The organism is Xanthobacter sp. DMC12, assembly GCF_056314105.1.
Map to the genome: position 1 here is coordinate 451855 of NZ_JBQUYZ010000002.1, position 453388 is coordinate 905242.

Sequence of the window (453388 nt, forward strand, 5' to 3'; positions counted from 1 at the left end):
AAGGTCGCGCTGTCCCCAGCCCAGATCGCGCAGATGGAGACGCTGGCCAAGTGGGGCGTGGAAGCCAAGCTTCTGCCGCGCCTGCCCGACGTGCCGAAGTTCATCAATACGGCCATCGCCGGCGAGGTGGACAAGGAGATCGCCACCGGCAGCTTCGACGTGAAGAGCGTGAAGATCCTTCGCGCCTGATGTCGCCCCCGTCACCATGGAGACGACGGCCCCGCCTCGGGCGCGGGCTGTCTTCCGCCGGCCGGTGAGAGTGCTCGCCGCCGGCCGCAGGGACATCATGACTGATACCGAGACACAGGCCGTGGCGCCCCCGGATGGCCCCGCCATGCGCCATTTCGATTTCAGCACGCTCTCCGCCGAGATGCGCTATCGGCTTTTGGCCTCCGCGGTTCTCCCACGGCCCATCGCATGGGTCGTCACCATGAGCGCAGATGGGGTGGTGAACGCCGCACCCTACTCCTTCTTCAACGTCTTCGGCGCGGATCGCCCCATCGTGGCGCTGGGCATTCTGGCGCGGCCGGAGCGGGAGAAGGACACCGCCGCCAACATCCGCGCCACCGGCGAATTCGTCGTCAATCTCGTGCCCCACGCCCTCGCTGAGGCCATGAACGCGACCTGCGTGGATGCGCCGCCTGAGGTGGACGAGATCGCGCTGGCGGGCCTTCGATCCGTGCCCAGCATTGGTGTGCGTCCCCCGCGCATCGCCTCATCCCCCGTCGCCCTCGAATGCCGGATGAACCATCTGCTGGACACCGGCCCGGGCCAGCTTCTGGTCGTTGGCGAGGTGTTGCACGCCCATTATTCCGCCCATGTGCTGACCGGCGATCCCGCCCGGCCGCGGGTGGACGGACTTGCCCTCGATCTCGTCGCTCGGATGCACGGCCCGACGGCCTATGCCCGCACACGCGACCTCTTCGACCTCGATCGCCCGCTGTGGAACGGCGCAGCACACAACAAGGAATGAGCGAGATGCCCAGGATCAAGGTGGCCGCAGTGCAGGCCGCAACCATTCCCTTCGACGGCCCTGCAGCGACCCAGCGCACCATCGCCCTCATCGCCGAGGCGGCCGCCACGGGGGCAAAGATTGCGGTGTTCCCCGAGGCCTTCATCGGCGGCTATCCCAAGGGGCTGGACTTCGGCTGCAGCGTCGGCCGGCGGACAGCCGAGGGACGGGCCGATTTCGTCCGCTACGTGCGCGGTGCGATTACGGTGCCCGGGCCGGAAGTGGACCAGCTCGCCGCGTCATGCGCGGAGCATGACATCCATGTCGTGGTCGGCGTCATCGAGCGCGACGGCGGGACGCTTCACTGCACCGTGCTCTATCTCGGCCCGGACGGCCTCCTCGGCAAGCATCGCAAGGTGATGCCGACCGGCTCCGAGCGCCTCGTGTGGGGGTTTGGCGACGGTTCGACCCTGACGGTCGTGGACACGCCCTACGGCAAGCTCGGCGGCGCCATTTGCTGGGAGCACTACATGCCCCTGCTGCGCGCCGCCTATTACGGCAAGGGCGTCGAAATCTGGGCCGCGCCCACCGCCGACGACCGGGAGACCTGGATCTCCACCATGCGCCATGTGGCCATGGAGGGCCGCTGCTTCGTCATCAGCGCCTGTCAAGTCATGCGCCGTTCCGATTTCCCGGAGGACTACGCCAGCCGCATCGATGCCGCCCCAGACGCCTTCATGATGCATGGCCGCTCGTTGATCGTCGGTCCGCTGGGGGAAATTCTCGCCGGACCCGTGCTGGACGAGGAGACCATTCTCACCGCCGAGATCGACCTCGACGACATCATCGGCGCCAAGCTCGATTTCGACCCCATCGGCCACTATGCCCGGCCCGACCTGTTCAGCCTCAACGTCGACGAAGTTCCACAGCTCCCAGTTGTTTCCCGCACCGAAGGCTAGGACTCGACCGGGCTTTCAGAATTGCAGAGCGTCCTCATCCGCCAATGCGGACGGGGATGCGGCTGCATTGCGGAGGACCTCGCGGCGACATCCCGCCGATGAAGACAACCATCGAGACGTGGATAATATATTAGAATATCGAGCCGAATAGCATTTATCTGCCCTTTAAGAGCCTCGCCCGGGAATCGCCCAATGGAGGCATTTATAGCCCCGGTGGATTTGAAATTTATCAGAACAATCACTGCCCCATTTTTCTCGATCCCCCTGATGCCATTCGCCAGCCTTCACAGTACCCTTGATCGCCTCCATAAGCGCAAAGAGCATCCGGCGAGGGCGAATGGCGAAAGATGACGTCAAGGGAGACGCTCTCGACGCTCCCATTCTGCTCGCGGAATGGGAAATGCCTCTGCACCGTGAGGCGAGCCTGATCGAGCGGCTCTCGGAGGTCGATCAGGCCATCGTTCGGATGCATGGGCGGGAGATGCTCCTTTCAGCCGGCGAGCCGCTCTTTCGTCAGGGCGAGCACCACGACGGCATCGTGGTCATTGAAGACGGACAGATCCGCAGCTTCTACGTGGCACCCTCGGGCCGTGAAATCACGCTGGCCTATTGGTCCAAGGGCCATTTCGTCGGCGGGCCGGACGTGTTCGGCGGCGGCACCCACATGTGGGCGGCGACGGCGGTTCGGCCGAGCCGGCTGGTGTTCCTGCCGGGCGCAGGCCTGCGGCAGCTGGCGCGACAGGTGCCGGACCTCGCCATCGGGATCATCGACGCCCTTGTCTTCAAGGCCCGCTGCTATTCCGCCTTTGCGCAGATGCTCGGCACGCGCTCCGTGGCGCAGCGGCTTGTGCAGTTGCTCCAGCACCTGGCTCAGACCTATGGCGTGAAGGATGAGCGCGGCATCCTTATCGCCGCCGCCTTTACCCACGCAGATCTCGCGGCGCTCATCGGCGCCACACGGCAGTGGGTGACGGTGCAGCTCGGCCGGATGCAGCAGGACGGTATCCTCACCAACCGGCGCGGCCTAATGGTCATATTGAAGCCTGAGGCGCTGGCCTCCGAGCTGGAGCGACCTGACCGCAACTGACACTCTACGGACCGCGGAAAGGCCGCCGCTCTTTCGGCCTCAAGCAACGAATTGCTTTTATATTTAAATTATCGATTTGATATTTTTTGGGCGGCCTGACTAAGGTCCGCCCTGGCCGCGGCCGCGAAACTGAGCGAAGGCCGTTCAAAAGCAATTCCTTTGCAACGGAAAAACCGCTCGATTCTCCAAAGAGATAACTGCGTATTCCGCAAGTGGCATCCCCCTTGCTGAGGTCAAACCATATTCGAGGATGCCATGACCGTCGCACTCACTCCCCAACCCGCCGCGACCTCCCAGCGCGACGCGGTCTTGTCCTTCATCACCGAAAAAGCGTGGCTCGATCTCGCCTGCGAATTGATCCCCGCCGGTCAACCGGAGGCCGAAAATCCGCTGGATCCCGATCTACCCGGCGGGAAGGAAGAGGGCATCGCTCTGCTGCTCGCCGACAAGCTGGCGGCGCTCGGCTTCACGGTGGACCTGAAGGCGCGCACGCCGCACCGGCTCAATGTCATAGGCGCGCTGGCCGGGGGTGAGGAGGGTCCGTCCCTCATCCTCAACGACCACCTGGACACCTACCCCGCTGGCGACTGGGCGGCGTGGACCATGACCGGCGGCCATCCCTTCCGGCCGACCCGCCACGGCGATCTGCTTTATGCGCGCGGCACATCCGATACCCGAGGAAACCTCGCCTGCACGCTGCTCGCGGTGGAGGCGATCCGCGCGGCGGGCGTGCGCCTCAAGGGCACGCTGAAGTGCGTCTACACGGCGGACGAGGAAAAGAACGGGCCGGACGGCTCGATCTTCCTGCTCGACGAATGCGGCCTCGAAGCCGATTACACCATCGTCTGCGAGCCCACCGCCTGGACCGCGCCGGATGGCAGCTGGGGCATGGGCATCGCCATCGCCAATTGCGGCAACTTCCTCGTGGAGGTGGAGACCTCCGGTATCAAGACCCATCTCTGGCGACCCGATACGGGCATGAATGCCATCACCAAGATGATGGAGCTGCTGCCGCAGCTGGAGAAGATGAGCTTCGCCCATACGCCCGCCCCGCACGCGGGTGGAACGCCTCCAATGGTCACGGTGCTGCGCATCGCCGGGGGCGTGCCGCGCGAGATGCAGTTCACGCCGGACAGCTGCAAGGCGGTGCTGGGCGTGGTGGGCATCCTGCCCGGCATGACGCGGGAAAGCGTGATGGCGGACATCAACGCCGTGATCGCCACCGCGCTCGCCACCGATCCGACCCTGAAGGCCGAGGCCCGGCCCTTCCCCGGCGCCCTGTTCGTGGATGGCACGGGCGAGCAGGAGGCAGATGCCGAGCCCGTCCGCACCTTGCGCAAGGCCTACGGCGAGGTGCTGACGGGCGAGCCGAAGCTCTATCGCAAGAACGCCTTCAACGACACGATCCGCTTCTCCGAGCGCGGCTTCAAGGCCATCACCTTTGGTCCCGGCGAAGACGGTTGGGCGCCGGTGAACGAGAGCATCCACATCGGCAAGGCGGTGGCGGCAACGCGCATCCTTGCGCTCGCCGTGATGGACTTGCTGGGAGTGGAGGAATGAGCGCCGTGGACACCGCTCCCGAGCGCGCCTCAAGCCCGGCCCGGCCGAGGCTGCTGCCGGCCCGGCTGCGGGTGGCCTTCACCCGCACACGGCTCCTGACTGCGCTGACTGCCGCCACGCTCTTCGCCCTGTGGTGGCTCGCGGCCCACTATGCATGGGTGAACCCGCTCTTCCTGCCGTCGCCGAAGGCGGTGTGGGAGGCCTTCGTGCGCACCGCGACCGTAGGCTACCAGGGCAGCCTGCTGCACGAGCATCTGATCGCCAGCCTCTACCGGGTGCTGGCTGGCTACAGCCTCGCGTGCCTCGTGGGCATTCCGCTCGGCATCGTCATGGGTCTCAGCCGTGACGTGAAGGCGGTGTTCGATCCGGTGATCGAATTCTACCGGCCCTTGCCGCCGCTTGCGCTCTATACCCTTATCGTGATGTGGCTGGGCATCGGCGACGCGTCCAAGATCGCCATCCTGTTCCTCGCCGCCCTGCCGCCGCTGACAATCAGCTCCATGCAGGCAGCGGCGAGCGTCGATCCGCGCTACGTGAAGGCGGCGAAAAGCCTGGGCGCCAACTCCCGCCAGCTCTTTCGGCACGTCTTCCTGCCTGCGTGCCTGCCCGGCATCTGCACAGGCATGCGCATTTCACTGGGCTTCACCTACACCGTGCTGGTTGCCGCCGAGATCGTCGCCGCCACCGCCGGCCTCGGCTGGATGATCTGGGACGCGAGCAAGTTCCTGCTCGGCGACATCGTGATCATGGGCCTGTTCGTTCTCGCTTTCACCGGCATGGCGCTCGATTTCCTCATCCGCCTTGCCGAGCGCGCCCTGACCCCCTGGCGCTTCCGCTGATCCCCCTTTCGCCGACTGGAGACTGAGATGAACACGCTTCGACGCACGGCCTCTCTTCTGCTCGCCGCCGCCTTCTCCCTCGGCCTTTCGGCTGGCGCGCATGCGCAGCAGAAGCCGGAGGGGATCACCATCGGCTATCTGAACCTAGTCAATGCCCAACTCGTCACCAAGGCGCTCGGCCTGCACGAGAAGTCCGGCGTGCCGATCAAGTGGGTCAAGTTCGGCTCGGGCGGCGACATGAACCGCGCCGTGGCGGCGAACCAGGTGGATTTCGGCGGCGTCGGCAACCCGCCCTTCACCCTCGGTGCCACCCGCGCCTTGCCCTACAAGGGCATCTTCGTGCTGAACATGCTCGGCCCGGTGGAATCCCTCGCCGTGCGCTCGGGCAAGAACATCAAGTCCCTGAAGGACCTTGCCGGCAAGACGGCGGCCGCCCCCTTCGGCTCCACCACCCATTATCTGTTTATCGCCGCGCTCAAGGAGGCGGGGGTGAACCCCACCGACGTGAAGCTCATCGACCTTTCGCCCTCCGATGCCGTCGCCGCCTGGCTGCGCAAGGACATCGACGCGGCGTGGATCTGGGAGCCCAACCTCGACAAGATCGTGAAAAACGGCGGCGAGATCTTCCTCACCAGCGGTGAGATGGCGAAACGCGGCTATCCCACCTGGGACGTGGGCGTCGTGATGAACGACTTCGCCGCCAAGTATCCGGCGCAGGTGGTGGCCTACGTGAAGGCGGAGTGCGAGGGCATCGACTACTGGCTGAAGCACCCCAAGGAGACGGTGGACATCATCGCCAAGGAATTGTCCCTGCCCGCTGACGATGCCGAGCGCATGATGAAGGGCACCACCATGGTGCCGTGCCCGGAGCAACTGACGAAGGACTATCTCGGCACGCCAGGCCAGATCGGCCAGTTCGCCGACACTGTGCTTGCCACGGCCACCTTCCTGAAGGACCAGGGACGGCTTCCCACTGTCCTGGACCGGGCCGGCTATGCGGCCTTTATCGACCCGTCCTACCTTGCGAAGGCACTGGGCAAATGAGCGGCGGCCCCGATGGCCTGATCATGGAAGCTCCCGTTCCCCTGCCCACGCACCTCGCCCCCGTACCGGGGCGGGGAAGGCTGCAGCTGAAAGACCTCTCCATCGCCTACGGCGAGGGCGCGGCGCGGCGCACGGTGGTGGAGCGCTTCGACCTCGACGTGGAGCCGGGTGAGTTCGTTTGCGTGCTCGGTCCGTCCGGCTGCGGCAAGTCCACGGTGCTGAATGCTGTCGCGGGTTTCGTGCCCGCCGCGCGCGGGCTGCTGGAGGTGGACGGCGAGACCATCCGCGGCCCCGGCGCAGACCGGGGCATGGTGTTCCAGCAGGCGACGCTGTTCCCTTGGAAGAGCGTGCTGGACAACGTGGCCTTCGGCCCACTTATGTCGACCGGGAGCACCTCGACGGCGGAGCAGACGGCGCGAACCTTCCTCTCGCTGGTGGGTCTTGCCGCGTTCGAGAAGCACTATCCGTCCGAGCTTTCGGGCGGCATGCAGCAGCGGGTGGGCATCGCGCGGGCGCTGGCCAATTATCCGCGCGTGCTGCTCATGGACGAGCCTTTCGGCGCCCTCGATGCGCAGACGCGGGCCATGATGCAGGAGGCGCTCCTGAACATCTGGGCGGAGTTCCGCACCACGGTGCTGTTCATTACCCACGACATCGAGGAAGCCATCTTCCTCGGCGACCGGGTGGTGGTCATGAGCGCCAATCCCGGGCGCATCGTCGCCGACATCCGCGTGGACATTCCCCGCCCGCGCGCGCCCGAAGTGCAGTTCTCGGAGGCATTCGTCGCGATCAAACGGGAATGCTTCGCGCACATCCGGGCGGAAACGCTGAAGGCCTTCGCCCACCAGCAGAACGCCGCTGTGCCGGCAGCGTGATCCTTCGATGCGGACGCGGCAGGGTTACACCTGCCGCTGGAACTGCCGCGCGAGACCGGCCACCACGCCATCCTGCCCGGCAAGCCCGATGAAGCTGAGCGACGAGGGCAGGCCTGCGCGCGCCGGAGCGCCCGGCGCCACGATGGCGCACAGATCCATGGGACCGACGAAATAGGTGTAGGTGCCCATCACGGTGTTCCGGCCCATGGGATCGGCCAGCATCTCCTCGATGGTGTAGATGGTGGGCACCGTGGGCACGACGAAGGCGGCGTAATCAGCGAGCGCAGTCTCGGCCACGCGCTTCAGCTCGCGCATCCGGTACAGCGTCTCGAATGCCTGCTTTGCGGAATAGCCGCGCCCCGGCTCGATGGCGGCGAGCGCGGCCGGGTGGATGGCATCGCGGTGGGTGGTGATGATCTCGTCGTACTCGACGAGGCGCTCGGCCACCAGCGCGGACTGAAACACCAGCCGCCCCGCCTCCTCGAACGGCGCGAAATCGATCTCCTCGAGTGTGAAGCCGAGCCCGCGCAGACGGTCGAGATTGGCGGCGAAAGCGGCCTCGGCGGCGGCATCGCCGAAGAAGCGCATCTGGTCCCGGCGCGGGATGGCGAGGCGCGCCGAGGGTGTCGGGGCCGGCGCGGTTCCGATGCTGCCCGCATCGCGGCGGCTCCACGGATCGAGTGGGTCATAGCCGGCGATGAGGCCGAGGATCTCGCTCGCGTCTTCCACATTTGTCGCGAAGATGGGGATGCAATCGAGCAGGGGGCTGTTGTAGACGGCACCGCGCGTGCTCACGAGCCCGAGGGATGGTCTCAGCCCCACGATGCCGTTGCAGGCTGCGGGAACGCGTCCCGACCCACCCGTGTCGCTCCCCAGCGAGAAGGAAACCAGCCCGGCCGCCACGGCCACGCCGGAACCGGAGCTGGAGCCGCCGGGAATGAAGGCGGGGTCGAGCGCATTGCGGCACAAAGGCTCGGGGCTGCGCGTGCCGTTCAGGCCCGTCGCGAACTGGTCCAGCGTGTTCTTGCCGATGAGCACGGCGCCTGCCGCCTCGAGGCGCGTGATGGCGAGCGCGCTTTCCTGCGGCGCCATGGCGACGGCCGGGCAATTGAGCGTCGTCGCCATTCCCGCCACGTGCAGATTGTCCTTCACCGAGAAGGTGAGACCGAGCAGTGGGAGCGCCTCGCCGGCCCGCGCGCGGGCTGCGGCGGCAGCGGCCTTCCTCTCCACCTCTGCACGGGGGACCAGAGCGGTGAAGATGCCGTCTCCTGCCGCCGCCTGGGCGCGATCCGCTCCATCAAGCGCCAGCGCCACGGGATCGGCGCCATCGGCGAGAGCGGCACGGGCGGCCGCGAAGCCGCTTCGCGGAGGGCGGACCGTGGGGGCGACCTTATCAAGCATCTTGGGTCCCTTCGAAGGCCTTCTGGCTCTGTTGTCGGATGAGGTCGAGACACTCCCGGCGAAGCGCCTGGAAGCGGGTCCCCAATGTCGTTTCGATGGTGCGCGGCCGCGGAAGGTCCACGGCCAGGTCACGGACAATGCGCCCCGGCCCTGCCGACATGACGAGAACCCGGTCCGCCAGCAGCACAGCCTCGTCGATATCGTGGGTGACGAAGAGGATCGTGGTGTCCAGTTGCGCCCACAGCCGGAGCAGGCCTTCCTGCATCACCGTGCGGGTCTGGGCATCCAGCGCGCCGAACGGCTCGTCCATCAACAGGATGTTCGGCCGGTTGGCGAGCGCACGGGCGATGGCGACACGCTGCTGCATGCCGCCAGAGAGGGTGTGCGGCAGCACGTCGGCAGAGCGCGAGAGGCCGACCATCTCGATCAGTTCGTCGGCGATCGCGCGGGCCTCGGCACGGGACTTGCCGGCCATGCGCGGGCCGTGCGCCACGTTCGCCCGCACCGACTTCCACGGAAACAGGCGGGGCTGCTGGAACACGACGCCACGATCCGGTCCCGGTCCCGTGACGACCTTGGTGCCGACCACCACCTCGCCCTCATAGGGCGTCTCGAAGCCGGCAACGGCATTGAGTAGGGTGGACTTTCCGCAGCCGGACGGCCCGAGCAGGCAGATGAACTCGCCCCGGCGCACCTGAAAGGACACCCGGTCAACGGCGGGTACGAGTTCGCCGCCGTCTCGCTCGAACGCGATGGTGACATCGCGCACGTCGATTTCCACCTCGCCGGCCTCCCTCAGCGGGACAGGCACGGGCTTGCGGATCATGGAAATGATGCTCATCGCCACCACACCAGGCGCTGCGCCAGCATCGCGAAGCAGCGATCGGCGATGAAGGAGATCAGGCCCAGCGCCGCGAGGCCGGCGAAGACGAGGCCCGTCTGCATGTTCTGCTGGGCCAGCTGGATGCGATAGAAGATGCCGGCAAACGCGCCCGCCAACTCCGCCGCCACCAGCGTGTAGAAGGAAATGCCCACCGCCGTGCGCAGGCCCACGACGATGAAGGGCAGCGCGCTCAGCAACACCACCTCGCCCACCAGTCTGCGGCGTGGCGTGCCCAGCATCTGGGCGGCGCGCACCAGCCCCTGGTCCACCTTCTGGACGCCGAGATGGGTGGACAGCCAGACGGTGAAGAACACACCCCAGACAATCAGGAAGACCTTTCCGCTCTCCGACAGTCCGAACCACAGGATGACGATGGAGACGAAGGCGATGGGCGGGATGGGCCGCAGCACCTGGAACAGCGGGCCGAGCAGCCCGGAGAAGAAGGCAGAGCGACCGGTGAGGAGGCCGCATCCAACACCGACAACGGAACCGACGAGATAGCCGGTAGCGACCCGCTTCAGGCTCGCCACCACGTCCTCGAAGAACAGGCCGCTCGTCACCCACTCCAGCGCCGCGCGTGCAACTTCGGTGGGCGCGGGAAAGAGGATGGGATTGACGATGCGCGCCTGCGCGATCAGCTGCCACACCAACAGGAACAGTGGGATGGAGACGAGCCCCACCGCCATGTTGATCCGCTGGCTCAGCCGGGCCTTGCGCCGCCGCTTCGCCCCCGCGGCCGGGAGCGCGCCACCCCCGCGAGGGGAGAGCGCCGCCGGGGTGGAGATGTCAGCCATGCGCCGGCGCTTCAGTTGAGCTTGTAAGTGACGCGGGTGGCGTCCAGCGCCCGCAGGGGCTCAGGAAAGAGAACCACCGCGAAGTCCGGCACGCCGGTCACGCCCGGCGGGTGGTTCTTCGTATCGAGACGCCACTGGGCATGGGCCTTGAGGGCATCGATCTGTTTCGCGCCGATGCCGACTTGATAGACATAGTCGCTCCAGATCGGCTTCAGATCCTCCGGCTTCATGCCCACGGCCTTGGATACGACCTCAATCGCCTCTTCGGGATGCGCCTTCACCCACGCTTCGGCGGCGATGAGGGCGGCGAGGAATTTGGAGACGATCTGCGGATTGGCCTTCAGGTAATCCTGCATCACGACAATGTTGAAGGTCTCGGAATAGACACCCTTGGTGTCCAGCAGCGCGACATCGTCGCCGAGCGCCTTCCGGCCGTTGGAGATGTGGGGTTCCCAGGTGTCGTAAGCATCAATGCTGCCGGCCGCCATCGCGGGCAGCATTTCCTGCGGCTTCAGATTGACGAGCGTGACATCCTTGGCGGTGAGGCCGGCCTTCTTCAGCAGCTCGGTGGTGTAGACCTCGCTGCCGGTGCCGGCGGTGTAGGCGATCTTCTTGCCCTTCAGATCGGCGATGGTCGCGATGCCTGCCTTCTTTGCCGTCAGCGTCTTGACGTCTGAATATTCCATGCCCGCCACGAATGCGATGGGCTGGCCAGCCATGGCAGCCGCCGTGACCGGCGCTTCTGCCGTGGTGGCGATGTCGGCGCCGCCCCCAATCACCGTGTCGAGCGCCTGCTTGCCACTGGTGAAGTTGCTGACCGAGACATCGAGGCCTTCCTTCTCGAACAGGCCCTGCGCCTTGGCGACGATGGTCAGCGCCGAGATGGGTGCCAGGTTCTGGGCGAGGCGAGCCTTCACGAGCTCTGCCGCTCCGGCGCTCGATACGGGCCCCAGGAGAATTGCAGCGGCAATGACGCTGTAGAGCTTGATATGCTGCATGGCCCGGTCTCTTCGCTGCGGTGCACGGATGACGCCATCGAATGCGTCCCGGCCGGGCTTTAGAAGCAATTAATTGCTGGCTGCAGAGACCCGTCAGTTTGGGTTCATCCGCCCACCGCCGGATGTCAGGGCCTGAGAAGGGCAGCGGTCATGGGCTGCGGTATAATTTGCCGGATCGCGGGTCGCGCAGTTGGGTGACCAACGAGGGTGTGCGCCCCGCTCTGAGGGAGTGAGCGATAAAGTTGATGACGCTATTTCGAATTAGATTCGGTTCGGGCTGGTGGAGCCGAGGGGAATCGAACCCCTGACCTCTGCAGTGCGATTGCAGCGCTCTCCCATCTGAGCTACGGCCCCGAACCATGGGAGGCGCCATTTATGATTTGGGGCCCCATGCTGTCAAGCGGGGAAAATCCCGGTGAGCACGCGATTTTCCGGCTGTCCACCGTTCCGCGTCACGCCTCGCGTGGCTCTTCCGCGGGCTTGCCTCTCAGCACCACGTAGATGGCCGGAATGACCAGCACGGTCAGCGCCGTGGAGGAGGCGAGGCCGAACAGAAGGGAGATGGCGAGGCCTTGGAAGATCGGGTCGGTCAGGATCACCGCCGCGCCGATCATGGCCGCAAGCGCGGTCAACAGGATCGGCTTGAACCTGATGGCTCCCGCTTCCAGCAGCACGTCCTCAAGTGGGCGGCCGGGGGTCCGGGCGTGGCGGATGAAGTCCACCAACAGGATGGAGTTGCGAACAATGATGCCGGCCAGGGCGATGAAGCCGATCATCGAGGTGGCCGAAAACGGCGCGCCGAACAGCCAGTGGCCGGTCATGATCCCTATGAATGTCAAGGGGATAGGCGTGAGGATCACCAGCGGCAGCTTGAACGAGCCGAACTGCGCCACCACCAGGATGTAGATGCCCAGGATGGCGACGATGAAGGCGCCGCCCATGTCGCGGAATGTCACCCAAGTCACTTCCCACTCGCCGTCCCACAGCAGGGTGGGCCTGGCCTCGTCGGAGGGTTGGCCATGGAGGGCGATCTCCGGCTTTGGCAGATCTCCAAAATCCATGTCTGCCAAGGCCTTGGACACGGCCAGCATGCCGTAGACCGGGGCCTCGTAGGCGCCGGCGAGGTCGGCCGTCACCATCTCGGCGGGGCGGCCGTTGTGGCGGAAGATGGGGAAGGAGGCGGGTTCGCGGAGGACCCGGACCACGTCGCCCAGCTCCACCACGCCGCGCCCGCCGGGAAGGGCGTTGGCGGGCACGGGGGTCGCCAGGGTGCGCTCGTCTACGACCTTGTTTCCCTTGGACATTTGGAGGCGGATCGGGATTGGGGCCCGGCCGTTGCCCCGGTGGGAATAGCCCAGGGTGCCACCAGCGAAGATGGAGCGGATGGCGTCGTACACATCCCCTTGTTCCACCTTGTAGAATTCGAGGTTGTCCTGGTCGATCGCGAGGCGGACGCGCTCGCCCGGCGTGCCGAAGCTGTCGTCCACGTCCACGATAAAGGGAACATTTTCAAAGGCTTGCCGCACCTTCCGGGCGACCGCGCGACGGGTCTCGGCGTCGGGGCCGTAGATTTCGGCAAGGAGGGTCGACAGCACCGGCGGGCCGGGGGGCGGCTCGACCACCTTGAGCGACGAGCCCGGTGGAAGTGCGATTGATTTCAGTCTGTTACGGACATCCAAAGCGATCTCGTGGCTGGTCCGCGAGCGCTCATTTTTCGCCTTCAGGTTGATCTGGATGTCCCCCTGCCGCGGGGCGGACCGGAGGCCATAGTGGCGCACCAATCCGTTAAAGTTGAACGGCGCGGCAGTGCCGGCATGGGTCTCGAACGAGACGGATTCGGGCAGGTCCGAGAGCGCGTTCACCAGGGTGTTCAGGGTGGATTCGGTGCGTTCCACCGGGGTGTCAGCCGGCATGTCGAGAATGACGGCCAGTTCGGTCTTGTTGTCGAACGGAAGAAGCTTGACCGTCACCGCGTGCGTGTAGAAGAGACTCAGGGACGCGAGGGTCGCCACCCCCACGGTGGCGAGGAAGGCACCCGCCCGGGCGCGGGAAGCGAGGATGGGGCGGGCCACCCGCACATAGAAGCGCCCCAGCCGGCCTCCGTCGGCAGCCTCTGCATGGACCTCGTGACCTTTCCCGGCCCGCCCCGCGATGCGCAGCATCAGCCAGGGGGTGAGGATGACGGCGACGAAGAAGGAGAAGACCATCGCCGCCGAGGCATTGGCCGGGATGGGGCTCATGTAGGGGCCCATCATGCCGGAGACGAACAGCATGGGCAGGAGGGCGGCCACCACGGTCAGGGTGGCGACGATGGTGGGGTTGCCCACCTCCGCCACCGCGTCGATGGCGCCCTGCGCCCGCGAGCGGCCATCCTTCATGGCCCAGTGGCGGGCGATGTTCTCGATGACGACGATGGCGTCGTCGACCAGGATGCCGATGGAGAAGATGAGCGCGAACAGGCTCACCCGGTTCAGCGTGTAGCCCATGAGGCGGGCGGCAAACAGGGTGAGGAGGATGGTGGTGGGGATGACCACTGCCACCACCAGCGCCTCGCGCCAGCCGATGGCGAAGCCCACCAGCACGACGATGGAGACGGTGGCGAGGCCGAGGTGCAGCAGCAGCTCGTTGGCCTTCTCGTTGGCGCTCTCACCGTAATTGCGGGTGACCTTCACCTCCACGTCGGCCGGGAGGGTGGAGCCGTGCGCGGCCTCGATCTGGCGCAGCACGGCCTCGGCGATGACCACCGCATTGGTGCCGGGGCGCTTGGCGATGGCGAGCGACACCGCCGGGCGCCGGGTGAGGCCGTCCGGCCCCTTCTCGATATGGGTGACGTAATGCTCCGCCGGCTGGGTGGCGAGGCTCACGTCCGCCACGTCGCGCACATAGACGGGGCGCCCGTCGCGGGAGGTGAGCAGGATGCCGCCGATCTCGGAGGGAGTCTGTAGCGTCTGGCCGGCGACGAGGGTGCGTTGGCCATTGGCCTCGCGCACGGTGCCGGTGTTGAAGGTGCGGTTGGCGCCTTCGAGCTTGCCCTGCAACTGGGCGAGGGTGATGCCGTAGAGGGAGAGGCGCTCGGGATCGGGCGCGACGCGGATTTCCTCCGGCTGCTCGCCGACGATGTAGGTGAGGCCGATGTCCGGCAGCTTGGAGATGTCCGCCTGAAGCTCCCGCGCCACGCGGGTGAGATCGTTGGCGGTCCAGCGCCCGGCCGCGTCCGGCTTGGGCACGAGAGTGAGCACGAGGATGGCCACGTCATCGATGGAGCGGCCGACGATCAGAGGCTCGGTGATGCCCACCGGGATGCGGTCGAGATTGGCCCGCACCTTCTCGTGGACGCGCAGGATGGCGGCGTCCGGGCTGGTGCCGGTGAGGAAGCGCGCGGTGACGAGGACGCCATCGTCCTCGGTCTGCGAATAGACGTGCTCCACCCCGTCGATGGCCTTGACGATGGTTTCCAGCGGCTCGGTGACGAGCTTCACCGCATCCTCGGCCTTCAGGCCCTGGGCCGAGACGCGGATATCCACCATGGGCACGGAAATCTGCGGCTCCTCCTCGCGCGGCAAGGTGATGAGCGCGATGAGGCCGAAGGCGAAGGCCGCGACCAGCAGCAGCGGCGTCAAAGGCGAGGCGATGAAGGTGCGCGTGAGCGCGCCGGCGATGCCGAGAGGGCGGGTGTCGGGGGAGGTCTCGCTCATGGTCAGCGCCCCGCCGCGGAGATCACGTCCGCGTCCTTGAGGCCGGTGAGGATTTCCACCCGTTCGCCGCCGTCGCCGGGAAAGCGCTCGCCGAGGATGACGGGCACGTCGAGCGGGCCGCGCGGCGTCACCAGCGTGACGTAGTCGATGCCATGCTCGGTGCGCACGAGCGTCGCGGGAATGGCGAGCACGGCCCTCTTGCCGATCTCCACCCACACGAGGGTGCGCTCGTTGACGAAATAATTGCCGAGGCCGTCCACCTCCACGTCGGCCATGACCCGGCCGGCGGCGATTTCCGGATACACCTTCACGATGCGGCCAGGTCGGGCGGTGGCCGGCGAACCGGCCTTGTCCTGCGAGATGCCGCGTTCGCCGATGCGCACCGTGCCGCCCTCGCGGATGGAGGTGGCATGGCGTTCGGGCAAGGAGAGCCTGAGATAATAGGGGCCGGAGGCGACGCGGGCGATCTCGTCGCCGGCCAGCACCACGCTTCCGGGCGTGACCGGAACGGTGAGGACGCGGCCATCTGCGGGGGCGATGACCGCGCCCTCGCGGGCGCGCTGCAGGATCACGGCGCGGTCCGCTTCTGCGGCCGTCACCTGGTTGGTGGCGACATCGAACTGGGTCTTCGCGGTATCGAGCCGGGCCTGGCTGGCGACGCCGCGGGCGAGCAACTGCTGGGCGCGGTCCAGCTCGGTCCTGGCGTTGTCGAGCTGGGACTTCAGCTCCTTGATCTTGGCGTCGGCGGCGTTGAGGGTGAGGGCGTTCTTGTCGTCAACCACCAGGGCGATCTCGTCGCCCTCCTTCACGCTGTCGCCTTCGGAGACGGAGACGGCGCGCACCGTGCCACCGATGCGGGCGCGGGCGGGCACCACGGTGCGGCTCTTCACCTCGCCGAACACGCCCTTCAGCTCCGGCACTTCCACGCTGCGCACGGTGAAATCGGCTGCGCGGGCAAAGGTGGCGCCGGCGACGGGCAAAAGGGCGGCCATCGCCACCGCGAGGGCCGCGGCGGGCGGGATGAAGCGCTGGGACATGGTGGCTCTCTCTGCCCGGCCTCGCGCCGGGCGGCGGTCAGATCAGGACATTCAGTTGAAGGCGACGCCGGGCTTCACGCCCAGCTTCTTGAGCAGCATGGCCGCCGGGCAGAAGCCGGTGACGGAGGCCTGCATCAGGTTCGCGCCCACGAAGGCGGTCAGCCAGAAGAAATAAGGGGACACGGTGAGGCCCAGGCCGAGCGATGCCAGCACCATGAACCCCGCAAACATCATGACGATGCGATCGACAGACATTATCTTGCTCCATCGGGGTGCTCGCGGGCACCCTCTCGTGCGGGCCTCCCCGCGTTGGCATTGCATCTAACATTCAATTATCATAAATTCAAGACTATGAATGTTGTTGAAATGATTCCGGCCTCCGAGCGGGCCGCCGAACTCATGCGCAGCCTGTCCCACCCGCAGCGCCTGCTCGTTCTGTGCGCGCTGGTGGATGGCGAGAAGTCCGTGGCGCAGCTGCGCGACGAACTCGCCATCGAGCAGGTGCCCATGTCGCAGCAGCTCATGCGGCTCAGGTCGGATGGGCTTGTGGAAGCCCGCCGCGAAGGCACGAGCGTGTTCTACCGCATCGCGCGGGAGGAAGTGCTGGCGGTGATCGCCGCGCTTCACAAGGCGTTCTGCCCGAGCCGGGTGGAGTGCTGAGGAGCCTTCTGGGCGGGTGATGGCGGTGATCGCGTAGGCGGTCTTCCGCGCCCCGGACGCATGGAGCGCCAGCGCAATGCGAGCCGGGGTCCAGCGCAAGGGACCGCATAAGGCGCTTCCCTGCCCGAACACCCCAAGGCATTGCCCCGCTTTGCGAGCATTCTGGCGCTGGACCCCGGATCAGCGCTCCGGCTATCGCCGTCGCTTGTCCGGGGAACGAAAAAGGCCAGTGAGGACGTATGGAGCGCCGCCGCCGCTTGCCTCCCTCTCCCCTTGCGGGAGAGGGCTGGGGTGAGGGGGTATTCCCTCCCTTTGCATGAACGTCGGGCGCTCGGCCCAGCGCCCCTCACGCCGGCCGCCACACCGCCGTGCGCTTGATCTCCATGTCCTCCAGCTCCCGCGTCACCGGCACCGAGTATTCCGCGAGCTTCGTCAGCCGGTCCTTCGGCAGATAGGTGCGGCCCGGATCGCCGATGAGCACCGTCGCACCCCGCGCCGCGAGGGCGAGGAGCCAGGCGAAGACCTTTTCCGCCAGGTCCCGCTCATAGGCGATGTCGCCCGCAAGCACCGTGTCCCACCCATCGTCCCGGCCGATGAGGTCGTCCTGCGTGGGGGAGAGCACGACGCCGTTCGCTTCCCCATTGAGGGCGATGGCTGCCACCGCGAAGGGATCGATGTCGGCGCAGGTGACGCCCGCCGCCCCCGCCTTCATGGCCGCGATGCCCACCAGCCCGGAGCCCGAGGCGAAATCCAGCACGTGCCGGCCGCGCACCGTTTCGGGATGGTCCAGCACATGCCGGGCGAGGGCCTGTCCGCCGGCCCAGGCGAAGGCCCAGAAGGGCGGCGGCAGGCCGAGCTCGCCCAGTTCCTCCTCCGTGCGATGCCAGATGGGCACCGCCTCGTCGGCCACATGGAGCGAGACCTCCGGCACCAGCGGCACCGGGCGCAGGCGGGTTTCGGCGCGGATGAAGGCGGCGGGGTCGCTGATCGCGCGGCTCACCCCTTGATGCCGCCCATGGCGCACACGAGCGCCCATTCCTCGTCTGTCACGGGCTGGACCGAGAGGCGGGAGAATTTCATCAGCGCCATTTCGGAAAGGCGCGGCTCGGCCTTCACGGCGGCGAGGGTGACGGGGGTCTTCAGCGGCTTCACCGCCTTGATGTCCACCATCACGAACTTGCCGGTGGGGTCGGAGGGGTCGGGATAGGCCTCCTTGATGACCTCGACGATGCCGACGATCTCCTTGCCCTCGTTGGAATGGTAGAAGAATCCAGTGTCGCCGATCTTCATGGCGAGCATCTGCTGCTTGGCGAGGTGGTTGCGCACCCCGTCCCAGTGGGTGCCCTTGGCGCCCGCCTTCACCTGCATCTCCCAGGACCATTTGAAGGGTTCGGACTTGTAGAGCCAGTGGGCCATGGCAATGCTCGCGTTCGCAATCGATCGAGCGGATGTGCCGTTTCCCGCCGTGCTTGGCAAGGTTTGCTTGAGACGCCGGACGCCTTAATCTCCGCCGCCGGCGGCGCGGACGGCCGCCGCATCACGCAAGGAAGCGCACATGGTCTATGAGGTTGCCACGCTCGACATCAAGGAAGGCTCCGAGGCGGCCTTCGAGGCGGCGGTGAGGGAGGCGGCGCCCCACTTCCAGAAATCGCGCGGCTGCATCGGCATGTCGCTGGCGCGTGGCGTGGAGACGCCCACGCGCTATACCCTGCTGGTCACCTGGGAGAGCGTCGAGGACCACATGGTCCATTTCCGCAACTCGCCCGAGTTCCAGGAATGGCGCCGCCTCGTCAGCCCCTACTTCGTCTCTCCCCCGTCCGTGGAACACACCACCGGGGTGGCGACCTACTTCTGAGGGGACGTCCCCGCCCTCTCCGGACACGGGAGGGCGGGGCTCTACGCAGATTCCCGGACTTGTCGGCTATTCCCGATCGTACATAGCTTGTTCCATCTCAATGCTCCGGCTGCGGCTTTTCGCCAGCGTGCCGGATCGCCCGTTTGGGGCGCGATGCATTTTTGGAGGCTTGCCGTGGCGATCGCTTCTGAGCCGGAGACCGCGTCCGACGGCCCCGCCGCCTTCTTCCGTGCCCAGCATGCCGCATTCGGCGCGACGCTTGAGGCCCACGCCGGCTCGGCCGAGATCGTCGACCGCCTCTGGATGCAGGCCTTCTCCAGCTACGAGCACAATGTGACGGAGCAGACGAAGGATCTGCCGCCGCTCGCCTGCCACAAGGGCTGCGGCACCTGCTGCCGCATCCAGGTAGCGGCGACCATGCCGGAAGTGCTGATGGTGGCGCGCTATGTCCGCGCCATGTCCGAGGGCTTCCGCAAGGTGGGCATCGATCTCCCCGCCCGCCTCGCCACAGCGCAGGGGGCGTCGGCCGCCACGTCCGGCACCATGGCGCTGGGTGGGGAATGCCCCTTCCTCGCCGAGGGCATCTGCGTGATCTATCCGGTGCGCCCTTTGGCCTGCCGCGGCCATGTCTCGTTCGATGCCGAGGCCTGCATCGCCGCGCTGGAGGGGGAGGCGGACGAGGTGCCGGTCTCCGAGAACCACCGCACCGTGCGTGCGCTGGTGCAGGGGGCGCTGCAATCGGCCCTGCGCGATGCCGGCAAGCCCTGGGCGCTCTATGATCTCCTCGGCGCGCTGCGCATCGCGCTCGCCCACCCGGATGCCGAGGGCGCTTTCCGCGCCGGCGAGGACGTGCTCGACCCCGCCATCATCGCCCATGTGAGCCGCGAAGAGATGGGCCGCACCTTCGACCGGCTGAAATCCTGAAGCCCGCGCGGCGTCTGAGCGGAGGCAGCGCCTAAAGCCCGCGCGGCGCTTGAGCGAGGCAACGCCTAAAGCCCGCGCGGCGCTTGAGCGAAAACAACGCCTAAAGCCCGCGCGGCGTCTGAGCGAAAACAACACCAAAAAACACCAGCCGCACACCCACCGACGCCGCAGACCCGGGGGAAACGGGTCTGCGGTCGAAGCGCATGGCTGTCGGCCCTCCGTGTTTTTCTTTAGTCACTCACGCAAAGGAAAAGCCGGGGATGGCCGCTGTTTGAGGCCACCGCGCGCGCCGATGGGACGGTGAAACTTAACGCGCGCGGGGCCACGGCCACCCCCGGTGAAGCCCCGGGAGGGGGCAAGTCTGGAGCGTTTTCGAGCGAAGGGGAGACCGGTTCGCGTGAAGAAAACGCGTCGCAACAGAAGCCGGATCATTTCAACGTTTTCGGGGAGCGTTGAAATGATCTCGGGATCGCCGATCAGAAGAAGCCGAGCTTCTTGGGCGAATAGCTGACCAGGAGGTTCTTGGTCTGCTGGTAGTGGTCGAGCATCATCTTGTGGGTCTCGCGACCGATGCCGGACTGCTTGTAGCCGCCGAAGGCCGCGTGGGCCGGGTAGGCGTGGTAGCAGTTGGTCCACACGCGGCCCGCCTCGATCGAGCGGCCGACGCGATAGGCGCGCGAGCCGTCGCGGGTCCACACGCCGGCGCCGAGGCCGAAGAGGGTGTCGTTGGCGATGTGGAGCGCCTCTTCCTCGTCCTTGAAGGTGGTGACGGAGACCACCGGGCCGAAGATCTCTTCCTGGAAGATGCGCATGTTGTTCTTGCCGAGGAAGACGGTGGGCTTCACGTAGAAGCCGTCCGCCAGCTCGCCGGTGAGCACGTTGCGCTCGCCGCCGGCCAGAACCTGCGCGCCTTCCGCACGACCGATGTCGATGTAGGACAGGATCTTGTGCATCTGCTCGGAGGAGGCCTGCGCGCCGATCATGGTGGAGGGATCGAGCGGCGAGCCCTGCTTGATGGCGGCGACGCGGGCGAGCGCCTTCTCCATGAACTTGTCGAACATGCTCTCCTGCACCAGCGCGCGGCTCGGGCAGGTGCAGACTTCGCCCTGGTTGAGGGCGAACATGACGAAGCCTTCCACCGCCTTGTCGAGGAAGTCGTCGTCCTCGGCCGCCACGTCGGAGAAGAAGATGTTCGGCGACTTGCCGCCCAGCTCCAGCGTCACCGGAATGAGGTTCTGCGCGGCGTAGCCCATGATGAGCCGGCCGGTGCCGGTCTCGCCGGTGAAGGCGATCTTGGAGATGCGCGGCGAGGAGGCCAGCGGCTTGCCGGCCTCAAGGCCGAAGCCGTTGACGATGTTGAGCACGCCGGGGGGCAGAAGGTCGGCGATCAGCTCGGCGAGCACGAGGATGGAGGCGGGGGTCTGCTCGGCGGGCTTCAGCACCACGCAATTGCCGGCGGCGAGCGCCGGGGCGAGCTTCCACGCGGCCATCAGGATGGGGAAGTTCCAGGGGATGATCTGGCCCACCACGCCGAGGGGCTCATGATAGTGATAGGCGATGGTGTCGTGGTCGATCTCGCCAAGCGTGCCTTCCTGGGCGCGGACGCAGGCGGCGAAATAGCGGAAATGGTCGATGGCCAGCGGAATGTCCGCCAGGGTCGTCTCGCGGATCGGCTTGCCGTTGTCCCAGGTCTCGGCGCGGGCGAGGAGGTCGAGGTTGGCCTCCAGGCGATCGGCGATCTTGAGCAGCACCAGCGCGCGGTCGGCGGCGGAGGCGCGGCCCCAGGCCTTCTTGGCGGCGTGGGCGGCGTCCAGCGCGCGCTCGATGTCGTGCTCGTCGGAGCGGGGAACCTCGCAGATTACCTTGCCGGTGATGGGGGAGGTGTTCTCGAAGTAGCGACCGTTCACCGGCTCGACGAAGGTGCCGCCGATGAAGTTGCCGTAGCGGGGCTTGAAGGGCGAGGTGTGGGCGCTCGAAAGAAAGGCGGGGCTGTTCATTTTTTCCTCCCGTGATGGTGCCGGAGGATTTGCACCGGTCGTGCCAGTTCTCGAATGTGCGCCGCACGCCTTTATTTGCGATGCGGGAAGATGCTGTGAAAACTTGATTTTAACGGCACCTCGCGGGCCTACGCAGAAGCCCGACTTTACGGCCGCCGAATAGTCGTGCGAGACTGTCGCGCATAAGAACAGGGTGCCGCGACACCTGTCGCAAAATGCGACAGTCGGCGCCGATAATGTCGCGTCAGGGAAGCGAGACGAGCCGAGGGACGAATGCCTGCGCCATTTCCGCCCCTCTCGCCGGTGCCCCCGCCGGACGAGCTGCTCACCGCCCGCCGCCGGTTCTTTTCCGGCGCGCCCGGGGCGGAGCAGGCGCTTGCGCTTCCCATCATCCGGTCCTGGACCCGCTGCGCCGAGCGCGGCCTGCCCGTGGGCGGCCGGCTGAAGGCCGAGCCGCTGACGCAAGGCGAACTCTCCGTCCGCCGCGAACGCTACGAGGCCCTGCGCCGTCGCTGCCGGCCGGAGCTGGAGGCGCTGCATCTCAGCGCCAGCGCGGCGGGCGGCATCGTCATCCTCACCGATCCCGCCGGCCTCGTGCTTGACACCGTGGGCAGCGCCGATTTCGCCGACCGCGCCGCGCAGGTGGCCCTGCGCCCGGGCGTGAGCTGGAGCGAGGCGGACAGCGGCACCAATGCCATCGGCACGGCGCTCATCGAGCGCCGCGGCATCGAGGTGCGCGGCGCCGAGCATTATGCCGAGCCGCACGGCATCCTCACCTGCGCCGCCGCGCCCATCCACGACCCATTCGGCGAACTGGTGGGCCTGCTCGACCTTTCCGGTCCTTCGGCGGTGCCGCATCTCCATGCGCTGGCGCTGGTGGAGCTGGCGGTGGGGCAGGTGGAGCACCGCATGTTCGAGGGCGCCTTCCCCGGCCGGGACGTGGTGCGCTTCCACGCCGATCCCTCATTCCTCGGTACCGCACGCGAGGGCGTGCTGGTGTTCGAGGATCACCGCCTCGTCGCCGCGAACCGCCCGGCCCTCGCGCTGCTCGGCCTCGGCTGGGACGCCTTGGGCGCGCGGCGCTTCTCCGAGCTGTTCGAGGGCAGTCTCGGCCGCCCGGGCGATGCCCGCCGCGCCCGCACGCTCAACGGCCCCGTGATGCTGCGGCTGGAGCGGCAGGCGCCGGCGCCCCTGCGGGCCGCCCCGGTGCCTGTCCCCCCGCCGAGCCCGGCGGCGGCCCCCACCGGCCCGCGCTTCGATGCCGAGACCGAGCAGGCGCTGGGCCGCGCCATCCGGCTGATGAATGCCGGCGTCCCCGTGCTGATCCAGGGCGAGACCGGTTCCGGCAAGGAAGTGTTCGCCCGCCAGATCCACGCACGTGGACCGCGCGCGGACCGCACCTTCGCCGCGGTGAACTGCGCGGCGCTGCCGGAAGGGCTCATCGAATCCGAACTGTTCGGCTACGAGGACGGCGCCTTCACCGGCGCCCGGCGCGCCGGCTTCAAGGGCCTGTTCCGCGAGGCGGACGGCGGCGTGCTGTTCCTCGATGAGATCGGCGACATGCCGCTCGGCCTGCAGAGCCGCCTGCTGCGCGTGCTGCAGGAGCGGGAGGTGACGCCGCTCGGCGGCGGCAAGGCGGTGAAGGTGGATTTCGCCCTCGTCTGCGCCTCCCACCGCGATCTGAAGATGCTGGTGGAGCAGGGCAGCTTCCGCGCCGACCTCTATTTCCGCATCGCCCAATACACCGTGACCCTGCCGCCGCTGCGCAGCCTCGCCGACCGGGAGGCACTGGTGGAGCGGCTGTGGCGCGAGATGGCGGGGCCGGGGGCGGACGCGCCGTTGTTGGCGCCGGAGTGCCGGGAGGTGCTGGCGCGGCATACGTGGCCGGGCAACTTCCGCCAGCTCACCGGCGTGCTCAAGGTGCTGCTCGCTTTGGCCGAGCCGGGCGAGACGGTGGGGCCGGAGGCGCTGCCGGCCGACGTGCGAACAAGCGATCTGCGTGGTGCGGTGCCGCCCATGGGCCATGCGGGTTCAGATCCCTTTGCCGCCCCCAATGCAGGGGATGCGGCGGCCCTCCCCGGCGACCTCGGCAGCGTCACCCGCGCCGCCATGGATGCGGCGCTCAAGGAATGCGACGGCAACATTTCCCGCGCCGCCCGCCGCCTCGGCATCCACCGCTCGACGCTGCACCGCCACCTCGCCTCCCGCGGGCATTGAGGGGCGCAGGCGGGTTCACACCCCCGCCAGATGGTGCAGGACGATCCCCGACGTGGTCGCGACGTTGAGGCTGTCGAAGTCCGCCGCCATGGGGATGGCCACCGTGCGCACCCGCGCCATCACGTCCGCTGGAAGGCCAGGCCCCTCGGTGCCGAACAAAGCGGCGACGCGCGGCGGGGGGACAAGGCGGGAGAGGGTTTCCCGCCCGGACGGCGACAGCGCCACGGCCTCGAAACCCCGCTCGGAAAGCAGTTCTATGAGCACGCCCGCATCCCGCACCCGCGCGAACGGCACCACGAGGCTCGCCCCCACGGAGACGCGGATCGCCTTGCGGTAGAGCGGATCGCAGGAGGCCTCATCGAGAATCACCGCATCGGCGCCGAAGGCGGCGGCGTTGCGGAAGATGCCGCCCATATTGTCGTGATTGGTGAGGCCGAGGGCGGCCACCACCAGCGCCCGCGGACCGAGGCCATCGAGCAGAGCGCCCACGTCCGGCAGCGGCCGCGCCGCCCCCAGCGCGAGGATGCCGCGATGGATGGGAAAGCCGACGATGGCATCCATCACCCCCTGCGGCGCCACATGGACGGGCAGGTCTTCCGGCAACGCCGCGATGAGGTCGGAAAGCCGCTCCGCCTGCGCCTGCGACAGCAGGACGGAGGTGAGCCGATGCCCGCCGCGCGTGCCCAACCGGCCGGCGAGCAGCCGCAGGACCACCTCGCCCTCGGCCATGAAGCCGCCCTGCCGCCCCACCAGATCGCGCTCGCGCACCTCGCGGAAGCCGGCGATGCGGGGATCGTCGGCCTCGGATACCGGAACGATCATAGGGGCCGGCGCTTCACCGGCACGGGCGCGCAGGTGCTGGCGCGCACCACCAGTTCCGGCTTCATCTCCGCCCGCTCCACCGGCCGGCCGGGATCGGCGATGCGCTTCAAGGCCAGCGTCGCGGCGGCGCGGCCATACTCGGGAATGAAGGTGTGCACGGTGGTGAGCGGCGGGTACCAGACCCGCGCCTCCTCGATGTCGTCATAGCCGACAAGGGAGAAATCGCGGCCCGCGAGAAGGCCCGCCGCCTGCAATTCCATCAGCGCGCCGAACGCGGAGAGATCGTTGAAGCACACGGCGGCGGTGGGCGGCTCCTCCAGCGCGAGCAGGCGCGCCATGGCCTTGCGGCCTTCCGCGCGGAGGCCCGGCCCTTCCATCACCAGCGCCGGATCGAGCGGGATGCCGGCTGCGGCAAGGCCCGCCTTGTATCCGGCGAAGCGCTTGCGACCCGTGGAGATGGCGCCGAAGCCGCCGATCATGCCGATACGCCGGTGCCCCAGCGCCACGAGATGCGCCACGCCGAGTGCCACGCCGGTCACGTCGTCGGAGCCCGCGAAATCGAAGCCGGAGCCCTCGATCTCGCGCGTTACCTGCACCACGGCGATGCCGGTGGAGGCGAGCGCTTTCAGATCCTCCACCCGCGAATGGGCGGCCGGCGAGACGAGAAAGGCATCGGGGCGATATTCGGCCAGCGTGCCCAGCGTGCGGGTCTGGCGCGCCACGTCTTCCTGGCTCACGCCCAGAAGCACGGTCTTGCCGGCCTCGGAGAGGGCATCCTCCACCGCCGCCAGAAGCTCGGTGAAGGAGGGGTTCACGATGTCATGCAGGCCGAGGGCGACGATGTTGGTGCGCGCCGTGCGCAAGGCGGCAGCGCCGCGGTTCGCCACATAGCCGCGCGCCCGCGCCGCCTCCTGCACCTTCAGGCGCGTCGCCTCGGCGACCATGGGGCTGTCGCGCAGGGCCAGCGAGATGGTGGCCGTGGACAGGCCCAGCTCCCGGGCGAGGCCCTGGAGCGTCACCTTGCCAATGGGAACGCCGGCCGGAGCGGCACCGGCCGGGGCATCACCCGGCGGAGGAGGAATCGTCTCGTCCATGGGCCATCCCTATAGCGGATCTGTCGCGTCTCGCGCCGTCCTTTCCGCCATGCTAAACGATTTAACGATAACGGCAACGACAGCTGCGACGATACGAATCGGGAGGACGCCATGGCGGGTACGCGGGTTGGATTCATCGGGGTCGGCCTCATGGGCCACGGCATGGCCAAGAACATCCTCGCGAAGGGCTTTCCCCTCGCCGTGATGGGCCACCGCAACCGGGCTCCGGTGGAGGATCTGGTCTCCCGCGGCGCCACCGAGGTGAAGACGCCGGCCGAGATGGCGGCGCAGTGCGACGTGATCGTGCTCTGCGTCACCGGCGCGCCCCAGGTGGACGAGGTGCTGAACGGCGAGAACGGCATCCTGAAGGCCGCCAAGGCCGGCCTCCACATCATCGACACCTCCACCTCCGAGCCGACGCTGACCATGGCGCTGGCGGAGAAGCTGGCGCAGGATGGCATCTTCCTCTGCGACGCGCCCTTGGGCGGCACGCCCATCCAGGCGGAGGAGGGCGCGCTTTCGGCCATGGTGGGGGCGGACGACGCGGCCTTCGCGGTGATCGAGCCGGTGGTGGCGGCCTTCGCCAGCCGCATCGTGCGGGTTGGCGCGCCGGGAGCCGGGCACACCATGAAGCTGCTCAACAACTTCCTGTCGCTGGGCTACGGCGCCATCTATGCCGAGGCGCTGGCCATCGCCGGCAAGGTGGGGGTCACGGCGGAGGTGTTCGACAGCGTGATTCGCGGCTCGCGCATGGATTGCGGCTTCTACCAGACCTTCATGGGCTATGTGCTGGAGGCGAACGTGAACGCCCACCGATTCACCATCGCCAATGCCCACAAGGACATGCGCTATGTGACGAATCTCGCCACCAACACCGGCGCGTCCGCCTTCATCAGCGCCACGGTGAAGAACCTTTATGCCGCCGCCGAGGGCCTCGGCAACGGGGGCAAGAACGTGCCGCAGATTACCGACGTGCTGGCGCAGATGAACGGGCTGCCCACCGTGCTCGAGCTGAAGGCGGCGGCGGAGTAGCCGTTACCGCAATTTACCGTCCTCCCGGCCGGGATTCACACTTCCGACACCGCCGCGCGCCAGCCTTCCCCGGCATGACGTGCGGCGCAATGACTCACGGGCGAGGCGGAACCTTCCGGCCCCGAAAGCATTTGCCGCCACATCGCGCCCCCTGCCGAGGAGGGCCGGCAGGCAATGGGAACGGGAGGCTGGCAGACGTGTCGCAGACCGGGCAACGATTGGTGAGCATCGATTTCTGGCGGGGCTTCGCCCTGCTGACGATCTTCATCAACCATATTCCCGGCCACGTCCTCGGCGGCTTCACCTATCGCAATTTCGGCTTTTCGGACGCGGCCGAGCTGTTCGTCTTCCTTGCCGGCATCTCCGCGGCCTTCGCCTATCTGCGTCCCTTCTCCGCCGGCGAGCGCGTGCGCACCACGGCGCGGGTGTGGATGCGCGCCTTCACGCTCTATGCCGCCCACCTCGTGCTGGTGGTGATGTCGGTGGTGGTGGTGGGCGGCTTCGTGGTGCTCACCGGCGACGAGCGCATGCTCGAATGGATGCATCTCGACATCATCCCGCAATATCCGCTGGAATCGCTGGTCGGTATCGGGTTGCTTACCTACCAGCCGGGCTATCTCAACATCCTGCCGCTCTATGTGGGGCTTCTGCTGCTGGCGCCGATCCTGCTGCTGCTGGCGCGGCGCAGCCTGGGCCTTGCCCTTGTGGCCTCGCTCACGCTCTATCTCGTCACCCAGATCGCCGACCTCGCCTTGCCGGTGTGGCCCGGGCCGGGCGGCTGGTTCTTCAATCCGCTGGCGTGGCAGCTCCTGTTCACCTGCGGCCTCGTCATCGGCGCGCTGATGGACCGGGGGTTACGCTCGGCCGCCCACCGGGTACTGGACGTCGCCGCGCCCCTCTATCTGCTTGTCGCACTGGTGTGGGCGGTGCTCGGCTATCCGGTAACGCCGGATCTCTCCCCCGTGCCGCCCTTCCTGTGGGATTTCGACAAGACCAACCTCGCTTTGCCGCGCCTGCTGCATGTGCTGGCGCTGGCCTATTGCGTGTCGCGCCTGCCGCTGGAGGCGTGGCTGAAGACGAGCCCGTCGGCGGCGCCGCTGATCCTCATGGGCCGCCATGCGCTGCCGGTGTTCTGCCTCGGCACCGTGCTCAGCCTCGGCGCGCAGGTGGTGCGCCCCCTCGCCGATGGCGCGTTGAGCGTGGATTTGCTAATCATTGCCGCAGGTTTCTCGCTCCAGTGGTCCCTCGCATGGGCACTCGAATGGCAGCGCCGCGATCGCGCCCCCGCCCGGCAGGCGGCGCCGGCTCCGGCTTCTCCGGCCGCGGCGTTCGCGCCCCGTCCGTGAAGCGCGCGGCCGGCGCTCTTCTCGCCGCATGGCTGATGCTGTGCCCGCTGACGGCCGGGGCAACCATCTCCAACGCGTGCCGTGTCCCGGACATCTTCCTCGCCTTTGACAGCGATCTGTCCCGCACCGAGCGGCTGGTAGACCGCTCCGCGCCCGTGCGCATCCTCATGATCGGCCCCCAGCCCGACCGGCAGGCGCTCTCTGAGAAAAAGCGCAGCCGGCTCGAGACGGAGCTGAGCAACCGCCTGCCGAACATCACCTTCACCATCATCGACGAGGGCTTCACGCAGGGCCTCGCCCGGGATGATTTCAGCCGCATCCGCTCGGCCGTGGAGCGGGTGGCGCCGGACCTCATCATCTGGCAGGTGGGCACGGCCGACGCGCTCGCCGCCACCGATCCCGAAAGCTTCGCCCACACGCTGGAGCAGGCCGCCGACTGGCTGCGCGGGCGCAACATCGACCTCGTGCTCATCGATCCGCCCTTCGTGCCGGGCGTGGACCACGAACACCTCTACGGCCGCATCGTGAAGCAGATCGACGCGGTGTCGGACAAAGAGCGCATGAACGTGGTGCAGCAATACGGCGCCACGTCCTATCTCCAGTCCTCCGCCCGCTCCCCCGCCGAGGGCCGGGCGTGCATGTCGGAGCTTGTCGCGGAGGCCATCGTGAAGGCCGTGACGCGATAATAATCGGAATATACATTTATGTAATAAATAAAAATGGCATATACTTTTTACTGCATGTCGAAGATATTGAAATTATTCATTTTTGTTTAAATTGCACCATGCATTTTTTCCAATGCGAAGAACGGCTATAACCGCGATAGCTACGGCTCCCACCACCACCCCAGCGCCAATGCTAAATATTGTCGCAATGTGAGCTGATAGTGCAGATACCAAAGCAGGAAAACTTTTTCCAGCTTTATCCTTGATGTCGGCGTAAACTTCGGATTCAGTACAAAAACACTTGTACACCTCTGATTTTATTGCGTCCCAACAATTTTGAGATCGCTCAAATTTAGAGCCAGTCTGATAAATAAAGCCGACATCTTTATTCTCTCCAGTAATCATCAATCCAAGTTTGTCGAATTCTGAATTGTCAATATGGCATTCGAGTGCTTTAGAAACTATTAAAATTTGGTAATCCGACAAATAGTTTACTTTTTTCAAATCAAGTTCTTCAAGAAGTTCATCCATTAATGCCCTCCATTTTTAGAATGTTTTTTGCATAAGATATATGAGTCGCAAATGCAATTGTGCTTTCAGTCCCAATGCTCTGACCGCCAAGTATCATTTCGACGCCGGAAGCTGCGGTTGGATTAAATCGACCGGAAACGATCCCAATAATCCGGCCCGAAAGTGCATTAATTACGGGGCCTCCGCTGTTTCCCTCATGAACATATGCGTCAAAGTGAATTTGATCGACCCCAGTGTCCGATCGGCTTTTTCCGCATATTGTTGAATGCGATATTTTTAATGTATGAAGGCCTCTATCTGCAAATGGGAAGCCCATATACGCAACGGTTGAGCCGACTAAGCAGTCCGCCTCGTCGCCTAATATGTCGGGTGGTACATTGCACGTAACGGACTCAACCGGGGCCAATAAAGCTAAATCTTGAATTGGTTCGAATCTCAATAATTTCATTCGAATTGGATTTATTATAGGTACTGTACGCTCTTGATATTGATTGGCGTTCTTTATCGGTAGAACCATGAGCGTATCAAGGGGATTTAAAATATGGGCTGATGTCAGGACGTAGCCGCTATTGTCGCAAAGAAAGCCGCTTCCTAAAAACTGACAAGTCTTATCCGCATCAGAATACTTCAGAACCATAAGATTCAGGCCAGCATACTTCCGTGCGACGGCTCTTAGCATCGACGTCCCCCAACCAAGGGTTGATCTCCTGATTATGCACGATGCAATTTTCCGTTCAACGGCTCTGGGCTTCACAGTCGCCAATTTGGAGTGAGGACATAATAATCAGGAGGTTTTCCCTTCACCCGCCCTTAACCCATTGCCGCCATCCTCAGGCTCGTGAGTAAGCGTTGCGTAGGGTTGCGTCATGCGTAGTGTGGCCAAGGGGGCGGCCGGGCGGACGGCGCGTCAATGTCGTCCGGAGTATCCCGCAATCGCCCCCTTGGCGGCCCCACCGGCCGCACCTCGGGGAGCGGCTCGGGAGCACGCTCTCCCCCTCAATGAAATCCTGATCGGCGACACCATCGCCCGCATGGCGGCCTTGCCTGCCGGCTCGGTGGATCTCGTCTTTGCCGATCCGCCCTACAACCTCCAGCTCGGCGGCGAGCTGAAGAGGCCGGATGAAAGCCGCGTGGACGCGGTGGACGACCATTGGGACCAGTTCGAGAGCTTCGCGGCCTATGATGCCTTCACCCGCGCCTGGCTTTTGGCCGCGCGGCGGGCGCTGAAGCCGAACGGCACGATGTTCGTCATCGGCTCCTATCACAACATCTTCCGCGTCGGCGCGCTGATGCAGGATCTGGGCTTCTGGATCCTCAACGACATCGTGTGGCGCAAGGCGAACCCCATGCCCAACTTCCGGGGCCGGCGCTTCACCAATGCGCACGAGACCCTGATCTGGGCCGCCCGCAGCGCGGAGTCGAAATACACCTTCAATTACGAGGCGCTCAAAGCCGGCAACGAGGATGTGCAGGTGCGCTCCGACTGGCTCTTCCCGCTCTGCACCGGGCAGGAGCGGCTGAAGGACGAGAAGGGCCGCAAGCTCCACCCCACCCAGAAGCCCGAGGCGCTGCTCGCCCGCGTGCTGCTCTCCTCCACCAAGCCCGGCGACGTGGTGCTCGATCCCTTCTTCGGCTCCGGCACCACGGGGGCGGTGGCCAAGCGCCTGCGCCGGTCCTTCATCGGCATCGAGCGCGAAGAGACCTATGCCGAAGCGGCGCGCGCGCGCATCGATGCCGTGGAGCCGCTGGCGGAAGAGGCCCTGGTCGCCCCCCCGAGCGCGCGAGAGGCCCCGCGCGTCGCCTTCTCGGCGCTGGTGGAGCGCGGGTTCGTCACGCCGGGGGCCGAACTCACCGATGCCAAGGGCCGCTTCCGCGCCGTGGTGCGGGCGGATGGCACCATTTCGCTGGCCGACAGCCCGAACGTGGGCTCCATCCATCGCGTCGGCGCCCTCGCCCAGGGGGCGGAGGCCTGCAACGGCTGGACCTTCTGGCACGTGGAAGAGGAAGGCCGCCGCCACCCCATCGACATCCTGCGCGCCCGCCTGCGGGCGGAGATGGGCATCGCCGCCGAATAGCTCAGAAGCGGTAGTTTACGCCCGCGCGCACCACGTTGAAGGCGTAGTCCGACGATGCGGCGATGACGAAGTCCGGCACCGGGTTGGCCGGGCTGTTGGCAAGCGGGAAGGTGCTGCTGCCAAGGTCCACATAGAGATATTCCGCCTTCACCGACCAATGGGCGTCGATGCGCGTCTCCGCGCCGCCGCCCACGGTCCAGCCCCAGCGGGTGGAGGAGGATGAACCCGCCCAGGCATATTGCGCGCCGTTGGCGCCGCCGATGAAAAGGCTGCTGCCCGCATTGCCGACCGCGAAGCCGCCGGTGGCGTAGAGCAGCGTGGCCCCGACCGCATAGCCGAGCCGCGCCCGCAGCGTGCCGAACCACTCGCCGGTCAGCGCATAGTCCTTGACGATGAACTGGCCGGGATTGACCAGCGAGGGGAGGATTTCGCTCCCGGCCTGGCTCCGGTCGGCATAGGCGAAGTCAGCCTCGAGGCCGGCCACCACCGCGTTCCACTGCCAATTGTAGCCGATGGTCGCCCCGGCGCTGAAGCCGGCGGAGGAGTCCCCCAGTGCCGTCTCATACTGGAGCGCATGCAGCACGGGATCGGACTGCAGGAAGGCGCCGCCGAGCTGAGGCGTGACGCTGGAGGCATCAATCACCGCGCCGGCGGTCACACCGGCATAGAAGCCCTGCCAGGACATCGGCGCGGCGGCGGCGGGCACAGGCGCCTTCACCGCGAGATCCGCCGCCCACACCGGTGCGCATGTTGCCACTACGGCCGCAACGGCCAGTCCGAACCGCATCTCCCGCCCCCGCATCTCCCGCCCCCGAGTCTCCCAGCGCAGGCTTAGCTTTACGAGGCTCGGGGCGCCCGATGCAAGGACCGTCTAGGGACCGCATCTCATCGATCGTCGAGATGCGCGAGCACCTTGCGCATGACCGAGGGGAGCGCCTCCGCATCGAACCCGTCCGGTGTCACCCAGCGGTGCCCCTCGGGGGCGGGTGCCGTTGCGGGGAGGTCGGCGCGCAGCACCTTCAGCGTCAGCGCGAAATGGGTGAAGACGTGTTCCACCGCGCCGGGCAGCGGACGCCAGCGCGCCTTGAGCGGCGCGTGGGCCTCGGGTGTGTCCGGTTTGGGTCCCCACGGGGTGGAGGGCACTTCCGTCATCTTCGCCAGAAGGCCCTTGTCCGGCCGGGTACGCAGCAGAACCGCGCCATCCGCCCGCACGGCGAGGAAGGCGACGCCCTCCCGCCTCGGCTTGTCTCCCTTGGGCGCCTTCACCGGATAGAGCGCCGCATCCCCCGCCGCCCGCGCCTCGCACGGCTCCATCCAGGGGCAGAGCGAACAGGCGGGCGAGCGCGGCGTGCAGATGGTGGCGCCGAGGTCCATCATCGCCTGCGCGAAATCGCCGGGGCGCTGCGCGGGCGTCAGCGCCGCGGCCAGCGCCTTGATGCGGGGCTTCGCGCCGGGCAAGGGCTCGGCCACCCGATAGAGGCGGGAGACGACGCGCTCGATATTGCCGTCCACCGGGCTCGCCTTGAGGTCGAAGGCGATGGCGGCGATGGCCGCCGCCGTGTAGGGGCCGATGCCGGGCAAAGCGAGCAGGGCCGCCTCGTCGTCCGGGAAGCGCCCGCCATGGCGCGCCACCACCGCCTGCGCGCAGGCGTGGAGATTGCGGGCGCGGGCGTAGTAGCCGAGCCCCGCCCAGGCGGAGAGCACCTCTTCCAGCGGCGCCGCCGCGAGGTGGGAGACCGTGGGCCAGCGGGCGAGGAAGCCGGTGAAATACGGCCCCACCGCCTTCACCGTGGTCTGCTGGAGCATGATCTCGGAGAGGAAGACGTGGTAGGGGTCCGCCGTCCGGCCCGGCTCGGCGCGCCAGGGCAGGCGGCGGCGGTGGCGGTCGTACCAGGCGAGGAGCGCGGCGGGGGCAGGCGTGCCGGGTTTGGCGCCGGGTTTTCCGGCACCGCTTGCGGCCGCGCGTGCGGCGGGGGAGGATGTCATGCGGCCAAGGTGGCCGCGCCCGCGTGCCGGGGCAAGAGCCTCGCCCACCCCTCTTTCCTTCGTGTACCGGAAACGCCTTGAACACCTCGAACTTCACCCGTCGCTACCGTGGCCCGCGCCCCCTCGCCGATTTCGTGGCGCCGGGGATCAGCGACCTGTGCGGCCGTGCCGGCTTCTCGGTGGTGGAGGTGGTGACCCATTGGGACGAGATCGTCGGCCCGGACCTCGCGCCCCGCTGCATCCCCCTCAAGCTGCAATGGCCGCGGGAGGAGGGGGCGGCGGCGACCCTCGTGGTGCGGGTGGAAGGCGCCTATGCCATCGAGCTGCAATATGCCGCCGGCATCGTGGTGGAGCGAATCAACGCCTATTTCGGCTGGCGCTGCGTCGGCCGCCTGATGCTTCGGCAGGGCCCGGTGCCCCAGCGCCAAGCGCCGCCGCCGGTGCCGCCGAAGCCCGACAAGGCCACCATCGCCGCCGTGCGACACGAGATCGGCACCTTCGAGGACGAAGCGCTGGCCGAGTCGCTTGCAAAGCTCGGTGCGCTGGTGCGGCGCGAGCAGCGCGGCGGCTGAGGCGCGGATGCCAGACGGCTGGCGTTCACCCGTCCGTTATCGGCGCGGGGAGGCGCGGGCCTTTCCCGCCATAAGGGCGACATGATAGAGCCCCAAGGCTTTTGCGCAGGATCGGCGTCGCCGCGCCGGACCTGACCCTGTTTCCCGTCCTGATGCCCCTACGGAACCGGCGATGCGGCCAAGACCGGGAAGCCCGGTCGCCAGCCGCCGGACCATTCGGAGATGTCCATGATTGTCGATCGCCGCCGTTTCCTGGTTGGAGCAGGCCTCGCCGCGCTGGCGGCTGGTCTCGGCCTGCCGCTCTCCTTCGATCCGGCCGCGGCCCAGACGGTGGAGCAGGCCAAGCTGATCGCGCCCGCCGCGAGCCCGCTGCCTGAGAAGGCGCTGGGCAGCGCCACCGCGCCGGTCACCGTCATCGAATATGCCTCGATGACCTGCAGCCATTGCGCGGCCTTCCACACCGGCACCTTCCCCGAGCTGAAGAAAAAGTACATCGACACCGGCAAGGTGCGCTTCATCTTCCGCGAGTTCCCGTTCGAGCCGGTGGCCACCGCCGCCTTCATGCTCGCCCGCTGCGTGCCCGAAGATAAGTACTTCCCCATGGTCTCGACCCTGTTCGAGACGCAGAAGACCTGGGCCTACAGCACCGACCCCGCCGCCGGCCTCCTCGCCGTCGCCAAGCAGGCCGGCATGAGCCAGGCCGATTTCGAGAAGTGCCTCACCGACCAGCAGCTCGGCGAGAAGGTGCAGGAAAGCGCCCTCTACGCCAACAAGGAGCTGGGCGTGAGCGCGACTCCCACCTTCTTCATCAACGGCAAGAAGGTCTCCGGCGCCCTCGGCATCGCCGAATGGGACAAGGAACTGGCGCCGCTGCTCGCCGGCAAGTGAGGCGAGCCACCGTTATCTTCAAGGGCCGGCGCACCACGCCGGCCCTTTTTGATTCTGGATTGCTTTCGCTCAGGCGCCGCGCGGGCTTTCTCGTTGCCTTCGCTCAAGTGCCGCGCGGGCTTTCTCGTTGCTCACGCTCAGGCGCCGCGCGGGCTTTCACGCCGCCCGGAGCTTCCTCTCCACATAGCGGCTTTCCTGCGTGCGCCCGCCGTAGCCATAGGCATCGGCCTTCACCTCGCGCACGAGGACGTAGCTCTCCTCGTCGAGGTCCGGCAGCAGACCGGACATGGCGGCGAAGACGGCTTCGAGATAGGCGGCCTTCTCGTCCTTGGTGTTGGTGCCGTCCACCACGAGGATGTCGAGGGAGAAGGACGTGCGCGCCTTCGCCGACAGCGCCTCTCCGCCCACGAACCACTGCTCGGCCGGCACGAAGGAGATGGCGACGGCCGTCACCTTGGGGTCCTTGCGCAGGATGCGGGCGGTGAGGTCGGACAGGGTGGCGGCGACCTTGGCGGCGAGGGCGGCATCCGGGGCGCCGGACAGCTTCACGTTCAGAATGGGCATTTCGACCTCCATCGGCGCGATGCACCGGCATCGGCTGCGATGGCTTGTTCTAGGCCGCCCCAATTGATGAGAAAAATTGAATTCTAAAATCCCAGAGTTTTGCTAATCTCATAGCATGATCCGCAATCTCGACCTCGACCTCATCCGCAGCTTCGCCGCCGTGGCCGACCTCGGCTCCATCTCCGCGGCGGCGCGGAAGGTGGGGCGCAGCCAGTCCGCCGTGAGCCTGCAGATGGACCGCCTCGCCGAGGCGGTGGGCTTCTCCCTTCTGGAGCGGCGCGGGCGGGCGGTGTCGCCCACCTCGCGCGGTGCGGCCTTCCTGGAGGATGCGCGGCGCCTGCTGGACCTCAACGACCGCATCCTCACCCAGCATGTCCACGGCGCCTTCGCCCAGCCCCTCCGGCTGGGCTTCGTGCAGGACGTGGGCGAGCAGGTGCTCCAGCGCATCCTCTACCGGCTCTCGGCCAGTTTCCCGCAGGCGCCCATCACCGTGCGCGTCTGCACCACCTCCCACATGCTCGACATGCTGCGTGCCGAGGAGCTGGATGCGGCCGTGGGCTTCCGCGCCGAAAGCGAACTGCCCGCCTCCCTGCTGCTGCGCGAATCCATGGTGTGGATCGCCGCCCGCCAGCTGCGCCTCGACCGCGAGGCACCGGTGCCCCTCGTGCTGTTCGAGCACCCGTGTTCCTGCCGCACGGCCGCCATCGCCGCGCTGAACGCTGCCGGGCGGCAATTCCGCATCGCCTTCACCAGCCCCAGCCTGCCGGGCCTGATGGCGGCGGTGGGGGCAGGTATGGGCGTCACCGTGCGCTCGCCGCGGGCGCTTCGGCCCGACCTCGCCATCGTTGCCGACCTCGACCGCGCGGCGCTGCCGGACATGGAATTCCTGCTCTACACCCGCCCCGGCGCCCGCCCGCCGGCGCTGCAGAAGGTGGAGGAGGTGCTGCAGGAGGAATTGCGGCGCGAGCATCCGCTCTACGCGGTGGCGTAACCCAGCCCGCGCGGCGCCTGAGCGAAAGCAACGCACAAAGCCCGCGCGGCGATTGAGCGGAGACAACGCGAAACACCCGCGCGGCGCTTGAGCGAAGGCGACTCAAAAACCCGCTCAAGCTGGACAGGCCGGGATGAACCCGGCACCCTTTTCCCATCGTTCGGTCCGGGACTGCCCCTTTTCGAGCCCGGCGGAGATTGCCGCGATGACCAGCACACAGCCGACCCCGAAGGCGTCCCCCGCCTTTCCGTTCGACAATTCCTATGCCCGCGACCTCGCCGGCTTCTATGCGCCCGTCCTGCCGACCCCGGTGGAAGCGCCGGCGCTGGTGAAGGTCAATGCCGACCTCGCCGAGCTGCTGGGCCTCGACCCCGCCGACCTCGCAACCCCCGAGGGCGTCGCCGTGTTCGCCGGTCTCGCCGTGCCGGAAGGGGCGGAGCCCATCGCGCTCGCTTATGCCGGGCACCAGTTCGGCCATTTCTCGCCCCAGCTGGGCGATGGCCGCGCCATCCTCCTCGGCGAGGTGGTGGGGCGCGACGGCCTGCGCCGTGATATCCAGCTGAAGGGCTCCGGCCCCACCCCCTTCTCCCGCCGCGGCGACGGGCGCGCCGCGCTGGGGCCGGTGCTGCGGGAATATATCGTCAGCGAGGCCATGGCGGCGCTCGGCATCCCCACCACGCGGGCGCTGGCGGCCGTGACCACGGGCGAAGCCGTGGTGCGCGATCGCGCGCTGCCGGGCGGCGTGCTGGCGCGGGTGGCGGCGAGCCACATCCGCATCGGCACTTTCCAGTTCTTCGCCGCGCGCAAGAGCTTCGATGCCGTGAAGCAGCTCGCCGACTACACCATCGCCCGCCACTATCCCGATCTCGTGGGGGTCGAGAACCCCTATCTCGCTCTGCTCGATGGCGTCATCGGCCGGCAGGCGGCGCTGGTGGCGCGCTGGCTGTGCGTGGGCTTCATCCACGGGGTGATGAACACGGACAACATGTCCGTCTCGGGCGAGACCATCGATTACGGCCCCTGCGCCTTCATGGACGCCTACGACCCCAACACGGTCTTCTCCTCCATCGACGAGATGGGGCGCTATGCCTATGGCAACCAGCCGGACATCGCCCACTGGAACCTCGCCCGCTTCGCCGAATGCCTCATCCCCATCATGACGCCTTCTTTGGGCGAGGACCGGGAAGCCGCCATCGCCGCCGCCAACGCGGCGCTCGGCACCTTCCCGAAGCGCTTCTATGCGGCCTACCACGCCGGGCTTGCCGCCAAGATCGGCCTGCCGGAGGCGAGCGAAGCGGATGTCGCCCTCGCCCACGACCTCCTCAACGTGATGATCGGCTCCAAGGCCGACTTCACCCTCACCTTCCGCCGCCTCGGCGCGCTGGCGGAGGATGCGGACGCGGGCGGGCCGGTGCGCGACCTGTTCCTCGACCGGCCGGCCTTCGATACCTGGGCCGAACGCTGGCGCGCGCGCCTCGCCGAGACCGGCCGATCCGGTGCCGAGATCCGGGCCGGGATGGATGCGGTGAACCCGCTCTTCATCCCCCGCAACCATCTGGTGGAAGAGGTCATCGCCGCCGCCATCGAACGCGGCGACCTCGGCCCGTTCGAGCGGCTGAATACGGTGCTGGCGCATCCCTATGAGGAGCAGCCGGACTTCGCAGCGTATGCTGGGCTGCCGCCGTCCATGGAGGGGTATCGGACGTTCTGCGGGACGTGAGCATTAGGCACTCCCTCTCCCGCGACGGGAGAGGGGCGCATTGCCGCTACGCGAGAACTCGTGCGCTGGACCCCGGATCGGCGCTCCGGCTGTGCCGTCGCTTGTCCGGGGCACAGAACCAATATCGCCGTCGTCCTCCGACTTGATCGGAGGACCCATGGTGACGTTTGTTCTGCGCTTCGGCTGCGCGCTCAGGCGAAGGGATGGGCCCTCCGGTCACGCCGGAGGGCGACGGCGGTTTGGGCCGGCCTCGCGTCCCGGACGCATGCAGCGCCAGCGGAATGCGAGCCGGGACCCAGCGCAAGGGGCCGCCGCAGGCGCTTCTTTACCCCGACCCTCTCAGGCATTGCCCCCGCTGCGCGGGAGTTTCGCGCTGGACCCCGGATCGGCGCTCCACCTGCGGTGTCGCTTGTCCCGGGAACGGGGACAAAAGAAAAGGGCGCAGCCTTTCGGCCGCGCCCTCTTTTTTTCCCGGATGGGAGGATGGATCAGAAATCCATGCCGCCCATGCCGCCCATGCCGCCGCCCGGCATCGCGGGCATGCCGGAGTCCTTCTTCGGCAGCTCGGCGACGAGCGCTTCGGTGGTGACGATCAGGGCCGCGATGGAGGCGGCGTCCTGGAGGGCGGTGCGCACGACCTTGGCCGGATCGACGATGCCGGCGGCGATCATGTCCACATACTCTTCCGTCTGGGCGTTGAAGCCGAAGGACGGATCGTTGGACTCCTGCACCTTGCCCACCACGATGGAGCCTTCCACGCCGGAATTCTCGGCGATCTGGCGGATGGGGGCCTCAAGGGCGCGCAGGACGATCTTGATGCCGGCCTTGATGTCGGCGTTGTCGGAGGTGACCTTCTCCACCGCCGCCTTGGCGCGGAGCAGGGCGACGCCGCCGCCGGGGACGATGCCCTCTTCCACCGCAGCGCGGGTGGCGTTGAGCGCGTCGTCAACGCGGTCCTTCTTCTCCTTCACCTCGACCTCGGTCGAGCCGCCGACGCGGATCACCGCGACGCCGCCCGCGAGCTTGGCCAGACGCTCCTGGAGCTTCTCGCGGTCGTAGTCCGAGGTGGTCTCCTCGATCTGCGCCTTGATCTGGTTCACGCGGGCCTCGATGTCGGCCTTCTCGCCGACGCCGTCCACGATGGTGGTCTTTTCCTTCTCGAGGATGACCTTCTTGGCGCGGCCGAGCTGGGCGAGGGTGACGTTCTCGAGCTTGATGCCGAGGTCCTCGGAGATCACGGTGCCGCCGGTGAGGATGGCGATATCCTCAAGCATCGCCTTGCGGCGATCGCCGAAGCCGGGAGCCTTCACCGCCGCGACCTTCAGGCCGCCGCGCAGCTTGTTGACCACGAGGGTGGCGAGGGCCTCGCCTTCCACGTCCTCGGCGATGATGACGAGGGGACGGCCGGTCTGCACCACGGCCTCGAGGACCGGCAGGATCGGCTGGAGGCCGGAGAGCTTCTTGTCGAAGATCAGCAGGAAGGGCTCTTCCAGGTCGGCGATCATCTTCTCCGCATTCGTGATGAAATAGGGAGAGAGATAGCCACGGTCGAACTGCATGCCCTCGACCACTTCGAGCTCGGTCTCGGCGGTCTTGGCTTCCTCGACGGTGATGACGCCTTCGTTGCCCACGCGCTGCATGGCGCCGGCGATCATCTCGCCGATGGAGGCATCGCCGTTGGCGGAGATGGTGCCGACCTGCGCGACTTCGGCGGACGACGACACCTTCTTGGCGCGGCCCTTGATGTCGGCGATGGCGGCGGCGACGGCGAGGTCGATGCCGCGCTTCAGGTCCATCGGGTTCATGCCGGCGGCGACGGACTTGGCGCCTTCCTTCACGATGGCCTGGGCCAGCACGGTGGCGGTGGTGGTGCCGTCGCCGGCGAGGTCGTTGGTCTTGGAGGCCACCTCACGCACGAGCTGGGCGCCGAGGTTCTCGAACTTGTCCTCGAGCTCGATCTCCTTGGCCACCGACACACCGTCCTTGGTGATGCGGGGGGCGCCGAAGCTCTTCTCGATCACCACGTTGCGGCCCTTGGGACCGAGGGTGACCTTCACGGCGTTGGCGAGGATGTCGACGCCGCGCAGCAGCTTCTCGCGCGCGTCGGAGGAGAACTTTACTTCTTTGGCAGCCATCACGGCCTCCTTATGATTCTGTTTCGCTCAGAAGACGCGCAAGATCACTTGGCGATGACGCCGAGGATGTCGCTTTCCTTCATGATGAGCAGGTCCTGGCCGTCGATCTTGACCTCGGTGCCGGACCACTTGCCGAACAGCACGCGGTCGCCGGCCTTCACGTCGAGGGGGACGAGCTTGCCGCTCTCGTCACGGGCGCCGGCGCCCACCGCGATCACCTCGCCCTCCTGGGGCTTTTCCTTGGCGGTGTCGGGGATGATGATGCCGCCGGCGGTCTTCTGCTCGGCTTCGATGCGCTTGACGACCACGCGGTCGTGCAGAGGACGGAAGGACATGGGTCGTTACCTCTTTCGGGGGAGCGCGAGCCTTGGCCCGCCGTTCTGGCACTCCCGGATGAAGAGTGCCAAGCTCGCCGCGGAGATAAGGGCGCGTCCGCCGGACGTCAAGGCGCGCTGCAGCAATCGAGGAGCTAGCAAAGCGGTAACGAGCCGTGGGATAAGCTCGTGCGGAGCTGGGGCTTGACCGGCGGACGGGGCCGACGTGGACGGCATCGACGCCGACGGCGCAAGCCTTTATGGTCAGGCGACTGCCTGGGTGGTCGCTTTCTTGTTCCAGGCGGCGGGAGGCCTCGGAAAGCACATGACGAAGATGGTTGCGGGATCCAAGTCTGCTTTCGGGCGGTCTGCTTTCGGGCGGTTTGCTTTCGGAAGGCCGCGCGCCGCGCTGGCCGGTGCCGCCCTCACGGTGCTGGCCCTCGGCCTCGCCGGCTGCGAGACGACCCCCTCCGCGCCGCCGCCGGCCGCGCGCCCGGTCTATACCAGCCCGATCCCGCCCGACCGCCTCGTCGGCCGCTGGGGCCTCGCCGCCTATCACCGGCCGGACGACGCCACCCGCACCGAGGCGCAGGCCAAGGCCTCCTGCGGCAACAATCCCTATGTCATTACCGCCGGCACCAATGGCGGCGTAATGATGTATCTCGCCGACGACAACAAGCTGACCGAGCTGGTCTCCAAGCAGGTGGGCAACGGCCCGGTCTATATCGGCCCGCCCGACGACCCGGCCGGCGGCGAGCGCGACCGTCAGGTGGTGCGCTTCGACGGCAATATCCTGGTGCTGCGCTTCGTCGATCCGGAAGTGGCCAAGCGCTACGGCACCATGGTCTACGTGCGCTGCTCGTGACGGGGAGGGGCTTCGCGCCCCTCACGTGGGCTGAGGGTCACCGCCCGAAGGCGGCAAAAACCCCCCAGAAGCTCACCGCCCGAAGGCGGTGAGCATGGCGGACCCCCGGTTGGTGGGGTCGAACACGTGCAGGCCCAGTTCCTCGGCCAGTTCCCGGAAGGCGGCGATGCCGCGCACCGAATTGCCGCGCGCATCGAGGCGCGGTGAATAGGTGGCGATGCCGAGCTGGCGGTTGACCACGCCCAGGATGCCGCCGCCCACCCCGCTCTTGGCCGGCACGCCCACGTCGAACGCCCAGTTGCCGGCGAAATTGTACATCCCGCAGGTGAACATCACGGCGAGCGTGGCCCGCACCGCATCCACCGCGAACACGGTGGTGCGCGTGAGCGGGTCCTCGCCGATGTTGGCCAAAGTCGCCCCCATGCGGGCGAGGTCGCCGGCCGTCACCAGGATGGAGCATTGGCGGAAATAGAGGTCCAGCGTCGCGTCCACGTCGGCGGTAAGTGCTCCGGCGCTGGTGAGCAGGTGGGCGATGCCACGGTTGCGATGGGCGGTCTCGGCCTCCGAGCGGAACACCGCCTCGTCCACCACGAGCCGCCGCCCGGCCGCGGCGGAGAAGCGGTCCAGAACGAAGTCCAGCGCCGCGTCGCCGAGATGCTCCACCAGCAGGCCGGAAACGGTGATGGCCCCGGCATTCACCATGGGATTGAAGGGCCGATTGGTATCGGCATCGAAGACGATGGCGTTGAAGGCATCACCCGAGGGCTCCACGCCGACGCGGGACAGCACCTTTTCGCGCCCCGCCACCTCAAGGGCGAGACAGAAGGCAAATGCCTTCGAAATCGACTGGATGGTGAACGCCACGTCGGCATCTCCGACCGAAACCACCTCCCCCTCCACCGAAACGGCGGCGATGCCGAAGCGGTCCGGGTCCACCAGCGCCAGCTCGGGAATGTAGTCGGCGAGGGCGCCGGAGGTATCGCCGCGGCTGCGCTCGAAGGTGTGGCGCACCACCGTCTCCAGCCCGTAGCCGGGAGCCGCGTGAGCAGGACCCGAATCCATCATCATCCCCCTTGCCGACCGGCGGCGCCGGCCCCACCCCGGCTTTAGCACAAGGCGTGCCACGGCCCGGGGAGCGGCAGCGGAGGGCGAGGACGGTGCGGCCCATGCCGTCAGTGGGAAAGGAAGCCAGTGGGAACGGTGAAGGATGGCCGTGAATGCGCGCGGCCGCCCTCACTCCGCCCGCTGCGGCCGGGCCATCAGCGCCTCGATGGCGCCGTCGATGCCGAGGCGGCCGGCCAGCACGGCGTCCACGGCGGCGCTGACGGGAACGTCCACGCCCTTCGCCGCCGCCATCTCCACCAGCACGCTGGCGGTAAAAGCGCCTTCCGCCAGCTTGCCCGCGCCCGCCTCGCCCGCCCCCAGCGCGCGGCCGAAGGCGAAGTTGCGCGATTGCGGGCCGGAGGTGGTGAGGATGAGGTCGCCGAGGCCGGAGAGGCCGGTGATGGTCTCCGGCCGCGCACCATAGGCGGCGCCGAAGCGCATCAATTCGGCAAAGCCCCGCGCCACAAGAGCGGCGGCGGCGCTCGCCCCCAGCTTGCGTCCGGCGACGATGCCGGCGGCAATCGCCAGAACGTTCTTCGCCGCCCCGCCGATCTCCGCGCCGCGCACGTCAGTGGAGTGGTAGAGCCGCAGTGTGGACGAGCCCAGCGCCTGCGCGAGATCCTTCGCCAGTGCGCCATCGCCCGCCGCCAGCGTCACCGCCGTGGGCAGGCCGGCCGCGACATCGCTGGCGAAGCTGGGGCCGGAGAGCACGGCGGGCCGCGCGCCGGGCAGGGCCTCGGCGATCACCTCGCTCATGAAAGCGCGGGTGCCGCGCTCGATGCCCTTGGCGCAGGAGATGACCGGCATTCCCGCCGGCACGCGGGTGCGCAGATGCCCCAGCGCCTCCCGGCAGGCCTGCGCCGGCACCACCAGCAGCACGGCGTCGCACTCGGCCACACGGTCGAGGTCGGAGACCGGCGAGACGGAGGGATCAAGCGCGATACCCGGCAGATCGGCCCGGTTCTCGCGGGCCGCCGCCATGTCGGCCATGGCCTGCGCATCGCGCCCCCACAGCACCACGTCGCGCCCGGCGCGGGCGGCGGCATTGGCGAGGGCGGTGCCCCAGGCACCGGCCCCCATCACGCCGATGCGGCGAAAGCTTAAACCCGACACCGCTCAGGCCCGCGCCGAGGCCGAGGCGGCGGCCGCCGGATCGAGCGGCCAGCGGGCGCGCGGGCTTACGTCCAGCCGGTCGCGGATGCCACGGGCGAGGCGCTCGGCTCCGGCCCAGGCGATCATGGCGCCGTTGTCTGTGCAAAGCACCGGGGCCGGCATGGCGAAGCGGGTGTTCAGCTCCGCCGCCACCTTGGCGAGGCTCTCGCGGATCATGCCATTGGCGGCGACCCCGCCGGCGACGACCAGAGCGGTCGGGCCACGCCCCAGCCGGTCGCGGAAGGCGCGGGCGCCCGCCCGCACGCGGTCGGCGATCACGTCCACCACGGCCGCCTGGAAGCTGGCGCAGAGGTCGGCCACGTCCTCGTCCGAGAGCGGGGCGAGGCGGTCCGCCTCCAGCCGCACGGCTGTCTTGAGGCCGGAAAGGGAGAAATCGGGCTCGCGCCGGCCCAGAAGCGGGCGCGGGAAGGCGAAGCGGGCGGAATAGCCGTGCTTGGCCTGCTCCTCCACCTGCGGGCCGCCCGGATAGGGCAGGCTCAGCATCTTCGCCACCTTGTCGAAGGCCTCGCCCACCGCATCGTCCAGCGTGGTGCCGAGGCGGGTGTATTTGCCCACATCTTCGATGGCGAGAAGCTGGGTGTGGCCGCCTGAGACGAGGAGCAGGAGATAGGGGAAGGCGACGCCATCGGTGAGGCGGGCGGTCAGCGCGTGGGCCTCCAGATGGTTCACCGCCACCAGCGGCTTCTTGGCCGCGAGCGCAATGGCCTTGGCGGTGGTGAGGCCGACGATGACCCCTCCGATGAGGCCGGGGCCGGCCGCCGCCGCGATGCCCGAAAGCTCGGAATAATCCACGCCCGCCTGCCGCATGGCCTCGGCGATCACATGGTCCAGCACTTCCACATGGGCACGGGCCGCGATCTCCGGCACCACGCCGCCATAGGGGGAGTGGATCTCCACCTGCGAGCGGATGACGTTGGAGCGGATGTCGGATGCGCCCGAGGGCGAGCGCGTCACCACCGCCGCCGACGTCTCGTCGCACGTGGTCTCGATGCCGAGCACCATGAGATCGGGCAAACCGTGTTCCTCCAGAGCGTTGCGCGCCGCCATTGCGCTGCGCCGCAACGCCGCCTATCCCGTTTCGAATCCCTCGCGCATTCTACGCATCCCTGAACGAGAATACGAAATTGGAAGAAATGTCCGGCGGAAATTCCCCTCTCCTGCGCATCGGCACCCGTGGCAGCCCGCTCGCTTTGTGGCAGGCCCATGCGGTGCAGGCGGCCCTGGCGGAGGCGCTGAACGTCGCGCCGGAACGGGTTGCCATCGAGGTCATCCGCACCACCGGCGACCAGATCCAGGACCGGGCCTTGTCCGAGGCCGGCGGCAAGGGGCTCTTCACCAAGGAGCTTGAGGAGGCGCTGCTGGACGGCCGCGTCGACCTCGCCGTCCATTCCGCCAAGGATGTGGCCACCTACCTACCCGAGGGCCTGCACCTCGCCGGCTACCTGCCGCGCGCCGACGTGCGCGATGCGCTGATCCTGAAATCCGGTGCCGGCCTCGCCGATCTTCCGGCCGGCGCGCGGGTCGGCACCGCCTCGCTGCGGCGCGAGGCGCAATTGCGGCGCCTGCGGCCGGACCTCAAGGTCGAGCTGCTGCGCGGCAACGTTCACACGCGCCTCGCGCGGGTGAAGGACGGGGATTTCGACGGCACCCTCCTCGCCCTCGCCGGCCTTACGCGGCTCGGCCTCGCCGACGTGGCGAGCGCGGTGCTGGCGACGTCGGAATTCCTGCCGGCAGTGGGGCAGGGGGCCGTGGCCATCGAATGCCGCGTGAATGATCCCGCCACCAATGCCGCCATCGCCGCCGTCGCCTGCCGGGACACCGGCATCGCGCTGGCGGCGGAGCGCGCGTTCCTGACCGCCCTCGACGGCTCCTGCCGCACCCCCATCGCCGGCCTCGCCCGGGTGGAGGGCGATCAGGTGCGCCTCTCCGGCCTCGTCATGACGCCCGATGGGGCGGATGCGGCGGAAGCCTCCGGCGCCGCTCCGATTGCGGACGCCGCCGCGCTCGGCACGGCGCTCGGCACCGAGCTGCGCGCCAGCGCCCCGGCCAAGGCGCTGGGTCTCTAGACCTTTCCGGCGCGGCCTTCACCGCGTCGGCCGTTGTTCTGCCCCGTTCTTCCGTTCGATTGTTTTGCCCATGCTTGTTCTCGTCACCCGGCCGCTGCCCGCGGCGAACCAGACCGCCAAGCGCCTTCGGGCGCTGGGGCATGATGTGACCGTCGATCCCATGCTGCGGATCGCCCCCACCACGACACCGCTGCCGGACCGCCCATTCGATGCGGTGGCCTTTACCTCCATCAACGGGGTGACGGCCTTCGGCGCCCATCCCGACGGCAAGCGCTTCCTCCATCTGCCGGCCTTCGCGGTGGGTCCGCGCACGGCCAAGGAGGCCCGCGCCATCGGCTTTGCCAGCGTCACGGATTGCGACGGCGATGCCTCGGCGCTGGCCGGGCGCATCGCGGCGGTGCTCCCGTCCGGCGCGCGGGTTTTGAACCCGGCGGGCGAGGACCGCGCCGCCGATCTCGCCGGCCTGCTAGCCGCCCCCGGCATCTCGCTGGATCTCGCCATCGTCTACGCGGCCGAACCGGCCGATTCCCTGTCGGAGGAGGCGCGCGCGGCGCTCGCCAGCGGAACCGTGACGGCGGCGCTGCACTTCTCCCAGCGGACGGTGAAGACCCTGCTGCGGTGCGTTGCCGCCGCCGGGCTTAACGACGCGTTGACCGGTGTGCGCGAACTGTGCCTCTCCGAGCAGGTGGCCGAGCCGTTCGTCCGCAAGGGTCTGGCGGTGGAGGTCGCTGCCGCGCCCAATGAGGATGCGCTGTTCGCGCTGCTGTGACGCGGCTGTGAGGGACGGGGGCGGGCGTCGCGGTTGCGGCCCGGCTCCGGCCGGTCTATCCCGGTCCCGAAGACGGGTCCGAACCCAATAGGGAGGCACGAGCGACGCCGATGGCCACCAATACGCCGGCGAGCGACGATCCGAAGGCGGAGAACTTCTCCTCCCGACCGCCCCGCACCCCGCCCACGCTCGACCTGAAAGCGCAGGAAATTCCGTCGGCGTCCAAGCCGACCGGTCCGGCGGTCCAGAAGCCCGTGACCGGCGCCGCGCCGGCCGAGCCGGCCAAAGGCACAGGCACCGTCCCGAACACCGGCGGGCCCGCAGGCGACGCGCCCGCCAAAAGCGCAGCGTCCAGCGCGGCGGCCGAGAAGAGCGCCGAACAGGTCGCCGAGACCGAGGTGCGCAAGGAGGCCGAAGCCGCGGCGGAAGCCAAGAGCGACGCCCCCACCCCGTCCCAGCCCGCGCCGGAGCCCCCCCGCAAGGGTGGCGGAGGCACCGTCTTCGCGGCGCTGATCGCCGGCCTCATCGGCGGCGGCGCGGCGGCGGGCGGGCTCTGGTATGCCCTGCCGATCCTTTATCCGCCGGCCCCGGTGGCCGCGCCGAAGGTGGACCTCTCGCCGCTCCAGTCGCGCATCGCCGCGCTGGAAGGCCGGCCCGCGGTCGATCCCAAGGCCATCACCGCCCTTTCCGAACGGCTCGACCGCGACGAAGCCTCCCTCAAGGCGGTGCAGGAGGCCCTCGCCGGCCTCAAGGCCGCGCCGGCGCCGTCCGGCGCTCCGGCCGCCCCTGCGGCGCCCGCCATTCCCCCGGCGCTTGTGAAAAGCGTGGATGATCTCAAGACCGCCACCGACCAGGCGCGCGAGGCGCTGGCCGCCCTGCGCCGCGACGTGGACGCCCTGAAGGGCGGCGAGGGCGCGCTGCGCACCGCCGTTGCCGCCGCCACCGCCGGCGCTCGCGAGGCCGGCGCCAAGGCCGAGGCGCTGGCTCCGAAGCTGGAGGCGCTCACCCCGCAGGTGGCGGCGCTCATCGGCGCCACCCAGTCGCTCGGTCCGCAGGTTCAGGCCCTCGCCACCCAGACCCAGGCCCTCGGGCCGCAGGTGCAGGGGCTGGAGAAGCAGGCCGAGGCCATCGGCCCGCGCTTCGACGCGCTGAAGAAGCAGATCGAGGAGGCGAGCGCCGCCGCGACCCAGTTCAACCGCACGGCATCCAGCCTCGTGGTGGTCGCCGCCTTCCGCGACGCGGTGGTCTCCGGCCGGCCGTTTGCCGCGGAACTCGCCGCCGCCCGCGCCACGCTCGGCGCCAATGCCGGCCAGCTCGACGCCTTCGCCGGCGCCGCGGAGAAGGGCTTCGCGCCGGCCCCCGCGCTCGCCGCCCGCCTCGCGCAGGAAGGCGCCGCCGCCCTCGGCGCCGCCGCGCCCGCTCCGGCGAATGCCAACGCCTCGCTCGTGGATCGGCTGATGTCCTCGGCCGAAAGCCTCGTGAAGGTGCGCCCGGCCACCGGGCCCGGCTCGGTGGATTCGGAAGGGCTCATCGGCACCGCGGTCACCCAGGTGCGCGCCGGCCAGCTCGACGAGGCCCTGAAGACGCTGAAGCAGCTGCCCGATAGCGTGCAGCAGCGCCTCGCCGTGATCCGCGATATCGAGGCGCGGGCCGCCGCGGTCAAGGCCGCCGGAACTCTCTTCCAGCAGCAGCTGGCCGCCATTTCGGGGAAGGTGCCGTGATCCGCCTCGTCCTGCTCCTGATCCTCCTCGCCGCCGCCGCCTTCGGCGTCTCCTGGCTCGCCGACCGACCGGGCGAGATCGCCGTGGTGTGGGAGGGCTGGCGGGTGGAGACCACCGTGCCGGTGGCCCTCGCCGTCATCGCTGTGGTCTCCGGCGTGCTGCTGCTGCTGTGGCGGCTGCTCTCGCTGCTCATCCGCTCGCCCAAGCTGATCGCCGCCTTCTCCCGCCGCCGCAAGCGCGAGAAGGGCTGGCAGGCGGTCTCGCGCGGCCTGCTCGCGGTGGGCATCGGCGACAATGCCGCCGTCCGGCAGGCGCGTCACGACGCCGCCCGGCTGCTGCCGCACGAGCCGCTGACCCACCTCCTCACCGCCCAGGCCGCCCAGCTGGACGGCAAGCCGGAGGTGGCCATCGCCGCCTTCCGCGCCATGGTGGACGATCCCTCCACCCGCCTTCTCGGCCTGCGCGGGCTGCACATGGAAGCCCGCAAGGCCGGCGACAAGGCCGCCGCCTACGCCATCGCCGAGGAGGCCGCCTCCGCTGCCCCGACGCTCGGCTGGGCCGCCGATGCGGTGATCGAGGCACGCTGCGCGGCCGGCGACTATGCCGGCGCCCGCGCGGTGCTGGAACGCCAGATGGCGCAGAAGGGCATCGACAAGGCCCAGTACAAGCGCCGCCGCGCGGTGCTGCTCGCCGCCGAGGCCATCGCGCTGGAACAGACCGACCCGCTGGTGGCCCGCGAGAAGGCGGTAGAGGCGGTGCGCCTCGCGCCCACGCTGGTCCCCGCCGCCGCCTGCGCCGGCCGCCTGCTCGGCGCTGCCGGGGAGCTGCGCAAGGCGGCGAAGATCGTCGAGACGGCGTTTGCCGCCAACCCGCATCCCGAACTCGCCGATGTCGAGGCCTATCTGCGGCCCGGCGACGCGGCGCTCGATCGCCTCAAGCGCATCCGCACCCTCGCCAACAAGGCGCCCTCCCAGCGGGAAAGCGCCATCGCGCTCGCTCGTGCGGCCATCGATGCGCAGGAATTCCGCCAGGCCCGCCTCGTGCTGGAGCCGCTGCTGGACGATCCCAGCCAGCGCGTCTGCCTGCTGATGGCGGAGCTGGAAGCGGCCGAGCATGCCGATATCGGCAAGGCCCGCGAATGGACCGCCCGTGCCGTGCGCGCCAATCGCGATCCCGCCTGGATCGCTGACGGGGTGGTCTCCGATCGCTGGGCGCCGGTTTCGCCGGTGTCCGGCCGGCTGGACGCCTTCGTCTGGGAGGTGCCGCCCGGCGTCTCCGCCACCCCGATCCTGGAGCACGAGGCCGAGCGGGTGAAGGCGGCCATCGCGGCCGTGCGCGCCAGCGAAGAGGCCAAGATCGCCGAGCAGAAGAAGCTCGCGGAGCAGAAGCAGGCCGAGAAGAAGCAGGCCGAGATCAAGGCTGCGGAAATCAAGGCTGCGGAGATGAAGGCCGCCGAGGCCGTGGTCGTGGCGAAACCGGCCGCCTCCGATGCCGCTGTGGTGGTCGAGGCGCCTGTGCCGGTTCCGACCGAGGCGCACAAGGCGTCCGAGGTGAAGAAGCCGGAGGCCGCGGGTCCGGCGCCCAAAGGGGCCGACTCCAAGGGTGCCGAGCCGAAAGCCATCGACGCAAAGGGTGCTGACCCGAAGGCCTCCCGGCCCGCCGAGCCTGTGCCGGTCATCCTCGCCCCACCCCCCGGCAACGGTGCGGAAGCGGGGCGCGGACGGGCGAAGCCGAATGGCAAGCCGGAAAACGGCAGGAAGCCCGACGCCATCGTCGCCCTGCCGCCTCTGCCGGACGATCCCGGCCCCGAGGCGGATGCGACGGAGGACCCGGACCCCACCCCCAAGTCCCGCCGCCTGATGGGGTTGTGAGGATAGGTTGAGGACCGCTGTTTCCCTTCTCCCCTCGCGGGAGAAGGTGGCACGCGGCGCGAGCCGCGTGACGGATGAGGGGGCTGGCTCCGGTCTTCATGCGTTGGTGGTGGCGGAGAGAACCCCTCACCCCGGCCCTCTCCCGCAAGGGGAGAGGGGGCGCGAACGTTCGATGCGGGACGATCAAGGGATAGGTCAGAGGATCGGCCTTTTGCCTTCTCCCCTCGTGGGAGAAGGTGGCACGCGGCGCCTGCCGCGTGACGGTTGAGGGGGCTGCTGACTGTCGCCCGCCCAATGCCACGGCGGCACATACCGCTTACCGCCGGGCGGTCATAATAGCCTTCGCCTTGTGGCCGCCCCGCGCCGATGCTATGCGGCGCGGATGACCGCCAGCGCCCAGAAGCACATCCGCAACTTCTCCATCGTCGCCCATATCGACCACGGGAAGTCGACCCTCGCCGACCGCCTCATCCAGATGACCGGCGGGCTCTCCGAGCGCGAGATGACGGAGCAGGTGCTCGACAGCATGGATATCGAGCGCGAGCGCGGTATCACCATCAAGGCGCAGACGGTCCGCCTCTCCTACAAGGCGCAGGACGGCGAGACCTACGTCCTCAACCTCATCGACACCCCCGGCCACGTGGACTTCGCCTATGAGGTGAACCGCTCGCTCGCCGCCGTGGAGGGCTCGCTGCTGGTGGTGGACGCCTCCCAGGGTGTGGAGGCGCAGACGCTCGCCAACGTCTACCAGGCCATCGACAACAACCACGACATCGTGCCGGTCCTCAACAAGGTGGACCTGCCCGCCGCCGAGCCGGAGAAGGTGAAGGCGCAGATCGAGGACGTGATCGGCCTCGATGCGTCCGACGCCATCGGCATCTCCGCCAAGACCGGCCTCAATGTGGAGCAGGTGCTGGAAGCCATCGTCACCCGCCTGCCGCCCCCCGTGGGCGACCGCGAGGCGCCGCTGAAGGCGCTGCTGGTGGACTCTTGGTACGACACCTATCTCGGCGTGGTCGTCCTCGTGCGCATCGTCGACGGCGTGCTGAAGAAGGGCCAGCGCATCAAGATGATGGGCTCCGGCGCCGTCTATGACGTGGACCGCGTGGGCGTGTTCACCCCCAAGATGGTGACCCTCACCGAGCTTGGCCCAGGCGAGATCGGCTTCCTCACCGGCTCCATCAAGGAAGTGGCGGACACCCGCGTCGGCGATACCATCACCGAGGACAAGCGCCAGACCGACGCCGCCCTGCCGGGCTTCAAGCCGGCCCAGCCGGTGGTGTTCTGCGGCCTGTTCCCGGTGGATGCGGCGCAGTTCGAGGATCTGCGCGCCGCCATGGGCAAGCTGCGCCTCAACGACGCCAGCTTCTCCTTCGAGATGGAGACCTCCGCCGCGCTGGGCTTCGGCTTCCGCTGCGGCTTCCTCGGGCTGCTGCATCTGGAGATCATCCAGGAGCGCCTCGAGCGCGAGTTCAACCTCGACCTCATCGCCACCGCGCCCTCGGTCATCTACCAGATCGAGATGACGGACGGCACGACCATCGATTTGCACAATCCGGCCGATATGCCGGACGTGGTGAAGATCGAGGAGATCCACGAGCCGTGGATCCGTGCCACCATCCTGACCCCCGATGATTATCTCGGCTCCGTGCTCAAGCTCTGCCAGGACCGGCGCGGCAACCAGATCGAGCTCACTTACGTGGGCGCGCGCGCCATGGTCACCTACGACCTGCCGCTGAACGAGGTGGTGTTCGATTTCTACGACCGGCTGAAGTCCATCTCCAAGGGCTACGCCTCGTTCGACTACCAGATCACCGAATACCGTCCTGGCGACCTCGTGAAGATGTCCATCCTCGTGAATGGCGAGCCGGTGGACGCCCTCTCCATGCTGGTCCACCGCACCAGGGCCGAGGCGCGCGGCCGGGTGATGTGCGAGAAGCTGAAGGATCTCATCCCCCAGCATCTGTTCAACATCCCCATCCAGGCCGCCATCGGCGCCAAGATCATTGCCCGCGAGACCATCAAGGCCCTGCGCAAGGACGTCACCGCCAAGTGCTACGGCGGCGACATCACCAGAAAGCGCAAGCTTCTGGACAAGCAGAAGGAAGGCAAGAAGAAGATGCGCCAGTTCGGCAAGGTGGAGATTCCGCAGGAAGCCTTCATCGCCGCGCTGAAGATGGACGAGTGAGACCTTCGCCCGGGACGCCCGCGGCGGCGGGCTTCAGGCCGCGCCGGCCTTGAGCAGCGCCAGAAGGCCGGTGAGCAGGTCCACCGGCGTCGGCGGACAGCCGGGGATTTTCAGGTCCACCGGAATGACGGCGGCGGCGCCGTCCGTCACCGCATAGCTGCCGGCGAAGACGCCGCCATTGATGGCGCAGTCTCCGGCCGCCACCACCCATTTCGGGCCGGGCGTGGCGTCATAGGTGCGCTTCAGCGCCTCGGCCATGTTCTTCGCCACGGGCCCGGTCACCAGCAGCACGTCCGCATGGCGGGGCGAGGCGACGAAGCGGATGCCGAAGCGGTCGAGATCGTAGAAGGCGTTGCCCAGCGCGTGGATTTCCAGCTCGCAGCCGTTGCACGAGCCGGCATCCACCTCGCGGATGGAGAGGCTGCGGCCGAGCCGCGCGCGGGCGGCGGCATCCAGCTCGCGCGCAAGGGCTTCCACCGCCGCGTCGTCGGGGCCTTTTTCGGTGAGCGGGGCCTTCAGGAGGCCCTGAAGCAGAAGCCTGCGCATCACAGGTCCACCCCCGAATAGGAGCAGTTGAAGGATTTGTTGCAGAGGGGGAAGTCGGCGACGATGTTGCCCTCGATGGCGGTCTCCAGCAGCGGCCACTGGAACCAGGAGGGATCGCGCAGGTGCGCCCGTCGCACGCGCCCGTCGCTCCCCAGCGCCACGAAGGCGAAGACATCGCCCCGGAAGCTCTCCACCAGCGCCACGCCTTCGCCGCCGCCGGCCGGCGCGGGGACGATGATGTCACCCTTGGGCAGCGTGTCGATGAGGCGGACGATGAGGCCGAGGCTTTCCTCAACCTCGCGGATGCGCACCCACACGCGGGCGTTCACGTCGCCGTCCGTGCGCACGGGCACCTCAAACGGCAACCGGTCGTAGGGCGGATAGGGCAGGGCCCGTCGGGCATCAAAGGGCCGGCCGGAGGCGCGGCCGACGAATCCGCCGGCGCCGAACTGGCGCACATAGTCCGGTTTGGTGAAGCCGGTGCCCACCGTGCGGTCCTGCAGGGAGGCGGTCTCGTCATAGAGCCGAACGAGAGCGGGGAAGGCCCGGCGCACCTCGGCCACCATGGCCTTCACGCCGGTGATGGCCTCCGCCGTTATGTCCTGCGCCACGCCGCCGGGCACCACGCGATCCATCATCAGCCGATGGCCGAAGGCGCGGGCGGAGGCGCGCAGCACGCGCTCGCGCAGCACGCCGCAATGGGCGAGCATGATCGCGAAGGCGGCGTCGTTGCAGATGGCGCCGATGTCCCCGAGATGGTTGGCGAGGCGTTCCAGCTCCGCCATCAGGCCGCGCAATGCTTGGGCGCGCTCCGGCACGACGACGCCGCGCGCGGCTTCCACCGCGCGGCAGAAGGCGAGCGCGTAGGCCACTGTGGCATCGCCCGAATGGCGGCCGGCGATGCGGGCGGCCTCCTCCGGCACGCGGCCGGCCATCAGGCCTTCCATGCCCTTGTGGACGTAGCCGAGGCGCTCCTCCAGCCGCACCACCGTCTCGCCATAGGCGGAGAAGCGGAAATGGCCGGGCTCGATGATGCCGGCATGGACCGGGCCGACCGGGATCTGGTGCAGCCCTTCACCCTCCACCGGCAGAACGGGATAGGCCTCGCCCGCCGCCGCGTCGGGACTGGCGGCGCCGAGCGGCGCGCGCACGCCCCAGCGGGCATGGTCGAGCCACGGGCGTTGATCGGGGGCGCCCACGGGCGTCAGGCCGAACAGGTCGCGAATGGTCCGCTCCAGCCGCGCGGCGGGGGGATGGTGCCGCGCCACGGAAGGAAAGGCGCCGGTGGGGCAGGGGAGGGTGGCGAGGGCGAGGCGGCCGATGGCCTCCTCCAGCAGCGCTATGTGGACGGCGCCGCTATCCCCGAACAGAGCGGAAAGGGTGAGCCGGCCCGCAGCGAGTTCCGCGCAGAGGCCGGTCCATTCGGCCTCGTTCACGCTCACGCGCGGCCAGGGGCGGCAGGCGGAGCCGTTGCGGGCGAAGAGATCGGAGAGGTTGACCATGCCGCCCTCCTAGCCCAGCACCGCGGCCACGTGGCGGAACCACGCGACCAACTCGGGCGGCAGGTAGAGCCCGGCGGCGAAGACGAGGGCGAGGTGGACGCCCATGGGCACGAAACTGGCCTTCACCGGATCGGTGCCCGGGCTCGGCTCACCGAAGGCGATGGCGGAGAGCTTCATCATCAGCGCCCCGAAGGCGATGAGCAGGCCGAGGACGAGGATCAGCGCCAGCCACGGCCGCGCCGCGAAGGCGCTCGTCACCACCAGAAACTCGCTCATGAACACGCCGGCCGGCGGCAGGCCGGCGATGGCGACGACGCCGGCGACGAGGCTCCAGCCCAGCAGCGGGTGGGAGGTGGTGAGGCCGCGGATCTGCGCCAGTTCCTGCGTGCCCTTCACCTGACAGGCATGGCCCACGGCGAAGAAAATGGCGGACTTGGTGAGGCTGTGCATGGTCATGTGCAGCAGCCCGGCGAAATTCGCGAGCGGCCCGCCGAGCCCGAAGGCAAAGGCGATGATGCCCATGTGCTCGATGGAGGAATAGGCGAACAGGCGCTTGATGTCCCGCCGCCGGTACAGCATGAAGCCGGCGAGCAGCAAAGAGCCGAGGCCCATGGCCATCATCAGCGGCCCCGGCGCCAGCGTGCCGGGATGGGCGGCGAGCAGCGACTTGAAGCGCAGCACCGCGAACAGCGCCACATTGAGCAGGAGGCCCGAGAGCACCGCCGAGATGGGGGTGGGACCTTCGGAATGCGCATCCGGCAGCCAGGCATGGAGTGGGGCGAGGCCCACCTTGGTGCCATAGCCCAGCAGCAGGAAGACGAAGGCGACGTTGAGCAGCGCCGGATCGAAATCGCGGGCGTGCTTCATCAGCACGCTCCAGATCATCCCGTCGGTGCCTTCGCCCACCACGGGCTGGGCCACCATGTAGACGAGGATGGTGCCGAACAGGGCGAGGGCGATGCCCACCGAGCCGAGCATGAAATATTTCCACGCCGCCTCGATGGCCGCCTCGGTGCGGTAGAGGCCGACCATGAGCACGGTGGTGAGCGTCGCCACCTCGATGGCCACCCACATGACGCCGAGATTGTTGGAGAGCAACGCCAGCGTCATGGCGCCGAGCAGCACCTGGTACATGGCGTGGTAGAAGCGCAGGTTGAGCGGTGTCAGCCGTCCCGTCTCCAGCTCGTGGGCGATGTAGCCGGCCGAAAACCACGCGGTGGTGAAGGCGACGAAGGTATTGAGCACCACGAAGACGATGTTGAGATCGTCCACGATGAGGAACGGCCCCGCGATCCGCGGCGCGCCGAGCAGCAGCAGCGCCAGCGCGAAGGTGAGGCCGCAGGACGCGACGTTGAGGAGCGCGCCCACGCGATAGGACGGCACCAGCGCCAGCAGCACCGCGCTCGCCGCCGGCACGGCCACCAGCAGGGGGGCGGGATCGGAGAGGATACCGGACAGGAGGCTCATGCGCGCCCTCCCCGGAAGCGGTCGAGGGCGTCCACGTCCACGGTGTCGAACCGCTCGCGGATGCGGAACAGGAAGATGCCGATGACGATGAGGGCGATGAGCACCGAGAAGGCGACGGAGATCTCCACCACCAGCGGCATCCCCTTGGCGCCCGTGGCGGCGAGGATGAGGCCGTTCTCCAGCGACATGAAGCCGATGACCTGGCTCACGGCATTGCGGCGCGTCACCATCATCAAAAGCCCGAGCAGCACCACCGAGAGGGCGAAGGCAAGGTCTTCCCGCGCCAGCGCATCCGCCGCGCCGCCCACCCCGGCGGTGGCTTTCAGCATGACCACGAGGGAGAGCGCCACGAGGGCGATGCCGGCCAACATGGTGGGGCCGATGGAGACCACCGTCTCCACCTGCCGGTGGATGCCGAGGCGGGCCACCATGCGGGCGAGCGCGAGCGGGATCACCACCGCCTTGAAGACGAGGGCAATGGCGGCGGTGACATAAAGATGCGGCGCATCCTGCGCCAGCGCCTGCCAGCCCACCGAGAGGGCGAGCACCACGGCCTGCAGCGCGAAGACTTTCAAAAGCGCATAGAGCCGGTCCTGATAGAGCATCAGGAAGCTGATGAGCACCAGCGCGCCGGCGAACAGATGGGCCACGTCGAACACGAGGCTCGCCGAGAGGGCGGTGTCCAGCGGCGTTCCGTGCGCGAGTTCCAGCGTGCGGTCCATCACAGGATCCTCGACACGAAGAGGAGCAGGGTTCCGAGCAGCCCCAGCATCAATGCGGCGCCGAGGAAGTCCGGCACGCGGAACACCCGCATCTTGGCGATGGAGGTCTCGAACACCGCGAGCAGCACCGCGCCCGCCGCGAGCTTTGCGCCATAGCTCGCCATGCCGAGCAGCACAGCGCCCGCCCCTGCGCCGGCCGGCGCCAGCCCCCACGGCACGAACACGCAGGCGACGAGGGAGAGGAAGAGGAGGAGTTTGAGCTGCGCCGCCAGCTCGATGAGCGCGAGGTGGCGACCGGAATATTCCAGCACCATGGCCTCGTGGACCATGGTCAGCTCCAGATGGGTGGCGGGATTGTCCACCGGGATGCGCCCGTTTTCGGCCACCGCGACGATCGCCAATGCAACGAGCGCCAGCGCCAGCGATACGCGCAGGCCGACGCCCGCGACCATCACCGAGGCGATGGTGGAGAGCTGGGTGGAGTGGGCGACGAGGGCCAGGGAGAAGACGATCATGATCATCGCCGGCTCGGCCAGCGACGAGATCATCACCTCCCGGCTCGATCCGATGCCGCCGAAGCTGGTGCCCACATCCATGCCCGCCAGCGCGAGGAAGAAGCGGGCCGAGCCGAGGAGCGCGGTAATCACGATGAGGTCGGCGGACCAGGAGAAGATGAGCCCGGTGCCGAAGGTGGGCACCAAAGCCGCCGCCACCCAGGTCGCCGCGAACAGCAGGTAGGGCACCGCGCGGAACAGCCAGGAGGCGTTCTCCGCCAGCACCGCCTCCTTGTTCAGGAGCCGCGCGAGGTCGCGATAGGGCTGGAACACGGAGGCGCCGCGCCGCCGCGTCAGGCGCGCCTTCACCTTGCGCACGAGGCCGGTGAGGAGCGGCGCCAGGGCCAGCACCAGCAGCATCTGGGTGCCCTGCACCAGCAGGTTCGCCATCATGTCCATAGCGCCAGCACCAGCAGCAGGAGGACGAGGGCGCCGAACACCAGCGCCAGATACTGGCGGATGGTGAGATATTGCAGGCGGTTGGCCCGCGTCGCGATGCGGTCCGCCAGCCCGGCCAGCGGCAGGAACAGGAAGGCCCAGGCGGGATCGCGGGCAGTAATCTCGATGCGCGCGGGCGAAAGCGCGCCCGGCGGCGGCATCTCCACCCGTTCGCGGGCGGCGAAGAGCGTGCGGGCGAACACCCGGCGGATGGGCTGGGCGAAGGAGCCGGCGGAATATTGTGTCACCGGATCGGCATTGGGAAAGCCGCAGTCCCACGGCGGCGCGCGCCGCACCGCGCCGGTGGCGAGGCGGTGGATGATGAAGGCGGTGAGCAGCGCCGAGGAGGCGATGAAGAGGAAGACGAGAAGGCCGTTATAGGACGAGCGGCTTTCCGCCACCGGCACGATGGAGAGCCATGCCACCTCGCTCTGCGCCGGCATCTTCACGCCGATCAGCGCCGTCACCGCCGGCTGCAGCGCGTCGATGACGAGGCCGGGGAACAGGCCGGCGAGTACGCAGATGCCGGCAAGGGCAAGCATCGCCGCGCGGGAGAAGCCGTCCACCTCGTGGGCGTTCGCCGCCTGTTCGCTGCGCGCCCGCCCGAGGAAGACGATGCCGTAGAGCCGCACGAAGCACGCCGCCGCCAGCGCCGCCGCCAGCGCCAGCAGGGCGCCGGCTGCGGGCACGGAGAGCTTCAGCCCCCAGGCCGGCAGCTCGGGACTGAGCAGGATGGCCTGGAACACCAGCCATTCGGAGGCGAAGCCGTTCAGCGGCGGCAAGGCCGAGATGGCCGCCGCGCCGATGAGCATGGCCACCGAGGTCACGGGCATGCGGTGGATGAGCCCGCCGAGGCGGTCCATCACCCGCGATCCGGTTGCGGTGAGCACCGCCCCGGCGCCGAAGAAGAGCAGGCTCTTCATGGCCGCGTGGTTGAACACATGGAACAGCGCCGCGGTGAAGGCCAGGGCCGCCGCCCCGCCGAAGCCCGAGGCCTTGAAGGCGAGGGCGAGGCCGAGGCCGACGAAGATGAGGCCGATGTTCTCGATGGTGGAGAAGGCCAGCACGCGCTTGGTGTCGCCCTGCAGCAGCGCCTGCAGCACGCCGACGACGCCCGCCACCGCGCCCGCGACGATCACCGGAATGCCCCACCACCACTCGGGCGGGCCGGCGAGATCGAACACGATGCGGATGAAGCCGTAGACGGCGACCTTGGTCATCACCCCGCTCATGAGCGCGGAGACATGGCTCGGCGCGGCCGGGTGGGCCAGCGGCAGCCAGACATGCAGTGGCACGAGGCCGGCCTTCGATCCCGCGCCGATCAGCGCCAGCGCCAGCACCACCGCGCCGGCCCAGCCGGTGGGCGGGGCGGCGCGCATGGCCTCGAAGGTGAAGCCCCCGCCCGCCGCCAGCAGGCCGAAGGCCAGCATCAGCGCCAGCGTGCCGAAGGAGGCCATCAGGATATAGACGAGGCCCGCCTGCACGTTGCCGGCCTCCTTGTCGTGGGAGACCACCAGCGCCCAGGAGGCGAGGGACATGAATTCCCACGCGAGGAGGAAGGTGTAGGCATCGGCCGCCAGCGGCACGAGGCTCATGCCGGCGAGGAAGGCCGGGAAGAAGGGCAGGACCCGCTCGGGCGCATGATCGTGCCGGCCATAGCCGAGGCCGTAGAGGCTCGCCGCCGCGCCGCCGAGATTCACCACGAACAGGAAGACGGCGGAGAGCGCATCGAGCCGCAGGTTCGCGCCGATCCACGGGATGCCCAAAGGCAGCACGAGCCCGCCCGTGGGCGCGGCGATGGCGGTGAGGGCGGAAAGCGTGGCGAGCAGCGTCACCGCCAGCGCGCCGCCATAGACCACTGGCCGCCCAAGCGGCCCGCGCGCCAGCAGCACGCCGGCCACGGCCAGCGCGAGCAGGGCGGCCACGGCTGCGAGCGCAGTCAGAAGCTGGAATGTGGGCGCGAGGACGGGGGCCATCTCAGTCCCCCGTCGCGCGCGGCGCCTTGAGGCGCACGCCGCGTCCGCCGCCGTCGCTCACCACGCCTTCGCCGATGAGGTCGACCCCGGCGGCATCCAGAGCCCCCACCAGCTTCATCAGCGAATCCACATTGCCGCGGATCACACCGTCGCTGGCTTCCATGCGCTGGATGGTGGGGAGCGAGAGGCCGCACAGGCCGGCGAGGGCGCGCTGGTCGAGGCCGAGAAGGGCGCGGGCGGCACGGAGCTGGGCAGCAGTGATCATGATCGCTGACGGCAGGCGTTAAGCGTGATTTGTGCTGCTTACACTCGGTCTATTAAGCGATCAAGCATTATTAGTGATGTTTAAAACATCATTTCGTCGCGAGGGCGGGCGCAACGGTCGGCGCCCGCCCCTCGCCGCGGGGCTCACGCCTCGCGGATGTCGTTGGCCACGCGGGCGAGAATCTCGACGATCCGGGTCTCGGCGCCGCGGTTCTGCTCCAGCTTCTCGCGGGTCACATCGCGCAGGTTTTCCAGCGCGGCCTCCACCAGACGCGGCAGCTCGGCGCCGTGGCTCGGGCCGTTCTCGCTCCAGCCCATCCACTTCTTCACGCGGCCCATCTTGAGGCCGATCTCGGACAGGCGGCCGATGATGGCGTCGGCGAAGTCGCGGTTCTCGGCGAGGTAGGCGCGGCCTTCCTCGGTGATGGCGTAGCGCTTCTTGGAGCCGTCCGCCTCGGCGGTCACGTAGCCCGCTTCCTCAAGGAAGGTGAGGGTGGGATAGACCACGCCCGGGCTCGGCGAATACCAGCCGGCGGTCTTCTCCTCGATCAGCTTGATGATCTCGTAGCCGTGGCGCGGCTGCTCGGCGATGAGGGAAAGCGCCAGAAGCTTCAGGTCGCCCTGGGCCAGCATGCGGCCGATGCGGAACATGTCGCCGCCGCCGCGCCCGCCGCGTCCACCCGGCCCGCCGCGATGGCCGCCAAAATCGCCAGGACCATGGCCATGGCCACCGCGCCCCGCGAACTCATGTTCGCCGAAGTCCCGGCCGCTGAAGTCGCCCATTTCGCCGCCAAACCCGCGGCCACGGCGGGCGTCCCGCCAGTCTCGTCTACATCCGAACATTCGGAAGTCTCCTTAGATATGTCGTTCGATATAACGACGATGGTTATATCGTTCGATATATCTCGGTGACAAGGGGGCCCTCCAAAAAATCCGTTCAGGCTTTCTGAAGGCCGGCGCTTGCAGGATCGGGCGGATCGCCGGAGTCTTCCCGCATGGCCATGACCGATCAGGACCGAGCCGCCCGCGCCGCCCACGGCCTCGCCAGCGCCGCCGCGCCGGATGTGGCGACGGCCATCGAAGGCTGGCTGGCGCGGCTCGCCCATGAGCGCCGCCTCTCGGCCAAGACGCTGGAGGCTTATGCCCGCGATCTCTCCGTCGTCCTGCTGCGGCTCACCGACCACCTCGGCCACCGCCCGACGCTGACGGATCTGGCCGCGCTCACGCCGGCGGATATCCGCGCCGTGCTCGCCTCCCGCCGCGCGGAGGGCGTCGCGCCGCGCACGCTGGTGCGCCTTCTTGCGGCCGCGCGCTCCTTCGGCCGGCATCTGGAGCGGGAAGGGCAAGGCAAGGTCGGCGCGCTTACGGCGGTGCGCGCACCCAAGGTGCCGAAGGGCCTGCCCAAGCCCGTCTCCGTCTCCGCCGCCCGTGCGCTGGCCGATCCCGACACCCGTGCGGGCGAGGCACGCGAGCAATGGGTGCTGGCGCGCGATGCGGCGGTCATCGCCCTGCTCTACGGGGCGGGCCTGCGCATCTCCGAGGCGCTGGGCCTCACGGCGGGGATGCTCTCGCCCGGCTCGACGCAGATCACGGTCACCGGCAAGGGCAACAAGACACGCATGGTGCCGCTGATTGCCCCCGTCCTCGCGGCGGTCGAGGCCTATCGCGCGCTCTGCCCCCATGCGCTGGCGCCGGACAAGCCGCTGTTCCGGGGCACCCGGGGCGGCCCGCTCTCGCCGCGCATCGTGCAATTGGCGGTGGAACGGATGCGCGGCGCGCTGGGCCTGCCCGACAGCGCGACGCCCCACGCCTTGCGCCATTCCTTCGCCACTCACCTCCTCTCGCGCGGGGGCGACCTGCGCGCGATCCAGGAATTGCTCGGACACGCCTCGCTCTCCACGACCCAGATCTATACCCAGGTGGATGCGGCGGCCCTCATGAATGCCTGGCGCGCCGCGCACCCGCGTGCCCGTGCGCACACAGGGAACTGACCTATGACGTTCACGCCGATCCGCCCCATCATCGAGCATCTGTCCGTCACCACCGTGGACCTTGCCCGCGCGGTGCGCTTCTACGATGCGGTGCTGGCCCCTCTCGGCCTCGTGCGGGTGGCGGATTATGACGAACCGGAAGGGGCGTCCGCCTGCTGGGGGCCGCCCGGCACGCTGCCGGCCCCGGAGGGTGTGCCGGGCGCCGCGCCCTTCTGGGTGCAGTTGCGCGAGGGGCCGGTGACGCCGCCACCGGGCACCCACATCGCCTTCTGCGCGGGGGATCGGGCGGCGGTGGAGGCCTTCCATGCGGCCGGCCTCGCCATGGGCGGCACGGATTACGGCGCGCCGGGCCTGCGGCCCCAGTATGGCCCCGGCTATTACGCCTCGTTCCTGGTGGACCCGGACGGCTGGCGCATCGAGGCCGTCGCCTACGTTTAGAAGCGGCAAAGCCATTTGCCGGCTGTGGGCCGGCCGCGGTCGGCCCTTTCAATGGTGGTAAACGCTCCGTTATCCTTCGCAAGTGATTCGCGGCGCGCCGCAGAGAGGCTGCGGCAACCGCAGGGCAGGGGAAGGACACCGGGGCGAATGGCGGAGCGCATCCGGAGGAGCGGCGCGCGGCGGCCGGCGCGCGGGCGCAGGCAGCAGCCAGCCCCGGCGACGGGATGCGCGAATTTCTGCGTCGGCACCCGGACCGCACTGTTCGGCTCCTTCCTCCTCGCCACCACCGCCCTCGCCGGCACCCCGGCCGCCGCCGACGGCTGGAGCATCGCCATGGGCGCGGCCGAGGCGCTTTGGCCGGTCATCGCATTATCCGCCTGCGCGGTTGCCGGCCTCGTCGCCCTGAGATCCCGCCGGGTGGCGGCCGATCTCGGCGCGCGCATGGACAAGGCCGAGGCCGAGGCCCGCGATGCCGGCGCCGCCGCCGCCCGGGCGCGGGCGGAAGCGCATGCCGCGCGCACCCTTCTCACCGCCGGCGCGCCCGCCTTCATGGCCTGGAGCGGCCGCGCCCTGCCGGTGGATGTCCATGGCGCGACGCCGGAAGCCTTCCGCGCCGGCCTCGGCGCCGCCTCGGTGGTCTTCGATCGGGCCTTGGAGCAGTTGCGCCGGGAAGACGGCGCCGTCTCCCAACAGGTGGAGACCCCGGCGGGTCCCATGTGGCTCGAGGGGCGCAGCCTCGGCGGCGCGGGCGTGCTGCTCGTGCGCCCGGCCGATGCTGCGGAGACGTCCGCAAAGGCCGAGGCCGCCGATTTCGCCGAGGCGGAGCGGATGGCCCATGGCCTCGCCGCCGCCCTCGATGCCGCCGCGGCGCCGGCCTGGCTGCGCCGCCCGGACGGCACGCTGGTCTATGTGAACCCCGCCTTCGCCACGGCGGTGGGCGCGCCCTCCTCCGAAGAGGCGCGCGCGGCGGGCCTCGACCTTCTCGACGCCCGCATCCGCAGCGCCGCTCTGACCGCCGAAGGGACGGCCGGCACGTTCCGCCAGCGGGTGAAGGCGGTGGCGAGCGGCCAGCGCCGGCAGATGGACGTGGTGGAGGTTGCCGGCCCCTTCGGCACCGCCGGCATCGCCATCGATGTCACCGGCGAGGATGCGGCGAAGGCCGAGACGGCCCGCACCGTCGCCGCCCACCAGCGCACGCTGGACCAGCTGACCACCGCCGTGGCCATCTTCGGCGCCGACGAGCGTCTCGTGTTCCACAATGCGGCCTATGAGCGGCTGTTCGATCTCTCCCCGGGCCTGCTCGACCAGCGCCCGCCGGAGAGTGAGATCCTGGAAGACCTGCGCCGCCGCCGCAAGGTGCCCGAGCAGGCCGATTTCCGGGCGTGGCGCGCGCAATTGCGCGAGGCCTATCGCGCCATCGAGCCGGTGAACGACTGGTGGCACCTGCCCGGCGGGCAGATGCTGCGGGTGGTCATCACGCCCAATGCCGAGGGCGGCATCACCTATCTGTTCGACGACCTCTCCGAGCATCTGGCGCTGGAGAGCCGCTACAACAGCCTCATCCGCATCCAGGGCGAGACGCTGGACGGCCTCGCCGAGGCGGTGGCGGTGTTCGGCGCGGACGGGCGGCTCAACCTCTACAACGAGGCCTTCCTCGCGCTCTGGTCCCTCGATGCCCAGGCCATGGGCGACAAGCCCCATGTGGACGCGGTGGCGGCCATGTGCCGCCCGCTCTATGGCGAGACGGCCGCCTTCTCCCGCATCCGGCAGGCCGTGACGGCCATCGGCCCGCGCGATGCGACCACCCTGCGCATCGAGCGGCCGGATGGCCGGGTGCTCGACGGCGCCACCCAGCCGCTGCCCGACGGCGGCACCATGGTGACCTTCCGCGATGTGACCGACAGCGTGCAGATCGAGCGCGCGCGCACCGAGCGGGAGCGGGCGCTGACCGAGCGCGCCGAGGCGCTGGAGGCGGCAGATAAATTGAAGAACGCCTTCGTCGGCCACGTCTCCTACCACCTGCGCACGCCCCTCAACACCCTGATGGGCTATGCCGACATGCTGCGCGAGGGCCTTGCCGGCCCGCTCAACGACCGCCAGCGCGATTATCTCGACCATATGCGCCAGTCTTCGGACCTGCTGCGCGCCCTCATCGATGACATCCTCGACCTCGCCACCATCGATGCCGGCGCCATGGAGCTGGACCTCGCCGAGGTGGACGTGCGCGAGCTGGTGCTCTCGGTCGCCGAGGCGGTGCGCGACAGCGTGGACGAGGCGCGGCTTTCCCTCGCCGTGATCATCGATCCTGCGGCTGGCACCTTCGTCGCCGATGCGCGGCGGCTGCGGCAGATCCTGTTCAATCTCCTGTCCAACGCCATCGCCGTCTCGCCCGAGGGCGGCACGGTGACGCTCGGCGCCGCGCGGCGCGAGGGGGCGCTGGTGTTCACCGTGCGCGACGAAGGGCCGGGTGTCCCGGCTGAGGTGCGGGAGACGCTGTTCGACCGGTTCGAGAGCCGCAGCGCCGGCCCGCGCCATCGCGGGGTGGGCCTCGGCCTTGCCATCGTGCGCTCCTTCGTGAGCCTGCACGGCGGCTCGGTCACGGTGGGGCCGGCCTCCGCCACGCGCGGGACGCTCGCCACCTGCATCTTCCCCCTCGATGGCGAGCGCCGGCGGGAGGCTGCCGAATGAGCATCCTGCTCGAACGCCTCGAAGGCCAGCCGGTGGCCTGCCGCGTGGTGCTGAAGGACCTCGCCGCTACCAGCCGTCTCGCCGCCCTCATCGCCAGCTGGTTCGGGGGGAAGGACACCATCACCCTCACCGGCGACCTCGGCGCCGGCAAGACGGAGCTGGCCCGCGCGCTCATCCGCGCCTTCGCCGACGATGGCGGCGTGGACGTGCCGAGCCCCACCTTCCCGATCCTGATCTCCTACGACTTTCCCCGCGGCCGGGTGGTCCACGCCGACCTCTACCGCATCCAGGAGCCGGACGAGCTGGACGAGCTCGGCTGGGACGAGCTGCGCGACAACGCGCTGCTGCTGGTGGAATGGCCCGAGCGCGCCGAGGAGCGCCTGCCGGCCGACCGCCTCGACGTGGCGCTCTACCTCGCCGCCGGCACGCGGGACGCGGCCGATCTCGGCCCCGAGGCGCGCATTGCCATCGTCACCGGCTACGGCAGCTTCGGCCCGCGGCTCGATCGGCTGATGATCGCGCAATCCCTCATCGAGCAGAGCGGCTTTGCCGAGGCGGCCCACCGCTTCCTGCAGGGCGACGCCTCTTCGCGGTCCTACAGCCGCCTCGTGCTGGGTGATCGCTCGGCCATCGTCATGAACGCCCCGCGCCAGCCGGACGGGCCGCCGCTGAAGCGCGGCCTGCCCTATAGCCAGCTCGTGCATCTGGCAGAGGACGTGAAGCCGTTCGTCGCCATGGACCGGGCGCTGCTGGCACAAGGCCTTTCCGCGCCGCTGATCTATTCGGCGGACCTCGAAGCCGGCATCCTCGTGCTGGAAGACCTCGGTCCGGAATTCGTGGTGGCCGGCACCCCGCCCGCCCCGGTGCCGGAGCGCTATCGCCTGGCGGTGGAGGTGCTCGCCACCCTGCACAGCCGCCCCCTGCCACGCACGCTGAACATCGCACCCCGGGTGGAGCGGGCGCTGCCGTCCTACGACGTCGCCGCCATGCTCACCGAAATCGACCTGATGCTGGACTGGTATTTGCCGTCTCGCGGCATCCGGCTGGACGGCGTGGTGCGGGAGGAATTCCGCCTGCTGTGGCGGAGCGCGCTGAACCCGGCCATGGCCGAGCCACCCACCTGGGTGCTGCGCGACTACCACTCCCCCAACCTCATCTGGCTGCCCCGCCGCGAGGGGCTGCGCCGCATCGGCCTCATCGATTTCCAGGATGCGGTGATGGGGCCGGCCGCCTACGACGTGGTGTCGCTGGCGCAGGATGCGCGGGTGGACGTGCCGGAGGAGCTGGAACTCGATCTCGTCGCCCGCTACGTGGCCCTGCGCCGCGAGGCGGATCCGACCTTCGATCCCCGCGGCTTCGCCCGCACCTATGCGCTGATGGGCGCCCAGCGGGCGAGCAAGATCCTGGGCATCTTCACCCGCCTCAACGACCGCGATGGCAAGCCGCACTATCTCAAGCACCTGCCGCGCATCCGCCGCTATCTCGCGCGCTGTCTCGCCCACGAGGAGCTGGGATCGCTGCGCATGTGGTATGAGGCGGTGCTGCCATCGAAGGACCTCTCCGCGTGACCGCTGCCCCCGACACGCTGCTTGACCCGCCCGCCGCCGGAACCGTCCGGATCGATACCGCCATGGTGCTGGCCGCCGGCCTCGGCACCCGCATGCGGCCGCTCACCGACACCCGCCCCAAGCCGCTGGTGGAGGTGGAGGGGCGCGCGCTGGTGGACCATGTGCTGGACCGTGTCGCGGCCGCGGGCATTCCGCGCGCCATCGTCAATCTGCACCACCATGCGGACATGCTGGAGGCGCATCTCAAGGCCCGGACGGGCGCCCCGGACATCGTCCTCTCGGACGAGCGCGGGGTTCTGCTGGAGACCGGCGGCGGCGTGCGCAAGGCGCTGCCCCTGATGGGCGGAAAGCCCTTCCTCGTCATCAATTCCGATACCATCTGGATCGAGGGCGCACGGCTCAACCTCATCCGGCTCATGGAGCAGTTCGACCCCGAGCGGATGGATGCGCTGCTGCTCCTCGCCTCCGCGGCCCATTCCATCGGCTATGACGGCATGGGCGATTTCCAGATGGACAAGCTCGGCCATCTGGAGCGCCGGGGCGAGCGCACCATCGCCCCCTTCGTCTACGCCGGCGCCGCCATCTTGAAGCCGGAGCTGTTCGAGGGCACCCCCGAGGGCGCCTTCTCGCTCAACCGCGTGTTCGATCGCGCGGCGGCCGCGGAGCGGCTGTTCGGCTTGCGCTTGGACGGCATCTGGATGCACGTGGGCACACCGGACGCCATTGCCTTGGCCGAGGAGGCCATCGAGCGGTCGAGCGATTGAGGGTTTCCCTAGCCCGCGCGGCGCCTGAGCGAAGGCCACGAAGAAGCCCGCGCGGCGTTTGAGCGAAGAAGCCTTCGCGCCGAGACAGGAGTGAAGCCGTGCCGCGCGTGCTGACCATTCCGCCGTCCGCGCCCTTCCTGCCGGTGCTCGCGCGCGCCCTGCTGGATGGCGCGCTGGTGGAGGGCTTCGCGCCGCGTCACGATCCCCTCGCGCTCGCCGGCGCCACCGTCTTCCTGCCCACCCGCCGCGCCGGGCGGCTTTTCGCCGAGGCGCTGCTGGAGGCGTCGGGCGGAACGGCGCTGCTGCTGCCGCGCATCGTGCCCCTCGGCGACGTGGACGAGGACGCGCTCGCCTTCTCCGAGGATGCCCCGGTGCTCGCCGCACCCCACGCCATCGCCCCGGTCCACCGCCGGCTCGTGCTCGCGCGGCTCGTGGCGCACTGGCGCGATACCCTGTCCAAGGCGGTGGAGCGGGAGGCTGTCGCCGCCGGCACCGCCTCCACCTTCGCACTGGCCGACGCGTTGGGCGCCCTGTTCGACGACCTCACCACCGCCGGCCTCGGCGTCGAGCGGATGGACGGCCTCGTGCCGGACGAGCTGGACCGCTATTTCAAGGTCGGCCTTGATTTCGTCCGCATCGCCCGGCGCGCCTTCAGCGCCTATCTGGCGGAGGAGGGGCTGGTGGAGCCTGCCGCCCGCCGCGATGCGCTGGTGGATGCGGAGGCGCGCCGCCTCACGATGCTGGGCACGGCCGCCGGGCCGGTGATCGCCGCCGGCTCCACCGGCTCCATGCCGGCCACCGCGCGCCTGCTGAAGGCCATCGCTAGCCTGCCCCATGGCGCTGTGGTGTTGCCGGGGCTGGACCTCGACCTCGATGCGCCGTCCTTCGACCGGCTTGCCGATCCCGTGCTCGGCGCGTCGGACCATCCGCAATACGGCCTCGCCCGGCTGCTCGGCACCCTCGGGGTGGAGCGGCGCGAGGTGATCCCGCTGGCCCCGCCCGCCCCCTTCGGCCGCGAGCGGCTGATGGGCGAGGCGCTGCGGCAGGCCGAGACGACCGATCTCTGGGCGACGCTGTCCGACCGCCTGCCGCCCGACGCTCTCGCCGCCGCCATGGCCGGCATCAGCGTCGTCGAGGCGGACGACCCCCGCTCCGAGGCGCTGGCCATCGCCCTCCTGTTGCGCGACAGCCTGGAGCGGCCGGGCGAGACGGCGGCCCTTGTCACCCCCGACCGCGATCTTGCGCGCCGGGTGGCGGCGGAGATGGCGCGCTTCGGCGTGGCGCTAGACGATTCCGCCGGTACGCCACTGGCCGACGCGCCCGCCGGGCGCCTCGCCGGGCTGCTGGTGACGGCTGCGGCGGAAGAATTGGCGCCGGTGCCGCTGTTCGCGCTGCTCACCCATCCGCTGGCCCGCTTCGGGCTCGATGCGGATGCGAAGGCTCACGCCGTGGCGGCGCTGGAGCTGGCGGCCCTGCGCGGACCACGCCCCGCCGCCGGCATCACCGGCCTCTTCGCCGCGCTGGATGCCCACGATCCGGAAGGCTACCGCCGCTCCGATCCCCGCAGCCGCATCGACGGCGCCGCCATCGCCGCCGCGCGCGATCTGGTGCAGCGGCTGGAGGGCGCCCTCGGTCCGCTTCTGTCGCTGGGCGACCGCCACGGCGCGGTGCCGCTCGCCGAACTCGTCGCCGCCCATCGCCTCGCCGTGGAGACGGCCGCCGGCCCGCTCGATCCCGAGGCCGAGGATGCGGCCGAGGCGGCGCTGGCCCGCACCTTCGAGACGCTGGGGCGCGTCGCCGGCGACGGCCCGGCCCTCGACCTCGCGTCCTATGCCGATGCGGCGGGTGCGCTCTTCTCCGACACCATGGTCCGCCCCCGCGCCGAGCCCCATGCGCGCATCCGCATCCTCGGCCCGCTGGAAGCGCGCCTCGTGCATGTGGACCGCATGGTGCTGGGCGGGCTGGTGGAGGGCTCCTGGCCCACCATTCCCGAGACCGACCCGTGGCTGAGCCGGCCCATGCGGGCGCAACTGGGGCTGGACCTGCCGGAGCGGCGCATCGGCCTAGCCGCCCACGATTTCGCGCAGGCGTTCGGGGCGCGCGAGCTGGTGCTGAGCTTCGCCGCCAAGGTGGGCGGCACCCAGAGCGTGCCCTCGCGCTTCGTGCAGCGGCTGAAGACCGTGGCGGGCGAGGCCGCGTGGGACGCCGCCCGCGCGCGGGGCGCCCGTTTCGTCCGCGCCGCGCGGAAGCTCGATGAGGCGCCCGCCGTGCCGCGCGCGACCCGCCCCGCGCCCGCCCCGCCGCTGGAGCTGCGCCCGCGCCGCCTCTCGGTGACGGAGATCGAGACGTTCCTGCGCGACCCCTATTCCATCTACGCCCGCCACGTGCTCGGCCTCTCCCCGCTGGATGACCTCGACGCGCCTCCGGGCGGTGCCGAGCGCGGCAGTGCGCTGCACGAGGCGGTGGGCCGCTTCACCCAGGCGTTTCCCGATGAGCTGCCCCCTGACGCGCTGGCGCGGCTCATCGAGGAGGGCGCCCGCGCCTTCGCGCCGCTGAAGGCGTTTCCGGCCGAGCATGCCCTGTGGTGGGCGCGGTTCGAGCGGGCGGCGGCCTTCCTCGTCGCCTTCGAGCGCGAGCGGCGGGCGCATCTCGACCGCATCGTCGCCGAGACCAGGGGGAGCCTGGACATTCCGCTCGCCGCCTCCACCTTCCGCCTCACCGGCCGCGCCGACCGCATCGAGATCAAGCGCGACGGCACGCTCGCCATCATCGACTACAAGACCGGCACCGCGCCGAGCGCGAAGCAGGCCGCCTCCCTTTCCCCCCAACTGCCGCTGGAAGCCGCCATGGCCAAGCGCGGCGGCTTCGAGGGGGTGCCGGCGGCGCCTGTGGAAGAGCTTACCTATGTGGAGCTGAAGGGCGGGGCCGAGGGCGGCGCGGAAAAGCCGGTGAAGGTGAAGGACCGTTCCACCCACGATCTCGCCGAGGATGCCCTCGCCGGCCTCGAAAGCCTGCTGAAGGCGTTCGAGAATGTGGCGCAAGGCTATCGCTCCCTCGCCGCGCCGCAATGGTCCGGTCGCTATGGCGATTATGACCACCTCGCCCGCGTGCGCGAATGGGCGCTGGCCGGGGAGGAAAGCGAATGAGCGCCGCCGAAGCTGCCCCCCTCGCCACCGGCCCCAAGGCGGAAGCCACCCGCCGCCAGTCGGAGGCCTCGCACCCCGCCGTCTCCGCCTGGGTCTCGGCCAACGCCGGCTCGGGCAAGACCCATGTGCTCGCCCGCCGGGTCATCCGCCTTCTGCTCGCCGGCACGCCGCCGGGGCGCATCCTGTGCCTCACCTATACCAAGGCGGCGGCGGCCAACATGGCCAACCGCGTGCTCGCCATCCTCGGCCGCTGGGCACGCATGGACGACGCTGCGCTCGATGCCGCCATCGCCGAGACCGTGGGCGAGCCGGCGGATGCCGCGCTCCGCGCCCGCGCCCGCCGGCTATTCGCGGCGGCGCTGGAAACGCCGGGCGGGCTGAAGATCCAGACCATCCATGCCTTCTGCGGCGGCCTTCTGCACCGCTTCCCGTTCGAGGCGGACGTGGCGGCCGGCTTCCGCGAGCTGGACGAGGTGGCCCGGCGTGAACTGATGGCGCGCATCCGTGCCGACCTCGTGGTGGCGGCGAGCCTTGCCCCCGCATCCCCCGTCGGCGAGGCGCTGGCGCGGCTGACGGAGGAGATGTCCGACAGCGGGCTCACCGGCCTCATCGAGGCGGCGGTGGCGCTGCGCGCGCGCATCCTGCCGCTCGGCGACACGCCCGCCGCCCGCCGCGCCGCCGTGGCGCGGGCGCTGGGGCTGCCGGCGGGCCTCACGGTGGCCGATGTGGAAGCCGGGATGCTGGCGAGCCCGCATCTGCCGCGCTCCGAATGGGAGAGCGTGGCCGCGACCCTCGCCACCTCCGACAAGGCCACCGACCGCAAGCGCGGCGACGACCTCGCCGCCGCCGCTGCGGCGGAGGACGACGCCTCAGCCCTCGTCGCCTATCGCGGCGTGTTCTTCGGCTCGGACGGTCCGCGTTCCGACAAGAACCTGCTCACCAAGGGCATGGGCACGCGCGAGCCGGACCTGCTCGCCCGCTTCACCGCCGAGCGCGACCGCCTCGCCGGCCTCGACGACCGCCTCAAGGCCGCCTGGACGCTGGAGCGCACCGGTGCGGCTCTCACGCTGGGCGCGGCGGCCTGCCAGGCCTACGAGACAGCGAAGGCGGCGCGCGGGCTGCTCGATTTCGACGACCTCATCACCAAGGCGGCGGCCCTGCTCGCCGAGCAGCCGACCTTCGTGCAGTTCAAGCTCGACCAGGGCATCGACCACATCCTCGTGGACGAGGCGCAGGATACGAGCCCCGAGCAGTGGAAGGTGGTGGAGGGCCTCGCCACCGACTTCTTCTCCGGCGAAGGCGCGCGGGCGGGGGTGACGCGCACCATCTTCGTGGTGGGGGATGAGAAGCAGTCCATCTTCTCCTTCCAGGGCGCCGATCCGCGCGCCTTCGGCGCCATGCGCACGACTTTCGAGCGCAAGGTTGGCGCGGAGGGCTTCCGCCGGGTGGAGTTGCCCCACTCCTTTCGCTCGGCGCCGGGCGTGCTGGAGGCGGTGGATGCCATCTTCCAGAGCGCGGACGCCCATGCCGGCCTGACGCTCGATGCTGTCGCCCCCGTCCATGCCGCCATCCGGGCCGACGCGCCGGCACTGGTGGAGATCTGGCCAACCACCGTGCCCGAGCCTCACCCCGAGCCGGACAACTGGCGCCGGCCGCTGGACGAGGTTCCCGCCGACGATCCCGTCAGCCGCCTTGCCGCGCGCATCGCGAGCTTCATCCAGGCGGGGATCGCCAACGGCCTCGCCATTCCCTCCCGCGACGGGCGGCCCATGCGCGCCGGCGACGTGCTGGTGCTGGTGCGCCGGCGCGGGCGGGTGTTCGAGGCGGTTATCCGCGCGCTGAAGGAGCTGAAGGACCCGCGCGTGCAGGTGGCCGGCGCGGATCGGCTCGTGGTTCCGGAGCACATCGCCGCCCTCGATCTGATGGCGCTGGGCGATGCGCTGCTTTCGCCGCACGATGATCTTTCGCTCGCGAGCGTGCTGAAAAGCCCGCTGTTCGGCTTCACCGACGACGATCTCATGCGCCTGTGCCCGCAGCGTAAGGGGACGCTCGCCTCCGTGCTCGCCGCCTCGGACGATGCGCGCCACCGCGCCGCCGCCCTCCGGCTGGCCGGCTGGAAGGTGGAGGCGGAGGGGCTGCGGCCGTTCGATTTCTATGGCCGCGTTCTGGGCCGCGACGGCGGGCGGCGGGCCATGCTGGCGCGGCTGGGTCCCGAGGCGGCGGACGTGCTCGACGAGTTCATGGCCCTCGCCCGCACCTATGAGGGCGCCGAGCCCGCGAGCCTCGCCGGCTTCCTCGCCTTCCTGCGTCGCGGCGGGGCCGAGACCAAGCGCGACATGGAGAGCGGGCGCGACGAGGTGCGGGTGATGACCGCCCACGGCGCCAAGGGGCTGGAGGCGCCCCTCGTCATCCTCGCCGACACGGTGGATATGCCCCGCCCGCGCATCGCCGGCGGACTGCTCACCCTGCCGGGGGAGGGCGTGCCAGTGCTGGCGCCGCGCAAGGCAGAAGACCCGGAGGTGCTCGCCACCGCCCGTGCCGCCGCCGCCGCGCGCGAGCTGGAAGAATATCGCCGGCTGTTTTACGTGGCCCTGACCCGCGCCGAGGATGCCCTGGTGATCTGCGGCGCCGAGACCCGCGCGCCGGCCAAGGACAAGCCCCACGCGCGGCCGGAGGGCTGCTGGTACGACCTTGCCCGCGCCGCGCTGGAGCCGGAGGCCGACGCCGGTCCGGCGCTGGGCTTCGAGGGCGAGGTGCTGCGCTGGCGCCGGGGTCCGGGGCTGAAGGTGGCAGGCGGCGGCGCTGCCGTGGTGGCGCCGGTCGAGGCGGGGGAGGCCCTTTCCTTTCCCAATCCCCCGCCGCCCGAGCCGATGCTGCGGCGCCTGCGTCCCTCCGGCATCGAGGGCGGCGCCGTTTCCGAACGACCCGCCGCGCCCGCGCCGCTGCCGGAGACTGCGCTGCCCCCCCTGGTGCGCGGCGATCTGGTCCACCGGCTGCTGGCCGGCCTGCCGGAGGTGGCGGCGGCGGAGCGTGAGGCCGCGGGCCTGCGCCTGCTACGCCACGCGGCGGACGGGGTGGACGCGGCGGCGCACCGGGCGATTCTTGCCGAAGCGCTGGCTGTGCTCGGCCATGCGCCCCTCGCGGAGCTGTTCGGCGCCGGGAGCCGGGCGGAGGTGCCGGTGATCGGGCGCATCACGGGGGCGGGCGGAGAGGTGTTCGCCGTCAACGGCCGCATCGACCGGCTCGTCCTTCTCCCCGACCGTATCCTCGTCGCAGATTTCAAGACCGACCGGGTGCCGCCTTCGGACCCCGCGGAGGCCGGCGAGAGCTACATTTCCCAGCTGGCGGTCTATGGCGCCATTCTGTCGCAGGCGTTCGGCGGGCGGCCGGTGGAGGCGCGGCTGATCTACACGGCCGGGCCGCTTGTGGTGCCGCTCGATCCCTCCCGGCTCGCCGCGGCGCTGGCGAAGCTTGGCGTTGCGGCGCCGCCTTTCGCGTCCCTGAGCGTCAAGGGCGCGTGAAGCCGCCTTGACGGGGAGGGGAGGGGCTACCTACGTTCTCCCCCAACATCCAGTGGTTCTCCCCGTTCTGCCCTACGAGGTATGTCATGGCCGTCGAGAAGGTTTCCGATCAGAATTTCGATCAGGACGTGCTGAAGTCCAGCGCGCCGGTCATCGTCGACTTCTGGGCGGAGTGGTGCGGCCCCTGCCGCATGGTTGCCCCCATCCTGGAGGAAGTCTCCGGCGAGCTGGGCGAGAAGGTCCGCATCGTGAAGCTGAACGTGGACGAGAATCCGCAGACGGCATCCAAGTACGGCATCATGTCCATCCCCACCCTGCTCCTGTTCAAGGACGGCAAGATCGCCTCCCGCCAGGTAGGCGCCGCCCCCAAGGCCAAGCTGGTGCAGTGGATCAACGGCTCGATCTGAGCGTCCTGCGCCCCGAATGTGAAAAAGCCCCCGGTTCGGGGGCTTTTTTGCGTTTGGGTGATTGGATCGGGCGTCAGCCGAGGCTTGCCAAAGGCTTTCCGGAGGCCGTCACGCGCTCCACCATGAAGGCCGAGGCGGCGCGGACCCGCCAGGGCCGGTCAAGGCAAAGGCTCGAATCGTTGAGTCGGGCGGCCTCCGCCTGCGCCTCCCCCTCGCTTGCGAAGCGATGCGCCTCGCGCGGGAAGAAGGCCCCGCCGGGGATGATGACGGCCTCGCCGTCCTGCGTATCGATCCGCGTCTCGCTGCCGTCGAAGAAGACCCAGCCGCACGGCGCACCGGGCACGGCGCGGGCAACGACATGGGCGAGCGAGAGGGGGACGCGGCGGCGCGAGGGCTGCCAGCGCGGCATACGGAAACTGAACATCGGACCCGTCGTCCTCTATCGCCCCTGAGGTGTCTTCGAAGGGGAAATGCTCAAGGGCGCCGGACCGTTCCAACCTGCGACGTCAGGAACGTTTACAGGATGTTGCTGACCGCCGGGCATGGGCCCGCGAATCAGCGTGGACTCAATAACTGACGGCGGCGAGATAGAGCCCGGCCGCAGGGGCCATGGGGCCGCAGCGGGTGCGGTCGGCGGCGGCGAGGGCGGCGGCGAGGTCATCCGCGCTCCAGCGGCCTTCGCCCACCCGCATCAGCGAGCCGACCATGGAGCGCACCTGATGGTGCAGGAAGGACCGCGCCGAGGTGACGACGCGAATCTCGTCGCCGTGGCGGGAGACGTCCAGCTGGTCCAGGGTCTTCACCGGCGAGGCGGCCTGGCACTCGGCGGCGCGGAAGGTGGAGAAGTCGTGCTTTCCCAGAAGACGCTGGGCTGCGATGTGCATGGCATGCGCATCCAGCGCCTGGGGAATGCGCCACGCCCGGTCGCGGTCCAGCGCGAGATCCGGGCGGCGGTTGACGATGCGGTAGAGATAGTGCCGCTTGGTGGCCGAGAAGCGGGCGTCGAAGCTGTCCGGCACCTTCTCGGCGGAAAGCACGGCCACCGGGTGGGGCCGAAGCTGGGCCGTCATGGCATCGCGCACCGTGTCCGTGCGCCAGTCCTTACTCAGGTCCACATGGGCCACCTGCCCGGTGGCATGGACCCCGGCATCGGTGCGCCCGGCACCCGCCACCGTCACCTTTTCCCCGCAGAAGCGCTGGAACGCCTCGGCCAGCACGCCCTGCACGGTGGGCAGGTCCGCCTGCATCTGCCAGCCGGCGAAGGAGGTGCCGTCGTATTCGATGGTGAGTTTGTAACGGGGCATGGCGGGTTGCCGCCGTCAGGCGAGCCGGCTTCCGGGCGGGACGGCATTGCCCCTAAGGAAGGTTTCCGCCCCCATGGGCTGCTTGCCGGCCTTCTGCAGCTCCACGAGCCGCACGGCACCGGTGCCGCAGGCGATGGTGAGGTGGTCGTCCAGCACCGTGCCCGGCGCGGCGGAGCCGTTCGCCAGCGTGGAGCGCAGCACCTTCACCCGCGCCTCCTCCGGCCCGAAAGGGAACCAGGCGCCGGGGAAGGGGGAGAGGCCGCGGATGCGATCGTGGACTTCCTGGGCGGGCTTCGACCAGTCGATGCGCGTCTCCGCCTTCTCGATCTTGACGGCATATTCCACGCCGCTGGCCGGCTGGGGCGTGAAGCCGAGGCCGCCCCGCTCCAGCGCGGCCAGAGCCCGGCCCATGAGGTCGGCGCCGATCACCATCATCCGGTCGTGCAATTCGCCGGCGGTCATGTCCGGGCCAATCGGGATGCGCTCGACGAGGCCCACGGGGCCGGTGTCCAGCCCCGCTTCCATCTGCATCACCGCGACACCGGTCTCCGTGTCGCCGGCCATGATGGCCCGCTGGATGGGCGCGGCGCCGCGCCAGCGTGGCAGCAGGGAGCCGTGCAGGTTCAGGCAGCCGAGGCGCGGCGCATCGAGGATGGCCTGCGGCAGGATGAGGCCATAGGCCACCACCACCGCCACGTCCGCATCATGGGCGCGGAAGGCTTCCGCCGCCTCCTCGCCCTTCAGGCTTTTCGGCGTGAACACCGGCAGGCCGAAGCGCTCGGCCACCGCATGGACGGGGGAGGGGGTGAGGTCGAGCCCGCGCCGGCCCGCCGGGGCAGGGGCGCGGGTATAGACCGCAACCACCTCATGGCCGCGCCCGACGATTTCCGAGAGGGTGGGCACGGCGAAATCCGGCGTGCCCATGAAGACGATGCGCATGAACCTCGTGTCCCGTGATCGCCCGCCGCGATGGGGTCAGGCCTCGGCCTTGTGCTTCGCCTGCTTGGTGAACTTCTTGATGACCCGGTCGCGCTTCAGCTTGGAGATATGATCGATGAAGAGCACGCCGTTGAGGTGGTCGATCTCGTGCTGCACGCAGGTGGCGAACAGGCCCTCGGCCTCCACCTCCCGCGTCTTGCCCTCCACGTCCAGGAAGCGCACCGCCACCTTGGCCGGCCGCTCCACCTCCTCGTAATATTCGGGGATGGAGAGGCAGCCCTCGCTGTAGACGGAGGTTTCCTCCGAAGCCGCTATGATCTCGGGATTAATGAGGGCGATGGGCTTCTTGTTCTCGCCGTCACGCGCCACATCGATGGTGATGACGCGGCGCTGCACACCCACCTGTATGGCCGCCAGCCCGATGCCGGGGGCGTCGTACATGGTCTCGAACATGTCCTCCACCAGCTTGCGCACCTCGTTGTCGATCTTTTCGACCGGGGTGGAAAGCGTGCGCAGCTTGGGCTCGGGGATGATGAGGATGGGCCGGATCGTCATTCGAGCGAGATAAGCGAAGCTGCCGCATAGGTCAACATGTTCGCCGTTTGTTCAAGGAAGAGAATCACGTAAGAAGAGAAGGTTCACGCAAGAGCAAGGCATGCCGGTTGTGCTGTTCACCTTCGGCGGGCGGCCCTTCACCGTGGCCGAGGCGGCTGCGGTCGCCGCGGCGGTGCTGGCGCTGCTGCTGTTTCTGGTGCTGGTGAGCCTCGTGCGCCAGTCGCGGGCGCGCGCCGCCGCCGCTTCCGAGGAAGCCCTGCGGCGGGACGAGATGGACCGCCGCCTGCGCGAGCTGGTCCGCGTCCAGTCCGAGACCGCCGGCCGCGTGCAGAGCATGACGGAAATTCTCGCCCAGCGGCAGAGCGAGCTGGCCCGGGCCGTCTCCGACCGGCTGGACCAGACTTCCCATCGCCTTGGCGAGACGCTCTCCACCGCCGCCCGCGCCACCCACGAAAGCCTGACGCGCATCGCCGAGCGCCTCGTGATGGTGGAGGCGGCCGAGCGCAGCCTCGGCGACCTCTCCGCGCAGGTCGTTTCCCTGCGCGAGACGCTCGCCAACAAGCAGGCGCGTGGCGCCTTCGGGCAGGCGCGGATGGAGGCCATCGTCTCCGATGGGCTGCCCCGCGGCAGCTTCGCCTTCCAGTACACCCTCTCCAACGGCAAGCGGCCGGACTGCGCCATCTTCCTGCCGGGCGACCCCCGCCCGCTGCTGGTGGATTCCAAATTCCCGCTGGAGGCCGTCACCGCCTTCCGCGAGGCCCCGTCACCCGAGCACCGCAAGGCGGCCGGCCAGCGCCTGCGCAACGATCTCTTGAAGCACGTCTATGACGTGGCCGAGCGCTATTTCATCCCCGGCGAGACGCAGGATGTGGCGCTCATCTTCGTTCCGTCGGAATCCGTCTATGCCGAGATCAGCGAGCATTTCGACGGCGTGGTGCAGGAGGCCTATCGGCTGCGCGTGGTGCTCGTCTCCCCTTCGTTGCTGATGCTGGCCGTACAGGTGGTGCAGGCCATCGCGAAAGACGCCCGCATGCGCGAGGAGGCGGACCGCGTGCGGACGGAGGTCGCCGCCCTCGTGGACGATGTGAGCCGCCTGCGCGAGCGGGTGGGCGATCTCGCCAAGCATTTCGCGCAAGTGGGCGACGACGTGCAGCGCGTCATCGTCTCCGCCGACAAGATCGCCCGCCGTGGGCTGCGGCTGGAGCAGCTGGATTTCGATGCGCCCGGCCCTCCGCCCTCCGCGCCTCCCCAGTGAGCGCCCATGCAGAAGCACCGCATCTATACGACCAGCTTCGCCAGCGTTTACCCGCTCTATATCGCCAAGGCCGAGCGCAAGGGGCGCACCCAGGCGGAGGTCGACGAGATCATCCGCTGGTTGACCGGCTATTCCGATGCAGAGTTGCGCGCCCTCGCCGTCAGCAGGACGGATTTCGAGACCTTTTTCGCTGAGGCGCCCGCGCCCAATCCGGCCCGTGCGCTCATCACGGGCGTCGTCTGCGGTGTGCGGGTGGAGGACGTCGCCGAGCCGACCATGCGGGAAATAAGGTATCTCGATAAGCTCATCGACGAGCTGGCGCGCGGGCGGCCGCTGGAGAAGATCCTGCGCAAGGGCTGAGGCTGTTGATGTGGCCGCCCTCCGCATCTGCGGCATCTTGCGCGGCGGCGTTCGAGGCGGGATGCTGGCGGCCGAGATGAATCGCGCGCCGGTTGTTGCGCGCCCGTGACCCTTAAGGACGAAATGCCCGAACTGCCCGAGGTGGAAACCGTCCGCCGCGGCCTGATGCCCGTCTTGCAGGGCGCCGTGATCGAGAGCGCCGAAGCGCGCCGCCCGGACCTGCGCTGGCCGCTGCCGGAGAATTTTGCCGAACGTCTGGCGGGTCGCCGCGTGGAGGCCATCGGCCGTCGTGCCAAATACCTGCTGGCCGATCTCGACGGCGGCGAGGTGATGATCCTGCACCTCGGCATGTCCGGCTCCATCCGGGTGGAGGGGGCAAAGGCGCTTCGGCCGGGCGCCTTCCATTATCCGCGCGCGGAAGCCGGGCCGCACGATCACGTGGTGCTGCACCTCGCCGGCGGCACGACCGTCACCTTCAACGATCCGCGCCGCTTCGGCGCCATCCTGATCGTGCCTTACGACCGGCTGGAGAGCCATCCGCTGCTCGCCGGGCTCGGCCCCGAGCCGCTGGGCAATGCTTTCCACGCGGACTATCTCGCAAGCGTCTTCGCCCGCCGCAACACCTCGCTGAAGGCCGCGCTGCTGGACCAGAAGCTCGTCGCCGGGCTCGGCAACATCTATGTGTGCGAGGCCCTGTTCCGCGCCGGCCTCTCGCCGCGCCGTCTCGCCCACACCATCGTGACGGGCGACGGCAAGCCGACGCCGCGGATGGAACGCCTCGTCACCGCCATCCGCGACGTGCTGCGCGAGGCCATCCAGGCCGGCGGCTCCTCGCTCCGCGACCACAAGCAGGTGAGCGGCGAGCTGGGCTATTTCCAGCACACCTTCCGCGTCTACGGCCGCGAGGGCGAGCCCTGCCGGACCCGGCATTGCAAGGGCATCGTCCGGCGCATCGTGCAGGGCGGGCGCTCCACCTTCTACTGCCCCGTCTGCCAGCGATAGCGCAGCCTCGCACGGCCGCTGTGCGAGGCTGCCACTTCGCATCAACGCCGAGGCACGGTAGAGCACGTCACCCGTGCGCGCGAAGCGCCGCCGAGGCTATCGACCGGTGTCACGCCGGCTGAGGAGGAGATGAGGATGGCTTACGAGACGATCCTGTTGGAGGTGGACGAGCGGGTCGGCATCATCCGGCTGAACCGCCCGCAGGCGCTGAACGCGCTCAACGCCCAGCTCATCAACGAGCTGAACGCCGCCCTCGACGTGCTGGAGCACGACCGCGCCATCGGCTGCATCATCCTCACCGGCTCGGAGAAGGCGTTCGCCGCCGGCGCCGACATCAAGGCGATGCAGAACTTCACCTATCCGGACACGTATCTCGACGACTACATCACCTCCTGGGAGCGCCTCTCGCGCACCCGCAAGCCGGTGATCGCGGCGGTGGCCGGCTTCGCGCTGGGCGGCGGCTGCGAGCTCGCCATGATGTGCGATTTCATCCTCGCCGCCGACACGGCGAAGTTCGGCCAGCCGGAGATCAAGCTCGGCGTCATGCCCGGCTCCGGCGGCACCCAGCGCCTCACGCGCTTCATCGGCAAGTCGAAGGCCATGGAGATGTGCCTCACCGGCCGCCTGATGGATGCGGTGGAAGCCGAGCGCTCCGGCCTCGTCTCGCGCATCATCCCCGCCGCCGAGCTGATGACCGAGGCGCTGAAGGTGGCGAAGGTGATCGCCGGCATGTCGCTGCCTGTCGCCATGCAGACCAAGGAGGCGGTGAACCGCTCCTACGAGACCTCGCTCGCCGAGGGCATCCGCTTTGAGCGCCGGGTCTTCCAGTCCCAGTTCGGCCTTCCCCACCAGCAGGAAGGCATGAGCGCCTTCATCGAAAAGCGCCCGCCCGACTTCAAGGCCTGACCCGACGCGGGTGCGGCCCCACCGGCCGCACCCGCCTCTCCCCATCTTTCCGCGGGACAGCGCAAGGAGCGTGTTGACAAGCAAGCCGCACCCCCTCTATGTGTCGCGCTCCCAGCCGGCCAAAACCGGACGGGGCCCAGGTGGCGGAATTGGTAGACGCGCTGGTTTCAGGTACCAGTGGTGAAAGCCGTGGAGGTTCGAGTCCTCTCCTGGGCACCATTTTGAAAACAAAGAGCTTTTTGCTCTTGCCCGTTTTCAAAAAATCCCCGGCATTGAATTTCGTGGGCATAACGTGGGCAATCCGTACTTTGCTCGCCCTCCCGCGAATGGACCGGAGCTGATGCCGGCCTCAAGGCCCCACGGCGAATCCCCCGGCTACCGCATTGCCCACCGCGTGACGGAACGCTAGCTTCGCAGCCTTTCCTCGTGTCACTCGGGCGGGCATGGCCGACGTCGAGCGCTTCATTTCCCGTTGGACAGGCCGTGAGGGCGGGCAGGAGCGCGCCAACTATGCGCTGTTCCTCACGGAATTCTGCAACCTGATCGGCGTGGAGCCGCCGGAGCCGGCGGGGCATGAGCGGGGCCTCAACGCCTATGTTTTCGAGCGCGCGGTGACGTTCCGCGAGCCCGACGGCTCGACGGCACACGGGCGAATCGATCTCTACAAGCGCGGCTGCTTCGTGCTGGAGGCCAAGCAGAGCCGCCAGGGCGAGGGGCCGAAGGTGCCCGGCGGGGCGGAACAGCACGGCCTGTTTCCGGTGGAGGTGCTGCCGCAGGGGCGGCGCGAGAGCCGCCGCTGGGACGTGCTGATGATGAATGCCCGGCGCCAGGCGGAGGACTACGCTAAGGCGCTGCCGCCGTCCGAGGGCTGGCCGCCTTTCCTCATCGTCTGCGACGTGGGCCACTGCTTCGAGCTGTATGCGGACTTTTCCGGCCAGGGGAAGAATTACGCCCAGTTCCCCGATCGCCAGGGCTTCCGCGTCTTCCTCCAGGATTTGCGCTCGGCCGAGGTGCGCGAGCGCCTCAAGCAGGTCTGGACTGATCCCCACAGCCTCGACCCGACCAGGCGGGCCGCCAAGGTCACGCGCGGCATCGCGGAGCGGCTGGCTAAGGTGTCGAAATTCCTCGAGGAGCAGCGCCGGCCGGATGGCCTCCCGCTCTACCGACGCGAGGCCATCGCGTCGTTCCTCATGCGCTGCCTCTTCACCATGTTCGCCGAGGATGTGGAGCTGATCCCGGAGGGTAGTTTCAAGCGGGTGCTGGAGCGGTGCCGGACGCATCCGGAGCATTTTCCCCAATTGGTCGGCCAGCTCTGGGAGGCCATGGACACCGGCTCCTTCGCCTTCGCCATCGAGGCCAAGGTGAAGCGCTTTAACGGCTACCTTTTCAAGGACCGCACGGTGCTGCCGCTGCCGCGAGAGGAGATCGGCGAGCTGTTCGAGGCGGCAAAGGCCAATTGGCGCGAGGTGGAGCCGGCCATCTTCGGCACGCTGCTGGAGCAGGCGCTGGACCCGGTCGAGCGGCGCAAGCTCGGGGCGCACTACACGCCGCGCGCCTATGTGGAGCGCCTCGTGCTCGCCACCGTCATCGAGCCGCTCAGGGCGGAATGGGATGTGGTGCGCGCCACGGCGGAGCGCCTGACCGCCGAGGGCGATGCCGCCGGCGCGCTGGCGGAGGTGACGAAGTTTCACGCCCAGCTCTGCGCCGTGCGGGTGCTGGACCCGGCCTGCGGCACGGGCAACTTCCTGTATGTGGCGCTGGAGCTGATGAAGCGGCTGGAGGGCGAGGTGCTGGAGGCCGTGGCCGACCTCGGCGGGCAGGAGGCGCTGGGTCTCGACCGCCACACCATCGATCCGCACCAGTTCCTCGGCATGGAGCTGAACCCCCACGCCGCCGCCATCGCCGAGCTGGTGGTGTGGATCGGCTTCCTGCAATGGTTCTTCCGCACCCAGGGCGGCCAGCCCACCGAGCCCATCCTGCGCGATTTCCGCACCATCAAGCCCATGGACGCGGTGCTGGCCCATGACGGCACCGAGCCTGCGCTGGACAAGGACGGCCAGCCGCGCGTGCAGACGGACGCGGAGGGTCGCCGCGTGGCCGTGCTCGCCTTCCGCAACCCCCGCTTGCCGCCATGGCCGGAGGCGGAATACATCGTCGGCAATCCGCCTTTCATCGGCGGCAAGGACATTCGCGGGCGCCTTGGCGACGGCTATGCGGAGGCGCTGTGGGCAGCGCACCCGCACATGAACGAGAGCGCCGACTTCGTCATGTACTGGTGGGATCGCGCGGCGGACCTGCTGACCCGGCGCGGCACGAAGCTGCGGCGCTTCGGCTTCGTCACCACCAATTCCATTACCCAAGACTTCTCCCGCCGCGTTATGGCGGCCCGGCTGAAGGCGAAGAAGCCGATTTCGCTGCTGATGGCGATACCGGACCACCCCTGGACCAAGGCGACGCGTGATGCGGCGGCTGTACGCATCGCTATGACCGTCGCAGCGGCGGGCAAGGCGAAGGGGAGGCTGCGGGAGGTTTTGCGCGAGATAGGTCTAGAAAGTGATGTGCCCACCATCGAGCTGAACGAGTCTTTTGGAGAAGTTAATCCCGACTTGACTATTGGTGATGATGTAACGAGCGTAGCGCCTCTTCGCTCAAACGATTTTATTTGTTCAAATGGGATGAAGCCGTTAGGGGCGGGCTTCATAGTTGATGCAGAGCGGGCAGAGTCCATGGGGCTAGGTCATCGGGATGGTGCCGAAAATCACATTGTCCGGTATCGAAATGGCCGAGATTTAATGGCGTTACCGCGAGAATTTTACGCCCTCGATTTTTTCGGTCTTACGTCCGATCAGGTCAGGATATCTTATCCGGAGGCATATCAACATCTTGTTCTCACAGTAAAAGGCGAACGAGAAGCCGCTGCATTGCGCTCCCAGACGCGAGATGCTCAGGAATATGCAGAAAAATGGTGGCTATTTTGCAAGCCGCGACAGGAGTTGCGCTCTTTCGTTTCTGGCCTTAAATTCTTTGTGGTTACGGTACAAACTGCGAAACATAGGGTATTCCAGTTTTTTGATGCGAAATTAATGCCAGATCAAACGATAATGGTGTTCGGGCTAGAGGATTCATACTTCCTTGGCGTTCTATCGTCTCAAATTCATACATTGTGGACGGTGCGCACTTGTAGCTGGTTGGGTGTGGGTAATGATTCCCGCTACATTAAAACACGGACGTTCGACACCTTCCCCTTCCCCGACCCCTCCGAGGCCCTGAAAGCCGACATCCGCGCCGTCGCCGAGGAGCTGGATGCGTTCCGCAAGGCCCGGCAGGCGGAGCATCCGCGCCTCACGCTGACCCAGATGTACAACGTGCTGGAAAAGCTGCGTGCCGGCGCGGCGCTGGAGGCGGATGACCTGCGCATCCGCGACGAGGGACTCGTGCTCATCCTCAAGGAGCTGCACGACCGTCTCGACGCTCTGGTGTTCGACGCCTACGGCTGGCCGCGCAACCTTTCGGACGAGGAGATCGTCACCCGCCTTGTCGCCCTCAACAAGGAGCGCGCGCAGGAAGAGGCCCGCGGCCTGGTCCGCTGGCTGCGCCCGGACTATCAGAAAGCCCGCGCCGGCGTTTCCGTGCCCGTCGAGCTCACCGAGACGCAGGACACCATGACGTTGGTGGCGGCGGCGGCCAAGGAGCAGAAGCCCCTTTTTCCCACCGATGCGGTGGAGCGCACCGCCGCCGTCATGGCGGCGCTCGCCGCCGCGCCCGGCACGGTGGACGCGGCCTCCATCGCCGCCGGATTCCGCAATGGGAAGCGGGCGGAGCCGCAGGTGCAGGCGACACTCGCCTCCCTGGTCCGCATGGGCTTCGTCAGCAGCCGCGACGGCCGAACCTTCATGTTCCGGCGCGTCGCGTAGTGCGATAGCGTCCCATCCGGCGGGCTGTCGTCGCGTCGGTAGCGCGAAGACCCGTGCGTGCGCCCCTAAACGGTCTAGCCTGAGCTGATGAAACCGGGTTCACTTGTCTCCCTGGCACATCATACCTCCGGGGAACGAGTCGCAGCGATGGATCAAGCGCCAAAGGCAGCCACGTCTGAGCAGGAAGCGGTCGCGCCGTCCCTCGCGGAGGACCAGACCCAGATCACCTGCTCCCGCACCTTCGCCACGTGGCTGCGGCAGCACAGGGTCGGCCTCGCCTTCTCCTCCTACCAGAGCGGTCAGCTCTTCCTGGTCGGCCAGTTCGGCAACGAGAACCTCTCGTTCCACCAGCGCAATTTCGTGCGGGCCATGGGCCTCGCTCCGCGCGGCAACGAGCTTTATCTCGCCTCGCTGAACCAGATCTGGCGCTTCGCCAACGTGCTCGGCCCCGATGAGCGGGCGAACGGGCATTTCGACCGCCTCTACGTGCCGCGCACCGCGTTCGTCACCGGCGACGTGGACGCCCACGAGATCGCGGTGGAGGCGAGCGGCCGCATCGTCTTCGTGAACACCAAGTTCAGCTGCCTTGCCACGGTCAGCAGCACGCATTCCTTCAAGCCGGTGTGGAAGCCGAAGTTCATCTCCCGGCTCGCCGCCGAGGATCGCTGCCACCTCAACGGTCTCGCCCTGGAGGACGGGCGGGTGCGCTACGTGACGGCGGTGTCCGCAACCGACGTGGTGGACGGCTGGCGCGACCACCGGGTGGGCGGCGGGCTCCTCATCCGAGTGGACGACGACGCGGTGATCGCCGATGGCTTTTCCATGCCCCATTCGCCGCGGGTCCACGGAGGGTGGATCTGGATGCTCGATTCCGCCCGGGGCTATCTTGTCCGGGTCGATCCGGCCACCGGCGCCAAGGAGGATGTGGCCTTCTGCCCCGGCTTCCTGCGCGGCCTGTCCATCCATGACGGCCATGCGGTGGTGACGCTCTCCCTGCCACGGCACCTGTCGTTCACGGGCATGCCCATCGACGGCGAGATTGCGCGGCGCGGCGGCAGCCCGTGGTGCGGCGTGCAGATCATCAAGCTCGCCACCGGCGACGTGGTGGAGTGGATCCGGCTGGAGGGCGCGATCCGCGAGCTGTTCGACGTGGCCGTCCTCCCCGGAACCACCTGCCCCATGGCCGCCCCGGAGAGTGGCGCAGACCTGTCGAGCCTGCTGACGATTGAAGCGCCGGATGGGCAGCTGAATGCCCCAGCGGCAGTGTAGCCTGCAAGCATCAGGAGGTACATTTTTACGTACAGAGGTATTCTGCCACTAGACTCGCGAAGGTGCGGGTGATCCAACTCAACCTGAGCTTTGGGCGGTGGCTTTGGGGGAAGCGAGCGGGCCGGCGGACTGCCGGGGTGCTGCGGCGTTCGTCCCACGCGTCCCTCTTGGAAAGCGCTCCTGATGGCTGGCCCAGCGGGTAGCCCACGGCGTTCTCCCGGAGTGGAGACGGGAATCTTGAGGGGGCCGTCCGCCCCTCCTGCGCGCGGCGGGCAAGATGGGCAAGAAGACCAATGCACTGAAGGGCATTCTGCTTCAGGCAACCTTCCTGAGCAGCTCGTTCGCGGGCGGTACCGCATTCCTGCCCACCCCGACTTACGCCCAGGCGACCTGCACGGTGAACGGAAGCCCGGCGGGGTGCGAACAATGGCAAACCGAGATCTTCATCTCCGGTGATGGCGTCCCCGGAAAGAACGACGCGGACAGCAAGAGCGACGCGGTTGGCGGTTCGGGCGACAACGTGTCTCTGACCAATCCCGTCACGCTGGTGGGGGCGTCCGTGGGCGCACACTCCATCGGCGGGAACGGCGGCTACGGCAGCAGCGCTGACCTTTTCGACTCGGCTTCCGGCGGCGGCAACGGCGGCAATGGCGGCAACGTCACGATCATCAACACCGCGCCAATCACCGGCCCGGTTGGGCCCAATATTGCCGCCATCTCCGCCTCGGCCTATGGCGGTCGTGGCGGCGTTGGCGGCACCGGCAACGACACCAACACGTCCCAGGGCGGCGGAACCGGAGGCAATGGCGGCAATATCTATATTCACAATACTGGGGCCTTGACGTCCAACGGTGCTGGCGCCGGCATCTGGGTCTGGGCGCCGGGCGGCGTCGGCGGTGTTGGCGGATACGGCGCAAAAGACTGGAATGGCATAAGCGGAAACGGCGGGAACGGGGGCTATGCCAAGATCTACAGCGCCGGCAGCATCACCGTCTCAGGCAATAACAGACCTGGAATCTATGTGAACACGTCCGGCGCCAATGGCGCCAACGGCGCCGGGTTCCAGCAATCCTCCAACCGTTACGGGAGCTGGGCCGGAAACGGCGGGAACTCCTATGGCGCGCATGTGAATAATCATGGCGCCATCGTCACCAGCGGCAACTACGCCTCGGGTATCGCGATCAACAGCAGGGGGGGCGCCGGCGGCACTGTTGGCTATGTCGGCTCCAGTTTGACTGCGCTTCACGGTGATAATTCTAATTCGGTGGGCGGGGACGGCGGCAACGGTGGCACCGTCACCGTCCAGCAATACGGCAGCATCACCGTTGCCGGAAACGGCTCAGCCGGCATTGCGGTGCGCACCACCGGCGGCGGCGGGGGGCAGGGCTCCTACCATTCGTTCAACAATGGCGGCAATGGCGGTACAGGCGGCAACGGCGGCACCATCACCATCACCACCTCCTCTGGGGTCGCCATACAGACCAACGGGGTGAGCGCCGCCGGCATTTATGCCAACGCCAATGGCGGCATGGGCGGGCCGGCCGGCTTTGCCAACGGCGACATGGCCGCGGGCGGTGCGGGCGGCAATGCCGGCACCATCACCATCAATCATGTGGGAGCGATCCACACCCAGCAGAACTATTCCGCGGGCATCTACGCCTCGGCGGCGGGCGGGGCGGCCGGGCAGGCCTTCTTCAACCTCCAATCCGCCGAAGCTGGCCTGTCTGGCGGCAACGGCAATTCCGTCTTCGTGAAGGCCTACGGCGCGAGCGCGACCGACCAGATCGTCACGTCGGGCGCTTCCTTCCTGCGCCAGCCCTACAGCGCCACCAACAACATCCCGCAGTCCAGCCCCGGCGCCTATTCCGACGGCATCCGCATCAATAGCAGCGGCGGGCGCGGGGGCGATGGCGGCCATCCCGGGAGCGGCGGCGCTGGCAATGGCGGCAATGCCGGCACCGTGAAGCTCTATGAGGGCCTCGGCATCTCGGTCTCCGGCGCCTACAGCAACGGCATCACCATCCTCGCGGCGGGCGGCAATTCCGGCATCGCGATGGAGAGCACAACGGGCTCGCGCTACGCCGCCGGCAATGGCGGGGCCGGCGGCAACGTGGTCATCCACACGTCCGGCGACATCAGCGCAACCGGCGCTGGGGCCATGGGCATCCTCGTCAACAGCTCAGGCGGCTCGGTCAATACCGCGAGCTACTACAGTGCGCTGGAGACGGCGGGCAATGCCGGGACCATCGCCCTCGTCACCACCGGCACCGTCTCGACCACGGCGGCGAATGCGGGCCCGGCCATCTATCTGAAGGCCATGGGCGGCGAAGGCTGCCTGACCAGCATCTGTGGCCCGAACGCGGGCGGCAACGGCGCCTATGTGAACGCGACCATCGGCGCCAGCGTCACCACGGCTGCCACCCAACAGAGTCCCAATCCGCTGCTCGGCACCAAATACATGGCGCCGGCCATCCTCATCAATTCCACCGGCGGTAACGGCGGCTACGGACATCTCTACAGCAATGCAAAAACCGTCGGCGTCGGGGGATCGGCGGGCAATATCGTCCTCACCCTCCAGCCCCAGTCCAATGCGGCGCCATCGATCAATGTCAGCAGCGCGGGGGCGAATTCTCCGGCTATTGGCCTGTTTGCCAATGGTGGTCGAGGCGGCGACGGGCTTTACGTCTTGAGTGGGCTCGATGACTACTCCACCAATGGCGCAGCGGGCGGTGCCGCCGGAAACGTCACTGTCACCGCCTACTCCACCAACACTGCCGCTCCAGTACGGATCAGCACGTCGGGAGACCATTCGGCCGGCATTCTCGCCCAGAGTGTGGGCGGGGCGGGCGGAAGCGGAAATTACGTCCGGGGCTCGGGCGATCCCTCGTCGGCAGCCAGCGGCGGCGATGGCGGTGCCGCCGGTGTTGTCACCATCAAGACCAACGCCAATATCACCACGACGGGCACGAACGCATACGGCATCCGGGCCATCTCGGGCGGCGGAAACGGCGGCGCAAGCGGTTCGGGGCCCGGTGTCACGGCCGGTAACGGCGGCACGGGGCTAACCAGTGGTTTCGCCGTGTCGGTGGTCAGCCAAGGCAATATCACCACCGGCGGAGCCTATTCCTCCGGCATCTACGCGACAAGCTCCGGCGGCACGGGGGGCTCGATCAACGGAAACAATGACGGGGGCACCGCGGGCAGCGCCGCGCAGAGCGGCGAGGTGAGCATCCAGAATTCCGGCAAGATCGTCACTTCGCGTGACGAAAGCCATGGCATCATCGCCACCTCCTTCGGCGGCGGTGGCGGCGCAGGCAATTCGGTTGATGCCAGCGGAGCCGTCGTCGTCTTCGCCAAGGGCGGAAACGGTGCCAACGGTGCGAAAGGCGGCTACACCTATATCGGCAATTCCGGCTCCATCACCACCTCTGGGGACTCGAGCAACGGCATCTTCGCCATGAGCGAAGGCGGCGGTGGCGGCAATGGCGGCAGCGTCCGCGGGATGACCCTGGGCGCCTTCAGCGTGCCTGCCATCTCCGTCGTCCTCGGCGGCGCAGGGGGGACCGGCGGCGATGGTGGCGATCTGACCATCAGCAACAACAACGGTGCCGCCATCACCACCTCCGGCACCGACTCGGCTGCCATCCGGGCGCTCACCGTTGGCGGCAACGGGGGCGCCGGAGGCTCGTCGAACTCCAGCACCTTCACGGCCGGGTTCGGCGAACAGGTGCAGGTAGGCATTACCGTCAACATTGCGGGCACGGGCGGCGGCGGCGGCCAAGGCGGCAAAGTGACGGTCACGAACACCGGCGGGGTGACGACCTCCGGGGACCAGTCCCCCGGCATCCAGATCGCCAGCATCGGCGGCGGCGGTGGCGAGGGCGGGAATGCCCAGACGACGATGCTGGCTGCCGGCATTTCCCCCATGGTTGATATCGGCGTCACCATCGGCGGCGGCGCAGGCTCCGGCGGCGACGGCGGCAAAGTCACCGTCAACAACAACAATGCGGGCGCCACGATCAGCACATCGGGTTTCGCGTCCGACGGCATCTCCGTCGTCAGCATCGGCGGCGGCGGCGGCAATGGCGGTGTCGGTACCTCAAAGGTCGAAACCCTCATTCCCTTCGACAGCATCGTCTCGGCCCTGCCGATCCCCTTCAACGATTCCTATCAGCTCACGCTCGCCCTCGGCGGCAGCGGAGGCAGCGGAGGGAGCGGCGGCATCGTCTCCGCCACCAACGACGCCAAGATCTCGACCACGGGCATCGACTCCGTCGGTATCTTCGCCATGTCAGTCGGCGGAGGCGGAGGCATGGCGAATGCCGGCAAGGCGGTGTCGAGCGGTGACTACAATTTCGAGCTCACCCTCGGCGGCAATGGCGGCGGCGGTGGCAATGGCGGGGCCGTCACCGTCACCAACAGCAACACGGCCAGCATCCAGACCTCGTCCGACGGCGCCCACGGCATCGTCGCAGCCTCCATTGGCGGTGGGGGCGGCATCGCCGGCACGTCGTCGGCGGACCTCGACAACAGCCCCTCTCAGGCAGCCGGGAACGGCATTTCCACCGCCCTCCTGACGGCGCTGGCCAACTTCCTCGCGGAAGGCAAGGACCCGGAAAGCTGGACGCCGACGGTCAATATCCAGAGCTCGATCGGCGGCAAGGGCGGCGACGGCGGCAATGGTGGTGCGGTGACGGTGACCAACTTCGGCAGCATCACCACCGGCGCGGCCGGCGGCAGCGGCGGCGACGTGGCCTTCGGCATCCTGGCCCAGTCCATCGGCGGCGGCGGCGGGACGGGTGGCGGTGCGACCTCGTACGGGGCGCAGTTGTTAAACTCCGTCGTGTCCGTGGGGGGCTCGGGCGGCGCCGCAGGCTCGGGCGGAACCGTGACGGTCACCAATTCCGGCACCATCACCACCAACGGTGACAGCTCGTTCGGAATCTTCGCCCAGTCCATCGGGGGCGGCGGCGGCATCGGCGGCATCGCTTCCGATCGCTCGCCCACATTGTTCAGCCCGGAAATCAGCCTTGGCGGCGAGACCGCAAACGGCGCCAATTCCGGCGGCGGAGCGGTGAACGTGACCGCTGGCCAGGTGACCACCCAGGGCAACGAGGCCCACGGCGTGGTCGCCCAGTCCATCGGCGGCGGCGGCGGCCTGTTTTATGTCAATCCCGCCGACTATACGACCGCAGGCCAGGCCCAATACCAGCAGGCGCTGGGCGAGCAGGTGATCGCGATTCTGGACAAGCAGTACCCCAACGATCCGAACTACGTCGCCACGTTGGCGCAGACGTTCGCCAATGAAGTCGCAAACTCCAGCGGCACCATCACCCTCAATCTCGGTGGCACCCAGCAGAGCGGCGCTGCCAATCTGGGGTCTGGCGGCGGCGGCGCGGTCACCGTCACTTTGACCGGGGAGGTTCAGACCACGGGGTTGAACGCGTTCGGCGTCCTCGCGCAGTCGATCGGCGGCGGCGGCGGCTTCGCCACCGACGGCTCGGGCGTTACCGTGAACACGCTGACCGTGAACGGCAGCCTCGGCAACACGTCCGTCGGCAATCTGGTGGAGACCGGCGGCCCCGTTACAGTGACATTCGAGGCCGGCGCCAAGATCGCCACCACCGGTAATGGCGCGACTGGAGTGGTGGCCCAGTCCATCGGTGGCGGCGGCGGTTACACCGGCGCCATCGAGGCGGATTCCGGCATGACCTACGCCAACTTTCTCACCCCCGCGAAGGCCGGTGTGGAAGTGAACGCGAACATGGTCGGCGGAGACGTGACCATCGTCTCGAACGGCAAGTCCACCATCACCACCAGCGGCGCGAACGCCCATGGCATCGTCGCCCAGAGCCTCAGCGGCGGCGGCGGACTCGTTGGCAATGCCGACGGCCTCATCATCCCGACCGGATCGAGCACCGAGTCCCGCGTCACGGGCGTGAGCGGCACCCTGACCCCCCGGAAACATCTCCATCAACTATCAGGGCACGATCGATACAAGCGGCGCCGGCTCCATCGCGATCTTCGCGCAGAGCGGCATCCAGTCCACCTCGGGCCTGATCGATACCAACCAGGCGGCGTTCACTTCGGGCACCATCACGGTGACCGTCCAGAACAATTCCATCATCACCGGCGGCAGCGGCAGCGGCGCAGCCATCGTGCTCGACGGGCTGTCCGCCAACACCATCACTGTGGACGCCGGCGCGACGGTCAGCGCGGCGTCAGGCGTCGCGATCTCCTCGCTCTGGGGCAACAACACCATCAACAATTTCGGCATCATCGCCGGCGACGTGATCCTCTCGAACAGCACGGGATCGGGTGCGAGCTTCATCAACCAGAGCGGCGGGACCTACATCACCAACGCGACCGGCACCATCAATCTCGGCACGTCGGGCACCTTCAACAACCAGGGCACCATCAACATCGCCGGCACCGGCACCTTCGGCACCGCGACGCTCACCGGCACCCTGTTCCAGGCCAACGGCACCATAGACGTCGACGTGGGCGGGACGAAGAGCGACGAGTTCAAGGTCGGTGCCGTATCGAAAGCGTCGGGCGTGATCGACGTGAATGTCGTCGGCTCACTCGCTCCCGGCGCCACCTACACCGTGATGACGGTATGCGGGGACAATCCGACAAACTGCAACGGCTCGCTGCAAGTCCCGCAGATCCTCAGCCAGATGGCGGTGACGAACAATTCCAACAGCGGCGTCTCCGTCACCTGGAATACGAGCGCCTCCACGGACACCGCGCTCATCATCTCGCCGGAAGTGACGTTCGCGCCCTCGGGGCTCCTGCTCAACGCCAACCAGAAGGCCTATGCCCAGCACCTGCAATCGACCTGGAATGCCGGTGGCTCGGACAGCCTCAACCCGGTCTATGCCGACCTCATCAACCTGCCCAGCGTGGGAGCCTACCAGCGTGCCCTCGGCACGGGCATCCCGGCCATCCTCGGGGCCGGCCCCGCGGCCGCTGTTGGCACCTCGCGCTCGGCGCTGGGCTCTGTGCTAAGCTGCCCCGAATTCCAGGGCTCCGGCACGCTGCTGCAACAGGGCGACTGCATGTGGGCGCGTGTCGATGCCGGCTACACCTCCTTCACCCCCGGTGACTATACGGGCTTCAACCTGACCCAGACCGCCTACCGGATAGGCGCGCAGAAGGAAGTTGCCACCGGCTGGTTCGTCGGCCTCGCCGCCTCCTACGGCCTCGATTATTTCACCAATGAGTTCGGCTATTCCTCGACCCAGGGCCAGGAGGTGGGTGTCTCCGCCTCGCTCAAGCGCGAGCTGGGGCCGTGGCTGTTCTCCGCCGCCGCTCATCTCGGCTACGGCTGGTACGACGCGAGCCGCCAGACTGTGATCGGCACAGCGACCTACCTGTCGGCCTCGACCTATGAGAGCTACACGGCGGCCGGGCGCCTTCGCGCCGAATACAATATCCCGTTCCAGAACTGGTACCTGAAGCCTTACGGGCAGATGGACCTGATCTACACCTCGGTTCCCGGCTTCTCCGAGGGCGGCCACCTGAGCCCCTACGACCTCGCGGTGGCGCAGAACGACAACTTCACCGTGGCACTCGGCCCCCACCTGGAACTCGGCGCGCGCTTCGATCTGCCCGACGGCTCGGTGCTGCGGCCCTACGGCACGATCGGGGCGACCTGGTATTCCAACAACACCTGGGACGTGACCGCCGCCCTGCTCAACGCCCCGCTTGGCACCGGCAGCTTCAACACAGCCGTGGCCCTGCCGGACTGGCTCGCTGACGTGACGCTCGGCCTCCAGTGGACTTCCAACGACAAATACGACCTTCGGGTGAGCTATGAAGGCGTCGCCGGCAACGATTTCGTCTCCCACGCTGGCTCGCTGCGCTTCTCGATGCGGTTCTAGGGGCACCATTGTCGTTCATCTTCGGCCGTTGCGATGGACATCAATTCGGTCTGGCATTCTTCTAAGCGTGAGGTAGCTGACGAGTTTGGCAATGGTGTCCTGATCGAGCGGCGACTCGGCGGCTTTGGATCGCGGTTCTAGCCCGCCTCCGGCCGGCGGTTGTAGTGGCTCGGCGGTTGAAATCCTGTAGTGCGCTACCGAAGATGCATCCGTTCCGAACGGAGGCACGTGACGTATGGCGCGCAAGGAGAGTCTGCCGGCGGGTATCGAGCGTCTGCCATCTGGCCCCCTTCGCGTCCGGTTACGGGTGCAGGGGTTTGAGCCCTGCGAGGCCTCCAGCGTGGTCTCTCAGCACAAGTAGCGGCAGAGCACATGAGGGGTAGTCTGTACTGGGGGCACGGGGGTATTTTGCAGCTCCGCGCTACGTAGGTGTGGTTTCGCATTTGCGACCCCTAAATTCCCGGCCGGTGTCCTCATGGTCAGTCAGGGCGCCAGCAATCTGAGGCGGCTGATCGTTTAGCAACTTTCGTGCAGGGTGTCCCTCCGAGGCCTGAGCATTGCCTTACGGTACGGCTAATACTGCCGGTCCCGTCTACGCTGTTCGCCACGTCCTCCGTGGGACGCGGGGGGTATCTCGCGCACTGTTTTCTCGCAGGCGCTGCCTTGCATACTTTACCCCCTGATCGGCGTCCGGCGCCGTCGAGAAACGCGCAGCCTTCACACCCCACCGCCTAGGACGAAGAGGGCCGGGGCGCGAGGCTTGAAGCCGCATGCTGCATCCGGAGGCTGTACTCTGTCCCGTCCTGCCGTAAGGCTAAGCGTTGGGATGAGATGTCCTGGCTTGATTCGTGGGCAGGGGATTCATGAGCACGTTCGATTCGACCAAGGTGTTGTTGCAGACCCTCTTGGAGGAGGTCGTGACCGGCAAGCTGCAACTTCCGGACTTTCAGCGGGGATGGGTCTGGGATGACGAGCATGTCCGTTCCTTATTGGTCTCTGTCTCGCGGTCGTTTCCGGTGGGAGCCGTGATGCTGCTTGAGACGGGTGGCGAAGCCCGTTTTCAGACCCGTCCTGTTGAGAACGTCTCCTTTGCTGGAGCCATCCCTACGCCGGAGACACTGATCCTTGACGGGCAGCAACGCTTGACGACGCTTACACAGGTGTTGAAACTTCAAGGTCCTGTGAAGACGTTCAACGAAAAGGGCGTTGATATTGAGCGGTTCTACTACCTCGATATAGAGAAGGCGATGTCGGATGACGGGCTCGAAGAGGCCTTCTTTGCCGTGCCAGCGGATAGGAAGCTAAAAACCGACTTTGATCGCGTAGTGACGCTTGATCTCTCCACGCCTCAACTTGAATGCGAGGCGATGTGTTTTCCCTGCAACCAAATCCTCAAGTCGGACGCTTGGGAGCTGGCTCTCCACAAGTTCGCGCCGTCCAAGTTTGGGGACTACATGCTCTTCCGGGAGCGGGTTCTCAATGCGTTTCGCGAGTACCAATTGCCGGTCATCAAGCTTGCAAGGGCCACGAGCAAGGAGGCGGTTTGCCTCGTCTTCGAGAAGGTCAATACGGGTGGCGTCCCGCTGTCGGTGTTTGAACTGGCTACTGCGTCCTTCGCGGCCGACAATTTCAACCTACGGGATGACTGGTTTGGCAGCAGCATTCGCAACGTTGAGGGGCGTAGCACGCGCCTTTATGCTGATGAGAACCTCGCATCGGTGGAGCCGACTGACTTCCTACAAGCCATTGCTCTGCTGCACACCCACGAGGGGCGGCTCGCCGACGTAGCGGCGGGCAAGACTGGCAAGGCGGTCTCCGCGGTCAGTGCCAAGCGTGGTGCCATTCTGAACCTGAAGCTTGAGACCTACCACAAGTGGGCGCCGCCCCTTGAGAAGGGCTTCAGGGAGGCCGCTCGCTTTCTGCGCATGGAACTGGTGCTGACTGCGACAGACCTGCCTTACCGCACCCAGATCACACCCCTCGCGGCGGTAATGACCCATCTGAAGGAGCGTTGGCGGGAGCCGAGGATCTACGAAAAGCTCAGTCGGTGGTATTGGTGCGGCGTGTTCGGTGAACTTTATGGCGGCGCGGTAGAGACACGCATCGCCAATGATCTGGAAGAAGTGCTCGCTTGGATCAATGGTGGTGGGGAGCCCCGCACGGTCGTTGAGGCCAACTTCCAGCCCAAACGTCTGAACACCCTACGCTCCCGCCTCTCCGCAGCCTACAAGGGGCTCAATGTTCTGATACAACGAGAAGGATCAAAGGATTTCTTCTGGAAGGCCAGCATTCGCGATCTAGACGCTGAGGAGGTCGCGCTCGACATTCACCACATCTTTCCCAAAGCGTGGTGCACAGCTCAAAGTATCAAGCCCGCCATCTATGACAGCGTAATCAACAAAACGCCAATCTCTTACAAGGCGAACCGTATGGTCGGAGGGCATGCTCCGTCTCAATACCTGCGGATGTTGCAAGGACATAAGCAGGTTGGCTTGGAAGATGCCGAAATGGATACGCTTCTAGAAAGCCATCGGATCGCTCCGGAGCATCTCCGGGCTGACGAGTTCGAAGCCTTTTACGAGGCTCGCGGGCGCAGCCTGTGCGCCATGATCGCGGCGGCAATGGGCAAGCCGTTGGATGCAACTGAGGTCAAGTTCTTCGGCTAGTCTCCCGAGAGCTGCTAGTGGATGGAGGAGGGGCCAGCCGTCCCTCCTTCCCAGAATCGGCGCTGCCGCTGGTTGCGGAAAAGGAGCCCGCGGAATTCGAGTGCGCATTTAGGACTCGAACTTTCGGCGTCGAGGGATGCCGTCACAGGGCTGTGTCACAAGCTGCGGTGGCCAGATTGAAAATAAACGTGATATCACGTAGTTATAAATTTCCGGCGCAATCCTCTCCCGGCACCATTTACCCTTCCGGGTAGGTCCCAAAAGCTCCGAATGCCCTTGCAAACACTCAATTGGCCGGCCCAACCGGGTGCGGGGGTATCCGGTAGTATTCACGGTGCCGTTGGCCATGCGCGCGGCGCGGGGTGTCCGAGGAGCGGTCGCGGGGTGCCTGTTTCCCCAAGCGATGCCTTGCCGGCGCGGTTGATTTCGGTGGGCAGCTTCGAGCGCTTCGGCGTTGCCTATTCCAGGTCTGCTTTTCCCCATCCCACGCCTCGACTCATGGCTGATTGCAGCCGCCCGTCCTGATGCGGCGCGGGCCTCCTGATCCTTCGGCTGCAACAGTTCGCGCTTCAGGCCGCGGTGGATCCCGCCGGTGATGCAGCGATCCATGATGACAGCGGTGCGACGGGCGCTGCAGCTTTTCGCGGCGTGCCGCACCTCCGAGGGGGTTGCGCATCGGCGCGACTTGGCCTGTAGAGAGGGGCGCGAGCGCGATGCGATGCTCGCACACGGGAGCTGGAGACCAAGATGGCCGACCTCATCATCATCGCCTATGACTCCGAGGCCAAGGCGGAGGCCGCGCGGCAGGAGCTGCTCAAGCTCCAGAAGGAATATCTCATCGAGCTGGGCGATGCCGTGGTGGCGGTGCGCCAGGAAGACGGCTCCATCAAGCTGCACCAGATGATCAACACCACCGTCGCGGGCGCCGCTTCGGGCGGCCTGTGGGGCGGGCTCGTCGGCCTTCTCTTCCTCAACCCGCTGCTCGGCATGGCCATCGGCGCCGGCGCCGGCGCGCTCGCCGGCAAGTTCACCGATGTCGGCATCAATGACGACTTCATCAAGCAGGCGAGCTCGGCCCTCGGCCCCAATCAGGCGGCGCTCTGCGTGCTGGTGGGCAAGGTGACGGCCGACAAGGTGGTGGCCGACATGGCCCAGTTCGGCGGTACCGTGCTGCAGACCAGCCTCTCCAAGGAGCAGGAAGAAAAGCTCCAGGCCGCGCTCAAGGGCGCCTGAGGTTTCGACCCACGGGCGCTGTCTGACAGGGGCGGCGCCCGCTCAATCCAGCCGCTGACGCGCCAGCCACTGACGCGGCGTGGTTCCGAGTTCTGAGCGAAAGGCGACGCGTAGGGCCTGCGCGTCCGCAAATCCGCAGCGCTGGGCGATGGCCTCGAGCCCGCGGGCGCCGGAGGCGAGCAGATCCTGCGCCTGGGCCAGACGGGCCCGTTTCAGCCAGTCTCCGAGGCTGCCGCCGGTGCGCGCGCGGATGTAGCGGGTGAGGCTGCGGCGGCTCATGCCCATGCGGGCGGCGAGGTCGTCGAGCGCCGGGGTGGCCGAGGGATCGGCCCTGAGGCTTTCCAGCAGATCGGTGACGCGCTTGTCGGCGGGCGTGGCGATGGTGGGCCGCGCGATGATCTGCGGCTGGGCGCCGGCCCGCTGCGGCGCGACCACGAGATGGCGCGCCACCCGGTTCGCCTCGCCGACGCCGGAGAGCCGCGCCATGAGGTGCAGGCAGCAATCAAGACCGGCGGCGATGCCGGCGGAGGTCAGCACCTGGCCTTCGTCCACGAACAGTGCGCCGGCATCCACCTGCACCTCTGGATAGCGTTCCGAGAAGGTCTGCGCCCGCGCCCAATGCGTGGTGGCGCGCCGTCCGTCGAGGAGGCCGGCCTGCGCCAGCCCGAAGGCGCCAAGGCACAGGCCCACCACCAGCGCGCCGCGCGCTTCCGCCGCTTTCAGCTCTGCCACCAGCGGGTCCGGAACCGGCTCGTCCGCATCCCGCCAGCCGGGGAGGATGACCACATCCGCCGCGCGGGCGGCCGACAGGGGATGCGGCGCCTCGATCACCAGGCCGCCGGTGGCGGACAGGCGGGGCGCTTCCGCGCAGACATCGACGCTGTGGCCGCCAGCGAGGAAGGGCTCGCCGAACACCGCGAGGGGCGTGGAGAGCATGAAGGGGCTGATGCCGTCATAGGCGAGGATGGCCAGGCGCATTGGCCCGATTTACATGGTTCTTGTCCATCAGGCCACTGACGGCCGGCGCGGTGCCGCCCTAGAAGAGGGGCATGCACAGGAGCGAGCCATGACCCGAACCCTTCTCGTCATCGACATCCAGCAGGATTATTTCCCCGGCGGCGTGCTGCCCCTGTGGCAGGCGGAGGAGACCGAGGCGCGTATCGTCGCGGCCATCGGCAGGGCGCGGGCGGCGGGAGACCGCATCGTCCTGGTGCGTCATGTCTCCGCCGCACCGAAGGGCCTGTTCGCGGCGGATGGGCCGGGCATCGCCATCCGCCCTGCGATCCTGGAGGCGGCGGGGGATGCACCCATCGTCACCAAGCGTTTCGCTGACGCCTTCCAGGAGACTGATCTAGCACCCCATCTGGTCGGCACGGACGACCTGCTGGTGTGCGGAATGATGACGCAGAACTGCGTCGTCTTCACCGCTCTGTCGCGGGACGCCGACGGCTATTCGGTGCGCGTGATCGGGGATCTGTGCACCGCGCCCATCGAGGTCGTCCACCGCATTGCCCTCAATGCCATCGGCTCGAAGACCAAGCTCGTCACGGCGGCAGAGGCGGGGCTCGCCTGAGCGTCGGGGGCTTTCAGGCGAGGGCGTCGATGAAGTGCGCGAATTTCTCCAGCGGCTCGCGCACAGTCTCGAAAGTGTTCTCCGGCGCCGCGAGGTCGGCGTGGCCAAGTGCCATGCCGCAGATGACCATCTCGGTGTCGGGGATGGCGAGGCGCTGCGCGATCACGGTGCTGTAGAGCATGAAGGCCGCCTGCGGGCAGGTGTGGAGGCCGAAGGCGCGCGCGGCGATCATGATGTTCTCAAGGAACATGCCGTAATCGAGCCAGGAGCCCGCTTCCATGTCGCGGTCGATGGTGAAGATGAGGCCCACCGGGGCATCGAAGAACAGGAAATTGCGGGCGTGCTGCTCCCGCATCCGGCCGGTGTCGGTCTTGCCGATGCCCAACGCGCCGTAAAGGTCCCACCCCACCTTGCGGCGGCGGCCGAGATAGGGCTCGCGCCACTTGCGGGGGTAATAGGCATATTCCTCGGCACCCCGATCGCCGGAAAGCGAGAGCGCGTGCAATTCGGCGGTCAGCGCGGCGAGGGGCGCGCCGCGCAGCACCCGCACCCGCCAGGGCTGGATATTGGAGCCGGATGGCGAGCGGGCGGAAAGCTCGAGGATCTGCGCGACGGTTTCGTCTTCCACCGGCGTCGGCAGGAAGGCGCGGATCGAGCGGCGCGAGCGGATCGCCTCCGCGGCGGAGAGGGGGGCGGCGGAATCGGTCGGAAGGGGCATCGGGCAGAGATCACCGGCAATGAACAGGCCTGGACGGGCGGCGCGGAAGGTAACGCGCGCGGGGCGGTCATTGAAGGGGGGGGATGCCCGGGACGTGATGCTGGGGGCGGACCCGGTATGCGCCCCGGGTCCGCCTTGAGTGGGGCGGTCGACAGGCCCCCGCGCCTGTTCGATCGCCCTCTTCGCGCAGATGACGAGCGCGCACGCTGTAAGCGGCGCGCCTTCGGCTCAGAATGTGGCCTTCAGACCGGCATAAGCGGAGAAGGGCTGGCCGGGCGACTGCATCTGCGGATTGCTGAGACCAAGATATCCAGTGTCAAAGAAGGTGCCGTAGCTGGCGTATTTCGCATTGAACAGGTTGTTGATGTAGCCGAACACCTGGAAATTGTCGGTCACCTGATAGGACGTGTGGAGATTTGCGACCCAGTATCCCGGAAGCATCGGCGCCTGGTTCGCATCGTCACCCACGTAATACTGGCTGGAGACGGCGATTACGTCGCCGCCCAGCTTCCATTTCGGCGTCACCAGGTAGTCGAGGCCGAGTTTGAGGGTCTGGGTGGGAATGCCGGGAATGGTGTCGCCCGGCGTTACCAGAACCTGCCCGTCGGTGGCATAGGGGTTGTTGGGCGAGGCGAGATAGCCGGTGAACTGGTAGGTGGCGTTGAGATAGGCGTAGTTGGCGTAGAATTTCCACGGCCCGTTCACATACTGCATCTCCGCCTCGAAGCCTTCGCGGCGGGTGGCGGGCACGTTGGTGTAATAGCCGTAGCCGGTCTGCTGGCTGGCGAGGGACACGATGTCGTCGTCGCTGTCCACGCGATAGACGCCGAGCTTCCAGTTCACCTTTCCGCCGAACAGCATGCCGTTGCCGCGCAGGCCCACCTCATAGGTGTGGGAGACCACCTGGTTGAGCGGCGGGTCCGCCACCAGGGAGTTCTCCAGCAGGCACGGCCGGTTGGGATCGGCGCAATTCAGCTCCAGCGGGGTGGGCGCGCGGTTGGATTCCGAATAGCCGCCATAGAGGGTGGCTTCCGGCGTGAGCTTGTAGGTGAGGCCGATGAGCGGGTTGATGCGCGCGAAGGTGTAGTCGCCGTTGAGCTGCGGGCTCGTTCCGGTGCCGTCCTGCATGGAGATCTGCGCGATGTTGAGGCGCGCGCCCATGGTCAGGGTCGCCCGATCGGTCATGTCAAAGGCGTTGGTGGCGTAGAGGCCATAGTATCGGGTGCTCGCGTTGAGGTCCACCGGCAGGTAGAAGACCTGATACTGGTCCGGCAGCGAATAGTCCGGGATGTTCTTGATATAGGTCCCGGTGCCCACCACCTGAAGGGTATTGGTATTGGTGATGCCCAGCTCCGAATTGGAGCGGAAATTGATGTCGCTGGAATCGACGCTGCCGCCGATGACGAAGTAATTGTCATGGCCGAACAGCTTGTCGGTGCTGGTCGCCTGCACCGAGCCGCCGTAGGTGGTGGTGTCGGTCCAGGTGCGGTTGATGACGCCGTAGAGCTGGTTCGGCCCGAGCGCGGCAAAGGGGATGGTGTTGCCGTTCTGGTCATACAGCACCATCTGGCTGCGGAAGGCGGCATAGGCAGGATTGGTCGCCGGGTTGCCGCCGCCGGGCGGACCGGTGAACTGGTCCTCCTCCAGGCACATCTTGGTGTTGCCGACGCCGGGGTTCCACTTGTTGGAACAGGCTTCCAGATCGGCATCGTTGCCGTCCACATGCGCCTGGCTGAATTTGCGGGCATAGAGGTTGCCCTGCAATTGCCAGGTATCGGTGAGGTCATACTTGCCGTTGAGGGCCAGCATGCCGACGTTGTTCTCGGTGGTCTGCGGCCAAGTGTAGATGGAGTTCCAGTTCTGGTCGAGCAACTGCACCGGGGTCGGGCCGACCACGCCGAGATTGGTCGTTGCAGCACTGGCGACGAGGTGGACCTCGGTCTTGTCGTTCTTCCAGCCGAAATCGCTGTAGAAGCGGGCGAGGTCGGACGGCGACTGGAGCCGCCAGCCATCGGCATGCACGGCGTCGGCCGCGATATAGACGCCGAAGCCGTCCTTTTCGCCGCCATACTGGATGTTGCCGCCGATCTGGCCGAACGAGCCGCCCTGAATGCTCCCTTCGAAGCCGTGGTAGTTGAAGCCGTTCTTCATCTGGATGGAGACGGCGCCGCCCAGCGCGTTGAGGCCGAAGGCGGGATTGTTGGAAAACACCTCGGCGCGGCTGATGGCGACCTCCGGAATGAGGTCCCAGTTCACCGTGTCGCCGAACGCCTCGTTGAGGCGGATGCCGTTCTGGTAGACGGCGATGCCCTGCGGGGTGCCTTGCAGCGGCGACGCGGCGAAGCCGCGGAAGCGGAAGTCCTGGAAGAAGGCGTTGCCCTGAACGTCGGTGGTGTTGGCGCTGGGCGTGTACTGGAACAGGCCGTCGGTGACGGCGAAGGAATTCAGCCGGTCGAACTGGTCGGCACCGATGATGGTGACCGCGCCGGGCACCTTGTCGGCATCGATGCCGGTGCCGGAGAGCGGGGTGGTGGCGACGACCTCCACGGTGCCGAGCTGGAGCGTGCCGGAGGAATTGCCGGACTGCTCCTGGGCCATGGCCGGGAAGGCCGCCAGAAGCGCGACAGGCACGGCCGCGGCGGAGAAGCCGAGCGCGATCGCGATGGCGTGCTTCGAGGCGATGCTCGCCGATGCCGATTTGCCGGACGCCGCGCGGCGTAAACCCGCACGCTCCGCACCCATACCCCGTGAGGCTCCGCTCCCGCGCTCCCCGTGCATCTCCCGCCCCTTTCAGCCCTCGTCCGACCGGGGCCGTTTTTTTGGCGGTGTGACGTCGCCGCGATGGTCCGCGCCCGGCGCTGGGGCATCGTGTGGGTCGTCACACCAGAATTCTACCACCATGAAACCATAAGCGCGCCCGAAGTGCCGTCAATCGGCCACAGAGCTGAGAATTCTCTTAGGTTTTCGAAGTGTGTCTTCTTGGGAACGCCCGAAGGGCAATCGGGAAGATTCGGCAAGGAAAAACCGGGAACATTTGGCAAAGCGGGTGCGTGCTGTCCGCCCCTTGTGATGATGATCGACTATAGGCTGGGGCGACTAGACTTGTCGTGCGTGATTCTTCCCGGCCATTGGAGAGCGCGTAAAGCCAGGCGGGGGGCGGGCGCCTCCCCCCGCCTCGGCGTCAACCCGCGTCCGCTACGTGGGCGACGAGGCCCGTCCGGCCCGGCGCCACGTGCTCGGCCATGGTGTGCCGGTCCGGGAAATCGCCCCCGTTCTGGGCGCGGAAGGGGATGGGCGCATCCGTGAACAGCCCGCCGAGACGCTGGCGCCAGCCGGCCTTCGCCGCTTCGACCTGCTCCGCGCTGGTGAAGCGGCCGGCGCCGTAGACGGGATGGATCGGCAGCACGTCCATGCCGGGATAGAACAGGGCGCCGTGGGTGAGGGGAAACAGCAACTGATCGATGGGGCCGTTGATGCCGCGCGGACCGTAGTCGGCGGCGGGGCCGCCCGTCTGCACATTCACCAGCGCCCGCTTGCCCTTCAAGATGCCCTCGCCGAACCGGTGCTCGTTGGTGCCCGTCTTGTAGCCATAGGCGAAGCCGAAGGCATAGACGCGCTCGATCCACCCCTTGAGGATGGCGGGCACGCCATACCACCAGAGCGGAAACTGCAGGATCACGGCATCGGCGGCGAGGAGCTTTTCCTGCTCCGCCACCACGTCGGGCGGCTGGCGGCCGGTCGCATAGGCATGACCCGATTCCGCGACGAAGGAGAGCCGCTCCGGATTGGCGCGGCTCGGGAAGTCGTCGGCGTCGAACACCGCCTTCCAGCGCATGCCATAGAGATCGGAGGTGAGAATGCGGTGGCCCTCGGCGGAGAGGGTCTCCACCGTCACGTCCACCAGCTGGCGGGTGACGGAGGCGGGCTCGGGGTGGGCGAAGACCACCAGGACTGTCTTGGACATCACTGAAACTCCTCGGCGCGCGGCGGGCGGCCCTTGGCCGATGGGGCGACGCGCGGTGATGCCGGTAAGCTAGGCCGCGATATGCTATATATGAAATCGCATCTCTTCTGAGTTGGCATAACTTAAATGGATACCAGCCGTCTCGATCTCAATCTCCTGGTCACGCTGGAGGCGCTGCTCGCCGAGCGGAACGTGACGCGGGCGGCGGCGCGGCTCCATCTCAGCCAGCCGGCGGTGAGCGCGCAGCTCGCCCGCCTGCGCGACCTTTTCGACGATCCGCTGCTGGTGCCGGCCCGGCGCGGCATGACCCCCACCGCGAAGGCTGTGGACCTCGCCGGCCCGCTGCGTGCCGCGCTGGACCAATTGCGCACGACGCTGGAGGCCCGCGATTTCGATCCGGCGACGGCGGATCTGACCGTCACCATCGCCTGCTCGGACTATATCCAGGCCGCCGTCGTCATGCCGCTGGTGCTGGCGCTGCGGGAAAGGGCACCGGGTGTGCGGGTGGCGGTGCGCCATCTGCTTCCCGATCTGATGGAGCCGCAGCTCGCGTCCGGGGAGACCGACCTCGTGCTTGCCACGCCCCTGCCGACGCAGCCGCATCTGCGGGCGCAGCACCTGTTCGAGGAGACCTATGTGCTCATCGGCCGGCGCGGCCATCCGCGGCTCAGGCCGGGAATGACGATCGAGGCCTATGCCCAGCTGGAGCATGTGATCGTGTCGCGCAGCGGCGGGCACTTCCACACGCCGGTGGACGAAGGCCTCGCCGCGCTGGGCCATCGGCGCAACGTCGTGATGTCGGCGGCCTCGTTCCTGTTCATTCCGGAGATCGTCGCGGCGAGCGACCTCGTGGCGCTGGTGCCGCGCCGCCTCCTGCGCGATCCGCCCGCCCGCCTGGTCATGATCGACCTGCCGTGGCTGGCCGAGCGGTTCGAGGTGGGTCTCATCTGGCACGAACGCACCCACGGCCATGCCGGCCAGCGCTGGCTGCGCGCCCTCATCGCCGAAGTCGCCGGCTCCGCGCCGTCCGCACCCTAGAGCACGCGCCGATCCGATCGCACCGCGCTCAGATCGGATCACGCGTTCTCTGTCTTCGCGTGAGAGGGCGATTCACCGATCAAGTTGATTCAACTTGATCGGATCGCGCTCTGGGCCGCGCCCGCCGTTCCGTGCCGGGCCACCTCGGCGATGGCCATGTCCAGGGCGATGCGCAGGGGCTCGCCCGAGCGTGCGGTCTTGGCGAGCAGTAACCCGCCCTGAACGGCGCTGAGCACGGCGATGCCGAGGGTGTGCGGATCGGCTGCTGGTCCAAGTTCGCCGCGCGCCTGCATCCGGGCGAAGCCCAGCTCCAGGAGGGCGCTCCACTTCTGGAAGCCGGCGGCGCAATCGAGCCGCGCGGCCTCGAAATCGTTGGACACTTCGCTCGCCAGTGACCCCAGCGGACAGCCGGCGGTGCCACCAGCCGCATTGATCGCCAGCAGCGCGTCGCGCCAGCGCTTCAGGGCGTAAAGGGAATCAAGCGTGGCGAGATAGGGGTCTTGAGCGGCGAGCACGCGCTCCGTCTGGAAGCGGATCACCTCCAGCACCAGCGCATTCTTGTCGGAGAAGTAATGATAGAGCTGCGACTTGCTGAAGCCGCCCGCCTCCATCACGTCGTCGAGGCTGGTGCGCTCGGCGCCGTGGGCGTGGATGAGGTCCGCCGCCGTCTCGATGATGCGGGCGCGGGTGGCGGCGCCGCGGCGGGTGAGGGCAGGTGGGGGCGTCGGCGTCTTCGACATGGACAAAGCCTAACTGAACTGGACTTGACAGTCCAATTTCTCTCTGGCGCCTTGGACCGACAAGTCCAGTTCAAGGAGTATTTCCATGTCGCGTTTGGAGAATGGCGCTACGTTTCCCGCGCTCACCGTCGCTGCCGTGGGTGGCGGAGCGATTGCGCTGCCGGGAGCCCTCGCCGGCTCATATGGGGTGGTGCTGGTCTATCGCGGCGCCTGGTGCCCCTATTGCCAGGCGCAGTTGGCCGGCTTCCAGCGCGCAGCCGAAAAGCTGGCCGCGACCGGGATCAAGGTGGTGGCCTTCTCGGTGGACGACGAGGCAACGAGCGCCAGCACCATCGCCCGGCACCACCTGTCCTTCCCCGTGGGCCACAGTGCGAATGCGGATGCCGTCGCCGCAGCGCTCGGCGCCTACACCAATGCGGAGCCGCATTACCTGCAGACCACGGGTTTCCTGCTGGACCCGGAGGGTCGCGTGGTAAACGCCGTCTATTCCAGCGGCCCCATCGGCCGGCTGGTGGCCGAGGATGTGATCGGCATGGTCACCTACCTCAAGTCCAAGGCCTGAGGCTCTGCCGCCGCCCGCGCCGCATCAGGCGCGGGCGAGGCCGGCGGCGATCTTCTCGGCGATCATCAGCACCGGGATGTTGGTATTCGCCGTGGGCAGGCGGGGCATGGCGGAGGCGTCTGCCACGTAGAGGTTCTCGCTGCCGATCACCTTGCCGGTAGGGTCCAGCACCGCCCCGGGATCGTCCGGCGCACCGAGGCGGCAGGTGCCGCTGGCGTGCCAGACACCGAACACGCTGCCTCGAACGAATGCCTCCAGCCGCGCCTCATCCGCGACGATCTCCGCCAGCGAGACGCCGCCGGACATGAAGCGCTTCAGCGCCATCTGGCGCAGCCCCGCCGGCACATCGAGGAGGGCGCCCAGCGCCTCGGCGACGAGCGCATTGGTGGGTGAGACGCGGCTGAGGCGCTTCACGAAGGGCGAGAAGGCGGCGGGAAAAACATCCCCCGCGTCCGGGTTCAGCGCATCGCAGACGAGGAGCGAGAAGAGCGTGCGCACCCCCGCCTTCATCCGTGCGAGGTCGGAGGGATGATCGAGCAGGTTGAGGTCGGCCTCGGGGTAGGCGCGGGGATCGGCCGACACGAGGCGCACGGACCCGCTCGACTTCGGCCGGTTGCACCACAGGAAGTAGAGCCCCAGCCGCCGGCCGAGGCCGTGCCAGCCCGCCCGCGCGGAGGCGGTGGCGTAGAGGTCCGAGGCTTCCCCCTCTTCCACACCGGAGGAAAACCGCAGGGCGGCGAAACTCGCCCGGCGATAGGACATGGGCAGTCGCAACCGCTCGGGCAGATACTGGCAGAAGGTGAGGGTGGGATGGTCGCGCAGATTGCGCCCCACGCCGGGACGATGGATCGCCACCGGGATGCCAAGCGCCGCCAGCGCCACCCCATCGCCGATGCCGGCGCGCATGAGGATGGCCGGCGTCTGCAGCGCGCCCGCCGTCACCACCACGCGGCCGGCGGCGACTTCCATCACGGCGCCGTCCCGCTCCACCTGGACGCCCGCGGCCTGGGCGCCGTCCATGCGCAGGCGCACGAGACGCGTGCGGGGCCAGATCGCAAGGTTGGGCCGGGCACGCGTGGCGGCATCGAGATAGCCGACGGCGGCGGAGACACGGCGGTCGTGCTCGTTGTTGAAGGCGGGCGGGAAGACCCCGTCCTCGAACTCGCTGTTCTGGTCCAACCTTCGCGGCAGCCCGCTCGCCGCGAAGGCCGAGGTCGCGGCCTCGGCGAAGGGCGGCCAGCCGGGCGGCAGGATGCGGCGGATGGGAATGGGGCCGTCCGTGCCGTGCAGCGGGCCGCCACAGTCGAGATCGCGTTCCAGCTTGATGAAGTAGGGCAGAACATCGTCCCAGCCCCAGCCGGCGGCCCCGACGGCGGCCCATTCGTCATAGTCGCGCGGCAGGCCGCGGTTGGCGGACTGGACGTTGATGCTGGAGCCGCCGCCCATGACGCGCCCCTGCTCATAGGCACGGGAGCCGCGCGTGCCGGCCACCCGCTGAGCGGTGAAGGCGGAGAGGCCGGGCCAGACGAAACGGTCGCCGTGGAACAGGCCCATGGGATAGCTGTCGGCGATGGCGTCCGGCACCGCGCCGGGCGGGGTATCCTCCCCCGCCTCGATCAGCAGCACGCGATGGGTGGGATCGGCCGAGAGCCGGTTCGCCATGACGCAGCCGGCGGAGCCGCCGCCGACGATCACCGTGTCGAAAAAGGGGATGTCCGAAGGAGGCGTGCGGGCGGGCATCAGACCACCCCGGCCTCCTGGTAGATGTGCTTGATCTCCATGAAGTCGATCAGGGCGTCATAGCCGTGCAGCCGGCCGAGGCCGCTGCGGCGATAGCCGCCGGTCTCGGCCTCCGCGAACAGCTTGTTGTGGTCATTGATCCACACCGTGCCGTTGCGCAGCGCCCGCGCTACCCGCATGGCCCGCGCGCCGTCGCGGGTCCACACGCTGGCGGAGAGGCCATAGTCGGTGTGGTTGGCGCGCCTCACCGCGTCCTTCTCGTCGGAGAAGCGCTCGATCACCACCAGCGGGCCGAAGATCTCCTCCTGCACGAAGAAGGCGCCGGTGTCGGCATGGGCCAGCAGCGTGGGAGAGAGGAAGGTGCCGTTCTCCAGCGCGCCGCCCGGCCGGCTGCCGGCGAGCACCACCTCGTCGGCCAGCGCCATGGCCTCCTCGGTCTTGCGCTCCACCTGTGCGCGGGAGGCTTCATCGATGAGCGGGCCCATCTGGCTGCCCTCGGCCGCGCCGGGGGCGATCTTCAGGCTGGCGAGAGCGCCCTTCAGCGCCGCCTTCATGGCCTCGTAGCGGCTCTCGTGGACGAGGATGCGCCGGGCCGCCGTGCATTGCTGGCCGGCGATGATGGTGGCCGCCGCCGCGAGCTTCGGCGCCACGGCCTCCACATCCGCATCCTCGAACACGAGGCAGCAGGATTTGCCGCCCAGCTCCAGCGACAGCTTCTTCATGGTGGGCGCGGCATCGGCCATGATGCGGGCGCCGGTGGCATTGGAGCCGGTGAAGGAGATGACATCCACATCCGGCGAGGCCACCAGCGTGCGCGCCACGTCGTGCCCCGTCTCGGTGACGAGGTTGAGGACGCCGCGCGGCAGCCCCTCGACCTCGGCGAGCGTGCGCAGGATCTCGGCGGTGACGAGGGCGGTCTGGGCGGCGGGCTTCACCACCGCCGTGCAGCCGGCGGCGAGCGCCGGCGTCAGCGCGCGGATGAGCAGCACCGCCGGCGCGTTCCACGGGATGATGAGGCCGGCGACGCCGGCCGGCTCCTTCAGCAGGGTGGAGAAGGCGCCGGGCTCCACCTCGAACACATGGCCGGGAATGTAGCGCGTGATGCCCGCATAATAGCGGATCTCCGATATGGACCCCGCAATCTCCCCGCGCGACTGGGCGAGCGGCTTGCCGTTCTCGGCCGTGAGCAGGCGGGCGAGGGCGTCCGCCTTGTTCTCCATGGCGTCTGCCCAGCGCAGCATCACCATCTGTCGCAGGCGCGGGGCCTGCGACCACTCCGGCCGTTCGAAGGCCCGCCGTGCGGCGGCGATGGCCGCCTCGGCGTCCGCCGCCCCGCTCGCCGGGAAATGGCCGAGCACGGCGCCGGTGGCGGGATCGAAGCTCGGCGCGGTCTCTCCCGAGAGCGCGCCTTGCCAGGCCCCGTCGATGAGGTTCTGGGCCGCGAGCGGAGTGGTGGCGTTCATGGGTCCTCCCGGCCGTCCGTGACGGCGTTTTGTCTTCAGCCGTGCAGGTCAGCCGTGTCCTGCCTTCAGCGCCGCCTCGCGCAGCGCGGTCAGCGTGGTCGAGGGCGTGATGGCCTCGGGGTCGATGACGAGTTCGAGCAGCGCGGGCTTCCGGTGCTCGGCCGCGAAGGAGCGGGCGCGGGCAAAGGCGTCAGCGAAGGCTGCCGTCTCCTCTACCTTCTCGCCGAACGCGCCATAGGCGCGGGCGAGCGCCGGAAAGTCCGGATTTTCCAGCGTCGTGGCGTACACGCGGCCGGGATATTCGCGCTCCTGATGGGCGCGGATGGAGCCGTACATGTTGTTGTTGACGACCAGCACGACGACGCCCGCCCCGTACTGGCAGGCGGTGGCCAACTCCTGCCCGCTCATGAGGAAGCAGCCGTCCCCGGCGAAGCAGATCACCTCGCGCGACGGATCGTGGAGCTTCGCCGAGATCGCCGCCGGCAGGCCGTAGCCCATGGCGCCGGAAGTGGGCGCGAGCTGGGTGCGGAAGCCGCCGTAGCGATGGAACTTATGGACCCAGATGGCGTAGTTGCCGGCGCCGTTGGCGAGGATGGCATTCTTCGGCAGCACGTTGCGCAGATGCATCATGACCGCGCCGAGATCGAGCCGGCCGGGCATGGCGCCGGGGATCTGGTCGGCCTCAAAGGCGGCGCGAGCGGACCGCACCTCGTCGCTCCAGGGCATGCGGGAGCGCCAGCCGGCGGGACCCTTGGGCTTCAAGGCAGCGGCAGCGGCGGCGAACTCCGGCATTCCCGCGTTGATAGGCAGGTCCGCCTGATAGACCCGGCCGAGCTCATTCGGGTCGGCATGCACATGCACGAAGCGCTGCGCCGGGCGCGGCACGTCGAACAGGGTGTAGCCGTTGGTGGTCGTCTCGCCGAGGCGGCCGCCCACCGCGATGATCAGGTCGGCGTTGCGGATGCGGGCGACGAGCGCCTTACTCGGGCCGAGGCCGGCATGGCCGATATAGTTGGGGTGGTTGTTGTCGAGGATGTCCTGCCGCCGGAAGCCGGCTGCCACCGGTAGGTCGAACGCCTCCGTGAAATGCGCGAAGTCCCGGCAGGCGGTCTTGGTCCAGCCGCCGCCCCCCACCAGAACGAGGGGCCGCGCGCTTTCCGCGATCATCGCCGCGAGCCGTGCCATGTCTTCGGCGCCCGGATGGGCGGCGACGCGGCGGTAGGCTTCGGCATCCGCCACTTCACATGTGTCCGCCAGCACGTCTTCGGGCAGCGCCACCACCACCGGGCCTGGGCGGCCGGAGGTCGCCACGTGGAAGGCGCGGGAGACGAGTTCCGGGATGCGCTCGGGGCGGTCGATCTCCACCACCCACTTGGCCATGCCGCCGAACATGGCGGGATAGTCCACCTCCTGCCACGCCTCGCGCTGGCGCATGTGCGAGCCCACCTGGCCGATGAACAGGATCATCGGCGTGGAATCCTGCGCGGCGGTGTGGACGCCGATGGCGGCGTGGCTGGCGCCCGGTCCGCGCGTGACGAAGCAGATGCCGGGCTTCGCGGTGAGCTTGCCATAGGCCTCCGCCATGTTGGCGGCGCCGGCCTCGTGGCGGGTGACGATGGTCTGGATCGCCCGGTCGGCTCCGCCGAGCGCGTCGATGGCGGCGAGGAAGCTCTCGCCGGGCACGCAGAAGACGCGTTCGACGCCATGGATCTTCAGCGCGTCCACCAGGATTTCGCCGCCGGAGCGCAAGGTCTTCGTGTTCGCCATGGTCCTGCCCGTTTGTGGTCTTGCCCGGGTGTGCCGGGGTGCGAGAGCCGCACGGGTGGCGCGACTCTCTGGTTTGAGGGTTGCCCAGCCTACCGGAAATTGCCCTTGGTTTCCGGGATGATGAGCGTGCCGATGAGGTAGAGCACGAACACGCCGCCGGCGAAGAAGGAGAGCGACAGCGGCAGGTCCGCGGGCGTCGGGCTCGCCAGCGAGACGAAGGTGGGCATCATGCCGCCGATGGCGAAGCCGATGTTCCACGACAGGCCCGTTCCCGAGGCGCGCATGGCGGTGGGGAAGCGCTCGTTGAGGAAGATCAGCACCGGCGCGTAGCCCGCATTGCCCATGAAGGCGATGCCCAGCGCGTAGAGCACGATGGTGGAGAGATCGGTCGCCTTCGCCATGCCGAGATAGAAGGTCGGCAGGAGGATGATGGCGGCCATGCCCACCAGCAGGAAGGTCTTCTTGCGCCCGATGATGTCGCTGAGCGCACCCACCAGCACCGCCGAGATGAGGGCGGACACCGAGCAGGCCATCAGGATGTAGGACGAGGTCTGGTTCGGCAGCTGGTTGATGAGCTTCAGGAAGGTCGGCATGTAGCCGGAGGTGAGGTAGTAGCCCGCGCCGCCGCCGATGGTGATGAGCAGGTTCACCAGCAGCACGTTGCGGTAGCCGCCCGCGAACAGCGCCTTGAGCGGCGTCTGGGCAACGACGCCCTGCGCCTTCTTCGCCGCCTTCTGCTTCTGCATCTCCTTCCAGTAGGGAGATTCTTCGAGGTTCCGGAAGATGAACCAGCCAAGGAAGGAGGAGAGCAGGCCGGAGAAGAACATCACCCGCCAGCCGGTCTCGGCGAAGGCATCGCCCGGGAACAGGGTGGAGGTGACGAGGAAGACGATGGAGGCGAGCAGCGCACCGATGCCCGCGCCGCCGCCGCCCACGAGGCCGGACATGAAGCCGCGCCAGTTCGGCGGCACCGATTCCGTGCCGATGGTGTGGGTGGAGGCCACCACGCCCCCGACGAACACGCCCTGCACCAGCCGCAGCAGCAGGAAGATGACGGGGGCGATGGCGCCCACCTGGTGGATGGTCGGCAAGAGGCCGAAGGCGGCGGTGGAGAGGCCGACGCCAGTGATGGCCACGAGCATGGCGCCCTTGCGGCCGTGGACATCCGCATAATGGCCGAACAGCGCCGAGCCGATGGGCCGCATCAGCAGCGTCACCGCGAACGAAGCATAGACCGCCGCCAGCGACCAGGTGGGATGGGTGGAGGGGAAGAACAGCTGCCCCACCACCGGCGCCACATAGAGCAGGATGAACAGGTCGAACAGATCGAGCGACCAGCCGAGCACCGACGCGATGATCGCGCTGTTGCGCTGGCGGCTCCCCACCGCGATGGCGGTGGGGGCGACGGGTGCGTCTTGAGCGGACATTTTTGTTTCCTCCCGGCCCCTGAGGGGCGTGTTTCGTGCTCAGAAGCCCTTGAATTCGGGCTTGCGCTTCTCGTGGAAGGCCTCGACGCCTTCCTTGAAATCGTGGGACTGGCGCAGGCGGCTGTAGCAGTGGCCTTCCAGCTCGATGGCGATGGAGAGCGGGGAATCCTCGGTGTCGTTGAGCAGCTTCTTCGCCGTGCGCTGGGCCATGGGCGAGAAGGCGATCAGCTCATCCACGAGGGCGTCGGTGGCCTTTTCCAGGTCCGCGTCGGCCACCTTCTCGGTGGCGATGCCCCAGTCGAGGGCCTGCTGCGCGCTGATGCGCTTGGAGCGCATCACGATGTCCTTGGTGCGCGTGATGCCCACCATCATCTGAAGGCGTGCGGAGCCGCCCGAGCCGGGGATCTGGCCGAGCTTCTGCTCGGGCAGGGCATATTGGGTGGTGTCGGTCACGATGCGGAAGTCGCAGGCGAGCGACAGCTCGAAGCCGACGCCGAAGCAGAAGCCCCGATTGGCGGCGATGACGGGCTTGGACGCCCGGAAGGGCGCCGCGATGTTCCAGGCGAGCTTGGAGACGGTCTCGGGCGAGGCTTCCATGAAGCCCTTGATGTTGCCACCGGAGGAGAAGTGCTCGCCTACCGCGCGGACCACGATGACGCGCACGCGCTCGTCCTCGTCCAGCGTCTCGAACACGAGGCGCAGCTGGTCGCGCTCCGGCATGGAGACGATGTTGAAGGGCGGGCGGTTCAGGACGATGTCGGCGCGCTGTTTGGCTTCGTCGATCTCGACGCCGAACCCGTCGAGCTTGGCGAGGCGGGGGTCGGAGAAGGTGTAGGCAACGGCCATCTTGAGTTCCTTTTGGATGATCTGCGATTGGTAAGAAGAGATCAGGCAGCGGAATGGGCGGCGTCCGCCTCGGCCACGTATTCGCCGGCCACGAGCTGGCGGCGCAGCAGCTTGCCCACCGGGGATTTCGGAATGTCGGCCACGAACACGAAACGTCGCGGACGCTTGAAATTGGCGAGGCCCGAGGTGCGGCACCAGGCGTCGAGCTCGCTCGCCTCCACCGGCGCGGCGCGCTTGACGAAGGCAACGACGACCTTCCCCCACTTCTCGTCGGGCAGTCCCACCACTGCCACCTCGGAAACGGCGGGATGCAGCGAGAGGCAGCTCTCGATCTCGACGGGAGAGACGTTCTCGCCGCCGGTGATGATCATGTCGTCCACCCGGCCGGTGACGAACAGGTCGCCGTCCGTATCGACAAAGCCGGTGTCGCCGGTGAAGTACCAGCCGTCGCGCAGGGACTTCGCGTCCGCTTCTGGGCGCCGCCAGTAGCCCTCGAAGGATTCATCCCCCGCCAGCAGCGCGATGATCTCGCCTTCCTCACCCTCGGCGGCAATCTCCTCGGCGGAGGTGGCGCCGAGGCGCACCACGCGCACCATCTGGTTGATGCCCGCGCGGCCGGCCGAGCCGGGCTTCAGGATCGCCTTCTGATCGATGGTGAAGGTGTAGATTTCCGAGGAGCCGTAATGGTTCACGAACAGCTCTGGCCTGAATTCCGCATCGAGCTTCTTGAGCAGTCCATCGGTCATGGAGGCGCCGGCGAAGCCGAGCTTGCGCACGCTCGACACGTCCGTCGAGGCAAAGGCGGGATCGTGCACGAGGTCGTGGTAGAGGGTCGGCACCAGATAGAGGTTGGTGACGCGCTCGCGCTCGATCAGCGCCAGCGCGCTCTTCGTGTCGTAGCGCGGCAGGCAGACGAAGGTGCCGCCGATCACCGACATGGCGATGAGCGAGCGCACCCCCATGGTGTGGTAGAGCGGCATCACGCCCAGCGTCACCTCACCCCGCCGGTAGAGGTTCTGCGCTACGTGGGCGATGCCCGCCGCCCGCTCTGCCCGGTGGCGGCGCGGCACGCCCTTGGGGCGGGAGGTGGTGCCCGAGGTGTAGAGCATGATGGACCAGGCATCCGCCCCCGCCCGCGGAAGCGGGTCGGGTGCCGCCTCGGCCAGAAGCTCGGCGAAGGGCACGGCGCCCTCAGCTGCGACGCCCACCGCGATGGTGAGGAGGCTGGAGGCGCGGGCCGCGCCCTGCACCGCTTCGGCGGAAACCGCCTCGAACACCAGGGCCTTGGCTTCGGCATTCTCCAGCGCGAAATCGATCTCGTCGGCCTTGCTGCGCCAATTGATGGGGGTGATGACGATGCCGGCGAACTGGCAGGCCCAGTGCAGCGTCGCCGCCTCGAAACGGTTCTGCAGCACGCTCACCAGATGGTCGCCGGGCTTCAGTCCGAGCCGGTCGAACGCCGCGACCACCGCGCCGATCTTCCCGAGCCACGCGCGATAGGTGAGGCGCAGGTCGCCGTCCACGATGGCGATGGCTCCCGGATCGCGCGCCACGCTGGCGAGGAAGCTGGTGCCGAGGTCAAGCATGGGCGGATTCCCCCTGGACTTTTCGCAGTTCCGCCGCCGCTTCCAGCGCGGCACGGACGATGGGCGTGTAGCCGGTGCAGCGGCACAGATGGCCGGAGAGGAGATCGCGCACGGCCTCCTCGCTCGGATCGGGCTCCGCCTTCAGGAACACGTCCAGCGACATGAGGATGCCGGCGGTGCAGAAGCCGCATTGCAAAGCGTGATGGCGGCGGAAGGCGGCCTGCAGCATCGAGAGGCGGTCCGGCGCCGGGGCGAGGCCCTCCACCGTGCGGATGGTCGCGCCTTCCACCTGCACGGCGAGCGTCATGCAGGCGCGGGTGAGCATCCCGTCCACGTCCACGGTGCAGGCCCCGCACACGCCGTGCTCGCAGCCGACATGCGTGCCGGTGGCGCCGATCTCATGGCGCAGGAAATCCGAGAGCAGGGTGCGCGGGGCGGCCTCGCCAGTCACTGGGCGGCCGTTGAGGGTGAAGCGCACAATGTGACGCGCCTCGGCGCTCAGGCGCGGCATTTCTTGGCCTCCTCGATGGTGGAGCGGCCGATGCGGCGCACCAGCTCGCGGCGATAGCGGGCGCTGGCGTGCACGTCGTCGCGGGCATCCAGTTCCCACGCGAAGGCGTTCAGCGCGTCGTCGAGCGCCGTGCCGTCGAGCAGCGGGAAATCCCGTGCCACCGGCATGTCGGCGACGCCGCCCACGCCGAGGCGGATGCCTTTGTCCGAGACCAGCGCCGCGCAGGCGACGATGGCGAAATCCCCATGGCGGCGGGCGATCTCGCGGAAGGCCGTGCCCTCGCCCTTTGGGGCGGGGAAAGAGACGGCCTCGATCATCTCATCGTCGGCCTTGGCGGTGGCCATCATGCCGGTGAAGAAATCCTCCGCCGCCACCTTGCGGGCGCCCTTGGCGCTCCTCAGGTGGACATGGCCCTTCAGGGTCACGAGGCAGAGGGGCAGCTCCGCGCTCGGGTCCGCATGGGCGATGGAGCCACACACGGTGCCGCGGCTGCGGGTCTGGGCGTGGCCGGTGAAGGGAAGCGCCTTGGCGATGAGCGGGGCGGCATGGGCCAGCCCATCGGAAGCGAGGAGCCGTGCCTGCCGCACGCCGGCGCCGATCTTCAGCGCGCCCTTCGCCTCGTCCATCCGCGCGAGGGGGGCGACGCGCATGATGTCCACCAGCACCTTGGGCCGGGCGAGGCGCATGTTGAGCATGGCCATGAAGGACATGCCGCCGGCCAGGATGCGGGCGTCCGAGCCCTCCTCGCGCAGCACGGCGAGGGCTTCCTCCACGCTCTCGGCGCGGACGTAATCGAAGGCCGCGGGCTTCATCGCGCGCCCCTCCCGAGCAAGGAGGAGAGCCGGGCGAGGAGCCGGGAGACGAGGCCGCCGTCCGGCGCCGCACCGCCGCCCGCCTTGCGGGCGAGGGCCGCGAAGAACTGGCCGATGATGACCTTGGCCGCGCCATCCAGCAGGCGTCCGCCGACGCTCGCCACCTTGCCGCCCACGAAGGCCTCGTAGGTGTAGGTGAGATCCGTCCCGCCCGCGCCGTCCGGCGAGAGGCTGATGCGGCCGGAGCCGCCGCCGAAGCCGAGGTTTCCGTCCACCTTGCCGGAGAGGGTCACGGCCTTCGGCGGGTCGAGGTCGGAGAGCGCAACCTGCGCCTTGTAGCGGCCCTTCACCGGGCCGATGCCCAGCGTCACGTCGGCGGTGAAACGGGTGTCCGAGACTTTGCGCACGTCGTGCGCGCCGGGGATGATGGCGGCGAGCGTGTCCGGGTCCAGCAGCATTGCCCACACGGCTTCGGGGGCGGCGGCGACACGGGCCTTGCCCTCGCCCCGCATGAGCCGCTCGCCCTTGCCGGAGGGAGCCGGCGCGGGCGCAGCACGGGCGCCCGCCGGAGCCGGCGGCTCCGCGCCGTGGATCAGGGCAGCCACGGCGGAGGGCACCAGCGGCAGGCGCACGTCCGTGATGCCCAGCGCATCCGCCACCGCATTGGCGAGGCAGGCGGGGGTGGACATGCAATTGCCCTCGCCCACGCCCTTGGCGCCCAAAGGCGTGAAGGGGGAGGGCGTCTCCATATGGACGATGATCGGCTCGGGCACCTCCATGGCGGTCGGCACGAGATAATCGGCGAAGGAGCCGGTCAGGAAGCTGCCGTCCTCGCCATAGGCGTACTCTTCCAGCAGGGAGGCGCCGAGCGCATGGGCGAAGCCGCCGCGGATCTGCCCGTCCACCATGCCGGGGTGGAGGATGGTGCCGCAGTCATGCGCGGTCACGTAGCGGTCGATGCGGATGGCACCCGTGTCGCGGTCGATCTCGATGCCGCAAAAATCGAAGATGAAGCCGTGGCAGAGGGACGAATTGATGTGATCGCCTTCGTCCGCCGCCGTGAGTTCGGGCGGTGTCCAGAAAACGGTTTCGCGGATGGTGGGCGCGACGCCCTCCGGCAATTGCGCCGGCGACCAGTGGGAGAGCGCGGCGACGCGGGAGAAGGGCACCGCATTGGCCGGATTGGAGCGCGCCGCGATCTTGCCGCCCGAGAACATCACCTCCTCGGCCGGGACATTCAGCTGCGCGGCAGCGACGCGGGCGAGACGTTCCGCGATGCGATCCGCCGCTATCTTCGCGGCGCCCGCGACGGCGGCGGCGAAGCGGCTCGCATAATTGCCGGAGGCGATGGACCAGGCATCCTTCGCCGTGTCCATCTCCGCATTCACGCGGATGTCGGACGGCTTCAGGCCGAGCACGTCCGCGACCACCTGCGAGAGTACGGTGCGGTGGCCCTGGCCCTGCGGCACGGAGGCGACGTGCACCGTGACCGAGCCGACAGGATCGATGGCGATGGTGGCGGTGGCCTGCGCGCCATTCTTCGGTCCCGCCTTGTGCCGCTCGGCGGGGGTGAGGACGGTCGCGATATAGCCCATGTTGGAGACCGAGGGCTCCACCACGGCGGCATAGCCGATGCCGTAGATGCGGCCCTCTGCGCGGGCCTTCTCACGCCGGGCCAGAAGCTCTTCGAGATGGCCCGCCTGAAGGCCCAGCTCCAGCGTCTTCTGGTAGTCCCCGGAATCCAGCAGCGCGCCGGAGGCGGTGCGATAGGGGAAGGCATCCGTCGGCACGAGATTGCGGCGGATCACCTCCAGCGGGTCCAGCCCCAGCTCCACGGCGATGCGCTGCACCAGCCGTTCGAGTGCGAGATAGACCTGGGGGCCGCCGAAGCCGCGATTGAGGCCGGTGGGGCACTTGTTGGTCACCACCACGCGGTTGCTCACGGTGAGGTTCGCGATGTCGTAGGCGCCGGTGAGGTTGCCGTGCATCCGGTAGAGCGTCGCCGGCTCGGGCGCGCGCAGATGGGCGCCGCAATCCTCCACCTGATCGTAATCAAGCGCCGTGATGCGTCCCTCCGCCGTCACCGCGGCGGTCAGGGTGGTGGCGCGGTTGGTGGCGGAGACGGAGGCCATGAGGTGTTCGAGGCGGTCCTCGATCCACTTCACCGGCCGCCCGGACACCCGCGCCGCCACCGCGCCCAGCACGATGTAGGGGAAGATGCCCTGCTTGATGCCGAACGAGCCGCCGCTGTCGCGCGGCGTGCGCAGGCGCAGCCGATTGCCCGGCACCTTCAGCGCCCGCGAGATCACCGCATGGATGGAGAAGGGACCCTGGAAATTGGCGAGGACGTCATAGGCGTCCTCGTGCGGGTCATACTCGGCGACCAGCCCGTAGGTTTCGATGGGCGTGCAGGAATTGCGGGGGTAGCGCACCGAGATGGCGATGCGGTGCGCCGCCTCCGCGAAGGCCGCCTCCGGGTCGCCATAGCGGAATGTGCGGTCAGAGGCGATGTTGCGCGGGAAGCCGTCGTGCAGCAGCGGCGCGCCGTCTTCCATGGCGGCGAGCGGGTCCACCACGGCGGGGCGCATCTCGTAGCTGACCTCGATGAGGTCGAGAGCATCTTCCGCCACATAGCGGTCGTGCGCGACCACGAGGGCCACCGGCTCGCCGACGAAGCGCACGCGGTCCACCGCCATGGGCCAGCATTCCACCGGTGCCTTCACCCCCACCACGAGGGAGGTGGTGAGCTGCGCCACGTCCGCGCCGGTGAGCACGGCGACGACGCCGGGCAGCGCCCTGGCGGCGGTGGTGTCGATGGAGACGATGTCCGCATGGGCGTGGGGCGCCCGCAGGATCGCCATGTGAAGCGTGCCGGGCTTTACGCCCAGATCGTCCAGATAGCGGCCGCCGCCGGTGAGAAGGGCGGCATCCTCCACGCGCTCGATGGCGCGGCCGACCCATTCCCCCGCCTTGTCGTGCGGCGTATCCAGCATTCCGGCGCTTCCCTTATTCGCCCCGCGGACGCGGTGCGTTGTTGGCGGGGAAGGTGCCGGGCGCGGGCGGCGCGGGCCATGCCGAGCCGTCTCAGCTTTTACCGAGGAGTCTCATTCGACGTTGTGCGGTGCGGTGGGGAAGGCAGGGCGCCGAAATCTCGAAAGCCCTTATGCCGCATCAGCCTTTGGCGCGGGCGCGCCTCACATTGCGATGCGGGAGATGGCGCGGAATTCGCTCGGCGTCACGCCGGTATGATCGCGGAAGAAGCGGGTGAAATGGGAGGGGGCGGCAAAGCCGAGGCGCTCGCCGATATCGGTGAAGCTGTCGTCCTCGGCGGTCACGGCGGCCACCGCCGCCTCCACCCGCATCACGTTGAGATAGATGCGCGGCGGCACATTGGTGGAGGCCTCGAACAGGCGGAAGAAGTGGGCGCGGGACAGTCCTGCCTCCTTGGCGAGGCTTGTGGTGTCCACCTCCTCGGCGAGGTTGGCGCGCATCCCGTCCACGACCCGGCGGATGCGCCAGTCCATGCGGCGCTGGCCGTCCAGCGCGCGGATGGAGAAGCTGCGCCAGGGGGTGAAGCGCTCCACCACCGCGATCATCAGATCCGCCAGCAGCGCCTCGTGGACGGCCTTGGCGTCGGGCTCGGCCATCATGGCGGCGGCAAGATCATGGGTGAGGCGGTGGATGCGCGGCGACACCTCGCCTCCCGGCTGCTCGAAGAAGCCGGCGCCACCCGAGGCCACCCAGCCGGGGCGGAAGGTCTTCAGCCAGTCCGGCTCGATATAGAGGGCGAGGATGATGGTCTTCGGCCGGCTCGGATCATGCACATAGGCATGGGGCTCCCAGCCGTTCACCAGAACGCACGACCGGTCGGTGAGGGGAACTAGCCCCTCACCGACCGCGAATTGCGTGTCCGCGCCCTCGACCTTGAGGAGCACATGGCAGTGCGGATGCGCGTGGCGCACCAGCGGGCGGTCCATATCCAGAAGGGCGACCCGCCCGAAGGCCCCGTGCGCGATCCGGAGCGCGTTCGACATCCGGCCTCTTTCTCCGCTTAAGCTTTCGCCTTCCAGGGGATCAGCATCCGCTCGATCTCGTCGAGGATGACGGAGAAGACGAAGCCGAGCAGGGCAATAACCAACAGCCCCACATACATGGTGTCAACCGTCAGCACCTGCCAGGCGTTCCAGATCATGTAGCCGATGCCGTCGGAGGCGGCGACCATCTCCGAGATGGCGATGAGGATGAGGCCCATGCCCATGGCGAGCTTCACCCCGGCCATGATGGAGGGCAGCGCCCCCGGCAGCGCGATGGTACGGAACACCTGCCATCGGCTGGCGCGGTAGTTGTGGCCGACATCGAGGTAGATCTTGTCGATGTTGGCGACGCCCATCACGGTATTGATGAGGATGGGATAGAAGGCGCCCAGCGCCACCATCACCACCTTGGACATCTCGCCGAGGCCGAAGATGAGCAGCACGAGGGGCAGGATGGCGCTCTTGGGGATCGGGTAGGTGGCCGAGATAAGCGGATCGATGGCCGCGCGCAGCGGCTTCGAGATTCCCATGGCGAGGCCGAGGAACAGCGCCGGCACGCCTCCCAGCAGCATGCCGAGGAAGAGTCGGCGCAGGCTGGCCAGCAAGTTGGTCCACAATTCCCCCGAGGCGACGAGCGCGCCGAAGGTGTGGACGATGCTGGAGGGCGGCGGGAAGAAGCGGGCATCGATGAGCCCCATGCGCGCCGCCGCCTCCCACAGGCCGAGCAGGACGAGGGGCGTGAGAAGCCCGATGAAGCGTTCGCCGACGAGGCCGGACCTTTTTGCCATCACTTGCCTCCCTCGGCATTCATGCGGGCGCGCTGCACCTCGTCGCGCAACTGCTCCCAGATGTGGAACACCAGATCGCCGTAGGCGGGATCGTGGCGCAGCTCCAGCACGTTGCGGGGGCGGGCGAAGGGCACGTCGATAATGGCCTTCTCGCGCCCCGGATTGGCGGTCATGATCATGATGCGGTCGCCCAGCGTCACCGCCTCGTCCACCGAATGGGTGATGAAGACCACGGTCTTCTTGGTGGCTTCCCAGATGCGCAGCAATTCTTCATGCAGCAGCATCTTGTTCTGCTCGTCGAGGGCCGAGAACGGCTCGTCCATGAGCAGGATTTCCGGATCGTTGGCGAAGGCGCGCACGATGGAGACGCGCTGGCGCATGCCGCCGGACAGCTGGTTGGGATAGCGGTCGCGGAAACGGTAGAGGCCGATGCGCTCCAGCCACAGCTTCACGCTCTCCGCCACGTCCTTCTCGGCGACGCCGCGCATCCTGAGGCCATAGGCGGCATTGTCGTAGACGGTCATCCAGGGAAACAGGCTGTCGCCCTGGAAGATCATGGAGTTTTCCGGCCGGCTCGGGTCCGTCCGGTTGAGCTTCATGGTGCCTTCGCTGACGCTCTCGAGCCCCGCGAGCATGCGCAGGAGGGTGGTCTTGCCGCAGCCCGAGGGGCCGACGATGACGAAGAACTGGCCCTGGGGGATGTCGAGGTCGATGCCGTCCACCGCCACGAAGCCGGACGATCCGAAGTATTTGCGCACGCCGCGCATGGAAATCTGCACCGGCGGCGCGGCTCCTGCAGGGTTCGGCTTCACGTTCAGCATGCTTACGACGGCCATGAATTCTTCCTCCGGATTCCGGATGGGGCGGCGCCGCACGGGCGCCGCGCGCGTCAGTCGCGCATCAGTTCTGGGCAGCCTTGTAAGGGCCGAGCGCCTTCAGGGTGTTTTCGGCGAACGAGGTGTCCACCACGTCGGAGACCTTGGCCGGGCGCTCGATGTAGCCATTCTCGGTGAAGAACTTGAGGTCTTCTTCCATGCTCGCCGTATCGACCTTGCCATCGGGGTCGATGCCGTTGGGGATCATGGTCTTGAACAGCTCGGCGTCCTTGAGGCCGGTGGTGCGCATGATGGTCTTGACGACCTCGTCGGCGCCCTTGCCGTCGAACTTTCCGCCCGCCGTGGCATCGTTGAAGATGCGGGCGGCCTTCACATAGGCATTCATGAATCGCTGGGCGACATCGCGGCGCTTGGCGATGAAGTCGCCGCCATACAGCAGCACGGCCACCTGCTGGTTGGGATAGCCGTCCACCACAAAGCGCACGGCGACGCCGTTGTTCACCGCCTGGGTCACCGAGGGCTCGGTGGTGATGGCGGCGTCGATGGCGCCGGTGGTGAAGGCGGCGATCTGCTGGGGATAGCCGATGTAATTGTGGTTCACGTCCTTGTAGGTGAGGCCCGCCTTGGCGAGGAGATGCGCCATCTTGGCATTGGTCGCCGCACCCGGGCCGACCGAGCCGACCCGCATGCCCTTGAGATCGGCGATGGTCTTCACCTTGCCAGAGTCCACCAGCTCCTTGCGGACCATGAGGGGCATGTAGTCGTAATGGACCGGGGTGGAGCCCTTGTCCGCCACCACCTTGATGTTGATGCCGCGGGCAGCGGCATTGTAGAGCCCGGCGGAGGAGGCGCCGGCGCCCACGTCGATCTGGCCCGAGCCGAGCGGGGCAACCATCTTTGGCCCGGAATCGAAGGCGATCAGCTCCACGTCGAGGCCTTCCTGGGCGAAGATGCCGCGCTCCACGCCGAGGTGGAACACCACGTCCGACACCACATTGTTGATGCCGACCTTCACCTTGTCGGCGGCCTGCGCGCCACCGGCCGCGGCGAAGGCGACGGCAAAGGCTCCGGCGCAGAAGAGGCGGCGGGTCGTCGTTTTGAACATCAAAAATTCCTCCCGGACTGGCGGCCGGTGCGCGGGGCGCCCGGCTTTTTGTGTTGGGGCGCGGACGGGTCCGCACTGCTTTGGGATCAGGAGACCTGGGCGACGATGCGAGCAAAGGCGGCGTTTGGGTCCTTCACCAGCGCCTCGGCAAGGTCGACGCTCTCCTCGCCCTTCACGCGGATGCGCCGGAAGGACAGGGGATCGTCTGAGAGCGGCGCGGTGGCATCGAGGCCCAGCTTTGCGCTGATGCCGGCCTCATCGGTGGAGGGATCGAGCTTGGAGCCGAGCGCGCCGGAAACGACCACCATGTCGCGGTCGGCCTGGAAGCGGGTCGCCACCGCCCACTCGATCTCGTCGGCGCTGGAGATGTCCACGTCCTTGTCCACGACGACCACTTGCTTCACGTCGTAGTGGCCGCCGAAGGCGCACAGGATGATATTCTTGGCCTCGCCCTCACGCTGCTTGTCGATCTTGACGACGAGGTGATAGCGGCAGGTGCCGCCGCGGGTGAGGCGGACGTCCAGCACGTTCGGGAAAGAGCGCCTGAGGTGCTGGAGCAGTGTGGCCTCGCGCGGCACGCCGCCGAGCACCAGATGCTCGAACGAGCCACCGACGATGGTGTGGTAGATGGGATGGCGGCGATGGGTCACCGCATCCACCTCGATCACCTCGCGGGCGGCGCGCGGGCCGTAATACTGCGGGAATTCGCCGAACGGGCCTTCCGGCTCGCGCACCTTGGGCAGGATGCGGCCTTCCACCACGATCTCGGCGGCCGCCGGCACGCGCACCGAATTGGTCTTGCACTTCACCACCTCGACCGGGCGGCCGAGGAGCGAGCCGGCGATCTCCATCTCGTCCTCGTCCAGCGCGCAGATGGCCTGCGATGCGAGGAGCAGCGCCGGGTGGGCGCCGATGACGATGGCGATCTCCAGCGCCTCGCCCGCCTCTTCCGCCATGCGGAAATAGGCGAGGGTGTGGCGCGGCAGCAGCAGGACGCCGATGCGGTTCGGCCCGCTGATCTGGCAGCGGTGGATGGAGACGTTCTGCACCCCGGTGACGGGGTTGCGCGCGACCAGCAGGCCCGCGGTGATGTAGGGGCCGCTGTCCAGCTCGTTGTGCGAGGGAATGGGCAGCTGGGCGAGGAGATCGACCTGCGTATGCACCACCTCCTGCACCGGGGCGGAGGTGACTTCCACGCACGGCGTGGGCTTCGCGGCGGCGGCGAGGAAGTGGGGCAGCAACTGGTCCTCGGTGACGCCGAGGCTAGCGGCCACCCACGCGCGCTGGGTGAAGAGGTTCACCACCACCGGCATGTCGTGCGCCTTGCCGTTCGCGCCCACGGGATGGGGGAACAGCACGGCCTTGTCACGCTCGGTGCGCTTGGCCACGGCGGCGAGATTGTCGGCCAGCGGCAGGTTTTCCCGCGCGACTGCCAGACGGCCATGCGCGGCGAGGTCGGCGAGCCAGGACCGCAGATCGGGGGGTGTCTGCGCGGCGGGACGGGGGCGGGGGTCCAACATGATCTCAGGTTCCGCTGGTCGGGACATTCGGGGGGTCAGCTGGCGGGCGCGATCTGGCGCAGGGGCGTCTTGCGGCGGCGGGGGCCGCTCTCCTCGCCCCAGCGGCGCACCGCGCCCACCTCGATGTCGAACAGGTCGAGCACCCGCCCGACCGTATGGTCGATCATCTCTTCGAGACTGGCGGGGCGGGAATAGAAGGCCGGCATGGGCGGGGAGATGATGGCGCCCATTTCGGAAACCTGCGTCATGGTGCGCAGATGGCCGGTGTGCAGCGGCGTCTCGCGGGCCATCAGCACGAGGCGGCGGCGCTCCTTCAGCACCACGTCGGCGGCGCGGCTGAGCAGGCTGGAGGTGACGCCGGACGCGATCTCGGACATGGACCGCATGGAGCAGGGCGCCACCACCATGCCCATGGTGCGGAACGAGCCGGAGGAGATGGCGGCGGCCATGTCGTCGTTGGAATGGCAGACGCTGGCGAGGGCCTTCACGTCCGCCACCTTGCGGTCGGTTTCGTGGGCCAGCGTGATCTCGGCGGTGCGCGACATCACGAGATGCGTCTCGATGCCGGCGGCGCGCAGAAGCTCCAGCATCCGGACGCCATAGATCACGCCGGAGGCGCCGGAGATGCCGACGATGAGACGCTTGTGATCCTGCATGGCATCTCCTCCGCGCTGCCGCACGTGTGGCCGGGCCGGACGGGAGATGTGGAGAAAGGCAAGACGCATCATTCGGGCGCGCTGCGCCCGTCCTTGCCGACGATCCCTCCCCGCCACGGGCCGTTTCGACCTTCTGGGCGACGGCTCCATGAGCCGGTTATCGAGTCATAGACAAAGGTCGTAATCACTGCAAATAATGAATGATTATCGGCGCTATCATTAGCGCTGATTTCAGGCGTGGCCGCGAAGGACAATCGGCGATGGACCTCAGGCAGATGCAGTATTTCCTGTGCCTCGCGGAGACCGGCAACGTCACCCGCGCGGCCCGCCAGCTCAACATCGTGCAGCCGGCGCTCAGCATGCAGATCGCGAAGCTCGAAGCCGAGTTCGGCAAGAAGCTGTTCGACCGCACCGCGCACGGCGTCTCCACCACCCCGGCGGGGGAGGCGCTGGCGCGGCTCATCTCGCCGATCGTGCGGGACGTGGAGCACGCCATGCAGGAGATGGCGCGGCTCGACGGGCGGGTGTCGGGCCGCGTGGTGGTGGGGCTCATCACCTCGGTGGCGCAGAGCACGCTGGCCAACTCCTCCGCCACCGTCGCCGCGCGTTATCCGGACGTGGAATTCTCCGCCTGCGAGGGCTACACCGAGACCATGATGGATTGGGTGACGACGGGCCAGCTCGACCTCGCCATCATCAACGTGCCGCGGCAGAAGAGGGGCCTCGCCTCCCAGCACATCCTTGACGAGGAGATGGTGTTCGCCGCGCGCACCGATGCACCCCTCACCGTGCCGGCCAGCCTCGGCTTTGCCGATCTCGGCGGGCTGGATCTGGTGCTGCCCTCCAAGCGCCACGGCCTGCGCGCCATCCTCGAGGCGCAGGCGGCCGAAGCGGGGATCGAGCTGAAGCCGCGCATCGAGATCGACACCCTCTCCGCCATCTGCGAAGTCGTGGCGACCACGGACCTCGCCACCGTGCTACCCACCATCGCCCTGCATCAGGTGCTGGCGGCGGGACGGGTGCGCGGGCATCGCTTCGCCACCCCGCTCACGCGCTCCATCGCCGTCGTGCATCATCCGCGCCGAGCCATCTCGGCGGCCGCCCATGCGGTGGTGGAGGTGATCCGGCAGGATCTGGTGGATGCCGCCACCTCAGCCGCCACCTTCGTGCGCGCTGCGGCGCCGGTGCCGCCCGTGAGGCGGCGGGGACGGGGCAAGATCATCTAGGCTGATTGCTTCGATAATTCATAATTATTTGCAGTGATGAGCGCCTGCGCTCTACCACAGCGGGAACGAGACAAGACGAGGAAACGCCATGGCAAACGTGGCAAGAGAACGGGGCGTGAGCGCCGGAACCGTTCCGCCGACTGCCGCTCCTGCGGCCGCCTGGGGCGCCGGGTCCGGCACCAGCGCCGCCGCGCGGCTGAAGCAGCGGATGCCGACGCTGGACTATCTGGACCGCGCGGCCCGCCGCCGCATTCCCCGCTTCGCCTACGACTTCCTCGAAGGCGGCACCGGCGCCGATGTGGGCATCGCCGAGAACCGCGCGGCGCTGGATGCCGTGAAGCTGGTGCCGCGCTATGGCAGCCCCGGTCCGGTGGATTGCGGCGTGGATCTCTTCGGCACGCGCTACAGCGCGCCCATCGGCATCTCGCCGGTGGGCGTGGACGGGCTGGTCTGGCCCGGCGCCACGCAGCTCCTCGCCAAGGCGGCCGCGAAGGCACGCATTCCCTATGTGGTCGGAACCCTTGCCAGCGCCTCCATCGAGGAGGTGGCGGCGCTCGCCGGCGACTGCACCTGGTTCCAGCTCTACGGCTTGCCGGGGCGCGACCATCTCGTGACGCTCGATCTGGTGCGCCGGGCGGAGGCGGCCGGGGCCCGTGCCCTTGTCGCGACACTGGATGCCCCCGTGCGTTCCAAGCGTCCGCGCGACCTTAACAACGGCCTCGTCGTGCCCTTCCGCACCACGGCCCGCACCGTGCGCGACGTGGCGCTCGCCTGGCCGTGGGCGCTGGCGCTGGCGAAGGCCGGCACGCCCCAGTTCGCCAACATGGCGCCCTATGTGGAAGCGCCCGCGACGTTGCCCAAGACCGCCGGCTTCGTGCAGGGCGAGATCAAGGGGACGTTTTCCTGGGAGGCGGTGAAGCGCCTGCGCGATGCCTGGCCGCGCGCGCTGGTGATGAAGGGCATCCTGCACCCCGCCGATGCGGAGATGGCGATTGCCATCGGCGTGGACGGCATCCTCGTTTCCAATCATGGCGGCCGCCAGCTCGATGCGGCACCCGCGGCCATCGACGTTTTGCCCGCCATCGCGGCGGCTGTCGGAAGTCGCGCCACCGTCCTCTATGACAGCGGCATCCGCTCCGGCCTCGATGTGGCCCGCGCGCTGGCGCTGGGGGCGACCAGCACCTTCTGCGGCCGCGCCTTCCTCATCGGTCTCGCCGGCATCGGCGACGGCGGCGCGGACTATGTGGCGGAGATGCTCACCGAGGAAGTGCAGGTGGCCATGGGCCAGCTCGGCGTGCGCGACCTCGCCGCGCTCAAGGGCGTGGAGCGCCGGCACGCGGCCGCCTTCGCGTTCCAGCCGTGACGGCCCATCCCGACGCCGCGGTCCTCGACCGCCTCCGTCAGGCGGTGGGTCCCGCCGGCGTGCTGGAGAGCCCGGCCGATACCGAGCCCTTCCGCACCTCCTTCGGCGCCACCTTCCACGGCGCTGCGGCCCTCGTGCTGCGCCCGGCTTCCACGCAGGAAGTGGCCGACGTCGTGCGCCTCTGCGCCGCGGCGCGCATCTCCATCGTGCCACAGGCCGGTAATACCGGCCTTGCCGGCGGTGCCCAGCCGGATGGCTCGGGCACGGCCGTGATCCTGAGCGTCGACCGCATGCGCAAGGTGCGGACGGTGGATATGGCCAACGACACCCTCACCGTGGAGGCGGGCGTGACGTTGGCCGAGGTGCAGGCGGAGGCGGAGCGGGTGGACCGCCTGTTCCCGCTCACTCTCGCCTCGGAAGGCTCCTGCCGCATCGGCGGCAACCTCGCCACCAATGCCGGTGGCACACAGGTTCTGCGCTATGGCAACATGCGCGCGCTCGCGCTCGGGTTGGAGGTGGTTCTGCCGGACGGGCGCATATGGGACGGCCTGCGCGGCCTTCGGAAAGACAATGCGGGCTACGACCTGAAGCAGCTCTTCATCGGCTCGGAGGGCACGCTCGGGATCATCACCGCGGCGGTGCTGCGCCTGTTTCCCCGCCCGCGCGCCACGGCGACCGCGATGGCCGCCATCCCCGATCCGGCGGCGGCCATCGCGCTGCTGGGGCGGGCGAAAGCGCGGCTGGGGGACAGCCTCTCCGCCTTCGAGCTGATGCGCGCGCCGAGCCTCACCCACGCCATCGCCGCCGTGCCGGGCCTCGTCGCGCCCTTCGCTGAGGCGCACCCGTGGGTGCTGCTGGTGGAGGCCAGCGCGCAGGAGGGCGGCGAAAGCCTCGCGGCAGGGCTGGAAGCGCTGCTCGGCGAGGGGCTGGAGGACGGGCTTGTCCTCGATGCCGTCATCGCCGCCTCCGGCGCGCAGCGGTGCAATCTCTGGGCGCTGCGCGAGGCCCAGGCGGAGGCGCAGGCCCATGCGGGCAAAGGCGTGAAGCACGACATCAGCGTGCCCGTCTCCGCCATCCCCGCCTTCGTCGAACGCGCCGATGCGGCGCTGGACGCACGCTTTCCCGGCATCCTGCCCTTCACCTTCGGCCATGTGGGCGACGGGAACCTGCACTACAATCCGGTGATGCCGGCCGACTGGACCGAGGAGCAGCGCCGAGCGTGCGCTGGCGAGATCAACCGCATCGTCCATGACGTGGTGGCGGATTTCGGCGGTTCCATCAGCGCGGAGCACGGCCTCGGCCAATTGCGCGTCGCAGAGGCCGAGCATTACAAGTCCGCCGTGGAACTGGATTTGATGCGCGCCGTGAAGGCGGCCCTCGACCCGCACGGCCTCATGAACCCCGGCAAGGTGCTGCGGGTGCGTTAGAGCACGCGCCGATCTAATTGCATCGCAATCAGATCGGATAACGCGTTCGCTTGCCTAGAGTTAGATGGCGGCGGCGATGGCGCGCACCGCGGCTTTTTCCTCAGGCGTGGCCGGCCGGCCGGCGAAGGACGCCACCACCTGCGTCATGGCGGCAATGGCGAGGGCTGGCGCATCGACCCCGGCGGGTGCGGGCGTGCCGGCCGAGAGCGTGCCCAGTTCCTCCAGTTCGATGATCTCGGCGGCGATCTCGGCGGCCTGCACCTGACTGCGCAGCTTCGGTGTCCGCTCGTCCGGCGCGGGGCTGGGGCCTGTCTTCAGGCGGCGGCGCACGGCGCGCAGCGCCTTCACCACCTCGCTGTGCCACGCCGCCACGTGCGCCCGCGCCGTGGCGATATCGGCGGCGCCGACGTCCCTCCGCAGGATGGCTCCGCGCCAAGCGGCGAAGAGGAGGATGTTGACGTCGATTCCGGCGCTGTCCTGCAGGGCGAGGCAGGCCGGCGGCACGCCTTCGCGGCCATAGAGGGCGAGGGCGAAGTCCTTCAGGGTGGGGGTCTCGTCCGCCATCGTCGCGCCCTCTCTCGTCGGCTCCGCAGGCTTAAGGGAGGCGGGGGGACGGCGCAATTCATCCGCATTGCCGGACCAGCGGAAGGCTGCTTCACTCCGCCGGGACGGAGGCGCGCCCATGCCCGGTAACGAGATTTCCCCGAAGACCTTCGTGCTCGTCCACGGCGCGTGGCACGGCGGCTGGTGCTGGCGCGACGTGGCGGACCTGCTGCGCGCCCGCGGCCATCACGTGTTCGCACCCACCTTCACCGGCCTCGGCGAGCGGCGCCATCTCATTAGCCCCGACATCAGCCTCGCCACTTTCGTCGCCGATGTGGCCGGGGTGATGCAGGCGGAGGAGCTTGAAGACATCATCCTCGTCGGCCACAGCCATGGCGGGGCGGTCATTAGCGGTGTGGCGGACGCCATGCCGGAGCGCATCCGCGCCCTCGTCTATCTCGATGCCACCATCCTCCAGAACGGCGAGAGTGCCTTCGGCGTGCTTCCGGCGGAGGTGGTGGAAGAGCGGCGCCGCAGGGTGGCGGCGGCGGGTGGCATCGCCATGCCGGTGCCTGATGTGACGGCCTTCGGCATCCCCGTCGACCATCCCCGCGCCGACTGGGTGCGCCGTCGCCTCACGCCCCATCCGGTCGGCTCCTACGAGAGCCCGCTCGCGCTGGCCCATCCTGTCGGCAATGCGCGGCCTTGTACCTACATCTCTTGCACGGACCCACTCTATCTGCCCATGGAGCCGGCGCGGGCCTATGCGCGGCAGGCCGGCTGGACTTTCATCGAGATGCCAACCGGCCACGATGCCATGGTGCTGGAGCCGGATGCGCTGGTGGCGATGCTGGAAGGCGTGGGCTGAAGCCTCAATACTTCAGCTTGGCGTAATAAGACGTCGCCGCCGCCGCCCGCGCCTCGCCCAAGGTGCGGATGCCGCGTGCGCGGAGCAGGGGCAGCAGCTTCAGGAAGATGTCCGCCGTCACCAGCGCATCGCCCAAGGCCGTGTGGCGGCCGGAAACGGTGACGCCGAGGCGGCCGGCGATGGCTTCCATGCTGTGGCTCTCCTCGCCCGGATGGGCAAGGCCGGCAAGGAGCAGGGTGTCCAGCACCGGCTGGTCGAAGGCGACGCCGCTCGCCTCTTCCTTGAGGGTGAGGAAGCGCATGTCGAAGGCGACGTTGTGGCCCACGAGGACCGTCTCGGCCGCGAAGGCGTGGAAGGCGGGCAGCACCTCGCCTATGCGGGGCTTGCCGCGCACCATCTCCGGCCGGATGCCATGCACCGCGATGCCCGCCTCCGGGATGGAGCGGCCGGGGTCCACCAATTGGTCGAAGCATTCGCTGCCGAGGATGCGGCCGTTGACGATACGGGTGGCGCCGATCTGGATGATCTCGTCGCCGCCGGCCGGGTCGAGGCCGGTGGTCTCGGTGTCGAACACCGTATAGGCGAGGTCGCTCAAGGCGCGGTCGTCGCTGGCGTGGCTGCCGGCGCTGGCGGCGAAGAGATCGAAATCGAAATAGGCCGGCCGGCTCTCCGCCGGGGCCTGCGCCTCGGCATGGCCCTCGGAGGCCGCCGGCAGCAGGAAGCGGAAGCAGGCGCCGGTGCCGGTCCGCGCGCGCTCCAGCCAGAGTTCCCCGCCGTGCCGCTCCACCACATCGCGGACGCAGAGCTGGGAGGCGCCCATGGGCGTGCCCGGCCAGCCGGCGCCACCCGCCGCCGCATGGGCATCGGCGAAGGCGAGGTCCAGATGCACCCGCCCGCCGGCCGGTGTCAGGCGCAGCGCGAAGGTGGGATCGGCCCCGCCCTCGGCCTCCGCCACCCGGGCGGCAAGGAAGGCGAGGGCGCCGATGAGGGCGAAGCTGTCCACGCTCAGCCAGATGGTCGCGTCCACATCGTCCGTCGCGACGGCATGGCCGGTATCAGCGGCGATGCGGCGGGCGGCGGCGGCGGCAAGGTCGGCGCCCAGCATGTCCTGCAGCGGCCAGCTCCGGCTCGTGCCGCTCGTGGCGTCGGCGGCGAGCGAGAGGCGCGTGCCGAGCCCCATCACCTCGTCACGGACCACCGCCTGGAACCGCTCGCGGTCGGGCGCGTCGAGGTCGGGATAGTCCAGCATGTCGAGGGCCGCCTGCATGGCGGCGAGCGAGGCGCGGGCGGATTCGTTGAGGTCGACGAGGGTTCGGTCCTGCCGGGCGCGGGCTTCGTATTCGTCGGTGATGTCGTCGAGCAGCAGCACGAAACCGGTCACCGCGCCCCCCGCCTCGGCCCGCACGGGCGCGAGCAGCACGCGCACCAGATGGCCCAGCGGCGTGGTGGTGACGAAGCGGGCGGAAGGCCGCGCCTCGCCCCGGCCCATCAGCCGCTCCACGGTCTCGCGCGCATGGTCCATCAGCGCGCGGTCGATGACGGTGTGGATGGAGCGGCCGAGGCCGATGGGATCGGCGCTGACTCCTTCGCCGGTCCCCGACGTGCGGAACAGGCGGCGGAAGAGGGTGCGGGCGCGGGCGTTGTAGAGGAGGATGCGGCCTTCGAGGTTCAGCACCACCACGGACTGCTCCAGCTCTGCCATCAGGGCGGCGAGCTGGTCGCGCTGGAAGGCGACGTCGCGGCTCGCCTCGGCGACGAGCCGGGCCATGTCGTCCTGAAGCGCGCGGCGCTGGGCGGCGAGATCGTTCACCGCCTCGGCGAGCGCCCTGAGGCCCGCCGGGCCGAAGGCGGGAACCGGAGGCGCGGAAGGATCTCCCGCCAGCACCCGCGCCGCATCGGCGAGCCGGGCCGGCGTCTCCACATGGGCCGTGTAGAACCGCCGCGCGAGCAGGCCGGCGCCGGCGGAGAACAGCACCCACCACAGCACCAGAACCATGCCGTGGCTCTCCACCACCGGGGCGAGGGCGCCGAGAAGCGCGGTGCGCGCGGCCCCATCCAGCGCCATCAGCAGGAAGTCGGCGCCCAGCACCAGCCACAGCGCAAGAGCGAGCCCCGGCAGCACCGTGGCCAGAACGGCACCCGTCCCCCGCGGCAACCTCATGCAGGAAGGCTCCCGGCGGGCGGCTCGGCCAGCATGTCCTTCACCTTCTGCATCAGCTCGCGGGTGGAGAAGGGCTTTGTGACATAAGCGTCCGCCCCCGCGCCGACGCCGCGGGCCATGTCAGTCTCGCGGCCCTTGGCGGTGAGCATGACGATGCGGGTCGAGCGCACCTCGGCGTCCGCCCGCACCGCTTCGCACACGTCGAAGCCGCTCATGCCGGGCATGGTGGCGTCCAGCAGCACGAGGCGGGGATGCTCGCGGCGGATGGTCTCCAGCGCCTCGCGCCCGTCGCGGGCCACCAGCACGGCGAAGCCCTCGCGCTTCATCATGAATTCCAGCGAGACGACGATGTTGGGCTCGTCATCGGCAATGAGCACCTTGGCCCCCTGGGGGCAGGGCGCGGGCGTCGGGCCCGTCTCCACTGCGATCTCCCTGTCCATGGCGTTTCCTCCTCACATGGTGTCTTCGGCTTCTGCCGAGGTTTTTTCTGTTAAGGCGTCTGCTCCCCGGGGCCGGAGCGGGAGCCGGAAGGCGAAGCATGCGCCTTTCCCCTCCCGTTGATCCAGCCAGATCTTTCCGCCGAAATGATCCACGATCCGGCGGCTGATCGGAAGCCCGAGCCCGGTGCCGGGCGGCCGGCTCAGGGCATCGCCGCCCTGGCGGAACTTCTCGAAGATGGTGTCGCGGTCGGCGGGCGGTACGCCGGGGCCGTTGTCCTCCACCTGCACTTCGAGGCCCTCGGCATCGGGGATGAGCCGCACGTCGATGCGCCCGGCTTGCGCGGGGACGAATTTCGCGGCGTTGGAGATGAGGTTCAGCATCACCTGGGTGAGGCGGTCGGGATCGGCCTTGAGGAGCGGTACCGCGTCGGGGGCGGTGAGCACAATCGTGGCGCCTTTGGTGCGGGCCAGCTCCGATGTGGCCTTCACCGCGTCGGCGACCAGGGTGCGCAGGTCCACATCCGTGCTGTGCCACTCGGCATGGCCCGATTCGATCTTCGCCATGTCCAGCACCTGGTTGACGAGCCGGCCCAGCCGCTCGCTCTCCCCCACGATGATGCGCAGGAAGTCTTGTTGCTGCTCGCCCTCCATGTCCGGCGTGTCCAGCATGAGTTCGGACAGGGCGCGGATGGCGGTGAGGGGCGTGCGCAGTTCGTGGGTCACGGACGACATGAAGTCGTCCTTCAGTTCGTCGAGCGTGCGCAACTGGGCATTGGCGGCGGAGAGCTCGGCGGAGGCGATCTCCAGCGAGCGGGATTTCTCCTCCAGCGCGCGGGCGTAGACGCGCAACTGGGAGGCCTCGTTCAGGATGTCCATCACGTCGCCGGCATTGAGCGGCTCCTCGTCCGCCACCGCCGCCACCAGCACGCGAGCGGAGGCGGAGCCGACCGCGCCGGCGATGCGGCGCTCCACGATGTCCACGAGACGGGCATCGGCGGTGAGGTCCGCCACGTCGCCGGTTCCGCGCTCGCGGGCGTGCGCCTCGAAGATCTGGCGGGCGGCCTCCGCGCCCAGCAGGCGGCGGGCCAGGGCTTCGAGGTCGGCGCGCCGGGCCCGCCCGCGCCAGAAGACGGGATCGGCCGCACTGCGGCCGCGGGCGAAGACGTCCACGAACAGCAGCGCCTGGCTCGCCTCCCGCCCGGACGGCGCACGCCACAGCGATAGCCCCACATAGAGCACGCCGTTGACGAGAAGGCTCCAGAATAGGGCGTGGGAGAGGTTGTCGAGGCCGGAGAGGCCGAACAGCCGTTCGGGCGCCAGGGCAGCGATGCCGAACGGGCCGTGGGTGAGGAAGGCGCCGTCCATCCAGCCGGATTTCGCCACCGAGGGCAGCATCAGCGTATAGGCCCACACCGCGAAACCGCCGAGCAGCCCGCCCAACGCACCGAGGCGCGTAGCGCCGCGCCAGTACATGCCGCCCAGCAGCGCCGGTGCGAACTGCGCCACCGCCGCGAAGCTGATGAGGCCGATGGAGACCAGCGCATAGGCCTCCCCCGCCACGACGAAATAGAGATAGCCGAGCAGCAGCACGCCGAGGATGGCGGCGCGGCGGATGTTGAGGAGGAGGCGGGTGAGGTCGCCCCCGTCGGCGCGGATGAGCTTCAGGCGCAGCAGCGCCGGCATCACGAGGTCGTTGCAGACCATGGTGGAGACGGCGATGGTCTCGACGATCAACATCCCCGTCGCCGCCGAGAGCCCGCCCACATAGGCGATGAGCGCGAGGCCGCCCGCCCCGTGCGCCAGCGGCAAAGTGAGGACGAAGGTCTCCGGGTCCGCGCCCTTGCCCAGCAGCACGAGGCCGCCCAGTGCGAGGGGCAGGACGAAGATGTTGATGGCTAGGAGGTAAGCCGGGAACACCCACGCGGCGCGCTTGAGGTGTCGCTCGTCCACGCACTCCACCACCATCATCTGGAACTGGCGGGGCAGCAGCAGCACCGACAGGCCGGAGAGCAGCGTGAGGCTGAACCATTGCGCCCAAGCGAAATTGCCTGCGCCCGAGAGGGTGAGCAGCCCTTTCACCCCCGGCAGCGCCGAGGCGCGCGCCCACACATCGGCGAAGCCGCCGAACAGGCCGTAGGTGACGAAGGCGCCCACCGCGAGGAAGGCCACGAGCTTGACGAGGGATTCCGCCGCCACGGCCGCCACCATGCCCTCGTGGCGCTCGGCGCTGTCGAGGTGGCGGGTGCCGAACAGGATGGTGAAGAGCGCGAGGGCGAGCGCCACCAGTAGCGTCCCGTCCTGCCACCAGCTCGGAGCCGCCGCCTGCGCGCCGGGCGTCGTGAGCACCGTGTAGCCGGCGGAAACGGCCTTCAATTGCAACGCGATATAGGGGACGATGCCGACCACGGTGATGAGCGTCACCACCGCCGCCACCAGCGGGCTCTTGCCATAGCGGGAGGCGATGAAATCGGCGATGGAGGTGATGCGGTAGGTCTGGGCGATGCGGATCATCTTGCGCACCACCACCCACGCCACCAGCATCACCAGCGTGGGGCCGAGATAGATGGGCAGGAACCAGACACCCGTGGTCGCCGCGCGGCCGATGCTGCCGAAATAGGTCCAGGCGGTGCAATAGACCGCCAAGGACAGGCCGTAGACCCACGCATTGCCGATGAGCGAGCGGCCCTCCCGCGCGCGCCGGTCGGCGAAGGCGGCGATGGCGAACAGCGCCGCGAGATAGAGCGCGGCGGCGCCGATGACGAGGGCGGGGGAAAGGGCGAGCGGTGCGGGGGTCATCACGCCGCCTCAGGGCTCGTCCGGCTTGGCCGGGAGGAGGGGGGAGGCCGCGCCGGACCCGTGCCGCTCGCTGAGGACGGCCAGCGCCGCGATCAGCGCGCCCCAAATGGCGAACAGCGCCACCGGCAGCAGCGGCAGGCCGAAGACAGTGGCCTCCGTGTCCCATACCGCCAGCAGGGGGAAATTGAAGGCGAGCGCGCCCAGCGCCGCCAGCGCGACCAGAACCTGACGGTCCGGTCCTTGGCGGGCCGGTCTTGGGCGGACCGGTCCTGGGCGGTCCGGCCCGCGTCCGTCCGGCTGCTCGGTGGACTCTGCGGAACCGCGGCCGGGGCTCATAGCGCGTCGAACCGGTAGTGGCGGGAAAGCCATTGCTTGAAGCCGCGCACGATGGCGAGGGCCTCCTTCAGCGCCTGCCGGTCCAGAGTGCCGAGGTCGGCGAGGCGGAGCGCATTGCTGGGCGATCGGCCGTCCGCGATCTGCCTGAGATTGCTGGACAGCTTCATGCCCATGAACAGGCGCAGCGCATCGGTGAGATCGCGGGCGAAGCCCTCCTCCATGTGCCCGGCCGCCACCAGAGCGGCGAGCCGGTCGGCGGTGCCGAGCGCGGTGATGCGATGCTCCAGCGCCAGGGCCCGCACGCCGTGGACGAGGGGGAAGATGCCGAGCTTCTTCAGGTCCACCTCGGCCGCGCCCCGCCCCGTGAGGCCGGGCAGGCGGCTCCACCAGCTCGCGCCGTCGCCGAAGCGCTCCACCGCCTGGGCGAAGCGGGCGAAATAGCCGTGGTCGCCCATCATCAGGAAGTCCACATGCGCCCGCGCCGCCGCGAGCAGGGACGCATCGCCCGCCACCGCCACCGCATCGAGGAAGATGGCGAGGTTCATGGGGCCATCGGCGACGCTGCCGTGGATCCAGTCCTTCAGCGTCTCCTTGAAGGCGGAAACGGGCTGGCACCAGGTGGGCCGGCTGAGCATCACCCCACCGGGGCAGGGCGGATAGCCGAAATCGATCAGCGCCGCGGTGAAGCGCGCGGTGATGCCGTCGAGCCCTTCGAAGACGAAGCCGTCGGCGAGGATCAGGCCGTTGTCCTGGTCGGTCTTGATGATCTGCTCGCCGCGTCCCTCGCTGCCCATGATAACGAGGCAGGACTGGGCACGCAGCTCTTCCGGCGCCAGAATTTCCCACAGGCGGCGGAACACCTGCCGGTTCAGCTCGCCCACCAGCGCCGCGATCACCTCCACCCGCACCCCGTCGGCATTGAGCACGGCCACCATGCTGTCGATCTGGCGGGCGGCGGCCTTCAGTTCGTCGAGACTCGCCGCGTGGGCTGCCTCAAGGGCGATGAGGTGGGAATGGTTGGCGACGAAGGCCATCAGGTCGAGCTGGCCGAGCACGCCGACGATGCCGTCGCCTCCCGTCGCCCGTCCGCCGCCCGCGCGCACGAGCAGGCGGTGGATGCGGTGGCGCAGCATCAGGATGAGCGCCTCGAACAGCTCGGCGTCGGGCGCGATGCACCAGGGCTCGAAGGTCGCGACCTCGCGCACCGTCAGAGCAGAGGGGGGCGTGTCGCGGGTGAGCGCATCGCGCAGGTCGGTGGTGGTGAAAATACCGATGCGATCGCCGTCGCGCACCACGGCCTCGCTGAGGCGGCGGGCGGAGAGGTCGCGGCAGAGGGTGACGAGGTCGGTCGCCCCGTCCACGAAGAAGGGCTTGCGCAGATAGACATCGCGCACCCGCGAGGTCATGAGCGAGACCAGCTCGCGCCGGTCGCGCTCCGACGGCGAGGCCCGCCCGGGGGCGGGCGGGCCGGACGCTGCGGGGGCGTCCTCGGGACCGTGGGGGTTTGCGCCCCGGGCCGTGGCGGCCCGGGGTTCGTTCTCCCGGCGGTCCCCGTTCGGGGGGCCGGTCATGTCGTCCGGCCGTGGCATGGTTTCAGCCTAGCACGGGGTCAGTGCCCCGAGGCCTCCGCCGCGCCGATGCCCGTCTCCGAGCGCACTTCCTGCGCCGGGAAGCCGGCCCGGTCGATCTTCGCCCGCTGGCTGTGGTCGAGGATCGAGAACAGCCAGATGCCGACGAAGCCGAGCGTCATGGAGAACAGCGCGGGCGACGTGTAGGGGAACGGCGCCGAGCCGGCCGGGTTGCCCAGCGTGGCTTCCCACACCGACGGCGACAGCACGGTCAGCACCACCGAGGACAGAAGCCCCAGGAAGCCGCCGATCACCGCGCCCTTGGTGGTGCAGTCCTTCCACAGCACCGACATGAACAGCACCGGGAAGTTGGCCGAGGCGGCAACCGCGAAGGCCAGCGACACCATGAAGGCGATGTTCTGCTTCTCGAAGGCGATGCCGAGCAGCACCGCGAGGATGCCGAGGCACAGCGTGGTGATGCGGGACACCTTCAGCTCGGAGGCGCTGTCGGCCTTCCCCTTCTTGATGACCGTCGAGTAGAGGTCGTGGGACACCGCCGAGGCACCGGACAGCGTGAGGCCGGCCACCACCGCGAGGATGGTCGCGAACGCCACCGCCGAGATGAAGCCGAGGAACACGTTGCCGCCGACCGCATGGGCGAGATGCACCGCGGCCATGTTGTTGCCGCCCTGCAGCGCGCCCTTGGCGTCCAGGAACTCGGGGTTCGTGAGCACGAAGGTGATGGCGCCGAAGCCGATGATGAAGGTGAGCAGGTAGAAGTAGCCGATCCAGCCCGTTGCCCACATCACCGACTTGCGGGCTTCCTTCGCGCTCGGCACGGTGAAGAAGCGCATGAGGATGTGCGGCAGGCCGGCGGTGCCGAACATCAGCGCCATGCCGAACGAGATGGCCGAGATCGGGTCCTTGATGAAGGAGCCGGGGCCCATGATGGACTGGCCGGCGGCGGCAGCTGCGGCCGGCGTGGTGCCGGGCTTGGCGGCGGCAAGGTTGGTCTTCACCTCGACGGCGGCGGCGAACATCTTCTCCGGGGAGAAGCCGTAGCGCCACAGCACCATGACGGCCATGAAGGTCGCGCCGCCGAGCAGCAGGCAGGCCTTGATGATCTGCACCCAGGTGGTGGCGGTCATTCCGCCGAACAGCACGTAGATCATCATCAGCGCGCCGACGATCACCACCGCGATCCAGTAGTCGAGGCCGAACAGCAGCTTGATGAGCTGGCCGGCGCCCACCATCTGGGCGATGAGATAGAAGGCCACCACCACCAGCGTGCCGGAGGCGGCGAACACGCGCACCGGGGTCTGGGCGAAGCGGAAGGCCGCCACGTCGGCGAAGGTGAACTTGCCGAGGTTCCGGAGGCGTTCTGCCATCAGGAAGGTCAGGATCGGCCAGCCCACGAGGAAGCCGATGGAGTAGATCAGGCCGTCATAGCCCGAGGTCATCACCGCGGCCGAGATGCCGAGGAACGAGGCGGCGGACATGTAGTCGCCGGCGATGGCGAGGCCATTCTGGAAGCCGGTGATGCCACCGCCCGCGGTGTAGAAGTCGGCCGCCGACTTGGTCTTCGCGGCCGCCCACTTGGTGATGTAGAGCGTGCCCATCACGAACACCACGAACATGGTGATCGCGGTCCAGTTGGTGGCCTGCTTGTCGGCCTGCCCGAGGTCGCCGCCGGCGGCGAGCACCAGCGAGGGGGCGAGGACGAGCGCGGCTGCCGCGCCGATCGCGAACGCGCGGCGGGCGAAAGAGGTCGGGAGCGTCGCGTTCACTTGAGCGCCTCCTGCTTGATCTTCTCGGAGAGCGCGTCGAACTCGCCGTTTGCGCGGCGGACGTAGATGGCGGTGATGATGATGGTGAACACGATCACGCCGAAGCCGATCGGAATGCCCCAGGTCATGACGCCGTCGCCGATGCGCGCGGCCAGCACGTCCTTGCGGAAGGCGATAAGCAGGATGAAGCCGTAGTACACGACCAGCATCGCCAGGGTGAGAATCCACCCGAAGCTTGAACGGCGCGCTTTCAGCGCCTTGTAATTGGGATCGGCCGCAATGCGTGCGGCCACGGATGTTTCCATGGGTCGCCCTCCCTGAAAGCCCGCGGTACCCGTGGGCCCCGGTTGTTATCTTCGTGATCGACCTTGGCCTGGACCGGCCTCGTCACCTTGCACTCTGTATCAGAGCCGATGCCGCGCGCTAGTTGAGGAAACCCCGTACTTTCGGCCATACGCCAAATGTATTGTGCAGTGCGCCGACTACCCGGGTGACGACCGCGGGAATCAATGATCTGCAAATGTTTGGCATCGATCTTGACGTTTTATTACGTGGGGATCGGGCCAGTTTTCCGGGCAGGAAGCGTCGTTGTTGCGCGAGCAAGGCGCCTAATACTTTCGGGTGAAAGGCGCGACGCCTTAAACTTTCGTTGTAAGTATGACGTAGGGGAATGGGTTGGGGTGCGTCGGGTCGCCGATGCGACGAGTTCCCGCCGCCCTCCGATCAGGCCGGGAGGAGACGGCGGAACAGGGCGGATGGCCCCGTCACCGCCGGCCCTGGCCCAGGAAGGTTTCCGCGAACCAGCGGTCCAGCGTCATGGGCGGCTCCTGCTGGGGCGGGGGCGCCGGCATCTGGCCCACCACGGCCGAGGGGCGGTCGTCCGGCATGTCGGCCGGCGGCAGGTAGGTGCCGCCCGGCTGGCCATAGCCATTGCCGCCGAAGCCGTACGACCTGAGGCCGCCCGGAAGCTCCGCCACCGGCACGCCCTGGTGCGCCGCCTTCATGACGCGGCTCCACACCTCCACCGGCAGATTGGCGCCGGAGGCCTTCTTGGTGGGCGAGGAATCATCGTTGCCGAGCCACACCGCCGTCACGTACTTGGCCGTGTATCCGACGAACCAGGCGTCGCGGTAATCCTGCGATGTGCCGGTCTTGCCGGCGGCCTCCCAGCCCGGCAGGTCGGCGCGGCGCGCGGTGCCGGTGGACAGCGTCTGGGTCATCATGTGGTTCATCATCGCCACATATTCGGAGGCGACGACGCGGCCCATGCCGGTCACGTTGCGCTCGTAGAGCGGCTTGCCGTCCGGTCCCGTCACGCTGTCGATCACGTGCGGCATCACCCCGAGGCCGCCGTTGGCGAAGGGCGTGTAGGCACCCGCCAGCTCCAGCACCGACACTTCGGACGTGCCGAGCGCGATGGAGGGGTTGGGGTCGAGGTTCGAGGAGATGCCCATGCGGTGGGCGGTCTGCACCACGGCCTTGGGGCCGAACTCCAGCACGAGGCGGACCGAGACGGTATTCAGCGAGAGCGAGAGCGCGGTGGTGAGCGTCACCGGACCGCGATAGTCGCGGGTCGAGTTCTCCGGCCGCCAGCCCTTGAGCTGGATCGGCGCGTCGTCACGCACGCTCTCCGGCGTCAGGCCATGCTCCACGGCGGTGAGGTAGATGAAGGGCTTGAAGGCCGAGCCCGGCTGCCGCCGGGCGGTGACGGCACGGTTGTACTGGCTGTCGGCATAGGAGCGGCCGCCGATGAGCGCCTTCACCCCGCCATCGGGATCGAGCACCACGATGGCGCCCTGGCCGACGCCATACTTGGCGCCCGACTTCGCCAGCGTGTCCTCCAGCGCCGCCTCGCCCGCCTTCTGGAGCGCCGGATCGATGGTGGTGCGGACCACCACGTCGCCGGGCAACTCGCCGTCGCCGAGCACGGAATCGAGTTGGTCCATCACCCAGTCGGCCACGTAGCCGGAGGAATCCGGCATGCCGCTGCGGGCGAGCTGGGCCGGCCGTGCCTGCGCCGCGCTCGCCATGTCGGCGGAGATCATCTTCTGGTCTCGCATGGCGGCCAGCACCAGATTGGCGCGGGTCTGTGCGCCCTTCAGGTTGCGCGTCGGGGCAAGGCGCGAGGGCGAGTTGACGAGACCGGCCAGCATGGCCGCCTCGGCCAGCGTCACCTGCCGGGCCGACTTGCCGAAATAGCGCTGGGCCGCCGCTTCCACGCCATAGGCGCCGGCGCCGAAATAGACGCGGTTCAGATAGAGGTCCAGCAGCTGGTCCTTGGTGAACTTGTGCTCCAGCCACAGAGCCAGCACCAGTTCCTGCATCTTGCGCGAGGCGGTGCGCTCCTGGGTGAGGAACAGGTTCTTGGCCAACTGCTGGGTCAGCGTCGAGCCGCCCTGCCTGAGCCGGCGCGAGGTGAGATTGGTGACGAGGGCGCGCGCGAGGCCTTCGGGATCGAGGCCGAAATGGCTGTAGAAGCGCTGGTCCTCGATGGCGACGAAGGCCTTGGGCAGATAGGGCGGCAGCTCGCCGATGGGCACGGCGACGCCGCCCATGTCGCCACGTGTGGCGATGGTCTTGCCGTCCGCACCCTGCACGGTGACGGTGGGCGGACGCTTGGGGATCATCAGCGTCTGCATGGACGGCAGCTTCGATGCCTCGTAGGCGATGACGCCGGCGAGGGCGAGCAGCGCCCACACGCCCAGGATGAAGCCCCATTTCACAAGCCGGAACACGAGACGCCCCCCTCCGCCACGGCGGGGCCGGCGCGGCGGGGGCTCGGAACGGCCGCGGCGCGGGGCGGGATCGGGACGCATGTCGGGGTCCGCCTTGGCCTTGGGCCGCGCAGCCGCCTTGCGGGCCGGGCGGGGCGGTTCCGGGGGCGGTGCGGCGGAGCGGTCGCGCGGGTCGAGGCGGATGTCGAACAGGGATTCGGGCCGCTCCATGAGCGGCTCGCGCCTCATGCCGTCCCCCCGTCCCTGTGCGGTCATTCCGTGTCCTGTCGAGTCGCCGGCCTGCCTTCAGGCCGCGCGGCTCCTTCCACCATCAAAATGGGGCGAAGATCAGCCGCTGCGGCAGATGGTGCCCGCCTCACCTCAAGGAAGCGTTACGCGGCAAGCGTTTTCGGCCGGCGTCTTGGGAGAATGCCCTAGGGACACTTGCTCCAGTAGCCCACGGTCTTCGCCGGCGTCGTGTAGAACCAGCAGGTATTCGGCGCCGGGGCCGGGCCGACGAGGGGCGTGGCGAGGCCGCCCGGCAGCACGCCGAGCGGCGCACCGGAGCCCGGCTGGGCGCCGATGGGCGTATTGGTGCGGAACGGCGCGGGCTGGATGATGGGCGTGGGGTCTGCGGGCACCACCGGCTTCGGCGCCGGCAGCTTCGGCCGGGGCGTCACGACCGTGGGGGCGCGCGGGACGACCGGGGCGGGCCGCACCACGGGACGCGGCGCCGGCCGCTGGATGGGCGGAATGACCGCCGCTCCGCCCACGATGGGCGTGCCCACACCCGTCGCGGCCAGGGCACCGGCCGGCGCGAGCGCCAGCGCGAGCACTACCGCACCATACATGACCTTGCGGTATGTCTGGACGGTCCCAGCGCGGAGCTGTCCGTAAGGCATGTGTTCCATAACGGAAATATAGGTTCCGCTGCGGCTGATTCGAGAGCGACCAATCAACGCCGCTCGCGGCCGGGCGCTGATTGCGGTACAGATGAAGGCTCCTGTCCTTCGTGCCCCCAAGATCGCCGAGCAATGCCCACCGTCCGTTCCTCCAAGGTCAACCGCGTCATCGGCGAACCCTTCGAAGGCCAGGCCCTCAAGGCCGAGATCAGGGAAATCGCTTCCGCCCACAAGGGCCGCGACCTCGATTTGCGCAATGCCGTCGTCGCCCGCCTCAAGAAGGGCATGCAGGAAGGCCGCGCGGAAGCCGAGCGCCTGCTGCTGGAAGACGGCTGCGGACGCTGCTGCGCCATGCGCCTCTCCGCGTTGCAGGATGCGGTCATCACCAGCGCCTATGAGGTGGCCACCACCTTCCTCTATCCGGTCGACAACCCCTCCCGCTCCGAGCGCATGGCGGTGGCGGCGGTGGGTGGATACGGTCGGGGCATGATGGCGCCGGGCTCGGATACCGACATCCTGTTTGTGCTGCCGTACAAGCAGACGGCCTGGGGCGAGAGCGTCGCCGAGGCCATGCTCTACATTCTTTGGGATCTGGGGCTGAAAGTCGGCCACGCCACCCGTTCGGTGGAGGAATGCCTGCGGCAGGCGCGGGCCGACTTCACCATCCGGACCTCCATCCTGGAAGCCCGGTACCTCGTCGGCGACAAGGCGCTGTTCGAGGATCTGGAAACCCGCTTCGACAAGGAAGTGGTGGAAGGCACAGGCGCCGAATTCGTCGCCGCCAAGATGGCTGAGCGCGAGGACCGCCTGCGCCGCTCCGGCCAGTCGCGCTATCTCGTCGAACCCAACGTCAAGGAGAGCAAGGGCGGCCTTCGCGACCTGCATACGCTCTTCTGGATCGCCAAATACGTCTACCGGGTGCAGACGGCGAGCCAGCTCGTCGCCAAGGGGGTGTTCACCCGCGAGGAAGCGCGCCTCTTCAAGAAGTGCGAGGATTTCCTCTGGTCCGTGCGCTGCCACCTGCACTTCCTCACCGGCCGCGCCGAGGATCGCCTTTCCTTCGACCTGCAGCGGGAGATGGCGCTGCGCCTCGGCTATACGGAGCATCCCGGCCAGAAGGACGTGGAACGCTTCATGAAGCACTATTTCCTCGTGGCGAAGGATGTGGGTGACCTCACCGCCATCCTCTCCGCCGCGCTGGAGGAGCGCCATGAGAAGCCGGTGCCTGGCCTCAAGGGCATGGTGGAGCGCTTCCGCGCCGGCTCGCGCCGCATCACGCTGAAGGACACGACGGACTTCATCCTCGACCATGACCGCCTGAACGTGGCGGATCCGGAGGCGTTCGTCCGCGACCCGGTGAACCTCATCCGCATCTTCCACGTGGCGGACAAGCGCAACCTCGCGCTGCATCCCGACGCCAGCCAGCTCGCCGCCCGCTCCCTCGGCCTGATCGATGCGAGCGTGCGCGAGAATCCGGAGGCGAACCGCCTGTTCCTGGAGATCGTCACCTCCAAGGACGCGCCCGAGACGGTGCTGCGGCGGATGAACGAGGTGGGCGTGCTGGGGCGGTTCCTGCCGGAGTTCGGCAAGATCGTCGCCATGATGCAGTTCAACATGTACCACCACTACACGGTGGACGAGCACCTCCTGCGCTGCATTGGCATCCTCTCCGAGATCGAGCGCAAGGTGAACCCGGAGAACGGGCTCGCCAACGAGCTGATGGGCACGGTGAAGAACCGCAACCTGCTCTATGTCGCCCTCCTGCTGCACGACATCGCCAAGGGCCGGCCGGAGGACCACTCGGTGGCCGGCGCCCGCATCGCCCGCAAGCTCTGCCCGCGCTTCGGCTTGTCGCCGGTGGAGACCGAGACGGTGGCGTGGCTGGTGGAGCAGCACCTTGTCATGTCCACGGTCGCGCAATCCCGCGACCTCTCCGACCGCAAGACCATCGAGAATTTCGCCTCTGTGGTGCAGAACCTGGAGCGCATGAAGCTGCTGACCATCCTCACCACGGCCGATATCAAGGCGGTGGGGCCGGGCACCTGGAACGGCTGGAAGGCGCAGCTTCTGCGGACCCTGTATTACGAAACCGAGCCGGTGCTCACCGGCGGCTTCTCGGAAGTGGATCGCGGCAAGCGCGTCACCGCCGCCCAGTCGCAGTTCCGTAATGCGCTTTCCGACTGGGACGACGAGAAGGTGGCGGCCTATGTCGCGCGCCATTATCCGCCCTACTGGCTGCGCGTGGACCTGGAGACCAAGCTGCGCCACGCCCGCTTCGTGGATGAGGCGGAGGCCGCGGGCCGCTCCATCGCCACCCATGCGTCGCTGGAGCCGGGCCGTGGCATCACCACGCTCACCGTGCTGGCGCCGGACCATCCCAAGCTGTTGTCCATCATCGCGGGGGCCTGCGCTGCGGCGGGCGCCAATATCGTGGACGCGCAGATTTCCACCACCACGGACGGGCTGGCGCTGGACACCATCGCCATCCGCCGCGCCTTCGACCATGACGAGGACGAGCTTCGCCGCGCCGGCCGCATTCAGGAGGCGGTGGAGCAGGCGCTGACCGGCGAGGTGCGTCTGCCGGAGGTGATGGCCAAGAAGCTGCCGAAGGGCCGCCGCACCTTCACGGTGGAGCCCGAGGTGACGGTGAACAATTCCTGGTCCAACCGCCACACGGTAGTGGAGGTCTCCGGCCTCGACCGGCCGGGCCTGCTGTTCGCCCTGACCAACACGTTGTCGCGGCTCAACCTCAACATCGCCTCGGCCCATGTCGCCACCTTCGGTGAGCGGGCGGTGGACGTGTTCTACGTCACCGACCTGATGGGCGCCAAGATCACCGGCGCCGCCCGCCAGTCCACCATCCGCCGCGCCCTCGTCTCGGTTTTCGAGGGGCCGGTGGAGGACGAGGAGCCGGCGCGCCGGGTGGCGCGGGGGTGACGGGGCGCCGCGGATCGGGCGGGGCAGCCGTTTTTTCGCCGCGCTCGCGTGGCTCAGATGCCAATCGTTTGCACCTCGTTTGCACTAGGCGACGGTGCGGCATACCTTCTGCCGCGCCTCCTTCCGACCCCACGACCCAAGACCGACGACCGCGATGATCGACGACCTCCTCCTCGATGCCTCCGACGCCACCCGTGCCGCCCGCGCGGCGACGCGCGTCGTCGTGGCCATGTCGGGCGGGGTGGATTCGTCCGTGGTCGCGGCGCTGCTGGCCCGCGCCGGCTATGACGTGGTGGGCGTCACCCTCCAGCTCTACGACCATGGCGAGGCGGCGCACCGGGCCGGCTCTTGCTGCGCGGGGCAGGACATCTACGACGCCAGCGAAGTGGCGCGCACGCTCGGCATTCCGCACTACGTGCTCGATTACGAAAGCCGCTTCCGCGAGGAGGTGATCGACCGCTTCGCTGCGAGCTATGCAGCCGGCGTCACCCCCATCCCCTGCGTGGACTGCAACCGCACCGTCAAGTTCCGCGACCTGCTCGCCACCGCGGAGGAGCTGGGCGCGCGCTATCTCGCCACTGGCCACTACGTGGCGAGCCGCGCGCTGCCCGGCGGCGGGCGCGGCCTGTTCCGCGCAGCCGAGGAGGCGCGAGACCAGTCCTATTTCCTCTATGCCACCACGGCGGCGCAGCTCGACAAGCTGCGCTTTCCCCTGGGCGAGATGCAGAAGGCGGACGTGCGGGCGCTTGCCGCCGAGTTCGGCCTGCCGGTGGCGGAGAAGCCGGACAGCCAGGACATTTGCTTCGTTCCCGGCGGCGATTATGCGGAGGTGGTGCAGCGCCTGCGGCCCGAGGCCGGAGAGGCGGGCGACATCGTGCATCTGGATGGCCGGGTGCTCGGCCGCCACAAGGGCGTGCTCCACTACACCATCGGCCAGCGCAAGGGCCTCGGCATCGCCACGCCCGAGCCCCTCTATGTGATCTCCATCGACGCCTCCCGGCGCGAGGTGCGCGTCGGTCCGCGCGAGGCGCTGGCGGTGCGGGCGATCTCCATGGCCGACGTGAACTGGCTGGGCGACATCCCCTTTGCCGCGGCGCTGGACGCCGAGACCGAAGTTTATGTGAAGGTGCGCTCCACCCGTCCCCCGGTACCGGCGCGCCTGGGTCGGACGGCGGACGGCACCCCGGCGGTGCATCTGGCGCTCGGCGAGGAAGGCGTTGCGCCGGGGCAGGCCTGCGTGCTCTACGATGCCCCGGGCGCCGGTGCCCGCCTTCTGGGTGGCGGCACCATCGTGAAGGCGGAGCGGGTGGCGAAGGCGGTCGCAGAGGTCGCCTGAGGTCGGGTTGCCCTCGGCACTTGGGGCGGGAGAGACGGCAATGGCGGTTCAGTACGATCTCGAGGGCCAGAAGAAGGCCTATGCCAAGTGGGCGCCCATCTATGACAAGGTCTATGTGAAGCTGCTGGCGGACGCCCAGCGCAAGACCTCCGCCGCCGCTGCCGCCTGCGGTCCCGACATTCTGGAAGTGGGCGTCGGCACCGGGCTGGTGCTGCCCTATTACCCCGCGCACTGCCGCGTCACCGGCATCGACCTCTCCTTCCACATGCTGCAGAAGGCGGTGGAGAAGAAGGTGGAGCGCGGCCTGAGGCAGGTGGGCCTGCTCTGCGCCATGGACGCCTGCAAGCTCGGCTTCGCCGACCACAGCTTCGACGCCGTGACTGTGCCCTTCGTCATCACGCTGGTGCCCGATCCGGAAGGCGCGCTCGACGAGATGTATCGCGTGCTGCGGCCGGGCGGCGAGATCGTCATCGCCTCCAAGCTCGGCGCCGACGAGGGCGCGACCATGCATGTCGAGGCGGCGCTGGCCCCGCTGGTGAAGAAGATCGGCTGGAGCATCGCCTTCAAGGCGAGCCGCCTGCGCAATTGGGCGGCCAAATACCCCGACATGGAAGTGGTGAGCATCGCTCCCGTCTTCCCGGTGGGCTTCTTCAAGATGGTGCGCATCAAGAAGAAGGCTGCCTGAGCCTCCTGTTCACAACAGGGGCGCGGCTTTCTTGACACCCGTGCGGCCCCGCCTCTATATGCGCGTCTCCCGGCGCCGCGCGCGTCGCGGGCACGTTGTGGCAGCGTAGCTCAGTTGGTGAGAGCGCCGGATTCATAACCCGGAGGTCGGCGGTTCAAGTCCGCCCGCTGCTACCACCCGCCTCCTGCCTATCAGATCCCCTCACCGCCGATGTGATCGAGAAATGCGCGCACCGCTGCGCGTGTCTCCTCCGCCCGCCCCACCAGCAGGTGGCCGCCGGTGTCGTAGGCGATGAGCCGGGCGTCGGGGATGCGCGCCGCCGCCACCTCTGCCGCCGGCAGCGTGTTGAAGAGATCGTCCCGCGCCGAGACGATGAGGGTGGGCGCCGTGATGCGCTCCAGCGGCAGCACGGGGTGCGGGCAGGCGCTGTCGAGCCGGATGCCGGCGGCCCGCTCGGACACCGGCGCGATGGCGCCGGCGATCTTCAGCACCCGCGCGCGCTCCTCCTCCCCCGCCTGATCCAGCAGCGCCGGCCGGACGCCGACGAAGCGGATCACCATGGTCGGCCCCAGCGCGCCGATGAGCCACCAGAAGAAGTCGCCTCCCGCCTTCACGATGGCGAAGGCGAGCCGGCTGCCTCCGGTGGGATCGGTGGCCACCGGACTGTGCGGGGCGTCAAGGGCCGGCACCAGCAGCACCAGTGCGCGCACCTTCTCGGGATGGCGCACGGCCAGCGCCGCGGCCGACCGCGCGCCCGCGGACAGGCCCATCACGATCACCTTGTCGAGGCCGAGATGGTCGAGCAGCGCCGCGTGGGCATCCGCCTGCGCTGCGACGCCGCCGTCCGGCGCATCCACCGCTGCGGCGGGCGTGCCGGTGCGCAGATAGCCGAAGCGCGAGGGCGAGATGAGGCGGAAGCCGCCGCCCATCAGTTCGTCGGCGAAGAACAAGCCATGGTCGAACCCGCCGCCCGCCCCGTGGATGGAGAGCAGCACAGGCCCGTCACCGCGGTCGGCATATTCCACCGCGCCACCGGCCAGCTGCGCGATTTCGCTCCCGGAGGCGACGCGCGCGAGCGCCTGCTCATATGTCGCCCTGAACCTGCGGGCAACCACCACCGCCAGCGCGACGCCGGCGAAGGCGGCGAGAAGGGCGAGGGTCAGTCCCATGGCGTCGTCACTCCGCGGCATCGGCTAGGCGCCCCGGTTGGCCGCACGCGGACGCTTCCGCTATAGGTACTCCGACGCAGCCATGGGGTCACGGCGCGCGAGGAGGGGCCATGACATTCACCGAAGCCGTGCGGAGCTGCTTTCGCCAATATGCCGGCTTTGAGGGCCGGGCCCCGCGCAGCGAGTTCTGGTGGTTCACGTTGTTTTATCTGCTGGTCGATATTGCGGTTTTCGCGGTCGCTGGCATGCTGATCGGTGCAACGGTGGTGAGCGTGCAGGGCAATGTCCAACAGACCGTCAGTTGGTACGTGCTCACCGCACCGCAGGGGCTGGTGATCGTCACCCATCTCGCGCTGTTCCTGCCCACCCTCGCCGTGACCGTCCGGCGCCTGCATGATGTGGGGCGAAGCGGCTGGTGGTTCCTTGTTTTTCTCGTGCCGTTCTTCGGCATCCTCCTCCTTTTATTCTGGTGGGTGCAGCCCTCCCAGCGCGAGCCGAACGCCTATGGGCCGCCGCTGCTGCCGGTGCGCTAAGCCTCCGGCCAAATGAAAAGGCCCGCGCGCATCCTGCGGCGGGCCTTTCTTATGTCCGTGCGTTGGCGCCCTCAGGTCTCGTCGGCGCGGGTGCGGATCCACTCGATGATGCCGGAGAAGTCCTTGCCCTCGTTCCCCTCGGCCGCGAAGGCGGTGTAGAGGGCGGTCGCGGCCGCGCCCAGCGCGGTGGCGGCGCCGGCCGTCTCTGCGGCTTCCTGAGAGAGCTTGAGGTCCTTCAGCATCAGCGCGGCGGCAAATCCCGGCTGGTAGCCGCGATTGGCAGGGCTGGTCGGCACCGGGCCGGGCACCGGGCAATAGGTGTTGATGGACCAGCATTGGCCCGAGGAGGTCGAGGCGACGTCGAACAGCGCCTGATGGGAGAGGCCCAGCTTCTCGGCGAGCACGAAGGCTTCCGAGGCCGCGATCATCGAGATGCCGAGGATCATGTTGTTGCAGATCTTCGCCGCCTGACCGGCGCCTGCGCCGCCGCAATGGACGATCTTCTTGCCCATCAGCTCCAGGATGGGCTTTGCCGCCGCGAACGCCTCGTCCGTGCCGCCCACCATGAAGGTGAGGGTGCCGGCTTCCGCCCCGCCGACGCCGCCGGAAACGGGGGCATCCACGCTCGCGTGACCGGCCGCCTTGGCCGCCTCGTGGAAGGCGCGGGCGGAGGCGACGTCGATGGTGGAAGAATCGATGAACAGCGTGCCGGGCTTCGCCGCCGCGAACAGGCCGTCCGCGCCCGTGGTGGCGCCCACCACATGCTTGCCTGAGGGCAGCATGGTGACGACCGCATCGGCGGACGCCACCGCCGCCTTGGCGCTGTCGGCGATGGCGAGGCCCTTGGCTTTCGCCGCCTCCAGCGCGGCGGGCACGAGGTCGAAGCCGCTGACGGTGTGCCCCGCCTTCACGAGGTTGGCGGCCATGGGCCCGCCCATGTTGCCGAGGCCGATGAATGCGATGGTGGCCATGATGGTTTCCTCCAAAATTGGCTGCCGCCGGTGCGGCTTTTGAGCGCTTGCGCTGTCGTCATGGCCGGGCTTGTCCCGGAGGTCGGCTGTTGCCGGCTTCCGCCCGCGAGAACGGAACCCGCAAACATACGGGTTCCGGCCATCCACGCCTTGCCGCCGGCACGGGCCGCAGACGGGGCGCCCGGCCTGTCCACGTGGATGCCCGGGACAAGCCCGGGCATGACGCCGTGAGTGTGACGCCGCGCGTGAGACGCGCCCCTCAGTTCCCCTGCGCGATCAGCGCGCGGGCGACGATGAGGCGCATGATCTCGTTGGTGCCCTCCAGGATCTGGTGGACTCGCAGATCGCGCACGATCTTCTCGATGCCGTAGTCGGCGAGATAGCCGTAGCCGCCATGCATCTGCAGCGCCTCGTTGGCCACCTCGAAGCCACGGTCGGTGGCGATGCGCTTGGCCATGGCGCAGAGCTGCGTCGCGTCCGGCGCCTTGGCATCCAGCGCGGCGGCGGCGCGCCACAGGAAGGTGCGCGCGGCTTCCAGCTCGGTCGCCATGTCGGCGAGGCGGAATTGCAGCGCTTGGAACTCGTCGAGGCGCTTTCCGAAGGCCTTGCGCTCGCGCATGTAGGACAGCGCCTTCTCCAGCGCCGCCTGCGCCCCGCCCAGCGAGCAGGCGCCGATGTTCAGCCGGCCGCCGTCGAGCCCGGCCATGGCGATCCTGAAGCCCTCGCCTTCCTCGCCCAGCCGGTTCTCCACCGGCACCTTGACGCCCTCGAAGGTGACGGTGCGGGTGGGCTGCACATTCCAGCCCATCTTGCGCTCGTTGGCGCCGAAGGAGAGGCCGGGCGCGGCCGCCTCGATGACGAGGGTGGAGATGCCCTTCGGCCCGTCGCCGCCGGTGCGCACCATCACCACATAGATGTCGGAGGAGCCGGCGCCGGAGATGAACTGCTTCTGGCCGTCGACGATGTAATGGTCGCCGTTCCGCACCGCCTTCGTCTTCAGCGCCGCCGCGTCCGATCCCGCGCCGGGCTCGGTGAGGCAGTAGGAGGCGAAATGCTCCATCGAGGCGAGGCGCGGCACCCATTTCCTGCGCTGGGTGTCGTCGCCGAAGCGGTCGATCATCCAGGTCGACATGTTGTGGATGGAGAGATAGGCGGATGTACCGGGGCAGCCGGTGGCGAGCTGCTCGAAGATGAGCGCCGCATCGAGGCGGGAGAGGCCCGAGCCACCCACGTCCTCCTTCACATAGATGCCGCCCATGCCGAGCGCGGCGGCGGCGCGCAGCTGCTCGACGGGGAAATGCTTCTTCTCGTCCCACTCCACGGCATAGGGCGCGATCTGCTCGTTGGCGAAATCGCGGGCCATGTCGCGGATGGCGATCTGGTCCTCGGAGAGCGTGAACATGTCAGGGGCGCCTTCGTGCGAGCCATCCAGTGCCCGCCGAGATATGCGCCCGACGGACCCGCCGATGCCAGAGCCGCCCCGTCCTGAGGACGGAGCGGCTGATCCGGCGTGTCAGCCCATGGTGGGGATCACGAAGTCCGCGCCGTCCTTGATGCCCGAGGGCCAGCGGGAGGTGACGGTCTTGGTCTTGGTGTAGAAGCGCACGCCGTCGGGGCCGTGCTGGTTCAGGTCGCCGAAGCCGGAGCGCTTCCAGCCACCGAAGGTGTGGTAGGCGAGCGGCACCGGGATCGGCACGTTGATGCCCACCATGCCCACGTTCACCTTGGAGGCGAAGTCGCGGGCGGCATCGCCGTCGCGGGTGAAGATGGCGACGCCGTTGCCGTACTCGTGCTCGGTGGGAAGGCGCAGGGCCTCCTTGTAGTCCGGCGCGCGCACCACGGAGAGCACGGGGCCGAAGATCTCTTCCTTGTAGATGCGCATGTCGGCGGTCACATGGTCGAACAGGCAGCCGCCCATGTAGAAGCCGTTCTCATAGCCCTGCATCTTGAAGCCGCGGCCGTCCACCAGCAGCTTCGCGCCCTCCTGGACGCCGAGGTCCACATAGCCGCGCACACGCTCCAGCGCCTCGCGGGTGACGAGGGGGCCGAAGTCGGCGGAGCCGTCGGTGGAGGGGCCGATCTTCAGGTTCTCGACGCGGGGGACGAGCTTCTCCAGCAGCCGCTCGGCAGCTTCCTCGCCCACCGGCACCGCGACCGAGATGGCCATGCAGCGCTCGCCGGCGGAGCCGTAGCCGGCGCCGATGAGGGCGTCCACGGCCTGGTCCATGTCCGCATCGGGCATGACGATCATGTGGTTCTTGGCGCCGCCGAAGCCCTGGATGCGCTTCCCGTTGGCCGAGCCGCGGGCATAGATGTACTGCGCGATGTTGGACGAGCCGACGAAGCCGATGGCGTGGACGTCGGGATGGTCGAGCAGACCGTCCACGGCCTCCTTGTCGCCGTTCACCACATTGAGGATACCCGGGGGAAGGCCCGCCTCAAGCATCAGCTCGGCGAGGTGCATGGGCACGCCGGGATCGCGCTCGGACGGCTTCAGGATGAAGGCGTTGCCGCAGGCAATGGCCGGGCCGAATTTCCACATGGGGATCATGGCCGGGAAGTTGAACGGCGTGATGCCGGCCACCACGCCGAGCGGCTGGCGCATGGAATAGATGTCGATGCCCGGGCCGGCGCTGTCGGAGAAGTCGCCCTTGAGGAGGTGCGGGATGCCGATGGCGAACTCGATCACCTCGAGGCCGCGCTGGATGTCGCCGCGGGCGTCGGGCACGGTCTTGCCGTGCTCGCGGGCGAGAAGGTCCGCCAGCATGTCGTAGTCGCGGTGGACCAGTTCCAGGAACTTCATCAGCACGCGGGCGCGGCGCTGGGGATTGGTGGCGGCCCAGGCGGGCTGCGCGGCCTTGGCATTGGCGACGGCGGCGGCAAGCTCGTCCTTGGAGGCGAGGGCCACGTGGCCGACCACATCGCCCGTCATGGGCTGGTAGACGTCGGCGAAGCGGCCGGACGTGCCGGGCACATGCTTGCCGCCGATGAAATGGCCGATCTCACGCATGATGCGGGTGCCTCCTTGGGCGTTCTTCTGGGAATGCGTTTCCGAATGCGGCGCCGGCGTTCCCCGCCGTCGTTCGTTGGCCGGCACACTGCCCTATCTTTTTGTGCACAGCTACGGCAATCTCCGCACCATTGATGTGCACCCTTTCACAGTCCCGAGAGCCATGCCCGGCGGCGATTTCGAGTGGTCCGACCTCACCTTCTTCCTGGCGGTGGCGCGCGCCGGGCGGCTCACGGTGGCGGCGGCGCGGTTGAAGGTGGAGCACTCCACCGTGAGCCGGCGCATCGCCGCGCTGGAGACGGCGCTCGGGGCGAAGCTGTTCGACCGGCACCCCCACGGCTATGCGCTGACGGCGGCCGGGGATCGCCTGCTCGCCGCCGCCGAGGGCATGGAAACGCTGGCGCTGTCCGCGCAGGGCGAGATCGCCGGATCGGACCTCGGCGTGTCGGGTACGGTGCGGATCGGCGCGCCGGACGGCTTCGGCACCTTCTTCCTCGCGCCGCGCATCGGCGCGCTCTCCGATTTGCACCCGGAGCTGGACATTCAGCTCTTGGCCATGCCGCGTCTCTTCTCCCTGTCGAAGCGCGAGGCGGACATCGCCATCTCGCTGTCGCGGCCGAAGGAGGGGCGCCTCCATGCGCGCAAGCTCACCGACTACCGGCTCGGCCTTTATGCCGCCCGCGCCTATCTGGAAAAATACGGGGCCATCGAGAGTCGCGCGGCGCTCCAGCGCCACCGCTTCATCGGCTATGTGGACGATCTGATCTACGCGCCGGAGCTGGACTACGTGCCGCTGGTGGCGAAGGACCTCAGGGTGCGCCTGAAAAGCTCCAGCCTCGTCGCCCAGATGACGGCGACCCGCGCGGGCGCCGGCGTGTGCGTGCTGCCCTGCTTCATGGCCGATCTGTTCGCCGGGGAGGGGCCGGAGGCGCTGGTGCCCATCCTGCCCACGGAAGTGGGCCTGACGCGCACCTTCTGGCTCCTCACCCACGCCGACACGCGCGACCTCGCCCGCATCCGCGTCGCCGCCGATTTCATCGCGGAAGCGGCGCAGAAGGGGCGGGGCGTGCTGATGCCGGGGTGAGGGGGCTGCGCCCTACTTCAGGCTCCAGTACTGGTCGGACGGCCCCCCGGCCACCTCGCATGTGGCGAGCTGCAGGCGCGTGCCGTTCGCGGTGGCGGCCGCGCCCTTCACGTCAATGCAGAGGCCCGACAGCTTGTGACGGATCAGTCCCTCCTGGGTGAACTGCCACTGCTGGTCGGTGGTCGATCCGTTGGGGTTTTTGCCGGACAGCTCGCAATCATAGAGGATGAGCGCCGTACCGGCCTTGATTCCGGGCGCGCCGGGCACGTCGATGCACTTCTTGGAGAGCGTGTTGCGAATGAAGCCCTGGGGCAGGACCTCCCATTTCTGGTCGGTGGGCGTGCCGTTGGGGTTCCTGCCGGAGAATTCGCAGGCATAGAGGATGAGTGGCGACCCGTTCTTGACGCCGGGCGCGCCCGACACATCGAGGCACTTGCCCGAAAGCTGGTTGACGATGAACTTGCCCTGCGCGCTCGCCTCGCCCGCGCAGAAAAGCCCCGCCGTCGAGAGCGCGGCGGCAAGCAGCCAGTTTCCGATTCTCATGCAATCCCCCATCCCGGCCGTGATGGCCCGGCTCTTTTCCCCTGCGGAGCTTGGCCTTGGCTTGGGTCTCATGGCAAGGCCCGAACGGGCGCAAAAGCCCCCGCACCTTGACTGGCTCCCCCTCTCCCCCTATAGGAGCCGCTTCCCGATAGAGCGGGTGAGTGCACGCGGGTCTTCTGGCCCCGACGCGTTCCCCGCGCCATACGAAGAAAAAAGGACTTTCGCCATGTCCCGGCGGTGTGACCTGACCGGCAAGGGGGTTCAGAGCGGCAACCTCGTGAGCCACTCGAACCGCAAGACCAAGCGCCGGTTCCTGCCGAACCTGTGCAACGTGACGCTTGAGAGCGAGACGCTGAAGCGTTCCGTGCGCCTGCGCGTCAGCGCCAACGCGCTGAAGAGCGTGGACCACCGCGGTGGCCTCGACGCCTTCCTCGCCAAGGCCCGCGACGAGGAGCTGTCTCCCGTCGCCCTCGACCTCAAGCGCCAGATCGCCAAGGCCGTCGCCGCCGCTGCCGCGGCCTGAGCTTTCGGCTTTCCGAGAATTTTGAACCGCGGACGGCAACGTCCGCGGTTTTTCGTCGTGTCTTGACCCTCGGACGATGGGCAAGGCTGGCGGGCTGGCCCGGCGTTACTCGAGAATCAGGCCATCCATCCCCACGACTCATGCCCTCGGCGGCAGCTCCGGGCGGGGCGATGGCGGGGGCAGAGCTTGGGCCCGCTCAGCGGGGGAGCGCAGGATGGGCTTGAAGAAGCCCGCCGTGGAGCCTGCCACCAGCCAGTAGGCGAGCCCGCCGGCCAGGCCCGCGGCCACCACGTAGAAGGGATCCCCCGCCACCGCCGTCGCCCCGTCGGTGGGCGCGAAGAGCTGGGCTCCGATCCAGGCCGAGACCACGCCATTGGCCGCGTGGAACATCCACGAGCGTATGGCGAACGCCTCCGAGAACAGGATGCCCACGGCTGCCACCAGCCACATGAGCATCAGCAGCATGAACAGCACAACCACCGTGGTGACGATGGCGACGATGAAGCCCAGCGCCCGGTCGCCCGGATCGGCGGCGGTGAACAGCGTACCGATCCGCCATTCCCCGATGAGGATCACGCACGCCCCCGCGATCACCGACGCAAAATAGCCGAGCGGAACGAGGACGAAGCGCAGCAGCAGGCGGACCAGGTTGTCCATGGGCTCAGGCGGCCTCGGGCAGATGGCAGACCGCTTCCACGTTGAGCCCGTCGGGATCGAACACGAAAGCCCCGTAATAATCGGGATGGTAGTGCGGGCGCAGGCCCGGCGCGCCATTGTCCACGGCCCCGGCGGCCATGGCGGCGGCATAGAAGGCATCCACCGCCGCGCGGTCCTTCGCTGTGAAGGCGAGGTGCAGATGTCCGGTGGAGGTCGGCGCATCGCCGATCCAGAAGTCCGGCTTGCCGGAGCCGACCAAGCCGAAGCCGATATAGGTATGGCCCCCGGGCGGGTTCACCTCCATCAGGATGCCGTAGCCGAGCGGGGCGAGGGCGGCGAGATAGAAGGCGCGGGAGCGCGCCACGTCGTGAACCGAAATCCCCACATGGTCGAGCATGGCACGCATCTCCGGGAAGGGGCGGAAATTACTCCTCCGCCTGGGCCATCATGGCGCGATAGGCGAGGCGCTCGCGGGCGGAAAGCTTCTCGCTCTCGCTCTTGAGCTGGCCACAGGCGGCGAGAATGTCGCGTCCGCGCGGCGTGCGCACTGGGCTCGCATAGCCGGCGCGGAACACGATGTCCGAGAAGCGCTCGATGGTCTCCCAGTCCGAGCACTCATACTGCGTGCCAGGCCAGGGGTTGAAGGGGATGAGGTTGATCTTGGCCGGCACGCCCTCCAGCAGCTTCACCAGCGCGCGGGCATCGGCAGGCGTGTCGTTCACGCCCTTCAGCATGACGTACTCGAAGGTGATGCGCTTGGCATTGGAGGCGGCCGGATAGGTGCGGCAGGCCTCCATCAGCTCCTTGATGGGGTATTTCTTGTTGATGGGCACCAGCACGTCGCGCAGATCATCGCGCACCGCGTGCAGCGAAATGGCGAGCATGGGGCCGACCTCGGAGCCCAGCCGCTCGATCTCCGGCACCACGCCGGAGGTGGAGACGGTGATGCGCCGCTTGCCGAGGCCGAGGCCGTCGCCGACCGAAAGCGTCTCGATGGCTTCCTTCACGCTGTCATAGGCATAGAGCGGCTCGCCCATGCCCATGAAGACGATGTTGGTGACGAGCCGGTCGCCCTCGGTGGGCAGGCCCGGGCCGACCGCGCGGTCGCGGCCGGGATAATCGCCCAGCCGGTCGCGGGCCACCATCACCTGCGCCACGATCTCGGCGGCGGTGAGGTTGCGCACGAGGCGCTGGGTGCCGGTGTGGCAGAAGGAGCAGTTGAGGGTGCAGCCCACCTGGGAGGAGACGCACAGCGTGCCGCGGTCGCTCTCGGGGATATAGACCGTCTCGATGTCGTGGGGCCGCTCGCCGGGATGATCGGCCGGGAAGCGCAGCAGCCACTTGCGGGTGCCGTCCTGCGACACCTGCTCGGCCACGATCTCGGGGCGGGCCAGCGTGTAGGCCTCTTCCAGCCGGGCGCGCAGGTGCTTGGAGACGTTGGTCATCTCCGAGAAGTCGAGGGCGCCGCGCAGATAGATCCAGTGCCAGAGCTGGTTCACGCGCATGCGCCGCTCCGAGCCCTTGACGCCGATGGCGTCGAGCGCATCCCCGAGCTTGTCCCGGTCGAGGCCGACGAGAGACGCGCGGGCAGGCGCGACGTCGCCAGCGAGGGGCGGCACGTTGGTTTCAGGCGTGAGCGTGGCTTCAGGCATGGTTTCGAGCGTGGGCATCATCCGCCACACATAATCCCTCGCGGCTCGCCTTTCCACGGGAAGAATGCGGGAGCCGCCCCGCGCCCGCCTCAGGGCTTGTTCGCGCCGGCCCCGTCGCCTTCGGCGAGCAGCGCCTTCAATCGGGCCTCCTCGGCCGCCGAAAGGCGGGGCGCCGGGGGCGCGGCGCTGCGGCGGCGCAAAGCGAGGATGGCGCCAAGGCCGCCCAGCAGCAGCACGAGGATGGGCGCGCCCCACAAAAGCGCATTGCGCCACGAGAAGCGCGGCCGCAGCAGTACGAACTCGCCGTAGCGGGCCACCATGAAGTCCAGCACCTGGCTGTCGCTATCTCCCGCCTTCAGCCGCTCGCGCACGATGAGGCGGAGGTCTTTCGCCAGCGGGGCATCGGAATCGTCGATGGACTGATTCTGGCAGACCATGCAGCGCAGCTCCGCCGAAATGGTCCGGGCGCGACTTTCGAGCACCGGGTCGCCCAGCACCTCGTCCGGCTGCACGGCGAAGGCCGGGACACCGAGGGCGAGGAGGAAAAGGAGGGAGACGAGGAGGGCGCGCGGGTTCAGTGCCATGCTGTTCACTCCGCCGGCGCCACGGCGTGCCGCGCCTTCTTCGCTGCCGGGCGGGGCGCGCCCACCCTGAGCCGCCGGTCGGCGAGGGAGAGCAGGCCGCCCAGCGCCATCACCACCGCCCCGAGCCAGATCAGCGTGACGAACGGCTTGAAGGTGGCGCGGACGGAGACGTGGCCGTCGGCGGTTTCCTCGGCCATGCTCACATAGAGCTGGCTGAAGCCGAAGGTGCGCAGGCCCGCTTCGGTGGTTGCCATCTGCCGGGCAGCGAACGTGCGGCGGGAGGCCTCGATGGTGCCCTCGGAAACGCCGCCGTCGCGGATGGAGAAGACGGCCGTGCGGGCGCGGAAGTTCGGGCCAGTGCGGTTCTCCAGCCGGTCGAGGGTGAGGGTGCGCGAGCCGATGGTGATGGTATCGCCGAGCTTCACCGCGGCGATCTTCTCAAGGCTCCATGAGGTCTCGCAGACGATGCCGAGCAGGCACACGCCCACGCCGAAATGGGCGATGGCCGTGCCATAGGCCGAGCGGGGGACGCCGGCGAGGCGGGCAAGCGCCACCTTTGCCCCCACGCGGCCAAGGCCGGCGCGCTCGGCGAGGTCGGTCAAAGCCCCGAGCATGATGAAGGCGGCAAGGCCCACCGCCAGCGGCGCCAGCACCGGGCCGCCGGTGGTCGCGGCTGCCGTCACCACCGCTGCGACGATGGCGAGGCCGGCGGCCAGCATCAGCCGCTGCGCCGCGCCCAGGATGTCGCCCCGCTTCCACGCCAGCAGCGGGCCGAACGGCATGGCGAAGATGAGGGGCAGCATCAGCCCGCCGAACACCAGATTGAAGTAGGGCGGACCCACCGTGATCTTCGCGCCGGTGAAGGCTTCCAGCGCCAGCGGATAGAGCGTGCCCACCAGCACGGCGGCGGTGGCGGCGGTGAGGAACAGGTTGTTGAACACCAGCGCCCCCTCCCGCGAGATCGGCGCGAAGAGGCCGCCCTGCTTCAGCTCGGACGCGCGGAAGGCGAACAGCGCCAGCCCGCCGGCGATGAAGAAGGTGAGAATGCCGAGGATGAACACGCCGCGCGCCGGATCGGTGGCGAAAGCATGGACCGAGGTCAGCACGCCCGAGCGCACCAGGAAGGTGCCCACCAGCGACAGCGAGAAGGCGAGGATGGCGAGGAGGATGGTCCAAACCTTCAGCGCGTCGCGCTTCTCCATCACCACGGCGGAATGCAGCAGCGCGGTGGCGGCGAGCCACGGCATCAGGGAGGCGTTCTCCACCGGGTCCCAGAACCACCAGCCGCCCCAGCCCAGCTCGTAATAGGCCCAGTAGGAGCCGACCGCGATTCCGAGGGTGAGGAACACCCAGGCCGCCAGCGTCCACGGCCGCACCCAGCGCGCCCAGGCGGCGTCGATCCGCCCTTCGATCAGCGCCGCGATGGCGAAGGAGAAGGAGATGGAGAGCCCCACATAGCCGAGATAGAGCAGCGGCGGGTGGATGGCGAGGCCCGGGTCCTGGAGGATGGGATTGAGGCTGCGCCCCTCGGCCGGCGGGGGCACGATCCGCGCGAACGGGTTGGAGGTGAACAGGATGAAGGAGAGGAAGGCCGCGGCCACCGCGCCCTGCACCGACAGCACCAGGGCCTTGAGCCGGTCCGGCAGGTTCGAGCCGAACACCACCACCAGCGCGCCGAAGATGGCGAGAACGAACACCCACAGCAGCATGGAGCCTTCGTGGTTCCCCCACGTGGAGGTCACGCGGTAGACCAGCGGCATCTGGGAGTGGGAATTCTCCACCACGTTCACCACCGTGAAGTCGGAGGTGACGTAGAGCTGCACCAGCGCGCCGAACGCGAAGGCGACGAAGCCGAACAGAGCGAGGGCGATCGGCCCCGCGGACCCCATCAGCACGGCATCGCCCCGCGCGGCGCCCCAGGCCGGCAGGATCACCTGCGCAAGGGCCAGCGCGAAGGCGAGGGCGAGTGCGTATTGCCCGATCTCGGCGATCATGCCTCAGCTCCCGGGCTGGCGCGTGGAGGGGGAAGCGGCACCGGGCGCGGGCGCCCCGTCCTTCCAGTGGCCCTGCTGCTTCAGCGCGTCGGCGACTTCGCGGGGCATGTATTTCTCATCATGCTTGGCGAGCACGCTGTCGGCCTTGAACGCGCCGTCCGGCTGGAGCGCGCCTTCCGCCACCACGCCCTGACCCTCGCGGAACAGGTCGGGGAGGATGCCCTGATAGGCCACCTTCACCGTGGCGTTGCCGTCGGTGATGGAGAAGGTGGTGAGGGTGCCGGCCTTGGTGACGCTGCCGGTCTCCACCAGCCCGCCGAGCCTCAGGCGGGCGCCCGGAGCAACCTGCTTCTGCGCAACCTCGGTGGGAGTGCGGAAGAACACGATGGTGTCGTTGAGCGCCGAGAGGATGAGGCCGGCGGCGAGCGCGAGCACGCCGAGCCCGGCACCGATGAGGACCAGCCTGCGCTGTTTGCGCGTCATCCTTTTCCTCCTGTCGGCAGGGCCTTCTCCGCCGCGTCGAGACGGGCGAGGGCCGCCGGATCGTCCTTGAAGGCGGCGCGTGCGCTCTTGAGCGCGGCGTCCGCCTTGTCCTTGTCGCCGAGCACGCCATAGGCGCGGATCAGCCGTTCCCACCCGTCGATGTCGTTCGGCTCCTTGTCGAGCCGGGCGGCGAGGCGGTCCACCATGCCCCGCACCATGGCGTTCCGGTCCTGCGGCGACATTTGGGCGGCCGCATTGACATCGGCGGCATTGGGACCGGGTGTCGCAGGGGAAGTGGCCGCGGGCGGGACCGTGCCGCCGACGCGCGCAAGGGCCTCGGCCACCACGGGCCGGTAGAGGGCGGAGGCCGGCGTGCGGGCGAGCAGGTCGCCCCAGATGCGGGCCGCATCCTGCGTGCGGCCGTCCTGCTCGGCGGCGAGGCCGAGGAAATAGGCGGCGCGCGGCTCGGCCGGGTTCAGCGCGAGGGCGGCGGCGAAGGCCTTGGCGGCATCGGCGGTGACGAGGCCGTCCGCCGCCACCACCAGCGCATCGCCGCGGGCCGACAGGCGTTCGGCGGTGGGGCCGAGGATGCGGATGGCTTCGCCATAGGCGCGGGCGGAATCCTCCGGCCGGCCGAGGCGCAGATAGATGGGGGCGAGGATTTCATAGCCCTGCCCGTCATTGGGGTTCTTCTGAAGGTGCTCCTCCACGCGGCGAACCAGGATCGCCACGTCGCTGCGATCCGGCGCCGCCGACAGGCGGTCGGCGAGGGGCGCGCCGGGAAGGCCGGGCGACCCCATGACGGCATAAAGCGCGGCCGCGCAGACCGGCACGAAGACCAGCGCGACGATGGCCGCCACGCGCCGGCGCCGGCCGGACACGGCAGGATCGGCAGAGGCGGCGTCGGCCACCGCATCGGCGGCGAGCATGCGCCGGGCCACCTCGATGCGCGCGGCCTCCGCCTCGGCGGCGGGCAGCCGGCCGGACCTGGCGTCGCGGGCGATCTCGGCCAGCTGGTCGCGATAGACCGCAAGGTCCGCGTCCCGTGTCGGCTTCGTGCTGCGGGCGCGCGACAGCGGCCACAGCACGGCGAGGGCCGCGACGGCGGTCATGAGGGCGAGGGCCGTGAACAGAGGGAGTGGGATCATCACTTGCGAGCCGTTAGCGGCTGACGATCCTCGTGCATAGGCCACACGCCGTCCCAGCGGCGCGGAGCCGCAGGCGATCAGGCATTCGTGACCGATCCGCGCCAGATCGACACCGCTCGGGCGATCCGGTACACCAACGCCCGGCGCGCCGCATCGTGCAGCGCAACAGGGCGGAGGAGACGGGGATGGGCCTGTTCGACCAGATGGCGGGCAGCATGCTCTCCAACATGCTCGGCCGCGCCGGCCCGGAGGGTGCCGGCGCCCTCATCGATACGCTGCTGAGCGGCCCCATGGCCTCGGCACTGCCCGGCATCCTCGACGGCGCGCTGGCGAAGACGCCCTATGGCAGCATCGAGGGCGTGCTGGCGCAACTGCACGAGGCGGGGCTTGCGCACGAGGTAGAGAGCTGGCTCTCCAACGGCCCCAACGTGCCGGTGAGCGCGGACGAAATCATCAACGCGCTCGGCGCCGAGCCGCTGACCGCCATCGCCAGCGGGCTGGGCCTCCAGCCGGAGATGCTGCCGGAACTCCTGGCCAAGCACCTGCCGACCATCATCGACCGCTTCAGCCCCAACGGCGTGTTGGACCTGCCGGGGCGGTGATCGCCCGGCCGGTGCGCGTCGGGACGGGTGCCGCCCGTCCCTCACGCTTCACCTGATCGCAGTCAGCTGTTCGCCGTCACTTGCATTCCTGCGCCACCCGGTCGAGCGCCTGACCGAGGCCGACCAGCGAATATTTGTCGGTTGTCGCGTTGCCGCGCAGCGAGGTGGAGGCGACGGTGAGATCCTTGCCGCGCTTCATGGCCTCCACCAGCTTGGCTTCGTCGGCCACGTTGCGCACCCAGGCGCCCTGGTCCTTGGTGTAGAGCTGGAGCGTGGCATTGCCGACCGTGAGGGTGGCGTCAGAGCCCTCCTTCAACGGGAAGCCCACGGTCACGGTCACTTCGTTCTTCACGTTCTCCCCGGGGCGGGTGGAGATGAAGAAATAGGCCGGATCGCGCTTCAGGCCTTCCGGCGAGCGGGTTTTCGGCTGGGAGATGGCGTAGCAGACCTTGGGACTTGCCGTGGAGACGTAGACGCTCCAGTCGCCGAACTGCGCCACCGCCTTCGACTGAGGCTGACCCTGCGCTGCGGCCGGGGCGGCTGCGGCGCAGGCGATGAACATGCCCAGGAGAGCAGGATGGACACGAGGAAGCGTCATGGCTTCTCCTAAATCGCTGGGGCCCTTTAAGGCAAACTGACTTCGGGCTGGCCGCCGGCTGTCGGGTAGCGAGGCAGGCGGTCAAAAAAATGGCGGGGTGGTCTTGCGTTTTCCTAACCCAAAGGCTCGGCTCCGCTCAATGCGCCGGACGTGCGAAGTCGCCCGATTCGTTGCGCCATGGGACTTTGCGAGACTGTCCGGCCGCTCGGTGAAGCGCAAGGCGCAGGGATCGTAAGGGGCCGGTGCCGTCGCGGAAGGGCGTGTTTACCCCGTGCTTCCGCCCGATTGGGTTAATTTTTGGTAATCCGTTCCCGTCAGCCGGGAGAGAAGGAGCCTTCATGAAAGCGGTGGTGTGCGCGCGCCATGGTGCCCCCGAGACCCTCGAGATTCGCGACCTGCCGCAGCCGGTGCCGGGTCCCGGCGAGGTTCTGGTGAAGGTCGCGGCCATCGGCCTCAATTTCTTCGACACGCTCATCATCCGCGATCTGTATCAGGTGAAGCCCGAGCTGCCGTTCTCCCCCGGCGCGGAATATGCCGGCCATGTGGCGGCGCTGGGCGAGGGCGTGACCGGCTTTGCCGTTGGCGACCGGGTGTGCGGCTATCAGACCTACGGGGCGGCGCGCGCGTATGTCGCGGCCCCGGCCCAGTTCCTGGCCAAGGTGCCCGACGACCTCGACCTCGTGAAGGCGGCAGGCCTGATCGTCACCTATGGCACGGCGCTCTACGCCCTGCGCGACCGCGGCGAACTGAAAGCCGGCGAGCGGCTCGCCGTGCTCGGGGCCTCGGGCGGCGTGGGCCTGGCGGCTGTGGAACTCGGCCGGGTGCTCGGTGCCCGCATCATCGCCTGCGCCTCCTCGCCGGAGAAGGTGCGCTTCGCCCTCGATCACGGGGCGGACGAAGGGTTCGACTATGCCTCGGGCGATCTCAAGGCCGCGCTGAAGGCGTTCGGCGGCGAAAAGGGGCTCGATCTGGTCTACGACCCCGTGGGCGGCGACATGGCCGAGCAGGCGCTGCGGGCGCTCGGCTCTCTCGGCCGCTTCCTGGTGGTGGGCTTCGCCGCCGGCGAAATCCCCAAGATTCCGCTCAACCTGCTGCTGGTGAAGAACTGCGACGCACGCGGCGTCGCCTTCGGCACCCATGCCCGGGCCAACCCCGGCTGGCTGCGCGACGCGGTGGCCGAGCTGATGGGCTATGCCCGCGACGGCCGCATCTCCGCCCACGTGGACAAGACCTTCCCGCTGGAAGATTGCGCCGAGGCCCTCGGCGAGATTTCCGGCCGCCGGGTGAAAGGCAAGGTCGTGCTGACTATCGCCGACTGAGCCTCAGGCGGGTCGGCCATCCTCCGCGGCCGGCCGGCCGTCGGGGTCGAGGGCGGCCCGCGCCGCCTCGTAATGCTCCGGCTTCACGTGGCCGGAAAGCAGCTTCAGCGCGCCCATCAACACAGCCGCGTCGTCGCCGAAGCCCACGAGCGGCAGGAAATCCGGCGCGATGTCGAACGGCAGGACGAAATAGGCCAGCGCGCCGAGCAGCGTCGCCCGGACACGCAGCGGCGTCTGGCGGTCGAAGGCGGCGTAATAGCTCGCCACCGCGTCCTCGGCGAAGGGGACGTGACGGGCGGCGCCGCGCATCTTCTTCCAGAAGCCCTTGCGGACGCTGGCCTCGTCCTGCGCGGCCTGATCGCGCTCGGCGCCGGAAAGGCGGTCGAAATCGTCGGGGTTCAGCGTGTGCGTGGTCATGCCAATGAAATGGGGACAGCGCAGAGCGCTGCAAGAGGTCGGTTGCCTACAGGAGAGGGTAGGCCGCTTCGACGAGATAGGGACCACCGCCCACCGAATCCCGCGAGGAGAACAGCACGAAGCGCGGCACGTGGAACGGCGGGGTGCGGAAGGAGCCGCGCGAAGCAAGGTAATCGGCCACCTGCCGCGAGGAGGCATCGCGCAGCCGGGCGAGGGTCACGTGGGGCTTGTAGTTGCGCTCCGCGCCGAGGCCGAGGCGCTGCATGATGCGCTCCTGTTCGGCCTGCAGCTCCATCAGCGCCGCATTGGCCTTCACCGCAGCGAACACCGCGCGCGGCTTGTGGCCGCCGAACTGGTCCAGCCCGTCCAGCGCGACGTCGAAGGCGGGGCGGCGCACCTGCCCCAGCATTAGCATGATGTCGCGGCCGGTGGCGTCGTCCACGTCGCCGATGAAGCGCAGGGTGACGTGGTAGTTTTCCGGATCGATCCATCGGGCGCCGGCGAGTCCGCCCCGCAGCATGGAGAGGCCCAGCCCCACCTCGGTGGGGATCTCGATGGCGGTGAACAGTCGCGGCATTGAACCCTCCGCGATGGCCGGCGGCACGGTGCCGGTCTCACGAACGACCGCGGTGCAACCGCGGGTCCTGCACTGCCAGTGAAGGAGATTCGCGGGCCGAAGGAAAGGGCTCTGCCCTGTCTTCCGCATGGCCGAAACAAACCGCCCGGCCGAAGCCGGGCGGAAGGAAGGTCGAAGGCTCAGCGCTGGCCGGGCCGTGGCCTGTTCTGCGGTGCCGCCCGCTGCGGAGCCGCCCGCTGGGGCATGGCCCGCTGCTGCGGACGCATCTGCTGGGGCCTCATTTGCTGCGGCCGTTGCTGCGGACGCATCTGCTGGGGCCGCTGCTGGGGTCGCATCTGTTGCGGCCTTTGCTGGGGCCGCTGCTGCGGACGCACCTGCTGCGGTCGGTTCTGCGGCCGCACGTTGGCGGGGCGGTTGGCCGGCCGGTTGGGGCCGGCGTTCGGATAACCGGGCCGGTTGGGGCCAGCATTCGGATATCCGGGCCGACCGGGTCCACCGGGCCGGCCGGGGCCGGCACCGGGATAGCCGGGACGGTTCGGTCCCGCCCCCGGAACACCGGGCTGTCCGGGACGGCCGGGGCGACCGGGTCCGACGCCGGGCTGCCCGGGATATCCGGGACGGCCAGGACCCGCGCCGGGCTGGCCGGGGATGTTGCCGGGATAGCCGGGGCGACCGGGACGGCCGGGTCCGACACCGGGCGTGCCCGGATAGCCGGGACGACCCGGTCCCGCGCCCGGACCCCCCGGATATCCGGGACGGCCGGGAGCACCGGGAACGACGGGCATTCCCGGACGACCGGGGCCGACGCCGGGTCCACCGGGATAGCCGGGCGTGCCGGGACGACCCGGACCACCGGGATAGCCCGGACGGCCGGGGGCACCGGGAACGAGAGGCATTCCGGGACGGCCGGGGCCGACGCCCGGTCCCCCCGGATATCCGGGACGGCCGGGTCCACCGGGTCCACCAGGTCCTCCGGGTCCACCGGGCCAACCGGGACGGCCGGGGCCTCCAGGACCACCGGGTCCACCGGGATAGCCGGGGCCGCCGGGCCAGCCGGGACGTCCCGGACCGCCGGGACCGCCGGGACCACCGGGCCAGCCCGGACGACCGGGGCCGCCGGGCCCACCCGGCCAGCCGGGACGCACCGGCGGACGAACGCCGGGACGGCCGGGAACCCACGGTCCCGGCCCCCAGACGGGGGGACGGCCGCCCCAGCCCGGACCCCAGTAAGGCGGGCGCACCCAGCGCGGCGGCACCACCCACACCGAGTTCCACGGCCGGTTGTTCCAGCCCCAGTTGTTGTTCCAGTAGGAGCCGACCAGCACGCCCGCGCCGAACGCCAGGGCGCCCGTGGCGAAGGTGGTGAACACCTCCGAGCTGTCATAGGCCGGCACGTAGATCCGCTCGGGATCGGCCGGCTGGATGTAGATGGTGCGCACGGGGCTGCTGCCGCCGCTGCTGCTGGCGGGGACTTCCTGCGTCGTCACAACCTGCTGCGGCGTCGTCTGCAGATTGCCGACGGCCTGCGCCTTAGCGCGCAGCATCTGGATGGTGTTGGAGACGTCCTGCGGCTGGGTCGAGAAGGCGAGGCCGAGGGATTCCGCCCACTCCATGTGCTCATGGAAGAGGGTGATCACATCCGGGAACCGCACCAGCGCCTTCACCGAGGAATCCCAGTTGAAGGCGTCCACCGCGGTGAAGTTGCGTTCCTGCACGAGGCTCGGATTGGCGACGATCCAGTTGTAGGCTTCCACCAGCTGTTCCGGGAACAGGGTGGCCGGGAACAGAATGGCCAGCAGCGGGTCCGGATAGAGCGCGACCGGGCCGAGCAGATATTCAAGCTCGCTGAGCGAATAAGCCGGCTGCACCTGATCGCCCGGCTGGGGCGGCGGCAAGGCCTGCCCCTGTGGGCCGGGCAGGCCCTGCGGCGCCGGCTGTCCTTGCGGGATCGGTTGCCCCTGCGGATAGCCCTGGGCGCCCTGCGGCCCGGGGGGCGGCGTCTGGGCGAGGGCCGGGTAGATGGTCGACCAGCCGAACACCGCCGCGACGGCGATGCGCGAAAGGTTTCCCGTCCGACCCTTGACGCAGTTTTTTACGGATATGCCACCCATGCGGCCCTCCTTGTGGCGGCGCGTTGACCGTAGGGTAGACCGGTCGGCGCAGCCGTGTCCTTGATGTTGCTCTATTTTCTCGAGGGCCTGCTCAGGGCAGGGGCACCAGGATCTCGATCTCCAGAGCCTCCGGGGAGGCCGTGAGGAGGTCGGTGCGGTAACGCTCGATGTAGAGGTCGTTCTGCTCGACGTTCTTTTCGTCGAGATAGTTGGCGATCTGCTCGTAGGTGTTGTCCATGTCGCCGAACGAGCCGGTATGGACGAACCGCAGAACCTTGCCGGCGAAGGAGCCGCCCAGCTTCATGGGCTCCGCCGGCTTCTGGGTGGTGGTGCCCGAGAACGGCACCTGCACCTCATAGTCGAACCCGCGGTCGTCGCTGGTGGTGTACATGACGAACACCTCGCCCGCCCGCGTGAGCCCGAGCCGCTTCACCTCGGCATCGGCCTTGCGGACCGCCTCGACCAGCTTGTCATAGGCCTCTTCCCACGACGACGAGCCCGAAATCGTGAGCACCGGCACCGGCGCCAGAGTCAGTTCGTCCGGCGCGAAGGTGGAGGCGCCGGGGGTGACGGGCGTCGTTTCCACCTTCTTCGGGTCCACCACCGGCGGCGGGGTGAGCGTATCCGCCCCCTTTTGCGGGGCCTGTGCGGCCGCGGGGGCCACCAGCGCCATCATCAGCCCGAAAACCGCCGCCGCCCGTCCGAGCCTCGTCCCCCAAACGCCCGTCATCGTACATCCTCCCGCGGGCCGAAGGGCCGCGACGCACTCTGTCTAGCATGTTCTCATGCTGCAGTTCGGCGCCATTGCGGCGCGTTGCGGGCGGCGCGGGGGTGGTGTGATGGACACAACGGCGCCATATAGGGCAAAGACCTTTCAGGACAGCCCCGGACGCCCGTGAACCCGCTCAGCCACCGCCCCTTCGTGAAGATGAACGGTCTCGGCAACGAGATCCTCGTCCTCGACCTGCGCGCCGATCCGGTGGAGGTGCCGCCCGCCGCCGCGCGGGCGCTGGCGCGGCCGTCCGTGCTGCCGTTCGATCAGGCCATGGTGCTTTATCCCCCGCGCCGGGCGGACACCGCCGCCTTCGTGCGCATCCTCAACAATGACGGCTCCATCTCCGCCGCCTGCGGCAACGGCACCCGCTGCATCGCCGCGCTGGAGGCCGCGCGCACCGGCACGTCCCATGTCCTGTTCGAGAGCGAGGCGGGACTGCTGGACTGCACCGTGCGCCCAGACGGCCAGGTGAAGGTGGACATGGGCGCCCCCCGCCTCGGCTGGCAGGACATTCCGCTGGCGCAGGATGTGGGCGACACGGCATCAGTCCTCGTCCCCGGCTTCGAGACTCTCGGGCCGGCGGTGATGGTGAGCATGGGCAATCCCCACGCCATCTTCTTCGTTCCCGATGCCGGGGCCATGGACGTGGAAGGCCTCGGCACCGCGCTGGAGCATCATCCGCTCTTTCCCGAGCGCGCCAACATCTCCTTTGCCAGCCTCACCGCGCCGGACCGCATCCTGCTGCATGTGTGGGAGCGTGGCGCCGGCCGCACGCGGGCCTGCGGCACCGCCGCCTGCGCCACCGGCGTCGCCGCCGTCCGCACGGGCCGCACCGGCCGCGCCGTCACGGTGACGCTGCCCGGCGGGCCGCTGGAAATCGAGTGGCGCGAGAGCGATGGCCATGTGCTGATGACCGGTCCGGTCGAGCACGAATTCGCCGGCACCCTCACCCCCGCCATGCTGGGGGAGGCCGCCTGATGGCGGAAGGGCCGGGCGTGGAGCGGGCTTTGGAGGTGGTCAATTTCGGCTGCCGCCTCAATGCGCTGGAAGGCGACGGCATCGCCCGCGCCGCCACGGCCGCCGGGCTCGATCGCGCTTTTGTGGTGAACACCTGCGCGGTCACGGCGGAGGCCGTGCGGCAGGCGCGGCAGGCCATCCGCCGCGCCCGTCGCCGTGATCCGTCCCTGCGCATCGTCGTCACCGGCTGCGCCGCCCAGACCGAGCCCTCGACTTTCGCCGCCATGGACGAGGTGGATCTGGTGCTCGGTAATGCCGAGAAGGTTTCCGCCGCCAGCTGGGCCGACGCCCGCACTTCTTTGGATTTCGGCATCAGCGCCGAACAGAAGGTGCAGGTTCAGGACATCTCCGCCGTGCGCGAGACGACGCCCCATCTCGCCGATCGCTTCGAGGGGCACACCCGCGCCTTCGTGGAGGTGCAGAACGGCTGCGACCATCGCTGCACCTTCTGCATCATCCCGTTCGGGCGCGGCCCCTCGCGCAGCGTGCCCATGGGCGCGGTGGTGGCGCAGGTGGCGCGGCTCGTCGCAAGTGGCCACGGCGAGGTGGTGCTCACCGGCGTCGATCTCACCGCCTACGGTGCCGACCTTCCGGGCACGCCGACCCTCGGACGGCTGGTGCGGGCGGTCCTCGCCGGCGTGCCGGAGCTGAAGCGGCTGCGCCTCTCCTCCATCGACGCGGTGGAGGCGGATGTCGAGCTGATGCGCGCCCTCGCCGCGGAGGAGCGGCTGATGCCGCATCTGCACCTCTCGCTCCAGTCCGGCGATGACATCATCCTGAAGCGCATGAAGCGCCGCCACAGCCGGGCCGAGGCGCTGGCCTTCATCGCGGCGCTGCGGCAGGCACGGCCGGACGTGGTGCTGGGTGCGGACATCATCGCCGGCTTTCCGACCGAGACCGAGGCGCAGGCCCGCGCGACGCGGGATTTCGCCGAGGAGGCGGGCCTCGCCTTCCTCCACGCCTTCCCCTTTTCCGCCCGGCCGGGCACGGCGGCGGCCCGCATGCCGCAGCTTTCCCCGGCGCTGGTCGCCGAGCGCGCGGCGCGGCTGCGCGAGACGGGGGCCGTGCTGCTGCGCCGGCATCTGTCGGCCGAGGTCGGCCGCCGCCGCACTGTGCTGGTGGAAGCCGGCGGGCGCGGACACACCGAACATTTCACCCCGGTGCGCCTGACCGGCGCGGCCGCGCGCGGCAGCCTCGCCGATCTCAGGATCGCCGGGCACGACGGCGCGCGGCTCATCGCGGCGTGACGCATTTCATGGGATCTCGGGCATGAGCCAGCAGGACGGCGGAAACGACAAGAAGAAGCGCGGCTTCTGGGGCTGGCTCAAAGGCGAGCCCGCGGCCGAAACACCGGCTGCGCCGCCGCCGGACGCGCCTGTTCCCGATTCGGCTGACGCCGAGCCCGCGCCTGCCGCACCGGAGACGCCGCTGCCGACCTCGGTGGAAAATGCTGCGGCGGAGCCTGCCGCCCCGCCGGTACCGGAGCCCGTCGCAGCGTTGCCGGCCGAATCACCCGCGCTTGAGCCCGCCGAACCCGAGCCGACGGTCTCCCCCAGGCCGCTGGCCACTGTCGAGCCGGAGCCCGTCGCCGAGGCTGAGCCTGAGCCGCTCGAAGCCCCTGCTCCTGAGCCGACCCCGGCCATTGCTCACGAAGCCGCAGCGCCCGATCTTCCTCCGCCGGCGGAGGAACCCGCCGCCCCGGCCCCGGAGCCGCGCAAGGGGTTCTGGAGCCGCCTCGCCTCGGGCCTTGCCCGCACCGCCTCCAGCCTCGGGCAGGGCATCACCGACCTCGTGTCCAAGCGCAAGCTTGATGCGGCGACGCTGGAGGAGCTGGAAGAGGTGCTGATCCGCGCCGATCTCGGCGTCGAGACCTCCATGCGCATTGTCGAGGAGGTGGGGCGCGGCCGGCACGACAAGATGATCTCGGCCGAGGAGGTGAAGAGCCTTATCGCCGCCGAGGTGGAGCGCATCCTCGCCCCGGTGGCGACGCCGCTGGTGGTGGACACCGCGCACAAGCCCTTCATCCTGCTGATGGTGGGCGTCAACGGCTCGGGCAAGACCACCACCATCGGCAAGCTCGCCTCCCAGTGGCGCGCCGAAGGCCGCAAGGTGGTGCTCGCCGCCGGCGATACTTTCCGCGCCGCCGCCATCGAGCAGCTGAAGGTGTGGGGCCAGCGCACCGGCGCCACCGTCATCGCCCGCGAGCAGGGGGCGGATGCGGCGGGCGTCGCCCACGATGCCATCACCGAGGCGCGGGCCCAGAACGCCGATATCCTCATGATCGACACCGCTGGCCGCCTGCAAAACCGCGCCGAGCTGATGGCGGAGCTGGAAAAGGTCGTCCGGGTCATCAGGAAGCAGGAGCCGACCGCCCCCCACGCGGTGCTCCTCGTGCTCGACGCCACGGTGGGCCAGAACGCGCTCTCGCAGGTAGAGGCCTTCGCGCGCATCGCGGGTGTCACGGGCCTCGTCATGACCAAGCTCGACGGCACGGCGCGGGGCGGCATCCTCGTGGCCATCGCGGCGAAGCACAAGCTGCCCATCCACCTCATCGGCGTGGGGGAGGGGCAGGACGACCTCCAGCCCTTCGCGGCGCGGGATTTCGCGCGGGCCATCGCCGGGCTGGAATGAGGTCTTTTTCGCCCGCGCGGTAGCGGTTTGCCGCCCTGCTGCCGTTTCGGCACGCGGCGGTTGAAAATCCCCGCATCCTCGGGAAATGTCGGCCTTGAGCGCTGCAATGCGCCCTCCCGAGGATGCCGCAATGACCCTTCCCACTCGCCGCCTGTTCTCCCTGTCGCTGGTCGTCGGCAGCCTTCTGGTTCTTGCCGGAGCAGCCTCGGGCGCGGAGACGACGCCGCTCTTCAAGATCGTCACGGTGAAGGACGAGATCGTCGTCGGCCTCTCGCCGCAGGACGTAACGGCGCTCGGCGGCAGCGATGTCACCGCCATCGGCAAGGCGCTGAAGGGGAAGGGCGAAGTGACGCTCTGGCGCTATGCGGTGCGCAAGGGGCCTGACGGGGCGCTGGAGCAGGCGCCGGTGGCGCGCGTCAGCATCCTCGGCAATGACAGCTTGCGGGTCGAGCCCTACACGACCCCGCTGAAGATCATCGCGCCCCAATGAGGCGCTTTCTCCTCCTTGCGCCTGCCTTGGGCGTGCTGGCCGGCGAGGCCCGCGCGGACGACGCGGCCTGGGTCGCTGCCGCCACGGCGCAACTGCCGAAGACGCTCGTCGCCGGCCGCGTGCTGCGCACGGGCGAACTGGGGCAGACGGCGCTGATCGCGGTCTTCCCTGCCGGCGCGGACGATCCCAGAACGCCGGGCAGCGCCTTCGCACCTGGGCAGGTGCTGGAGGTGACACTGGCGCCGGAGGGGGATGCCCGCCGCGTCGTCTCCGCCATCGTGCGCCCCCGCACGCCTCAGGACCCGGCGGGCGATGATCCCTTTGCGGAAGAGCAGGCGGACATTCTCGCCGGTCTCGCGAAGCAGAAGGCGGAGCCGGGTGTCGAGCCTTGCCGTCTCAAGGCATGGTCCATCGACGCCAGCCGCAAGGGTCTTGCCGTGCGCGCCGCACCCTCGGCGACGGCGAAGGTGGTCGGCACCCTCGCCCCGCCGCGCCATACGCCCGAGTCCGGACAGGGCGAGGACGACAGCTGGCACGTGGAATTCGATATCACCGGCTACAAGGACGGCTGGTTCCGCATCCGCAATGCCACCCCGCCCGGTGCGCCTTACGATGATCCGCCGCCGCGCTCCTATCCGAAGACCTACAAGGGCGCCGGCTGGATTCCGGCGGACAAGGCCGGCGGCGCCTATGCCAACACGCAGATGCCTGTCATGCGCCTGCATCAGGCGCCGAGCGTCGATTCCAAGGACATCCCGCCCGGCGACGACGCGGCCGATCCCTCCGGAAATCTGCCCATCGATGGCACGCTGGAGCGCATCTATGCCTGCTCGGCCAACTGGGCTCTGACGAAGAGCCGCGACGGCAAGCGCGGCTGGTGGCGTGGCATCTGCTCCAATCAGGTCACGAACTGCAGCTGAGTTTCAGCCGCGTGGCACCGCCAGCAGGTCCACATGGCCGATGACGCAGCCCTGCGCCATCGCCCGCGCCTGATGCCAATCGGCTGCGACCTCAGCCGGGATGTGCCCGCTCTCCACCGCCGCCTGCGCGGTGCCTTTGGCCAGCGCGGCGATCAGCTGCCGGTCGCCGGCGTCGAGCCGCCACGGGCTGTCCGCCGTCTCGGCGGCGTAGCCGACGGCGGCAAGCGCTGCCGCGAGGATGCCCGCGGCATCGGCGCCTGCGGCGGGGCCGAAGCCCTTGTCCGTTGATTGATGGGCGCGGAAGGCCTCCGCGATTCCCGCATCCGCCGCATGCGGCGGGGACCACGCATCCCGGCCGTCGCACGTCAGCGCCGCATGGACCAATACGTCGCTGCGGGCGAACGCCGCCGCAAAGCGCCGGCACCAGTCCGCCGATACGAGGTCGTAGAACGCTGAAGCGGTGACGAGATGGGGCCGGAAGGCGAGCGGTGCGGCCGGGTCGGCGGCGATGTCGCGCAGGGCAAATTCCACCGTCACCTCTTTGCCGGCGAGATCGAGCACCAGCAGGCGGCCGTCCTCCCGCCAGCCGTCCGCGAAGCCGCGGAAGGCGATCCGGGCGGCCTCGGCGAGGGTGTCGTCGTGGTCAACCAACACCCAGTGCTGGCGTGGTCCAAGCTGCGGCGCGAGGGCCCGCAGGTTCGAGCCGGAGCCGGCACCGAGATCGACGATGCGCTGCTCAGGGACGTGGGCTAGCCGGGCGGCCAGCTGCGCCTCCAGCGCCGCCGCGCGGGCACGGTGGTCGGCGGGCTCCCGCAAGGCGAGCCAGCCGGCGGAGAAGGTGGCGGCGGCCGCGGGCGCAAGCTCGGTCATCGTCCGGCGACCTCCGTCAGCACCCGGCCGATGACGGCCACGGTGTCGGGCCAGTCGGGCAAGGCGGTGCCGGCGGCGAAGGCGGCATCCGCCATGGCCCGCCGCCGCGCGGGATCGACGAGAACCGCGCGCAGCGCGGCCGCGAGGGCATCCACGTCGCCGGGCGGCACCTTGAGGCCGGCTCCGTCTGGAACCGTCTCGCCCGCCGCGCCGCCGGTGGTACAGATCACGGGCAGGCCGCGCCGCAGTGCCTCAGCCAGCACCATGCCGTACCCCTCGTAAAAGGAGGGGTGGACGAAGATGTCGGCGGCGGCATAGGCCGCATCCAGCGCCGGCACATCGAGTGTGCCGGCGAGGCGGATGCGGGGCCCCAGTCCGGCCGCACGCGCGGCGATCTCCCGCGCCGTCTCGGGCTCCAGATCCGGGCTGCCGACGATGGTCAGCGTCCAGTCGAGATCCTCCAGGCCGGCGAGGGCGTCGAGCAGCACGCCATAGCCTTTGCGCGGCGTCAGCGACCCCACCGCGATGAGCCGGGGCGGGTGGCCATCCGCCGGAACGCGGTGGGCGGGGGCTGTGCCGGGCAGGGCGAGGGTGATCTTCTCAGGCGGCACGCCATAGCGCTCCACCAGCATCCGCCGCGTCTCGGGACTGATGGCGATGACGGCGGCGGCGGCGGCGAGCGCCTCCGTCTCGCTCTCCAGCAGGCGGGTCGCGGCCTCCTCAGACAGACCAGTCTCCAGCGCAAGGGGATGATGCACCAGTGCCACCACAGGCCGTCCGAGCTGCCGCAGGCCCTCGCCCGGCAGGACGCCGAGGGCGAGGCCATCCGCCAGCAGCACGGTGCCGGCCGGCGTCGCGGCAAGAGTGGCAAGGGCCGCATCGGTTTCTTCGGCCGTGGGAAAAGGGAAGCCGCCCTCGAGCGAGAGCGGCGTCGCATCGAAGCCCTGCGCCGTGAGCCCGGCGATGATGCGCCGGTCATAGGCATAGCCACCGCTGATCGTATTGATGTCGCCGGGATGGACCAGGGCCACCGCCGGCCGCGCGTGACCGGTCACGCGGCGGCTCCGATGTCGGCCTCGTACCAGGCGCGGGCGACGTGGGATTCGTGCAGCGAGACCCGGATGCGCACGATGCCGTCGCCGCCGGTTCCCAGATCGCCGGAGCGGGCGGCGGCGGCCATATGGTCGAACACGTGGCGGGCGAGCACCTCGGTGGTGGTGTTGCGGCCGGCGAAGGCGGGCACCTCATCGAGATTCCGGTAGTTGAGCGGTCCGAGCACGGCCTTCAGCGCGTCATGGGCGCGGGCGATGTCCACCACCACGCCCTCCTCGGTCAGGTCCTCGCGGTAGAAGGCCACATCCACCACGAAGGTCGCCCCGTGCAGCGCCTGCGCCGGGCCGAACAGGTCGCCCCGGAAGGAGTGGGCGATCATGATGTGGTCCCGCACTTCTACCGCATACATTGAATGTCCTTTCTGTCCGGTGGCCCGGCCTCAGCCGTAGCGCACCACGGTGGCGATCCCTTCCGCACCGGCTGCGAGGATACGCGGCATCCGGGCCGGCAGATCATTGAAGGCGACCTCCTCGGTGATGAGCGCGTCCAGCCGGTCGTCGGCGAGGAGGTCCAGCGCCTTGAGGAGGCGGCGGCGGCGGCTCCAGCGCGGGCGGCGGGCGGGGCTGACCGCGCCCACCTGCGAGGAGAGGATGGCGAGGCGCTTGTGGTGGAAGCCGCCCCCCAGCGCCACGTCCACCGGCCGGTCGCCGTACCAGCTCATCTCGATCACACGGCCCTCGTCGCCGCAGCAGGCGAGGCAGATGTTGAGGCCCGCCGAGGAGCCCGAGGTGTGGAAGACGAGATCGGCATCGAGATCGGCCGGGCCGGGCTCGGCGGGCAGGAAGCGCGCGCCGAATGTGGCGGCGACGGCGGCGCGGGCGGGGTCGGTGTCCACCACCGTCACCTCCGCGCCGGGCAGCCGGCCGCAGAGATAGGCGACGAGCAGCCCGACCAGCCCCGCGCCCACCACCACGATGCGGTCGCCGGGCCCGGCGCCGCCGTCCCACACCGCGTTCAGGGCCGTCTCCATGTTGGCGGCAAGGGTCGCCCGCCGCGCCGGCACGGCATCGGGCACGGGGGCCAGCATCTCGGTGAGCGCCACAAACCGCTCCTGATGGGGCGCGAGGGAGAAGACGCGGCGGCCGAGAAGCTCGGGCGGTCCCACCTCCACCTCGCCGACCGCGCAGTAGCCGTACTTGACCGGGAAAGGGAATTCGCCCTCCTGCAACGGCGCGCGCATGCGCTTGCGGTGGACGGGATCGGTGAGCCCCGCGGCCACCAGCCGCTCGGTGCCGCGGCTGACCGCGCTGTAGAGGGTGCGCACCTGCGCCGTCGCCTCGTCCACGGCGGGCAGTACGCCCGGGCGCAGCTCGCTGATGCCGGGCGCGACGTACCAGAGCGCGCGCGCGAACGGAGATGCGTGGCAAGTTGACGCAGGTTGAACGGCCATGCTTTGGCTCTCGTATAGGCTCGGGGTTCCATCGCCGCGGGCCGCCGGCACCCAGGGAGCTATGCATGTCTTCGAGGTCCGGTCCACTGTCCACGCTTCCCGATAAACCCGCACCCGCGTCGGCCACGCTGACGCCGGCCTTGATCCAGCCGCTCTCAACGCTCCGGCGGCGCCGTCTGTTCATGCTGGCGGCAAATCTGGTGACGGTGGCCCTCGTCCTCGCCGGCATGGTGGCGCTGGGCGCTCATGACGGCTTCTCGCTGGTGGATGGGCTGCTGCTGGTCTGCGCTCTCGCCATCACGCCGTGGAACTCCATCGGCTTCTGGAATGCGGCGGTAGGTCTCTATCTGCTGCACGGGCGGCGCCGAGGCGTCGAGGCGGCGGCGCCCTTCCTCGCGCCGCCACTGCCCGAAGGGCCCATCAGCGCACGCACCGCCATTCTCCTCACCGTGCGGAACGAGGACCCGGCGCGGGCGCTGGCGCGGCTCAAGGCGGTGAAGGCGGACCTCGACCTCTCCGGCCATGGCGCCGCCTTCGACTTCCACGTCCTCAGCGACACGTCACGTCCCGAGATCGCAGCCGCCGAGGAAGCACTGGTGGCGGCGTGGCGGGCGCAGGAGGGACCTGCCCGCATCTTCTACCGCCGCCGCGCGGACAATGCCGGCTTCAAGGCCGGCAACATCCGCGCCTTCTGCACGGACTCTGGCGATCGCTACGATTTCATGCTTCCGCTGGATGCCGACAGCCTGATGGGAGCGGACACCATCCTCTCCATGGTGCGGCTCATGGCGGCCTATCCGCGCCTCGGCATCCTGCAGAGCCTGGTGGTCGGTCTGCCGTCCCAGAGCGCGTTCGGGCGCATCTTCCAGTTTGGCATGCGCCACGGCATGCGCAGCTACACCCTCGGCGCGAGCTGGTGGGCGGGGGATTGCGGCCCGTTCTGGGGGCATAATGCGGTGATCCGCGTCGCCCCCTTCCGCGATGCCTGCCACTTACCGGAGCTGCCCGGCGGGGCCCCCTTCGGCGGACCGGTGCTCTCCCACGATCAGGTCGAAGCCGTGCTCATGCGCCGCGCCGGCTACGAGGTGCGCGTTCTGCCGGTGGAAAGCGAGAGCTATGAGGAGAACCCGCCCGCCGCCACCGATTTCGTCGGCCGCGACCTGCGCTGGTGCCTCGGCAATCTCCAGTATCTGCGCCTTCTGGCGGTGCCCGGCCTCGCGGCGAGCCTTCAGCGCATGAGCCGCTTTCAGCTCGTGTGGGCCATCCTGATGTTCGTGACGGTGCCCGCCCATCCGGCGCTTCTGGCGCTGCTGCCGCTGGCGGCGGCGGAGGCCGGACCGGCCTATCCAACTGGCCTCGCTCTCGCCCTCTACGGGGGGATGATGGCCATGGCGCTCCTGCCCAAGCTCGCCGGTGTCGCCGATGTGGTGCTGACGTCGGGCGGCGCCGCCCGCTACGGCGGGGCGTTGCGCTTTGCCGCATCCGTGGCGGTGGAGCTGGTGTTCTCCTTCCTGCTCAGCGCCATCACCGCCATGGCGGTGACGCTGGAGATGGGGCGCCTGCTGCTGGGCCGGGTGCGCGCCTCCTGGGGCGCCAAGGTTTCCTGGCGGGCCCAGGCCCGCGACGGCCATGGGGTGGACTTCGCCCACGCGGCACGGGCGTTCTGGCCGCAGACGGTGTTCGGTCTCGCCGTTCTTGCCGCGCTGCTGGCGGTTCAGCCGGTGCTGGCCCTGTGGGCGGCGCCGGTGCTGGCGGGCTATGTGCTCGCCATCCCCTTCACCATGGCCACCGCCGATCCGCGCCTCGGCCGGCTGTGCGTCCGCCTCGGCCTGTGCGCCGTGCCGGAGGAGTTTGCTCCGAGTCGGGTGCAGCGCCTGCTGGCGGGCGAGACGTTCGAGGCCCGCCGGGCGGCCTGACCATCTGACACTTGAAATGAAAAGGCCGGGCGCGAGCCCGGCCTTTCGCATTTTCGCGGGGGACAGGATCAGCGGCGTCCGCCGAACCCGCCACCGAACCCGCCACCGAAGCCGCGGCCACCGCCGCCCCAGCCGCCGCCACCGCCGAAGCGATCGCCACCGCCGAAGTCACCGCCGCGGTCACCGCCACCGAAACCGCCGAAGCCGCGATCGAACCCGCCCGAGCCGAACGAGTCGCCGCGCCCATAGGCGTCGCCGCCGAAGCCGTCGCCGCCGTAGCTCGACACGCGCTGGCTGCTGGTGGCGCGGGCCCGCTCCTCGTTGTCGAGGCTGGAGGTGTCGCGGCTGGTGTTCTGCCAACCGGAGTTGGTGTGCTGGCTCCAGCTGCCGTTGTCGTTGTGCTGGTAGACGTTGCCGTCGTGGTCCACGGCCACATGGCCGTTATCCCAGGCGACGGCATTGCCGGTCTTGGCATTGCCGGCGACGCCGCGGCTGTCGACGTTCAGGTTGCCGTTCTTGTCCGTCACGCCGGTCTGGGAGGCGTGATAGGTGCCGGTGGTGGGATTGGCACCGGCGGATTCACGTCCGGCGGCGGCATTGCCCGTATAGGCGTTGCCTTCCACCCCGGCGCGGCTTTCGCCACGGGCTCCGGTGGTGGGGTTGTAGCGGCTGTTCTCCCGGCCGGCGGCGTAGTTGCCGGAATAGGGATTGAACGCGGCGCCCGAGCGGCCGGCGAAATTGGTGCCGTTGGCCGTGGTGCCATGCCAGTCGCGGCCCGACCAGTCCGTGCCGTTCCAGGTGGTGCCCCACGCGTGATTGACGGTGGCAGCGCCGCCCCAGCGGCCGTAGAGGTTGGCCTGGTTCAGGTTGGTGTAGCCCCAGTGGCCGCCCCAGGGTCCGTAGGGTCCATAGGGACCATAGGGATGCCAGTAGGGACCCCAGTAGGGGTACACCGCCGCGCCCCAGCCCCAGCCGGCGGCGAAGCCGAAGGCGAAGCCGGTGTCGAGGCCCAGCGCGAAGCCGGCGCCGACGCCATAGGTGACGGGGCAGGAGTACCAGTCTGCGAAGCCGGCATAGCCGACGCAATTGTAGCCGGTGCCGTAGACCACCGTGCCGCCGGGCGCGACGACGACGCCCATGTAGCCGGGGGTATAGCCCACCACCACCGCGTCCGGCGTGGACCCGTAGATGCGCACGTAGGTGACGTAGTGCAGGGGCGAGGACACCGGGATGGTGTAGATCACGTCCGGCACCACATCGGCGACCCGCCACGGGCCGGCCGGATCGACCGCCACGAACCACGCGCCGTTGTTGACCGCATAGAAGCGGTCGGGCGCGAGGCGGATCACCGGCGTCGCGGTGTTCACCGCATAGGCGAGCGCGGTGCCGCTGATGGGCTCGAACTTCGGCGCGCCCTCAAAGGCGACCTTCAGTTCCACGCTGCGCTTCACCGTGGCGGTCTGCGGGATGGTGGCGGCGATGGCCGCTTCCTTGGCCTGCGGCGTGCCGGCGACCGAGACCAGCACGTTCGCCTTCGGATCGTTCGGCGAGATCTTCGAGAAGTCCCTCGGCAGCGCGTTGGCGGCGACGAAGGCCCACGGCCCCTTGAGATCGGCGGCCTTGAACCAGCGGCCGGAGATCAGGACGTAGTAGGTGTTGGAGGTGGTCTCCATGAACACCGCATGGTCGGAATTGTTCATGGTGAGCAGGTTGGTGCCCGCCACGGGCAGCATCTGCGGCTGCCCGTCGGTCTGGATCAGCTCGGTGGGCTTGGTGACCGCGATGATGGCCGGGGCCGGGTTGATCGGCTTCTTGTCGCTGCCGAGGAGCGGATCGGCCGGGCTCTCCGCACTGGCCGCCTTGCCGGCGGAGGCGAGAGCGTCCGAGACCTGGGGCGTGACGATCCAGGTGCCGCCGAGGTTCGGCGTTTCGTACCAGTGGCCGGCGGCTTCGAGGTGATAGGTGCCGGCCTCATCCTTCAGCAGCAGCGGCTGGGTGTTGATGACCCGCTGGAAGCCGCTCACGCCCTTGATCGGCCGCAGCACGGGCTCGCCGGAGATGGGGATGAGGATGGTGGTGGTGGTGGCGAACAGGATCTGCGGCGGGGTGTTGTCCACCGGCTGGGTCTGGACCTTGGCCAGTTCCTGGTTCACCGCATAGCTCGCCTGGAGCTGGTCGAGCGGAACCGTGATGCCGTCGGGCGGCAGGCGGGTCTGGAGCGCGGAGCGGATCTCGCTCGCCTTGGCCGGCTCGGTGGGCACCTGCACCCCTTCGATGGTGAAGGTGGCCAGGTGGACGAGGCCCGCCGGCTTGTCGATGGCGACGCGGGTGCTGAACTTCACCATGCCGTAGGTCGGGGCGCCGGTCTTCACGCCGATGGCGACGGCGGCGCGACCGGACATGGTGTCGCCGTTCCATGCGTCGATCTGCGGCTGATAGAGCTGCAGCACCTGGTTGTCCGGCAGGTCATAGACGCGCGGCCAGGTCGGAGGCGCGGAGGGCGAGGCCGCGGTCTGGCTCTGCGCCTGTGCTGTCGACGGGGGCTGCTGGGCGTCGGCCGTCGCGGTCCACAGCATCGCCGCTGCAACCAGCGCGGCAGCTGAGGCGCCGGTCCATAGTCGCATCATGAAGTCCCTCCCTCCCCGAAACGCCGGGGCGCGAACACCTAACATGTTCGCGGGCCAACGTCAGCGTGACCGGAGGGGCTCCCGTCCTGCGGCGCCCGACCGTGGCGCGAGGAGCATGAAGCTCAGATGGGACGCGCGCAGTTGCGCTGCCACGAGAGGCGGGGGCCCTCCCACGACATGCTGATGCTCTTGCGCGCCGGGCAGGCCCGCGTCGTGGCCTCCGCGCCGTCACGGTCCCAATAGTCGCGCCACTGGTAGGCGGCCGGGCGCGCGGCGGGCGTATCCACCTTCGCCAGGGTGGGGGCGGCATCGCTGGGGAAGGCGCGCACGAGGTCACCACCGCCCCAGGCGGCGATGGCGATGAAGGTGGTCGCGGCGGCCGCGAGCAGGGAGGAGGTCTTCATGGCACAGGTCTCGGTTCGTCGTCGCGTGGCCGGCTTAGAACGCCGGAGGGCGCCGCGTCGTCCCCTCAATGGAGGACGATTTCATCGCCCTTGTACGACGTTCCCCCTGAACCCGTGCCGACACGGGCCTTTACTTTCCGTTCATCTTTTCGCGAGCGCGGCAGGCGATGCTGCGCTGCCGCACGCCAAAAAGGTGGAGATGGGTGGCTTAGATTTGAAGTTGCAGTCTTGATCTCTGCCGTTGGCGGGAGTTGGCTTGAGCTGCGGTTGGCCTTCGGGGGCGCCGCGAGGGAGCGGGTCCGCCCGGTCTCGTTCGGTCCGGACGGGGAATTCTGCTCCTGAACCTGATGGATGCGCGCCGGATCGCCCGGTCCCCCACCGGCGTGGCGCGCAGGGGAGACTGGGCAATGAACAAATACGTCGCCGAGTTCATCGGAACTGCGGTTCTCGTTCTCTTCGGCTGCGGCTCGGCCGTGCTCACCGGCTACGGCTCCGCACCCATCGGAATGCTCGCCATCGCCTTCGCTTTCGGCCTCGCCGTGACCTCCATGGCCTACGGCATCGGCCATGTGTCCGGCTGCCACATCAATCCCGCCGTCACCGTCGGCGTCTGGGCCGCGGGACGCATTCCCACCTCCGAAGTGCCGAAATACTGGATTGCGCAGATTCTGGGCGGCATCGTCGGCGCCGCCATCCTGTTCATGATCGCCTCCGGCAAGCTGGCCGGCTTCGACGTCGCCAAATCCGGCCTCGGCCAGAACGGCTGGGGCGAGGGTTATATCGGCGGCTACGGCCTCGGCGCCGCGATCATTGCCGAGCTGGTCGGCACCTTCATCTTCCTGGTGGTGATCCTTGGCTCCACCTCGAAGGCGGGGATCACCCAGGCGGCGGGCCTCGCCATCGGCCTGTCGCTGGTGATGATCCACATCGTCTTCATCCCCGTCACCGGCGTGTCGGTGAACCCGGCCCGGTCCATCGGTCCGGCCCTGTTCGCCGGCGGCAAAGCCATCTCCCAGCTCTGGCTGTTCATCGTGGTGCCGCTGGTGGGCGCCTATCTTGCGGGCCTCCTGTTCAAGCTGAAGGTGCTTGAGGACTGATCTTCCCTAAGGGACGCATAAAAAGGGGGCGCGCCGGCAAGGCGCGCCCCCTTTCCGTTTGCCGGGTTGGGGCTCCCGGCAAACCCCCGCTCCGGGATCACGTCACTCGGCGGCGACAGGGCCCGCCGGGTTCTTCTGCTGCTGGGCCGTTTCCGCCGCCTTGGCGCGGGTCTCCTGCTCCAGCGCCGCCTTCACGCCCGCCCCATACTCCGGGTGGACCTTGGTGAAGAGGGCGATCTGCCGGTCGGCGATCTCCTGCGGGATGCCGTACATGGCCGCCGCGAGGTTGCTGAAAAGCCGCTGGCGCTGGCCGGCGTCGAACAGCTCGAACAGCGCGCGCGGCTGGGAGAAGTCGTCATTGCCGATGCGGTGGCTGTAGCGCTCGGCGTCGCCCGAGATTTTCAGCGGCGGCTCGGCATACTTGGCATCCTCGGTGGCGCCGTTGAACGAGTTGGGCTCGTAATAGGCGTCGGTGTTCCCGGTCATCTGCGGGAAGAACCGCATGGCGCCGTCCTTGTGATAGTGGTGCACCGGGCACTTGGCGGCGTTCACCGGCAGGTGCTCGTAATGCGTTCCGAGGCGATAGCGGTGCGCGTCCGCGTAGGAGAAGATGCGGGCCTGCAGCATCTTGTCCGGCGAGAAGGAGATGCCGGGCACGATGTTGGACGGCGAGAAGGCCGCCTGCTCGATCTCGTTGAAATAGTTCTCCGGATTGCGGTTCAGCTCCATGACGCCGATGTCGATGGGCGGATACTCGCCGTGCGGCCACACCTTGGTGAGGTCGAAGGGGTTGTAGGAGGTCTTCTCCGCATCCAGCTCCGGCATCACCTGCACCTGCACCTTCCACTTGGGGAATTCGCCGCGCTCGATGGCGGTGAACAAATCCTCTTGCGTGGATTCGCGGGTGCGGCCGACCACCTCGGTGGCCTCGCCATTGGTCCAGTGCTTGTGGCCCTGCAGGGTCTTGAAGTGGAACTTCACCCAGAAGCGCTCGCCCGCCTCGTTGATGAAGGAATAGGTGTGCGAGCCGTAGCCGTTCATGTTCCGCACGCCCACGGGCAGGCCGCGGTCGGAGAACAGGATCGTCACCTGGTGGAGGCTCTCCGGCGAGAGGGACCAGAAGTCCCACATGGCGGTGGGCGAGCGCAGATTGGTCTTCGGGTGGCGCTTCTGGGTGTGGATGAAGTCCGGGAACTTGTAGGGATCGCGGACGAAGAAGACCGGCGTGTTGTTGCCCACGAGGTCCCAGTTGCCCTCGGGCGTGTAGAACTTCAGCGCGAAGCCCCGCACGTCGCGCTCGGCATCCGCAGCGCCGAGTTCGCCGGCCACCGTGGAGAAACGGGCGATCATCGGCGTCTGCGCGCCGGGCTGCAGCGCCTTGGCCTTGGTGTATTTCGAGATGTCGCCGGTGATGGTGAGGGTGCCATGGGCGCCCCAGCCCTTGGCGTGGACCACGCGCTCGGGAATGCGCTCGCGGTTCTGGTGGGCGAGCTTCTCGATGAGCTGGTAGTCCTGCATCAGCACCGGGCCGCGCGGCCCGGCGGTGAGCGAATTCTGGTTGTCGGAAATCGGGTTTCCGGCCGTGGTGGTGAGGGTGGGTCGCGTCATGAAGGGCTCCCTGCTTGGTTTCGCGCCGTGACGGCTGCGGATCAACCGGGGCGCAGCATGGCCGTGAGTTGGAATAAGGACAAATCAGATTGCATTGAGTTTTCGATAAGGTAATCTTATCGCGTGCTCTCCACCCGTCAGCTTCGCTACTTCGACGCCCTCGCCCGCCACCGCCATTTCGGCCGCGCGGCGGAGGAATGTGCCGTCACCCAGCCGGCCCTCTCCATGCAGATCCGCGAAATGGAGGAAGCCCTCGGCGTCCGCCTCGTGGAGCGGGGGCGGAGCGGCGTGCGGCTGACGCCGGTGGGCGAGGAGGCGGCCTCCCGCGCCCGCGGCGTGCTCGCCGCCCTCGCCGACATGGAACGCACCATCCGCGATCGCGGGCGCCTGCTGGAAGGGCGGATGCGGCTCGGGGTCATCCCCTCGATCGCGCCCTATCTCCTGCCCCGCCTGCTGCCGGAGATGGCGGGGCGCTGGCCGGGCGTGGAGATCGCGCTGCGGGAGAGCCAGACCGAGCAACTGGTGAACGACCTCGCCCATGGCGATCTCGACCTCGTCATCCTCTCCCTGCCGGTGGAGCATCCCGCGCTGGAGACCAAGGCGCTGTTCGAGGACCCGTTCCTGCTGGCCGTTCCCGAAAGCTCGGCGGACTTTCCGGGCGAGACCGCCGCCGCCGAGGACATCCTCGCCGCCGACCTCCTGCTGCTGGAGGACGGCCACTGTTTCCGCGATCAGGCGCTCAACGTCTGCCGCAAGGTGGATGCCCGACAGCTGCGCCGTTTCGGCGCGTCCAGCCTGTCGACGCTGGCCCAGCTCGTCGCCAACGGGCAGGGGGTGACGCTGCTGCCGCAGATGTTCGTCGCCTCCGAGGGCGGGCACATCCCCCGCGTGCGCCTGCTGCGCTTTCCCGATCCGGCGCCGTCGCGCACCATCGGCCTTGTCTGGCGGCGGACCCTGCCGTTCCGGGACGACGTGGAGCAGGTCGCCGCCATGGTGCGGGCCTGCCGCCCCGCTGTGCAAGACGGCGAAGAGCGGCACTCTGCCTTGCTTTGACCCGCGTTCGCGGCTAGAGCACGCCCCTGTCAGCGCGTGCTCTTTCTTCGAGAAGGCGGGCGGTTGACCGGGCGAATTGGATCAATTTGCCCGGTGAACCGCCTCTGGCCCCGCGCAAAGACGAGGACGGAATGGCTCAGGACGGACTTTCCTACCGCGACGCGGGCGTGGACATCGATGCGGGCAACCGGCTCGTCGATCTCATCAAGCCGCTGGTGAAGGCCACCGCCCGGCCGGGAGCCGACGCGGACATCGGCGGCTTCGGCGGCGTGTTCGACCTGAAGGCGGCCGGTTTCGCCGACCCGCTCCTCATCGCCACCACCGACGGGGTCGGCACCAAGCTCAAGATCGCCATCGATACCGGCGTCCATGACACCATCGGCATTGACCTCGTGGCCATGTGCGTCAACGATCTGGTCGTTCAGGGCGCCGAGCCGCTGCTGTTCCTTGATTATTTCGCCACCGGCCGCCTCGCGCCGGAGGTGGGCGCCCATATCGTCGCGGGCATCGCGCGGGCCTGCAAGGCGGCCGGATGCGCCCTTATCGGCGGCGAGACGGCCGAGATGCCGGGCATGTACCGCGACGGCGACTACGATCTCGCCGGCTTCTCCCTCGGCGCCGTCGAGCGCGCGGAGTTGCTGCCGAAGAAGGACGTGGGGCCGGGCGACGTGATCCTCGGCCTCGCCTCGGATGGCGTGCATTCCAACGGCTATTCGCTGGTGCGCCGCATCGTCGAGCGCTCCGGCCTCGCCTGGACCGACGAGGCGCCCTTCCACAAGGGCAAGAACCTCGGCACCGCGCTGCTCACGCCCACCCGGCTCTATGTGAAGAGCGTGCTGTCCGTCATCCGCTCGACCGGCGCGGTGAAGGCGCTCGCGCATGTCACCGGCGGTGGCATCACCGAGAACCTGCCACGCGTGCTGCCGGCCGGCACCATCGCCCGCATCGACCTCTCCAACCTCATCGTTCCCCCGGTCTTCCGCTGGCTCGCCAGCGTCGGCGCGGTGGCGCCGGAGGAGATGCTGCGCGCCTTCAACTGCGGCGTCGGCATGGCCGTGGTGGTGCCCGTGGATCGCGAGGAGGAGGTGGCCGACGCCTTCGCCGCCGCGGGCGAGACGGTCATCCGCCTCGGCGTCATCGAGCCCGGCAGCGGCGCGGCCCATGTGGTCTATGACGGGGCCGCCGACTTCGGGTTCGCGTCGTGAGCGAGGCGGCGCCCAAGCGCACCGCGATCCTGATCTCCGGCCGCGGCTCCAACATGGCGGCGCTGGTGAAGGCCGCCGAGGCGCCCGACTTCCCGGCGGAGATCGCGCTGGTCCTTTCCAACCGGGAGGACGCCGCCGGCCTCGACTTCGCCAAGGATCATGGCGTGCCGACCCTCGTGCTCTCGCACAAGGGCTACAGCGACCGCCTCGCCTTCGATGCGGCGCTGGATGCGTACCTCAAGGCCGAGGGCATCGAGATCGTCTGCCTCGCCGGCTTCATGCGCCTCCTCACCCCCTGGCTGGTGGAGCGCTGGCGCAACCGGATGATCAACGTCCACCCCTCGCTCCTGCCGAGCTTCAAGGGTCTGCATACCCACGAGCGGGCGCTGGAGGCCGGCGTGCGCCTGCACGGCTGCACCGTGCATTTCGTGCGCGCCGAGATGGACGAGGGCCCGATCATCCTCCAGGCCGCCGTGGGCGTGGAGGCCGATGACACCCCCGACGTGCTCGCCGCCCGTGTGCTGGCACAGGAGCACGTGATCTATCCCAAGGGTCTGGAGCTTCTGGCCGCCGGCCGCCTCAAGGTCGCCGACGAGCGGGTGGAGATCACCGGCGCCAAGGGCGGTCTGCCGCCGCTGGTTTCGCCGGGGGTGTGAGGGCAAGCCTCGTGCTCCGTACGCATGGAGCGTCAGCGGAATGCGAGCCGGAGCCCAGCGCAAACGACCGCCGCAGGCGCTTCCTGAGGTGCGATACCTGGGCATTGCCCGCTGCGCCGAACTCTTGCGCTGGCCCCCGGATCAGCGCTCCGGCTGCGCCGTCGCTTGTCCGGGGAACAGTCCGCCGGGCGTGGGAGCCTCATGCCCCGATCTTCACCACCCGCACCTTATTGTCGTGAAACGCCGCGCCGCCGACCGGAGCCACGGGGTCGGCCCCCGTCAGCGTATTGATCCCCCGCCCGCCGCGATGGGCGCCGGCCGGCTGGATCTGCTCCGAGACGATGACGCCGCGCCGGAGCCCGTCGAACAGCCGCACGCGCAGTTCCACCCGCCCGCGCGGGTTCTCCACCGCGACCAGATCGTCCTCGACCACGCCCAGCGCGGCTGCATCCTCCGGATGGACCAGCAGCGAGGGCGCGCCCTCCTTCTCCTGAGAGGTGGGCGTCTCGGTGAAGGAGGAATTGAGGAAGTTGCGGGCCGGCGCCGTCACGAGGCGGAAGGGATGGTCCGCATCCGCCTCCTCGATGACCGCCCAATGGTCGGGTAGGGCCGGCATGTCCGCCACCGGGCCGAACTTGCCGGGCGCGGGGAAGGAGAGGTTGGCCCAGTCCACCGCGAAGTGGAAGCGCTTGTCGCGATGGGCGAAGCCGTCCAGAAAATGGGCGGCGCGGAACTCCTGCGCCACATCCATGAAGCGGGCGTCCTCCAGCGCTTCCACCGGGCCGCGGCCGCTCTCGCGCAGGGTCCAGTCGATCAGCTCGCGCGCGGTCATGGCGAAGCCGGGATGCTCGGCTCCGAGGCGCGAGGCCAAAGCGCAGATCACGTCGTGGTTGGTGCGGCACTCGCCCGGCGGCTCGACGATCTTGGTGCCGATCTGGATGTGCGGATGCCCGCCCGCGCCATAGATGTCGTCATGCTCGGTGAACATGGTGGCCGGCAGCACGATGTCCGCCATCTTCGCGGTATCGGTCATGAACTGCTCGTGGACCGCAACGAACAGGTCGTCCCGCGCGAAGCCGCGCTTCACCTTCTCCTGCTCGGGGGCGACGGCGACGGGATTGGTGTTCTGGATGAGGAGCGCCGCCACCTTGCCGCCGCCGGCGAGCGCATCCTCCTCGCCCACCAGGATGGGGCCGATGCGGGACTGGTCGAGGGCGCGCACGGTGGGATCGAGCTTGTCCAACCCCTCGATCATCTTCTTGCGCCAGCCATAGGTGCCGGACATGGAATGGAGCGCGCCGCCGCCCAAGTGCTGCCAGCTGCCGGCAACCACGGGGATGGACGCCACAGCGTGCATGTTCACCGCGCCGTTGCGGCTGCGGGAGAAGCCGTAGCCGATGCGGAAGTAAGAGGCCGGCGTCGTGCCCACGAGCCGCGCATAGGCCTCGATCTCGGCCACCGGCAGGCCGCAGAGCGCGGAGGCCCATTCCGGCGTGCGGGTGGAAAGGTGCGCCTCCAGCGCGGCGGCGTCGCGGGCGTAGGCGTCCAGATAGGCGCGGTCGGCGAGGCCGTCGCGGAAGAGGACATGCATGACTGCGCAGGCCAGCGCCCCGTCGGTGCCGGGGCGGATGAGGAGGGGGATGTCCGCCTGCTCCATGGTGGGCGTGCGATAGACATCCACCACCGCGATCTTCGCGCCATGGCGCTTCCGCGCATGGATGGCGTGGGTCATCACATTGACCTGCGTGGATACCGCATTGGTGCCCCACAGGGTGATGAGGCCGGAGGAGGCCATCTCGCGCGGGTCCACGCCGGCGATGCGGCCGGCGCCGGCCATGTAGCCGCTCCAGGCGGGATTGACGCAGATGGAGGAGAAGAAGCGCGAATAGCGCTTCACATGGGTCAGTCGGTTGATGCCGTCGCGCATCACGAGGCCCATGGTGCCGGCGTAATAATAGGGCCAGACGGACTCCGCGCCGTGCTCCCGCTCGGCCTTCAGCAGGCCCTCGGCCACCCGGTCCAGCGCCTCGTCCCACGAAATGCGGGTGAACTGGCCGGAGCCCTTGGGGCCGGTGCGCAATAGAGGATGGGTCAGGCGGTCCGGGTGGTTCGCCCGTTCGGCATAGCGCGCGACCTTCGCGCAGATGACGCCAGCGGTATAGGGCTGGTCCTTGGAGCCATGCACCCGGCCGATGCGGCCGTCGGCCATCACGTCCACCTTCAGGGCGCAGACGGACGGGCAGTCATGGGGACAGACGGACGGGTGGGTCGCAACCGGGCTATGGGCGGTGTGCGAAACGGTCGGGGCATGGACGTTCATGGCCCCGAGACAATAAAGGGGGCGACGCGCGCCGTCGCCCCCTTTTCAGATAACGGCCGAGTGAGGCTCAGGCGCCGTGCCCGGCCTCGGCGGCCCGGTCGCGCCCGCGGTTGCGCAGGATGTAGCCGAGGCCCAGCACGAAGAGCGCGCCGATGGTGCTGGCCACATAATGGGGGAGGGCGGCCGGGTGCAGCCCGTCCTCGGCCACCTTCACCAGCGCCGGGTTGATGTGCTGCAGGTAGCTGAGCGCCATCACGTCGCCCACCAGCATCTCGCCGGCGATCCAGCCGAGCAGCGCCGCGCCGGCCCAGATGAGGATGGGGAAGCGGGTGAGCAGCGAGAGCAGCAGCTGCGAGCCGAAGATGATGAGCGGGATGGTGAGCAGCAGGCCGAACACGAACAATTCCCAGTGCCCGCGCGCGGCGGCGGCGATGGCCACAACATTGTCGAGGCTCATGACCGCATCGGCGATGGCGATGGTGCGCACCGCCTTCCACAGGCTGTCGGAAGCGGCGACCTCGTGGGAATCGCCGCCATTGTCGGTGACGAGTTTGATGGCGATCCAGAACAGCAGCAGGCCGCCGACAACCTTCAGGAACGGGACGCCCAGCAGGTAGGACACCGCCAGCGCAAACAGGATGCGCAGGCCCACCGCCGCGCCGGCACCGAGCAGGATGCCCCATTTGCGCTGCTTGGCCGGCAGCGACCGGCACGCCAGCGCGATCACCACCGCATTGTCGCCGGACAGCAGCAGGTCGATCCAGATGATCTGCAGGAGGGCGACCCAGAAGGTCGGGGCGGTGAAATCCATCGTCCACTCCATGTGGTGAGGCTGGGGATGCGGGCAAGACCGGACCAGGCTCAGGCACGCCGCAGTTATTATTACGTAGCGTCATGTTGATGACGCGCTGAAACTTCCGTTACGTCAATTAAGGAGCAGAAAAAAGGGGCCGGATGCGGCCCCTTTCGTCTCGATCGTCTCAGGCCGCGAGGTCGTCGTGGGCGTGGGCGCGCCGACCCTTGTGCCAGCGCAGGGCCAGCGCGATGCCGACCACGAGGGCGGCGCCGGCGGCGGAGACGATGCGGTGGAGGTGATGCGTGGTCTCCTCGCCCAGCCGCTCGATGATGGCCACATCGCCGAGGAGCATGTCGCCGGCAACCCAGCCGAGCAGGGCGGCACCGGCCCAGATCAGCAGCGGGAAGCGGTTGATGAGCGCCATCACCAGCGAGGAGCCGGCGATGATGAGCGGAATGGAGATGGCGAGGCCGAAAATGAGCAGGAACCAGTTGCCGTCGGCAATGGCGGCCACCGCCACCACGTTGTCGAGGCTCATGACGATGTCCGCCACCGCCACCGTGCCCACGGCCTTCCACAGATTGTCGCTGGATTGAATGGCCTCTTCGCCGCCCTCGTCGGGACTGGCGAGATCCACCGCGATCCACATGAGCGCGAGCGAGCCCACGAGCTTCAGCCACGGCAGCGCCAGGAGCGTCGCGACGATGCCTGTGAAGACGACGCGGAGGGCGACGGCCACGCCCGCGCCGAGGATGATCCCGGTACGGCGGACCTTCTCCGGCAATGAGCGGCAGGCGAGGGCGATCACCACCGCATTGTCACCGGACAACAGAACGTTGATCCAGATGATCTGCAGCAGTGCCAGCCAGAGAACTGGAGAGTCGAGCGACATAGTCCCTACCCCGGGCCATTTGAGCGTCAGCGTCACCGCGAGATTGTATTCTGCGTCTGGTGCGCCGTATTCTGGATTTTGACGCTACGTTAATGTGCCCAAGCGGAACCCTCAACAAAAACCGGATACCGCGGCGCACAAATTCGATCGCGCGCCGCGGTATCTTAATCGAATACCTGTTCAGCCGACAATTTCATTGCCGGAGAAGAACTGGGCGATCTCCGCCTTGGCATTGTCCGTGCTGTCGGAGCCGTGGGCGGAATTCGCCTCGATGGACTCGGCGAACAGCTTGCGGATGGTGCCCTCGGCGGCGTTCGCCGGGTTGGTGGCGCCCATCACGTCGCGATACTTGGCGACGGCGTTCTCGCCTTCGAGCACCTGCACCACCACGGGGCCGGAGGTCATGAAGGCCACGAGGTCGCCGAAGAAGGGGCGCTCCTTGTGGACGGCGTAGAAGGTCTCGGCCTCCTCGCGCGTCATGCGGATGCGCTTCTGGGCCACGATCTTGAGGCCCGCGTTCTCGATGACGGCATTGATGGCGCCGGTGAGGTTCCGACGCGTGGCGTCGGGCTTGATGATCGAGAAGGTGCGCTCGATCGCCATGGGGGACCGTCCTGTCTGTTCTTGGAAGAGGAATGCCGCGAGCATCCCGCGGATGGCGCGGCTCTTAGCAGGGGGGCGGCCAGGGGGCAAGGCGAGGGGGCGAAATGCCCCGCCTTCAGCGGCCCTTCAGCACCCCGTCGATGGCCCGCTCCACGGCGGCGGAGGCATCGAACGCCACCGGCACGCCCAGCACCCGCGGCCAGAACAGGGGCTCCTTGATGGCCCCGAGGAATTGGGCCGCCACCAGCTGCGGATCGTCCGTCGCGAGGCGCCCCTCCGCCGCGAGGGCGGCGAAATAGGCGCCGAGGCCTTTCAGCGCCGGCTCCTTGCCGACGGCGAAATAGGCCTGCGACAGCTCGGGAAAGCGCGGCGCCTCGGCGATGACCAGACGCAGCAGCGGCACCACGTCCGGTCGCTCCCAATGCTCCGTGAGGCGTCCCACATAGGCGCGCAGCACGGCGCGAGGGTCGCCCTCCGTGTCGTCGGGCAGGATGGGCGCGCGGGTGAAGTGGGACCATGCGTCATCAATGACCGCGGCGAACAGCTCCGCCTTCCCGGGAAAGTGCTGGTAGAGCGTGCGCTTGGAGACGGGGGCGGCCGCCGCCACGGCATCCATGGAGGTGCCCTCATAGCCACGCTCCAGAAACAGCCGCCGCGCGGCCGCGCGGATGCGCGGCACGGTGGTGCGGCGGTCGCGCGCGGGCCGGGCATCGGCCTGCGTGGCATCGGTCGCGCGGCTGGAGGCCGTTGAAGGGGATGGGATGTCGCTTGACATAAGTACACTATACGGTGTAGTTTACATTCATGGCCAGCGCGGACCCGCCTGGCTGTGCATCCCGACACTCCCCCTCATATGAGGTCCCCCATGGACCATCGCTCCCTCGGTCGCTCGGGCCTGTCCGTGTCCGCCATCGGTCTCGGCTGCATGGGCATGTCCGAATTCTACGGACCGAGCGACGACGAACAGTCGCTCGCGACCCTAGCAGCCGCTCTCGACCTCGGCATAAATTTCTTCGACACGGCCGACATGTATGGCGTCGGCCACAACGAGCGCCTGCTCGGCCGTTTCCTGAAAGGGCGCCGCGACAAGGTCATCCTCGCCACCAAGTTCGGCAATGTGCGGGGCCCGAATGGCGAGCGCCTCGGCATTTCCGGCACGCCCGACTATGTGCGCTCCGCATGCGATGCCAGCCTGGAGCGGCTCGGCATCGATACCATCGATCTCTATTACCAGCACCGCGTGGACCCGAAGACGCCCATCGAGGAAACGGTGGGCGCCATGAAGGGGCTGGTGGAGGCCGGCAAGGTGCGCTTCCTGGGCCTCTCCGAATGCTCGGTGGCGACGCTGCGCAAGGCCCATGCGGTGCATCCCATCACCGCGGTGCAGATCGAGTATTCCCTTTGGAGCCGTGAGCCGGAAGAGGAGATGCTGGCGGCCTGCCGCGAGTTGGGCGTCGCCTTCGTCGCCTATTCCCCGCTCGGCCGGTCCTTCCTGACCGGCGCGGTGACGAGCCCCGATACGCTCGCCGCCGACGATTTCCGCCGCGCGAATCCCCGCTTCAGCGGCGATGCCCTCAAGACCAACCTCGCGCTGGTGGAAGCCTTGAAGGACTTCGCGGCGACGAAGAACGCGACCAGCGCGCAGATCGCCCTCGCCTGGATCCTCGCCAAGGACGACAACATCGTCCCCATTCCCGGCACGCGGCGGCAGAAGTATCTGGAGGAGAACGTGGCGGCCACCCGCATCCGCCTCTCCCCCGAAGAGGTCGCCGCGCTCGATGCGCTCTTCGCACCGGGTGCGGTGGCCGGCACCCGCTATCAGGCGGCCGCCATGGCGATGCTGAACCTCTGAGCCGATCCCATCAAGGCCCGCGGCGCTGTCGCGGGTCTTTTCTTCCCAAACGTAAGTTTTGGTGGAACGGGCCCCCTACGGTGGTTCACAGCCCCCATTTCACATGCTAGGAACGGTGCATGTGAAAACCACATTTCAACTTATATGAAATGTGAAATCGGGAGCAGGTTCCATGATTACCCGCCGCGCCCTCCTCGCCGCGACCCTTGCCGGCGCGGCATTTGCCCCGCTCGGCGCCGTGCCGTCGCAGGCCCAGCAGGGACCGAATACGCTGCTGAATGTCTCCTACGACATCTCCCGCGAGCTGTTCACGGCCATCAATGCCGAGTTCATCCCCTTCTGGAAGTCGAAGACCGGCCAGGAACTGACGGTGAACCAGAGCCACGCCGGCTCCTCCCGCCAGGCGCGCGCGGTCATCGAGGGGCTGGAGGCGGATGTGGTCACCTTCAACCAGGTGATCGACGTGGATACCCTCGCCAAGGCCGGCTATGTGGCGAAGGACTGGGCGAAGAAGTTCCCCAATTCGGCCTCGCCTTATTATTCCTTCCCGGCCTTCCTTGTGCGCGCGGGCAATCCGAAGAACATCAAGGACTGGTCCGACCTCGTCCGCGACGATGTGAAGGTCATCTTCCCGAACCCCAAGACATCGGGCAACGCGCGCTACACCTATCTGGCCGCCTATGCCTATGCGCTGGAGCAGAACAAGGGCGACGCCGCCAAGGCGGACGCCTTCGTGAAGAAGCTGCTTTCCAACGTGCCGGTGTTCGACACCGGCGGCCGCGCCGCCACCACCACCTTCGTGGAGCGCGACACCGGCGACGTGCTGGTGACTTTCGAGGCCGAGACCCGCACCATCGAGGGGCTCTATCCCGACAAGAAGCTCCTCACCGTCGTGCCGTCCGTGAGCCTTCTCGCCGAGTTCCCGGTGGCGGTGGTGGACAAGGTGGTGGACAAGCGCGGCTCCCGCGCCTCGGCCACGGCCTATCTCGAATTCCTCTATTCCCCCGCCGGCCAAACGGTGGCGGCCAAGGCCTTCCACCGCGTGGTGGACCCCAAGGTGGTGGCTGAGTTCAAGGACCAGTTCCCGCCCATCCGCCTCGTGAAGGTGGAGGACGTGTTCGGCGGCTGGGAGAAGGTGCAGGCCACCCACTTCGCTTCCGGCGGCAAGCTGGACAGCCTGTTCGTGGGCAAATGACCTTGTGATGCGGCGGCGCACGCGGCGCGCCGTGTCGCATTCCCGCCAGTGTCGCGACCCGCGCCGGCGTCCCCTCGGGGCGTCGGCGTTTTCGTTGGTCTATGGCTCTGGACTGAAACGGCTTTCGGCGAACGTCGCGCGGCGGCATGCAATTTGAATGGCTCCAAGAAACCTCACCGAGCCGCGAGCCGTCATGTCCGAAGCCGCCGAAGCCGAAGTCCTCGAGATCCCGCAGGTCTATACCCACCACGTCTTCTGCTGCTTCACCCAGCGGCCGCCCATGCACCCGCGCGGTTCCTGCGGCGCCAACGGCGCGCAGCCCTTGTGGGAGCGTCTGGGGAAGAAGCTGGAGGCCTCCGGCCGCCGCGACATCGCCATGACCTCCTCCGGGTGCCTGAGCTTCTGTCAGGCCGGGCCCATCATGGTCGTCTATCCGCAGGGCATCTGGTACACGCCGAAGACCCCCGAGGACATCGACGAGATCGTCACCGAGCATCTGCTTGGCGGCAAGCCGGTGGAACGGCTCATCATCGTCCCGCGCATCTGAGCCAAGCCCGCGCGGCGCCGGGGAACCAGCGCCGACCGCTCACGCCTTGCCGGGACCGGCGAGGCGGAACGTGAGCCGCACGCAGGTGCCGCGCGCGCGGGGGTCGAAGGTCGGCTCGCAGCCGAGCTTCATGGACATGGCCTTGACGATGCGGTTGCCGAGGCCGGTGGACGTTGCCGGCTTTTCCGGCGAAATGCCGGCGCCGTCGTCCTCCACGGTGAAGTCGAGCCGTTCGCCCACGCGCCTCAGCATCACCCGCACCGGCCCCTCGCCGTCGGGATAGGCGTATTTCATGGCATTGATGACGAGTTCGGTGGCGATGATGCCCAGGGCCACGCCGCGATCGGGATCGATGTGGATAGGGTCGGCATCATAGGTGAGGGTGATGCCGCCGTGCTCGCGGTGCGCCGACACCTGCAGGTCGTCCAGCAGCGAGCCGATATACTGGTCCAGCGCCACCGTCGCGATCTGGTCGGAGGTGTAGAGACGGCGGTGGACCTGCGCGACCGCCGAAACGCGGTTGCGGGCTGAATTCAGCGCTTCCTTCACCCGCGGATCGTCGGTGGCGCCGGCCTGCACGTTCAGCAGCGAGACGATGATCTGCAGCGAATTGCCCACGCGGTGGTTCATCTCGCGCAGCAGCAGCGCCCGCTCGGCGGCCAGCGCCTCGAACCGGTCGCGGGCCGCGCGGATTTCCGCTTCTGCCGCCTCGTGGGCGCGGCGCATGCGCACCTGCTCCACCGCCGCGACGAACGCGGCGCGCAGAAGCTCGATGAAGTCGGCCTGCACCTCCTTCACCACATAATCCGCTGCACCGGCCTTGAGCGCGGCGACCGCGAGGCGCCCGTCCTGTGCGCCGGTGACGTAGACGACCGGCGGGGCGTTTTCGAGGGCGCGGATGGCCCGCAGCGTGCTCATGCCGTCCTGGCCCGGCATATAGTGGTCGAGGGCGACCACATCGAACCGTTCGGCGTCGAGCCGCGCCAGTCCTTCCTCGCCCGACAGGGCCGGCACCACCTCGAAGCCGAGGCGGCCGAGCTGGCGCTGCACCAGCCGGCCAAGGGCCGGATCGTCGTCCACGTAGAGCACGCGCAGCGGCGGCGGCGGGGCGGTTGCCGCGTCCTGTTGGGATGCCAGAGGGTCGGACACGGCGCATTCCATCAATCGGTCTCCGGCACCTGGATGACGGAAAAGAACAGGCCAAGCTGCCGGATCGCGTTGGCGAAATTCTCGTAATTGACCGGCTTCGTCACATAGACGTTGGCGCCGAGGTCGTAGCAGCGCTGGATCTCCACCTTGTCGTCGGTGGTGGTGAGCACCACCACGGGCGAGCGCTTGAGATGCTCGTTCTGCTTGATGCGGCCGAGAATCTCGACGCCGGTCATGTCCGGCAGATTGAGGTCGAGCAGCACGAGGAGCGCGCGCCCGCTGCTTTCCCGTCCGCTGCCATCGGCGCCGAACAGGAAATTGACGGCGCTGGTGCCATCCTTGAAGGCAACGATGTCGTTGCTGACGCCGGCACGCCGGATGTTCTTCTCGATGAGGCGCGCGTGGCCCTCGTCGTCCTCGATCATGATGATGGTGACGTGCTCAACCATGGTCCTTCTTTCCGGTTTCCGTGGGCAGCCGGCGCGGCACCGTCACCTTGAAGGTGGAGCCTTCGCCCAGCTTGGAATCGAGGGAGATGAGGCCGCCCATGCGCCGCACCAGAGCGCGCACATGGGCGAGGCCAATGCCTTCGCCGGGACGGTCCTGGCGGCCCGAGCGGCGGAACAGCTCGAACACCCGGCCGCGATCCTTGGGATCGATGCCACGGCCGTTGTCCTCGACGATGAAGGTGACGAAGCCGGGCGTCTCCACCGCGCTGACCTCGACGCGGAGCGGCACCTCGTCCCGCCGGTATTTAAAGGCGTTGTCGAGGAGGTTGGTGAAGATCTGCTCCAGCGCCAGCCGGTCCGACTGGATCGTCGGCAGGCGCTTGATGACGATCTCCCCGCCGGCGTCGTGCAGCTGGTGGGTCATGCTGTCCCGGAGCGAGGCGATCAGCTGGCCCACGTCCACGTCCACCGGCATGAACTCCTTCCGCCCCTCCCGCGACAAGGCGAGGATGGCGTGGATGAGCCGGTCCATGCGGGTGATGGACGTCTTGATGAAGCCGAGCGCTTCCTCGAAATCGGCGGCGATCTGCGCGTCGGTCTCCGGCGGCTCTTCGGCCTTCGCCCTCAACTGGGCGAGACGCTCGAACAGGTCGCCGCGCATGGCATCGATCTCGCTCGTGAAGCCCATGATGTTGACGAGGGGCGAGCGCAGGTCGTGGCTGACGATGTAGGCGAAGCTCTGGATCTCGTCGTTGGCTTCCTTGAGGTCGGCGGTGCGCTCGGCGACGCGCTTCTCCAGCCCCTGGTTGGCGGCCTCCAGCTCGCGCTGGGCCGATTGCAACGCGTTGATGTTGCGGCGGTTGAGGGTGAGGGCGAGGGCGCCGAGCGCCAGCACCACGCCGAGCCCTGCGATGGTGACGGCGGTCAGCCACACCGTGCTGTCCCGGGAGGCGCCGTAGCGCTCTTCCAGCAGCTTGCTCTCCTCCGCCTTCATCTCCACCAGCAGCGTGCCGAGGCGGGTCATGGCGCCTTCGGTGCGGTCGGCGCGAATGTCTGCGAAGGCGCCTTCCACGTCGCCCGCGGCCCTGAGCGCCATCGAGCGCTCGTAGGAGGCGAGCCGTTCGGCGATCAGGGTGCGGGCCTCCGCCACGCGCCGCTGCTGCTCGGGATTATCGGCAGTGAGCGTGGCGATCTCATCCAGCGTCGGGCCGCTCTGCGCCTTCGAGGTCTCGTAGAACCGGGCGAATCCCTCTCGGCCGGTGATCAGATACCCGCGTTCCGCACTTTCGGTGCGGCGGATGAGGACCTGAAGCTGGGAAACCGCGTTCATCACCTGCAGCGTATGGGCGACGCTGTCCGCATCCGACCGCGCCCGGTGGACGAGGGTGATCGAGGATGCGCTTATGGCGACGAGGATGGCGAAGCCGAGCAGCAGGAACAGCGTCGGACCGGGAGTGGCGAGCCGGTGCCGCCAAGCGCCTGGAGCGGACTGGGTGAAGGTCGCCGTCATGATGGCGACAGACATGGTGTGCAGAAATCCCACGCGCGGCGTTGCCAGCGCGGGCCGAAGGCCATCGCGCGGCCCGGTTTCCTGCCGCTCGCGGAAGCCGCCTCGCCGAGGGGGCGAACCGCCCATCGTCCCATCTCGTCCCGCCTCTCCGCCTGCGCGGTAAAAAGAAACCTCTCCGGGGTCAATCCGCGCCCGCTTCAGGGGTGATAAGTGCGGACGCGCTTGAAGGTTCCACGCCTTCGCGCTTGGATGCGGCTTGAACGTCGCTTTTTTGAAGACGGAGTATCATGCCGGTCACACTCCCCGGCCGCCGACCCGACGAGGCCTCTGCCGCGGCAGAGCCTCAAGACGAGGTTGCGGCCTATCTTTCCACCTACGGCGAGCCGGAGGTGGTGGAAGTTCTTCTGCCCGACACGTCCGCGGTTCTGCGCGGAAAATGGATTCCCGGGCGGTCCATCACGAAGATCTGGAAGGACGGGGTGGCCATTCCCCTTTCCATCTTCGGCCTCGATATCTGGGGCTGCGAGGTGGAAGCGACCGAGATCCACCTCGAGACCGGCGACAAGGACGGCCTGTGCTGGCCGGTGGCGGGCACGCTGAAGCCTGTGCCCTGGGCACCGCGGCCCACCGCGCAGGTGCTCATCACCATGCATGAGCCGGACGGCTCGGCCAAAGGCGCGCCGTGGAAGCTCGATCCCCGCCAGCAACTCGCCGGCATCGTGGACCGCTTCACCGCCCGGGGCCTCGCCCCCTGCGTCGCCTTCGAGCTGGAATTCTATCTGCTGAAGCCGTCGGACGTGCCCGGCGCGCCGCCGGAGCCGGTGTTCCCGGCCACCGGGCAGGCGCGGCAGAACATGTATTCCATGTCCGACCTCGACGCCTTTGCGCCGGTGCTGCATGACATGCGTGCTGCCTGCGAACAGCAAGGCCTGCCAGCGGACACGGTGATTTCCGAGGCCGCGCCCGGCCAGTTCGAGGTCAATCTCTACCATCGCGTGGACGCGCTGGCGGCAGCCGACGACGCCATATTGCTGCGCCGGCTGATCGACGGCGTGGCCCGACGGCACGGCTTGCGCGCCAGCTTCATGGCCAAGCCCCTGGTGGATTTCGCCGGCAATGGCATGCACGTCCACGTCAGCCTGATGGAAACGTCGGGTGGAAACCTCTTCGCCAAGCCCGACGGCATCGGCGACCGGGCGTTGCGCCATGCCGCCGGAGGGCTGCTCGCCACCATGGCGGAGTCCACGCTGCTGTTCGTGCCGAGCTACAATGGCTACCGCCGCCTCGTGCCGGGCTCCTACGCGCCGGTGTCCATCAGCTGGGGCTACGACAACCGCTCGGTGGCCGTGCGCGTGCCGAACGGGCCGCCCGCCGCTCGCCGGCTGGAGCATCGCATCGCCGGGGCCGAGGCCCATCCCCACCTCGTGCTGGCCGGCATCCTCGCCGGCATGCTGGAGGGGCTGGAGCGGGAGATCGAGCCGCCGGCGCCGCTCTCCGGCAACGCCTACGAGCATGCGGCGGAGCGCCTTTCGCCCTCCATGGAGGAAGCTGTGCGTCGGTTCTTTACCTCCGACTTCATCGCCCGTGCCTTCGGCGAGGACTACCGGCGCATCTACGGGGTGATGAAGCGGGAGGAGCTGGCCGCCTTCACCCGGCAGATCCTGCCCCTCGAATACGACACCTACCTGTAAGCGCTGCGGCGTGGCCGTTTCCTGTTGAGCGGTGTGCCGCAACGCAATAGCCTTCCACCACCGGGGACGGCAGGATAAGCCCGCCCCGCGCAAGAGGAGAACGGCGGATGCTTCGCCAAACGCTAGCTGCAGTGGTTGTGGCCACGCTGGGCCTTACCGGCGTGGCGACGGCCCAGGACAAGGTCGTCAACGTCTTCAACTGGTCGGACTATATCGATCCGACCGTCCTGGAAGACTTCACCAAGGAAACCGGCATCAAGGTCCGCTACGACGTCTTCGACAGCAACGAGGTGCTGGAGACGAAGCTGCTGGCGGGCAAGACCGGCTACGACGTGGTGGTGCCGTCGGGCTCGTTCCTGCAGCGGCAGATCAAGGCGGGCGTGTTCATCCCCCTCGACAAGTCCAAGATTCCGAACCTGCAGTATGCCTGGCCCGAGGTGACGCAGCGCCTCGCCGTGTACGACCCCGGCAACGCCCACGCGGTCAACTACATGTGGGGCACCACCGGCATCGGCTACAACGTGGACAAGGTGAAGGAGCGCCTCGGCGACATCCCGCTCAACACCTGGGACATCATGTTCAAGCCGGAGATCCTCTCCAAGCTGAAGGACTGCGGTGTCTATGTGCTCGACGGTCCCGAGGAGGTCATCCCCACCGCGATGAAGTATTTGGGCCTTGATCCCAATTCCAAGAATCCGGACGACATCGCCAAGGCCGGCGCTCTGCTGATGACCATCCGGCCTTATATCAAGAAATTCGATTCCTCGGGCTACATCAACGCCCTCGCGCGTGGCGACATCTGTATCGCCCTCGGCTGGTCGGGTGACGTCTACCAGGCCAAGGCGCGCGCCCAGGAAGCCGCGAAGAAGACCAAGAAGAAGCCGGTGAATGTGGACTACGTGCTGCCCAAGGAAGGCGCGCTGATGTGGTTCGACAATTTCGCCATCCCGAAGGACGCGAAGAACATCGACAACGCTCTCGCCTTCATCAATTACATGATGAAGCCCGAGGTGGCGGCCAAGAACTCGAACTTCATTTCCTATGCGAACGGCAACCTCGCCTCGCAGAAGTTCATCGACAAGGAGATCATGGACAACCCGTCCATCTATCCGACGAAGGAGGTCTTCGACCGCCTCTTCATCGTCACCACCAACGAGCCGCCGGTGCAGCGGGTCATCACCAAGACCTGGAACACCTTCAAGCGCGGGAAGTGAGTATCGGTCGGTACATTCTGGCCTGAAATGACAAGGGCCGCGGGAGATGTCTCCCGCGGCCCTTCTTATTGATCTTGACGCGCCTTCTCAGCCCTTGAGTGCCCGCTTCACCGCATCCACGATGCGGTCCTGCGTCGCCTCGTCCAGATAGGCGTGCATGGGCAGGGAGATGACCTCCTCCGCCAGCGCCTCGCACACCGGCAGGATGGCGCCGGCCGAGGGGTAGTGGCGATAGGCCGGCTGGAGGTGCATGGGCAGGCGATAATAGACGGCGGTGGGAACCCCTTCCGCCTTCAGCTTCTCCGCGAGGCCGTCGCGCACGCCGGGGGCGAGCTTGATGGTGTATTGCGCCCACACCGACGTCGCGCGCGGATCGACCACCGGCACGCCGGCCACGTCCTTGAGAAGTTCGTTGTAGCGCCGCGCCACCTTCTCGCGGGCCGCGATCTCTTCCTCGAAGATGGCGAGCTTTTCGAGCAGTACCGCCGCCTGGATGGTGTCGAGGCGCGCGGTCATGCCGATGCGCACGTTCTGGTACTTGTCCACGCCCTGGCCATGCTCGCGCAGGCTCTTGAGGATGGTCACCAGTTCCTCATTGTCGGTGAGGATGGCGCCGCCGTCGCCATAGGCACCGAGCGGCTTGGCGGGAAAGAAGGAGGTGGCGGTGGCATCGCCGATGGAGCCGGTGCGCCGGTTGTTCCAGGTGCCGCCGAAGCCCTGCGCCGTATCGCACAGAACCTTCATGCCGTACTTCTCGGCGATGGGCAGGATGGCATCATAGTCCGCCGGCTGGCCGAACAGATCCACCGGGATCACCACGCGCGGGTCGAGCCCCTGCTCGATGGCCACCTGGATGGCCTGCTCCAGGCTCTCCGGGTCCATGTTGAAGGTGTCCGCCTTCACGTCCACGAAGACAGGGGTGGCGCCCACCCACGGCACCACCTCGGCGGTGGCGCAGAAGGTGAAAGCGGGGCAGAACACGGCATCGCCCGCCTTCACGCCCCAGGCCATGAGCAGCAGCGCCAGCGCATCCGTGCCGCTGGAGCAGGAGACGGCGTACTTCGACCCGGCGAAGGCGGCGAGCTTCTGCTCGAACTCGGTCACTTCCGGGCCGTTGATGAAGCGGCAGGAAGCGAGCACCGCCTGCACCGCGTCATCCACGCGCCGGCCGATGCGGGCGCGCTGGGCGGCAAGGTCGATGAAGGCGATGGGGGCCGTCGCGGGAGCGGTCATCTCATGTCCGTTTTGAAAGGCCCGGTGGCCGGGCATCTGGCGTGCGCGCACCCGCCCGCCGGCGCGAGGCCGGCGCGGCACGCGTTCAGCGGCAGGCTCAGCCCACCGCGCGGCGCTTGGAGGCCTGTGCCGGGGGCGCGCCGGGCAGGCACGAGATGGCGATCTCGAGGCTCGCCACGCCCTCGTCGCCGGTCACTTCCGGCGGCCGGCCCGTGCGCACGGCGGCGAGGAAGTTCTCAAGCTCGGCACGCAGCGGCTCGGCATAGGCCACCGGCAGATGCCGGGTGGAATAGGAGCCGTCCGGCCGATAGTCGAAATGCTCCGTCACCTGACGGGTGAGCAGATCGCCGATCACGTATTTCTTGGAGGTGGCGACGTGGACCGTGCGCGCCTTGAAGGGCGTCAGCCAGTTGGTGTTGATGTGCGCCAGCGCCCCGTTGGCGGTACGGAACTGGAGGAGGGCGATGTCTTCCCGCTCGGCGATCGCGGCGCGGGTCTGCGGCTGGACCTCGAGGATGTCCGAGCCGGTGAACCAGCGGATCAGGTCGATGTCGTGCACCGCGAGATCGATCACCACGCCCACGTTGGACATGCGCGGCGGGAAGGGGCCGACGCGGGTGATGGCGATGGAGAGGAGGTTTTCATCGCGGATGGCGTCCTTGATGGCGCGCACCGCCGGGTTGAACCGCTCCACGTGGCCGATCATGAGGGTGACGCCCTTGTCGCGGGCAGCGGCCACGATCTCGCGGCCTTCCTCGGTGGTGGAGGCGACGGGCTTCTCCACCAGCACCGAGCAGCCGGCGGCGATCACGTCGAGGGCGATGGGGTGATGCAGATGGGTGGGAGCTGCCACCACCACGGCGTCGAGACCGAGGGCGAGGAGATCGCGATGGTCGCCCACCGCCTTGCAGCCGAGAAAATTGGCGACCCGCTGGGCCTGGGCCTGATCGGGATCCGCCACCGCAACCAGTTCCGCGCCGGGGAGTTCGGCCAGCACGCGGGCGTGATTCGATCCCATGATGCCGATGCCCGTGACGCCGATGCGTACCGGACGGTTCGAGGCGCGCTCCTGAGCGGGCGCTGCCGGATGAGCCATTTCAGCCCTCTTCTGCCGTTCAACGATTGCGCGCTCTAGCACGATCATAGTTGAGAAGGCGAGGCAGTGGGTCAAATCCGGCCCCTGGCCCCGTTCAAGAATTGCATCCCCGTGTTACCGGGTGCGGATGGCCGCCTCCTATTCCCTCCGGCGACGCGGCGGCCTATCACCCGCAGCAACCAGATCGCGGGAGGAGGGGACAGGGCCATGCGCAAGATCGTCGCCGGCAAGTTGCACGGGCTGACCGTGACAGGGGCCGACCTCAATTATCACGGCTCCATCACGCTCGATCCCGAGCATTGCGAAGAGGCCGGCATCCTGCCGCTGGAATTCGTGGAGATCTGGAACCGCAATTCCGGCGCCCGCATCTCCACCTACGTCATCCTGGGCGAACGCGGCTCGCGCTGCTGTGTCCTCAATGGCGCGGCAGCGCGCACCTGCCAGCCGGGCGATGAGGTCATCATCTGCAATTCGGTCTACGTACCGGAAGGGGAGATCGTGGCGCTGCGGCCGAAGGTGCTGACCTTCGACAGGGAGAACCGCATCACCGGCCGTCTCACCTATGAGGTCACCCGGGACAGCCATGGCGCATACCGATTCGCGGTGCGCGACGAACGTGGCTCTGAGAAGAAGGTGCCGCTTCGGGCGGATGTCTGAATGGACCGCCCAAAGCAAAAGGCCCCCGGCGATGCCGGGGGCCCAATGCAAGGGGGTGCTTCGGATCAGAACTTGTAGTTCACACCGAGGCGGGCGGTCTGGATGTTGCTGCCGACGGACAGCTGATCGCCGTTGGTGTAGTTGGTCTTGCTGTTGTCGAAGCCGAGGTACAGGTACTCGGCCTTGATCGTCCAGTTGTTGGTGATGGCGTACTCGACACCGGCGCCGGCGGTCCAACCCCACTTCAGGTTGCTGTCGGAGAAGCCGAAGGGGTCGGTGTACTTGGTGTTGGCATAGGCCGCGCCGCCGGTGATGTACGGCAGGAAGCGGTCAACCGCGTAGCCGAGGCGGGCGCGGATGGTGCCGAAGTAGTCGACCTTCTGGGCGATGACGGTGCCGCCGATGGGGCCACCGAACACCACGCTGTTGGTGCTGATGTCGGCCCAGTTGATGTCGGTCTCGACGCCGAGCACGACGTTGTTGGCGAACTGGTAGTTGTAGCCCAGCTGCAGACCGCCGGTGAAGCCGTTGGAGGTGCCGGGGCTGTAGCTGTAGGTGGGCGAGGCGAAGGGGGTGTAGTCGTAGGTGTTGTCAGCCCAACCCCAGCCCACGTTGCCGCCGATGTAGAAACCGGTCCAGGAGAAGACCTGCACGGGGATCGGGGCGGCCTTCACCGGATAGCGGGTGGCCAGGTCGGCCGCGGAGGCGGTGCCGGCGAGGAGAACCAGGGCGGTGGCGCCCAGAAGTGCACGCTTCAACATGAGTATCTACCTTTGTGGTTTCGCCGGCCCCCTCCGAGGAGGTCGCCGTCGGGTGGTTCTTTCTTACAGCCCCTGCCGGGTGCCGTCTGTAGCGTTCTGGCCACACCAGGAAAATCAAACCGGGCAGAGATGTGGCCTTTTCCTAACTTTTCTTAATCTCCGCGACACAATGGCGCGTAAACGCGGCAGATTTGGGATTGTTCCCATGTTTTGCCGTATTTCTTTTCCTTGCGTTACGTCCCCCGCTAGAAACGATAATTCACGCCAGCCCGAAGAATATTGGCGTCCAAGCCAGTAGTAACCGGGCCGACTGCAGTTGGGAACGTGGCGCTGCCCAAGTCTACATAAAGATATTCGAGCTTCGCGGACCAGTTCCGGTCAAATCCTACCTCCGCACCGACGCCCAAAGTCCATCCGGTCTGGGTCGAGGAGGAGGTGAGACTGAAGAAATTCGCGCTTCCCTGGCCATAGGCGAAGCCGCCGGTGCCATAGACCAGCACGCGGTCGAAGGAATAGCCGAGGCGGGCACGCACGGTGCCGAGATTGTTGAGGCTGTAGGCTCCGGCCGACATGCCGGCGAAGTCGAAATCGGTCTCGACGCCGAGCACGAAGGGGCTGCCGAACTGGAAATTGTATCCGGCCTGGAAGCCGCCGAGGAAGCCGCTGGGGCTGCTGAAGGAGGAGGAGCCCCAGCCGTAGCCGGCATTGGCGCCGAGATAGAAGCCGGTCCAGGTGAAAGCGGCCACCGGCTGCACATACGGCGCCGGATAGCCGAGGTCGGCTGCCCCGGCCGGCGCGGCGAGAGCAAGGCCCGCCAGCGTAGCGGCGGAAGCAAGCAGACGAATACGCATGAATCATCCTCCGGAGGGAGCCGGCCGGTCTGCATCCGGCCTTTGGCGCACCCTCGCAGGGGAAACTTGCCCATTTCTCTGCGGTTGCTCTGGATCGCGCACATGGTTGATGACGTGGTAACTATCTATGACCTTGAGCTGAATGTGGATTTTTGGCCTTGTGCGAAGCTGGCGTGCGGCCGGGCTCAAGATCGAATGCCGCTATGGTTGATGGCCGGTGAAAAGCGGCCGCCGGCTGCGCCGTTCCCTCCGGGCACCGGGCGCATTACATACGGCGTCATGACCCGACGCCGGCCCACCGATCCGCCCGAGATTGCCCTTGCCCGTCCCGATGGCGGTGCGCCGAGCGAGGCCTTGCCGCCCGGAGCCGGGGAGGGGACGGCTGAAGAGACGGAAGAGGCTGTCCTTCTCGAACTTGAGCCCGCGGACGAGGCCGTGCCGGGGGAGGAAAGCCTGGCTACAGGCCGCGCCGCGATCATCCGCGCGGTGAAGCACGCGCCCGGCGGACCCGGCGTCTACCGCATGATCGCGGCGGACGGGACCGTGCTCTATGTGGGCAAGGCCAAGAGCATCAAGAAGCGCGTGCTCAGCTACACGCGCCCGGTTGGCCACACCAACCGCATCGCCCGCATGATCGCCGCGACGGCGCAGATGGAGTTCGTCTCCACCCGTACCGAGCCGGAAGCGCTGCTGCTGGAAGCCAACCTCATCAAGCAGCTGAAGCCGCGCTTCAACGTGCTGCTGCGGGATGACAAATCCTTCCCCTACATCCTCATCACGGCCGATCACGTCTCGCCGCAGATCGCCAAGCACCGCGGCGCGCGCAACCGGCCGGGCGATTATTACGGCCCGTTCGCCAGCGTGTGGGCCGTGGACCGCACCATCAACGCGCTGGAGCGCGCCTTCCTGCTGCGCTCCTGCTCCGACAGCTATTACGAGAATCGCACGCGGCCGTGCCTTCTCTTCCAGATCAAGCGCTGCGCCGGCCCCTGCACCGGCGAGGTGAGCCATCAGGATTATGCCGAGCTGGTGCGTGAGGCCCGCGCCTTCCTCTCCGGCCGCTCCCGCGCCATCAAGGAAGAACTGGCGAAGGAGATGGAGCAGGCGGCCGAGGAACTGGAGTTCGAGCGCGCCGCCCGCCTGCGGGATCGCCTTGCCGCGCTCTCGGCCGTGCAGGGGTCGCAGGGCATCAATCCGCGCGGGGTGGAGGAGGCGGACGTGTTCGCCTGCCACCAGCAGGGGGGCGCGACCTGCGTGGAAGTGTTCTTCTTCCGCACCGGCCAGAACTGGGGCAACCGCGCCTATTATCCCCGCGCCGACCGCTCCCTGAGCGAGGCCGAGGTGTTGGGCGCCTTCCTCGCGCAGTTCTATGAGGACAAGCCCTGCCCGCGACTTCTCCTCCTGTCCCACAAGGTGGAGGAGCAGGAACTGCTATCGCAGGCCCTGTCGGAGAAGGCCGGCTACAAGGTCGAGATCGCAGTGCCCCAGCGCGGCGAGAAGCGCGACCTCGTCGATCACGCCTTGCAGAACGCGCGGGAGGCGCTGGCCCGCACCCTCGCCGAAAGCGCCACTCAGGCGAAGCTGCTGGAGGGCGTCGCCGCCACCTTCGGCCTCAAGGCGCCGCCCCAGCGCATCGAGGTCTATGACAATTCCCACATCATGGGCACCAATGCGGTGGGCGGCATGATCGTGGCCGGGCCGGAGGGGTTCCGGAAGTCGCAGTATCGCAAGTTCAACATCAAGTCGGCGGGTCTCGTGCCCGGCGACGACTTCGGCATGATGCGGGAGGTGCTGACGCGCCGTTTCGCCCGCCTGCTGAAGGAGGCGCCGCGGGAGGGCGCTCCGGTGGTGCCGGTTGATGTCGCGGAACCCCACGACGAGCCGCCCGTCCCACCTGTACCCTTGACGGAAAGGGATGGTGTGAGCGGTGAAGCCACATCCGCCGAGCTGCCACCAGACGATGCCGAAGAGCCCGACGCCCTCCCCGACGCCACCGGCGCCTCACCCTGGCCGGACCTCGTGCTGATTGACGGCGGCCTCGGCCAGCTCAACGCCGCGCGACAGGTTCTGGAGGAACTGGGCATCACCGACGTGCCACTGGTGGGCATCGCCAAGGGGCTCGACCGCGAGGCGGGGCGCGAGCAATTCTTCCTGCCCGGCCGCACCCCCTTCCGCATGGAGCCGCGCGATCCGGTCCTCTATTACATCCAGCGGCTGCGCGACGAGGCCCACCGCTTCGCCATCGGCTCGCACCGGGCGCGGCGGAAGAAGGACATCACGGAAGCCGGGCTTCAGGCCATTCCTGGGGTGGGGCCGACACGAAAGCGCGCGTTGCTGCGCCATTTCGGCACGCTCAAGGCCATCGAGCGCGCCTCGCTGGCGGATCTGGAGCAGGTGGCAGGCATCAACGCCGCTACGGCCAAGGCGGTGTACGATTATTTCCACGAGCGACCATCATCATGAGAAGCCTTCAAGGCTTTCGCCTGCCGCCCGCCCGGCCTAAATAGGGGTGATGGCCCGCGCGATGCGCTCCATCGCGGCCGTGCTTTCTCAAGTGGTGCTCATGTCCGACGCAGCGACACGATCCGATGCCCCGCCCGCGACCGAGCGGCGTTCCCGCGGGCATGCCCTGTCGCTGCCGAACATCCTCACCTATTCGCGCTGCGTGGCGGTGCCGCTGGTGGCGGCGAGCCTGTTCTGGTCGGACATCCTCGCCGGCGGGGTGTGGCTGCGGTGGGTCGCCTTGTTCATCTATGTGGCGGCGGCCATCACGGATTTCTTCGACGGCTACCTCGCCCGCGCCTGGTCCCAGCAATCGGCCATCGGCCGGATGCTCGATCCCATCGCCGACAAGCTGCTGGTCTCCACCTGCCTGCTGATGCTGGCGTCCGACGGCACGATCCGGGGCTGGTCGCTGTGGGCGGCCATCGTGATCCTGTGCCGGGAAATCCTGGTCTCGGGCCTGCGCGAGTTCCTGGCCGAGCTTCGGGTGTCCGTGCCGGTCTCGCGCCTCGCCAAATGGAAGACCACGCTGCAGCTCGTCGCCGTGGGCGTGCTCATCACCGGCACGGCGGGAGAGGCGGTGCTGCCAGGGGTGACTCTGGTGGGCCTGACGCTCCTGTGGATCTCGGCCGTGCTGACGCTCTACACCGGCTACGATTATTTCCGCGCCGGTGCCCGCCATCTGGTGGAGGACGAGCGGTGAAGGTGCTCTATTTCGCCTGGCTGCGCGAGCGCGTGGGCCTCGCCGAGGAGGAGGTGGCGCCACCCGCCGAGGTTGCCACCGTCGCCGACCTCGCCCGCTGGCTGGCCGCGCGGGACGAAGCCCATGCCCACGCCTTCGACAATCCAGCCATCGTGCGTGCGGCCATCGACCGTCGCCACGTGAAGCCCGACGCCGCCATCGCCGGCGCGCGGGAAGTGGCGTTCTTCCCGCCCATGACGGGGGGCTGAGGTTCATGTTCGCCGTCCGCATCCAGGCTGAGCCGTTCGACGCCGTGGCCGAAAGCGCCGCGCTGGCGGCCGGGCGGACGGACGTGGGCGCCATCGTGACCTTCACCGGCCTCTGCCGCGCCGATGCCGGACCGGAGGGCGCAGGTCTCGCCGCCCTCACGCTTGAGCATTATCCCGGCATGGCGGAAGAGGAGATCGAGCGCCACGTGGACGAGGCCCGCCGCCGCTGGCCGCTCACCGGCGCCATCGTGGTGCATCGTCATGGGCGGCTGGAGCCGGGCGATCCCATCGTGTTCGTCGCCACCGCCTCGTCCCACCGCGCCGCCGCCTTCGCGGCCGCCGAATTCCTGATGGATTGGCTCAAGACCAGCGCCCCGTTCTGGAAGAAGGAGGAGCCCGTGGATGCGGCCCGCCCTGGCGGCTGGGTCGAGGCCAAGGCCAGCGACGACGCGGCGGCGGACCGCTGGCGGGACTAGGCTCCGCCGAACTCCGCGCTCCTTCTGCACTGCGACACTTGCGCCGCGGCATCGGCCGCGTCTATGAAAACGGGCGCTCGCTTTTCAAGAACCGGCAAACGGTCCCCGCGCACGTGAGAGAAACGTTACCGGGAAGAACTTCATGGATTTCCGCGTCTCGCTGGACGGGCGCTCCGCGTTGGTGACGGGAGCGTCCGGAGGTCTTGGTGCGTATTTCGCCGGCCGTCTGGCGGCTTCGGGCGCGAAGGTCGCGCTGGCGGCGCGCCGGGCCGACGCCTGCGCTGCCCTCGCCGACGAGATCAAAGCCTCCGGGGGCAAGGCCATCGCCGTCGCCCTTGATGTGACCGATCCCGCCTCCGCCGCCGCGGCGGTTGCCGCCACCGTCGAGGCCTTCGGCGGGCTCGACATCCTCGTCAACAATGCCGGCGTCACCGGCACCACGCCGCTGATGGATGAGACGGCCGAGGATTTCGGCCGCATCATCGACACCAATCTGAAGGGCTCCTTCCTCGTCGCCCAGGCGGCGGCGCGGGCCATGGCCGAGGCCAAAAAGGGCGGCTCCATCATCAACGTGGCCTCCATCCTCGGGCTGCGCGTGGCAGGGCAGGTGGCGGCCTATGGGGCGTCCAAGGCGGCGCTGGTGCAGCTCACCCGGTCCATGGCGCTGGAATGGGCGCGCCATTCCATTCGCGCCAACGCCTTGTGCCCGGGCTATGTGGAGACCGACCTCAACCGCGACTTCTTCGCCACCGAGGCCGGTCAGGCGCTGGTGCGGCGCATACCCACGCGGCGGCTTGGCGCGCTGGCCGATCTGGAAGGCCCGCTGCTGTTCCTCAGTTCCGATGCCTCCGCCTACGTGACGGGCACGACGCTCGCGGTCGACGGCGGTCACCTCGTCTCTTCGCTCTGATTGCGCTGCGGACCCGCTTCCGCTTCGCCCCATGTCCCAATAAGTTCATCTCGATGCCCGCGCCCCAGGGAGCGCCCAGGAGGAAGTGATGCGACACAAGGTGTATCCGGACGCAAAGAGTGCCCTGGAGGGCATCGTTTCGGACGGCATGACGATCATGGCGGGCGGCTTCGGCCTGTGCGGCATCGCCGAGAACCTGATCTCGGCGCTGCGCGATCTCGGCCCGAAGCACCTCACCGTGGTGTCCAACAACTGCGGCGTGGACGATTTCGGCCTCGGCATCCTGCTCGCCAACGGCCAGATCAAGAAGATGATCTCGTCCTACGTGGGTGAGAACAAGCTGTTCGAGCAGCTCTATCTCGCCGGCGATCTGGAGCTGGAATTCAACCCGCAGGGCACGCTGGCCGAGCGCATCCGCGCCGGCGGCGCCGGCATCGCCGGCTTCTACACCAAGACCGGCTACGGCACGATCATCGCCGAAGGCAAGCCGACCCGCGAATTCAACGGCCAGCATTACGTGCTGGAGACCGGCCTCGTCGCCGACCTCTCCATCATCAAGGCGTGGAAGGCCGACAAGGAAGGCAACCTCGTCTATCGGAAGACCGCGCGGAACTTCAATCCGATGATGGCGACCGCCGGCAAGATCACCGTCGTCGAGGTGGAGGAACTGGTGGAGATCGGCGAGCTCGATCCCGAGAACATCCACACCCCCGGCATCTATGTGGACCGCATCGTGGTCGAGGTCGGCGCCGAGAAGCGCATCGAGAAGGTGACCACCCGCAAGCGCGAAGAGGTGAAGTGATGGCCTGGACCCGTGAGCAGATGGCGGCCCGCGCCGCCCAGCAGATCCGCGACGGCTTCTACGTGAACCTCGGCATCGGCATCCCCACCCTCGTCGCCAACGCCCTGCCGCCCGGCATGACCGTGAGCTTCCAGAGCGAGAACGGCATGCTCGGTATCGGCCCCTTCCCCTATGAGGGCGAGGAGGACCCCGACCTCATCAACGCCGGCAAGCAGACCGTGACCGAGGTGCCGGACACCTCCTATTTCTCCTCGTCCGACTCGTTCGCCATGATCCGTGGCGGGCACATGGACCTCTCCATCCTCGGCTCCATGCAGGTGTCCGAGGAAGGCGACATCGCCAACTGGATGGTCCCGGGCAAGATGGTGAAGGGCATGGGCGGCGCCATGGACCTCGTGGCCGGCGCCAAGGAAGTCATCGTGCTCATGGAGCACGTGGAGAAGTCCGGCGCGCCCAAGCTGGTCACGCGCTGCACGCTGCCGCTCACTGGCACCCACGTGACCGACTTCGTGATCACCGACCTCGCCGTGTTCGAGTTCACCAAGCGCGGCGGCACGCTCGTGCTGAAGGAGCTGGCGCCGGGCGTCACCCTCGACGAGGTGAAGGCCAAGACCGAGGCGAAGTTCGAGGTCGGGCTTGCCTGAGCCGCTTTCCAGGTTCGGTTCGGAAAGGCGCCCTTCACGGGCGCCTTTTTCGTTCAGGCGGCCGCTTTCGCTGGGCCAAGATCGGGCAGCGCGAGGCTCACATCAGCGGCGTCGAGGATGTCGCGCCAGCGCGGTCCGCGCAGCACGCCGTACTCCACCTCCCGCTGATGGGTGAGGGGATCGCGGGCGACGAGCGGGTCGTCCACCCGGCCGGGATGCACCATCACCAGCCCCCCGTCCGGCACGCCGGCGAGGAAATGGCCGAGCAGCGTCGCGAAATCATGGTCGCCGGAAAAGTCGTACGCGCCGCCGAAGCCCCGGTTGGTGGCCAGCCCCGCGCGGGCCGCATCCCGGGCGAAGCCGGCGGAGAAGGCGCCGATCAGCCGGCCCTTGATGTCGAGGCCGTTGAGCGCGCCGCGTGCGGGTGTCACGTCCCGCAGGAAGGCGCGGGGGGCGTGGCGGGCGGTGGCGGCGATCACGGCCGTGCGGATCACCGGCAGCACATGCACGTGCTGGTGCCCGTCCACATGGTCCGGCGGCCGGCCGAAGGCATCCTGGAAGGCGGCAAACTGCGCTTCCACCTCTGCCGCGACGGCCTTGGCATCGAGCCGGCGCGAGAGGGCCGAGAGCAGAAGCCGGGGCAAGGCGGGGAGGGTGCCTGACGCCTCGGCCATGCCGGGGGTCAGCGGCGCGAAGGCACCGGTGAGGGTGACGTGGAGGCCGATGCTGGCGCCGGTGTCGGCCGCCGCATCGTCCAGCGCCCGCGCGGCGGGGCCGAGGCCGTCGAACACGGTCATCACCGACGTGGCGTTGATGCGCCGGTCGGCGATCAGTGTCGCGATGGCCTCGGAAACGCCGGGGGAGATGGCGTAGTCGTCGGCGCAGAGGATGACGCGTTTCACTGGTCGCCCCGCGAGGCGAGAACCGCCGGATGGGAGATCACCTGGGCGTGTCCCTGGGCGTGTCCGTGCGCCGTGAGGTCCAGCGCTGCCTCGGGCGCGCGGTTGAAGACGTGATCGGCCACGTAATAGACCGGGCGCGCCTTGATCTCGGAGAGGATGCGGGCGATGTACTCGCCCATCAGCCCCATCACCAGCAACTGCGTGCCGCCGATCACCATCAGGCCCACGACGATGGACGGGTAGCCGGGCAGGGGGATGCCCCAGACGAGGCGCTCTACCACGATCCAGCTGCCATAAAGCAACGCGAGGCCCGCGAGCGCCGCGCCGAACAGGGCGGCCAGCCGGAGCGGGGCCGGCGAAAAGGAGGTCAGCGCCTCCATGGACAGCCCGAGCAGCCGCAGGAAGTTGAACGATGTGGAGCCGTGGGCCCGAGGGGCGGGGCGATAGGGCACGGCCACCTGCCGGAAGCCGATCCAGCTCGTCAGGCCCTTGAAGAAGCGGTTGCGCTCGGGCATCCGCCGCAGGGCGGCAGCCGCGCGCGGGGAGAGGATGCGAAAATCGGCGGCGTCCTCGGGAATGCGGGCCGTGGCCCCGAAATTCAGTAGCTTGTAGAAGGTGCGCACGAAGATGCGCCGGCTCGTCGCCTCGTCGGAGCGATCGGCCTTCACCGCATAGGCCACATCCCAGCCCTCGTCCTTCCACAGTCCGATGAAGGTCGGGATCATCTCGGGCGGGTGCTGGCCGTCGCCGTCCATGAACATCACGGCGTCGCCGCGGGCATGGTCGTGGCCGGCCATGAGCGCGGCTTCCTTGCCATAGTTGCGGCTCAGCGCCACCACCTGAACGTCCGTCCGTTCATGCGGGAGGGACGCCGCGACGGCGGCTGAACCGTCGCGGCTGCCATCGTCCACATAGACGATTTCCACCCGCATTCCGCGTCGCTCCGCCTCCGCCGAGGCAATGGCCGTCACGCGATCGTGGAAATCGGGCAGGCCGGCGGCTTCGTTGTATAGCGGTATTACGATGCTCAGGTCTGGTGTCATGATACTACCATCGATCCCGCGCCGGGATGGAGACCGCATCTAGCCGGGGCTGGCGCGGATTGCGCAAAATTTTTTCGAGAACGATGGAACCGATCGGCGGAACCCGCGTTCTCCAGTCAGCGCGATCATCCCCCCCAAGTGATCGTGCCATTGGCGCGGCCGCCTTCCCCCAGGGCGGCCGCGTCGTCATTTCTAAGGGGTGTTCCGGCATCTGGTCGATTCTCGCCGCCTTCGCGCGGCCCCGGAGACCGGAGCCATTTGCTCCACATCAAGACCCGAGACTTTGGGCGAGTTTAGGGTAAGGTCGCGTCGTTCAAACGGCCGAACGGGGGCCTTCCCACATGATTCGCGACATTCTGGTCAATCTCGCCCAAGGGGTCGAGACGGACGTCGCCTGCGACTATGCGGCGAGCCTTGCCGCCAGCTTCGGTGCCCATCTCACGGGCCTGTCGGTGGCTTATGAGATCGACGTGCCGCCCTTCTACATGGGCGCCCTGCCCACCGACTTCATCGATGCCCAGGTGCTGGAGAACCAGGCCGCCGCCGAAAAGGCCGCCGCGCGCTTCTCCGCCTCTGCCGCGGCCGCGGGGCTGTCGCACGAGGTGCGCAGCCTCTCCGCCTCGCTCGGCGTCGCGGCCAACAGCTTCGCCGAACTGGCGCGGCTCTATGACCTCACGGTCGTCGCCCAGCCCGATCCCGACCGGCCGGGCCCGGAAGAGGTGATTTCCGAGACGGTGCTGATGGAGTCCGGCCGCGCCGTGCTCATCGTGCCCTACGTGCAGACCAAGCCGTTCACCGCCGAGCGCGCGGTGGTGGCCTGGGACGGCAGCCGTCCGGCCGCGCGCGCTTTGGCGGAGGCCCTGCCTCTGCTGCATCGCACCAAGGTGGTGGAGATCTTCCGGGTGGTCACCCACCCCGATGACGAAGACACGGCCGGCGCCGAGGTGGCCCGCCATCTGTCGCGCCACGGCCTGTCCGCCACCGTGCGCAAGCTTCCGGTGGGCTCGGGAGAGTCGGTGGCCTCGGCCATCCTCAACGAGGTGTCCGACCAGGGCGCCGACCTCGTGGTGATGGGCGGCTACAACCATTCCCGCCTGCGCGAGATGATCGTCGGCGGCGTCACGCGCGAAATCCTGAACACCATGACGGTGCCGGTGCTGATGGCCCATTGAGGGCGGCACGTCCCACACGGCCCTGAAACAAAAATGCCCCGGCCGAGCCGGGGCATTTTCATTTCCAGCGGTGCGGGAGGCCTCAGTCCTCGTCGTCCTCGGCCTCGTTCTTCTTCGAGCCGCCGAGCTTGGCGAACACGGTCTCGAGGTCGAGGCTCTCGCGCCCCTTGCGCGGCTCCTCCTCGGGCTCCTCGTGGCCGGTGGTCACATCGGCGGGCAGCAGGGTGGCGCCACGGTCCTCATGGCCGGCGGTGGCCGGGCGGTCCTTGGCGGCGCGCTGGACTTCCAGGTCGAGGTCGATCTGGCTGCACAGGCCGAGCGTCACCGGGTCCATGGGGGAGAGCTGGGGCGAGTTCCAGTGGGTCCGGTCGCGGATGGACTGGATCGTCGCCTTGGTGGTGCCCACCAGGCGGATGATCTGGGCGTCCTTCAGCTCGGCATGGTTGCGCAGCAGCCACAGGATGGCGTTGGGCCGGTCATGGCGGCGCGACACCGGGGTGTAGCGCGGGCCGCGGCGCTTCTTCTGCTCGGGCAGGCGCACCTTGGGATCGAGCAGGCGCAGCCGGCGGTTGGGGTCCTTCTCGGCGATGGTGATCTCGTCGCGGGAGAGCTGACCGGTGGAGATGGGGTCGAGCCCCTTGATCCCCTGCGCCACCTCGCCGTCGGCGATGCCCTTCACCTCAAGGGGGTGCAGCTTGCAGAAGTCGCCGATCTGCTCGAAGGAGAGCGCCGTATTGTCCACGAGCCAGACGGCGGTGGCCTTGGGCATCAAAGGTACGTTCGACATGACGGCCTCTTCGGCTTGTTGGTCTATCGGGCCCGTCGGGTGGGACGCGCCGGTCATGAGAAGAATGTGGCGGGCATATGCGTCTTCGCCTGGCCACCCCACCTTTCGGGGCGGACCGCGGAATGCATCGCATGTGTCCGGGATGCCGCCAACATAAGCGGGCGGGGCACAAGTTGCAATTCCCACGGCGCTGTCGGCCCCGAAATCGCCCCAGAAGCTTGACACCGGCCGAAGGAGGCCGCCAATTCGCGCCATGTCCGACACCCCGATCGTGCCCGACCGTGCCGTCGCGCCCGCCGCAAGGCCGGCGCTGAAAGTCCTCCTCGCGGCGCCGCGCGGCTTCTGCGCCGGCGTCGTGCGCGCCATCGACGCCGTGGAGCAGGCGCTCAAGCTCTACGGCGCGCCCGTCTACGTGCGGCACGAGATCGTGCACAACAAGTATGTGGTGGAAGACCTGAAGCGGAAGGGCGCCATTTTCGTCGAGGAGCTGGACGAGGTGCCGGATACCACCGCGCCGGTCATCTTCTCCGCCCATGGCGTGCCCAAGTCGGTGCCCGAGGCGGCTGCCGGCCGCAACCTCTTCGCCATCGATGCCACCTGCCCGCTGGTCACCAAGGTGCATCGCGAGGCGCAGGTTCATTTCAAGCGCGGCCGCCACATCCTCCTCATCGGCCACAAGGGCCATCCCGAGGTGGTGGGCACCATCGGCCAATTGCCGGATGGCGCCTTCACCCTGATCGAGACGGCCGAGGAGGCCGAGCGGGTGACGCCGCCGGACCCGGACAATCTCGCCTATGTGACGCAGACCACCCTGGCGCTGGACGACACGGCGGAGATGGTCGCCATTCTGCGCCGGCGCTTCCCCAAGCTCTCCGAGCCGCACAAGGAAGACATCTGCTACGCCACCACCAACCGGCAGGAGGCCGTGAAGGTCATCGCGCCGAAGGTGGACGCGGTGATCGTGGTGGGCGCGCCCAATTCGTCCAATTCCCAGCGCCTGCGCGAGGCGGCGGAACGGGCCGGATGCCCGCGCGCGGCTCTGGTGCAGCGGGCAGCGGACATCGACTGGTCGGCGTTCTCGGGGCTTTCCAGCCTCGGCGTCACCGCTGGAGCCTCGGCCCCGGAAGTGCTGGTGGAGGAGATCATCGACGCCTTCGCCGCACGCTACGACGTGACGGTGGAGACCGTGACCTCCACGGAAGAGGACGTGTTTTTCCCCTTGCCGCGCGTGCTGCGGCCGGATGCGGCGGCGGAGTAGAGCGTGGCTGTCTATACGGATGTGGCGCCGGCCGAGCTGGAAGCGTTCCTGGCCAGCTACGACATCGGCACCCTCACTTCCTTCCACGGCATCGCCGAGGGTGTGGAGAATTCCAACTTCCTGGTCCAGACCACGACCGGAAGCTACATCCTCACCCTCTACGAGAAGCGGGTGAAGCGCGAAGACCTGCCCTTCTTCGTCGGCCTCATGCAGCACCTCGCCGCGCGGGGGCTCTCCTGCCCCGAGCCGGTGGCGGCGCGGTCCGGTGCCATCCTCGCGGAAGTGGCGGGGCGTCCGGCGGCGATGGTCACGTTCCTTCCGGGCGTTTCGGTGCGCAGGCCCACGGCCCACCATTGCGCCGAGCTTGGCCGTGGCCTTGCCCAGCTGCATCTCGCCGGAGCGGATTTTGCGCTGAACCGGACCAATGCGCTTTCCGTCGCCGGCTGGCGGCCGCTGTTCGAGGCGGCCGGCGCGGCGGCCGATACGGTGGCGCCGGGCCTGTCCGAAACTGTCGCGGCCGAGCTGTCCGTGCTGGAGGCGAACTGGCCGCAGGGTCTGCCCTCTGGCGTCATTCATGCCGATCTCTTCCCCGACAATGCCTTCTTCCTCGACGACCAGCTCTCGGGGATCATCGACTTCTATTTCGCCTGCACGGACTTCCTCGCCTACGATGTGGCCATCTGCCTGAATGCGTGGTGCTTCGAGGCGGACGGCGCCTACAACGTCACCAAGGGGCGGGCGTTGCTGGCGGGCTACGAGGCCGTGCGACCCCTCTCCGAGGATGAGAAGGCGGCGCTGCCGCGCCTCGCGCGCGGTGCGGCGCTGCGGTTCCTGCTGACGCGCCTCGTGGACTGGCTGAACGTGCCGGAGGGGGCGCTGGTGCGGCCCAAGGACCCGCTGGAATATCTGAAGAAGCTGCGCTTCCACCAGGCGGTGGAGCGGGCGCAGGATTACGGTCTCGCCGCATGAAGGCCGTGGAGATCTTCACCGACGGGGCCTGCTCCGGCAATCCCGGCCCCGGCGGCTGGGGCGCGCTTTTGCGCTTCGGTGCCCACGAGAAGCCGCTCTGCGGCGGCGAGGGGCTGACCACCAACAACCGCATGGAGCTGATGGGCGCCATCTCGGCCCTTGAGGCGCTGAAGGAGCCGTGCGCGGTCGATCTGCACACCGACAGCGAATATCTGAAGAACGGCGTCACCAAGTGGATGCACGGCTGGAAGCGCAACGGCTGGCGCACCGCCGACAAGAAGCCGGTGAAGAACCAGGATCTGTGGGAGCGGCTGGACGAGGCGCTCAAGCGCCACGAGATTCGCTGGCACTGGGTGAAGGGCCACGCCGGCCATCCGGAGAATGAGCGCGCCGACGAACTCGCTCGCGAAGGCATGGCCCCGTTCAAGCTGAAGGCCCGCCTCGGCGGGTGAGGGGCGGACGCTTTCGTGCTAGGCTGCGGGCGGGAGCTTCATGATGTCGAACCGCGCGCGTGCCTTCCAGCCCATGAGCATCGCCGAATTCTTCGCCTATCGCGGCGAGGAGGGCGTGCGCTACGAGCTGGTGGACGGGGTTCTCGTGCGGGCGATGACGGGCGCGAGCCAGCGGCACGACGTCGTGCTGGTCAACGTCCTCGCGAGTCTCCATTCCAAGCTCCGAGGCTCCCCCTGCCGCGCGTCCACCGACGACCTTGCCATCGTCGTCCCCAACGGGAACGTCCGGCGGCCGGACGTGAGTGTCAGTTGTGGGAAGCTCGACGACCGTGCGCAGCAGCTTTCCGACCCCCGCATGGTCGTGGAAGTGCTCTCCCCTTCCACGCGCGGCATCGACCTCGTCCGCAAGCTGGAGGAGTACAAGTCCGTTCCCGGCCTCGCCTGCATCCTGCTTGTGGAGCCGGACGTGCCACACGCCCTCCTTTGGCGGCGCGGAGCCACTGGCTGGGCTTTGGAGGAGGTGCAGGGGCTCGACGGAGGCTTCGACCTGCCGGAGATCGCGGCGAGCCTCACCATGGCCGAACTTTACGACCGGCTCACCTTTCCGGCCGCGGGCGAGGCGGTGGCCGCGGGCTGAGGCTTTCCTTGCCGCGCGCGGGCCATTAGGGTCCCGCCACCCTTTCGCCAGAGCGCCGGCCGCCCGCATCCCATGTTCCGCAACATCCTTTCCGTTGGCGGCCTGACGCTGCTCTCGCGCCTCGCCGGCTTCATCCGCGACGTGGTGATGGCGGCGGTGCTCGGCGCCGGGCCGGTGGCCGATGCCTTCCTCATTGCCTTCCGCCTGCCCAACCATTTCCGCGCCATCTTCGCGGAAGGGGCGTTCAACGCCGCTTTCGTGCCCACTTATGCCAGGCTCAGGGAGCAGGATGGCGTACCGGTGGCGCGCGGGTTCGCCGACGAGATCCTCACCGCCATGACGCTGGTGCATGCCGTGCTGCTGGCGCTGGCGCTGGGCTTCACACCGCAGTTCGTCTCGCTGCTGGCGCCCGGCCTTGCAGAGGACGGCCAGCGCTTCGACCTCGCGGTCACGCTCACCCGCATCACCTTTCCCTATCTGGCGCTCATCTCCATCGCCACGCTGGTGACGGGCGCGCTCAATGCCTCCGACCGCTTCGCCGTGGCCGCCGCCGCGCCCATCCTGCTCAATGTGTGCATGGTGAGCACCCTGCTGGGTGCCGCGCTGTTTCCCACGGCCGGCCATGCGGCGGCCTGGGGGGTGCTGATCTCGGGCGTGGCGCAGCTGTTCGTCGTGGGAGTGGATGCGGAGCGGCACGGCATCGGGCTGCGCTTCGCGCGGCCGAAGCTCGATCCCGGGACGCGGCAGTTCCTCAAGGCGCTGGGACCGGCCATTATCGGCTCGGCCGGGGTGCAGATCGCGCTCTTCGCCGACACCATCATCGCCACCTTCCTGCCGGTGGGCGCGCTCTCGGCGCTCTATTATGCGGACCGCATCAACCAACTGCCCATCGGCGTGGTCGGCATCGCGGTCGGTACCGTGCTGTTGCCGGAGATGTCGCGGCGCCTCGCCGCCAAGGACGATGCGGGTGCGGCCCATGCCCAGGCCCGCTCCATCGAGCTGGCGGCGCTGCTCGCCATCCCGTTCGTTGCCGCTGCCCTTCTCGTGCCGGACCTGACCATGCGGGCCCTGTTCGCCCGCGGCGCCTTCACGGTCGCCGATGCGGCGGATGCCGCGGCGACGCTCAGGGCCTATGGCGTCGGCCTCCTCGCCTTCGTGGTGGTGCGCGCCTTCATTGCCCCGTTCCATGCGAGAGGTGACACCAAGACGCCCATGATCGCCTCCCTCAGCGCGGTGGCGCTCAACGTGGCGCTCAAGTTCGCGCTCATGGGCAGCCTCGCCCAGGTGGGCCTCGCCTTCGCCACGGCAGTGGGCGGCTGGATCAATGTGGGACTGCTCGTGCTGTTCGCCGTCCGCCGGGGTTATCCTGTGGGTGATGCGGCGCTCGGCGGGCACCTGGTGCGCCTCGCGGCGCTGTTGGTCGTGGTGGGTGCGGCGCTGGTTGGGGTTCAGGCGGCGGCATCGGCGGCGCTGCCTGCCGGCATGTGGGCGCGCGAGGAAGTCATGCTTGCGCTGGTGGTGACGGGGGGCGGCGCCGCCTATCTTGCGGGGCTGTGGCTGCTTCTCGGCCGCGGGTTCATCGCGGGTGTGATCGGCCGCCGGGCACCGCGCGCCGGCTGACCCCCCCGCGTGGCGGGCCGGTATGAAAGTCCGCAGTCGGGAAATCTGCCCTTTTGCATCGCACGCCCGCTGTGCTATCGATCCGACGATTTTCCGGTCTCGGCTCATCGGTTGCGGGAGGTGCCGAACCTTCTCCGAAATAATTATGCGCGGACACCCGTCCGTCCAGGAGCCGGATGCCCATGTCGCCTGCCCCGCGTCTTTCGGTCCCCAGCCATTTCACTTCTGCCGCTGCGGCCCTTCCCGTGCTGGCTCTCGCGCTGGCGCTTGCCGGCTGCGGCCAGCCTGCGGCGCAGCAGCAGGGTGCGCCTCCGCCGCCCCAGGTGACCGTGGCATCTCCCACGCCTGCGTCCGTCACCGATACCGACGAATATGTCGGCCGCTTCATCGCCATCGATGAAGTGAACCTGCGCGCGCGCGTTTCCGGCTATCTGGACAAGATCCATTTCACCGACGGCCAGCTGGTGAAGGAGGGCGACGTCCTCTTCACCATCGACCAGCGCCCGTTCAAGATCGCGGTGGATCAGGCCCAGGCGAACCTCGCCCAGGCCAAGGCCAACCTCGACTTCACCAAGGCGGACCTGGAGCGCGCCCGCACGCTGCTCGAGGACAAGACCTCCAACGCCATCTCCAAGCAGACCTTCGACCAGCGCACCCAGGCCGAGCGCACCGCCGCCGCCATCGTGCAGTCGCAGGAGGCGCAGGTGCGCTCCGCCCAGCTCGACCTCGGCTTCACCGAGGTGAAGGCGCCGGTGTCGGGCCAGATCGGCGACCGGCGGGTGTCGGTCGGCAACTACGTCACCGGCGGCACGGGCGCTACGCCCACCCTGCTCGCCGTGATCGTCTCCACCGACCCGATCCGCTTCGAGTTCACCATCGACGAAGCCTCGCTGCTGCGCCTCACCCGCCGCAAGGGCGGCACGGACTTCAAGGGCGAGCCGGTGACGCTCCGGCTCATCGACGACAAGGACTTCGTCCACAAGGGCAAGCTCGACTTCCTCAACAACGTCGTCGACCGCGAGACCGGCACCATCCGCGGCCGCGCGGTGTTCGACAACAAGGACGGCCTGTTCCGCCCCGGCATGTTCGCGCGCCTGCGGCTCCAGTCTTCCGATCCCTACCAGGCGCTGGTGGTGCCGGATGTCGCCATCGGCACCGAGCAGGTGAAGAAGTTCGTCTACGTGGTCGGCCCCGAGAACAAGGTCTCCCAGAAGTTCGTCACCCTCGGCCCGCTGCAGGGCGACATGCGGGTGATCCGCGAGGGCCTTTCGCCGGACGACAAGGTGGTGGTCAACGGCCTGATGCGGGTGCGGCCCGGCGTGACCGTGACCCCGCAGGCGGCCGGAGCCCAGCCCGCTGCCGGTGCGCCGGCCGGTGCCGCCAACGCCGCCGCCAAGTAAGGAGAAGCCCTCATGCGCTTCTCCCACTTCTTCATCGACCGTCCCATCTTCGCCTCGGTGGTGTCGGTGGTGGTCATCATCCTCGGCGCAGTCTCCTACCTGCGCCTGCCGGTGGCCCAGTATCCGGACATCGCCCCACCCGTCATCACGGTGACGGGCCAATATCCCGGCGCCTCGGCGGAAATCGTCGCCGAGACGGTGGTCGCGCCCATCGAGCAGCAGATCAACGGCGTCGAGAAGATGATCTATTTGTCGTCGAACTCGACGGCGGACGGTCGCTTCTCCATCTCCGTCACCTTCGACATCGGCACCAACCTCGACATCGCCCAGGTGCAGGTGCAGAACCGCGTCGCCATCGCCGCCCCGCGCCTTCCGGCCGAGGTGCAGCAGGTGGGCGTGGTGACGGCGAAGGCCTCGCCCGACCTCCTCCTCGTGGTCAGCCTCTATTCGCCGGACGGCTCGCGCGATCCGCTGTTCATCTCGAACTTCGCCAATATCGAGGTGAAGGACGTGCTGTCGCGCATCGACGGCGTCGGCTCCATCACGGTGTTCGGCTCGCGCGAATATGCCATGCAGGTCTGGCTCGATCCGGACCGGCTCTCCGCGCTCAACCTCACCACCACCGACGTGGTGCAGGCGCTGAAGGCGCAGAACGTGCAGGTGGCTTCGGGCATCCTGAACCAGCCGCCGGTGCCCAACCAGCGGGCGTTCCAGATCGCCGTGCGCACCCTCGGTCGTCTCTCCGACCCGCAGGCGTTCGCCGACATCGTCATCAAGCAGACCGACCAGGCGCTGGTGCGGCTGAAGGATGTGGGCCGGGTCGAGATCGCGGCACAGGACTATGCGTCCACGTCGTTCCTCGACAAGGACATCTCCATCAACCTCGGCATCTTCCAGCGGCCGGGGTCCAATGCGCTCGCCACCGGCAATGCCGTGGTGGCGGAGATGGCCCGCATCGGCAAGACCTTCCCGGCAGGCCTGAAGTACGCGATCTATTACAACCCGACCGAGTTCATTCAGCAGTCGGTGGATGCGGTGGTCCACACCATCGGCGAGGCCATCGTGCTGGTGGTGCTGGTGGTGATCCTGTTCCTGCAGACGTGGCGGGCGGCGATCATCCCCATCCTTGCCATCCCGATCTCGCTCATCGGCACCTTCTTCGTCATGGCGCTGTTCGGCTTCTCGCTGAACAACCTGTCCCTGTTCGGACTGGTGCTCGCCATCGGCATCGTGGTGGATGACGCCATCGTCGTGGTGGAGAATGTGGAGCGCAACATCGAGGCCGGGCTCTCCCCGCGCGATGCCGCCTACAAGACCATGGACGAGGTGGGCGGAGCACTGGTCGCCATCTCGCTGGTGCTGTCGTCGGTGTTCGTGCCCACCGCCTTCATCACCGGTATCTCGGGCGAATTCTACCGCCAGTTCGCGCTGACCATCGCCGGCTCGACGCTGATCTCGCTCCTCGTCTCGCTGACGCTCTCGCCGGCCATGTGCGCGCTGCTGCTGAAGCCGCACCGGTCGAAGCACGAGAAGCCGGCGTGGTACGCCCGGCCCATCGTCGGCTTCTTCGGCCTCTTCAACCGGGGCTTCGAGAAGGTCGGCAACGGCTATGCCTGGATGACGGCCCGCCTCGTGCGGTTCGTCGCGCTGGTGCTCATCGTCTATGCCGGCATCGTCGGCTTCGGCGGCTGGCTGTTCGCCACCACGCCGCAGGGCTTCATCCCGCAGCAGGACCGCGGCTATCTCATCGTCGTCGCGCAGCTGCCGCCGGGCGCCTCCATGCAGCGCACGGAAGACGTCATGAAGCGCGCCGGCGATCTGGTGCTGGGCACGCCCGGCGTCGGCCATATCGTCAACATCGCCGGCTTCTCCGGCGCCACCTTCACCAACGCGCCGAACGCCGGCGCCATGTTCGTGATCCTCGATCCGTTCACCTCCCGCGCGGGGCACCCCGAGCAGAGTGCGGCAGCCATCCAGAAGGTGCTGTTCGGCAAGGTGGCGTCCATCCAGGAAGCGCAGATGATCGTGGTGCAGCCGCCGCCCGTGCAGGGCATCGGCAATGCCGGCGGCTTCCGCATGATGCTGGAGGATCGCTCCGGCGCGGGCCTCCTCGCCCTGCGCAACGCCACCTACGCCATGATGGGCGCGGCGGCGCAGACGCCGGGGCTGATGCAGGTCTACTCTTTGTTCGAGACCTCGACGCCCCAGCTGTTCCTCGACATCGACCGGCAGAAGGCGCAGCTGCTGCAGATCAACATCGCCGACGTGTTCTCGGCGCTGCAGACCTATATCGGCTCATCCTACGTGAACGACTTCAACCTGTTCGGCCGAACCTTCCGGGTGCAGGCGCAGGCGGATGCGCCGTTCCGGCTCGATCCCAAGGACGTGCTCTCCATCCGGGTGCGCTCGGCCAACGGACAGACCGTGCCGCTCGGCTCCTTCACCACCGTGCGCGACATTTCCGGCCCCTACCGCGTGCCGCGCTACAACCTCTATCCCACCGCCGAGCTGGATGGCTCGCCCGCCCCCGGCTACTCGCAGGGCCAGGCCATCCAGATCATGCAGGAGCTGGCGGCCAAGGTGCTGCCGCAGGGCTTCTCCTATGAATGGACGGCGCTCGCTTACCAGCAGCAGCGCGCAGGCAACACAGCCATCTTCGCCTTCGCGCTGGGCGTGGTGTTCGTGTTCCTGGTGCTGGCCGCGCAGTACGAGAGCCTGACACTGCCGCTGGCGGTCATCCTCATCGTGCCCATGTGCCTTGTCGCGGCGCTGATCGGCGTGATCCTGAGGGCGCAGGACAACAACATCCTGACCCAAGTGGGCTTCATCGTGCTCATCGGTCTCGCGGCGAAGAATGCGATCCTGATCGTGGAGTTCGCCAAGCAACTGCAGGATCAGGGGCATGGCCGGCGCGAGGCGGCGGTGGAAGCGGCGCGGCTGCGCCTGCGGCCCATCGTGATGACCTCGCTCGCCTTCATCCTCGGCGTGGTGCCCCTGGTCTGGGCCACCGGCGCCGGCGCCGAGCTGCGGCAGGCGCTGGGCACCGCCGTGTTCTCTGGCATGATCGGCGTGACGCTGTTCGGCCTGGTGTTCACGCCGGTGTTCTACGTCTTCGCCCAGTGGATCGCGTCCCTCGGCCGCCGCCGCGAGGCGGAAGCGCCGCCGCCCCATCCCGCCCCGGCGGAGTGATCGGATCGACCGGCATAAACGCGAACGGGCGGCCCAGCGGCCGCCCGTTTCGTTTCGGCGAAATGGATGGGAGATGGGATCAGCGACCCTTCTCGCGGCGCGACTTCAGCCACTTGATGCGGTTGACGATCTGCTGGGGCTGGTAGGGCTTGTCGACCCCCGGACCGTCTTCGCACAGATTGGTGGCGTGGGCGGCGGCCATGGCCGTGGAGCCGGCGAGGATCACGTCGATCTTCGGGTGCGCCTCGCGCAGCCACTGGGACAGGGCGAAGCCCTCGCGATCGCCCGTGGCATTGGCATCGGCCAGCACCACCTCCACCCGCTCGGCTTCGACTTCCAGGATTATTTCGGCTTCGGCACCCGTCGCGGCTTCCAGCACCTCGTAGCCGCAATGGCGCAGATATTCCGCGATCACATGGCGCACGAGAATGTCGGACTCGACCACGAGTACGACGGGCGGGAGTTCTTCGCTCGGACGGTTGTCGTTCATCAGTCGCCTTTCTCGATCCGGGTTTATGAACCTGCCTTCCCCTGAAGCTGGGCCTGGATGATCTGCAGCACGCTCTCGACCCGGTAGGGCTTCGCCAGAAACGGCGCCACCACCGCAGCGACCGTGCGGTCGAACTGGCCAGAGGTGAGAATGACCGGCAGGTTCGGCCGCTCGCTCTTGAGCAGGAGGGCGAATTGATATCCGTCGAGCGCGCCCTCGGTATGCACGTCGGAGAACACGACATCCACATGCAGGCCGGCGATGATCGCCTGATGCGCCTCCTCCGCGGAGACCGCCTCGATCACCAGCAGTCCGGCGGAACGCAACTCGGCTGCCGTTACCATGCGCACGAGCGCATCGTCCTCGACCAGCAGCACGGTGAGAGGAACCGGCTCCGCCATCGGCTGGGCTTCCCCAAATGTCATTTTTCTGTTGCCCACTCCAAGGTGCAGCTTGAAAACGCTGCCGCTGCGCTTCGGTTCCCCAATACGGTCGATCAAAAAAGCCGATCCCGCTCATTCCATCTTCCGATTGGCGGCGCGGCCCTTGCGGCGCGACGCTTGGGCCTCCTCTCACATCGGGACGACCCCCTTGGCCCTGACGATCTTTTTTCTCAACGGACCCAACGCCAACCTCTACGGCCTCGATCCCTCCGGCACGTACGGGCGCGAGAGCTTCCCGGCGATCCGCGAGCGTTGCCTCGCCCATGCGGCCGGGCTCGGCGTGTCGCTGGATTTTCGCCAGTCCAACCACGAGGGCGAGATCGTGGACTGGATTCAGGAGGCCCGGCTCAAGGCGGATGCCATCGTCATCAACGCCGCCGGCCTCACCTACACGTCCATCGCCATCCTCGATGCTTTGCTCGCCTTCGATGGGCCGATCATCGAGACCCACATGAGCAACATCTGGAAGCGCGAACCCTTCCGGCACCACTCCTTCGTGTCGAAGGCCGCCACCGGCGTGGTGGCAGGGCTCGGCGCGCTGGGCTACGAGCTTGCCATCGGCGCCGCGGCGAAGCTCGCCGGCGAGCGCAAGGAGGGTGGCAAGTGACAGCGACTTCGCGCGGGGCGTTGGTGTTCTACAGCGCCTTCGATGATCATGGGGAGTGGAAGGCCGCGCTTCAGGCGGCGGTGCCGGGCCTCGATGTGCGGATCGCAGATGTGGCGACCGGTGCGGTGGACGGCGATCCCGCGGATGTGCGGTACGCCCTCGTCTGGAAGCCGCCGCAGGGGTTCTTCGCGCGCTTTCCCAACCTCGGGCTGGTCATCAATCTCGGCGCGGGCGTCGATGCGCTGGTTGCCCGGGATGATCTCCCCGACGTGCCCATCACCCGCCTTTCCGACCCGAACATGTCGCAGATGATGGCGTCCTTCGTCCTGTTCTGCGTGCTGCGCCATGCCCGCGAGATCCCGACCTTCGAGCGGGCGCAGCGGGAAGGGCGGTGGCACTATGTGCATCCGCGCACGGCGGGGGAGATCCGTGTCGGCGTGCTGGGCCTTGGCGAACTCGGCTCCACGGCCGCGCTGGAGTTGGTGCGGCACGGCTTCGACGTGCGTGGCTGGTCCCGCTCGCCGAAGCAGCTCGAAGGCGTGAAGACCTGCCATGGGGCCGGTGAGCTGCCGGGCTTCCTCGCCGAGGCGGACATCCTCGTCGTCATGCTGCCGCTGACCGGCGAGACGCGCCACCTCCTCGACGCCGGGCGCCTCGCCCTGCTGCCGAAGGGGGCGAAGTTCATCAACGTCGCCCGCGGGCCGGTGGTGGATGAGGCGGCATTGATCGCGGCGCTGCGCTCCGGCGCCATTGCCGAGGCCACGCTCGACGTGTTCGAGGTGGAGCCGCTGCCCACTGACAGCCCGCTCTGGGGCATGGACAATGTGCTGGTGACGCCGCACCTCGCCTCCATCGCCATCCCCGCCAGCGCCGCCGCACAGATCGCGGAAAACATCCGGCGCGTGGAGGCCGGCGCTGAGGTGCTGAACCGGGTGGACCCGGCGCGGGGCTACTAAGCCCCGTCGCGGCCTTCGAGGATCTCCCGCGCCCGTTCGTATGGCGCCAGCGATTGCTCGGTCGCGGCGTCGCCGAAATCTTCCATCTCGTAGAGCGGGCGGATCTCGATCTCGCTCGGGCCGGGCATGGGGTTGGGGCAGCGCTTCACCCAGGCGACGGCCTCCTCCATGTCCTTGACCTCCCACAGCCAATAGCCGGCGATCAGCTCCTTGGTCTCGGCGAAGGGGCCGTCCATGACGATTCGGGAGGCGCCATCGAAGCCGATGCGCTTGCCCAGCTTGGACGGTTTCAGCCCGGCGCCATCGCGCATGATGCCGGCCTTGGCCAGTTCCTCGTTGAACCGGCCCATGGCCTCCAGCAGATCCGGGGAGGGCATCAGCCCGGCTTCACTGTCCGCGGTCGCCTTCACGATCACCATCACGCGCATGTCTCTCTCCTTTAGGCGGATCGGCTCGATGCTATAAGGACGTCGGACGAACGCCGCCCCCGACACGATGCGGGCAAATTTAACGGGTGAATTGCACAGGGTCTGGTCGCGGCCAGGCTCCGGCGTGCCGGTTTGGCGTGGCGGGCAGATGCTCAGGGGAATGACATGCGTTTCTGGGGAATCGCGATCGTGGCGGCGGCGGTCATGGCCGCAGGGGCAGCCGAGGCAGGCAAGCAGACGAACACCCAGTTCCGCGCGTTCGGCCAGTGGAAGGTCGAGACCGTGCTGGACGACGGCAAGTTCTTCCTGTGCCGGGGCGTCACCAAGACCAATGGCGGCATCGTCGGGCTTCTCTATTATCCCAACGGCAAGTGGGCCATCGCCTTCCCGGACCTTAGCCTGAAGCCGGGCAGCAAGGTCTCCGGATCGCTGGAGATCGGCAAGGCGTCTCAGCCGGTCGAGCTCGTCGCCAGCCAGCCGGGCGTGCGCGAGCGCGTGTTCATCACCGACGACGTGCTGAACGGGTTGCGGCAGGGCGGAAAGGTCTCGCTCAAGATCGCCGGCAAGACCTTCGACTGGGACATGACTGACGCCGGCCAGGCCATCGGTGCGGTGCAGGATTGCTGGACCGCCGGCAAGAAGATCGGCGGCTGAGGCGGCCTAATCCATATCCGGCGCAATGGAGCCCGGCGCGAACATGCCGCCGGGCGAGAAGGCGTCGGCGAGGAAGCGGGCGAACACCTCCACCGCCGGCCGCATGGGCTGGCGGCGCAGGGATAGCCGCATCACGCGCACAGGCGCCAGTTGCTCCTTGAGCGGCCGCACGGCCACCCGGCTGCCGTCATAGGCCATGGTGGTGCGCGGCGAGGCATTGTGCAGCGTGTAGCCGCGCTTCTGGCCTACGAGGCCGCGAATTAGCTCGTAGGAGCGTGAGCGGTACGCGATGCGCGGGGTGATGCCGCAGGAATCGAACAGCGAGAAGAAATAGTCGCGCGTGTGCGGGAGATCGTAGAGCAGGAAGGGCTCGTCGGCCACGTCCCGCAGCGACACCACCGGCTTCTTCGCCAATGGATGGTCTGCGGCGAGCACGAGCAGCGGCGGCAGGTCGATCAACAGCTCGCCGGAAAAATCCTCAGGCACCGCATAGCCATAAGACACGGCGATCTCCAGCCGGCCGGACAGGATGCCGTCGAATATCTCCTTCTGGTCGCCTTCCTCCAGCTTCACCGTGATGCCCGGCTGCACCTCCGCGAAGCGGGCCAGCAGGGCCGGCATGAAGCGCGGCGCGATGGTGAGAAAGCAGCCGAGCGAGATTTCTCCCCTGAGCGTATCGCCCAGCGCCTGCGCGCTTTGGGCGAAATCGCGCGCGTGGGCGAGGAGATGGCGGGCCTCGTTCACGTAACGCTGGCCGGCGGGCGTCAGCGAGATGCCGCGCGCATGATGGCGGATGAAGAGCGGGATGCGCAGCTCCGCCTCTGTCTGGGCGATAGCGGCGGAAATGGACGGCTGCGAAACATTGAGCTGTCGCGCGGCTTCCGTGACGTTTCCGAGATCGGCGGCCGCCACCACGTATCGCAATGCCCTCAGCGACACGTTCATCGCGCGCGCCCCGAACGCAAGGGGACAGCGAAAAGGCTCGGGCGAGGGGTATCGCCGGCAGGGTTCGGCTTGGTCACGCGCGGGGCTCCGGTGAGGGGCCACTGTCGCGCATTGATCTGGATCAGAAAAGCCAATCTTTTCGCCAAAGATAAAATATTTTATCGATCCCGCGGCCTCGCCCACTCTTGCTCCAATCGTGGGCATGACCAATTCGGGAGCAGGCGTGATGATCAGGACCGGTGCCGCGTACAAGGAAGGCCTGCGCGACGGCCGCGAGATCTGGATCGACGGCGAGCGCGTCTCCGACGTCACCACCCATCCCGCCTTCAAGCCTATCGTCGACATCAAGGCGCGCATGTACGACCTGCACCACGAGGAGGCGACCGCGCCGGCGCTGACCTATGTGGAAGAGAATGCGGTCCATTCCGTCTTCCACCAGCCGCCCACGGAGACCGCGCACTGGGATGCCAAGCGCAAGGGCGTGGACATCCTGCTGAAGGACGTGGGCGGCGTCGTCACCCGCGTCGGCGACGAGACCATCGGCGAGATGTGGTCGCTGCAGGATGGCCGCGACATGCTGGCGGAGATCGATCCCCGTTTCGCCGCCAACATCGACAACCACATCAAGCGCGTGGTGGAGGAAGACCCCTTCCACGTCTCCGCCAACACCGATCCCAAGGGCGACCGCTCCCGCCATATCTCCGAGCGCGACCCGGACATGATGGTCCACGTCACCAAGGAGACGGACGCGGGCATCATCATCCGCGGCGCCAAGTACGAGACCGCCGCCGCCTATGCCGACCAGGCCTATCTGAAGCCCACCGTGGGCGCCTGGACGGACGAGAAGGAGAGCGACTACGCGCTGGGCTGCATCGTGAAGATGGGCGCGCCGGGCGTGAAGCACATCTGCCGCTCCTCCTTCGCCGGCCGCTCGGACCCGAAGGATTATCCCCTCGCCAACCGCTATGACGAGGTGGATACGCTGGTGGTGTTCGATGACGTGCTGATCCCTTGGGAAGACGTCTTCTTCTATCGCTACACCAAGGCCGCCCAGTTCGTGCGCGGTACGCTTCACCGCTATTCGGCGTATCCCTATGTCCTGCGTCTCCTCTACGTCGCCGACATGATGATCGGCGCCGCCCTGTGGAACGCGAAGCAGACCGGCCTCGACAAGCTCCAGTCCGTGCAGGAGAAGCTGGCGGATCTCGCCGTCTATCGCGAGGGCATCAATGCCCACCTCACCGCCTCCATCGCGCTGGCGGAGAAGAGCCCGGCCGGGCTGCTGATGCCCAACCAGTCGATCCTCTATGCGGGCCGCGTGCTCGCCTGCTCGCAGCTGCCGACCATGATGCACGCCACCCGCGAACTGATCGGTGGCCAGATTTGCGTCACGCCGAACGTCGCCGCCTTCGAGGCCGAGGGCACCGCCGAGTGGCTGAAGAAGTTCTACACCCTCAACGACAACTGGGAGTCCGAGGACCGGCGCAAACTGCTCGCCTTCGCCCGCGATCTGGTCTCCTCCGACTATGCCGGCCACCGCCTCGCCTTTGTGCAGTTCGCGCAGGCGCCGCACTTCAACCACCTCGCGGCGGTCTACAAGAGCTTCGATTTTTCCGGTCCCCTCGACTTCGTGCGCAAGACGGCGGGACTCTCGGACAATGTCAAAGGCTCGCTGAAATGAGCGCGGTCGGCGATATCTCTCCCGTTGATGCGGGCCTGTTCCGCGAGGCCATGCGGCGCATGGCGTCCGGCGTCGCGGTGATCGCCACGGATGGTCCGGCGGGCCGGGCTGGCCTCACCGTCTCCTCGCTCGCCTCGCTCTGCATGGAGCCCCCTTCGGTCATTCTCTGCATCCACGAGCAGAGCAACGCGCTGAAGGTGATCGAGGCCAACGGCGTGTTCGTCGCCAACGTGCTGGCGCATCACCAGTCGCATGTCTCCGACACGTTCGCCGGGCAGGTGCCGCACCTGCGCGATGACAAGTTCGCCTGCGCGGATTGGCGGGCGGCTGCGAGCGGCGCGCCGGTGCTCGATGGCGCGCTCATGAGCTTCGACTGCCGCCTTGCCACCCATCACGCCTATGGCACGCACCGCATCGTCGTCGGTGCCGTGACCGCCGTTCATGGCCTTGAGGGCGAGGCCGAGCCGCTGCTCTACGCCAACCGCGCCTACCGGCGCCTGACCGCTGCATGAGGCCCAGAACCGTGCCGACCCATACCCGCATCCGCCCCTTCAACACGAAGGAAGCCTATCCCGAGCAGAAGCTCGACAACGACGTGTGCATGGCGGTCCGCGCCGGCAACACCGTCTATCTCCGTGGCCAGACGGCCATGGACCTCGACGGCAACATCGTCGGCGTCGGCGATGCCGCGGCGCAGGCCGAGAACGCCATGGCCTGCGCCAAGGTGCTGCTGGAAGAAGCCGGTGCCAAGCTCGAGGACGTGGTGAAGATCGTTATCTACATCACGGACCGGGCCTATCGCGAGCCGGTCTATCGCGTGGTGGGCCAGTGGCTGAAGGGCGTGTTCCCGGTCTCCACCGGCATCATCGTGCAGGGGCTCGCCAAGCCTGAATACCTGATGGAAATCGACATCATCGCGGAGATCCCGTCCGAGCGCGCCTGAGGTGCCGGATTGCGCTGAGTTGCGGCTAAGCTGAATGCCATTTTCCTCGCGCCGGAATCGGCGCGGGGATTTTCTGCGTTCGAAGCGCTAATACAGTCAAAATAAATAAAAATATCCGAGTTTCGGGGACTTTTTGCTTCCATCATCATCCGAATTACGTAGATTTACGTATCGGCGACCTTCGCGGTCACACGAAAAGAAACCGCCAGAAGGCGGATCCAGAGGAGAGACGGATGAACGGCAAGATCGTTGCCCTCGGGGTCGCGCTGGCCGCCTTCGTGGCGGGCCCGGCGAGCGCGGCGGAAAAACTGGTGGTGAGCACGTGGGGCGGCAGCTTCCGCGACCTCATCGCCGAGGCCATCGCCTCAAAGTTCACGAAAGATACCGGCGTCGAGGTGGAATACATCACCGGCGGCACCATCGACCGGCTGAACAAGGCGAAGCTCGCCAAGGGCTCGCCGGAGAGCGACATCACCTTCACCACCGCCCATGTGGGCTGGCTCTACGCCAATGACGATCTGTTCGAGACCCTCGATCTCTCGAAGATTCCGAACGCGTCGAAGCTGGTGCCGCAGGCCAAGGTGAGCCCCTATCACATCGGCGCCTGGGCCTATGTCTACACCATCGGCTACCGGCCGGACCTGACCCCGAAGAACATCACCTTCTCCTCCTGGGGAGACCTCTGGAATCCTGAGCTGAAGGGGATGCTGGCGGCGCCTGATTTCGACCCGAGCCACATCATCGCCGTCTCGGCCCTGCTGGCGGGCGGCTCGCCGGCGGACTGGCAGAAGGGCGAGCAGAAGCTCCTGGCGCTGAAGCCCAATTTCAAGGCCTTCTACACCAACGACGCGAACTCGCAGCAGCTCATCGCCACCGGTGAGACGCCTGTGCAGATCATGCTTTCCATGAACGCCTATTACATGATCGCGCAGGGCGTCCCGATCAAGCTCGTCATCCCGAAGGAGGGTGGCGTGCTCGGCATCGACACCATGGCCATCATGAAGGGCACCAAGAACCGCGAGCTGGCGGAGAAGTTCATCAACACCGCGCTCGATCCCGAGGTGCAGGGCAAGATCGCCGAGCTGAAGAAGGGCTCGCCTACCGTGCTCGGCGCCAAGGTGAGCCCGGAAACCGCGAAGCTTCCCGGCGTCTTCACCACCGCGGAGCAGTGGGACAAGGAGACCATTATCATCGACCACAAGCTCCGCGCGGAAAAGACCGCCGAGTGGCGCAAGTGGTTCTCGGAAAACATGATCGCCAAATGATCGGCAGGTGAGGCGGACAACCGCTTTCGTTAGACTGCCCTGACCCGTAAGCGGCTCCGTCGCGCGGCGGGCAGGGAAGATGGTCCCCCTTTCATCTTCCCTGCCTCCGCCGGGTGTTTCCGACAAAACCGAGAGCAAGAGCCGTGAACAAGCGCCCCTTCCTCGCCCTGTTCGTCGCGCCCGCGACGCTGGCGGCCATAGCCTCTGCGGCGGCGCTGGCGGCGATCCTGCAATATGCCTTCCGCGCCTATGTGCCGGGTTCGCTCAATCCGGGCGGGCTCACGCTGGACAATTTCTTCGCGCTGCTGCGCCCGCTCTATGCGCAGGTGTTTCTGCAGACCGTGTGGATCTGCCTTCTCACCGCGCTCATTACTTTGGTGGTGGCGTATCCGCTCGCCTTCGCGCTGGTGAGGACGCGGAACGTGGCGCTGAAATCCTTCTTGCTCATCACTGCCGTGACGCCGCTCTTTTTGGGCGAGGTGGTGCGCACCTATTCCTGGATCATCGTGTTAGGCAACACCGGCTTCATCAATTCGGTGCTGAAGGGCCTTGGGATCATCGACCGGCCGATACAGATGATGTTCACCACCTTCGGCGTCGTCACCGCCCTCGTTCATGTAACCCTGCCGGTGATGGTCATCATGCTCTCGGCCGCGCTCTCGCACATCGACCGCGACTACGAAAAGGCCGCGACCTCTCTCGGCGCGGGGCCGGTGAAGGCGTTCCTGACCGTGACGCTTCCCCTTTCCATGCCGGGCGTGGTGGCGGGCGTCTCCACCGCCTTCGCTTGGACGTTTTCCGCCTTCGCGACGCCGCAGATGATCGGCGGCGGCAAGGTGAGCATGATCTCGACGCTGGTCTACCAGCTCGGTTTCGCCTCGTTTAATTTCCCCTTCGCGGCGGCCCTGTCCGTCACCGGCCTCGCGCTCACCTTTGCGGTGCTCGCCATGGCGAAGCAGGCCATCAAGCCGCTGGAAAAGATCGGAGCTCACTGATGTCCGCTCCGCGCAAGCGCCTCATCTCCGCCAAGGCCGGCGAGCGCCTCCTCGCCATCGCGGGCTGGAGCGTGGTGTGGCTGGTGGTGGCCTTCATCATCCTGCCGGCGGTGGTGGTGGGCATCTCGGCCTTCAACGATCGCGCCATCCTGTCCTTCCCGCCGCAGGCCTGGTCCACGCGCTGGTTCGCGCGGGCCTTCTCCTATCGGGATTTCTCGGAAGGCTTCCGAAACGGTCTCATCATCACCGCCTTCGCCTCGTCCATCGCGCTCGTGGTGGGGGCGGGCTTCGCATTCGCCCTCGACCGCTACAGCTTTCGGGGCAAGATGGCGCTGGAGGCGGTGCTGACCTCGCCGTTGGTCATTCCGCATTTCACCATCGGCCTCGGCTTCCTGATCCTCGCGGCGCAGATCCATGCCACGCGCACCTTCACGCTCGTCGTCGTCTGCCACGTGGTGCTGGTGCTGCCCTTCGTGATGCGTTCGGTCTATGTGTCGCTGCGCAATCTCGACAGCCGGCTGGAGCTCGCCGCCGCGAGCCTCGGGGCCAAACCCGGCCGGGCACTCTTCACGGTGACGCTGCCTTTGCTGATCCCGGGCCTGTTCTCCGGCTGGCTGTTTGCGGCGATCCTCTCCTTCAACGAGTTCACCGCCTCGCTGTTCGTCACCGCGCAGGCGACACAGACCCTGCCGGTGGCCATGTACAATTACGTCCGCGAATATGCCGATCCGACGCTCGCGGCTCTGTCCGTCATCTACATCGTGATCACGGCGCTGCTTCTCACCATCGCCAACGCCTTCCTCGGCCTCGGAAAGGTTCTGAACGTTGAGCATGTCCGCTAAACGCATCGATCCCCGGGAGCCCGTCTCCCCCGCCGTCTCCGCGCCTGTCGCGGACGCTGCCGCGCGCGTTGCCGGCGTCCAGATCGACGGCGTCACCAAGCGCTTCGGCGATGCCACAGCGCTGCACGAGGCTTGGCTGAAGATCGCCGAGGGCGAGTTCATGACGCTGCTCGGACCGTCGGGCTGCGGCAAGACCACCCTGCTCAATCTCATCGCCGGGTTTTTGGAAGCGGACGGCGGCGAGATCTTCGTCGGCGGACGGCTGATGACCGAGACCGCGCCTTATGATCGCGAGATCGGCGTCGTCTTCCAGAACTACGCTTTGTTCCCGCACATGAACGTCGCGAAGAATGTCGGCTATGGTCTCAGGATGCGCGGCGTGGCGAAGCGCGAGATCGAGACGCGCGTCGCCGAGGCGCTGGCGCTGGTGAAGCTCGACGGCTTCGGCGAGCGCAAGCCGCGCCAGCTTTCCGGCGGCCAGCAGCAGCGCGTGGCGCTGGCCCGTGCCCTCGTCATCCGGCCCAAGGTGCTGCTGCTGGACGAGCCGTTCTCGGCCCTCGACAAGAATTTGCGCGGCGCCATGCAGGTGGAGCTGAAGGAAATCCAGCGCCGGCTCGGCGTCACCACCATCTTCGTCACCCACGACCAGAGCGAGGCGCTGTCCATGTCGGACCGCATCGCCGTCATGTCGCAGGGGCGTATTCGCCAGGTGGGCACGCCGGACGAAATCTATCGCCGCCCGCTCGACCCGTTCGTTGCCTCCTTCGTGGGCGACGTGAACGTTCTGCCCGGCCGGCTGGAGCGGCGCATCGGCGAGACCGCGACGGTGCTGATCGCCGAGGGGCGGCTCAGCGTCAGTGCGGATACGCTGGAGGGGATTGCCCCCGGTGCGGCCGTGGACCTCTACGTGCGGCCTGATGCGGTGCGAATCGCGGAAGGGGAGGGGCTGGTCTCCGGCACGGTGGCGACCCACGTCTATCAGGGCTCGCATGTGGACGTGCTGGTGGATGTCGCGGCCGCGCGCGGTGGCCGCGTCACGGTGCGCGTGCCGGGGCACGGCGCCTCCACGCGCTGGCCGGCGGGAGCCCGCGTGGCGCTCGAATTCTCGCCCGCCGACGCGGTGGCGTTCGCGTCCGATGTCGCCTGACATTGCGGCGCGCCGGTTCTGGTCCGGCGCGCCGTGTTCGCCGTCAGAAGGCCGGGGCGGAGGAGGGGTTGCGCGCGCGGCTTTCGAACGCCGGCTGCTCCAGCGCATAGCGATCCCACAGGCTGCGCAGCGCGCCGATGGGGTCCTCCTGCCAGTCCACGCGCAGGTCCACCACGGGCCAGTCATAGGTGCGTGCCACATGCAGGCCGGCCGCGTGCTCGTCCCCCGTCTCGCCGCCGGCTGCCAATCCTGCCTCCAGCCCGCGCATGAGGCGCTCGGCCAAGGGCAGGCCCTCGGCCGCGAGGAACGCGTCGCGCATGGCGGCGGGAACGCCGTCATTCACCAAGAGGTTTCCGAGCGCGATGCAGCCGGGGCCTTGCGCCGCCGCGGCGATGGGCAGGGCCTCGGCCCCCGAATGCCACGCCACCTGACCGTAGCGGTCGATGACGCTGGCCTGCCGGAAAGCGGGCTCCGGCGTGCCGGCGAGCAGCGTGGACAGCACGCCCCCGGCGCCGAGCCCCTGTCGCAGCAAGGCAAGGCCCGCCGGGCCGAGGGCGGGGTCGGTGACGTTCTGCGTCGTCACGAGCCCGAGCGGGCTCACCCACGCGCAGCGGCTGGCAACGCAGATGCTGGACGAGGTGATGGCGATGCCGAAGGCGCCCGTATCGGGGCAGCGGGCGGCGATGGAATAGGTCATTCCCGTCTCCTTTTCGATGATTTTCTAGAGATGACGGCTTGAAGATGCAAGTATCTGCGGAAGAAATACTTGAAAAAATCATTTCCGTTCCTTCGGTAACGGATACGGAAAACTCCGAAATCGTCGCGCGCATCGCCGAAATCGCCGCGCCGTTCGCCCGCGTGCGCCATCTGCCCAACGCAGCCGGGGACCGCACGGCGCTGCTCCTCTCCATCGGACCCGAGGACCGGCCCGGCGTGGTGCTCTCCGCCCATACGGACGTGGTGGCCGTGGAGGGCCAGCCCTGGACCAGCGAACCCTTCGCACTGACCCGACGCGGGGATCGCCTTTACGGGCGTGGCACCTCGGACATGAAGGGCTTCGTCGCCTGCGTCCTCGCCGCGCTGCCCGCCTTCGCCGCCGCTGCGCTGGAGACGCCGGTGCATGTGGCGCTCTCCTATGACGAGGAGATCGGCTGCAAGGGGGCCGGCGATCTCGTGGCGCTTCTGGCCGCCCTTCCGGCGCCGCCGCTCCTGTGCATCGTCGGCGAGCCGACGGGCATGAAGGTGAAGCGCGCCCACAAGGGCAAGACCGGTTGGCGCGTCACCGCCACCGGCCGCACCGGGCATTCCGCCTTGCCGCACCGCGCGGCCAATGCGGTGACGGCGCTCGCCCGTCTCGCCGCCCGCCTCGCGGACCTTGCTGACGAATTGCGCAACGGGGCGCAGGACGAGGCCTTCGACCCGCCTTGTGCGACGTTGCACATCGGCTCGCTGCATGGCGGCGGAGCGCTGAACGTGGTGCCCGACAAGGCGGTGATGGAGTTCGAGCTGCGCAGCATTCCCGGCGCCGACACCCCCACCATCCTGCGTCGCATCGAGGCGCTGGTGGCGGAGGCGCGCGCCGCCCTCAAGGCCGAGGCGGAGGAGGCGGGTCTGGTGGTGGAGGAGCTTTCCTCCTACCCCGCGCTCGCAACGGCGGCGAGCGCTCCCGAGGCCGCCGCGGTGGCGCGTCTGTGCGGTGACAATGGTCCTCCCGGCACCATCGCCTTTGGCACCGAGGCGGGGCTTTATTCCGAAGCGGGTATTCCCACCCTCGTCTGCGGCCCCGGCGACATCGCCCGGGCCCACAAGGCAGACGAATGGGTGGGGCGGGATGAGCTGGCTCAGTGCGACGCCATGCTGGCCCGCCTCGCCGAACTGCTGAGCCGTCCCGCCGCCGACTGGATCACCCGTTGAAAGGAGCCATGATGACCGAGCAGAAGCCACTGACCCGTCCCGCCGCCAAGCTCACCCATGCCGGAGCCCTGATCGCGCTCGCCGCTGCCGTGACGCGGGCGGAGGAGATGGGGGTGCCGCAGAACATCACCATCGTGGATGACGGGGGCAATCTCCTCGCCTTCGTGCGTATGGACGGGGCGAAGCTGCTGTCGCGGGAGACCTCTCTCTCCAAGGCCATCAGCGCCGCCTCCCACCGCCAGCCCACGAGCCGACTTGATCCGGCGCTGGAGCTGAAGCTCGCCATCGCCTCCGGCGGCCGGCTCACCAATCTGGAAGGGGGCTTCCCGATCATGCTCGATGGTGTGTGCGTCGGTGGCATCGGTGTGGGCTCCGGCAAGGGAAGCGAGGACGTGGAGGTGGCCAAGGCGGCGCTTGCGGCGCTCGGCGCGCAGGTCTGAGGGCGATGGCGGGGCCGGCTAGTTTGCCGGCACCCGTCCAGATGTGGCTGCCGGCGCCCTTGCCTATCGCCTGAAGCTGCGGCACAGGTGGCGCGCCATCAACGGGGATTGCCCATGTCGACCACCGTGTCTCCCCTCGCGCCGACGTTCGTGCCCGAGCTCAAGCCCGTGCCGGGCGTCACCTTCACCACGGTGGCGGCGGGCATTCGCTACAAGGGCCGCACCGACGTGCTGGCCATGGCGTTCGAGCCCGGCACCACGGTGGCGGGCGTCACTACCCGCTCGCTCTGCCCCTCCGCTCCGGTGGAATGGTGCCGTGAGCTGCTGAAGAAGGGCAAGGCGCGGGCGCTGGTGGTGAATTCCGGCAATGCCAACGCCTTCACGGGCATGAAGGGGCGGGAGGCAACGAGCCTCACCGCTGACCTTGCGGCGAAGGCGTTCGGCTGCAAGCCCACCGAGGTGTTCCTCGCCTCCACCGGCGTCATCGGCGAGCCGCTGGACGCCACCAAGTTCGAGGCGGCGCTGACCGAGGCCGCCGGTCAATTGGTGGACTGGCCGTGGCTTGATGCCGCGCGGGCCATCATGACCACCGACACATTCCCGAAGCTCGCCACTGCCACCGTGCTGCTCGGCGACGTACCGGTGACCATCAACGGCATCGCCAAGGGCGCAGGCATGATCGCTCCCGACATGGCGACCATGCTCTCCTTCGTCTTCACCGACGCGCCGATTGCCGCCGACGTGCTGCAGAAGTTGCTTTCCAAGGGCGTAAAGACCACCTTCAACGCCGTCACCATCGACGGCGACACCTCCACCTCCGATACGCTCCTCCTGTTCGCCACCGGCGCCGCCAAGGAGCGTGGCGCGAAGACGGTGAAGGACATTGACGATCCCGCGCTGAAGGCCTTCAAGCGCACCCTCACCGAGCTGCTCGCCGACCTCGCCGAGCAGGTGGCCCGCGACGGCGAGGGCGCCCGCAAGCTGGTGCGCATCACGGTCACCGGGGCGGTGTCCAACAAGTCGGCGCGGCGCATCGCCATGTCCGTCGCCAACTCGCCGCTGGTGAAGACGGCGGTCGCAGGCGAGGACGCCAACTGGGGCCGCGTGGTGATGGCGGTGGGCAAGGCCGGCGAGCCCGCCGACCGCGACCTGCTCTCCATCTCCTTCGGCGACATCCGCGTTGCCCACGAGGGAGCCCGCGATCCCGGTTACGACGAGGCGGCGGTCTCCGAATACATGAAGAACCCGGTGATCGATCTCACCGTGGACCTCGGCCTGGGGCGCGGCACCGACCGTGTGCTCACCTGCGACCTGACCAAGGAATATGTGGCGATCAACGGGGACTACCGCTCGTGAAGATCACCCTCGTCGCCGCCTGCGCCCTCATTGACGGCGACGGTCGCGTTCTGGTGGCGCAGCGGCCGGAGGGCAAGGCGCTGGCGGGGCTGTGGGAGTTTCCCGGCGGCAAAGTCGAGCCCGGCGAGCGGCCGGAGGAGACGCTGATCCGCGAGTTGCAGGAAGAGCTTGGCATCACGGTGAAGGAGGCCTGCCTCGCCCCCCTCACTTTCGCCAGCTACCCCTACGAGACCTTCCATCTCCTGATGCCGCTCTGGATCTGCCGCCGCTGGGAGGGTGTGATCCAGAAGAAGGAGCATCAGGCGCTGCAATGGCTCCGGCCCGGACGCCTCCGCGACATTCCCATGCCGCCCGCCGACGAACCGCTGATCCCGGCGCTGATCGACCTTCTCGGCCCCTGATCGCCCGATGTCATCCGCCACGGCGACCCGCATCGGCTTCCTCGCCATCCTGCTGTGGGCGACGCTTGCCTTCTTCACGGCGGCGACGGGCAAGGTGCCGCCCTTCCTGCTGACCGCGCTGACCTTTGCCATCGGCGGGGCCGTGGGGCTGGGGGCGGCGCTGGCCGGGCCGGGGCTTTCCGTGCTCAAGCAGCGCCCGCTCGCCTATCTGCACGGCGTGGGCGGGCTGTTCGGCTACCACTTCCTCTATTTCACCGCCCTGAAGCTGGCGCCGGCGGCGGAGGCGGGGCTGATCGCCTATCTCTGGCCGCTGCTGATCGTGCTGCTCTCCGCCTTCCTGCCGGGCGGCGGGCTCAGGCGCGTGCATGTGATCGGCGCGCTGATGGGCTTTGCCGGCACCGTGGTGCTGCTCGCCGGAAAGGGCGGCTTTTCCGGGATCGAGATGCGGTTCCTGCCCGGCTATCTCGCGGCCTTCGCCTGCGCCTTCATCTGGTCGTCCTATTCGGTCGCCTCGCGCCATTTCGCCGATGTGCCGACGCAGGCGGTGGCCGGCTTCTGCCTCGCCACGGCGGTGCTCGCCGGCCTCTGCCATGTGGCATGGGAGGAGACCGTGTGGCCCGCCTCGGCCGGGGAGTGGGTGGCGGTGGTTCTGCTCGGCATCGGGCCGGTGGGCCTCGCCTTCTACACCTGGGACATCGGCATGAAGCGCGGCGACGTGCGCCTTCTGGGCGTCGCCTCCTATGCGGCGCCGGTCCTGTCCACGCTGCTGCTGGTGGCGACGGGATTCTCCGCGCCCTCCCTCTCGCTGGCGGTGGCCTGCGCGCTCATCGTCGGCGGAGCCTTCGTGGCCACAAGGCGTTGACCGCGCGAACCTGAACGGAGACCTGCCATGACCCATCCCGCGCTTTCTTCCGGCGCTGTCGCCGTCATCACCGGCGGCGCCTCCGGCATCGGCCTTGCCGCTGCGGAAAAGCTCGCCGTGCGCGGGCTGAAGGTGGCCATCGCCGACCTGCCGGGCGAAAAGCTCGACGCCTCCGCGGCGCAGGTGGCGGCCGTTGCGACGGGTGGGGCCGGCGACGTTCTCGCCGTCGCCACCGATGTGAGCCGGCCGGAGGATCTGGAGCGGCTGGAGGAGATCGTTGCCGGGCGCTTCGGCGGCACGGACCTTCTCATGAACAATGCCGGCGTGCAGCCGGGCAGCGCGATCTTCGGCCCCTTCGCCAATTGGGAGAAGGTGCTCGGCGTGAACCTGATGGGCATCATCCACGGCAGCCGCGCGTTCGGGCCGAAGATGATCGCGCGGGGCCGGCCGGGGCTCATCGTCAACACCGGTTCCAAGCAGGGCATCACCACCCCGCCGGGCGATCCGGCCTACAATGTGTCCAAGGCCGGCGTGAAGGCCTTCACCGAGGCGCTGGAGCACGAACTGCGCAACACGCCGGGCTGCCAGGTGTCGGCGCGGCTGTTCATTCCGGGCTTCGTCTTCACCCCGCTGGCGGCAGGCGGGCGGACCGAGAAGCCGGCGGGGGCCTGGACGGCTGCGCAGACCGTCGACTTCCTGCTGGAGAAGCTGGAGGCGGATGATTTCTATATCCTCTGCCCGGACAATGATGTGCCCCGCGGGCTCGACGAGAAGCGCATCGCCTGGGCGGCCGGCGACATCATCGAGAACCGCCCGCCTTTGTCGCGCTGGCACAAGGACTATGCGCAAGCTTTCGCGGCCTTCGTGAAAGGGGCCTGAAGACCGCGGGCCGGCGTGTTCCTCCTTGCCATCGGCCCAGCGAGGCCCTAGCACTCCGCGCCGAGCCGCCGCCCTCAGGGCGACCCAAAAACGGCATGATGCCGCAGCGTAAATCAAGACCCGAGGAATCCACCCATGGCCACCCACAAGCTCCTTCTTCTCGCCGGCGACGGCATCGGCCCGGAAGTCATGGCCGAGGTGAAACGGGTGGCAAAGTGGCTGGAGCAGGCCGGCCTCGCCTCCTTCGCCATCGAGGAGGATCTGGTCGGCGGCTGCGCCTATGACGCGCACGGCGCGGCCATCTCCGAAGAGGCCATGGTGCGCGCCAAGGGCGCCGACGCCATCCTGCTCGGCGCGGTCGGTGGCCCCAAGTGGGCGGACGTGCCCTATGAGGCGCGCCCCGAAGCCGGCCTGCTGCGCCTGCGCAAGGATCTCCAGCTGTTCGCCAACCTGCGTCCGGCCATCTGCTACCCGGCGCTGGCGGATGCCTCCTCCCTCAAGCGCGAGGTGGTTGAGGGGCTCGACCTCCTCATCGTCCGCGAGCTGACGGGCGGCGTCTATTTCGGCGAGCCGAAGACCATCACCGATCTCGGCAACGGCCAGAAGCGCGCCATCGACACGCAGGTCTATGACACCTACGAGATCGAGCGCATCGCCGCCGTGGCCTTCGAGCTGGCCCGCACCCGCCGCAACAAGGTGACGTCCGCCGAGAAGCACAACGTGATGCGCTCCGGCGTGCTCTGGAAGCAGGTGGTGACCGACCTCCACGCCCGCGCCTACAAGGACGTGGAACTGGAGCACGCGCTGGCGGATTCGCTCGCCATGCAGCTGGTGCGCTGGCCCAAGCAGTATGACGTGATCGTCACCGACAATCTGTTCGGCGACATCCTGTCCGATCTCGCCGCAATGGCCACCGGCTCGCTCGGCATGCTGCCCTCCGCCTCGCTTGGCGCTGTGGATTCGGCGACCGGCAAGCGCGCGGCGCTCTACGAGCCGGTGCACGGCTCCGCCCCGGACATCGCCGGCAAGGGCATCGCCAACCCCATCGCCATGATCGGCTCGCTGGCCATGGCGCTGCGCTATTCGTTCAACGAGGGCGCGGTGGCGGATCGTATCGAGCAGGCCATCGCGGGCGTGCTCGCCTCCGGCAAGCGCACCGGCGACATCGCCGCGCCGGGCATGGAGACCATCGGCACCGAGGCGATGGGCAAGGCCATCATCGCCGAACTCGACGCCGCGACCGCCTGAGCGGCCGCGCTGCCGTTCTGACCACTGGCCCCTCCGGCTCGACCGGAGGGGGATCGGCGAGAACCGGCGCCATGCGCCCCGCCGAAAGACAGGTGCTCCGGTCTAGCCGGAGCACCGCCTCGGGCGCTCGCGCGTCAGCCGCGCTCGACGTCGAAACCGGCCTCGCGCCAGCCGATGATGCCGCCCTTCATGTGCTCCTCGTAGGCAAGGCCTGCCTTCTGCGCCGCCGCGGCGGCCTGCTGCGAGCGCTGGCCCGAGCGGCAGGAGAAGACGAGGCGCTTGCCGGCCGGGTCCGGCAGGGCAGCGGGATTCCACGTGCTCAGCGGGAAATTGACCGCGCCGGGAATGCGCTCGGCCTGAATCTCGTTCGGCTCCCGCACGTCCACGAGAAGGATGCTGCCGTCGGCGAGACCCTGTCGGACCTCCGACGGGGAGAGGTGGGTAATGGTCCCGCCGAAGGGGTTGCGTTCACTCATTGACCTGTCCTGAACACGAAGCTGTGAGCCGGTTTGTCCCGGGGGCGCGAGCCTGCACCGGAGCGCCTTGCCGATGCAAGAGGTGTTCCTCGTCGTCGCGGGGACCCGCAACGGAAGTGGGTCTTTACGGCGCAGCTTGCCCGGTTCAGAACCATGAACGAAGCTGCACGATGCCCGAACAGCCCGCTCATCTGGCGTTCATGTGGCCTTTGCTAGATCAGGTGCCATCGCAGCACGCCGCGGGCCGACGCCGGCGGATGCGGAAAGGATCAAGATGTCGACCCGTAATGCCGTTCTCGGCACTTTCGCCGCCCTTTCCCTGGCCGGGGCCCTCGTTGCCGGCTCGGCCGTCACCGCCAGCGCCCAGAACAACACGGTGGGCGGTGCGCTCATCGGCGGCACGGCCGGCGCGCTGATCGGCGGCGCGGTGACGGGCAATGCCGGCGGCGTCGCGGCCGGCGCCCTTATCGGCGGCACCACAGGCGCCATCATCGGCAACCAGCAGGACCAGCGCCGCGCCTATTACTTCTGGGGCAACAACGGCCGCTGCTACCTGCGCCAGACCAACGGCAACGTTGTGAAGGTGTCCCGCGGCTACTGCGGCTGATCCTCCATTTTCTGGACTGTTGATCGGTTCCGTTCCCCCGCACGGATCCGATCAGTGGGAGAGGCGCCGGCTTTTGCCGGCGCCTTTTTCCGTTGGCGCGCAAACGAGGCGAGTTGCCTCCCGCACTGCGGCAGCTAGATTGGCACAATGCCGCCCGAGCCCGCTTCCGCCGCAGCACCAGACCGCCCGCGCACCTCCATCGTGCCCGATCTCGCCACGCTGGCCGCCGGCGGCAAACGCGCCGTCGCCCGCGCTCTGGCGCTGGTGGAAACGGCACGCGGCCAGCCCGACCTCGTGGCGCTGCTCGATGCCGCGGCCCGCGCCGGCAAGGCCGAGGTGCTGGGCCTCACCGGCCCGCCCGGCGTGGGCAAATCGACCCTGACTAATGCGCTGGTGCGCCGTGCCCGTGCGGCCGGGCGCACCGTGGCGGTGCTGGCGGTGGACCCGTCGTCGCGGCGCACCGGCGGCGCACTGCTCGGCGACCGGGCCCGCATGAAGACCGATCCGGATGACCGCGGCGTCTTCGTCCGCTCCATGGCGGCCCGTGACCGCCTCGGCGGCCTTTCGGATGATTCGATCGCCGCCGTGGTGCTGCTGCGCGCCGTCTACGATCTCGTCATCGTCGAAACCGTCGGTGTCGGCCAATCGGAGGCGGACATTTCCCTTGTCGCCGACACGGTGGTGCTGTGCATCCAGCCGGCCTCGGGCGACAGCCTTCAGTTCATGAAGGCGGGCGTGATGGAACTGCCGGACATCATCGTCGTCACCAAGGCCGACATGGCCGAGGTCGCCCGCCGCGCTGCTTCCGAGGTGGCGGGAGCGCTGTCGCTGGCGGGCTCCGCCTCCGCCGGGTGGACCGTTCCGGTCATCCGCCTGTCGGCCGCGACCGGGGAGGGGCTTGAGGCCTTCGAGGCGGCGGTTACGGCCCATGGCGCCTTTCTCGACGCGGGAGACCGGCGCGCAGCCCAGCGCGCGACGCAGGAAGACAAGTGGGTGGAGGAGGCGGTGCGCGTGCGCTTCGGCACCCATGGCCTTGCGCGGGCACGCAAATTCCAGCTGGGGGGGCAGGGGCCGTTTGCCCGCGAAGCGGAGCTGGCGCTGAAATTAACCTCCGGGCAAGACTGATCGGACAATGCTCTTGCGTGTCGCCGGCCGGCAACGGTCCGGCGCCCTATTGGGGACATGAAGTCTCGGCAAGGGCTGGCGTATGGGAATTTGTCGGGATCGATGGCCGAGGGCCGGTCGGGCTTTGTCGCCGCTTCTCGTCGCCACCGCCTTCATCGTCGCAACGCCTTGCGGGGCGGGGGCTGACGACGTATCCGGCCGGGCGCCGAAAGGGCTGACGGCCGGTTCCGGGCTCGGCCTCTGGCCGGGCTCTGCGCGGGCGCTGAAGCTCGCCACGCTCGATCTGCCGCAGCCGGTCGGTACCGGCCTGCCGGAGGTTCCGAAGGAGGCGATGGCCGAGGCTGCGAAGCCGGCGCGCCGTGTTGTCGCACCCGGCACCATCGTCACCGCCTCCCTCGCGCCCGTCTCGGAAGAAGGCGCCCGAGCCGCGGCCGTGGCCGCGGTGGCGGGCCAACCCGTGATGGAGGTGGCGCGGGATGAGATCGGCACCGGCCTGGAGCCGTCCGACCTCGTGTCTCCCGCGCTCGCCTCCGCCACCCCGTCGGTGTCCGACCCGGCCGATACCAGCGCGGCGGATGATGACGCCTTCGCTTTCCCTCCGCCGCTCGTGCTCTCGGACCACGAATCGGTCGGGGCACCCCGCCACCATGATATCTCCGGCGCCTATCTGGAGCTGGCGCTCGACATTCTTCTCGAGCTGCCGCTGATACAGGACGCCGCCCGCGTGGCTGCGGCGGAAGATATTGCCCCCGATCTGGACCGGGCGCGCCGGGCCGCCGAGGCATTGTCGCGCGATGACGGGCCGGAAGAGGCCCTGAGCGAATTCGGCGGCGGTACGGCCTTGGTCGGCCCGGTGCCGCATCAGGACCCGGTGGCGGTGTTTAGCCGCGATCCGGTGCTCTTCCCGGCCCTCGCCTTCCAGTATGCCGCCCTTGCAGAACATGGCTATGTGCCGCATCCGGCGCCGCACGCCGAAGGCGAGGCGACCCTGGTCTCACCGGAGAGCACAGTCGCATTGGAGACGCCGCCCAGCGACGGCATCTGGCCCTCGCCCGCCCAGCGTCTGGAACTCGGCGGCGAGAAGCTGGCGCGGGCGCAGAAGTGCCTGGCGGAAGCCATCTATTTCGAGAGCCGCGGCGAGCCCAAGCGCGGCCAGATCGCGGTGGCGCAGGTCATCGTGAACCGGGTCTTCTCCGGCTATTACCCGGCGGACGTGTGCGGCGCGGTCTACCAGAACGCCCACAAGCACCTCGCCTGCCAGTTCACCTTTGCCTGCGACGATGTGCCGGACGTGGTGCGCGAGCCGGACATGTGGGTGCAGGCCAAGGAAATCGCCGCCGACATGCTGGACGGCAAGCTGTGGCTCTCGTCCATCGGTCGCGCCACCCACTATCACGCCTATTGGGTGCATCCGAGCTGGGTGCGGGAAATGCGCAAGCTGGACAAGATCGGCGTACACACCTTCTACCGCCCGCGCCGCTGGGGCGACAGCTACTGACGCGCCCCTAAGCCCGCCCCCTCGAGCCCGCGCGGCGCCTGAGCGAAGCAACGTTCCAGCCCGCGCGGCGCCTGAGCGAAGCAACGTTCCAGCCCGCGCGGCGCCTGAGCGAAAGACCGCTCAGGCGTGGCCCGCGTCGCTGGATAGCATCCCGGGGACGATGCCGAGCTTGCGCAGGGCGCTGTCGTATTTCGTCTCCACGCCCGCGCCGAAAATCAGGTCCGGATCGGCCGGGCAGTTCAGCCAGCCGTTCGCCTGGATCTCGGTCTCGAGCTGGCCCGGCGCCCAGCCGGCATAGCCCAGCGCCAGCACCGCGCTGCGCGGTCCGCGCCCGCCGGCGATGGCTTTCAGGATGTCCAGCGTCGCGGTGAGGCAGATGCCGTCGTCGATGGTCAGCGTGGAGTTCTCGACGAAATAATCCGCCGAGTGCAGCACGAAGCCACGCCCGGTCTCCACCGGCCCGCCGCGCAGCACTTTCACGCTGCCCGCGCTCTTCGGCAGAAGGATGCGCTCGGAGGCGGGAACAACATCAAGCTGGACGAGGAGGTCGGTGAAGTCGATGTGGCTTGCCGGCTGGTTCACCACGATGCCCATGGCTCCTTCCGGAGAGTGGGCGCACATATAGACGAGGGTGCGGGCGAACTGCTCGTCGCGCATGGTCGGCATGGCGATGAGCATCTGCCCATCGAGGAAGCCCGACCCTCCGCCTTCGATCGTGTGGTTCTGGCTCGCAGTCATGGAGAAAGGGTACCGCCGTTCGGGCGTCTTGGAAATGCGGATTGCATCGCAGGAGGTCCCGCAGGAGGCCGGCAAGGCGGTGGGGCTGACGGCGGCTCACACGCTTGTGCGCGCCGTGGGTGATGTCCGGGGCTTTGCGTCGGCGCCGCGAGCGGGTACCCGCTAGGCCATGATATCGACCCCTCCGCGCTCCCGCGGCGCATGGCCGGCGGTTCGGCCTGCCCTTCCGTCTCCGACCGGCGCATTTGGCCGCATGCTCCTCGCCGTCGCGTTTGTGGCCACGTTCTGCCCATTGACCTCACAGGCGGCGAGCGCGCCGCCGGTGAAGGTGCCGGGCGCCGATGTGATCCTGATGGCCGGCGTCGTCTCGGGCACGACGGCGGACGCGGGCATCGAGCTGAAGCTGGCGCCCGGCTGGAAGACCTACTGGCGCTATCCCGGCGACAGCGGCGTGCCGCCGACGCTGGACTGGAGCGGCTCGGAGAACGTCGCGCGCGTGGAAATGGAATGGCCGGCGCCCAAGCGCTTCGCCGACGGGGGAGGGGGCTTTTCCATCGGCTACAAGGGGTCGGTCCTGTTCCCCTTGAAGGTGGAGCTGAAGGACAAGGACAAGCCGGCGCGGCTCGTACTCGCGTTCGATTTCGCGGTGTGCGAAGCGCTGTGCATGCCTGCCCGCGCGGATCTGGCCTTACCGCTTGGTGCAGACGCGGGCGCAGAGGCGTCCCGTATCTCGGCGGCCCGTGCGGCCCTGCCGGTGGAACGTCCGCTGGGCGTTGCCGAGCCGACCTCCGTGCAGAAGATCGAACTAGACACGAGCGCCCAGCCGCCCCGCCTCGTCATCGAGGTGAAGGCGCAGAATCCCAAGGCCGATCTCTTTGCCGAGGGGCCGGACCGCTGGGCCCTGCCGCTGCCGCAGAAGACCATGCTGCCCGATGGTGCCGCCCGTTTCGAACTGCCGCTGGAGGGTGTGCCCGCTGGCACCGATCCCTCGGGGACGCCGCTGACCCTGACCCTCGTGGACAGCCCGAAGGCGATCGTCACCACGGTGCGGGTGCCTCAGCTTCCGCCGCGCTGAATTCGCCTGCTCGGGCGCGCGGCGGGCGCTTTTCTCGCGATTAAAAGCCCGTATTGTCGGCGCGGGCGCAAACGCCCAAAATTGTGGAGAAGACGATGCCCATTTCGGTCGGCGACAAACTGCCCAACGCCACCTTCCGTGTTCCCACCGAGGACGGCCCCGTGCCGAAGACCACCGACGAAATCTTCAAGGGCAAGAAGGTGGTGCTGTTCGCGGTGCCGGGTGCCTTCACCCCCACCTGTCACAAGAACCATCTGCCGGGTTACGTCCACGAGGCCGACGCCATCAAGGCCAAGGGCGTGGATGCCATCGCCGTGGTGTCGGTGAACGATCCCTTCGTCATGGGCGCCTGGGAAAAGGCGTCCGGCGCGGATGGCAAGATCGTGTTCCTGGCGGACCCCGACGCCTCCTTCGCGACCTCGCTCGACCTCACCTTCGACGGCTCGGCCGCCGGTCTCGGCGTGCGCTCCAAGCGCTATTCGATGGTGGTTGAGGACGGCGTTGTGAAGACCCTCAACGTGGAGGACGTGCCCTCCAAGGCCGACGCCTCGGGCGCCGCCGCGCTGCTCGGCCAGCTCTGAGCCGTTCTGCCGCCTTCCGGAGACCGGGCACGCCCGGCCTCCGCGCACCGGATGCCTCCTCAGGAGATCCGGCCTCGCGCCTGTGCCAGGCGAGTCCGCTCAGGCGATGATATCGGGGAACAGTTCGTCCTCGATCTGGCCGATGCGGTCTTTCAGTTGCAGCTTGCGCTTCTTGAGCCGCTGGATCTGCAGCACGTCCGATCCCGACACGCTGGTGAGCGCCTCGATCGCCGCATCGAGATCTCGATGCTCCTGCTTCAGGCGCTCCAGGTGGACCTTGAGATCCCGTTCCTCGTCGCTCGTCATGCCCGGTCCTGTCACCGGCGCGCGGGTCCGCCGCCCGCTCGCCCCCATCTGGAATGACTATGGCACGGGCTTGCCGCGCCGCAAGATGGGAGGTCGCCGGAGGGGCGGAAAGACGGTCCACAAGGCGGTCGACTCTTCGTCGGCTCCGTGACAGACTGATGTCGTGTTGCAGACAGGGAGTGGCTCAGAATGTCCATCCAGTCGCACCTTCAGGAGCTGAAGCGGCGTCACGCGGCCATCGAGCAGGAGCTCAGCCGCGAAATGAACAGCCCCGCCTCGGATCCTCTTCGTGTCGCCGAGCTGAAGCGCAAGAAGCTGGTTCTCAAGGACCAGATGTCCAAGCTGAACGGATCTTCCACCGTACATTGATGGCGGGACTGCGCGCGCTGCCGGAACACTCCCGGCAGCGGTCGCGTCGCCGTGTCCTGCGAAGAACGAGCGGGCCGCGAAGGCAGGCGCCGTGCGAACTGGCTTTGCGTTCCGGAGCAGAGGGCTTTAATCCGGCTCCATGGCTCCTCCGCTCGTTCTCCTCCAGGATATCCATCTGCGCTTCGGCGCCACCCCTCTGCTCGACGGCGCGGAGCTTTCCGTGTCGGCGGGCGAGCGGGTGTGCCTCGTGGGTCGCAACGGCTCGGGCAAGTCTACGCTGCTGAAGGTGGCGGCGGGGCTCATCGAGCCGGATTCCGGCACGCGCTTTTTCCAGCCCGGCGCCACGGTGCGCTATCTGCCGCAGGAGCCGGATTTTTCCGGATATGCGACGACGCTCGCCTATGTGGAGGCCGGTCTCGGGCCGGGCGACGATGCCTATCGCGCCCAGTATCTTCTCACCGAGCTGGGCCTGACCGGACAGGAAGACCCCGCTCACCTCTCCGGCGGCGAGGCCCGCCGGGCCGCTCTGGCGCGCGTCATCGCGCCGGAGCCGGACGTGCTTCTGCTGGACGAGCCCACCAACCATCTCGACCTGCCGGCCATCGAATGGCTGGAAAGCGAGCTTCGGGGGCTGAAGTCCGCCATGGTGCTCATCAGCCATGACCGGCGCTTCCTCGAAACGCTCTCCCGCGCCACCGTGTGGCTCGACCGTGGCCAGACCCGGCGGCTGGAGCAGGGGTTCGGCGCCTTCGAGGCCTGGCGCGACGAAGTGCTGGAGCAGGAAGAGACGGAGCGCCACAAGCTGGACCGCAAGATCGTCGCGGAACTCGATTGGCTGCGCTACGGCGTCACCGCCCGCCGCAAGCGCAACGTGCGCCGGCTCGGCCTTCTGCACTCCATGCGCAAGGACCGGCGCGAGGAGCGCCGCGCCGTCGGCAACGTCAAGCTGGCGGTGAGCGAGGCCGAGGCCTCGGGCAAGCTCGTCATCGAGGCGAAGCACATCGCCAAGGCGTTCGGCGACCGGTCGGTGGTGAAGGATTTCTCCACCCGCATCCTGCGCGGCGACCGCATCGGCATCATCGGCCCCAACGGCGCGGGCAAGACCACCCTCATCAAGCTGCTCACCGGCGAACTCGCTCCCGATTCGGGCGCGGTGAAGCTCGGCACCAACCTCGAAGTCGCGAGCCTGGACCAGAAGCGCGCGGCGCTCGATCCCGGCACCACCCTGCGCGATGCCCTTACCGGCGGCGGCTCCGACCAGGTGCAGGTGGGCGGGGTGCCCAAGCATGTGATGGGCTACCTCAAGGACTTCCTGTTCACCCCCGAGCAGGCCAACGCGCCGCTCTCCGTGCTCTCCGGCGGCGAGCGCGGCCGGCTGATGCTGGCACGGGCGCTGGCGCTGCCCTCCAACGTGCTGGTGCTGGACGAGCCGACGAACGATCTCGATCTCGAGACCCTCGACCTGCTGCAGGAGATGGTGGCCGACTATCCTGGGACCGTCATCCTCGTCAGCCACGATCGCGACTTCCTCGACCGCACCGTCTCCAGCGTGGTGATGGCGGAGGGGGAGGGTGTGTTCCGCGAATATGCCGGCGGCTATTCGGACATGCTGTCCCAGCGTGGCCGCGGCGTGGAGGCGCGGGACAAGGGCACCACCTCTGCCAAGGGGAAAGCCGGGGCGGAGCCGAAGCCGGAGGCCGGCAAGACGCCGCCGGCCGGGGCGAAGCGCCGGCTCTCCTTCCACGAGCAGCACGCGCTCAAGACGCTGCCCAAGACCATGGACGACCTGCGGGCGAAGCTGGAGAAGCTCGCTGCCGAAATCGCCGATCCCGCGCTCTACGCCCGCGACCCGGCGCGCTTCGACAAGGCCTCGGCCGCGCTTGGAGAGACGCAGGCGGCCCTCGACGCGGCGGAGGAGGAATGGCTGCGCCTCGAAATCCTGAAAGAGGAACTGGAAGGGTAGGCGCCGCTCAGGGGCGGCGCCGCATCAGCACGGTGCTCTCGAAGTCGATCACGAGATCCCCGTGCTGGTTGGTGCCGGAATTGTAGGTGCGCAGGAAGCCCCATTGGGGGCGGGACTTGATGGTGATCTTGTCCCGCACCTCGGTGGCGAACGAGATGGTATCGCCCGCATAGACCGGCTTCAGCCACCTGAGCTTGGTGAAGCCGGACGCCGGGCCGAAAGAGCCGCCGCCCGGCACGCTTTCCTCGCCGGGCTTGGACGCCTCCTTCGGCAGAGCCATGTTGGAGGCGACAAAGCACTTCATCCACATGGCGGCGGTGTGCCAGCCGGAGGCTACGAGAGCGCCGAACGGGCTGCGCCGCGCCGCTTCGGGGTCCACATGGAACGGCTGGGGATCGTAGAGCCGGGCGAAGGCCAGCATCTCCGCCTCGGTGAAGGAGTGGTTGCCCAGCGCGGCCGTGGCACCCACCTCGACGTCCTCGAAATACATCATGCGAGGCGCGCTCCCGGGTTGCGGCGGCCGATCATGCAGACGCAGGTCTGGTCCACCGCGGCGCTCTTGTCGGCCTTGAGAAGCTCGAAGCGGAAGGTCACGAGCCCCATGTCGGGCTTGCTCTTGGAGGTGCGGCTCTCCAGCACCGTGCGGCGCAGCGTGAGCACGTCGCCGGGGAAGACGGGCGCGAGCCACTTGTTCTCGGTGACGCCGGGCGAGCCCTGGCCGGCGGTGCGCAGCAGGAAGCCGTCGCAGATGAGCCGCATCATGATGGCGCAGGAATGCCAGCCGGAGGCCGCGAGCCCGCCGAGCAGGGACGCCTTGCCGGCTGCCGCATCGAGGTGCATGGGCTGGGGATCGAACTCCTGCGCGAAGGCGAGGATCTCCTCCTCCGTGACCTTGTGCGAGCCGAACGTCTTCACCTCACCGATGATGAAATCTTCGAAGAAGATGTCGGGCAAGGCGGCCTCCCTGTCGTTGGAGGCCGATGGAAGGCGAGGATGACGCAAACGTCAAGCTGGGCGTGGGGATACCGACGCGTCAGGCCAGAAGGTGGCCTTGTCGCTCCCCACCAGAACGTCGCGGATGTTCTGGGTGACCGGAAACCCATAGCCGCCTTCGCGACCGGGTGAATAGAGCAGGCCGTCGTTGTGATATTCGGACACATAGAGGTGCACGCCGACGCACATCATGGAGAGATTGAGCGCCTGTAGAGCATCGTATCCATGGATAACCATGCTCTTGGTGCGGTCCGGCCAGTCGATCTCGAAGCGGCAGCCCCAGGACTCGCCGAAGTCCTCCACGATGTGTTCGGGCTGGTAAAGGCGAATCTCCACCGGCGTGTCGCCGGTCTCTCCCCTGATGAAAAGGGTGTGCGTGAGGATCACCATGGCGGGGCTCCGCGAGGGACTGAAATCAGAAGCTCATCTTGTCGACGCCGATGAGCAGGTCACGCAGATTGCTTGGGACGGGGAAGCCGTAGCCGTCCTCCTTGTCGTAGGCGCGAAGCGAACCTTCCTGATGATAGGTGCTTGTGTATAGATCTGCGCCGATCATTTGGAGTGCGATGGTCAGAGACTGAAGGGCGTCCTCGCCCTCTGCCGTGATGCTGTACTGTCCTTCCGGCCAATCGATTTCGTATTTGCAGCCCCACGAATTCTCCAGCTTCACCGGGCCGTATATTCTGATTTCAATTGAATTATTGATATTATATTTGCCGGTATAAAGCTTGTGGGTAACGATAATCATTCGATGACCCCCGCCTGAAGCCGTGGTGCTGCAGGGATGCGTGCCGTCTGACATATCCGTCGCCCGTCGTGCGAGCCTAAGGGACACAGCCGCTTTAGCCCCTGCCATCGGCGGAAAGCTTATGGGAATATATTCCGATACGCAACCATGGCGTGCGGCTAGCGCGCGTCCGGCGCCAGATGCCTCAGCTCGAAGCGCATCACCTCGGTCCCATCGTCCCGCCGGGCGCTGCCGGTGCGGTGGTAGATCGTCCAGCCGGGGCGGCTGGCGCTGGGGCGGGCGTCGAGGATTTCGGTGAAGAAGGTGATGGTGTCGTCGGCGCGGACCGGCGCGAGCCATTTGAGGTCCGTCAGACCGAAGCCGACGCCCACGGGCGCGATCACCGCCGCGTGGTCGGCGGGCAGGGCTTCAACCGCCGCGCCATGGGCGCGCACGAACAGGCCCATCCATGTTGAGACCGTGTGCCAGCCCGAGGCGATGAGGGTGCCGAAGGGGGAGGCGGCGGCCGCCTCCGCATCCACATGGAAGGGCTGGGGATCGTAGGCGCGCGCGAAGCGCACGATCTCCTCGGCTGTGAAGGTGAAGCGGCCGAGTAACTGCGGCCCGGCCCCGACCATCACGCAGCCTCAGTTGGCGAAGCGGAAGTGCAGCACGTCGCCGTCGGCGACCACATAGTCCTTGCCTTCCAGCCGGAACCGGCCGCCCTCGCGGGCGCCGGCCTCGCCCTTGAACTTCACGTAGTCGTCGTAGGCGACGGTCTCGGCGCGGATGAAACCCTTCTCGAAATCCGTATGGATCACGCCCGCCGCCGCCGGGGCCTTGGTGCCGGCGGTGATGGTCCAGGCGCGCGCTTCCTTCGGACCCACGGTGAAATAGGTGAGCAGCTGGAGCAGTTCGTAGCCGGCGCGGATCACGCGGTTGAGGCCCGGCTCGTCGAGGTCGATGGCCTCCAGATATTCCTTCTGCTCGTCGGGCGGCAGCACCGCGATCTCGCTCTCGATCTTCGCAGAGACGACCACCGCCTTGGCGCCTTCTTCGGCGGCGCGCTTGAAGACTTCGGCGGAGAGAGCATTGCCCTCCTTCGCGGAGCCTTCCTCCACGTTGCACACGTAAAGCACCGGCTTGGCGGAGAGCAGGCCCAGCTGGTTGAAGAGCTTGCGTTCCTCCGGCTTCACCTCGGCGAGGCGGGCGGGCTTGCCGTCGCGCAGCAGGACGAGGGCGCGCATGACGAGGTCGAGGGTTTCCTTGGCTTCCTTGTCGGTGCCGCCCTTGGCCTTCTTCTCCAGCGTCGGCAGGCGCTTCTCGAGGCTCTCGAGGTCGGCGAGCATCAGCTCGGTCTCGATGGTCTCGATGTCGTTGACCGGGGCGATCTTGCCTTCCACATGTGTCACGTCGCCATCCTCGAAGCAGCGCACCACATGGGCGATGGCGTCGCACTCCCGGATGTTGGCGAGGAACTGGTTGCCGAGCCCCTCGCCCTTGGAGGCGCCGCGCACCAGGCCGGCAATGTCCACGAAGGTGAGGCGGGTGGGGATGATGGCGCCGGAGCCGGCGATCTCCGCCAGCGTGTCGAGGCGCGGATCGGGCACCGCCACGTCACCCACGTTCGGCTCGATGGTGCAGAACGGATAGTTCGCCGCCTGCGCCGCCGCGGTCTGGGTGAGCGCGTTGAAGAGGGTGGACTTGCCCACGTTGGGAAGCCCGACGATGCCGCATTTGAAGCCCATGGAAAGCCCGGAGTTGCACCCGCCCGCCGGTGCGGCTGCAGGATGGAAGAAAAGGATCAGGCCGCGCTGCGGCCGTTGGGGGATCGCATAGCCCCTCGGGCCGCGTGTGCGCAACCCGCCGAAGCTTGCGCCATGGTCGTACGCGGTGCCTCAGCCCTTCTCGCCGACCCGCTTCTGCTCGCCGAAGCCCTGGGCCTCCAGGAACAGGTGGGCGCGATTCTGGAACTCGTCGGGGCGCTGCTTCACCAGCAGTTCGGCGAAATCGGCGCAGGCGTCGCTCACGGCATCTACCCAGCCCTTTTCGGACTTGGCGAAGTCGTTGAGCACATAGGCATGCACCAGCGCCTTGTCGCCGGGATGGCCGATGCCGAGGCGGATGCGCCAGTAATCATTGCCGCACTGGGCGGTGATGGACCTCAGACCGTTGTGGCCGGCATTGCCGCCGCCCTTCTTGATCCGCAGCTTGGCGGGGGGCAGGTCCAGCTCGTCATGGAAGACGAAGATGTGGTCGAGGGGGATCTTGTAGAAGCGCTGGGCCTCGGCGACAGCCCGGCCGCTCTCGTTCATGAAGGTCTCGGGGAAAAGCGCGATGACCTTCTCGCCGGCGATCTCGCCTTCCGCCGCAGCGGACTGGAAGCGGCGTCTCAGAGGCCCGAGGCGGTGGCGGCGGCAGATGGCGTCGAGCGCCATGAAGCCGACATTGTGCCGGTTACCGGCATATTTCGGGCCGGGATTGCCGAGCCCTGCGAACAGGAACATGAGGCGGATCTCCGGCCCGGAAAACGGGGCGCCGCGGCTTAAAGAAAAGCGCGGCGCCCGGGATGGTCAGCGATCAGCTCAGGCCTTGGGCTCTTCCGCCGCCGGCTCCTCCTCGGCGCCCACCGGGGCGACGATGGTGGCGAGGGTGTCGTCGCCCTGGCCGGCCCAGCTGGAGCCAGCCGGCAGCTTGAGGGCGGACAGGTGGAAGGCGTCGCCGAATTCCGCGCCGGTGAGGTCGACCTCGATGGCGGCGGGGATGTTCTCCGCATCGCACTCGAGCTCAACGGTGTGGGCAACCACGTTCAGCGTGCCGCCGGCCTTGAGCGCCGGGGAGGCTTCCTGCTTCACGAAGTGCACCGGAACTTCGACCGTCACGGTCGCGCCCTTGGAGACGCGCAGGAAGTCCACGTGAAGGGGGAAGTCCTTCACCACGTCCAGCTGATAGTCGCGCGGGATGACGCGGTGCTTGGTGCCGTCCACGTCCACCTCGAACAGGGTGGTGAGGAAGTGGCCGGCATAGATGATCTTGTTGATCTCGATGAAGTCGAGCGAGATCGTGATGGGGTCCTGCTTCTCGCCGTAGATCACGGCGGGCACACGCCCGGCGCGGCGCTCGGCACGGGCGGCCCCCTTGCCGGCCCGCGGGCGCGCCACAGCCTTCAGTTCCTTGATGGCAGTCATGGCACTCGTCCTAATTTTGAGTTTCCATCGCCGCATCCGTATGGACGCGCGATTTCGCCCTGCGGCACGCCTCCAGGGGGGCGCATGCCGAAAGCGAAGGCGCGCTTATAGCGGCGGAGCCCCGCCGATGCAAGGAAGCGGCGGGGTAAAAGGGCGGATCAGCGCGGGGTCGAAGACTGGCACGCGCCGGGCTTGCCCACCGGCGTGCCCTGGCCGAACCAGTTGCCGCACTTGTCGCAGCCGGAGACGGCAATGGCCAGCGCTGCGACGGCGGCGAGACGGATGGCGACGCGCATGACTTCTCCTCGGGAACCCGCGGCAGATTAGGCGATCCGCCGCGGCCCCGCCAGTTTCAGTAGACGATGACGTGCCGCACGACTTCGCCACGGTCGAGGCGGTCGAAATTCTCGTTGATGGTGTCGAGCGGCCCGGTGGAGGAGAGCAGGCGGTTCACCGGCAGCTTGCCGCGCTTGTAGAGGGCCATGAAGCGCGGGATGTCGCGCGGCGGAACGCAGCTGCCCATGTAGCTGCCCTTGATGGTGCGCTCCTCGGCGACGAGATGCACCGGCGGCAGGGAGATGCGGGCGTTGGGATTGGCGAGGCCGCCCGTGGTGGTGGTGCCGCCGCGGCGGGTGATCTTGTAGGCGAGCTCGAAGGCGGGGGCCGAGCCGGCCATCTCGATGGCGTGGTCCACGCCGCCGTGGGTCGCCTCTTTCACCGCCTCCACGATGTCCGCGTCGCTGGCGAGGAAGGTATCCGTCGCGCCGAGCTGGCGGGCGAGATCGAGCTTGGACGGCGAGAGGTCGAGGGCAACGATCTGGTCGGCGCCCGCCGCCACCGCGCCCATCACCGCCGAGAGGCCGACGCCGCCGAGGCCCACCACCGCGACGCTCTGGCCGGGCCGCACGCCAGCCGTGTTCACCACTGTGCCGACGCCCGTCATCACCGCGCAGCCGAACAGGGCGGCGTCGATGAGCGACATCTCCTTGTCGATCTTGATGATGGAGCGGCGCGAGACCACCGCATACTCGCCATAACCGGCGATGCCGCAGAGGTGATAGATGTCGGTGCCGTCGTCGCACTTCAGTCGCCGCCCGCCGCCGAGCAGGGTGCCTGCGCCGTTGGAGGCCTGTCCCGGCCCGCACAATTGGGCACGGCCCTCCATGCAGGAGGGGCAGGTGCCGCAGGTGGGCACGAAGCTCATCACCACATGGTCGCCGGCATGGAGGTCATCGACGCCCGGGCCGGTCTCCACCACCACACCCGCCGCCTCGTGGCCGAGCACCATGGGGAGCTGGCGCGGACGGTCGCCGTTGATGACCGAAAGGTCGGAATGGCACAGGCCGGCCGCCGCCACCTTGATGAGCACTTCGCCGGCCTGGGGCGGCGCGAGCTGAACCGTTTCAATCGAGAGCGGACGCGTGTCCGCATAAGGCTTGTTGACCGGAGACGTGCGCAGGACGGCGGCGCGGATCTGCATCTTTTCCTCCCGATGCTGTTACCGCGTTTTCGGACGCCGCGGGGCGGAGCGTCAAGCGCGGGAGACTGCGCATTTCGCAGGGGGAGCGAGCCGTCTCCCGCTCTGGACGCATGGAGCGTGAGCGGGTTGGCAGAGATGCGCCCGTCAGGCCGCTTCGGCCGCCATACCCGAGAGCAACAGGTCGGCGGTCTGCCCGGCGAGCAGGGCGACATTGGCGTCTTTGGTAATCATGGCAGCGACGATGGCGCCGTCGATCAAGACGCCCAGCTGGTGGGCGGCGCCGTTGGGATCGCGCGCGCCGGCCTCCGACGCGAGGCGGGTGATGGTCTCCAGCACCACCTTCTTATGGGCAAGGGCGATCTGGCGCATGCGGTCGTCGGCCTTGTCGTGTTCCGCCACCGCATTGATGAAGGGGCAGCCGAAGAAGCGGGCGTCGCCGAACCATTCCCGCAACACGGGGAAGATGCGGCGCAGGCGCATCTGGGCAGTTGCCTCGCCTTTCAGCAGCTCGCCGAGAAACCAGTCGCGCCAAGCCGCGCCCTCGCGCTCCAGCACCGCCTCCACCAGCCGCTCCTTGGAGCCGAATGACTTGTAGAGGGTCGCCTTGGCGGTTGCCGCCTCCGCCACCACCGCATCCACGCCCACCGCGTTGATGCCGTACTGGCAGAACAGCCGCGTCGCAGCCTGGAGGATGCGTTCGCGCGCCTTCGGCTCCCCCTCCCCGGCGTCCGACGCGGCGTGGGGATTGGCCTTGGGGCGGATTGCCTTCGCTTGCTGCATCGCTTCTCACCATTGTGCTGCTTTCGCGAGCACTGAGACAGACCTGTCTGTTTTCTACAGGCACGAACCGTGCCGGACAAGCCGCGTCCCTTCTTCCCACAGCTCCTTATTTCTCATGAGGAAATGCAGTTCTCCTTCAGTCGTCTGCCTCCGTCGGCGGATCTGGCATAGGGCGTGCATAAGACAGAACGGTCTGTCTACACGACCCAAGGAGATCCTGATGACTGCGCCCCAGACCGCACTGACCGGCTGCCTCGCGCCAGAAGCGACCACGGGCTGCCTTGCGCCCATCGACAAGGAAGGCCTCGCCAAGCTGATCGCTGCCGGCAAGGCGGACCCCAAGGTCATCAAGACCCTGAAGTGCAAGACCGTCGCCGAAGGCCGCTTCCGCCACGCCAACTACATCCGCAATCTTGAGCCCTACATCGTCGACGAGCCTCCGGGCCTGCTCGGCGACGACACGGCCCCGAACCCGTCCGAGGCGTCCCTGGCCGCCCTCGGCTCCTGCCTTGCCGTGGGCCTCCACGCCAATGCGGTGCATCGCGGCTGGACCGTGCGCAAGCTCGAGCTTCAGCTCGAAGGCGACCTCAACATCACCGCCGTTTGGGGCACGGGCGACGTGAGCGAGAAGCCGGTCGGCTTCACCGACGTGCGCGTGAAGGTCGACATGGAGTGCGACGGCGTACCGAAGGAAGAGGTCGAGGCGCTCATCTCCCACGTCACCAAGTGGTCGCCCGTGGCCAACACCTTCGTGCGCCCGGTGAACCTTGAGGTGGCGCTCGGGTGAGCCAGCCCGCTCCGGACGCCCGGCCGCCCGCGGCCGCATCCCTGCCCGGCGTGTGCCGGGCAGGCTCCAGCCCTCTCCCCGTCGAGGATCGCCATGTCGCTGCCCGTGCCGCACGCCGCCGTCACCGCCCTGTCGCCGCATGACCCCGCTGCGGTCGATCTCGATGCCGGCATCGCGCTGGACGAGATCGGCAAGATCGCGCGGACCGACCTTTCCGCCTGGGCGCGGGCCATCGACGAGGGCACCTATCCCGCGACGCTGCTGCATCGCTTCGCCGACGCCGGCGCCTTCCGGCTGCATCTCTCTCAGGGCCACCGGCTGGGCAATGCCATCGAGGGCATGTCGCGCATGTCCGAGGTCTGCGCCGCCACCGGCTTCATGGCCTGGTGCCAGAACACGCTGGTCTGGTACCTCATCAATTCCGAGAACGCGGCGCCGCGCGCCAAATATCTCGCCGCCGTCGCCACCGGCCACGTGCTTGGCGGCACCGCCCTGTCCAATCCCATGAAGTCCTTCTTCGGCATCGAGACGCTGAAGCTGAAGGGCACGCGCGTGGAGGGCGGCTACAAGGTGAAGGGCATCCTGCCGTGGGTGTCCAATCTCGGCCCCGACCATTTCTTTGGCTGCATCTTCGCCGTGGACGGCGCCGCGCCTGTCATGGCGATCATCGATTGCGCCGAGCCGGCCGTGACGCTGAAGCCCTGCGAGCCCTTCCTCGGCATGGACGGCACCGGCACCTACGGCGTGCAGGTGCGCGACCTGTTCATTCCCGACGACATGGTGCTGGCGCACGACGCCATGTCGTTCGTGAATAAGATGCGGGCCGGCTTCATCCTGCTGCAGGCCGGAATGGCCATCGGCCTCATCCGCGACTGCATCGCCATGATGCGCGAGGTCGAGGAGCCCCTCGGCCACGTGAACCGCTACCTCGACGTCCAGCCCGACCAGATGGCCGAGACGCTGGCGGCCATGGAGGCGGAGGTGAACACCCTCGCCGAGACGCCGTTCGAGACGAGCCCGGACTACTGGCGCCGGGTGGTCGCAGCCCGGCTTCTGGCCGGCGAGACGAGCGTCGAGGCCGCCCACAACGCCATGCTCCACTGCGGCGCCCGCGGATATGTGCGGGCCTCCCGCTGCCAGCGGCGCCTGCGCGAGGCCTATTTCGTCGCCATCGTCACGCCCGCCACCAAGCAACTGAAGCTGATGCTGGACCAGATGCCGGCCTGACCTTCGCCCGTTTCAAAACATGAGGGGCAAAAGCCCCCGTTGCCTTCCGAAGACGTGTCCTTGCGACCCGCAAGATCCGACCGACCAGAGGGGATCACCATGAGCGCAATCCTGATTTCGCCGCCCGACCTGTCGACCCTGATCCTGTCCGAGCCCACCGTCGTCATCGACACCCGCGACCCGGCCAGCTACGCCGCGGGCCACATCCCCGGGGCGGTGAACCTCCATGAGATCTTCACCTTCCTCGCCACCTCGACGCCCGAGGGCTACGCCGAGCTTCGGCAAAAATTCGCCGACGCCTTCGGCAAGGCCGGCCTCTCCGGCAAGGAAACGGCAGTCATCTACGAGCAGTCGATGAATTCCGGCTTCGGCCAGTCCTGCCGGGGCTATTTCCTGCTGACCTTCCTCGGCTATCCGAAGGTGAAGGTGCTGCATGGCGGGTTCGCCGCCTGGAGTGCGGCGGGCCTTCCCGTCTCGACGGATGTGCCCGAGCCCAAGGCCGCCACCTTCCCGGTGGACCCGGCGGCCGGCGAACTCATCATCGATGCCGCCGCCATGCTGAAGGCGGTGGAGGACCCGGCCGTCGCCAAGCTCGACGTGCGCGACGTGGACGAGTGGATCGGCGAAAGCTCCTCGCCCTATGGCAAGGACTTCTGCCCCCGCAAGGGCCGCATCCCTGGCGCCAAGTGGATCGAATGGTACCGCATGATGAAGCCGACCGCCGAAGGGCCGCGCTTCAAGTCCTCCGCCGAGATCCTCGCCGAGTGCGCCACCGTGGGCATTTCGCCCGAGACCCCCGTCTATCTCTACTGCTTCAAAGGGGCGCGGGCCTCGAACACCTTCCTCGCGCTGAAAGAGGCGGGGGTGAAGGACGTGAAGATGTATTTTGGCTCCTGGAACGAGTGGTCGCGCGATCCGTCGCTCCCCATCGAGGAGGGGCATCCGGCCGCGGCCCTCGGCTGAACCGAGCCAAAGGAGCCCCGCCGTGCCCGAGATCATCTGCTATTTCAGCCCCCAGTCCGGATATGCCTATCTGGGGCACGGCCGCCTGCGCGAGATCGCGCGCGCGGCGGGCGCCGACATTCTGTGGCGTCCCGTCGACATCCTGAAGGTCTTCGCCGAAGGCGGCTCCACCGCCCCGGCGAAGCAGTCGCCCCAGCGCAACGCCTATCGCAAAGAGGACATCGTGCGCTGGGCCAAGGTGCGCGGCATCCCGATCAACACCGAGCCGAAGTTCTGGCCCACGGATACGCTGCCCGCCTGTCGCCTCATCGCGGCGGCGCAGCTCGAGGGCATCGACCCCGCCGACCTCATCGGCGCCTGCCTCTCCGCCGTCTGGGCGCGGGACATCCAGATTTCCGAGCGGGCCAACCTTGTCCGCCTCGCCAATGAGGTGGGGCTGGATGGCGAGATGCTCGCCACCCTCTCCGACAGCGTCGAGGCTGCCGACAAGATCGCGCGCAACACCGCCGCGGCCATCGAGGCGGGCGTGTTCGGCTCGCCCACCTATTTCGTGAACGGCCAGATGTATTTCGGCCAGGACCGGCTGCTCTTCGTCGCCGCCGCGCTGGGCGTCGCGCAGGAGCAGGTGGTCGAGGAGCATCTGTCGTGAGCGCGCCGCTCGTCATCATCGGGGCCGGGCAGGCGGCGGCGCAGGCCGTCACCTCCCTCAAGGCCGAAGGCTATGGCAAGCCCATCATCGTCATCGGCGACGAGCCCTATCTGCCCTACCAGCGCCCGCCGCTCTCCAAGGCCTATCTCGGCGGCGAGATGACCGAGGACCGGCTGGAGCTGAAGGCGCCCGCCTTCTATGCCGAGGCCGGCGCCGAGATGCGGCTCTCCACCCGCGTCGCCCGCATCTTTCCGGCGGGCAGGGAGGTGGAGCTTTCCGACGGCGCCCGCCTCACCTATGGCGCGCTGCTGATCGCCACCGGCACCCGCGCCCGCGCGCTGCCTGTGCCCGGTGCGGAGCTGCCCGGGGTCTTCTCCATCCGCAGCATCGACGATGTGAAGCACTTCCGCGCCGCCGCTCTTCCGGGCGCGCGGCTGGTCATCATCGGCGGCGGCTATATCGGGCTGGAGACGGCGGCCAAGGCGCGGACGCTCGGGCTCGATGTCACCGTGGTGGAGGGTGCGCCGCGGCTTCTCGCCCGCGTCGCCTGCACCACTATTTCGGACTTCGCCCGCCTGCTGCACGAGGGGCACGGCGTCACCATCCTCACCGGCACCGGCGTCGCCCGCATTCTGGGCACGGATGCGGTGACCGGCGTCGAGCTCGCCGACGGGCGGGTGCTGCCAGCCGATCTCGTGCTCTCCGCTGTGGGCGCGGTGCCCAATGGCGAAATCGCCGCCGATGCCGGCCTCGTTATGGAGAACGGCATCCGGGTGGATGAGGCGACCCGCACCAGCGTGCCCGACATCTATGCTGCCGGAGACGTAGCCAACTTCCCGAGCAAGCTCTACGGCCGACGAATTCGCCTCGAATCCGTGCAGAATGCCATCGACCAGGCTAAGGCTGCCGCAAAAGCGATCAATGGTGGCACGGTTGCATACGATCCGATCCCCTGGTTCTGGTCCGATCAGTATGATGTGAAGCTGCAGATCGCCGGCCTTCTCGACGGGCACGACCGCACCGAATGCGAGGGTGACGTCGCCGCGGCACGCTTCTGCGTCAGATACTTCGCGGGGGATCGCCTCGTCGCGGTCGCCTCCGTCAACGATCCAAAAAGCCACATGCTGGCGCGCAAGGCGCTCGCCACCCCGCCACCGATTCCCGTCCCCGGCTGAGCGTGGCACGGGCATTGCCCTATCCCAGCGTCACGATCGTCCGGTCCATCGCAAGCCCTCACGGAGAGCCCTGATGTCGATGTTTTCCAACCCGTTCTCGCTGAAGTCCACGCTGCGCCGCTGCCTGTGCGGGCGGCACGCGAGTGCGGAGGAGCATGCGGCGGCGGAGCGGGCTGCGACGCTCTCCGATGAGGCGCGCTATAAGGAGGTGGTCGCCTCGGGCCTCATGCGGGCGCTGTTTCCGAACGACATGAAGCGTCGCGCTTTCCTGAAGGCCGTGGGCACCTCCACGGCGGCGGCCGCGCTCGCGACCTTCTTCCCGCTTGATGCTGCCACCGAGGCCTTTGCCCAGACCGGCAAGCCCGAGAAGACCGACCTCAAGGTCGGCTTCATCCCCATCACCTGCGCCACGCCCATCATCATGGCCCATCCCATGGGCTTCTATACGAAGCACGGCCTGAATGTGGAGGTGGTGAAGACCGCCGGCTGGGCCGTGGTGCGCGACAAAACCATCAACAAGGAATACGACGCCGCGCACATGCTGGCGCCCATGCCGCTCGCCATCTCGCAGGGGCTGGGCTCGAACCCGATCCCGTTCGTCGCGGCGGCTATCGAGAACATCAACGGCCAGTCCTTCACGCTTGGCATCAAGCACAAGGACAAGATGGACGTGAAGTCGTGGAAGGGGCTGAAGTTCGCCATCCCCTACGACTTCTCCATGCACAACTATTTGCTGCGCTATCTCCTCGCCGAGAACGGCCTCGACCCGGACACGGACGTGCAGCTGCGCGTGGTGCCGCCGCCGGAGATGGTGGCCAACCTCCGCGCCGAGAACATAGACGGCTTCCTAGCGCCGGACAACGTGGCCCAGCGCGCCGTTTTCGACGGCGTGGGCTTCATCCACTCCTTGTCCAAGACCATGTGGGACGGGCATCCCTGCTGCTCCTTCGCGGCCAGCAAGGAATTCATCTCCACGATGCCCAACACCTACGCGGCGCTGCTGCGCGCCATCGTGGATGCCACCGGCTATGCCTCGAAGGCCGAGAACCGCAAGGCCATCGCCGAGGCCATCGCGCCGGCCGCCTATCTCAATGCCCCGCCGATCGTTCTGGAGCAGGTGCTGGTGGGCAAGTACGCGGACGGCCTCGGCAACATCAAGGATGACCCCAAGCGCGTCGATTTCGATCCCTTCCCGTGGGATTCCTTCGCCGTGTGGATGCTGACCCAGATGAAGCGCTGGGGCCAGATCAAGGGCGATGTGGACTACACCAAGGTCGCCAACGAGGTGTTTCTCGCCACCGACGCGGCCAAGGTGATGAAGGAGATGGGCCTCACCCCGCCCACCACCACCATGAAGTCGTTCTCGGTGATGGGGAAGGTGTTCGATCCGGCCAAGCCTGCCGAATACGTCAGCTCCTTCGCGATCAAGCGGAGCTGAGCGGATGAAGAGCCTCGGCGCGCGCGCCGGCCTCCTCTCGGTGCTGCTGTTCGTCGCCTTCTGCGCGCTATGGCAGATCGCCGTCACCCCGGGCGCAAGCTCGGGGCCGGCGCTCGATCCCGAATATGCCAAGCTGATGGGCATCGCCACCGAAGGCGCCAAGTCCGCCATGCCGGGGCCGCTCGATGTTGCCGGCAAGCTTTGGGACAACCTGAAGCGGCCGTTCTACGACAATGGCCCGAACGACAAGGGGCTCGGCCTCCAGCTGCTCTATTCCATCGGCCGGGTGGCCATCGGCTATGGGCTGGCGGTGCTGGTGGCGGTGCCCATCGGCTTTCTCATCGGCATGTCGCCGCTGGCCTACCGGGCGCTCGATCCCTTCATCCAGGTGCTGAAACCCATCTCGCCCTTGGCCTGGATGCCGCTCGCCCTCTACACCATCAAGGATTCCTCCCTCTCGGCCATCTTCGTCATCTTCATCTGCTCGGTCTGGCCCATGCTCATCAACACCGCCTTCGGTGTCGGGGCGGTGCGCAAGGAGTGGCTGAACGTGGCGCGGACCCTGGAGGTGGGGCCGTGGCGCCGCGCCTTCACCGTGATCCTGCCAGCGGCAGCGCCCACCATCCTCACCGGCATGCGCATCTCCATCGGCATCGCCTGGCTGGTCATCGTGGCGGCGGAGATGCTCGTGGGCGGAACCGGCATTGGCTACTTCGTCTGGAACGAGTGGAACAACCTCTCCATCGCTAATGTGATCGTCGGAATCCTGCTCATCGGCGTCGTCGGCATGGCGCTCGACCTCATTCTCGCGCGCTTGCAGAAGCGCGTGACGTTTCCGGAGTGAAGGTCATGGAGAAAGCCAAGACCGAGAGCGATCAGAAGTTCATCTCCATCGAGGGCATCGCCCGGCGCTATCCGGCGGCGGGTGGCGGCTCCACCACCATCTTCGAGAATCTCTGGCTGCCCGTGGCGCGGGGCGAGTTCGTCTGCATCATCGGCCATTCCGGCTGCGGGAAGACGAGCGTGCTCAACATCCTCGCCGGGCTCGAGGAGCCGTCCGATGGCGTGGTGGTGGTGGACGGGCAGGCCATCTCCGGCCCGAGCCTCGACCGCGCGGTGATCTTTCAGGGTCATGCCCTGCTGCCATGGAAGAGCGTCATCGGCAATGTGGGCTACGCGGTCTCCTCCCGCTGGCGCAAGGCGGGGCGCGCCGAGGTGGAGGAGAGGGCGCGCCGCTTCATTGATCTCGTCGGGCTCAAGGGCAACGAACTGAAGCGCCCGGCGGAACTCTCCGGCGGCATGCGCCAGCGCGTCGGCATCGCGCGCGCTCTCTCCATCGAGCCCAAGATCCTGCTCATGGACGAGCCTTTTTCGGCCCTCGATGCGCTCACCCGCGGCACGCTGCAGGACGAGGTGCGGCGCATCTGCAAGTCCACCGGCCAGACCGTGGTCATGATCACCCATGACGTGGACGAAGCCATCTACCTCGCCGACAAGATCGTGCTGATGACCAACGGGCCGGAGGCGATGATCGCCGAGGTGGTGGAAAATCCGCTGCCCATGGAGCGGGCGCGCGACAGCATCCATCGGGAAGAGGATTACTACGCGGTGCGCAACCACCTCGTGGATTTCCTCGTCGCTCGCAGCCGCACCTTCAAGGCGGAGATGCCGGCTGGCTACGACCGCCGCCACCCGCCCGTGGTGCGTCTCGGCCGCCAGCCCGAGCCAGCGCCGGCCAACACCATTCCCTTCCCCGCCATCGCCAAGGCACGCGACTGACGGGGCCTGTCTCTTCGACCGAACTCAAGCGGAGACCATAAGAAGATGAAGCGCGAGCAACTGACCGAGAAGATTCTCGACATCAAGCGCGAGAAGGGCTGGACCTGGAAATACATCTGCGACGAGATCGGCGGCATGTCGCCCGTGCTCGTCGTCGGCGCGCTGCTGGGCCAGATGAAGCTGGTGAAGCCGCTCGCGAAGAAGGCTGCCGAGCTGTTCGGCCTTTCCGAGGTGGAAGAGCGGATGCTGAACGAAGTGCCCATGCGCGGCGCCGGCACGCCCATGCCCCCCACCGACCCGCTGATCTACCGGTTCTACGAGCTGGTGATGGTCAACGGCCCGGCCTGGAAGGCGCTGATCGAGGAGGAGTTCGGCGACGGCATCATGTCCGCCATCGACTTCAACATGGAGATGGTGCGCGAGCCGAACCCCAAGGGGGACCGGGTGCAGATCACCATGTCCGGCAAGTTCCTGCCCTACAAATATTACGGCAACGAGCAGGGCATCCCTGACTACGGCTTCAAGGAAAGCTGAGCCGGCACGTAGCGGGCGGCCAAAGAAAAACCCCGCCGGGCGACCGGCGGGGTTTTTGTTTCGGTCAGGAGAACCGGACTTATTCGTTGAACAGCACGGGCTGCTCGGGCGCCGGCGCCTCGGCGGCGGCCTCGGTCCCTTCGCCGGCCCGCGTGCGGAAGCGGCGGCGACGCGGACGTGGGGCCTCTGCGCCCTCAGCAGCCTCTGCACTCTCTTCGCGAGGCGTCTCGGCAGCGACCTTGGCTTCGGCCTTGGATTCCGCCTTGGCCTCAGCCTTCGCTTCGGCTTTGGGTTCGCGGGGCTCCGCCTTCGGCTCGCTCTTCGCCTCGGCCTTCATTTCGGCCTTGGGCTCCGGGCGCTCCTTGGCCACGGCAGGCGCGCCGGTGATGAAGGACGGCAGACCGAGATCCTGCTCCTCCGCGCGGGGCGCACGGGGGGGACGGGGCTGCTCGGCTTCCTCGCTGCGCGGGGCGCGATGCGGGCGCGGCTGGTCGTCGTCGCTGCGGGGCGCACGCGCCGCGCGGGGCACGAACCCATCGCCGTTGTCATCACGATTGCGGCGACGGAACTCGCGGGGCTCGCGCTGTTCCCGCTGCTCGCGCGGCTCACGCATTTCGCGGGGTTCGCGCTGCTCCCTCGGTTCGCGCTGCTCGCGGGGGTCCCGATTCTCGCGGAACTCGCGGTTGTCGCGGGCCTCGCGCGGCTGGTAGCCCTCGTCGTCATCCCGGTTGCGGCGGAAGTTGCCCTGGCGATTGTCGCGCTGGCCCCGGTCGTCCCGCTGGCCCCGGTCATCGCGGGAGCCGCGATCGTCACGTTGGCCGCGGTCTTCGCGGGGACCCCGGTCGTCCCGAGGACCGCGATCCTCGCGCGGACCCCGGTCATCGCGATTGCTGCGCCCCTGGTAGGGCTGCTCGTCGCGGCTGTAAGGCTGGTCGTTGCGATTTCCATACGGCTGCGGCGCGTCGAGGGAGGACACGTCGTCCATCTCCTCGTCGTCGCCGTCTTCATCGCGGCCGAATCCATTCACCGGGGCGAACTGACCCTGCAGTGAGGCGATGAGGCGCAGGTAATGTTCCGCATGCTGGAAATAGTTCTCAGCGGCCACGGGGTCGCCGGAGGCCTGGGCATCGCGGGCGAGCTGCTGGTATTTCTCCGCAATGTGGTGGGCGGTCCCACGCACCTTCACATCCGGGCCGTTCGACTCATACACCCGCGTCAAAGGGTTTGAGCTGCGCCGGTTGTTGTTGCGGCCGCGCATGCGCTTCTGCTGACCATTTCTCATATGGATCGATCTCTACTCGCCCGGCGTTCACGCCGCCGTCTGCGCCCGGCCGCATCGCGCCGGTAAAATCCGCATATCCCGCCGGGCTTCCCGCTCCGGCGGCGCGCATCTCATGAAACGAACCTCCGGAACGCCATCCCAGCGGAATAGGCCCCGTGGCACGCTGCCTTGTGCGCAGGACATGACCATCAGATCCGCGGAAGCCGCCTGCGCCGGCATCCGCGCTGGACCAAAGCGAAAGTCGTCAAGAAGTCAGGATCAGTCCGATCATTGAGCCCCGTTCCGTGCCCCCCAGCACGGGTGCCGCTACACGAGATGCCGTAACCCGAGACATCATCGCCCGAGACGTCACCAAAGACCGCCATCGACCGTCTGTGGGCCGCGCATGCTCAGCACCGTGAAACGATCCAACCGTGGGACGCTTGCGTGAGCGGCGCCATCGCGCGCTCCACGCTCTCGCATTCCCAGCACCCGAAACATCCGTTTGAGATTTCGGAAGCCCGCATCAGCCCTCTGGACCAATGCCCCGGTTCGATTCCTGCGACTGACACTAGCGATTTCCCTCAGAGGTTCCAAGCCTTTTTTCGTCAGGCGTCCCGTGCGGGGCGCCGGGATGCCGCGCGCAGAGGGCGCGCGGAATGCCACCGAGGTCGGGCCGGGCCGGGCCGAGCACGCAGAGTCCTGCGGCCTGAACGAGGGCGGCGACGGCGGGTTCCTGACCCGCGCCGAGTTCCAGAACAACAATGCCACCGGGCTTCAGCAGGCGCGTCAGGTCGGCGGCGATGGCGCGATAGGCGGCGAGCCCGTCGACTCCCGCGACCAAGGCCAGCCGGGGGTCGTGGTGGCGCACGTCGACGGCAAGCCCTTCCATCTCGTCCTCGGCGATATAGGGCGGGTTTGAGACCACGAGGTCGAATCCGCCCGCGAGGGCCATGCCCCAGTCCGCGACGACGACGCAGGCGCGGTCCGAAAGATCGTTGGCTGCGAAGTTGGCTCGGGCCGTCCGGGCCGCATTCTCAGAGCGGTCCACTGCGATGCCGGTTGCGGCCGGCCGCTCCGTGAGAAGGGCCGCGAGGATGGCGCCGGTGCCTGTGCCAAGGTCGAGGGCACGGAATGGCGCGGCACGGTCGGGAAAGAAGGCGAGAGCCGCCTCCACCACCGTTTCCGTATCCGGGCGCGGTACCAGCGTGTCCGGGGAAAGGTGAAAGGTGAGGCTCCAGAATTCCTTATGGGCGAGGATGCGTGCCACGGGCTCTCCCGCGAGCCGCCGGGCGAGCCGTGCGTCGGCGGCGGCGCGAATGTCCGGCGTTACACGATCATCGGCCCGCGCAAGCAACTCGCCCGGCCCGCATCCTAGGGCGTCGGCCAGCAGCAGCCGTGCATCCAGCTCCGGCGTCTCCATGCCTTCAGCGGCGAGGCGCGCGGCCATCTGCCGACGCAATTGGGCGATGGTCAGGTCGGCCTCGGGGGCATCGCCGGGGCCGGGCACGGCTCAGGCCTCCTCGGCGGCGGCGAGCAAGGCCGCCTGATGCTCGGTGAGCAGCGGCTCGATGATATCGTCGAGCGCGGTGCCCGCGATCACCTCTTCCAGCCTGTAGAGGGTGAGGTTGATGCGATGGTCCGTCACGCGCCCCTGCGGGAAATTGTAGGTGCGGATGCGCTCGGAGCGGTCGCCGGAGCCGACCTGCCCCTTGCGGTCGGCAGCGCGGCCCGCCTCCTTCCGCTGGCGCTCCTCGTCCAGCAGGCGGGAGCGCAGCAGCGCCATGGCGCGGGCCTTGTTGCGGTGCTGGGAGCGCTCGTCCTGCACCGCGACCACCGTATTGGTGGGGATGTGGGTGATGCGCACTGCTGATTCGGTCTTGTTCACGTGCTGGCCGCCGGCGCCCTGGGCGCGGAACACGTCAATCCGGAGGTCGGATTCGTTGATGTCCACATCCACGTCCTCCGCCTCGGGCAGGACGGCGACGGTGGCGGCGGAGGTATGAATGCGCCCACCGGCCTCCGTGGCCGGCACCCGCTGGACACGGTGGACCCCGCTCTCGAACTTCAGCCGGGCATAGGCGCCCTTGCCGTGGACGGCGGCGACGATTTCCTTGTAGCCGCCCATGGTGCCCTCGCTCTCCGACAGCACCTCCACGCTCCAGCCCTTTTCAGCGGCATAGCGCGTGTACATCCGATAGAGGTCGCCGGCGAACAGGGCCGCCTCATCGCCGCCGGTGCCGGCCCGCACTTCCAGGATGACGCCGCGCTCGTCCATGGCGTCCTTGGGCAGGAGCGCGAGGCGCACGGCGGTCGTCAGCTCGGCGATGCGCGCATCCAGCCGTTCCACCTCCGCTTCGGCCAGGGTGCGCATCTCCGGGTCGCCGGCCGAATCGGCGAGCAGCTCCCGGGCGCCCTCCAGATCGCGTTCCGCGCCGCGCAGGGCACGCACCTGCTCCACCACGGGCGAGAGATCCGAGAATTCACGGCCGAGGCGGACGAACTCCTCCCCCTCCGCCCCGTGGGACAGGGCGGCCTCGATCTCGGCATGCCGGGCGACCAGCTGGTCGAGTTTGGCGAGGGGGAGCGTGCTCATCAGCAGGTGATTCTGGATTCCGGATGGTTTCGGGAAAGGGCAGGGGGCCGGGGCGGCGCAGGCGCACGCCGGCTAAAGCGGCAGGCCGCAGTCCCGCGCGAACTTGGTCAGCACGGCGCGCGGATCGGCCGCGCCGGTGCGGTCCTCAAGCAAGGGCAGCAGCACCTTGCGGGCGGCGGAGACGTCCGTCTCGAGCAGCATCGCCTTGACCGGCCCCATGGCCGCCGGGGAAACCGACAGGGAGCGGTAGCCCAGGGCGGCTAGGGCAACCGCCTCCAGCGGCCGGGAGGCGAGTTCGCCGCACAGGGTCACGGGTTTGCCGTGGCGAATGCCCGCCTCCGCCACCAGGCGGAAGGCGCGCAGCGCCGGCGGGGAGAGCGGATCGAAGCGGTCGGCGACCCTCACGTTGGCGCGGTCGGCCGCATAGAGGAACTGGACGAGATCGTTGGAGCCCACCGAAAGGAAATCGGCACGGGACAGAATCTCGTCGAGCTGGAAGAGGAGGGAGGGCACCTCCACCATGGCGCCCACATAGACCCGCTCGGGCAGGCCGTGGCCGTGGCGGCGCAAGTGGGTCAGCTCCCGCTCCACCATGGCCCGGGCGCGGTCGAACTCCTCCACCGCGGCGACCATGGGGAACATGACGCGCAGTTCCCGCCCCGCGCCGGCGCGCAGCAGGGCGCGCATCTGGCTGCGCAGCAGGCCCGGCCGGTCCAGCCCGAGGCGGATCGCGCGCCAGCCCAGCGCCGGGTTCTCCTCCTCCACCGTCCGCATGTAGGGCAGCACCTTGTCGCCACCGATATCGAGGGTGCGGAAGGTGACGGGCCGGTCGCCGGCGGCATCCAGCACCGCCCGATAGAGCTTCAGCTGCTCGGAGATGCGCGGAAAGGCCGACGCGATCATGAACTGAAGCTCGGTGCGGAACAGGCCGATGCCCGCGGCGCCGGTCTCGGCGATGTGGGGCAGGTCTACCAGCAGGCCGGCATTGAGGTTCAGGTCCACATGCACCCCGTCCTTCGTGACGGAGGGGCGGGTGCGCAGCGCGGCATACTGGGCTTGCCGGCGGGCGCGGAAGCGCACCTTCTCGGCATAGGCTTCCTCGACATCGCCGGGCGGGCGCAGATGCACCTCCCCGGCCTGGCCGTCGACGATCACGGGGTCGCCCTGATCGGCGAGGCCGGCGGCGTTCTCCACCTGTCCCACGGCGGCGATGCCGAGCGCGCGGGCGACGATGGTGACGTGGCTGGTGGTGCCGCCTTCCTCCAGCACGAGGCCGCGGATGCTGGTGCGGTCGTAATCGAGCAGCGCAGCCGGGCTCATGTTGCGGGCGACGAGGATGGCGTTTTCCGGCAGCGCTTCGCGCTCCATGCCGCGGGACCGGCCGGTCAGCTCGCGCAGGAGGCGGTTGGCGAGGTCGTCGAGGTCGTGCAGGCGCTCACGCAGATAGGGGTCGGAGGCGCGCATCATGCGGGCGCGGGTATCCGACTGCACCCGCTCCACGGCACCCTCGGCGGTGAGGCCGGAGAGCACGGCCTCGCGCATCTTGTGCATCCAGCCCCGGTCGTGGGCGAACATGCGATAGGCTTCGAGGATGTCGCGATGCTCGCCGGCCTTGGAGAGGCCGTCGTCCTCCAGCATCAGGTCGATGGAGTGCCTGAGCTTGCCGATGGCGGCGTCGAGGCGGGCGGTTTCCTTCACCACGTCGTCGGCGATGACATTGGTCACCCGGATGCGCGGCTCGTGCAGCACCACGTGGCCGAGGCCGAGGCCATCGGCGAGGGCGACGCCCTTCAGATGAAGGGGCCGGCGCACGGCAGGCTCGGCGCCGGGCTTGGCCAGCGCCGTCAGCTCGCCCGAAGCGATCATCTCCGCCAGCACCATGGCGGTGGTCTGGAGCGCCTCGATCTCCTCTTCCGTATAGGTCCGGCGGGCGCGGTTCTGCACCACCAGCACGCCCAGCGTGTTGCCGCCGCGCAGGATCGGCACGCCGAGGAAGGAGTTGTAGACCTCTTCGCCCGTCTCCGGCCGGTAGGAGAATTCGGGGTGCGACTGGGCGTCCAGCAGGGCCAGCGATTCGGCCTCGCGCGCCACATGGCCGACGAGGCCCTCGTCCACGCTCAGGACGGTCAGGTGAACCGCATCCCGGTTCAGACCTTCCGTTGCGTACAGCTCAAGGGTCTGATCGACGCGCAGCACGTAGACCGAGCAGACTTCCGCCACCATGTTGGCGGCGATCAGCACAACGATCTTGTCGAGGCGGTCCTGCGCGCTGACCGGCTCCGCCATCACCTCGCGGAGGCGCCGGAGCAGCACGCGGGGACCGCCGAGCGCGCCACGCATCGGCCGCATCCTTAAAAATGAGCGGGCTCAGGTGCCCGCGGGGCAATCCACTGGACGGCGCGCCCCCGCGAAGGCCACCCTCAACTGTTCCGCCCTCAGCTGTCCAGCCCGTATAGCGAATGGAGAGTCCGGACCGCAAGTTCGGTATAGGCCGCATCTATCAGGAAGGAGATCTTGATCTCCGACGTGGTGATGGCGCGGATGTTGATGCCGCGGCCCGCCAGCGCCTCGAACGCCTTGGCGGCGACGCCGGCGTGGGAGCGCATGCCGATGCCGATGACCGACACCTTGGTCACGTCCCCGGCGCCTTCGATCGCCTGGAAGGCGATGGAGTCCCGCGCCTTCTCGATCACCGCCTTGGCGCGTTCGAAATCGGCGGTGGGGACCGTGAAGGTGATGTCGGTATAGCCGTCCGCCGAGACGTTCTGGACGATCATGTCCACATTGATGTGCGCGTCCGCCAGCGGGCCGAACACGGCGGCGGCGATGCCGGGCTTGTCGGCGACCCGGCGGATGGAGACCTGGGCCTCGTCCTTGGAGAAGGCGATGCCCGTGACCACCTGCGATTCCATCTGGCTTGCCACGATTTCCTCCTCGTCGCAGATGAGGGTTCCCGCCTTCTCGACCTCGCGCATCTCCGGCGCGTCGGGGTCGACCAGGCTCGAGCGCACGAAGGTGCGCACATTATGCACCATGGCGAGCTCCACCGAGCGCACCTGCAGCACCTTGGCGCCCAGCGACGCCATCTCCAGCATCTCCTCGAAGGCGATACGGTCGAGGCGGCGGGCCTTGGGCACCACGCGCGGGTCGGTCGTGTAGACGCCGTCCACGTCGGTATAGATGTCGCACCGCTCGGCCTTGAGCGCGGCCGCCACGGCCACCGCCGAGGTGTCCGAGCCGCCGCGGCCGAGCGTCGTGATCCGCCCCGTGGGCAGGTGAATGCCCTGGAATCCCGCGATCACCGCCACTTCGCCGCCCTCGATGGAGGTGGCCAGCCGGTCGGCGTCGATGTCCATGATGCGGGCAGAGCCGTGCGCGTCGTCGGTGGAGATCGGGATCTGCCAGCCCTGCCACGAGCGGGCGGAAACGCCCATCTCCTGCAGCGCGATGGCCAGCAGCCCGCTCGTCACCTGCTCGCCGGAGGCCACCACCGCGTCATATTCACGCGCGTCGTAGAGCGAGGAGGCATCCTTGCACCACGCGACCAGCTCGTTGGTCTTGCCGGACATGGCGGAGACCACGACCGCCACCTTGTAGCCGGCCCCCACCTCGCGCTTGACGTGGCGCGCCACGTTGCGGATGCGCTCGATATTGGCGACGGACGTGCCGCCGAACTTCATGACAAGCCGAGCCATCGCTCGTGCCTTTCTTCGCCTGATATCCTGGGGTTGCACGCGTGCGGCGCCGATCCCGGCCGCCGGATTCAGCCCCGCGTCATTTTCGCCGGCTGCGCTGGGCGTGCGATGCCTGGGGTGCGGAGAAGGCCGAGCGGAACATCCCTAAGGTCCTTGCGCGCGGGGTTCTGGAAGTCGCGCAGCTGTTGGGGCGCCTCCATAGCGGCAACGGGGGGCCGGGGCAACCGGTCAGCGCAACCGGCTGAGAACACGCTTGCGGCGGGGCGCGGCGGGGGGCATCAACCGCCTCTCCCGCCGGAGCCCCGCCCATGACCGAAGATGCCTTCGTGCTCGACCCCCGCCTCGCCGCGGACGGCCCGGCCGTGGGCGACCTTCCGCTTTGTCATGTGCGGCTGGTGGAGGACCGTCGCTTCTTCTGGGTGTCGCTGACGCCGCGCCGGGCCGCCATGTCGGAGATTTTCGACCTTCGACCCGGCGACCGCGCGACGCTGATGGAAGAGATCGCCCACGTCTCGCAGGCCCTGAAAGACATCACGGGCTGCGCCAAGCTGAACATCGCGGCGCTGGGCAACATGGTGCCGCAGCTCCACGTCCACATCATCGCCCGCAACCCCGGCGACGCGGCGTGGCCGGGCGTGGTGTTCGGTGCCGGCGCCCGCGAGCCCCTGGACGAGGCGGAGCGCTCATCCCGCCTTCAGGCCTTGCGTGCGCGGCTGGGTGTGCACGGCTGAAGGGCTACCCGAGGGACAGCCTTGCCTCCATCCCGGACGCGTGCGACGGTCGCCGACAGCTCGCAGCCTGCCGCCTGCCGGGGTCGTCTGGTCCATGTCCGTCATTACCCGCCCCGCTCTCGGCGCCTGGCCGACCCTCGGTTATGTGGACAGCCCGCTCGACCGCGCCTGCCACCTGCGCGCCGGTGCCGCCGATCTCCTCGGCCATGCCCAAGCCCGCTTCTATCTGCTCGGCGGCGAACTGGTGGCGCTGAATGGCGCGGGGCCGGTCTTCGATCCCCTGTTCGACCGGGCCGAAGCCGAGGCCCGCGGGCGGGGCGAGCCCTTGTTCCTGGGCATCGAGGGCGACGGCGCGCCGCGCTTCGCCATGGGGTTCGATCCCGCCAACCGGGAGGCGCTGGAGGGCGATGGGCTGACGGTCACCGACCTGCGCAGCATCGCCGTCAGCGGTCTGGTCGCGCCGCATCACCTCGGGCCTCTGGCCTGCGGCAAGGCGCTGCGCGCGTGGCACGGTCGGCACGGCTTCTGCGCCAATTGCGGCGCGGCCTCCCGCATCATGGACGCCGGCTGGCGGCGGGATTGCCCGTCCTGCGGCGCCCAGCATTTTCCGCGCACGGATCCGGTCGTCATCATGCTCACGGCCCGCGGCGACCGCTGCCTGCTCGGCCGGCAGCCGCATTTCGCGCCCGGCATGTGGTCCACGCTGGCCGGCTTCGTCGAGCCGGGGGAGACCATCGAGGAGGCGGTGCGCCGCGAGACGCTGGAGGAGGCGGGAATCGCTACCGGGGCCGTGCGGTATTTCGCCAGCCAGCCGTGGCCCTTCCCCATGTCGCTGATGATCGGCTGCATCGCCGAGGCGATCAGCGAGGAATTGGTGATCGACCGCAACGAACTGGAGGATGCCCGCTGGTTCGGCCGGGACGAGGTGGCGCTGATGCTCACCCGCACCCACCCCGACGGATTGTTCGTGCCCCCGCCCATCGCCATCGCGCACCATCTCATCCGCAGCTTCATCGAGGGCGGGCATGCTTGAGCCGGTGCCCGATGGTGCGCCGCGCCCGGCGCGCTTCGCCCGTCTGACGCATCTGCTCGACCGCTTTTTCCCTGATTCGCGCCGCGGCACGCGCACCGGCCGCCGGCCGCCCTCCCTGGTCTATGGCCTGGACGATCCGGTTCCGCCCGCGGCGCTGATCCCGCTCGCCGCCCAGCACGCCATGCTGGCCGTGACCTTCCTGATCTACCCGGTGCTCGCGGCCACCGAGGCGAAGCTGCCCGCCGACCAGATCTCCGCCATGGTCTCGGCCTGCGCCATGAGCATCGGCGTCGCCACCATCATCCAGTGCATGCGCACCCGCTTCGGCTCGGGCTATCTCGCCGTGCATATCCCGGCCCCCGGGGCGATTCCGCTGGCGGTGCAAGCTCTTGCGTTGGGCGGGCTGGGGTTGATGGCGACGACGACGCTCCTCGTCGGGATCGCACAACTGTTCATTGCCCGGCTGGTGCGGCCGCTGCGCGTGCTGCTGCCGCCGGAAGTCTGCGGGGTCGCGGTGAGCATGCTCGGCGTCTCGCTGGCGAGCCCGGCGCTGAGGCGGGCGCTCGGGCTCGATCACGGCATGCTGGTGGAGGAGAATGCCGTCCTCTCCAGCCTGGCGACCGTCGGCATCATCGTGGCCATCACCGTGTTTGCGCCGCGGCGGCTGAAGCTGTTCGCCGTGTTCGCGGGGGCGAGCATCGGCTGGATCGTCGCGCTCTCGCTGGGTGCCGGGCGCCCTGAAGCCCCGGAAGCGATTGCCGCCGCGCCACTCCTCGCCCTGCCGACGCTGACGCTGCCGTCCTTCCAGTTCGCCCCCGCGCTATTCCCGCTGATGGCGTTGCTCGTGGTGATGAACCTCGTGGACGTGCTCTCCGTCACCGTGTCGCTGGAGAAGATGAACGACGCCGACTGGCGCCGCGCCCACATGCCGGCGGCGCAGCGGGCGGTGACCGCGTGCGGTATCGGTAACATATTGAACGGATTGACGTCCGGCTTCCAGTCGGGCCTCTCGTCGTCCTCCGTGGGCCTCGCCTTCGCCACCCAGTCCACCGCGCGGGTCATCGGCTTCACTGCTGGCATCATGATCTTTGCCATCGCCTTCGTGCCCAAGGCGATCGTGGCGCTCACCCTGATTCCCTCGCCGGTGATCGGCGGCATCCTGCTCTACACCTCCGCCTATCTGGTGGTGGCGGGCATGGACCTCGTGACCTCCCGCCGTCTCAGCGAGCGGCGGGTGTTCGTGGTCGGGCTCTCGGTGCTGGCGGGCCTTTCGGTAGCGCTCCTGCCCATCACCCGTCAGCTGCCGCTGATGCTGCAGCCTCTATTCTCGACGCCCCTCACGGTCGGCGCGCTCAGCGCCATCATGCTCAACCTCCTGTTCCGCATCGGAATCGCGCAGGAGGCGGTGGAGGAGGTGCCGGAGGGCGCGCATGCCTTCCCCTTCGTGCGGGATTTCCTTGAAAATCAGGGGGATAACTGGGGCGCCCGGCGGGACGTGATCGCCGCGGCTATCCCGACCGTCGCCCAGGCGCTGGAACTGGTGGCCGACAGCGGCATCGCCGAAGGTCCCATCGAGCTGCGCGCGCGGTTCGACGAGAGTCACCTGGACGTCTCCGTCGTCTATGACGGCATCGTCATGGAGGCGCCGAAGGAGCGGCCTTCGCCGGAGGCGCTTCTGGGCGACGCCCAGGAGCAGGCCTCCTTCGCCGCTTATATGCTTACCCATCTCTCCGACCACGTGAGCTTCGGCCGCACCGGCGGCCGCGCCCGCATCATGGTGCGGTTCGACCATTGAGCGTTGCCCTCGCTCAAGCGCCGCGCGGGCTTAAGCCTTGCCTTCGCTTAAGCACAGCGCGGGCTGGTCAGATCGCCGGATCGGCATCTCCGAAGCGCGCCCGGTAGGGGTGCGCGGGATAGACCCCGAGGATGCGCATCTCCCTGGAGAAAAAGGCCAATTCCTCCAGCGCCAGCTTCACGGAGCGGTCGTCGGGATGGCCTTCCACGTCGGCATAGAACTGGGTGGCGGTGAACTGGCCGTCAAGCTGGTAGGACTCCAGCTTGGTCATGTTCACGCCGTTGGTGGCGAAGCCGCCCATGGCCTTGTAAAGCGCTGCCGGCACGTTGCGCACGCGGAAGACGAAGGTGGTTATGACCGGACCGCGCCCCGCCGGAGCCCAGTCGGCGCCGCGGGTCAGGATGATGAAGCGAGTGGTGTTGTGGGCCTCGTCCTCGATGTTCTCGGCGAGGATGTCGAGGCCGTAGATATCGGCCGCCAGACGGGAGGCGATGGCGGCCCGCGACGGGTCGTTCGCCTCGGCGATCTCGCGGGCGGAGCCTGCTGTATCTGCACCGATAATCGGCGTCAGCGACAGGGTGCGGATGGCCTTGCGGCACTGGCCCAGCGCCATCACGTGGCTCTGCACGGTCTTCAGCGTGGACAGGCTCGCGCCCTTCACCGCCATGAGCTGGTGGGAAAGGGGGAGGAAGTACTCGCCGACGATGGAAAGGCTCGACTGCGGCATCAGATGATGGATGTCCGCGACCCGCCCCGCCACCGAATTCTCTATCGGAATCATAGCGTAAGCCGCAGCCCCGTTCTCCACGGCGGCGAAGGCGTCCTCGAAGGTGGGGCAGGGGACGGCTTCGAAGTCGGGGAAGACTTCGCGGCAGGCGATGTGGGAATTGGCGCCGGGCTCGCCCTGGAACGTGATGCGGCGGCTCATGGGAATGCTCATTTTTCCTGCGCGAGGAGAACCCGCGCCCTTTCCAGATGGGACGGGGTATCGACCCCCAGCGGCACCGCGTCAACCACCGCCACGTCGATCCGCATGCCGGCCTCAAGTGCCCGCAACTGCTCGAGTTTTTCCCGCTTCTCCAGGGGGGAGGGCGGCAGGGAGACGAAGCGTTCCAGGGCGGCGCGGCGGTAGGCGTAGAGGCCGATATGGTGGTATAATGGTCCTTCGCCGAAGGGGGCGGTGGCGCGGGTGAAATAGAGCGCGCGCAGCAGGCCCGGCGCCAGCGGCGAGCCGACCACCTTGACCACGTTGGGGTCGGTGCGTTCCTCGGCAAGGGTGATTTCGGCGGCCAGTGTCGCGATGTCAGCCGAGGTTTCCAGTAGGGGAATCAGTGCTGTTCGGATGGTGTTCGGTAGAATCGTCGGCAGATCGCCCTGCACGTTCACCACGATCTCCACCTCTCCTGCCGGATCGAGGGTGGTGAGCGCCTCGAAAATCCGGTCCGAGCCGGAAGGGTGGTCGGCCCGCGTCATCACCGCCTCGATGCCGGCGGCGGTCACCGCGGCGGCGATCTCGGGGGCGTCGGTGGCGACCGCCACCCGGCCGATGCCGGCTGCGACCGCGCGCCGCGCCACCTCGACGATCATCGGGCGGCCGCCCACGTCGGCAAGCGGCTTGCCGGGCAGGCGCGTCGCGGCCATGCGGGCGGGGATGAGCACGAGCACGCGCCCGGCCGAATGCCCTGCCGGGGCTGGAGCGGGGGAGGCGGTGTCGGCCGGCATGGCGGGATCCTCGGCGGGTCCGGAAGACCGCGCCGGGGCGGACGCGGGGAGTGGCATTGGGGCGCGCCTTATACGGGTTGCTTCGCTCCGTTCAAAGTGCTTAGTGTCCCCGACGGTTCGTGGGGTTCCCCCGCGCGCCATTCATCGACATGCTTGGGGCCGGGCAGCGCGCCTTTTCGGTGCAGCGTCCGGTGGGACACAGGACCTCCGAGGGGCGTAGCGCCGATGGACAGTTTTGAATTGAACAAGATCGCGGGTGCAGTTCTGGGCACGCTCACGCTGACCCTCGGCCTCGGGATCGTGTCCGAAATCCTGTTCACCCCCGAGGCCCCGGCCAAGCCCGGCTTCGAGATCGCCGTGCAGGAAGGCGCCGGCGCCGCCGCGGCGCCCAAGGCGGCCGCCGAGGTTCCGATCGAGCAGCTGTTCGCCACCGCCTCCGTCGAGAAGGGCGCGGCCCAGGCCAAGAAGTGCGCCGCCTGCCACAACTTCCAGGAAGGTGCCGGCGCCAAGGTCGGTCCCGACCTTTATGGCATCGTCGGCCGTCCGGTGGCCTCCGCCGCGGGCTTTGCCTATTCCGCGGCCATGAAGGCCAAGGGCGGCGACTGGACCCCCCAGGCGCTCAACACCTTCCTCACCAGCCCCAAGTCCGCGGTGCCCGGCACCGCCATGGCCTTCGCCGGCATCCCCAAGGAAGCCGAGCGCGCGGACCTGATCGCCTATCTGAACACGCTGTCGCACGATCCCAAGCCCCTGCCGACCGCCGCCGCGGCTCCGGCCGCTGCACCTGCCGCCGCTCCCGCCGCGGCCCCCGCCGGGCACAAGTGATCTGAAGGCTGGGCTCGGGGCTGCTGCTCCGGCTTGATCCTGATCCGCTGATGAAAGCCCTCTCCCGCCTGCGGGGGAGGGCTTTTTCTTTTGGGGGTGCCGCCTTCGTCGTTGCTCGTCACGCCGTCGCCCTCCGGCTTGACCGGAGGGCCCATATCCCGCCCGAGCCGGCGGCCGGATGATGGGACAAGCGGCGCGATGGGTGGTCCGGTCGAGCCGGATCACGACGGTGTCTGGGGAGGCGCGTGCTGCGTTTGGGGGGCGGCTCTCCTGCAAGGGAAGAGGGAGTTTGGCCGGTGACTTGAGTGCGTGCGCTCGGTTCGGATGCACACCTCTCATCACCCAGGCAAGCCGCGATGATGGTGTTGAGGCTGGAGGCACCGCACCCGCGCCGGCGTCAGCCCCACCCGTTTCACGCCATTGTCATCCCACCCATGCCGCCCGTCTTCCGCGCCGGCGCTCCCCCGTGGCTCGGCGATCGTGTCGCCTCAAGGCTTCCGCAGCGTCGTGGCCGGCGGAGGCCAATGCCCGCACCGCCCTCTCCCACCCCGCGTCGCCATGTTTCTGCCGTCGCGGCGGGTGCCATAATCGGCTATTCCCGGATCGAAGCGCGATCCAACCGGAGTTGCCGATGCTTGCGTCCCTCGCCCGCCGCCTTGCCCTCGCCGCCGCGCTGAGCCTTGCCTTCGCCGCGCCCGGCCGCAGCGCGGAGGAGGCGAAACCGGCGCCGGACCCGGCCGCTCCCGCTGCCTCTCCCGCGCCGGCGGCCGCGCCCGTGTTCAGGCATGGCGTGTCGCTGATGGGCGAGCCGGCCTACCCGGCCGGATTTTCCCACTTCAAATATGTGAATCCCAGCGCCCCCAAGGGCGGCCTGCTGCGCCTCGCCGAGGACGGCACGTTCGACACCTTCAATTTCGTGGTGCCGCGGGGCACGCCCGCGGCGGGCATCAATCTGATCTACGACACGCTCATGGTCCCCGCCTCCGACGAGGTGGCGAGCGAATACGGGCTGATCGCGGAGGGCGTGAGCTACCCGGAGGATTTCTCCTCCGTCACCTACCGCATCCGCTCCGACGCGCGCTGGCATGACGGCAAGCCGATCACGCCCGAGGACGTGGTGTTCTCCTTCGAGGCGCTGACCAAGAACAACCCCAACCAGCGCTTCTATTACAGCCACGTGGTGAAGGCCGAGAAGACCGGCGACCGGGACGTGACCTTCACTTTCGATCAGGCTGGCAACCGCGAGCTGCCGCAGATCGTCGGCCAGCTCACCATCCTGCCGAAGCATTGGTGGACCGGCACGGATGCCAGCGGCAAGCCGCGCGACATCGCGCAGGGCTCGCTGGAAGTGCCGCTGGGCTCGGGCGCCTATCGCATCAAGAGCTTCATCGCCGGCCGCTCCATCACCTACGAGCGGGTGAAGGACTATTGGGCGAAGGACCTCAATGTGAACGTCGGAAAGGATAATTTCGACGAGATGCGCTACGAGTATTTCCGCGACGATACGGTGATGCTCGAGGCCTTCAAGGCCGACCAGTATGACTTCCGCGTGGAATCCTCGGCCAAGAACTGGGCGACCGCCTATGACTTCCCCGCCCGCGCCGATGGCCGCGTGGTGCTGGAGATGTTCGAGAACCGCGCCTCGGGCGTGATGCAGGCCTTCATTCCGAACCTGCGCCGCGACAAGTTCAAGGACCCGCGGGTGCGGCGCGCGCTGAATTACGCGCTCGATTTCGAGGGCATGAACCACACCCTCTTCTTCGGCCAGTACAAGCGCACCAATTCCTTCTTCTCGGGCACTGAGCTGGCCTCTTCCGGCCTGCCGCAGGGCCGCGAGCTGGAAATCCTCAACAGCGTGAAGGACAAGGTGCCCCCGCAGGTGTTCACCACCGCCTACACCAATCCCGAAAGCGGATCGGAAGAAGCGCGGCGGGCGAACCTGCGGGAGGCGGCGCGGCTGTTCAAGGAAGCCGGCTACGAGGTGAAGAACCGCAAGCTGGTGAACGCCAAGGGCGAGCCTTTCAGCATCGAGTTCCTCATCTCCAGCCCGGCCATGGAGCGGGTGGTGGTGTTCTATCGCCCGGCGCTGGAGCGGCTCGGCATCGAGGTGAACATCCGCACCGTGGATACCTCGCAATACATCAACCGGGTGCGCTCGCGGGACTATGACATCATCGTCTCCGGCTGGGGCCAGTCGCTCTCGCCCGGCAACGAGCAGCGCGAATACTGGGGTTCGGAGGCCGCCGACCGGGACGGCTCGCGCAACCTCGCCGGCATCAAGGACCCGGCGGTGGACGCGCTGATCGAGAAGGTGATCTACGCCACCGACCGCGCTGACCTCGTGGCCGCCACCCACGCGCTGGACCGCGTGCTCCTGTGGAACGAGTACGTCATCCCCGCCTGGGGGCTGAACTACACCCGCACGGCGCGCTGGGACCGCTTCGCCCATCCCGCGCAGCTGCCCACCTATTCCTTCGCCTTCCCGGACATCTGGTGGTTCGACCCGGCCAAGGCCTCGAAGACCGGCGCGGGGGCGGGCAAATGAGCCTGACGCGCCGCGACCTGCTGGCCTCCTCGCTGGCGTCTTCCTGCGCCCTGCTCGTGCCCGCGCTGGCGCGGGCACAGGGGGCGGTGTCCGCCCCTCCCTCGGCGGCGGAATCCACCGCCAGCGAGGGCGGCGTCTCGGCGGTGGCGGTGGAGCGGCACGGCCTCTCCTTCTTCGGCGACCTGCGGTATCCGGCCGGCTTCACCCATTTCGACTATGTGAATCCCGACGCGCCCAAGGGCGGGCCCTTCTCGCAGATGGGCCGCACCACCTATTACAACCAGGCGCTGACCACCTTCGACACGCTGAATCCCTACAACCAGCGAGGCAACGGCGCGCAGGGCATCGAGCTGATCTACGATACCCTGATGACCGCCGCTGGCGACGAGAAGAGCGCCATGTATGGCCGGCTCGCTTCGTCCGTGGTGATTTCGGACGAGGGGCTGACGTATCGCTTCAAGCTACGGCGCGAGGCGCGCTTCCATGATGGCACGCCGCTGACCTCGGCGGACGTGGTGGCGACCTTCGAGGCGTTCAAGGCGGAGGGCTACGAGACCATCCGCATGGCGCTGCGCGACGTCACCGCCTTCGAGGCAGACGGGCCGAACGAGGTGGTGTTCCGCTTCAAGCCCGGTCGCGCGCGGGATGTGCCGCTCACCGTGGCGGGCCTGCCCATCTTCTCCAAGGCGTTCCTGGCGAAGCACCCCTTTGGCCAGTCCTCGCTGGAGGTGCCCATGGGCTCGGGGCCGTACCGCATCGGCCGCTTCGAGCAGGGGCGCTATATCGAATACAACCGCGTGCCGACCTATTGGGGCCGCGACCTGCCTGTCATGAAGGGGCGCTTCAACTTCGACCAGGTGCGCTACGAATATTTCCGCGACCGGGTGGCCGGCCTCGAGGGCTTCAAGGCGAAGGCCTATCTCTTCCGCGAGGAGTTCACCGCGCGCGAATGGGCCACCGGCTACGATTTCCCCGCGGTGCGCGAGGGGCGGGTGAAGGTGGAGACGCTGCCGGACGAGAGCTTCTCCGGCGTGCAGGGCTGGTTTCTCAACACCCGCCGTCCGAAGTTCTTCGACCGCCGCGTGCGCGAGGCCATCGGGCTCCTCTTCGATTTCGACTGGACCCGCAAGAACCTGATGTACGACAGCTACACCCGCACCGTCTCCTTCTTCCAGAATTCGGAGATGATGGCGCAGGGACTGCCTTCGCCGGCGGAGCTGAAGCTGCTCGATCCCTTCCGCGACCGCCTGCCCGAGGAAGTGTTCGGCGAACCCTACGTGCCGCCCCAGTCCGACGGCTCCGGCGAGGACCGCAATCTGCGCCGTCTGGCCCTGAACCTCCTCAAGGAGGCGGGCTATAGCGTGCAGCAGGGCAAATTGATGGACGCGAAGGGCGAGGCCTTCACCATCGAGTTCCTCGACAGCGACGGCAGCATGGAGCGGCACACCGCGCGCTTCATCGGCCATCTGAAGAAGGTGGGCATCGACGCGACCTTCCGCATCGTGGACCCGGCCCAGTTCCAGCAGCGGCTGCAGAATTTCGACTTCGACCTCGTGGTGCGGCGCTACAGCTTCGCGCCCTATCCGGGGGACGAACTGCGCGCCTATTTCTCCACCGAGGCAGCGCGCACGCGCGGCTCCTACAATGTAGCGGGCATCGCCGACCCGGCGGTGGACGGCCTCATCAACGATGCGCTGGCCGCCGCCGATGCAGCCGCCCTCGTCACCGCCTGCCGGGCGCTGGACCGGGTTCTGAGGGCGGGGCGCTACTGGATCCCCCAGTGGTATTCGGGCCAGAATCGGATCGCCTACTGGAACCAGTTCGCCCGTCCGGCGACCAAGCCCCGCTACGAGCTGGGCGTGCTCGACACCTGGTGGAGCACCGGCACCGAGCCCGCCCGCTGAGGTGAGAGACGCGAAACGGCTGCGCGACGGTGCCGCGCAGCCAAGTCCTGCGGCGCCGCGTCAGGACGCGATGATGGTGACGATCTTGTAGTCGGACGGCTGCACGATCACGATCCGCCCGTCCCCGAGCACGAAGAAGCGGTAGCCGCGATATTGCGGCACGACCTCGATCACGCTCGGCGGCAGCGGGCGCAGGTCCACCGTGCGTGGCACCTCCACGCCCACATTCACCTGGAAGTTCACTTCGCGCACCGGCGTGACGTGCTCGCGGGTGATGGACTGGTGGATGGTGGTGCGCTTCTCGGCGGTGAGGTTGACGCTGCCGGTGGCGTCGGCGCCGCCGCGGTTGCCGCCGGCCCGCTGGTCCATGGGCTCCCGGCGATCCTGCGCATTGCGGCCGGGATCGTTGGGCGGGGTCCGCTGCTGGCCTTCCGCGTTGCGGTTGGCCGGGTTGTCACCCGATGGGCCGCCCTGGGTACGGGGCGAGCCGGCGTTGGGCGCCGCATTCGGCGACACGTCCGTGCGGCCGGGGCGGGACGAATCCGCGCCATTCTTGCCGCCGGGTGTCTGGGCGCGGGTCTCTCCCGGGGACCCGTCCCGCGGCGCCGCCCCGCTTTGCGTGCCGGGCGCCTGAGAGGTCGGGCCCTGAGCTCCGGAGCCCTGAGACCCGGCGCCCTGCGAACCCGATCCCTGCGATGTGGCGCCGGCAGCGCCGGTTCCGCCGGAGCCGCTCGATCCACCCGAGCCTCCGCTCTGGGCATTCACGGCCGTGGCGGCCATCAGGGCCAGGGTCAAGCCGGTACAGGCAAGCAGTGCCTTGCGCATTTGATCCTCCTTATTGGCGGGTTGGGAGGCCAAGTTTTCGCATCTGAACCTCCACATTATCTGTGCTGACGCCCAAAAACCGGGCGCAACAAGGAAATCCAGATTGCGCAAAATCGTTCCAATGCCACACCCTGGTGCAGTTTTTGGGTGTCATTTATTGCAAAGCTTCGTCTGGATACTGTCGATTCTGGGGAGAATAACAGATGATGTTGTGCCTTGGCTGTTCGCCGGGCCGTCGCCCTGCTCGATGCCTTGCGCGTGGGGTGCGGACGGGGAGACGACCGAAGCGGGCGTCGCAGACCGGGCAACGGCTGTCACTTGACGGGCCGTCGGGCGATCATGAACATCGCAGGATCGTTCGCGCCGAAAGGGATGCCTTTGCGTCACACCCTGAACACCTTGGCCGTGCTGCAAGGTGCCGCCGTCGCGGCCCGGAGCCGCGTCCGGCTTCGCGTCCGGGGCATCGGTGGGGCATGAAGCAGAGCAGGAGAGCACCGGCGCGGCGGGCCCATTCGCCGGCCTCGACGAAAAATGATCGGCCCCCGCCTTGGCTGAGGCTAAGTGCTGTAGTCTCCATGCCCAACGCTGCGTTTCAGGAAACCTGATGCTCGCCTACATCGTCCGCCGCATTGCCCTCATGGTGCCGACCATTCTCGGCATCATGCTGGTGTCATTCGTGGTCATCCAGTTCGCCCCCGGCGGTCCGGTGGAGCGCGTGATCGCGCAACTCACCGGCGAGGATGTCTCCGCCACCCAGCGCGTCTCCGGCGGCGGCAGCGACTTCAGCGGGGCAGGCGCGGCGGCGCAGGCCGGGGCAGCGGCGGACATGTCGTCCAAATACCGCGGCGCGCAGGGCCTCGACCCAGCCTTCATCAAGGAGCTAGAGAAGCAGTTCGGCTTCGACAAGCCGCCCCACGAGCGCTTCTTCAAGATGATCAAGGACTATGCCACCTTCAATTTCGGCAAGTCCTATTTCCGCGACATCTCGGTGCTGGAGCTGATCGGCGAGAAGATGCCCGTCTCCATCTCGCTCGGCCTGTGGATGACGCTCATCACCTACCTCATCTCCATCCCGCTTGGCATCGGCAAGGCCATGCGCGACGGCTCGCGCTTCGATGTGTGGACCTCGGCGGTCATCATCGTCGGCTATGCCATTCCGTCCTTCCTGTTCGCCATCCTGCTCATCATCCTGTTCGCCGGCGGCTCCTTCCTCGATCTGTTCCCGCTGCGCGGCCTCACCTCCGAGAATTTCTGGCAGATGAGCTGGCCCGAGCGCATCGCGGACTATGCCTGGCATCTGGTGCTGCCGCTCACCTCCATGGTGCTCGGCGCCTTCGCAACCATGACGCTCCTCACCAAGAACTCGTTCCTGGAAGAAATCCGCAAGCAGTATGTGACCACCGCGCGCATGAAGGGGCTTTCCGAGAGCCGGGTGCTCTATGGCCATGTGTTCAGGAACGCCATGCTCATCGTGATCGCCGGCTTTCCGAGCGCCTTCATCGCCGCCTTCTTCTCCGGTTCGCTCCTGATCGAAACCATCTTCTCGCTGGACGGCCTCGGCCTGCTCGGCTTCGAGAGCGTGCTCAACCGCGATTATCCCGTGGTGTTCGCCACCCTCTACATCTTCTCGCTGGCGGGGCTCATCGTCGGCCTCATCTCGGACCTCACCTACATGCTGGTCGATCCACGGATCGACTTCGACACACGGGAGGTCTGAGCCATGGATGCCGTTCCTGTGCTCCAGCCCGGCGCGCCCACCGACGTGCCCGCCGCCCGTGATACCGCCCATGGCTCGTTGCCGCCCCCCGGCGAGACCAAGCCGAAGGGCCGCTTCGCCCTCTCGCCGCTCAACCGGCGGCGACTCGCGAACTTTCGCGGCAATGGGCGCGGCTACTGGTCGTTCGTTGTTTTCATGGTGCTGTTCGTCATCAGCCTCGGCGCCGAATTCATCGCCAACGACAAGCCCATCCTCGTCTCCTATGACGGCGGCTATTATTTCCCGGTGGTGAAGGCCTATCCGGAGACCGCGTTCGGCGGCGACTTCGAGACGGATGCGGACTATCGCGATCCCTTCCTCCAGAAGCTCATCGCCGAAAAGGGCGGCTGGATGGTGTGGCCGCCCATCCGCTTCTCCTATTCCACCCACAACCTCGACCTGCCCACCCCCGCCCCTTCGCCGCCCACCTGGATGCTCACCGAGGCCCAGTGCAAGGCGGCGGCGGAGAAGAAGGGGGTGTCGGGCTGTTCCGGGCTTGAGGTGAACTGGCTCGGCACGGATGACCAGGGCCGCGACGTGGTCGCCCGCCTCATCTACGGCTTCCGCATCTCGGTGCTGTTCGGCCTCGCGCTCACCATCGTCTCCTCCGTGGTTGGCGTCGCGGCGGGCGCGGTGCAGGGCTATTTCGGCGGCTGGGTGGACCTTCTGTTCCAGCGCTTCATCGAGATCTGGACGGCCATCCCCTCGCTCTACCTGCTGCTCATCATCTCCTCGGTGCTGGTGCCCGGCTTCTGGGTGCTGCTCGGCATCCTTCTGCTGTTCTCATGGGTGTCGCTGGTGGGGCTGGTGCGCGCCGAATTCCTGCGCGCCCGAAACTTCGAATATGTGCAGGCGGCGCGGGCGTTGGGGGTGGGCAACCTCACCATCATGACGCGGCACATGCTGCCCAACGCCATGGTGGCGACGCTGACCATGCTGCCCTTCATCCTCTCCTCCTCGGTGATGACGCTGACGGCGCTGGACTTCCTCGGCTTCGGCCTGCCCCCCGGCTCACCCTCGCTCGGCGAGCTGCTCTCCCAGGGCAAGAACAACATCCAGGCCCCGTGGCTCGGCCTCACCGGCTTCTTCACCGTGGCGGTGATGCTGAGCCTGCTCATCTTCATCGGCGAGGCGGTGCGCGACGCCTTCGACCCGCGCAAGACGTTCGGGTGAGGGGAACATCATGACCGCTGAACCCCTCCTTTCCGTCCGCGACCTCTCCGTCGCCTTCCGCCGGGGCGATGGCGCGCCGCCGGCGCTGGCGGTGAAGACCGTGTCGTTCGATCTCGCCAAGGGCGAGACGCTGGCGCTGGTCGGCGAATCCGGCTCCGGCAAGTCGGTCACGGCGCTGTCGGTGCTGAAGCTGCTGCCGTATCCCTCGGCGAGCCACCCCTCGGGCGAGATCCTGTTCAAGGGGCGCGACCTGCTCACGGTGTCCGAGCGGGAATTGCGGGGCATCCGGGGCAACAACATCACCATGGTGTTCCAGGAGCCCATGAGCTCGCTGAACCCGCTCCACACCATCGAGCGGCAGGTGGGGGAGATGCTGATCCTCCATCGCGGCATGTCCGCCCACGCCGCCCGCGCCCGCACGCTGGAACTGCTTGCCGAGGTGGGCATTCCCCAGCCGGAGGAGCGGCTTTCCGCCTATCCGCACCAATTGTCCGGCGGCCAGCGCCAGCGCGTGATGATCGCCATGGCGCTTGCCAACGAGCCCGACCTCTTGATCGCCGACGAGCCCACCACCGCCCTCGACGTGACCGTGCAGGCGCAGATCCTCAAGCTGCTCAAGGAGCTTCAGGCGCGGCTCGGCATGGCTATGCTGTTCATCACCCATGACCTCGGCATCGTGCGCAAGATCGCCGACCGCGTGTGCGTGATGCAGAAGGGCGAGATCGTGGAGCAGGGCGGGGCGGAGGAGACCTTCCTCCATCCGAAGCACCCCTACACGCAGGCGCTGCTCAAGGCCGAGCCGAAGCCCGATCCCGCGCCCATCGCCCCCGATGCGCCCATCGTGGTGGAGGCGAACGACCTCAAGGTCTATTTCCCCATCAAGCGCGGCATCCTGCGCAAGACGGTGGGGCACGTGAAGGCGGTGGACGGGGTGTCCGTCGCCATCCGCCGCGGCGAGACGCTGGGCGTGGTGGGGGAATCGGGCTCGGGCAAGACCACGCTGGGGCTCGCGCTGCTGCGGCTCATCTCCAGCACCGGGCCCATCGCCTTTCTCGGCAAGCCCATCGATGCCCTGAGCTTCAAGGCCATGCGGCCGCTGCGCTCCGACCTGCAGATCGTGTTCCAGGACCCCTATGGCGCGCTCTCGCCGCGCATGTCGGTGGCGGAGATCGTGGGGGAGGGGCTGCTGGTCCACCAGCGCAAGCTCACCGCCGATGAGCGGGAGGCGCGGGTGATCGCGGCGCTCGCCGACGTGGGGCTCGATCCGGAGACACGCCACCGCTATCCGCACGAATTCTCCGGCGGCCAGCGCCAGCGCATCTCCATCGCCCGCGCCATGGCGCTGGAGCCCTCCTTCGTGGTGCTGGACGAGCCCACCAGCGCCCTCGACATGATCGTGCAGGCGCAGATCGTGGACCTCCTGCGCGCGCTGCAGAAGAAGCGGGACCTCACTTTCATGTTCATCTCCCACGATCTGCGCGTGGTGTCGGCGCTGGCGAGCCGCATCCTCGTCATGCGCAACGGCAAGATGGTGGAGGAGGGGCCGGCGCACGACGTGTTCGAGCATCCGAAGGAAGACTACACCCGCGCCCTGTTCGCGGCCGCCTTCAACCTCGACGCCACCGGCCACGGCGTGGTGCGCCAGTGAGCGAGATGGAAGACCGCCCCGCCCGCGTGGACGTGGAAGGCCCGGAACTGCTCGCCAAGGGCTTCCGCCCCTATGAGCGCTATCGCCTCGTGCTGCACCATTCCGACGGCACCAGCGACGCCCAGGTGCGCGACATCGTGCGCGGCGGCACGGCGGTGGGGGTGCTCGGTTATGATCCTGCGCGCGACGACGTGGTGCTGATCCGCCAGTTCCGCCTCTCGGCGCATCTCGTCCGAGACCGCGGCGACCTGGTGGAGATCGTCGCCGGCATCGTGGAGCCGGGCGAGGAACCCGAAGACGCCGCCCGGCGGGAGTGCGAGGAGGAAGCGGGCGTCACGCCGCGCCTGCTGCTGCCCATGCTCACCTTCACCCCGTCGCCCGGGGTGAGCGACGAGCGCGTGCTGCTCTATCTCGGCATCCTCGATGCCGCGCGCCTGCCCGAGCGGGCGGGATCGGCGGCGGAGACGGAGACCACCCGGCCTTTCGCCGTGCCGGTGGACGAAGCCCTCGCCGCCATCGCGCAGGGACGCTGCATCAACGGCTTCCTGATCCTTGCGCTGCAATGGCTCGCGCTGAACCGCGCCAGGCTGCCGGAGCTGATTGCGGCGGCCCAGTCTTAGGTCGTCAGTTGGCGCGCTTGGTTCGGCGTCGTGCCCGGCCTTGTGCCGGAAGTCGGCCGTTGCCGACTTCCGCTCCCGAGAACGGAACCCGCGAACACGCGGGTTCCGGGCATCCCACGTCGGGCCGATAAGACGCTGGCCGGGAAGGTATTGCCAGCCGACCGACGTGGATGGCCGGGACAAGCCCGGCCATGACGGCGGTGAGGGGCGGCGAGTGGGGCGCGGGTCTCAGGGACCGTGTCCGCGCAACACCTCACTCACGCATGCGGCTCCAGCCGCGCGAGGTCGAACGCCGCCACGTCCTTCAACAGCTCGACGAAGGCGCGGGAGCCGTATTCGTAGGCGGCTTCGCCCTTGAGCGCTGTGGCGTGGGTGGCGTCGCCCATGGCGCCGTCGGGGCTGAGGTCCTCCGCCAGCCAGCCGAACCCCACGGGGTGGTTGGCGCGCAGGCGCTGGAACTCGCTCTCCATGGCGATGGAATAGGGCGGGAACGGCCCCGCGTGGCTCATGTCCACCAGCTCGGGGCGGAAGGCGAGCATCAGCGAGGTCTCGATCTCCCCGCCATGGATGCCGTGCGCCCGTTCGTGGTCGGAGAAGAGGCCCACCGGATAGCCGAAGCGGTGCATGGAGCAGGTGACGGCGAGCATCTTGTGGTCCACCCGCAGCGTGCGGGCCACGAGATCGATCACCGGCACGTTGCCGCCATGGGTGTTCATGAGCACGAGGCGGCGCACGCCGGCACGGGCGAGGCTGCGGCCCAGCTCCACCCAGGCGGCGATGGCGGTGGCGGGCGAGAGGGTCAGCGTGCCGGCGAAGGAAATGTGCTCGTCGGACTTGCCCACCGCCTGCACGGGCAGGAACACCGCATCCACCTCGCGCGGCACCATGAAGGCGATGCGCTCCACATAGCCCTCGGCGATGAAGAGGTCCGTGCCCAGCGGCAGGTGGGGGCCATGCTGCTCCACGGCCGCGACGGGCAGGACGGCGACCATGCGGGTCTTGTCCAGCGCCGCGAGTGCCGGTGAGGAAAGTTCAGCCCATTTCAGAAACACCGCTGCCTCCACGCCCCCGGCGCGTGCTGCCCGCGCCGCCCTACCTCCATGGGAAGGAAAAGCCGCATCAAGTCAAGGGTATGGGTGGGGCTAAGGGGAGAGGTGGAAAAGGATCGGCGGAGCGCGTGAACCCTCTTCCGAGTGCGGGGGAGGGCAGGGAGGGCGCGCACTGGCCTGCCGCCCGGGAGAACACCCCGCGAACCCGGCCCCTCACCTGATTCGCTCCCCTCCCGTTCCGCGAATGTCCGCGCGCCCCCTTTCGCCATCGCCCCCGCGTCCCGATATGATACAGGGACACCCCTCCTTTACGTGGATTGCGCCAGAGCCGATGGACGACGTCACCCGATGGGCCGTGCTGCCGCGCAATCTGAGGGCGCGGGGGGTGAGCGCGGTCCTTGGCCCGACCAACACGGGCAAGACCCACCTCGCCATCGAGCGGATGCTCGGCCATGAGAGCGGCATCATCGGCCTGCCGCTGCGCCTGCTCGCGCGCGAGGTCTATCAGCGCATCGTCGACCGGGTGGGGGCGGAGAAGGTCGCGCTCATCACCGGCGAGGAGAAGATCAAGCCGAAGAACGCCCGCTACTGGGTCTCCACCGTGGAGGCCATGCCGCGCGATCTCGACGTGGCCTTCGTCGCCATCGACGAGATCCAGCTCGCCACCGATCTCGACCGCGGCCACGTCTTCACCGACCGCATCCTGAACCGGCGCGGCCGGCACGAGACGCTGCTGCTCGGCTCGGCCACCATGCGCCCGCTGGTGGAAAAGCTCATTCCCGGCGTGAACGTGGTGGTGCGCCCGCGCCTTTCCACCCTCTCCTTCGCCGGCGAGCGCAAGATTTCCCGGCTGCCGCGCCGCTCGGCCATCGTCGCCTTCTCGGCGGACGAGGTCTATTCCATCGCCGAGTTCATCCGCCGCCAGCGCGGCGGTGCGGCGGTGGTGATGGGCGCCCTCTCGCCGCGCACCCGCAATGCGCAGGTCGAGCTCTACCAGTCCGGCGACGTGGATTATCTCGTTGCCACCGATGCCATCGGCATGGGCCTCAACCTCGACGTGGACCATGTGGCCTTCGCCTCGGACCGCAAGTTCGACGGCTGGCAGTATCGCAAGCTCAACGCCTCCGAGATGGCGCAGATCGCCGGGCGCGCCGGCCGTGCGACGCGCGATGGCACGTTCGGCACGACGGGACGTTGTCCACCGTTCGAGGAGGAACTGGTCTCGCGGCTGGAGGAACATGTGTTCGACACTGCGAAGGTGTTGCAATGGCGCAACGCCGTCGCGGATTTCCAGTCGCCCGCCTCGCTCCTCGCCTCCCTTTCGCGCCTGCCGAAGGAGGAGGGGCTGACCCGCGCGCCCACCGCCGATGACGTTGCGGTGCTTGAAATCATGAGCCGGGACATGGAGGTGACGGGCCGTCTCGACGGCGCCGCCGACGTGGAACGGCTGTGGGATGCCTGCCAGGTGCCGGACTATCGCAAGGTCTCCCCGGGCGCCCATGCGGAGCTGGTGGGGACCCTTTTCGGGCACATAAAGGGGGGTGGCCGCATCCCCGATGACTGGTTCGCGCGTCAAATCGCCTTGACCGATCGCGCAGAAGGCGACATCGACACGTTGTCGAACCGGATTGCGCAGGTGAGGACCCTCACCTTCGTTGCGAACCGGCCCGACTGGCTCAGGGATCCGGAGCACTGGCAAGGCGTCACGAGAGGGGTCGAGGACAAGCTGTCGGATGCGTTGCACGAAAGGCTGGCCCAGCGTTTCGTGGATCGGCGGACCAGCGTGCTCATGCGGCGCCTGCGAGAGAACACGATGCTCGAAACTGAAATCAGCAAGACCGGTGACGTTACCGTCGAAGGCCACGTCATCGGCCACCTCCACGGCTTCCAGTTCGCCCCCGACCCCGCAGCCGCGGCCGGTGGCGAGGAGGCCAAGGCATTGCGCGCCGCCGCCCAGCAGGCGCTGGCCGGCGAGATCGAGCAGCGCGCCCAGCGCCTGTCGCAGGCGGTGGACGAGGCGTTCGTCCTCACCTTCGACGGCACCATCCGCTGGACGGGCGAGGCGGTGGCCAAGCTCATCCCCGGCGACGAGGTGCTGAAGCCGCGCTTCAAGATCATCGCCGACGAGCATCTCACCGGCCCGGCCCGCGACCAGGTGGAGGCGCGCCTCACCCTGTGGGTGGCCGCCCATATCGAGAAGCTGCTCGGCGCGCTCACCAAGCTCGGCACCGCCGAGGACATCACCGGCATCGCCCGCGGCATCGCTTTCCAGATCGTCGAGAGCCTCGGCGTGCTGGAGCGTGCCCGCGTCGCCGACGAGGTGAAGGGGCTGGATCAGGCCGCCCGCGCCACGCTGCGTGGCCATGGCGTGCGCTTCGGCGCCCATCACATCTACCTGCCGGCGCTGCTGAAGCCCGCCCCGCGCGCGCTGGCGGCGGAGCTTTACGCGCTGAAGCACGGCGGCCTCGCCCAGAAGGGCCTCGACGAGCTGCCGCACCTCGCCGCTTCCGGCCGCACCTCCATTCCGGTGGATCACGAGGTACAGAAGGGGCTCTATCGCGCCGTCGGCTTCCGCGTGTGCGGCGAGCGCGCGGTGCGCGTGGACATTCTGGAGCGCCTCGCCGACCTCATCCGCCCCGCGCTGGCGTGGCGGCCCAACTCGCCCGGCCCCAAGCCGGCCGGGGCTGTGGATGGCCGTGGCTTCACCGTCACCGTGGGCATGACCTCGCTGGCCGGCTGCTCGGGGGAGGATTTCGCCTCCATCCTGAAGTCGCTGGGCTACCGCATGGAGCGCCGCCCCCCGCCGCCGCCGGAGGCCGAGGCCCCCGCCGCTGCGCCGGAAGCCGCCCCCGTGGAGCTGGCCCCGCTGCCGGAAGGCGCCATCGAGGCGGATCTCCTGTTCGACGCCCCGGCGGAAGCGCCGGCCGAATCGGTGGACGAGGCGCTTGTTGAGGCGCCCGCCGAGGATGTTCCCGCCGAGGAAGCGCCCGCCGAAGAAACCCCCGCCGATGTGGTTCTGGCCGATGCGGCCGAGGCCGAGGCTGCCGCCGAGGCGGTCGAGGTGTCCGGCGATCCCACCGCCGCCGAAGTCGCGGCCGAGGTGGAGGCCCCCGCCGCCCCCGGTGGCCCCGAGGCGGTGGAAGGCGCCGCAGAGGTCGTTGCCGAGGCTCCCGCGGCCGACGCCGCTCCCGCCGAGCCCGAGCTGATCGAGGTGTGGCGTCCCGGCCGTCCGCCGGGCGCGCCGCGTCGCGAGCGCCCGGCCGGCGAAGGCCGCCGCTTCGGCGATCGTCCCGGTGGCGATCGCGGTGGCGAGAAGGGTGGTGGCCGCGGCGAGCGTCGCGATGGCCGTCCGCCCCATCGCCGTCCCGAGCATGCTCCCGCCGAGGCCGGTGCCCCCGAAGGCGAGCGCGCGCCGCGTCCGCCGCGTGGCGACCGCCCGTTCCGCGGCCCGCGCGAGAACGAGGGCAACCGCGAGCATCGGCAGGAAGGCCACCGGAACGAGGGCCATCGTGGGCCGCGTCCCGAGCAGCGGGCGGACAACCGCCCCGCCCATCAGGAGCGTCGCCGCGAGAAGCCGGCGGACCCCGATAGCCCGTTTGCCGCCCTCGCCGCGCTGAAGGCGCGGCTGGAGGCGGAGAAGAAGGGCGGCTGACCCGTGACGGATCCGGCGGAGCGGCAGAGGCTCGACCGCTGGATCTGGCACGCCCGCGTGGTGCGCGCCCGCGAGGACGCCGCCGATCTCATCCGCTCGGGCCATGTGCGGCTCGACGGCGCGCGGGTGACCAGCCCCGGCCACATGGTGCGGGCGGGGCAGGTGCTCACCATCGCCCTCGACCGGCAGGTGCGGGTGCTGCGCGTCACCGCCTTTGCGGAGCGCCGGGGAGATGCTACATCCGCCCTCGCGCTTTTCGAGGAAATAACAGAAGCGTAGCGGTGTTTAGGGGCCTGCGGCTTGCAGCCGCTTGCGTGGCGCGTGCGCCTGCGCTACCCGGACCCCTCGAAAGGGATTGCCCATGACCTACGTCGTCACCGAGAACTGCATCCGCTGCAAATACATGGATTGCGTGTCCGTGTGCCCGGTGGACTGTTTCTACGAGGGCGAGAACATGCTCGTCATCCACCCCGACGAGTGCATCGATTGCGGCGTCTGCGAGCCGGAGTGCCCGGCCGAGGCCATCAAGCCCGATGCCGAGCCGGGGCTGGAGAAGTGGCTCGCGCTCAACGCCGAATACGCCAAGACCTGGCCCAACATCACCCTGAAGCGCGACGCCCCGCCCGACGCCAAGGAATGGGACGGCAAGCCCGGCAAGGAAGAGCTGTTCTCCCCGGAGCCCGGCCAGGGCGACTGAGCCGACTGCCTACGCTCCCCTAAACGGTGCGTCATGGCCGGGTTTGTCCCGGCCATCCACGTCGGGCCACTGGCGCTGTCGGTCGGATAGGCATTCCCAGACCATCCACGTGGATGACCGGGACAAGTCCGGTCAGGACGGTCTGCTCTGATGGCTGACGCCCGTCAGGGCAGCGCCTCCAGCTGGAAATACTGCGAGAGCACCAGCTTGCCGTCGGCGTCGAGATAGGCGCGGCCGAATTTCGCGGCCTGCAGCTTGTCGGTTTCCTGATAGATGGTGCCGCCCAGCGGGGGCAAGGCGTTGGGGCGGGCGCAGGGGACGTCGAGCGTCACCTTCTGATCGACGGCGTAGGCCGTGCCGCGCTCCACCACCTTCACCGTTCCCGTCACCGCGCAGGTGCCGAAGGCGCGCGGGGTGATCGTCACCGCTTCCACCGCGAGGACGATGACGCTCTTCGCGCCGTCGCGGGCGGTGGCGTAGACCTGCGGCGACATCAGCGCCAGCGCCGGTGCCGCGCCGGAGAGGAGCAGCACCGCCGCGAGGGCCACGGCGCGGCGGCTCCCGGGGCGCCTCGTCAGCGCGAGTCCCACGGGTTGCCGATGGCCCGGCCCGCGATCCATCCGCTTCTCGCCCATCTGGTCCTCCCCGCCCGTGCCGCCCCGGGGCGCACGGGCCTGTTCTTGCCTGCCGTCCGTTCTGGAGCGATTTCCGGCATTTTGCAAAGCGGCCTTTCGCAGGGGGAGGGCTGGGGCGCTCAGCCCGGCGACGCGGCGGCATCCACCGCCGCCTGATGCTCGGCGGCGAGCCGTGCATCCAGCTCCGCCACCTTGAGGGCCGCCGGTCGGCCGGTGATGCGCCGGACGTAATCGGCGATCACCGGCGTTTCCGGCACCAGCTTGAACATCACGCCCCAGCGGAAGGCGTTGCCCCAGAGGATGTCGGCCGCCGTGCAGCGGTCGCCGAGGAGATAGGGCTTTGCCCCCAGTTCCCGCGTCACCGTGTCGAGCATGGTGCCGAAGTCGCCATAGGGGCACATGGAGGCCGGACCGGCTTCGCGCTCCAGGGCGCGGTCCATGAGGGCGGGCTCGTAGCAGGCCGCGTAATAGGCGAGCCAGCGCAGATACGCCCCCCGCCCCGGCGCGCCGATGGCAGGCGCGAGACCGGCCTCGGGGAAGGCGTCGGCGAGATAGATGAAGATCGCCACCTGCTCGGTGACGAACTCGCCCCGGTGCAGGATGGCCGGCACCTTCCCCATGGGATTGACGGCGAGGTAGGCCGGCTGGCGCTGCTCGCCGGCCTTCATGTTGAGCACATGGAGGCGGTAGGGCGCGCCCAGCTCCTCCAGCAAAGTGAGCGCGCAAGTGGCGCGGGTGTTGGGGGAGAAGAACAGGGTCACGGTGTCGTCGGCGGTCATGAAATCTCCTGTGGCGGGAGGTGAGACCCATCCTCTAACCGGCCAAGGCTGACACCTTCTGTCAGGTTTGCTAGCTCTATCCACATGCGCGCCAGCCGCCTCCTCTCCATCCTCATGGTGCTCCAGGCCCGCGGCGCGGTCACCGCCCAGGCCCTCGCGGAGGAGTGCGAGGTGTCCCTTCGCACCATCTATCGCGACATCGACGCCCTGAGCGCGGCGGGCGTGCCCGTCTATGCCGAGCGCGGCGCGGGCGGCGGCTACCGGTTGCTGGAGGGCTATCGCACGCGGCTGAACGGCCTCTCCGCGCAGGAGGCGCAGGCCCTGTTCCTCTCCGGCCTCGGCGAGGCGGCCACCGCCCTGGGCCTCGGCGCCGTCCTCGCCGCGGCGCAGACCAAGGTCACCGCCGGCCTGCCCGCCAATCTGCGCAGCGCCGCCGCCCGCATGCGCGCGCGGTTCCATCTCGATGCGCCGGGCTGGTTCTACGAGGCGGAAGAGCCGCCCTTCCTCCAGACTGTCGCGGCGGCGGCGTGGGAGCAGCACCTCATCGAGATCCGCTACCAGTCGTGGCGGGCCGAGAAGCGCCGGCGCGTCGCACCGCTCGGCCTCGTGCTGAAAAGCGGTGCCTGGTACCTCGTGGGTGCGGTGGAGGCCAGCGTGCGGACGTACCGCATCAGCCGCATCCGGGAGCTGGAGGCACTCGCCGAGCGGTTCGAACCGCCGTCCGGCTTCGACCTCGCCGCGCATTGGGCCGAAAATACCCGGCGGTTGGAGCAGGAGATGTACCCGAACCGCGCCACCCTCCGCCTCTCCCCCCTTGGCCAGCGGATTCTGGAGCATGTCACCTCCACCTTCTCGCGGGCGGGGATGGTGGCGGGCGAACCGGACGCCGAGGGCTACCTGATCGTCACCCTCAGGGTCGGCTCGCTCTCGGAGGCAGCGAGCGAGCTGCTGCGCTTCGGCCCCGAGGCGGAGGTGCTGGAGCCGCCGGAGCTGCGGGCGCGCGTGAGGGAGACGGTGGAGCGGATGGGGCGGCTCTACGCGCCCTGAACGAGGCGCCCTAGGCCCGCTACCCCGGCGTGTCCGGCGGGGCGCCGCACGCAACGGCAGGTGGCTTGGGGGTGTGTCGGTAGGGCATCACTAGCCGGAAATCAAACCAACGGCAGCGGGGTACGGTGGTATCGTGACCTTGGCCGTGGTCCTGTTCCGTCGGGATCGGGCGGTATCCTCGCACGGGGGTGGCAGGGGACCATCGCCCTTCCAAGGGGCTGCCTTGGGGGGACTCAGCATGATTTCACGGTCGTCGATTGCGCTTGCCGCTTTGCTTTCATCCGTCTCGTTCGGTGCCCTGGGGACCGCCCAGGCCCATGAGTTCTCGAACTTCTACGTGTTCGGGGACAGCCTGAGCGACGCGGGAACCTATTACGTGGTCGTCGACGGCCAGCTCCAGTCGGTGCGGTTCACGGTGAACCCCGGCGACGTGTGGGACATGCGGGTGGGCCAGCATTACGGGATCGACGTCTCGCCCTATCTCGCCATCGACACGGTGAGCGGCACCAGCACGGTGGTGGGCGGCACGAATTACGCCCAGGGCGGCGCCTGCGTGGATTCGGGCTACAATATTCCCAAATGCGTCGTCTACCCGAGCAATACCTTGGGCGAGACGCAGCAGCTCGAGACCTATCTCGATTCCACCGGCGGCGTCGCCCGGCCGAACGCGCTCTATTCCATGTGGGCGGGCGCCAACGACGTTTTCACCCAGGCCATCCTGCTCAACCTCGGCGCCATCACCGAGGACAAGGCCATCGAGAACGTGGTGGCGGCCGCCAACCAGCACGTGGAAAACATCCACACGCTCTCGAAGGCCGGCGCGCGGTACATCATCGTGCCGAACCTGCCGGACATCTCCAAGGCGCCCGTCACCAGCGTGCTGCCCGAGGGCCAGTTCTTCGGCGCCGCCGTCACCGCCTACAACGCGACCCTCTACAAGGATCTGCGGCACCTCGGCGGCTCGAACATCATCTTCGTGGATGACTATGCGCTGGTGAACGAGGTGATCGCGAACCCGCACATGTACGGCTTCACCAACGTCACGGACAAGGCGTGCCAGCAGGAGTTCTCGCTCACCTGCACCGCCAACACCCTCGTGGCGCCGAATGCCCAGAATGACTACCTTTTCGCCGACATCGTGCATCCGACCCCCGCCGGTCATGCGCTCCTGGCGGAATACATCGAATCCATCATCGATGCGCCCGGCCTCATCGGCATGCTGGCGGAAAGCCCGATCTACGTGGGCCGCGGCATCTACCGCACCCTCGACACCCGCATCGGCACGGGCACGCCCAAGGGCTTCCAGCTCTATACCAACATCGATTACAGCACCTACAGCCTCGACCCGACCCGCGACCATTCAGGCTCGGACGGCAGCGCCACGGCCGGCTATGTGGGGCTTGAATACGGCTTCGGAAACGGCGTCAGCGTCGGCGCGCTTCTGAGCTACGCCAGCGGCAGCTATAGTTTCAGCGCGCTGAGCGGCGGCTACGACGCCGAGATGTTCAACGGCACGATCTACGCCAATGCCCGCTTCGGCGGCGCCTTCGCCCAGCTCTCCGGCACCGTCGGCTCCATCGACTACAATTCCATCCAGCGCCAGTTCGCGCTCGGCGCGGCGCTGCGCACCGACATGGGCAACACCAGCGGCGTCTATTACGGCGCCCGCCTCGCCACCGGCTACGACTTCACCTTCGGCCAGGCCACGGTGACGCCGCTGGCGCAGCTCACCTACCAGCAGGCGACGGTGGACGGCTATGCGGAGACCGCCGGCAATTCCAGCGCCATGTCGTTCGGCAGCCAGCTGCGCGAACTGTTCTATGTGACCCTCGGCGGGCAGGCGAGCTATGCCTTCGTGCTGTCCGGCGTCACCGTGCGGCCCAACGTGCAGGCGAGCTACAATTATGATTTCCTGAATCAGGACCGCTCCGTCACCGCCGGCCTGCTCACCGCCCCGGTCACCTTCGCCATGCCGGTCTACCAGCCGGGCCGCGCGTGGACCAACCTTGCGGCGGGTCTCACGGTGGAGGCGGCCAACGGCCTGTCGTGCAATTTCACCGTGGGGGAACAACTGGGCCAGGACCAGGTGTCCAGCGCCTATGTGAACGGCGGCATCGTCTACAAGTTCTGAGGCGAGAGCCCGATCCGGGCCATTCTCACGGGATCGGGGTGCGGTGCGCGGCGCCGTGCCCCGATGCCGTTTCAACACGGCATTTCATGGCGCGCGATTTGCCCTTATAAGGCGCCCATGCTCGACCAGACGCCCAACGCCGCCCTCGCGGACCTGCCCGATTTTGCCCGCCGGCGCACCTTCGCCATCATCTCGCATCCGGACGCCGGCAAGACCACGCTCACGGAAAAGCTTCTGCTTGCCTCCGGCGCCATCCGCATGGCCGGCCACGTGAAGGCGCGCGGCGAGCGCCGCCGCACGCGCTCGGACTGGATGGAAATCGAGCAGCAGCGCGGCATTTCCGTCACCTCCTCGGTGATGACGTTCGAGCGCGACGGCATCGTCTTCAATCTGCTCGACACGCCCGGCCACTCGGACTTCTCGGAAGACACCTACCGCACCCTCTCGGCCGTGGACGCGGCGGTGATGGTGATCGACGCCGCCAAGGGCATCGAGAGCCAGACCCGCAAATTGTTCGAGGTCTGCCGCCTGCGCGACATTCCCATCTTCACCTTCGTCAACAAGGTGGACCGGGAAAGCCTCGACCCCATCGCGCTGATGGACGAGGTGTCCTCCACCCTCGCGCTGGATCTCACCCCGCTCACCTGGCCCATCGGCATGGGCGTGGATTTCCGCGGCCTCATCGACATCGCCAACAAGCGCGCTTTGCTCGCCACCGAGCGCGGCGGCCCGCTGGTGCGCGAGGTGCCGTTCAACGAACCCGAAGACCTCATCGGCCTCGACGGGGTGGAGGAGCGCATCCTCAACGAGGCGGTGGAGAGCCTGACGCTGGCGCTGGGCGTGCTGCCGCCGTTCGATCTTTCCGCCTTCCGCGAGGGCCATCTCTCGCCGGTCTATTTCGGCTCGGCGCTGAAGGAGGCGGGCGTCGCCGAACTTCTGTTCGGCCTCGGCTCCGTCGGCCCGAGCCCGCTGCCACGCTCCGCCGCCGGCGACCGCACGGTGGAGCCGGCGGAGGACCTCGTCTCCGGCTTCGTCTTCAAGGTGCAGGCCAACATGGACCCGAACCACCGGGACCGCGTGGCCTTCGTGCGCCTGTGCTCGGGCCGCTTTAAGCGCGGCATGAAGCTGTTCAACCCGCGCGAGAAGCGCAACATGGCCATCGCCAACCCCATCTTCTTCTTCGCCCAGGAGCGCGAGACGGTGGACGAGGCCGTGGCCGGCGACATCATCGGCATCCCCAACCACGGCATGCTCCGGGTGGGCGACACCCTCTCCGAGGGCGAGAGCATCAAGTTCGAGGGCCTGCCGGACTTCGCCCCGGAAATCCTGCGCCGCGTGCTGCTCTCCGACCCCATGAAGGCCAAGCAGCTGCAAAAGGCGCTGCAGGACATGGCGGAAGAGGGCGTCGTGCAGGTGCTCAAGCCCGTCAACGATCCCGCCCCCATCGTCGGCGTGGTCGGCACCCTCCAGCTCGACGTGCTCGCCGCGCGGCTGGAGAAGGAATACGGCGTGCCCATCCGCTACGAGACCACCTCCTTCGTCACCGCCCGCTGGATCGTCGGCGAGCGGGCCGAGGTGGACCGCTTCCTCGAGCTGAACCGCTCCTCCACCGCGCGCGACCGCGACGAGGCGCCGGTCTATCTCGCCCGCAGCCAGTGGGTGCTGGACCGCGCCATCGAGGAATATCCCAAGCTGAAGTTCGTGGCCGTCAAGGAACGCGCCTGATCCCCTTTCCCGCAACGATCAGAGGGCGCGTCTCCACGCCGCCCGTCCGGAGGATGACATGACCGACGCCCGCCTGTCCGCCCTTGCCGCCACCATCGACGACGCCTTCGAGAAGCGCGCCGAGATCGGCTTTGCCACCACCGGCGCCGTGCGCGACGCGGTGAACGAGGCGCTGACCCTGCTGGACAGCGGCGCCGCCCGCGTGGCCGAGCAGAGCGCCAACGGTCAGTGGACGGTGAATCAGTGGCTCAAGAAGGCGGTGCTGCTCTCCTTCCGCCTCAACGACATGGAAGCCATCCCGGGCGGCCCCGGCGGCGCCCATTGGTGGGACAAGGTGCCCTCCAAGTTTCTGAACTGGGGCGAGGCCGAGTTCCGCGCCGCCGGCTTCCGCGCCGTGCCCGGCGCCGTGGTGCGCCGCTCCGCCTTCATCGCGCCGAACGTGGTGCTGATGCCCTCCTTCGTGAATCTGGGCGCCCATGTGGGCGAGGGCACCATGGTGGACACCTGGGCCACCGTCGGCTCCTGCGCGCAGATCGGCAAGAACGTGCACCTCTCCGGCGGCGTCGGCATCGGCGGCGTGCTGGAGCCGCTGCAGGCCGGTCCGGTCATCATCGAGGACGACTGCTTCATCGGTGCCCGCTCCGAGGTGGTGGAGGGCGTGGTGGTGCGCCGCGGCTCCGTGCTCTCCATGGGCGTGTTCATCTCCGCGTCCACCAAGATCATCGACCGGCAGACGGGCGAGATCTTCATCGGCGAGGTGCCGGCCTATTCGGTGGTGGTGCCCGGCGCGCTCCCGGGCAAGCCGCTGCCCGACGGCACCCCCGGCCCCTCGCTCTATTGCGCGGTGATCGTGAAGCGGGTGGACGAGCAGACCCGCTCCAAGACCTCCATCAACGACCTCCTGCGCGACTGAGATCGCGCTGGCCGGCGCGGGCCGCGAACGCCCTTCGCCGGAGGCGCGCGGGGACCGGCGGCACGGCGGATGCGCCTCGGATGCGACCTGTTGGCAAGGCGGAGATTCCGGCTTGCCAACCAAGGCCGAGCCGCTATATTCCGCCGCCTCGCCCGGATGCGACGCCCTCGCGGCCCGCTCCCTTCCCCGAGCCTTCTTGGAGACGACCGGCGAGACCCGGCCCCGCCCCTGCGGCGATGGCCCGGAACAGGGGCGACGGGATCGCGGGCCTTCAACCAGCCCGCTTAAACATCGTCATCCCTGCATCGACCGCCTTCGACGGTGGTCTATGAGTAAGGTTCTGCATGCGCCTCGCGCATGCGGCTGGAGAGGTGGCCGAGTGGTTGAAGGCGCACGCCTGGAACGCGTGTATACGGGAAACCGTATCGAGGGTTCGAATCCCTCTCTCTCCGCCAGTCTATCAGCCTAACATTATGATATAGAAGCGGTTTAGGCCAGACGTGGCTGGGTAACCCCATCCCTGACCCCACCTCGTGCAGTTCCTTCCCATGGAAGGCCCTGTCACTGCCCGCACCACGGGCGGCCCAAGCCTAGCCTCGGTCTGTCCTCTACCGGCTGTCCCTACCGCCCCTATTTCCTCTCTCCTTTGCCAGTTAATCCAGTTATCCAGAATCTGGAAATCATAGTGTTATCAAATAGATAAATCTGGATTGGTTCAATCCAGCAATCGGGCTGTACGCCAGATAAAAGCCCGGCCCCGCCTTACTGAGCTGAGCGACCTTCCCATCTTGGGAAATTTCCTTGATTTTCCCAAATTGGGAAGGCACCATCCCTGCCATGAGGATCATCGCCCGCAGCACCCTCGTCGCCTTCGGGGAGCGTCATCCCGAGACACGGGTGCCGCTGGAGTACTGGGAGCAGGTGGCGAAGACGGCCCGATGGGCATCCATTGCCGACGTGCTCGCCACCTTCTCCAAGGCGAAGGCCCTAAATGGGGAGCGGGTGCGGTTCGAAATCCATGGGGGCGACTATCGCCTGATCGTCGCCTTCAATTTTAGCCTTGCGATTGCGTTCGTGAAGTTCATCGGCAGCCATGCCGAGTACGAAAGGATCGACGCACTGACCGTATCGCTGTTCTGAGGAGGCCGATTTGGAGATAAACCCCATCCTCACCGAGGCCGACCATGCGGCGGCCCTTGCGGAGATCGAGCGCCTGTTCGATGCCGCACCCGGCTCGCCCGAGGCCGATCGGCTCGATATTCTCGCCACCCTCGTGGAGCGCTATGAGGATGCCCGCTGGCCTGTTCCGGAAGGCGATCCGGTGGACATCATCCGTTTTATGATGGAGCAGCGCGGCGAGGGTCAGACCGGCCTTGCCCGCCTCTTCGGCTCCGCTTCGCGCGCATCCGAAATCCTGAACCGCAAGCGGGCGCTCACCATGGAGATGGTGCGGCAGCTCAACCGCGAATGGGGTATCCCGGCAGAGCTGCTGATCCGGCCATATGAGCTGGCGGCTTGAGGGGCTTCCCACCTTGGTGTGGTGAAAGGCGCTCCCGACCATAAGTTTTAATAAGAGCACCGCGCAGGCGCGGCGATGCGCCATGCATCGCCCGTTCAGCCATGGCGGCTTCGACCGCCGCTGTGACGTTTGGAATTATCAAGAGCGACGCAGCTTGCGTCGTCGCCGTCTTGGCGCTGTAGCCGGCCCCGGAGCCGCCCCCGACATGTCTGGTTTTGACTGGTTCTGGGCTTCCCTGCCCCTAGCATTTCTTAGCCTGCGGGCGGCCTGCACATCTTGTCCGGACGCGCTTTATCGCTTCCCCAGGCGGGCTGTCCAAGGTCAACAAACCTCAACAGGGCCGGCATCCTCAAATAGCGGTCGACCCATTAGCATCTATTAGCATCCGCCCATCTCAGCCGTCGCAAGAGGGCAGGCCACCACTATGCAAAAGATCGGTCGCCCAGCACATTTCTGAGGCCACCCTGCACATCATCCATTGGCCGGCTGCGCAAAAATCGCCGGATTTACGGAAAAATCCTTGCTCGGTCGGCCCCGCTTTTCTGCAGCCGATATTGGCTGAAGAATGCCTGCCTCCACCAGTTCAGCTCAGCCCGCATCCATTGAGCTTGTTTCGCGAAGCGGTGCTCCCACCGTGTAACGCGCCTTCGAGGCATTGAATGGCGAAAGCCGCCTCTCGCGGATGTGCCGAGCGAGGATGGCCGCATTGGTTTCCGAGACGGGGATCGATGCGTCGCCGAATATCCGTTCGGCCATCGGCAAGAAGTAGCTCTCCATCATGTCGCACGCGGTGGACATAGCAGCTTCGCCGATGTTCGCTGGATCCTCCCACGACGCTTGCGGATCGGCGCACCACCAGAGATGCGTGAGCACGCAGGAAAGCCGCAGCGCATGGCCACGCGCCTTGCCAAGGGCGCTCTTCAATAGTGGAGACGCCCTGCTCTCACGAACCTTGATCGCCTGGGCGAAGCGCTCCAGCACGGCGAGGGCCGGTTCTTCCAGCGGCAGTAGAACGGGACTGTCCGGCAGCGGGGGCGCGTTCGAGCGCATGTGCAGCCGGCAACAGCGATTAACCACGCGCTCAGCGGGGCCTCGGTCGAAGGTTTCACTGGCGATGCGGAAACCGGCAACTGGGTCGGGCCAGCTCCAAAGAAAACGCGAAACAAAGCCGTCATCGGCGCCCTTCAGCAACTCGGCGGCTTTGTCCGGCTGAAGGGCGCCTATGATGCCGATGCTCAGATGCGGCACGCGAATGGGATCGCCGCTCTTTACGCGATCCACCGTGAAGCTGCGGCCGCCATAGGCTTCAAGGAAGAACTGGCGATCACTACCGCCGCCCCCGCTGTACCGGCCGAACGAGGCGAAAAGGCCCGCCAGTTCGTCGCGGTGAAGGATCAGGCAGGCAGGGTTCTCGGCAGACAGCGTAGCGAGGCGTTCGATTGTGCTGTCGCGGACGACGATCCGCTTCAGGAAGGGCTTCATCGGTTCCCGGAAGCCCTCAGGCAGAGCGACAGGGATGGCAGCCGCAAGCTCAGGATTGGACCGCATCGCTTCGCGAGCGGCGCTCTTGTGAGCGGCCATGATAGCGTCTGCGGCGAGCTTCTCTTCCTCGTACTCGCGCAGGCGATGCCGATAGTCTGCGTCGAGGGAGGCCTCTTCGCCGTTCACAAACGACATGACTGCTGAAGACGCTGGAGACTTCCCCGATGAAGGATCGCCGACCAGAGCTGCGAACAAGGTGGGAGGCTCTTCCCAACCCGCGCCAGCGAGCGGGCGACGGCGATTACCAAGGAGACCCCCGACCAACGCCAAGAGCGAGACGGACACGTAGTCGATCGGCGCGCACGTCGCACGGGCTTGAGCTTCAGCCCAGCGTGCGAGATGCGGGCCCAGCCATTCAGGATGAAATGTCGGAGGCGTGCGGCGGCCTTCTCGCAAAAGAGAAAGGTCGGGCACTTCCCACGTGGCGGCCATGCTTTCCGGCTCGATCACCTCGCCCGTCGCCGCGTCGTGGATGGTGCCATCGGACGACGCCGCCAGTTCGCGGTTCAGCTCCACGGCCGCCGCCGCGATCTCCTCGTCGCGCTGGAACTCCTCCGGCACCTGCCGAGGCTGCCCCATGCCGCCCTTGCGTGCCGACGCGATCGTCCGCAGCACCGATCGGCGGCCGTCATCCTTGACCAGCCCGCATGCTTCGGCCGCCTGCACCAGCGCGCCATGGGCGACATCCTCGGCCACCCACCCCGCCGCGACGAGCTGGAAGACGGCGAAGGCGGACGTGTTGAGCTGATTGTTCCGGCCGCCAGTGCCGCACTGTTCGAGTGCCTTGATCTCGGCATCGAACGCGCTCTCCACCCAAGCGCGCAGACGAGGATGCCCATGTCGAGCGTCCGCGCGGCACCCGGCCGGCAATCAGGTGCGGACGCGTCCGGAACCGTTGCAGGAACTGGAACAGAGGGTGGCCGGCTTGGTGCCTCCTCCTCGCGCTTTCCGGTGAGGATGGCGTGCAGCCAGTCGGGCAGCTCTGGCGCATGCAGGATGTCGAGCGGGTCGCCATCCGGGAAGGCATAGATGCCATCGTCCCGCGTCGCGTCCGGCGCGATCACGTAGCAGCCATCTCCGCGCACATCGATCGGGCATTCACTCCTGGGCGGCAGCGAGCCCCGGCCGTTGCCCAGCTTCTCGCCCGGCCGCTGCTTGAAATAGAAGTGGCGCCCGCCCGATGGCGTGTCCACCATCGGGCACTCAGGCACGCCACCATGCGCCTCCGCGATGCGCTCGAAGGCGGCGATGCCATCGGCGCCGTCAGCGTCCATGACGATCAGGCCAACCGCGCCCAGATGTATGCCGGGCATGGCGTCGGGATGGGCCGCCCACCACCGCTGTACCCGGTCGGTCTGGCCGGGCCGGGCCGACTTCCATGGCGTGCCATGGATCGGTTGCTTGGTGTCGTCGCACAGGAAGATCGCGAGCGAAGGCGCCAGCGCCAAGGCGAGCTTGGAGTTGGTTTGGATCGTGGCCGGATCGAAAGGTGGGTGGCGAACGCAGCCCATCATGCCACCACGCACTGATGCCGATGGAAGCGGAGGCGCGAGCGCTCGCGCCGCCTCTTCGCCGCGACGGTGCGGGCCGCCTTCTCGAATTGCGCCGCGATCTGATCGAGTTCAGGCTTGCGGGGACGTGCCCATCGCAGCATCTGCTCGACGCTGATGCGCGCGGCCGAGGACAACGAATTCCTCACACCAGCGCTCGTTCCAAAAGTTGAATGCCGACAGGTGCCTGAAGCCGGGCAGCACATAGTTCCGGCTGGCGAACACGCCTAGAATTTGCGCGGTTCGTTCATCGTCCACAACGCCAACGTCCCGATGAACAAGGAGTGGCGTTTTGGTGTGAAGAAAGCCGCCCGGATACCTGAGGGAGGGGGCCCGTCAGTGGACCGTCCATGTCTCGAACCCGATGTCGTGCAAAAGGCAAAGGCGACGGACATGTTCACCGCTATCGCGGGTACCGACATCAATTAAATGTAGATCATCTGGATCAATCTTGGCGATAAAAGCTTTCTGATCCGGATTATAGGTGAAAAAATTATATGAAATTAGTATGGACGGCTTGCAATGTGTCGTGTTTTCGACGATACGGATCATATTGACATCCCTCGAGTGCTCAGAAGGCTAGCCGTTGGCGCGGCTAGCCTTCTTCCGTTTCAGTCATGCTTCGCCCGCAAGGAACCGTTTCACCTCGCTCTCTTTGAAGCGAACATTCCTGCCGAGATAGACAGGTTTGAAACCCGCGCGGCGGACGAGCGACTCAGCGCCCGTGCGGCTCTTGAGCCCGGCAAGTGCCATTAGATCGCGTATTGTCAGGAGCCGCTCGCCGTCCCAGCCCGCAGGCGGATGACGAAGCGACTTATCTTCAACGTGATGAAGGGCGGACATAGTGCGCTCCACTGGAAGGAGCCGACCATCGTGCGATTATGGCTCCTGATTGACAGGAACTGCACGAATTGCGCGCGATAGCGCTTTGAGGCAGGACGTGCAGATATGTGAGGGGTCGGTCTTCAGTACGTCCTGCGCATAGCCCCGAGCTGAGTTGGTTGTATGCTGATTTGAGACTAGGGGCAAGGCGCTTGGTTACTGTTTTTCATGCCTGGAAGCGTTTCGCGATATTCGCAAATGACTGTATCCGACGGCCGAAACACATTTTAAACTGGCTGAAACATGCGTTGTGCGCTGACGCACACTGCCGACCGAGAATGCTGGATTTCGGGGCAGGTGCGAAAACTCGCAGAAAGGTTGGGTTGTGCGAAAATGCGCGTCCCCGCAGCGCCCCGGGCGGATTTCCAAACTTGCTTTGAAATTCGCCGCCGTCACGCCCATGCCCCCTCAAGCCGCCACGGTGTCGAGGAGGATGCTGGCGAGAAGCCGCGTCTCGGAAGGCGCTTCCTCATCCTTCGCCATTTCGCCAATCCACGTCGGCAGCTCGCTCCCCCCGAGAAACGAACGCAGCGCTCCCAGCTTCAAGGCCACATCCTCCTGCCGCGTGGCGCAGATCATGGCGATCTCGCCCGCCACCGCGTCCGCTTTCCCCAGGAGTGCAAACTTGCTTTTTTCTAACCGCCGCAGCTCGGCGGATGTGGCGCACTCAGCCTGTCCAGCCTTCCACGAATACAACGCAGGAATGAGGTCTTTCCGCCCGATTCAGAACAACACCATGTCGAGACGATAGGCGAGCTGCCAATATCCCTCATCGGACAGCGTAAACGGCCGGGAGCCGTTAATGTTGAGTACGATAAGCTCGGGATGGGGAGCCGGTGCACTCATGCGGAGCGTCAGCATTTCGGCGTCGATGGCCGCATCCATTGCTTGGATGAAGGTCGTGATCGTCTTGAGAGAGGAGACGAGATCAGGGAGAGCGGTGGCAGGCATGGCTTTTCCTTCAGTTGAATGCTGGATGGGAGAGATCAGGCGATGCGGGAAAGGCGAAGCGCTTCGTCGGCAGCGCGCACCTTCGCGAGGGCAGCGGCAACGCCACCCCAAGGCACGAACGCGGCACGCACGCGCTCAGCGAGGACGGCATCTTCAGTGGTGAAGGTGAGCCTGTCCGCAGAACCGATCAGGCGGCGAAGGAGTGCCCCAAGCTCGCCACGGCCACCGAGGCGGCTATGCAATGGGCTTTCGAAAACGGGTGGAACCTGTTCACCGCCGCCATCTCCCTCGCCGGGCTGTGGATTGCATGGCTGAAGCCGTAGCATCCCTACATGTTTTGGATTGCACGAGTGCGCCTAGGCGCGCTTTGCGTGCATGCCTAAGGTCAAGCCCATCTTGGGCAGATCGAGGCAGATATGCACCCCGCCGCACTGACATTGGCCGCGCTTGTCCTGGCTGGCTGCCAGACCGTCGCCGACCTCATTCCGAGAAATTGGCAGAACGGCTCGCTCACCACCGAGGCAGAGCGGGAGCCGCAGTCGTCATCGACAAAAGCCGGTGCAAACAGGTTTCTGTCGGAGCGCGCCGATGCCCAGCGCCTCGATCAGCGCCGAGCTGGCAAGATACATGGCCTCTGGGACAGCGACATCCTCAAGGGGGGAGAGAACGGACGATCGGGGCACGGTCACATCAATGCGAAGCGGAAGCAGCCCGTTTTCCAGGGCATGGCGGACGGAATGGCCATCCGCCAGTCCATTGAGGCGAGCGCAGCGCGGTCGAAAATCTATCGCGGCTGCAGGTATCACCTCGGGGTGGACGGAGGGTTGATTGACCGACAACACTTGGCGGATGCTTTTGGTGGACAAGCGCGATATCGGCAATTGACTTTGGATCTTCGCCATGCGCCCATGCTTATGCACTGCCAAATATGACATGCCCTTATAGGGCCAAATTAGGCATGCGGTGCTTTCCTTCAATCTGCACGATTAGGAGAGCGTCATGAGTGCGCTTAGGTTGGAAGAGCTTCTAGACTTCGAAGGTGCTGCCGCTTGGCGGTTCATGAAGGCAGAGCAATTCCCGAATGATCTGAGAAACGCCGAGGCTGCGGAGCACCTCGGTAAACTTGCGGAGAGCTTACCGAGCCTGAATGGCAGTAGCCTGCATAAGAGGATTTCTTGCGTAGTCGAAAAGCTCGATGAACAAGACCCATTCCGGATGCATGAAGAAGCCGGTCAGATGCTTAGGTCTGTCGGCTTCTCCTGGCTGCCTGAGACGGTGGAAGAAGCTCTAAACCAGGTTGCCGAAAAGCTCGAAAGCCTCGTCCAATAATCCGATCTTTCAGTGAGCGCGCGGCCCGGTGTTGATCGCCGGGCCGCCTGCTTTTCCACGTGGAAGCTGCCGTTTGGTGGTTCGGCACCATATTCCCTTTTGCGTCCCCGCTACCCCTCAAGTATCCCGTCGCCAGCATCCACCCGAAAGCCATGCCGGTGATCCTGACGGAGCCGCAAGAAATCGATGTCTGGATGCGTGCTCCGTGGCAATAGGCGAACGTGCTCCAGCGTCCGCTCCGGGCGCCCTCTCGGAGTCGCCCGCTTTGCGCCCCATCTCGGTCGTAGAAATCGGATTACCGATTTCCTGAGAGCAGACGGTGCATTTTGCCGCTCGAGAGGTCCTGGTTGCGCCCGGAGCGGAAGTTGGCATCCGGCCAGCGAGCGGACGTTCACGCCCTCGGTTGTGAGGCGCGCCATTCGCGTGAGGATCCTCGAGCTTTAGGGCCTCCCTTCGTCCGGGACTGGAGTCGACTTCGGAATCTGCGAGGCCGGAGCGTGGACGAAGTACCGTTTGATCAGCTGGCGTAGGCCCATCTGCATATCGATGCGCAGTATAGAGGGGGCCGCCCCGGCAATGCCGGTGATGACCCGCTGCCGCGCCTGCTGCGAGTGGACTGCCAGTGCGGATTTCGAAAGCGGGGGCGCAGCGGGAATTCTACAATGGTGCTAGGATTTTTTCTCAAATGATAATTAGTTTACGGCGCTGCGGACGATAATGGCTTATTTTCTTTAATTGCCAGTTTGACTGAGAATAGAAATTTGACTAGGGGGAAAACGGATTGGCAGAATTCTCTCTCTACGGACGCATGCTCGAATACGGCACCCTCGCGGAAGCGCCGGGCGATATTCCTGACGCGCGCTTCGCCTTGCCCTCGACAATCCACTGGATGCGTGGCCTCGCCATTCTCGCGGAGGCGGCCGATGCGGGCTTTTTGTCGGCGCGGGCGTTTTATGCGTCTGTACCACGGCGAGAGATGGCAGACCGTGAGATCAACACGGTCTGCGAGCAGATGCTATTCGCCCTGCACCAACTTGCCGCCCTGGCGGCGCTTGAAGTCGTGCCCAACAAGGCGGATGTCGCGCGCATCGGGATCGTTACCTGGTACTATGGGATTTACGGTGCTGCTTCCGCCATGATCGCTGCCGGCGACGGATCCTTTCCCGAAACCCACGCCGCAACCGCGCAACAATGGGACCGCCAGTTTGCGGTCAACCGCCTCGTCGTCGCGCCTTTCGCCGACCGGCTATCGAATCTGACCGATGTCGATTTCAAAAAGCAACTCGAGGGTCCGCGGGGTTGCGGCAAGCACTCACTGACAGTCAAGCCCGCTTCGGAGGAACAGGCGTGGGGCTGCATCGCCGAGTATCTCGCCGGGACTGCCGACTGGGAGCAATGGAACATTCGGGAGCGCGTACGCGCAAGCCGTGAGTTCAGGGATCTGGGCGCCGACAGTTTTCGCACGGCCGCCGCCCGTGGCCTGCGCGACGGGGCATATGCCAAGCGCAGCATCGCCTTTCTGCATCAGGCCTCGCGCTATCGCGGAAAGGCCAATTATCGCGACGCCATCTATCTCGGCTACGGCAAGCCTGTGCCCCGCTTGCTCGACGGGTTCATCGTCGATCTCGCCAGTGTTCTCCGGGCGTTTTCAGGCATGGCGGCGGCCTATTGCGCCGCGCGGCTCGGCCGCCAGATCTGGTCTGATTTCATCGCTGACCTCGAGGCGAAACGAGCCCTTTCGCTTTCGCCGTCATCGATTTGGGCGATATAAGGCGGCTCACGCATGAAAAAGGAGTTTGAGGATCTCACTCGGCGGATCGATGCGATCAGCGCCGAGATTGAACCGCTCCTGCCGAAGCTCGCTGCAGCCAGGCATGCCCATTTCTCCAATCCGACCAAGCAGAACGAAGCCGACCTTGATGCGATTCAGGCAGAGGTGCTCGCTCTGCACGAGGAGAGCTCCCGCCTCGTGGCGGAGCTACCTGCTGCGAGCGGTCTGCCGCTTGAGATGTTCGAGCATGCGATGACAGCTGAGGCTGTTCCGGGCGCTCGCCCCGATCATCTGCCCCGGCAGAATCTGACGGTGGATCAGATCGAGACCACAGCCGACATCGATGCCCTGCTTCCCGATGCGCTTGACCGCATGGAGAGCCTTCTGCCCAAGGGATGGCTCGGCGATCAACCGAGAGACGCAGGCCGGCTCGGCTCGCTTCTGGACTCGGAGGCCTTCCTGTCGCTGACAAAGGGAACCCGACTTGACGGCGCGAACTCTGCCCTGCACCGGCTTCGGCAGGCGATCTTCGTGGGCCGGGACTACCACGAGGGCCACAATCTTTATGATCACTTCGCCGGCGCGGCTCTCATCCCGGCGATGGTCAGGCTCGCAACGCAGGGCTATCACATCGGTCAAGTCGGGGGCGAAAGGGAGGAGCGGCTCCGGCATCTCTGGCATGGGCCGAGTTCGCAGGTCGACGCCACTATATTCGAGTTGCTGACCGCTGCTGCGTGCGTCGAGATGGGGCGCAGCGTCGAATTTTTCACGGCAACGGACAAGAAGTCGCCCGACATCCGCTGCCACGATCCGTTCCCGCTCGTGATCGAGTGCAAGAGGCAAGAGACGGTCTCGCAATACGAAGCTTTGGAAGAGGCGCGCATGCGGGCGTTGTTCGCGGTGCTGCGTGCCGAGGCCAGCAAGCGAGGTCTTTGCGCAGCGTTCAGGCTGACATTTTCGGTTGAAGCATCGCTGATCGCCATCGGCGACGTTGCCGCCAAGCTCGTCAGCCAGCGCCTCGCACCACACCCCGAACGACCCTTGCGCTACGATTGGGGCACGATTGCCCTTGTGCCCATGCCCTTGTCGGTGGACCTTCCGTCCAACACGCGGCTCTACAGCCCGAACATGCTCCAAAATCTGTTCGACTGGTCAGCGGACCTGCCGGACTGGGACGGCATCTGCTGCTCGGTCGACATGGGCGGAGAGGCGAGTACCGACAGGGTGCGCTCGCCGATCGCGATGATGTGGCGCAACGACTCGCCCGAGGCCCTAAAGAAGCGAACCTGGGCGCCGTCGAATCTGTTCGGCGCGGCCAGCTTCCAGGTGCCGGCGGGAGAATTCGGCATCGTCTATGTGAATTATGTCGAAGGTGCACGCGCCGAAATCGCTGACATGCGCGTGAAAGCATTCAGCGATCGCCTGCACGAATTCAAGCACTCAGCAAAGGTCCGAATTCCGATTGCGGTTCTCAGCCGACTCTATCCAAGGCCGCTCAACGAAGGACAGCCTGACCTCATCGAGAGCAGCGTTCGGTATGTGAGCGGCCTCTACGGCGATGCTTTTCTCTTCGAGTCTTTCCCCACAACAATATTCACGCTGGAAGGTTCGTAGGATTCGACGACATCGTATCTAGCCTGTCCGCCTTACTTCACTCCCGAGCTGACATTCGGCTTTCTGCCCCCGAATGGCCGCGAAGGGTCACTTTTCGCGCTACGCGTGTAGAAGGCGCCAACGGCCGTAGCGGGATGTAAAGCGGACTGGCGGCTTCAGGGCAGCTATGCGGGGATCGTCGCCGACCTCAGACTGTGGAGATGGCAAAAGCGCGGCTGGCCCCGCAATGACAGCACAGTTGAAAGACGGCTGGCCGAAACCGCCGGATTCGGTTCACGACAGCCCGACCCGCCCCTTTGAGCGGGATGCCGCCATTATCTTGCTGCCGCGACGGGCACAGCTATGGTGATGCGATGCCGCTCGATCATTTCATTCCCCAGGTGCATCTGCGAAACTTGTACTCGACCGATGACAAGGGCCGCCTGGGGACGGAAAATGTGTGCCGAAGGCCGGACGCAAGCACGAACCTCTACCTTCATGAGCCTCGGGCGATCGAAGAATTCCTGGAGCGCATCGAACCGAACTACAATGCCGCGCTCGATGCCGTGCGCAACCGCGCGATCGAGGTCGAGCATGTCTATGTGATCGCCGGCTTCGTCGCCTACACCTTCAGCGCCCGAACCGGAGGATCAGACGGAATGAGGCTGATCGCCCCGCTCACGCAAAGAGCGTGCTTTGTGACGCTTCCGGGGACGGAGAAGGAGAAGCGGATCGTGCCCCACGGGATCAAAGCTGATCACGACCTCGCCCGTCGAATCTCTCTCATCCTGACCCAAGCCGCCGTCGAGGAGTTTCTCTCGGCTCCCGATTTTGTGCCCTTTGACGGTGAGGGCGGGTCCCTCGGCGACCTCCTCGAAGACCTTGCCAAGCGCGCCCGCGAGCAGGATAGGGATCACACCCATTCCGGATCTTCAAATTGACCCTTGATTCAAAGCTGATCGCCAAGCAGCAGCGGCTCAAACAGATCCTCCAGGACGAGATCAAGGACGGCGAGTTCGAGCGCTTGGTCGCGTCGCTCGTGAGCCGGATGCTCGATGTCGGCATCGCGATGGCCAAGCACGGCTTCCAGTTCGGTGGCGATGCCGGCCCCAGTGGCCGCGAAGGCCGGCGCTTCCGTATCGAAACCAAGCGCTACGCCGACACCACGTCCCTTAGCCATCGCGAACTCCTGGGCGAAGTGGATCACGCGCTGCGACGGGATGCGGCGCTCGAAGGCTGGTTCCTCGCCGCCACGCGGCGCGTCTCTGAGCAATTGGAGACGGACCTCCTTCTCCACGGCGAAACCCACGGCGTCCCCATCATCTTCATCGATTGCAAGGACGACGACGACGTCTGGTCCCTGACCGCGCTCTGTACCGTCGACCCTGCCATCCTCGACAAATTGGTGTCCAAAGAAGCGGGCGACATCGCCCGGGATTTCGTCACCGTGGCCAGCGGCCAGTTGCAGCGTCTCCGCCGCGAATGTGAGGCGTGGCAACTTGGCTTCGAGACGCTGCGAAAAGTGGGGGGCGTTGAACAATTGGCTTGATGCCATCTCCGGACTCGACGAACGGGCCGAGATTCTGCGCGCATCCGTCTCTATCATGGTCGCGCGCGATGGCCCCCTGCCGGAGTACGCCAAGGCCATCCTGCTCGCCTGGCTGCAGAGCCAGAACATTCCAGATACCCACCTCGCCGATCTCATCGGCCTCGCGAGACCATTGGCGGAACACCTCCTCGGCGCGATCGAGATTTTATCGGATCCCTGAAAGCAGACGTTTCCGCCCACCACTATGGAGGTCATGGTTGCGCCAGAAGCGGGCACTGGCTGCGCCTCCCAATCCCGACATTCACCTGAAATCAGAACGTCGCCTTTCCGATCGAGGCACCTTAGCCACATGCAACGTCTGGCCGGTGATGAAGGCCGTATCGTCTGACAACATGAACGCGACAGCGGGGCGGTTTCCTGCCGTACTCCGAACGACCCGTGGGCACGCCGGACAGGTAGCGCGCTTCGCCCGCGCTGTCCGGCGCGTTGTTGGCGGGAAACAATTCGGTCGCCGTCAGCCTGGGAGCGCATCCTTCAAGATGCAGTCGTCTCAGTGAGACTAGGCAAGGGCTGCGACAGCTTCGGCCTGGTAGGACCCATCCTCGTCACCAAGAACGATGTGCCTGATCCCTAGGACCTGGACATGCGCCTCGACGTGAACGGCCTGCACATGCAGAGCGACAACACGCTGACCACGATGTTCGGCGTCCGGGAGATTGTCGCCTGTTGCAGCCGCTACCTGCCCCTCCTGCCCGGCAACATCGTCGCCACTCGCAAGCCACCGGGCTTGGCATGGGCATGAAGAGCGATCCCGTTTGGCTACGGTCGGGGACGTGGTTGAGCTGGAGATTGCGGGGCTCGGCTGCCAGCGCCAGCAGGCGGTCGCCGCGCGCTAAGGCTCAGTCCCTCAGGCGACGGGGGCTGGGGTCAGCCGTTGATGATGATGCGGCGGGTGAATTCTACCGCATAATCCGTCATCGCGTCGCAGGCGGCAGCCGCGCCTGCCTCGTCGCCTCGGCCGATGGCGAGGGCGAGGTCTGCGTGCACGCGGGCGACCTCGGTCAGGTCGCCGAAGCGCTCGCGGTGAACATAGAAGAAGCGACGCGAAAGCGCGTGCAGCGGCGACAGCGCTCGCGCTGCATAGGGGTTGCGCGCGCAGGCGCAGGTGAACTTCTTAAGCGCGAAATGAACCCTGAGGTAGCGGATGGGGTCGCGCGCTTCGCCGATATCGTGGAGTTCACGCGCGCCGGCCACGTGCGCCTCGCGCTCCTCCGCCGTGGCGCGCCGCGCCGCGGCGACGGAGACGAGGCGCTCCAGTTCGCGGCGCGCTTCCAGCACCAGCAACTGATTGCCTACCTCCACCTCGGTGATTTTGATGCCGTGCCGCCGCAGGAGCACAACGAGATGGTCGGCCGCAAGGCGCTGCAATGCCTCCCGCACCGGAGTGCGGCCGATTCCCGTGCGCTCGCTGAGGCCGGCTTCGGACCACAGGCTGCCCGGTGGCAGGGTGGCGGTCACGATCAGTTCCTCCAGCGCCTCGTAAGCCTGATCGCCGAGCCGCAGCTCGGCATTGGCGGAGCCCCTGGAAATGGCAGTCTGAAGAGGAAGATCGCTCACACGCACACAGTGGACGGAGGGAAAACTTGTCGAAGTGTATGCCAGTCGGTCGCTGCACTGCAACGCCGCATAATGTCTTCCGGTGGGGCGCCCTCAATCGAGGCGCGCGCCGTCCCGGTTGAGCAACGCGCGCAGGTCGGCACCGTCGATGTCCCGGGGGGCGATGCCCTCCAGTGCGGCAAGGGCGGCGGCATGGCCGATGGCGTGGCCATAGCTGAAGCACTGGGCCGTCACGCGGGCGGAGGCGACCGCTTCGTGCTCCGCCGAGAGGCACCGCCCCGCGGTCAGCAGCCCTTCGCCGCGCTCGGGCACGAAGCAGCCGTAGGGTATCTCGTAGACATCATCCAGCAGCCACTCCACCCGGGGCTTGGCGCCAGAATGCAGCTCGATGGGCCAGGGCGAGCGGGCGATCCCGTCGCGGAATTTCGCCCCCGCCAGGATGTCGGCATTGCGCAGGGTGGTGATGCCCTTCGCTTGGCGCGTCTGGCGCACGCCCACCTGGACGCCTGTGTCATTGACGAAGCTGGCCTCGCAGCCGGCGAGGTGGTCGCGGAAGAAGCGCGCATATTCGCGCACCTGACGCCGCCCCTCGATCTCAGCCTCGCTGAAGTCACGCGCGAACAGGGGATTGAGCTCCCGGCCGTCGGCGCCGATCACCCGCGTGCAGTTGCACAGCAGCTCGCCAGGCCGGGTGGTGGGAAACAGCCAGATCTTCGCCCGCGGCAGGTCATAGCCGTTGCCGGCGCCTTTCTCGCGGATCAGGGCCGAGACCTCCTCGCCCATGATGGTGTCCTCGCCATAGGCCGCGAGGAAGCGCGCGGTGTCGACGCCCATGAGGCGGAAAATCATGGTGGGGTTCTGCACCCGGCCATCCTGCCCGACGAAGGAGGGAAAGCCGGCCATGGCCACCACGTCGGCGTCGCCGCTGGCATCCACCGTTACCTTGGCGCGGATGGTGGCAGGGCCCTCCTTGGTATAGGCGGTAACCCCCTCGATGCGTTCGCCGCCGTCCACCAGGGCACCCACTACGGTGGTGTGGTAGACCACCTGCACCCCCGCTTCCATCAGCAGCGCATCGGCCGCCTCCCGCCAGACGAGGGGATCATGCACGCGGGTGAAGGTCTTGCCGTAGCGCACCGGCTCGGCGAGGCCTCCGCGATACTCCATCGCCGCGACGAACTCGTCGAGGAAGCCTTGGACCATCTGGAGCGGCGGCGCGGCGCGATTGTCGGTGGCCGCATACATGCCGCACAGGGTGCCGGAAAGTCCGGCCACCGCCCCGCCACCGCAGAAGCCGTAGCGCTCCAGCACCACCACCTTGGCGCCCTGCCGTGCGGCCACGACGGCGGCAGCCAGGCCGGATGCGCCGCCGCCAACGACTAGAACATCCGCATCAAGGGCAAGCTGTGCCCGCCGGTCCAGGGATTGTGTCACCGTTCAAGTTCCTTCAGTGAGCCGGATTGCAACCACCACTCGCCAGGGGGCGAAACGCCTCTGCGGCAGGGACGGTTCGCAGGAGCTTGTAGAGATCATAGGTGCCCTTGCTCTCGCCGGGCGCCTTCACCTCGAATAGATAGAGATCGTGGATCTTGCGCCCATCGGCGCGAATCTCGCCCACGCCGAACAGCGGGTCGTCGGTCTTTGTCGCCTTCATCTTGTCCACCACGGCCTTGCCGTCGTCGGTGCCTGCGGAGGCGCGGGCCTTGAGATAGTGCAGCACGGCGCCGTAGACGCCCGCATGGACCATGTTGGGATAGACGCCGTTGTTGCGGGCAGCGAAGCGCCTGCCGAAATCGCGGGTGCCATCGTTGAGGTCCCAGTAGAACGCTTCGGTGAGCACCAGCCCCTGTGCTGCCTTGAGGCCGAGCGCATGGATGTCGCTTAGGGTGATGAGCATGCTCGCCAGCTTCTGGCCGCCCTGCACGAGGCCAAATTCGGCCGCCTGCTTGACGCCGTTGATGGTGTCCGCGCCGGCATTGCCGAAGGCCACAACCTCCGCCTTGGAGGCCTGGGCCTGCACCAGGAAGGACGAGAAATCGGACGTGCCCACCGGATGGCGGACTTTGCCGAGAATCTTCCCGCCGGCGGCCGTCAGCGAATCGCTCGCGTCCCGCTCCAGGGCGTAGCCGAAGGAATAGTCGACGGTGATGAAGAACCAGGTGTCGTAGCCGGCCTTGGTCAGCGCGTCGCCGGTGGAATTGGCGAGCGCCCAGGTATCGTAGGTCCAGTGTACGGTGTTGGGTGAGCAGTTCTTGCCGGTGATGTCCGAGGTGCCGGCTCCGGAGACGAGCAGCACTTTGTTCTTTTCGCGGGCGATCTCCGCGACCGCCAGCGCCACCGAGGAGGTGGGTACGTCGGCGATGGCCTCGACGCCGTCCTGATCGAACCAGCGCCGCGCGATGGAGGAGCCCACGTCCGCCTTGTTCTGGTGGTCGGCCGCGACGATCTCCACCGGCGCGCCGCCGACCTTGCCGCCGAAATCCTCGGCCGCCATGCGTGCTGCGAGCACGGAGCCTGGGCCGCCGAAATCGGAATAGATGCCGCTCATGTCGGTCAGTACGCCGATCTTCACGGGCTTGTCCGCCGCCTGCGCAGCACCGCCCAGCCCACTTAGGGTGGTGGCGGCGAGCGCAAGGACTAACCGTCTTATTGTCATTTTTCCCTCCCGGTCGTTCTTGTGGCTCGGCGGACCTTCGCCGTCATCAGGGGGCGAACAAGGCTTCCTCCATCATCGGCAGGGGCTCCGAGATGCGGTGGGGGGCAAAGTCCATCTGCTCGAGAATGTCCCGCCGAACGTCGATGCCCTTGGCGACCTCGACCAGCGCAAGCCCCTCCGCCTCCACCTGGAAGACGGCGCGCTCGGTAAGGAGCTTGGCAGTTTGCCCGCGCTCGATCACGCCAGTGCGCACGGGGTAGGTGACATGGTCGGCGCTCGCGACCAGCTTCCGCACCGATCCCTCCCGCACGACGGACAGGCCGCCATCGGCGATGGCGCAGTTCAGGCCGCCGGTCGTGAAGGTGCCGGTGAACACCAGGTCCCGCGCATTATGCGCAATGTCGATGAAGCCGCCGGCGCCCGGATTGCTCGCGCCGAACCAGCTGACATTCACATTGCATGCCGCGTCGAACTGGGCGAAGGCGAGCGCGGCAAATGGGCAGTTTCCACCGTCAATGAAATCGAACTGCTGCAAGCCATCGAGCAGCGCTTCCGGCCCCATGTTGGCCGAGAACTGCCAGCCGCTCATCACCACGCCGCCGAACGGGCCGTGCTCGGTGGTGAACTGGTAGTTGTCGATCGCGCCGTTATCGAACAGGCCGTCCTCTGCCATCACCAGTGGCGCATCGGAGGAGGCGCCGAAGCCGAAGATGCTGGTCAGCCCAGGCTTAACCTCCCGCGCCGCCCGGCGGGCGATCACCTTGTCCGCCCCCAGGGGCAGGCGCGGGAGAACGTCGGGGGTGGCCCGGCGCCCGCCGAGATAAATGGGATCGAAGCGGTTGTCGGTACCGGACATCTGGTCCGGTACCACCACGTAATGGTCCACCAGCACGCCGGGAACGCGGCAGTCCTGCGCCAGCCGCGTGTGGCGCTCCACCTCCCGCCGCACCTGCGCTACCACGATGCCGCCGCAGGCCTTGGTGGCCAGCGCCAGCGCGGTATTGGACGACATGAGCGCCTCGTCCTCGTAGGAGAGGTTGCCGAACGCGTCGGCCGAGGAGGCGCGGATGAAGGCGACGTTGAGGGGGAAGGTCGGGTAGAAGAGATATTCCTTGTCGCGGAACTCGATCAGCTCGATCAGATCGTCGGTGCAGCGGCTGGTGAACTTGCCGCCTCCGAGCCGCGGGTCGGCGTAGGTGCCAAGGCCGATCTGCGTCATATATCCGGGGCTGCGGCGCGCCACCTCCCGCAGCCAGTGCATGCTGGCGCCTATGGGCCAGCTGTAGGCCTCGATGCGGTTCTCGCGGATCAGCCGCATCAGCTCCGGCCGCGTGCGCTTCACCGGGTGGAGCGGGTTCACGTAGGAGCCGGAGACGATCCGCTTCATCAGGCCTTCGACGGCGACGTGATCCATGCCGCGGATGTCGATGGAATCGCCGGTCCCGCAAGGGAAATAGAAGGTCAAGTCGCGCGGCGCACCCTCAGCGCCGAAGCGGTCGGCGACGGCCTTGAGCAAAGCGTCGGGGGTGATCCAGCCGATGACGCCGACGCTTGCGACGGTGTCGCCGGTGCGGATCAGCTCGGCGGCATCCTCGGCGGTGATGCGCTTGCTCATGACTTCACTCCGAAGCGCGCGAGGGTCGCCTTGGCAACAGGATGGGCGCAATTGCCGGCGAACAGGCGGTTGGCCCAGGCGTCCGCGGCCTCGCCGGCGCCCGCTGCCATGGGCGCGAAGAACTGCTTGGTCGCGGCGACGGCGGGGTGCGGCAGCGCGGCAAGGCGGCCGGCATGGCCGAGCGCCGCCTCGAGGACGCTTTCGCCCTCCGCAGCCAGATAGTCGGCGATGCCGAGGCGATGGGCCTCGCGCCCGTCGAACGCTTCCGCACCCCAGGTGAGACGCCGCGCGGCGACCGGCCCCACGCGGGCGACGATGGTCTGCAGGCCCCACGGCGGAATCCAGCCGATGGTGACCTCGGGCAGATGCCAGCGCGCGGCGGCACTACTGACGACGACATCACACGAGATGGCGAGAACGAAGCCGCCGCCGAGCGCGAACCCGTCAACGGCTGCGACCACCGGCGTGCTCATGAGGGCGATGGAACGCGCCACCGCGGCGGTATGGGCCTCGTGCGCCATCATGCCGGCAAGGTCGGTACCGGCAAGCTCCTTCAGGTCGCTGCCGGCGCAGAAGCCGGGCGCCGTACCGGTCAGCACGATAGCGTGGACGCTGGCGTCGGCATCGAGCCGTGCAAGGGCCTCAGCGAGATCGGAAATCACCTCGGCGCCGATGGCGTTGCGCCGCTTCGGCCGGTCCAGGGTCAGCACCGCGACCGCCTCGACTTGTTTCACATCCAGTTCCGACATGCCGTCCTCTTGCGCCTTGCCACGTGAATATATTTGTACCATGGTACAAGTGCGCAGCCGATGTCAATGAGGGGTGAATGCCCCCGCGCAAGGGAGGATGAGGCATGAAGGTGGGTGGGTTTCTAGCCGCGGCCGCGGCGGCAAGCGTGATCATGATGGCGACGGGCGCGGCGGGCCAGGACAAGCCGAGCCAGGACAAGCCGATCACAGTCAAGATCGGCGTCCTTACCGATCTGTCCAGTCTCTATGCCGACACCAACGGCTCCGGCGCCGTGGATGCCACGCGCATGGCCGCCGAGGACTATCTTGCCGCAGGCGGCAAGATCCGGGCGGAGGTGGTCTCCGCCGACCACCAGAACAAGGCGGATGTGGGCTCCTCCATCGCCCGACAGTGGTTCGATCAGGACGGGGTGGACGCCATCGTCGACGTGCCCAACTCGGCGGTAGGGCTCGCTGTCACCGAGATCGCACGGCAGAAGAACAAGGTGTTCATGAATTCAGGCGGCTCCTCGTCGGACTTCACCGGCAAGGCCTGCACGCCCAACAGCATCCACTGGACCTACGACACCTACGCGCTCGCCACCGGCACCACGCGAGCCGTGGTCGCGTCGGGCGGAGACACCTGGTATCTGCTGACGGCTGACTACGCCTTCGGGCATACCATGGAAGCTGACGTCCGCAAGATTCTCGCCGCCTCGGGCGCCAAGGTGGTGGGCAGCGCCCGCACCCCTCTCAATACCCAGGACTTCTCCTCATTCCTGCTGCAGGCTCAGGGCTCCAAGGCGAAGGTGATCGGCCTCATCAACGCGGGCGGCGACACCATCAATTCCATCAAGCAGGCGGCCGAATTCGGCATCGCCCAGGGCGGACAGAAGCTTGCGGCCATGGTGCTCTACATCACCGATGTGCATTCCCTCGGCCTGAAGGCGGCGCAGGGGCTCCAGTTCACGGCGGCCTATTACTGGGACCTCAACGACGGTACTCGTGCCTTCGCCAAGCGCTTCGCCGCGCGCAATGGCGGGCGGATGCCCACCCAACTCCAGGCCGGCGCCTATTCCGCAACGCTCCACTACCTGAAGGCGATCGAGAAGGCCGGCACCAAGACGGACGGCAAGCGCGTTGTCGAGGTGGCCAAAGAACTGCCCACCGATGACCCGTTGTTCGGCAAGGGCACGGTGCGGGCCGATGGCCGGAAGCTGCACAATATGTACCTGTTCGAGACCAAGACGCCCGAGCAGTCCAAGGGGCCGTGGGACTACTACAATCTCGTCCGCGTCATCCCCGCCCAGGAAGCGTTCCGCCCCATCGAGGAAGGTGGATGCCCCATGGTAGCGACGAAGTAGACAGATTGCTCAGCAGCGGGGGCGACAACCGTCGCCGCCGCTGCTGTCCTTCCAGTGCGATGATCGATTTCGGGCTTGATTCACCACGTACTGATCAGGCCGCGTGGTGCGGCGAGCTTGCGTGCTGCGAGAAAATTATCCGGGCGGAGCGTGGCGCGTAGCGAGGCCGCGCATTGGTGCGGTTGAGGACGCGCTCGATCTGTTTTCTCTGGTGCCCTTGCGGATGACTCGTGGCGGCACATCGGCAAAGGCGCCGCGTTCCGCAGTCTCGGCGCGGATGGCCTCGGTGTCGCAGGACTTGTCGGCGAGAAGGACGCCTCCCGGTAGAAGGCGGGCAAGCGGAAGCGGCATTTTGCAGACTCCAAGGCATACGACACCGGGGATTCCCGCTTTCCATCGCCATCGAGCCGGAAGGCCACTGCCACAGTCGCCAGGTGCAATCGCATCATTTCAAGCACGGCGTCGAAGCATTTAACGAAAAGCGCTAGTCCGCGTTCAATGGTCTTTAGTAAGTCTCCCCGCTGTGAGGCGGCGGTTGATGCCGCCGTTCGAGATGATTGCCAATGGCAATTTGGACAAGTTCGGCGATGACTCAGCCGGACTTTTGCATGCAGACGTTCGGACTGTCCGCTATGGGTCAGATTCGGCCTCGGATATTAATCAGCGATATGTCCGCTTTACGTCGAAGTCCTCAATAGAAGACAGTCAGATCTCGGCCCCATACCGGACGCTCAGAGCCGCTCTTGGCAAGCTCCGATCCTGGCGCTGTCGTACATGGACGTATTGAACCACCTTCCAACCTCATCTCCTGAGGCGAGCCGCCAGCGCGTCGATGAACAGGCGGACTTTCGACGGGATCATCCGGCTGGTCGGATAGACGGCCCAGACGTCCAGCGGCTCGGGGACGGCATCCTGCAACTCAATGACCTTCACACGGCCATCGGCAATCTCGTCCCGTACGAACCAAAGGGAGAGATTGGCAATTCCCAGGCCGCCCATACAGGCCTGCAGCAATCCCTCGATGGAATTGGCCGAGAAACGCCCTTCGATCCTTGCCGTGATCAGGTGCTCGGGGGTCTTGAAGGGCCAATGCGTCGTCCCGCTGGTGGCTAGGCATTCGTGCCGCGGAAGATCGGCCAGCGTCGCCGGCGCGCCATACTGTTCGAGATAGTCCGGCGAGGCGAGCAACACGCGCGGATTGTCGGCGAGCCGTCGCGCGACGAGGCTGCTGTCGTTCAGCTTGGCGATGCGGATGGCGAGGTCCAGCCCTTCGGTGACGAGGTCGACCAGCGCGTCCGTCATCGTCAGGTCCACCTTCAGCGCTGGATTGGCGCGCATGAAGTCGGGGATCATCGGCGCAATGACCTTGCGCCCGAAGGCGGCCGAGCTGGTGAGCCGTAACAGGCCGAAGCCGCCTTCCGTCACCGGTCGCACGCTCGCATAGGCGCTGGCGCGTTCTTCAAGCAGCGCGCGCGCATGCGGCAGGAATGACTGGCCCTCGGGCGTGAGCGCCAGGGCGCGGGTCGTGCGGTGTACGAGCCGGGCGCCAACTTCCTTCTCCAATGCAGAGAGCTGGCGCGTTGCGGCCATGGGGGTGATGCGCAGGGTACGGGCCGCCTTCGACAGGCTGCTTCCGCCAGCGACCTCGGCGAGGATGGACAGAGCGAGAAAATCCATTCTAACGCCTCGGGATATAATCCTTATCCGGGGACCGTATCACACTCCTGCCCGGAAGCCGGTAAGTTCGCTCGTGACGAACAGCGTTCTACCGGACGCACCAAGCAATCTCGTCTCACACCTGAACAATAGCCGATCGCGCCGTATGGCTCGCCGGCTGCACGGGCTTTCCGTGTGGCGTGCCTCAGCCTGCCCTGCATCGGCAAGGAGGCGCCGATGCCGACTTCCTCGTTCACGCCCTCATCGCCCGTAATGCCATGACTGACATTCGCCACCACACCGTCCGCGCCAACGGCATCCGTCAGCATTTTCTGGAGGCGGGGTCGGGCGCACCGGTCGTTCTCCTCCATGGTTTTCCCGAGACCAGCTTCGCCTGGCGTCACCAGATCCCGGTCCTCGCCGAGCGCTTCCGTGTCATCGCCCCCGATCTGCGCGGGTATGGCGAGACCGACAAGCCCGCCGCCGGGTACGACAAGCGGACCATGGCAAACGATCTCGTAGAGCTCCTCAAGAGCTTGGATATCGGAAAGATCGTGCTGGTCGGCCATGACCGCGGCGCGCGCGTCGCTACTCGCTTCGCCAAGGACCATCCTGAGCTTCTCGACCGGCTGGTGGTGATGGATAACGTGCCGACCCGCATCGTCGCGCGCTCGATGAATGCGCAGATCGCAAAGGCATATTGGTTCTTCATGTTCCACCTCGTGCCCGACCTCCCCGAGGCGCTGATCGCCGGGCGCGAGGACCTCTGGCTGCGGCACTTCTTTTCGGACTGGTGCTTCAATCCGCATGCGATCAGCGGCGCAGATTTCGATGCCTATGTCGCTGCCTATCGCGCACCCGGCGCGGTGCGTGGTGCCATGTCCGACTACCGCGCCAATGCCGAGGACAATGCTCAGGACCTCGTCGACGCGGAGGTGAAGATCGCCTGCCCGGTCCTTTCGCTTTGGGGTGCGGACTTCGGCGCCGTCGGCAAGACCTTCGACATGGCCCAAGTGTGGTCCGAAATGGCCAGCGACCTCAAGGCAGTGCCCATCGAACGCTGTGGCCATCTCCCGCACGAGGAACAGCCCGAGATCGTCAACCGCCTCCTTCTCGACTTTCTCGATGGCTGGCGCGGCTGCCCCCCCATTCGAGCGAGACCCATCCATGCTGAAAGGACCACTTCCATGACCACCATCCCTAAGGGCGTTACCGTCGTCCTCGTCCACGGCGCTTGGGCCGACGCCTCCAGCTGGCGGCTCGTCATCCCGTATCTCCAGCGAGAGGGCATTGATGTTGTCGCGGTGCAGAACCCGACGACTTCGCTGGCCGACGATGTCGATGCCACCCGCCGCACACTCGACAGCATCGACGGCCCGGTCGTGCTGGTCGGCCACAGTTGGGGCGGCACGGTGATAACCGAGGCCGGCAACGATCCGAAGGTGAAGGCGCTGGTCTACGTCGCCGCCTTCGCGCCCGATGCCGGCCAGTCGACCGGCGACCAGGTAGGCGCCCATCCTGCCCCGCCCGGCCTCGGCGGCGTCATCCCGTTCGGCGAGGGCTTCCTCAAGATGAGCGAGGCGAGCTGGATCGCCAATGTCGCGCAGGACCTGCCCGAGCAGGACGCGCGCGTGCTCGCAGCCGTCCAGACGCCGCTGTCGCTCACCACCTTCAGCGACAAGGTCGGCACGCCGGCCTGGGCCGGCCGCCCCAGCTGGTACATCGTGTCAAGCCAGGACCGTGCAGTGAGCGTAGAGCTGCAGCGGGAGCTCGGCCGGCGCATCAACGCCCAGACCGTGGAGCTGGTCGCGAGCCACATGTCGCTGCTGTCGTTGCCGCAGGCCGTCGCCAACATCATCCGCGATGCCGTGAACGGCGTTTCGGAAGGTTGAGGGGAGCGGGGGTGCCATGTCCACCTCACCGATGCCTCATGCCGTCGGATCGCGCGTTCGCGATGATCGTGCGTGGAGCAGGTGAAAGACCAGATCAAAACTGTCCCTTTCGTTCGACCGCCACGTACTTTCGACAAAGGTGTACCGCAGCCCATATGGCAATATTTCGGTCGACTTCGATTTCACGGCCAAGAATGCGCTCGGTGGGAGCAGCCCGCAGCACGCGCGCTGCGCCATCGACGACACCGGGATCTACCCCGCTGAGATATCGGCTCGATAGAAGCGCCGGACGAGGGAAGTGCTACTGCGTGAAATATTGCAACCGGTTGCATCGATCGGGGGCTATTCTGTCGTGCCTTATTTATGGAGGCAGACTTTCGAACAATTGCCGCCTGTTGATCTGCGCCGCCGGCTGAAAAAGCTTTCCAAATCGACGTTGCGTTTGCGTAGTGCCCTCGGCGATCAACCGATTGGTTACAGGCGGCCTAGACCATCAGGCGCTGGCTATGTTCCCGAGTGGTCCTCTTGAGGAACTGCCACACCGCCTGCACGCGGGCGATGCGCTTCAGCTCGGTCGGCATCATCACCCAATAGGTCCGCTGGAAGCTCACCTCGCTGCCCAGCACCGGCCTGAAGGCCTCGTCCTGGCCCACGAGGTAGGACGGCAGGATGGCGATGCCGCCACCGGAAGCGACGATCGCCATCTGGGAGAAGATGCTGGTGCTGCGGATGCCGGGCGTGCTGGACTGAACGAGATCCCAGATCACGGGCAGGCCCTTGGCGGGGCCGCTTTCCTCGATGTAGCTCACGAGGTGGTGGTCCTTCAGGTCGGCGAGGCGGGTGATGGGGGCGTGGGCCGCGAGGTAGGACGGCGCTGCATAGAGGCGCAGCGTGTAGTCGTAGAGCTTCGTGATGAGGTAGGGGCCGCGCTCGGGCCGGTCGATGGTGATGACGATGTCCGCCTCGTTCCGCGCAAGGAGGATCGGGCGCGGCTGGACGATGAGATCGACCCGAAGGTTCGGATGCTGCCGGCGCAGCTCGGCGAGATCGTGCGGCAGCACGCCGGCGGCGTAGCCCTCCGTGCAGCCCACCCGGACGATGCCCGAGACTGACTGGGCGGGCGCCGTCTTCTCCTCGTCCATGCTGAGGAACAGGTCCTCGACGGCCTGTGCCTCCACCAGCAGGTTCCGCCCGCGCAATGTCAGATCATGTCCCGTGTGGGTGCGGGTGAACAAGGGCGCGCCCACCGCCAGCTCGAGCCGCTGGATCCGGCGCGCGACCGTGGTGTGCTTGACGTCCAGCCGGCGGGCCGCCTCGGTCAGCGTGCGCGTGCGCGCCAGCTCCAGGAAGAACCGCAGATCGTCCCACTCCATGCCGAGGACTCGCGATGTGCAAATTTGCACACTAGCCTCACATCCAGCGGCGGTTCAAGCGGACGGGCTGCGTGTTACCAATTCCCTTGGGTACCGATCCATCGAGCGCAGCGGCGAGATCCGCCAGACGCTCAGGCCGCCGCAATGCGGAGGCTGACAACGGACGGACCGAGGGAGCCGTAGGTTTATGTCCAGAATTGCCTTTCTAGGCATCGGAAACATGGGTTTTCCGATGGCGTCCAACCTTGTGCGCGCCGGCCACGAGGTTCGCGCATTCGATGTCTCCACAGGGGCCTTGGAGCGCCTCGCGGGGCTGGGCGCACAGGCCGCGGAGAGCCCGCTTGCGGCTGCCGAAGGCGCCGAAATGGTCATCACCATGGTGCCCAACAGCCGCGCGGTCGCGGATCTGTATCTCGGGCCCACGGGCCTTCTTGCACGCCTTGCTGGGCGCCCTCTGCTGGTGGACTGCTCGACCATCGCGCCGGACGTGGCGCGCGATCTTGCGTCCGCTGCCGAGCGGGAAGGTTTCCGCATGCTCGATGCCCCGGTCTCCGGCGGCGTGCAGCGCGCCGCCGAAGGAACGCTGGCGTTCATGGTGGGCGGTCGGGAGGACACGCTGGCGCATGCTCGGCCTGTGTTGGAGCAGATGGGGCGGTTCATCTTCCATGCCGGCGGCAACGGCGCGGGACAGGCGGCCAAGATCTGCAACAACATGCTCGCCGCAGTCACCATGGCTGCGACGGCCGAGGTGATGGAGCTCGGCGCCCGCAATGGGCTCGATCCCGCCGTCCTCACCGCCATCATGCAGAAGAGCTCCGGCGGGAATTTCTTCCTCGAGCGCTGGCATCCCTGGCCCCACGTTCTGCCGGACTCGCCCTCCAGCAAGGGCTACGCCGCAGGCTTCCAGCTGGCGCTGATGCTGAAGGATCTCGGCCTCGCCCTCGACAGCGCCCGGGCCAACGGCGCCGCCGTGCCCATGGGGGCTCTGGCGCAGAGCCTCTACGCGCTGCGCTCCAAGGAGGAGGGTGCACCCGCCTTGGACTTCTCCTGCATCCAGACGCTCTACACACACCAGGCCTGATCCCGGCCTCCCCACCGATCCAAGGAGTTCATCCCGTGTACGGCATCGACCACTACATCGGCGGCACCTTCAGCCGCGGCTCCGGCACCCGTTCCGGTCCCGTGTTCAATCCCTCCACCGGCGAGGAAATCTACCGCTGCAATTATGCCGACCGCAGCACGGTCGACGAGGTGGCCAAGGTGGCCGTCACGGCCGGCCGGGCCTGGGCCGGCCAGTCGCAGACCCGGCGCCAGCAGGTCATCTTCAAGATGCGCGAACTGGTGATCGTCAATATCGACGCCCTGGCGGAGATCACCGGCCTTGAGCACGGAAAGACCATCGATGATGCGAAGGGCGAAATCGGACGCGCGGTCGAAGCGCTGGAGTTCGCCACCAACGCCCCGCAGGTGACGAAGGGCGAATACTCCGTCAACGTTGGCGGCGGCATCGATACCTTCTCGATCCGCCAGCCGGTGGGCGTGGTCGGCTGCATCGCGCCGTTCAACTTCCCCGTCATGGTGCCGCTCATGATGGGCGCGATGGCGGTGGCCGTGGGCAATGCGGTGGTGGTGAAGCCCTCCGAGCGTGTTCCCGGCGCAACCGCTCTCGTCAGCGAACTGTGGAAGAAGGCCGGCCTGCCGGACGGCGTGTGGAACGTGGTCAACGGCGACGCCGAGGTGGTGGACGCGATCCTGGAGCACCCCTCCATCGCCGCGATCAGCTTCGTCGGGTCCACGCGGGTCGGCGAATACATCTACCAGAAGGGCTGTTCCCACAATAAGCGGGTCGCGGCCTACACCGGCGGTAAGAACCACATGGTGGTGATGCCGGACGCCGACCTCGAAGCCGTCGCGGCCGCCTTCATCAGCGCCGGCTACGGCTCCGCGAGCCAGCGCTGCATGGCCATCTCCCTCCTCGTTGCGGTGGGTGACCAGACCGCCGACCGTCTGCGCGCGCTCATTGTGCCCATGGTGGAGAAGCTGCGCGTAGGTTCCTATGACGACAAGTCCGCCGACTTCGGCCCGCTCGTGACGGCTGCCGCCAAGGCGACCGTCGAAGCCGCCATCGACCGCGCCGTCGCGGAGGGCGCCGAGCTGGTGGTGGACGGCCGCGTGCAGGTCGCCGGCAAGCCCGGCTTCTATGTCGGCGCGTCGCTGGTGGATAACGTCACCACCGACATGCAGATGTGGAAGGAAGAGATCTTCGGCCCCGTGCGCGGGATGATGCGTGTCAACTCGCTTGATGCGGCAATCGAGGTGGTGAACGCGCACGAATACGGCAACGGCGCGGTGATCTTCACCCGCAACGGCCGCGCAGCACAGCGCTTCTACATGGAGGTGGAAGCTGGCATGCAGGGCGTGAACGTCCCAGTTCCGGTGCCGGTGGGCCACCACAATTTCGGTGGCCTGCGCCGCTCCAAGTTCGGCGACGCTCACATGTTTGGTCCGGACGCGGCGCGCTTCTACACCAAGATGAAGACCATCTCCCAGCGCTGGCCCGAGCCGGACGCCAGCCTCGACCACGCCGTCTCGATGTCGTTCCCGAGCAACGGCTGACCGGCGCGGCACGCCAGCGTCGAACGAGAGCAGGGCGGGGAGGCAAAAACCCTCCGCCCTGCATTGGCCGAGGCCGCAAAAGGTCGGGCCGAAAAAGACAACAAGATAAATGGAGGAACGCCGTGAAGCTCATGACTTCCCTTGCCGCGCTCGTCGCGTCCGTGTCCCTGTGCCAGGCGGCCGAAATTTCCGGTGGCGTGGTCAAGATCGGGGTGCTGAACGACCAGTCGGGCGTCTATGCCGATTTCGGCGGCCGCACCTCCGTGGATGCCGCCCGCATGGCTGCCGACGAATTCATGTCGAAAAACAAGAACATCAAGGTCGAGATCATTTCGGTGGACCACCAGAGCAAGGTGGACGTAGCCGTTGCCACCGCCAAGCAGTGGTTCGAAACGGAAGGCGTGGACGCCATTGCAGATCTCACCAATTCGGCGGTCGCCATCGCCGTCAACACCATGGGGCGCGACCTCGGCAAGATCACCTTGATGACCGCTCCGCTCACCACGGCGCTCACCAATGAAGCCTGCTCGCCCACCGGCTTCCACTGGGGCTGGGATACCTATTCGCAGTCGGTCGGCACGGCGTCCGCGCTGCTCGACCGCGGCGAGAAGGACTGGTTCATCCTCGCCGCCGACTATGCGTTCGGCGCGGCGATGACTGCCGAGCTGGACCGGGTGGTGACGGCGAAGGGGGGCAAGGTCGTCGGCCAGGTGAAGCACCCGCTCGGGGCCAACGATTTCTCTTCCTTCCTGCTGCGGGCGCAGTCGTCGAAGGCGCAGATCATCGCGCTCGCCAATGGCGGCACCGACACCATCAACGCCATCAAGCAAGCCGGCGAGTTCGGCATTGCCGCGGGGGGCCAGAAGCTCGCGGGCCTCGCCGTGGTGATCAGCGACGTTCACGCCCTTGGGCTGAAGGCCGCGCAGGGTCTGATCGTCGCGACGCCGTTCTACTGGGATCACAACGCCCAGACCCGCGCGTTCTCGAAGCGGTTTCAGGAGCGGACGAAGCGGATGCCGGGCGTGGTCCAGGCGGCCACCTACTCGGCCGTCTCGCACTACCTGCAGGCGGTCGCGGCAGCGGGCACGGATGACGGCAAGACGGTTGCCGCCAAGATGCGAGCCACTCCGGTTCACGACGCCTACGCGCCCAACGGCAAGATCCGTCCCGACGGCCGCATGGTGACGGACATGTACCTCGTGGAAGTGAAGACCCCGGCCGAATCCAAGGGCGAGTGGGACTATTTCAAGGTGCTCGGCAAGATCCCGGAAGGCGACACCGCCGCTCCCCTGTCCGCTTCGCGCTGCCCGCTGGTCAAGGAAGCCGCCAGCCAGGCGAAGTAGTCCCCCCGTCGGCGCGTGCCCGTTCCTGACGGCACGTGCCGGCCCCTCGCATCGGAGAGGGCGGGGGATTGGTCCTAGCCGGTCGAGCCGTGGGCTTGCCTGCGCCCGACGACCGAGCCGCCCACGAAAGAAGGGAACTGGACTGTGACTAGCATCGCATTCATTGGACTTGGCAACATGGGCGCGCCCATGTGCGGGCATCTGATCAAGGCCGGCCACGCCCTGTACGGGTTCGATCAGTCCTCGGAGAGGCGCGCCGCGGCCGTCCAGATGGGCGGCCGGCCGGTCGGTACGTTGCAGGAGGCGGTGCGCGACGTCGAATGCGTCATCACCATGCTTCCGACGGGACGGCACGTCCGAGAGGTCTACGAAGGCCCTGGCGGAGTATTGGAGAGTGTGGCGCTTGGAGCGCTGCTCATCGACAGTTCGACCATCGATATCGATAGCGCCAACGCGGTGTCGAGTGCCGCAAGAGAGGCGGGCTTCACGATGGTCGATGCTCCGGTCTCCGGGGCGGTGCCCGCCGCTGAGGCGGGGCGGTTGACCTTCATGGTAGGTGGTTCGCCTGAGGGTTACGAACGCGCCGTCCCGATCCTCAAGGCCATGGGCCATCGCTTCTTCCACATCGGCGGGAGCGGCGCGGGCCAAGCCTTGAAAATCTGCAACAACATGATGACCGGAATCAGCATGGTCGCTATCTCGGAAGTCTTCACCCTTGCCGGCCAACTCGGACTGGACATGAAGACGGTCTATGATGTGATGATCGGCTCCTCAGGCAACTGCTGGGCGCTTGAGCACTACTGCCCGGTGCCCGGACCGCTGCCCAGCTCTCCCGCCAACCGAGACTATGCGCCGGGGTTCTCGGGCCACATGATGTTGAAGGACATGCGCCTGTCCCAGCAGGCAGCCGCCGGTGCCGGCGCCGCGACGCCGCTGGCGGGAGCCGCGGCGGCCATCTACCAAATGCTGGTCGCCAACGGCCACGGCGACCGCGACTTCAGCTACGTCTTCAAGATGATCTCCGGCCGCTGAAGGCGCCTGCCTCATTTCCGCCCCGCCGCGCGCACTCCCAGGATGCCCCATGAAATCGAAAGCAGTTCGGGTTCACGTTGCCGGCGGTCCGGACGTGCTTTCCATCGAGACCGTGGACGTTCCTGCGCCCGGCCCGGGTGAGGTTGTGGTTCGCCATACCGCCATCGGCGTCAATCTCATCGATGTTTATCACCGCTCCAGCACGGCGGGTCAGTATGCCATCCCGCGTCCGGCCATCCTCGGCGTGGAGGCTGCCGGCGTGGTCGAGGCAGTGGGCGTCGATGTGGCTGGTCTGGTGCCCGGCCAGCGCGTCGCGTACTGGAATTTCCTTGGCGCCTATGCCGAGCGGCGCATCGTGCCCGCGTGGAGGCTGGTTCCCATCCCCGATGCCGTGAGCGACCAGCAGGCAGCGGCCTCGATGGTCAAGGGGGCGACGGCCTTCTATCTGCTCACCCGCATCTGGCCGGCGCGGCCCGGCGCCGCCATCCTCGTGCATGCAGCGGCCGGCGGCGTGGGACAGTTGCTTTGCCAATGGGCAAGCCGGCTCGGCGTAACCGTGATCGGGACCGTGGGGTCGGACGATAAGATCGATGTGGCACGGAAGGCGGGATGCGCTGTCGTCGTGAACTACCGCCAGGAGGACTTCGTCGCCGCTGCACGCAGCGCTACTGATGGGAGAGGCGTCGATGCCGTCTTTGATTCCATCGGCCAGGCCACGTTCGACAGGTCCTTGGACTGTCTCAAGCCTGTCGGCCTGATGGTGAGTTTCGGCCAGGCGAGTGGTCCAGTCCCTCCGCTGGATGTCGGCATTCTCGCAGCGAAAGGATCTGTGCTCCTGGCCAAGCCGACCCTCGCGACCTTCACCAGAACTCCGGCCGATATCGCCGCTTTGACTCAAGGCGTTTTCGACGCGCTCGAGCGCGGCATGATCTCCCCCATGATCGGCATGACCGCGTCCCTCGACGAGGTTCGATCTGTCCATGAGAGAATCGAAGCTCGCAACACGACCGGTGCGATTGTGCTGACCCCTTGAGCCGCCCATCGTAGGCGCGAATTCGTCTGCTGCCGAGCCAAGAAATCTGCGGGCTTGAACCGTCAAGGCAGGGGGGGTGCAACTCGTTGAGGTCGAGCCCAGCATGCTCGTGGTGCCGAGCGAAGCGAGGGGCGTACAAGTCGCCCGATGGCCGTGAGGCGTAACCGTCTTGGACGAGCTTCGCAGCCTTCGGCTGTTCCTGCCAGAAGGATTTAGGATCCCGTGGCGTTCTCCGGTCTTCTTCTTCCAATTCAACGGGTGAAGCTCACACTCGCTTTGTCGCGATCAGCACTGGCGCGACGCTTCTCCGATCCGATGACGCCTTGGTGCAACCGGTTGCAATGCCGACCATCGGCCTCTTCGAGACAGATGCCGCCGGCTTGATGATGGGCCCGATTTCACGCGAGCACCGGCGGCAGAGATTCCGCATCTGCTGCCTCGCGGACGGTGCTCTCCCAGCGCAGGCCTCCGGCATAGCGCCAGGCCATGCGGCCCTCATCATCAAGCGCGAAGAGGTGGAGCCAGCGATTGTCGAACAGCGCGCGGACCTCGGAGTGGCGACCGAGAATGTCGGCGATCGCCTCGCGCGGCGCTTCGATCAGCACGGAAAGCCGCAGCGGTTCATGGATCAGGCGTTCGCCGTCATGAACCGATTGCCAGGGCAGTCCCGTCCGCAGCAAGCCGCCATTGCCCTCGACGACGCCGAGTCCGCCGGTGACGTTGTGGAGCAGCTTGTTGCCCGCGCCGAAGACGTCGGGCGCGACGGTCGAGCCGTAATATTGCAGACTGATCCAGCTCGCAACGACGACGGGGGCGGTCAGGATCTGCTCCAGCACGCCAAATCCATCGTCGCGCCGCCAGTCATAGTCGTGGAGGAAGGCGCGCCCGGCGAAGTCGCGCCCGACGGTGCGCGAGCGCGGTGCCGCGATGAAGGCCTGGCAACCGGCCAGCGCCCATTCGGGGCGTAGCTCGGCCCAGTCCCGGGCACGATGGGGAATGTCCTGGCTGCATGCGGCGCGGGGCAGGCGCAGAGCCCGCTCGCCCCGCGCCAGGACGCCGGCGGAGGCCAGCCAACGCTCGGCCCTCTGCAGATCGCCCGCATGGGCGGCCGAGGGATGGTCGGCCGCATAGATCGTCACGGTGTCGGTCGTCGTGTCGTGCAGCGCCGCGAGGAAAAGCGTGTCCTCTGGAATGGCGATGCCCCGCTCTGCCAGACCGCTCCGCACGTCCCCGTCGTTCAGCAGCGAGGCCAGAAGCCGTGCATTCACCTCGCCGGAATACCCGCCGCACGCGCCGCAGTGGAGTGCGCTGGCATGGGGATTGTTGACCACACTGGCGCCATGGCCCGCGATCAGCACGAGCCGGGCAAAGCCTTCGGTCAGCGACATCGCCTTGAGGACCCGCTGTGCCATCGTCAGCCGTGTCGCGGGATCGAGAGGGGTGACCGGGCGCGGCGCCGGATCGTTCGGCGCCGCGTGCCGCGTCAGCGCCAGTCCGTCCCGCAGCAGCTTGGCGGCGTAGAGTGGACCCGCGGCCTCGACAAAGGCGAACGAGGAAATGGCCGCCAGCTTAAAGCGCCCCCAGGCCCGTTTCGCTCGCGCCGTGACCCGGGCGGCGAGGTTCGCCTTCTCCGTCGCCGGCGTCGCATCGCCCGAGCATGTGAAGACACCCGGCGTCAGGAGCGCGGGCAGGCGCGCTTCCACGACATCCGAGGCAAAGCGGCGATGACCGACGCCGAGACCGAAGAACCCGGCAAATCCCAGGGTCCGGATACCAGGGTCGAGGCTTTCCAAGGCCCGGCGAAACACTTCCGAGCGTACGTCGATACAGAACGCCATCTGCAGCAAGGGACGGCCAGCGGCCCGGGGCGAAGGCGTTCCAGCAAGAAGGACCGCGAGGCGCCGATGTGCGGCGCGCTCGGCGGCCTCCTGCAGGATGGCATCGACCACATCCTCGCCGGTCGCCGTGACGGGCTCGGCGCAGGCTGCGATGGCTACCTGCCATTGGGAGGCGAGCGGAAGCTTGTATTTGCGCAGTAGGGCTGCCTCCCAGAACAGGCGGATGGCGAGGAGGTCGATGATCGACCCATCGGTCCCCCCGCTCAGCTCCGCCTGCCAGAGGCGATGGCGGGCAACCTGCCCCCAGCCGCCTAGCGTCGTCAGAAGCCGGTGGAAGTACATCTCGAGTGCAGCCGGGGGGATGCCGAGCTCGCCGACGGACGCGACGAGCGCGTTGTCGGCATTGGTCGGCGCATCCGCGACGGTCTGTGCGAAACCCGTGAGGCCGGCGATCTCCGGCGTCAGGTCGTGGGTCGCGACGATGTGCCATGACGCATAGGCGCTTCTGGCCTTTGCGTCGGCCCAGAGCGCCTGGCCCTGATCGAAATAGCGCGCTGCCCAGTGACCGATCCGGTCGTTGACCATGCCGGGCCAATCGATGGAGGCGACTTCCCGTGCCAGATCGGCAACCGTTGGGATGGCATCTGACGGCATCCCTTTGGCATGGATAGCCTGCCTCAGCGCCGCGAGCGTCTGGGGGCGCAGCGCTGCGGGTGCCGCATCGAAAGCTGCGCGCAGATCGTCATCGGTGATGTCGCCGGCGCGCAACTTCTCGGCATAGCAGGCCCGCGGCATGGTGAGCGCAATGCCCGCAGCGCGCCGCAGACGTGCGGCGGCCGTCGCCAACGGCTCGTACGTCTGGCCGAGGAAGGGATTGACCGCGACGCTTGAGGCGAGCGGCCATAGGGGAGGGATCGCGCGCGCCGCACGATGCGCCGCCGCGATGATTGCATCGGCGGGTGCAAGCGGCAGTCTGGTCGCAGTCATCAGCATGGGAAATGTCCTTGTTCTTGCTGCTTCACGAGGCCTTTGCGGATGGACCAGCCGCCGAGAAGGCGATCGATCGTGGCGTTGACGTAGAGGCCGTTGGAGAGATGGACGCGCAGCCCGGCGGCCGCGGGGTGCGACGCCCAGAGCGGAAAGAGGGCCTGCGCCACCGCCACCAGCCCGAAGCTCAGCACTGCGAGCGCCATCAGGGTCCATTCCAGCCGCCCAGGTGCCGGCGTCGCGGGCAGAACTCCCGTCGTCAGCCACTCGGCCGCGGTCTGGAGCGCGAAGTAGCCGACCGCGGCGGTGCCGGCGTAGATTGCCGTCTTGCGGGTGAGCGGACGTGGCGCGGCATCGGCCAGCCCCTGGGCGAGCAGATAGGCCACGCCGAAGATCAGGATGGCGCCCAGCGCGATCGCCTGGGGCGACTTGTGGTCGAACCCGAAGACGAAGCCGAACGTGCCGCCGATCCCGGCATAGATCGCAAGTGCGATCAGGAAGGCGCGGCCGACGGCTGATCCATCAGGGACGGCCACCGGTCCCGGCCGGCGAATGGTCGCAATCTGCTCGACCGCTCCTCCGGAGGCCAGAAACGCGTGCGCCTTGTAGAGCGAGTGGGCGACGATGTGGAGCAAGGCGAGCGGGAACAGGGCAAGGCCGCACTGGAGCGTCATGAACCCCATCTGTGCGACCGTCGACCAGGCGAGGGATGTTTTCACCGCCGGTTGCGTCAGCATGACGAGCGCACCGAACAGAGCGGTGAAGCCGCCCAGGATGGCCAATGTGGCGAGCACGCCGGGCGCCAGCAGCATCACGTCGGCAAAGCGGATCAGCAGGAAGCCGCCGGCATTGATCACACCGGCATGAAGCAGGGCCGACACCGGTGTCGGCGCCTCCATGACCTCGGTGAGCCAGCCGTGGGTCGGGAACTGCGCCGATTTCAGCACCGCGGCGAGCGCAAGCAGGGCGGCTGCCGTGACGATCAGCCAGGAGGCGTCACTGGTCCGGGCGAGCGCGTTGAGCGTGGCGATATCGGTGGTGTCGAACCGCGCCCACATCAGGACGGCCGCACCCGCCAGCGCGACGGCACCGATCATCGAAAACACGCGCTTCTTGCGCGCCGCGCGCTGCGCCGCCACGCGCTCCGGATAGAACAGAAGCAGGCGATGCAGCGCGGCACTGGTTGCGATCCATGCCCCGACCAACTGGATGAGATTGCCCGCCTGGACGAGCAGGAGGACGGCCGCGAGCGCGCTGCAGAGCCAGCCGGTGAAATAGCCCTGGCGGGCCTCGCCATCGAGATACGTGCGGGCGTACCGCACGACGATCCAGCCGACGAACGCCACCAGCAGCAGCATGGTCGCGCTGACCGCATCGAGCCGCGCCGAAAGGCCGATCCCCGCCCATCCGACAAGACCGCTGTCGCCGGGGCCTCGCCCGATGAGCAGCGCAAGCGACGCGATCGCGATCAACAGACTGCCGATCGCGGCGGCCTCCGCGAACACGGGCACCAAGGGTGGGCGCCTGCCGCTCCGTTCAAATCCGAAGAGGGCGGCGCAGAGCAGCAGGAGCGGTGCGGCAAGCGGGAGCAGATAGAGCGACAAGGCAATCCCCAACGAACGATGACGGTCGGGGTCCCTCGATAGCGAGCGGCAGAGGTCGAGAAAAATTCATTGTTCAAGAGAAACCATTCGCTATTATCGAACGATATGGGATCGCTGAACTACAACCATCTGCGCTATTTCTGGGCGGTCGCTCACGACGGAAACCTCACACGCACGGCCGAGCGGCTGAATCTCACGCAATCCGCCTTGTCGGTGCAGATCCGCAAGCTCGAGGACCAACTCGGCCATTCCCTGTTCGAGCGTCGCGGGCGCCAGCTCCATCTGACCGAGGCGGGGCAGATCGTGCTCGATCATGCCGATGCGATCTTCGCGACGGGTGAGGAGATGCTGGGGACGCTGCGGCAGACAGGAGCGGCTCGGCAGGCGCTGCGCGTGGGCTCGCTGGCCACGCTGTCGCGCAATTTTCAGCTGGAATTCCTGCGCCCGGTTCTCGGCCGCACGGACATCGATCTCATCTTGCGATCGGGCAGCGCGGCCGAACTTCTGCGGGCGCTCGAGGCCCTCAATCTCGACCTTGTGGTGTTGAACCATGCGCCGCCGGGCGACGCTCTGACGCCTCTCGTTGCCCATCGTCTCGCCGAGCGTCCGATCAGCCTCGTCGGCACGCCGGATCGTCTGGGGCGCGCAGCGAGCCTCGCCGATCGCCTGCGGACACATCCCATCATCCTGCCGACGCTGGACAGCAGCATACGCAGCGGATTCGACGCGTTGACGGATCGCCTCGGTGTCCGGCCGCAGATCGTGGCCGAAGTGGAGGACATGGCGATGATGCGGCTTCTCGCCCGCGAGGACATCGGGCTTGCGGTTCTTCCGCCCATCGTGGTCAAGGACGAGATCGCGGCGGGCGTGCTGGTGGAAGGCGACCAGTTGCCCGGCATCATGGAAACCTTCCACGCGGTGACCATGGCGCGGCGGTTCCCTAATCCTCTGGTGCGGCTTCTCCTTCAACCGTCAGCAGCGAAGGAAGGCATGGCCTGAGGTCGTGCGCCGCCTCATGGCGCGGGGCCAATTCATCGGCATAGTAAAGCCGCCGGAGCGATCCGGCGGCTTTCTCGTCCCAGCGGGTCGTCGTCACATCGCCGGCAACACCGCAATGTCGTGGACCGGCCCGCTCACGCCCTTGATCTTGCCGACCTCGCTGGCCGCGCCCTTGGCGAGATCGACGCGGTACAGCGTGCCGTCTGCCACCAGCCAGCCTTCGCTCGCCGCGGCGTCCACCATGACGATGTCGAACGCATAGCTCTTGGCCTTCACCCCGAGCTTGCCGACAGCAGTCAGCACGCCGTCATTGGGCGGCGCCTGCTTCACCAGCGCGCCGATGGTCGCGTCGATATTGTAGAGGGCGGTTTCCTTCGCGCCCTTCACCGCATTGGTGTAGCCGCCGGCCACGATGTTCGGTGTCTCGCCCTTGTGCATGTCGGTGTCCGCGAACTTCAGCGTGCCATCCGTCGTGACCTTGCCGTCATCCACGTTGGCGCGGAGATTGGTGCCGTCGCTGCCGATGACCCGCAGCCGATCAGCCACCGGGTTGAAGTCCACCGTCGCCGCCACGCCCCGGGCCAGCGTGCTGCTGAGCTTGGATTTCAGGGTCGCCTTGGCGGTCGAAGTGTCGATCACGGCGACGCTGCCATCGTCGAACAGGCCGTAGAGCATGCCGTCGGCAGGGCGCACGTCGATGCCGATCAGCTTGGCCTCGACGCCGGTCACCTTCATCGGCTTTCCGGCGGTCCAGCTTTTGGCGTCAATGGGGGTGATCATGTTCCCGTCCATAAGGGCGATCACGGTCTGGGCCTGGGCCGTACCAGCACTGGCAAGGAAGCCCGCGAGCATCAGGGCCATCGTCGAGACTTTCATGTGTCTTCCTCCGCTTGAAGCCGAACGGATCGGCTGTGACGGAGCGGCTACCCCCGACCTCCGCGGACGGATGCAGGCCGTCGGTTTTATTCTTCGGTGCATCCGAAGTGCGCGCTCGCGCGTAACCACAGCGTGCGATCCGGGCGGAGGCGAAATGACGGTCCTTGAAGCGGGCAAACCCCGAGCCTCCCGCGACCAACTCGCGCGGGCCCTCGACGGCTGCGCGCGGGGAGATCGATCCAGCCTGCGGCACCTCTATGAGGCGCTCGCCCCGCAGATGATCGGCGTCGCCCTTCGGCTGCTGCGCCGCCGTGACCTGGCCGAAGAGGTCGTGCAGGATACGTTCCTGCGCATCTGGGAGAAGGCCGGGACATTCGATCCGGCGCGCGGCGAACCAGCCACATGGATGTTCGCCATTCTGCGTCATCGTGCCCTCAATGTCCTGCGGGGCGAGGGCCGCACCGAACTGATCGACGATTTCGAGCCGATGGGGTTGGCGAGCGAAGACGCGGATGCCGAGCATGTGGTCATCGCCCTGTCGGAGAACGAGGCGCTGCGCCGCTGCCTCGAACGCCTCGAACCCTTGCGCCGCAATGCTATCGTGCTGGCCTATGCGCGCGGACTGAGCCACGGCGAACTGGCGGGGCGACTCGGCATTCCGCTCGGCACCGCGAAGTCATGGATCCGCCGCGGCCTGCTCTCGCTCCGGGAGTGCCTCGCATGATGGGGCCGGAACAAGAAGCTCTGGCTGCGGAATTCGCGCTGGGCCTGCTCGATGCGGACCAGGCGGCGCGCTGCGAAGCCTTGATGGGAAGCGATCCCGACTTCGCTGCACGGGTTGAGGCATGGCAGCGGCACCTGATCGAGATCGACATGACCGTCAGCCCGGAGCCGCCGACCGAGGGGCTGTGGCGGCGGATCGAAGCCGGGATCGCCAGCCCGGCGGCGGTGCGGGCGCCGGTCCATGCACAGGCACAGGGGGGCACGCGGCAAGGCTGGTTTGCCTCTCTGTGGGGTCATCTTCCGGCCTGGCGTGCGATGGGGCTTGCGGCGGGAGCAGCCTGCCTCGCTCTGGCCATGGCCCTGACAGTGCAAACCCGCAGCATCGCCCGCACACCGGTGCTGGTCGCGGTGATGATGTCAGACCAGAATCGACCGCTCGCGCTCGTCAACGCATTTCGCGACGGCCGCGCGGAGCTCGTGCCGCTGCAGGCGCTCAACGCCCCTGAGGGCAAGTCGCTGCAAGTGTGGACCCTGTGGGATCGCAGCCGCGGTCCGGTTTCGGTCGGCCTTCTCGAAGCGATGCGCAATATCGATCTGAGGGTCGCGGGGCTCCCTTCGACCAGCCCCGACCAGTTGTTCGAAGTCACGCTGGAGCCCGCTGGCGGTTCCCCGACCGGGCGGCCGACGGGGCCCATCCTCATGAAGGGCAACGCATCGCGGACTGACGTCGGAACGTAGCTCGTCAGACGCGGCGGCCGGGAGTCCGCGTCCAACGCGCCAATTCGTCGGAGGCTGTGCGAGTTCGATACCACTGTTGATATTCACGCTACGGAAGCTGGAGCGTCTCAGGAACATTCGAATTCTCGGCGCGTTAAGGCGCCATGACCACCGCCGAAGCTCCCGCTCGTCCGACCGACAAACCAGATGCGACCGCAGAGTCCGAACTGGACAGCGTGATCGCGGAGAGCGGGAAGGTGGTTGAACCGCCACCGCCCGAAGCCATAGAGCCCGATCCCTCCCTGGCGCCGGAGGAAATCGAGCGGCTTCGCAAATCCTATCTGCTGAAGCGCTTCTGGATCAGCGCGCGGGGATACTGGGGCGCCAAGGGCGACAGGCTCGCCTGGGTCTTCACCATCGGCCTTCTGCTCCTGATTGTCACCAACGTTGGCTTCCAGTACGCCATAAACGTCTGGAATCGTTCGATCTTCGACGGCATCGAAAAGCGCGACGCCTCCACCGTCTTCTTCCTCACGGCCGTCTTCTTTCCGCTCGCGGCGGGAAGCGTCGCCCTGGGCGTGGCGCAGGTCTATGCGCGCATGGGCATGCAGCGGCGCTGGCGCGCATGGCTGACCAATGCGGTGGTCTCGCGCTGGTTGACGGGAGGCCGCTATTACCAGCTCAATCTGGTGAGCGGAGATCACAAGAACCCCGAATATCGCATCGCCGAGGATCTTCGGGTCGCGACGGAATCCCCCGTGGACTTTCTTGCCGGCGTCACGTCGGCATTCCTCTCGGCAGCGACCTTCATCGTGGTGCTGTGGACCATCGGCGGGGCACTGACAGTCACCGTGGGTGGGGCGGACATCACTATTCCCGGCTTTCTGGTGATCGCGGCGGTGCTCTATGCGCTCATCGCGTCCGGATCGATCCTGCTCATCGGTCGCCGCTTCGTGGAGGTGTCCGAGGAGAAGAACCAGTCCGAGGCGGATTACCGCTATGTGCTGACGCGCGTGCGCGAGAATGGCGAAAGTATCGCCTTGCTCGGGGGCGAGCAGGAAGAGCGGGATGGCATCAATTCCACCTTCTCCGGCGTGCTCCGGCAGTGGTCGCGGCTTGCCGGCCAATACATGCGCACCACGCTTGTTTCACAAGGCTCCAGCCTCATTGCGCCGGTGGTGCCGCTGCTGCTGTGCGCGCCGAAATTTCTCGAAGGCCAGATGTCCCTCGGCGAGGTGATGCAGGCGGCGTCCGCCTTCACCATCGTGCAGACGGCCTTCGGATGGCTGGTCGACAATTATCCCCGGCTTGCCGACTGGAATGCCTGCGCGCGCCGCATCGCCTCGCTGATGATGTCGCTCGATGCCCTGGAGCGGGCGGAGAACGGCGATGGCGTGGGGCGCATCCAGCGCGGCGAGACGGACGGGCAGGCCATGTTGACGCTCAAGGACCTGTCCGTTTCGCTGGATGACGGCACAGCCGTGGTGGACCAGGCCGAGGTAGTGATCGAGCCGGGTGAACGGCTGTTCGTCTCGGGGGCCTCGGGCAGCGGCAAGAGCACGCTGGTGAGGGCCATCGCCGGGCTGTGGCCGTGGGGTGGAGGCAGCATCAATTTCCATCCCGATGCGCGCCTCTTCATGCTGCCTCAGAAGCCCTATGTGCCCTCGGGCACACTGCGGCGGGCGGCAGCCTATCCAGGCGGGGCCGAGGACTGGTCGGCCGAGGAGATCGGCGCGGCGCTGAGCGCGGTCGGACTTGATCACTTGAAGGAGAAGATCGAGGAGGATGCGCCCTGGGACCAGACGCTGTCCGGCGGCGAGAAGCAGCGTCTGGCGTTTGCGCGCCTGCTGCTGCATCGCCCCGACATCATCGTGCTCGACGAGGCGACCTCCGCCCTTGACGACAAGAGCCAGGACAGGATGATGGAGCTAGTGACCACCGAGCTGCCGGAGGCCACCATCGTCAGCGTCGCCCACCGCGCCGAGCTGGAAGCCTTCCACAGCCGCAAGATTGTGCTGGAGCGCCGGAAGGGAGGCGCGAAGCTGGTGACTGACATCGATCTCATTCCGCGAAAGGGGAAGCCGCGACTATTGGGGCAATTGCTGCGGCGACGTCGCGCGCCGCCCCCCGCTTAGCGGACTACGCCACGCGGGGCTTTCCGGTCCGCGCACCGCGCGCAGCCGCTGCAATCGCGGACGTGCATGACCGCTTAATGTCATGTCACTGCTCACATGCACCAGTATGACATTTGATGACATTGGCGGCGGCGGTCGCCCAAAGCACGAGCCGGAGCATTTTCGCTATGGGGTCCGGGCGCGGTGCAACCGGGTGCACGGCTTTTGGCTCTGAAGGGGCGGTGATGTAATTGATCACCACCACCTGCCTGCCATTTCGTGCGAGTGGCCATGGAAGGTGCGCGGTGGGTTTGAATAGGCGCGCATTCCGAGATGCCCAGCGATCTGGTGCAACCGGGTGCAGCAGCGGAAACGTAATGGACCACGCCGCCTCCGGTATTGCTAGGTGCTGCTCAAGTCCGCAGGTTTTCGCCGCAGTGGCGTTGTCGATGTGAACCAGGTCGGGACTGAGACACGTCGAGCAAGCGGGTGCATAATATTCGCCCGACCGTTGCAACCGGTTGCACCCGACAGCAATAAGGGCGACCCGCGGGCCGCCCTTTGTGTACTTTCTGTAGGGTAGGGGGATCAGTTCGCCTCGTCTCCGCTGGCGCCGTCCAGGTCGTCGGCAAAAGCTTCGACATCATCCTGCCTATCCTCGATTACAGTCAGGCGAATACCGAAGCGCACCCGAATCAGCTCGAGGGTCTCTTCCAGGGTGAGCGATAGGTTCTCGCACATAAGCGAGTATTCCGCGCAGGCGAAGGTCAGCGCCACGTTCAGGTCATCTGTGCCGGCCTGCTGCTTGGCCGCTTCGAGGGCGCGGGTGACCGTGGTGGCCTGATCGTTGTGGAGGGAGAGGACGACCGAGGCTGGCGCAAGAGATCTCGGAGAAGGGTAGCGATTCGAAATCATGAAAGAGGGGCTCTTGTGCCGGAAGCTGAAATGGGCGGGTCGTCCACTAACGGACATCGGGCGGAATAACAGCGCCCATCCTACCAAGTTTTAGTATAGACCGCCGATGAATCGCGCAATCCGGTCCGAGTGAATCCGCGAGGGTGAAAAAATAAAAGTATGATATTCTAATAATAATGTAATATGTTTTCACGGATATTATTAAATTAACCCGCTCGGATCGCGCTCTAGGATTTTCTGGATCGCGGCCGGCACGGGCTCGACGATCCGGTCGGGAAAGTGCAGGCGCAGTCTTGCAGCGGCGGCGCTGAGTGGGCCACCTCCGATCACCACGGTGTCCGCGCCGTCCTGCTCGATGCAGGCGGTCGCCGCCGCGGCCAGGGCCTGGTCCTGCGCGGGAGGATCCGCCGCGAGCGAGATGGGGTCGCCATTCGGTACGCGAACGCCCGTAAACTGGCTCTGAAGACCAAGGTCGCGGACGCCGGCCTCGATGGAGCGCACGAGATCCGGCGTCGTTGTGGCGATCCCGAAGCGGGATCCTTTCGCCGCGGCCTTGAGGACGGCCGCTTCGCCGATACCAACCACTGGAACCCGCAGGAGCGCACGCAGCGCCCCCACTCCCGGATTGCCGAAGGCCGATACGATGATGGCATCGACGCACGATGCCTCCGCGAGCCCGATGCGGACGACCTCGTCGGCCGCCTCGGCAAGGGCGGCCTCGTCCACGATCATGGCGGCCCCGCTCATGGCCGTCACCCCTCGCAGGGTGACGTCATCGGGCAGAAGGGGCCGCGCGACCGAAAGCATCATCTCGGTCGAGCGTGTCGAGGTATTTGGATTGATGAGGAGGATCGTTGTCACGGAAAGTTCCTGATACCGGGGCCCGACCTCGGCCCCGGGGGAGAGGTGTCAGGCGGTCTGAAGCGGACGTTCGGCCGGCGCCGTCTCCGGCACGGCTTCCATCGACTTTCCGAAGGTTTCCGGCGCGAACTGCACGGCGATGGCGAAGATCGCGTACATGCCCGCCATCATGGTGAACATGCCGGCGACACCGGCCATGTCGAACACCCGGCCGGTAAGCAGCGGCATCCATGCGCCCGCCATGGTCCCGAGCGCAAGGATGAAGGCCGTGCCGAAGCCGCGAACCCGGGTGGGGTAGTTTTCCGGCGCGAAGATCCAGATGGTCGTGTTCAGGAGCAGCACGAAAAACTGAAATGCGGCGCCGAACGCGAGGATCAGCGCGTCGGTCGTGGCCAGGAAGCCGAAGCCGAGCCCCGCCGCCACGGCGCACAGGGCACCCGTCGTCAGCACGATCTTGCGCGGGACGCGCGCTGCCAGCACCGCCGCCGTGAGCGCGCCCAACAGGCTGCCGCTCTGCAGGATGATCGTGTACAGGAAGCTCCGCGTGATCGTATGGCCCTGCGAGACGAGGATCGTCGGCATAAGGGTCAGCACGGTGAGCTGCGCGCCGAACGTCATCCAGGACGCGATCCCAACGGCTAGGGTGCGACGAAGAAGGCCGCGGCGGAAGATGTCGGCCACGATCGCGCCGAGCCTGGGCGTCTCGATTACCGGCTGCGAGGTGACGTGATCGGTTACCGGCACGTTCTTGGTCGAGAAGGACCCGGTCGCAAGTTGCGACAGCACGCGATTGGCTTCTGCCACCCGGCCGCGTGTGACCAGGAAGCGTGGCGTCTCCGGCACGAAGCGCCGAAAGAACACGACCAGGACCGCCGGCAGCACGAGCGCGCCGAACAGCCACCTCCAGCCGTCCCCGCCTGGGAACAGGGTGAAGATCAGGAGGGCGAAGGCCGGGGCCAGCATGTTGCCGAGGCCGCCGCCTCCCACATTGATGAGCCCGACCGCCGTACCGCGGAACTTGGAGGAGCAGAACTCGGCGAGCAGGGTGACTGCCGTCACGATCTCGCCGCCGAGCCCGAGGCCGACGATGAAACGGCCGATGGCCATCGTGGTGTAGCCGGGCGCGAGCGCGCAGATCGCGGCGCCGACCGTGAACAACAGCAGGTTGACGTTCAGCATGAAGCGGCGGCCCACCCTATCGGCCAGGACGCCGGAGCCGAGCCGCCCCATGGCGGCCGCGACGAAGGTCATCGTGTTGAGAAACCCGATGTCGGCCGCGGAAAGATGCCACTGTTCCCGCAGGAACGGGGCGATCAGCCCCACGGTATTCTGCTCGAAGACGTCGAACATCACCCCGAAAAGCACCAGCAGCACGATGAGCTTGTGCGCGTTGGTCACGCCGATCGTGTCGAGGGCGGTCTCGACCTGCACTGCCGCCTCGGACGCGGGGGCGGAAAGCTGCACGTTTTCCCCAGCCATGGTCAGTCCCTTCGTTGGTCCCCAAACCCGCAGGACGGCTGCGATTGAATTTTCAATACACAAGTTCTGCAAAATTTTTTTCAGCAACTTCCATGCCAGCGCAACGATCCGCATGGTGCCGCGCGGCGCTTTGGGTCATACAGGAGCTGGATCGCATCCCCGCGGCAGGCGGGCCGAACCGCGGTTCGGCTGAAGGCACAAGATGATAGGAACAGGTGAGGCGCGGTGAGCACGACGATTTCGGCCAAGGACTCGCTGGTGGCGCGCATCACGCGTCACAGGGATGATCTGTCTCCGACCGAGAGGCGGCTCGCCGAATTCTTGATCGATTTCCCGGGCAATCTGCCTGCTTATACGGCAACTGAGCTTGCCAATGCCGCACGGGTCTCCAATGCGGCGGTGACCCGCTTTTTTCATCGGCTCGGGTATGAAAGCTATAACGACGCGCGGCGGCAGGTGCGGCTGGAGCAGAAGGCCGGCTCTCCGCTGATGCTGCTGAGCGGCGAGAGCCATGCCAGCGACACGTTGCGCGCCCACCTCGAACTCAGTGTCCAGAACCTGTCCGAGACCTACGGCGGATTGTCCGACGAGATGATCGACCGAATCGCGCGGGCCATGCTCGCGGCAAAGCGCGTCTGGTTCGTGGGCTTCCGCAACAATCAGTCCTTCGCGGCTTATCTGCGCTGGCAGGTCTTCCGCGTCATCGAGACCAGCATCCTGCTGCCGGTTGCGGGCGAGACCATCGCCGAATATGCGGTAACCCTGAATAAGGGCGACGTCCTCATCGTCTTCGCCCTGCGGCGTTCGACGCCTGCCTCCTCTCACCTGATCACGCGGGCAGTCGAGGCCGGCGCGCAGGTCCTGTGCGTGGTGGACTCGGCCACGGAGAATCCGGGCCCGGCCACATGGCTCATCACCTGCCAGGCGCGGGCGGCCGGCCCGCTGGATAACCACGTGGCGGTGATCGGGCTTTCGCATTTTCTGGCCACCCGCGTCCTGGAACTCAGTGGCCGTGAAGGCCGGCGCCGCATGGCCGCGATCGAGGCTGCGCACGATGCCTTCGATGAGGAGCCCTAGGAGCCTGTCCGGTGTAACGGTATCGACGGCTCTGGTGTGACGTGATTCACTTGCGCATGGCCAAGACGTTTCGCTTGTGGGATGTGGATCAAGGCTGGCTTCTGCCGGCTTCGGTGCATGATTTTGTGCCGCCGGATCGCGTGGCGCATTTCGTTCGTGACACGGTGCGGGAGGGTCTCGATCTCTCGGCCATCCTCGCCGGCTAGACCGAGGATCGGAGCTTCACGCCCTACCATCCCGGAATGATGGTGGGGCTGCTGCTCTAGGGCTACAGCCGAGGCCTCTATTCCTCGCGGCCTCTCGCCCGCGCTAGGGCTTCGGCACTCGCCCGGCCGATGCCGGACGACGCCCCTGTCACAAGAGCGGTTTTTGGAGAGTGTGAGGACATAGCTGCTGATCCGGTTTGAGGGACGAGGGAACAGGTCCGCCATCGCGGCCCAAATAGTTAATGCCAGACAGCGCCGCAGGGCCGGCCATATGTCCGGGTGGGGCCGCAGCCGCCGTCATTTCAGCCGGACGACGACCTTGCCTTTGGACCGTCCGGTGTCGAGATAGGCCAAGGCTTCGTTGGTCGCTTCAAACGGGAAGACTCGGTCCATGATCGGGCGAATGGCCCCAGCCTCGATCAGCGTCGTGACCTGGCTCAACTGCCCGCCATCCGCCCGCATGAACAGGAAGGAGTAATGGACACCCCGGGCTTTGGCCTTCTTGCGGATGCCGAAGCTCAGAAGGCGCACGAGCTGACTCAGCATCCAGTTCAGCCCCTGCTGCCGCGCGAAATCGGCGTCAGGTGGGCCGGAGATCGAAATCAGCTTCCCGCCGGGCTTCAGCACGCTCAGGGACTTCTTGAGCGTATCGCCGTCCAGGCTGTTCAGGACGACATCGTAGCCCGTCAGGACTTTCTCGAAGTTCTGCGTCTTGTAGTCGATCACGACATCGGCGCCGAGGCTTCGGACCAGTTCGACATTGGCGGTGCTGGTGGTCGTCGCGACCGTCGCGCCGAGATGCTTCGCCAGTTGAATGGCGAATGTCCCAACGCCGCCCGAGCCCGCGTGGATGAGGATCTTCTGTCCCTTGCGCAAATCGGCGCGGTCGATCAGGGCCTGCCAGGCCGTCAGCCCGACCAGAGGGATGGACGCCGCTTCCTCCATGGTCAGGTTGTTCGGCTTCAGCGCGAGATCGTCCTCATGGATGGAAATCCGCTCCGCGAAGGTTCCGACCCGGCCATCCCGCGGACGGGCATAGACCTCGTCCCCCGCCTTGAAGCGGCGGACCTTCGCGCCAACCCGCGCGACCCGTCCCGCCATGTCGTGTCCCAGCACGAAAGGCGGGCGATACGGAAGAAGGGGCTTGAAAGCGCCATCCCGGATCTTCGAATCTAGAGGGTTCAGCCCGGCGGTGTGAATCTCGACCAGGACGTCCTCTTCACCCAGAGAGGGCTCCGGCCTATCGCCAAAGCGAAGGATGCCGCTCTTCTTGTATCTGTCGAGGATGAAGGCCTTCATGATGGTGTGCTCTCTGGGTTCCTGCACAAAGGCTCAGTCGGCCGTCCGGTAACGTGCGGCGGCGTGTTCCTGGCGTGTGTTCGGCAGCATGGCCTGACGCGCGGCCTGGAAGGTGTTCCACTGCTCCACATTCGGCAGCGGCGGGATCGTGACGGCCTCGCGGCGGTCGAAGCCGACCATGGCTGCATCGACCAGCTCATTTACGTCCATCACACCGGTCATGGTGCTGACATCGGCACCGGCGTGCTCCCAGATCTCGGTGCGCGTGGCGGCGGGAAGCACCGCCTGGACATAGACGCCCTTCGGGCCGAGCTCGAGGCTGAGCCCCTGCGACAGGAACAGTGCGAAAGCCTTGGTGGCACCATAGACCGTCATGGCGAATTCCGGCGCCAGCCCGACCACCGAGCCGATATTGACGATCGCGCCCCCGCCGGCCTGAGCCAGGCGCGGGGCGATGGCACTGGCCAGCCGCAGCACCGCAGTGGTGTTGAGGGCGAGCAGCCGCGCGACATCATCGGTGCTCTGCTCGATGAAGCTGCCGCCAATGGCCGTTCCGGCATTGTTGATGAGGATGCCGATGCGGGCGTCGTCGCGTAGGCGGGCTTCCACGGCCGCGAGGTCGGCGAGCTGTGTCAGGTCGGCCGTGATGATGTCGATCGCCACTCCGGTCTGCTCACGCAGGCGAGCTGCCAGCCCCTCCATGCGTGCCGTGTTGCGGGCGACCAGCACCAGAGCATGCCCTCGGCGGGCGAACCGCTCGGCATAAGCTGCGCCAATGCCGGTCGAGGCACCGGTGATAAGAACGGAGGGGTGTGCGGCCATGGGTTGCTCTCTCTTCAATACGCAGCCATATACATGATAGCCATCATGATTGAGTCTAAATATGATGATCATCATGTAACTGTCAATGACGCGCTGGAGGAATCTGAAATGAAGGTCAGCCGCGAGCAGATGGCCGAGAACCGCCGCCGTATCCTCGACGCCGCCAGTTCGCTGTTTCGCGACAGGGGATTCGACGCGGTCAGCGTGGCCGAGGTGATGAAGGCCGCCGGGCTCACCCATGGCGGTTTCTATGGTCATTTCAGTTCGAAGGATGATTTGGTCGCGCAGACGCTGGCCCATGTCCTGGCGGCGGACTCAGACGGAAATGGCGATTTCAGCCATTATCTGAGCGCCTATCTGTCGCCGCGCCATCGCGACAATCCGGCCGGGGGTTGCCCCACGGCGGGCCTTGCCGCCGCCATACGCCACCAGACCCCAGCGGCACGCGCGGCGATGACGGAAGGGCTTCGCTCGCAAATCGCCCGTATCGAGACGGCGCTCCCGCAGGCGCAGCCGGCAGACCGGCGCCGCACCGCGATTGGAAGCTGGGCGGCGATGGTGGGCGCCGTCATCCTCGCCCGCGCCATTGATGACCCCGCTCTTTCGGACGAGATCCTGGAGCAGACGCGCGCCTGGATCGAAGCGGGGATCACGGCCGAGTCAGTCTTGTAATTCCGAGGCCTGCGAACGGAGTTGGATCGCATCCTCAGCTAGAAGTAGGCCACCACCAATTTGATATGGACTTCAAAGCGGAGGTTTCGAAGGTACCTTTTGGTCAGCTCCGCCCTTTGGCAATTCATCGGCGCGTATGTTCGCTTCTCCTTTGAAATCCCTAATAGCGGACAGTCTGCCATCGGCCCCATTCCGGACGTTCAGGCCCGCTCTTGGCAAGTTCCGCTCCTGGCGGCCTCCCGTCGATCGGGCAGGGATCATGAATCCCATACGGGGGGATTGCCGATGAATGTACGCAAGGCCTCGGTGAAGGCCCGCACCTTCGCGCTTGGCTGCGGCAGGGCGCGCAGGAGGTAGATGCCTGCGGGCTCTTCGTTCCAGGGCTCGCGGCCGAGCGGCAGGCGCACGAGCCTGCGGGCCCTCACGTCTGGGCCGACGACCCAGCTCGGCAGAAATGCGATGCCCAGACCCGCCTCGGCCGCCGCGCGTTGGGCTTCGAAATCATCCGAACGAAAGCTCACTGTTCCATTTCCGGCATGGCCGGCCGGGCAGCCGAGAACATCGCGCCAGCCCAGGAGATCGGCACCATGCAGCTTGTCGATCAGCCGATGCGATGACAGGTCTTCTGCGCTGTCGGGCATGCCGGCCCGCTTCAGATAGTCCGGGCTGGCCACAAGCCGCCGCGCGAGGGGCGCCACCTTTGTTGCGATCAGCGTGCTGTCGGTCAGCGCGCCCATGCGGATGACGACATCGAGGCGCTCGATGACAGGATCGGCCAGCCGCTCCGTCAGATCGAGTTCGACGTGCAATGCGGGGTGCTCGCCCTGCATGGCCGCGACGACCGGCAGCACATAGCGCTTGCCGAAGGAGGGGAAGCAGGCAATCCGCAATGTGCCCGAGACGGAGCCATCGAAGGCGGCGACCTCCGCATGGGTATCGGCGAGCTCGTCCAGGTGCCGCTGCGCCCGCTCGTGGAGGCGCTGGCCGGCATCGGTGAGGGTGAGCGCCCGCGTCGAGCGGATGAAGAGCGCGACGCCCAGATCCTCCTCCAGCGCATCGATCTGGCGAACGATCGCCGAAGGCGTCACGGCGCGTCGCCGCGCGGCCCCGGAGAAGCTCCCGGCCCGGATGACATCCACGAAGGTGGCAAGGAATTCGGCGAAATGGGGTCTCATCTTTGCGGTCCGGGCAAAGCCATTTGCAGGAGGATCCGGCTTATCGCCGATGCCGGACACTCGCATATTCGCCGCGTCAACACAGCGGCGGCGCCCCGCTATTCGGCCCGATTCATCGCAGCCGCAGCGCGGCGGCGTTCCATCTCGCAAGATATCACAGGGTCACAAAGATATTGAAATACGTCGGCCCTGACGCCGCGCGTGACCCTTTCTGCTTCGTTCCCCCACGTAGCGGGGCCCATCGCATGCGGGGCATCCCGTTCAAACGCTGATCGAGAAGGCAAGACCATGAAAATTCTCACCGACAAGATCCTCTCGCAGTCGGCCTATACTGCGGAGATCGACGTTCCTTTTGAAAAGATCGACATCGCCGATTGGCTGTTCAGCCTGCCGGAAGCGGAATATCTGCGCTGCTGCCCGCCCGACCACATCGGCTCCGGCGTCACGACCACCGACGATGGCCGCCGTATGGTGATCAATGTGGAGATGATCGGCACCGGCCTCGTCATCCAGCACTACATCGCCGAGGAGGCGACGGCGAACTATTGCCGGATGAACTCGCTCTCCGACGTGTTCACCCCCGTCGGCCGCACGCAGGTCAATGTGCTCTGGGAGCTGATGGCCGAGAAGATCGAGGGCGGAAGGACCCGCTACACCAATCGTGTCACCTCGCGCCCGACCGACGTGTTCATGGATTTCCTCGCCGCGCACGGCCAGACTTTCGAGCAGGCGGCCATCGCCCGGCAGGAAGCCGGTGGCGATCACAACCGCCGAGAAACGCCGCTCTTCGCCGGCAGCATCGGACGCCGTGCGCTCGCCAAGGCCGCGGCGAAATGAAAGCCATCGTGTTCGATGCATTCGGCCCGGCCCGACGTGCTCCATCTCGGCGACGTGTCGATGCCGGAGGTTCGCCCGGGCGATCTTCTGGTCAAGGTGCACGCCGCTGGCGTCAACCGCGCCGATCTGTTGCAGCGTCAGGGCTATTACGGCCGGCAAAGCTATGGCGAAAGCGATCTGCTCGGGCTGGAAGTGGCCGGCGAGGTTGTCGCTGTCGGAAGCGGCGTGACCGATGTCCGCATCGGTGAGCGCGTGATGGCTATCGTGGGCGGCGGTGCCTATGCCGAGTATGCCCGCGTCGATCGGGGCATGGCGGTGCGCATTCCGCCGGATCTCGATGATCTCGGCGCGGCGGCGGTGATGGAATCCTTCGTCACCGCCTGGGAGGCGGCCGTGCATCTGGCAGGGACGGCGCAGAACACGTCCATCCTCGTCCATGCGGCGGCGGGCGGGGTCGGCTCCGCCGTGGTGAAGATCGCCCACGCCCTCGGCGCCCGCGTCTTCGCGACCTCCAACGCCGAGCGACGCGACGACGTTCTCACCCTCGGCGCGGAGACGGTGTTCGACTATCGATCCGAGGACTACGAAAAGGGCGTGCGCGACGCCACCGGCGGGACAGGGGTCGACGTGGTCGTCGACTTCGTCGGCGGTGACTATCTCCCACGCAATCTGCGGAGCCTCGCTCCAGGCGGCCGTCTCGTTCAGGTCGGCCTGCTGGGCGGGCAGGATAGCGCTGCGATTCCGCTGGCTCTCCTGCTGCACAACCATCTTCGCCTCATCGGGACGGTGATGAAATCGCGGACGGCGGACGAGAAGCGCGCGATGGTACGGCGGTTCGCGGAGGGCGCACTGCCTTTGTTCGCCGACGGCCGGCTGACGCCGCTTGTCGGCAAGGTCTATCCGCTCTCACAGGCCGCTGAAGCGCATCGCGCCATGGAAGTGGGCGGCGGGTTCGGCAAGGTCGTGCTGAAGGTCGCGGAGTAGAGCCGCGGAGGAGACTTCGCGCACGTCGGCTTTAGATGACGGATGGCTGAGTGTCGGCGTGGTCGTCCATCGCAGTGTTAGCTGTTGGCGCACGTTGGCCGATGGTTATCTGCGAGAAGGCTAGAGAGCCTCGATACCGAGATTTCTACGGGACCTCGAAGACGCCGACCCTGGCTGGTCACCTGGGGAGGGTTCGGACGACCGAACCGGTCACACCACCGTTATGGGCCAGAGCCGGCGCCAAACCCCTCCGGGATACCTGGGGACTACACCGGCATTGAGTGCCGACGCATCGATCCAGCCTACGGAAGGGCTGGAGAAACGGTAAGGCCTCGCCGAGATTGGAGCAAGGCGCTCTTCTGCCGTAAGACAGGCTCGGCGAGATGATGGCTATAGCGCGAACGTTCCGCTAACCACCTGCTCTCCGATACGGGACTTGTCGGACCTCCCCCATCGAGGGGGAGTGAGCGCCCGTGCTGGTCTTCAATCGGCTTGCGGCTACCGCCCGTAGACCAGGGCGGTCCGGCATCGCGGCCTATGACGCACCCTGACGGATACCTCGACCACCGCGTCCGATTGGCTCCCCTCCCTTGCGGTCATACGCCGGCAGCCCCTTCGCCAGCTTCTCCACCTTCGCGTCCAGTTCTTTGACCGCCCCCATGGTCACACCGACCGCGTCAATGACCGGGATGGAGTGCCCGTCACCCTTGCCGGTGGCGGCCTTGAAGTGCTGTGCATAGGTGCCGATGTGGCGCTCGCCGTCACCCATGCCGGGCTTGTAGTCCCACTCCTGCACCGGCATCGAGCGCACGGCTTCCAGCGTCCCGGTGGCCGGCTCCTTGTTCTCCTTCGCGTTCTCGTCGGAGAAGATAAGGCCCGCTCCCGTGCCGATCGCGCCCATAAGGTCACTGTTGGACTGCGACGCGGCGTTGTTCTGGGCATTCCAGGCGGAGAGCTGGCCATTGTACAGATTGGTCAGCACGCCGGCCTGCTTGGTGTAGCCGTCGATCGCCGTCTGGGTGCCGGACTGCATGATACCGGCCGTTTTGATGTTGGCACTGTTCGCAGCCGCGACATTGCCGGTCGCCGAATTGCCGATCTGAGCGCCTGTGGCGAGAGCCGCGCTCGCCTGACCGGCAAGCCCGTTCCCCATTCCGATGGCGCTCGCCCGCAGGCGCATCCCCTGAAGCCGTAGATCGCTGCGGGCCCTGTTTTCCGCCCCGGCCGCACCAAGCGCGGTCGCCGTGTCGGCCGCGCGGTCGGCGCCTGCCCAGCGGCCGGAATTCGGATTCACGCCCATCGACGCCTGCTGGCGCCGGCGGGCCGCATCCTGGCTCGCAGCGGCCTTAACGACATCGCCTCGCGCTTCGGCGGCTACGGCGGCCTGTCGCTCAGGGCTATCCCACGCCTGCGCGTCCGCGATGTACTGGTCCTGAAGCGGCTGGAAGACCTTTTCCAGGCGATCACGATCCGCCGCCGCCCAACCGTTCAGCGTGTCCTGAGCGTCGAGCTGGGAACCGACGACCTTCCCCGCCACGTTATCGAGGTTCGCCTGCCGATCCTTGGCATCGGCATAGAACTGCTTCGCGAAGTCGAGGTAGCTCGAGCCGAGGGAAGCGATCTTGTTCGCCGCCTGCCCGATCTTCGGGCTTGGGGAGCGGCATGTCTCCGCCATCATCCATGGTGTCTCTCCCCTGAGCGTCAGTTCGAGTAAGCCGGGAGGCCTCGGCTTTCGCGGTAGCGGCGTTCGGCCTCTTGCTGCTTCTCACGAACGCCACGGATGGCCTCGTCGCGCTCGCGGCTCTTTCTCTCCTGAGCTTCCCGCCTGAGGCGATCGCGGCGCTCCATCATGTCGGTGTGCAGCTTGATGCGGGCGCTATTGGCCTTGCGTACCTCCTCGGCGTTCCGGCGTTCCTGCTCCAGCATCTCGTTGCCGGAGCGGATGGCGTCATCAGCAAAGCGATCCATGGCCTCGTCGGCCGGCAAATCCCGCCCCCGGAGATCCTCAACGGCGCGGATACCGCGGGCACCGGCCTGGGCGACGCCGCCAAGCGCCTTGCGGCCGTAGCCAACGTACATGTTGCCGAGGCTGACGGTCGGCTCCCGCGCGGGAGGAGCGCTCGCTGGGCTCGCCCCGACCGGAAGCCTTGCTTCATCATCGGCCGATGCGGGCGGCGGCTCCGGCGCCGAAGTGGATGAAGCAGGTTGTTCCCTAGGCTGGGGCGCAGATGTGGCGGCCCGATCTTCAGTGGCCGGCCGCCAGATCGGAATGCTGCGTGCCGCGCCCCCCACCGTCGGCGGAACGGCACTGCTGCCATCACCGCCACCATACCCCGCAGCTGCGACCCCACGATCCTGCGCGCGAAGCACCTCGACCGCCTTCGCGACCTTCTCGTCGTCCGTGAGCCGGGCGTAGCTGAAGTCGTTCGCCAAAAGCGACTTCATGGTGCTGTCCAGCCGCTTGCGGAACTCGACAATGCCCTGCGGGCCACGAAGTTACGCCTCCTTCAGCGCGGCTTCCAGCATCATCATGCCGGTCTCGCGCGCCTCAGTACGCTTGTCCTTCGCGATCGCGGAGCGCACCTTGTCGGCCGCCTCCCACCTGCTGCATCCCGGACTTGAACACCTGCTCCGGCGCCATCAGCTCGATGCCCATCCGGTAGATGCCCTCGCGGCCCTCGATGGAACCGGTCCATTTCTTGTCCGTGGCCTTGTCCTCAAATTCGAGGTCCATTCCCACGGTGTTGCCGTGCCGTCCTTGTCCTTGCGGAGCTTCGCGGTCGTGGTGCGCCCGTCCTCGAAATAGCCCTGCTGATTGTAGGCGGCGGTCATGTGCTTCGCGAAGCCGTCAGGATCGTCGCGGGAGGCGGCCTGAAGCGCCTTCGCCCAGCTCTCCATGCCCTTTTGCACACCCTCGGTCTTGAGCCAGTTGTTATAGGCCTGAGCCTTCTCGGGCTGCCCGGCGCGCATGTAGGCTTCGGTTACCAGCGGCGCGCTCTTGGCCGTGTAATAGTCCATGAAGGGCTTCACATCCTTCTCCCCCGCTGCGCGCGCCTGCCCCTTGTCCGTAAAGGTGGCGTCCCCGACCTTGAACGCAGGCAGGCCCTTGCCGTCAGGCGTCGGCCCCTGCGCCTCGATCGGTTGGATCGCGCCTTCCACGTCCGCGTTGCGTGCGGCGCTCGCCTGATCCGCCGCCTGCGAGTAGGCGCCCTTGACGGCATCGTTGCGCTGCCAGTCCTGCCGCTGACGATCCCGCTGTTCGTTGGTGAAGGCTTGGTTCTGGCCCTCGGCCGCGATACGCCGCTGTCGATCTTCCTTGGCGAGAGCGCGATGCTCTCGAACGAACGACCGGTCCTCATCCTGAAGCTGGATGCGCCGTCCCCGGTCCTCCTTGGCGAGGGAACGGTCCTCGTGCTCGAAGGCGCGCCGGCGATCGCGCTCTTCCTTGGCCGCGCCGGCAGGGTCCGAGAACCGCTCAAAGGCACGAGCGCGCCGGGCGAACGTCAGCCAATCGAAGCGGACACGCTCAGCTCCGGGGGAATACGGGTCGCGGCACATCCTGTGCTCCGTCAGCAAGGGAAAAGGAGGCCCGTGCGCCAGAGCCGCGACCCGCGCGATGCTCGATCTTCATGTCCTTGGGCGCGGTGATGCCGATGCGTGCATGTTGCCCGGCCCCACCCGAGGTGCGGCCGACGAGCACGATCGTCACGTCTCCGACGACGATGCTGTCACCCAGATATAGGTTGGTCATGAGCATGGCCCGCCGATCAGAATACTGTCGCGAGCAGAGGTCAATCAGACCGATATCATGAGACGCCGGAAGGAAAATACGACGAAATACAAAGATGAGTCGCCAAGTGTCTCAGAGAGCGATATCTGGATTTTCGTTATCCACAGGCAGCTTTCGCTTCGTCCGCGCCTTCGCCTCGCTGTTCGGCAGGCTCTGTCGTGCAGAAGGTGGCCCAGGCCTGCATCAGTTCTCGACGTTTCTCCAGCGCATCCCCGCGACGGTACGCGCGTTCGGTGGCGTCGCCGACCACATGGGCAAGGGCGGCCTCGGCAATCTCGCGCGGGAAGCTCGTCTCCTCCGCAGCCCAGTCACGGAATGACGAGCGGAAGCCATGTACGGTGAACACCTGCTTCTGCCTCCGCAGGAGCATTTCCATCGCCATGGCGCTGAGGGGGCGCATGGGGCGAAGACCGGGAAACACGAAGGCCCTCTCCGGGTCATCGCCCCGACGATGGGGCTCGGCCTCCCTCAAGACGGCTATTGCCGCGTCCGACAGGGGGACGCGGTGCTCTCGCCCGGCTTTCATCCGTGTCGCCGCCACCGTCCATACTGCCGCCTTGAGGTCGATCTCCGCCCAGGTGGCGCTGAGCACTTCGCCCGACCTCGCGGCCGTCAGGATCGCAAATTCCAAAGCGCGGGCCGCCATAGCCGGCCGCGCCCTTAGGGCAACAATGAAGGCTGGCACCTCAGAGTAGGGGAGGGCGGCATGGTGGCCGCGCTGGAGCTTCTGGCGCTTGGACAGCCGATGTTGAAGATTGCCCTTCCACTGCGCGGGGTTCTCTCCGGAGCGAAGGCCTTCCACCTTGGCCGCGTCGAGAACCCGTTCGATCCGGCCGCGTAGCCGGGAGGCGGTTTCGTTCTTCTCCTGCCAGATGGGTTCGAGCACCTTGAGGATGTCCACCGCCGTGATGTCGGCGATCTTCATGTCGCGGATGGCGGAGCAATAGGTCGGGCCAAGGGTCATCTCCCATTGGGCGACGTGCTTATCGTTGCGGAAGCCGTGAGCAAGCTTCGTAATCAGGTCGTCAGCGAAGGTGCCGAACGTCGGAGCCGCTTCAGCTTCCTTGCGAACGGCCAATGCGGCCTCGCGCACCGCGAACGGATCGCCGCCATCGGCGACGATGCGGCGAGCCTCATCAGCCTTCAGGCGGGCGGCAGCAAGCGTCACGTCGTTCAGGGAGCCCAGGCCCATCTCCCGGCGCTTCCCATCGCGCTTGAACATGAACAGCCACGCCTTCGATCCCGTTGGGCCGATCTGAAGGTACAGGTTGCCACCGTCAGGATAGCGGCCGGGCTCTTTCAGGCTTGCCACCGTGCGCGCCGTCAGCCGGTTCATCTCCCTCGCCATGCCGGCGTCTCCAATCGCGAGTTCGAATTCCACCGCCACGGGCTGCCGATCCAGAAAACCAATTTCTGGAATTTCTGGACTATCCAGCATCCAGAAAATGCGCCAGCAACACGTTGAAATGCTTGATATTCGATTTTCTGGATTTTCTGATTATCTGGCTATAAGACACACGTTCTTATATATAGGTATTATAATGCTCATATTGACCTATAGCCTTTCCAGCCCGTACCCGCTGGATGGGTGGCGGAGATGATCAACCCCACCCGCATCCAACCCCACCCGACCCCACCTTCAACCCCACCCTAAGCGGCGGTTCTCCAAATGCAACGAAATACGCTGAAGAGCAACTAATCGTTGTATGATAGTCCATTGTGGGGAGCCATGAAGGCGTCCAAGGGCGCCAGAGGGCATCGGTATGGCGGACTCTCTCTCCGCCAGACCCCTGTTTCACACCATGCCCAAAAGCCTCAGAATGTAACGCCCGTAAGGCTTTCACTGGCCTTGGTGTTCCTCTGTGTCTCACTCCATACCCCTGCGTCGCGGTTCTGCGTTGGGGTGGCGTTGGGGTAGCTTTCGGGGGCGTCTTTCACGCCCCCAACGCGAGCACTCCGATGGCCCTCAAGCTCAACAGGCTCAACGCTCGACAGGTCTCGACATCTCCAAGCCCGGTCGGCATGCCGATGGGGCGGGCTGTATCTGATCGTGGAGCCGTCGGGGGCAAAGCGGTGGGCGTTCCTATTCAGGTGGAAAGCGGACCCTTCCCAGCCGGGCACCGGCAAGCTCCGTGAGATGAGGCTCGGGTCGGCTATCAGCGTGTCCCTTGCGGCGGGACTGGTGGTCTGGCTCGGCCTGAAGGGCAACGAGTACACGGGCAAGAACCTGCTCGACCACGGCTGGGTCTTCGCCAAGCCCGACAGCCTCGAAGCCCAGTTCGCCGCCTCCCGATGGGGGATCGAACTGACCGCCGCTGCAACGGCCTGACGGCAAAGCTAAGGGGGACAGTCATGACGGGCAGCATAGGCGCCGACAAAGTGACCCGCCGCCCGTATGCAATTGCAGCGGCCTCGCTCTCGGTCGCCCTGATGCCGATCGGGGCGGTCGCCCAGCAGTCTCCGATGCCCTTCTCCGCGCTTCCCAGCGATGTCGTCGACCGTGCGGCAGATCCGGCAAGCTTGCGAACAAGGGGGCTACGCCTCCTCGGACGAAGCAGGCATCTCCTTCGTCGACTCGGACTATACCGGAGGAACAGACATCATCCTGTCCGCTCAGCACGGCTGCGACGGCATGGCCAAAGGAGCGAACTGCTCGACCGGCGGCTGCAGGCTGATCATCTGGAAGCAGGTCGGTCCCCAGGAGTGGCGGCTGGTGTTCGAGGAGAGCGTCGCGCCCGCCCCTTTGATCGCCACGGACAGCCAGAACCGGTTCGGCGGCTTGATCGTCACCCTCTATGTCGGGATCGATGGCACGGGCCCGTACTGCTCGCTTCCCGTTCGGGGCAAGTTCTGCGGCGCGATGCTGGTACGGCGGAATGGCAAGTGGGTGCCGAGAAGCAGTAGCCAGCACAAGGCGAGACGGGCTTCGCCGGAGCCACCACCTCGGACAACCGCCCCCTCCTGATCCGCACGTCGCAGATCGCCAGCTGAGACAAAAGGCGGGCGCTGGCCAAAAGTCGCCTCGGAAGGCCGCTGAAGACCGGCGACGCAAGTCGTGCCAGAAAAGGCCGCTCACGTTGCGCGCCACCGTTGGTTTCGCTGCGCGGAAGCGCAGACCATCGAACAGGGGCGACGCCGTGGTGACGGTTTAGCTTCTGCAGTTCCTAGTTGCATGCAGGGGCAGCCGCTCGGCCGCGGTTGGGGATCAGCATGCGATTTGGCGAAATGCGGGAATTCGACGATGGCGGCAAACTCGCAGCGCAAGCTTACTGGAACGCCCTGCGGAAGCTGCAGCAGCATGTGAAGAGGATTAGCTGGAAGCCTACGTGGAACGCCCCACTCCCCCTTCTCAGGAGTTGGAGCCTCGCAAACCCGGGGCGGTTCAGCTCCGACCAAGACTTCCATCGGCTGCATTAGCCCCCGCCGAGATGCAACTCATAGCTGCTCAACTCCTTTCCGCAGTTCGAGCGGAAATTCAGTTGTTTGAGCACGGGCTCGGCGGTAGATAGGAACTGGCTGAAGTTCGACTGACCCGGGGGGGCGGCAGCGAGCATGAGTAGCCGTGACAGTGACATTTTAGTTTTCATCCGACGGTACATCAAATACGACCTGCGGCGCGAGGCTCTGACCTGGCTCAGGGTCGCGGCATTCTATGTACCGGCCGGACTGATCGTTGCGGCGCTCGCATTCTTGATCCTTGTCTATATCGAGCCATTTCCGAGACAGGCGACGGTTCTGGCCGTTGGTCAGCGGGGCACGCTTAGCAACGAGCTTGGCGAGGCATTCGAAGCCTATTTTCGCCGGCAGGGTTTAAGGCTCGAGGTTCGCAGCCAGACAGGGCTCGATGCGGTTGAAAACAATATCCGGGATCCAGGTTCGGACATCAGCGCCAGCTTTGTGATTTCGGGGGCGGGCTCGCCATCGGACTATCCCAACCTCGTCTCCCTCGGCACCGTGGCTATCGCGCCAGCCTGGTTGTTCTACCGCGGCGATACGATCAGCGTGGATGATCCCTTCCAGTATTATCAGGACAAGCAGATCGCGATCGGTGCGCCGGGCACCGTCAGCCAAAAGCTGTTCTACACCCTGATGGAGCTCAACAATCCCGGCACCGGCGATAGGCCGAACTTCCTCAAGCTTCCGCATTCCGAAGCGGTGGACCAGTTGCTGGCGGGCAAAGTCGATGCTGTCTTCATTGTTGATGGCTTCAATTCCCCCCTCATCCAGCAAGTGCTACGGGACCCGAGCATCAAGCTGATGAACTTTCCGCTGGCCGATGGCTATGTGCGGCGCCTGCCGTTCCTGCAGAAGGTGACGGTTCCGCGGGGCGCCATCGATATCGCCAGCATCCGGCCTGAGAGCGAGGTGGCGCTTCTTGCATCCGCGGCGAATCTCCTGGTCGAGAAGGACACGCATCCGGCGGTGCAATGGGCATTCCTCATGGCAGCTCGCGATTTCTCACTGAAATCGACCAATTTCTTTCCGCTCGCGGCGACGATGCCGCAATACAAGGATCGCCGCTTTTCGTTGAGTCCAATCGCCACTCGCTTCTATACGGGCGGGGTTCCGTCCATCTTCAGCTATCTTCCGCTCTGGCTCGCGGCGCTGCTGGAAAATGTGTGGGTCGTTCTGCTCGCGCTCCTGTTCCTTGGCTTGCCGCTCTTGAACAAGGTCATCGGCTATCGGGGTTTCGCGTCCCAGAAGCTGCTTTGGCTGCATTTCTGGGAGCTTCGCTATATGGAGGATGAGCTCGTCGCCGCCACCACCTCGGCCGAGGCCATGTCTGTGCTCGAACGGCTAAAGCAGCTGGACGACACCACCGCACGATCCTGGGTGCAGGACGACCAGATGCGCCACTACTTCAATCTTCGGCGGTGTATCGCAAGCGCGATGCAAGATTCAGAAAAGAAAATCAAACGTCTCGGCGAGAGAGCACGTGACGAAGCGGGGGCTGGCAATCCATGAGCCTATCCTTTCTGCAATATGTGTCGGACACGCAATTGCTCGTGCTGCTGCCCGCCCTGGCCTGCCTCACCCTGCTGGGGGTGGCGCTTGCCGTGCGGTACATGAACCGGAAATGGAGCTGGTTCGACTACGACAGCGACATCGTCGACACGGCCACGCAGAACAGCATGTCCGGTGCCTATGTGGTGCTCGGCTTCGTCCTCGCGCTGGTCATGACCACCGCTTCCGGCCTGGATGACAAGGTTTCGCAGGAAGCGCAGGCCATCAAGAGCCTCAATCGGCTGCTGATCCTCGATGGCACGGAGCCGGCCCTGAAGGCCCGGGACGCGCTGCTCACCTACACGAACTCCATCATCGTCGACGAGTGGCCCGGTCTCAAGCAGGGGCACGCCAGCGCTGTCACCTCCAAGGCTCTTGTAGATGTGTTCTTGCAGGTCGACAGCATCGATCCCCGGTCCGATAAAAGTGTCGCCGTTTTCTCCAAGATCCTCGATGCGGCCGAACAGATGGCACAAGTCCGCAACAGCCGGATCCTCAGCGTCACCAGCGCGCTGCCAATCATGTTCTACACTGTGAGCCTTCTCAGCATTTTCGGCGTAATTATTATCTGCGGACTGCGGTTGATCGAGGCCACTCCCCTGAGGGCGGTGACGTTGGTCGTGCAACTTGTCATGCTCACACTCATGCTGGCCGCCATCGCCATCATCGACCTTCCCTATCTCGGAGACACATCCACATCTGTCGAGAGTCTACAGGAAGTCTATGATGGCCTGAAACATCAGCAGCCCGTTGTGCGTCAAGGAGTGAAGTGAGATGGCAAGACCTGCTCCGAAGGTCTTGCAGGGAACCGTGACCGGCGTGCTGCGCCTCAAGGCGGGCACCACCTATGTGGTGACGTCAGAGGTTCGGGTGCGGGATGGCGGGCGACTGGTCGCTGAGGATGGGGTCAACATCCTGATTCTCAACGGGATGGTGCCTTCCAGCACCATTCGCCGTGCAGTCCTCATCTTCGAACAGGGCTCGGCTCTGTACGCGGGGCGCCTGTATGTGCGGGCCTGCAACGATCGTTTCCGCGCTGTGAGAACGGCGGACAATGGAGGCCTCTGGTTTTTCGGCGGCTATCGCAGCGCCGAAAAGGACGGGCTCTCCGTCACAGCTGATCGGCCCAGGGCGGTCTCGACTTTCAAGGCAGATCTGATCGCGGCCTATTACCTCGGGCATGGGGATCCGGTTTCGCCAAGCAAGGACCCGCTGGAAGATGACCGTGACGGCCTCTCCATCATGGGGGTTGGGCCGCAGGAATGGGATGTAACCGAACTTCGCAGCTTCCATTCCGGTGATGACGGGATTGATCTCACCAATTCCCACATCGCTCTGCAACGCATTCGCGTGGTGGCACCGGCAGAGGATGGCATCAATCTCAGCAGCAGCACGCTGCAGGTGGCGCGGAGCCTGAGGGTCGATGTGACAATGACCGACGTCTCCGATCGCGACATCTTCGACTTGGAGACGGATGATGGTCCAAGCTATGTCGAAATCGCTCGCCACTGCCATGTCGATATCGTTGGGGTCTTTGGCGACGATCTTCATCTGCGCAGCCCGGACATGCCGGAGGCGGACCATGCGCACGAGGTTTCCTACCGCTTCAAGGGTTTCCTGCGCGAGTCTCCCGCTCTGGTTTTCTCGCTGAACGAGGATTGACAGGCATCTGGCATGGTCGTCGCGTTCCATACTGTCCCGTTTCGCGTCAGAGCGGTGCACGGCTTGGTGGGCCTTATCATCGGTTGGATGGCCGGGCTGGCAACGGCAGTCGCGGCCGAACCGCTGATACAGGCCTGTCCGATGCCGGCCACCACGCCGGCGGGAGAGGCGCGCCTGCATTGGGCCTCCCCCGCCGAGGCGAACAAAGACGACAAGGCACCCCAGCCCTGTGCTCCCTGTGCGGAGCCGGCCAACGCCGCGGCCGCCACCTGCTCCATCTACCGGTTCCTTACGTCCGATGCTTGCTCCGGCGGCCACTGCGGTGATGCGCAGGGTGAGTTCGTGCGCCGCGAAATTGGCGGAGTCACATTCTTTCTGCAGTACGATACGCGCTATCGTGACCCGCAACGGTACGACCGTGCCCAGGGGGAAAACTGCCGTGTCCTCCTGTGGGCCATCCAGCCGGTGGTCGGGATCGAGGATGTCTCCGGCTATTCCGGGCGGAATTACTGGCACGCGGCTTATGTCGCTTCGCAGCGCATGGTCGAACCGCCCTTCTCCAAAGATGATGTCGCTTTCGCCATCCAGCCCGCGACGACGCGCGGCCAGCACCAGTTTCACATCCATATCGGGACGCTGAAGGCCGATTATCGCGCGGCCCTCGCCGCGCTGCCGCACGACGCGACCCATGTTCGCATCGGCCCTTACGATTTTCATGTCCGGTTCATCGCTGTCCCGGCGGGGGCCGATCCTTTTGAAGGTGTCGATGTGCCGGCCATCGCCCGCAATATCATGCCGCGCGGCGCAGCGGATCTGCCGCTTCATGGGGTGTTGGCCGCGGTCACCGACAGCGGAAGAAGCCTTTGGATTCTTACCGCACCACGCTTCGAGCGGTCGGAACTGAACTATATGACCCCGACCGGTTGCCGCCTGAACTGACGGAAGCGGTATTGACCTTGGTCCGGGTGCTTTTTTGGGGGGGATGATGGGACGTTCCGGTTTTTTCGCCACGCTCGTGGCCGCGCTCGCTCTGCTGGCGGTTCCCGCGCGCGCGGGAGAAACTGGAACGCCACCTGTAACGCTCGCCGTTCCATCAGGGGTGAGTTATGAGCAGATCGGTCGCTTGAACGTCGACCAGCTCAATACCATTCTCACGGTCGACGCGCCGGCCTTCTTCAAAGCCCCCATCGCAGCCAAGCCGGCGCGGAACGGGGTCAATCTGTACCGGATCACCTATTCCTCGGTCATTCCCGAACTGGACAACCGGCCCATCGTCGCCACGGGGCTCATCGCGATACCGGACACAGGGGGGAGTGTTTTTCCGCTGGTCTCCTATCAGCACGGCACCGTTTACAAGAAGACCGAGGTGCCCTCCTTTATCGACCAATCCGAAGAAACCAAGCTGATGGTCGCGCAGTTCGCCGGTCAGGGCTACGTGTTGGTCGCGCCCGATTATTTCGGCATGGGCACCTCCACGGAGCCGGAAGGCTATGGCGTGATGGGGAGCCAGCAGCAAGCCAGCTTTGACATGCTCAAGGCGTCCCAGGCGGTTCTGCGGCAGTTGAAGATATCAACCGACAAGCTCTTCGTCAGCGGGTGGTCCGAAGGGGGCTTCGTGGCGCTTGCTTTCCTCCACCGGCTGGAGCGTGCCGGCGTGAAGGTGGACGGTGCGGCAACCGCCAGCGGTCCGGCCGATATCTACTCCCTGCTCAGCGGCTTCCTGAACTTTCCGCGGAAGAACGACGCGAGTTGGGCCAATGTCCTCTACATTCTCTCGGCCTTCTCTTTTGAAAATTACTACAGCATTCCCGGCCTAGCGCGGACCATCATCGCTCCAGAATACTACGATCTGGCCAAAAGGGTATATGAGCGAAAAGATTACAAGCGGGAGGAAATCCCCACGGACCTGAAGGTGTTGATCCAACCGGCCTATTTTGATCCGGATTTCTTTGCGCAATCCGCGTATGGACGACTTGCGCTCGCCACCCAAGCCTACCGCTGGGTCATCAACACGCCGATGCGCAATTTCTACGGTGAGAATGACGAGATCGTTTCCGTCGGGCTTGGCAGACTCGTCATGGAGTACCAGCGGGGCATCGGCGCGGGCAATAGCCGGGTGGAGGCGATTTCGACGGGACCAACGGACCACCGCGGGACCTTTGCCACGGCAGTGCCACTCTGGAAGGAATGGTTCGATGGGAAGTGAATACGAGGCACAGGACAAGGGAGCGCCTGGCCCACATGCTAATGGCTTCGAGCGTCTCGACCTCGCGACGTCGGAAGACCGCAAGGCATTCATCGGAATCACGCAGGACTATTTTGACTGGATGAATGGCGAAATCATCCGGCATTGCGCCTTCTCGATCCCGGATATCGTCGGCATGAGCCTTGAGAGCTATGTCGGTCATACCGCTGAGATCGGCGCACGGATCGAGCCTGAGGCGGGCGGTGTCTACGCCCGCCGGGACGCGGACGGCCAGATCATGGCCATCTGCGGGCTTCGCCGCCTCCCGGACGGGGCCGCGGAAATCGTCCGCATCTTCACGCGCCCGCACTTTCGCGGCCGTGGTCTTGGCTCCCAGTCCGTGAATTTTGTTATGAACGAAGCCCGCCGACTGGGTTACCAGATGATCCGGCTCGATACGGCAGTGTTCATGACATCGGCGCAGAAGATCTACCGCGCCGCGGGCTTCGTGATCTGCGGGCCCTATGACGGCGCGGAGCCGCCACCTCAGCTTGTACCATTCTGGATATTCATGGAGCGCGGCCTCACGGCCGCCGGGCTTCCATCAGGCGTGGACACGCCGGATCACCGTGGCTGAGGTCCGGTAACCGCATTGTGTGATCGGGGGTAAAGCATGTTTCAGGCGAACAAGACTTCACGGCCGGGTCGGGCGCCGGTGCGGCTTCGTCCCACGGTGCGGGTGATGGGGATCGCGCTCTCCTGTGCACTGGCCCAACTGGCGCCGGGCGCGCAGTCTCTTGCCGGCGCGAGCGAAATCAACGCGCGCGCAATCTTCCTGCCGGACGCCCCGAATTATGATGTCGTTCGCCCGATCTATCCTGCCGGTCCGGCAATTGTGGACGAGATCAAGATCGGTCCCGATGAGGTGGTGACAAAGGATCAGGTCCTGCTGACGCTTCGGTCTCCCCAGCTGGATGAGAAGATAGCCAGCACGCGGGCGGCGCTCCAGCGGCGCACGGAAGTGCTTCAGCAACTGTCCGACCTGGCGAACCAGTATGAAGGCGCTGTGGTGAAGCTGGAGAACGAGCGGCGGCAGCAAATTCGGGAGGCCATCGCCACCTACGAAAAGCAGAGGGATGGCTATCGGAAAATTCTGGACGGCAAATCTGAATTGCACAGCAAAGGATTGGTGACGAGCGGATCCAACTTTCAGGCTCAGGTGCAGTACGATCAAAGCGTAAACGAGCTGATGAAGCAGAAACTGGCGCTTCTGGAGGTCGATTCCCGTATCGCACAGGTGCAGCAGACACGCTTTGAGAAGCTCGCCCCCCTTCTGCGCCAGATCGAAGATCTCCGGCTTTCGATGCACGATCTGGAAAGCACATACGAGCAACTGCGGTCCGTTCGGGCGCCGCGGGACGGAATCGTCAATTCGATCTTCGTGAGGAAGGGAACGTCTGTGGACAGCAAGGATATTCTCCTGACTCTGTCCAATGCCGAACCCACGTTACAGGCTTACGCCTTCGTTGATATTGCCGAAGTGCCGAAATGGAAGGTTGGAATGCCGGTTTCGCTCACCCCGGCCAATCCCCGGACACCGCTCAGCCAGCCGCTCGGCGGCACCATACGCTCGATTTCGAAGACCCCGCTCTCCAAGGCGGAGGCACGCAACATGTTCTTCGATGATGATACCGTATCCTACCTCATGCCGGACGGAATCGTATATCTGGTGCGGATCTCCCTGAATTCGGATACGCCGCACGGAGTCGTCGGCCTTGGCGATTTGGCCACAATGCAGCGTCCGGACTCTGCCGAAAAGGCGAACGGGGCACCACCACGCTAACGCGGGAAGCGTAATGTGGCGGTGACGTGTGAACCGCCCCTAGATTCCTGGACGCCTTCTTCCCTAATTTTGAGGGGAGGCCACGATGGGCAAAACGAACTTCACCGAGGACTTCAAGCGCGACGCGGTCGTTCAGATCACCGGACGGGGCTAAGCGCGCTGATCGGCACTGAGCACGCTCCTGCGGCCGAACTTAACGCCCCGGGCCTTGGCGCGGGCACGTCCTTCGCCTGTGCGGGTCTTGATCAGTTCGCGCTCGAATTCCGCCAGGCCCCCGAGGACCGCCAGCATGAGCCTACCATGCGGCGTGGTGGTGTCGGCCCATGCATCGGACAGGGACCTGAAGGCGCCACCCCTCTCGCTCACTTCAGCCAACACGTTGAGCAAATCGCGCGTGGAGCGCGCCAGGCGGTCGAGCCCGCACAACAATGAGTATGTCGCCGGCCTTGAGCGAAGCGATACAGCGCCGTAACTCGCGCCGATCTGTCTTGGCGCCGCTCGCCATCTCGGCAAAGACTTTCTGGCAGCCTACTGTCCTGAGGTGTTCGATCTGGCTGTCTAGCGTCTGTTCGTCAGTAGATACGCGCGCATAGCCGATGATCATGAACGCATTATGAGACTATAATTCGAGACACGTAAGCGATTGATTTTGCTCGCCCCGCCGCGCGTCTCAAATATCGCGAATTTTGATACAATCATGAAATCTGTTGTGGCCACCTGAGGCGCGGCGCTTACGGCGCTCGAACAAAACAGATTTTTGCTGGCAGGCCGGCTCGTGCCACGTCAGGGCCAAGTGTGACGCCATCGCAACACACCACCATGAAACCTCCGGACGACGGTCGTGCCCGCATTGAGCGATTGATTCCTATATCCGATTGAATATAGCGTTCGGCTGCCCCGTCGTTCATTGCGTCCCACATGCTGCTTTCATAACCCCCTCATTTCGCTCGAAGGATTGCAGATGACTCTTGTCCAGACCCGCGCGTGCGGGCACGGGAATGTGCGCGCCTATGCCCATCTGCCAAGTCAGGAGCATGCAGGAGGGATCGGCGTATTCCGGATTGGAGGATCGGCGCCTGGGCTCGGGCGCCTGGCGCGCCTCTTGGCCGCCTCCACGGCCCTTGCGCCCCTCTTCATCACCCATCCCGCCGGTGCGGCACCGCAGGGCGGGAATGTGGTGGCGGGGTCGGCAACCATCTCGCAGTCGGGGTCGACCACCACCGTCAATCAGTCCACCAACAAGGCCATCATCAACTGGCAGTCCTTCTCCGTCAGCAAGACGGAAACGGTGGATTTCAACCAGCCCTCCAGTTCATCCGTCACGCTGAACCGCGTTACCGGCAATGAAACCTCGATCATCGCCGGCGCGATCAATGCCAACGGCCAGGTCTTCATCGTCAATTCCGCCGGCATCCTCTTTACCGGCACCAGCCAGGTGAATGTCGGCGGCCTCGTGGCGTCGACGCTGGACATCTCCAACCAGGACTTTCTGTCCGGCAATTACGTCTTCTCCGGCTCCTCCACCAACTCCGTCATCAACAAGGGCTCGCTGACTGCCGCGCCGGGCGGCTATGTCTCGCTCATGGGCAAGACGGTCTCCAACCAGGGCGTGATCACTGCGACGCTCGGCACGGTGGCGCTCACGTCCGGCTCGAAGATCACACTCAATTTCGACGGCAATTCGCTGTTCGACGTGACCATCGATGATGGCGTCATGAACGCGCTGGTCGAGAACAAGCAGCTCATCAAGGCCGATGGCGGCAAGGTGATCCTGACCGCCAAGGCGGCGGATGCCGTGCTTTCGGCGCAGGTGAACAACACCGGCATCATCCAGGCCCGCACCATGGCCTCTCTGACCGGGGGCAAGGCCACCTACAAGACGGGCTCCATCAAGCTGAAGGCGGACGGCGGCACCACCAGAGTGTCCGGCACCCTCGACGCATCCGCCCCCAACGGCGGCGACGGCGGCTTCATCGAGACCTCCGGGAACACGGTGAAGGTGGACGAGACCGCCACCCTCACCACCCTCGCAGCCCTCGGCACCACCGGCACGTGGCTGATCGATCCCGACGGCTTCACCATTGGCACCTTCGGCTTCCGCTTCGGCCCGCAAGACCAGATCACCGGCCTCAATCTCGGCGGCGACATCAGCGCCAGCAAGCTGTCGAAGCTGCTGGAGACCACCAATGTGAACATCAGCTCCACCGACGGGAAGGGCAAGGACGGGGACGTCAACGTCAACGCCGCCGTGTCCTGGTCGGCCGGCACCACGCTGACGCTGAACGCGACCAACGACATCAATGTGAATGCCGCCATTACCGCTTCGGGAGACAAGGCTGGTCTCGCCCTTAATGCGGGGAAGGACATCTACATCAATGATGGCGTAACCCTCTCCGGCGGCCACGCTGCCCTCGCGATGACATATGGCGGCGACTACCATATCGACACCGCCAGCGGCGCTGCGATCACCCTTTCTGGCGCCGATGCGAGCCTCGCCATCAACGGGCAGGCCTATACCCTTATTCATACAATGGCAGAGTTGGAGGCCCTGGACGACGCGACTGGCACGGCGACAGGAAACTTCGCCATCGGTAACGACATCGATGCCTCTGGCACGACCTATGACGGTTCAGTGGTCGCGCGTCTCAGCGGCAACCTTGCCGGCTTAGGCCATACCGTCAACGATCTCACCATCTCGTCTGGCGGCAACTATGTGGGCCTGATCGGCTCCATCGGAAGCGGCAGCATCGTCCGCGACATCGGTTTGTCGAGCGTGGACATTACGGGGAATTCTACCGTCGGCTCCTTGGCGGGCGAGAATAACGGTACAGTCATCAACGCTTATGCGACCGGGCACGTCACAAGCCTGTCCACGGGCTGGGCTGGAACCGGCGGCCTGATCGGAGAGAATTACAGCACCATCGAGGACTCCCATGCGGATGTGACCGTGGCGAGCTCCGGCAATTATGTGGGTGGCCTGGTCGGCTTCACCTACGGCGTGATTTCCAGATCCTACGCGACCGGGGATGTATCGGGCACGACGGCGGTCGGCGGGCTCATCGGCGGCGGTGGTGGCATTGTGAGCGACGCATACGCCACCGGCAATGTCACCGGGGAGAACGAGGTTGGTGGCCTCGCCGGCCTCGCCAGCGGCAGCTACAGCAATGTCTCCGCAAGCGGGAACGTGACGGGGGGCGACACGATCGGCGGGCTCATCGGCTACGCCAACGCTCTCACCTTGAAAAATGCCTCGACCAGCGGAAACGTGACCGCCACGGGGCAAGCCGTGGGCGGATTGGTCGGCACCTCAGAGGGTGGCACGTTCACCAGCATATCCGCGTCCGGAACGATCACGAATACGGGCACTTACACGGGCGGCTTGGTGGGCCAGTCGAATGGAACGACCATCAGCGATGCCTCCTTCAGCGGCAGCGTGACGGGCACCTGGATCACCGGGGGAATCGTTGGCTGGAACAGCGGCACCGTCACCGACGCGCAGGTCACGGGCACGGTAAACGGCACCGCCGCCGTCGGCGGCATCGTGGGCCTCAATCTCGGGGGCACCATCAGCGGGGTCACCGCGAGCGGGACCGTCAGCGGGACGACGGCAGTGGGCGGGGTTGTCGGCGCGAATACCGGCAGCGTTTCCAATGCCACATCGAGCGGCACGACGTCCGGCACCAGTAATGTCGGCGGCATCGCGGGCAATAACCTCGGGTCGATCACCAGCGCGTCCGCGACGGGCGCCGTCTCCGGGGAGACGAATGCGGGTGGGCTTGTGGGTGCCAATATCGGCCTCGGCGAGGTGTCGTCGAGCAGTTGGAACACCACTTCCACTGGGCAGGCGGGCGGCGTCGGCAATGGAGCCGGGGTGGGCTCATCGGTCACGGGAGTGACCCCGCCTGTAGTTCCGGCCTATGCGACGGAGGCTGTCCGCTCCGCCGTACAGGCGGCGACCTATGCCGCGACCACGGGCGCCCAGCAATCCGCCGACAATCCCCCGAACGCCCGCGATGCCAAGGCCGGCAGCGCGTCAACGGCAGCACTTGCCGGACCTTCGGTGGCGTCTCAGATCGACAGCAGCGCCGCCCCGGCGCCGACGACATCCTGGCGCCAGTTGCAGGAGCAGGAGGAGCGGCGGAAGAAGCGCGCTGTGCAGCAGGTGCATCCGGCTTCGGCGCCGAAGGGCGGGGTCGGGGGGGCCATCCGCTCCATCGACGTGGACGGCCAGCATTTCGACCTGGAGAAGGACACCGCTCCCGCCGTCGCACCGCCGGCCCCTCCTGCCCAGCCGGCAGTTCCTGCCCGATAGGGCCTTGCGGATCGGGCCGGGCGGACTGCCCCCGGCCGGCCCGTGCCCTGCCGTCGGCGATGGATCCCCGAGCGGGCGTCACCGCTTCCGAGCCGCCGCGAGGGTTTGTCGTCGGCGGCAGGGATGATCCACGCGCCTCTTCGGTTTTCGCCTTTCACCATTCGTCGCGCGCGTTCGCCGCGCCTTGCATTTTCAAGGTATGCCATGAGCCCCTCCGCACGCTGCATCACGAGCCGCACCCACTCTTGTCCCACGCAGTCGGCCCGGAGCCCGGCCCCTCACGCCGTCAGTCCCGGAGGCGGACTTGGTCGGGCGCAAGCGCTGATGGCGGCAGCGGGGTTCTCGCTGGCGGCGGGACCGGCCCTTGCGCAGGGCCTGCCCTTCAACATCGGCGATGCGGTGCGCGATGCGCAGCAGTCCCAACAGGCCGCCCCCCAGCCCCAGCAGGCCGCGCCGCTGGTGCTGCCCAAGCTCGCCGAACCTCAACTGGTGCTGCCCGGCAAGGAGACGATCCATGTGCGCCACATCACCGTCACCGGCACCGCCGGGCTGACAGTGGAGGACGACAAGCTGCGCGCGGTGCTCGCGCCCTATGAGGGCAGGAAGCTCACCCTGGCGCAGATCTACGAGGCGGCCGACCGTGTGACCGCGCTCTATCGCGATGCCGGCTATCTTGTGGCCAAGGTCTATGTGCCCCAGCAGGATGCCCGTGGCGGCACCCTCACCTTCAAGCTCGTCCCCGGCCATTACGGCACGGTCACGGTGAAGAACGAGAGCCGGGTGAAAGACTTCATGCTCCAGGGCACGCTCGACGCCCATAAGGTGTCCAGCAGCGAGCTGATCGAGCAGGCGCGGCTGGAGCGGGCCATGCTGCTCATTTCCGACCTGGCCGGTGCCGGCATGCCTCGCGCGGTGATCGGGGCGGGCGCCACGCAGGGCACGTCCGACTTCCTGTTCGACGTGCCCGAGCAGCGCATGGTGGACGGCTTCCTCATGGGCGACAATTTCGGCACGCCCTATACCGGCATCTGGCGCGCCTCCGGCGGGCTCAACATCAATTCGCCGCTCGGCATCGGCGACCGGCTCTCCGCCTATGGCCTCGTCTCCAATTCCACCGACATGCTCAACGGGCGCATCGCCTATGCCCTGCCGCTGGGCTATGACGGGCTCAGGTTGGAGGTGGCCGCCTTCCAGACCACCTATGCGCTGGGTGGCACCTATGCCAACCTCGATGCCACCGGCGTCGCGGACGGCATCTCCGCCAGCCTTCTCTATCCCTTCCTGCGCTCCCGCGCGGACTCGATCTGGGGCAGCGCCGTCTACACCTACAAGAACCTCAATGACGAGACGCTGGGTGTCTCCTATGCACACCGCAAGATCAACGAAGGCACGCTGGGGCTGAACCGGGAAACCTCCGGCGTGCTGCCCTGGCTGAACATGCCGGTGGTCACGTCATCGTCGGTGGCATTCACCTTCGGCAACGTGGATTTCCCCCTGCCGGACCAGGCGCTGGCCAATTTCCTTGGCGCCGACACCCAGGGCGATTTCTCCAAGCTGACGGCGTCCTTCGTGATGACGGTGGCGCTGATGGAGAAACTGTCGCTGTCGGTGAACGTGCGCGGCCAGAAATCCTTCACCGGCAACCTCGACAGCTCCGAGCAGTTCGGCCTCACCGGCATCTTCGGGGTGAGGAGCTATTACGAGGGGCTTTCGGGCGACAGCGGCTGGCTGGTGACGCCGGAGCTGAAATACGCGTTGCCGGACATCTATGGCTGGCACCATGCGGTGAGCGCCTTCGCCGATGTGGGCGGGGTGGCGCTGGAAGACGGCAGCTACACCATCACCCAGCCGGACTATGTGCAACTCGGCGATATCGGCATCGGCTATTACGGCAATTACGAATACCTGCCCGGCCGCAACCTGCTCCTGAAAGCCTATCTTGCCTGGAGCGTGGGCGGCAACGAGGCGCAGGCCGGCTACAGCCGGGGCAACACCGTGGGCCTGATCCAGGCCGGCATCACCTTCTGAGGGGCCAGCGCATGGACAACATGACCTGGCTGAAAGAGGCCATCGATTATGGCGTCATCGGCCTCCTGCTGGTGTTGAGCATCCTCGTGGTGGCCGTGGTGCTGGAACGCATCGCCTTCTTCATCCGCGTGCGCCCGGAGGCCTATGCCTCCGTGAAGCAGCTGGAGCTGGACCTGTCGAAGCGGCTGGTGGTGGTGGCCTCCGTGGCGTCCAACGCGCCCTATATTGGCCTGCTGGGCACGGTGCTCGGCATCATGCTCACCTTTTCCAGCATGGACCTCTCGGCCGGTGCGGACCCGGGCAAGATCATGGTGGGTCTCGCCCTCGCGCTGAAGGCGACGGCGGCGGGCCTGGTGGTCGCGCTGGTCGCGGTGGTCGCCTACAACGCGCTGCTGCGCCGGGCCAAGGTTCTGATGCTCCGATGGGAGATCGCCCGCGAGAGCCGCGACCGCGATGCGGGAGCCCCCGCCCATGGATGAGAAGCCGTTCGAGACCATGAACGTCATCCCGTTCGTGGACATCATGCTGGTGCTGCTGACCATGGTGCTCACGACGGCAAGCTTCATCGCGGTGGGCCGGATTCCGGTGAGCCTGCCTCAGGCCGCACCCATGAAGGCGGAGCAGCAGAAGGAGACCATGATCGAGATCACGGCGGACGGCACCTTGCACCTCGACGGCATCGCGCTGTCGGTGGACGAGCTGAAGGGTCGGCTCGCCGTGATGCCGAAGGACACCTCCATCCTGATCCGGGCCGACAAGGCCGTGGCCTTCCAGAGCTTCGTGGATGTCGCCGACGTGCTGAAGACCCTCGCGTTCACGAAGGTCGGGGTGCAGACCAAGGGCGTGGCGGGGGCGGCGGGAGCCACTCTGGGAGGAGCGGCGACGCAGGGGACGCAGCCATGAGCTTTCCCTTCGGGCCCTTCACCCTCGGCCACGGGCTCGCCATGTCGCTCGCCCTGCATGGCGCGCTGCTCGTGCCCTTCATGGACGTCTTCGATGCACCCGAGCCCCGGGACGACCAGCTCCTCGTGGTCGAGTTGCAGGGCCTGATCTCCGACACCCAGGCGGAGCAGCAGGTGCTCCAGCAATCGAAGGGGGCTCCCGAACAGAAGCGGCAGGAGGACGCTCGGGAGGAGCAGAAGACGCAAGCCGCGCAGACCGCCGCGCCCGACCGGCCCGACGAGGACACCGCGCCCGGCGGCACCCGCGCCACCGCCCCCCCACCGACGCCCGAGCAGCAGGCGCAGGATGCTCCACCGCAAGAGGCGGCGAAGCCGGCAGAAGCACAGTCGGGCAACCCCGGCCCGGCCGATATCCAGGGCGCCCAGGAGCAGAAGCAGGCGCAGCGGCTTGAAGCCCCGGATGAGGCCGAGATTCTCAAGGCCTATGTGCGCAGCCTCAGCAGGAAGATGCGCGAGAACCTCGTCTACCCGCCCGCGGCCCGCAATGCGGTGCGCGAGAAAACCACCACCTATGTGGCCTTCACGGTCGAAGCCGACGGAAGTCTCCGCCCCGGCACGCTGAAGGTGTCCCGCTCTTCGGGCAACGCCGCCTGTGACGCCGCGGCCCTCCGAACCGTGGAGAAGAATGCCCCCTTCGATCCACCGCCCCGGCCCATGACCGTTGGCATGCCCGTGGATTATTTCCCGAAGTGAGGGTATAAAGTAAACTTAAAACCACGTCTCCCCGCGCTTAACTCGACCGGCCTCGGGGCAGGGATTTCGGATCAGGCGCGCAAGTACGGGGGGCAAACATGGCCGACGTGGATGGATCGAGCGGGCAGGTTTCGACCGGCATTCTGGTCCTGTCGGGGGCCGGCCGCCGCGCCGGGCGCGCGTCGCGGTATTCCAACGGCTTTGGCAGCCGATCCGAGGCACGGAGAGCCTACCGTTCGGAACGCGGCCGTTTGTCCAAGGTCGGTTGGGCCCTGGGCGACGCCCTGTCGGCAACGATACCCCGACCGCAGCTTGCCAATTCTCCGTCAGATCGCCCGCGCCCCATCAGCCTCCTCTGAAGAGAGGCCGTGTCAGAGGCAGACGGCGATGTGGGCTTCCCTCTTGTCACCACGCGCTAGCGCTTCCCCGATGGCGGTGCGCGCCGGTCCCTCCCGATCGCAGGCACATGTTGGGCCCCTCGGCACGGCGGATGCGCCCCCGCTGCCGTGCCGAGAGGGAGAGCCGCGGCTCAGCGCAGGTCGATGAGGATCTTCAGCTCCTGCCCGGCGGGGTCGAGAAGGGCCTCGAAGCCGTTCTCCACCACCTCGGAAAGGCGGATGCGGCGGGTCACCACCTTCTCCGCCGGCAGCAGGCCCTTGCCGATGAGCGCCGCCACCTTTGGCCACATCAGCGTCGAGTAGCACCACGAGCCGCGCACATCGATGTCCTTGAAGGTCACGGTGAAGCCGTCCACGGCGGGCTTGCCCACATGCAGACCCACCTGCACCACCACGCCCTGCCGGCGCACGGCGTCGATGCAGGTGGCGAGGGCCGCCTCCGCGCCCACGCATTCCAGAGCGACGTCCACGCCCACATGGCCTTCCGTCTGGTCGCGGATGGCGTCGGCCACGGCGTCGCGCTTCGGGTTGACGGTGATGACATCCGGCAGGATCTGGCGCGCCATGGCGAGGCGGTTGTCGTTGGTGTCGGAGAGGAAGATCTGCGTCGCCCCCGCCGCCCGTGCCGCTAGCACCTGCAACTGGCCGATGGGGCCGGCGCCGGTGACGAGCACGCTCGATCCCGGCTTCACCCCGCCGCGCTCGGCGGCATAGACGGTGACGGCGGTGGGCTCCACCAATGCCGCCTGCTCGTCGCTGACGAATTCGGGCATGGCGAAGACGTTGTAGTCGTTCACCAGCGCGTATTCCGCCATGCCGCCCCATTGCCAGCCGAGGCCGATGATGGCGAGGCTTTCCGAGAGCTGGTAGAGGCCGCGCGTGCCGAAATAATCATCGCGCGGCGACACCATGGGCTGCACCGAAGCCCGGTCGCCCACTTTCACGTTCGTGACCTCGCCGCCGATGGCGACGACGGTGCCGCCAAATTCGTGGCCCAGCACCTGCGGCAGCTTCGCGCCGGTGTAGGGATGTGGCTCGGTGGGGATGAAGATGGGGCCGGCGGCATATTCGTGCAGATCGGTGCCGCAGATGCCGCAGAAGCTGTTGCGGATGACGACCTGGCGTGGGCCGGGGGCAGGCGGCTCGGAAATGTCCTCGACGCGCACGTCGCGCTTGGCGTGGAAGCGGGCGGCCTTCATGGGTGGTTCTCCCTTCTCTCTGTTCTTGGTAGGTCAGGCCGGCTCGGTGGCGAGGGCGTCGAACGCCTCCAGCGCCTTGCCCGCATAGACGGCGGAGGGCCCGCCCCCCATCTCGATGCAGACGCCGAGAATGTCGGCGAGTTCGGCGCGGGTGGCGCCGTGGCTCCGCGCGTTGGCGGCGTGGAACACGATGCAGTCGGCGCAGCCCTGGTGGACCGCGATGGCGAGGGCCACCAGCTCCTTCATCTTGGCGGGCACGGCGCCGGACTTCGACGCCTCGCCCATGAGGCCGCGAAACGCCGTCATCACCTGCGGCGCTGCTTTCGCGAGGGCGCCGAAACGCTGGTTCATCTCTTTTAGTTGCTGGGGCACGGACGTGGTCATGGCATTTCCTCAGGTGAAGACCATGCCGCCGTCCACGAGCAGGGACTGGCCGGTCATGAAGTCGGATTGGGACGAGGCGAGAAAGCGGGCGACGCCGACGAGATCATCGGGACGCGAGGCGCGGCCCAGTACGGCGCCGGCTGCGAAGGTGTCGAAGGCCTCGTTCTCGCCGTGGGTCAGGCCGCTGTCGCGGAAGCCCTTGTCGATCACCTTCCACATGTCCGTGGCCACCACGCCGGGGCAAAAGGCGTTGGCGGTGATGCCCTCCTTGCCGAAGGCGCGGGCGGCGGCCTGGGTCATGGCCACCACCGCGAACTTGCTGGCGCAGTAATGGGCGAGGGGCTCGTAGCCCTGCTTGGCGGCGATGGAGGCGGTGTTGATGATCTTGCCGCCGCCGCCCTGCTTGCGGAACGTCTTCACCGCTTCCTGCATGCCGATGAGCACGCCGAGCGCGTTCACATCGGTGACGAAGCGCCAGTCCTCCTCGGTGATGTCGAGGAAGGGACGCGTCTGCGCGACGCCGGCATTGTTGAACAGCACGTCGAGCCGCCCGAAGGCCGCGACCGCCTTGTCGATGAGGGTGCGCACCTGCGCCCGCTCGCGCACGTCCACCGGCACGGCGATGGCGGTGCCGCCCTTGGCCGTGATCTCGTCCGCCACCTTCGTCGCGGCGGACGCGGAAAGATCGGCGACGACGATGCGCGCGCCGTCCCCCGCGAGGGCCTTGGCGATGGCGGCGCCGATGCCGCCGGCCGCGCCGGTGATGATGATGCTCTTGTCCTTGAGGTCAGACATGCGTCCTCCTTCGCCGGTCGCGATGGCGCGCCGGCGTTTGTCGTTGCGAGGTTTCAGGCGGTCAGCGCTTGAGGTGGTCGAGCAGCAGCTCGTTCACCCGTCCGGATTTCTCCATCTGCACCATGTGGCCGGCGCCGGGGAGCACCTCCACCGTGGCGCGGCCTTCCAGCGCGCCGGCATGGGCGGCGGGAATGACGCGGTCGGTCTCGCCCCACACCACGAGGATGGGCGCGTCGGTCTGCTTCAGCCTGTCGGCCAGCACATGGGTCTGCCGCTCGGCTGGGAAGAGATTGGCGGAGAGGGCGGAGAGCGCGTTGTCCACGCCATCGAGACGCTTGTACTTGAGGATATCCTCGATCAACTGGCGCGTGACCGTTCCGGGATCGTGGAACAACTGTTCCAGCACCGGTTTCATGTCGCGGCGCGAGCCGGCGGCGACGAAGCCGTCGGTGTAGCCGGAGTTGATCTCCGGCCCGAGCCCCGCCGAGCCGATGAGCGCAAGGGAGGCCACCCGGGCGGGATGCTCCAGCGCTGTGGCGCTCGCCACCGCCCCGCCCATGGAATGGCCCACGAGATGCGCGCGCGGGATGGCGAGCGCATCCATGAAGGCGATGAGCGCACCGGAGAGAAAGGCGAGGTTCGCCTCGCCCACGGCCTTGTCCGATTGTCCGTGCCCCGGCAGGTCGAGGGCATAGACGGTGGCGGCATCGGCCAAGGCGTCGATGTTGAACAGCCAGTTGTCGAGATCGCCGCCGAAGCCGTGGACCAGCACCACTGATTTCTCGCCCTCGCCGCGGCGGGCGTAGCGCAGGCGGCCGGCAGGCGTATCCACGAACTCGTAGCGCGGGCCCGCGGCTTCCTCCCCCGCGCCCGCCTCCTCCGGCACCGCGAAGGCGGCGACGAAGGCGTCGATCTCGGCGTCCGGCACATCGGCATCGGCGAGCACGCCGATGAGCGCCTTCACCGGATAGATTGTGCCGGGCGTCCCGAGGGTCCGGCGCAGCACACCGGCGTCGCCCGCCTCCACCACGCCGGCGATCTTGTCCGTCTCCACCTCGACGATCTCGTCGCCGACGGCGATCTCGGTGCCCTCCGGCTTCAGCCAGCCCGTGACCTTGCCCTCCGCCATGGAGAGCCCCCACTTGGGCATGACGATGGGCTTGATGCGCGTATCCGTCATTGTCCGATGCTCCGGCGATCAGGCGGCGAGGGCCTGGGGGTGGGTCTTCAGCACCGCGGCGGCGATGGCGTCGGCGGAGGGGATGTAGAGGTCCTCCAGCGCGGGCGAGAACGGCACCGGCGTGTGCGGCGCGGTCACCATCTGGGGCGCCGCCTTCAGTGCCCCGAAAGCCTGTTGGGCCACGTAGGCCGCCACGTCCGTGGCGATGGAGCAGCGCGGGTTGGCCTCGTCCACCACCACCAGGCGGCCGGTGTTTTCCACGCTCTCGATCACCGTGTCCCAGTCGATGGGCGAGAGGGTGCGCAGGTCGATCACCTCCGCCTCGATGCCGCTGCGCTTGGAGAGCGTCGCCGCCGCCTCCCGCGCGCGGTGGACGGTGAGACCGTAGCTGACGATGGTCACATCCCGCCCGTCGCGCACCACGTTCGCCTCGCCGAAGGGGATGGCATAGGGCTCGGCCGGCACGTCAGCCTCGCTGGCGTACAGGTTCTTGTGCTCGCAGAAGATCACCGGATCGTCGTCGCGGATGGACTGGATCAGCAGGCCCTTGGCGTCATAGGCATTGGAGGGGCACACCACCTTCAGCCCGGGCACGTGGGTGAACATGGGGGTGAGCATCTGCGAATGCTGGGCGGCGGCGCGGAAGCCCGCGCCGACCATGGCGCGGATCACCACCGGCGTCTTCGCCTTGCCGCCGAACATGTAGCGGAACTTCGCCGCCTGGTTCAGGATCTGGTCGAAGCACACGCCCATGAAATCGAGGAACATCAGCTCCGCCACCGGCCGCATGCCGCAGGCGGCGGCACCGATGGCCGCGCCGATGTAGGCGCTCTCGGACAAAGGCGTGTCCATCAGACGGTTGCCGTGCTTACCGTAGAGCCCCTTGGTGACGCCGAGCACGCCGCCCCAGGCGTCCATCTCTCCCGGCGAGCCGGAGCCGCCGACGATATCCTCGCCGAGCAGGATGACAGAGGGATCGCGGCGCATTTCAAGGTCGAGGGCTTCGTTGATCGCCAGCTTGAAGCTGAGGGTGCGGGACATGGTTTCCTCCAGGAAATCGTTGGGCCGTGCGGGTTCGCTGTCGTGGCTCAGTAGGAGACGTAAACGTCGCTGGTGAGCTCCTGCGGCGTCGGCTGCGGCGCCGACTTGGCGGAGGACACGGCGTCGTCGATCAGGTTCGCGACCTCGCGGTCCATGAGCGCGATCTCGGCGTCGGAGACGATGCCCGCCGCCGTCACGCGATCGGCGAAGATCTTCAGGCAGTCGCGGTTGAGGCGGTTGAAGTCGTTCTCGCCCTTGGCCTTGTAGGTCTGGCTGTCACCCTCGAAGTGGCCGTAGAAGCGCACCATCTTGCATTCGAGCAGCGCCGGCCCGCCGCCCGCGCGGGCCTTGGCGATCAGTTCGCCCGCCGCCTTGTGGACGGCGAAGAAGTCCGTGCCGTCCACGCTGACGCCCGGCAGGCCGAAGCCATGGGCGCGGTCGAGGAAGCTGTCCACGCCGGTGGCGTAGGTCACCGAAGTCGCTTCCGCGTATCCGTTGTTCTCCAGCACGAAGATCACCGGCAGGTTCCACACGGCGGCGAGGTTCATGCTTTCCAGAACAGTGCCCTGGTTCGCCGCACCATCGCCGAAGAAGGTGATGCCCACGCCGCCGTCGCCGCGGCACTTGGCGGCGAGCGCCGCGCCGCAGATGAGCGGCGCACCCGCGCCGAGGATGCCGTTGGCGCCCATCATCCCCTTGGAGAGGTCGGCGATGTGCATGGAGCCGCCCTTGCCGCGGCAGGAGCCGGAGGACTTGCCGTAGATCTCGGCCATCATCTCCGCCACGTCCACGCCCTTGGCGATGCAGTGCCCGTGGCCGCGATGGGTGGAGGCGATGCGGTCGCTGTCGGTGAGGTGCATCATGATGCCGGTGGCACAGGCCTCCTCGCCGGCATAAAGGTGGACGAAGCCGGGGATGTCGCCCTTGGCGAACTCCACGTGCAGCCGTTCCTCGAAATCGCGGATGGTCCGCATGGTGCGGTAGGCCGCGAGAAGCGCGTCCTTCTCCAGCGGAATGGGATTGTTGGACAGGGCGCCGTCGGCGATCTGCATGGGCGCGTGGATGGGCGACGTGATGGACGTCTGAACGGACATGGGCTTTTCCTCCTCCTTCGGATCGACCGGACCGGCAGGGAGGAAGGGCACAGACGCAGGCGCGCCCGTTCACGGCCCGCGCTGGCGGAGCGGGCCACGTTTCCTTCCCTAGCCGTGTTCTTCAGTGCCGGCTTCGCGTCGGCTTGATGGAGAGGACATCAGCAAGGGGCGGGCCAATTGCGCCCCTCGCGCCAAAGCGTTGCGCGGCAAGGCGCAGACCCCGGCGTGGGGCGCGGGCACCTGAGGCGGCGGCGCCACACCTGTGGCGCCGCGCGTGCCACACCTGTTGCAGCGTGGCCCTGGCCGTGGCCATCGAGAACCGGGCCTGCCCCTCGGAAAGGCTTGCCGGCGCTTCATTTCGGGGCAACACTCTCATTCAATAAAAAGCGATCTGGGAGGATCGTCATGCGACAGGAGCAGGTCGCGCATATCGACGAGCTTGTGCGCGCGGCGAGCGGCTTGCCCGTGCCGTCACGCGGCACGCGCGATCCGGTCATCATGACGTCCTGGCAGCGCTGCGTCAGCGAGCACAATCTTGATCCGGTGGTGTTGCGCGAGCCGTTGATCCTGCCGTCGACACAGCTGCGCGAACATCAGGACGCCATGGATGAATTCACCCACACCGCGCGCTTCGGTGTGGAGACTCTGTATCGCGACGTGGCGGGCCTCGGCTACGTGCTGCTGCTCACAGACGCCAAGGGCATCACCGTGGATTTCATCGGCGATCCCACCTTCGATTCCACCCTCATGCGCGCCGGCCTCTATCTCGGCGCCGACTGGAAGGAGCCGAGCGCGGGCACCTGCGCGGTCGGCACCTGCATCGCCACCGGCGAGGCTCTGACGGTCCACCAGACCGATCATTTCGACGCGACGCACATCCCGCTCACCTGCACGGCGGCGCCGGTGTTCGATCCCTCCGGGGCGCTCGCCGCGGTGCTCGACATCTCGGCCCTGCGCTCGCCCCAGCCGAAGGAGAGCCAGCTGCTCGCGCTCCAGCTGGTGAAGTCGGTCGCCCACAAGATCGAGACGGCGAACCTCCTCAACCGCTTCCGGGGCGAGTTCATCCTGCGCCTCGCGCCCTCTCCGGAGTTCGCCGACGTGGACCCGCCCTATGTGATGGCGGTGGACAGCTCCGGGCGGATCGTCGGCTTCAACAGCAAGGCCCGCGCGCTGCTGCGGCGTGAGCTGGAGGCCCGTCCGCCCGTCGATGCCGCGCGGCCGCTGGTGGGGCGCCGCCTCGGCGACTTCATCGAGATCATCCTCGACGACCTGCCGCGCCTCGGCCCGGCGAGCCCGGTGGCGCAACGCATGGTGCGCCTCGCCGGCACGGGCACGCCCATGTTCGCCCATTGCCAGCTGCCGGCCCGCGTCTCCCCGCGGTCCGAGGCCGCCGCGGCGCCCAGCCTGCCCGCGCCGCTCGCCGGCCTTCATGGCGGCGATCCGGCCATGGCGGCGGTGGCGGCCCGCGCGGCGCGGCTGGTGAACACGCAGATGAACCTCATCGTCTGCGGCGAGACGGGCACCGGCAAGGAATTCCTCGCCAAGGCCATTCATGCCGCCGGCGCGCGCTCCGCGCGGCCCTTTGTGGCGGTGAATTGCGCGGCGCTTCCCGAGACGCTGATCGAGGGTGAGCTGTTCGGCTACGAGGCCGGCGCCTTTACCGGCGCGGTGGCGCGGGGCCGCAAGGGGCTGGTGCTGGAGGCGGACGGCGGCACGCTCTTCCTCGACGAGATCGGCGACATGCCGCTGACGCTCCAGACCCGGCTCCTGCGCGTGCTGGCGGAGCGGGAGGTGACGCCGCTCGGCCGCACGCGTCCGGTGCCGGTGAACATCCGCGTCATCGCCGCGACCCACCGCGATCTGCTTGCGGAGGTGAATGCCGGGCGCTTCCGCGAAGACCTTTATTTCCGCCTCAGCGGCGCCGTCCTCACCCTGCCGCCGCTGCGCCGCCGCGCCGATTTCCACTGGCTGGTGGAGCGTCTGCTGGAGGCGCGGGGCAAGGCGGCGAAGACGCGCTTCAGCCTGTCGCCGGACGCGCTCGGCCTGCTGCGCGCCCATCGTTGGCCCGGCAACATCCGCGAGCTGATGAACACGCTCGATTTCGCCTGCGCCCTCGCCGTCGGCGGGACGATCCAATGGGAAGATTTGCCCGAGCGGCTGCGGGAGGCCGAAGGCCTGCCCGATGCGGCGGCCAGTTCGCCGCCCCTCTTGTCTGGGGAGGCGGATTCCGCGCGTGACCGGCTCCTCGCAGCTTTGCATGCGCGGAGCTGGAACATCTCCGCCGTCGCCCGCGACCTCGGGGTGGACCGCACCACGATCCACCGCCGCATGCGCCGCTACGGCCTCGCCCGGCGGATCTAGGCGGAAGGGCGCCTATCGCGCTCCAGAAGGTCGCCCAGCGCCGCCTCCTGCAGGTCCGCATCGCTCAGGTGCTGCGGGTTGGCGGCGCGCATCTTCGCGCGGGCATGGGGCTTGATGCGCGCCGTCTCAGCCGTGACCGTGTTGGCGTGGCGGAACACGTCGACGATGCTGTCCAGATTCTCGTAGACGATGGACCGCTTTTCGGACGGCGCCGCGATCACCACCTGCAATCCGATATGGGCGTAGAAATCCAGCAGCGTGCGCTGGTTCGGCCCGTCCATCTTGCTGAAGGCCTCGTCGAACACGGCGAGGCCGAGGCCGAGGTCGGGCCGGTCATACTGCTGGCGGGTGCCGTGGTAGATGCTCGCCAGTGCCGCGCCGATGATGACGTAGTAAGGCACCTGCCGCTCGGCCCCGCTGGCGACACCGCGCCGGCGATCGTAGCTGGTCTGCCGGCCGCTGGTGATGTCCTGCATCCTCAGGTCGAAGTCGAAATAGGTGCGGTAGTCCTGATAGGCGGAAAAATCGAGCGAGGGGTCGCCGAGCAGCCGCTCCACCTCGGCGAGGGCATCGGCATGCGCGCCGCCGCCCGATGAGGGATCGAACAGCAGATCGAGCAGCGTTTCGTTCTCCTCGCTCTCGCGGGCGAGGCGATAGAGGGCGTCGAACGCCTCCTTCGGGCGGAAGTGCAGCGAATAGATCTCGTTGTGCAGCGGGCGCGTGCGCAGCGCGCGGTTCAGCAGGTCCACCTCGGTCCGCAGCGTGTTGAAGCGCGCGTTCAGCTCGTGGACGAAGGCGGTGCGGAAGATGCGCACCACCTGCCGCGCGGCCTCCTCCGCCTGCCGGCGATACTGGATCAGCTCGTTGTTCTCCAGCGCCTCGATGCCCGAGGTCACCCACGGCTTGATGACAGTGATGACCTGGCTCGGCTGCACCACGGGCGCGCCCTCGTCGAGCAGGCGATAGCGGCCGTGGGCCTGGCGGATGTCGCTCTCGCAGGCGCGGTAGTCCTCCCGCGCCTGGTTGGCACGCTGCTCCAGCTCTCGCACGAAGGCGGCAAGCGGCATGGACCCGCGCGCGGCATAGGTCGGTCGCAGCAAGGCGAGCTGGGCGCGATTGCGCACCCGGCCGCGGAACGCGGTCCAGCGATGCCGTAGGCAGGCGCGGGAGCCGACCAGTTCGTGTCCGCCGCCGAGGGTACGCAGGGCCTCGGCCGCATCGCGCGCCAGCCCGCCGCGCCGCTCCACCAGTTCCTGCTTGTCGCGGGCCAGGGCCTGCCGCCGCGCCTTGAGGCCTTCGAGCGCCGACAGCAGCGCCGGATCGATCATGGCGGAGATGCGATCCAGCCGAAGCTGGAGCTGCGCGCGTCGATCGTCCCGCTCGGCGATGTCGATGGCGAGGCGATCAAGCCGATCGGCGGCATCCACCGGCTGAGCCAGCCCTTCAAGGCGCTTGGCGATGTCCTCGTGGAAGCGCTCGATGCCGCGGTGGGTGGCGACGAGGGCGTTCAGCTCGTCGATCTGGCGGCGCAGGCCCTGCTCCATCAGCGGCACCGCCGCCCGGCCGATCTTCATGTCGCGCGTGCGCAGCACCTCGACGACGATGCCGTTGTTGTAGGCGCCGTCGCGCATGATGGCGCGGCCGCCGGCGAGGAGGGCGGGCTGGCTCTCCGCCAGTTCCACCTGCCCGGCGCGGAAGACGATGAAGGCCATGGCCAGCGGGTCGTCGCTGGCGAGCACGCCGGCGAGGGTGCCGGGGGCTGCCTCGCGCGAAAGCGTGGCGAGCCGGCGCGTGTTGGCAACGCGGCAGCCGCGGTACAGGTCCCGCCCGGCGCGCAGGATCTCCACCGCCCGCGCGGCGTGCCCGGCATCGACGATGATGGTTTCGCGGTCGCGCCCGAAGAAGGCTTCGGCGGCCTCGCGCCAGCCCTCGTCCAGCACCTCGGCGACCTGGCACAGGGCGCGCGGGCGCATGCCCTCCCGTTCCAGCGCGGCCATGAGATGGGCGGTCGGCTCCTCCAGGCGGACACGGCCGGTGCGGGCGTGCTCCAGCCTGCGCGCCTGCTCCTGCGCCTCCGCCTCGAGCTTGCGGCGCTCGCCGATGGCCGCGTCCCGGCGCTCGATGACCTTGGCCAGCGCGGCGGCGGCCTGCGGGCGGGCGGCGTCGATCAATGCGTCCATGGCCGAGGGGTCGCGCGGCCAGGCCGGCGGCTCCAGCCCCGCGCTCTGGGCGGCCATCGCCTCCAGCGTGCGCATCAACTCCCCCAGCTTGAGGGATGCCAGCCGCTCGGCGTGGTCGATGAGGCTCACGCCCCGCGCCGTGGTGAGGAAGCGCGCCCGCAGGCGGCCGAGAACGAGCGTGCGCTCCTGTTCGAGAACCTTCAGCTCGCTGTGGACCACCGAGCGCTGGCTCGCCGCATCCTGGGCCGCGAGCTGGGACTGGAGGCTCTCGATGTCCGCTTCCAGCGCGGCGATTTCCTCATCGTGGCGCGCGATCTCGCGGTCGGCGTCGGCGCGGGCGTGCGCGATCTTCCGCTGGCGGCGCAGCCCGGCCAGCAGGCCGGCGCCGGCCTCGACGGCGGAGGCGAGGAGGGCGGTGCCACGGGCCACGTCCTCGCGCTCCAGAAGCTCTTCGAAGCGGTCCACCAGCAGCTTGATCTCGTTGAGCGCCTCCAGCCGGCGCTCCAGGTCGCGGATGTCCTTCCGGATGTCCTGGTAGCGGCCGATGGAGTCGCGCAGCTCGCCGATGTCGATGTCCTTCTTCTCCAGCAGGAACTGGTGGACGAACTGGCCGACGGACCGCATGTCCTCGAACGAGAGCGCCATGACGAAGGCGCGCACGAAGCGCTCCGGGTCGGTGTGACGCCGCCCGGTGAACAGGTGCCGCATGTAGTCGCGGATGAAGTGGCGCGCGGTGTCGGGCCGCGCAAGCTCGCTGCCGGCGGCGCTGCAGGCCTCTTCGAGGCGGCGGCGCGTGGTGGTCCATGAGGCTGCACGGATCTGTCCGGCCGCGCCCGCCGGCCCGTCGTCCAGCGGCTCCACCAGCATGTCGGTATGGATACGCACACCCGGCGCCACGTAGCGCCCGATCACCTGCGCCTCCTCCTGCGAGGAGGCCTCCACGCACAGGCCGATGCTGACCGGCGGCCGCACGCCGTCGGGGTCCTCGAACAGCAGCGCGACGTGCGTCACCGCGGCGTCGCGCAGCGTTTCACCATCGCCGAGCTGGCCCAGGCAATAGCCGCGCAAGGTGCGCTCCGAACCGCGGCTGCCGCTCTCGCCGGCGGAGCGGTTGAACCTGTAATAGCGGGCCGAACCGCCCGTCATGACCGTCTGGATGAGATCGATGAGGGTGGATTTGCCGGAGCGGTTCTTGCCGAGCACGGCCGTGTCGCCGGACAGGTCGAGGTCTTCCCGCCCGAACAGGTGCCACTGCACCAGCGAGATTCGGCTGAGCTGCATCATTCGGAGGTCTCGCCCTGCTGTTCGTCGTCCTCGTCCTCGGGTTCGGCCTCGGCAAATTCCGGCCGCGCCACGAGCTGTTCCAGCCGCTCCACCACATCGTCGCCCGCAACGGTGGCGATGAGGGCGCGGATGGTGAGGCGATAGTCCTGCAATTCGTCGTCATATTCGTCGAACCGGACGACGGCCTTGCGCGCGAGACCCTCCAGGATGGCCTTGAAGTCGCCGGCCGACAAAGCGGGCCGGCGGGCACGCGCCAACGTGTCCTGGTAGGCGTCATAGGCCTCGTTGAGCGTCGCCAGCACGCTGCCGTGCCGCTCGATATCCCCCTCCTGGATGCCTTCCTCCCACAGCCGGCGCAGGATGAGCAGGACCAGCGTGTCGTCGATCCGGAGCCGGGGCTGCCCGGCCTGCTCGATGTCCGGCAGGATGCCGGCCCAGCCTTCCGATTCCCGCACGACGAGGCGATAGCCTGCGACCTCGAAATAGTCCGCCACCAGCTTTTCCAGATCGGGCCGCAGCAGGCTTTCCATGAGCGCGGCGCCGCCGCGGTCCTCCAGGTGGAGGAATTGCTGGCGCAACAGATGGCGGATCACCCGCTGCGCGCGTTCGAGAAGGCGCGGGTCGCGGCTTTCCAGGGCCGAGAATTCAGCGAGCACGGTCCGCCTCCAGGGTGATGGCATCGTCGGTGCGGACGGCGAGGAATCCGGAGCATTCCAGCCACGCATTGTCCACCCGCAGCCCCTCCAGCGGCCGGAAGCTGAAGCTGCGCGCGAGATGCGCGCCGAGCGCCGTGCCGGCCGGGGCCTCGGCGGCGAGGACCAGCAGGCGCAGCGCCTCGAAGGCGAGGAAGTCGTCCACGGTCTCGATCGGGAACCCGTCCGCCGCCGCCTCGCCGAAGGGCGGCACGCGGCGCTCCAGGAAGCGGCTGACCTCTTCCGGCAAGACCGTCAGCCGGTCGAGATAGTCCCGCTCGAGCCTCTTCCTCAATTCGCGCAGCGGGTCGGGCGGCGGCAGCGCGATGGCGCCGCCGACCACCGGCGCGCGGGCCGCCCGGGGCCGGGCGAGCAGGAGCGGGGAGAGCGGCCGCGACATGGGCTCCAGCGGTCCGGCCACGGTGAGGGCCTCCGGCTCCCGCGCGCGCAACGCGTCGAGCCGCAGCAAAAGGGCCTCACTGCGGGCGAGAAACCCGCCCGTGCGGCGCCCGGCGTAGCGCACCGTGTTGCGCAGGCGCGTCTCCAGCCGCCCGCGATGCTGCTGGATGCGGTCGAACACATCGTCGATGCGCTCGAACACCCGGCGGATGGTGGCGAGATCGTCGAACACCATGTCGCGCGCGCCGGCTTGATCGGCGGCAAGGTGGGCATCGAGATAGGCCTGTGCGACGACGCCGACGTCGCCCGCCGATTCCTCCACCGCGTCCAGCCGCGCCAGAATCCGGTGGCGGTAGCGGTAGGGGTGGGCAGTGGTGTTGATGGCGGTATAGTCCTGCAGGAGGATCCGCTCGACGAAATCCTCGAAATAGAAGCGCAGGCGTTCCCCCACGCTGTCGCTTGTCAGGATCTGCCGGTCGATCTCGCGCAGCGCGGAAAGCACGGAGCGCAGGTAGCGGCCGAACGATGCGGAATCGCGCGCGGCCTTGTGGAGCCCGAGGGCATTCTCGCGGGCGTCGGCCTCCAGGGCGTCGAGCCCGTTCTTGACCTGCACCACGAGGCCGCCGAGCTGGTCGGACACGCCTTCGCGCAGCGTACAGAGGAACTCCGCGAGCCGCAGGGCCGCCGCCGGCATGTCCAGCGTGACCTTGAGGCCGTAACGCGTCTCCTCCAGCCAGCCGGTGGCGATCAGCCGGTGGTAGATGTGGCGCGCCCGCCCCATGGCGTCGCTGGTGGCCTCGGCATGGGCCGCATCCAGCCCGCGCCGGCGCAGGCGGCCGCGGCGGCCGACCACCTGGTCGAGCACCACCGGCTCCTCGTCGTCGCGCCAGAGGGCGGGGTTCTCGCGGAGCTGCTCGTAGATGAGGGCGAGGATGTCCGACTGGGCCGGAAAATTGAGATCGGACCGGAAGAACGCGCGATAGATGCGATCGACCATGATCTCGTAGATGGCGCGGTTCGAGCCCGAGAAGATGGTGAAGATATCCGCGTTCAGTTGACCAAACAGCATTCCAGGGCGCCTCTTCCGGCCATCGATCGAACGGTTGAGTTCCGCTTGCGGTCCCGCGCGGGCGGCTCAGGTTTCGGCGGACCCGATTCTGGGCGCACCAGATTCCGGGCGGCCGGCCCTACGGGCGGATTCGGGCGCAATTCGGGATGAGGCCCATGCCGGTCGCCCCCGCGTTCCAACGCCATAACCGATACCGCGGGGGATGGCGAGGCCGGTGCCCGGCGCGGCCGGGCGGAATTTCGCCGCGGCGGGCTGGCCTCCCCGGTAGCGAACCTCTAGCCTTGGGGGCAATAACAAGGTGAAAACGCGTTGAAAACGCCCGAACTGCCCGCTTTGCGGTCCTATCATTCCTGGATCGCCAACGAGACGCTGGAGGACTATTCGCTGCGCTACACGGCGCGGTCCTTCCGGCGCTGGTCGCCCTTCGTCATTGCCAACACGGCGCTCGGCGGCATCTCCTTCCTGGCGCTGGAGACCATCGGCGGCTCGATCACCCTGAACTACGGTTTTACCAACGCAGGCCTCGCGATCCTCGTGGTGTCGGTGTTCATCTTCGTCACCAGCCTGCCCATCGCCTATTACTCCAGCAAATACGGAATCGATCTCGATCTGCTCACCCGCGGGGCGGGGTTCGGCTATATCGGCTCGACGATCACGTCGCTGATCTATGCGAGCTTCACCTTCATTTTCTTCGCCCTGGAAGGCGCCATCATGGCCCAGGCGCTGAAGCTCTACTTCGATCTGCCGCTCGTGCTCGGCTACATCCTGTCGTCCCTCGTCATCATCCCCGTCACGCTCATGGGCATCACCATGATCTCGCGGCTGCAGATGGTGACGCAGCCGCTCTGGCTCGCGATGATGGTGCTGCCCTTCGTCATGATCTGGCTGAAGGCGCCGGACGAGATCGCCACGTGGTCCCGCTTTGCCGGCCGCGACACCGGCTCGGCCGGGTTCGATGCGCTGGCCTTTGGCGCGGCGGTCAGCGTCATGTGCTCGCTGGTGGTGCAGATCGGCGAGCAGGCGGACTATCTGCGCTTCCTGCCCGAGAAGAAGGCCGCGAACCGCCTCGCCTGGTGGGGTGCGGTGGTGATGGCGGGGCCGGGCTGGATCGTCATCGGCGGGTTGAAAATCCTCGCCGGCGGGCTTCTCGCGGTGCTGGTGCTCGGCGCCGGGCTGCCCCGTCCGGCGGCGCTTGAACCCATCTACATGTATCTCGTCGCCTACCAGCACGTCTTCGACAATCCGGCGCTGGCCCTGTTCTGCGCCACGCTGTTCGTGCTGGTGTCGCAGGTGAAGATCAACGTGACCAACGCCTATGCCGGCTCGTTGGCGTGGTCGAACTTCTTCTCCCGCGTCACCCACTATCATCCCGGCCGGGTGGTGTGGCTGGTGTTCAACATCCTCATCTCGCTGCTGTTGATGCTGCTCGGCATCTTCGAGACGTTGGACGTGGTGCTGGCGGTCTATTCCAACATCGCCATGGCGTGGGTCGGCGCCATCATCGCCGACCTCCTGATACTGAAGCCGCTCAAGGTGAGCCCCGGCTTCATCGAGTTCAAGCGCGCGCACCTGCACGATTTCAATCCCGTCGGCTGCGGCGGCATGGCGGCGGGCTCGCTCGTCTCCCTCCTCGCCTTCACCGGGGTCTTCGGCCCGGCCGTTCAGGCCTATGCGGCGCCGCTCTCCTTCCTCATCGCCTTCCTCGCCGCCGTCGCCATCGGCTTCGGAACGCGCGGGCGCTATTATCTCGCCCGTCCGCCCGTCGATGGCTCGCTAGCGCAGGGGACCGGTCCGGTCCTGCGCTGCGAGATCTGCGATCACGGCTACGAGCGGGACGACATGGCCTATTGCAGCTTCTACGAGCGGCCCATCTGCTCGCTCTGCTGCAGCCTCGACGCCCACTGCCACGACGCCTGCAAGAAATCCCACCAGGACCTCGAAAGCTCTAGGTCACGCTATTTCGGCGAGGGGTTCCGACGCCGCATCGCGCCGCACATGCCCCAGCGCCTCCTCAAGGTCGGCGGCGTCCTCGTCGCCCTCACTGTGGTGACCGCGGCGCTGTTCCTGCTCACCTACCGGCTGATCGATCCGGGGGCGGAGACGCCCCATCTGGACAATGGCGGGCTGCTGCTGCGGGTGTTCCTCGCCATGCTGCCGCTGCTCGCCATCAGCGCGTGGTGGATCGTCCTGTCCAACGAGAGCCGGGAACTCGCCGAGCGCAATCTCGTCGGCTCGCTGGAGAAGCTGAACGAGACGCGGGAGGAGCTGACGCGCAGCGAGCGCCTCGCCGCCATCGGCCAATTGACGGCAACGGTGAGCCACGAACTGCGCAATCCCCTGGGAACGCTCACGACCTCCGTCGCGGTGCTGCAGCGGGCGGGCACCCTCTCCGGCGAGCGGGAGCGGGCAGAGCTGGACCGCATCCAGCGCAACGTGCGGCGCTGCGTGCGCATCATCGAGGACCTGCTCGAATTCTCCCGCCGGCCCGACGTCAGCATGGTGCCGCTGGCGCTCGATGCCTGGATTGCCGAGCAGGCATCTGACCTGCGCGCCCTGTCCGGCGTGGAACTGGTGCTGGACCTTGATTGCGATCGCATCATCGAGGCCGATGGCGAGCGGCTGCGGCAGGTGCTCGCCAATCTGGTGCAGAACGCCATGCAGGCCGTGCTGGAACGGCCCGCCGGGGCACCGCCCGGCCGCGTCGCCATCGCCACGGCGGCGGAGGGCGAGCAGGTGCGCCTCACCGTCACCGACAATGGCGTGGGCATGAGCGAGGAGGTGCGCCGGCGCCTGTTCGAGCCGCTGTTCAGCACCAAGCCGTTCGGCCTCGGCCTGGGCCTCGCGCTGGTCAAGCGCATCACCGAGCGCCACGGCGGCAGCGTTTCCATCGCCTCGCAGCCGGGCGCGGGCACGCGCGTGGACATCACTCTTCCCGCCGCACGGGAGCATGCGGATGCCTCGTAGGGCGGAGCGACGCGTCCTGATCGTGGACGACGACCAGGACTTCGCCGGCAGCCTCGCCGCGCTGCTGGAGATGGAGGGATATGTGATCGCCGTCGCCCATGACGGCGCCGGCGCGAAGGCGCGGGTGGAGGCCATGGCGACGGAGGCGCCGGGCGTCGCCCTTGTGGACATCCGCCTCGGCCGCGAGGATGGCGTGGCCCTCGCCACGGAACTCGGCCGCATCCGGCCGGACCTGCTGGTGGTGATGGTGACCGCCTATGCCTCCGTCCCCACCGCGATCCGGGCGTTGCAGGCGGGGGCCTATGACTATGTCTGCAAGCCGTTCGATCCCGATGATCTTCTCGCCACCCTCGGCCGCTGTTTCGATCGCCATGCGCTAGCCCACGAGCGGGCGCAGGCGGAGGAATTGCTGCGCCGCAGCCGGAGGCTGGAGGCCATCGGGCGGCTTTCGGCGGGCATTGCGCACGACTTCAACAACCTTCTCGCCGTGGTCGGCGGCAATCTCAAGCTGCTGCAGGAGGAGGTGCTGCGCGAGCCGCCGGGCGATCGCGCGGTGATGCGGGAACTCGTGGCGGATGCGCTCGGCGCGGTGGAGGAAGGCATCGCCGCCAGCCGCCAGTTGCTCGCTGTGGGGCGGGCGCAGCCGCTGCTGCCGCGCCTCGTGGACATCGCCCCTGTGCTCGATCTGGTGGTCCACCAGGCGAGGGCGGTGGTTGGCTCCGGCATCGCGCTTCATCGGGAGGCCGCGCCGCAGCCGTGCGCCGCCGTCGTCGATGTGCGCCAGTTGGAGGCGAGCCTCCTCAACCTCCTGCTCAACGCCCGCGACGCCCTCGAAGGGCAAGGCGTCATCCACCTCGGTGCCGAACTGCGCGAACTCGCCCCGGGCGCGCCCGAGCTTTTGGAGGACATGCCGGCCGGTGCCTATGTGGCGCTGGTGGTGGAGGATGACGGCTGCGGCATGGCGCCGGACGTGGTGGAGCGGGCGTTCCATCCCTTCTTCTCCACCAAGCCGACGGAGAGCGGCAGCGGCCTCGGCCTCGCGACGGTCTACGGCTTCGCGCGGCAGTCCGGCGGGAACCTGATCATCGAGAGCGAACCTGGTGCCGGCACCCGCGTCACGCTGCTGCTGCCGGCGGCCACGCGCGGCGCTTGAGAACCTTCAGTGCGGCGCGGGCGGGGTGAAGACATAGCCTTCCCCGCGTACGGTCTTGATGATCTGCCCGCCACCGCCGTCCTCCAGCTTGCGCCGGAGCTTGCCGACCAGCACGTCGATGCTGCGGTCGAACGGTGCCCATTGCCGATTGGCCACGAGGTCCAGCATCTGATCGCGAGTGAGCACGCGGCCGGGCCGCTCGGCAAGGGCGGCCAGCAGGCGGAATTCGTGGCTGGTCAGCGCCACGCGGGTGCCGTCCAGCCGCGTCAGCTCGCGGCGGTCGAGGTCCAGCCGGAAGACGCCGAACACCAGGTGATGGCCCGCCGGCGAGGCCGGGGCAGGGGAGGGGGTGACCGATGCGGGGGTGGCGCGGATGGTGCCGTTGGCGCGCCGCAGCAGCGCCCGCACGCGGGCGAGCAATTCGCGCGGCTCGAAAGGCTTGGTGACGTAATCGTCGGCCCCGAGTTCCAGGCACACGATCTTGTCCACTGTCTCGCACTTGGCCGAGAGCACGAGCAGCGGCATGTCCCAGCCGGCGCGTACGGCGCGGGCGAGGGAGAGTCCGTCCTCGCCGCGGGGAAAGGTGAGGTCGAGGATGATGAGATCAAAGCGCGTCGCCGCGAGCGCGTCGCGCATGGCGCTGCCGTCCAGCGCGAAATCGGCGCAGAAGCCCTCCCGCGCCAGGAATTTGGTGACGAAGCCGCACATCCGGCGGTCGTCGTCCACCATCAGGATTCTCGGACTGCGCGCAGCCTCGTTCATCATCCCGCCGTGCACCCTCGCGCTGAGCTTCTGCTTCGCCTCCGGATCATAACGCGGCTTGCGCGCGATGGGCGGAAGAGCCGCCGCCGCTTACAAAAATTTACATGGGGCGCCCGGCAAACGCCGAAAGCCGCTTACATGGGCTTCCTAGCCTCCGGGCAGGGTGCGGGCGTGGCGGCTTCAAGGCTGCCCGCAGAGCGGCGCGAAGGCCGCGGCACCCTCCAAGGAGGAAGCCATGGCAAAGACCGTCTTCAAGATCGATCTCAGCAAGAAGCCCGAGCAGCAGACCATCAAGACGCACAATCGCTGGCATCCGGACCTGCCCATGGTCGAGATGTTCAAGCCCGGCGACGAGTTCCGGGTCGAGTGCTACGACTGGACCGGCGGGCAGATCGGCAACAACGACAGCGCCAACGACGTGCGCGACGTGGACCTGACCAAGGTCCATTATCTCAGCGGACCGTTCGGCGTTGAAGGCGCCGAGCCGGGCGACCTGATGGTGGTGGACATCCTCGACATCGGCCCCATCGAGGGCTCCGAGTGGGGCTTCAACGGCCTGTTCGACAAGCAGAACGGCGGCGGCTTCCTCACCGAGCACTATCCCGAGGCGGTGAAGTCCTGCTGGGACTTCCACGGCATCTACACCACCTCCCGCCACGTGCCGAGGGTGCGCTATCCCGGCCTCATCCACCCCGGCCTGATCGGCTGCCTGCCCGACCACAAGCTGATGGCCGAGGCGAACCGCCGCGAGGCCGCCCTCGTCGCCACCAACCCGCAGCGCGTGCCGCCGCTTGCCGCGCTGCCCTATGCCGACACGGCCCTGATGGGGCAGATGACCGGCGCCGCCCGCGACAAGGCGGCGGCGGAAGGCTGGCGGACGGTGCCGCCCCGCGAGCACGGCGGCAATTGCGACATCAAGAACCTGTCGCGCGGCTCGCGCTGCTATTTCCCGGTCTATGTGAAGGGCGGCGGCCTCTCCATGGGCGACATCCACTTCTCCCAGGGCGACGGCGAGATCACCTTCTGCGGCGCCATCGAGATGGCCGGGTGGATCGACATCGGCGTCGGCCTCATCAAGGGCGGCATGGCGAAGTACGGGGTCATCAACCCCATCTTCAAGCCGAGCCCCATCGACCCGCACTTCGACGACTACCTCATCTTCGAGGGCATCTCGGTGGATGAGCACACCGGCGAGCAATACTATCTCGACGCCCACGTCGCCTATCGCCGCGCCTGCCTCAACGCCATCGAATATCTGAAGAAGTTCGGCTACTCGGGCGAGCAGGCCTACACCATCCTCGGCACCGCGCCGGTGGAGGGACGCATCGCCGGCATCGTGGACATTCCCAACGTGTGCGCGACGGTGGCCATCCCCACCAAGATCTTCGAATTCGACATCAACCCGAACTCCACTGGCCCCACCCGGCAGGTCTCGGGCGTCGATGTGGCCCGCGCGAGCTGAGGTCCAGGCACCATCTCCGTAACCCCTGGCGCCCCGGCCGAGCGACCGGCCGGGGCTGAGGAGATCCATCATGCTGCTTGGACTTGGCCTGCTCTATGTGGGCGCGGTGCTGGTGCTCAATGGCCTCTGGCTTCTGGGCAAGATCGAGGACCGCGAGATCATCGTCGTGAACGTGGTGTCGGGCGTGGTGACGCTCGCCATCTCGCTGTTCTGGGCCTTCAACCCGGCAGCGGATGCGGCCTCCATCAAGGGCGCCGCGCTGACGCTCCTGTTCACCGCCACCTATTTCTGGGTGGCGTACAACCGGGTGACGAAGGTGGATGGACGGGGGCTGGGCTGGTTCAGCCTGTTCGTGGCCATCACCGTGGCGCCGGTGGCGATCCAGTCGCTGCGGGGGGCGGATAGCCCCATCGGCCTCTGGATGGGATGGAACTGGGTGGGCTGGGGCCTGCTCTGGTTCTGCTACTTCGTGCTGCTGACGATGAAGCAGCCGATCCTGAAGTTCACCGGCGCCTTCACCGTGCTCATCGGCATTCTCACCGGCTGGGTGCCCGGCCTTTCGCTGCTGCAGGGCTGGCTCAACCCCTGACCTTTCATCCGGGCGGCCCGCGGGCCGCCCGTTTCTCCCCGGGAGACCACGATGCCCCTCTACACCTATGCCTGCGAGGCCTGCGGCCCCTTTGACGACTGGGGTTCCATGAGCGCGGCGGAACAGCCGGCCTGCTGCCCCAATTGCAGCGGCGAGGCCCCGCGCGAGATGGCGATGCCCCGCCTCAGCACCATGAACGGCAAGCTGCGGCGGGCCATCGACCGCTCGGAGAAGACCTCCGCCGAGCCCAAGGTCGTCAAGCGCGAGCACCTCGCCGGCTGCGGGTGCTCGCTGTGCGCCACCCGCAAGAAGCAGCCCACGCCCATCGAGCGGCGCTGGTCGCTGGGCCACTGACGCCGCCTGTCCGCCTTGCAAAGACGCCCGTGCCTGGAGGATGGTGGACACGGGAGATCTGGCGGGGGGGCTCCGGCGGAATGGCGCGGGTGACATTGGCGGATGTGGCGCGGGCGGCCGGCGTCGACATGTCGACGGCCTCCCGCGTGCTCAGGGGCGAGGCGAGCCAGCGGGTGCGGGAAGAAACGCGCGTCCGCATCCTGAAGATCGCCGAGGAGATGCAGTACCTCGCCAATCCGCTGGCCCGCGGGCTTCGCACCCAGCGCACCGACACGCTCGGAATCGTGGTGCCCCAGCTCGACAACCCGGTCTTCGCCTCCGCCATCCGCGGGGCGGAGCTGGCGGCGGCCGAGCGCGGCTACTCGCTGCTCATCTCCCACCGCGAGCCCGGCGAGACGGCGACCACCATCGCCAAGATTTCCCGCACCAACCGGGTGGACGGCCTGCTCGTCGCCAGCCTCGACGACGACGAGGTGCTGCGCACGGATCTCGCCGCCGCGCGCGTGCCCTTCGTGCTCATGAACCGCGTCCTGCCCGGCGCGCCGCTGTCCGTGGTGCTGGACAGCCGCGCCGCGGCCCGCAAGGGCGTGGAGCATCTCACCGCCCTCGGTCATCGGCGCATCGCCCACCTCGCCGGCCGTGAAGGCGGCTTCAATGCCCGCGAGCGCCTGCAGGGCTATCGCGATGGGCTGGCGGCGGCCGGCCTCGCCTTCGATGAAGCGCTGGTGGGCGTGGCGGGCTACACCGCCGAAGGCGGCACTCAGGCCATGCGGGCGCTGCTGCCGCAACACCCCACCGCGGTGCTGGCGGCCACCCTCGTCTCGGCCGCCGGCGCCATGGCGACGCTCCACGAGGCGGGCTTGCGCATCCCCGAGGACATCTCGGTCATCGGCCTGCACGACGCGCCGTTCGCGGCCATGCTCTATCCCGCCCTGACCAGTGTCGCCATGCCGACGGAGGAGATGGGCCGCGTCGCCGCCGGCCTCCTCATCCGCGCCCTCGGCGGGGAAGACCCGGCGCCGGTGGCGCCGCTGCCGCCCGGCGCCCTCGTGGTGCGCGGCTCCACCGGCCCGGCGCCTCACTGAATATCACCGCTTGACGCCCCCGGCTTTGTCTGACAGCTTTGAACAAACGATTGTTCAAGATCGAAAACGACGATGGGAGGACGCCAGCATGGGAGCCCGCAAGGGATCGCATCGCCGTGCCTCTCGTCCAAAGAGGTGCCCATGACCGGTCCAGCTGCCGCCCAATCCAATATCGCCGAAGCTGAAGGTTCCCACGCGCCGGGCGCCGATTCGGGGCTGGTGGAGGCCCTCGCCGCGCTGGTCGGCCGCGACAACGTGCTGACCGGCGACGAAGACCGGCGCGCCTATGCTCATGACCGCCTGCCCTTCGCGAATTTCCGCGCCCGCACCGGCAAGCTCGCCGGCGTGATGCCGCGCCTCGCGGTGCGGCCCGGCTCGGCGAATGAGGTGGCCGCCATCGTCCGCCACGCCCGGCAGAACGGCATCCAGCTCATCCCCTTCGGCAACGGCTCCGGCGTGCTCGGCGGCGCCATTCCGCTCGCCCATGAGGTGATGGTGGACCTGCGCCGGCTGGACAAGATCGTCTCGGTCGATCCGCAGAACGCCATGGTGACGGTCGAAGCCGGCATGAACGGCGCCGAGTTCGAGGCGGCGCTCAATGCCGAGGGCTTCACCTGCGGCCACCTTCCGCAATCCATCGAGATTTCCACCGTGGGCGGCTGGGTCGCCTGCCGGGGCGGCGGGCAGGCCTCCAGCCGTTACGGGAAAATCGAGGACATCGTGCTCGGCCTCAAGGCGGTGCTGCCGGATGGCCGCCTGCTGGAGGTGCGCCCGCTCGCCCGTCGCTCGGTCGGGCCCTCCATCCGCGACCTGATGGTGGGCGGCGAAGGTGGCTTCGGCATCATCACCGAGATCACGCTGCGCATCTGGAAGAAGCCCGAGGTGGAGCGCGGCGTGGTGCTGGCCTTCCCCTCGCTCGAAGCCGCGTGGGAGACCGCCCGCCAGATCATGCAGGCCGAGCTGCGTCCGACCATTGCCCGCCTCTACGATGCGGCGGAAAGCGCGGAGCGCACGCAGGGGCTGGAAGCGTTCGCGGCCAACCCCATTCTCGGCATCTTCGTCTTCTCCGGCTCCGAGCCGATGGTGAGCACCGAGGAGGAGATGAGCCTCGCCATCGCCAAGGCGCAGGGCGCGGTGGTGGCGCCCGAGGGGCCGTACCACCACTGGAAGGAAAACCGCTACGTCGCCTATTCGCAGAAATGGCAGGCGGCAGGCTATTACAACGACACCATCGAGGTGACCGGCAACTGGTCGGCGATCCCCGGCATGTATGCCGCGATGGAAGCTGCCGTGCGGGCCATCTATCCGGACATCCATTTCGGCGCGCACTGGTCGCACATCTATCCAGAGGGCGCCTGCCAGTACATGACCATCCGCCTGCCGCCCATGCCGGAGCAAGAGGCGCTGCCGCTCCATGCGCGGCTGTGGGAAGCCATCCAGTCGCTGACGCTGGACCACGGCGGCTCCATCGCCCACCATCACGGCGTCGGCGTGTTCCGCAACCCGTGGCTGGCGCGGGAACTGGGCGTCGGCCTCGATATCCTGCAGGCCATCAAGGACACGCTGGATCCGGGCAACCTCATGAATCCCGGCAAGCTGGGCCTGCGCCCGGCCGCCGGAGCGGTGGACGTGCGCCGTGGCGGCTGATCTCCTCATCGGTATCGATCTCGGCGCGGGGGCGCTGAAGACCAGCGTGATCCGCCTCGACGGCACGCTGGCTGGCGAGGCGTCCGCGCCCATCGCCACCTCGGCCCCCTATCCCGGTTGGAGCGAGCAGGGCCCGCATGACTGGTGGCGTGCGGTGTGCGAGACCGTGCCCCGCGCCCTCGCCGCCGCCGGCGCGTCGCCGGGCGATGTGCTCGCCGTTTCCTTCTCCGCCGGTGCCCATACGCAGGTGCTGGAGGACAAGGACGGCGCGGTGATCCGCCCCGCCATCCTCTGGAACGACCAGCGCTCCGGCCCCGAGACGGCGGACCTGCGCCGGCAGTGGGACGCGCGCATCCTGGAGATTGGCGCCAACCGTGCCAATCCCACCTGGACCCTGCCGCAGATGCTGTGGCTGCGCCGGCACGAGCCGCAAGCCTTCGCCCGCGTGCGCCGGCTCTACGTGGCCAAGGACTGGCTGCGCTCCCGCCTCACCGGCACCTGGGAGACCGACACCATCGATGCCGTCGGCACCCTGATGGCCGATGCCTCCACCGGCGGCTGGTCGCCCGAATTGTGCGCCATGATCGGCTGGCCGCTGGAGACGCTGCCGCCCATCGTTGCGCCGAAGACGGTGGTGGGCACCGTGACGGCCGAGGCTGCGCGGCAGACGGGGCTCGCCGAGGGCACGCCGGTGGTGTGCGGCACGTCCGACACGGCGGCCGAGACCTATGGCGCTGGCATGACAGGGGAGGGGCTCGGCGTGGTGAAGCTCGCCACCGCCGCGACGGTGAGCGTGCTCTCCCGCCATCCCCGGCCGGATTTCACGGTCATCAATTATCCCCACATCATGCCCGACCACTGGTATGTGATCGCGGCCACCAATTCCTGCGCCTCGGCCCACAAATGGCTGCGCGATACCTTCTTCAAGCGTGCGGGCGAAGAAGGGGGCGCCGTGTTCAGCGAGATGGATCGCCTTGCCACCGCCGTGCGTCCGGGGGCGGAAGGCCTGTTCTTCCATCCCTATCTCAACGGCGAGCGCAGCCCCCATTGGGATCCGCTGCTGCGCGCCGATTTCGTGGGCATCGGCTTCAACCACGGGCCGGGCCATTTCGTGCGGGCGCTCTATGAGGGCATCGCCTATTCGCTGAAGGATTGCCTCGTCGCCCTGCGCGCCAAGGGGCTGGACTTCTCCACCGCCCGCCTCACCGGCGGCGGGGCGAAGAGCGCGCTGTGGCGGCAGATCGTGGCCGATGTGCTGGATGTGAAGGTGGAACTGCCGGCGGTGGCGGAAGCCTCCTTCGGCGCGGCGCTGCTGGCCGGCGTCGGCGTCGGGGCCTATCGCGACGAAGCGGATGCGGCGCGCCGCGTCGCCATCGTTTCCACCGCCACGCCAGATCCCGAACGGGCCGCGCTCTATGCGCGGGGCCACGGGCTCTATGGCGAGATACAGGCGGCGCTCGCCCCCATCAACCATCGCATCCACGCCTTCGTCGCGGACGCGGCATCCGGCGCCACGGCGCGTCGGGATGAGGTCACCCATGGCTGAAGTCAGGCTCAATCAGGTCCGCAAGGCCTACGGTGCGCAGGTGGCCGTGCACGGGGTGGACCTCGCCATCCGCGACGGCGAGTTCGTGGTCTTCCTCGGCCCATCCGGCTGCGGCAAGTCCACGACGCTCCGCATGATCGCGGGGCTGGAAGAGATCACCACCGGCACCATCGAGATCGGCGGGCGCGACGTGACGCGCCTCGAACCCAAGGACCGGAACATCGCCATGGTGTTCCAGAACTACGCGCTCTACCCGCACAAGACCATCTACGAGAACCTCGCCTTCGGCCTGCGCATGCGCAAGATGGACCGGGCGGAGATCGACCGCCGGGTGAAATCCGCCTCCGCCATGCTGGGCCTCGACCCCTATCTGGAGCGCAAGCCCAAGCAGCTCTCCGGCGGCCAGATGCAGCGCGTGGCGCTGGGCCGCGCTCTGGTGCGCGACCCGGACGTGTTCCTGCTGGACGAACCGCTCTCCAACCTCGACGCCAAGCTGCGCGTGCGCATGCGCGAGGAGATCGCCCGCCTGCACCAGGAGGTCGGAACCTCCATGGTCTACGTCACCCACGATCAGGTGGAGGCGATGACGCTCGCCAACCGCATTCTCATCATGCGCGATGGCCATGTGCAGCAGGTGGGCGCGCCGCTGGAGGTGTACGACCGGCCGGCCAATCTGTTCGTAGCGGGCTTCATCGGCTCGCCCGAGATGAACCTCATCGAGGGCCATCTGGAGCGCGGCGCGCTCAAGGCCGGCGGCCTCTCCATCGAGCTGCCGCCGGGCGTCGCCGCGGCGGAGGGGACGCCGTTGGTGCTGGGCGTGCGGCCCGAGCATATCGGCGTCGGCGAGGCGCCGGGCGCGCACGCTTTTCAGGTGGCGGTGATCGAGCAGCTCGGTGCGCAGACTTTGTGCATCGGCGAGGTCGCGGGTGTGCGCCTGCGGGTAATGCTGGACCGCACGGACGCCGTGCGCAGCGGCACCACCCTTCCCATCCAGTTCCGGCCCGGCCGGCTGCATGTCTTCTCCAAGGAAACCGGAGCGCGGATCAACCGCGCCGACACGGATGTGGGGCGGCGCCCCGCCGCCTGAATTTGCCGAGTGAAAACAAGAACGCAGAACAAGACGATCGGGAGAACGCCATGGACGAGATCAAGAAGGATGGGCTGTCACGCCGGACCCTTTTGAAGGGCGCCGGAGCCTTGAGCGCCGGCATCGCCGCCGGTGGCCTCGCGGCCCCCGCCGTGGTGCGCGCGCAGGGCACCAAGACCATCCGCTTCCTCAACGCCGAGACCTCCATCGACAGCATCCGCGCGCTGAAGGTGGCGGCGGCGGAATATGAGAAGCAGTTCGGCACCAAGGTGGTGGTGGATTCCGTGCCGCTGGACGGCATCTTCACCAAGGTGACCACCTCGCTGCGCGGCGGCACGCCCTACGACATTGCCACCTTCGCCTTCATCGGCCATGTGCTGATCCTCGCCTCCGAGGGGCAGCTGATGCCGCTCAACGAGCTGACGGACAAGTACAAGTGGGGGCCGAACATCCTGTTTCCGGTGGACGGGAAGGTTTATTGGTATCCATACGACTACAACCTCGCCTGGATCTATTATCGCAAGGATCTCTACGAGAAGAACAAGCTTGAGGTGCCGAAGACCTGGGACGGCTTTCTGAAAAACAGCCAGGCGCTGAATGGCGACGGCACGGCCGGCTCCCTGTTCCCCATCGGCTCGAACGGCGCCACCAACTGGCTCTCCCCCGGCTTCATGTGGGCGGAAGGCGTGCAGCTGTTCGACGACAAGTGGAACATCATCTTCGACAATGCGGACATGGCGCCGCGCGCGAGCCGCTATCTCGATTTCTTCGGCGAGCTTTACAAGACCATGCCGTCCGGCACCAGCCAGGCGAGCTTTGGCGAGGTGCTGTCGAATTTCACTTCGGGCAAGGTGGCGCACACCGCCTATGCGGGCCGCATCATCGAGGTGCTGGAGCGCAACAATCCCGCCCTCGCCGACAAGTACGGGATCATGCCGTACATGGATTCGGCCGGGAAGCATCAGGCGGTGAACCATGGCTATGACGGATGGGTGGTGCTGAAGACGCCCCAGTCCGACGAGGCCATGAAGTTCATGAAATGGTTCACGGAGAATCAGTATATCAACTTCCTTCACACCGCCCCGCTGCACTTCCAGCCGCCGCGCCTCGATGTCTATGACGATGCGCGCTGGCGGGCCCATCCGCTCATCGAGAAGCACAATGCGGCGGTGGAGATGATGAAGTCGTTCCTCACCGACAAGAACATGATCCTCACCTCCATCGACACGCAGGGGCCCTCGCCGAGCCTGAAGCCGGGCAAGATCTTCGAGGCCTTCGTGTTCCCGGAGATGCTGCAGAACAAGGTGCTGAAGGGCATGTCCTCGGCCGAGTGCGTGAAGACGGCTGCCGACCGCATGCGGCAGGTCATCGCTTCGTGAGCGGTCATCGCCACACGATTGCGTCCTGAGGATTTCGTCCGAAGACGCAAGGCCGGCAGGCGTTGCCCTGATCGTGGCCTGCCGGCCATTCCCCCGCTCCGGCCCTGGGGCCGGGCGTTTCCGTCTCGACCCTGAAGGGTCACAAGCCGCTCAGCGAGGCGCCGCAGGTGAGTTCCAAAGCGACCATCTATTCCTTCCTCATCCTGGGCCTCGCCGTGACCGCGCTGCTCATCGTGGCGCCGGTGGTCTATGCGGTGTCGCTGAGCTTCTACCAGATGGATTCCTTCGTCGGCGCTCCGAAGTGGGCAGGGCTCGACAACTACACGCGCATGCTCTCGCAATGGGTGTTCTGGCGCGCGCTCATCAACGGCTTCATCTATTCGCTCGGCACCATCGTCTTTCAGGTGGTGCTGGGGATCGGCTTCGCGTTGGTGCTGAACCAAGTGTTTCCGGGCCGCAACATCGTGCGCGGCCTCTCCATCCTGCCCTACCTGCTGCCGACCGTGGTGGTGGTGCTGACCTTCAAGTGGATGGTGGACGGCTCCATCGGCGTGCTCACCACCATGATGTCCGCTCTCGGCCTGCCGCAGGTGCAGTGGTTCGAGAGCCCGGGCGCGGCCATGGCTTCGGTGATCCTGGTGAGCGTGTGGATGTGGACACCTTTCGTCACCACCACCTTCCTCGCCGCGCTGCAGACCGTGCCGTCGTCCCTCTACGAGGCGGCGAAGGTGGACGGCACGAATGCCGTGCAGCGCTTCTTCCACATCACTCTGCCCATGCTGAAGCCCATCCTCACCGTGATCGTGCTCTTGCGCGCCGTGTGGATGTTCAACAAGTTCGACGTCATCTGGCTGCTCACCCAGGGCGGCCCGGTGGGCGCCACGGAGCATCTCGCCATCCTCTCCTATCGCCAGGCCTTCGGGCAGTTCGACATCGGCGGCGGCGCGGCGGTGGCGACCATTTCCTTCGCCATCCTCTCGCTGGTGGTGTTCATCTATTTCCGCCTGTTCCCGCTCGACACGGAGTGATGCCGCGATGTCTCGCTCCCCCCGCTCCCTCGCCGGCCGCGTGGCGCTCTATGGCGCCGCCATTCTGATCGCGGTCTATTCCGCATTCCCCATCTACTGGATGGTGGTGTCCTCCACCCGCGCGCCGCAGGCGCTCATCAATTCCACGTCCCTGCTGCCGGGCCCGTTCACCTGGGAATACTACACAAACCTTCTGGAGCTGACGGATTATCCCTCGCAGTTCCTGAACTCGCTCATCGTCGCCGCCGTTACGGTGGCGGTGACCATGGTGTTCTCCATCATGATCGCCTATGCGGTCACGCGCCACCGCATCCGGGGCAAGGGGATCATCGTGGGGGCGATGCTCTACGCCTACATGTTCCCGCCGCTGCTCATCGCCATTCCCATGTTCTCCATCTTCGCCAAGCTCGGGCTCGGCGACACGCTGACGAGCGTCATCGTTTCCCACCTCACCCTCACGTTGCCGCTCGGCGTGTGGTTCCTGTGGGGCTTCTTCAAGAGCATGCCGTTCGAGCTGGAGGAGGCGGCCATGGTGGATGGCTGCACGCGGCTCGGCGCCTTCCTGCGCGTGGTGCTGCCGCTGTCGCTGCCGGGGCTCATCACGGTCGCCATCTTCTCCTTCCTCCTGTCGTGGACGGACTACACCTACGCGCTCATCATGATCGGCTCCGATGCCAACAAGACCGTGCCGGTGGGGCTCGCCTCCATGGTCGGCTCGTTCGACCTGCGCTGGGGCGAGATCATGGCCGGCTCCACCCTCATCGCCCTGCCGCTGTTCGGCGCCTTTGCCCTGCTGAGCCAATACTTCATTCAGGGCCTCGGCGCGGGCGCGGTGAAGGGCTGATCGGAGACCAAGATGGATCTGGGATTGAAGGGGCGGGTCGCCCTTGTCACCGGCGCGGCACGCGGCATCGGCCGGGCGGAAGCGCTGGGGCTCGCCGCCGAGGGCGCGCGCATCGTTATCAACGACATCGATGCGGAGGCCGCCGCCCACTGCGCCGAGGACTTGCGGCAGGCCGGGCACGAGGCCGCGGCAGCGCCGGGGGATGTGGCCGACGAGGCGGGCGCGGCCGGGGTGGTGGCTGCGGCGGCGGACGCCTTCGGGCGGCTCGACATTCTCGTGAACAATGCGGGCGCCGGCGGGCGTCATCTCGGGCGGCGGGTCGCGGAGATGGAGATCGAGGATTTCGACATCATCGTCTCCAGCCACCTGCGCAGCACGTTCCTGTGCAGCAAGCACGCCATTCCGCTGATGCGGGCCCATGGCTTCGGGCGTATCGTCAATACCTCGTCCATGAACGTCACCGGCGGCGGGCGGCCGGGCGTCGCCAACTACTCGGCGGCCAAGGCCGGCGTTCTCGGCTTCACCCGCACGGTGGCGAAGGAAGTTGGGGCGGACGGCATCACGGTGAACGCCATCGCCCCCGGCTATGTGGCCACCGATTTCATCGCCACCTTCTCGCCGGAGAAGCGGGCGGTGATCACCGGACAGAATCCCGTCGGCCGCTTCTGCCAGCCGGAGGAGGTTGGCGCGCTTGTCGCCTTCCTGTGCTCCACGCAGGCGGCCTTCATCAACGGCGCCTTGATCTGCATGGATGGCGGCAAGCGCGATTTCCACTGGGGTGACGCATGAGCGTGCGCGCGTTCGGGTCTCCGGCCCGCTACATCCAGGGCCCGGAGGCGCTTGGCGAATTGGGTGCGCTGGTGCGCCTCCATGGGGAACGCCCCTTCGTGGTGGCCGATGCCATCGTCATGGACCTCCTCGGCCCGCGCCTGAAGGCCGAACTGGCGGAGGCCGAGGCCGTCACCTTCGCCACTTTCGGCGGGGAATGCACAGCGGCGGAGATCGACACGCTCGCCGCGGCCGCGCGGACGGCGGGCGCTGACGTGGTGATCGGCGTCGGCGGCGGAAAGGCCATCGACACCGCCAAGGGCGTGCGCATCGCTCTCAAGGCGCCGCTCGTCATCGTGCCCACCATCGCCTCCAACGACAGCCCCACCTCGCGCCTCGTGGTGGTCTACACGGCCGACCACGTGCTGAGCGAAGTACGGCTGATGGATGCCAATCCCGACGTGGTGCTGGTGGATACGTCCGTCATCGTCCGGGCGCCCGCGCGCTTCTTCGTGGCGGGCATCGGCGATGCCCTGTCCAAGAAGTTCGAGGTGGAGCAGTGCGCCGCCGCCGGCGGGCTGAATTTCTTCAAGGGCCGCCCCACCACGCTCGCGGTCACCATCGCCGATGCGTGCTACCGCGCCATCCGCGCCGACGGGGAGGCGGCGGTGACCGCCGTGACCCGCAAGACCGCAGACGAGGCGGTGGAGCGCGTCGTGGAGGCGACCATCCTCCTCTCTGGCCTCGCCTTCGAGAGTGGGGGCCTCTCCATCGCCCATTCGCTCACCCGCGGCTTCTCGACCGTGCCGGAGGTGGCGCGGGCGCTGCATGGTGAGCAGGTGGCCCTCGGGCTTCTGGTGCAGTTGCTGGCGGAGGGGCGCGACGCCGACTTCATGTCCGATATGCTGGCCTTCTACACCCGCCTCGGCCTGCCGCGCGCGCTGGAGGATTTCGGGGTGGAGACTGGCGCGGTGGTGGACGGCATCGTCTCCGTGTCCTGGGAGACCGCGCCCTATCTGCGCAATTTCGTGCAGCCGCTCTCCAAGGAGGTTCTCGCGGATGCGTTCCGCACGCTCGCGGGCTGGCGCACGGAATGAACCGATGGGGTAGTCTTGCCGTTGTGGTCGCGGCAGCACCACCGAGGAGACCCCATGAGCGACGCCAGCCGAGATGCCCACCACGTGGTTCAGCGTGAGGATGGCCCAGGCGGGGGCCGGTACGTGATCCGCCTCGGCGGCGGTGCGGAAGCCGAGCTCAGCTACCAGCGCCGGGGCGACGGGCCCCTGGTCGTCACCCACACGGGCGTGCCGCCGGCCTTCGAGGGACAGGGCATCGCCGCGCAGCTGGTGGACGCGCTCATTGCCGATGCGCGCGCACAGGGGTTCAAGATCACCCCGCTCTGCTCCTATGTCGCGGCGCAATTCCGCCGTCATCCGGAGTGGCAGGATTTGCGGGCGTAAGGGCACGACGAAAGGCTCCGGCGATCGGTCGACCGCCGGAGCTATTGCCAGGTGCCAGTGGTTCAGGCCGCGCCGAGCAGCGTCTTGTCCACGGAGGCGCCGAGCGTGTACTTCGGGTCCACCATGTTGCCGACGCGCAGGTGCCCCGCCTGCGTCAGCAGCATGTAGGCCTCCAGCTCGTCATAGCCGTAATCGGCGGCCATCCAGCGCACCAGCTCGCGATAGGCGATGCGCGCCGCGTCCTCCATGGGGCGGCCGGAGCCGATGGTCATGATGCGATCTTGGGTCTCCAGCCGCGGCCAGCGGAAGTTCCACCCCTTGATGAGGTCGATCTGCACGGTGGTGACGGTGGGATGCTCGATGGCGAAGCCGCACAATTCCCCGTCACCCTGCGTCGCATGGCAATCACCCAGATAGAGCAGCGCGCCCGGCGCATGCACCGGCAAGTAAATGACGGCGCCCGGGGCGACGTCCGGCAGGTCCATGTTGCCGCCGTAATAGTCCGGGACGAGAGAGGAGATGGCCTCGATCTCCGGCGCGGTGCCGATGGTGCCGATGAAGGGCTGGTAAGGCAGGCTGATTCGCTCGTTCCAGCGCACACCGGTCGCCCGGTCCACGTGCAGCTTCTTGACGATCTCCGGCAGAGGCGCGTTGAGGATCGCGGTGTCGCCCGTTCCGACGAGGCCGCCGAACTCCGGCATGATGCAGGTGGTGCCGATGGGCTGCGGCCCGCGCGGCGCGATGTCGTGGATGTAGACGGCGAGGCAGTCGCCCTTCTCCGCGCCGTTGACGAAGATCGGACCGTTCTGCGGGTTTAGGAAGGGGAAGTTGAGAATTTCGGACGGCTTGTCGCTCTCGTTTTTGATCTGCCCTTCCATGGCGTCGTGGGTCTCGGCGCTCACCACCGCGCCCGGATCCACGCGCAGTACGGGCGTGGCATAGGGGCCGTAGACGTAGTGATACTTGCCCTGGCTCGCCTCGGTGATCTCATAGCGTTCGCCGGCGCGCCCCTTGGCTTCGCCGCGGGCGGCCATGATGGAGCCTTCGAGCCAGGCCGGATCGGGAGGGGAATAGGGGGGCGGTGTCAGATGCCGGGACATATGCCTTCTCCTTGCGGGCGGGCTGGCGTCGCTGGCAGCTGCCACGTGCGCGGAGCCGGGCGGCTCCGTCGGGATGTGGGTGTGGTGAGATCAGCGCCGGGCCGCGGTGCGCGGCTCGGCTTCGGGCGAGGACACGGTCAGCTTCGACCGGCCGGAGATATAGTCCTCGCAATAATCCTCGAGGCTCTGGCGCCGGCGCATGCTGTCGCGGCGGAGCATCACATAGGCCTCGTCGTCGTCCACCTGATGTTCTTCCATCAGCAGCAGGATGGTCTTGATGACCGCCTTGCGGCGGCGGCGGCGATCCTGCTGGGCGTTCAGCTCACTCGCCATCTCCTTGCGCAGCAGATACTGGTTCACGCCCAGGAACAGCGTGGTGTAGACGGCGCCGGCATAGACCGGCTTGCGCAGGAAGGCCGTAGCGCCCTGGTTCATCAGCGCCTTCAGCCGGCCGGGCGCCTCGATGCCGACCAGCCCGATCACCGGCACCGGCGGCGTGCGGGCCGCGCCGAGGTCGCAGGGCAGCACGCTGTCGAGATCGCCGTCGATGAAGAGCAGGTCCGCGCGCTCCTCCACCGAGGCGAGGTCGAGATGGCGGCCCGCCTCCGGCGCCTCCGCGCGGGCGACCAAGAGGCCGAGCTTGCCGAGCACGTTCTCCAGCGTGTCGATGCCGCCTTCGCCGGAGGCGACGATGAGCGCGCGGGCGCCGCGGAAGTTCTGGAGGAGGTTGCGGGACATGGCTCGCCCGCTCCTTACTTGGCGACCCGCAGCCGCGGCGCGGATGCGAACCAGCTGTCGGTGGGCGCGGAGCGCACCAGATAAGGATCGGGCCGGATGGGCGCCGGCTCCTCGCGGATGATGTCGAACGCCGTCCCGCGCGAGCGGCCGATGCGCGGCGTGAGATGGAGATGCATGGTCTCCGCATCCACCCACACATCGCCCTGGGGCGCGGCGAGCCGCTGGCGCGCCACCGCCGCCTTCACCGCGAGGATTTCATCGGTGCCCGCCTCGGCCAGCGCGCCGGCCAGCAGCTTCACCGCGATGTAGGAGGCTTCCGCATCCGCCGAGGTCAGCGGCGCGGAGGGGTAGGCCGCTGCGTGGCGGGAGACGAAGGCGTCGTTCACCGGATTGCGCAGGGCCGAGAAATAGACGCTGGAGGAGATGTGGCCGTCGCGGGCCTCCGGCTCCAGCTCGTCAAGATCGGGCTCGGAGAGGTTGCAGCTCGCCACCGGCATGGTGTCCGGCTGGTCGATGCCCCGTGCGAGGCAGGCGTGGCGCAGCACGCTGAGAAAGGCGAGGCCGCTGACCCCGATGAGCGACGAAAAGACGAAGCTGGGCCGCGCCTCGATCACCGCATCCACGAGCTTGCGCAGGTCCGTCTCGCCCACCGGGAGATAGCGCTCCGCCACCACCGTGCCGCCGCGCGCCGTCACCGTCTCGCGCAGGATGCGGCTGTTTTCCCAGGCCCAGATGTAGTTGGAGCCGACGCAGAAGGCGCGGTCGCCGAAGGAGGACATGAGGTAGTCGATCAGGGGCAGGATATGCTGGTTCGGCGCCGCGCCGGTGTAGACCACATTGTCGGCGCTCTCGAAGCCCTCGTAATGGGAGGGATACCAGAGCATCCCGTCATGCTTTTCAAAGCAGGGGATGACTTCCTTGCGGCTCGACGAGGTGTAGCACCCCACCACATGGCGCACGCCTTCGGCGAGGAGCTGGCCGCTCAGCGCCGTGTAGCGCGAGAGGTCGCCGCCCGGATCGACGACCACGGGCACCAGCTCAAGCGGCCCCGCTTCGCCGATTTCCGACACCGCGAGCTGCGCGCCGTTTAGCATGGCGCCGGCGACCGTGCTGTAAGGCCCGGTGGTGGAGAACATCAGGCCGATCCGATAGCTGGGTCTCGCCATTTCCCTCACCGCAGGTGTCCGTTGCCGGTTTCCCGCTCGATGTCCGTCCGCCGCAAGTAATCTTGCCACAAACAAAAACGCCCTCGGGCCGTTCGGCCTGAGGGCTGCATCGCCACGGGGTCTGTCCCGAATGTGTGTTCGCAAATGGCGACTTAATAGGCAGCCTTGCCTATCGCCTACGAATTAGCCTGACTGTGCGCCGGCGCTGTGTCAAGCGCAAATGCGCCTGACCAGAACCAAAGCGGGGATCAAATCGCGCGAGCTCCGGGCCGGGGTGCACTGGTGCCTGCATCTCCCGTTGAAATCGTGTCTTCCACGCTAAAACCGGGACATGAAAATTCTCGCTTGACAGTTCTTTTGCTGCGTCGCACTGTTTTCACGGTCGTCGAGCAAGGACGCTCATCAAGACGCCGCCAGCATGATTTATGGATCAGTGGCAAAGCCGCCCGCAGCGAGGTGCTGACGGGCTTTTTTGCGTTGGCGATCATCTTCGTCGACCTTGAAAGCCTGGCTCCTCGTGTTCCGCCGCTCCGCGGGCCGCCCGTCGCGGCGGCAGGGGCGGATCAACCGAGGCTCGCGATCCGCCTGGGATCGCAGGCATGGCAGAGAGAGGCGTCGGCATGAAAGTTCAACATTTCCTCGGGGGCATCGAAAACCTCGGCCCCGTGGCCGTCGAGAAGCGTGTGTTCGTGGAGCCGTGGGAGGCCCAGCTCTTCGCAGTCCACACCACCATGATGGGCACAGGCATCTGGGCCTGGCCGGATCTGCGGGTGCTCGCCGAAGGCATGAGCCCGCTCGATTACTTCAAATATCGCTACTACATCAAATGGCTCGGCGGCATGTGCCATTTCCTCGTGGCGAAAAACTATATTTCCGAAAAAGAGCTTGAAGAACGCACCAAGCACTTTCTTGAGTATCCCGATGCGCCGCTCCCCAATTCCGGGGACAACGCCGTCACCGAGCGGGTGATCGAGTATTTCTACACCGGCGCCAATCCCTACCGGGACGTAGCGGTGGACCCGCTGTTCAAGGTCGGCGACAAGGTGCGCGTGAAGGACATGCCGCCCGCGGTCCACACCCGTCTGCCGGGCTATCTGCGCAACAAGGTCGGCGTGATCGATACCGTCTACAAGGGCGCCTATCTCTACGCTGACAACGTGCCCACCGACGGCATCTCCACGACCCAGCCGGTTTATCTCGTCAAGTTCAAGACGCGCGACCTGTGGTCGGACATCCCGGACAAGGGCGACGTTCTCTACAACGACTGCTTCGAAGTCTATCTCGAAGCCGCCTGATCTTCATCCTCATCACAACAACCGGCCTCGCGCCCAATAGCCAGAGCGGAAAACCATGAGCGACGATCACGATCACGATCACGACCACGAACATCATCACCACCTGCGGGAGAGCGAGAGCTATTACGCCGCCCGCACCAAGGCCCTCGAATCCCTGTTCCGCGAGAAGGGCATGATCGGCATCGACACGGTCGATCGTGTCATCCGTTTCTTCGAGCACGAGATGGGACCGTTCAACGGCGCCAAGGTGGTGGCCAAGGCCTGGACCGATCCGGCCTTCAAGGCACGCCTCCTGGCCGACGCCAACAAGGCCATCGCCGAACTCGGTCTCAAGGACGGAATCGAGGGCGAGAACCTGCGTGTCGTGGAGAACACCGCGGACGCGCACAACGTGGTCTGCTGCACCCTGTGCTCCTGCTGGCCCTGGCCCCTGCTCGGCCTGCCGCCTTACTGGTTCAAGGATCCCGTCTTCCGCGCCCGCATCGTGCGCGAGCCGCGCGGCGTCCTCGCCGATTTTGGCGTGAGCCTGCCCGAGGACAAGCGGATCGACATCTGGGATTCGAGCGCGCAGGTGCGCTACTTCGTGATCCCCGAACGGCCCGCCGGCACCGAGGGCTGGCCCGAGGAGAAGCTCGCCGCCCTCGTCTCCACAGAGGCCATGCAGGGCCTTGGCCTCGTCGCCGCCTGAAGGGATCGCCGCCATGGACATCTATGTGGAATCGCTCGACGGGCGCGGCGCCATCCCGCGCAATTGTGAGAGCCTCCAGTTCGAGGAGCCCTGGCAGGGCCGCGCTTTCGGCATGGCTCTCGCCCTGGCCGAGGCCAAGGCCTACCAGTGGGAAGACTTCCGCCAGAGCCTGATCGGCACCATCGGCACCTGGGACAAGTCCCACGCGCCCGATGACGAGACCTGGAACTACTATCAGCAGTGGCTGGCGGCGTTCGAGAAGCTCGCTCTGGCGCGCGGCCTCGTCAGTGCCGAGGAACTCGATCGCAGGACGGAGGAATTCCTCCACCGGACCCGCGAAGAGGTGATCTGAGCCGGGCGGCGGGCCGCATCGAGACCCGCCGCCACGACAGCAATCCATCGCCGTCAAAAAAACCACCGCCGTCTCTTGCCCCCGGCGCGCCACCCGCGCGCCGGAACGGGAGAGGCTTGTCTCACCGCCTCAGCGGAGGCTTCCAATGATCATTTCCCTGGCCCTGAGCGTCGGCGTGCTGGGAGGCCTGTGTACCTGGCTGTTCCTGTCCACGCAGGCGTTCCTCATCTGGGCGGCGTTCATCGCCTGGGCGTGCTTCTTCCACTCGGGCGGCGACGCCGCTGCATTCCGGACGACCATCGTCTCCAACGTGTTCGGCGTCGCGGTGGCGTGGGCGACGGGTCTGGTCCTCGCCACCCTCGCGCCCGGCCCGGTGGTGGGCGCGGTCATCGTCGGGCTGTCCATCGCCCTCTACATCCTCGCCGCCTACATCCCGGCCTTCTCCTCGATCCCGGCCGTGACCTACGGCTATGCCGCCACCTTCGCGTTCCTCACCCAGAACGCGGATGCCTTTACGCCGGCCGCGATGCTGTCCCTCTCGGGCCGCAATGCGATTCTGCTGGTGCCCTTCTCCATGATCCTCGGCGCCTGCTTCGCCTACGCCTCCGCCTTGTGTGCGGCGCGTATCCAGCAGGCTCTTGCCCAGCCGGAGCGCAGCCCCGTCTGAGACCCGTTCCCTTTCCAACCAATCCAGAGCAAGGAAGAACATCATGTCCCGTTTCGTCAGCAGGATCGCGCTCCTGTCCCTCGTTCCCCTCCTCGCCGCCACCAATGCCGAGGCCCACCACGCCATGGGCGGGCGGCTGCCGGCGACGTTCGGCGAAGGCTTCATCTCCGGCCTCGCCCATCCGGTGATCGGGCTCGATCATCTCGGCTTCATCGTCGCCGCCGGCCTCATCGCCGGGGTGATGGGGCTCGGGGCGTTCGTGCCGGTGGCCTTCGTGGTGGCCTCCATCGCCGGGGTCATGCTGCACGTGCAGCTCGTGAACCTGCCGTTCGCCGAGACGGTGATCGCGCTGAGCGTGGTGGCCATCGGCGGCATGCTCGCCGCCGGGCGGGAAAAGCCCGTGCGCGGGGTGTGGATCGGCCTGTTCGCCATCGCCGGCCTGTTCCATGGCTACGCTTATGGTGAATCCATCGTCGGCGCCGAGCCGACCCAGCTCGTCGCCTATCTTGCCGGCCTCGCGGTGGTGCAGTCGGTGATCGGCGCGGGTGTCGCCCTCGTCGCGTCGGGCCGCGCCTGGACCCCCGCCTCCCTGGCCCCGCGCCTTGCCGGCGCCGCCGCTTTCGGCATCGGCCTGTCGGCGGTGGTGACGCAGCTGATCCCGGGCTGAACGGTCGGGAGGCCGGCGCCCGTGGCGGGTGCCGGCTTCAGACCTTTGTCTATCGCTTAGGTCAGCAACGCTTCATTTTACCCGTCCCGCTTCTGGTGTAGGTTCGCGCACCAGAAAGCCAGCCCCGAGGCTTCAGATGACGGCCCGACTCGACACGGCGGGACCCGGCGGAATCACGCGGCGCGACAGCCTCGGCTGTTCCGTCGCGGCGCTGGAAGACCAGAGGGAACTGGTCGGCACCGGCTTCGTCGTTTACCGCAAGCAGCACGAAGGCTCGGCCATGAGCCGTGTCGAGACCCCGCCGAGCGGACGGGGCCTTCTGTTGGGCGTCGCGCTCTCGAGCGGACACCGCCGCCGCATCTTCACCGATGGCACGGCGGCGGCCTATGATTTCGAGCCGGACAGCTGCTACGTCCGCTCCTTCTCCGATACCTATCGCGCGGACATCGAGACCGGGTTCGACTTCTTCCTGCTGGAGGTCTCCCACGCGGCGCTGCATCAGACGTTCAGCGAGATGGGGCTGCCGCTGGCGGAGTGCGTCTCCTGCACCCCCGGCACCCGCGACCCGGTGCTGGCCAGCCTCTCGCGCGCTCTACTGCCCATGCTGGATACGCCGGAGCGGCAGGTGCCGCTGTTCCTGGACCAGGTGGTCTCCGCCATCCAGACCCATCTCGCCACGCGCTATCACGGCGCGGCCGTCCGCATTCCCGGCGGCCTCTCGCCGCGCCAGTTCGCCATCGCCAAGGAGCGGCTCGCCGCGGGTCTCGACGGCAACGTGCTGATCGCCGACATCGCGGCTGCCTGCGGCGTCTCACGCGGCCATTTCATCAAGTGCTTCAGGGACGAAACCGGGCTCACGCCCTATCAGTGGCTGCTCCACCTGAAGGTGGAGCGTGCGCGCGACCTCATCGTCGGCTCCCGCCTGCCGCTGGCGGACATCGCCATCACGTGCGGATTTTCCGACCAGAGCCACATGACGCGCACCTTCACGCGCCTCACCGGATCGGCGCCCGGGCTGTGGCGGCGCGGGCACTGAGCGCGCCGCGTCGCCATCGGAAAATCCCATCGTTCAAGGATACGGGCTTTTCGGCAAGACGGGTTGTAATTGCAACGCCATAGTCCGCCCTGTCAGACCCGCTTCGGGCCTTTCGGCAAGGGATCGAACCGATGAGCACTGCCCCGCTCAAGTTCTCCACACGCTGCGGTCCACCGCCAGAGGTGGGCGCCGTCAGCGCTCGCTAGTCGGTGCGCCCAGCGTGCCTTCAAGGTACAGCGCCGCTTCCGCCTGCCCCAGAAGGAGATCGATGGCGCGACCCGAGTCTGTCAGCCTGTATTCCACCTGACGAACCCGGCCCTCAATCTCCCGCCGCGTCACATATCCCCCGGCCTCGAGTGCCTTGAGCCGGGCAGAGAGGACGCGTGCCGAAATCGGCCCCGGCAAGCTTCGCCGGAGCTGTCCGAACCGTAACGTGCCGTGTCGCGACAGTGCCGCGACGACATGAGCCATCCACTCCTGAGCAAAAAACTTCAGGAGAGGCTCGGCCATGCACGCCTTGTCTGCCTGCGGTTCGATCTTGTCTTGGGAATTCATGAAGGTGTCCGGTATCCCGCCAGTAACTAATGGTCTCAGCACGTAACGGGCGCTAGCTTCGCGCCGGCTTTCACACAGGAGATTCAACCGTGCCCAACGCAGTCGCCGCCCCCGGCGGTATGCTCCTTTCCCCGAAGGACCATACGCTCATCATGATCGACTTTCAGTCGCAAATGTCGTTCGCGACCAAGTCCATCGACGCCGTGAACCTGCGCAACAACGCAGCGCTGGTCGCCCGCGCCGCTGCCGGCTTCGGGGTGTCCACCATCCTCACCACGGTGGCGGAAAAGAGCTTCTCCGGCCCCATGTTCTCCGAGATCACCGAGGCGTTTCCGGGCGAGAAGCTGCTCGACCGCACCTCCATGAACACCTGGGAGGACGAGGCCGTCATCGCCCGGGTGAATGAGATCGGCAAGGGACGCATCGTGCTCTCCGGCCTGTGGACCGGCGTGTGCATCGTCGGCCCCGCCCTGTCGGCCATCGAGCAGGGCTTTGAGGTCTACGTGATCGCCGACGCCTGCGGCGATGTCTCCGACGAGGCGCACGAACGCGCCATGCAGCGGATGATCCAGGCCGGCGCTCGGCCGATGACCTCGCTGCAGTATCTGCTGGAGCTTCAGCGCGACTGGGCCCGCACCGCGACCTACGACATGACCACCGGCATCGCCAAGACCTACGGCGGCGCCTACGGCCTCGGCATCATCTACGCCAAGACCATGTTCGGCGCTTCCGAAGCCCACTGAGGTCCAAGACCATGACCGAGCATGACGCGCCGGGCGGCGAGCGCCTCCCGGAACAGGACCCCCTTGTCTCTTCGCTCTTCTCGCGCCGGACCGTGCTCGGTGCCGGCGCCACCGCGGCGCTCGCCGCCGCACTCGGCCTCGACATCCCCGCCGCGGCCTTCGCAGCCTCCACCCCCGCAGCTTCCAACCCTCATGGAGTTCAACCCATGCCCAGCGTGACCACCAAGGACGGCGTCGAGATCTTCTACAAGGACTGGGGTCCGAAGACCGCCCAGCCCATCGTCTTCCACCATGGCTGGCCCCTGTCCTCGGATGACTGGGACGCGCAGCTCCTGTTCTTCGTGAACAACGGCTATCGCGTAGTCGCCCACGATCGCCGCGGCCACGGCCGCTCCACCCAGGTGAGCGACGGCCACGACATGGACCATTACGCCGCCGACGCCGCGGCCGTGATGGACCATCTCGACCTGAAGAACGCCGTGCACATCGGCCATTCCACCGGCGGCGGCGAGGCGCTGCACTACACCGTGAAGCACGGCAAGGCGCGCGTGGCCAAGCTGGTGCTCATCGGCGCCGTTCCGCCCATCATGCTCAAGACCGAGTCCAACCCCGGCGGCCTGCCCATGGAGGTCTTCGACGGCTTCCGCAAGGCGCTGGCCGCCAACCGCGCCCAGTTCTTCCTCGACGTCCCGACGGGCCCGTTCTACGGCTTCAACCGTCCGGGCGCGCAGGTCTCCCAGGGTGCCATCTGGAACTGGTGGCGGCAGGGCATGACGGGCGGCGCCAAGGCCCACTACGACGGCGTCAAGGCCTTCTCCGAGACCGACTTCACCGCCGATCTCAAGGCCTGCGAGGTGCCCACCCTCGTGATGCACGGCGATGACGACCAGATCGTCCCCATCGCCGACAGCGCGCTCCTCTCGGCGAAGCTCCTGAAGCACGGCACGCTGAAGGTCTATCCCGGCTATCCGCATGGCATGTGCACCACCCACGCGGACGTCATCAACGCCGACCTCCTCGCCTTCATCAAGGCGTGATCCCATCCGGCGCCGGCCTCCCCCGGCCGGCGCCGGCTCCTGCATTTGCGGAGGGCGCATGAAGCTCTATCTCGCCTCGCTCGGCGCCGGCCTGCTGGTCGGCATCGTCTACAGCCTCATCAATGTGCGCTCCCCGGCCCCGCCGGTGGTGGCGCTGCTGGGGCTGCTCGGCATTCTCGTGGGCGAGCAGATCATCCCGGTCGCCCGCCACCTGATGAACGGAGACGGCCTCGCACGCGCCATCGGCCTTGCCGACTGCAAGGACCATGTGCTCGGCCAGCTGCCGGGCCGCCACGATACGGCTGACGCGCCCGCCCCGGGCGACACGCCCCCTCCCAAATCCTGAGCTTTCATTCCCGTCGCCCAATGCAGAAGGCGCGCACCATGAGCGAGATCGCCGACCTCATCCTGTTCAACGGCAAGATGACCACCCTCGACCGCACCAATCCCACGGCGGAGGCGGTGGCAGTGCGCGACGGCGTGATCGTGTTCGCCGGCCCCACCAACGACGCCATGCGGCTGGCTGGCACGACGACGAAGATCATCGACGTGGGCGGCCGGCGGGTCATCCCCGGCCTCATCGACAGCCACATGCACATCATCCGTGGCGGCCTGAACTACAATATGGAGCTGCGCTGGGATGGCGTGCGCTCGCTGGCCGACGCCATGGACATGCTGAAGCGGCAGGTCGCCGTCACGCCAGCGCCCCAATGGGTGCGCGTGGTGGGCGGCTTCACCGAGCACCAGTTCGCCGAGAAGCGTCTGCCGACGCTGGAGGAGATCAATGCCGTCTCCCCGGACACGCCGGTGTTCATCCTGCACCTCTACGACCGCGCCTTGCTCAATGCCGCCGCCTTGCGGGTGGTGGGCTACACCAAGGACACGCCCGATCCGCCCGCCGGCGAGATCATCCGCGATGCCAATGGCAATCCCACCGGCCTGCTGGTGGCCAAGCCCAACGCCACCATCCTCTATGCGACGCTGGCCAAGGGGCCGAAGCTGCCGCCCGAATACCAGAAGAACTCCACCCGCCACTTCATGCGCGAGGTGAACCGCCTCGGCGTCACCTCGGTGATCGATGCGGGCGGTGGCTTCCAGAACTATCCGGAAGACTATTCGGTCATCGAGGATCTGCACCGGGAGGGAAACCTCACCGTGCGCATCGCCTACAACCTCTTCACCCAGAAGCCGAAGGCGGAGCTGGCCGATTTCGCGGGCTGGTCCAAGTCCGTCACGCCGGGGCAGGGCGACGACCTCTATCGCCACAATGGCGCGGGCGAGATGCTGGTCTATTCCGCCGCCGACTTCGAGGACTTCCAGGTGGCGCGGCCGGACCTGCCGGGCGCCATGGAGGGCGACCTTGAGCCGGTGGTGCGGCTGCTGGCCGAAAACCGCTGGCCGTTCCGCCTGCACGCCACCTACGACGAGACCATCTCGCGCGCCCTCGACGTGTTCGAGAAGGTGGATTCCGACGTGCCGCTGAAGGGCCTCAACTGGTTTTTCGACCACGCCGAGACGATCACCGACCGCAATATCGACCGCATCGCGGCGCTGGGCGGTGGCATCGCCGTGCAGCACCGCATGGCCTATCAGGGCGAATATTTCGTCGATCGCTACGGCGCCAAGGCGGCCGAACGCACGCCCCCCATCCGCCGGATGCTGGAGGCCGGCATTCCGGTGGGGGCGGGCACGGATGCCACCCGCGTCGCCTCCTACAATCCGTGGGTCTCGCTCTCCTGGCTGGTGACGGGCCGTACGCTGGGCGGGCTCGCCCTCTACCCGCCGGCGAACCGGCTGGATCGGGAGGATGCGCTGCGCCTGTGGACCGAGGCCAACACCTGGTTCTCCAGCGAGCCCGGCAAGAAGGGCCAGATCAAGGACGGTCAGCTCGCCGATCTGGTGGTGCTGTCGGATGATTATTTCTCGGTCTCCGAGGACCGCATCCAGGACATCACCTCCGTCCTCACCCTGCTCGGCGGCAAGCCGGTGCATGGGGATGGCGCGTTCCGCGACCTCGCTCCGCCGCTGCCGCCGGCCATGCCCGACTGGTCGCCGGTGCGGACCTTCGGCGGCTACCAGCCGCGCAAGCCGGACGGCGCGCAGAAGTATGCCTTCGCCGCCGCCTGCGGCTGCGCCAAGGCCTGCGGCGTCCATGGCCATGCCCATGCCGGCGCATGGGGCGCGAGCGTGCCGGTGGGCGATCCGCGTGGCTTCTTCGGCGCGCTCGGCTGCGCCTGCTGGGCTTTCTGAGGCATGGGGATGGATCTGTCCCAACGCCTCGGGCGCGCCGCCCGGCTGCTTCTGTCGCCGCGGCCGGTGCGGGCGTTCGCGCTGCTCGCGCTGACCTCGGCCTATCTGCAGGGCGGCCTCACCAAGGCGCTGGATTTCCCAAGTGCCATTGCCGAGATGACCCATTTCGGCCTCGCCCCGGCGGCCCCGCTCGCCGTGGCCGTGATCGCACTGGAGATCATCGCCCCGCTGATGATCCTCTCCGGCGTCCTGCGCTGGGCCGGCGCGCTGGCGCTGGCCGCCTTCACAGTGGCGGCGAGCCTCCTCGCCAACCGCTTCTGGGGCATGGCGGGGGCGGAGCGCTTCGCCGCCGCCAACGCCTTCTTCGAGCATATGGGCCTCGCCGGGGCGTTCGTGCTGGTGGCGTGGTACGATCTGGCGGGCAAGACGGAGGGACAACGAGCATGAGCGAAAATCCCCAAGCCCCGCCGTCCGCGCCCCCGGCCGCCCCCGGTGCCTTCGCGCCGCTCAAGCGGCCGGTCTTCGCCGTGCTGTGGGTGGCGACCGTACTCGGCAATACGGGCAGCTTCATGCGCGACGTGGCGAGCGCCTGGATCGTCACCGATCTTTCCGCCTCACCCGCCGCCGTCGCGACCATCCAGGCGGCGGCCATGCTGCCGGTGTTCCTGCTGGCCATGCCAGCCGGCGTGCTCTCCGACATCCTCGACCGGCGGCGGTTCCTCATCGCCATCCAGATCGGGCTGGCGGCGGTCAGCGCCGCGCTGATGCTGCTGTCGCTCACCGGCCTGATGACGGTGTCATCGCTCATCGCGCTCACCTTCCTCGGTGGCATCGGCGCGGCGCTGATGGCACCCACCTGGCAGTCCATCGTGCCGGAACTGGTGCCCCGCTCGGACCTGAAGAGCGCCGTGGCGCTCAACTCGCTGGGCATCAACATTTCCCGCTCCATCGGCCCGGCGCTGGGCGGCGTGCTGCTCGCCGCCTTCGGCGCGGCGGTGACCTACGGGGCGGACGTGGCAAGCTATGTCTTCGTCATCGCCGCGCTCGTCTGGTGGCGCCGTCCCGCCACCCCGCAGGACGAGTTGGGCGAGCGCTTTCCCGGCGCCTTCCGGGCGGGGCTGCGCTATGCGCGATCGAGCAAGGAGATGCACGTCGTCCTGCTGCGCTCGGCCTTCTTCTTCGCCTTTGCCAGCGCGGTCTGGGCGCTGCTGCCGCTGGTGGCGCGCGGGCTGCTGAAGGGCGATGCGGCCTATTATGGCTTGCTGCTCGGGTCGGTGGGCGTCGGCGCCATCGGCGGGGCGTTGCTGATGCCGCGGATGCGGGGGCGCCTCTCGGCGGACGGTCTCATCCTCGTGGCTTCGCTCGTCACCGCCGTCGCGACGGTCGCCCTGGCGCTCGCGCCGCCGCGCTGGCTGGCGGTGCCCATCCTGCTCGCCATGGGTGCGGCCTGGATCACCGCGCTGACGACGCTGAATGCCACCGCCCAGGCCATCCTGCCCAATTGGGTACGGGGCCGGGCGCTGGCGGTCTATCTCACTGTCTTCAACGGCGCGATGGCGGGCGGCAGCATCGCCTGGGGTCTCGTGGCGCAGGCGGTGGGTGTGCAGGTGGCGCTGGTGGCGGCGGCGGCGGGTCTCGCGGTGGTAGGGCTCATCATGCACCGGGTGCCGCTGCCCGCGGGCGAGGCCGATCTGACGCCCTCCATGCACTGGCCGGAGCCGGCGATGGCGGAGCCTATCCCCAACGACCGAGGGCCGGTGCTGATCCTGATCGAGTACCGGGTGGCGCGGGCGGACCGTGAGGCCTTCCTGAAGGCGCTGGAGCGTCTGTCCGCCGCCCGGCGCCGGGATGGCGCCTATGCCTGGGGCATCAGCGAGGACTCGGCCAATCCCGAGGAAATGCTGGAGTGGTTCATGGTGGAATCATGGGCCGAGCATCGGCGCCAGCACCGCCGGGTGTCCCACGCGGATGCCGACGTGCAGGCGGAGGTGCTCTCGTTCCATCAAGGCGATGCGCCGCCGGTGGTGCGCCACTGGATCGGGGTCGATCCGCAGCGATGAAGTCCGGTCAGGACGCTGTGGCCTCCGCTGGGCGGCTCTCCCCGGTGCTCTCGCGCAGCACGATCCGGTAGCCCACCTCGCAGGTGCCGCCGCGCGCGGCGGTGCCGGCGATGCGGCCGATCAGCATCTCGGCCGCCCTGTGCCCCATCTCGTAGCGCGGGATGTCCACGGTGGAGAGGGAGGGGTTGAGGTGGCTGGAGAAATCCAGCCCCCCGAAGCCGGCGACCGCGATGTCGCCGGGCACGGCGAGGCCCATGCGCTGGAACGCCAGCAGCGCGCCCGCAGCGAGCACGTCGTTGAGGCAGAGCAGCGCATCGGGGCGCGGCTGCATGGCGGCCACACGCTCGGCAATCACGCGGCCGGACTCCATGCTGGTGAGATCGTCCGCATTGAGGGTCAGCGGCGCGCCGAGCCCGGCCTCGGCGATCGCGGCCTCATAGCCCTTGGCGCGCATCTGGGCGCGGCGGTCGCGCGTCGCGGCGCCGACAAAGGCGATGCGGCGGAAGCCCTGCGCCACCAGTGCTTCGGTCATGGCCTTCATGGCGTCGAAATTGGAGAGCCCGACGAGGCTGTCTATGGGCGTCGGCGTGCTGTCCCACGTCTCCACTACGGGTACGCCCGATTTCTCCAGTAGTGCCCGCGTGGTGCGCGTATGGGAGACGCCGACGATGACGAAGCCGTCCGGCCGGCGCCGCAGCAGCGCCTCGATGACCTTTTCCTCCTCGGCCGGGGAATAGTTGGTCTCCGCCATGATCATCTGCACCCCATGGGTGCGGGCGACGTCGGAAACGCCCTTCACGCTGTCGCTGAAGATGGATGACGCCACCGTCGGCAGGATCAGCGCGATGATGCCACTGCGCTGGGAGGCGAGGGAGGAGGCGACGAGATTGTAGATGTAGCCGGTCTCGCGGATCGCCGCTTCGACGCGGGCCCTGAGATCGGCATTCACGAGGGCCGGCTGGCGCAGCACGCGCGAAACCGTCATGGCGGATACGCCCGCCACGCGGGCCACATCCTCCATGGTGACGCCTGCCGCCCGTCCCCCCCGCTTCTGCCGCATCGCCGATTCCGCCCCCACATCCCTAGCCAACATATGGCCTGCCGGTCGCTTGACAAGCGGATCGGGTTAGCGCTAACAAATGATAGCGCTAACAATTAAAAACCGGGATGGGTAGAAATGCGCGACGCGAGGCCCGCGGAGGTTCTGGAAACGGATGTGCTGGTGGTCGGCGGCGGTGCTGCTGGGCTGTCCTGCGCTGTGGCAGCCGCGCGGCGCGGCCGGCGCGTCATCCTGCTGGAGCGCTATGGCTTCAGTGGTGGCGCGGCGGTGGCCGGCCTTTCCGGCACCATCTGCGGCCTCTATGCCGCATCCGACCGTCGCAACGCCGAGCCGGAGCAGGTGGTGCACGGCTTCGTGGATGAGTTCATCGCCGCCATGGAGGCCCGCGGCGGCCTTACCGGCCCGGTGCAGTATGGCAAGACCTTTGTGCGCGTCCATGATCCCCTCGTCTGGCGCGAGGCGGGAGATGCGCTTCTCGGTGCCGAGGGCAACATCCGGGTGCTCTACCACGTCACTGTCACCGGCGTTCTCGCGGAGGGCGACCATGTGCGCGGTGTCACCGCCTTCACCAAGCAGGGGCCGCTGGAGGTGCGCGCGAAGATCACCGTGGACGCCTCGGGCGATGCAGACGTGGCGGCCATGGCCGGCCGCGCGCTCACCAAGGGGCGCGACGGCGCCATCCAGAACCCCACCATGATCTTCCGCATCCTCGGCGTGGACATGGCGCGCTTCCTCGCCGCCAACGGGCCGGATTCCATCCTCGACGAGCGGGTGATGAAGCTCATCCAGGCGCTGAACGCCTCGGGCGACTACCGCCTGCCGCGCGCCAAGATCTTCCTCTTCCCGACGCCCCGTCCCGGCGAGCTGATCTGCAACGCCACGCGCATCATGGGCGCGGATGGGCGTGAGCTGGACGCCACCCGCGCCGCCGACCTCAGCGAGGCGGAGATCGAGGGGCGCAAGCAGGTGCGCGAATACGCCCGCTTCATCCGCGACCATATCGCCGGCTGCGAGGCCTCCTTCGTCAACGACACCGGCGTGCAGGTGGGCGTGCGCCAGACGTGGCAGATCGTGGGCCGCGATCTCTTGAAGAACGATGACGTCACCTCCGCCCGCAAGCGCGCCGACGGCATCTGCCGCTCGCCCTGGCCCATCGAATTGCATTCCGGCGAGAAGCCGAAGCTGCACTGGATCCTCGACGACTATTACGAGATCCCCCTCGGCTGCTTCCTGCCCGCCACCGGCACCGGCTTGGTGATGGCGGGGCGCTGCCTCTCGGCCGAGCACGAGGCCATGGCCTCGGCCCGCGTCACCGCCCAGTGCTTCGGCTACGGGCAGGCCATGGGCCTCGTCGCCGACCAGCTCTGCGACGATCCGGCGGCCCTGCCGTCCGGCTCCGATGTCCGCGCCGCGCTCAATGCGCTCGGCGCCCAGCTCAACTGACGAGACAGGGACGTTTCATGTCCGACGCCGACCAGAAAATGCCGACGCTGCGCAGCAATTTCGAGCCCGGCACCACCCGCTGGGCGGTGCGCCGCGCCCAGTGGCTCGCCATGGGCTACAGCGAGGAAGACCTGCTGAAGCCGAAGATCGCCATCGTCAACAGCTCCAGCAAGCTGTCGGTCTGCTATGCGCACCTCGACGACGTGTGCCGCGTGGTGGAGCAGGCCATCCGCGATGCCGGCGGTCTTCCGTTCGAGATACGCACCGTGGCGCCGTCCGATTTCGTCACCAGCGCGGGCCGGCAGGCGCGCTACCTGATGCCGAGCCGCGACCTGCTGGTGAACGACATCGAGGTGCAGGTGGAGGGCGCGGAGCTGGACGGCATGGTGCTGCTCGCCTCCTGCGACAAGACCACCCCCGGCCAGCTCATGGCCGCCGCGCGGCTGAACGTGCCGTCCGTGGTGCTTCCCTGCGGCTACCAGCTCGGCGGCCATTGCGCGGGCAAGGAAGTGGACATCGAGGAGGTCTACAAGAGCGTCGGCTCGCTGAAGGCGGGGTCCATCTCCCTCGCCGACCTCAAGGCGATGACTTGCAGCGCCATTACCGGGCCGGGCGTGTGCGCGGGGCTCGCCACCGCCAACACCATGCATGTGCTCTCCGAAGCCCTCGGCATGGCCCTGCCGCGCAGCGCGCCCATCCGCGCCGGCTCGCCGGTGCTGATGGAGAATGCCGCGCGCGCGGGTGCCGCCATCGTCGACCTCATCATGAAGGACATCCGCCCGCGGCAGATTCTCACCCCCGCCGCCTTCCGTAATGCGCTGCGTGTGGCGGTGGCGACGGGATGCTCGGTGAACTGTGTGCGCCACCTCGCGGCCACCGCCTCGGAAGCCGAAATGGACATCGATATCGTGGCCGAGCTGGAGGCGCTGAACGACACGCCCCAGATCACCACGGTGCGTCCCAACGGCCCCCACCGCATCGAGGACCTCGACAAGGCCGGCGGCTGCCGGGGTGTGATGCGGGAACTTTCCGACGTGCTCGACCTCTCGGTGATGACCGTGACCGGCAAGACGCTGGGCGAGAACCTTGCCGAGGTTCCCGAGCCCGACCGCGCCTTCATCCGCCCGCTGGCCGATCCCTTCCGGCACGAGCCGGGCCTTACCATCCTGCGCGGCAGCCTCGCGCCCGACGGTGCGGTGGTGAAGGTCTCCGCCGTGCCGGCCGAGGTGCGCACCTTTTCCGGCAAGGCGCGGGTGTTCGAGGATGAAGCCCTCGCCATCAAGGCGCTGGAAACCCACTCCATCGCCCCCGGCGACGTGGTGGTGCTGCGCGGCCTCGGGCCGAAGGGTGGGCCGGGCACGGTGTTCGCCGCGAGCTTCATGGCGGCGCTCATCGGCGCGGGTCTGGGCGCCGGCGTCGCGGTGGTGACCGATGGTGAACTCTCCGGCCTCAACAGCGGCATCACCATCGGACAGGTGATGCCCGAGGCGGCGGAAGGCGGGCCTTTGGGCTTGGTCGCGGAGGGCGATGTCATCTCCATCGACATCGGCGCCCGCCGGGTCGATCTCGACGTCTCCGAAGCCGAACTCGCCACCCGCCGCGCGGTGTGGCGCGCGCCGGACCACAGCCATATCCGCGGCTGGCTCGGCCAGTACGCCGCCATGGTGCAGCCGCTCTCCAAGGGCGCCGTTCTGAAGCCCATGCGGCCCTGAGGGCCGACGACACCAAAGGCGGCCCTGAACGCCTTCGACAAACAAAAAACGAATAGACAGGATCGGGAGGTTTGAAATGCCCAAGAAGACTGAAAGGTCCGGGAAGACGACAAGGTCCGGAACGCTGAAGACCGCTCTGGCCTCGACCGCGCTTGCCGCCCTCGTCTGCGCCGCTTTCGCCGGTGGCGCGCGCGCCGAGAGCGTGAAGGTGGGCGTGCTCAACGACCAGGCCGGCGTGCAGGCGGATTTCGCCGGCGCGGGCTCGGTGGTGGCCGCGAAGATGGCGATCGCCGATTTCGGCGGAAAGGTCGCCGGCATGCCCATCGAGCTGGTCGCCGCCGACCACCAGAACAAGGCCGACATCGGCGTGAACGTCACCCGCCAGTGGTTCGACACGGACGGCGTGGACGCGGTGCTGGACGTTCCGAATTCCGCCGTCGCGCTGGGCGTCAGCGGCATCGCCAAGCAGAAGAACAAGGTGGCGATCATCTCCGGCGGCGGCACGTCCGACCTAACCGGAAAGGATTGCACGCCCAACACCGTCCACTGGACCTACGACACCTGGGCGCAGGCCAACACGGTCGGCACGGCCGTGACCAAGGCGGGCGGCAACACCTGGTACTTCATCTCGGTGGACTATGCCTTCGGCCATGCGCTGGAGCGCGACGCCGGCGAGGCCATCAAGGCGGCCGGCGGCAAGATCCTCGGCACCGTGAGACATCCTCTCGGCACCTCCGACCTTTCCTCCTTCCTGCTCCAGGGTCAGGCCTCCGGCGCCAAGGTGATCGGCCTCGGCAGCGCCGGGGCGGACACCATCAATGCGGTGAAGCAGGCGTCCGAATTCGGCATCGTCAAGGGCGGGCAGAAGCTCGTGGCGATGCTCATGGTGCTCAACGACATCAGCGCGCTGGGGCTGGAGACGGCGCAGGGCCTGTTCCTGTCGGAGGCCTTCTACTGGGACCTGAACGACCAGACCCGCGCCTTCGCCAAGCGCTTCGCAGAGGCCAATGGCGGGCGCTATCCCAACATGGTCCATGCCGGCGTCTATGCCGGGCTGCTGCACTATCTGAAGGCGGTGGAGAAGGTGGGTAGCGCCAAGGACGGTGCGAAGGTGGTGGAGGCCATGAAGGCCATTCCCACCGACGATCCGCTGTTCGGCAAGGGCGCGGTGCGTGCGGATGGACGCGCCATCCACGACATGCACCTGTTCGAGGTGAAGAGCCCGGCGGAGTCCAAGGGGCCCTACGACTTCTACAAGCTCATCGCCACCGTCCCCGCCGACAAGGCGTTTCGCCCCCTCGCGGCCGGCAATTGTCCGCTTGTGAAGTAAGACCAAGCCCGCGCGGCGCCTGAGCGAGGCCCGCGAGAAGCGGCCGAAGGCCGAGGCCGCGGGCAGGGCGCGTCAGCGCTCCTCCTCCTGCTCCGGCAGGAGGAGGATGATGAGCACCGCGGAGATCCAGCCGATGAAGGCGAAGGCTGTGGATTGCCCGTTCCAGGTCTTCGACTGCCACATGGCGAACCATTCGCCGCCGATGACGACGAAGCCGCCGCCGTAGAGCAGGATGCCGAGAGTGAGCCCGAGCACGGCGGTCACCTTGGCGCGGGCGAAGGCGGGGCCACGCAGGGAACCGAGCATCCGCGCGACGCCGACCCACAGCACGAGGGCGGCGGCGGCCTCGGTGGCGATGATCGCGACATATGCGGCGGTCTGGAGCCGTTCGTCGGTGATCGCCCGCCACCGCACCGTGGAATCCGGGAAGATCGTATCCATCGCCAGCACGTGGTGGACGAACGCCCAGTTCGTCCCGTAGTCCGTGATGTTTCCGAAGGCCACCAGGGTGAAGAAGACGGCGATGGTCGCCACCAGCGCGGTCTTGCAGAGCCGGATCAGAACCATGCCTCGCTCCCGCCGATGGATCGCCAAGTGAATGGGGCGCCAGCCGATACTAGATCGGTCGGTCGTGGACGCGCACCCACAATCGCTCGGATCGGCGCCCGCCGGGCGAACGCGATCTTTGCACCCCCCGGGGCTCCGCCCTATCGTGACGCATGCCCACCGCTCCGGAAGCCCGCCATCTCTCCGCCCATGCCCTCGCCGCGACGCTCCCGAGGCGGCTTCCGGATGCCCGCATCCGCTATGGCGATGCCAGCCCCGTGCAGTTCGCCGACCTCCGCTTGCCGCCTTGTGAGCCGCCGCCCGCCGGCTTTCCGGTCGCGATCTTCGTGCATGGCGGCGGCTGGCTCGCGGACTGGACGAAGGACTATTCCGCGCCCTTCGTCGAGGCGCTGACCGACGCTGGGCTTGCCACCTGGGACATCGAGTTCCGCCGCATGGGTAGCCGCAACGGCGGCTATCCCGAGACCTTCCGTGACGTCGCGATGGCCGCCGATCACCTGCGTGAGGTTGCACGGTCCCATCCGCTGGACCTCCGCCTGGCCATAGCCATCGGCCATTCGAGCGGCGGCCACCTCGCGCTCTGGCTGGCGGGACGCGCCAGCCTGGAAGCCGGCAGCCCGCTTTTCGCGCCCGATCCGCTACCGCTGAGGGGCGTCATCTCGCTCGCGGGGGTCAACGACCTCGAACGCTCCCTGGAGCTTGGCGGCCGCACCGACATTCTCACCCTGCTGGGGGTGACCTCCGCCACCGAGGCCGCCCCGCTCTTCGACCACACCTCGCCTGCGCGGCTCCTGCCGTTCGGCATGCCGCAGGTGCTCGTCCTGGGGACGCTGGAAGACGGCTGGCGCCGGGAGATGACCCGCGCCTATGCGGAGGCCGCAAGGCGGGCTGGCGACACGGTCCGGCTCCTGGAGCCGGAGGGGCTGGATCATTTCGACGTGGTCGATCCGCTGGGGCCCGCCCTCGCGCTGGTGTCGCGGGAGGCGCTGGCCCTCGCGCAGGCGCCGTAGTTCCGCCCTCCGCAGGACGGGATGTTCCGGACTGTTCCGGGCCGTCGGCCGGTGGCATGGTCCGGGCGTGACGGGCCGGGTGCGCCGGCCGATGGAGACGAACTCGTGGCAGCGGACGGCACGTCCACTCAAAAGACCTCGTGGACGGTGCTGGCGAGCTTCGCCGGATATCGGCCGGGCTGGATCAAAACGGATGTCGCCGCCGGGCTCGCCATCGCGGCCGTAGGGCTGCCGAGCGCCATCGCCTATCCCGCCATCGCCGGCCTGCCGCCGCAGACCGGGCTTTATGCCTCCATCGCGCCGCTCATCGCCTATGCGGTGTTCGGCCCCTCCCGCCAATTGGTGGTGGGGCCGGATGCGGCGACCATCACCGTGCTCGCGGCCGTGCTTGCCGGCCTGCCGGACCTCGCGGCCGTGGACAAGCCGGGGGTCGCCGCCCTCATCGCCCTCGTGGTGGGCGGCTATTATTTCGCCGCGCGGCTGGTGGGGCTGGGGGTGCTCTCCACCTTCCTGTCGCGGCCGATCCTGGTGGGCTTCTTCGCGGGTATTTCGCTGTCCATCCTCGTCGGCCAACTCAAGCGCGTCACCGGCATTCCCATCGTCGGGGACGGCCTCCTCGCGCCGGTGATCGAGCTGGTGCGCAAGGCGCACGAGGTGCACTGGCCCTCGCTGCTGCTGGCGCTCGGCATGTTCGCCGTGCTCCATCTCGTCCGCCGCGTGCGCCTGCCGGTGCCGGGGCAGGTGGTGGTCGTGGTGCTCTCGGTGCTGCTCTCCGCGCTGTTCGATTTCGAGGGGCGCGGCATCGCCGTGGTGGGCGCGATCCCTTCCAGCCTTCCCGCGCTCGCCCTGCCGGCCGGGGGCGGCGCGGCGATCGACCAGTTGCTCATCGGCGCGGCGGCGATCTTCCTCGTCAGCTTCGCGGCGGGCATCGTCACGGCGCGCAGCTTCGGCGAGCGGGGTGGCTATCCAGTGGATGCCAACCGCGAGATGGTGGGTTTCGGCGCCGCCAACGTCGCGGCCGGCCTGTTCGCCGCCTTTCCCATCACCGCCTCGGATTCGCGCACGGCGGTGAATGCCAGCGTGGGCGGGCGCTCGCAGCTCGCCAGCGTGGTGGCGGCGCTGGCGCTGCTCGCCATCGTGCTATTCCTCCAACCGGCGCTCGCCATCCTGCCCATACCGGCGCTGGGGGCGATCCTGATCTCGGCCGCCCTGAGTCTCGTGGACATCCCCGCGCTGCGTGAACTCTGGCGCATCAGCCGCATGGAATTCGCCTTCGCCATGATCGCGCTGTTCGCGCCCATCAGCCTCGGCGTGCTCAACGGCGTGCTGGTCGCCATCGGCGCGACCTTCGCCTACCTGCTGCACAAGATGATGTATCCGCGCGACGCCCTCCTCGGGCGGGTGCCCGGCCATGAGGGCTTTTACAAGCTGCACCGGCGGGCCGATGCGCGGCAGGTGCCGGGGCTTGCCATCGTGCTCATCCAGGGCGACCTGCTGTTCTTCAACGCCGACCGCATGCAGGGCCGCATCGACGCCATCGCCGACACGCTGGTCGCCGGCACCCGCTGGCTGGTGCTGGATGCGAGCGCCATCACGCAGGTGGACTCCACCGCCGCTGCAGCGCTGGAGGAGGTGCGCGCGGAGCTTGAGCGCCGGGGCCTCAAGTTCGGCATCGCCGAGATGCACGATGAGGTGCGCACCCTGCTCGACCGCGCGGGGCTCCTCGATGCCATCGGCCCGGATATGATCTTCGACGACCTCGACGACGCCTATCGCGCCTTCGAGGCGAGCGGGGAGGGCGCGAGCAGCGATTAAGCCGTGACACTCTCCGCCGCGCGCATGCCGAGATAGGCGGCGATCACGCGCGGGTCGCGGGCCAAGGCCTCGGCGGTGTCGGCGAAGAGGATGCGGCCGTGCTCCATCACATAGCCGTAGCTCGCCACCGAGAGCGCCTTGCGGGCGTTCTGCTCCACGAGGAGAACGGTGGTGCCCTTGGCGTTGATGTCGGCGATGGTGGCGAAGATGTCGTTCACCACATGCGGCGCAAGGCCCATGGAGGGCTCGTCCAGCAGCAGCAGCTTGGGCCGCGCCATCAGCGCCCGGCCCATGGCCAGCATCTGCTGCTCGCCGCCGGAGAGGGAGCCGGCATACTGGAAGCGCCGCTCCTTAAGGCGCGGGAAGCGGGTATAGATCAGCTCCATGTCGTCGGCGATGGCGGGGTCTGAGCCGCGCACATAGGCGCCGACCTTCAGATTGTCCTCCACGGACATGGAGGCCACCACCCGGCGGCCTTCCGGCACCAGCGAGACGCCGGCGCGGACGATCTTGTCGGCGGGGCGGGCGGTCATGTCCCGCCCCTCGATGCGCACCGTGCCGGAGAAGGCGCGCACGAGGCCGCAGATGGTGAGGAGCGTCGTCGTCTTGCCCGCGCCATTGGCGCCGATGAGGCAGACGCAGGCGCCGGCCGGGACTGTGATGTCGATGTCCTCGACGGCCGCGACGGAGCCGTAGCCGGAGGTGACCTTGACGAGCTCAAGCATCCTCGGTCCCCAGATAGGCTTCGATCACGCTGGGCATGCGGCGCACCTCCTCCGGCGTGCCGGCGGCGATCTCGCGGCCGAAGTTGAGCACCACGATATGGTCGCTCACCCGCGCCACGAACTCGATGTCGTGCTCGATGAGGAGCACGGTGATGCCCATGTCGCGGATGGCGAGCACGAGGTCGGCCAGCGCGCGCTTCTCGGCGAAGTTCATGCCCGCCGCCGGCTCGTCCAGCAGCAGCAGGCGCGGCTGGGTGGCCAGCGCCCGCGCGATCTCCACGCGCCGCCGGTCGCCGTAGGAGAGGCCGCCCACGGCCACGTCGCGCAGAGGGGCAATGCCCACGAGATCGAGCAGCGCCTCGCAGCGCGCCGTTTCCCGGCGCTCGCTGCGCTTCACCGCCGGCAGGCCGAGGAGCACGTCGATGACGCTCGCCGACTGGTGGCGGTGCGCGCCGAGCAGCACGTTGGCCAGCGTGGTCTCGCTGGCCAGCAGGCGGATGTTCTGGAAGGTGCGGGCGACGCCCAGCGCCGTCACCTTGTGCGGGGCGAGGCGGGCGATGTCCACGCCGTCGAGGCGGATGTGGCCGGCGTCGGTGGGGTAGAGGCCGGTGATCATGTTCATGGTGGTGGTCTTGCCGGAGCCGTTCGGGCCGATGAGGGCCGTCACCTGTCCGGCGGTGGCGGTCAGCGACACGCTGTCCACCGCCACCACGCCCTGGAAGCGCTTGGCCACCTGCCAGAGTTCGAGCTGGGCTGCCGCCATCACTTCCCTCCTTCCGTGGCCGCCCGCCGGGCGCCCGCGGCCTTGCGCGGCGGCCAGCGCAGGAGCGACATGGCCCCACCGGGCAGGAACAGCACCACCGCGAGGATGAGGAGGCCCATCAAAATCTCGCGCCACTGGCTGGAGAAGCGCAGCAGCTCCGGCAGCAGGGTGGTGAAGATGGCACCCACCAGCGGCCCCAGCAGCGCGTTTACCCCGCCGAGGATGGGATAGGCGAGGGCATCCACGCTCCTGAGCAGGCCGAAGTCCGAGGGGCCGACGAAGAAATTGAGATGCGCCGCGAGCCCTCCCACGCCACCGCTGACGAAGCCGGAGGCGACGAACAGCGAGAGGCGCTGGCCGAACACGTTGACGCCCATGGCCTCGCTCATCACGTCGTCCTGCCGGATGGCGAGGATGGAGCGGCCGAAATAGGAGCGGCGCAGGGCGAAGACGAAATAGAGGGCGATGAGCACCAGCAGCACCAGTTGCCACGTCTCGGTGTAGCGCGGGATGCCGTAGATGCCGATGGCGCCGCCGGTGACGGCCTCCCAGTTCAGCGCGATCACGCGCACCACCTCGGTGAAGGCGAAGGTGGCGAGCATGAAATAGTCGCCCCGCAGCCGCAGCACCGGCGCGCCGATGACGAGCGCCACCGCCGCCGCCAGGAGCCCGCCCGCCACCACCGCCACGGCGAAGGGGGCGCCGAGCTGCATGGTGAGATAGACGCTGCAATAGGCGCCCACCGCCATGAAGCCGCCGGTGCCCAGCGTGAACATGTTGGCCGCCAGCGCCAGCCACACCCCGTAGGCGAGGAGGGTGTTGAGCAGGCACAGGTTCACGAGGTTGCCGTAGCTGGCGAGAAAGGTATCGAGGGTGGCCATCATGCGCGCCGCTCCTCGAACCCGGAGAAGAGCCCGGTGGGCTTCACCAGGAGGATGAGGAAGATGAGGCCGAAGCCGATGGCGTCCCGGAAGGCGGAGGAGACATAGGCGACGGAGAACACCTCCACCAGCCCCAGCAGGAAGCCGCCCGCCACCGCGCCGGGGATGTTGCCGAGCCCGCCGAGGATCATCACGGTGAGGCCCTTCACCAGCATGTGCTCGCCCATGAAGGGGGACACCACGTTGAACAGCAGGCCGAGCAGCACGCCGGCCGCTCCCGCCAGCGCCCCGGCGATGAAGAAAGTGATGAGAATGGTGCGGCCCACCTCCACGCCCACGATGCGCGCCACGTCCTCGGAGAAGGCCACCGTGCGGATGGCCCGGCCCACCGAGGTCTTCTGCAGGGTGAAGCCGAGGATGCCCATCAGGATCACGGCGGTGACCACCACGATGACCTGCAGCAGTTGCACGCGCACGCCGCCGATCTCCCACACGATGCCGGTGAAGGGGTTCGGCGGATAGCCGTGGACGGCGGTGCCGAACACCTCCTGCGCGATGCCCACCAGAAGGCGGGCGAGGGCGAGGCTGGCGACGAGGCCCATCCATTTGTGCCCGCCGCGCAGCCGCAGCACGCGGAAGACCAGAAGCTCGGAGGCCATGCCGAGCACGCCGCCGCCCACCAGCGCCACGACGAGCGCCAGCGGCAGCGGCAGGCCGAGGAGGGCGATCTCCAGCCCGAGATAGGCGCCCACCATGAAGAAGGCGCCCTGCGCCAGGTTCACGATGTTCAGCACGCCGAAGATCAGCGTGCAGCCGATGGCGAAGACGGCATAGATCGAGCCGAGCGACAGCCCGTTCACGACCTGCTGCAGGAAGGTGGTCATCCGATGATCCCCGGGGCGTGCTGGCGGATCATGCCATCAGCCGACGGGTTTGCACCCATCGCCTTTGGTCACGTCCGCGGGGCGCCTGAGCGCCAGTCCATCGGCCCCGGCCTGTCACCGGGGCCGGCGGGGATCACTGGGCGAGCTGGAACTTGCCGTCCTTCAGCTCCAGCACCTTGGCGACCAGCACCGGCTCGCGGTCCTTGTCGAAGGAGAAGGGGCCGAGAACCGTCTCGAGGTCCTTGGTGTCGGCGATGGCCGCGCGCAGCTTCGCCGGATCGGAGACGCCGCCCGCACGCTTCACGGCATCGGCGAAGATGGTGACGGCAGCGTGGGCCTGGGCGGCGAAGGTGTCGGGGGCGTTGCCGTACTTGGCCTTGTAGGCCTCCACGAAGGCCTTGTTGGCCGGCGTGTCGAAATCGATGAACCAGCCCGAGCCCACGAGGAAGCCCTGCGCGGCGGGGCCGGCGAGATCGTTCAGCTTGGTGGAGATGGCGGCGTTGGCGCCGAGGAAAACGGTGGACTGCGGGATGCCGAGCTGGCGCGCCTGCCGCACGATGTTCGCGGTCTCCTCCGCGAGGCCGCCGACGACGATGATGTCGGGGTTGGCCGCCTTGATCTTGGTGAGCTGGGCGGAATAGTCGACGTCGCCCTTCTGGAAGGTCTCGGTGGCCACCACCTTGATGCCGGCCTTGTCGAGGGCGGCCTTGTGCACGCCGTAGGCCGCCTTCATCAGCACGTCGTCGATACCGTAGATCTGCGCTGCCGTCTTCGGCTGGTAGCGCTTCACGGCATAGGCGAGCACGCCCGGGAACACCGCCGCCTCGGGGGCGCTGGTGCGGAAGATGTATTCGCCGATGGCCGGCACGCCGGGGGCGGTGTTGGAGGAGGCGATCACCGGCACCTTGGCGGCGTTGGCGATGGGGTCGGCGGCGAAGGCCGAGGTGGTCAGCGTCGGTCCGAAGATGACCGTCACCTTGTCCTGGTTGATGAGCCGCTGGAAGATGTTCACGGTCTGGCCGCGATCGCCGGCATCGTCCTGGTGGACAGGCACGAGCTTGAGGTCGCCGAGCTTGCCGGAGGCATTGATCTCGGAGGCGGCGAGTTCCGCGCCGTTCTTCTGCATGGTGCCGTAGAGGGCCGCCGAGCCGCCCGACGTGGACTGCACGATGCCGAGCTTCACGTCCGCCGCGAAGGCGGGCATGGCGGCGAGCGAGACGGCGGTGGCGGCGATGAATAGGCGCGTGAGACGGGCGTGCATCGTCATGGCTCCTGAGGAAGGTCGATCGTTGATGAGCCCTTATTTTGCGGGCCCTTATGAAGGCTTTGTGCGGCCTTTGGCGTCGGTATCGGGGGCGTGCGCGGCTCGATCTGGGCGAGCACGGGCGCGAGCGCCAGGGAATGGAAATGCACGTGCGCGGCGTCCGGCGTTTCGGGCAGGCCGTGATCGCCGATCAGCACCGTCTGCATGCCGAGCGCGTGGGGCACGGCGAGGTTCACCGCCCGGTCGTCGAACATGATGGCGCGCTCCGGCGCGACGCCGTGGCGGGCGAGCATGGTATCGTAGGCGGCGCGTTCCGGCTTGCCGATGTAATCGCAGGCGGCGATGTCGCACACGCCCTCGAACAGGTCGGCGATGCCGAGCCGCGCCAGCACCCGCTCGGCATGGGCTCGGGAGCCGTTGGTGAAGACGAGGCGGCGTCCGGGCAGGGCCCCCAGCGCGAGACGCAGCTCGGCGTTCTCCGCCAGCACCGTCAGGTCGATCTCATGCACGAAGGCGAGGAAATCCTGAGGCTTCACCGCATGGTGGCGCTGGAGGCCGACGAGGGAGGTGCCGTAGGTCTCGTAATAATGCGCGTGCAGCGCCGCAGCCTCTTCTGGCGTGGAGCCGGTGAGTTCCTGGATGAATAGCCAGACACGGGCGAGCATCTGGCCGTGCAGGCCGGCGGAGCGGGGGTACAGCGTATCGTCGAGGTCGAAGACGAAGGTCTCCGTACCCGGCCTCAGACGAAACGGCATCTCCCCGCGCATCATCCCCCCGCGCTCAGTTTGACAACTGCTTCAGGCGGTCGATGGTCCGCTGCGCGCTCGGCTTGATGTCGCGGACATCGAGGCTGATGTCGAGGGCCTTCACCGTGTGGGTGAGGTCGCCGATGGAGATCACGTCCACCCCCAGTTCCGCGATGGGGACGATGGTGGTCTCGTTGATGCCGCCGGACGCCTCGGTCATGGCGCGACCCTTGGTGAGCTTCAGGCCCTCGCGCATCTCGTCGAGGTCCATGTTGTCGAACATGATGATCTCGACGCCGGCGTCCAGCGCCTCCTGCACCATCTCCAGGCTTTCGCACTCCACCTCGAACTTGAAGGTGTGCTGCGCGCTCGCCCGCAGGATCTTCACCGCCTCGGTGATGGAGCCGGCGATCTTGATGTGATTGTCCTTCACGAGCACGCAATTGGCGAGGTTGAAGATGTGGTTGTGGGCGCCGCCCACGCGCACGGCATACTTCTGCACCATACGCAGGCCCGGCCAGCCCTTGCGGGTGTCGGTGATGCGCACGCCGGTGTGCTTCACCAGCTCGGCGTAGCGGCGGGTCTTGGTGGCGATGCCGCTCATCTGCTGCAGCCAGTCGAGCGCCGAGCGCTCGATGACGAAGAAGGTCGAGGCGCGCGCCTGGACCCGCATCAGCACGGTGCCGGGCTCCACCGCGGCGCCGTCCTCCACCAGCCATTCGATGCGCGCCTCGGGCTCGATGGAGCGGATGGTCTCGTCGGCGAACAGCATCCCGCAGACGATCCCCTTCGCCTTGGCGTAGATGTTGGCGGTCTGAACCGGATCGTCGCCGACGAGAAAGCCTCCGGTTGTATCGCCGGAGCTTAACTCCTCGCGCAGGCCCAGCTCCACGAGGGGCCGGATCATAAAGCGGTTCAACTTCATTACGCGGCTCCTGGGGCGTTCCCCGCCCGGCTCTGTGATACTGCCTAGCAGCTGTTTTCTACTATATCAATTGACAAAATCACTTATCGACAGCGCTCAGCCGTCCAGCCGGTTGGTGAAGGCCTTCCCGCCCTTCATCACCAGATGCAGGCGGTCGCGCTGCTCCAGGATGCGGATGTCGGCGAGCGGGTCGCCGTCCAGAACCAGCACGTCGGCCATGCAGCCGGCCCTAAGCGCGCCGAGGTTCGGCTGTTCGATGCACTCCGCCGCCTTGGTGGTGGAGGCGACGATGACCTCCATGGGCGACATGCCGAGCCAGTCCACCATGAAGGCCAGTTCGGCCATGTTCTCGCCCACCAGCAGGCGGTGCGACTGGTCGGTGCCCATGGCCACCTTCACGCCGCGCTTCACCGCCTCCTTCCAGAGGGGGATCTGCGTCTGCATGAGGGAATAGATCTGAGCGTCCTTCACGTCCTCCTGGCCCAACTGGTGGCTGGCCCAGGCGGTGTTCTTGCGGCGGTGCTCGATGGAGAGCGGCACCAGCGCCAGCGTCGGCACCCACCAGATGCCGCCCGCGATCATGCGGTCCACGCTCTCCTCGTCCATGAACCAGCCGTGCTCCAGCGAGTGGATGCCGGACCGGACCGCGTTCTTGATGCCGGCCAGCCCCTCGGCATGGACAGCCACGCGCTTGCCCTTGGCGGCGGCCTCGGAGACGGCGGTGGAGATTTCCTCGATGGTGAATTGCGGCTCGTCCCAGCTGTCGGTGACCGAGGTGATGCCGCCGGTGGCGCAGATCTTGATGAAGTCGGCGCCGCGCATGAGCAGCTCGCGCACCAGCCGGCGGATTTCCTCCACCCCGTCCGCCACCGTGTGGGGGAGCCAGGCCCGCTTCTGGATGCGCATGCCGGCCGGGAGCCAGTAGTCGCCGTGGCCACCGGTCTGCGAGACCATGCCCAGCGAGATGAACAGGCGCGGCCCGTCGATGATGCCTTCCTCGATGGCCTGCCGGAAGCCGGCGTCGGCGCCGCCCATGTCGCGCGCGGTGGTGATGCCGCAGGCGATGGTCTCGCGGAACACCTCGATGGATTTCAACACGTTGTAGGTGGGCGTGTTGAGCAGATGCTGGCGCATGTCGCGGGCGCGGTAGGTGCCGTGGACATGGGTGTCGATGAAGCCGGGCAGTACGGTGCGCCCCGCCGCGTCGAGCTTCTGGGCGCCCGCCGGCACGCTAACCTGACTCTCGGGACCGGCGGCAACGATGCGCCCTTCCTCGATCACCACGACCGCGTTCGGCACCGGGTCCACCCCGGTGCCGTCGATCATGGTTCCGCCGACGATTGCGATGGCCATCCGCGCCTTGCCTTTCGCTCTGTTCAAAAAGTTAGCAACGCCATTTGCCGGGCATTGAGAGCCAGCCGCCGACACAACGATGGGTCCAGCCCGCCGCCGGTGGCTCCTTTTGTCTTCCGCTACGTGAGGTCCACCACCACGTTCTTGATCTCGCAGTAGAAATCCAGCGCCTGAAGGCCAAGCTCGCGGCCTATGCCGGAGCGCTTGTAGCCGCCGAACGGCGCGAACACGCTGGTCTTCGAGGCGCTGGGCAGGCCGTTCACCGCTACCATGCCGGTGCGCATGGCCCGTGCCACCCGCAGCGCGCGGCCGATGTCGCGGCACCAGACGGAGCCATTGAGACCATACTCGCTGTCATTGGCCAGCGCGATGGCCTCGGCCTCGCTGTCGAACGGTGTCAGGGAGCAGACCGGGCCGAAGATCTCCCGGTTGAAGGCCGGATTGTCCGGCCCCACGCCCGAGAGGATGGTGGCGGGATAGAAGAAGCCGTCGCCCTCGGGCATGGCCCCGCCGCTCACCAGCGTCGCCCCCGCCTCGCGCGCCTGCGCCACGGTGCGGTCCACGGCATCCCGATGCGAAGACGAGATGAGCGGGCCGAGATTGGTCGCTGGGTCCAGCGCAGAACCGTTCTTCAGCCGTGCGGCCGCCAGCGCGAAGGCGCGGGCGAAGGGCTCCAGCGCGCTGCGCTCCACCAGCAGGCGCGAGCGGGCCGAGCAGGACTGGCCGGCATTGCCGAAGCCGGAGGCGACCGCGCTCGCCGCCGCCTTCTCCATGTCGGCATCGGCAAAGATCAAAGCGGCGTTCTTGCCGCCCAGTTCCAGCGCCACGCGCTTGATGGAGCCGGAGGCGAGCCGCATCACCTCCGACCCCACGGCGGTGGAGCCGGTGAAGGAGATGCCGTCGATACGCGGGTCTTCTGCCAGCCGCCGCCCCACATCCGCGCCGCCGGGCAGCACGGAGAGGAAGCCGTCCGGCACGCCCGCCTCGCGGCACACATCGGCGAGCAGCAAAGCGCTCAGCGGTGTCAGGGGCGCGGGCTTGAGGATGGCGGCGCAGCCGGCGGCCAGCGCCGGGGCGAGCTTCCACGAGGCGCCGAGCAGCGGGAAGTTCCACGGCACGATCTGCGCCACCACGCCCAACGGCTCGCGCAGGGTGAAATCCAGAAGGTCCTTGCCGAGAGGGATGGTGTCGCCGAACACCTTGTCCATGGCCCCGGCATAATAAGTGAAGACGCGGATCGCGCCCTCCACCTCTCGCAGGGCGCCGGAGATGGGCTTGCCGGCGTTCACCGCCTCGATCTGCGCGAACTGGTCCTGCCGGGTCTTGATCCCGGCGGCGATGCGGTGGAGCACCGCGCCGCGCTCCACCGGCGGCAGATGGGGCCAGTCGCTGGCATCGAAGGCGTGGCGCGCCGAGCGGATCGCCGCCTCCACCTCCACCGGCCCGGCGAGCGCGATTTCCGCGAGGGGCGCTCCGGTCCAGGGATCGACCAACTTCTCCACGTCACCGCCCATGGCAGGCACGAAGCGCCCGCCGACAAACGGTTCGCGATGGAGGGAGGGCAGCATCACGGTCATGAGGCCGCGGCCTCCAGCGCCTGCATCTTCTCATAGAGGGCGGCGGCGGCGGCGGCCGGGTCCTTCGCGTCGGTGATGAGGCGGCCGACGATGGCGAAGCGGCGGGGGCAGGCCGCTGCGGCGGCGAACGCCCCCTCGATGGTGCCGCCCAGCGAACCGAAACCGGTGAGGAACACCAGCGGATTTTTCACGTTCGCGGCGATCCAGCCGGACCAGCGGGTGACCTTGGCGGCATCGTGGGCGGGCAGCACGAAATGATCGGCGCCACCCTCGGCCGCGCGGGCGAGGATGAGGTCCAGCGCATTGTCGAGCAGATAGCCGCCACCGGAGACGCCGTAATCGGCCACCGGAATCTCACCGCCCACCACCGGCGCGATCCCGGCCTTGAGCGCCTCGCCGACGAAGCCGTCCACGGCCGTGGGGCCGGCGACGGGGAAGAGGATGAGCCCGTCCACCTCGGCCTCGGCGCACAGGGCGGTGAACTTCTTCGCCATGTCCGGCATGTCCGGACCGGCCTTCTGGTGGTCGTAGAGGATCGGCAGGTCGGTGAGGTCGCGCACGCGCCGCATGGACTCCTTCAGGCCATGGCGCAGCACGCTGGTGAGGCCGAGCTTGTACCCGGCGACGCCGGGGACGCCGCTCGTCGCCTTCACCACCGCATCGAACTTCTCCTGCGTCTCGATGTCGAGCGCGGGAACGATGCCCACGGTGCCGGAAAAGGTCTTCGCCGAAAAAGTGCTGGCCATTGCGGTCTCGCTCGCTTCCATCCTGTGCCTGAACGCTAGGGCGGGGCAGGGGTCCACGGTAGCGCCGGCTCGTGGCGGGCTCATGGGGCCAGTCTCGATCATGGGGCCAGTCGGTGCGATCAACGCGGCCGCCCGCATTCAGCCCGGCGCGCGCCGGCATTCGGCCATGCTGCGTTCAGCTTGCATTCACCCGATATTTCATACACATGGCCCTGCTGGAGCTTGACCGGGGGGACAAGCCGGCGGGGCGCGATGCCTGATCAATCACCTCCTCATCTCCGACCCAGAAGGCCGCACATGAAGACGGGTATTCTCGCCGCGCTCGCCGTCGCCGCCACCCTCGCCACCGCCGGGGGCGCGCAGGCCCAGGTCAAGCCATATGGGGCGGGCTTCGATGGCTGGAACTTCACCGCCACCACGGAGAAGTCCGGCATCATCAACTGCCGCGCCACGCGCAAGGTCGGCAACCGTGACGACATCATCGCCCGACGCACCGACGGCCAAGTTTACATGAGCGTGAAGGCCGAGGGCCGCAAGGGAGACTTCAAGGGCACCATCGTCAACGTTCCCGGCAAGCCACGCGGCATGCTGGAATGGACGGTGCCGGGCGGCGCCGATGGCACGCGCATGTGGTTCATCATGCCCTTCGTCGCCATCGACCATATCGCGGCCGCCGGCGCCTACCAGTTCTCGCTGCCGGATTCCGAGGATGTGGGCACGGTCAATCTCGGCAAGCGCGCCAAGGAGGCGTGGGCCCGCGTCAACCAGTGCGTCCAGGCCAACGGCGGGTGAAACCCGTCACGGACGGGCCATGCCGGCGAGCAAGGTCAGCGCGTCGGCGAGGTCCTGCTCCTCGATGCCGCGGGCGATGAGGACCATGCGGTTCTCGCCGTCCGCCGCGTGGGCGAGAAGGCCGGGGGAATAGACCAGCCCCTGCACCCCGTGCAGCACCACCGGCTGGGGCACCTCTTCCAGATGCAGGATGCCCTTGAGGCGCAGCAAGGCGGCGCCGAACAGGTCGCTCACACGGTCAAGCCAGGCATCCACCTCATCCTGTGTCAGGCGGCCGGGGAAGGCGAGGGAGGCGGTGGTCACGGCATGGCCGACGCCGGTGGCCGAGAAGCGCCGGCTGAGCGGGCGCGGCGTCTCGCGCGGGTCGATCCAGAGCAGCGTCCCGTCGCGCGCCGTCGCCGGCAGCACGTGGCATTCCGCCAGCGGATTGAGCATGGCCACCTCGCGCTCGGCGGCGGCGAGCTGGTCCGCCGTCGCAAGGTCCGCCTTGCTGATGAGGATGCGGTCGGCGAGGGCGACCTGCGTCATCCCCTCGGGATGGTGAGCGAGGGTGGCGGCGAAGTTCGCCGCATCCACCACGGTCGTCACGCCGGCGATGGAGAAATGCCGGTTGAACACGGGATCGGCGATCAGCGCATGGAGCACTGGCGCGGGGTCGGCGAGGCCGCTCGTCTCCACCACCACCCGGCGGAAGGAGAGCCCGTCCATGGCGCGGCGGCGCAGGAGGCCGTTGAGCGTGGCGTTCAGCGAGCCCTTCATGCGGCAGCAGATGCAGCCGCCCTCCAGCAGCATCACCTCGTCGCTGCCCGTCTCGATGAGCGCGTGGTCGATGCCGGCGTCGCCCGCCTCGTTGATGATGACGGCGGTGTCGCGGAACGCCGGGCGCTTCAGCAGATCGTTGAGCAGGGTCGTCTTGCCCGCGCCGAGAAAGCCGGTGACGAGGACGACCGGGATGTCGCTCATGCGCGGGGCGTCAGCCGAGCTGGGATTTGAGCAGAGCGAGGGCCGCCCGCACGGCGCACAGGCGCACGTTGTCGCGGCTGCCGGGGAAGACGTGTCGCTCTTCCGCGAGCCCCCCGTCGCGGGTGGCCACCGCGACGAAGATGGTGCCCACGGGGTTCACTGCATTGCCGCCGCCCGGCCCGGCATAGCCGGTGATGGCGACAGTGGCACCCGCCTCGGAATGGCCGAGCAGGCCCTGGGCGAGGCCGCGAGTGACCTCCGCGCTCACCGCGCCATGGGCGGCGGAGACGGCGGCCGGCACGTCGAGGCCGGTGGCCTTGGCGGACGAGTGATAGAGCACATAGCCCCGCTCGAAGATTTCCGAGGCGCCGGACACTGAAGTGAGGCAGGCGGCGACCAGGCCCGACGTCACCGTCTCGGCCGCGGCAAGGCGGATGTTCCGCGCGCGGGCGGCCGCGAGCACGTCGGCGGCGAGGGTGAGGAGGGGGGCGGGAAATAACGTTTCGTCCGCCTGGAGCAGAGCGGTCTCGGGCATAAGTGTCGCCTCAGATGCGGGCGCGGCCGCCAATTCATCAAAGCACGCGCATTGACGGTGAAAATGGTTGGCCCCCCTCGGTCAAGTCAAGCAAGCGGCCGGGGTGGCCCCAAAACGCCGACAGCGACTGGCCCTCTCGCAACTGGCCCCATCCGGTGCCAACATGCACTGCCTGCCGGACCAATGGGGTTGCGACGCCGTGCTGATCTCCCTCGACCGCGCCTCGACCCTGAGCCTCCAGGAACAGCTCTTCGAGCAGATCCGCCAGCAGATCCTCGACGGGCGGCTGAAGGCCGAGGCGGCGGTGCCGTCCTCCCGCCATCTGGCCCAGCAGCTCGGCGTCTCGCGCAATTCGGTGACGTTCGCCTACGAGCGGCTCATCAACGAGGGCTATCTCATCACCCGCCCCATGGTGGGCACCTATGTGGCTGCCGTGGTGCCCGAGGCGGCCATGAGCGCGTCCGTCAGCGCGTCGGTTGGCGCATCTGCCTCGGTCGCCGCCCGGCGCGCGGAGGCCCCGGCCCTGGCCGAGCGGCGCGCGCCGGAGAAGCTCGCCCCCGCCGCCTTCACCGGCCGGCCCCACTCCATCCTCAACACCAGCCGCATCCCCATCGATTTCTGGCCCCAGCGCACCGATCCGCGCGCCTTCCCGCTGAAGACGTGGCGGCGCCTCGTGCTGCATGCCCTCGCCGTGGCGGGGCACAATCTCACCGAATATGGCGAGCCGTGTGGGCTGATGGCCCTGCGCACCGCCATCGCCGACCATGTGGCGGTGATGCGCGACATCCATGTGCGGCCTGAGCAGGTGGTGATCGTCGCCGGCGCGCAGCTCGCCCTCAACCTCGCGCTCCGGGTGCTGGCCCGGGAGGGCGACGCGGTGGTGGTGGAAAACCCCTGCAGCCAGGGCGCCGCCTACCTGTTCGAGAGCGTCAACATGCGCCTCCACCCTCTGCCGGTGGACGAGCAGGGCATCGACACGTCCCGCCTCGCCGGGGTGGCGGCGCAACTCGCCTATGTGATGCCCTCGCACCAATATCCCATGGGCGGTGTGCTCTCGCTGGAGCGGCGCCAGCAACTGCTCTCCTGGGCCGACCGCACCGGGGCCTATCTGATCGAGGACGATTACGACAGCGAGTTCCATTATGGCGGGATGCTGCTGCCGGCGCTCAAAGCCATGAGCCCGGAAAACGTGATCTATCTCGGCACCTTCTCCAAATCGCTTGGCGCCGGGCTAAGGACCGGCTTCGCCATTTTCCCCGATCATCTCGCCCCGGCTGCGGGCGCGGCGAAGGCGCTGCTCGACAACGGCCATGTGTGGCTGGAGCAGGCGGCGCTCGCCGAATTCCTGCATACGGGCGGCTTCGTGCGCCATCTGCGACGGGTGAGGCTGCGCTACCAGCAGCGCCGCAACGTGCTGGTCTCCGCCTTGCGCGATGCCTTCGGGCGGGTGGAACTGCGCGGCACGGAGGCGGGCACCCACCTCGCCTGGAAGCTGCCGCCCGGCCTGCCCCGCGCGCACCAGATGGCAGCGCTGGCCAAGAGCCGCAACGTCGGCCTCTACACCATCCAGAACGGCGGCGGGCACGAATACGGCACTGCCGACGTGAGCAACGACTGGCTCCTCCTCGGCTATGCCTCCCTCGCCGAGGAGCAGATCGAGGCCGGCATCCACCGGCTGCGCGGCGCGCTTTAGGGACAGAACGTGATGAGCGGACATCCATCGGAGACGGTGCGGCGGCCGGAGGGCACGGCGCTGGCAGTGATCGAGGACTGGCTCGGGCCGCTCAACGGGCGCTCCCTCCTCGATATCGGCTGCGGCCATGGCGCGCTGGCGCGGGCGCTGACAGCGCGGGGCGCTTGCGTCCACGGCATCGATCCGGGGCCGGAGGCCATCGCGGCGGCGCGGGCGGCGGTGCCGGATGCGACGTTCACCGCGGCCGGTGCCGAGGCGTTGCCTTTCGCGGACGGAAGCTTCGACGCCGTGGTCTTCCTCAACAGCCTTCACCATGTCCCGGCAGACCTGATGGCGGCGGCGCTTGGCGAGGCGCTCAGGGTCAGCCGTGGGCCGGTGCTGGTGGTGGAGCCGTTGGCCGAAGGCAGCTATTTCGAGGTGTTGCGGCCGGTGGAGGATGAGAGAGCTATCCGCGGCCTGGCGCAGGACGCCCTCTCGGACTGCATTGCACGCGGAGCGGCACAGGCGGTGCGTCGGCTCGATTACGACGACGTGCGTCGTGTCGCCGGGGTGGATAGCTTCCTCGCGCGGGCGGTTGCCGTCGATCCCGCGCGCGCCGCAGCGGCGGAACGGCATCGTGGCACTGTCGAGACCCTTCTGGCCCGCTGGGGCGTTGCGGAGGCGGGTGGCATCCGCCTGGAGCAGCCCCACCGCGCGCTGTTGCTGACGGGATGTCAGGAGACCTCCGGGCGGTAACCAATGGCTGATTAATGAATTGATATAATTTAAGTTTTAGCGTTTCGCCCAAATTTGTGCGGCAAGCATCCGTGCATGTTGGGGAGCGTCCATGGAATCGTCGTCTGCATCCGCGTGGCCTAAGGGCCGGGCCGGATGGACCCTGCCTTTGCGGCTGCTGTTCGCCCTCGCCGTGGTGACGGCCATGGTCCTGCTCTCCGGCGTCCTGCTCTGGCAGGCCTGGACCAATGGGCGGGATGCGTTGCTGAACGCGACACTGGAACGCGCGGCTCTGCTGGGCCAGCTCATCACGGAGAAGGTGGAGAACCGCGCCCTGCCCGGCACGGTGGCGTTGGAGATCCTCGCCAGCGACGGCAGCGCGGTGACCGGCGGGCCGGACACGCTGCTCGATCACCTCGGGGCGCTGCGACCGGTGTTCGCCAGCATGCCCTTCCTCAGCTCCATCACCTTCGCCTATGGCGACGGGAATTTCGTGCGGCTGCTGGCGCTCGATCCGCCCGACGCGGCCCGCCAGTCAGCGCCGGGGGGCACGCGCTTCCTCGCCCATATCATCACGGCGGAGCAGGCCGCCGGCTCGGCTGGCCAGCCCGCCGGCGTCTGGCGCTTCTACGACGAGGACATGCGCACGATTGCGGAGCGTCCCGCCGCGACGTCGCTCCCGCGCGATCCTCGCCAGCGCGAATGGTATCTCGGCGCCATGGCACAGCCGGGCCAGCATGTGACCGCGCCCTATGTGTTCCCGTCGACCGGCGAGGTCGGCGTCACGGCCAGCCGCAAGGTGGCGGGGGTCGATGCGGTGATCGGCCTCGATCTCTCGCTGACCGACATCGCCCGCGAGTTGGACGGCTTGCGGCCTACGCCCGGGACCGAGGTGGCGATCGTCGATCAGGCAGGCTGGGTCATCGCCTATGCTGGCACCGTCTCCGCCATGCCGGATAAGATCGTGCCCCTGCGCGACCTTAAGTCGGGTCCGCTCGCCGAACTGGACGGTCTCGCCATGCCCACGCGCGGGCCGGCGCGCTTCCGCGCCGACGGACAGGACTGGCTGGGCGTCAAGACGCTGCTCAATGCCCGCGCCGATCGGCGCAACACGCTGGTCATGGCGGTGCCGCGCAATGAGGTCCTCGCCCCGCTGCGGGCCCGCCTGGAACGCCAGATGTGGGTCAGCGGCGGCATCGCGCTCGGCTTCATCGTCATCGGCTGGTTCGCCGGCCAGCGCCTCGGGCATGGGCTGAACGAACTGGCCGAGCAGGCCCAGCGCCTGACCCGGTTCGACTTCGGCCGCCCGGCCAGGGTGGGCAGCTTCATCCGCGAGATCGCCGACTTCCACAGGGTGCTCGACACGGTGGGCGAGACCATCCGCGACTTCCTCGCCACCAGCGAGATTATCGCCTGCGAGCCGCAGCTGGACCGGATGCTGGAGCAGGTGCTTGCCGCCACCGTGAAGGGTACGTCCTGCACGCGCGGGGTGGTCTACCTGGTGGATGGAGCGTCCCGCGACCTGCAGGTCGCCGCCGATGTCCGCGAGGAGGCCGACGCCTCCGCCGACATGCCGGCGGTGCTGCCCCTGTCCGTGCTCGATGCGCCGGAGACGGTCGCGCCGGTCGACGCCGGCGGCGCGGAGCGGCTTGCGCTGCCGCTGCGCGACCGCAAAGGGCGCCCCATCGGCCTCCTGGTGCTGGTCCATGGCGCCGATGCCGTTCACCATAGCGGCGCCTTCATCGCCTTCGCGCGCCAGCTTTCCGGCACGCTTGCCATCTCCATCGAGACGCGGCGGCTGATGGAGGAACAGGGGCGGCTGCTGGAAGGGTTGATCCTTCTCGTGGCCGACGCCATCGACGCCAAGAGCCCCTATACCGGCGCCCACTGCCGCCGCGTGCCGGAGCTGGCCGACATGATCGTCTCGCGCATGGCCGCCGACGCGGACGGCCCCTATCGCGACTTCACCCTCAGCGAGGGAGATCGCCGCGCCTTCCGGGTGGGCTCCTGGCTGCACGATTGCGGCAAGGTGACGAGTCCCGAGCACATCATCGACAAGGCGACCAAGCTCGAGGCGGTCCACAACCGCATCCACGAGGTGCGCACCCGGTTTGAGGTGCTGCTGCGCGATGCCCGCATCGCCCATCTCACGCGCCTCGCAGCCGGCGCGGATGCGTCCGCCTCGGCGCAGATGCTGGCCGAGGAGGAGGCGCGCCTTGCCGACGACTTCGCCTTCGTCGCCCGATCCAATGTGGGTGGGGAGTTCATGACCGACGAGGCCCTCGCCCGCCTCGCCGAGATCGCGAAGCGCACCTGGACCCGGCATTTCGACGACCGGCTCGGCCTCTCGCGGGAAGAGGAGGCCCATCTCGCCGGCCATCCGGCCCCCGCGCTGCCGGCCGAGGAGCATCTTCTCGCCGACAAGCCCGAGCACATCCACCCCTGGGGCGCCCTCCGGCCTCCGGTCGAGAAGGGCGATCCGGCCAATCGCTACGGCTTCGACATGCGCCTGCCGCCGGCCGCCCAGAACCTCGGCGAACTCTACAACCTCTCCATCCGCCGCGGCACGCTGAACGACGAGGAGCGGTTCAAGGTCAACGACCACGTGGTGCAGACCTACATCATGCTCAAGGCGCTGCCCTGGCCCGAAGGGCTGGAGCGGGTACCCGAACTCGCCGCCACCCATCACGAGCGCATGGACGGCAAGGGCTATCCCCGCCGCATCGCCGCCGACGGCCTCACGC

The 453388-nt window shown here is 67.7% G+C and carries 407 protein-coding genes, 4 tRNA genes and 5 pseudogenes (2 of these 416 running past the window's edge); 223 read left to right on the forward strand and 193 right to left on the reverse strand.

Features of this window, described 5'->3' with window-relative positions; genetic code table 11:
- From ACT535_RS10245 to ACT535_RS10280, 8 genes are all read left to right on the forward strand, one after another.
- Positions 1-189 carry the 3' end of an ABC transporter substrate-binding protein gene (locus tag ACT535_RS10245; RefSeq protein ID WP_476364276.1) on the forward strand. It extends 864 nt beyond the left edge of the window, so only the last 189 of its 1053 coding nucleotides appear in the window; its start codon lies beyond the left edge, outside the window; the stop codon is at positions 187-189.
- A 97-nt stretch (positions 190-286) separates the two neighbouring features.
- Entirely contained in the window at positions 287-973 is a 687-nt protein-coding gene (locus ACT535_RS10250) for a flavin reductase family protein (protein ID WP_476364277.1), read from the forward strand.
- Between the two features lie 5 nt (positions 974-978).
- Positions 979-1911 (forward strand): carbon-nitrogen hydrolase family protein, encoded by a 933-nt coding sequence (locus tag ACT535_RS10255; protein WP_476364278.1) that lies wholly within the window; start codon positions 979-981, stop codon positions 1909-1911.
- Positions 1912-2311: 400 nt separating this feature from the next.
- Positions 2312-2998, forward strand: a complete 687-nt coding sequence (locus ACT535_RS10260; protein ID WP_476364279.1) for a Crp/Fnr family transcriptional regulator — start codon at positions 2312-2314, stop codon at positions 2996-2998.
- 255 nt (positions 2999-3253) lie between these two features.
- Positions 3254-4558: a M20 family metallopeptidase gene (locus tag ACT535_RS10265; RefSeq protein ID WP_476364280.1), complete on the forward strand. Its 1305-nt coding sequence runs from the start codon at positions 3254-3256 to the stop codon at positions 4556-4558.
- Entirely contained in the window at positions 4555-5397 is an 843-nt protein-coding gene (locus tag ACT535_RS10270) for an ABC transporter permease (protein WP_476364281.1), read from the forward strand. Before ACT535_RS10265 ends, ACT535_RS10270 begins: the two co-directional genes overlap by 4 nt.
- Positions 5398-5424: 27 nt before the next feature.
- Complete coding sequence (locus ACT535_RS10275) at positions 5425-6441, forward strand: taurine ABC transporter substrate-binding protein (RefSeq protein ID WP_476364282.1); 1017 nt, start codon at positions 5425-5427, stop codon at positions 6439-6441.
- Between the two features lie 23 nt (positions 6442-6464).
- Complete coding sequence (locus tag ACT535_RS10280) at positions 6465-7316, forward strand: ABC transporter ATP-binding protein (protein WP_476364283.1); 852 nt, start codon at positions 6465-6467, stop codon at positions 7314-7316.
- 24 nt (positions 7317-7340) lie between these two features.
- Here the strand turns inward: ACT535_RS10280 and ACT535_RS10285 are convergent, their stop codons facing one another.
- The 8 genes from ACT535_RS10285 to ACT535_RS10320 form a co-directional block, all read right to left on the reverse strand.
- Positions 7341-8717 (reverse strand): amidase family protein, encoded by a 1377-nt coding sequence (locus ACT535_RS10285; protein ID WP_476364284.1) that lies wholly within the window; start codon positions 8715-8717, stop codon positions 7341-7343.
- The gene (locus ACT535_RS10290; protein ID WP_476364285.1) at positions 8710-9558 is read right to left on the reverse strand and encodes an ABC transporter ATP-binding protein; all 849 of its coding nucleotides are present in this window, start codon (positions 9556-9558) and stop codon (positions 8710-8712) included. The genes ACT535_RS10285 and ACT535_RS10290 overlap by 8 nt, the downstream gene beginning before the upstream one ends.
- Entirely contained in the window at positions 9555-10394 is an 840-nt protein-coding gene (locus tag ACT535_RS10295) for an ABC transporter permease (RefSeq protein WP_476364286.1), read from the reverse strand. Before ACT535_RS10295 ends, ACT535_RS10290 begins: the two co-directional genes overlap by 4 nt.
- A gap of 11 nt (positions 10395-10405) precedes the next feature.
- A complete protein-coding gene (locus tag ACT535_RS10300) occupies positions 10406-11392 on the reverse strand; it encodes an ABC transporter substrate-binding protein (protein WP_476364287.1) in 987 nt (328 codons plus the stop codon).
- A 278-nt stretch (positions 11393-11670) separates the two neighbouring features.
- Positions 11671-11746, reverse strand: a tRNA-Ala gene (locus ACT535_RS10305).
- A gap of 98 nt (positions 11747-11844) precedes the next feature.
- Entirely contained in the window at positions 11845-15087 is a 3243-nt protein-coding gene (locus tag ACT535_RS10310) for an efflux RND transporter permease subunit (RefSeq protein WP_476364288.1), read from the reverse strand.
- Positions 15088-15089: 2 nt separating this feature from the next.
- Entirely contained in the window at positions 15090-16124 is a 1035-nt protein-coding gene (locus tag ACT535_RS10315; RefSeq protein WP_476364289.1) for an efflux RND transporter periplasmic adaptor subunit, read from the reverse strand.
- Between the two features lie 51 nt (positions 16125-16175).
- Positions 16176-16379 (reverse strand): YgaP family membrane protein, encoded by a 204-nt coding sequence (locus tag ACT535_RS10320; RefSeq protein ID WP_168458389.1) that lies wholly within the window; start codon positions 16377-16379, stop codon positions 16176-16178.
- Positions 16380-16490: 111 nt separating this feature from the next.
- Between ACT535_RS10320 and ACT535_RS10325 the strand changes: the two genes are divergently transcribed.
- On the forward strand, positions 16491-16784 hold the full coding sequence (locus ACT535_RS10325; protein ID WP_476325554.1) for an ArsR/SmtB family transcription factor: 294 nt from the start codon (positions 16491-16493) through the stop codon (positions 16782-16784).
- 346 nt (positions 16785-17130) lie between these two features.
- On the opposite strand, the gene ACT535_RS10330 is transcribed toward ACT535_RS10325, so the two are convergent.
- Both ACT535_RS10330 and ACT535_RS10335 read right to left on the reverse strand, forming a co-directional pair.
- Positions 17131-17820 carry a class I SAM-dependent methyltransferase gene (locus tag ACT535_RS10330; protein WP_476364290.1) on the reverse strand — a complete coding sequence of 230 codons (690 nt, stop codon included), beginning with the start codon at positions 17818-17820 and terminating at the stop codon, positions 17131-17133.
- On the reverse strand, positions 17781-18200 hold the full coding sequence (locus tag ACT535_RS10335) for an EVE domain-containing protein (protein ID WP_029556569.1): 420 nt from the start codon (positions 18198-18200) through the stop codon (positions 17781-17783). Before ACT535_RS10335 ends, ACT535_RS10330 begins: the two co-directional genes overlap by 40 nt.
- Before the next feature lie 139 nt (positions 18201-18339).
- Between ACT535_RS10335 and ACT535_RS10340 the strand changes: the two genes are divergently transcribed.
- Both ACT535_RS10340 and ACT535_RS10345 read left to right on the forward strand, forming a co-directional pair.
- Entirely contained in the window at positions 18340-18639 is a 300-nt protein-coding gene (locus ACT535_RS10340) for an antibiotic biosynthesis monooxygenase family protein (protein ID WP_168458385.1), read from the forward strand.
- A gap of 174 nt (positions 18640-18813) precedes the next feature.
- Positions 18814-19563 carry a YkgJ family cysteine cluster protein gene (locus tag ACT535_RS10345; protein WP_476364291.1) on the forward strand — a complete coding sequence of 250 codons (750 nt, stop codon included), beginning with the start codon at positions 18814-18816 and terminating at the stop codon, positions 19561-19563.
- Positions 19564-20039: 476 nt separating this feature from the next.
- Here ACT535_RS10345 and adh read toward each other — a convergent pair whose 3' ends face one another.
- Positions 20040-21560: an aldehyde dehydrogenase gene (gene adh, locus ACT535_RS10350; protein WP_168458384.1), complete on the reverse strand. Its 1521-nt coding sequence runs from the start codon at positions 21558-21560 to the stop codon at positions 20040-20042.
- A gap of 273 nt (positions 21561-21833) precedes the next feature.
- Here adh and ACT535_RS10355 point away from each other — a divergent pair, with 273 nt between their 5' ends.
- Positions 21834-23777 (forward strand): sigma-54-dependent Fis family transcriptional regulator, encoded by a 1944-nt coding sequence (locus ACT535_RS10355; protein WP_476364292.1) that lies wholly within the window; start codon positions 21834-21836, stop codon positions 23775-23777.
- A gap of 15 nt (positions 23778-23792) precedes the next feature.
- On the opposite strand, the gene ACT535_RS10360 is transcribed toward ACT535_RS10355, so the two are convergent.
- Together ACT535_RS10360 and ACT535_RS10365 are read right to left on the reverse strand one after the other, a co-directional pair.
- Positions 23793-24599, reverse strand: a complete 807-nt coding sequence (locus ACT535_RS10360) for a TrmH family RNA methyltransferase (RefSeq protein WP_476364293.1) — start codon at positions 24597-24599, stop codon at positions 23793-23795.
- A complete protein-coding gene (locus ACT535_RS10365) occupies positions 24596-25693 on the reverse strand; it encodes a LacI family DNA-binding transcriptional regulator (RefSeq protein WP_476364294.1) in 1098 nt (365 codons plus the stop codon). The genes ACT535_RS10360 and ACT535_RS10365 overlap by 4 nt, the downstream gene beginning before the upstream one ends.
- A gap of 18 nt (positions 25694-25711) precedes the next feature.
- Between ACT535_RS10365 and ACT535_RS10370 the strand changes: the two genes are divergently transcribed.
- From ACT535_RS10370 to ACT535_RS10380, 3 genes are all read left to right on the forward strand, one after another.
- Complete coding sequence (locus ACT535_RS10370) at positions 25712-26725, forward strand: NAD(P)-dependent oxidoreductase (protein ID WP_476364710.1); 1014 nt, start codon at positions 25712-25714, stop codon at positions 26723-26725.
- Positions 26726-26946: 221 nt separating this feature from the next.
- Positions 26947-28071 carry an OpgC family protein gene (locus ACT535_RS10375; RefSeq protein ID WP_476364295.1) on the forward strand — a complete coding sequence of 375 codons (1125 nt, stop codon included), beginning with the start codon at positions 26947-26949 and terminating at the stop codon, positions 28069-28071.
- On the forward strand, positions 28068-28757 hold the full coding sequence (locus tag ACT535_RS10380; protein ID WP_476364296.1) for a hypothetical protein: 690 nt from the start codon (positions 28068-28070) through the stop codon (positions 28755-28757). Before ACT535_RS10375 ends, ACT535_RS10380 begins: the two co-directional genes overlap by 4 nt.
- Positions 28758-28829: 72 nt before the next feature.
- Here the strand turns inward: ACT535_RS10380 and ACT535_RS10385 are convergent, their stop codons facing one another.
- Together ACT535_RS10385 and ACT535_RS10390 are read right to left on the reverse strand one after the other, a co-directional pair.
- On the reverse strand, positions 28830-29267 hold the full coding sequence (locus ACT535_RS10385; RefSeq protein WP_476364297.1) for a hypothetical protein: 438 nt from the start codon (positions 29265-29267) through the stop codon (positions 28830-28832).
- Complete coding sequence (locus ACT535_RS10390) at positions 29260-29946, reverse strand: S1 family peptidase (RefSeq protein WP_476364298.1); 687 nt, start codon at positions 29944-29946, stop codon at positions 29260-29262. Before ACT535_RS10390 ends, ACT535_RS10385 begins: the two co-directional genes overlap by 8 nt.
- Positions 29947-30133: 187 nt before the next feature.
- Between ACT535_RS10390 and ACT535_RS10395 the strand changes: the two genes are divergently transcribed.
- Complete coding sequence (locus ACT535_RS10395) at positions 30134-31342, forward strand: DNA methyltransferase (RefSeq protein WP_476364299.1); 1209 nt, start codon at positions 30134-30136, stop codon at positions 31340-31342.
- Position 31343: 1 nt separating this feature from the next.
- On the opposite strand, the gene ACT535_RS10400 is transcribed toward ACT535_RS10395, so the two are convergent.
- Positions 31344-32129 carry an outer membrane protein gene (locus tag ACT535_RS10400; RefSeq protein WP_476364300.1) on the reverse strand — a complete coding sequence of 262 codons (786 nt, stop codon included), beginning with the start codon at positions 32127-32129 and terminating at the stop codon, positions 31344-31346.
- A 98-nt stretch (positions 32130-32227) separates the two neighbouring features.
- Positions 32228-33328, reverse strand: coding sequence for an A/G-specific adenine glycosylase (gene mutY, locus ACT535_RS10405; RefSeq protein ID WP_476364711.1), 1101 nt, complete (start codon positions 33326-33328; stop codon positions 32228-32230).
- Positions 33329-33405: 77 nt separating this feature from the next.
- Between mutY and ACT535_RS10410 the strand changes: the two genes are divergently transcribed.
- Both ACT535_RS10410 and ACT535_RS10415 read left to right on the forward strand, forming a co-directional pair.
- Entirely contained in the window at positions 33406-33900 is a 495-nt protein-coding gene (locus tag ACT535_RS10410) for a DUF721 domain-containing protein (protein WP_476364301.1), read from the forward strand.
- Between the two features lie 228 nt (positions 33901-34128).
- Entirely contained in the window at positions 34129-34788 is a 660-nt protein-coding gene (locus ACT535_RS10415; RefSeq protein ID WP_476325531.1) for a DsbA family protein, read from the forward strand.
- Between the two features lie 156 nt (positions 34789-34944).
- Here the strand turns inward: ACT535_RS10415 and ACT535_RS10420 are convergent, their stop codons facing one another.
- Positions 34945-35352: a tautomerase family protein gene (locus ACT535_RS10420; protein ID WP_476364302.1), complete on the reverse strand. Its 408-nt coding sequence runs from the start codon at positions 35350-35352 to the stop codon at positions 34945-34947.
- Positions 35353-35467: 115 nt separating this feature from the next.
- Here ACT535_RS10420 and ACT535_RS10425 point away from each other — a divergent pair, with 115 nt between their 5' ends.
- Entirely contained in the window at positions 35468-36343 is an 876-nt protein-coding gene (locus tag ACT535_RS10425) for a LysR substrate-binding domain-containing protein (protein WP_476325527.1), read from the forward strand.
- A 205-nt stretch (positions 36344-36548) separates the two neighbouring features.
- A complete protein-coding gene (locus ACT535_RS10430) occupies positions 36549-38063 on the forward strand; it encodes a protein adenylyltransferase SelO (protein ID WP_476364303.1) in 1515 nt (504 codons plus the stop codon).
- Positions 38064-38551: 488 nt separating this feature from the next.
- Here the strand turns inward: ACT535_RS10430 and groL are convergent, their stop codons facing one another.
- A complete protein-coding gene (groL, locus tag ACT535_RS10435; protein WP_168458370.1) occupies positions 38552-40198 on the reverse strand; it encodes a chaperonin GroEL in 1647 nt (548 codons plus the stop codon).
- 44 nt (positions 40199-40242) lie between these two features.
- Positions 40243-40533 carry a co-chaperone GroES gene (groES, locus tag ACT535_RS10440; protein ID WP_029556583.1) on the reverse strand — a complete coding sequence of 97 codons (291 nt, stop codon included), beginning with the start codon at positions 40531-40533 and terminating at the stop codon, positions 40243-40245.
- A gap of 304 nt (positions 40534-40837) precedes the next feature.
- On the opposite strand from groES, the gene ACT535_RS10445 reads away from it, so the two are divergent.
- Positions 40838-41377 carry a hypothetical protein gene (locus ACT535_RS10445; protein WP_476364304.1) on the forward strand — a complete coding sequence of 180 codons (540 nt, stop codon included), beginning with the start codon at positions 40838-40840 and terminating at the stop codon, positions 41375-41377.
- A gap of 72 nt (positions 41378-41449) precedes the next feature.
- On the opposite strand, the gene glsA is transcribed toward ACT535_RS10445, so the two are convergent.
- From glsA to tsaD, 3 genes are all read right to left on the reverse strand, one after another.
- Positions 41450-42439, reverse strand: coding sequence for a glutaminase A (gene glsA, locus ACT535_RS10450; protein WP_476325521.1), 990 nt, complete (start codon positions 42437-42439; stop codon positions 41450-41452).
- 171 nt (positions 42440-42610) lie between these two features.
- Entirely contained in the window at positions 42611-43594 is a 984-nt protein-coding gene (locus ACT535_RS10455; RefSeq protein ID WP_476364305.1) for an NAD(P)H-dependent glycerol-3-phosphate dehydrogenase, read from the reverse strand.
- 3 nt (positions 43595-43597) lie between these two features.
- The gene (gene tsaD / locus ACT535_RS10460) at positions 43598-44701 is read right to left on the reverse strand and encodes a tRNA (adenosine(37)-N6)-threonylcarbamoyltransferase complex transferase subunit TsaD (protein ID WP_168458368.1); all 1104 of its coding nucleotides are present in this window, start codon (positions 44699-44701) and stop codon (positions 43598-43600) included.
- An 86-nt stretch (positions 44702-44787) separates the two neighbouring features.
- Here tsaD and hemC point away from each other — a divergent pair, with 86 nt between their 5' ends.
- From hemC to lepA, 5 genes are all read left to right on the forward strand, one after another.
- Positions 44788-45720, forward strand: coding sequence for a hydroxymethylbilane synthase (gene hemC / locus ACT535_RS10465; RefSeq protein WP_476364712.1), 933 nt, complete (start codon positions 44788-44790; stop codon positions 45718-45720).
- A 70-nt stretch (positions 45721-45790) separates the two neighbouring features.
- Positions 45791-46489 carry a uroporphyrinogen-III synthase gene (locus tag ACT535_RS10470; protein ID WP_476364306.1) on the forward strand — a complete coding sequence of 233 codons (699 nt, stop codon included), beginning with the start codon at positions 45791-45793 and terminating at the stop codon, positions 46487-46489.
- A 110-nt stretch (positions 46490-46599) separates the two neighbouring features.
- Positions 46600-48210, forward strand: a complete 1611-nt coding sequence (locus ACT535_RS10475; RefSeq protein ID WP_476364307.1) for a hypothetical protein — start codon at positions 46600-46602, stop codon at positions 48208-48210.
- On the forward strand, positions 48207-50081 hold the full coding sequence (locus ACT535_RS10480) for a heme biosynthesis HemY N-terminal domain-containing protein (protein ID WP_476364308.1): 1875 nt from the start codon (positions 48207-48209) through the stop codon (positions 50079-50081). The genes ACT535_RS10475 and ACT535_RS10480 overlap by 4 nt, the downstream gene beginning before the upstream one ends.
- Before the next feature lie 382 nt (positions 50082-50463).
- Positions 50464-52269, forward strand: coding sequence for a translation elongation factor 4 (gene lepA / locus ACT535_RS10485; protein WP_476364309.1), 1806 nt, complete (start codon positions 50464-50466; stop codon positions 52267-52269).
- Between the two features lie 33 nt (positions 52270-52302).
- Here the strand turns inward: lepA and ACT535_RS10490 are convergent, their stop codons facing one another.
- The 8 genes from ACT535_RS10490 to ACT535_RS10525 all read right to left on the reverse strand — a co-directional run bounded on the left by ACT535_RS10490 (position 52303) and on the right by ACT535_RS10525 (position 60521).
- Positions 52303-52815, reverse strand: coding sequence for an NADH-quinone oxidoreductase subunit B family protein (locus tag ACT535_RS10490; RefSeq protein ID WP_476364310.1), 513 nt, complete (start codon positions 52813-52815; stop codon positions 52303-52305).
- Positions 52815-54317, reverse strand: a complete 1503-nt coding sequence (locus tag ACT535_RS10495) for a hydrogenase large subunit (RefSeq protein WP_476364311.1) — start codon at positions 54315-54317, stop codon at positions 52815-52817. Before ACT535_RS10495 ends, ACT535_RS10490 begins: the two co-directional genes overlap by 1 nt.
- 9 nt (positions 54318-54326) lie before the next feature.
- Complete coding sequence (locus ACT535_RS10500; RefSeq protein WP_476364312.1) at positions 54327-55784, reverse strand: hydrogenase 4 subunit F; 1458 nt, start codon at positions 55782-55784, stop codon at positions 54327-54329.
- Positions 55781-56506 (reverse strand): hydrogenase-4 component E, encoded by a 726-nt coding sequence (locus ACT535_RS10505; protein WP_476364313.1) that lies wholly within the window; start codon positions 56504-56506, stop codon positions 55781-55783. Before ACT535_RS10505 ends, ACT535_RS10500 begins: the two co-directional genes overlap by 4 nt.
- Positions 56506-57453: a respiratory chain complex I subunit 1 family protein gene (locus tag ACT535_RS10510; RefSeq protein WP_476364314.1), complete on the reverse strand. Its 948-nt coding sequence runs from the start codon at positions 57451-57453 to the stop codon at positions 56506-56508. The genes ACT535_RS10505 and ACT535_RS10510 overlap by 1 nt, the downstream gene beginning before the upstream one ends.
- The gene (gene hyfB / locus ACT535_RS10515) at positions 57450-59474 is read right to left on the reverse strand and encodes a hydrogenase 4 subunit B (RefSeq protein ID WP_476364315.1); all 2025 of its coding nucleotides are present in this window, start codon (positions 59472-59474) and stop codon (positions 57450-57452) included. The genes ACT535_RS10510 and hyfB overlap by 4 nt, the downstream gene beginning before the upstream one ends.
- A 1-nt stretch (position 59475) precedes the next feature.
- A complete protein-coding gene (locus tag ACT535_RS10520) occupies positions 59476-59739 on the reverse strand; it encodes a helix-turn-helix domain-containing protein (RefSeq protein WP_476364316.1) in 264 nt (87 codons plus the stop codon).
- A 143-nt stretch (positions 59740-59882) separates the two neighbouring features.
- On the reverse strand, positions 59883-60521 hold the full coding sequence (locus tag ACT535_RS10525; protein ID WP_476364317.1) for a PadR family transcriptional regulator: 639 nt from the start codon (positions 60519-60521) through the stop codon (positions 59883-59885).
- A gap of 212 nt (positions 60522-60733) precedes the next feature.
- On the opposite strand from ACT535_RS10525, the gene ACT535_RS10530 reads away from it, so the two are divergent.
- The 8 genes from ACT535_RS10530 to trxA all read left to right on the forward strand — a co-directional run bounded on the left by ACT535_RS10530 (position 60734) and on the right by trxA (position 74261).
- Positions 60734-61729, forward strand: a complete 996-nt coding sequence (locus ACT535_RS10530) for a tyrosine recombinase XerC (RefSeq protein ID WP_476364318.1) — start codon at positions 60734-60736, stop codon at positions 61727-61729.
- A gap of 3 nt (positions 61730-61732) precedes the next feature.
- Positions 61733-62167, forward strand: a complete 435-nt coding sequence (locus ACT535_RS10535; RefSeq protein ID WP_476364319.1) for a VOC family protein — start codon at positions 61733-61735, stop codon at positions 62165-62167.
- Between the two features lie 147 nt (positions 62168-62314).
- Entirely contained in the window at positions 62315-64855 is a 2541-nt protein-coding gene (locus ACT535_RS10540; protein ID WP_476364320.1) for a sensor histidine kinase, read from the forward strand.
- Entirely contained in the window at positions 64852-66423 is a 1572-nt protein-coding gene (tsaE, locus tag ACT535_RS10545) for a tRNA (adenosine(37)-N6)-threonylcarbamoyltransferase complex ATPase subunit type 1 TsaE (RefSeq protein ID WP_168458352.1), read from the forward strand. Before ACT535_RS10540 ends, tsaE begins: the two co-directional genes overlap by 4 nt.
- Before the next feature lie 62 nt (positions 66424-66485).
- Positions 66486-67187 carry a nucleotidyltransferase family protein gene (locus ACT535_RS10550; RefSeq protein ID WP_476364713.1) on the forward strand — a complete coding sequence of 234 codons (702 nt, stop codon included), beginning with the start codon at positions 66486-66488 and terminating at the stop codon, positions 67185-67187.
- Between the two features lie 98 nt (positions 67188-67285).
- On the forward strand, positions 67286-70333 hold the full coding sequence (gene addB, locus ACT535_RS10555; RefSeq protein WP_476364321.1) for a double-strand break repair protein AddB: 3048 nt from the start codon (positions 67286-67288) through the stop codon (positions 70331-70333).
- Complete coding sequence (gene addA, locus ACT535_RS10560) at positions 70330-73854, forward strand: double-strand break repair helicase AddA (protein WP_476364322.1); 3525 nt, start codon at positions 70330-70332, stop codon at positions 73852-73854. Before addB ends, addA begins: the two co-directional genes overlap by 4 nt.
- Positions 73855-73940: 86 nt before the next feature.
- Entirely contained in the window at positions 73941-74261 is a 321-nt protein-coding gene (gene trxA, locus ACT535_RS10565; RefSeq protein WP_024276966.1) for a thioredoxin, read from the forward strand.
- Between the two features lie 73 nt (positions 74262-74334).
- Here the strand turns inward: trxA and ACT535_RS10570 are convergent, their stop codons facing one another.
- The 4 genes from ACT535_RS10570 to def all read right to left on the reverse strand — a co-directional run bounded on the left by ACT535_RS10570 (position 74335) and on the right by def (position 77059).
- Positions 74335-74685 carry a hypothetical protein gene (locus tag ACT535_RS10570; protein ID WP_168458349.1) on the reverse strand — a complete coding sequence of 117 codons (351 nt, stop codon included), beginning with the start codon at positions 74683-74685 and terminating at the stop codon, positions 74335-74337.
- A gap of 142 nt (positions 74686-74827) precedes the next feature.
- Entirely contained in the window at positions 74828-75565 is a 738-nt protein-coding gene (truA, locus tag ACT535_RS10575; protein ID WP_476364323.1) for a tRNA pseudouridine(38-40) synthase TruA, read from the reverse strand.
- A 15-nt stretch (positions 75566-75580) separates the two neighbouring features.
- Positions 75581-76504: a methionyl-tRNA formyltransferase gene (fmt, locus tag ACT535_RS10580; protein ID WP_476364324.1), complete on the reverse strand. Its 924-nt coding sequence runs from the start codon at positions 76502-76504 to the stop codon at positions 75581-75583.
- Between the two features lie 36 nt (positions 76505-76540).
- Complete coding sequence (def, locus tag ACT535_RS10585) at positions 76541-77059, reverse strand: peptide deformylase (RefSeq protein ID WP_393972663.1); 519 nt, start codon at positions 77057-77059, stop codon at positions 76541-76543.
- A 100-nt stretch (positions 77060-77159) separates the two neighbouring features.
- Here def and ACT535_RS10590 point away from each other — a divergent pair, with 100 nt between their 5' ends.
- The 11 genes from ACT535_RS10590 to ACT535_RS10640 all read left to right on the forward strand — a co-directional run bounded on the left by ACT535_RS10590 (position 77160) and on the right by ACT535_RS10640 (position 97550).
- Positions 77160-78314 carry a DNA recombination protein RmuC gene (locus ACT535_RS10590; RefSeq protein ID WP_168458345.1) on the forward strand — a complete coding sequence of 385 codons (1155 nt, stop codon included), beginning with the start codon at positions 77160-77162 and terminating at the stop codon, positions 78312-78314.
- A 6-nt stretch (positions 78315-78320) separates the two neighbouring features.
- Positions 78321-78674, forward strand: coding sequence for a DUF2200 domain-containing protein (locus ACT535_RS10595; RefSeq protein ID WP_476364325.1), 354 nt, complete (start codon positions 78321-78323; stop codon positions 78672-78674).
- Between the two features lie 123 nt (positions 78675-78797).
- Positions 78798-79676: a bifunctional DNA-formamidopyrimidine glycosylase/DNA-(apurinic or apyrimidinic site) lyase gene (gene mutM, locus ACT535_RS10600; protein ID WP_168458343.1), complete on the forward strand. Its 879-nt coding sequence runs from the start codon at positions 78798-78800 to the stop codon at positions 79674-79676.
- Between the two features lie 135 nt (positions 79677-79811).
- Positions 79812-80582 (forward strand): enoyl-CoA hydratase, encoded by a 771-nt coding sequence (locus tag ACT535_RS10605; protein ID WP_168458342.1) that lies wholly within the window; start codon positions 79812-79814, stop codon positions 80580-80582.
- Positions 80583-80716: 134 nt separating this feature from the next.
- A tRNA-Leu gene (locus ACT535_RS10610) sits at positions 80717-80801 on the forward strand.
- A 224-nt stretch (positions 80802-81025) separates the two neighbouring features.
- Complete coding sequence (locus tag ACT535_RS10615; RefSeq protein ID WP_476364326.1) at positions 81026-84496, forward strand: class I SAM-dependent DNA methyltransferase; 3471 nt, start codon at positions 81026-81028, stop codon at positions 84494-84496.
- A gap of 147 nt (positions 84497-84643) precedes the next feature.
- Positions 84644-85765, forward strand: a complete 1122-nt coding sequence (locus ACT535_RS10620) for a TIGR03032 family protein (protein ID WP_476364327.1) — start codon at positions 84644-84646, stop codon at positions 85763-85765.
- Between the two features lie 277 nt (positions 85766-86042).
- Positions 86043-92873: a beta strand repeat-containing protein gene (locus tag ACT535_RS10625; RefSeq protein ID WP_476364328.1), complete on the forward strand. Its 6831-nt coding sequence runs from the start codon at positions 86043-86045 to the stop codon at positions 92871-92873.
- Positions 92827-93651, forward strand: coding sequence for an autotransporter outer membrane beta-barrel domain-containing protein (locus ACT535_RS10630; RefSeq protein WP_476364329.1), 825 nt, complete (start codon positions 92827-92829; stop codon positions 93649-93651). Before ACT535_RS10625 ends, ACT535_RS10630 begins: the two co-directional genes overlap by 47 nt.
- An 863-nt stretch (positions 93652-94514) precedes the next feature.
- Positions 94515-96317 (forward strand): GmrSD restriction endonuclease domain-containing protein, encoded by a 1803-nt coding sequence (locus ACT535_RS10635; RefSeq protein WP_476364330.1) that lies wholly within the window; start codon positions 94515-94517, stop codon positions 96315-96317.
- Positions 96318-97064: 747 nt separating this feature from the next.
- Positions 97065-97550, forward strand: coding sequence for a DUF1269 domain-containing protein (locus ACT535_RS10640; RefSeq protein WP_029556640.1), 486 nt, complete (start codon positions 97065-97067; stop codon positions 97548-97550).
- A 42-nt stretch (positions 97551-97592) separates the two neighbouring features.
- On the opposite strand, the gene ACT535_RS10645 is transcribed toward ACT535_RS10640, so the two are convergent.
- Positions 97593-98528 carry a GlxA family transcriptional regulator gene (locus tag ACT535_RS10645; RefSeq protein WP_476364331.1) on the reverse strand — a complete coding sequence of 312 codons (936 nt, stop codon included), beginning with the start codon at positions 98526-98528 and terminating at the stop codon, positions 97593-97595.
- Positions 98529-98616: 88 nt separating this feature from the next.
- Between ACT535_RS10645 and ACT535_RS10650 the strand changes: the two genes are divergently transcribed.
- Entirely contained in the window at positions 98617-99123 is a 507-nt protein-coding gene (locus tag ACT535_RS10650; RefSeq protein ID WP_476364332.1) for a cysteine hydrolase family protein, read from the forward strand.
- 13 nt (positions 99124-99136) lie between these two features.
- Here ACT535_RS10650 and ACT535_RS10655 read toward each other — a convergent pair whose 3' ends face one another.
- The 3 genes from ACT535_RS10655 to ACT535_RS10665 all read right to left on the reverse strand — a co-directional run bounded on the left by ACT535_RS10655 (position 99137) and on the right by ACT535_RS10665 (position 103805).
- The gene (locus tag ACT535_RS10655) at positions 99137-99841 is read right to left on the reverse strand and encodes a nitroreductase (RefSeq protein ID WP_476364333.1); all 705 of its coding nucleotides are present in this window, start codon (positions 99839-99841) and stop codon (positions 99137-99139) included.
- A gap of 228 nt (positions 99842-100069) precedes the next feature.
- Positions 100070-102583, reverse strand: a complete 2514-nt coding sequence (locus tag ACT535_RS10660; RefSeq protein WP_476364334.1) for a TonB-dependent receptor — start codon at positions 102581-102583, stop codon at positions 100070-100072.
- 439 nt (positions 102584-103022) lie between these two features.
- Positions 103023-103805, reverse strand: coding sequence for an NAD(P)H-dependent oxidoreductase (locus ACT535_RS10665; protein ID WP_168462195.1), 783 nt, complete (start codon positions 103803-103805; stop codon positions 103023-103025).
- A gap of 126 nt (positions 103806-103931) precedes the next feature.
- On the opposite strand from ACT535_RS10665, the gene ACT535_RS10670 reads away from it, so the two are divergent.
- The gene (locus ACT535_RS10670) at positions 103932-104843 is read left to right on the forward strand and encodes a LysR family transcriptional regulator (protein WP_476364335.1); all 912 of its coding nucleotides are present in this window, start codon (positions 103932-103934) and stop codon (positions 104841-104843) included.
- Positions 104844-104932: 89 nt separating this feature from the next.
- Here ACT535_RS10670 and ACT535_RS10675 read toward each other — a convergent pair whose 3' ends face one another.
- The gene (locus ACT535_RS10675) at positions 104933-105583 is read right to left on the reverse strand and encodes a TetR/AcrR family transcriptional regulator (protein WP_476364336.1); all 651 of its coding nucleotides are present in this window, start codon (positions 105581-105583) and stop codon (positions 104933-104935) included.
- Between the two features lie 85 nt (positions 105584-105668).
- Here ACT535_RS10675 and ACT535_RS10680 point away from each other — a divergent pair, with 85 nt between their 5' ends.
- The gene (locus ACT535_RS10680) at positions 105669-106145 is read left to right on the forward strand and encodes a redoxin domain-containing protein (protein WP_476364337.1); all 477 of its coding nucleotides are present in this window, start codon (positions 105669-105671) and stop codon (positions 106143-106145) included.
- A gap of 24 nt (positions 106146-106169) precedes the next feature.
- Here ACT535_RS10680 and ACT535_RS10685 read toward each other — a convergent pair whose 3' ends face one another.
- The 15 genes from ACT535_RS10685 to ACT535_RS10755 form a co-directional block, all read right to left on the reverse strand.
- Positions 106170-107885, reverse strand: coding sequence for a GMC family oxidoreductase (locus tag ACT535_RS10685; protein ID WP_476364338.1), 1716 nt, complete (start codon positions 107883-107885; stop codon positions 106170-106172).
- Positions 107885-109348, reverse strand: coding sequence for an aldehyde dehydrogenase family protein (locus ACT535_RS10690; protein WP_476364339.1), 1464 nt, complete (start codon positions 109346-109348; stop codon positions 107885-107887). Before ACT535_RS10690 ends, ACT535_RS10685 begins: the two co-directional genes overlap by 1 nt.
- A gap of 48 nt (positions 109349-109396) precedes the next feature.
- The gene (locus ACT535_RS10695) at positions 109397-111115 is read right to left on the reverse strand and encodes a thiamine pyrophosphate-binding protein (protein WP_476364340.1); all 1719 of its coding nucleotides are present in this window, start codon (positions 111113-111115) and stop codon (positions 109397-109399) included.
- Positions 111116-111204: 89 nt separating this feature from the next.
- Positions 111205-112542 (reverse strand): MFS transporter, encoded by a 1338-nt coding sequence (locus ACT535_RS10700; RefSeq protein ID WP_168462199.1) that lies wholly within the window; start codon positions 112540-112542, stop codon positions 111205-111207.
- Between the two features lie 39 nt (positions 112543-112581).
- Complete coding sequence (locus tag ACT535_RS10705) at positions 112582-113388, reverse strand: enoyl-CoA hydratase-related protein (protein WP_168462200.1); 807 nt, start codon at positions 113386-113388, stop codon at positions 112582-112584.
- A 41-nt stretch (positions 113389-113429) separates the two neighbouring features.
- Positions 113430-114974 (reverse strand): AMP-binding protein, encoded by a 1545-nt coding sequence (locus ACT535_RS10710; protein WP_476364341.1) that lies wholly within the window; start codon positions 114972-114974, stop codon positions 113430-113432.
- Complete coding sequence (locus ACT535_RS10715) at positions 114967-115485, reverse strand: (2Fe-2S)-binding protein (protein ID WP_476364342.1); 519 nt, start codon at positions 115483-115485, stop codon at positions 114967-114969. Before ACT535_RS10715 ends, ACT535_RS10710 begins: the two co-directional genes overlap by 8 nt.
- Entirely contained in the window at positions 115473-116297 is an 825-nt protein-coding gene (locus tag ACT535_RS10720) for an FAD binding domain-containing protein (protein WP_476364343.1), read from the reverse strand. Before ACT535_RS10720 ends, ACT535_RS10715 begins: the two co-directional genes overlap by 13 nt.
- Positions 116294-119290, reverse strand: coding sequence for a xanthine dehydrogenase family protein molybdopterin-binding subunit (locus ACT535_RS10725; protein ID WP_476364344.1), 2997 nt, complete (start codon positions 119288-119290; stop codon positions 116294-116296). The genes ACT535_RS10720 and ACT535_RS10725 overlap by 4 nt, the downstream gene beginning before the upstream one ends.
- A 201-nt stretch (positions 119291-119491) precedes the next feature.
- Complete coding sequence (locus ACT535_RS10730) at positions 119492-120331, reverse strand: helix-turn-helix domain-containing protein (protein WP_476364345.1); 840 nt, start codon at positions 120329-120331, stop codon at positions 119492-119494.
- A gap of 17 nt (positions 120332-120348) precedes the next feature.
- Positions 120349-121119 carry an ABC transporter permease gene (locus ACT535_RS10735; RefSeq protein ID WP_168462206.1) on the reverse strand — a complete coding sequence of 257 codons (771 nt, stop codon included), beginning with the start codon at positions 121117-121119 and terminating at the stop codon, positions 120349-120351.
- Positions 121119-121955 carry an ABC transporter ATP-binding protein gene (locus ACT535_RS10740; protein ID WP_476364346.1) on the reverse strand — a complete coding sequence of 279 codons (837 nt, stop codon included), beginning with the start codon at positions 121953-121955 and terminating at the stop codon, positions 121119-121121. The genes ACT535_RS10735 and ACT535_RS10740 overlap by 1 nt, the downstream gene beginning before the upstream one ends.
- Positions 121956-122019: 64 nt before the next feature.
- Positions 122020-123060, reverse strand: a complete 1041-nt coding sequence (locus tag ACT535_RS10745; protein WP_476325409.1) for an ABC transporter substrate-binding protein — start codon at positions 123058-123060, stop codon at positions 122020-122022.
- An 86-nt stretch (positions 123061-123146) separates the two neighbouring features.
- Entirely contained in the window at positions 123147-124580 is a 1434-nt protein-coding gene (locus ACT535_RS10750) for a UbiD family decarboxylase (RefSeq protein WP_476364347.1), read from the reverse strand.
- A 35-nt stretch (positions 124581-124615) separates the two neighbouring features.
- Positions 124616-125236, reverse strand: coding sequence for a UbiX family flavin prenyltransferase (locus tag ACT535_RS10755; RefSeq protein ID WP_168462210.1), 621 nt, complete (start codon positions 125234-125236; stop codon positions 124616-124618).
- 260 nt (positions 125237-125496) lie between these two features.
- On the opposite strand from ACT535_RS10755, the gene ACT535_RS10760 reads away from it, so the two are divergent.
- From ACT535_RS10760 to ACT535_RS10770, 3 genes are all read left to right on the forward strand, one after another.
- A complete protein-coding gene (locus ACT535_RS10760) occupies positions 125497-126462 on the forward strand; it encodes a LysR family transcriptional regulator (protein ID WP_168462211.1) in 966 nt (321 codons plus the stop codon).
- A gap of 115 nt (positions 126463-126577) precedes the next feature.
- The gene (locus tag ACT535_RS10765; protein WP_476364348.1) at positions 126578-127825 is read left to right on the forward strand and encodes an alpha-hydroxy acid oxidase; all 1248 of its coding nucleotides are present in this window, start codon (positions 126578-126580) and stop codon (positions 127823-127825) included.
- Complete coding sequence (locus tag ACT535_RS10770; RefSeq protein ID WP_476364349.1) at positions 127822-129252, forward strand: FAD-binding oxidoreductase; 1431 nt, start codon at positions 127822-127824, stop codon at positions 129250-129252. The genes ACT535_RS10765 and ACT535_RS10770 overlap by 4 nt, the downstream gene beginning before the upstream one ends.
- Positions 129253-129312: 60 nt before the next feature.
- Here the strand turns inward: ACT535_RS10770 and ACT535_RS10775 are convergent, their stop codons facing one another.
- A complete protein-coding gene (locus ACT535_RS10775) occupies positions 129313-129816 on the reverse strand; it encodes a TIGR02444 family protein (RefSeq protein ID WP_476364350.1) in 504 nt (167 codons plus the stop codon).
- Between the two features lie 118 nt (positions 129817-129934).
- On the opposite strand from ACT535_RS10775, the gene ACT535_RS10780 reads away from it, so the two are divergent.
- Positions 129935-130663, forward strand: coding sequence for an alpha/beta fold hydrolase (locus ACT535_RS10780; RefSeq protein ID WP_476364351.1), 729 nt, complete (start codon positions 129935-129937; stop codon positions 130661-130663).
- A gap of 4 nt (positions 130664-130667) precedes the next feature.
- On the opposite strand, the gene ACT535_RS10785 is transcribed toward ACT535_RS10780, so the two are convergent.
- The 9 genes from ACT535_RS10785 to ACT535_RS10825 all read right to left on the reverse strand — a co-directional run bounded on the left by ACT535_RS10785 (position 130668) and on the right by ACT535_RS10825 (position 143367).
- Positions 130668-132824 carry an exonuclease domain-containing protein gene (locus ACT535_RS10785; RefSeq protein WP_476364352.1) on the reverse strand — a complete coding sequence of 719 codons (2157 nt, stop codon included), beginning with the start codon at positions 132822-132824 and terminating at the stop codon, positions 130668-130670.
- Positions 132821-133264, reverse strand: coding sequence for a response regulator transcription factor (locus tag ACT535_RS10790; RefSeq protein ID WP_168462217.1), 444 nt, complete (start codon positions 133262-133264; stop codon positions 132821-132823). The genes ACT535_RS10785 and ACT535_RS10790 overlap by 4 nt, the downstream gene beginning before the upstream one ends.
- Before the next feature lie 12 nt (positions 133265-133276).
- On the reverse strand, positions 133277-136060 hold the full coding sequence (locus ACT535_RS10795) for an ATP-binding protein (RefSeq protein WP_476364353.1): 2784 nt from the start codon (positions 136058-136060) through the stop codon (positions 133277-133279).
- Between the two features lie 9 nt (positions 136061-136069).
- The gene (locus ACT535_RS10800; RefSeq protein WP_476364354.1) at positions 136070-136396 is read right to left on the reverse strand and encodes a hypothetical protein; all 327 of its coding nucleotides are present in this window, start codon (positions 136394-136396) and stop codon (positions 136070-136072) included.
- Complete coding sequence (locus tag ACT535_RS10805) at positions 136393-137985, reverse strand: putative nucleotidyltransferase substrate binding domain-containing protein (RefSeq protein WP_476364355.1); 1593 nt, start codon at positions 137983-137985, stop codon at positions 136393-136395. Before ACT535_RS10805 ends, ACT535_RS10800 begins: the two co-directional genes overlap by 4 nt.
- Before the next feature lie 20 nt (positions 137986-138005).
- A complete protein-coding gene (locus ACT535_RS10810; protein ID WP_168462386.1) occupies positions 138006-139706 on the reverse strand; it encodes a cation acetate symporter in 1701 nt (566 codons plus the stop codon).
- Between the two features lie 41 nt (positions 139707-139747).
- On the reverse strand, positions 139748-140044 hold the full coding sequence (locus ACT535_RS10815) for a DUF485 domain-containing protein (protein WP_476364356.1): 297 nt from the start codon (positions 140042-140044) through the stop codon (positions 139748-139750).
- A 471-nt stretch (positions 140045-140515) separates the two neighbouring features.
- The gene (locus ACT535_RS10820; RefSeq protein WP_476364357.1) at positions 140516-142714 is read right to left on the reverse strand and encodes a transglycosylase domain-containing protein; all 2199 of its coding nucleotides are present in this window, start codon (positions 142712-142714) and stop codon (positions 140516-140518) included.
- A 185-nt stretch (positions 142715-142899) separates the two neighbouring features.
- A complete protein-coding gene (locus ACT535_RS10825; protein WP_476364358.1) occupies positions 142900-143367 on the reverse strand; it encodes a hypothetical protein in 468 nt (155 codons plus the stop codon).
- A 132-nt stretch (positions 143368-143499) separates the two neighbouring features.
- On the opposite strand from ACT535_RS10825, the gene ACT535_RS10830 reads away from it, so the two are divergent.
- The 4 genes from ACT535_RS10830 (at position 143500) to ACT535_RS10845 (ending at position 148501) form a co-directional block, all read left to right on the forward strand.
- On the forward strand, positions 143500-146304 hold the full coding sequence (locus tag ACT535_RS10830) for a [protein-PII] uridylyltransferase (RefSeq protein ID WP_476364359.1): 2805 nt from the start codon (positions 143500-143502) through the stop codon (positions 146302-146304).
- Positions 146305-146458: 154 nt separating this feature from the next.
- A complete protein-coding gene (mnmA, locus tag ACT535_RS10835) occupies positions 146459-147640 on the forward strand; it encodes a tRNA 2-thiouridine(34) synthase MnmA (protein WP_168462224.1) in 1182 nt (393 codons plus the stop codon).
- A gap of 40 nt (positions 147641-147680) precedes the next feature.
- Entirely contained in the window at positions 147681-148325 is a 645-nt protein-coding gene (locus tag ACT535_RS10840; RefSeq protein ID WP_476364360.1) for a class I SAM-dependent methyltransferase, read from the forward strand.
- A 99-nt stretch (positions 148326-148424) separates the two neighbouring features.
- A tRNA-Met gene (locus tag ACT535_RS10845) sits at positions 148425-148501 on the forward strand.
- 15 nt (positions 148502-148516) lie between these two features.
- Here ACT535_RS10845 and ACT535_RS10850 read toward each other — a convergent pair.
- Entirely contained in the window at positions 148517-149494 is a 978-nt protein-coding gene (locus ACT535_RS10850; RefSeq protein WP_476364361.1) for an alpha/beta fold hydrolase, read from the reverse strand.
- Between the two features lie 110 nt (positions 149495-149604).
- Here ACT535_RS10850 and ACT535_RS10855 point away from each other — a divergent pair, with 110 nt between their 5' ends.
- Positions 149605-150027, forward strand: coding sequence for a DUF805 domain-containing protein (locus ACT535_RS10855; RefSeq protein WP_476364362.1), 423 nt, complete (start codon positions 149605-149607; stop codon positions 150025-150027).
- A gap of 71 nt (positions 150028-150098) precedes the next feature.
- Here the strand turns inward: ACT535_RS10855 and mmsB (ACT535_RS10860) are convergent, their stop codons facing one another.
- The 3 genes from mmsB (ACT535_RS10860) to ACT535_RS10870 form a co-directional block, all read right to left on the reverse strand.
- Positions 150099-150998, reverse strand: coding sequence for a 3-hydroxyisobutyrate dehydrogenase (gene mmsB / locus ACT535_RS10860; protein ID WP_476364363.1), 900 nt, complete (start codon positions 150996-150998; stop codon positions 150099-150101).
- A 259-nt stretch (positions 150999-151257) separates the two neighbouring features.
- Entirely contained in the window at positions 151258-152400 is a 1143-nt protein-coding gene (locus ACT535_RS10865; protein WP_476364364.1) for an isobutyryl-CoA dehydrogenase, read from the reverse strand.
- 111 nt (positions 152401-152511) lie between these two features.
- Entirely contained in the window at positions 152512-154008 is a 1497-nt protein-coding gene (locus ACT535_RS10870; RefSeq protein ID WP_168462230.1) for a CoA-acylating methylmalonate-semialdehyde dehydrogenase, read from the reverse strand.
- 163 nt (positions 154009-154171) lie between these two features.
- Between ACT535_RS10870 and ACT535_RS10875 the strand changes: the two genes are divergently transcribed.
- Positions 154172-155092, forward strand: a complete 921-nt coding sequence (locus tag ACT535_RS10875; protein WP_476325365.1) for a LysR family transcriptional regulator — start codon at positions 154172-154174, stop codon at positions 155090-155092.
- A gap of 12 nt (positions 155093-155104) precedes the next feature.
- On the opposite strand, the gene ACT535_RS10880 is transcribed toward ACT535_RS10875, so the two are convergent.
- Positions 155105-155635, reverse strand: a complete 531-nt coding sequence (locus tag ACT535_RS10880; RefSeq protein WP_476364365.1) for an RICIN domain-containing protein — start codon at positions 155633-155635, stop codon at positions 155105-155107.
- Positions 155636-155861: 226 nt separating this feature from the next.
- Here ACT535_RS10880 and rpmB point away from each other — a divergent pair, with 226 nt between their 5' ends.
- Positions 155862-156158, forward strand: coding sequence for a 50S ribosomal protein L28 (rpmB, locus tag ACT535_RS10885; RefSeq protein WP_024277232.1), 297 nt, complete (start codon positions 155862-155864; stop codon positions 156156-156158).
- Positions 156159-156296: 138 nt separating this feature from the next.
- Here rpmB and ACT535_RS10890 read toward each other — a convergent pair whose 3' ends face one another.
- From ACT535_RS10890 to ccmI, 7 genes are all read right to left on the reverse strand, one after another.
- Positions 156297-156815 (reverse strand): hypothetical protein, encoded by a 519-nt coding sequence (locus tag ACT535_RS10890; protein ID WP_168462233.1) that lies wholly within the window; start codon positions 156813-156815, stop codon positions 156297-156299.
- Positions 156816-156819: 4 nt separating this feature from the next.
- The gene (locus tag ACT535_RS10895) at positions 156820-157212 is read right to left on the reverse strand and encodes a VOC family protein (protein ID WP_476364366.1); all 393 of its coding nucleotides are present in this window, start codon (positions 157210-157212) and stop codon (positions 156820-156822) included.
- A gap of 28 nt (positions 157213-157240) precedes the next feature.
- The gene (rlmN, locus tag ACT535_RS10900; RefSeq protein WP_476364367.1) at positions 157241-158488 is read right to left on the reverse strand and encodes a dual-specificity RNA methyltransferase RlmN; all 1248 of its coding nucleotides are present in this window, start codon (positions 158486-158488) and stop codon (positions 157241-157243) included.
- A gap of 68 nt (positions 158489-158556) precedes the next feature.
- Positions 158557-159051: a cytochrome c-type biogenesis protein gene (locus tag ACT535_RS10905; RefSeq protein ID WP_476364368.1), complete on the reverse strand. Its 495-nt coding sequence runs from the start codon at positions 159049-159051 to the stop codon at positions 158557-158559.
- Positions 159052-159056: 5 nt separating this feature from the next.
- Positions 159057-161045, reverse strand: a complete 1989-nt coding sequence (locus tag ACT535_RS10910; protein WP_476364369.1) for a heme lyase CcmF/NrfE family subunit — start codon at positions 161043-161045, stop codon at positions 159057-159059.
- Between the two features lie 3 nt (positions 161046-161048).
- Positions 161049-161528, reverse strand: coding sequence for a cytochrome c maturation protein CcmE (gene ccmE / locus ACT535_RS10915; protein WP_168462237.1), 480 nt, complete (start codon positions 161526-161528; stop codon positions 161049-161051).
- Positions 161525-162676, reverse strand: coding sequence for a c-type cytochrome biogenesis protein CcmI (gene ccmI / locus ACT535_RS10920; RefSeq protein WP_476364370.1), 1152 nt, complete (start codon positions 162674-162676; stop codon positions 161525-161527). The genes ccmE and ccmI overlap by 4 nt, the downstream gene beginning before the upstream one ends.
- Before the next feature lie 185 nt (positions 162677-162861).
- Here ccmI and ACT535_RS10925 point away from each other — a divergent pair, with 185 nt between their 5' ends.
- Entirely contained in the window at positions 162862-163278 is a 417-nt protein-coding gene (locus tag ACT535_RS10925; RefSeq protein ID WP_476364371.1) for a YidB family protein, read from the forward strand.
- A 76-nt stretch (positions 163279-163354) separates the two neighbouring features.
- Here the strand turns inward: ACT535_RS10925 and ACT535_RS10930 are convergent, their stop codons facing one another.
- Positions 163355-163876, reverse strand: coding sequence for an invasion associated locus B family protein (locus ACT535_RS10930; RefSeq protein WP_168462240.1), 522 nt, complete (start codon positions 163874-163876; stop codon positions 163355-163357).
- A gap of 338 nt (positions 163877-164214) precedes the next feature.
- Here ACT535_RS10930 and ACT535_RS10935 point away from each other — a divergent pair, with 338 nt between their 5' ends.
- Positions 164215-165195 carry an NADPH:quinone oxidoreductase family protein gene (locus ACT535_RS10935; protein ID WP_476364372.1) on the forward strand — a complete coding sequence of 327 codons (981 nt, stop codon included), beginning with the start codon at positions 164215-164217 and terminating at the stop codon, positions 165193-165195.
- A gap of 3 nt (positions 165196-165198) precedes the next feature.
- Here ACT535_RS10935 and ACT535_RS10940 read toward each other — a convergent pair whose 3' ends face one another.
- From ACT535_RS10940 to ACT535_RS10955, 4 genes are all read right to left on the reverse strand, one after another.
- Positions 165199-165612 (reverse strand): YkvA family protein, encoded by a 414-nt coding sequence (locus ACT535_RS10940; protein ID WP_476364373.1) that lies wholly within the window; start codon positions 165610-165612, stop codon positions 165199-165201.
- Positions 165613-165658: 46 nt separating this feature from the next.
- Positions 165659-166189: an RNA 2',3'-cyclic phosphodiesterase gene (thpR, locus tag ACT535_RS10945; RefSeq protein ID WP_476364374.1), complete on the reverse strand. Its 531-nt coding sequence runs from the start codon at positions 166187-166189 to the stop codon at positions 165659-165661.
- 179 nt (positions 166190-166368) lie between these two features.
- Positions 166369-168300, reverse strand: coding sequence for a DUF3300 domain-containing protein (locus tag ACT535_RS10950; protein ID WP_476364375.1), 1932 nt, complete (start codon positions 168298-168300; stop codon positions 166369-166371).
- A 91-nt stretch (positions 168301-168391) separates the two neighbouring features.
- Complete coding sequence (locus ACT535_RS10955) at positions 168392-169030, reverse strand: GyrI-like domain-containing protein (RefSeq protein WP_168462244.1); 639 nt, start codon at positions 169028-169030, stop codon at positions 168392-168394.
- Positions 169031-169195: 165 nt separating this feature from the next.
- Here ACT535_RS10955 and dapF point away from each other — a divergent pair, with 165 nt between their 5' ends.
- The 5 genes from dapF (at position 169196) to ACT535_RS10980 (ending at position 174133) form a co-directional block, all read left to right on the forward strand.
- On the forward strand, positions 169196-170053 hold the full coding sequence (dapF, locus tag ACT535_RS10960) for a diaminopimelate epimerase (RefSeq protein WP_476364376.1): 858 nt from the start codon (positions 169196-169198) through the stop codon (positions 170051-170053).
- The gene (gene mtaB / locus ACT535_RS10965; protein ID WP_476364377.1) at positions 170053-171339 is read left to right on the forward strand and encodes a tRNA (N(6)-L-threonylcarbamoyladenosine(37)-C(2))-methylthiotransferase MtaB; all 1287 of its coding nucleotides are present in this window, start codon (positions 170053-170055) and stop codon (positions 171337-171339) included. Before dapF ends, mtaB begins: the two co-directional genes overlap by 1 nt.
- Before the next feature lie 22 nt (positions 171340-171361).
- Positions 171362-172723 (forward strand): signal recognition particle-docking protein FtsY, encoded by a 1362-nt coding sequence (gene ftsY / locus ACT535_RS10970; protein WP_476364378.1) that lies wholly within the window; start codon positions 171362-171364, stop codon positions 172721-172723.
- Between the two features lie 130 nt (positions 172724-172853).
- Positions 172854-173213 carry a hypothetical protein gene (locus ACT535_RS10975; RefSeq protein ID WP_476364379.1) on the forward strand — a complete coding sequence of 120 codons (360 nt, stop codon included), beginning with the start codon at positions 172854-172856 and terminating at the stop codon, positions 173211-173213.
- Entirely contained in the window at positions 173210-174133 is a 924-nt protein-coding gene (locus tag ACT535_RS10980) for an SH3 domain-containing protein (protein WP_476364380.1), read from the forward strand. The genes ACT535_RS10975 and ACT535_RS10980 overlap by 4 nt, the downstream gene beginning before the upstream one ends.
- A 3-nt stretch (positions 174134-174136) precedes the next feature.
- Here ACT535_RS10980 and ACT535_RS10985 read toward each other — a convergent pair whose 3' ends face one another.
- Genes ACT535_RS10985 through ACT535_RS11000 form a run of 4 tightly spaced genes read right to left on the reverse strand, consistent with a single transcriptional unit; the run spans position 174137 to position 177506 of the window.
- The gene (locus tag ACT535_RS10985; protein ID WP_476364381.1) at positions 174137-175003 is read right to left on the reverse strand and encodes an SAM-dependent methyltransferase; all 867 of its coding nucleotides are present in this window, start codon (positions 175001-175003) and stop codon (positions 174137-174139) included.
- The gene (locus ACT535_RS10990; protein ID WP_476364382.1) at positions 175000-176058 is read right to left on the reverse strand and encodes a glycosyltransferase family 4 protein; all 1059 of its coding nucleotides are present in this window, start codon (positions 176056-176058) and stop codon (positions 175000-175002) included. The genes ACT535_RS10985 and ACT535_RS10990 overlap by 4 nt, the downstream gene beginning before the upstream one ends.
- Positions 176055-176465 carry a 6-pyruvoyl trahydropterin synthase family protein gene (locus ACT535_RS10995; RefSeq protein ID WP_476364383.1) on the reverse strand — a complete coding sequence of 137 codons (411 nt, stop codon included), beginning with the start codon at positions 176463-176465 and terminating at the stop codon, positions 176055-176057. The genes ACT535_RS10990 and ACT535_RS10995 overlap by 4 nt, the downstream gene beginning before the upstream one ends.
- A gap of 30 nt (positions 176466-176495) precedes the next feature.
- Positions 176496-177506 (reverse strand): zinc-dependent alcohol dehydrogenase, encoded by a 1011-nt coding sequence (locus ACT535_RS11000; RefSeq protein WP_476364384.1) that lies wholly within the window; start codon positions 177504-177506, stop codon positions 176496-176498.
- Positions 177507-177571: 65 nt separating this feature from the next.
- Here ACT535_RS11000 and mdoH point away from each other — a divergent pair, with 65 nt between their 5' ends.
- Positions 177572-179422, forward strand: coding sequence for a glucans biosynthesis glucosyltransferase MdoH (gene mdoH / locus ACT535_RS11005; RefSeq protein WP_476364385.1), 1851 nt, complete (start codon positions 177572-177574; stop codon positions 179420-179422).
- Between the two features lie 68 nt (positions 179423-179490).
- Here the strand turns inward: mdoH and ACT535_RS11010 are convergent, their stop codons facing one another.
- Together ACT535_RS11010 and ACT535_RS11015 are read right to left on the reverse strand one after the other, a co-directional pair.
- The gene (locus tag ACT535_RS11010) at positions 179491-182049 is read right to left on the reverse strand and encodes a carbohydrate-binding family V/XII (protein ID WP_476364386.1); all 2559 of its coding nucleotides are present in this window, start codon (positions 182047-182049) and stop codon (positions 179491-179493) included.
- Positions 182050-182171: 122 nt separating this feature from the next.
- Positions 182172-182453: a hypothetical protein gene (locus ACT535_RS11015; RefSeq protein WP_476364387.1), complete on the reverse strand. Its 282-nt coding sequence runs from the start codon at positions 182451-182453 to the stop codon at positions 182172-182174.
- A 407-nt stretch (positions 182454-182860) separates the two neighbouring features.
- On the opposite strand from ACT535_RS11015, the gene aqpZ reads away from it, so the two are divergent.
- The gene (gene aqpZ / locus ACT535_RS11020) at positions 182861-183550 is read left to right on the forward strand and encodes an aquaporin Z (protein ID WP_476364388.1); all 690 of its coding nucleotides are present in this window, start codon (positions 182861-182863) and stop codon (positions 183548-183550) included.
- 102 nt (positions 183551-183652) lie between these two features.
- On the opposite strand, the gene ACT535_RS11025 is transcribed toward aqpZ, so the two are convergent.
- Positions 183653-185158, reverse strand: coding sequence for a catalase (locus ACT535_RS11025; RefSeq protein ID WP_476364389.1), 1506 nt, complete (start codon positions 185156-185158; stop codon positions 183653-183655).
- A gap of 123 nt (positions 185159-185281) precedes the next feature.
- On the opposite strand from ACT535_RS11025, the gene ACT535_RS11030 reads away from it, so the two are divergent.
- The 3 genes from ACT535_RS11030 (at position 185282) to purN (ending at position 188072) form a co-directional block, all read left to right on the forward strand.
- Positions 185282-186211 carry a hydrogen peroxide-inducible genes activator gene (locus ACT535_RS11030; RefSeq protein ID WP_476364390.1) on the forward strand — a complete coding sequence of 310 codons (930 nt, stop codon included), beginning with the start codon at positions 185282-185284 and terminating at the stop codon, positions 186209-186211.
- 131 nt (positions 186212-186342) lie between these two features.
- A complete protein-coding gene (gene purM, locus ACT535_RS11035) occupies positions 186343-187416 on the forward strand; it encodes a phosphoribosylformylglycinamidine cyclo-ligase (RefSeq protein WP_476364391.1) in 1074 nt (357 codons plus the stop codon).
- On the forward strand, positions 187413-188072 hold the full coding sequence (gene purN, locus ACT535_RS11040; RefSeq protein WP_168462260.1) for a phosphoribosylglycinamide formyltransferase: 660 nt from the start codon (positions 187413-187415) through the stop codon (positions 188070-188072). The genes purM and purN overlap by 4 nt, the downstream gene beginning before the upstream one ends.
- A 199-nt stretch (positions 188073-188271) precedes the next feature.
- Here purN and ACT535_RS11045 read toward each other — a convergent pair whose 3' ends face one another.
- The 5 genes from ACT535_RS11045 to ACT535_RS11065 all read right to left on the reverse strand — a co-directional run bounded on the left by ACT535_RS11045 (position 188272) and on the right by ACT535_RS11065 (position 193458).
- On the reverse strand, positions 188272-190392 hold the full coding sequence (locus ACT535_RS11045; RefSeq protein WP_476364392.1) for a molybdopterin oxidoreductase family protein: 2121 nt from the start codon (positions 190390-190392) through the stop codon (positions 188272-188274).
- 67 nt (positions 190393-190459) lie between these two features.
- Positions 190460-191203 (reverse strand): TerC family protein, encoded by a 744-nt coding sequence (locus ACT535_RS11050; RefSeq protein ID WP_393972871.1) that lies wholly within the window; start codon positions 191201-191203, stop codon positions 190460-190462.
- A 169-nt stretch (positions 191204-191372) separates the two neighbouring features.
- Positions 191373-192080, reverse strand: coding sequence for a TerC family protein (locus ACT535_RS11055; RefSeq protein WP_168462264.1), 708 nt, complete (start codon positions 192078-192080; stop codon positions 191373-191375).
- 180 nt (positions 192081-192260) lie between these two features.
- Positions 192261-192683 (reverse strand): nucleoside-diphosphate kinase, encoded by a 423-nt coding sequence (ndk, locus tag ACT535_RS11060; protein WP_168462265.1) that lies wholly within the window; start codon positions 192681-192683, stop codon positions 192261-192263.
- Positions 192684-192798: 115 nt separating this feature from the next.
- Positions 192799-193458, reverse strand: coding sequence for a TetR/AcrR family transcriptional regulator (locus tag ACT535_RS11065; protein WP_476364393.1), 660 nt, complete (start codon positions 193456-193458; stop codon positions 192799-192801).
- Between the two features lie 90 nt (positions 193459-193548).
- Between ACT535_RS11065 and ACT535_RS11070 the strand changes: the two genes are divergently transcribed.
- The 3 genes from ACT535_RS11070 to ACT535_RS11080 all read left to right on the forward strand — a co-directional run bounded on the left by ACT535_RS11070 (position 193549) and on the right by ACT535_RS11080 (position 196277).
- The gene (locus ACT535_RS11070; protein WP_476364394.1) at positions 193549-194535 is read left to right on the forward strand and encodes an aldo/keto reductase; all 987 of its coding nucleotides are present in this window, start codon (positions 193549-193551) and stop codon (positions 194533-194535) included.
- 172 nt (positions 194536-194707) lie between these two features.
- Positions 194708-195730, forward strand: coding sequence for a sulfate ABC transporter substrate-binding protein (locus ACT535_RS11075; protein WP_476364395.1), 1023 nt, complete (start codon positions 194708-194710; stop codon positions 195728-195730).
- Positions 195731-195923: 193 nt separating this feature from the next.
- Entirely contained in the window at positions 195924-196277 is a 354-nt protein-coding gene (locus ACT535_RS11080; RefSeq protein ID WP_168462269.1) for a (2Fe-2S) ferredoxin domain-containing protein, read from the forward strand.
- A gap of 39 nt (positions 196278-196316) precedes the next feature.
- Here the strand turns inward: ACT535_RS11080 and ACT535_RS11085 are convergent, their stop codons facing one another.
- From ACT535_RS11085 to ACT535_RS11095, 3 genes are read right to left on the reverse strand one after another with little or no spacing between them, the layout of a single operon-like run.
- Positions 196317-197426: a histidine kinase dimerization/phosphoacceptor domain -containing protein gene (locus ACT535_RS11085; protein ID WP_476364396.1), complete on the reverse strand. Its 1110-nt coding sequence runs from the start codon at positions 197424-197426 to the stop codon at positions 196317-196319.
- Positions 197427-197437: 11 nt separating this feature from the next.
- The gene (locus ACT535_RS11090) at positions 197438-197875 is read right to left on the reverse strand and encodes a response regulator (protein WP_168462271.1); all 438 of its coding nucleotides are present in this window, start codon (positions 197873-197875) and stop codon (positions 197438-197440) included.
- On the reverse strand, positions 197868-199400 hold the full coding sequence (locus ACT535_RS11095; RefSeq protein WP_476364397.1) for a sensor histidine kinase: 1533 nt from the start codon (positions 199398-199400) through the stop codon (positions 197868-197870). The genes ACT535_RS11090 and ACT535_RS11095 overlap by 8 nt, the downstream gene beginning before the upstream one ends.
- 272 nt (positions 199401-199672) lie before the next feature.
- On the opposite strand from ACT535_RS11095, the gene ACT535_RS11100 reads away from it, so the two are divergent.
- Positions 199673-201076, forward strand: coding sequence for a glutamine synthetase family protein (locus tag ACT535_RS11100; protein ID WP_476364398.1), 1404 nt, complete (start codon positions 199673-199675; stop codon positions 201074-201076).
- Between the two features lie 107 nt (positions 201077-201183).
- The gene (locus ACT535_RS11105) at positions 201184-202290 is read left to right on the forward strand and encodes a polyamine ABC transporter substrate-binding protein (protein ID WP_168462273.1); all 1107 of its coding nucleotides are present in this window, start codon (positions 201184-201186) and stop codon (positions 202288-202290) included.
- An 87-nt stretch (positions 202291-202377) separates the two neighbouring features.
- Here ACT535_RS11105 and ACT535_RS11110 read toward each other — a convergent pair whose 3' ends face one another.
- Both ACT535_RS11110 and ACT535_RS11115 read right to left on the reverse strand, forming a co-directional pair.
- Positions 202378-203523, reverse strand: coding sequence for a DegT/DnrJ/EryC1/StrS family aminotransferase (locus ACT535_RS11110; RefSeq protein ID WP_476364399.1), 1146 nt, complete (start codon positions 203521-203523; stop codon positions 202378-202380).
- Positions 203524-203620: 97 nt separating this feature from the next.
- Positions 203621-204619, reverse strand: coding sequence for a Gfo/Idh/MocA family protein (locus ACT535_RS11115; protein WP_168462275.1), 999 nt, complete (start codon positions 204617-204619; stop codon positions 203621-203623).
- Positions 204620-204826: 207 nt separating this feature from the next.
- On the opposite strand from ACT535_RS11115, the gene panD reads away from it, so the two are divergent.
- Entirely contained in the window at positions 204827-205276 is a 450-nt protein-coding gene (gene panD / locus ACT535_RS11120) for an aspartate 1-decarboxylase (protein ID WP_476364400.1), read from the forward strand.
- Positions 205277-205341: 65 nt separating this feature from the next.
- On the opposite strand, the gene ACT535_RS11125 is transcribed toward panD, so the two are convergent.
- Positions 205342-206037, reverse strand: a complete 696-nt coding sequence (locus ACT535_RS11125; protein WP_168462277.1) for an outer membrane protein — start codon at positions 206035-206037, stop codon at positions 205342-205344.
- Positions 206038-206282: 245 nt separating this feature from the next.
- Positions 206283-206888: an outer membrane protein gene (locus ACT535_RS11130; protein ID WP_476364401.1), complete on the reverse strand. Its 606-nt coding sequence runs from the start codon at positions 206886-206888 to the stop codon at positions 206283-206285.
- 279 nt (positions 206889-207167) lie between these two features.
- Between ACT535_RS11130 and uvrC the strand changes: the two genes are divergently transcribed.
- The 7 genes from uvrC to ACT535_RS11165 all read left to right on the forward strand — a co-directional run bounded on the left by uvrC (position 207168) and on the right by ACT535_RS11165 (position 213173).
- The gene (uvrC, locus tag ACT535_RS11135; protein ID WP_476364402.1) at positions 207168-209351 is read left to right on the forward strand and encodes an excinuclease ABC subunit UvrC; all 2184 of its coding nucleotides are present in this window, start codon (positions 207168-207170) and stop codon (positions 209349-209351) included.
- Between the two features lie 100 nt (positions 209352-209451).
- On the forward strand, positions 209452-210093 hold the full coding sequence (gene pgsA, locus ACT535_RS11140) for a CDP-diacylglycerol--glycerol-3-phosphate 3-phosphatidyltransferase (protein ID WP_394029589.1): 642 nt from the start codon (positions 209452-209454) through the stop codon (positions 210091-210093).
- Positions 210090-210341: a molybdopterin converting factor subunit 1 gene (gene moaD / locus ACT535_RS11145; protein ID WP_168462280.1), complete on the forward strand. Its 252-nt coding sequence runs from the start codon at positions 210090-210092 to the stop codon at positions 210339-210341. The genes pgsA and moaD overlap by 4 nt, the downstream gene beginning before the upstream one ends.
- A 5-nt stretch (positions 210342-210346) precedes the next feature.
- The gene (locus ACT535_RS11150; RefSeq protein ID WP_476364403.1) at positions 210347-210817 is read left to right on the forward strand and encodes a molybdenum cofactor biosynthesis protein MoaE; all 471 of its coding nucleotides are present in this window, start codon (positions 210347-210349) and stop codon (positions 210815-210817) included.
- Positions 210818-210959: 142 nt separating this feature from the next.
- The gene (locus ACT535_RS11155) at positions 210960-211727 is read left to right on the forward strand and encodes an SDR family NAD(P)-dependent oxidoreductase (protein ID WP_476364404.1); all 768 of its coding nucleotides are present in this window, start codon (positions 210960-210962) and stop codon (positions 211725-211727) included.
- 88 nt (positions 211728-211815) lie between these two features.
- Positions 211816-212529, forward strand: coding sequence for a CoA transferase subunit A (locus ACT535_RS11160; RefSeq protein WP_168462283.1), 714 nt, complete (start codon positions 211816-211818; stop codon positions 212527-212529).
- Positions 212529-213173, forward strand: a complete 645-nt coding sequence (locus ACT535_RS11165) for a CoA transferase subunit B (protein ID WP_024277291.1) — start codon at positions 212529-212531, stop codon at positions 213171-213173. Before ACT535_RS11160 ends, ACT535_RS11165 begins: the two co-directional genes overlap by 1 nt.
- Before the next feature lie 53 nt (positions 213174-213226).
- Here ACT535_RS11165 and ACT535_RS11170 read toward each other — a convergent pair whose 3' ends face one another.
- Entirely contained in the window at positions 213227-214075 is an 849-nt protein-coding gene (locus tag ACT535_RS11170) for a ChbG/HpnK family deacetylase (protein ID WP_476364405.1), read from the reverse strand.
- Positions 214072-215118, reverse strand: coding sequence for a glycosyltransferase family 2 protein (locus ACT535_RS11175; protein WP_476364406.1), 1047 nt, complete (start codon positions 215116-215118; stop codon positions 214072-214074). Before ACT535_RS11175 ends, ACT535_RS11170 begins: the two co-directional genes overlap by 4 nt.
- 341 nt (positions 215119-215459) lie before the next feature.
- Here ACT535_RS11175 and ACT535_RS11180 point away from each other — a divergent pair, with 341 nt between their 5' ends.
- Entirely contained in the window at positions 215460-216290 is an 831-nt protein-coding gene (locus tag ACT535_RS11180; RefSeq protein ID WP_168462286.1) for a universal stress protein, read from the forward strand.
- Positions 216291-216372: 82 nt separating this feature from the next.
- Here ACT535_RS11180 and ACT535_RS11185 read toward each other — a convergent pair whose 3' ends face one another.
- Entirely contained in the window at positions 216373-217077 is a 705-nt protein-coding gene (locus ACT535_RS11185; RefSeq protein ID WP_476325267.1) for a DUF1013 domain-containing protein, read from the reverse strand.
- Positions 217078-217330: 253 nt separating this feature from the next.
- On the opposite strand from ACT535_RS11185, the gene ispH reads away from it, so the two are divergent.
- The 7 genes from ispH (at position 217331) to ACT535_RS11220 (ending at position 226602) form a co-directional block, all read left to right on the forward strand.
- A complete protein-coding gene (gene ispH, locus ACT535_RS11190; RefSeq protein WP_476364407.1) occupies positions 217331-218335 on the forward strand; it encodes a 4-hydroxy-3-methylbut-2-enyl diphosphate reductase in 1005 nt (334 codons plus the stop codon).
- A 3-nt stretch (positions 218336-218338) separates the two neighbouring features.
- Positions 218339-219304 (forward strand): homoserine kinase, encoded by a 966-nt coding sequence (locus tag ACT535_RS11195; RefSeq protein WP_476364408.1) that lies wholly within the window; start codon positions 218339-218341, stop codon positions 219302-219304.
- A complete protein-coding gene (rnhA, locus tag ACT535_RS11200) occupies positions 219301-219756 on the forward strand; it encodes a ribonuclease HI (RefSeq protein WP_168462290.1) in 456 nt (151 codons plus the stop codon). The genes ACT535_RS11195 and rnhA overlap by 4 nt, the downstream gene beginning before the upstream one ends.
- 40 nt (positions 219757-219796) lie before the next feature.
- Positions 219797-220393: a Uma2 family endonuclease gene (locus ACT535_RS11205; RefSeq protein ID WP_476364409.1), complete on the forward strand. Its 597-nt coding sequence runs from the start codon at positions 219797-219799 to the stop codon at positions 220391-220393.
- Positions 220394-220465: 72 nt separating this feature from the next.
- Positions 220466-222013, forward strand: a complete 1548-nt coding sequence (gene murJ, locus ACT535_RS11210) for a murein biosynthesis integral membrane protein MurJ (RefSeq protein WP_476364410.1) — start codon at positions 220466-220468, stop codon at positions 222011-222013.
- Between the two features lie 182 nt (positions 222014-222195).
- Positions 222196-223413 (forward strand): efflux RND transporter periplasmic adaptor subunit, encoded by a 1218-nt coding sequence (locus ACT535_RS11215; protein WP_476364411.1) that lies wholly within the window; start codon positions 222196-222198, stop codon positions 223411-223413.
- Positions 223414-223425: 12 nt separating this feature from the next.
- Complete coding sequence (locus tag ACT535_RS11220; RefSeq protein ID WP_476364412.1) at positions 223426-226602, forward strand: efflux RND transporter permease subunit; 3177 nt, start codon at positions 223426-223428, stop codon at positions 226600-226602.
- 79 nt (positions 226603-226681) lie between these two features.
- Here ACT535_RS11220 and ACT535_RS11225 read toward each other — a convergent pair whose 3' ends face one another.
- Both ACT535_RS11225 and ACT535_RS11230 read right to left on the reverse strand, forming a co-directional pair.
- Positions 226682-227092, reverse strand: coding sequence for a response regulator (locus ACT535_RS11225; RefSeq protein ID WP_476364413.1), 411 nt, complete (start codon positions 227090-227092; stop codon positions 226682-226684).
- A gap of 23 nt (positions 227093-227115) precedes the next feature.
- Complete coding sequence (locus ACT535_RS11230; RefSeq protein ID WP_476364414.1) at positions 227116-227493, reverse strand: response regulator; 378 nt, start codon at positions 227491-227493, stop codon at positions 227116-227118.
- Between the two features lie 190 nt (positions 227494-227683).
- Here ACT535_RS11230 and ACT535_RS11235 point away from each other — a divergent pair, with 190 nt between their 5' ends.
- Together ACT535_RS11235 and ACT535_RS11240 are read left to right on the forward strand one after the other, a co-directional pair.
- Positions 227684-228142: a type II 3-dehydroquinate dehydratase gene (locus ACT535_RS11235; protein WP_168462296.1), complete on the forward strand. Its 459-nt coding sequence runs from the start codon at positions 227684-227686 to the stop codon at positions 228140-228142.
- Positions 228139-229098, forward strand: coding sequence for a 2-hydroxyacid dehydrogenase (locus ACT535_RS11240; protein ID WP_476364415.1), 960 nt, complete (start codon positions 228139-228141; stop codon positions 229096-229098). Before ACT535_RS11235 ends, ACT535_RS11240 begins: the two co-directional genes overlap by 4 nt.
- Here the strand turns inward: ACT535_RS11240 and ACT535_RS11245 are convergent.
- A complete protein-coding gene (locus ACT535_RS11245) occupies positions 229095-229526 on the reverse strand; it encodes a YciI family protein (RefSeq protein WP_476364416.1) in 432 nt (143 codons plus the stop codon). The two genes, ACT535_RS11240 and ACT535_RS11245, sit on opposite strands and share 4 nt — an antisense overlap.
- 165 nt (positions 229527-229691) lie before the next feature.
- On the opposite strand from ACT535_RS11245, the gene ACT535_RS11250 reads away from it, so the two are divergent.
- Complete coding sequence (locus ACT535_RS11250; RefSeq protein ID WP_168462299.1) at positions 229692-230180, forward strand: hypothetical protein; 489 nt, start codon at positions 229692-229694, stop codon at positions 230178-230180.
- Between the two features lie 6 nt (positions 230181-230186).
- Here the strand turns inward: ACT535_RS11250 and ACT535_RS11255 are convergent, their stop codons facing one another.
- Positions 230187-231125, reverse strand: a complete 939-nt coding sequence (locus tag ACT535_RS11255; protein WP_476325243.1) for a LysR family transcriptional regulator — start codon at positions 231123-231125, stop codon at positions 230187-230189.
- A 226-nt stretch (positions 231126-231351) separates the two neighbouring features.
- Between ACT535_RS11255 and ACT535_RS11260 the strand changes: the two genes are divergently transcribed.
- The 7 genes from ACT535_RS11260 (at position 231352) to ACT535_RS11290 (ending at position 237998) form a co-directional block, all read left to right on the forward strand.
- Positions 231352-232806, forward strand: a complete 1455-nt coding sequence (locus tag ACT535_RS11260; RefSeq protein WP_168462301.1) for a 4-hydroxyphenylacetate 3-hydroxylase family protein — start codon at positions 231352-231354, stop codon at positions 232804-232806.
- Positions 232803-233318 carry a flavin reductase family protein gene (locus tag ACT535_RS11265; RefSeq protein ID WP_476364417.1) on the forward strand — a complete coding sequence of 172 codons (516 nt, stop codon included), beginning with the start codon at positions 232803-232805 and terminating at the stop codon, positions 233316-233318. The genes ACT535_RS11260 and ACT535_RS11265 overlap by 4 nt, the downstream gene beginning before the upstream one ends.
- On the forward strand, positions 233315-233749 hold the full coding sequence (locus ACT535_RS11270) for a RidA family protein (protein WP_210254716.1): 435 nt from the start codon (positions 233315-233317) through the stop codon (positions 233747-233749). The genes ACT535_RS11265 and ACT535_RS11270 overlap by 4 nt, the downstream gene beginning before the upstream one ends.
- Before the next feature lie 233 nt (positions 233750-233982).
- Positions 233983-235014 carry an ABC transporter substrate-binding protein gene (locus ACT535_RS11275; RefSeq protein WP_476364418.1) on the forward strand — a complete coding sequence of 344 codons (1032 nt, stop codon included), beginning with the start codon at positions 233983-233985 and terminating at the stop codon, positions 235012-235014.
- A gap of 143 nt (positions 235015-235157) precedes the next feature.
- The gene (locus ACT535_RS11280; RefSeq protein WP_476364419.1) at positions 235158-236009 is read left to right on the forward strand and encodes an ABC transporter permease; all 852 of its coding nucleotides are present in this window, start codon (positions 235158-235160) and stop codon (positions 236007-236009) included.
- Positions 236009-236851: an ABC transporter permease gene (locus tag ACT535_RS11285; RefSeq protein ID WP_476364420.1), complete on the forward strand. Its 843-nt coding sequence runs from the start codon at positions 236009-236011 to the stop codon at positions 236849-236851. Before ACT535_RS11280 ends, ACT535_RS11285 begins: the two co-directional genes overlap by 1 nt.
- A complete protein-coding gene (locus ACT535_RS11290) occupies positions 236841-237998 on the forward strand; it encodes an ABC transporter ATP-binding protein (RefSeq protein WP_476364421.1) in 1158 nt (385 codons plus the stop codon). Before ACT535_RS11285 ends, ACT535_RS11290 begins: the two co-directional genes overlap by 11 nt.
- 43 nt (positions 237999-238041) lie before the next feature.
- Here the strand turns inward: ACT535_RS11290 and ACT535_RS11295 are convergent, their stop codons facing one another.
- Positions 238042-238695: a DUF1028 domain-containing protein gene (locus ACT535_RS11295; protein ID WP_476364422.1), complete on the reverse strand. Its 654-nt coding sequence runs from the start codon at positions 238693-238695 to the stop codon at positions 238042-238044.
- Positions 238696-238739: 44 nt separating this feature from the next.
- Between ACT535_RS11295 and argE the strand changes: the two genes are divergently transcribed.
- The 7 genes from argE to leuB all read left to right on the forward strand — a co-directional run bounded on the left by argE (position 238740) and on the right by leuB (position 245098).
- On the forward strand, positions 238740-239912 hold the full coding sequence (gene argE, locus ACT535_RS11300; RefSeq protein WP_476364423.1) for an acetylornithine deacetylase: 1173 nt from the start codon (positions 238740-238742) through the stop codon (positions 239910-239912).
- Between the two features lie 11 nt (positions 239913-239923).
- Positions 239924-240352 carry a GlcG/HbpS family heme-binding protein gene (locus tag ACT535_RS11305; protein ID WP_476364424.1) on the forward strand — a complete coding sequence of 143 codons (429 nt, stop codon included), beginning with the start codon at positions 239924-239926 and terminating at the stop codon, positions 240350-240352.
- A 114-nt stretch (positions 240353-240466) separates the two neighbouring features.
- Positions 240467-241708 carry a bifunctional glutamate N-acetyltransferase/amino-acid acetyltransferase ArgJ gene (argJ, locus tag ACT535_RS11310; protein ID WP_476364425.1) on the forward strand — a complete coding sequence of 414 codons (1242 nt, stop codon included), beginning with the start codon at positions 240467-240469 and terminating at the stop codon, positions 241706-241708.
- Positions 241705-242109, forward strand: a complete 405-nt coding sequence (locus ACT535_RS11315) for a (deoxy)nucleoside triphosphate pyrophosphohydrolase (protein ID WP_168462312.1) — start codon at positions 241705-241707, stop codon at positions 242107-242109. The genes argJ and ACT535_RS11315 overlap by 4 nt, the downstream gene beginning before the upstream one ends.
- 7 nt (positions 242110-242116) lie before the next feature.
- A complete protein-coding gene (gene yddG / locus ACT535_RS11320) occupies positions 242117-242971 on the forward strand; it encodes an aromatic amino acid exporter YddG (protein WP_476364426.1) in 855 nt (284 codons plus the stop codon).
- Between the two features lie 27 nt (positions 242972-242998).
- The gene (locus ACT535_RS11325; RefSeq protein ID WP_476364427.1) at positions 242999-243850 is read left to right on the forward strand and encodes an SDR family NAD(P)-dependent oxidoreductase; all 852 of its coding nucleotides are present in this window, start codon (positions 242999-243001) and stop codon (positions 243848-243850) included.
- Positions 243851-243985: 135 nt separating this feature from the next.
- Positions 243986-245098, forward strand: a complete 1113-nt coding sequence (leuB, locus tag ACT535_RS11330) for a 3-isopropylmalate dehydrogenase (RefSeq protein WP_476364428.1) — start codon at positions 243986-243988, stop codon at positions 245096-245098.
- A 134-nt stretch (positions 245099-245232) separates the two neighbouring features.
- Here the strand turns inward: leuB and ACT535_RS11335 are convergent, their stop codons facing one another.
- Positions 245233-245574 carry a rhodanese-like domain-containing protein gene (locus tag ACT535_RS11335; RefSeq protein WP_168462316.1) on the reverse strand — a complete coding sequence of 114 codons (342 nt, stop codon included), beginning with the start codon at positions 245572-245574 and terminating at the stop codon, positions 245233-245235.
- A 274-nt stretch (positions 245575-245848) separates the two neighbouring features.
- Here ACT535_RS11335 and ACT535_RS11340 point away from each other — a divergent pair, with 274 nt between their 5' ends.
- The 3 genes from ACT535_RS11340 to ACT535_RS11350 all read left to right on the forward strand — a co-directional run bounded on the left by ACT535_RS11340 (position 245849) and on the right by ACT535_RS11350 (position 248804).
- The gene (locus ACT535_RS11340) at positions 245849-246181 is read left to right on the forward strand and encodes a glycine zipper domain-containing protein (protein ID WP_168462317.1); all 333 of its coding nucleotides are present in this window, start codon (positions 245849-245851) and stop codon (positions 246179-246181) included.
- Positions 246182-246328: 147 nt separating this feature from the next.
- Entirely contained in the window at positions 246329-247306 is a 978-nt protein-coding gene (gene meaB, locus ACT535_RS11345; RefSeq protein ID WP_476364429.1) for a methylmalonyl Co-A mutase-associated GTPase MeaB, read from the forward strand.
- 124 nt (positions 247307-247430) lie between these two features.
- Positions 247431-248804, forward strand: coding sequence for a cell wall hydrolase (locus ACT535_RS11350; RefSeq protein WP_476364430.1), 1374 nt, complete (start codon positions 247431-247433; stop codon positions 248802-248804).
- Between the two features lie 120 nt (positions 248805-248924).
- On the opposite strand, the gene ACT535_RS11355 is transcribed toward ACT535_RS11350, so the two are convergent.
- Positions 248925-249542: a YqgE/AlgH family protein gene (locus tag ACT535_RS11355; RefSeq protein ID WP_168462319.1), complete on the reverse strand. Its 618-nt coding sequence runs from the start codon at positions 249540-249542 to the stop codon at positions 248925-248927.
- 253 nt (positions 249543-249795) lie between these two features.
- Between ACT535_RS11355 and ACT535_RS11360 the strand changes: the two genes are divergently transcribed.
- Positions 249796-250617 (forward strand): protein-disulfide reductase DsbD domain-containing protein, encoded by an 822-nt coding sequence (locus ACT535_RS11360; RefSeq protein WP_476364431.1) that lies wholly within the window; start codon positions 249796-249798, stop codon positions 250615-250617.
- A 95-nt stretch (positions 250618-250712) separates the two neighbouring features.
- A complete protein-coding gene (locus ACT535_RS11365) occupies positions 250713-251198 on the forward strand; it encodes a redoxin family protein (RefSeq protein WP_476364432.1) in 486 nt (161 codons plus the stop codon).
- Between the two features lie 99 nt (positions 251199-251297).
- Here ACT535_RS11365 and ACT535_RS11370 read toward each other — a convergent pair whose 3' ends face one another.
- The gene (locus ACT535_RS11370) at positions 251298-251504 is read right to left on the reverse strand and encodes a DUF465 domain-containing protein (RefSeq protein WP_168462322.1); all 207 of its coding nucleotides are present in this window, start codon (positions 251502-251504) and stop codon (positions 251298-251300) included.
- A 189-nt stretch (positions 251505-251693) separates the two neighbouring features.
- Here ACT535_RS11370 and ACT535_RS11375 point away from each other — a divergent pair, with 189 nt between their 5' ends.
- On the forward strand, positions 251694-251873 hold the full coding sequence (locus ACT535_RS11375; protein ID WP_168462323.1) for a DUF465 domain-containing protein: 180 nt from the start codon (positions 251694-251696) through the stop codon (positions 251871-251873).
- Between the two features lie 139 nt (positions 251874-252012).
- On the forward strand, positions 252013-253836 hold the full coding sequence (locus tag ACT535_RS11380) for an ABC-F family ATP-binding cassette domain-containing protein (RefSeq protein ID WP_476364433.1): 1824 nt from the start codon (positions 252013-252015) through the stop codon (positions 253834-253836).
- 7 nt (positions 253837-253843) lie between these two features.
- Here the strand turns inward: ACT535_RS11380 and ACT535_RS11385 are convergent, their stop codons facing one another.
- From ACT535_RS11385 to ACT535_RS11435, 11 genes are all read right to left on the reverse strand, one after another.
- Positions 253844-254329, reverse strand: coding sequence for a MaoC family dehydratase (locus ACT535_RS11385; protein ID WP_168462325.1), 486 nt, complete (start codon positions 254327-254329; stop codon positions 253844-253846).
- Positions 254326-254790: a MaoC family dehydratase gene (locus tag ACT535_RS11390; protein WP_476364434.1), complete on the reverse strand. Its 465-nt coding sequence runs from the start codon at positions 254788-254790 to the stop codon at positions 254326-254328. Before ACT535_RS11390 ends, ACT535_RS11385 begins: the two co-directional genes overlap by 4 nt.
- A gap of 51 nt (positions 254791-254841) precedes the next feature.
- The gene (locus ACT535_RS11395; protein ID WP_476364435.1) at positions 254842-255219 is read right to left on the reverse strand and encodes a DUF6968 family protein; all 378 of its coding nucleotides are present in this window, start codon (positions 255217-255219) and stop codon (positions 254842-254844) included.
- Between the two features lie 25 nt (positions 255220-255244).
- Positions 255245-255577 (reverse strand): DUF6968 family protein, encoded by a 333-nt coding sequence (locus ACT535_RS11400; RefSeq protein ID WP_476364436.1) that lies wholly within the window; start codon positions 255575-255577, stop codon positions 255245-255247.
- A gap of 158 nt (positions 255578-255735) precedes the next feature.
- Positions 255736-256194, reverse strand: coding sequence for a MaoC/PaaZ C-terminal domain-containing protein (locus ACT535_RS11405; protein ID WP_476364437.1), 459 nt, complete (start codon positions 256192-256194; stop codon positions 255736-255738).
- Between the two features lie 9 nt (positions 256195-256203).
- Positions 256204-257304, reverse strand: coding sequence for a redox-regulated ATPase YchF (gene ychF, locus ACT535_RS11410; RefSeq protein ID WP_168462330.1), 1101 nt, complete (start codon positions 257302-257304; stop codon positions 256204-256206).
- 150 nt (positions 257305-257454) lie between these two features.
- The gene (pth, locus tag ACT535_RS11415) at positions 257455-258063 is read right to left on the reverse strand and encodes an aminoacyl-tRNA hydrolase (RefSeq protein WP_168462331.1); all 609 of its coding nucleotides are present in this window, start codon (positions 258061-258063) and stop codon (positions 257455-257457) included.
- Between the two features lie 78 nt (positions 258064-258141).
- Positions 258142-258744: a 50S ribosomal protein L25/general stress protein Ctc gene (locus ACT535_RS11420; protein ID WP_168462332.1), complete on the reverse strand. Its 603-nt coding sequence runs from the start codon at positions 258742-258744 to the stop codon at positions 258142-258144.
- A 158-nt stretch (positions 258745-258902) separates the two neighbouring features.
- Positions 258903-259040 carry a hypothetical protein gene (locus tag ACT535_RS11425; RefSeq protein ID WP_168462333.1) on the reverse strand — a complete coding sequence of 46 codons (138 nt, stop codon included), beginning with the start codon at positions 259038-259040 and terminating at the stop codon, positions 258903-258905.
- Between the two features lie 56 nt (positions 259041-259096).
- Positions 259097-260224: a zinc-dependent alcohol dehydrogenase family protein gene (locus ACT535_RS11430; RefSeq protein WP_476325191.1), complete on the reverse strand. Its 1128-nt coding sequence runs from the start codon at positions 260222-260224 to the stop codon at positions 259097-259099.
- A 144-nt stretch (positions 260225-260368) separates the two neighbouring features.
- Positions 260369-261004 (reverse strand): TetR/AcrR family transcriptional regulator, encoded by a 636-nt coding sequence (locus tag ACT535_RS11435; protein ID WP_168462335.1) that lies wholly within the window; start codon positions 261002-261004, stop codon positions 260369-260371.
- A gap of 220 nt (positions 261005-261224) precedes the next feature.
- On the opposite strand from ACT535_RS11435, the gene ACT535_RS11440 reads away from it, so the two are divergent.
- The 9 genes from ACT535_RS11440 to cynS all read left to right on the forward strand — a co-directional run bounded on the left by ACT535_RS11440 (position 261225) and on the right by cynS (position 269556).
- Positions 261225-261791, forward strand: a complete 567-nt coding sequence (locus tag ACT535_RS11440; RefSeq protein ID WP_051678987.1) for an OsmC family protein — start codon at positions 261225-261227, stop codon at positions 261789-261791.
- Positions 261792-261884: 93 nt separating this feature from the next.
- Positions 261885-263018, forward strand: a complete 1134-nt coding sequence (locus ACT535_RS11445) for an acyl-CoA dehydrogenase family protein (protein WP_476364438.1) — start codon at positions 261885-261887, stop codon at positions 263016-263018.
- 99 nt (positions 263019-263117) lie between these two features.
- A complete protein-coding gene (locus ACT535_RS11450; protein ID WP_476364439.1) occupies positions 263118-263981 on the forward strand; it encodes a sulfurtransferase in 864 nt (287 codons plus the stop codon).
- A 22-nt stretch (positions 263982-264003) separates the two neighbouring features.
- Entirely contained in the window at positions 264004-264630 is a 627-nt protein-coding gene (locus ACT535_RS11455; protein ID WP_168462338.1) for a 2-hydroxychromene-2-carboxylate isomerase, read from the forward strand.
- Positions 264627-265805 (forward strand): NAD(P)/FAD-dependent oxidoreductase, encoded by a 1179-nt coding sequence (locus ACT535_RS11460; RefSeq protein ID WP_476364440.1) that lies wholly within the window; start codon positions 264627-264629, stop codon positions 265803-265805. Before ACT535_RS11455 ends, ACT535_RS11460 begins: the two co-directional genes overlap by 4 nt.
- A 73-nt stretch (positions 265806-265878) precedes the next feature.
- A complete protein-coding gene (locus tag ACT535_RS11465; protein ID WP_476364441.1) occupies positions 265879-267243 on the forward strand; it encodes a CmpA/NrtA family ABC transporter substrate-binding protein in 1365 nt (454 codons plus the stop codon).
- Positions 267244-267247: 4 nt separating this feature from the next.
- Positions 267248-268087 (forward strand): nitrate ABC transporter permease, encoded by an 840-nt coding sequence (gene ntrB / locus ACT535_RS11470; protein ID WP_476364442.1) that lies wholly within the window; start codon positions 267248-267250, stop codon positions 268085-268087.
- A gap of 5 nt (positions 268088-268092) precedes the next feature.
- Positions 268093-269022 carry an ABC transporter ATP-binding protein gene (locus tag ACT535_RS11475; RefSeq protein ID WP_476364443.1) on the forward strand — a complete coding sequence of 310 codons (930 nt, stop codon included), beginning with the start codon at positions 268093-268095 and terminating at the stop codon, positions 269020-269022.
- A 45-nt stretch (positions 269023-269067) separates the two neighbouring features.
- On the forward strand, positions 269068-269556 hold the full coding sequence (cynS, locus tag ACT535_RS11480) for a cyanase (RefSeq protein ID WP_168462343.1): 489 nt from the start codon (positions 269068-269070) through the stop codon (positions 269554-269556).
- Between the two features lie 79 nt (positions 269557-269635).
- Here the strand turns inward: cynS and ACT535_RS11485 are convergent, their stop codons facing one another.
- The 5 genes from ACT535_RS11485 to ACT535_RS11505 all read right to left on the reverse strand — a co-directional run bounded on the left by ACT535_RS11485 (position 269636) and on the right by ACT535_RS11505 (position 277108).
- Positions 269636-270814: a DUF4167 domain-containing protein gene (locus ACT535_RS11485; protein WP_476364444.1), complete on the reverse strand. Its 1179-nt coding sequence runs from the start codon at positions 270812-270814 to the stop codon at positions 269636-269638.
- A 574-nt stretch (positions 270815-271388) separates the two neighbouring features.
- Complete coding sequence (prmC, locus tag ACT535_RS11490; protein WP_476364445.1) at positions 271389-272327, reverse strand: peptide chain release factor N(5)-glutamine methyltransferase; 939 nt, start codon at positions 272325-272327, stop codon at positions 271389-271391.
- 3 nt (positions 272328-272330) lie between these two features.
- Entirely contained in the window at positions 272331-273413 is a 1083-nt protein-coding gene (gene prfA / locus ACT535_RS11495; RefSeq protein ID WP_476364446.1) for a peptide chain release factor 1, read from the reverse strand.
- Positions 273414-273485: 72 nt separating this feature from the next.
- Positions 273486-275753: a phosphoenolpyruvate--protein phosphotransferase gene (ptsP, locus tag ACT535_RS11500; RefSeq protein ID WP_168462346.1), complete on the reverse strand. Its 2268-nt coding sequence runs from the start codon at positions 275751-275753 to the stop codon at positions 273486-273488.
- Positions 275754-275848: 95 nt separating this feature from the next.
- The gene (locus ACT535_RS11505) at positions 275849-277108 is read right to left on the reverse strand and encodes an aspartate kinase (RefSeq protein WP_476364447.1); all 1260 of its coding nucleotides are present in this window, start codon (positions 277106-277108) and stop codon (positions 275849-275851) included.
- A 308-nt stretch (positions 277109-277416) separates the two neighbouring features.
- Between ACT535_RS11505 and ACT535_RS11510 the strand changes: the two genes are divergently transcribed.
- The 3 genes from ACT535_RS11510 (at position 277417) to ACT535_RS11520 (ending at position 280667) form a co-directional block, all read left to right on the forward strand.
- Entirely contained in the window at positions 277417-277839 is a 423-nt protein-coding gene (locus tag ACT535_RS11510) for an HIT family protein (RefSeq protein WP_476364448.1), read from the forward strand.
- A 94-nt stretch (positions 277840-277933) separates the two neighbouring features.
- A complete protein-coding gene (gene nudC / locus ACT535_RS11515; protein WP_168462349.1) occupies positions 277934-278872 on the forward strand; it encodes an NAD(+) diphosphatase in 939 nt (312 codons plus the stop codon).
- Positions 278865-280667, forward strand: coding sequence for a solute carrier family 23 protein (locus tag ACT535_RS11520; protein ID WP_168462350.1), 1803 nt, complete (start codon positions 278865-278867; stop codon positions 280665-280667). Before nudC ends, ACT535_RS11520 begins: the two co-directional genes overlap by 8 nt.
- A 67-nt stretch (positions 280668-280734) precedes the next feature.
- Here the strand turns inward: ACT535_RS11520 and ACT535_RS11525 are convergent, their stop codons facing one another.
- Positions 280735-281595 (reverse strand): prephenate dehydratase, encoded by an 861-nt coding sequence (locus tag ACT535_RS11525; protein WP_210254715.1) that lies wholly within the window; start codon positions 281593-281595, stop codon positions 280735-280737.
- Between the two features lie 8 nt (positions 281596-281603).
- A complete protein-coding gene (locus ACT535_RS11530) occupies positions 281604-282389 on the reverse strand; it encodes a 3-deoxy-manno-octulosonate cytidylyltransferase (RefSeq protein ID WP_476364449.1) in 786 nt (261 codons plus the stop codon).
- Positions 282390-282614: 225 nt separating this feature from the next.
- Between ACT535_RS11530 and ACT535_RS11535 the strand changes: the two genes are divergently transcribed.
- From ACT535_RS11535 to ACT535_RS11545, 3 genes are all read left to right on the forward strand, one after another.
- Positions 282615-283214 carry a c-type cytochrome gene (locus ACT535_RS11535; RefSeq protein WP_476364450.1) on the forward strand — a complete coding sequence of 200 codons (600 nt, stop codon included), beginning with the start codon at positions 282615-282617 and terminating at the stop codon, positions 283212-283214.
- 631 nt (positions 283215-283845) lie between these two features.
- Positions 283846-285759 (forward strand): extracellular solute-binding protein, encoded by a 1914-nt coding sequence (locus ACT535_RS11540; RefSeq protein ID WP_476364451.1) that lies wholly within the window; start codon positions 283846-283848, stop codon positions 285757-285759.
- The gene (locus ACT535_RS11545; RefSeq protein WP_476364452.1) at positions 285756-287663 is read left to right on the forward strand and encodes an extracellular solute-binding protein; all 1908 of its coding nucleotides are present in this window, start codon (positions 285756-285758) and stop codon (positions 287661-287663) included. The genes ACT535_RS11540 and ACT535_RS11545 overlap by 4 nt, the downstream gene beginning before the upstream one ends.
- Positions 287664-287723: 60 nt before the next feature.
- On the opposite strand, the gene ACT535_RS11550 is transcribed toward ACT535_RS11545, so the two are convergent.
- Positions 287724-288488: a DUF1236 domain-containing protein gene (locus ACT535_RS11550; protein ID WP_476364453.1), complete on the reverse strand. Its 765-nt coding sequence runs from the start codon at positions 288486-288488 to the stop codon at positions 287724-287726.
- Positions 288489-289092: 604 nt separating this feature from the next.
- Here ACT535_RS11550 and ACT535_RS11555 point away from each other — a divergent pair.
- From ACT535_RS11555 to ACT535_RS11570, 4 genes are read left to right on the forward strand one after another with little or no spacing between them, the layout of a single operon-like run.
- Entirely contained in the window at positions 289093-290205 is a 1113-nt protein-coding gene (locus ACT535_RS11555) for a microcin C ABC transporter permease YejB (protein WP_168462357.1), read from the forward strand.
- Between the two features lie 3 nt (positions 290206-290208).
- Positions 290209-291417 (forward strand): ABC transporter permease, encoded by a 1209-nt coding sequence (locus ACT535_RS11560; RefSeq protein ID WP_168462358.1) that lies wholly within the window; start codon positions 290209-290211, stop codon positions 291415-291417.
- A gap of 10 nt (positions 291418-291427) precedes the next feature.
- Positions 291428-293065, forward strand: a complete 1638-nt coding sequence (locus ACT535_RS11565; protein ID WP_476364454.1) for an ABC transporter ATP-binding protein — start codon at positions 291428-291430, stop codon at positions 293063-293065.
- A 5-nt stretch (positions 293066-293070) separates the two neighbouring features.
- Positions 293071-293685 (forward strand): NUDIX domain-containing protein, encoded by a 615-nt coding sequence (locus tag ACT535_RS11570; protein ID WP_476364714.1) that lies wholly within the window; start codon positions 293071-293073, stop codon positions 293683-293685.
- Between the two features lie 257 nt (positions 293686-293942).
- Here the strand turns inward: ACT535_RS11570 and ACT535_RS11575 are convergent, their stop codons facing one another.
- On the reverse strand, positions 293943-294737 hold the full coding sequence (locus ACT535_RS11575) for a creatininase family protein (protein ID WP_476364455.1): 795 nt from the start codon (positions 294735-294737) through the stop codon (positions 293943-293945).
- 328 nt (positions 294738-295065) lie between these two features.
- Here ACT535_RS11575 and ACT535_RS11580 point away from each other — a divergent pair, with 328 nt between their 5' ends.
- The 3 genes from ACT535_RS11580 to fdxA all read left to right on the forward strand — a co-directional run bounded on the left by ACT535_RS11580 (position 295066) and on the right by fdxA (position 299083).
- Positions 295066-298386, forward strand: coding sequence for a helicase-related protein (locus ACT535_RS11580; RefSeq protein WP_476364456.1), 3321 nt, complete (start codon positions 295066-295068; stop codon positions 298384-298386).
- 3 nt (positions 298387-298389) lie between these two features.
- Positions 298390-298665, forward strand: a complete 276-nt coding sequence (locus tag ACT535_RS11585; RefSeq protein ID WP_168462361.1) for a S4 domain-containing protein — start codon at positions 298390-298392, stop codon at positions 298663-298665.
- 82 nt (positions 298666-298747) lie between these two features.
- Complete coding sequence (gene fdxA, locus ACT535_RS11590; protein WP_168462362.1) at positions 298748-299083, forward strand: ferredoxin FdxA; 336 nt, start codon at positions 298748-298750, stop codon at positions 299081-299083.
- Positions 299084-299247: 164 nt separating this feature from the next.
- Here fdxA and ACT535_RS11595 read toward each other — a convergent pair whose 3' ends face one another.
- Both ACT535_RS11595 and ACT535_RS11600 read right to left on the reverse strand, forming a co-directional pair.
- Positions 299248-299631: a hypothetical protein gene (locus ACT535_RS11595; protein ID WP_168462363.1), complete on the reverse strand. Its 384-nt coding sequence runs from the start codon at positions 299629-299631 to the stop codon at positions 299248-299250.
- Positions 299632-299837: 206 nt separating this feature from the next.
- On the reverse strand, positions 299838-300497 hold the full coding sequence (locus ACT535_RS11600) for a glutathione S-transferase family protein (protein ID WP_476364457.1): 660 nt from the start codon (positions 300495-300497) through the stop codon (positions 299838-299840).
- A gap of 84 nt (positions 300498-300581) precedes the next feature.
- Here ACT535_RS11600 and ACT535_RS11605 point away from each other — a divergent pair, with 84 nt between their 5' ends.
- The 7 genes from ACT535_RS11605 (at position 300582) to ACT535_RS11635 (ending at position 307832) form a co-directional block, all read left to right on the forward strand.
- The gene (locus ACT535_RS11605; RefSeq protein ID WP_476364458.1) at positions 300582-301544 is read left to right on the forward strand and encodes a helix-turn-helix transcriptional regulator; all 963 of its coding nucleotides are present in this window, start codon (positions 300582-300584) and stop codon (positions 301542-301544) included.
- A 238-nt stretch (positions 301545-301782) separates the two neighbouring features.
- Complete coding sequence (locus tag ACT535_RS11610) at positions 301783-303675, forward strand: autotransporter domain-containing protein (RefSeq protein ID WP_476364459.1); 1893 nt, start codon at positions 301783-301785, stop codon at positions 303673-303675.
- Between the two features lie 117 nt (positions 303676-303792).
- On the forward strand, positions 303793-305400 hold the full coding sequence (locus tag ACT535_RS11615) for a peptide chain release factor 3 (RefSeq protein WP_476364460.1): 1608 nt from the start codon (positions 303793-303795) through the stop codon (positions 305398-305400).
- 58 nt (positions 305401-305458) lie between these two features.
- Positions 305459-306313, forward strand: a complete 855-nt coding sequence (gene dapD / locus ACT535_RS11620; RefSeq protein ID WP_476364461.1) for a 2,3,4,5-tetrahydropyridine-2,6-dicarboxylate N-succinyltransferase — start codon at positions 305459-305461, stop codon at positions 306311-306313.
- Positions 306314-306678: 365 nt separating this feature from the next.
- Positions 306679-306768 (forward strand) — tRNA-Ser (locus ACT535_RS11625).
- 382 nt (positions 306769-307150) lie between these two features.
- Complete coding sequence (locus tag ACT535_RS11630) at positions 307151-307453, forward strand: type II toxin-antitoxin system HigB family toxin (protein ID WP_476364462.1); 303 nt, start codon at positions 307151-307153, stop codon at positions 307451-307453.
- A gap of 10 nt (positions 307454-307463) precedes the next feature.
- Positions 307464-307832 carry a helix-turn-helix domain-containing protein gene (locus ACT535_RS11635; RefSeq protein WP_476364463.1) on the forward strand — a complete coding sequence of 123 codons (369 nt, stop codon included), beginning with the start codon at positions 307464-307466 and terminating at the stop codon, positions 307830-307832.
- A 588-nt stretch (positions 307833-308420) separates the two neighbouring features.
- On the opposite strand, the gene ACT535_RS11640 is transcribed toward ACT535_RS11635, so the two are convergent.
- The 6 genes and pseudogenes from ACT535_RS11640 to ACT535_RS11665 all read right to left on the reverse strand — a co-directional run bounded on the left by ACT535_RS11640 (position 308421) and on the right by ACT535_RS11665 (position 312757).
- Positions 308421-310187 (reverse strand): DUF3987 domain-containing protein, encoded by a 1767-nt coding sequence (locus ACT535_RS11640; protein ID WP_476364464.1) that lies wholly within the window; start codon positions 310185-310187, stop codon positions 308421-308423.
- Between the two features lie 215 nt (positions 310188-310402).
- A pseudogene (locus tag ACT535_RS11645) lies at positions 310403-310888 on the reverse strand (bifunctional DNA primase/polymerase); the annotation flags it as partial.
- Positions 310885-311061, reverse strand: a complete 177-nt coding sequence (locus ACT535_RS11650) for a hypothetical protein (RefSeq protein ID WP_476364465.1) — start codon at positions 311059-311061, stop codon at positions 310885-310887. The gene ACT535_RS11650 and the pseudogene ACT535_RS11645, both read right to left, overlap by 4 nt.
- A 478-nt stretch (positions 311062-311539) precedes the next feature.
- Positions 311540-311767, reverse strand: a complete 228-nt coding sequence (locus ACT535_RS11655; protein WP_476364466.1) for a helix-turn-helix transcriptional regulator — start codon at positions 311765-311767, stop codon at positions 311540-311542.
- A 447-nt stretch (positions 311768-312214) separates the two neighbouring features.
- On the reverse strand, positions 312215-312403 hold the full coding sequence (locus ACT535_RS11660) for a hypothetical protein (RefSeq protein ID WP_476364467.1): 189 nt from the start codon (positions 312401-312403) through the stop codon (positions 312215-312217).
- A 126-nt stretch (positions 312404-312529) separates the two neighbouring features.
- Positions 312530-312757, reverse strand: a complete 228-nt coding sequence (locus tag ACT535_RS11665) for a hypothetical protein (RefSeq protein ID WP_476364468.1) — start codon at positions 312755-312757, stop codon at positions 312530-312532.
- Positions 312758-312771: 14 nt separating this feature from the next.
- Between ACT535_RS11665 and ACT535_RS11670 the strand changes: the two genes are divergently transcribed.
- The 10 genes and pseudogenes from ACT535_RS11670 (at position 312772) to ACT535_RS11715 (ending at position 319801) form a co-directional block, all read left to right on the forward strand.
- Positions 312772-313080 (forward strand): hypothetical protein, encoded by a 309-nt coding sequence (locus ACT535_RS11670; RefSeq protein ID WP_476364469.1) that lies wholly within the window; start codon positions 312772-312774, stop codon positions 313078-313080.
- Between the two features lie 93 nt (positions 313081-313173).
- A complete protein-coding gene (locus ACT535_RS11675; RefSeq protein WP_476364470.1) occupies positions 313174-313689 on the forward strand; it encodes a hypothetical protein in 516 nt (171 codons plus the stop codon).
- Between the two features lie 67 nt (positions 313690-313756).
- The gene (locus ACT535_RS11680; RefSeq protein ID WP_476364471.1) at positions 313757-314086 is read left to right on the forward strand and encodes a hypothetical protein; all 330 of its coding nucleotides are present in this window, start codon (positions 313757-313759) and stop codon (positions 314084-314086) included.
- A gap of 128 nt (positions 314087-314214) precedes the next feature.
- Positions 314215-314301 (forward strand): annotated as a pseudogene (locus tag ACT535_RS11685) (SOS response-associated peptidase); the annotation flags it as partial.
- A 566-nt stretch (positions 314302-314867) separates the two neighbouring features.
- Complete coding sequence (locus ACT535_RS11690) at positions 314868-315857, forward strand: hypothetical protein (RefSeq protein ID WP_476364472.1); 990 nt, start codon at positions 314868-314870, stop codon at positions 315855-315857.
- A 12-nt stretch (positions 315858-315869) separates the two neighbouring features.
- The gene (locus ACT535_RS11695) at positions 315870-317471 is read left to right on the forward strand and encodes a hypothetical protein (RefSeq protein ID WP_476364473.1); all 1602 of its coding nucleotides are present in this window, start codon (positions 315870-315872) and stop codon (positions 317469-317471) included.
- Between the two features lie 353 nt (positions 317472-317824).
- A complete protein-coding gene (locus ACT535_RS11700) occupies positions 317825-318391 on the forward strand; it encodes a hypothetical protein (protein ID WP_476364474.1) in 567 nt (188 codons plus the stop codon).
- Positions 318388-318999, forward strand: a complete 612-nt coding sequence (locus ACT535_RS11705; RefSeq protein WP_476364475.1) for a hypothetical protein — start codon at positions 318388-318390, stop codon at positions 318997-318999. The genes ACT535_RS11700 and ACT535_RS11705 overlap by 4 nt, the downstream gene beginning before the upstream one ends.
- The gene (locus ACT535_RS11710; RefSeq protein ID WP_476364476.1) at positions 318983-319219 is read left to right on the forward strand and encodes a hypothetical protein; all 237 of its coding nucleotides are present in this window, start codon (positions 318983-318985) and stop codon (positions 319217-319219) included. The genes ACT535_RS11705 and ACT535_RS11710 overlap by 17 nt, the downstream gene beginning before the upstream one ends.
- 423 nt (positions 319220-319642) lie before the next feature.
- Positions 319643-319801, forward strand: a complete 159-nt coding sequence (locus ACT535_RS11715; RefSeq protein ID WP_476364477.1) for a fumarylacetoacetate hydrolase family protein — start codon at positions 319643-319645, stop codon at positions 319799-319801.
- A gap of 125 nt (positions 319802-319926) precedes the next feature.
- Here the strand turns inward: ACT535_RS11715 and ACT535_RS11720 are convergent, their stop codons facing one another.
- The 5 genes from ACT535_RS11720 to ACT535_RS11740 form a co-directional block, all read right to left on the reverse strand.
- Positions 319927-320616, reverse strand: a complete 690-nt coding sequence (locus ACT535_RS11720; RefSeq protein WP_374251528.1) for a GntR family transcriptional regulator — start codon at positions 320614-320616, stop codon at positions 319927-319929.
- A 93-nt stretch (positions 320617-320709) separates the two neighbouring features.
- The gene (locus ACT535_RS11725; protein ID WP_476364478.1) at positions 320710-322050 is read right to left on the reverse strand and encodes an FAD-dependent oxidoreductase; all 1341 of its coding nucleotides are present in this window, start codon (positions 322048-322050) and stop codon (positions 320710-320712) included.
- Between the two features lie 13 nt (positions 322051-322063).
- Complete coding sequence (locus tag ACT535_RS11730) at positions 322064-323272, reverse strand: ABC transporter substrate-binding protein (RefSeq protein WP_476364479.1); 1209 nt, start codon at positions 323270-323272, stop codon at positions 322064-322066.
- A 46-nt stretch (positions 323273-323318) separates the two neighbouring features.
- The gene (locus ACT535_RS11735; RefSeq protein WP_476364480.1) at positions 323319-324887 is read right to left on the reverse strand and encodes an acyl CoA:acetate/3-ketoacid CoA transferase; all 1569 of its coding nucleotides are present in this window, start codon (positions 324885-324887) and stop codon (positions 323319-323321) included.
- A complete protein-coding gene (locus ACT535_RS11740) occupies positions 324884-325636 on the reverse strand; it encodes an enoyl-CoA hydratase/isomerase family protein (RefSeq protein ID WP_476364481.1) in 753 nt (250 codons plus the stop codon). Before ACT535_RS11740 ends, ACT535_RS11735 begins: the two co-directional genes overlap by 4 nt.
- Before the next feature lie 152 nt (positions 325637-325788).
- Here ACT535_RS11740 and ACT535_RS11745 point away from each other — a divergent pair, with 152 nt between their 5' ends.
- Positions 325789-326979, forward strand: a complete 1191-nt coding sequence (locus ACT535_RS11745) for an ABC transporter substrate-binding protein (protein WP_476364482.1) — start codon at positions 325789-325791, stop codon at positions 326977-326979.
- 213 nt (positions 326980-327192) lie between these two features.
- Here ACT535_RS11745 and ACT535_RS11750 read toward each other — a convergent pair.
- Both ACT535_RS11750 and ACT535_RS11755 read right to left on the reverse strand, forming a co-directional pair.
- Positions 327193-327300: pseudogene (locus tag ACT535_RS11750) on the reverse strand (IS5/IS1182 family transposase); the annotation flags it as partial.
- Positions 327301-327780: 480 nt separating this feature from the next.
- Positions 327781-328656, reverse strand: coding sequence for a LysR family transcriptional regulator (locus ACT535_RS11755; protein WP_168461813.1), 876 nt, complete (start codon positions 328654-328656; stop codon positions 327781-327783).
- Between the two features lie 257 nt (positions 328657-328913).
- Here ACT535_RS11755 and ACT535_RS11760 point away from each other — a divergent pair, with 257 nt between their 5' ends.
- Positions 328914-330527, forward strand: a complete 1614-nt coding sequence (locus tag ACT535_RS11760; RefSeq protein WP_476364483.1) for an alpha/beta fold hydrolase — start codon at positions 328914-328916, stop codon at positions 330525-330527.
- Between the two features lie 485 nt (positions 330528-331012).
- Here ACT535_RS11760 and ACT535_RS11765 read toward each other — a convergent pair whose 3' ends face one another.
- The gene (locus ACT535_RS11765) at positions 331013-331900 is read right to left on the reverse strand and encodes a LysR family transcriptional regulator (RefSeq protein WP_476364484.1); all 888 of its coding nucleotides are present in this window, start codon (positions 331898-331900) and stop codon (positions 331013-331015) included.
- A gap of 187 nt (positions 331901-332087) precedes the next feature.
- On the opposite strand from ACT535_RS11765, the gene mmsB (ACT535_RS11770) reads away from it, so the two are divergent.
- The 5 genes from mmsB (ACT535_RS11770) to ACT535_RS11790 all read left to right on the forward strand — a co-directional run bounded on the left by mmsB (ACT535_RS11770) (position 332088) and on the right by ACT535_RS11790 (position 337924).
- Positions 332088-332981 carry a 3-hydroxyisobutyrate dehydrogenase gene (gene mmsB, locus ACT535_RS11770; RefSeq protein WP_476364485.1) on the forward strand — a complete coding sequence of 298 codons (894 nt, stop codon included), beginning with the start codon at positions 332088-332090 and terminating at the stop codon, positions 332979-332981.
- Between the two features lie 35 nt (positions 332982-333016).
- Positions 333017-334516, forward strand: coding sequence for a CoA-acylating methylmalonate-semialdehyde dehydrogenase (locus ACT535_RS11775; protein ID WP_476364486.1), 1500 nt, complete (start codon positions 333017-333019; stop codon positions 334514-334516).
- 131 nt (positions 334517-334647) lie between these two features.
- Complete coding sequence (locus tag ACT535_RS11780; RefSeq protein ID WP_476364715.1) at positions 334648-335859, forward strand: ABC transporter substrate-binding protein; 1212 nt, start codon at positions 334648-334650, stop codon at positions 335857-335859.
- Between the two features lie 144 nt (positions 335860-336003).
- Positions 336004-336891 carry a 3-hydroxyisobutyrate dehydrogenase gene (mmsB, locus tag ACT535_RS11785; RefSeq protein WP_476364487.1) on the forward strand — a complete coding sequence of 296 codons (888 nt, stop codon included), beginning with the start codon at positions 336004-336006 and terminating at the stop codon, positions 336889-336891.
- A gap of 49 nt (positions 336892-336940) precedes the next feature.
- A complete protein-coding gene (locus tag ACT535_RS11790) occupies positions 336941-337924 on the forward strand; it encodes a quinone oxidoreductase family protein (protein ID WP_476364488.1) in 984 nt (327 codons plus the stop codon).
- A 398-nt stretch (positions 337925-338322) separates the two neighbouring features.
- Here the strand turns inward: ACT535_RS11790 and ACT535_RS11795 are convergent, their stop codons facing one another.
- Together ACT535_RS11795 and ACT535_RS11800 are read right to left on the reverse strand one after the other, a co-directional pair.
- Complete coding sequence (locus tag ACT535_RS11795) at positions 338323-340755, reverse strand: YbcC family protein (protein ID WP_476364489.1); 2433 nt, start codon at positions 340753-340755, stop codon at positions 338323-338325.
- A complete protein-coding gene (locus tag ACT535_RS11800; protein WP_476364490.1) occupies positions 340749-342353 on the reverse strand; it encodes a proton-conducting transporter transmembrane domain-containing protein in 1605 nt (534 codons plus the stop codon). Before ACT535_RS11800 ends, ACT535_RS11795 begins: the two co-directional genes overlap by 7 nt.
- 105 nt (positions 342354-342458) lie before the next feature.
- Between ACT535_RS11800 and ACT535_RS11805 the strand changes: the two genes are divergently transcribed.
- The gene (locus ACT535_RS11805) at positions 342459-343352 is read left to right on the forward strand and encodes a LysR family transcriptional regulator (RefSeq protein WP_476364491.1); all 894 of its coding nucleotides are present in this window, start codon (positions 342459-342461) and stop codon (positions 343350-343352) included.
- A 93-nt stretch (positions 343353-343445) separates the two neighbouring features.
- Here the strand turns inward: ACT535_RS11805 and ACT535_RS11810 are convergent, their stop codons facing one another.
- A complete protein-coding gene (locus tag ACT535_RS11810) occupies positions 343446-344228 on the reverse strand; it encodes a DUF4394 domain-containing protein (RefSeq protein WP_476364492.1) in 783 nt (260 codons plus the stop codon).
- 154 nt (positions 344229-344382) lie between these two features.
- Between ACT535_RS11810 and ACT535_RS11815 the strand changes: the two genes are divergently transcribed.
- The 3 genes from ACT535_RS11815 to ACT535_RS11825 all read left to right on the forward strand — a co-directional run bounded on the left by ACT535_RS11815 (position 344383) and on the right by ACT535_RS11825 (position 347803).
- Positions 344383-344952, forward strand: coding sequence for a sigma-70 family RNA polymerase sigma factor (locus ACT535_RS11815; RefSeq protein WP_476364493.1), 570 nt, complete (start codon positions 344383-344385; stop codon positions 344950-344952).
- Positions 344949-345689 (forward strand): anti-sigma factor, encoded by a 741-nt coding sequence (locus ACT535_RS11820; protein WP_476364494.1) that lies wholly within the window; start codon positions 344949-344951, stop codon positions 345687-345689. Before ACT535_RS11815 ends, ACT535_RS11820 begins: the two co-directional genes overlap by 4 nt.
- A 143-nt stretch (positions 345690-345832) precedes the next feature.
- Complete coding sequence (locus ACT535_RS11825; RefSeq protein ID WP_476364495.1) at positions 345833-347803, forward strand: ABC transporter ATP-binding protein/permease; 1971 nt, start codon at positions 345833-345835, stop codon at positions 347801-347803.
- 567 nt (positions 347804-348370) lie between these two features.
- On the opposite strand, the gene ACT535_RS11830 is transcribed toward ACT535_RS11825, so the two are convergent.
- From ACT535_RS11830 to ACT535_RS11840, 3 genes are all read right to left on the reverse strand, one after another.
- Complete coding sequence (locus tag ACT535_RS11830; protein WP_476364496.1) at positions 348371-348697, reverse strand: hypothetical protein; 327 nt, start codon at positions 348695-348697, stop codon at positions 348371-348373.
- Positions 348698-348898: 201 nt separating this feature from the next.
- On the reverse strand, positions 348899-349558 hold the full coding sequence (locus tag ACT535_RS11835; protein WP_476364497.1) for an aspartate/glutamate racemase family protein: 660 nt from the start codon (positions 349556-349558) through the stop codon (positions 348899-348901).
- A gap of 48 nt (positions 349559-349606) precedes the next feature.
- Positions 349607-351151, reverse strand: coding sequence for an MFS transporter (locus ACT535_RS11840; RefSeq protein WP_476364498.1), 1545 nt, complete (start codon positions 351149-351151; stop codon positions 349607-349609).
- A 111-nt stretch (positions 351152-351262) separates the two neighbouring features.
- Between ACT535_RS11840 and ACT535_RS11845 the strand changes: the two genes are divergently transcribed.
- Positions 351263-352114, forward strand: a complete 852-nt coding sequence (locus ACT535_RS11845; protein ID WP_476314392.1) for a MurR/RpiR family transcriptional regulator — start codon at positions 351263-351265, stop codon at positions 352112-352114.
- A gap of 56 nt (positions 352115-352170) precedes the next feature.
- Positions 352171-352377: pseudogene (locus ACT535_RS11850) on the forward strand (IS5/IS1182 family transposase); the annotation flags it as partial.
- A 38-nt stretch (positions 352378-352415) separates the two neighbouring features.
- On the opposite strand, the pseudogene ACT535_RS11855 reads toward ACT535_RS11850, so the two are convergent.
- The 3 genes and pseudogenes from ACT535_RS11855 to ACT535_RS11865 all read right to left on the reverse strand — a co-directional run.
- Positions 352416-352502, reverse strand: a pseudogene (locus ACT535_RS11855) (oxidoreductase); the annotation flags it as partial.
- Positions 352503-352617: 115 nt separating this feature from the next.
- Positions 352618-353619 carry an NADP-dependent oxidoreductase gene (locus ACT535_RS11860; RefSeq protein ID WP_476364499.1) on the reverse strand — a complete coding sequence of 334 codons (1002 nt, stop codon included), beginning with the start codon at positions 353617-353619 and terminating at the stop codon, positions 352618-352620.
- A gap of 33 nt (positions 353620-353652) precedes the next feature.
- Positions 353653-354441 (reverse strand): SDR family NAD(P)-dependent oxidoreductase, encoded by a 789-nt coding sequence (locus tag ACT535_RS11865; RefSeq protein WP_476364500.1) that lies wholly within the window; start codon positions 354439-354441, stop codon positions 353653-353655.
- Between the two features lie 108 nt (positions 354442-354549).
- Here ACT535_RS11865 and ACT535_RS11870 point away from each other — a divergent pair, with 108 nt between their 5' ends.
- Positions 354550-355113, forward strand: a complete 564-nt coding sequence (locus ACT535_RS11870; protein ID WP_476364716.1) for a TetR/AcrR family transcriptional regulator — start codon at positions 354550-354552, stop codon at positions 355111-355113.
- A gap of 257 nt (positions 355114-355370) precedes the next feature.
- Here ACT535_RS11870 and ACT535_RS11875 read toward each other — a convergent pair whose 3' ends face one another.
- The gene (locus ACT535_RS11875) at positions 355371-356348 is read right to left on the reverse strand and encodes a LysR family transcriptional regulator (protein WP_476364501.1); all 978 of its coding nucleotides are present in this window, start codon (positions 356346-356348) and stop codon (positions 355371-355373) included.
- Positions 356349-356576: 228 nt separating this feature from the next.
- Here ACT535_RS11875 and ACT535_RS11880 point away from each other — a divergent pair, with 228 nt between their 5' ends.
- Together ACT535_RS11880 and ACT535_RS11885 are read left to right on the forward strand one after the other, a co-directional pair.
- Positions 356577-357125: a hypothetical protein gene (locus tag ACT535_RS11880; protein WP_476364502.1), complete on the forward strand. Its 549-nt coding sequence runs from the start codon at positions 356577-356579 to the stop codon at positions 357123-357125.
- A 15-nt stretch (positions 357126-357140) separates the two neighbouring features.
- Positions 357141-358109 carry an NAD(P)H-quinone oxidoreductase gene (locus ACT535_RS11885; RefSeq protein ID WP_476364503.1) on the forward strand — a complete coding sequence of 323 codons (969 nt, stop codon included), beginning with the start codon at positions 357141-357143 and terminating at the stop codon, positions 358107-358109.
- 535 nt (positions 358110-358644) lie between these two features.
- Here the strand turns inward: ACT535_RS11885 and ACT535_RS11890 are convergent.
- From ACT535_RS11890 to ACT535_RS11910, 5 genes are all read right to left on the reverse strand, one after another.
- A complete protein-coding gene (locus ACT535_RS11890; RefSeq protein WP_476364504.1) occupies positions 358645-359787 on the reverse strand; it encodes a tail fiber domain-containing protein in 1143 nt (380 codons plus the stop codon).
- Positions 359788-359810: 23 nt separating this feature from the next.
- Positions 359811-360554, reverse strand: coding sequence for a hypothetical protein (locus ACT535_RS11895; RefSeq protein ID WP_476364505.1), 744 nt, complete (start codon positions 360552-360554; stop codon positions 359811-359813).
- 195 nt (positions 360555-360749) lie between these two features.
- Positions 360750-361685 carry a hypothetical protein gene (locus tag ACT535_RS11900; RefSeq protein WP_476364506.1) on the reverse strand — a complete coding sequence of 312 codons (936 nt, stop codon included), beginning with the start codon at positions 361683-361685 and terminating at the stop codon, positions 360750-360752.
- Positions 361636-361866, reverse strand: a complete 231-nt coding sequence (locus tag ACT535_RS11905; RefSeq protein ID WP_476364507.1) for a carbon storage regulator — start codon at positions 361864-361866, stop codon at positions 361636-361638. Before ACT535_RS11905 ends, ACT535_RS11900 begins: the two co-directional genes overlap by 50 nt.
- 130 nt (positions 361867-361996) lie before the next feature.
- The gene (locus ACT535_RS11910; RefSeq protein WP_476364717.1) at positions 361997-363247 is read right to left on the reverse strand and encodes a tyrosine-type recombinase/integrase; all 1251 of its coding nucleotides are present in this window, start codon (positions 363245-363247) and stop codon (positions 361997-361999) included.
- Between the two features lie 789 nt (positions 363248-364036).
- Here ACT535_RS11910 and ACT535_RS11915 point away from each other — a divergent pair.
- From ACT535_RS11915 to ACT535_RS11955, 9 genes are all read left to right on the forward strand, one after another.
- Positions 364037-364228: a hypothetical protein gene (locus tag ACT535_RS11915; protein WP_476364508.1), complete on the forward strand. Its 192-nt coding sequence runs from the start codon at positions 364037-364039 to the stop codon at positions 364226-364228.
- A gap of 159 nt (positions 364229-364387) precedes the next feature.
- Positions 364388-364864 (forward strand): hypothetical protein, encoded by a 477-nt coding sequence (locus ACT535_RS11920; protein WP_476364509.1) that lies wholly within the window; start codon positions 364388-364390, stop codon positions 364862-364864.
- 587 nt (positions 364865-365451) lie between these two features.
- Positions 365452-366864 (forward strand): TAXI family TRAP transporter solute-binding subunit, encoded by a 1413-nt coding sequence (locus ACT535_RS11925; RefSeq protein WP_476364510.1) that lies wholly within the window; start codon positions 365452-365454, stop codon positions 366862-366864.
- Entirely contained in the window at positions 366861-367676 is an 816-nt protein-coding gene (locus ACT535_RS11930; protein ID WP_168461735.1) for a bestrophin-like domain, read from the forward strand. Before ACT535_RS11925 ends, ACT535_RS11930 begins: the two co-directional genes overlap by 4 nt.
- A 1-nt stretch (position 367677) precedes the next feature.
- Complete coding sequence (locus tag ACT535_RS11935) at positions 367678-368565, forward strand: hypothetical protein (RefSeq protein ID WP_476364511.1); 888 nt, start codon at positions 367678-367680, stop codon at positions 368563-368565.
- A gap of 12 nt (positions 368566-368577) precedes the next feature.
- On the forward strand, positions 368578-369504 hold the full coding sequence (locus tag ACT535_RS11940) for a CDP-diacylglycerol diphosphatase (protein WP_476364512.1): 927 nt from the start codon (positions 368578-368580) through the stop codon (positions 369502-369504).
- A 43-nt stretch (positions 369505-369547) separates the two neighbouring features.
- Positions 369548-370771: an alpha/beta hydrolase family protein gene (locus tag ACT535_RS11945; protein WP_476364513.1), complete on the forward strand. Its 1224-nt coding sequence runs from the start codon at positions 369548-369550 to the stop codon at positions 370769-370771.
- Positions 370761-371387 carry a GNAT family N-acetyltransferase gene (locus ACT535_RS11950; protein WP_476364514.1) on the forward strand — a complete coding sequence of 209 codons (627 nt, stop codon included), beginning with the start codon at positions 370761-370763 and terminating at the stop codon, positions 371385-371387. Before ACT535_RS11945 ends, ACT535_RS11950 begins: the two co-directional genes overlap by 11 nt.
- Before the next feature lie 36 nt (positions 371388-371423).
- The gene (locus tag ACT535_RS11955; protein ID WP_476364515.1) at positions 371424-372593 is read left to right on the forward strand and encodes an HlyD family secretion protein; all 1170 of its coding nucleotides are present in this window, start codon (positions 371424-371426) and stop codon (positions 372591-372593) included.
- A gap of 150 nt (positions 372594-372743) precedes the next feature.
- Here the strand turns inward: ACT535_RS11955 and ACT535_RS11960 are convergent, their stop codons facing one another.
- Both ACT535_RS11960 and ACT535_RS11965 read right to left on the reverse strand, forming a co-directional pair.
- A complete protein-coding gene (locus ACT535_RS11960) occupies positions 372744-372971 on the reverse strand; it encodes a recombinase family protein (protein ID WP_476364516.1) in 228 nt (75 codons plus the stop codon).
- On the reverse strand, positions 372961-373197 hold the full coding sequence (locus ACT535_RS11965) for a recombinase family protein (protein ID WP_476364517.1): 237 nt from the start codon (positions 373195-373197) through the stop codon (positions 372961-372963). The genes ACT535_RS11960 and ACT535_RS11965 overlap by 11 nt, the downstream gene beginning before the upstream one ends.
- Before the next feature lie 498 nt (positions 373198-373695).
- Here ACT535_RS11965 and ACT535_RS11970 point away from each other — a divergent pair, with 498 nt between their 5' ends.
- From ACT535_RS11970 to ACT535_RS11990, 5 genes are all read left to right on the forward strand, one after another.
- Complete coding sequence (locus ACT535_RS11970; RefSeq protein ID WP_476364518.1) at positions 373696-376905, forward strand: two-partner secretion domain-containing protein; 3210 nt, start codon at positions 373696-373698, stop codon at positions 376903-376905.
- 324 nt (positions 376906-377229) lie between these two features.
- Positions 377230-378933 (forward strand): ShlB/FhaC/HecB family hemolysin secretion/activation protein, encoded by a 1704-nt coding sequence (locus ACT535_RS11975; RefSeq protein WP_476364519.1) that lies wholly within the window; start codon positions 377230-377232, stop codon positions 378931-378933.
- A gap of 11 nt (positions 378934-378944) precedes the next feature.
- Positions 378945-379412 (forward strand): TonB-system energizer ExbB, encoded by a 468-nt coding sequence (gene exbB / locus ACT535_RS11980; RefSeq protein WP_168461714.1) that lies wholly within the window; start codon positions 378945-378947, stop codon positions 379410-379412.
- Positions 379405-379836, forward strand: coding sequence for an ExbD/TolR family protein (locus tag ACT535_RS11985; RefSeq protein ID WP_476364520.1), 432 nt, complete (start codon positions 379405-379407; stop codon positions 379834-379836). The genes exbB and ACT535_RS11985 overlap by 8 nt, the downstream gene beginning before the upstream one ends.
- Positions 379833-380588 carry a TonB family protein gene (locus tag ACT535_RS11990; RefSeq protein WP_476364521.1) on the forward strand — a complete coding sequence of 252 codons (756 nt, stop codon included), beginning with the start codon at positions 379833-379835 and terminating at the stop codon, positions 380586-380588. Before ACT535_RS11985 ends, ACT535_RS11990 begins: the two co-directional genes overlap by 4 nt.
- Before the next feature lie 529 nt (positions 380589-381117).
- Here ACT535_RS11990 and ACT535_RS11995 read toward each other — a convergent pair.
- The 6 genes from ACT535_RS11995 to ACT535_RS12020 all read right to left on the reverse strand — a co-directional run bounded on the left by ACT535_RS11995 (position 381118) and on the right by ACT535_RS12020 (position 386616).
- The gene (locus tag ACT535_RS11995; RefSeq protein ID WP_476364522.1) at positions 381118-382185 is read right to left on the reverse strand and encodes a 2,3-butanediol dehydrogenase; all 1068 of its coding nucleotides are present in this window, start codon (positions 382183-382185) and stop codon (positions 381118-381120) included.
- A 33-nt stretch (positions 382186-382218) separates the two neighbouring features.
- A complete protein-coding gene (locus ACT535_RS12000; RefSeq protein WP_476364523.1) occupies positions 382219-382569 on the reverse strand; it encodes a carboxymuconolactone decarboxylase family protein in 351 nt (116 codons plus the stop codon).
- 9 nt (positions 382570-382578) lie between these two features.
- Positions 382579-383364, reverse strand: a complete 786-nt coding sequence (locus ACT535_RS12005) for a glucose 1-dehydrogenase (RefSeq protein WP_476364524.1) — start codon at positions 383362-383364, stop codon at positions 382579-382581.
- 61 nt (positions 383365-383425) lie between these two features.
- On the reverse strand, positions 383426-384544 hold the full coding sequence (locus ACT535_RS12010) for an acetoin dehydrogenase dihydrolipoyllysine-residue acetyltransferase subunit (protein ID WP_476364525.1): 1119 nt from the start codon (positions 384542-384544) through the stop codon (positions 383426-383428).
- A gap of 18 nt (positions 384545-384562) precedes the next feature.
- Positions 384563-385585, reverse strand: coding sequence for an alpha-ketoacid dehydrogenase subunit beta (locus tag ACT535_RS12015; protein ID WP_476364526.1), 1023 nt, complete (start codon positions 385583-385585; stop codon positions 384563-384565).
- A 47-nt stretch (positions 385586-385632) separates the two neighbouring features.
- Entirely contained in the window at positions 385633-386616 is a 984-nt protein-coding gene (locus ACT535_RS12020; protein WP_476364718.1) for a thiamine pyrophosphate-dependent dehydrogenase E1 component subunit alpha, read from the reverse strand.
- Positions 386617-387084: 468 nt separating this feature from the next.
- Here ACT535_RS12020 and ACT535_RS12025 point away from each other — a divergent pair, with 468 nt between their 5' ends.
- Positions 387085-389040 (forward strand): sigma-54-dependent Fis family transcriptional regulator, encoded by a 1956-nt coding sequence (locus ACT535_RS12025; protein WP_476364527.1) that lies wholly within the window; start codon positions 387085-387087, stop codon positions 389038-389040.
- Here ACT535_RS12025 and ACT535_RS12030 read toward each other — a convergent pair.
- The 3 genes from ACT535_RS12030 to ACT535_RS12040 are packed head-to-tail and all read right to left on the reverse strand — an operon-like array spanning position 389037 to position 394664.
- Positions 389037-392504, reverse strand: a complete 3468-nt coding sequence (locus ACT535_RS12030) for an SbcC/MukB-like Walker B domain-containing protein (RefSeq protein ID WP_476364528.1) — start codon at positions 392502-392504, stop codon at positions 389037-389039. The two genes, ACT535_RS12025 and ACT535_RS12030, sit on opposite strands and share 4 nt — an antisense overlap.
- Positions 392501-393160: a DUF4194 domain-containing protein gene (locus ACT535_RS12035; protein ID WP_476364529.1), complete on the reverse strand. Its 660-nt coding sequence runs from the start codon at positions 393158-393160 to the stop codon at positions 392501-392503. The genes ACT535_RS12030 and ACT535_RS12035 overlap by 4 nt, the downstream gene beginning before the upstream one ends.
- Positions 393150-394664 (reverse strand): Wadjet anti-phage system protein JetA family protein, encoded by a 1515-nt coding sequence (locus ACT535_RS12040; protein WP_476364530.1) that lies wholly within the window; start codon positions 394662-394664, stop codon positions 393150-393152. The genes ACT535_RS12035 and ACT535_RS12040 overlap by 11 nt, the downstream gene beginning before the upstream one ends.
- Before the next feature lie 309 nt (positions 394665-394973).
- Here ACT535_RS12040 and ACT535_RS12045 point away from each other — a divergent pair, with 309 nt between their 5' ends.
- On the forward strand, positions 394974-397628 hold the full coding sequence (locus ACT535_RS12045) for an ATP-binding protein (RefSeq protein ID WP_476364531.1): 2655 nt from the start codon (positions 394974-394976) through the stop codon (positions 397626-397628).
- Positions 397618-398781, forward strand: coding sequence for a response regulator (locus ACT535_RS12050; protein ID WP_476364532.1), 1164 nt, complete (start codon positions 397618-397620; stop codon positions 398779-398781). The genes ACT535_RS12045 and ACT535_RS12050 overlap by 11 nt, the downstream gene beginning before the upstream one ends.
- 6 nt (positions 398782-398787) lie before the next feature.
- Here the strand turns inward: ACT535_RS12050 and ACT535_RS12055 are convergent, their stop codons facing one another.
- On the reverse strand, positions 398788-399510 hold the full coding sequence (locus ACT535_RS12055; RefSeq protein WP_476364533.1) for a winged helix-turn-helix domain-containing protein: 723 nt from the start codon (positions 399508-399510) through the stop codon (positions 398788-398790).
- Positions 399511-399778: 268 nt separating this feature from the next.
- Here ACT535_RS12055 and fmdA point away from each other — a divergent pair, with 268 nt between their 5' ends.
- The 13 genes from fmdA (at position 399779) to ACT535_RS12120 (ending at position 412792) form a co-directional block, all read left to right on the forward strand.
- Positions 399779-401005: a formamidase gene (fmdA, locus tag ACT535_RS12060; RefSeq protein WP_476364534.1), complete on the forward strand. Its 1227-nt coding sequence runs from the start codon at positions 399779-399781 to the stop codon at positions 401003-401005.
- 70 nt (positions 401006-401075) lie between these two features.
- Positions 401076-401594, forward strand: a complete 519-nt coding sequence (locus tag ACT535_RS12065; RefSeq protein ID WP_476325055.1) for an AmiS/UreI family transporter — start codon at positions 401076-401078, stop codon at positions 401592-401594.
- Between the two features lie 51 nt (positions 401595-401645).
- On the forward strand, positions 401646-401948 hold the full coding sequence (locus ACT535_RS12070; protein ID WP_168461669.1) for an FmdB family zinc ribbon protein: 303 nt from the start codon (positions 401646-401648) through the stop codon (positions 401946-401948).
- Between the two features lie 80 nt (positions 401949-402028).
- Positions 402029-403033, forward strand: a complete 1005-nt coding sequence (locus ACT535_RS12075; protein ID WP_476364535.1) for a LacI family DNA-binding transcriptional regulator — start codon at positions 402029-402031, stop codon at positions 403031-403033.
- A gap of 141 nt (positions 403034-403174) precedes the next feature.
- Positions 403175-404680 (forward strand): FAD-binding oxidoreductase, encoded by a 1506-nt coding sequence (locus tag ACT535_RS12080; protein WP_476364536.1) that lies wholly within the window; start codon positions 403175-403177, stop codon positions 404678-404680.
- Positions 404670-406226 carry a xylulokinase gene (locus ACT535_RS12085; RefSeq protein ID WP_476364537.1) on the forward strand — a complete coding sequence of 519 codons (1557 nt, stop codon included), beginning with the start codon at positions 404670-404672 and terminating at the stop codon, positions 406224-406226. The genes ACT535_RS12080 and ACT535_RS12085 overlap by 11 nt, the downstream gene beginning before the upstream one ends.
- Complete coding sequence (locus ACT535_RS12090) at positions 406219-407313, forward strand: ABC transporter ATP-binding protein (protein WP_476364538.1); 1095 nt, start codon at positions 406219-406221, stop codon at positions 407311-407313. The genes ACT535_RS12085 and ACT535_RS12090 overlap by 8 nt, the downstream gene beginning before the upstream one ends.
- Positions 407314-407363: 50 nt before the next feature.
- Entirely contained in the window at positions 407364-408692 is a 1329-nt protein-coding gene (locus ACT535_RS12095; RefSeq protein WP_476364539.1) for an ABC transporter substrate-binding protein, read from the forward strand.
- A 167-nt stretch (positions 408693-408859) separates the two neighbouring features.
- Positions 408860-409720: a carbohydrate ABC transporter permease gene (locus tag ACT535_RS12100; RefSeq protein ID WP_168461657.1), complete on the forward strand. Its 861-nt coding sequence runs from the start codon at positions 408860-408862 to the stop codon at positions 409718-409720.
- A gap of 7 nt (positions 409721-409727) precedes the next feature.
- Positions 409728-410564, forward strand: a complete 837-nt coding sequence (locus ACT535_RS12105; protein WP_168461652.1) for a carbohydrate ABC transporter permease — start codon at positions 409728-409730, stop codon at positions 410562-410564.
- A 12-nt stretch (positions 410565-410576) separates the two neighbouring features.
- The gene (locus ACT535_RS12110) at positions 410577-411353 is read left to right on the forward strand and encodes an SDR family NAD(P)-dependent oxidoreductase (RefSeq protein WP_476364540.1); all 777 of its coding nucleotides are present in this window, start codon (positions 410577-410579) and stop codon (positions 411351-411353) included.
- Positions 411350-412429 carry a glycerol dehydrogenase gene (locus ACT535_RS12115; RefSeq protein WP_476364541.1) on the forward strand — a complete coding sequence of 360 codons (1080 nt, stop codon included), beginning with the start codon at positions 411350-411352 and terminating at the stop codon, positions 412427-412429. The genes ACT535_RS12110 and ACT535_RS12115 overlap by 4 nt, the downstream gene beginning before the upstream one ends.
- A gap of 54 nt (positions 412430-412483) precedes the next feature.
- A complete protein-coding gene (locus ACT535_RS12120) occupies positions 412484-412792 on the forward strand; it encodes a GNAT family N-acetyltransferase (RefSeq protein ID WP_476364542.1) in 309 nt (102 codons plus the stop codon).
- Between the two features lie 62 nt (positions 412793-412854).
- Here the strand turns inward: ACT535_RS12120 and ACT535_RS12125 are convergent, their stop codons facing one another.
- The 3 genes from ACT535_RS12125 to ACT535_RS12135 all read right to left on the reverse strand — a co-directional run bounded on the left by ACT535_RS12125 (position 412855) and on the right by ACT535_RS12135 (position 415796).
- Positions 412855-413892, reverse strand: a complete 1038-nt coding sequence (locus tag ACT535_RS12125) for an acetamidase/formamidase family protein (RefSeq protein ID WP_476364543.1) — start codon at positions 413890-413892, stop codon at positions 412855-412857.
- Between the two features lie 90 nt (positions 413893-413982).
- Positions 413983-414630 carry an ANTAR domain-containing response regulator gene (locus ACT535_RS12130; RefSeq protein ID WP_476364544.1) on the reverse strand — a complete coding sequence of 216 codons (648 nt, stop codon included), beginning with the start codon at positions 414628-414630 and terminating at the stop codon, positions 413983-413985.
- Positions 414631-414644: 14 nt separating this feature from the next.
- A complete protein-coding gene (locus ACT535_RS12135; RefSeq protein ID WP_476364545.1) occupies positions 414645-415796 on the reverse strand; it encodes a transporter substrate-binding domain-containing protein in 1152 nt (383 codons plus the stop codon).
- A gap of 345 nt (positions 415797-416141) precedes the next feature.
- Between ACT535_RS12135 and ACT535_RS12140 the strand changes: the two genes are divergently transcribed.
- From ACT535_RS12140 to ACT535_RS12170, 7 genes are all read left to right on the forward strand, one after another.
- Positions 416142-416420 carry a hypothetical protein gene (locus ACT535_RS12140; RefSeq protein ID WP_476364546.1) on the forward strand — a complete coding sequence of 93 codons (279 nt, stop codon included), beginning with the start codon at positions 416142-416144 and terminating at the stop codon, positions 416418-416420.
- Positions 416417-417091 carry a nitrile hydratase subunit beta gene (nthB, locus tag ACT535_RS12145; protein ID WP_394031005.1) on the forward strand — a complete coding sequence of 225 codons (675 nt, stop codon included), beginning with the start codon at positions 416417-416419 and terminating at the stop codon, positions 417089-417091. Before ACT535_RS12140 ends, nthB begins: the two co-directional genes overlap by 4 nt.
- 55 nt (positions 417092-417146) lie before the next feature.
- Positions 417147-417779, forward strand: a complete 633-nt coding sequence (nthA, locus tag ACT535_RS12150; protein ID WP_168461630.1) for a nitrile hydratase subunit alpha — start codon at positions 417147-417149, stop codon at positions 417777-417779.
- Positions 417780-417792: 13 nt separating this feature from the next.
- Positions 417793-418131, forward strand: a complete 339-nt coding sequence (locus tag ACT535_RS12155; protein ID WP_209487779.1) for a nitrile hydratase accessory protein — start codon at positions 417793-417795, stop codon at positions 418129-418131.
- 145 nt (positions 418132-418276) lie between these two features.
- Positions 418277-418798 (forward strand): DUF1097 domain-containing protein, encoded by a 522-nt coding sequence (locus ACT535_RS12160; protein ID WP_476364547.1) that lies wholly within the window; start codon positions 418277-418279, stop codon positions 418796-418798.
- A gap of 43 nt (positions 418799-418841) precedes the next feature.
- Entirely contained in the window at positions 418842-419465 is a 624-nt protein-coding gene (locus ACT535_RS12165; RefSeq protein ID WP_476364548.1) for a HupE/UreJ family protein, read from the forward strand.
- 136 nt (positions 419466-419601) lie between these two features.
- On the forward strand, positions 419602-420501 hold the full coding sequence (locus ACT535_RS12170; RefSeq protein ID WP_476364549.1) for a helix-turn-helix transcriptional regulator: 900 nt from the start codon (positions 419602-419604) through the stop codon (positions 420499-420501).
- 192 nt (positions 420502-420693) lie between these two features.
- Here ACT535_RS12170 and ACT535_RS12175 read toward each other — a convergent pair whose 3' ends face one another.
- Positions 420694-421056 carry a winged helix-turn-helix transcriptional regulator gene (locus tag ACT535_RS12175; protein WP_168461620.1) on the reverse strand — a complete coding sequence of 121 codons (363 nt, stop codon included), beginning with the start codon at positions 421054-421056 and terminating at the stop codon, positions 420694-420696.
- Positions 421057-421175: 119 nt separating this feature from the next.
- Here ACT535_RS12175 and ACT535_RS12180 point away from each other — a divergent pair, with 119 nt between their 5' ends.
- From ACT535_RS12180 to ACT535_RS12205, 6 genes are all read left to right on the forward strand, one after another.
- A complete protein-coding gene (locus ACT535_RS12180) occupies positions 421176-421799 on the forward strand; it encodes a hydrolase (RefSeq protein WP_476317443.1) in 624 nt (207 codons plus the stop codon).
- A 206-nt stretch (positions 421800-422005) separates the two neighbouring features.
- On the forward strand, positions 422006-422836 hold the full coding sequence (locus tag ACT535_RS12185; RefSeq protein WP_476364719.1) for an alpha/beta fold hydrolase: 831 nt from the start codon (positions 422006-422008) through the stop codon (positions 422834-422836).
- Between the two features lie 58 nt (positions 422837-422894).
- Complete coding sequence (locus ACT535_RS12190) at positions 422895-423182, forward strand: XapX domain-containing protein (protein ID WP_476364550.1); 288 nt, start codon at positions 422895-422897, stop codon at positions 423180-423182.
- A gap of 38 nt (positions 423183-423220) precedes the next feature.
- Positions 423221-425086, forward strand: coding sequence for an amidohydrolase (locus ACT535_RS12195; RefSeq protein ID WP_476364551.1), 1866 nt, complete (start codon positions 423221-423223; stop codon positions 425084-425086).
- 9 nt (positions 425087-425095) lie between these two features.
- Positions 425096-425533: a DoxX family protein gene (locus ACT535_RS12200; RefSeq protein ID WP_476364552.1), complete on the forward strand. Its 438-nt coding sequence runs from the start codon at positions 425096-425098 to the stop codon at positions 425531-425533.
- Positions 425530-427146, forward strand: coding sequence for an MFS transporter (locus ACT535_RS12205; protein WP_476364553.1), 1617 nt, complete (start codon positions 425530-425532; stop codon positions 427144-427146). The genes ACT535_RS12200 and ACT535_RS12205 overlap by 4 nt, the downstream gene beginning before the upstream one ends.
- Positions 427147-427153: 7 nt before the next feature.
- Here ACT535_RS12205 and ACT535_RS12210 read toward each other — a convergent pair whose 3' ends face one another.
- On the reverse strand, positions 427154-428206 hold the full coding sequence (locus ACT535_RS12210; RefSeq protein WP_476364554.1) for a LacI family DNA-binding transcriptional regulator: 1053 nt from the start codon (positions 428204-428206) through the stop codon (positions 427154-427156).
- 117 nt (positions 428207-428323) lie between these two features.
- Here ACT535_RS12210 and ACT535_RS12215 point away from each other — a divergent pair, with 117 nt between their 5' ends.
- From ACT535_RS12215 to ACT535_RS12225, 3 genes are all read left to right on the forward strand, one after another.
- Positions 428324-429649: an FAD-dependent oxidoreductase gene (locus ACT535_RS12215; RefSeq protein ID WP_476364555.1), complete on the forward strand. Its 1326-nt coding sequence runs from the start codon at positions 428324-428326 to the stop codon at positions 429647-429649.
- A 17-nt stretch (positions 429650-429666) separates the two neighbouring features.
- On the forward strand, positions 429667-431361 hold the full coding sequence (gene ilvD, locus ACT535_RS12220) for a dihydroxy-acid dehydratase (RefSeq protein ID WP_476364556.1): 1695 nt from the start codon (positions 429667-429669) through the stop codon (positions 431359-431361).
- Between the two features lie 76 nt (positions 431362-431437).
- Positions 431438-432691, forward strand: coding sequence for an ABC transporter substrate-binding protein (locus tag ACT535_RS12225; protein ID WP_476364557.1), 1254 nt, complete (start codon positions 431438-431440; stop codon positions 432689-432691).
- A 72-nt stretch (positions 432692-432763) separates the two neighbouring features.
- On the opposite strand, the gene ACT535_RS12230 is transcribed toward ACT535_RS12225, so the two are convergent.
- Positions 432764-433258: a DUF2165 family protein gene (locus ACT535_RS12230; RefSeq protein ID WP_476364558.1), complete on the reverse strand. Its 495-nt coding sequence runs from the start codon at positions 433256-433258 to the stop codon at positions 432764-432766.
- Between the two features lie 152 nt (positions 433259-433410).
- On the opposite strand from ACT535_RS12230, the gene ACT535_RS12235 reads away from it, so the two are divergent.
- Positions 433411-434268, forward strand: coding sequence for an alpha/beta hydrolase (locus tag ACT535_RS12235; protein WP_476364559.1), 858 nt, complete (start codon positions 433411-433413; stop codon positions 434266-434268).
- Between the two features lie 105 nt (positions 434269-434373).
- Positions 434374-436083: a SulP family inorganic anion transporter gene (locus ACT535_RS12240; protein ID WP_476364560.1), complete on the forward strand. Its 1710-nt coding sequence runs from the start codon at positions 434374-434376 to the stop codon at positions 436081-436083.
- Here ACT535_RS12240 and ACT535_RS12245 read toward each other — a convergent pair.
- The 10 genes from ACT535_RS12245 to ACT535_RS12290 form a co-directional block, all read right to left on the reverse strand.
- Positions 436080-436808, reverse strand: coding sequence for an ABC transporter ATP-binding protein (locus tag ACT535_RS12245; RefSeq protein ID WP_476364561.1), 729 nt, complete (start codon positions 436806-436808; stop codon positions 436080-436082). The genes ACT535_RS12240 and ACT535_RS12245 overlap by 4 nt on opposite strands.
- Entirely contained in the window at positions 436801-437571 is a 771-nt protein-coding gene (locus ACT535_RS12250) for an ABC transporter ATP-binding protein (RefSeq protein ID WP_476364562.1), read from the reverse strand. The genes ACT535_RS12245 and ACT535_RS12250 overlap by 8 nt, the downstream gene beginning before the upstream one ends.
- Positions 437571-438455 (reverse strand): branched-chain amino acid ABC transporter permease, encoded by an 885-nt coding sequence (locus tag ACT535_RS12255; protein ID WP_476364563.1) that lies wholly within the window; start codon positions 438453-438455, stop codon positions 437571-437573. The genes ACT535_RS12250 and ACT535_RS12255 overlap by 1 nt, the downstream gene beginning before the upstream one ends.
- Positions 438452-439336: a branched-chain amino acid ABC transporter permease gene (locus ACT535_RS12260; protein ID WP_476364564.1), complete on the reverse strand. Its 885-nt coding sequence runs from the start codon at positions 439334-439336 to the stop codon at positions 438452-438454. Before ACT535_RS12260 ends, ACT535_RS12255 begins: the two co-directional genes overlap by 4 nt.
- Before the next feature lie 133 nt (positions 439337-439469).
- Positions 439470-440597 (reverse strand): ABC transporter substrate-binding protein, encoded by a 1128-nt coding sequence (locus tag ACT535_RS12265; protein ID WP_476364565.1) that lies wholly within the window; start codon positions 440595-440597, stop codon positions 439470-439472.
- A 2-nt stretch (positions 440598-440599) separates the two neighbouring features.
- Positions 440600-441355 carry a pyrimidine 5'-nucleotidase gene (locus ACT535_RS12270; RefSeq protein WP_476364566.1) on the reverse strand — a complete coding sequence of 252 codons (756 nt, stop codon included), beginning with the start codon at positions 441353-441355 and terminating at the stop codon, positions 440600-440602.
- Between the two features lie 25 nt (positions 441356-441380).
- The gene (gene nadC, locus ACT535_RS12275; RefSeq protein WP_476364567.1) at positions 441381-442253 is read right to left on the reverse strand and encodes a carboxylating nicotinate-nucleotide diphosphorylase; all 873 of its coding nucleotides are present in this window, start codon (positions 442251-442253) and stop codon (positions 441381-441383) included.
- Positions 442254-442367: 114 nt separating this feature from the next.
- Positions 442368-443624, reverse strand: a complete 1257-nt coding sequence (locus tag ACT535_RS12280; protein ID WP_476364568.1) for an amidohydrolase family protein — start codon at positions 443622-443624, stop codon at positions 442368-442370.
- Between the two features lie 119 nt (positions 443625-443743).
- Complete coding sequence (locus tag ACT535_RS12285; RefSeq protein ID WP_476364569.1) at positions 443744-445201, reverse strand: aldehyde dehydrogenase family protein; 1458 nt, start codon at positions 445199-445201, stop codon at positions 443744-443746.
- Positions 445198-445947, reverse strand: a complete 750-nt coding sequence (locus ACT535_RS12290) for an orotidine 5'-phosphate decarboxylase / HUMPS family protein (protein WP_476324985.1) — start codon at positions 445945-445947, stop codon at positions 445198-445200. The genes ACT535_RS12285 and ACT535_RS12290 overlap by 4 nt, the downstream gene beginning before the upstream one ends.
- 297 nt (positions 445948-446244) lie before the next feature.
- Between ACT535_RS12290 and ACT535_RS12295 the strand changes: the two genes are divergently transcribed.
- Positions 446245-446739 (forward strand): hypothetical protein, encoded by a 495-nt coding sequence (locus tag ACT535_RS12295; protein WP_476364570.1) that lies wholly within the window; start codon positions 446245-446247, stop codon positions 446737-446739.
- Between the two features lie 6 nt (positions 446740-446745).
- On the opposite strand, the gene ACT535_RS12300 is transcribed toward ACT535_RS12295, so the two are convergent.
- Entirely contained in the window at positions 446746-447702 is a 957-nt protein-coding gene (locus tag ACT535_RS12300; protein WP_476364571.1) for a CobW family GTP-binding protein, read from the reverse strand.
- A 10-nt stretch (positions 447703-447712) separates the two neighbouring features.
- On the reverse strand, positions 447713-448237 hold the full coding sequence (locus ACT535_RS12305; RefSeq protein WP_476364572.1) for a CinA family protein: 525 nt from the start codon (positions 448235-448237) through the stop codon (positions 447713-447715).
- Between the two features lie 163 nt (positions 448238-448400).
- On the opposite strand from ACT535_RS12305, the gene pdxR reads away from it, so the two are divergent.
- From pdxR to ACT535_RS12320, 3 genes are all read left to right on the forward strand, one after another.
- Complete coding sequence (gene pdxR / locus ACT535_RS12310) at positions 448401-449930, forward strand: MocR-like pyridoxine biosynthesis transcription factor PdxR (protein ID WP_476364573.1); 1530 nt, start codon at positions 448401-448403, stop codon at positions 449928-449930.
- 12 nt (positions 449931-449942) lie between these two features.
- Positions 449943-450665 (forward strand): class I SAM-dependent methyltransferase, encoded by a 723-nt coding sequence (locus ACT535_RS12315; protein WP_476364574.1) that lies wholly within the window; start codon positions 449943-449945, stop codon positions 450663-450665.
- A gap of 91 nt (positions 450666-450756) precedes the next feature.
- Positions 450757-453388: the 5' portion of an HD domain-containing phosphohydrolase gene (locus ACT535_RS12320; RefSeq protein WP_476364575.1), read on the forward strand. Its footprint extends 263 nt past the window's final position; the window shows 2632 of its 2895 coding nt (coding positions 1-2632); it begins with the start codon at positions 450757-450759; its stop codon lies off the right edge, out of view.

Excerpts from the sequence above, each read along its gene's own strand:
- ACT535_RS10250 (WP_476364277.1), top strand. The coding sequence starts at position 287 with ATGACTGATACCGAGACACAGGCCGTGGCGCCCCCGGATGGCCCCGCC.
- ACT535_RS10255 (WP_476364278.1), top strand. The coding sequence starts at position 979 with ATGCCCAGGATCAAGGTGGCCGCAGTGCAGGCCGCAACCATTCCCTTC.
- ACT535_RS10260 (WP_476364279.1), top strand. The coding sequence starts at position 2,312 with ATGCCTCTGCACCGTGAGGCGAGCCTGATCGAGCGGCTCTCGGAGGTC.
- ACT535_RS10265 (WP_476364280.1), top strand. The coding sequence starts at position 3,254 with ATGACCGTCGCACTCACTCCCCAACCCGCCGCGACCTCCCAGCGCGAC.
- ACT535_RS10270 (WP_476364281.1), top strand. The coding sequence starts at position 4,555 with ATGAGCGCCGTGGACACCGCTCCCGAGCGCGCCTCAAGCCCGGCCCGG.
- ACT535_RS10275 (WP_476364282.1), top strand. The coding sequence starts at position 5,425 with ATGAACACGCTTCGACGCACGGCCTCTCTTCTGCTCGCCGCCGCCTTC.
- ACT535_RS10280 (WP_476364283.1), top strand. The coding sequence starts at position 6,465 with ATGGAAGCTCCCGTTCCCCTGCCCACGCACCTCGCCCCCGTACCGGGG.
- ACT535_RS10285 (WP_476364284.1), bottom strand. The coding sequence starts at position 8,717 with ATGCTTGATAAGGTCGCCCCCACGGTCCGCCCTCCGCGAAGCGGCTTC.
- ACT535_RS10290 (WP_476364285.1), bottom strand. The coding sequence starts at position 9,558 with ATGAGCATCATTTCCATGATCCGCAAGCCCGTGCCTGTCCCGCTGAGG.
- ACT535_RS10295 (WP_476364286.1), bottom strand. The coding sequence starts at position 10,394 with ATGGCTGACATCTCCACCCCGGCGGCGCTCTCCCCTCGCGGGGGTGGC.
- ACT535_RS10300 (WP_476364287.1), bottom strand. The coding sequence starts at position 11,392 with ATGCAGCATATCAAGCTCTACAGCGTCATTGCCGCTGCAATTCTCCTG.
- ACT535_RS10310 (WP_476364288.1), bottom strand. The coding sequence starts at position 15,087 with ATGAGCGAGACCTCCCCCGACACCCGCCCTCTCGGCATCGCCGGCGCG.
- ACT535_RS10315 (WP_476364289.1), bottom strand. The coding sequence starts at position 16,124 with ATGTCCCAGCGCTTCATCCCGCCCGCCGCGGCCCTCGCGGTGGCGATG.
- ACT535_RS10320 (WP_168458389.1), bottom strand. The coding sequence starts at position 16,379 with ATGTCTGTCGATCGCATCGTCATGATGTTTGCGGGGTTCATGGTGCTG.
- ACT535_RS10325 (WP_476325554.1), top strand. The coding sequence starts at position 16,491 with ATGATTCCGGCCTCCGAGCGGGCCGCCGAACTCATGCGCAGCCTGTCC.
- ACT535_RS10330 (WP_476364290.1), bottom strand. The coding sequence starts at position 17,820 with ATGGGCGCTCGTGTGCGCCATGGGCGGCATCAAGGGGTGAGCCGCGCG.
- ACT535_RS10335 (WP_029556569.1), bottom strand. The coding sequence starts at position 18,200 with ATGGCCCACTGGCTCTACAAGTCCGAACCCTTCAAATGGTCCTGGGAG.
- ACT535_RS10340 (WP_168458385.1), top strand. The coding sequence starts at position 18,340 with ATGGTCTATGAGGTTGCCACGCTCGACATCAAGGAAGGCTCCGAGGCG.
- adh (WP_168458384.1), bottom strand. The coding sequence starts at position 21,560 with ATGAACAGCCCCGCCTTTCTTTCGAGCGCCCACACCTCGCCCTTCAAG.
- ACT535_RS10355 (WP_476364292.1), top strand. The coding sequence starts at position 21,834 with ATGCCTGCGCCATTTCCGCCCCTCTCGCCGGTGCCCCCGCCGGACGAG.
- ACT535_RS10360 (WP_476364293.1), bottom strand. The coding sequence starts at position 24,599 with ATGATCGTTCCGGTATCCGAGGCCGACGATCCCCGCATCGCCGGCTTC.
- ACT535_RS10365 (WP_476364294.1), bottom strand. The coding sequence starts at position 25,693 with ATGGACGAGACGATTCCTCCTCCGCCGGGTGATGCCCCGGCCGGTGCC.
- ACT535_RS10385 (WP_476364297.1), bottom strand. The coding sequence starts at position 29,267 with ATGGATGAACTTCTTGAAGAACTTGATTTGAAAAAAGTAAACTATTTG.
- ACT535_RS10390 (WP_476364298.1), bottom strand. The coding sequence starts at position 29,946 with ATGCTAAGAGCCGTCGCACGGAAGTATGCTGGCCTGAATCTTATGGTT.
- ACT535_RS10395 (WP_476364299.1), top strand. The coding sequence starts at position 30,134 with ATGCGTAGTGTGGCCAAGGGGGCGGCCGGGCGGACGGCGCGTCAATGT.
- ACT535_RS10400 (WP_476364300.1), bottom strand. The coding sequence starts at position 32,129 with ATGCGGTTCGGACTGGCCGTTGCGGCCGTAGTGGCAACATGCGCACCG.
- mutY (WP_476364711.1), bottom strand. The coding sequence starts at position 33,328 with ATGACATCCTCCCCCGCCGCACGCGCGGCCGCAAGCGGTGCCGGAAAA.
- ACT535_RS10415 (WP_476325531.1), top strand. The coding sequence starts at position 34,129 with ATGATTGTCGATCGCCGCCGTTTCCTGGTTGGAGCAGGCCTCGCCGCG.
- ACT535_RS10420 (WP_476364302.1), bottom strand. The coding sequence starts at position 35,352 with ATGCCCATTCTGAACGTGAAGCTGTCCGGCGCCCCGGATGCCGCCCTC.
- ACT535_RS10425 (WP_476325527.1), top strand. The coding sequence starts at position 35,468 with ATGATCCGCAATCTCGACCTCGACCTCATCCGCAGCTTCGCCGCCGTG.
- ACT535_RS10430 (WP_476364303.1), top strand. The coding sequence starts at position 36,549 with ATGACCAGCACACAGCCGACCCCGAAGGCGTCCCCCGCCTTTCCGTTC.
- groL (WP_168458370.1), bottom strand. The coding sequence starts at position 40,198 with ATGGCTGCCAAAGAAGTAAAGTTCTCCTCCGACGCGCGCGAGAAGCTG.
- groES (WP_029556583.1), bottom strand. The coding sequence starts at position 40,533 with ATGTCCTTCCGTCCTCTGCACGACCGCGTGGTCGTCAAGCGCATCGAA.
- ACT535_RS10445 (WP_476364304.1), top strand. The coding sequence starts at position 40,838 with ATGACGAAGATGGTTGCGGGATCCAAGTCTGCTTTCGGGCGGTCTGCT.
- glsA (WP_476325521.1), bottom strand. The coding sequence starts at position 42,439 with ATGGATTCGGGTCCTGCTCACGCGGCTCCCGGCTACGGGCTGGAGACG.
- tsaD (WP_168458368.1), bottom strand. The coding sequence starts at position 44,701 with ATGGCGGCGCGCAACGCTCTGGAGGAACACGGTTTGCCCGATCTCATG.
- hemC (WP_476364712.1), top strand. The coding sequence starts at position 44,788 with ATGTCCGGCGGAAATTCCCCTCTCCTGCGCATCGGCACCCGTGGCAGC.
- ACT535_RS10470 (WP_476364306.1), top strand. The coding sequence starts at position 45,791 with ATGCTTGTTCTCGTCACCCGGCCGCTGCCCGCGGCGAACCAGACCGCC.
- ACT535_RS10475 (WP_476364307.1), top strand. The coding sequence starts at position 46,600 with ATGGCCACCAATACGCCGGCGAGCGACGATCCGAAGGCGGAGAACTTC.
- lepA (WP_476364309.1), top strand. The coding sequence starts at position 50,464 with ATGACCGCCAGCGCCCAGAAGCACATCCGCAACTTCTCCATCGTCGCC.
- ACT535_RS10490 (WP_476364310.1), bottom strand. The coding sequence starts at position 52,815 with ATGCGCAGGCTTCTGCTTCAGGGCCTCCTGAAGGCCCCGCTCACCGAA.
- ACT535_RS10495 (WP_476364311.1), bottom strand. The coding sequence starts at position 54,317 with ATGGTCAACCTCTCCGATCTCTTCGCCCGCAACGGCTCCGCCTGCCGC.
- ACT535_RS10500 (WP_476364312.1), bottom strand. The coding sequence starts at position 55,784 with ATGAGCCTCCTGTCCGGTATCCTCTCCGATCCCGCCCCCCTGCTGGTG.
- ACT535_RS10505 (WP_476364313.1), bottom strand. The coding sequence starts at position 56,506 with ATGGACCGCACGCTGGAACTCGCGCACGGAACGCCGCTGGACACCGCC.
- ACT535_RS10510 (WP_476364314.1), bottom strand. The coding sequence starts at position 57,453 with ATGATGGCGAACCTGCTGGTGCAGGGCACCCAGATGCTGCTGGTGCTG.
- hyfB (WP_476364315.1), bottom strand. The coding sequence starts at position 59,474 with ATGGCCCCCGTCCTCGCGCCCACATTCCAGCTTCTGACTGCGCTCGCA.
- ACT535_RS10520 (WP_476364316.1), bottom strand. The coding sequence starts at position 59,739 with ATGATCACTGCTGCCCAGCTCCGTGCCGCCCGCGCCCTTCTCGGCCTC.
- ACT535_RS10525 (WP_476364317.1), bottom strand. The coding sequence starts at position 60,521 with ATGGGCGACTTCAGCGGCCGGGACTTCGGCGAACATGAGTTCGCGGGG.
- ACT535_RS10530 (WP_476364318.1), top strand. The coding sequence starts at position 60,734 with ATGGCCATGACCGATCAGGACCGAGCCGCCCGCGCCGCCCACGGCCTC.
- ACT535_RS10535 (WP_476364319.1), top strand. The coding sequence starts at position 61,733 with ATGACGTTCACGCCGATCCGCCCCATCATCGAGCATCTGTCCGTCACC.
- ACT535_RS10540 (WP_476364320.1), top strand. The coding sequence starts at position 62,315 with ATGGCGGAGCGCATCCGGAGGAGCGGCGCGCGGCGGCCGGCGCGCGGG.
- tsaE (WP_168458352.1), top strand. The coding sequence starts at position 64,852 with ATGAGCATCCTGCTCGAACGCCTCGAAGGCCAGCCGGTGGCCTGCCGC.
- ACT535_RS10550 (WP_476364713.1), top strand. The coding sequence starts at position 66,486 with ATGGTGCTGGCCGCCGGCCTCGGCACCCGCATGCGGCCGCTCACCGAC.
- addA (WP_476364322.1), top strand. The coding sequence starts at position 70,330 with ATGAGCGCCGCCGAAGCTGCCCCCCTCGCCACCGGCCCCAAGGCGGAA.
- trxA (WP_024276966.1), top strand. The coding sequence starts at position 73,941 with ATGGCCGTCGAGAAGGTTTCCGATCAGAATTTCGATCAGGACGTGCTG.
- ACT535_RS10570 (WP_168458349.1), bottom strand. The coding sequence starts at position 74,685 with ATGTTCAGTTTCCGTATGCCGCGCTGGCAGCCCTCGCGCCGCCGCGTC.
- truA (WP_476364323.1), bottom strand. The coding sequence starts at position 75,565 with ATGCCCCGTTACAAACTCACCATCGAATACGACGGCACCTCCTTCGCC.
- fmt (WP_476364324.1), bottom strand. The coding sequence starts at position 76,504 with ATGCGCATCGTCTTCATGGGCACGCCGGATTTCGCCGTGCCCACCCTC.
- def (WP_393972663.1), bottom strand. The coding sequence starts at position 77,059 with ATGACGATCCGGCCCATCCTCATCATCCCCGAGCCCAAGCTGCGCACG.
- ACT535_RS10590 (WP_168458345.1), top strand. The coding sequence starts at position 77,160 with ATGCCGGTTGTGCTGTTCACCTTCGGCGGGCGGCCCTTCACCGTGGCC.
- ACT535_RS10595 (WP_476364325.1), top strand. The coding sequence starts at position 78,321 with ATGCAGAAGCACCGCATCTATACGACCAGCTTCGCCAGCGTTTACCCG.
- mutM (WP_168458343.1), top strand. The coding sequence starts at position 78,798 with ATGCCCGAACTGCCCGAGGTGGAAACCGTCCGCCGCGGCCTGATGCCC.
- ACT535_RS10605 (WP_168458342.1), top strand. The coding sequence starts at position 79,812 with ATGGCTTACGAGACGATCCTGTTGGAGGTGGACGAGCGGGTCGGCATC.
- ACT535_RS10615 (WP_476364326.1), top strand. The coding sequence starts at position 81,026 with ATGGCCGACGTCGAGCGCTTCATTTCCCGTTGGACAGGCCGTGAGGGC.
- ACT535_RS10620 (WP_476364327.1), top strand. The coding sequence starts at position 84,644 with ATGGATCAAGCGCCAAAGGCAGCCACGTCTGAGCAGGAAGCGGTCGCG.
- ACT535_RS10625 (WP_476364328.1), top strand. The coding sequence starts at position 86,043 with ATGGGCAAGAAGACCAATGCACTGAAGGGCATTCTGCTTCAGGCAACC.
- ACT535_RS10630 (WP_476364329.1), top strand. The coding sequence starts at position 92,827 with ATGTGGGCGCGTGTCGATGCCGGCTACACCTCCTTCACCCCCGGTGAC.
- ACT535_RS10635 (WP_476364330.1), top strand. The coding sequence starts at position 94,515 with ATGAGCACGTTCGATTCGACCAAGGTGTTGTTGCAGACCCTCTTGGAG.
- ACT535_RS10640 (WP_029556640.1), top strand. The coding sequence starts at position 97,065 with ATGGCCGACCTCATCATCATCGCCTATGACTCCGAGGCCAAGGCGGAG.
- ACT535_RS10645 (WP_476364331.1), bottom strand. The coding sequence starts at position 98,528 with ATGCGCCTGGCCATCCTCGCCTATGACGGCATCAGCCCCTTCATGCTC.
- ACT535_RS10650 (WP_476364332.1), top strand. The coding sequence starts at position 98,617 with ATGACCCGAACCCTTCTCGTCATCGACATCCAGCAGGATTATTTCCCC.
- ACT535_RS10655 (WP_476364333.1), bottom strand. The coding sequence starts at position 99,841 with ATGCCCCTTCCGACCGATTCCGCCGCCCCCCTCTCCGCCGCGGAGGCG.
- ACT535_RS10660 (WP_476364334.1), bottom strand. The coding sequence starts at position 102,583 with ATGGGTGCGGAGCGTGCGGGTTTACGCCGCGCGGCGTCCGGCAAATCG.
- ACT535_RS10665 (WP_168462195.1), bottom strand. The coding sequence starts at position 103,805 with ATGTCCAAGACAGTCCTGGTGGTCTTCGCCCACCCCGAGCCCGCCTCC.
- ACT535_RS10670 (WP_476364335.1), top strand. The coding sequence starts at position 103,932 with ATGGATACCAGCCGTCTCGATCTCAATCTCCTGGTCACGCTGGAGGCG.
- ACT535_RS10675 (WP_476364336.1), bottom strand. The coding sequence starts at position 105,583 with ATGTCGAAGACGCCGACGCCCCCACCTGCCCTCACCCGCCGCGGCGCC.
- ACT535_RS10680 (WP_476364337.1), top strand. The coding sequence starts at position 105,669 with ATGTCGCGTTTGGAGAATGGCGCTACGTTTCCCGCGCTCACCGTCGCT.
- ACT535_RS10685 (WP_476364338.1), bottom strand. The coding sequence starts at position 107,885 with ATGCCCGCCCGCACGCCTCCTTCGGACATCCCCTTTTTCGACACGGTG.
- ACT535_RS10690 (WP_476364339.1), bottom strand. The coding sequence starts at position 109,348 with ATGAACGCCACCACTCCGCTCGCGGCCCAGAACCTCATCGACGGGGCC.
- ACT535_RS10695 (WP_476364340.1), bottom strand. The coding sequence starts at position 111,115 with ATGGCGAACACGAAGACCTTGCGCTCCGGCGGCGAAATCCTGGTGGAC.
- ACT535_RS10700 (WP_168462199.1), bottom strand. The coding sequence starts at position 112,542 with ATGTCCGCTCAAGACGCACCCGTCGCCCCCACCGCCATCGCGGTGGGG.
- ACT535_RS10705 (WP_168462200.1), bottom strand. The coding sequence starts at position 113,388 with ATGGCCGTTGCCTACACCTTCTCCGACCCCCGCCTCGCCAAGCTCGAC.
- ACT535_RS10710 (WP_476364341.1), bottom strand. The coding sequence starts at position 114,974 with ATGCTTGACCTCGGCACCAGCTTCCTCGCCAGCGTGGCGCGCGATCCG.
- ACT535_RS10715 (WP_476364342.1), bottom strand. The coding sequence starts at position 115,485 with ATGCCGCGCCTGAGCGCCGAGGCGCGTCACATTGTGCGCTTCACCCTC.
- ACT535_RS10720 (WP_476364343.1), bottom strand. The coding sequence starts at position 116,297 with ATGAAGCCCGCGGCCTTCGATTACGTCCGCGCCGAGAGCGTGGAGGAA.
- ACT535_RS10725 (WP_476364344.1), bottom strand. The coding sequence starts at position 119,290 with ATGCTGGATACGCCGCACGACAAGGCGGGGGAATGGGTCGGCCGCGCC.
- ACT535_RS10730 (WP_476364345.1), bottom strand. The coding sequence starts at position 120,331 with ATGTCGAACGCGCTCCGGATCGCGCACGGGGCCTTCGGGCGGGTCGCC.
- ACT535_RS10735 (WP_168462206.1), bottom strand. The coding sequence starts at position 121,119 with ATGGCAAAAAGGTCCGGCCTCGTCGGCGAACGCTTCATCGGGCTTCTC.
- ACT535_RS10740 (WP_476364346.1), bottom strand. The coding sequence starts at position 121,955 with ATGGCCGTCGTAAGCATGCTGAACGTGAAGCCGAACCCTGCAGGAGCC.
- ACT535_RS10745 (WP_476325409.1), bottom strand. The coding sequence starts at position 123,060 with ATGTTCAAAACGACGACCCGCCGCCTCTTCTGCGCCGGAGCCTTTGCC.
- ACT535_RS10750 (WP_476364347.1), bottom strand. The coding sequence starts at position 124,580 with ATGTTGGACCCCCGCCCCCGTCCCGCCGCGCAGACACCCCCCGATCTG.
- ACT535_RS10755 (WP_168462210.1), bottom strand. The coding sequence starts at position 125,236 with ATGCAGGATCACAAGCGTCTCATCGTCGGCATCTCCGGCGCCTCCGGC.
- ACT535_RS10760 (WP_168462211.1), top strand. The coding sequence starts at position 125,497 with ATGGACCTCAGGCAGATGCAGTATTTCCTGTGCCTCGCGGAGACCGGC.
- ACT535_RS10775 (WP_476364350.1), bottom strand. The coding sequence starts at position 129,816 with ATGGCGGACGAGACCCCCACCCTGAAGGACTTCGCCCTCGCCCTCTAT.
- ACT535_RS10780 (WP_476364351.1), top strand. The coding sequence starts at position 129,935 with ATGCCCGGTAACGAGATTTCCCCGAAGACCTTCGTGCTCGTCCACGGC.
- ACT535_RS10785 (WP_476364352.1), bottom strand. The coding sequence starts at position 132,824 with ATGAGGTTGCCGCGGGGGACGGGTGCCGTTCTGGCCACGGTGCTGCCG.
- ACT535_RS10790 (WP_168462217.1), bottom strand. The coding sequence starts at position 133,264 with ATGGACAGGGAGATCGCAGTGGAGACGGGCCCGACGCCCGCGCCCTGC.
- ACT535_RS10795 (WP_476364353.1), bottom strand. The coding sequence starts at position 136,060 with ATGACCCCCGCACCGCTCGCCCTTTCCCCCGCCCTCGTCATCGGCGCC.
- ACT535_RS10800 (WP_476364354.1), bottom strand. The coding sequence starts at position 136,396 with ATGAGCCCCGGCCGCGGTTCCGCAGAGTCCACCGAGCAGCCGGACGGA.
- ACT535_RS10805 (WP_476364355.1), bottom strand. The coding sequence starts at position 137,985 with ATGCCACGGCCGGACGACATGACCGGCCCCCCGAACGGGGACCGCCGG.
- ACT535_RS10820 (WP_476364357.1), bottom strand. The coding sequence starts at position 142,714 with ATGAGGCGCGAGCCGCTCATGGAGCGGCCCGAATCCCTGTTCGACATC.
- ACT535_RS10825 (WP_476364358.1), bottom strand. The coding sequence starts at position 143,367 with ATGCCTTACGGACAGCTCCGCGCTGGGACCGTCCAGACATACCGCAAG.
- ACT535_RS10830 (WP_476364359.1), top strand. The coding sequence starts at position 143,500 with ATGCCCACCGTCCGTTCCTCCAAGGTCAACCGCGTCATCGGCGAACCC.
- mnmA (WP_168462224.1), top strand. The coding sequence starts at position 146,459 with ATGATCGACGACCTCCTCCTCGATGCCTCCGACGCCACCCGTGCCGCC.
- ACT535_RS10840 (WP_476364360.1), top strand. The coding sequence starts at position 147,681 with ATGGCGGTTCAGTACGATCTCGAGGGCCAGAAGAAGGCCTATGCCAAG.
- ACT535_RS10850 (WP_476364361.1), bottom strand. The coding sequence starts at position 149,494 with ATGGGACTGACCCTCGCCCTTCTCGCCGCCTTCGCCGGCGTCGCGCTG.
- ACT535_RS10855 (WP_476364362.1), top strand. The coding sequence starts at position 149,605 with ATGACATTCACCGAAGCCGTGCGGAGCTGCTTTCGCCAATATGCCGGC.
- mmsB (WP_476364363.1), bottom strand. The coding sequence starts at position 150,998 with ATGGCCACCATCGCATTCATCGGCCTCGGCAACATGGGCGGGCCCATG.
- ACT535_RS10865 (WP_476364364.1), bottom strand. The coding sequence starts at position 152,400 with ATGTTCACGCTCTCCGAGGACCAGATCGCCATCCGCGACATGGCCCGC.
- ACT535_RS10870 (WP_168462230.1), bottom strand. The coding sequence starts at position 154,008 with ATGCGTGAGATCGGCCATTTCATCGGCGGCAAGCATGTGCCCGGCACG.
- ACT535_RS10875 (WP_476325365.1), top strand. The coding sequence starts at position 154,172 with ATGCCCGGCGGCGATTTCGAGTGGTCCGACCTCACCTTCTTCCTGGCG.
- ACT535_RS10880 (WP_476364365.1), bottom strand. The coding sequence starts at position 155,635 with ATGAGAATCGGAAACTGGCTGCTTGCCGCCGCGCTCTCGACGGCGGGG.
- rpmB (WP_024277232.1), top strand. The coding sequence starts at position 155,862 with ATGTCCCGGCGGTGTGACCTGACCGGCAAGGGGGTTCAGAGCGGCAAC.
- ACT535_RS10890 (WP_168462233.1), bottom strand. The coding sequence starts at position 156,815 with ATGGACAACCTGGTCCGCCTGCTGCTGCGCTTCGTCCTCGTTCCGCTC.
- ACT535_RS10895 (WP_476364366.1), bottom strand. The coding sequence starts at position 157,212 with ATGCTCGACCATGTGGGGATTTCGGTTCACGACGTGGCGCGCTCCCGC.
- rlmN (WP_476364367.1), bottom strand. The coding sequence starts at position 158,488 with ATGATGCCCACGCTCGAAACCATGCCTGAAGCCACGCTCACGCCTGAA.
- ACT535_RS10905 (WP_476364368.1), bottom strand. The coding sequence starts at position 159,051 with ATGGCACTGAACCCGCGCGCCCTCCTCGTCTCCCTCCTTTTCCTCCTC.
- ACT535_RS10910 (WP_476364369.1), bottom strand. The coding sequence starts at position 161,045 with ATGATCGCCGAGATCGGGCAATACGCACTCGCCCTCGCCTTCGCGCTG.
- ccmE (WP_168462237.1), bottom strand. The coding sequence starts at position 161,528 with ATGACGCGCAAACAGCGCAGGCTGGTCCTCATCGGTGCCGGGCTCGGC.
- ccmI (WP_476364370.1), bottom strand. The coding sequence starts at position 162,676 with ATGATCCCACTCCCTCTGTTCACGGCCCTCGCCCTCATGACCGCCGTC.
- ACT535_RS10925 (WP_476364371.1), top strand. The coding sequence starts at position 162,862 with ATGGGCCTGTTCGACCAGATGGCGGGCAGCATGCTCTCCAACATGCTC.
- ACT535_RS10930 (WP_168462240.1), bottom strand. The coding sequence starts at position 163,876 with ATGACGCTTCCTCGTGTCCATCCTGCTCTCCTGGGCATGTTCATCGCC.
- ACT535_RS10935 (WP_476364372.1), top strand. The coding sequence starts at position 164,215 with ATGAAAGCGGTGGTGTGCGCGCGCCATGGTGCCCCCGAGACCCTCGAG.
- ACT535_RS10940 (WP_476364373.1), bottom strand. The coding sequence starts at position 165,612 with ATGACCACGCACACGCTGAACCCCGACGATTTCGACCGCCTTTCCGGC.
- thpR (WP_476364374.1), bottom strand. The coding sequence starts at position 166,189 with ATGCCGCGACTGTTCACCGCCATCGAGATCCCCACCGAGGTGGGGCTG.
- ACT535_RS10950 (WP_476364375.1), bottom strand. The coding sequence starts at position 168,300 with ATGGGTGGCATATCCGTAAAAAACTGCGTCAAGGGTCGGACGGGAAAC.
- ACT535_RS10955 (WP_168462244.1), bottom strand. The coding sequence starts at position 169,030 with ATGACGGGCGTTTGGGGGACGAGGCTCGGACGGGCGGCGGCGGTTTTC.
- mtaB (WP_476364377.1), top strand. The coding sequence starts at position 170,053 with ATGGCGGAAGGGCCGGGCGTGGAGCGGGCTTTGGAGGTGGTCAATTTC.
- ftsY (WP_476364378.1), top strand. The coding sequence starts at position 171,362 with ATGAGCCAGCAGGACGGCGGAAACGACAAGAAGAAGCGCGGCTTCTGG.
- ACT535_RS10975 (WP_476364379.1), top strand. The coding sequence starts at position 172,854 with ATGACCCTTCCCACTCGCCGCCTGTTCTCCCTGTCGCTGGTCGTCGGC.
- ACT535_RS10980 (WP_476364380.1), top strand. The coding sequence starts at position 173,210 with ATGAGGCGCTTTCTCCTCCTTGCGCCTGCCTTGGGCGTGCTGGCCGGC.
- ACT535_RS10985 (WP_476364381.1), bottom strand. The coding sequence starts at position 175,003 with ATGACCGAGCTTGCGCCCGCGGCCGCCGCCACCTTCTCCGCCGGCTGG.
- ACT535_RS10995 (WP_476364383.1), bottom strand. The coding sequence starts at position 176,465 with ATGTATGCGGTAGAAGTGCGGGACCACATCATGATCGCCCACTCCTTC.
- ACT535_RS11000 (WP_476364384.1), bottom strand. The coding sequence starts at position 177,506 with ATGGCCGTTCAACCTGCGTCAACTTGCCACGCATCTCCGTTCGCGCGC.
- mdoH (WP_476364385.1), top strand. The coding sequence starts at position 177,572 with ATGTCTTCGAGGTCCGGTCCACTGTCCACGCTTCCCGATAAACCCGCA.
- ACT535_RS11010 (WP_476364386.1), bottom strand. The coding sequence starts at position 182,049 with ATGATGCGACTATGGACCGGCGCCTCAGCTGCCGCGCTGGTTGCAGCG.
- ACT535_RS11015 (WP_476364387.1), bottom strand. The coding sequence starts at position 182,453 with ATGAAGACCTCCTCCCTGCTCGCGGCCGCCGCGACCACCTTCATCGCC.
- aqpZ (WP_476364388.1), top strand. The coding sequence starts at position 182,861 with ATGAACAAATACGTCGCCGAGTTCATCGGAACTGCGGTTCTCGTTCTC.
- ACT535_RS11025 (WP_476364389.1), bottom strand. The coding sequence starts at position 185,158 with ATGACGCGACCCACCCTCACCACCACGGCCGGAAACCCGATTTCCGAC.
- purM (WP_476364391.1), top strand. The coding sequence starts at position 186,343 with ATGGCTCAGGACGGACTTTCCTACCGCGACGCGGGCGTGGACATCGAT.
- ACT535_RS11045 (WP_476364392.1), bottom strand. The coding sequence starts at position 190,392 with ATGAACGTCCATGCCCCGACCGTTTCGCACACCGCCCATAGCCCGGTT.
- ACT535_RS11050 (WP_393972871.1), bottom strand. The coding sequence starts at position 191,203 with ATGGATTTCACCGCCCCGACCTTCTGGGTCGCCCTCCTGCAGATCATC.
- ACT535_RS11055 (WP_168462264.1), bottom strand. The coding sequence starts at position 192,080 with ATGTCGCTCGACTCTCCAGTTCTCTGGCTGGCACTGCTGCAGATCATC.
- ndk (WP_168462265.1), bottom strand. The coding sequence starts at position 192,683 with ATGGCGATCGAGCGCACCTTCTCGATCATCAAGCCCGACGCCACGCGT.
- ACT535_RS11065 (WP_476364393.1), bottom strand. The coding sequence starts at position 193,458 with ATGTCAAGCGACATCCCATCCCCTTCAACGGCCTCCAGCCGCGCGACC.
- ACT535_RS11070 (WP_476364394.1), top strand. The coding sequence starts at position 193,549 with ATGGACCATCGCTCCCTCGGTCGCTCGGGCCTGTCCGTGTCCGCCATC.
- ACT535_RS11075 (WP_476364395.1), top strand. The coding sequence starts at position 194,708 with ATGATTACCCGCCGCGCCCTCCTCGCCGCGACCCTTGCCGGCGCGGCA.
- ACT535_RS11080 (WP_168462269.1), top strand. The coding sequence starts at position 195,924 with ATGTCCGAAGCCGCCGAAGCCGAAGTCCTCGAGATCCCGCAGGTCTAT.
- ACT535_RS11090 (WP_168462271.1), bottom strand. The coding sequence starts at position 197,875 with ATGGTTGAGCACGTCACCATCATCATGATCGAGGACGACGAGGGCCAC.
- ACT535_RS11095 (WP_476364397.1), bottom strand. The coding sequence starts at position 199,400 with ATGTCTGTCGCCATCATGACGGCGACCTTCACCCAGTCCGCTCCAGGC.
- ACT535_RS11100 (WP_476364398.1), top strand. The coding sequence starts at position 199,673 with ATGCCGGTCACACTCCCCGGCCGCCGACCCGACGAGGCCTCTGCCGCG.
- ACT535_RS11105 (WP_168462273.1), top strand. The coding sequence starts at position 201,184 with ATGCTTCGCCAAACGCTAGCTGCAGTGGTTGTGGCCACGCTGGGCCTT.
- ACT535_RS11110 (WP_476364399.1), bottom strand. The coding sequence starts at position 203,523 with ATGACCGCTCCCGCGACGGCCCCCATCGCCTTCATCGACCTTGCCGCC.
- ACT535_RS11115 (WP_168462275.1), bottom strand. The coding sequence starts at position 204,619 with ATGGCTCATCCGGCAGCGCCCGCTCAGGAGCGCGCCTCGAACCGTCCG.
- panD (WP_476364400.1), top strand. The coding sequence starts at position 204,827 with ATGCGCAAGATCGTCGCCGGCAAGTTGCACGGGCTGACCGTGACAGGG.
- ACT535_RS11125 (WP_168462277.1), bottom strand. The coding sequence starts at position 206,037 with ATGTTGAAGCGTGCACTTCTGGGCGCCACCGCCCTGGTTCTCCTCGCC.
- ACT535_RS11130 (WP_476364401.1), bottom strand. The coding sequence starts at position 206,888 with ATGCGTATTCGTCTGCTTGCTTCCGCCGCTACGCTGGCGGGCCTTGCT.
- uvrC (WP_476364402.1), top strand. The coding sequence starts at position 207,168 with ATGACCCGACGCCGGCCCACCGATCCGCCCGAGATTGCCCTTGCCCGT.
- pgsA (WP_394029589.1), top strand. The coding sequence starts at position 209,452 with ATGTCCGACGCAGCGACACGATCCGATGCCCCGCCCGCGACCGAGCGG.
- ACT535_RS11150 (WP_476364403.1), top strand. The coding sequence starts at position 210,347 with ATGTTCGCCGTCCGCATCCAGGCTGAGCCGTTCGACGCCGTGGCCGAA.
- ACT535_RS11155 (WP_476364404.1), top strand. The coding sequence starts at position 210,960 with ATGGATTTCCGCGTCTCGCTGGACGGGCGCTCCGCGTTGGTGACGGGA.
- ACT535_RS11160 (WP_168462283.1), top strand. The coding sequence starts at position 211,816 with ATGCGACACAAGGTGTATCCGGACGCAAAGAGTGCCCTGGAGGGCATC.
- ACT535_RS11165 (WP_024277291.1), top strand. The coding sequence starts at position 212,529 with ATGGCCTGGACCCGTGAGCAGATGGCGGCCCGCGCCGCCCAGCAGATC.
- ACT535_RS11175 (WP_476364406.1), bottom strand. The coding sequence starts at position 215,118 with ATGACACCAGACCTGAGCATCGTAATACCGCTATACAACGAAGCCGCC.
- ACT535_RS11180 (WP_168462286.1), top strand. The coding sequence starts at position 215,460 with ATGATTCGCGACATTCTGGTCAATCTCGCCCAAGGGGTCGAGACGGAC.
- ACT535_RS11185 (WP_476325267.1), bottom strand. The coding sequence starts at position 217,077 with ATGTCGAACGTACCTTTGATGCCCAAGGCCACCGCCGTCTGGCTCGTG.
- ispH (WP_476364407.1), top strand. The coding sequence starts at position 217,331 with ATGTCCGACACCCCGATCGTGCCCGACCGTGCCGTCGCGCCCGCCGCA.
- rnhA (WP_168462290.1), top strand. The coding sequence starts at position 219,301 with ATGAAGGCCGTGGAGATCTTCACCGACGGGGCCTGCTCCGGCAATCCC.
- ACT535_RS11205 (WP_476364409.1), top strand. The coding sequence starts at position 219,797 with ATGATGTCGAACCGCGCGCGTGCCTTCCAGCCCATGAGCATCGCCGAA.
- murJ (WP_476364410.1), top strand. The coding sequence starts at position 220,466 with ATGTTCCGCAACATCCTTTCCGTTGGCGGCCTGACGCTGCTCTCGCGC.
- ACT535_RS11215 (WP_476364411.1), top strand. The coding sequence starts at position 222,196 with ATGTCGCCTGCCCCGCGTCTTTCGGTCCCCAGCCATTTCACTTCTGCC.
- ACT535_RS11220 (WP_476364412.1), top strand. The coding sequence starts at position 223,426 with ATGCGCTTCTCCCACTTCTTCATCGACCGTCCCATCTTCGCCTCGGTG.
- ACT535_RS11225 (WP_476364413.1), bottom strand. The coding sequence starts at position 227,092 with ATGAACGACAACCGTCCGAGCGAAGAACTCCCGCCCGTCGTACTCGTG.
- ACT535_RS11230 (WP_476364414.1), bottom strand. The coding sequence starts at position 227,493 with ATGGCGGAGCCGGTTCCTCTCACCGTGCTGCTGGTCGAGGACGATGCG.
- ACT535_RS11245 (WP_476364416.1), bottom strand. The coding sequence starts at position 229,526 with ATGCGCGTGATGGTGATCGTGAAGGCGACCGCGGACAGTGAAGCCGGG.
- ACT535_RS11250 (WP_168462299.1), top strand. The coding sequence starts at position 229,692 with ATGCGTTTCTGGGGAATCGCGATCGTGGCGGCGGCGGTCATGGCCGCA.
- ACT535_RS11255 (WP_476325243.1), bottom strand. The coding sequence starts at position 231,125 with ATGAACGTGTCGCTGAGGGCATTGCGATACGTGGTGGCGGCCGCCGAT.
- ACT535_RS11260 (WP_168462301.1), top strand. The coding sequence starts at position 231,352 with ATGATCAGGACCGGTGCCGCGTACAAGGAAGGCCTGCGCGACGGCCGC.
- ACT535_RS11265 (WP_476364417.1), top strand. The coding sequence starts at position 232,803 with ATGAGCGCGGTCGGCGATATCTCTCCCGTTGATGCGGGCCTGTTCCGC.
- ACT535_RS11270 (WP_210254716.1), top strand. The coding sequence starts at position 233,315 with ATGAGGCCCAGAACCGTGCCGACCCATACCCGCATCCGCCCCTTCAAC.
- ACT535_RS11275 (WP_476364418.1), top strand. The coding sequence starts at position 233,983 with ATGAACGGCAAGATCGTTGCCCTCGGGGTCGCGCTGGCCGCCTTCGTG.
- ACT535_RS11285 (WP_476364420.1), top strand. The coding sequence starts at position 236,009 with ATGTCCGCTCCGCGCAAGCGCCTCATCTCCGCCAAGGCCGGCGAGCGC.
- ACT535_RS11290 (WP_476364421.1), top strand. The coding sequence starts at position 236,841 with ATGTCCGCTAAACGCATCGATCCCCGGGAGCCCGTCTCCCCCGCCGTC.
- ACT535_RS11295 (WP_476364422.1), bottom strand. The coding sequence starts at position 238,695 with ATGACCTATTCCATCGCCGCCCGCTGCCCCGATACGGGCGCCTTCGGC.
- argE (WP_476364423.1), top strand. The coding sequence starts at position 238,740 with ATGCAAGTATCTGCGGAAGAAATACTTGAAAAAATCATTTCCGTTCCT.
- ACT535_RS11305 (WP_476364424.1), top strand. The coding sequence starts at position 239,924 with ATGACCGAGCAGAAGCCACTGACCCGTCCCGCCGCCAAGCTCACCCAT.
- argJ (WP_476364425.1), top strand. The coding sequence starts at position 240,467 with ATGTCGACCACCGTGTCTCCCCTCGCGCCGACGTTCGTGCCCGAGCTC.
- yddG (WP_476364426.1), top strand. The coding sequence starts at position 242,117 with ATGTCATCCGCCACGGCGACCCGCATCGGCTTCCTCGCCATCCTGCTG.
- ACT535_RS11325 (WP_476364427.1), top strand. The coding sequence starts at position 242,999 with ATGACCCATCCCGCGCTTTCTTCCGGCGCTGTCGCCGTCATCACCGGC.
- leuB (WP_476364428.1), top strand. The coding sequence starts at position 243,986 with ATGGCCACCCACAAGCTCCTTCTTCTCGCCGGCGACGGCATCGGCCCG.
- ACT535_RS11335 (WP_168462316.1), bottom strand. The coding sequence starts at position 245,574 with ATGAGTGAACGCAACCCCTTCGGCGGGACCATTACCCACCTCTCCCCG.
- ACT535_RS11340 (WP_168462317.1), top strand. The coding sequence starts at position 245,849 with ATGTCGACCCGTAATGCCGTTCTCGGCACTTTCGCCGCCCTTTCCCTG.
- meaB (WP_476364429.1), top strand. The coding sequence starts at position 246,329 with ATGCCGCCCGAGCCCGCTTCCGCCGCAGCACCAGACCGCCCGCGCACC.
- ACT535_RS11355 (WP_168462319.1), bottom strand. The coding sequence starts at position 249,542 with ATGACTGCGAGCCAGAACCACACGATCGAAGGCGGAGGGTCGGGCTTC.
- ACT535_RS11360 (WP_476364431.1), top strand. The coding sequence starts at position 249,796 with ATGCTCCTCGCCGTCGCGTTTGTGGCCACGTTCTGCCCATTGACCTCA.
- ACT535_RS11365 (WP_476364432.1), top strand. The coding sequence starts at position 250,713 with ATGCCCATTTCGGTCGGCGACAAACTGCCCAACGCCACCTTCCGTGTT.
- ACT535_RS11370 (WP_168462322.1), bottom strand. The coding sequence starts at position 251,504 with ATGACGAGCGACGAGGAACGGGATCTCAAGGTCCACCTGGAGCGCCTG.
- ACT535_RS11375 (WP_168462323.1), top strand. The coding sequence starts at position 251,694 with ATGTCCATCCAGTCGCACCTTCAGGAGCTGAAGCGGCGTCACGCGGCC.
- ACT535_RS11380 (WP_476364433.1), top strand. The coding sequence starts at position 252,013 with ATGGCTCCTCCGCTCGTTCTCCTCCAGGATATCCATCTGCGCTTCGGC.
- ACT535_RS11385 (WP_168462325.1), bottom strand. The coding sequence starts at position 254,329 with ATGATGTATTTCGAGGACGTCGAGGTGGGTGCCACGGCCGCGCTGGGC.
- ACT535_RS11395 (WP_476364435.1), bottom strand. The coding sequence starts at position 255,219 with ATGGTGATCCTCACGCACACCCTTTTCATCAGGGGAGAGACCGGCGAC.
- ACT535_RS11400 (WP_476364436.1), bottom strand. The coding sequence starts at position 255,577 with ATGATTATCGTTACCCACAAGCTTTATACCGGCAAATATAATATCAAT.
- ACT535_RS11405 (WP_476364437.1), bottom strand. The coding sequence starts at position 256,194 with ATGGTCGGGGCCGGGCCGCAGTTACTCGGCCGCTTCACCTTCACAGCC.
- ychF (WP_168462330.1), bottom strand. The coding sequence starts at position 257,304 with ATGGGCTTCAAATGCGGCATCGTCGGGCTTCCCAACGTGGGCAAGTCC.
- pth (WP_168462331.1), bottom strand. The coding sequence starts at position 258,063 with ATGTTCCTGTTCGCAGGGCTCGGCAATCCCGGCCCGAAATATGCCGGT.
- ACT535_RS11420 (WP_168462332.1), bottom strand. The coding sequence starts at position 258,744 with ATGACTGCCATCAAGGAACTGAAGGCTGTGGCGCGCCCGCGGGCCGGC.
- ACT535_RS11425 (WP_168462333.1), bottom strand. The coding sequence starts at position 259,040 with ATGCGCGTCGCCATCCGTCTCGCCGCCGTCGCAGCGCTGGCCATTGCC.
- ACT535_RS11430 (WP_476325191.1), bottom strand. The coding sequence starts at position 260,224 with ATGCAGATCCGCGCCGCCGTCCTGCGCACGTCTCCGGTCAACAAGCCT.
- ACT535_RS11435 (WP_168462335.1), bottom strand. The coding sequence starts at position 261,004 with ATGCAGCAAGCGAAGGCAATCCGCCCCAAGGCCAATCCCCACGCCGCG.
- ACT535_RS11440 (WP_051678987.1), top strand. The coding sequence starts at position 261,225 with ATGACTGCGCCCCAGACCGCACTGACCGGCTGCCTCGCGCCAGAAGCG.
- ACT535_RS11445 (WP_476364438.1), top strand. The coding sequence starts at position 261,885 with ATGTCGCTGCCCGTGCCGCACGCCGCCGTCACCGCCCTGTCGCCGCAT.
- ACT535_RS11450 (WP_476364439.1), top strand. The coding sequence starts at position 263,118 with ATGAGCGCAATCCTGATTTCGCCGCCCGACCTGTCGACCCTGATCCTG.
- ACT535_RS11465 (WP_476364441.1), top strand. The coding sequence starts at position 265,879 with ATGTCGATGTTTTCCAACCCGTTCTCGCTGAAGTCCACGCTGCGCCGC.
- ntrB (WP_476364442.1), top strand. The coding sequence starts at position 267,248 with ATGAAGAGCCTCGGCGCGCGCGCCGGCCTCCTCTCGGTGCTGCTGTTC.
- ACT535_RS11475 (WP_476364443.1), top strand. The coding sequence starts at position 268,093 with ATGGAGAAAGCCAAGACCGAGAGCGATCAGAAGTTCATCTCCATCGAG.
- cynS (WP_168462343.1), top strand. The coding sequence starts at position 269,068 with ATGAAGCGCGAGCAACTGACCGAGAAGATTCTCGACATCAAGCGCGAG.
- ACT535_RS11485 (WP_476364444.1), bottom strand. The coding sequence starts at position 270,814 with ATGCGCGGCCGCAACAACAACCGGCGCAGCTCAAACCCTTTGACGCGG.
- prfA (WP_476364446.1), bottom strand. The coding sequence starts at position 273,413 with ATGAGCACGCTCCCCCTCGCCAAACTCGACCAGCTGGTCGCCCGGCAT.
- ptsP (WP_168462346.1), bottom strand. The coding sequence starts at position 275,753 with ATGCGTGGCGCGCTCGGCGGTCCCCGCGTGCTGCTCCGGCGCCTCCGC.
- ACT535_RS11505 (WP_476364447.1), bottom strand. The coding sequence starts at position 277,108 with ATGGCTCGGCTTGTCATGAAGTTCGGCGGCACGTCCGTCGCCAATATC.
- ACT535_RS11510 (WP_476364448.1), top strand. The coding sequence starts at position 277,417 with ATGACCGAAGATGCCTTCGTGCTCGACCCCCGCCTCGCCGCGGACGGC.
- nudC (WP_168462349.1), top strand. The coding sequence starts at position 277,934 with ATGTCCGTCATTACCCGCCCCGCTCTCGGCGCCTGGCCGACCCTCGGT.
- ACT535_RS11520 (WP_168462350.1), top strand. The coding sequence starts at position 278,865 with ATGCTTGAGCCGGTGCCCGATGGTGCGCCGCGCCCGGCGCGCTTCGCC.
- ACT535_RS11525 (WP_210254715.1), bottom strand. The coding sequence starts at position 281,595 with ATGAGCCGCCGCATCACGTTCCAGGGCGAGCCCGGCGCCAATTCCCAC.
- ACT535_RS11530 (WP_476364449.1), bottom strand. The coding sequence starts at position 282,389 with ATGCCGGCCGACACCGCCTCCCCCGCTCCAGCCCCGGCAGGGCATTCG.
- ACT535_RS11535 (WP_476364450.1), top strand. The coding sequence starts at position 282,615 with ATGGACAGTTTTGAATTGAACAAGATCGCGGGTGCAGTTCTGGGCACG.
- ACT535_RS11540 (WP_476364451.1), top strand. The coding sequence starts at position 283,846 with ATGCTTGCGTCCCTCGCCCGCCGCCTTGCCCTCGCCGCCGCGCTGAGC.
- ACT535_RS11545 (WP_476364452.1), top strand. The coding sequence starts at position 285,756 with ATGAGCCTGACGCGCCGCGACCTGCTGGCCTCCTCGCTGGCGTCTTCC.
- ACT535_RS11550 (WP_476364453.1), bottom strand. The coding sequence starts at position 288,488 with ATGCGCAAGGCACTGCTTGCCTGTACCGGCTTGACCCTGGCCCTGATG.
- ACT535_RS11555 (WP_168462357.1), top strand. The coding sequence starts at position 289,093 with ATGCTCGCCTACATCGTCCGCCGCATTGCCCTCATGGTGCCGACCATT.
- ACT535_RS11560 (WP_168462358.1), top strand. The coding sequence starts at position 290,209 with ATGGATGCCGTTCCTGTGCTCCAGCCCGGCGCGCCCACCGACGTGCCC.
- ACT535_RS11565 (WP_476364454.1), top strand. The coding sequence starts at position 291,428 with ATGACCGCTGAACCCCTCCTTTCCGTCCGCGACCTCTCCGTCGCCTTC.
- ACT535_RS11570 (WP_476364714.1), top strand. The coding sequence starts at position 293,071 with ATGGAAGACCGCCCCGCCCGCGTGGACGTGGAAGGCCCGGAACTGCTC.
- ACT535_RS11580 (WP_476364456.1), top strand. The coding sequence starts at position 295,066 with ATGGACGACGTCACCCGATGGGCCGTGCTGCCGCGCAATCTGAGGGCG.
- fdxA (WP_168462362.1), top strand. The coding sequence starts at position 298,748 with ATGACCTACGTCGTCACCGAGAACTGCATCCGCTGCAAATACATGGAT.
- ACT535_RS11600 (WP_476364457.1), bottom strand. The coding sequence starts at position 300,497 with ATGACCGCCGACGACACCGTGACCCTGTTCTTCTCCCCCAACACCCGC.
- ACT535_RS11605 (WP_476364458.1), top strand. The coding sequence starts at position 300,582 with ATGCGCGCCAGCCGCCTCCTCTCCATCCTCATGGTGCTCCAGGCCCGC.
- ACT535_RS11610 (WP_476364459.1), top strand. The coding sequence starts at position 301,783 with ATGATTTCACGGTCGTCGATTGCGCTTGCCGCTTTGCTTTCATCCGTC.
- ACT535_RS11615 (WP_476364460.1), top strand. The coding sequence starts at position 303,793 with ATGCTCGACCAGACGCCCAACGCCGCCCTCGCGGACCTGCCCGATTTT.
- dapD (WP_476364461.1), top strand. The coding sequence starts at position 305,459 with ATGACCGACGCCCGCCTGTCCGCCCTTGCCGCCACCATCGACGACGCC.
- ACT535_RS11630 (WP_476364462.1), top strand. The coding sequence starts at position 307,151 with ATGAGGATCATCGCCCGCAGCACCCTCGTCGCCTTCGGGGAGCGTCAT.
- ACT535_RS11655 (WP_476364466.1), bottom strand. The coding sequence starts at position 311,767 with ATGTCCGCCCTTCATCACGTTGAAGATAAGTCGCTTCGTCATCCGCCT.
- ACT535_RS11665 (WP_476364468.1), bottom strand. The coding sequence starts at position 312,757 with ATGCCTGCCACCGCTCTCCCTGATCTCGTCTCCTCTCTCAAGACGATC.
- ACT535_RS11675 (WP_476364470.1), top strand. The coding sequence starts at position 313,174 with ATGCACCCCGCCGCACTGACATTGGCCGCGCTTGTCCTGGCTGGCTGC.
- ACT535_RS11680 (WP_476364471.1), top strand. The coding sequence starts at position 313,757 with ATGAGTGCGCTTAGGTTGGAAGAGCTTCTAGACTTCGAAGGTGCTGCC.
- ACT535_RS11695 (WP_476364473.1), top strand. The coding sequence starts at position 315,870 with ATGAAAAAGGAGTTTGAGGATCTCACTCGGCGGATCGATGCGATCAGC.
- ACT535_RS11700 (WP_476364474.1), top strand. The coding sequence starts at position 317,825 with ATGCCGCTCGATCATTTCATTCCCCAGGTGCATCTGCGAAACTTGTAC.
- ACT535_RS11715 (WP_476364477.1), top strand. The coding sequence starts at position 319,643 with ATGCGCCTCGACGTGAACGGCCTGCACATGCAGAGCGACAACACGCTG.
- ACT535_RS11730 (WP_476364479.1), bottom strand. The coding sequence starts at position 323,272 with ATGACAATAAGACGGTTAGTCCTTGCGCTCGCCGCCACCACCCTAAGT.
- ACT535_RS11735 (WP_476364480.1), bottom strand. The coding sequence starts at position 324,887 with ATGAGCAAGCGCATCACCGCCGAGGATGCCGCCGAGCTGATCCGCACC.
- ACT535_RS11740 (WP_476364481.1), bottom strand. The coding sequence starts at position 325,636 with ATGTCGGAACTGGATGTGAAACAAGTCGAGGCGGTCGCGGTGCTGACC.
- ACT535_RS11745 (WP_476364482.1), top strand. The coding sequence starts at position 325,789 with ATGATGGCGACGGGCGCGGCGGGCCAGGACAAGCCGAGCCAGGACAAG.
- ACT535_RS11755 (WP_168461813.1), bottom strand. The coding sequence starts at position 328,656 with ATGGATTTTCTCGCTCTGTCCATCCTCGCCGAGGTCGCTGGCGGAAGC.
- ACT535_RS11760 (WP_476364483.1), top strand. The coding sequence starts at position 328,914 with ATGACTGACATTCGCCACCACACCGTCCGCGCCAACGGCATCCGTCAG.
- ACT535_RS11765 (WP_476364484.1), bottom strand. The coding sequence starts at position 331,900 with ATGGAGTGGGACGATCTGCGGTTCTTCCTGGAGCTGGCGCGCACGCGC.
- mmsB (WP_476364485.1), top strand. The coding sequence starts at position 332,088 with ATGTCCAGAATTGCCTTTCTAGGCATCGGAAACATGGGTTTTCCGATG.
- ACT535_RS11780 (WP_476364715.1), top strand. The coding sequence starts at position 334,648 with ATGACTTCCCTTGCCGCGCTCGTCGCGTCCGTGTCCCTGTGCCAGGCG.
- ACT535_RS11790 (WP_476364488.1), top strand. The coding sequence starts at position 336,941 with ATGAAATCGAAAGCAGTTCGGGTTCACGTTGCCGGCGGTCCGGACGTG.
- ACT535_RS11795 (WP_476364489.1), bottom strand. The coding sequence starts at position 340,755 with ATGCTGATGACTGCGACCAGACTGCCGCTTGCACCCGCCGATGCAATC.
- ACT535_RS11805 (WP_476364491.1), top strand. The coding sequence starts at position 342,459 with ATGGGATCGCTGAACTACAACCATCTGCGCTATTTCTGGGCGGTCGCT.
- ACT535_RS11810 (WP_476364492.1), bottom strand. The coding sequence starts at position 344,228 with ATGAAAGTCTCGACGATGGCCCTGATGCTCGCGGGCTTCCTTGCCAGT.
- ACT535_RS11815 (WP_476364493.1), top strand. The coding sequence starts at position 344,383 with ATGACGGTCCTTGAAGCGGGCAAACCCCGAGCCTCCCGCGACCAACTC.
- ACT535_RS11820 (WP_476364494.1), top strand. The coding sequence starts at position 344,949 with ATGATGGGGCCGGAACAAGAAGCTCTGGCTGCGGAATTCGCGCTGGGC.
- ACT535_RS11825 (WP_476364495.1), top strand. The coding sequence starts at position 345,833 with ATGACCACCGCCGAAGCTCCCGCTCGTCCGACCGACAAACCAGATGCG.
- ACT535_RS11830 (WP_476364496.1), bottom strand. The coding sequence starts at position 348,697 with ATGATTTCGAATCGCTACCCTTCTCCGAGATCTCTTGCGCCAGCCTCG.
- ACT535_RS11840 (WP_476364498.1), bottom strand. The coding sequence starts at position 351,151 with ATGCGGATCGTTGCGCTGGCATGGAAGTTGCTGAAAAAAATTTTGCAG.
- ACT535_RS11860 (WP_476364499.1), bottom strand. The coding sequence starts at position 353,619 with ATGAAGGCCTTCATCCTCGACAGATACAAGAAGAGCGGCATCCTTCGC.
- ACT535_RS11865 (WP_476364500.1), bottom strand. The coding sequence starts at position 354,441 with ATGGCCGCACACCCCTCCGTTCTTATCACCGGTGCCTCGACCGGCATT.
- ACT535_RS11870 (WP_476364716.1), top strand. The coding sequence starts at position 354,550 with ATGAAGGTCAGCCGCGAGCAGATGGCCGAGAACCGCCGCCGTATCCTC.
- ACT535_RS11880 (WP_476364502.1), top strand. The coding sequence starts at position 356,577 with ATGAAAATTCTCACCGACAAGATCCTCTCGCAGTCGGCCTATACTGCG.
- ACT535_RS11885 (WP_476364503.1), top strand. The coding sequence starts at position 357,141 with ATGCATTCGGCCCGGCCCGACGTGCTCCATCTCGGCGACGTGTCGATG.
- ACT535_RS11890 (WP_476364504.1), bottom strand. The coding sequence starts at position 359,787 with ATGATGGCGGAGACATGCCGCTCCCCAAGCCCGAAGATCGGGCAGGCG.
- ACT535_RS11895 (WP_476364505.1), bottom strand. The coding sequence starts at position 360,554 with ATGAAGTCGCTTTTGGCGAACGACTTCAGCTACGCCCGGCTCACGGAC.
- ACT535_RS11905 (WP_476364507.1), bottom strand. The coding sequence starts at position 361,866 with ATGCTCATGACCAACCTATATCTGGGTGACAGCATCGTCGTCGGAGAC.
- ACT535_RS11910 (WP_476364717.1), bottom strand. The coding sequence starts at position 363,247 with ATGGCGAGGGAGATGAACCGGCTGACGGCGCGCACGGTGGCAAGCCTG.
- ACT535_RS11915 (WP_476364508.1), top strand. The coding sequence starts at position 364,037 with ATGAGGCTCGGGTCGGCTATCAGCGTGTCCCTTGCGGCGGGACTGGTG.
- ACT535_RS11920 (WP_476364509.1), top strand. The coding sequence starts at position 364,388 with ATGTCGTCGACCGTGCGGCAGATCCGGCAAGCTTGCGAACAAGGGGGC.
- ACT535_RS11925 (WP_476364510.1), top strand. The coding sequence starts at position 365,452 with ATGAGTAGCCGTGACAGTGACATTTTAGTTTTCATCCGACGGTACATC.
- ACT535_RS11930 (WP_168461735.1), top strand. The coding sequence starts at position 366,861 with ATGAGCCTATCCTTTCTGCAATATGTGTCGGACACGCAATTGCTCGTG.
- ACT535_RS11935 (WP_476364511.1), top strand. The coding sequence starts at position 367,678 with ATGGCAAGACCTGCTCCGAAGGTCTTGCAGGGAACCGTGACCGGCGTG.
- ACT535_RS11940 (WP_476364512.1), top strand. The coding sequence starts at position 368,578 with ATGGTCGTCGCGTTCCATACTGTCCCGTTTCGCGTCAGAGCGGTGCAC.
- ACT535_RS11945 (WP_476364513.1), top strand. The coding sequence starts at position 369,548 with ATGATGGGACGTTCCGGTTTTTTCGCCACGCTCGTGGCCGCGCTCGCT.
- ACT535_RS11950 (WP_476364514.1), top strand. The coding sequence starts at position 370,761 with ATGGGAAGTGAATACGAGGCACAGGACAAGGGAGCGCCTGGCCCACAT.
- ACT535_RS11955 (WP_476364515.1), top strand. The coding sequence starts at position 371,424 with ATGTTTCAGGCGAACAAGACTTCACGGCCGGGTCGGGCGCCGGTGCGG.
- ACT535_RS11965 (WP_476364517.1), bottom strand. The coding sequence starts at position 373,197 with ATGATCATCGGCTATGCGCGCGTATCTACTGACGAACAGACGCTAGAC.
- ACT535_RS11975 (WP_476364519.1), top strand. The coding sequence starts at position 377,230 with ATGGCGGCAGCGGGGTTCTCGCTGGCGGCGGGACCGGCCCTTGCGCAG.
- exbB (WP_168461714.1), top strand. The coding sequence starts at position 378,945 with ATGGACAACATGACCTGGCTGAAAGAGGCCATCGATTATGGCGTCATC.
- ACT535_RS11985 (WP_476364520.1), top strand. The coding sequence starts at position 379,405 with ATGGATGAGAAGCCGTTCGAGACCATGAACGTCATCCCGTTCGTGGAC.
- ACT535_RS11990 (WP_476364521.1), top strand. The coding sequence starts at position 379,833 with ATGAGCTTTCCCTTCGGGCCCTTCACCCTCGGCCACGGGCTCGCCATG.
- ACT535_RS11995 (WP_476364522.1), bottom strand. The coding sequence starts at position 382,185 with ATGAAGGCCGCCCGCTTCCACGCCAAGCGCGACGTGCGCGTCGAGGAC.
- ACT535_RS12000 (WP_476364523.1), bottom strand. The coding sequence starts at position 382,569 with ATGACCACGTCCGTGCCCCAGCAACTAAAAGAGATGAACCAGCGTTTC.
- ACT535_RS12005 (WP_476364524.1), bottom strand. The coding sequence starts at position 383,364 with ATGTCTGACCTCAAGGACAAGAGCATCATCATCACCGGCGCGGCCGGC.
- ACT535_RS12010 (WP_476364525.1), bottom strand. The coding sequence starts at position 384,544 with ATGACGGATACGCGCATCAAGCCCATCGTCATGCCCAAGTGGGGGCTC.
- ACT535_RS12015 (WP_476364526.1), bottom strand. The coding sequence starts at position 385,585 with ATGTCCCGCACCCTCAGCTTCAAGCTGGCGATCAACGAAGCCCTCGAC.
- ACT535_RS12025 (WP_476364527.1), top strand. The coding sequence starts at position 387,085 with ATGCGACAGGAGCAGGTCGCGCATATCGACGAGCTTGTGCGCGCGGCG.
- ACT535_RS12030 (WP_476364528.1), bottom strand. The coding sequence starts at position 392,504 with ATGATGCAGCTCAGCCGAATCTCGCTGGTGCAGTGGCACCTGTTCGGG.
- ACT535_RS12040 (WP_476364530.1), bottom strand. The coding sequence starts at position 394,664 with ATGCTGTTTGGTCAACTGAACGCGGATATCTTCACCATCTTCTCGGGC.
- ACT535_RS12050 (WP_476364532.1), top strand. The coding sequence starts at position 397,618 with ATGCCTCGTAGGGCGGAGCGACGCGTCCTGATCGTGGACGACGACCAG.
- ACT535_RS12055 (WP_476364533.1), bottom strand. The coding sequence starts at position 399,510 with ATGGTGGACGACGACCGCCGGATGTGCGGCTTCGTCACCAAATTCCTG.
- fmdA (WP_476364534.1), top strand. The coding sequence starts at position 399,779 with ATGGCAAAGACCGTCTTCAAGATCGATCTCAGCAAGAAGCCCGAGCAG.
- ACT535_RS12065 (WP_476325055.1), top strand. The coding sequence starts at position 401,076 with ATGCTGCTTGGACTTGGCCTGCTCTATGTGGGCGCGGTGCTGGTGCTC.
- ACT535_RS12070 (WP_168461669.1), top strand. The coding sequence starts at position 401,646 with ATGCCCCTCTACACCTATGCCTGCGAGGCCTGCGGCCCCTTTGACGAC.
- ACT535_RS12075 (WP_476364535.1), top strand. The coding sequence starts at position 402,029 with ATGGCGCGGGTGACATTGGCGGATGTGGCGCGGGCGGCCGGCGTCGAC.
- ACT535_RS12080 (WP_476364536.1), top strand. The coding sequence starts at position 403,175 with ATGACCGGTCCAGCTGCCGCCCAATCCAATATCGCCGAAGCTGAAGGT.
- ACT535_RS12090 (WP_476364538.1), top strand. The coding sequence starts at position 406,219 with ATGGCTGAAGTCAGGCTCAATCAGGTCCGCAAGGCCTACGGTGCGCAG.
- ACT535_RS12095 (WP_476364539.1), top strand. The coding sequence starts at position 407,364 with ATGGACGAGATCAAGAAGGATGGGCTGTCACGCCGGACCCTTTTGAAG.
- ACT535_RS12105 (WP_168461652.1), top strand. The coding sequence starts at position 409,728 with ATGTCTCGCTCCCCCCGCTCCCTCGCCGGCCGCGTGGCGCTCTATGGC.
- ACT535_RS12110 (WP_476364540.1), top strand. The coding sequence starts at position 410,577 with ATGGATCTGGGATTGAAGGGGCGGGTCGCCCTTGTCACCGGCGCGGCA.
- ACT535_RS12115 (WP_476364541.1), top strand. The coding sequence starts at position 411,350 with ATGAGCGTGCGCGCGTTCGGGTCTCCGGCCCGCTACATCCAGGGCCCG.
- ACT535_RS12120 (WP_476364542.1), top strand. The coding sequence starts at position 412,484 with ATGAGCGACGCCAGCCGAGATGCCCACCACGTGGTTCAGCGTGAGGAT.
- ACT535_RS12125 (WP_476364543.1), bottom strand. The coding sequence starts at position 413,892 with ATGTCCCGGCATCTGACACCGCCCCCCTATTCCCCTCCCGATCCGGCC.
- ACT535_RS12130 (WP_476364544.1), bottom strand. The coding sequence starts at position 414,630 with ATGTCCCGCAACCTCCTCCAGAACTTCCGCGGCGCCCGCGCGCTCATC.
- ACT535_RS12135 (WP_476364545.1), bottom strand. The coding sequence starts at position 415,796 with ATGGCGAGACCCAGCTATCGGATCGGCCTGATGTTCTCCACCACCGGG.
- nthB (WP_394031005.1), top strand. The coding sequence starts at position 416,417 with ATGAAAGTTCAACATTTCCTCGGGGGCATCGAAAACCTCGGCCCCGTG.
- nthA (WP_168461630.1), top strand. The coding sequence starts at position 417,147 with ATGAGCGACGATCACGATCACGATCACGACCACGAACATCATCACCAC.
- ACT535_RS12155 (WP_209487779.1), top strand. The coding sequence starts at position 417,793 with ATGGACATCTATGTGGAATCGCTCGACGGGCGCGGCGCCATCCCGCGC.
- ACT535_RS12160 (WP_476364547.1), top strand. The coding sequence starts at position 418,277 with ATGATCATTTCCCTGGCCCTGAGCGTCGGCGTGCTGGGAGGCCTGTGT.
- ACT535_RS12165 (WP_476364548.1), top strand. The coding sequence starts at position 418,842 with ATGTCCCGTTTCGTCAGCAGGATCGCGCTCCTGTCCCTCGTTCCCCTC.
- ACT535_RS12170 (WP_476364549.1), top strand. The coding sequence starts at position 419,602 with ATGACGGCCCGACTCGACACGGCGGGACCCGGCGGAATCACGCGGCGC.
- ACT535_RS12175 (WP_168461620.1), bottom strand. The coding sequence starts at position 421,056 with ATGAATTCCCAAGACAAGATCGAACCGCAGGCAGACAAGGCGTGCATG.
- ACT535_RS12180 (WP_476317443.1), top strand. The coding sequence starts at position 421,176 with ATGCTCCTTTCCCCGAAGGACCATACGCTCATCATGATCGACTTTCAG.
- ACT535_RS12185 (WP_476364719.1), top strand. The coding sequence starts at position 422,006 with ATGCCCAGCGTGACCACCAAGGACGGCGTCGAGATCTTCTACAAGGAC.
- ACT535_RS12190 (WP_476364550.1), top strand. The coding sequence starts at position 422,895 with ATGAAGCTCTATCTCGCCTCGCTCGGCGCCGGCCTGCTGGTCGGCATC.
- ACT535_RS12195 (WP_476364551.1), top strand. The coding sequence starts at position 423,221 with ATGAGCGAGATCGCCGACCTCATCCTGTTCAACGGCAAGATGACCACC.
- ACT535_RS12200 (WP_476364552.1), top strand. The coding sequence starts at position 425,096 with ATGGATCTGTCCCAACGCCTCGGGCGCGCCGCCCGGCTGCTTCTGTCG.
- ACT535_RS12205 (WP_476364553.1), top strand. The coding sequence starts at position 425,530 with ATGAGCGAAAATCCCCAAGCCCCGCCGTCCGCGCCCCCGGCCGCCCCC.
- ACT535_RS12210 (WP_476364554.1), bottom strand. The coding sequence starts at position 428,206 with ATGCGGCAGAAGCGGGGGGGACGGGCGGCAGGCGTCACCATGGAGGAT.
- ACT535_RS12215 (WP_476364555.1), top strand. The coding sequence starts at position 428,324 with ATGCGCGACGCGAGGCCCGCGGAGGTTCTGGAAACGGATGTGCTGGTG.
- ilvD (WP_476364556.1), top strand. The coding sequence starts at position 429,667 with ATGTCCGACGCCGACCAGAAAATGCCGACGCTGCGCAGCAATTTCGAG.
- ACT535_RS12225 (WP_476364557.1), top strand. The coding sequence starts at position 431,438 with ATGCCCAAGAAGACTGAAAGGTCCGGGAAGACGACAAGGTCCGGAACG.
- ACT535_RS12230 (WP_476364558.1), bottom strand. The coding sequence starts at position 433,258 with ATGGTTCTGATCCGGCTCTGCAAGACCGCGCTGGTGGCGACCATCGCC.
- ACT535_RS12235 (WP_476364559.1), top strand. The coding sequence starts at position 433,411 with ATGCCCACCGCTCCGGAAGCCCGCCATCTCTCCGCCCATGCCCTCGCC.
- ACT535_RS12245 (WP_476364561.1), bottom strand. The coding sequence starts at position 436,808 with ATGCTTGAGCTCGTCAAGGTCACCTCCGGCTACGGCTCCGTCGCGGCC.
- ACT535_RS12250 (WP_476364562.1), bottom strand. The coding sequence starts at position 437,571 with ATGGCGGCAGCCCAGCTCGAACTCTGGCAGGTGGCCAAGCGCTTCCAG.
- ACT535_RS12255 (WP_476364563.1), bottom strand. The coding sequence starts at position 438,455 with ATGATGGCCACCCTCGATACCTTTCTCGCCAGCTACGGCAACCTCGTG.
- ACT535_RS12260 (WP_476364564.1), bottom strand. The coding sequence starts at position 439,336 with ATGACCACCTTCCTGCAGCAGGTCGTGAACGGGCTGTCGCTCGGCTCG.
- ACT535_RS12265 (WP_476364565.1), bottom strand. The coding sequence starts at position 440,597 with ATGCACGCCCGTCTCACGCGCCTATTCATCGCCGCCACCGCCGTCTCG.
- ACT535_RS12270 (WP_476364566.1), bottom strand. The coding sequence starts at position 441,355 with ATGCCGTTTCGTCTGAGGCCGGGTACGGAGACCTTCGTCTTCGACCTC.
- nadC (WP_476364567.1), bottom strand. The coding sequence starts at position 442,253 with ATGATCCGGCCCCTCGTGGAGCTGGGCCTGCGCGAGGAGTTAAGCTCC.
- ACT535_RS12280 (WP_476364568.1), bottom strand. The coding sequence starts at position 443,624 with ATGGCCATCGCAATCGTCGGCGGAACCATGATCGACGGCACCGGGGTG.
- ACT535_RS12285 (WP_476364569.1), bottom strand. The coding sequence starts at position 445,201 with ATGACCGTGATGCTGCCCTCCCTCCATCGCGAACCGTTTGTCGGCGGG.
- ACT535_RS12290 (WP_476324985.1), bottom strand. The coding sequence starts at position 445,947 with ATGGCCAGCACTTTTTCGGCGAAGACCTTTTCCGGCACCGTGGGCATC.
- ACT535_RS12295 (WP_476364570.1), top strand. The coding sequence starts at position 446,245 with ATGAAGACGGGTATTCTCGCCGCGCTCGCCGTCGCCGCCACCCTCGCC.
- ACT535_RS12300 (WP_476364571.1), bottom strand. The coding sequence starts at position 447,702 with ATGAGCGACATCCCGGTCGTCCTCGTCACCGGCTTTCTCGGCGCGGGC.
- ACT535_RS12305 (WP_476364572.1), bottom strand. The coding sequence starts at position 448,237 with ATGCCCGAGACCGCTCTGCTCCAGGCGGACGAAACGTTATTTCCCGCC.
- pdxR (WP_476364573.1), top strand. The coding sequence starts at position 448,401 with ATGCACTGCCTGCCGGACCAATGGGGTTGCGACGCCGTGCTGATCTCC.
- ACT535_RS12315 (WP_476364574.1), top strand. The coding sequence starts at position 449,943 with ATGAGCGGACATCCATCGGAGACGGTGCGGCGGCCGGAGGGCACGGCG.